Source organism: Bacillus sp. Leaf49 (assembly GCF_001426125.1).
Classification (GTDB): domain Bacteria; phylum Bacillota; class Bacilli; order Bacillales; family Bacillaceae; genus Bacillus; species Bacillus altitudinis.
In genome coordinates, this window is sequence record NZ_LMRK01000012.1 from 173,015 (window position 1) to 517,184 (window position 344,170).

A 344,170-nucleotide genomic window follows, 5' to 3' on the forward strand; every position below is an offset into this window, starting at 1 on the left:
GAAATAATTTTTAAAAAAAGGGAGACGATCATATGATTATTATTCATGCAGGGATGACCATTCATCCAGAGAAAGAAAACGTATTTCTACAAGAAATCAACGGTTTAATGAAAGCTTCACAGGAAGAAGAAGGCAATGTGTCCTACAAGCTTTTCAAGGATACAGAGAAAGAAAACACCTTTTTAATGGTCGAAGTGTGGAAAGATGAAGCAGCGGTTCAAAGCCATAATGCAAGTGCACATTTCCAAGCTTTCGTCGCAAAGGCAAAAGAATTTTTAGCCGCTCCACTTGATGTTGTTGCATATCAAGGAGAGCAGCTTTCATAGAAAAACAACAAACACCCTAGGCATTTATAGCCTAGGGTTCTTTTATTTTCGACAATTCGTTCCACCTATTTCAATCTCGTATTGTGCATTTTCCACAAAGTTTCTGAAAATAAAATGTTTTTCGACTTAAGTATATTGGAATATGCTAGAATTAGATATTATTTATTACCAAATTAGGGAGGAACCAATATGAAAAAAGGGAAATGGACGAGCATCGCACTAACAGCTGTCCTCAGTTTAGGCACATTGACAGCTTTCAGCACCCCTCTATCTGCCCACACCTCAGAAAAGTCAACATCCTCAGATGGCGGTCATTATTCAGGTATTCCATTCGACGCAAGTGTTGTCAATGAAGACCGCCTCATCAAAGCCTTGAAAAAACAAGGAAAGATCAAAAAGAATGCCAATGAGGCAGAAACCCAAAAAGCATTAAAGAACTACCTAAAGAAAAAAGAAGAAGCAGCGATGAAACAAAGCGCAAGTACCTTAACAGAAGAACCTGAATTCCTAAAAGAATACAAACAAAATGTACATAATAAACTAGCCAAAAAGAAAAAGTTAAAGAAGCATAAAGGAAAAGAAGGCAATCAAGTAAAGCCGGTGAAAAAGGAAAAATATAAAGGAGACGTCCGTAATGATAAAGTTTTGGTATTATTAGTAGATTTTAAAGATTATAAGCATAATAGTATTAAAAAAGAAGAGACTGATATGTACTATGACAAGTACGATCAGCAGCATTACCAAGATATGCTTTTCGGAAAAAATGGCTACATCGGTCCAGATGGTAAAAGAAAAGTATCTATGAAGCAGTATTATGAAAAGCAGTCCGGTGGAAGCTACACGATTAGTGGAACAGTAGCTGGATGGTATACAGCCAAGCATGAAGCAGCATATTATGGCGGGAACGTACCAGACGAATCAGGCAGTGACGGCAGACCGCGCGAATTGGTGAAAGAAGCCCTCGAAGCAGCGGCAAAGGATCCAAACATTGACCTTGGTGAATATGATCAATGGGACCGCTATGATATGGATGGAGACGGTGTTTATAATGAGCCGGACGGTATCATTGACCACCTCATGGTTGTACACGCTGGCGTAGGTGAAGAAGCTGGCGGCGGACAGCTTGGCTCTGACGCGATTTGGTCGCATCGCTGGTCACTTGGTGATGTATTTGAGATTCCAAACACTGAATCAGAAGTGGGTCAAGGCGGAAAGTTAGGCGCTCTAGATTATACAATTGAGCCTGAAGATGGCGCAGCAGGCGTGTTCACACATGAATTTGGACATGATCTTGGTCTGCCTGATGAATACGATACACAATACACAGGCAGAGGAGAGCCCGTTTCTTATTGGTCTATCATGTCAAGCGGAAGCTGGGCAGGTAAAGTACCTGGTACGGAACCAACAGGTTTTAGTCCATATGCAAAAGAAATGCTTCAAAACCTGCATGGCGGCAATTGGCTTTCTGGAAAAACCATTGATGGTAAGACATTAACAAAAAGCAAAACAGTTTTAATCGATGAAGCAGCAACAAAAGGAACCAACCATGATGCGGTTCGAGTCGATTTGCCAGATAAAGAGATTGTGGTCACTCAGCCTGCACAAGGGCAATATTCATACTTCAGCGGAACAGGTGACAATTTGAATGCTACCATGACGACATCAGGGATTGATTTGTCGAAGGGAAGCAAAGCCGAGCTTACGTTTAAAGCATGGTACGATATCGAAGAAGATTATGACTATGCGTATGTAGAAGTTCGTGAAACTGGGACAGACAAATGGACAACCATTGCTGGTAATATTACGAATGATCGAAATGAGGCAGGAGCGAATGAAGGCAATGGCATCGATGGAAAATCAGATGGCTGGGTAGATGCAACTTTTGACCTTTCTGCTTATGCAGGGAAGAAGATCGATCTGCAATTCCGCTATACAACCGATGCAGGATATTCACTGCCAGGTTTATTTGTAGATGATCTAAAGATTACAGCAGATGGAGCAAAAGTGTGGTCAGATGATGCCGAAGGAACGTCCACGTTCACTTTTAACGGATTCTCTCAATCTAATGGAAAACAATATGCCGCTCAGTATTATTTACTAGAATGGCGCTCTTATGCTGATGTCGATAAAGGCTTAAAGCATATCAAACGAGGAGCAAGTCTGATGAGCTATAATAACGGTTTGGTCGTGTGGTACGTCGATCAATCGTACAGTGATAACTGGGTTGGAAAACATCCAGGGAACGGCTTCCTTGGAGTCGTAGATGCAGATCAACAAGTGTTGAAATGGAGTGACGGCTCTATTGCAGCGACAGGTTTCCAAGTACATGATGCAGCATTCTCTTTGAATCCAAGCACGAAGCTGAATATTGATTATACAGCGACAACAGGCTTAACCTTAGAGGATCGCTATATCCGCCCAACGCGTACATTTAGTGATAAAAAGAACTATGTGAATCCAAATAACCCGGATGCAGGACGTGATGTGCCAACATACGGCCTATCCTTTAAAGTCGTCGGACAAAGTAAGGACCGTTCTGTTGGAAAGGTATTAATTTCTAAAAGCAACTAAACAAAAAGCCGGATTCTATCCATGAATCCGGCTTTTTGATACGTTAAGACATGGATTTTTAGCGTATGACTCGTCTTTGATCGAATGTTTGTTCTTTTTTATTTTGATATCCGAATGAAACCATTATATAATAGAGATTGGAAGGTTTTTCTTTCATTCAATGTTCTTTTTAGTTGTTAAAAAACCAAGAAAGGATGAGCGTTACCAATGAGTTGTGTCACTGCCAAGCAATTAAAGGTGATTCGAGGGACGATGCAGACTTTTTGCAGCCATTTAGAGTATGATGGCCACGGTAAGCTTCATATTAATACCATCATGGCTTTTATTAAAAAGGAATTTGGTGTAAGAAAAATGAAAGACATTCCACAAAGTCGTTTTCATGAGGCGTTAGAGCTAATCCAAGACTTTGATTTATACACGGACAAAATACAAATACGAGACCGTCTATCAGAAAGGAATTCACTAAATTGAATATTTTAGCAATGATTTTAGTAGGAATTGTCGCTTTAGAGCACATTGTCATCATGTTACTAGAAATGTTTTTTATGGAATCAAAAATGGCGAAAAGATCTTTCAATCTGCCTGAACACTTACAAAAGGATCCAAATGTGAAAGTGATGTTTGCTAATCAAGGGCTATACAATGGCTTTCTAGCTGCTGGACTCATTTGGGGGCTCATTCTTGGTTCGAATACCGTAGGATATATGATTCAGCTATTTTTCGTTCTTTGTGTGTTCATCGCAGCAGTATTTGGCGGTGTGACGTCTAATAAATCGATTATCATCAAACAAGGGTTACCAGCGTTTCTTGCATTAATTGCACTTATCCTGGCTATATAATCCTATCAGCGTGATAGAAAACCTTTGCAGTTTAGGAAGGACGAGCATCGGAGCGAATTTGACATTGGTAAGCACTGAAGCACAGGACTGACACGGAATGCGAGGGTTTGTCTACACGGTAAAGCCGCCCTAGAGGGCGGCTTTTATCTTTTACGCATTCCCATCAAACGAATAATGGACGTAAGACAAAGGGCAACAGCGACAGCCAATATGATTTTTCCATACATGACGCCCGTAAGATTCATTAAAAAGACAGCCAATATGATACAGAGCGTGATGATAATCATCACAATCGAATAGGTTTTCATCTCTTTTTCCACTCCTTTTAAATTCCCTCTAGCGCAAGAGGTCTGTCAATTGTTTCTCATATTATATCATTTCATCACAATTTTACATGAAATTCCCTGTCAATAGAATGTGACAGAATGATTAGATTTGAAGTGAGGCTATATTTTTTAAAAAATCGGGTATAACATAAAGAGTTGTATCCAAGTCTGATTGCTTGATATTTAATTGTGCAAAATATAAAATAGCCACATGATAAATAGAAAGGATGATAAAGTTGAGCAAGAACGTTTTATTAGTATCAACAAGCAGCTCAGAAATGAACGGACACCCAACAGGCTTATGGCTTGAAGAATTAGCCGAGCCATTTCATATTTTTAAAGAAAATGGACTCAACGTGCAAATTGTTTCAATAAAAGGTGGAACAGTACCGATCGATAAAAATTCAATTCCTGAAGGAGTTCCAGCACAATATCAAGATGTGTATGAATTACTTCAAGACACAAAGGCACTGACCGATGTAAATCCAGCTGAGTATGATGGCATTTTCTTTGCTGGAGGACATGGCCCAATGATCGACTTTGCGTCCAATCAATTGGTTGCCGATGCGATCTTAGCGATTTCAGACAAAAATGGAGCCGTTGGGGCAGTTTGCCATGGCGTTTCTGCCTTTGTTGATGTGAAGGATCGTGATGGAAAATCATTTATCGACGGCAAGAAAATAACAGGATTCACAAATGAGGAAGAGGATGCTGTTCAGCTGACATCTAAAGTTCCATTTTTATTGGAAACAAAACTTCGCGAGCAAGGGGCAGCATTTGAAAAAGGCGATGCATTTGCGCCATTCGCCGTTGTAGACGGACAAATCATTACTGGACAAAATCCAGGATCAAGTGCAGAAACAGCACGTTTATTTGTCAAAACCATTGCATAAATCATCAAATAAACCAGTCGTGACGCATACGGCTGGTTTTTTGTTATAAAAATTTCCTGAAAAGTCCAAAACAATTATTAGAAAAATGGTAAAATAATCACAGGGTAAAAAACCCAAATTAGGGAAAAGGGGATGTTCCTGTGAGAGCATTTTATGTCAAAATCACCGCCGCCTTACTGTCTATTTTATTGGTCACAACAGGTTTATTTTCAACAGCAATCAAAGCAGAAGATGCACCAAAATCAAGTGAAAAAGTATCGCCACTGACTGAAAAAGCCATTCAGCAAGTGCAAGAGTCGTTTGAAAAGCAGGATAAAGGGACTGCGGTTCAACAGAAGGAAGTAAAAAAATCATTTAAAGTAGATAAGAAAAAGGGAATAAGTATTAAACGAAAAGCGGCTGCAGATGGAAAGATGCGCACGTCTGCCGTTCGCTCTATTGATGGACTAGCCATTAATCAATCGGCAGTTTTAAACGAGGAAGATCCAGTTGATTTATGGTTCTTAAGTACATCGTCCCCTCAGGCGCTCATCAGCCGGATTACCTCTCCAAATGCTGATTATTTCGTTCAGTTATTTGTTATTGATTATGAAGAAGGACAAGCTTATCCAACGGATCTGATTCAACCGGCAGGCAGTCTGCTTGCGTTAAGCAATTTACCAGCGGGTGATTATGCGTTTGGTATTACTAGCGGTGGAGACTTTGGAGACTCATATACATTACAGGTGAATGCAAAAAACCCACCAAATTTCACAGGTGCTGAATCCCTGTCATCAACATTGCAATACTTTGTTGCTGCGTATGCCAATGGGGATGTTTTCGCAAATGGTACAAAAGTGTATAACAAACAATCTAAGACCGCTGATTATAAATGGGAGCGAGTATTTTATTTCTCATATGATGGAAAATATCAACAGAGAACGCATTCTGTTGACAGTGTAAAAGTGAAAAGTATTTCGGCACCAGTATCGTACTCTGCTCCATACGCGAGTTCCTCTGAGGCCATTCTTGTCTACTTAGATGTGGAGACATTATTTATGTATCATGAATCATCGTTTGCTAGTGGGCAGTACTACCATAGCAGCTTTGTTGATACTCTCGGAAAGACAACGCCAAGGCGTTTAGACATTGATGACATGACAAATTACGGCGATCATATTTTGGCTGTTGATTTAAAGACAGGAAAGCCAATTGATTTCTTCAGTGTCCTTAATTTCTACTATGCAGCAGGGATCGAGAAGCTGCCAACGATCAATACATTGAATTAAGATCGGCGGTTGACATCAAATCGCCACATGTGTAGAGTAAAGATAATTAAATGACAAAAGTCCACTAGGGGAGTCATGTATGACTGAGACAAGAGGAAATCTTGGACCCTTTGAACCTGATCTAGTTTGTACTAGCGGAGGGAAGTGGAGCTGGACCTTGTCTTATTCATGATTGAATCGATAAGAAGGCCGCTCCATTTGGGGTGGCTTTTTCATTTATTCAACTGAAAAAGAGGAGGCTTTTTTTATGACATTTTCAACCCAATTAAGGCAAGAAGCAGAACCATTATTTGAAGCGATTTATCAGCATCCGTTTGTGAGAGGACTCGCAGCAGGAGAACTCGAAAAGGAACAGATCATTCATTATGTCAAACAGGATACAGAATATTTAAATGCCTTTATTAAAATTTATGCGGCAGCCATCAGCAGATGTACAGACAGAGAGGACATTACCTTTTTCCATCAACAAATGGCTTTTGTCCTTGATAGTGAGACACATCCTCATCAAAACCTTTGCCGAGTGGCAGGTGTCGCTTATGATGAACTGCAAGGTGCGTCTTTGGCGCCAAGTGCCCATCACTATATTCATCACATGCTGCAAGTCGCCGAGGAAGGGACGCTAGGAGAAATCATTGCGGTTTTGCTCCCTTGCCCTTGGACCTATTGGGAAATAGGCAAACGAATGCTTAAAGATGTTGAGCCCGACCCTGCCCATCCATTCTATGAGTGGATTACGTTTTATGGCGGGTTAACGGACTCTGTTACAGTGGAGCTTTGCAAACGGCTTGATCAGTGGGCGGAAGGAGCAAGTGAGAAGGAAAAGGAGAAAATGAAACAGCACTTCATCTTAAGCTGTCAGCTTGAGTATAAATTCTGGGACATGGCCTTTACTGTCGAAGAGTGGCCTGTCCAAATGGAGGTGCATTCTTCATGACATGGAAGATGAAAGAAGTCGTTCTTGCTGTCATTTTATCAGTGGCATGCGGAGTCATCTATTTAGGGTGGTCGACTCTTTATTTACCGATTACAGCCCTTGTCGGTCCAGCAGGAGGCAACATCATGTTCGGAATTTGGGTCATTGCCAGTCCAATCGTTGCTTACATTATCCAAAAGCCTGGCGCTGCCCTCATCGCAGAAACAGCTGCCGCTGCCGTGGAATTACTGACAGGCAGCCACTTCGGTCTTTCTGCGCTTTTGATTGGTGTATGCCAAGGACTTGGAGCAGAAATCGCCTTCGCTCTTTTTGGCTATAAGCGATATCGCATGTGGACACTCATGTTGTCTGGTGCCTTTGCAGCAGTAGGGGCAATGGCATATAGCCTCATTGCCAATGGATTCGGCTATTACACGCCTCAAGTGTTACTCATGACACTTGTCACTCAAGTCATCAGCGGTATGTTACTCGGCGGTTGCTTGGCAAAGGTTGTGGTGGATGCATTATCTAAAACGGGTGTGCTGAATCAATATGCCATCATGAAAGAAAAACGAAGTAAGGGTGACCAGCATGGATTCATTTCTCGCGTGCAGTAATCTCACTGTCCGTTTTTATGAACAGGCGAATCCCGTTCTTCATCAAGTATCTCTTTCTATTCAAAAGGGGGAAAAGGTGCTGATATTAGGACCAAGTGGAAGCGGGAAATCTACGCTGATTTCTGTGCTTGCTGGCATTATTCCAGAGCATATGGAAGCTGAAGTACAGGGAGAAGTGATGCGGCAAAGGCATACTGGTGTCATGTTTCAAGACCCAGATTCGCAGTTTTGTATGCACCGAGTCAACGAAGAAATTGCGTTTAGCTTAGAGAATCGATCTGTCCCTCGAGAACAAATGGATGACATGATTCAGCATCTCATGAAAAAGGTACAGCTGGATGTCGACCCAAATACAGATATTCATACCTTATCTGGCGGCATGAAACAGCGGTTGGCGCTTGCTTGTTTACTAGCATTAGAGCCAGATGTCCTGTTCTTTGATGAACCGACAGCACAGCTTGATCCAGCAGGAAGAATGGAGATATTTCAATTACTTCAGCAGCTTTCGGCTGAACAGAATCAGACGATGATTTTTGTGGAGCATGTGTTAGACGGTGTCATCGAGTGGATGGATCGGGTGATCTTATTAGATCATCAAGGCCGTATCATAGCAGATGGAACGCCAAAAGACGTGATGAACACATTTGAGGGAGAAATGAAAGAGGCCGGCATCTGGCGTCCGAAAATATTTCCCGAGAAATGGTCTACTATCGTACAAGATCCGTTTCATCCACTGAGTCAAACACTCTTGCAAACCTTTGAGGCGAGAAAAGAACGTCATGAGAAATTGTCATCAACAAATCGAGAGATCATTATTCGCACAGATCATCTACAACTAAGCCACGGAAAAAAAAGCATTATAGATGACCTGCATCTAGATATAAAAGCAGGAGATTGGGTTGCGATCATCGGTGAAAATGGCAGCGGAAAAAGTACGTTTCTTAAACATGTCATCCGTTTAGAACCAATAAAGAAAGGTCACATTTTCTTAAAAGGAAAACACCTGAAAAAGTGGTCTGACCGAACATTATATGAAAAAGCAGGCTTTGTATTTCAAAATCCAGAACTTCAATTTATACAGGACACAGTGTTTGATGAAATCGCATTTGGTGGGAGACAGCGAAATTGGCCAGAGCCTGTTGTGCAAGAAAAAACGAATCAGCTATTGGTAGAGTTCGGCCTAGAGAAGCATAGAGATGCGCATCCTTTCACCTTAAGCTTAGGACAAAAAAGAAGATTAAGTGTTGCCACGATGCTTCTTTTTGATCAGGATGTACTCATTTTAGATGAGCCGACCTTCGGGCAGGATGAGAAAACGGCGAGGGAGTTAATCCGGCGTTTAAAAGAACGTCAACGACAAGGCACCACTATTATCATGGTCACACATGATATGGAACTCGTTGATGAGTGCGCTGATCAGGTGCTTGTTTTTCATCAAGGGGAGCATGTTTATGATGGTACGCCTTTTGATTTATTTTCTCATCAGGAACTTGTCACTTCCTGTGAGCTGAGAGTGCCGTTACATTACCGCTATATGGCTGAAAGAAAGGAAGTGATGACGATTGCAAAGTAATCACTCCTTTCTATCCACTGTAAATCCAGTCATGAAATTACTCGCCCATCTCCTTGCGATGTGCTGTCTGATGGCGATTTCTGATCCTAAAACGACGTTCATCATCTGGCTGTTTGCACTTGGAATTGGACTTGTCCTAGGCGGCTGGAATTTGAAATACCTCATCACCAGACTTGTACCTTATCTGCTCTTTTTCATTCTCGTGTTTTGGATGATCGCGGCCTTTGGCAAGGGAGATCATACAGTTTGGAAGTGGGCATGGTTTCATATCACAGAGGAGAGTTTAAGAAATGGGCTGACCATTTCTTTTAGAATGCTTGGCTTTGTGACATTTGGTCTCCTTTTTACATCAACAACTGATTTGACGGCCTTTATGATGAGCTTAATCCATCAATGCCGAATGTCACCCAAATGGGCATATGGAATGCTGGCAGGCTTCCGGTTTATCCCGTTGTTTCAAAGTGAATTGAAGCAAATGAAGGCTGCACATAAAATTAGAGGTTACAAGCAAAAAAACAGCTGGAAAGCCTTTATACGTTATGCACTCCCACTTTTCACGCAAGGTGTACGGAAATCTGAACGACTAGCCATTGCGATGGAAGCAAGAGGCTTCACAGGGACGAGGGAGAGAACGTATTATCATGTCATCAGCACTTCATGGATCGACTGCATGTATCTTTTTTTCATCGTCATTAGTGTGTTGATATGCATCTTCTTCTTTTAAAAACAGCCACATTCTCTTGATAGAATGTGGCTGTTTTATATGTCTTAGGTCATTTGGTTGATATTAGTACACATTGCAGGCTGTAATAGATCATATAAAGAACCGATAAAGAGAGTGTACTGAGAAAAAGAGAGGATGAACGTGAGCGAATGTCACAGAGAATTGATAACATAATAGACGCTTTACCAATCGTTGGACTAGCTATGAGAGAGCAGCTAACCTTTTCTGTATTAGGGAAAGAGAAGGTTCTTTATTATCAGCAGCACGGGAACATTGACTTAGGGTTTAAAGCTGGGGATGTTGTAGCTCCCGGGTTCCAAAACTTTTCAATGTTGAAAAATGGGAGAGAGCCATCGTTTATCCAGATTCCTAAAGAGGTGTACGGAATTCCTATGGACATCGTCGCCGTCCCGATTAAAGATGACAATGGTCAAGTGATCGCTGCCTTCTGTGTAGCATATGACCAAACGAATCAACAACGATTAGATCACATCATGACGGAAAGCAACGAAGCTTCCGAAAAACTAGTCGCAATGGTACAGCAAGTGGCCGCACATTCAGAGGAACTACAAGCGACAAGTGAACAAATTCTACAAAATACAAAAACCACTGTCGAAAATTCCTCTAAAATCAACCAAGTGTCTAATCTCATCAAAGGTATCTCTGATCAAACGAACTTACTTGGACTCAATGCATCCATTGAGGCTGCAAGAGTAGGTGAAGCAGGAGCAGGCTTTGGGGTGGTTGCTACAGAAGTGAGAAAGCTGTCTACTCACGCGAAGCAAGCAACGACTGATATTGAAACAGCGCTAAAAGATGTGCAAGGCTCTATCAAAGGAATGGAAGAAGAAATAGCACAAATCGTGGCTTCTTCTGAACATCAAGCAGAACTCGTTGGCACTTTCACAAAAATTATTGAGGGGCTGCACGAAACGAACGAAACCATGAAATCATTGGCAACAGACTTAGTGAATTATCAAGTGAAATAAATAAACGAATCACCAAACCTCCAGCCGTATCGGAGGTTTTTTAACGTGTTAAAGTGAGTTTTTTGTCATGATATTGACGGGTTTTTCACTGACAGGGAAGTTACACTTCTGTATGATAGAAAAAGAGAGACCTGTTTTGATCATTAGACCTATTCATAAGGAGGAAGACCATCTTGACACAATCAGCAAAGCTGCAAGAAGTACTTGCGCCTTACCGTCCATTGCTAGATCAAACCGAAAAACCACTGATTCAATTACAGATAAAACAAGGAAAAACAGGACCATATGACAGCAAAATAGCAGGTGATCCTTATTTCCCAAAAAACGACGAATATCCCGTTGATGGAGAAGGTCATCCTATGAAGCTGCTGGCACAAATCAATTTCGGCCAGCTGCCAAAGCTGAAAGATTACCCAGAAACAGGACTTTTGCAAGTGTTTATTTCTGTACATGATGATCTTTATGGGATGAATATTGACCAAAAAACAGAGCAAAAAGATTTTCGGATCAAATTTATTGAGGAACCTTTCTTAGCTGAAGAAGACTTATTGACTGATTTTTCATTCGTGAAAATTCCTGACGATTTTTATTTTCCAGTTACGAAGGAAGGTGCGATTACAGGTGAATTATCAAGCGAAACGATCAGTGTAGGAGATTTCCGCTTTGAAAAAGTCACAGGAAAGCAAAGCTGGGATCTATTCGAAGATGCTGTTGGTATTGATGGTGATGAAGCAGATCATTTGCTAGATGAATTTTATGAGACAGCAAGTGGTTTTGGCCATAAAGTTGGCGGATACCCAGGTTTTACACAAGAAGACCCGCGTACCTATGTAGACCAAGAACATACTGTGCTATTATTGCAAATTGACTCAGATGATGAAGTGGACATGTTGTGGGGAGATTGCGGCATTGCCAACTTTTTTATCAAACCAGAAGACCTCAAACGAAAACATTTCGAAAATGTCGTCTATAACTGGGATTGCTCCTAATTTTGTAAAAAACACTCTTTTTGAAGAGTGTTTTTTGTCTATTTTTAGCCTTTTTGCCCCTAAATCGTCATTTCTGAGAGGTAATATGTCATTCTTTCTAGTTGACCGTATCAAAAAAAAATGTAAAATCATCTTAAAGTCCTCTTTTTTGAAAATAATAATAAAATGACATATCAATCAACAATGAAATGCTCGAAAAAGCGGAATGTACTGGGGGGGGATCAATTGATCATTTCGAAAGTAATCAACAATAATGTGGTCAGTGCGTATGATGACGAGCAGCATGAACTGGTCATTATGGGCAGAGGGATTGCGTTTCAAAAGAAAAGCGGAGACCCGATTGACGAAGAACGTATCGAAAAAGTATTTTCCATTCAAAATAAAGATATATCAGAAAAATTCAAAACCCTGCTTTATGATATTCCGATCGAGTATATGCAAGTGTGTGAGGCAATTATCGATCACGCAAGAACGACCCTTAACAAAAATTTAAATGACAGCATCTATGTCACATTAACGGATCATATTACCTTTGCTATTGAACGTCATCAAAAAGGAATGGACATTAAAAATGCCTTGCTTTGGGAAATCAAACGGCTGTACAAAGAGGAATTCATGTGTGGTGTAGAAGCGATTCGGATCATACAGGACAAGCTCAACATCCATCTTCCCGAGGATGAAGCAGGCTTTATTGCGATGCATATTGTCAATGCAGAACTGAATGAGGAAATGCCGAATGTCATTCAAATTACAAAACTGATTCAAGATATTTTGAACATCGTAAAGTATCATTTCCAAATTGATTTGGACGAAGAATCATTAAACTATTTCCGTTTTGTCACGCATTTGAAGTTTTTTGGACAGCGTCTGTTTAACGAAACACAAATGGAAAATCAAAATGAGTTTCTGTATGAAGTGGTAAAGGAAAAAAATACAGCCGCTTTTCAATGTGCGGAGAAAATTAATGACTATGTTCAAAAAGAATACAACCGAAGTCTCATAGAAGATGAGATGTTATACTTAACTTTGCACATCGATCGAGTCATAAAAAGAAAATAAATCAAAAAGAAAGCGTTGACATATCAAAATTAACATGCTAATTTATAACTATAAACTCAATAACCAACAATCTTTTAGGATTGTTACTGGTCAAGCAGGCAAAACCTAAATCATTGTCCCTATCTTTGATAAGGCGTGATTTAGGTTTTTTGTATCTAAAGACTTATAAAATTGAATAACGATCAATCGCTATGAAGGATTGTTACTGGTTAAGCAGGCAAAACCTAAATATCGATTAATGTCTGAATCGCTATTTTTCGGGCATTAATGGATGTTTAGGTTTTTTCTATATCAAGATGAAATCAACGATTGGAGGGTTACACAATGAACCACAAACAAACAGCAAAAGAAGTTCTAGAGCTTGTCGGCGGTGAAAAGAATGTAAAGCAAGTCACGCACTGTATGACAAGGCTCCGCTTCAACCTATACGATGAAAGCAAAGCGGATAAAGAGAAGCTGCAATCAACAGACGGCGTCATGGGCGTGAATCAAAGCGGCGGTCAATACCATGTCATTATTGGCAACGACGTATCAAACGTCTATCAAGCAATGATTGCTGATTCTGGGTTATCAGCCGATGTGAAATCAGGCGGTTCAGAAGAAGCTTCAAAACAAAATGTGATTTCTAAACTTTTCGATTTTATCTCTGGTGTCTTCACACCGATTCTTCCAGCCATCGCTGGAGCTGGTATGATCAAAGGGATCTTGGCATTAATGCTGACGTTCCAATGGATCTCAGATAAAAGCAGCACATATGCGATTTTAACAGCTATCGGAGACGGAGCCTTTTACTTCTTACCGATTCTGCTTGCTGTAAGCGTAGCCAAAAGAATTGGCACAAATCAGTATATCGCCGCTGCCATTGCAGCAGCCGCACTGCACCCGCAGTTAACGGCTTTACTAGGCGCAGGAAATACAGAATTTCTAGGGCTACCAGTGGTTGCCGTTGTGTACTCTTCATCGGTGATTCCAATTCTACTCACTATCTGGCTCGGCTCATATGTTGAAAGATTCGCGGAAAAATATAGTCCGAAATCACTAAAAATCATTCTTGTTCCAACAGTTACACTTCTTGTCGTGGTACCAGTTATGCTCATCGCGGTTGGACCGCTTGGTGGGATTATCGGAAATGGCCTTTCAGGTGGAATTGATTTATTGTTCAAACATGCAGGTATTTTGGCCGGACTCTTAATCGGTGGCTTTATGTCACCATTGATCATTACGGGCATGCACTATGCACTACTTCCAATCATGATCAACAACATTACATTAAACGGTTTTGACTTCATTCTTCCAATGATGTTTGTAGCGAATATGGCACAAGCAGGCGCAGCATTCGGTGTCTTCTTAAGATCAAAAAACAAAACATTCAAATCATTGGCGATGTCTACAAGTATCACTGCGTTAATGGGTATTACTGAACCTGCTATGTATGGTGTGAACATGCGATTGAAAAAACCGTTCCTTGCAGCCCTCATTGGTGCAGCAGCAGGCGGCGTGTTCATGTCTATCTTCAAAGTAAAGTCATATGTGATATCAGGATCAGCAGGTCTTCCAGGTCTCCCAACGTTCATTGGACCGACATTTGTGTACTCCATCATTGGGTTAGTGATCGGCTTTGTTGTAGCAACCATCATGACACTTGTTCTAGGGTTCAAAGATGTACCAGTGAAAGATGATACAAAAGCAGACAAACCAGAAGAAAAGAAAGACACAGTAGCGCTTCAAAATGAAGTGGTACAAAGCCCGCTTGAAGGTCAACTACAGCCGCTCAATCAAGTAAATGATGCAACATTCTCTAATGAAATCATGGGTAAAGGAACAGCCATTGTCCCAACAGTTGGACGTGTAGTAGCACCGTTCAACGGCAAGGTTGAAACCATTTTCCAAACGAAACATGCCATTGGTTTAAAGAGTGATCAAGGCACAGAGCTTCTCATCCATGTGGGGATTGATACAGTAAAACTTGGCGGTAAACATTTCACAAGTCATGTAGAGTCAGGTGATCTTGTTCAAGCAGGAGATGTGCTCGTTGAATTTGATATCGAGGGCATTCAGCAAGAAGGCTATGATGTAACAACGCCAATTATCGTCACCAACACAAATGATTATGCACAAGTTGATGCGAAAACAGATGGGCCGATTACAGTAAAAGAGACATTGCTTACAGTCAGTGTAGAAGAAAATGAGGAGGGCATTCAACATGACCAATTTAGAAAAAACATTTCCTAAAGGTTTCTTATGGGGCGGCGCAGTAGCCGCCAACCAAATTGAAGGCGCTTATAACAAAGATGGAAAAGGCTTATCCACAGCGGATGTATCACCACACGGTATTATGCACCCATTCGATGAATCAATGAAAGACCTTAACTTATATCATGATGCGATCGACTTCTATCATCGCTACAAAGAAGATATTGCCCTGTTTGCAGAAATGGGATTCAAGTGCTTCAGACTATCCATTTCTTGGCCACGTATTTTCCCAAATGGCGATGATGCGGAACCGAATGAAGCGGGCCTCGCTTTCTATGAAAAAGTATTTGATGAACTGCATAAGCATGGAATTGAGCCAGTTGTCACGATCTCTCACTATGAAATGCCACTTGCACTTGTGAAAAACTACGGCGGATGGAGAAACCGTAAGCTTGTGGGTCTTTATGAAACATACGCTAAAACATTGTTCACTCGCTTTAAAGATAAAGTGAAATATTGGATGACCTTCAATGAAATTAACGTCGTCTTACATGCTCCTTTCACAGGGGGTGGCCTTGTATTTGAAGAAGGCGAAGACGAGAAAAGCATTCAATATCAAGCTGCGCATCATCAGTTTGTTGCAAGTGCTCTAGCTGTTAAAGCAGGACACGAAATCATTCCTGATGCGAAAATCGGTTGTATGATTGCAGCGATGACAACTTATCCGTACAGCTCAAGACCAGAAGATATGTTTGCTGCGATTGATCAAGATCGTAAAACATTGTTCTTCTCAGATGTACAGTCAAGAGGCTATTACCCTGGATATATGAAACGTTATTTCCTGGAAAATAACATCAACATTGAATTCCAAGACGGTGACGAAGACATTCTAAGAAACCATACAGTCGACTATATTGGCTTCAGCTATTATATGAGTTTTGTGACAAGTACAGATCCAGAGGTACTTGGACAAGTGACTGGTGGCAACCTATTTGAAGGCGTGAAAAACCCTTATCTAGAAGCAAGTGATTGGGGATGGCAAATTGATCCAAAAGGACTTCGTACAACACTAAACCAACTATATGACCGCTACCAAAAACCATTGTTTATCGTAGAAAATGGATTGGGTGCTGTGGATCAAGTAGAAGAAGACGGCTCCATTCAAGACGATTACCGAATTGATTACCTAAGAAGTCATTTGCTTGAGGCAAGAGAAGCGATCGCAGACGGCGTTGATCTGATCGGCTATACAAGCTGGGGCCCAATTGATCTTGTCAGTGCATCAACAGCTGAAATGAAAAAACGCTACGGCTTCATTTATGTCGACCGTGACAATGAAGGCAACGGTACATTAGATCGAAAGAAAAAGAAAAGCTTTGATTGGTATAAACAAGTGATTGCGACAAATGGAAAGCATTTAGACGACTAAATAGAGAAAATATTTGGTTTCTTTGAGAACACACGGTGTCATAAAACGATGAAAACAATTTGAATCGAGGCATTATCATTCTTTAGGTGTCACTTTGGAATGATAATGCTTTTTGTTTTATGAAAAAGACAAAATTGCACAAAAAATAAACCACACTTTAAATTTTTGCGTGGTTCAAATAAATCATATGATCTTTCGAATATATTTATTTATGCTTTTGAAGAAGAGCTTTGATCTTCAAAAAGTGATTTTAATTCGATAATATCAAGTAATACTGATTCTTCAAGTCTTTCTTTTATATCTCTAAAATTTTGATTATTTTGAGATAAAATATCTTTTATGGATTTGATACCATTGATTTTACTTAAAAAAGTAAACCATTCATAATCATCGCGTGAATCAACAAGGTATTCAATGTTATTATTAATAGTGATATATAATAAGTTATCCTCTTGTAAAGGCATTAAAACATCTATGTTTTCTTTTAGTATTGGAATGTGTAATGTATTAATCGTGAGAGCTGCGTCTTGGTTTAAGTTAAAAGTGAAATCGCAATAACAATCAATCTGCTTTTTATAGTCATCGTATCAACCTTTTTTCAAATTCTAATTCATCTTTGACATTTATTCCGTAATTTCCTATAGAGGGAATTGTCGGCTTAAGCATTCTTGCTTTATCAATTGCACCGATATAGATGTTTTTGAAAGAATATCCCTTTCTTTGATAAAACCTAATGGCATTTAAGTTATCATTACTAGTGATTAAATTAATAGATTGTATATTTTGTGTTTTTAGATGTTGTTCTAACTCAAAAAGCAATTTACTGCCAACCCCATGGTACTTTTCTAGAGCCTCTAAAGTCAGGATTTCCGCCTCTTCTTTGAATATTTTGTAAACTAATATTCCTACTATAGTATCTCCACGTTTAGCCAACATAATGTTTTCATTTAAAACATTATAAGTTGTCCCTTTAGACACCATAGTCGTTCCACCCCAATGTTCATTGAAAAAACATGTTAACCAAGAAAAGTCTTTTGAACTTGGCTGAGTTACTGTCAATTCTTCTGAAAGAGACCATTTTTTTGAAAGCTGGATATGAGCTATTTCGTTGTCATTCGCTTGATCCTTAGAAAAATTGATTGAGATACCTAGTTTTTCGGCGTTTATTTGAGCAAGTTTTTGTGCGTAGTTCGAAAAATCTTCAGGGTCAATACCAAAATAAAAAAAACTTTCAGGTGGATTCTTTTTGTACCACAATTTGCTACTGATGACATATTCGTTTTGTTTTGTTTCAGTTATGTTGATATCATCATATAATAGTGCTCTTCCTTCAATAAACTCTACGACAAATTCATCTAATTTGTTTTGAGTAAATAAACGGTTTTTTTCTTGAAAATATCCTATTGCACTTAATTTACTGTGAATCCAATTAATTAAATCATCCTCGTTTAGTTCATGATCTCTTGCTAGTGCCATTAGCATTGCAATGTAATTAACGATTGTTTTGCTTCTCTTAGTTGAAATGTTTTTATAGATGTTTTCTAGAATATCATCATTCAGTTTATTCATTTTACATATACAACTTCCTTTTCAATTAATTGTTTACTCAATGCTTGGAGGTCTTTGATACAAGTTTGAACATCTGTATCATATTCTTCAGCAATTTCCGTTACTATTGAAATAAACTCTCTTTGTCCGTCAATTCGTTCATAAAAATCAGCTGCGACTTGATTTAGGGACATGCCCGGTTCGATAATGATACCTACTAAGTACTTTCTTGTTCATTATCAGGATTTTTTACGAAAATTGTATTATTCTTCATTGTGATTCCCTTCATTCTTTTTTCTATAACAAGGTACCAAGATTGTAGCTTTGGCTCGTTTGTGTCAGGGTATGATTTAAGATTTTATTATCTTCAAAGGATATATGTATAGTTGATTTTCTTTGACAAAATCATTATATAAATAACATTCACCATGAGTCAGCAAAGATTGTACACTCCTTTCATAAAGTGTTAGGGTATGAAAAACTAGTTATTAATGTCCTCCAGCAACAACTACATTACGAATCTCAACAAGACATGGAGTTTTATAATTTTTTTGATGTAACATTCCTCTTATATATGTATTAAATTCCTATTTTATATCCTAACAAAAGAGATAATAGCATGTCATTTATATTTTTTTCAATATTTAAACAATGATTTTTTGACAAATTTTATGTTTATAAAGTAATAGTGATGAGTAGATTGATGTTGCAAATAGATTGATAGTTTGTAAAAAAGAAATTGGAGAAAATACAAAAGATGGCTAGAATCATCGGTTATTTTAATCTAGGAAGGCGTTTATGGTTTTAGAGAGCTGTATATCCACTAAATTGAATTCTAAATGGTATAGGATAATCTTTTAGGCTTGCCTGAGGGAACAATGGCAAAAGCAGTATTGTACGCTGTTAAAGAATCAGCTGGATTTTCAGCACATTTTGATGCGTATTGCAATTTCATTTTTCAACTTAAAGGGAAAAAGAAATGGAAGTTGGCTGAAAATTTTAATACAGTGAATCCACTTCAACATTATGAATTAATTGAGGCTCCTCATTTGCCAGATCCATTAAAGTCGTATTGGAATGGTGATTTTCCTGATGAAAATTTATCTAATGGAAGGGAATTGATTTTGGATACGGGATCATTTTTATTTCTTCCAAGAGGTTGTTGGCATTCAACTAGTTCTTCTGAAGAAACCATTGCATTAAACTTTACCTTCGGTCAGCCAGCTTGGCTAGATCTAATTTTAATAGAATTAAGGAATCGATTGATTCAAAAAGACGAATGGAGAGAACTTGTTAATATTGACCTTTTGGATGAAAATGAACGAAAAAAGGTAGAAGAAAAATTAAAATCAATGATAAATAATTTACCAAACGATTTCAAGGGAATTTCAGTAGGGGATATACTGGCAAGAAAGAAAGATGACTTAGATGTATATCAATCTACACAACTTGTTGTAAGACAACTTATGAGTATAAAAGATGGTTTTTAAGAAGATAACTTATATTCATTATCTTCTTAACTCTACTATAGAAGTATGACGATTAAACTTCATATAATGTTGATAGAGATGACAAAAAATAAAGAACCGCCAAAAAAGCGGTTCTTTATTATGACGGTAAGCTTTTTCTGCAGATTTCCGCCTATTTCCACACTTGATCCGCAATCTCAATCACATGACGCAGCTTTTCCCATTGTTGCTCTTCTGTTAACAAGTTGCCTTCCTCTGTTGAGGCGAATCCGCATTGTGGGCTCAAACAGATTTGGTTGATGTCCACATATTGAGCCGCTTCCTCGATTCGTCTTTTGATCTGATCGACGGGTTCAAGTTCTCCGTACTTTGAAGTGACAAGACCTAGTACGATTTGAAGGTTTGGATTTTTCACATAACGCAGGGGTTCAAATCCGCCAGAACGGTCATCGTCGAATTCTAAGAAGAGACCATCCAAATCGAGACCCGCAAAAATCGTTTCTGCCGCTGCCTCATAACCACCTTCGGCTGCCCAAGTTGATTTAAAGTTACCACGGCAAATGTGCATGGTGATCACTAAATCATCTGGTCGATCGGCAACCGCTTCATTGATTGTTTTCGCAAACGATTCACGCAGTTCATCTTCCTCGCGGCCAAAAGCTTTGATTTGTTCATGTCCTTTTTCAGAAAAGAACACAGCCCAAGCTGTATCATCTAGCTGTAAGTAACGGCAGCCTGCATCATAAAAAGCACGGATGGCTTTTTTATAAGCTTGTGCCACGTCATGGTGAAAATCATCTAAGCTGTCGTACACACCTTCTTCAAGCTTTCCACGGAAAAAGAGCATATTCGGACTTGGAATCGTCATTTTAGCCGTATGATCACCCGCGATGCTGTGAAGGAAGCGATAATCCTCTAGCATTGGATGATCAGTAAAATCAATCTTACCTGTTACTTTGATGCCTCTCGCTTTTGTCGTCGTATTGTGGAATTGAATGCCTTGGTCTGCTTCAAATCCTTCGACCCCATCAAGCCCTTCTAGAAAGTCAAAATGCCACCATGCACGTCTGAATTCTCCATCTGTGACAACCTCTAATCCAATTTCTTTTTGCTTCTCTACAATACGAGTGATTTCTTCGTTTTCAATTTGTCTGAGCTGTTCTGCTGTCAGTGTACCGTCTGCCTTTTGCTTACGTGCTTCTTTGATGCGTTCAGAACGAAGTAAACTCCCTACTTGATCTGCGCGAAATGGCGGCTTTGTTGTTTTCTTACCAATGGTTTGTACTTGTGTCATGCTGAATCCCTTCTTTCTTCAGGTTATAAATCAAATAAAAAAGCTCTTCCTTGGATAAGGAAGAGCATCATATACTGTGAGATCTCTGCCTTATCTTCAAACAAGCATCAGCTTGCTTAAGGAATTAGCACCATTCTGTTCCTAGGAACAGCGGTTGCCGGGTTTCACAGGGCCAGTCCCTCCACCACTCTTAATAAGGTTACCTTTGATTCAATTTTCTTAATAAACACAATTATTCAATCTTTTCGAGAAAAAGTCAATGGTTTTTCCTATTTATTTTCCTACATAAACAAATCAGCGACGAGAACACCGGCTAATCCAACAAGTGATAGAACAGTCACCATCAATGTCCAAGTTTTAAAAGTTTGAGCCATCGACAAATTAAAGTATTCTTTGTAAATCCAGAAACCTGCATCATTCACATGAGAGAATGTTATACTGCCGGCGCCTGTTGCAATCACCATTAGTTCGGGGCTAACTCCCGTCAAACCAATTAGCGGTGCAGAAATGCCAGCTGCTGTGAGACCCGCGACAGTTGCTGACCCTAAAGAGACACGAAGGACAGCTGCAATCAGCCAAGTGAGGAGCAGAGGAGACAGTGTGCTTCCTTGCATAATCCCTGCAATGTATTGATCAACACCGCTGTCAATGAGCACCTGTTTAAAGGCGCCGCCGCCTGCAATGATCAATAAAATCATCGCAATGGAGCCAATTGAATCTGTAATCGACTTCATGACGTCCTGCATGCTCTTTCCTCTGCCAAGACCAAATGTGTAGATGGCAAGCAGCACAGAGATTAATAGGGCAATCGCCGGCTCGCCTAAAAACTCAGCTGCCGGTAGCAGCGGGGAGGACGGGAAGAAAATTTCTAAACATGCTCTGAATGTCATGAGCAATACAGGTAAAATAGCGGTGAAAATACTAATGCCGAAGCTTGGCATTTCCTCTTCTGTAAATTCCTTTGGATTAAACAAGTCCTTTGGAATGTGTGCATGCAGTTGGTCTTTCTTAAATAGTTTCGTAAACAGAAGTCCGCCTACTAAAACAGCAGGAATGGCTAAAATAATTCCAACCAATAAGGTTTGTCCCATGTTGGCTTGAAATACATTGGCAATGGCTGTCGGCCCTGGGTGAGGAGGGAGGAAGCCATGTGTTGTAATGAGTGCAGCGACGAGCGGCATTCCCACATACAACACAGGAAGTCTTGCGGCTTGAGCAATGGTAAAGACTAATGGAATAAGAATAATGAATCCGGTTTCATAAAATAGAGCAATTCCGATAACAAATCCAGTCAGCATCGTCGCCCATTGGATTTTCCCGATACCAAAGCGGTCGATGAGTGTCATGGCAATACGCTGAGCACCGCCAGAATCAGCCATCAATTTACCAAGCATCGCTCCAAAGCCAAGAACCAACGCCAGATGGCCGAGTGTACTTCCAAGCCCTTTTTCGACTGAAGCAATCGCTTCAAGTGGTGACATGCCTTCTAAAACGGCAACGATTAAAGAGACAATAATCAACGAAATGAAAGCGTTTAACTTAAAGACAACCATGAGTAAAAGTAATAACAAAACGCCAAGTCCGATAAAAACTAACGACATGATCTTTCCTCCTTTGTGCTGCATAAGGGAGCGTGAACGCCCCCTCTGCTTTATCCTTCAAGTATGTCTACTGCTTCTTTTAACGTATCCTTTGAGCCAACATTTCCCGGGAAAATCACATAAGACATAAATGGGAATTTGCTTTCTTCTCCTGTTTGCCAAACGGGAATACCTGGTCTGATTTGACCTGCGACGGTCGCACGTTTGACGCTGAGTCCTCTTGTTCCAATATCGCTTGAGGTGATTCCACCTTTGGCAATGAGGTACTTAGGGCGAATGGAGAGGCGCTGAACAATGCTTGTCACAGCATCACTAATCTGAACAGACAGTTTCAATTCTTCCTCTTGACGATCGTCCCCAAGATCAAGCCGTTCTCTCCTTGTATAAACAGCAACCGATTGCCCGGTTGTTAAAAGCCGTTCAGTTTGTTGAATCACGCGGTCAATTTCCTCTTGAAATGCTTCAGGTTCTAACACGAGGTGTGTATCAAATTCAATAAATGCAATGTCTTTATTTTGCTGCAGCGCTCGCAATTGTTCGGTTGTTTTTTTGACATGGGAGCCGACCATGATGAGGCCACCGTGCGTGCTTTCTTCCTGTATTAAGTCTTGTCTAGTTAATAGTGCTTGATCCTCAACACCGCCAAGCACTTTTGTGAGAGCTGCCGCACTTCTAAATAGAAAGTGCTGACCTGCTTTGATGGCATCTATGAGGGCAATGACAAAGACTTTGACATCGTCATAGTCTACTGCATTTACAACCACTTTTTGAAAATCCTTCACGGTCATCAGCTGATCCTTGATTTGTTCAATACGTAAAGCCCGGATATCTTCTAAAGAAATATAAGTAGTGTTTTCCTTAGTGAACGATCCGTTTGATTTCTCTTCGATCCATTCTCCGAGGTGAGAAGATTGAAATCCGAATGTACGATCCAATGCAAATTCTGTGTCACCAGCAGGAATTAATTCGTGACCTTCCTGTACGTAGTGAATATTGCCAATCGTAAAGCGGCCGCCTTCTTTAAAAAAGGGAAGAAGGATTTCGCCGTCAAATTGGCGGGAGCTTTGCTGTTCAATGGTCGTTCTGAGAATTTCAGTCTCTAGCGGGAAGTGTCCACGCAGGGTGGAGTCCCCCCGGCTGACAATGATGAAATCTTGATCAAGCCGTTCAGCCGTTTTTACAATCGTTGATGCGATCGTTTCATGAAGAACCGCCGTTTCTTTCTCTGTCATACTGCGAGAGTTGGTTAAGATAAAGAACATACGGCTGTCTTCAAGAAAACCAGCTTCAATGCTTTTCTCTGACCAATCGGTGAAAACAGAGACGCCGTGTACGGTTTGAATGCCTGTTGGGTCATCGTCTAATACAATCACTTTATGGTGGAAATGGTTTAGTGCTTGTTCGTATGCTGATTGAATGCGGTCTGAATCCGCTTTCGGAATGGCATTTAGTAACTCAATGCTTTGTTTCATAGAACCTCATCCTTTCTTTACTTCAACATGAGCCATTTTTTCGTAATATTGAACGATTCCGCCGTGATCAAGTCCAGACTTTCCGTCCGCTTTGAGGGCGTGGAAGATTTCTAGCAGCTGACTAGAAAGCGGGAGAGGAACGCCGATATCGTGGGCAGTTTCCATGACATTGGTTAAATCCTTTAAGTTGATGTCAATACGTCCGCCAGGCTCAAAGTTTCGTTCTAAAATGAGAGGAACCTTCGCATCGAGGACAGCACTTCCTGCCAGTCCACCTCGGATGGCTTCATACATTTTATCAATCGCAATGCCAGACTTAGCGGCAAGGACGAGTGCCTCGGACATGGCAGCGATATTTAAGTTGACGATGATTTGATTCGCAAGCTTAGCGGTTGTCCCGCTTCCATTTGATCCAACTAATACGACATCTGTGCCCATGGCATAGAGGACATCCTTTACTTGTTCAAAGATCTCTTCTTCTCCGCCCGCCATAATCGCAAGTGTCCCGTCTATCGCCTTTGGCTCTCCGCCACTGACAGGAGCATCGATAAATTCGACCTGATGCTGTTTTGCCAGTGCCGCTAATGCTCTAGAAGTAACAGGTGAAATAGAGCTCATATCTATAATAATCGTGCCAGGTTTTGCTGTAGCCAATATGCCTTGTTCACCTGCTACGACTGCTTCTACATGCTCACCTTTTGGAAGCATCGTGATTATGATATCGCTTTCAGATGCTGCCTCAGCAGCTGATGCAGCGGCATTTGCGCCCACTTCTTTTAATGCTAGAACAGCTTCTGTATGAATATCGAAAACAGTCACAGTATGACCGGCTTTTAATAGATTGAGTGCCATAGGTTTCCCCATAATGCCTAATCCAATGAATCCAATTTGTTTTGCCATTTTGTCCGCCTCCTATTTAGAAACCCCTTACAAAAAGCGCTTTCTTTTCATTTTGTTAGTATATATACTATCGATTTAAATTAATAGTAGGAAATAAACTATTGTTCACTTAATGTACATGACGAAATAGGAATGTGTCAACGGAAAATATGAGAAAAGTCACAAAAAAAAAGACCGGAAACAGCTCCGGTCTATGGTCGATTATGTTTTATTTTTAGCTACAGCTAATCGAGAACGTTTGACGTTGTCGATTGCATTTGATCCTAATTCTAAAACAGCTGTGACGTACAAAACATCAATAATCACAAGCTGATTAATACGAGAAATCATTGAGTCAGAACGATAGGTTGTTTCTCTCGATGAACTGAGCAGATGAAAGTCGGATTTCTTGGCGAGCTCTGATTTCGGATAGCTCGTAATCGAGGCGACCGTTGCACCTTTTTCCTTTGCAAATTGCACGGCATCAAGGATTTCTCTACTTTCCCCTGAATGTGAGATCGCGACGATAAAATCATGTTCCGTTGCATGTGTTGCAATCATATTCATCATATGAGGATCACTGCATAGACTCACTTCAAAGCCAAGCTGGAGAAACTTATGATAGGCATCTCCGGCAATAAAACTGGAGGCACCTGCTCCAAAGAAGACGGTTTTATGAGCCTGTTTCATTTGCTCAATAAATTGTGTCACAGCTTGGTCTTCTAAAATATGTTTCATATCCTGAATAGAGTTGGTTGTTAACTCTATGACCTTATGTTTAATATCTGCGACACTATCAGATGCTTCGATCTCACCGTATATGGATTGAGGTGTATTGGTCGCAATATCCTGCGCGACATGGACACGAAACACTTGATAGGACTCATAGCCGATTTTTCGCAGAAAACGAAAGATCGTCGTTTCACTTGTGTTGCATTCAGCAGCGAGTGCACTAATCGAATGAAGCACAACTTTCTGAGGGTTTTGTAAAATGTAATTGGCAATCTTTTTCTGGGTAGGGGACAAACTATGAAATGTTGTCCGGATATGACTAAAAATATTCTCTTCTATGATAAACACCACACTTCATCTAACATTCTATCTTAAGCATACAGGAACTTATGAAAACGGTAAACAAACCTCACATGAAAAATAAAGAATAATATGGAAGAAAACACTTCTTTTGGTTCTTTTGTCATGGTATACTCAATTGGTAATAGACAAAAATGGGGGTTTTTACTATGACAATGAAAAAAGGCCTAACGATCAGCCTGCTCATTTTTTCGCTGATTGTTTCGTTGTTTGCGCCAGTTGGATCTGCGGATGCCAAACAAGTGAAAAAAGCAAAAGTAAGTACACACTATTATAAAAAGAAAAAAACGTTTAAATATGCACAGGTGAAAAACCTTAGTAAAGCGCATATGAAAACCATCAATCGTGATTTAAAAGATGATATTGCATTCTCTTATTCTACGTACTTGTTCTTAAAGGACGAAGCGAAAAAAGAAGGCTTTGGGAAGATCACATACGAGAGATCGTTTAAAACGAAATTTAATAATGGGAAGAAACTAAGTATCCTAAACTATGATTACATGAATGACGGTAGCATGCACGGGGATACGATGGTTACGAGCATGAACTATGTGTTAACAAAGAAAAAAACAAAGCAACTGTACTTTACAGATGTGGTAAAAACAAAGAAAAAGCGTACAAAAGTAAGAGATTATATCTATAACTACACAAAGAAGCATAAAAGTAAATTCTATGCGAATCTGAAAAAAAGCGATATTCAAATCGGCTACGACACGCAGTACTACTTCACGAAAAAGGGAATCGCTGTTGTCTTCCAGCCATATGAAATTTCACCGTACTATGTAGGAATTCCTATGATTCAAGTACCTGCGAAGGTGTATAAATAAACAAGAGAAACGGCCATGAATTTGGTCGTTTTTTTATACATAAAAAGAGCCCCTGGTGATGAGGCTCTTCTTTTTTACATTTATACTTGTTTGGGTGCATCGTTTAGTGGGTGACGGCGTTTGCCGTTGTAGTGGCGGCGCATACGAAAGATTTCAAACTCCGAAAGCTCTGCGCTTTTTCGTTTTTGGGTGCGGTTATCTTTTTTGAAAGAGAATAGTAAGTAGCAGCAAAGTGAAGCGATAATCAATAAAATCATCATATGACATTCCTCCAATTCATCCTATTCTTTAAGTGTAGACAGGGTGAGTGATGTTTATAACTGAAAATAGTTAGCAAATAGCGTTTAGTTCTAAAGGTTTATTCTTGCTGCTTTTTTAGGTCTAAAATACTGGTTGTTTTTAACTATTATATTTCCAGTTATTTCACTCGTCAAGAAGAATTTTTCTGGGGTTGTCTCTATTAGTACGATTAAGTGTCATAAAAGTTTCAGAAAATTGTAAACTTTTATTAAAAAACCGTTCCCGAACAGGAACGGTTGTAAACATGTTTATGCTTTTTCTTCAAATAAACGTGCAATTTCAACGATCACTTCTGACGCTTTCAGCATGTTCTCTACAGAGATGAATTCATATTTACCGTGGAAGTTTTCCCCGCCAGTAAAGATGTTTGGCGTTGGAAGTCCTTTATATGAAAGCTGTGAGCCATCTGTACCGCCGCGGATTGGTTCAATGACAGGTGTCACTGAGCGGTTTTCCATGGCTTCATGAGCGATGTCTACGATATGTTTGACTGGCTCAATTTTTTCTCTCATATTGTAATATTGATCCTGAATGCTAAGGGTGATGCTGTTTTCGCCGTAGACCGCTTTTAAGTCGTTTGCGATTTTTTCAAACAGTGCTTTGCGCTTGTTGAATTTCTCTTTATCAAAATCACGAATAATATATTGCAGCTCTGCTTCTTCTACTTCTCCTACAAACCTCGTGAGGTGGAAAAAGCCTTCGTATCCTTCTGTGTATTCTGGAGATTCATCTGAAGGAAGTTTGTTGTGAAAGAGCATGCCGATCTTTGCAGCACTGACCATTTTGTCTTTTGCTGTCCCTGGATGGACGTTGTTTCCTTTAATTGATACTTTTGCACCTGCGGCGTTGAAGCTTTCATATTGAAGCTCTCCTAGCGGGCCGCCGTCAATCGTATAAGCATAAGAAGCGCCAAAGGCATCAACATCGAATTTGTGAGGTCCTCTACCGATCTCTTCATCTGGTGTGAAGGCGACACGAATTTTTCCATGCTTGATTTCTGGATGCTCAATCAGGTAATGCATGGCGGTCATAATTTCTGCGATACCAGCTTTGTTATCTGCACCAAGCAGGGTCGTGCCATCAGTCGTGATGAGCGTATGTCCTTGGTATTTTTGTAAATTTGGAAACTGTGCTGGAGATAATACGATATGTAGATTTTCGTTTAGCGTGATGTTCCCGCCTTGATAGTTCTCATGAATCTGCGGTTTCACGTTCTTGCCAGTGAAGTCAGTGGCTGTGTCGATATGAGCTAGGAAGCCAATGGTTGGCACTTCTTTGTCTGTGTTAGATGGGATCGTGCCCATGACATAACCGTTTTCATCCATTGTCACTTCTTGAATGCCGATGGATTTCATCTCTTCAACAAGCTGCCTTGCTAGGTTCAGCTGTCCTTCAGTGGATGGGCAGCTCTCTATGTCTGCATCAGACTGTGTATCCACTTTTACATAACTTGTGAATCGCTGGATCATTTCCTCTTTCATCAATACGTCACTCCTTTTGTAGAATATGTTCATTTTATCATGTCTTGAATGCGCTTCATAACAAGAAAGGCTTTCTCTGGCAATTAGAGAGGAAAAAGACCTACTTTTATTTTGCGATGTGCTGAATGGTTCTTTAGGGTGATTTTTTTGGGTGTCTTTTTATTTATAATGAGGACATATAAAATCATCCATTTGTACGTTAATTTGGGAGAAAGGGGTGCGAAAGTTGGATTCTAGTCAAACACTTGCACTCGCTCAAAAGTTCCAGGAAGCAGCTGATGGCATTCGGCAGTCGAAGCAGCTGCTTGAGAATCGGCTGAAGGCAGTTGGATCAGGCTGGCAAGGGGAAGCAAGAGATAAATTTGATCAAAGCTTTGAGGAAACAGTGGCACGCTATGATCAATTTGAAAAGGACTTGCTTGAAACAAGTCAGGAACTGCGGGATGCTGCTGTCAAAATCGAGGAACGTAAAGCTGAAATCGCCAGAATGGAAGAGCTTGAGCGAAAAAGGCGAGAAGAACGGAGAGAAAGAAACCGAGAAGGGAGATGATGTGATGGCGCGTGACATTGTAGTAGATCCAGATCAGCTGACAGGGCTGGCGAATGATTTTGTAGGAGAGCTTTCGGCCATCGAAACAAAGCACCGCGATTTACATAGTGAACTGGATGGCCTCATCCTAGGCTGTGATCCCCGTTATCGAAGCTGTTTTTCTGGAGTAGGAGATGCATGGGGTTCTGGACAAGCCTTAATGAGCAAATTGAGCAGTGACGACATTGCCATTCGTCATGCAACGGATAAAATGGTCGAAGCTGATGATATTTTAAGGAAAATGTACAGTCTGTATGATCAATATGGTACACTCACGAGCCTAGCTGGTATTGTGATGATGCAGGCAAAATACTATGGACTTGGCATGACGACCTTTATTAAAGAAAATGGCCGCTATGCTGCGCAGCATTCAAAGCTCCTTCTTGATGTGACCGGACGGGTAGAAGGAACGAGATTTGACCGGTTGGCAAGGATTTGGCTGAGTAAAAAAGAATTATTAAAACGATCCAATTGGTCGATGGCTGACCTTGTCCATAAGAAATTTACGAAATTTTATCCTAGCGATACAGTTGCGTTCACGAACAGTGTACGTGATTTCACAAAAGGAAGTATCAATTGGAAGGACACAGCTGGCATCAAGTCTGTTCTGAAAAATGGTGCAAGGTTTGCGAAAGGAAATGCCATCATTGCAACGGTCGTCACGGGTGCAACAGAAACGGTTGGCTGCGGTCTGAAAATTGCGGAGAACTATGCGGAATTTGGGGATCAGCCAGAAGTTCTCAAGCGTGAAAATGCAAAGGCTGTTGGAAATGCAGTGAATAATACGGTCTTTATTGCAGGCGGATCTGTTGCAGGTGCCGTTGTGGGCGGCGCTCTTGGAAGTTTTGCAGGACCGATTGGAACAGTCGTTGGCGGTGCGATAGGATCAGCAGTAGGTGGCTTTATTGGTGAAAAAGTCGCCAAGCTTACTTCTGGTTTTGCAGAACAGGTCGCAGTGAAATTAAAAGACCCAATTCATGCGGTTGTCGATAAAGGAAAAAAAGCATTTGAACTGGCAGGTCAAGGTGTTAAAGCAGTCAATGACACCATTGATCAAGCAAATCAGGTGATACATAAAGGAATAGAAAAAACAAAAGAAACCGCAGATTCGCTGTTGAAAGGTGCAGGTGATTTCTTGAAGGGCGCATTTTCTTTTGGATAAGGAGAGATCAAGTTGGATCAGCTAAGTCTAAGTATCGAGGAACTCATCTTTAGTTTTTACAGTGAAGGCTATTTTGAGCAAGGGATGTCTTTAAAGGAAGCCTATTATCCAGATGTAGAGGATGAACGTCTTGGATTTTTATTTGAAATTGCATGTCGCTCTTTGCTGGCAAAAGACGTGCTGGAATTTCGAAATAGACAATACCGTTATAAAGAAAAATACCGGCATTTCATTCAAGCCATGAACGATGCATCACATACCGTGAAAGCTTCAAGGTTTGGTGCATTAGATGAAGAGGTCAGTACGTCCTTTCATACGACTCAGGCAGGTGTGTATTCACACCATACGCTTTATGATCAACAAGTGCATCAGATTCACAAACTAAAAGACGATCAGCAGACTGTGGAGCAAGTGACAACCTTTTTGAACATACACATGAGTGAACACCTCACACCAGTCATCAATTTGCAGGCTGAAGAATTTGAACTGCTGTTAGAACAAGCCAGTCAAGGGAATGATGATTGGCCTTCTTTTCTAAATAAAGCAGAGAACCAAGAGCTTGTGCGGGCATTTGTTTCTGATGTAAGGGTCAGAAAAGGAAAAATGGATTCTTTGATGAAGGTCACTTATGATAAAAATAATACGCCGGATGTAGAGTCTATGATATTTGTTATTCCGGGGCAGAAGCATTCTTGGCTAGTGTCGGGCATGAAGGAAAATGAATTTCGGATAGAGACGGCTCATAGGGACGGATTACGTTCTATATTCTAATGGAGAAAAGGAGAATGACGCTTGAATCCAAGTGAAGTAATAGAAGTGAGGAGCAGACCCTTTCTAAGAGTATGGGCATTCTTAGCAACGGGCGGATTTGGCATCATCGGTATTTGGTTATTTTCAGAAGCTCTTACATTTGAATCGAATTATACGTTGTTTTTATTTTTAGGCGGATTATTAGGCATTGTCTATGGGTGGATCTCTTTTTTGATGATTCTTCCGGCTTTTACGAAGAGGGGAAATGTGATTTTTCGCATTCAGCGAGGAGAGAATGGCGCTGTTTTATACCGGCAACAAACAATCCCTTTTCAAGACATACAATCTATTGATATGCGCAGGCATCGTTACAGTATCAGGGGATTTCTGTTCATGGATGTGCTCATTCGGAAAATTGATGGGAAATTGATCAAGATTCCGGCGTACAGTATTTTAGATGAAGAAGTATTTGAGCAAACGGTGAAACAAGACATTTATCCATATTTACATGAGACCGCCCAAGAGAATTGGAAACAGCAGCATGGTCATGGTGAAAAGCAGAATCAATAGATGTTTTCGCCATCATTCCATGAGGTGAGACGCCACTTTTTTTAAGAAATCGTGTAAGATGTCAGTAAAGACTGAACAATCAAGAGGTGATGAGAGATGGACAAAGAAATGGTAATTGACCTCGTCACAGAACAAATGGCACGAATTCGAAAAGAAAAAGACTATACACAGGACCGCATGGCTGAGGTGCTTGGGCTATCCAAACGGCATTTGCAGCAGGTAGAAAAGAATCGTCTTCGCCTCAACTGGACGCAATCTGCGGCCGTATGTGCATTATTCAGGGATAGTGACATTTTAAAAGGGACACTTGGGGATGATCCGCTTGAGATTTTGGAAGTCGTCGCCCACGATGAATTGCATTTATCTGTTGAACGTACGATTGGCGGAAAGGTTTGGTGGCGGACGTCTGTGAAAAAAGGTACGTTTCGTCTCCAGCAGAATGTACTAAGCCAGCATTACCGCATCTTAGATGATGAGAATTATCGCTATTATAGTTCCTTTAATAAAGAAGAAGCGAAGCGGCGGTTAGAGGAATTAAGTGAGCTGTCGTAAGCAGAAAAAGAGAGGTCCCTCTATGACAGGGACCTCTCTTTTTTGTGTTGTTTATACTTTCAGAGTGTTTTTCGCCCGAATAAAGGCAACAAGCTGTTTGATTTCTTCATCTGTTAGTGGAACGCCGTCTACATGGATGGTTCCTTCTTTTGCTTCCGTCAGCTCAATTTTGATATCAGAGATTTTGCGTTGTATCTCTGGCTCGTCCGTTCTACCAAGTAAAAAATCAATGGACGTATCATACAAATCAGCCAGCAGTTTCACTGCTTCAAGCGAAGGTCGTCGGTACCCAGATTCGTAACCGGCATAGGTGCTTTTGGCGATACCTAGGCGATCTGCCGTATGCTGGAGAGACCATTTTTTCTTTTTTCTAAGGGTGGTTAAACGATCGAGTATCATACATGAACGCTCCTTTATATACAACAACAGTATATCATATTTTGACAAAGAGTGTACGCGTTATGCGTAATAATTTCTTGATTAATTCGCGTTATGTGACTATAATGGCAATGAAGGTACGCGTAAAGCGTATATTATAGAATAGCACAAGCTGGCTTATAATATGTGTGACAAACGAAGTAATTTTACTGAAAGAGGTGGACCTGTTGAAGAAATTATTGCTTTTAACCACTGGTGGGACGATTGCATCTGTAGAAAGTGAAAATGGTTTAGCTCCAGGTGTTAAAGCTGAGGACCTTTTAAGCTATTTAAACGAAATTAATGCAGACTACACAATGGACACAAAGTCCCTAATGAGTATAGATAGTACCAATATGCAGCCTGAATACTGGGTTGATATCGCAACAGCCATTTATGAAAATTATGATCAATATGACGGATTTGTCGTCACGCATGGTACGGACACAATGGCCTATACATCAGCAGCACTATCGTATATGCTGCAAAATCCTGATAAGCCAATTGTCATTACAGGGTCACAAATCCCGATTACGTTTAAGAAAACAGATGCGAAGAAAAACATTACAGATGCGATTCGTTTTGCATGTGACGGTGTTGGCGGCGTATACGTCGTGTTTGATGGCAGAGTCATTCAAGGAACTCGCGCAATCAAACTAAGAACGAAAAGCTACGATGCATTTGAAAGTATTAACTACCCATATATTGCATCGATTGAAAATCATCAAATTGAATACAATAGCAAAGTAAAAAGATCATCAATGAAACCGCTTAAATTAGATGCATCCTTGAACACAGACGTTTGTTTATTAAAACTGCATCCAGGACTGAAGCCTGAGTTTTTAGATTCAATCAAAGGGTTGTACAAAGGAGTCGTCATTGAAAGCTACGGCAGCGGCGGAATTCCTTTCGAAGGAAGAAACCTTTTAGAAAAAATCAACGAATTGCTGGAAGAAGGCATTTCTGTTGTGATCACCACTCAGTGTCTCGAAGAAGGAGAAGACATGAGTGTGTATGAAGTAGGACGTAAAATCAATCAAGAACTGGTTGCTCGTTCAAGAAACATGAACACAGAAGCCATCGTGCCAAAGCTCATGTGGGCATTAGGTAAAACAACAGATCCACGAGAAGTGAAAAAGATTATGGAAACGCCAATCGCAGAAGATTTAGTGATTTAACTATTCTATAGAAAGCAGGTCATACGAGATGGTTCAAGCAACTTATCGTTACGAGAAGGATTTTCTAGGTGAAAAAGAAATTCCCGCAGACGTGTATTATGGTGTTCAAACGCTTCGTGCAAAAGAGAATTTCCCGATTACAGGATATCGCATGCATGAAGAACTCATTCGAGCATTTGCCATTGTCAAAAAAGCAGCAGCTCAAGCCAACATGGAAGTCGGACGTTTATATGAAGGAATTGGAAATGCGATCGTTCAAGCTTCAGATGAAGTCATTGAAGGAAAATTCCATGAATATTTCATCGTAGACCCGATTCAAGGCGGCGCAGGAACGTCTATGAATATGAATGCCAATGAGGTCATTGGAAACAGAGCCCTCGAGATCATGGGACATCAAAAGGGCGAATACATTCATTTAAGTCCAAACACACATGTGAACATGTCACAATCGACAAATGATTCGTTCCCAACGGCGATCCATATTGCAGTGCTCAAGCAGTTAGACATTTTACTTGAGACGATGCAGGCCATGCATGACGTATTTCAAAAGAAAGCAAAAGAATTCGATCATGTCATCAAAATGGGGCGTACTCATTTACAAGACGCTGTTCCGATCCGTTTAGGACAAGAGTTTGAAGCATACAGCCGTGTGCTGAGCCGTGATATTAAACGAATCAACCAATCAAAACAGCATTTATATGAAGTGAATATGGGTGCGACCGCTGTTGGGACAGGCCTCAATGCAGATCCTCGCTACATCGAAATCGTCGTGAAGAAGCTTGCTGATATTTCTGGACTGCCATTAGTAGGCGCAGAGCACCTCGTAGATGCGACGCAAAATACAGATGCATACACAGAAGTATCTGCTGCCTTAAAAGTATGCATGATGAACATGTCTAAAATTGCGAATGACCTTCGCTTAATGGCATCTGGCCCACGTGCAGGTCTTGCTGAGATTGCATTGCCAGCTCGTCAGCCGGGATCATCCATTATGCCTGGGAAAGTCAATCCAGTCATGGCAGAACTCATTAACCAAATCGCATTCCAGGTCATTGGGAACGACCACACCATCTGTCTTGCTTCTGAAGCAGGCCAGCTTGAGTTAAATGTGATGGAGCCTGTTCTGGTCTTTAACTTGCTTCAATCTATTAGTATAATGAATAACGGATTCCGCTCATTCACAGATCACTGTTTAGCGGACATCGAAGCAAATGAAAAACGTTTGAAAGAATATGTCGAAAAAAGTGCAGGTGTCATTACTGCGGTAAACCCTCACTTAGGCTATGAAGCCGCGGCTAGAATCGCAAGGGAAGCCATTTTAACAGGACAATCGATCAGAGATCTTTGCCTGCAAAATGATGTGTTAACAGAAGAAGAACTTGATATTATCTTGAATCCATTCGAGATGACAAAGCCTGGCATTGCCGGTGCAGAGCTCCTAGAGCGATAATAATATCAAAAATTTTATTTTATTAATATGTGGAATTGCCTGTGAAAGAGAGAAAAACAGGCAATTCACTTTCTTTCGAATTGACACACTTTTTTCACAATATTTTGAAAACGCTTAACGCACGCACAAAGGGAGGAAACAAAATGAAAACACCACGTCTACCGTCTATTTTAGAAGTCGTGTCTGTACTTGGCTTATTTTTAGCAATTGTTTTATCATTCACTCTTTACTTCAAACTAGATATTCAGCTCGCATTGTTCATCTCATGGTTTATGGTTATTGCTTTAGGGATTCGTTTAGGGCATTCATACAAAGATCTTCAAAATGCGATTACAAAAGGGATATCGAATGGTTTAGAGGCTGTTTTAATCTTAATTGCAGTAGGTGCACTTGTTGGTACATGGATTGCCGGCGGTGTTGTACCCACGTTAATTTATTACGGACTGGAATTTATTCATCCTAATATCTTCTTATTAGCTACACTTGTCATCTGTGCGATTATGTCCGTTGCAACAGGAACCTCTTGGGGTACAGTTGGAACAGCAGGTATTGCGATGATCGCAATTGGTGAAGGATTGGGTATCCCATTACCGATCGTAGCTGGGGCTGTTTTATCTGGTGCTTATTTTGGTGATAAATTATCTCCTTTATCTGATAGTACTGTGCTCGCTTCCTCTCTTTCAAAAGTGGACGTGCTGGCGCATGTAAGAGCCATGATGGTCTTATCCATACCAGCCTTTGTGATTACAGCGATTATGTTTACGGTTACAGGTTTTATGTATGGCGGACGCAACATTGATCAAGGTAAAGTAGAATTTTTGAAAAATGCCCTTCAAGATACATTCACAATCAACATTTGGATGATCATCCCAGCAGTAGTGGTTGTATTACTGCTCGTATTTAAGAAACCTTCAATGCCTGTTATCGCTATTGGTGCCCTTCTTGGTGCAGTCTGGGCAATGGCATTCCAAGGAATGAACCCGGCAGATGCGCTTGGAACAGCTTATAATGGCTTTTCTATTAATTCAGATGTAGATTTCTTAAATACGCTGTTAAATCGTGGCGGTATTGTGAATATGCTTGGATCGCTAGTGGTCATTATTCTCGGACTTGGTTTTGGTGGCGTACTTGAATATCTCGGCGTCTTAAAAGTAATTGTCGCTACTTTCGAGAAGAAATTATATAATGCAGGAAATGTAACCCTATCTACACTTGTTGTTGCATTCTTCGCAAATATCTTCGGCTGTGCGATGTACGTTTCATTAATTCTTACACCGAAAATTATGGAAAAAAGCTATGATAAATTGAAAATAGACAGACGCGTTCTATCTAGAAACGCTGAAGTCGGTGGAACAATGACGTCTGGTATGGTTCCGTGGTCAGATAACGGAATTTACATGGCAGGGATTCTAGGCGTCTCGACATTCTCTTATTTACCATTTATGTGGTTGAGCTTTGTTGCCATTGGTCTTGCCATTATCTACGGATATACAGGGAAATTCATTTGGTACGTGAAAAATCAACAAGACTCAGAAGAATCGGCATCATAAGCCGCTGCAAAAGCCGCCCCTCCCCCGGGCGGCTTTTGTTTGTCCTAGGACCGTAAGACTATGTGTGTTTCCAGAAGGGTGGTTGTGTATTTTGACCCCCTATAAAAGAGGGCTTAAGGTGTGGTATGAAGCAGATTGAAAGCATATTTATACCATAAAAAGGGCACAAATCCCTATTCAAACATGAGTCTTTGAACCTTATAATAACAATATTGGAAAAAGTGCGATTCACCATTACGCTCGTTTAGAGGGACTCTAAGCAGCGTTTTTATTTTTGACAGGAGGAGGAACCCATATGAGCCTATCGGATATGCTGTCTGCCCTTAACGGTGGCATTTCAAATAAAAAGGCAGAGATCGAAGAGAAAATTGCTCGACTCAAAAAGGCAAAAAGTAAGGTTGAACGTGAACAAGATGCGGCAGAAACAGATCTAAAACAAATCAAGCAGCCAAAGCTTGGGGCCTCTTGGAAAGGTGAGCGGAGCCAAGATTTCAAATCAGAGCGAAATGAAGCGCATGATGCGCTGCAAACGATCGTAAGCGATAAATACCCACGCTACGTGAGCCGAATCGAATTCAAAATCAGTACACTAGAAGCAGAGCAGGCTGCCTTATCCTTTGCCAGCTCTTTAGCTGGAGATGCCGCACGTTTGGCTGAAAAAGGAGAAGACGCAGTAGAAGACGCAAAACGCTTGATCTCAAAAGCATGGAGCAGCTTGTAAGCGAGCTTCATGCTGAACAAACCTGGAGGATATCATAATGGGACAAATTAAGTTAAACTACCAAACAGTGATGGATAAACTAGATGAAGTCTCCCAAGCAGTTGAAGCTTTAACAATGAAAAAAGCAGCAGATAAAGCTGGTGAAAACAGCCTTGAATTTGTAACCAAATGGACGGCACGTGAAGCAGAGGTGGGCGAAATGGTCTCAAGCTTTAAAGAAGCCTTGATCAAAAACGTTCAGGATACACGCTCAAATGTGAAGACGCTAAAAGAACAGGATGAGGCGATTGCGGCAAAATCATAAGCCCTAATCGTTTTATTGATAGCGTAGCTGAGTACGATGTAAAATATAGTCGTAAAGACTCATATATAATTCGGGATTTATGACCTTAGATTATTCCGTTTTTCTTCCAAACACCATGTTAAAAGGACACCTTTTCCCTATTTAAGCCTAAGGCTTTTCACCTTATACTATACTTAATGAAAGCGAACGATAGAAATGTCAGGACTGGAAAAAGCAGATGATCTGCTCGGTTTCAAAAACGCTGACGCCGTGCTTTCTTATGAGGTCTAATAGAGGTGGATGACATGAGTTTATCCGAGATGCTGCACCATCTGCATATGGGGATTGAAAACAAACGTGCAGAATTTGACGAAATGATCTCTCGGTTAAAGACAGCCAAAAGTAATATTCGAACAGAACAAGATCTTGCGCAGTCTGACATAAAGGAAATCAAGAAGCCTGCTCTAGATTCGTCATGGAAAGGTGAGAGAGGAACGGACTTTCACCGTCATCGGAAAGAAGCCTATCACGTGCTGCACGACATTGTGAACAATGAGTATGAAACCTATATGACGGAGATAGACCAAAAAATTATGCATTTTGAGTTAAAAAAAATGGAACTCGCTGTCGCTAGTAATTTTGCAGGAAGAGCCCAAGATGTGATGGAAAAAGGCGAGGATTTTGCAAAGGATGTCAAACATTTAATTGAACGGGGCTGGAAAGCTCTTTAATAAAATAAACGAAACAGCCGGCTGAACAAGCGGCTGTTTTTTTGGTTTAGTCACATCCGCCGCTACCACCAGAATCACCACCGCAGGAGGCATCAGAAGCGTGATGTGTATACGAATCAGTATAGTTACTGGTTGTTGAACTGTGATGTGCAGAATGCTTAGAAGATGAACGCTTATCTTTTGGTGTAAACATGTGGGCGGCAATGGCGCCTAAAGAAGCTAGTATGATGATGATAACAAACATGATGTATCCCTCCTCTTGTTTCATATTCATACGTTTGAGCCATAACAAAGTTCCCGGTCGGAAAGAAAAACTGGGCAAAGAGTTCTATTTTCGTTTATGATGATAGGCAAAAGTAATTGACCAAGGGAGGGGAGTCTATGTTATCTCTACGTCAGGAGGAGCTGTTAAGGCGGTTAATGCAGGCAGAGCAGGAGCTGACAGGTGAAGAAATTGCACGCCTGATAGGCGTCACATCACGAACAGTTCGAACAGATATGAAAGCGCTTAAATCAATATTAGAAGCACATGGGGCAACACTTCATATGAAACGTGGAGCAGGGTATACATTGACTGTCGAAGATTATGGAGCATTTCGTACTTTTTTGAAAAACTCAATGAGAGAAAGAAATGAAAAAAAGAATCAAGTTATTCCAAATCAGCCGGAGGATCGTATCTCTTATTTATTGAGAAGGCTTTTATTGTCCGAAGACTATATGAAATTAGATGAATTGGCCGAAGAATTATTTGTGAGTGAATCTACTGTGAAAAATGACCTGAAAGCAGTCAAGCATCTATTTTCTTTACATGGACTTTCTGTTGCACACCGACCTAAATATGGATTGAGGCTGACTGGAGATGAAATGAAATTAAGGTATTGTCTAGCTGAGCATGTGTTTCAGCAGGAGCATCCGAACCCTGCCCTTTTACCTGAAGAAACGTATCAATTGATTCAAGATATGGTGCGTTCACGTACAAAGGCAAGCGGCCTTCATGTCTCAGAGATCGGTTTAAGCAACTTAGTGACACATATCGCCATTGCGTGCAAACGAATTGAAGAGAAAAAATTGGTGATGATGCCGGAAGGAGAACTCAAAGACATTCAAACACAGCCCGCTTTTCAAGTGGCGAGGCAAATGGCAGAAGATATGCGTCACGTACTCGGTATAGATTTTCCATTATCTGAAATGGCCTATATTGCGATTCATTTAATGGGGGCAAAAATGATGGCGTATGGAGAAACGGGCCACACGCTATTTCACATGCTTGATGAAGAGCATTTCCGTTTAACTCATCAATTACTTGGTTATGTCGAAGAGCACATGTCACTTGATATTCAGACAGACAAGGAATTGATTGTGGGACTAAGTCTTCACCTGAGATCAGCGATTCATCGGTTCCGATATGATATGAACATCCGTAACCCCTATTTATCAGACATAAAAAGGCATTATCCGATTGCTTTTGAAGCAGGTGTCTATATGGGAAGATGGTTGAAGGAAAAAGAGAATGTAGAGATTCATGAAGATGAAATCGGATATTTGGCGCTGCATATTGGTGCTGCCATAGAGCGGACAAAAACTCAGACTGTGAGAAAAAAATGCTTGATTGTGTGCGCAACGGGTGTCGCGAGCAGTCAGCTTCTTCTCCATAAGCTGAAGGCCGCCTTTAGCGAAAGGCTAGAGATTGCTGGAACTGCAAGTGTCAGTGACCTTTTGTCGTATGACCTGAGAAGTATCGATTTGATCATTAGTACCATCCCGCTTCAGAACACACTACCTGTGCCAGTGCTTGATGTACATACGATCCTCAGTGAAGACGATATGTTGAGGCTGAAACGATTTGTACAGGGGTCACAAGAAATGGGGGTCTTGCGATATATCAGTCCGAAGATGACTTTTTTTCAGCAAGATCTACAAACAAGGGATGAGGTTCTTCAATTTTTCGTGAATGTATTGCAGGAACAAAACCGAATCCCCGATGATTTTGAACAGCTATTGCTGGAAAGAGAGGAAGTGTCACCTACGTCGTTCGGTCATTTGGTCGCAATTCCTCACCCAATCAAACCGGCAACAGATGATACGTTTTGTGCGATCTGTACATTGAGAAAACCAGTGCTGTGGGGCGAAGAGCGGGTACAGGTCGTCTGTTTGTTAAGTATACAGAAGACGTATCAGAAAGAATTGCAGTCACTTTATCAATTTCTTGTGCGTTTGACAGAGCAGAAGGAAGTGGTGGAGCAAATCATCAAAGCTGCTTCATTTGAAGAACTGACGGCGGCGCTGCACGTGTTGGAACAGCCAGATGAAAAAAAAGGACACCCATTTCCGCATCTGTGAGGAAAAAGATTAGATGTTAATGAAAGCGCTTTTAAAATAACATCAAAAAGGAGGATGATCACGAGTTTTTGTAAAGGGGGAGACGGATCATGAGCTTTAAAGAGAGAGCGGCCGACGTCATGGGACATGTCGCTTATCGTATTACAAATCAGAAGTATATTATGGCGATTAAGCAAGCATTTGTCACATTAATGCCAATCATCATTACGGGGGCATTTGCTGTACTGGTCGCAAATATGATCATGAGCCCGGAAACGGGGCTTGCCCATTTTGAGATATTCAGGTTTTTAGCAGAGCTTCAGCCAATTATGAAGGCAATCAATTATGCCACGCTGAACTTTTTAACGATCGGGGCTGTGTTCCTCATCGGGATTGAGCTTGGGAAAATCAATGGACATAAATCATTATTCCCAGGGTTAATGGCATTGATTTCATTTATATCCGTTATTCCGACGACACTTCTTCTTGAAGTCGATGGATCGATGCGTGAGGTTGTCGATGTGCTAGCGAGGCAATTCTCCGATCCAAAAAGCTTATTTTTGGGTATGATCATTGCCATCGTCTCTGTAGAGATCTTTTGTAAGCTTACCGAGGTGAAGTGGCTGCAAATTAAGATGCCAGATTCTGTTCCATCAAATGTGGCGACGTCTTTTTCTTCACTTTTCCCATCAATTATTACAATTACAATCATTAGTTCATTCGGGTTTGCGTTTCACCGTGTGACAGGCATTTATTTGCATGAAGCGGTGTATAACGTCGTGCAGCGTCCGCTTGAAAGTGTTGTGCAGGGACTGCCTGGTATTTTAACGTTAATGTTTGTGGCTCAATTTTTCTGGGTGATCGGTATTCATGGCAACCAAATGATTAAACCGATTCGCGAGCCGCTGTTATTAGGATCAATTGCAGTGAATATGACAGCATTTCAAGAGGGAAAAGAGATTCCAAATATTATCACGATGCCATTTTGGGATGTGTATATGAGCATTGGTGGTTCGGGTGTGACGATTGGTCTGTTGATTGCCATTTTTATAGCAGGAAGAAGGGAAGAAATGCGTAGCATTGCCAAGCTTTCATCAGGACCTGGACTGTTTAACATCAATGAACCAGTTATTTTCGGATTACCTGTCATGTTGAACCCTGTGATGGCAATTCCGTTTATCGTTACACCACTCGTGACAGGTACGATTGGTTATATCGCAACCGCTACAGGTTTTGCGGGGAAAGCGGTGGTGATGGTGCCGTGGACGACACCTCCGATTGTGAATGCTTGGCTGTCTACCGCTGGCAGTATGGGGGCTGTCATCACACAGCTTATCTGTATTGTTGTCGCTGTTTTCATCTATTTACCTTTTGTCCTCTTATCCAACCGGAAGCCAGAATCAGCACCTGATTCAGAATAGAAGGAGGGCTCATGAATGAACATGCAATTTAGATGGTATGGCAAAGAAGATCCTGTCTCCCTTTCATATATTCGGCAAATTCCCGGCATGAAAGGGATTGTCAGTGCAGTCTATGATGTGCCGGCTGGTGATCTGTGGCCGGAGGAAAGTATTGCTCATTTAAAAGCGGAAATCGAACGTCACGATCTTGCTTTTGAAGTCGTAGAAAGTCTCCCGGTCCATGAAGATATTAAGCTGGGAAAGCCTAGCCGAGATGTTTATATCGAGCATTATCAAGAAAATATCCGGAGATTAGCAAGGCATGGTGTGAAGGTCATTTGTTATAACTTCATGCCAGTCCTTGATTGGACACGAACACAGCTCGATTTCCCACTAGCTGATCAATCGACGACCCTTGTTTATTTTCAGCATCAGCTTGAACAGATGGATATAGAAAAAGATCGACTTTCCTTACCAGGATGGGATACGTCTTATACGCAGGAAGAAATGAGAAAGTTGATGGCTGCATACAGGGCATTGGGTGCGGAAGGGTTGTTTGAGAACCTAGACTATTTCTTGGGAAATATCCTTCCAGTTGCAGCGGAAGAGAACATGAACATGGCACTGCATCCAGATGACCCTTCTTGGAACATATTTGGTCTATCCCGCATTGTCAGTTGTGAAGAACAAATAGATCGTATCCTTCAGCTCGATGAACGCTCACAGCATGGACTGACCTTTTGTTCCGGTTCCCTAGGCTGTAATGCTAAAAATGATGTTCCTGCACTTGCGAGAAAGTATGCCAAAAAAGGGCGTATACACTTTGCTCATTTACGCAATGTCAATTTGTATGAAAACGGTGATTTTGAAGAGTCGGCACACCTGTCGTCAGCAGGCAGCCTCGATATGGGAGCGATTGTGAACGCATTGTTTAAGGAAGGATTTGCTGGCTATGTCCGGCCAGATCATGGACGAATGATCTTTGGTGAGACGGGCAGACCTGGCTATGGATTATACGACCGGGCACTTGGAGCTATGTATTTACAAGGGATGTGGGAAGGACTTCAAATTCACACGAAGAAAGGTCAGGTGGCAACATGAACAAAATCGACATACCCAATGACTTTATTCTAGGTGCTGCGGCTTCTGCTTGGCAGACAGAGGGTTGGAAAGGGAAGAAACCGCATCAGGATTCGTATATAGACCTTTGGTATAAGGAGGGGTATCACGTATGGCACGAAGGATACGGACCAGCGGGAGCAACGAATTTTTACGAGCGCTATCCTGAAGATGTAGCCCTTATGAAGGAAATTGGGTTATCTCATTACCGGACATCGATCAATTGGTCGAGGTTTCTCATAGATTACGAGAATGGAATTGTAGATGAGGCCTATGCTCGTTATATTGATGATTTCATCAATGAATTACTTGAAGCAGGTGTAGAGCCGATGTTTTGCTTAGAGCATTATGAGCTTCCTGCCGTTTTACTTGAAAAGTACGGCGGCTGGTCATCTAAACATGTTGTCGATCTGTTTGTTCTCTATGCAGAAAAGGTGTTTGAACGCTATGGAGACCGGGTCAAACATTGGTTTACCTTTAATGAACCAATTGTTGTTCAGACTCGTGTGTATCTAGATGCTATTCGTTATCCTTTCGAGCAAAATACGAAGAAGTGGATGCAGTGGAACTATCATAAAGCCTTGGCGACAGCAAAAGTGGTGAAGCTGTTTCAGGAAATGGGCTTGAAGGAATCAGCCGGTGCAAAAATCGGGGTCATTCTCAATCCAGAAGTGACGTATGCGAGATCGACTGCGTCACATGATCAAGAAGCTGCCCGCATGTATGATTTGTTTTTTAATCGAGTGTTCTTAGATCCCTCCATTAAAGGCGAGTATCCAGAAGAACTGCTTGATGTATTGAAAAAGCATGACATTCTTTTCGATGCAACGGAAGAAGAGCTTCAGATCATTAAAGATCATACAGTCGATGTGGTCGGTCTTAATTTATACTATCCGCATCGCGTTAAGGCACCTAGCAAGGCTTGGAACGAAAATACACCGTTTCATCCATCTTATTATTACGATCTATTTGAGCTCCCAGGGAGAAAAATGAATCCATTCAGAGGTTGGGAAATCTATCCGAATATTGTCTATGATATGGGTATGAGAATAAAAGAGGAATACGGGAATATCGAGTGGTTTGTGGCTGAAAACGGTATGGGGGTCGAGCAGGAAGAACGGTTTAAAAACGAAGACGGCATCATTGATGATCAGTACCGAATTTCATTTATCAGTCAGCATTTGAAAAAAGCCCTTCAAGCGAAAAAAGAAGGTTCAAACTGCAAGGGATATATGCTGTGGGCTTTTACGGATAATGTCTCACCGATGAATGCATTCAAGAATCGCTACGGATTAGTAGAGATCCAGCTGGAGAATGAACGGAATCGTCAGATGAAAGCGTCAGGATACTGGTACAAGACATTAATCCAAACGAGGAAATTAAGGGATGAACCAGATTTTATTTATCAATAGGAGTGATGGGATATGAAGCGAATCATTCTCGCTTGTGCAGCAGGAATGTCAACGTCGATTGTGGTATCTAAAATGAAGGCAGCCGCAGAAGGAAAAGGGCTGGATTATGAAATTTATGCGATACCTGAAGGGGCCATTGCGGACGAATTAGAAGAGCATGGGGACGATGTAAAGGTCATTTTGCTAGGGCCGCAAGTTAGCTTTATGAGAAAGGCAGCAGAAAAAACAGCGGCACCTTATCATATACCTGTCGATGTGGTAAATGTAAGATTATATGGAACAGCGAATGGAGAAAAAATTCTAGAACATGCACTGAAACTAGCAAATGAATCTTGAGCAATCGGAGGAGAAGCAGATGACGGTATTAGAGGAAATGCAGGGAGCAGCCTTTCAAATCATTGCCCATGCAGGTGAGGCACGAAGCCATTATGTAGAAGCCATTCGTCTAGCAAGAGCGGATGACTTTGAAGCAGCGCAGCAGTTGATTGAAAAAGGGGAGGAAGCGTTTCGAAGCATCCATGACCTGCACTTGTCACTGATACAAAAAGAGGCGGCAGGGGAACAGCTTCCCTTTTCTTTACTGCTCATACATGCAGAAGACCAAATGCTCACAACAGAGACCATCCATCTGCTTGCCATTGAAATGATCGAAATGTGTAAAAAAATGAATACCCTGTCAAAATAGATATCAGTTATTAACCAATTTCTGTTATAATCATTCGGTAGATAAAGAGAAAGCAGGATTGGTGAATGAAAAAAACATGTATGTGGCTTGCAGTTGGTTTAGTCATGCTGCTCATTTCGGGCTGTATGGGTACGAAACAGCAAACAGAAGGAAACCAGCAAGCCATCAAAGAGGTAAAGGGTCAAGGACAAACGAAAGAAACAACAGAAACGCAGCAAATTGAAGCGGCAGAGATAGACAAACAAAACTGGATTCAGCAAAAGGAACCCGTTGCGCTTCCAATCTTGATGTATCACAGTATCTCTAGCGGTAATTCGTTACGTGTGCCAAAGAGCGAATTTGCAGCTCATATGAAATGGCTGAAAGACAACGGCTATGTCACGCTGTCGCCGAAAGAGGCATATCAAGTTCTCTCGACCAATTCGACACCAAGTGAAAAGTATGTTCTTATCACATTTGACGATGGATACACGGATAACTACACAAAGGCATTTCCGATTTTAAAGGAATATGGAATGAAAGCCACGATTTTTATGATCGAGCAGTCCATCGGCCGTCCGCATCATTTAACCGATGCCCAAATGGATGATATGGTGGCGCATGGTATTTCAATAGAGAGTCACACCATTCATCATTTAGAACTCAATCGTTTAACACAGAAGCAGCAGGAAGAAGAATTAAAAGGATCGAAGGTATTCTTTGACCAGCGGTTTTCTCAACAAACGATCATGGTCAGCTATCCGGTCGGTCGCTATAACGAAGACACGCTGAAGTTGGCGAAGGAAGCAGGATATGAAATGGCTGTAACCACTGAACCAGGACATGCGAAGAAAGAACAAGGTATGATGTCCTTACACCGCCTGCGCATTTCACCGGGACTTTCACCCGAAAGCTTTGGCAGACTGATAGAGGGAAATTGATCAATATTAGATCACAGATGTTTCACATGAAACATTTTACGACACGTTTCGTGGAGATGATTTGTGGATCGACAACATCATAGGGCTTGAGTAACATCTAGGTATATTCTTCAGACGTGATCGTCACACATAATGTTTTTTAAATGATGTGAAAAGGGAGAGAGCAAAGATGTCAAATTTTCTTGGAATTGATCATGTCCAGTTAGCTGCCCCAAAGGGGAGTGAAGAGAAGGCACGTTTGTTTTTTGGAGAGATTCTAGGAATGAAGGAAATACCTAAGCCTGTTCACCTAGCAAAACGTGGTGGTGTTTGGTTTCAGTGTGGCAATCAACAGCTTCACATTGGCATTGAAGATCAGTTTCAAGCAGCGAAAAAAGCTCATCCAGCTTTTCAAGTAAAAAAATTATCAAATGTAAAAGAGACATTAATGAAACATCATATTCTTATAAAGGAAGATCAGCCGTTAGATGGAGCCATCAGGTTTTATGTAGATGATCCATTTGGAAATCGAATTGAATTTTTAGAGAGACTGTAGAAAATAAATCTTGTGAGAAACAATAAGGATGTCGAGAAAATCTCGACATCCTTATTTTATGAAAGTATGTTATTGATAAACAGGATAACCCGTTATCTTTATATCTTTTCCGAGTGGTTCAAGAGAGAGTTGATCCAGTTCAATTGCATCACTCATGAGGCGTATGCCTTCGCCTCCGAAAAAAGAAGGAGAGAGTCGTCCGCCAATGAGCTTGGGCGCCATGTAGATGACGAGTTTATCGACAAGCTGCTGCTCCAAAAATGAGGCATTGATTTGTCCGCCGCCTTCAATCATCAGGGAGGAGACATTTCTTTCTCCGAGCACTTGAAGTACTTCTTGTAAGGGCACCCGGATATCGCTATCCGTCATGATGACACTGACGCCAGCTGCTTCTAAAGCGGCTCGTTTTTCTTCATCGGCTTGTTTTGTTGTGAAAATCCATGTTGGTGCCATCTGATCTGTGACCACCTTTGCTGTCAGCGGGATAGACAGTTTAGAGTCTAAGACAATTCGAATCGGATGATGACCGTTTGGAATGCGTGCTGTTAATGAAGGATCGTCGTGAATGACGGTTTGCGCACCGACCAAGATCGCATCGTTGATACTGCGAATGTGATGTGCATCATAACGGGACGTTTCTGATGTAATCCACTTGCTGTCAGACGTAGCAGATGCAATTTTTCCGTCTAACGTAATGCCTGCTTTGAGTGTCACGAAAGGCGTTTTTTTCGTAATAAAGTGGTTGAACACTTCATTCATGAGAATGGATTCCTGCTCCATGACGCCTGTGATGACTTGAATGCCTGCATCTTGTAAAATGGCAATCCCGCGCCCGGCAACAAGCGGGTTCGGATCCAGTGCAGCAACGACAACTTTTTCTACGCCAGCTTTCACAAGTGCTTCAGCGCATGGGCCTGTGCGGCCATGGTGGGAACAAGGCTCTAGTGTTACATAGATCGTGGCACCTTTTGCCTTGTCTCCAGCCATTTTAAGTGCATGAATTTCTGCATGTGGTTCGCCGGCCTTCATATGCGCCCCGACCCCAACAATTTCATTTTCTCGCACAATCACAGCCCCGACGAGCGGATTGGGAGATGTCTGACCTTTCATTGCTTCAGCATTTTCAAGGGCTAGTTTCATATATCGCTCATGATGTGGCAATCGTACGCACCTCTTGATCCGCTTTCATATGGCCTGAGCGGTTAATTTTTGTCTGCAAGTATTTTTCATTGAACTCAGAGACATCACCCCAAAGTGGAATCCGTCCAGAAAGAGAAAGGCCTGCATGACTGATAGCATCCGTCTTTTTCGGATTATTTGTGATCAGTCTGACTGGCTTTGTACGCAATGTTTGAAGAACAGCAATCGCTTCTTCATATTGACGTGTATCATCTTCAAAGCCTAGTGCTTCGTTCGCTTCTACTGTATCGTAGCCGTTTTCTTGCAAGATGTAGGCCATGGCTTTACTGAAAAGACCGATCCCGCGTCCTTCATGGTTGGCTAAATAAAACAGTGCGCCTGCTCCATTGTCCTCAATCATTCGCATAGACTGTTTCAATTGGAACCCACAATCACAGCGTTTGCTTCCGAAAATATCGCCGGTGTGGCAGATGGAATGCATGCGGATCAGCGCTTCATCAGCATGTTCGAAATCTCCGTAAACAAGGACGCTTGATTGCTGGTGATCTGCAAGTTCACGGGAGGAAAGGCTTTCGATTAAAGCTTCATCTGATAATGGTTCTTTCCCATCGTCTTTTAACCATGAATACCAGTTAAACATGACCGTTCTACCGTCTAAATTCACTGGCAGTTTAATAGGTCCAGTGATATATATAAATCCGTCTTCTTGCTGTACTCGTTTGATTTTATCTTTTAAAATGGCTGTTTTAACCTCTGTGTGTTTGTCCATATTCTACACCTTCTTTTTTGTCTGTTTCTTCAATCTGTAAACGAACGAGAACGCCAAATGGATCAATAAATTCGTTGCTTTTTCCTGTCGTGTTCATGTGAACACCTGCTTTTGTCAGACGTTCGACGACGGATGTTCTATCGTCTTCTTTTGGGAAAACCAGTGTATAGCTTCTAATTCCTGAAAAACGTGGATCAATGGCTCCTTTTCTCCCTCGTCCCCATGCATTAAAGGCAAGGTGGTGATGATAGATGCCACCAGCAACGAATAAGCTGGCTGGGGGAGCCATTCGGATATGAAAACCGAGCGTGTTCACATAAAAGGAATCGGCTTCTTCTGGGTTGAGATGGAAATGCAAGTGTCCCATGACTGTACCAGCCGGGAGTCCTTCCCAGGTGGAATCAGCGGCTTCTTGCAGGAGACCATCTCCATCAAGCGGGGCATTTCCGCCACCTTTCAGCTCTCCATGCTCACCTACCCATATGTCCTGAGGACGATCAGCATAAATCTCAACGCCGATGCCATCTGGATCACTTAAATAAATGGCTTCACTGAAAAAGTGATCGCTTGCTCCAATTAAAGGATAGCCTTTTTTGATCACATGCGCCAGCCATGTGCCCAGGTTTTTTCTGGTAGGTAATAAAACCGCAAAATGATAAAGTCCTGGCTCATGATCCGGCTTCTCTTTCAGCTGCACATCTTCTTTCAGCACAAGGATTGGTTCCTTTGCGTTGCTGCCAAGCGTGACAGTAGAATCCGTCTGTTCTAATAAAGTAAAACCTAAAATGTCTGTATAAAAAGGCAAAGAACGCTCAAAGCTGGACACATGTAATTCTGTTACACCTAATCTTACTTGCTCTATTGTATTCAAAGCTCGGTCATCTCCTTCATGTTATATGCATCTGTATGTTCAATGGTTTATTGAAAATTGATAAAAATGATTACCTTGTTACTTTTAGTAACTAAACTATATAATAGTTAGTGACTTATTTCAAGTAATTAATTATGTTATAATGAAAAAAAGTAGAGAAAAGCAGGAGGGAGTAAAGTATGGCTCAAGTAGATGGCTGCCCAATTACAGATGCCATGGAGATTTTAGGGAAGAAGTGGGTGATTCTCATCATCAATCAGCTTTTGACAGGGCCAAAACGTTTTTGTCAGCTAGAAAATGAAATGAACATCAGCGGACGGTTATTATCAGAAAGGCTGAAAGATTTAGAAGCTGAAGGTCTTGTTGAGAAAAAAGTATATCCCGACATTCCAGTGCGGATTGAATATGAACTAACAGAACAAGGAAACAAAATTGAACCAGTCATACGGGAAATGTATGCTTGGTCTTTAGAGCGCAAAAATAGTGAAAAGGGTGAACATGTCCCTTCTTAATGGACTTCGATCAGTGTCCCTGATCGATTTTTTTTGTGATTTTCCAGAAATCTAAGTCAATAGTATGAAAAATGATGTTGACAATAATTTCATTCATCATATAATATCAAGGAGAAGAGGGTTCTTTTCCCTGTAATGGAATGGGGGAGGTTATGCCATGGTATCATGAATGGGACAGATTACCTAAACCGTGTATCACTACATCATGTAGCAGCAGACATCTTTGACTTGTCGAAAGCAAAGATTTATTTTTTAAACTCAATTGATAATGATTATCATAATCATTTATGAGCGTGATTCATACGCTGATAAAGGTTATTTTTTTTATTATCTATTGAGAATAATTATCAATATCAATTAGGAGGATAAATATGAAATCACTTCGTTCAGCATCACACGTCTTATTATTCTTTAGCTTTGTTCTATTGTTTGCTCTAGCCCCGGTTAGCTCTGCCTCAGCAGCAGGCTTAGCAGATGGTCAATATTCAGCACAATATGTGGTATGGAAAGCAGACAGTGATTCAACGTCAACAGCAAATACGTATTTTGAAAAACCAGCTAAGCTTGTTGTGAAGGACGGAAAAATCAAAGCGCAAGTCACGTTAACGAACAGCTCTTGGATTACAAGCTTTAAAACATTGGATCAAGGTGTCTACAAAGATGCGAAGGTGATCAGTACAAACACAGCTGTCAATAAGAGAACGGTAGAGTTCAATGTCAACAGCCTGACAGATGTTGTACCAGCTAAAGTGAGTGTGACAGTACCGGTCATTGGATATACAGGCAATTACGATATTCGCGTCAAGTTTGATGCAGCAACTGTTCAATAAAAAGGGAGGAAATTCATCTGATGAAAAAATGGATCAGGATGCCAGCCTTTGTGGCTGCATTATTGCTGGCACTTATACTGCCTTTTTCAAATGCACAGGCTGCCTCATTAAATGATGGTACATACTCCGTCAATTACACTGTGATGAAGGCCGAAGGAACTGCCGTTTCGATGGCAAATGATTACTGGCTGAAGCCGGCAAAAGTGATCGTGAAAAATGGCAAGCTGACTGTGCAAATGACCATTAAAAACAGCAGCTGGGTAACGGAATTTAAAGTGCCGGGAAATGGTGGCTATGTCGATACGACGGTTCTATCAACGAATAAGAAAGCCAATACAAGGCTTGTTCAATTCCAAGCACAGAGTTTGTCTAAACCAATCAAGTCAAAAATCCATGTCACAGTCAAATCGGCTGATTATGATCACGACTATACCATCCAGCTGAAATTCGATGAAAGCAGCATCAAGTCACTTTCTTCTGACAGTTCAAAAGAAACAGCAGGTGCAGCAAAACATCAAGAATCATCAAAAGAAACAACCAAAACAACTGATTCATCCACCAAAACAAAACAAGAAGAAAATCCTCAAACTGGTGATACAAGCCAGATGGGATGGCTCCTTGTGCTTGTCTTATGTTCAGGCGGGTTTTTAGCGAGAAAGTGGATCATCAAGCATTAACGGAAGGAAGTGTCATCTTTTGAAACGTCTTTTTCATCTACAGACAGCTATTCTGCTCGTTTTATTCAGTTTGTTGACTGCGTTTCAGCTGCCTCAAGGAACGGCTCAGGCGGCATCATTGGTTGATGGTGAATATACGGCCGGATTCACCATTTTAAAAAATGGCAGCACTGAAGCATCCATGATGGATACGTATACAGAAAAGCCAGCTAAGCTCATCATCGAAAATGGCAAGACGACTGCCTATTTGACGCTGAAGCAAAGCAAAGAAATCACAGATTTCAAGGTCGAACAAAATGGCTCTCTCGTCACCACTGAAACGGTCAGTGAAGATGAGACAGCAAATACGCGTGTAATCAAATTTGATGTAGCCGATGTATCAGCCAAATTAAATGGCTGGGTCAAAATTTACTGGGACTTAGGCGGCTTTATTTATGATGAGGCGTATGACGTACAGCTCGCTTTCGATCAGAGCAGTCTCACACTTGTCACGCCTGCGAAGCCAGACGATAGCGAAACAACACCAGATGATCAAAATGGTACGACGCCAGGCGACAGCGAAACAAAGCCGGATGATCAAAATGGTACGACGCCAGGCGACAGCGAAACAAAGCCGGATGATCAAAGTGGCACGACGCCAGGCGACAGCGAAACAAAGCCAGATGATCAAAACGGCACAACACCAGTTGATTCGACGCAGAACCAATTAAAAGATGGTGTGTATCGTATCAACTACAGTGTGCTGAAGGGCGATGAGGATGAGGCATCTCGGATGAGCCAATACTTCTCACATCCAGCATCGTTAACCGTTAAAAATGGAACGCAAACCGTTTCCTTTACGGTGAAGGATCATACGTCAGTTGATTCTTTGAAAATAGAGAGAAACGGTTCTTATCAAGAAGTGAAAAACGTGAGCACAGATCAAGCAAAGAACACAAGAGTGGTTTCATTTGAAGTGTCTGATCTGAAAAAAGCAGTTAACGGAAAAGTACACATTGTAGTAGCAGCCGCTCACTATGATCAAACGTACGATATTCGTTTTCAATTTGATTCAAAAAGTATCGTTCCACTGAAGGACGGTCAAATAGAGGAAGAAACCCCGGCTACACCAGAAACACCAAAACCAAATAAACCAGCACCAGACACAACGAACGGCGGAACGAATCAAGAGACAGTTCAGCTAAAAGACGGAGTGTACAAGCTTCCTTTTTCAATGAAGAAAGCAGACAAAGATGAGCTTTCTCGCATGAACGATTACGTCGTGAGCCCTGCGACATTGGTGGTGAAAAATGGCCGCCATTTCGTTTCATACACTGTGAAGAACAGCTCAGCCATCACGTCGTTCCAAGTAGGAACCGGCGGTAAATTTGAAGAGACGCTAGTTGCAAAGGCTGATCAAAAAGCAGATACACGAGTGATTCAATATGAAGCAAAAAGTTTGAGTAGTGATCAGGCAGCACGCGTGAAAATTGACATTCCAGCTGCCAATTATCATGAGCAGTACGATGTCAAACTTGTCTATGATACGAAAGGTATCGCAAGTGGTGAAGGAAGCGGAATTGCGACGGTGATCGGAGACGATGAGAGCATCGGCTTTGTGAAAAATCCGAATGATCACGATTCTCAACCAAACCAGCTTGCGAATCTCGCACCAGAGGAAACGGGCGCAGAGCAGATGACCTTTACGCCATCAGATGACCAAACCAAGTCTGAGACAGGTCAGTTGAACCCAAAAACAGGAGATACTTCACTTCTTTGGGTGTACATTCTTTTATTCGGCGGATCACTATTCGTGCTCGTCAGAAAGTATCAAACTCGTACAAGATAAAGAATCTATTTTAAGTGAGGTGCGCCATTCATCTCGGCGCATCCACTTCCTTTTTTTTCGAAAGGAGGCTTCTGTTTTTTGAAGCATCGAATGTTATGTACCCTGATCACGGCTCTATGTGTGTGCGTCTTCTTAGCAGGCTGCTCACAATCAGCTGAAAGCTCAGCGAAAGGCAAAAAAAATGCAGCATCAAGTGCCCGCATTGTGGCAACGACTGTAGCTGCTGCTGAGATCATGGATGCGCTAGAGGTGGATCTTGTCGGGGTGCCAACAAGTCAAAAATCCTTGCCGGCTCGATACAAAGGACTCCCAGCAGTCGGTAACCCAATGAGCCCGGACATGGAAATCATCCAATCACTTCAACCGACAGATGTCCTGTCTGTCACGACTCTTCAATATGATTTAGAAACGCCTTTTCAACAAGCTTCTGTCCCTGCGACATACCTCAACCTTGAGAGCCTGGACAAGATGGAGAACGCCATCACAAAGCTTGGAGAAAAATATGATAGAAAGACACAAGCGAAACGCATTGTGGATGATTTTGAACAAAGAAAGAAAGACATACAAGAGAGAACGAAGGGAAAGACGAAGCCATCCGTTCTCATTTTGCTTGGTGTACCAGGCAGTTATTTAGTGGCAACAGAGAATTCGTATATCGGTGATCTTGTGCGTATTGCAGGAGGAAAGAACATCGTAAAAGGTGAGAAAATGGAGTATTTGGCATCCAATACGGAGTATTTACAAAAAGCCAATCCAGATATCATTCTCCGAGCCGCACATGGGATGCCGGATGAAGTCGTCAAAATGTTTGATCAAGAATTTAAAACAAATGATATTTGGAAACATTTTAATGCGGTCAAACAAGACCGGGTGTACGACCTCGAAGAAAGCTTATTCGGGACAACAGGCAACTTAAAGGCAGCAGAGGCATTAGATGAATTAACTCGTATGTTGTACCCGTCATAAGCGGCGAATCTTAATGATAAAAGGACGTTCAAGATGAAAAAAACAGGGATTTTATTTCTGATAGTCAGTCTCTTACTAGCCGGCGTATTTATTTATTCCGCCATTACGGGGAGCATTCATGTTACACCGATTGAATTATTGGAAGGGCTTATGACCGGTCAACATGCACAGGTAGAAATCATTAAAGATTTAAGAATCCCCCGCATGCTCATTGCGATGTTTACAGGGGCGGCTTTATCTGTCTCCGGTGTCCTCTTGCAGTCTGTGATGAGGAATCCATTAGCAGATGCCGGTGTTATTGGTATTTCATCGGGAGCTAGCTTCTTTTCTTTAATGGCAATTACAGCGCTTCCTCAATTTTATTTCTACTCTCCTTTATTTTCAGTTTTAGGCGGGGCAATTGCCTGCTTCCTCGTATACGTCTTGTCTTGGAAAGGCGGCTTAAGCCCGATTCGAATGATTCTGGTGGGGATCGCCATCAATGCCATGTTTACAGGGATGGCAGAAGCGTTTGTGACCATTTGCAGCTATTTCAATATCACTATTAATCAGTCGGGACAGTCGAATCTGACGATGAAAACGTGGGGAGATGTCCGTTTAATCGGTGTCTATGGCGTCATTGGGCTTGTGGTTGCGCTTTTCTTTAGCAGATGGTGTAACTTGCTTGCCCTTCAAGATAAGACGGCGAAAAACTTAGGATTGCGTGTGACCAGAATGCGCCTTTTGATTTCAATCACGGCGGTGTTATTAGCAGCGGTGACTGCTGCGGTAGCGGGCGTGATTGCCTTTGTCGGCTTGCTCATTCCACATATCTCTAGAAGGCTTGTCGGCTCGGACCACCGAGTACTGATTCCATTTTCTGCGTTAAGCGGGGCCTTGCTCATTTTGACGGCTGATACGCTCGGCAGAACGCTTGTGGCTCCAAATGAAATCCCTGCTTCTACAATCATGGCTGTCATTGGCGGGCCGTTTCTGATCTTTTTATTAAGAAGGGGTGATCGTCTTCATGGACATTCGTGAGGTGTCGTTTTCCTATGATCGGCAGAGGGATATTGTTCAATCGGTCACCACGCACATCGAAAAAGGGAAAATTACGACCATTATCGGTCCAAATGGCTCGGGCAAATCCACACTGCTTTCCTTGATGGCACATAACCATTGTCCACATAAAGGACAGATTCATTTAGATGGACAAGAGCTGAATGCGTTCAAGCCAAGGGAACTCGCGAGAAAGCTGGCAGTCGTACATCAGCAAAATGAAGCGCCGCTCGATTTGACGATCGAACGAGTCGTGGCATTTGGGAGAACACCATACCAAACGATGCGCGGCAGTGATAAGGAAGAGGATGAGAAAGCAATTGAGTGGGCACTGTCCTGTACAAAGCTGACGGATAAGCGAAAGGTGCCTCTTGCCTCATTGTCAGGTGGAGAACGGCAGCGTGTATGGATTGCGATGGCTTTAGCGCAAAAAACACCGATCCTTTTCTTAGATGAACCGACGACTTATTTGGATATGTATTATCAATTTGACATTCTGGAGCTCATTCGAGAGCTCAATGTCGAGCATGGATTAACCATCGTGATGGTCCTGCACGATATGAATCAGGCGATTCGCTATAGTGATGTCATCATCGCCATGAAAGATGGACAAATTATTCGCGAAGGACGGCCCAATGATGTGTTAACAGAAGAGATGGTGCGGCACATTTATCATGTGTCCGTCACAATTAAGCAGGATGCAGAAACAGGGATGTATATCGTGCCTGTAGGCATATAAGTTGTGCAAAAAGCAGGTGAGACAGTGTGAAACGAGGGAAAAGGATCGGGCAGCGAATGCTGACGATCGTCTGTTTAGGTATTTTTCTATATAGCGGTACTGCCATTGGCTTGGAGCTCTTTGGCTATTATCAAAATCGTCAGGTGCTTGCAAAGGCTCAGACACTTTACACACACGAGGATGGAATGAAACAGCGAAAACCTGGAGAAATTCGTCAGTCATTTGATGATTTGCGAAAGGTGAATGAAGACATTGTCGGTTGGATTGATATGAAGGACACGATGATTCAGTATCCAATTGTTCAGTCAAACGATAATGCATTCTATTTAACTCGTAATTATGTAAAGGATGACACACGGGCAGGCAGTATCTTTATGGATTATCGTAATGACGTCTTGCATGAAAGTCCCAATACAGTGGTGTACGGTCATCGAATGAGGGATGGCTCTATGTTTGCTGGTCTCACAAACTATTTGAAAAAAGATTTCTTCCAAGATCATCGCACATTTCAGTACGATACGCTGTACCAAAGCTATGAAGCAGAGATTTTTGCTGTGTATGAGACGACAGTCGATTTCGATTATATTCAGACTGATTTTCAGGATCTTGGTGAATATGCGCACTACTTGCAAGCTGTGCGTAAGAAGTCCATCTATCAAACGAAAACAGACGTATCCACAGATGACTTGATTCTCACATTATCGACCTGTGATCACGTGCTGGCACCTAAAAACAAGCGTCTCGTGGTACAGGCGAAGCTAAAGAAAGTTTACTAGAAAAGGAGAGACAGACGGTTGAAATGTTTACATGTGATTTTGGCAGGACTCGTCGTCGTGCTTCTCCTCGGCGGATGCAGCCAGGCGGCGCCGGCCGAGAATGGGAGCGGGCATGGTGCGCTCAACATTCAGGATTTTGCCGGCAGAACATTATCGTTTCATGAATCACCTGAACGGATCGTCTCGTTGTCAACTGGCGACATGAGCATCATTTATGCCTTAGGTGGCCAGGTTGTCGGCCGGCCAACTGCCGAATTGCCAGACAATCTACAAAAGGCAAAGTCCGTACAATCAATTGGCACAACCCATCAATTTGATGTCGAGCTGATCACGAGTTTAAAGCCCGATGTGGTGCTTGGGAATGAATCATTAAACAGCAAGGATATCTCTACTATAGAAGGAATTGGTTCACAGCTTCTTTTGACAAGTGCCAACTCAGTGAAGGACATCCAGCGTCAAGTTACTTTATTTGGTGATTTACTTGGAAAGCAGCAAAAGGCCAAAGCGCTCAATGCTCAAATCGATCAGCGGATCAAGCAAGTGAAGCAGCCTGAGAAAAAAGTAAAGACGCTCGTTGTGTATGGTGCACCCGGCACATATATGGCGGCACTTCCGCAATCTTTAAGCGGTGATCTGCTGCGGATCGCTGGTGGGGCGAATATTGCTGAAAATGAACCAGCACTCGAAAAGTTTCCGCAATATGCACAAATCAATGCAGAAAAGGTAATCGAGGCCGATCCAGATCTCATTTTGCTGATGACACACAGCAATCCTGAAGATGTCAAAGCAGGCTTTATGAGTGAAATGAAGCAAAATGCGGCGTGGCACGATGTATCAGCTGTCAAAAATGGACACGTTGAGATTCTACCAAGTGACCTATTTGGGACAAATCCAGGCGCAGAAGTCATCAGAGCGATCGATGAATTAGAGAAGAAATTGAAGCGATTGTCATCATGAAGATGAATGCAGAACTAGATTTTCAAAAAAGGCAGTCAAGACGAAAATGGCTGTTACCAGGATTGTTTCTCTCTTTATGTGTGGGCGTCTGTCTAGGACTTGCGGTAGGTTCTGTCCAATTGTCGCTGACGGATTTAATGGCTGTGTTCACGGGATCAGGTCTGCCTGTTCATGAAAAAATTGTCATGGATTTACGGTTTCCGCGTGTGCTCATTGGTTTTCTCGTTGGGGCCTGTCTCGCAGCATCAGGAGCGATTTTACAAGGAGTTGTCCGAAATCCACTGGCTGACCCTGGGATCATTGGTGTGACTGCGGGCGGCGGGTTAGCTGCTGTACTCAGCATGATTGTTCTTCCGCAATTCACGTATTTGCTTCCGGCAGCCGCTTTTCTGGGCGCCTTATTAGCAGCTCTTGTCGTGTATATGCTGTCATTTGATCAAGGGGTTTCACCGCTTAAATTGATCTTGGCAGGTGTTGCCGTCAATGCCTTGCTTGGTGCGGTGATGAATGGGTTTATGGTGCTTTACAGTGAGCGTGTGCAGGCTGTTTTGCCTTTTCTATCAGGGGGATTAAACGGACGGAGCTGGCATCATCTTAGCTTCGTGTCGCCATATGCGCTGGCTGGATTATGTCTTTGTTTTTTCGCCATTAAACCGTCCAATCTCCTTTTGCTTGGCGATGAATCGGCTCAGCTATTAGGCCTTCGAGTAGAGAGGACTCGATTTTTTCTCATTGCGCTGGCCGCTCTTTTAGCTGGAGCGGCTGTCAGTGTCAGCGGTTTAATCGGTTTTGTCGGGCTTGTTGTACCCCATTTTATCCGTCTTTTAATCGGAGATGATTACCGGTATTTGCTACCGATTTCAATGCTTGGAGGGGGCGTGCTTGTGGTCTTTGCCGATACAGCGGCACGGGTCTGGTTTACACCGGTTGAATTGCCTGTAGGGATCTTGCTTGCCTGCATCGGTGCACCTTTCTTCCTCTATTTATTAAAAAAGAAAGGGAGGGGTTAAGATGGATGTCATTGCAATGGATGACGTGAGTCTCAGTCAAGGCGGCTTTCGGCTGTCTTCCATTTCAGCAGCTGTTCCTAAAGGGAGTGTGACCGGAATCATTGGCCCGAATGGGTCAGGTAAGTCGACTTTTATCAAAGCGGCCGCACGACTGACCTCAATCGAAAGCGGCATGATTTACATTCACGACATCCCACAAAAAGAGATGACGGCACAGGAGATCGCCAAGGAGGTGGCAGTTCTCATGCAAACAAGAACCGCCATTCCATCGATGACAGTACGTGAGCTGGTCGCACTTGGACGCAGTCCGCATCGTTCCATCTGGAAAAAAAGCACCACGTCAGATCATGAAGCGATTGAGTGGGCGCTTGAGGTGACGAATAGCCGCACCAATGAAAACAGAATGCTCCATACATTATCAGGCGGAGAAAGACAAAAGGCATATATTGCAATGGCACTGGCTCAGAAGACAGAGACTATCATTCTGGATGAGCCAACCACTTATTTAGACATTGCGCATCAGCTTGAATTACTGGAGCTGCTCAAACAGCTGAATCAAACACATGGCATCACCATTTTAATGGTTCTCCATGACTTGCAGCAGGCCGCAAAATATTGTGACCGTCTCATTGCTATGAAGCGAGGTCAGGTGCATCAAATTGGCTCACCAAAAGAAGTGTTAACAGAAGACTTTTTCAAGGAGGTTTTTGGGATTCAGGCAGAGGTTCACTTAGACGGACCGCATCCACTCATTATCCCCATTGCCTCCATTCAACAACAAAAGGGAGATGAACCAAACATGATTATTGTAAATAACCAAGTAAGAGTAGAAAAAGGCAGTGCCGACCACCTTGTTAAACGGTTTAACAAGCAGGGGCAAGTAGAATTTATGGAAGGTTTTTTAGGAATGGAAGTATGGGTCACTCAGCAGACAACTGATTACGATGAAGTAACCATTCACACCCGCTGGAATCGAAAAGAAGACTTTGTGAATTGGACAAAATCTCAGGCATTTGGTGATGCGCACGCTCATGGAAAGGCGAAACCTGAAGGCCTGTTAAAAAACAAAATTACGTACTATGAAGTGCAAGTCACAAGACCTGCTTTACAGAAAAAAGCCTAAATATTCAAAAGCGCTGCAGCGAAGAAGCAGCGCTATTTTTTTGTGATTGTCTCTTTCCGTCACATATTTTTGACAAAGTATTCAAACAACTGACACAATCCCATCCAAATTTTAGGTAAAATTTACTTTATTTTTGAAGCGCATGGGTGTAAAGTACAGGTATAAATAACTAACCGAATGAAAATCAAGAGTAAAATTTCACCGAGTGAACTATATCAAATGGACTTCCGCTTGTGAATCATTGAACAAATAGTGAACTTTTTGTGAAATGGTGAGCATAAATATCTCGAATCATTCGGCATGCGAAAGTAAGGGAGGATGTAAGGCTGTGAGTGAGCTGTTTTTAGCAAGATTTCAATTTGCCTCAACGACATTATTTCATTTTATTTTTGTTCCTATGTCTATAGGTTTGGTATTTATCGTTGCATTGATGCAAACCCTTTATGTCGTCAAGAAAAAAGAGATTTATAAAAAGATGGCAAAATTTTGGGGTCACCTTTTCTTAATTAACTTTGCAGTAGGTGTGGTGACAGGGATTCTGCAAGAATTCCAGTTTGGGATGAACTGGTCTGATTATTCAAGGTTTGTCGGTGATGTCTTTGGTGCACCGCTTGCCATTGAAGCGTTATTGGCCTTTTTCCTTGAATCTACATTTATTGGACTTTGGATATTCGGCTGGGATCGTCTGCCGAAAAAAATTCATTTGTTATGTATTTGGCTCGTTTCTCTTGGTACGATCTTTTCGGCGTTTTGGATTTTACTCGCCAACTCATTTATGCAGGAGCCAGTTGGATTTGTGATTAGAAATGGCCGTGCAGAAATGAATGACTTTGGGGCGCTCGTGACAAATCCGCAACTTTGGGTTGAGTTCCCGCACGTTCTGTTTGGTGCATTGGCAACCGGTGCTTTCTTTATCGCGGGTGTCAGTGCCTATAAAATGATCAAAAAACAAGAAGTGACCTTTTTCAAAAAATCTTTCCAGATTGCCATGGTGCTTGCTTTCATTTCTGGCTTAGGTGTGGCGTTCTCTGGACATGATCAAGCAAAGCACTTAATGGAATCACAGCCGATGAAGATGGCAGCAAGTGAAGCCCTTTGGAAGGATAGTGGAGATCCAGCGGCTTGGACACTATTTGCCAACATTGACACAGATAAAAAAGAAAACTCTGCGGAGATCAATATTCCGTTTGCTTTAAGTTACTTGGCTTATTCGAAGTTTAGTGGAGATGTGCCAGGCATGCTGACCCTTCAAAAAGAATATGAAGCAAAGTTTGGTCCTGGAGATTACATTCCTCCAGTCAAAACAACCTTCTGGAGCTTTAGAATCATGGTGGGTGCCGGCATGTTGATGATTTTTGCTAGTATGATTGGTTTGTATTTGAGCTTTAGAAAAAAACTAGAATCAAACAAATGGTATTTACGCTTCATGGTATGGATGATTGCGTTCCCGTTTATTGCAAACTCAGCTGGTTGGATCATGACGGAAATTGGGCGTCAGCCGTGGACAGTCTTTGGTATGATGACAACCGCACAATCCATTTCACCAAACGTATCGTACGGCATGTTGCTATTCTCAGTCATTAGCTTTACGACCATTTATCTGATTCTTGCCATCGTGCTTGCCTACTTATTCATTCGAGAAATTAAAAAAGGTGCACATTCTGAAGAGAATACAGATCAAAAGGATGAAACGGACCTGTCTACAGATCCATTTGATGGAGGCGCATATCATGGCATATCTTAACGAGATTTGGTTTATTCTTGTCGCAGTACTGTTTGTTGGATTTTTCTTCTTAGAAGGATTTGATTTTGGTGTCGGGATGTCCATGCAGCTGCTTGGAAAAGATGCACATGAGCGCCGCATTTTAATCAATACGATTGGCCCTTTCTGGGATGCGAATGAGGTCTGGTTGATTACAGCAGGCGGAGCTATTTTCGCCGCTTTTCCTCACTGGTACGCTACGATGTTCAGCGGATACTATATTCCGTTTACGGTTCTCCTGCTAGCGCTCATTGGGCGGGGGGTCGCCTTTGAATTTAGAGGGAAGGTCGAGAAGGCTTCATGGATCAAAACGTGGGACTGGGTGATCTTCTTTGGCAGCCTGCTTCCGCCATTTTTACTCGGCGTGCTATTCACAAGTATTTTACGAGGAATGCCCATTGATCAAAGCATGAATATGTACGCTGGATTTACAGACTTTGTGAATCTTTATTCAGTGATCGGCGGGGTAGCTGTGACGGTTCTTTGCCTTCTGCATGGATTGATTTTCGTCACACTCCGCACTGAGGGTGATTTAAGAAATCGTGCAAGAAAGCTCGGTCAGCGTGTTTTATTGATTGCACTGCCGGTTCTTGTTGTATTTGTTGGTGTGTCTATTCTTGAAACAGACATTTATACCGTGCGTCCGATCATTACGATCCCTTTAACTGTACTCATTGTGGTTTGTTATGTAGCGGCTCTATTCTTTATGAGAAAAGAGCGTGATGGATGGACATTTTTATTCACAGGTGCAGGTATTATGGTGACGGTGACCATGCTTTTCACAGCATTATTCCCGCGTGTCATGATTAGTTCGATCAACCATGCATTCGACCTCACCATTCAAAACGCTGCATCAGGATCTTATTCACTGACGGTCATGACGATTGTTGCCATTTCTTTGCTGCCTTTTGTGCTTGGGTATCAAATCTGGAGCTACTATGTCTTCCGTAAACGTGTAAGCGGTAAGGAGCCAATGACCTACTAATGGATAAACGTTTGCTTCAACTAAAAGGAATGAGGGGGCTTCTTGCCCTCTTAGGTATTGTGTCAATCATCCAAGGAGCAAGTATTATTTTTCAAGCACAGTGGCTGGCACATGCCATAACAACGCTGTTTGACGGGAAGAGCCTCATGCAGGCAACGCCTTATGTCTTGCTGTTTCTTGCTGCCTTTCTGGTGCGGCACGGTCTCACCTTGATGCGGGAGAAGGTCATGTTCACCTATTCTTCCCGAATTGGAGCAGACGTCAGAAAGCAGCTGTTGGACCAGCTGTTCCGTTTAGGGCCAGCTTTCACGAAGAAAAAAGGAACAGGAAAGCTTGTGACATTGGCGATGGAGGGCATTGCCCAATATCGTCAGTATTTACAGCTGTTTTTGCCGAAAATGGTGAACATGGCAGTTATTCCGGTGATGGTGCTTGTCTATGTTTGGACATTAGATGAAACATCTGCTGTCATTCTCATTGTCACGCTGCCGATTTTAATTGTTTTTATGATTTTGCTAGGACTTGTCGCTCAGCGTAAAGCGGCCAAACAATGGAGATCGTATGAGAAATTATCCAATCATTTTACTGATTCTCTCCGTGGCCTTGAAACGCTTCGCTACTTAGGGATTAGCAAAAAGCATTCTCGTAATATTGGAGAGGTCTCAAAGCGTTATCGAAAGGCGACGATGAGCACACTGAAAGTCGCCTTTCTTTCATCTTTTGCTCTCGATTTCTTTTCTATGCTGTCCATTGCGACTGTCGCTGTATTTCTCGGCTTGCGCTTAATTGAAGGAGATCTTTTGTTATTGCCCGCTTTGACCGCACTGATGCTTGCGCCAGAATATTTCTTGCCAGTCCGTGAAGTGGGAAATGATTATCATGCGACGTTAAACGGTAAAGAAGCGAATGAGGCGATTCAAGTGATTTTAGAGGAAAAGGGCTTCCGAGAGCAGGAGACACAATCCGTGCAGCTGAACGAGTGGAATGAGCAATCTGAGCTCACACTGCAAGATGTCAGTGTCTTACATGATGAGCATGCACCATATTCGATTCAGGATGTGGACCTCACTGTGAAAGGAAAGAAAAAAATTGGGATCATCGGTGCCAGTGGTTCAGGGAAATCGACGTTAACGGATGTTCTCGGTGGTTTTGTTGAACCGTCTGCAGGTGAAATCATCCTAAACGGAAAGCCGCTTGCTCATTTACAGCTGGCGGCATGGCAAAAAGAAGTCGTTTATATGCCGCAGCATCCTTATTTATTTCACATGACACTGAGAGAAAACATTCGTTTTTATGAACCGAATGCAACCGATGAAGACGTCGAAAGAGCGGTGGAAGAGGCAGGTTTGTCTCAGCTCGTAGCTGATCTCCCCAATGGATTGGATGAGGTCATTGGCGAACAGGGCAGAGGACTGAGCGGTGGACAAGCGCAGCGGATTGCCCTCGCTCGCACAGTGCTCGGCCAGCGATCCATTATGCTGTTAGATGAACCAACGGCTCATCTGGATATTGAGACAGAGTATGAATTGAAGAAAACAATGCTTCCATTGTTTGAAGATAAACTTGTGTTTTTAGCCACACACAGACTTCATTGGATGACGGATATGGATGAAATCATTGTGATGGATCATGGGACGATTGCAGAGATGGGGACTCATGAATCATTAATGGAAAGAAAAGGTGTGTACTATCAATTGGTACAGGAACAAATGGGGGCGGTCACACATGGTCAGTAAAGGCTGGTTTATACCTTATATCAAGGAGAATCAAAAGCTGTTTGCCTTGGTGCTTTTTTTAGGGGCGATTGCGGTGTTTTCTGCTTCTATGCTCATGTATACGTCAGGGTTCCTCATTTCAAAAGCTGCCACAAGACCTGAGAATATCTTGATGGTCTATGTCCCAATCGTGGCAGTACGTACCTTTGGTATTTCACGCTCAGCGGCTCGTTATGCAGAAAGACTGGCGAGTCATCAGCTCATTTTGACGATGATTGAAAAAATGCGGGTACGTCTTTATGATATGGCTGAACGAAGTGCCAAACAGACTAAGCTTGGAACAGGTGAAATGCTTGGGCTGTTATCAGAAGATGTGGAGAGATTACAGGATGCGTATTTAAAAACAATCTTTCCATCCATCGGTGCACTGCTTTTATATGCCGCTTCAATTGGAGCACTTGGGCTTTTTTCATGGCCTTTTGCCGGGTTGATGCTGCTTTATATGGCGCTGCTCGTATTTGTATTCCCATACATCACAGTACTTGTGAACCGGGCGCGACAAATTGAAATGAAAAAGGGCAGAAATGAACTGTACAGCCATTTAACAGATGCCGTCATGGGCGTGAGTGACTGGTTGTTTAGTGGCAGACAGAACGATTTCGTTGAAGGCTATGAACGAAAAGAAGCAAAGCTATTAGCGCTCGAAGCGGCAAAGCATCGGTTTATCCGTTTGCGCCAATTTTTAGCACAGCTAGTCATTGGAGGAGCAGTCGTCCTTGTCGTGTATTGGAGCGGCTCAGTCGTTCAGGCTGGTTCTATGCCGCACACGCTCATCGCAGCCTTTGTGCTTGTGCTGTTTCCATTAACAGAAGCCTTTCTTCCCCTGTCAGATGCAGCAGGTGATATTCCTGTTTATCAGCATGCCGTCAGCAGATTAAATCATTATGAAGAGCAGTCGTATGAAGGATTAGTGGAGAGGGAGGCAGCAGACGAGACACCCGTCTCTGATGGCGTTGAAGCGGTCTGTTTTGATCAAGTCACCTTCGGATATGAAGTAGATCAACATGTACTAAAGCATTTTTCGTTTTCCATGAAGCAAGGTGAATCGCTCGCTCTTTTAGGAAAAAGCGGTGCAGGCAAATCGACCATTTTAAAACTGTTAGAAGGGGCAGTCGTGCCAAATCAAGGGGTTGTCAGCATTCAGGGGAAACCGGTACAAAGCATTCAAGAGGAGATATCCTCTTATGTGTCTGTACTCAATCAACAGCCTTATTTATTCGATACGTCTGTTTTAAACAACATTCGCTTAGGTTCTCCAGAAGCGACAGAAGAGCAAGTAAAAGAAGCCGCGCGGCAAGTTCAGCTGCACGATTACATTGAGTCTTTGCCAGAAGGTTATCACACAGGTGTACAAGAGACAGGGGTTCGTTTCTCTGGTGGAGAAAGACAGCGTATGGCTCTAGCAAGGATTTTGCTGCAAAACACACCGATTGTTGTATTAGATGAGCCAACCGTCGGGCTTGATCCACGCACAGAGCGTGAATTGCTTGAAACGATCTTTCGCGTGTTAAAAGGAAAAACAGTCATTTGGATCACCCATCATCTCACTGGCTGTGAGGCATGTGACCGTATGATGTTTATTGAAGGTGGACGTATTGAGATGGAAGGGCAGCATCATGATTTGCTGAAAGAAAATGTGCGTTATCAAAAGCTGTATGAAATGGATCGTCCATTTTCGAACGTGTAAAAAATGTATGACAAGAACGTTCGGACAGAAGATTTCTGCCCGAACGTTTTTTTGAGTTTAAGGATTTACTTTTCCTACACCCGCATTTGATACAACTTCTGATTTCACATTGTTCACGTTAAGCAAAGAGTAGTTATAAGGAGGGTTGTACGTACCTGTTGAAGACGTTGGCAGACTGCCTGTGCTATTAATATATGAGTTGTTGATGACATGCCATGTACCGACTTGACGGCTGTCCCAGCTGCCAATGGCATTGTTTGTATTTTCAAATACGTTGTGCTCAATTCTCATTTTTGCGCCCATACGAGAGTTAATCGCAGTTGTATGGATGCCTTTGTAGTAGTTGTTATACACATGACCTTCTCCGTAGCGCATAGACGGTACACGAGAGTTCAAGTTTTCAAAGCGGTTGTTGTGGAATGTGATTTTTCTGTTGTAGTTATCGTTATCGGAGCTGCCCATCAGCATTGTTTTCCAGCTGTCATGGACATAGTTCCATGAGAACGTAATGTAATCGGAGTCATTTTTCACATCGAATAACCCATCATAGTCATCTTTCCCAGAGTTCAAAGTGTTGTAGAGTTCATTATGGTCGACCCATACGTTTTTAGAGCCACCTTCGATTCCGATGGCATCTTTATCACCGATTTTGCTGTGATGGATTTTGAGGTTGCGGATGATGACGTTATTGGCACGCCATACTTTAATACCAATCCCATTAAATTCGCCGTTTGTCCCTTTACCGACGATGGAGACATTGTTTGTATCTTTCACATCAATTTTATTGGCTGATGTATTAGAAGGAGTAATCGTTCCGTCTACCACGATTTTCAATTTTTCATTTGTTCCTTTGCTTTTGAGGGCAGCTAATAGTTCATTTCCCGTTTTCACCGTCACCGTTTTACCGCCTTCACCGCCTGTTGTACCGCCATTTAATGTGGAGAATCCTTGCTGATTAAAATTGGCCATAATCGAAGGGCTTTCTGGATATTTCGTTGCTGCTTTTGCCTCCCCATTTGGCGCAAATAATGAAGTCACGAGACCAACCGCTAACACACCAGCTAACATTGGAACTTTTTTCTTCAACATGAACATCTCCATTCTCTATTTTGTTTTAATGTAAACGTTTCCAAAATAAGCTGCGATTCAACCGCTCCTCCTTCCTTCGCCAGCATCGCCTCTTTCGGAATGTAGGAAGAGCATAGCACGCAAAAAGGTATCATCGGCTAAGAATTGGAACGAAGTATTCCACGATTTTCAAGGAAACTAAGGCAATGATTATTTCAATTTATCTACATGAGACAAGGATCATTGACGATAGGTATTGGGGTAACCTAGTGATTATGAAAAGGACGTTCTTCTTTTCAAGGAAAATCAAGATGATTACGAAAGCGTCATTTTGTTAGAGACAAAGACATGTCATAATCATTACATAAGAAAAAAATGGATATCAAATAGATCCATGCGCTAAACAGTAGGTAGAAAAGGCTCCAATTTAAAAAAAGAAGGTCTATTTTAAACGATGCGATCACCGGTGTCGTCTAATCAATAAGAGATAGAAAGGAAGGAGGGACGTGTTTGGAGCAGACCGAGGAGACTTTATGGATCAAGCGGGCAAAACAGGGGGATGATGCCGCATTTACCGCCCTTTATCGGCATCATTATTCGTTTCTTTACCGTTATTTGATGAAATTGACCCTTCAACAAGAGCTGACAGAGGAGATCATGCAAGAAACGATGCTCAAAGCGTACATGAAACTTTCTTCTTTTAGAGGAGATTCATTATTTTCAACATGGCTCATGTCCATTGCATCTAGACAATTTTTAGATCATCAAAAGAAAAGAAAACGTGAACAAAAGAGAGAAGGAAAGGCGAATCAAGAAGCCATCCGCCGGTTCAAATGGGATGTTCAGCAAAAAGGCCATACTTGGCATGACATGTGGGATGCTCTAAATGAGTTAAAGGCTCAGGAGAGAGCACCGATCCTTCTCCATTACTATTATGGCTTTACTTACCCTGAAATCGCTTCGATGCTCGGGGTGAGAGAAGGTACGGTGAAATCGAGGGTTCATCATGGGATCAAGAAAATTCGAAAGGAGTGGGACTGATGAAAGAAGATCGTTTCGCCGATCGTTTAAAAGAGGGGCTGCAGGAGCTCGATGAACAAATCGAAGTAGAAAAGCCGAGTGAACAAGCTTTGATGTTGATGCTAAAGCAGGCAAAGGAAAAAGAGAAAAAACGTTTTAAACAAGAAGTGCTGGCGTACATCATCGTCAGTCTGACCATCATGACACTTTTTGCAGCTGCCATTACTCATTTGCCCATCATCTTCATTCTTCTCCAAGTGGTGAGCGTGCCGCTCTGTGTGGTTGTCGGCATCAAGGAATATCAACATATTAAAGGAGGGTCCTCCTTATGAGTCAGACGGAAATGATCATCTTATTGTGCGCATTACCGTTACTGTTTGCACAGGGATTTCTCTTATTTATGGATGCTAAGAAAAGAGGGCGTTATAAATGGTTCTGGGGCATCATTGGATTAATCAACTTCCCATCTTCTTCTATTTTATATTGGCTGTGTGTTGTCTTACCTGATCGTAAAAGAGGAGAAAAGCTCAGGAAAGATTGAAAGACGTTGTAAAACTTTTGACCTTTTTTTTGAATGATCATCATCTAGAAAAAATGAAAGTTTCATGAATGTGTCAAAGAAAGCGGGATGTTGAACGTCCAGTTCGTCATTTCTAGCACGATAGTCATTCTTTGAGCGGGCTATTTTCATGACGGAAGGTGATTCTGCTTGATCTATCTCATTTCGGCATCGTTTTCATCTGTTATCAATATTGATCAGTTTTTACAAATGGTGTTAAATTAATCTCAATATGCGTTAGAAAATCTAACAACCAAAGAGTGAGATATTGACAAGGAGGCAGATGAGACATGTTGACCTTAGATCGAGCAGCACAAACAGCACAAAGCTACATCCACCGTGTGCTAGAGGATGTAGAAAAACGGAATCCAGGTGAGGCGGAATTCCAACAAGCCGTGAAAGAAATTCTGGAATCCCTCGTCCCGGTTTTTGCAAAACACCCAGAGTATGAAAAACAGGGGATCTTAGAACGCTTAATTGAGCCTGAGCGGATTGTGATGTTTCGTGTACCGTGGGTAGACGATGAAGGCAAAGTACAGGTGAACAGAGGATTCAGGGTTCAATTTAATAGTGCCATCGGTCCTTATAAGGGGGGCATTCGTTTCCACCCATCGGTCAATGCCAGCATCATCAAGTTTTTAGGGTTTGAACAAATCTTTAAAAACGCACTGACAGGTTTGCCGATCGGCGGAGGAAAAGGTGGATCAGATTTTGACCCTAAAGGGAAATCTGATGGAGAAATCATGCGTTTTGTTCAAAGCTTTATGAGTGAACTCAGTCGTTATATTGGACCTGATCAAGATGTACCGGCAGGAGATATCGGGGTAGGCGCACGCGAAATCGGCTATATGTTCGGCCAGTACAAAAAAATGCGTGGTGCGTATGAAGCAGGTGTCCTGACAGGAAAGAGCCCTGGCTTCGGAGGCAGTTTAGCAAGAAAAGAAGCGACCGGCTATGGACTTGTGTACTTTATGGAAGAAATGTTAAAAGCCCACGGAATGCAATTTGAAGGACGATCTGTTGTTGTGTCTGGGTCAGGAAATGTATCGATTTATGCGATGGAAAAAGTATTGGAATTAGGCGGAAAGGTTGTGGCTTGTAGTGATTCAAGCGGAGCCATTTACGACCCTCAAGGCATTTCACTTGAGACAGTGAAGCAGCTGAAGGAAGTCGATAACCAGAGAATTAGTGCCTACATAGACATTCACCCGCATGCTGAATTGATTGAAGATTGCGAACAAATTTGGTCTCTCCCTTGTGACATTGCGCTGCCATGTGCGACCCAAAATGAAATTTCAGAGTCGCAAGCACAGCAACTAGTGGCAAACGGTGTCATCGCTGTAGGAGAAGGGGCCAATATGCCGTCCACACTTGAGGCCGTCAAAGTATTTGAACAACATGATATTTTGTTTGCACCAGCAAAAGCAGCAAATGCTGGGGGAGTGGGTGTTTCGGCATTAGAAATGGCGCAAAACAGTGCGAGAATGTCTTGGACTTTTGAAGAAGTAGATGGTCAGTTGAAACAAATGATGCAGTCGATTTATCGTCAGTGTACCGAGACAGCTGAAGAATACGGATACGCTGGAAACTTAATGGTAGGCGCAAATATTGCAGGATTTCGTAAAGTGGCAGATGCCATGATCGCGCAAGGCGTCATTTAATTCCTGCTCTCCCGCACCTGTTTATTTCATGACAAGATCGGGAATCGTCTTGTAAGAATGACAATAAGGAGGCGCGGGAGAAAATGAAAAAGTGGCTGAAACAAATTGTCAAATGGGCACCAGTGATTTATCCAGTGGTGAGGAAAATATACAAAGAACGAAAAGTATCCAAAAGTCGTAACGTATCAGCCGGGTAATCCGGCTTTTTTTTATGAAATGAATGAAACAAAAAAATATGCTGTGTGAATGATCCATTTCACTTCTCTCTCCGTTAAGTACATAACAAACGGAAAGAGGAGGCAAAACAGATGAAAATGAAAAAAGCATTTTTAACGATCCCGCTTAGTGCAGCATTATTATTACCAACTGCTCAAATGGCAAGTGCACACGAAGGACATATGCATGGGGATGCAAAAAAGTCGTCATCATCACAAGAGGTGTCAAATAAAGCAACGGATCTTCGCGCAGCGCTTGATCAGCTGTTCTCAGAACATGCTTATTTAGCAGTGATCACGATGCAAAAGGGAATTGATGGAAGTAAAGATTTTGATCAAGCAGCAGCAGCGTTAAATGAAAACACGAATGATCTATCAGATGCGATCGCCTCTGTGTATGGAAAAAAAGCAGGGAAACAATTCAAAGAGATTTGGTCAAGCCATATCGGTTACTTTGTTGATTATGTACAAGCAACAGCGAAAAAAGATGAAGCAGGTAAAAAGAAAGCGGTCAAAGAGCTTGATCAATACCGCATGAAACAAGCTGATATGCTTGATAAAGCAACGGATGGAAGATTGAAAGCAAGTGAACTTGAAGAAGGTTTAAAAATGCACGTCAATGAACTGCTAAAAGCTTTTGACAGTTACACAGAAAAGGATTTTGATACAACCTATGAAACGGTCAGAAAATCCATTCATCATATGTTTGAAGTAGGTAAAGGCGTATCATGGGCGATTACAGATCAATTTCCTGGGAAATTTGATCAAAAATCAGTGGATACTCCAGCCGCAGATCTTCGTGAGGATTTAAACTACTTGTTCTCAGAGCATTTGGCACTCGCGGTAGTGGCTATGCAAAAAGGGAATGATGGCAGCAAGGACTTTGACCAAGCGGCAGCAGCGTTAAATGAAAACACGAATGATCTATCAGATGCGATCGCTTCTGTTTATGGAAAAGATGCAGGAAAACAATTTAAAACGATCTGGTCAAGTCATATCGGATATTTAGTTGATTATGTTAAAGCGGATGCATCAGGAGACGAGCAAGCAAAAGAAAAGGCCGTCAAAGATTTAGATGCTTACCGTATGAAACAAGCAAAATTTTTAGATCAAGCGACAGATGGACGATTGAAGGCGGCTGACTTAGAAGCCGGGTTGAAAACCCATATTGATGAGCTCATCAAAACGTACACGTCTTATCACAATGGCGAATATGATCAGCTGTACCCGACTGTCAGAGAAGCATACGGCCATATGTTCATGGTTGGTCAAGATGTCGCATCAGCTATTGTCGATCAGCATCCTGAATTATTCAAATCCAACATGCCAAATGAGATGCCGAAAACAGGTATGGGAGGCACAGCCGGTCCCTTAGGTATGTCATATGAAGCATTTGCTGGGATGATGGCAAGTCTCATCTTAGCCGGAGGTGCAGTGGGGGCGTTCTTCCTCATTCGCCGTAAACCATCAAATTAAGCAGGCATCAAGACAAGAGGGAACGTGCACAATCGTGCCGTTCCTTTCTTCAAAAGGAGGTCGACTTGCGTGAAAAGATGGCTGTTTGGTATTCTGACGCTTTTCATCATCACGGGCTGCGCATCCCAATCAATAGATGAAAAGTCATCCTCTGAAACTGCATCATCTTCTGAGCCAATGACAGCAAAACAAGCCAAGAATCCATCTCATTCACACGACACGTTAAAAGATGAGCCATCGGGTATTGTGCCAGCTGACATCTCCATTCCAGCGATTGATGTCCAAGCAAAAGTGGAGAAAACGACTTTATCAAAGGATGGCAGTATGGGTGTTCCACAAAATACAGATCACACAGCTTGGTTTGAAGATGGTCCGAAGCCTGGTGATAAAGGGAATGCTGTCATAAATGGTCATGTTGATAATAAATGGGGTCCAGCTGTTTTTTATCGACTAAAGGAGCTAAAAAAGGGAGACAAAGTCATTGTGACATCCTCGTCAGGGGAAAAGCGAACCTTTGAGGTTCTCAAGGTGAAAAGCTATCCGCGCGAAGAGAAACCAAATGCTTTTTTCGGATACGCCTTTACACGGAATCTCAATTTCATCACATGTACGGGAACTTTTGATCATGCAGCCGGTACACATGAAAAAAGATTGGTTGTCTTTACACAACTGATTTCCTCATAAGAAAAAGGCGGATACACGGAGGTGTAACGCCTTTTTTTCATGATTTCCACAACAGCATCTTAGAAGAAGGTTCATAGGTCATTAGATATGGTTGGTTGTATAAATAGGGGCGTTTGTCATATAAATGAGTTGGCAATTTTTATTTCTTTTCAGTAGAATATGAGTAATGAAGAGAACTGTAAGCGTATACAACCTGTCCAAACAAGGCAGATTCTCCACCCTAAATGAAGGAGGCCGACCTAATGCTGAGTAAAAGACTGGCGCACATTTTAAGTCAGCTGATGGCAGCTGAGACTCCTCTCACGAGCGCTGCGCTTTCTGTCAGTTTACAAGTGACAAGCCGCACCATCCGAACAGACATCAAGGAACTGAATGAGCGTCTAGCCCCTTATCAAGCAGCTGTATCAGCTGTTAGAGGCGCTGGCTATGAGCTGTTGATCAACGATGAGAATGCCTTTCGCCGTTTTATGAAGGAAGAAGTCGAACAGGAAGAACCGCTTGCTATTCTTCCAGAAGAACGAGTTCGATTTATTTTGAAAAAGCTGCTTCTAGCGGAATCATATGTGAAGCTGGAAGACTTACAGGAGCAGCTGTTTATTAGTAAATCGACGATGAGTAATGACATGAAATGGGTCAAACGTAAGCTCGAACCCTTTGATCTGAAGCTGGAAGTAAAGCCGAATAAAGGCTGCCGGATCAAAGGATCTGAGATGAAAATCCGTTATTGCATGTCAGAATATTTATTCAATGAACGGCGTTCCTATCAAACAATGCTGAACACGGCGGTTACGATTTTGCCAAAACATGAGCTGGAATTGATTCAGAGAACCATGATTGATTATATCAACGAGGAAAAAATGAATCTATCAGACATTTGCATGAATAATTTAATTGTTCATATTGCTATTGCCTGTAAACGGATTAGACACGGAAACTATGTATCTGTGCTGCCTGAAGAAATCAACGAAATCCCAAGGGCAAAAGAATACAAGGTAGCCAAAAAAATGGTTGAGCGTCTTGAAGGGCTGCTAGATGTCTCATTTCCACAAGAGGAAATCGTTTATATCGCCATTCATTTGCTAGGAACAGCCAAAATGGTACAGTCTTTTTCAACGGGCGGTCAAAAACAAATTGTGGATGATGACACGAGCCGTCTTGTTCAGCTGATGCTGAAAGCCATTGATCAAAAATTGCAGCTGGATTTAGCGGGAGATGCGGAATTGCTGATTGGCCTCAGTTTGCACTTAAAGCCGGCGATCAATCGGTGTAAGTATGGAATGAATTTAAGAAATCCAATGCTTGATGAGATCAAAGCGGGCTATCCAATTGCCTTTGAAGCAGGGATTGTGGCGAGCAGGGTAATTGAAGAAGAGACAGGTTTGTCCATTCATGAAAATGAGATCGGCTATATGGCACTTCATTTTGGTGCGGCCTTAGAGCGCAGGAAAATGGAGATACCACCGAAGCGATGCCTGATTGTCTGTGCGTCTGGTGCAGGGAGTGCAAGGCTACTTCAAGATCGTTTGCGGTCACAATTTGGGTCGAAGCTGACCATTTTAGGAACAGCAGAGCTTTATTCCCTTCCGCATGTCTCTTTACATGCATTGGATTTAATTATTTCGACCATTCCCATTCATATGGATTTACCGATTCCGGTCATTCAAGTGAACACGATTTTAGGAGGCAGTGATTTTTTAAAAATAGAAGAAGCTTTGACAAGTGAAACAAGAGTGACATTAGCCACGCAATATATGAAAAAGGAATTGGTCTTTACAAAACGCGCCTTTCAAACAAAGGAAGAGGTCATACACTTTCTCACGCAAAAGGTCATTGACAAGGGCTTAGCGCCAGCAGAACTTACACAATCTGTGATGGAAAGAGAAGAGTCTGCACCGACTTCATTTGGGCATTATACAGCGATTCCGCATCCGATGACCCCGCTAACAGAAGAGACGTTTTGGGCGATCTGTACATTAGAAAAACCGATTATTTGGGGAGAGAAAAAAGTTCAATTTGTCTGCTTGCTTTGTGTCGAAAAAGAGAATGCCAAAGACTTAAAAGGCATGTACCGTCTGCTTGGAGAGCTTGTCCATCATGTGAAATTTATTCAGCACCTCATCACCTGTGACACCTTTGAAGACATGCTGGATGTCATGGATAAAAAAGCGCCTTCGTACAAGAACTAATGGTGTGATATTAACTTTTTCCGCTTCTTAAAGGAAAAAGTATGGGTGTTTATGAAAGCGGTTTCATAATATGATGAATGTGTAAAGAAAAGCTTCATACTTCAAAAAGGGGGCGTTTACAATGAACATTTTATTAGTTTGTGCAGCAGGTATGTCAACAAGCTTACTTGTCACAAAAATGGAGAAAAGTGCACAAGAACAAGGAAAAGACTATCGTATTTGGGCCGTATCTGGAGATGCTGCAAAAAATCATATTGATCAAGCCGATGTGCTTTTATTAGGACCTCAAGTTCGTTATTTATTACCGCAAATGAAAAAACTCGGAGAAGACAAAGGAATTCCAGTAGACGTAATTAATACCGTGCATTATGGCGTATGTAATGGTGCTGAGGTTTTAAAATCTGCTGAACAGTTAGTGAACGGATAAAGGGGGCGGAAGGGATGAATGGATTCAACCGATTTCTAGAAGAGAAGGTTATGCCGTTTGCAGGGAAGATTGCCGCTCAAAGACATTTACAAGCATTGCGTGACGGAATTGTTTTAACCATGCCTCTCATTATCGTCGGTTCACTGTTTCTTATTTTAGCCAACCTTCCGATTCCAGGATACAGCGATTTTATGGCAAGTGTCTTCGGAGCCGAATGGGCCACGAAACTATCCTATCCTGTGAATGCCACCTTTGACATTATGGCACTTGTTGCGACCTTTGGGATCGCGTACAGGTTAGCTGAAAAGTATGCAGTCGATGCACTGTCATCTGGTGCAATTGCTGTCGCAGCTTTCCTCCTAGCCACACCTTATCAAGTACCGTTCACACCTGAAGGATCAACAGAAGCTATCCTAGTGAATGGCGGTATTCCCGTCACACTGATGGGCAGTAAAGGGCTATTCGTTGCCATGATTATTGCCATGCTTTCCACCGAAATTTACCGCTTTATTGTACAGCGGAATATCGTTATCAAAATGCCTGATGGTGTACCGCCAGCAGTTAGTAAATCGTTTATCGCACTTATTCCAGGTTTTGTGGTCATCACGCTGATCTGGGTCGCTAGGCTTCTGATTGAGATGACACCTTTTGAGAGTATTCATAATATCATCACGGTCTTAATCGGCACACCACTATCCATTCTTGGTGGAAGCTTAGGCGGAAGTATCGTTGCCATCGGTGTGCAAATGCTCCTCTGGGCATGTGGTATTCACGGAGCCACCATTGTCGGTGGAGTCATGGGTCCGATTTGGCTCGGTGCGATGGATGAAAACCGTCTTGCCTTCCAAGCAGGAGAAGTGCTGCCGAATATTTTCACAGCGCAGTTCTTTGAAATTTTTATCAATGTAGGCGGAAGCGGCGCGACGCTTGCTTTGGTACTGACCATGATCTTGCGTGCGAGAAGTAAACAAATGAAACAGCTTGGCCGTCTTGCGATTGGGCCAGCCATCTTTAACATCAACGAACCGATCATTTTTGGAATGCCGATTGTGATGAACCCAATGCTTCTCATTCCGTTTATCCTTACCCCAATTATGATGATCATCACCACATATATCGGAATGAGCACAGGACTTGTAGCAAAACCGGCAGGGATCGCTGTCCCGTGGACAATGCCGCCAATCATTTCAGGCTATCTCGCAACAGGTGGGAAAATCTCTGGCGCGGTCATGCAGTTGATTAACCTTGCCTTGTCATTTGCGCTATACTATCCATTCTTTAGAATGTGGGATAAGCAGAAATTGAAAGAAGAAAATGAGCTTGAAGCAAAAGCATCAACAGATGAAAATGTCGTCAGCATGTAATAGAGGGAACAAGGGGGATGCGGCCGATGGAAATGGAACAAATTGTGTTTCAACTCATCTTGCACGGTGGTAATGGCAGAAGCTCGGCCATGGAGGCCATTACATGTGCAAAGCAAGGCAATTTTGATGAGGCGAAGCAAAAATTGCAGGAAGCACAAGACGCGTTAAATGAGGCGCATCACGCACAGACAGAGCTGATCCAAGGAGAAATCAGAGGAGAGAAAACCGACGTCAGTCTCTTGATGATTCATGCACAGGATCATCTGATGAACGCAATGACCGTCAAGGAGCTTGCAGCTGAAATCATTGAGCTCCATGAAAAAATGAAGCAATTCGGAGGTGTCAATTCATGAAAGACGGAATCAAAATTGTCACAATAGGCGGTGGATCAAGCTATACGCCTGAGCTCGTCGAAGGGTTTATTAAACGATATCAAGAATTGCCTGTAAAGGAATTATGGCTTGTGGATATTGAAGCGGGTCAGGAAAAGTTGAACATCGTGGGTGCCCTTGCAAAACGTATGGTTGAAAAAGCGGGTTTGCCGATTGAAGTGCACCTCACCCTTGACCGCCGGGCAGCTCTGAAAGATGCGGACTTTGTCACGACACAATTTCGTGTAGGACTGCTCGAAGCCAGAGCCAAGGATGAAAGAATCCCACTTAAATATGGCGTCATTGGACAGGAAACGAATGGTCCAGGCGGGTTATTTAAAGGTCTACGCACCATTCCAGTCATTCTAGACATCGTGAAGGATATGGAAGAGCTTTGCCCAGATGCCTGGCTGGTGAACTTTACAAATCCAGCAGGCATGGTCACAGAGGCGGTGTTACGCTACACGAATCTGAAAAAAGTGGTCGGTCTATGCAATGTGCCGATTGGAATCAAAATGGGCATTGCAAAAGCGCTGGATGTCGATGTCGAACGCATTGAAGTACAATTTGCAGGCCTCAATCACATGGTCTATGGCTTAGATGTGTATTTAGACGGGGTCAGCATTATGGATCAAGTGCTCGATGAATTAGGAAATCCAAATAGCCAGTGGTCCATGAGGAATATTGAAGCGAAAAACTGGGAGCCTTCTTTCGTCAAAGGCTTAGGGGTCATTCCATGTCCGTATCATCGTTATTACTATAAAACGAAAGATATGCTGGAGGAAGAACAAAAAGCGGCTCAAGAAAAAGGAACAAGAGCAGAGGTTGTGCAGCAAGTCGAGCATGAACTATTTGAGTTATATAAAGACCCAGATTTATCGATTAAACCGCCGCAGCTCGAAAAAAGAGGCGGGGCTTATTACAGCGATGCAGCATGTAATTTGATCAGCTCCATCTATAATGATAAACATGACATTCAACCGGTAAATACAGTGAACAGAGGAGCGATTGCCAGCATTCCGGCCGAATCAGCGGTTGAAGTGAACTGTATCATTACAAAGGACGGACCGAAACCAATCGCGACAGGTGATCTGCCTGTGGCTGTGAGAGGACTCGTTCAACAAATCAAGTCCTTCGAGCGTGTGGCAGCTGAAGCAGCTGTGACAGGAGATTACGAGACGGCTCTTGTCGCCATGACCATCAATCCACTCGTTCCTTCTGACGAAATTGCAAAGCAAATCTTAGATGAAATGCTTGAAGCGCACCGTGAATATTTACCGCAGTTCTTCAAATCAGTGAATGCGTAAAATAAAATGGCCCCTTTATGGGGTCGTTTTTTATGATTTTTTCATATGGAAACCGGAGAAAGCAGTGTATGATAGAAAAAACAACATGTACTGCTTCAAAGAAAGGACGGTTAGAATATGGTGGCAATTGGTTTAATGCTTTACGGCTTTATCGTTCAACCTCTACTTAGTTACGGCACAGTGGTTTTGTTTTTGTATGGAATCATCGCTTCATTTATTGGCCTGATTCGGCATAGACAGGATGTGTGGATGTATGTTCTCCGCTTGCTCGTTTGTTTTACCATTCCAGTAACCAATCTGTTAATGTATTTCGCAACCATTGGTGGAGATGAAAGAGACTTTGATTTCCAGCCGATGCCGCCAGTTTATCATCTTGTTTTTATCCTAGAAATCATCATCGTCTTTTTACCAGAGATCTTTTTACTGATCGAGAGAAAGCGGAGTATCAAAGGGAAACAGTGGATATATGCAGGGGCCATTGTGGGGATATCGGTCTTGTTTTGGTGCACGATTTGATGAGAGGCTGACTGACATCTAAGTCTTTTTCGCCTTTTTGTTGCGTAACCTCTTTCGCCTCACTTTTACAAAAGTAATGGAAAGAACAAAGATAGAAATTCCGAGAAACTTAAATAGAAAACGGGTGAAGAACGGTGAATCATCGAAACCTGTAGCGATGATGATCGATCCGATGCAAATCCCAAAGAACGCTAGTAAATAAGTAAAAAACATATCATCACTCCTTAAGCGTGGAATAGATCCATATTTTCCATTATGAGGTAGAGAAGGAGATAAAGAAACAAAAAAAGAACCCTTCATCAAATGAAAGGTTCTTTCGCTTGCTTATGCCTGCTTGACGACCGAATCGACTTCTACTGTCCAGCCGAAGATATCTGGCTGAGTTCCTTTTTGGATTCCAGTAATCGCTTCGTACAATTTCTTCGATACTTCGCCTGTTTGACCATTTTGAATGACGTATGGCTGATCGTGATAAATTAATTCACCGACAGGAGAAATGACGGCTGCCGTTCCTGTCCCGAAGATTTCTTCAAGTTCACCTGACTGATGTGCTTCGATTAACTCATCAATTGAAATTTTACGTTCTGTCACAGGGATTTCCCAATGCTTTAACAGCTCAAGCACAGAATTCCGTGTGATCCCTTCTAAAATGCTGCCGTTCAGTTCAGGCGTCACGATTTCTCCGTTGATTTTAAAGAAGATATTCATACTACCGACTTCTTCAATATACTTTTTCTCGATGCCATCAAGCCACAGGACTTGTGAAAATCCTTTCGTTTCAGCAACTTGCTGTGCTTTCAGGCTTGATGCATAGTTTCCAGCTGTTTTGGCATTTCCTGTTCCGCCTTTAACAGCGCGGACAAATTCGTTTTCCACCGCAATTTTGACCGGATGGATGCCTTCTTTATAATAAGAACCTACTGGAGATAAAATGATGATCAGCTTATAGGTGCTTGACGGTGCAACACCTAAATAGGGCTCAGTAGAAATAATGAATGGACGAATATACAAAGAAGTGCCCTCTGCATCAGGTACCCAATCCTTATCAATGCGAATGAGTTCATTTAAGCCTTCTAAAACCGTTTCTGTATCAATTTGCGGGATACATAGGCGGTCATTTGATCTGTTTAAGCGTTCCATATTTTTTTCGGGACGGAATAAGAGAATCTTTTGATCCTCAGACACATACGCCTTCAAGCCTTCAAAAACAGATTGGCCATAATGATAAACCATAGAAGCTGGATCCATTGGAATCGCCTGATAAGGGATAATTCTCGGATCATACCAGCCTTTATCAATTGAATAATCCATCACAAACATGTGGTCTGTGAAGATTTTTCCGAATTCAAGTTGATCAGATTGAGGTTTTGGTTTTTTTGTTGAACTAAGTTCAACGCGGATGGGTTGTTTTGGCATCGTAAATCTCCTTGCTGTTTGATTATTTGAAAATTCTAATAATATGAAATAATTATGATTCTATTCTATACCTTCACAAAATATTAGCAATAGGTTTTCTGGAATTCAGACAAGAAAAATCTGTTAAAGCGCTTTCCTCCTCTCTGTCGTGGTTTTACTGAAGTTTCCCCTTAGAAATAAAATCCAATTTCATTATTAACTGATTAATCTGACAATTTAAAAGCGATTTGATTTCCTGTAAGATATTCTTTCAACCATACACCTTTTGACTAGTACATTGCAAGGGGCATTGCCATATTTTAATCCTCTTTTTTTTAACCGATAAAGGTAGAAGAGAGTGGAAGGGAGCAAACAACGAGATGAAACGAATGATATCAGGCGCCTTATTGATTTTATTGATGACCGCCATTAGTTTTGGCTGTCAAGCGATGACGGAGGAGGCTGGTGCGAAGCAAGGTACTGCCTATTACGTCGCAGCAAATGGGAACGACAAACATCCAGGGACAAAGCAAAAGCCTTTCCGTACGCTGAAAAAAGCGGCAAGTATCGCGAAAGCTGGGACAACAGTTTATATGAGAGGCGGTACATACAAAGAGAAATTGATTGTCCGCCATTCTGGAACAAAGAAAGCACCAGTTGTTTTTCAAGCGTATGGAAAAGAGAAGCCTGTCATTAGCGGAGCATCTCTTAAAGGAAATCAAGCAGACGGAGGTCTCGTGAAGCTTGATCAAAAGAGCTATATCACCCTGAAAGGTTTGACAGTCGGTCATATTAAAACGAATCAAGAAGATGTGACACCCATCGGTATATTCATCACAGGAAGCGGCAAAGGCGTCAAACTGCTTAACAACCGTGTGTACGACATTCAGACGACACATCAAAATGGGAATGCTCATGGCATTGCGGTCTATGGAACGAAAGCACCTGCAGCCATTGAAGACATCGAAATCAAAGGAAACACTGTGGAAAAGTTAAAGTTGGGTTTTAGTGAAGCCCTTGTGCTAAACGGAAACGTGAAAAAATTCCGCGTGACACATAATACAGTCCGGCATACGGACAATATCGGGATTGATTTAATTGGTTTTGAGAATGTCGCACCTTCTAAAAAGTATGATCAAGTGCGAAATGGTGTCGTATCTAGAAACAAAGTTTATGAGATTACGAGTGTTGGGAATCCAGCGTACGGCAAGGACATCTCCGCAGGAGGAATCTATGTGGATGGCGGGAAAGACATCGTGATTGATCATAACATCAGCCATCATAATGACCTTGGGATTGAGGTCACAAGTGAACATAAAGGGAAGATGGCCGAACGCATTCGTATTGAGCACAATCAAGTATATTTAAATCGTTATACAGGCATCTCCATTGGCGGCTATGACAAGAAGCGGGGCGGAACCACAAACACGACCATCTCCCATAACATTTTGTACAAAAATGACACAGCCGGCTTAGAAGGCGGTCAATTGCTCATGCAATATCAATCGGTGAACAATCGAATCACGAATAACATCATGACAGCCAGTGCTTCGCATTACTTAGTCGTGAATCTCTACGAAGTGAACAAGAAGAATACATTCCAAAAGAATGTCTACGATGACCGCAAAGGTGCAAAAGCCTCACAGTGGGTATGGTGCGGGAAATGGCTGGAAGGCTACAAAACGTATCGCTCGAAAAGCGGTCAAGATAAAGGGTCAGCACACCTTAATCCCCAATTTGTGAATGAGAAAAAATATGATTTCCGTCTTAAGGCATCATCACCTGCTAAGAAAATCATCGGCAGTTAAACAAGGCATTCGGTGCAAATGATCATTTTAGAAATTTTCAAAAAAGTCATTGACATTGATGAGACATCACATTAAAGTAAAGAAGACATTTCAACTAAAACAAATTTCATAACGGATCTCTTATCAAGAGAGGCAGAGGGACTGGCCCTATGACGCCCAGCAACCGTTTCTATTTAAGAAATTGGTGCTAATTCCTGCAAAGCTGTTGCAGCTTTGACAGATAAGAGAGGAAGACTTCCCGATACATGTTTCATGCAACGGTGATCAAGCCTCTCTTTATCAAGAGAGGCTTTTTTTGATCTCTTTTTTTAGAATCAAAAGACTGGGTTCACAGGCATATTTCCACTTCTTTACCTAGTTTTCCGATGTGAAAAATAAAACAACTTGAGGAGGAACAGCAATGAAACGTAAATATTGGACATCATCTCTTGTATTATTGACGGTCCTGACCGTGCTATTATCTGGTTGCGGTACGGGATCAAGCGCAGGCTCAAAGGCTAGTGCAAACGAAAAGGTCTCCTTTGACAATGTCCCGAAGCGATTTGCAAAAGGACAGGGAGCAAAAATTAAAGTCATCCGTAAAATTGGCGGGGACGATCATACTGCTCAGTTTTTAGCAGGAACGAAGGCAGAAGGTGAAGCGCTAGGCTTTACAGTAGATGTCTACACGGCAAATGGTGATACGGCGAAGTTTCATGATGCTATTTCTCAAGCACTAGAAGAAAACTATGATGGCTTTATCATCTCTCATGGGGATGATGAGGCGACAGTCGCTGATGTGAAGAAGATCACAGCGAAAGGCATTCCAGTTGTGGCGTTTGATTCAAATCCGAAGCTGAAGGACATCAAAGGGGTCACAGTGACGTCTCAAGATGACGAGCAATTAGCGAAAAAATCATTAGATGCACTCGTGGCTGATTTTAAAGGGAAAGCAAATATTGCGTATCTTTGGGTAGACGGATTCCCTCCAATGGTGAGACGAAACAAGGTGTACCAAGAAACGCTCAAACAGCATACAGGAATCAAGGAACTTGACCGATTTGGCGTTGCGGCCTCTGATACATCAGTTCAAACACAAAATGCGGTTGCGGCTATGCTAAATAAATATCCAAAGGGTAAACTGGATGCGATTTTTGCCACGTGGGATGCATTTGCGATTGGTGCCGCAAGAGCTTTAAAAGAAGCAGGAAGAACCGAAGTGAAAATATACGGTATTGATGTGTCTAATGCCGATCTGCAAGAAATGACTGCGAAAGACAGCCCTTGGAAGTACACTGCCGCTGTCGATCCGAAGCTCATTGGCGCAATCGACGTAAGGATTCTTGCGAAGAAACTAGCTGGCGAGAAAACGCCATCTTCCTATGACCTTGAGGCCTCTCTCATTTCACAAAAGCAGCTTCAGGATGCAGGAAAGGCCATCAATATGGTCAATCTTGCAGATGAAGTAAAAGGATTCGGATCATCGACTGCTTTTGAAGAAGACTGGATGAAGACTTTGAAGAAGCATTATGCAAAATAAACAACGTGCACTCTCTTTTCATAGAGGGTGTTTCGTTTTTCAATTGACGATCAGGAGAGAAGGAGGACACCTATGACAACGCCGCTTGTTCATATGAAAAACATTTCGATTGAATTCCCAGGAGTCAAAGCGTTAGATCAAGCAAATTTCACATTAAAAAAAGGCACAGTCCATGCCCTGATTGGGGCGAACGGCGCTGGGAAGTCAACGTTAATGAAAGTTCTCTCTGGTGCTCATTCACATTTTGAAGGAACCATCCACATCAATGGCGAGGCGGCGACTATTCATACACCGAAGGATGCGGCCTCATACGGTGTGCAGACCGTACATCAAGAAGTGGATACAGCTCTAGTGCCATATTTAAGTGTTGGCGAAAATATGATGATTCATGAAATGGAGAAAAAACCATTCGTCCGTTGGAAAGAGATTCACCGCAAGGCAGCACAGCTGTTACAAGAGATGGACATTGACATCTCAACGAAGCGTCTTGTGAGTGATCTGACACTGGCAGAAAAACAAATGGTGCTCATTGCCAAGGCTGTGTCGATCAAATGCAGCATTTTAATTTTAGATGAACCAACCGCTCCACTTAGTCATGCAGAAACAAGCAAGTTATTCTCAATGATTCATCAATTGAAAAAGAACGGCACAGGCATCATTTTTATCTCGCATCGCATGCCGGAGATTTTCAACATCTGTGATGAACTGACTGTGATGAAGAATGGAACTGATGTGGCGGCGCACCTCATTAAAGAAACAGATCCAAAGCAGGTCATTGAAGAAATGCTTGGCGCGCCATTAGAGGATCAATTCCCATTCCGTACACCGCTAGAGGATGCACCGATTGTGCTTGACGTGAAAGAGTTGCATGACCAGCATAAATTAAACAACATTCATCTTCATGTGAAAAAAGGAGAAATTCTCGGGATTGCAGGACTAGTCGGTGCTGGTAAAACAGAATTGTGCAAAGCCCTATTCGGCGCCTCAGAAAAAAAGTCAGGCACTGTGCAGCTGCATGGTCAAACCATTCATATCAAGTCGCCTCATCACGCTGTGAGAGCGGGTATTGCCCTTGTGCCTGAAGAACGGAGAAAAGAAGGGATTCTAACAGAAGAAACTGTTGGATGGAACGTAACAGCTGCAAGTCTACGTTCGTTTACACGGCCGTTCAGCTTCTTACATCGTTCTAAGGAACGGAAGGCAGCAGATGGAATCGTCAAGCGGCTTGGCGTCAAGACACCTTCTCTTGAAGCGAAGGTGAAGCATCTATCCGGTGGAAATCAGCAAAAGATTGCGATTGGAAAATGGCTGTTGGCTGAGGCGGATGTCTATCTCTTTGATGAACCAACCAAAGGTGTAGACGTTGGAGCCAAAAAGGACATTTTCTCCCTCATTGCAGAACTAGCTGCAAGAGGAAAAGCGGTTATTTATGCTTCAAGTGAGCTTTCAGAAATTGCAGGAATTGCCGACCGAGTATACGTCTTATATGATGGCAGCATTGCCCGGGAAATGACGGCACCAATGACTGAAGAAGAGCTTTTATATCATTCAACAGGAGGACAATCATGAGTGAACGACAAGTTTCAGCCCCAGTTCAACAAATCAAGAAACAGCGGCCATCCTTTCATCTGTTTGATTTCTTTTATCAATATGGCACCATCTTAACGATTGTCGTATTGATTGTTGTCTTTGCGGCAGCCAATCCGGCATTTTTACAGTCAGGAAATATCATCAACATTTTACGATCGATCTCGATTGTAACCATCATTGCAGTAGGGCTGACGATCTCATTAGCAGTGAATGGCTTTGATTTATCTGTAGGTTCAGTTGCAACGTTATCAAATGCAATTGTGATCTCCATGTTTGTATGGTTCTCGCAAAACCCACTCATTGCGATCCTTTCTGCGCTGGCGGCTTCTCTTATTGTCGGTTTGCTGAATGCTTGGATGATTGTCAAAATGAAGATTCCAGATATGCTCATGACACTAGCCATGATGTTTATCATTCAAGGGCTGGCACAAACCTATACGAAAGGTGCGACCATTTCTGAAAATATGGTGCTGCCTGATGGTACTTTTTCAACTGGCACCATCCCTGCCTTTTTCAGCAAGATTGGGCAGGTCCCCTATATCATTTTGATTATGGCGGCCATTGTGCTTTTTGCACATGTTTTTATGACTTACACAAAGCATGGGCGGTTGATGTATATCATTGGTGGAAATAAAGAAGCCGCCCGATTGTCTGGTATTCATGTGAACAAATACAAAATCGCAGCATATCTGTTGTCTGCCTTATTTGCGGCGATCGGTGGTATCGTGCTGGCATCAAGGGTGATGACAGCAGAAATTAACGCAGGAACGCCATATTTAATGGATGGGGTAGCTGCTGCTTTTATCGGGTTTTCAGTCATGGGAGCAGGTAAACCAAACGCATTCGGTACGTTTATTGGTGCGGTGCTCATCGGTATTTTGCAAAATGGACTTGTGATGATGTCTGTCCCGTATTATGCAATGGATATCGTGAAAGGATCTGTACTTGCACTGGCACTCGCGCTGACTTATTACAAACAACGGGGCTAAGATGTACTTTTTTAAAACCATTTGCGTTCTCTCTCCGTCTAGTAAACGGAAAGCAGTGTAACAGCTGTTTGCCAAAAGGAGATGACAAAAAGAAATGAATATGTCAGCAACTCATGTAGAAGATTTGAAAAGTGTCATGGAAGACTGGAAAAATGAATTATTAGTATATAAATTTGCATTAGATGAAATGGATACAAAGTTTTCGATTATTAGTCAGGAATATAATTTAATCCATGGACACAACCCAATAGAGCATACAAAATCACGGATCAAATCCTTTGAAAGCATCGTGAATAAACTAGCGAGAAAAGGATGTGACATCACCACACAATGTGCCAAGGAGTACATACATGATATCGCTGGTGTCCGCATCATCTGCTCGTTTATTCAAGATATCTATAACATCATTGATGTTCTGAGGCAAAGAGAGGATTTAAAGATCCTTGAAGTGAAGGATTACATTCAGCATCCGAAACCAAATGGCTATCGAAGTCTTCATTTAATTGTTGAGATTCCTGTTTACTTAACGAATCGTGTGGAGCATGTGAAGGTTGAAATTCAGGTGCGGACCATTGCGATGGATTTCTGGGCGAGTCTCGAACATAAAATCTATTATAAACTGCAAAACGATGTTCCTCATCAGCTCACCGATGAACTAAAGGAAGCGGCAGATATCGCTCACTACTTAGATGAAAAAATGCAAAATATCAAACGAGAAATTGATTAACCAATAAAAAGAGTAGCTGTTTTGAATGACAGCTACTCTTTTCAGTCTTATTAAGGATTGGTGCCTCGATCTCTCTTTTGAATGATCGTACCGTCATCTTGCGATTGTGCAGACGGGCTGCCTTTTTGTGTAGAAGTACCAATCCAAACACCTGTGAACAAGAGCGCAAAAATCGCGCTTGAGATCAGCCATTTTTTCATCATACATCACTCCATCTTCTTAACAAGTTTTGAATGACAATGCCTTGTTCTGAAAATACATTGCTTCTTTCGGAAGACCATTTTCAGTTAAGTAGGCGGCTACATCCTGACAGATAGCCTCAAGATCAACAAGGAAATTCATAGATTCTAATTGATCACAATAAGAAATGATCTGCTCAATCATGTTGTTTGGCTGGAGCATCAATGTTTCTAAAATGGATAATTTAAGTGAAATGTTTCGTTGTTTTAAATTTTCTGCTTTTTGAAGTGAAAGCTGTACATAATAGTGGAACAAACCAGGCTTTTTCAGCTTAAATAGCGCTTTCGTGTAGGCATATAAGGCCAGTAAATAACCGCCTGGAGAAGAAGTTTCGAATGCCTCAATCAATAAAGCTTTTTCTAGGAGCGGCACAGCTTCACTGTATTCACTTCTTAGACTTTTAATAAAGGCTGCATTGCAATATGCGTGACCAAGTAAATCTGGATCCTCCATCTGTTCTAGTGAGTGAATCACCTGTCCAAACAAAGTTTCTGCCTCATCATATTTAGATTGATCCGCATAATTCAGAGCAAGCATCATTTGACAGCTGATTGATTTTTTCACATAACATGGATCTGCGTCGTAAATAGACGAAGCCTTTTTTAAGTGGTGGATGGAGAGAAGTGTGGATCTTATATTATAGTATAGACAGCCTGTTTTATAATGGAATTCTGCCTTTTCAATGTCATCATGTACGAGATCTAATTTATCCTCTGCCAATTTCAAATGGTGAAATGCTGAATCTTGATTCCCTCTGCGCATTTCATACATGCCTTTAAAGAAATAGAAATAGTAGCTGAGCATATCATCTGTACGAATCGCATTTTCATCCACAAAAAGACTGTGATCTAACGAAGCTGTATCTTCGACTAAATCTTTGAAACGGTATTCTAAAAGTTGATAGTAGAGTAAGACATCTTGATTCTCTTCCATTCGATCAAATGCTTGAAGAATCTCTTCTTTTAGCTGTATGGCTTCTTGTATGTCTCTTTTTTTCATCAAGACATACCAGTCATTTAGCATATTTGCTACATCAACGGATGACAAAACACCTGTTTCTGCCAATTGGTATCCTCCTTTCTTCACCTATTCATTTCTGCGGATTCTTATTTGTCTGAATCATCTTTCCATATTAAGTATCTTCTTATATTTTAAGCGGTCTATCTCAATTTGTAAAACATGTTTTTTGATGTAAATTCAACCAGTAGTGAAAAAAATAGGGAGTAGCGATCAAATTGTATACGTTTACATTTTTTTAGGTAAAAAGAGGATGTTGAAAAAAATATATCAGGATATCAATAGGGGAAGAGAGACAGTGAAAGAGGGTTTTTTCATAGGTGAGAAAGAAGTGGTATTGAAAAAGGAGTGTTCGCGGTTTTTTGTGAGATTATATCACATGAATATTGTGAAACATGCTTCTTTCAGAATAAAATGAGTTATTCGCAAAAAAGTAAAATTTAAAGAGACTATCGATCTAGAATTGTATGGATCTTTGGTATTGATAAAAAATATCACACAGTATAGCTTTAGCGTGGTATAGTAAGATTGTTGTTGCGAATATTTAGACAAAACTGATAATTGGGGGTCGTGTTTTATGAAGAAATCGATGTTACTGATCATGGGACTAATTGTTGTGCTCGTCATGGCAGCCTGTGGTTCAAAATCGGACAGCGGTTCGGGAGAAGGCAAAGGCACATATAAAATCGGGATAGATACAACATATCCGCCATTTGAATTTGAAAAGGGCGGTAAATATGAGGGAATAGACGTTGATTTAATTAACGCAATTGCAAAAGACCAAGACTTCAAAGTGAAGCTTGAAGCAATGGATTTCTCAGGGATCATTCCAGCGATGCAAGCAGGTCAGCTTGATGTTGGAATGGGTGGTATGAGTATTACAGATGAGCGTAAAAAGAAAGTGGATTTTTCAGATCCATACTTCGACGCTGGTCTGACAGTTGTTGTGAAAAAGGACAGCAGCATCAAATCGATTGATGATTTAAAGGGGAAAAAGCTAGCTGTTAAAAATGGGACAACAGGTGCAAAATTTGCATCAGATAACGCAGACAAATATGGGTATGAAGTAGTTCAATTCAATGACAGTCCATCTATGTTCCAAGAAGTATCTAATGGAAATGCAGATGCTTTAATTGAGGATTATCCTGTCATTACGTATGCGATCGCACAGCAAGACTTGAAATTGAAAACAGTTGGAGACCGCTTGAATGGCGACCAATACGGGATCTCAGTCATGAAGGGGAAAAATCAGGACTTATTGAAGAAAATCAATAAAGGGCTTGAAAACCTAAAGAAAAACGGTGAATATGACAAAATTATTGAGAAATATTTGAAGTCATAACACAAGCGAGGCGCGCTCAGAGCGCGCTTTCTTTATGTGTCAACCGTATGTGAATTAGGGAGGGAGAAACATGGATACGATTGTTAATGCATTTCCGTATTTAATGGATGGTTTGCAAACCACTTTATATATCTTTGTTGTTGCTATCATTTTAGGTTTTATCATCGGGTTGATTGTGGCGCTATTCCGCCTGTCACCATTTAAAATCTTGAACTTTATTTCACTCGTTTTTGTCAATGCCATTCGAGGTACGCCATTTATCGTACAGCTATTCTTCATTTATTTTGGGCTAAATACACTTGAATTCATTTCACTTGACCGAGTGCCGGCAGGGATTATTACAGTAGCGATTAACGCAGGAGCTTATTTCTCAGAAATTATTCGTGCAGGGATTCAGTCCATCGATAAAGGACAAACTGAAGCCGCACGCTCTTTAGGATTCACAGGTGGACAAAACATGCGCTTTATCGTCCTTCCACAGGCATTTCGCCGTATGCTTCCAGCCATTACGAACCAAGCCATCATCAGTTTGAAGGACACCTCTCTTTTATCGATTATCGGTATTGCTGATATCATGCAGCGGGGACAAGTTCAAGCATCGGCTACCTTTGATCCTTTGAATGTCTGGCTCATTGTCGGTGTCATTTATTTCGTGATCATTTATTTACTTTCTCTACTGGCTAGCTACGCAGAAAGGAGATTTGATGTGAAATGAGTATGATTACGGTGAAAAACTTGAAGAAATCCTTTGGTGATAACGAAGTCTTAAAGGATATTAATGCAGTCATCGAGGAAAAAGAGGTTGTATGTGTCATTGGTCCTTCAGGATCAGGGAAAAGCACATTTCTCAGATGTCTCAATAAATTAGAGGATATTACGGCTGGGGAAGTTGTTGTCCACGGACATACGATTACAGACCCAAAAGTGAATATCAATAAAGTACGACAAGAAGTTGGTATGGTGTTTCAGCACTTTAATTTATTTCCTCATAAAACCGTGTTAGAAAATATCACGATCGCACCGGTGAAAGTAAAAGGGATGGAGAAGAAAGCGGCAGTCGATAAAGCATTAGACTTGCTTGAAAAGGTCGGCTTGAAAGACAAGGCCAAAAGTTACCCTAACCAATTATCTGGTGGACAAAAACAGCGTGTTGCCATTGCAAGAGCCTTGGCGATGGACCCGAAAGTGCTCTTATTCGATGAGCCGACATCTGCTCTTGACCCTGAGGTCGTTGGGGATGTATTAGCTGTTATGAAACAATTAGCAGTCGAAGGAATGACGATGATTGTCGTCACACATGAAATGGGTTTTGCAAGAGAAGTGGGAGACCGTGTGATCTTTATGGATGGCGGATATATCGTCGAAGAAGACAAACCAGAAGCACTCTTTGGAAACCCGCAGCACGAGCGTACCAAATTGTTTCTTAGTAAGGTGCTATAAAAAAAGAGTAAGAGCAGGTATGCTCTTACTCTTTTTCTTTTGTGACGAGAATGAATATACCGATTCGCATGCATTTCCTAGGAAATATTATCGTTGGAAGAACTCAATCCACTCTTGGTCTGGCCCTCGGAAAAAGAAGTAGCAATAGCCATTGGGCAATGTTGTGATTTCTTCATCTATTAGCTCAATTTGCAGCTTTTGAATACGGTTGAATTCAGCGTGAATATTATCTGTTGTGAAGGCGAGGTGGTGGACCTTTCCTTCAGATGGAAGGTCGCTGCTATACCCTTGAATGAGTTCAATTTCCGTTTCCGCTTCGTCATTAAAGCCAAGAAAGGCAAGTTCAATGACTCCGTTTGTATGAGTGATGCGATCCTTTAATTTCATGCCCACCACTTTTTCATAAAAATCAATGGACTGATCAATATTTGTCACCATAATCCCTGTATGATCTAAGCGTAATGTTGTCAAAAAAGAGCCTCCTCTATGTCGAGTTGATATTTTTCTCCTCATCTTATCATAATAGAAGTAACGTATACATTCATATGGTAGGATAGAGAGAGTCAATTTAGGATAAGGATGACACAAATGAAAAAAATCTCATTAAAACAAACATTTGCAGAACAAGTGAAAAAGGGATATCCGCTTATTTCAAAAGATGCTGTGTCGCGTGTGAACGGTGTACAGGAAGGCGAGCTCATTGAATGGGTAGATGAAAGAGGCTCTTTTTTAGGGAAAGGATATTATGGTGTGCAAAATAAAGGCATCGGCTGGGTGCTTTCCTTTGACGCTAACGAAAAAATAGATCAGGCCTTTTTTGTTTCTAAACTTGAACAGGCATCCAAAAGCAGAACGCATCTATTTCGTGATGCACAAACGACGGCTTTCCGTGTGTTCAATGGGGAAGGGGATGGAATTGGTGGAATCACGATTGATTATTATGATGGATTCTATCTCATCCAATGGTATAGCGAAGGTGTTTATACATTAAAAGAAGATGTATTGGCTGCGATTGAGCAGGTGTACCCTGACTATAAAGGCATTTATGAAAAGAAGCGATTTGATACGTCTGGACAATATATCGAAGATGACGATTTTGTAAAAGGGGAGAAAGGTGAATTTCCTCTTATCGTCAAAGAAAATGGGATGAACGTGGCGGTTTATCTAAATGATGGTGCGATGACAGGTATTTTCCTTGATCAGCGTCATGTGCGAAAAGCAATTCGAGATCGCTATGCAAAAGGAAAGACCGTCCTTAATACGTTCTCTTATACCGGCGCTTTCTCTGTAGCAGCAGCGCTTGGCGGGGCAAGCCGTACGACAAGTGTAGATGTTGCAAACCGCAGTTTGAAAAAAACATCTGAGCAGTTTGAAGTGAATGGCATTGATGTAGACGGGCAGGATATCAAAGTCATGGATGTCTTTAAATATTTCCCGTTTGCGGCGAAAAAAGGCTGGAGCTATGATGTCGTGATCTTGGACCCACCTTCCTTTGCACGAACGAAGAAACACACATTCAGTGCAGCGAAGGATTATAAGAAACTATTAAAAGAAGCCATCCAGATCACAGCTGAGAACGGCGTCATTGTGGCGTCAACCAATAGCAGTGCATTTGGGATGAAAAAGTTTAAAGGATTTATTGCACAGGCCTTTAAAGAATCTGGGAAAACGTATCGTATTCTTGAGGAATATACACTTCCTGAGGACTTCCGTACAACGAAAAATTATCCTGAGGGGAACTATTTAAAGGTTGTCTTCATCCAAGCATAAGAAAAAGCCATTTTCCGATAAGGGGAAATGGCTTTTTCTATAAGGCAAACGACATCAGGATAGGCGCTGCACATAATGTAATAATGGCCGAAATGATCATGGACACACTTGAGATCGTGCCTGAGACCGAGCTCAGTTCAAAGGCCTTCGATGTGCCTGCACCATGTGCACCTGTACCAAGCAGAACGCCCATTGCAATGTCATTATCAATACGGAAATAACGGATAACCAATGGTCCAATGATTGAGCCAAATAATGCTGTTAAAATGACGAATACAGCCGTAACGGACGGCATCCCGCCAATCATTTCAGACACACTCATTGCAACGGGTGTTGTGACGGATCTTGGGACGAGGCTCTCGATCAGACTCGTATCCAAATGAAACAATTTGGCGATAAACGCTGTTGATAAAATCGCAACGATAGAACCGCAAGCCACATTTAAAATAATTTCTACTGCATGCTTCTTCAGAATGTGAAAATACTTATATAAAGGAATGGCAAATGCCACAGTCGCAGGTTGAAGCATATTTGTCAGCCATTTTCCGCCTTGATTGTAAGCATCGTAAGGAATGTTCACGATTAACAGCAAGACCACAAGAACAACCGGTGTCACAAGTAAAGGGGAGACATAGACTTTCGGATGACGTTTATAAACCGCTTTTGATCCGAGATAGATCAGAATGGTTAAGATCAAAAATAGTCCGCCAACTAACATAGCTTTTTTCGCTCCTTTCTTTTCGCAATCATCTGCGTCATTATGCCAGTCGAGAGCATGACTACAAAGGTACTAAGTAAAACCACAAGGACAATACTTGTGCCAGATTGAGAAAGTAATGTTCCGTAATCAATCACACCTACTGCTGAAGGGATAAAGAAGAGCAGCAGTTCTCCGAGCAGCCATACGGCGCCAAGTTCAATCCATTTTAATTTAATGATGTTAAAATGAAGTAATAAGAAAATGACAAGAATGCCTAAGATCGTGCCCGGAATTCTTAAATGCAAAAAGGCCGCCAGCACATTCATCAATTTCGCAAAAGCAAATAAAGCCATAATCTGAAGGGTAGCAATCAGCGACGTTTTGAGCAATTGCACTTTCTGTTCACTCCTTTTTCTATATAAATTGTTCACTGTTTCACAAAAACAACACAACGTTCTAATTGGTGAGCTTACTTTAAAGTGTACAGCACGTTCTATTATAGGTAAAATACATATATCGAATAGTTAGTATTCCTTTTGTCTATAGAAAGGGTGAACCATGTGGACATCAGACATTTAACATATTTCTTAGAAGTGGCACGGTTAAAGAGTTTTACGAAAGCATCGCAATCGCTCTATGTGTCACAGCCGACCATTTCCAAGATGGTCAAAAACCTAGAGGATGAGCTAGGTGTGCAGTTGTTTTACCGTAATGGCAGACAGGTTGAAATGACAGATGCTGGACAAACCATGTATACACAGGCGAGTGAAATCACACAATCCTTTCAGAATTTAACGAGTGAATTAAATGATTTAATGAATGTGAAAAAAGGACATATCCGAATAGGACTGCCGCCCATGATTGGATCAAGTTTTTTCCCAAATGTGATGGGGGAATTCCGCCAGCAGTATCCAGATGTCACCTTTCAATTGGTGGAGCACGGCTCCATTAAAGTAGAGGAAGGGGTAGAGGATGGATCATTAGATATTGGTGTCATTGTTCTGCCTGCAAATGATAAAATTTTTCATACATACACCATCATTAAAGAGGATATGAAGCTTGTCACCCATCCATCACATCCGATGGCAGGACGTGATGAGGTTCATTTGGCTGATTTAAAGGAAGAGTCTTTTATTTTCTTTCGAGAAGATTTCGTTCTGCACAGCCGAATCTTAAATGAATGTATGAATGCGGGATTCAGGCCGAACGTTATTTATGAAACGTCACAATGGGATTTCATCAGTGAAATGGTTGCTGAGAACCTTGGAATCGGGCTTCTGCCTGAACGGATTTGCCGTGATCTAGATCCTGATAAAGTGAGGATCATTTCCTTAAATCCGTCTATTCCGTGGCATTTGGGTGTCATTTGGCGAAAGGACCGCTACTTGTCCTTTGCTGCAAGAGAATGGTTAAAGCATACAAAATCCTATGTGTGGGATGCAGAGTAAAAGGGAGGACGATACAGATGAAATTAAGCTGCGTGTCTCATCTTTTGGAAAAGGTTCGAGCGGAAAATCCGCTTGTCCATAATATCACCAACCAAGTTGTGACGAACTTTACAGCGAATGGACTGCTTGCTTTAGGTGCTTCTCCAGTCATGGCAAATGCCAAAGAAGAAGTGGCAGAAATGGCGCAATTAGCGGATGCACTTGTGCTGAATATCGGCACACTAACAAAGGATACGGTGGAGGCGATGGTCATTGCTGGACAAGCGGCCAATGAAAAAGGTGTACCGGTTCTATTAGATCCTGTTGGTGTTGGTGCGACAACGTTTCGGACGAGTGCGGCGAAACAGCTGTTACAGCAAGTGGGCATCACTGTTGTCAGAGGGAATGCTGCTGAAATAGCTCATTTAATTGGAGTGAAAGGCTGGCAGTCAAAAGGGGTTGATGCAAAAGGGGCAAATGGAGATGTATCGTCTTTAGCAAAGCAGGCGGCAAAAGCCCTTCAAACCGTTGTGGCGATTACGGGAAAAGTGGATGTCGTGTCAGATGGAGAAGAGGTTCTATCTATTCATAATGGACACGAATGGTTAACCAAGGTGACAGGGACTGGCTGTTTACTCACCTCTGTCATAGGGGCATTTTGTGCAACAGGGGAACGGCCCATTCATGCGTCGGCATCAGCTCTGCTGTTTTATGGTGTCGCTGCAGAAAAGGCAGCTCAGCAGACAGAAGAGAAAGGGCCAGGCACCTTTCAAATCGAATTGTTAAACGCGCTATCCAATACAAATGGTCAAGATGTGATCACGTTAGGGAAAATAGGGGGAGTTTTGCATGACGAAGGTTGATCAGCAGCTAATCAAACAGCAATTATCGGTTTATTTTATTATGGGAACAGCGAATACAAGCCGGCATCCGCTTGATGTGGTGAAAGAGGCCATTCAAGGCGGGATCACGATGTTTCAGTTTCGTGAAAAGGGTGAAGGTGCTCTGCAAGGTGAAGAAAAGAAAAAAATCGCTCAGCAGATTCAAGCACTTTGCCAAGAAGCGAATATCCCCTTTATCGTAAATGATGATGTACAGCTTGCAATAGATCTTGATGCAGATGGTGTCCATGTTGGGCAGGAAGATACACTTGCACTAGATGTACGGCAAAGAATCGGGAATAAAATATTAGGCGTGTCCACGCACAATCTAGATGAAGTGAGGCAAGCGATGAAGGACGGGGCAGACTACGTTGGGATGGGTCCAGTCTATCCTACAGAAACAAAAAAGGATACACGCAGTGTCCAGGGTGTTTCTTTAATCAACGAAGTACGTCAACACGGTCTTCACATTCCTATTGTGGGCATCGGCGGGATCACGTATGAAAATGCGGCACCAGTCATCCAAGCGGGAGCCGATGGCATTAGCATCATCAGCGCCATTAGCCAAAGCGCTGATCCGAAAAAAGCTGCGGAAGAACTAACATCTCTTGTCGAGTCAGAGAAAGCAGCTCTTTCATCTGTAAAAGACATGGATTGACTCATCCATGTCTTTTCTTATCTGCGTGAAAAATAGACAGTAGAGATACAATTGTGTACAATCTAATTGTTCGATTATTTTCGAAATGACAGGTAAATAAAGGAGAATGAATGATGGAAGTGCTCGATACGTATTTTCGCCGATATGATGAAGCGGGAAAAGGGCAAGAGCAAATGAACGAATTGCTGGCATTGTTTTCAGATGATGTCATGATTGTCTTAAATGGTGCTGAAAAGCCTGGCATCCAAGCGTTCACACAGTTTTTGAACACATTTTTCCACGTACATGAAGACATTAAGCATATGTGGGATGGCTGGGTGAAACGTGAAGATGGGAAGTATGAAACAAACTGGGCTGTTTGCGGAAAGTTAACAGACGGTCGTGTATATACAGCAGAAGGCATTGATATTGCAGAGCTGGATGATCAAGGAAAGATCGTTTATTTAGAAAACGTCCCGAAAAACCCAGAGTTATTCCAGCGATATTAAGAAGCCGGCAGAGCGGATATTATCCCCTCTAATTAGACAGTATGAGATAATAAGCAAGCATGAGGCTTGCTTATTATTAGATTTATTTATCCGTAAATAGCTTATCAATCAAACTTATAGCAACAAAACAAAAAGGAAATGCAATGAAAATGTACAGAACATTTTTAGGTACAAACATATTGTAATAATAGAAAAATACACTCATAAATAAAATCATCACTGCATACTTGATCATACTCTTCACAACATTCCTCCTAATATATATCTACCAACCATTATTAGTGCGCTTATCCCTCTTATCTAACTGTTTAGAAATTTGAGTTTCGATATCCGAATCATTTAATGAAATTGCGACAGCAACACCAATAGAGATCGCTAATTTTTTAGCTTCCGCTTTACTTTTTTAATAATAAATGATTGTATAACACCTACACCACCCCTACAGCAAAACCAATCACTGCATTGAAAACTGCACCTGCAAACTTAACAGGCACACCGACCTTTATCTCTAATGATAGCAGCTTGAATTTCTTTCACTTCAAAAGAAGAAACAAATACATCTTTAGCAAATACAAAATCATCATTCTCTTCTAGTGTTGGCATCATTTATTCCCTCCACTATCTCTTTTTGTGCTGCTGTCAATTAATCATTCCATTCAATTCTATAATCACGATCGATTCCAGAAAAAATTAAACCAGTGTGCTCCGATAGAATACCGTCACACACTGGTAGCTTAGACTTCTTTTATTTGTCTAACGAATAAGCGTCAATCGCTTCTTTAGCAGATGTTTCTTGATCAAAAAGAAGATATCGGCTGTACACTTCGCTTAAATGCAGGGGACCTTCGTCTAAGTTTTCAACTAGCTCAAAGATATCGAGTACGGCTACTAGTTTTGTGGTTGTTTGTCCATGATCTCCATTTTCAAATGTCTCATCTGGAAAATGGTCTTTGACGATTTGTTTCACTTTTCGATTGTTTTTTGCTCTCACTAAAATGATTCGTTCCTCAAAGATTTTATCCGGTCTCACCTTTGGTGAGGAGCTAGATTCAAATAATAATTTTGCTGAGTACAATTTATGCATATGTTTCACTTCTTCCTTGTAGGGTGAATTTCCAGTATGTGTTTAAAATGATAACATAAGAATAACAAGAGAATTGAAGTCTATGGGGGTAATAGGGTTGAAGAGAATCATTGATAACAGAGGAGAAGTTCATGAAATTCTGCTGATCATCATCACATGCTGTTCGTTGATCACGTTGAGGAAATGTGACAAGTTAGAAAGATATAAAGAGAGATTAAAAGGCCAATTTATCCCATATTGAGTACAGTTTTGAAATAGCAAGAACACTGAAAAAGCCGGCAGAGCAGCCGGCTTTTTCTCATCAATCTGTATCCATATGCATACCTGTGTGTGCTTTTACTTGAATTTCTGTAAATGTGTCTTCATCTGCTTTTTCATAGGAGAAAATGGTGCCTAAGTAAGCCGCAAGGAATCCGAGCGGGATCGAGATAATCCCAGGGTTCGATAGTGGGATAAGCGGCTCTCCTGTGAAAATGGCTGCCCCTGATGGGTCCCAGACGCTTGGGCTGAGTGACACGATCAGGAGTGCGCTCAGAAGACCTGTTAAGCTTCCTGCGATAGCCCCTGTTGAGTTAAATCGTTTCCAAAAGACAGTGAAGATAATCAACGGTAAATTCGCACTTGCTGCCACTGCGAAGGCAAGTGACACAAGAAAAGCGACGTTTAAAGATTGCGCAAATAATGCAAGAATGATGGAAAGGATGGCCACGCCGATAGAAGCAAAGCGTGCCGCCTTCACCTGTTCCCGTTCACTCGCTTTCCCTTTGCGGATAATCTGGCTATAAAAGTCATGAGCAAAGGCAGACGCGGCGGATAAAACGAGACCGGTGACCACTGCCAGTATAGTCGCAAAGGCAATAGCGGAAACAAAGGCAAATAATAAATCTCCCCCTAGGGCCTGTGCAAGCAGTGGTGCTGCCATGTTTCCTGCTGCATCGGCTGCCGTAATTGCATCTGTTCCGACAAAAGCTGCGGCACCGAAGCCGAGGAAAACCGTCATTAAATAAAAAATCCCGATGATCCACGTAGCAGATAGAACAGATTTACGCGCAGAAATGGCATCCTTTACCGTATAAAAACGGATCAAAATATGCGGCAAACCTGCTGTTCCTAGCACAAGGGCAAGGTTCAGAGACAGGGTCTCTAAAGGCACATCATATTTATTTCCCGGGTGAAGAAATGCCCCACCAAGCGGGGTCGCTGTTTTCATCTGCTCAAACATCTTCAGCAGGCTAAAATCAAACTTGGCAAACACAAGCAGCGAAATAATCAGCGTGCCCAGCATGAGAAGCACAGCTTTCGTGATCTGTACCCAGCTGGTTGCGATCATGCCGCCAAACACGACATAAATGGTCATCAAGACACCTACGATCAGCACCGCAATCCAGTAATCAATGCCAAGAAGCAGTTTGATTAATGCACCTGCCCCAACAAGCTGTGCAATCATATAAAAAGTGGAAACCGTGATGGTGTTAAAAGCAGCCACGCCTCGAATAGCAGGGCGTTTGAATCGTGCAGCAATCATATCAGCCATCGTATATTTTCCTAGATTTCGAAGCGGTTCAGCCACGACATAAAGGACGACAAGATACGCTACAAGAAAGCCAATACTATAGAAAAAGCCGTCAAATCCATTTAAGGCGATCATGCCGGCGATCCCTAAAAATGAAGCAGCAGACATATAGTCCCCGGCAATGGCAAGGCCGTTCTGAAACCCAGTCAGACCGCCGCCTGCGGTGTAAAAATCGCTCGCATTGCTTGTTTTTTTCGCAGCAAAATACGTGATGACCAATGTGAGCCCTACGATCGCTATGAATAAAATAAAAGCGGTCATACTCATTCGTCATCACCTCTAGATTCAGTTTTTAAAGCGCTTACATATTTGTCGAACTTAGCTGCTTTTTTTGCATAAAGCCCACATAAAACCCATGTCATCACAAATTGCGTGAGGGCAAATAACCAAGCCCACGTGATCGCTCCAATTGCTGGCGTGTTCAAAAAGGTGAAGTAGGATGTAGCAACCGGAAGTGAAAAGTAAAAGAGAAAAAAGAAAATCGTCATCGGTACGATAAATCTGCGTTTTTCCTCAAGAAGTTTTCGAAAATCCTTTGAAGCGGCAACCTTCTTATAATGAACGTTTTTGTCTGCCATTGTTTCCTCCTTTGTACGAATTAGGGACAAGGTACTCCAATGCATATGAGACGATCTGGTTGTTTATGACAGTATATCATAAAAAAGGCACCCGAAAAGGGTGCTTTCTACCGATAATGCGCAAGAAATGTTTGTCTTGCTTTTTCATATGCTTCTGCATCAAAATGATCTCCGCATTTGTGAATACACCAGGGCTCCACTTGCCTTGCAATCCCAACCTCATATCCCTGCTGTGCAAACTCAAAAGACTGTGACACATCATAAAAATGAAAGCCGTCTAAAAGATCCTCACGCCACTTGATATCATATTGTGTTGCCATAAAAAGACCGTCAATAGCAGAAGCTTTGATATAACCTTGGGGCTCTGTCTGTGGATGACCAGATTCAAACGTCAGTAGCTGATAGGTGTCGTGCCGATATTCAATGACTTTCCCTCTGCAATCATGGCTCTCCCACCAGATTCCATTGTCTGGCACACTTTCTGCACCTATTACCCCAAGCATGCCAAGTGACGGATTTTGCAAGAAAAGTGGGATCAGCTCGAGAAGCATATGCTGTTTGACGATGAGTGTATCTTGATGAAGATAAATTTTAAACTGTGCAGGATGAGTGAGAGCTTCATTGTATCCAGAGGCCATACTTGATGCATGTCTAATGGGCAAAACCTCTACATGATACCCGTGCGGAGCAGGAAGTGAAGCGAGCTGCCGGAAGCAAGCTTGAAACATCGACTCATCATTTACACATAAAACAAATAAGATGGTGGGGCTACTCATTGAGTTGAACCGCCTCAACCACGTATTGATAGGCTGTCGCTGCCTCGTTAAAATCAAAACGGATGCCATGTTTTACGAGTAATTCATGTAGATCATTCATGACGCCCGTATAGGAAGGGTGTTGTACACGAATGGTTTCAAGCTCACGAACATGAAACCCGGCTGACTGAAAGAGGGCATGAATTTCGTGAAGGGTAAAGAAGCGTAAATGTGTTTGATCCATTAATCCTGCATCTGTATAAGAAAATCTCCCAGCCAGTAATTCTAAAACCGTTGAAATATGACCAATATTCGGAATGGAAGACAAGATGGCCCCTTCCCTTTTTAGAAAGGGTTTGACCTTTTTTAAAACGGCCCAAGGGTCCAATAAATGTTCAAGAACATCTCCGAAAATGATGCAGTCAAATTGTTCATGCTGATAAGGCAGCGCCATCTGTTCAATATTGCCGCATAAAACATGATCCAGCGCTTTCTCAGCCTGCTTTGCTGCATCTTCAAAAGATTCAATTCCATATATGGTACGGTCTTGTTGTTTTAAGACTTTTCCAAGCTGGCCTGTGCCGCATCCGATATCCAAGATAGACGTCCATTCCTTGCGAATACGATGGACAATCACAGGGTTCACACCGTGATAATATTGATCCTTCTTTTGATGATAATAAGATAGGGAATCTGAACTCACGCGCCACCCACCTTTCTTCTTTCTTGTGTCTTATGCTTAATATATGGGTGGGGAGCTTGGTTTTATAACGAAAATGGGCAATTTTCATGAATGACAGCTAAAAAGGGGTCATATAAAGAACAGGGAACGGACTGTCCTCCTAAAAATAGAAAGACAGAACCCCATTGAGTGGAAGGGATTGGTATGATGAGGTGTTCAATTATTGTAGCGTATCGTCATGAAAGGATGTTTAAAGGTCAATTGACAGGTTAGAACTTTAGCCAAAGCAATCTGAAAGACAAAGGATAACGGCGTTGATTACGGTTTGTTTATCATCTTCTGATCACCGTTGGATGTTAAAAAAGCTTGTATTTCCTCGATGCCTAGTCCAATTTTTTTCGCTTCTTGAATCAAATAAACCCACTCTTCGTCAACTCTTCTTTTCACTTGCGTATCCATAATATCCTCCAGTTCAATAAGACATATTCATCTGCAACCAATGACTTGAACAAACCGTCTAGTAACTGTACGTGTATGTGAATGGAGTACAAAAATAGATTTTTGTCGAAAAATGATGACATTTAACCTATTTTGTAAAATCTATCACCTACCACGTCCCTAAAAAAATGACTAAAAAACCCATAAATATTGAATTCTTACTTCTCATAATAAACAATTGTAAAGTCAGTTAAAAGATTATAAATTAAAATAATGATAAAGACCTAAATCATTTGACTCATATAAACCCATAAGGTTGACATATGCCATCAGCGAGAACAAATTTCATCTTTACAGGACGCACATATTGTTCGTTTGGGAAGTTCTTCTTAAGATGGTATTCTAAAAGAAACAGAATTCACCAAGAAGGAATGAAGAAAGACATGTATAGCCTTTTTCAAAAGTATCAAGAAGTTGTCATGTATCTGATCATGGGTGTGTGTACAACCATTGTCAACATAGTCAGCTTCTATTTATTCGTTGAGATGTTTTCTATGGATTACAAAACAGCAACGGTTGTTTCATGGGTATTTGCTGTGCTCTTTGCTTATATCACCAATAAGAAGTATGTCTTCAAGCAAAAGGCTCGTGACACAAAAAGCCTGATGCGTGAGCTTTCTTCATTTTTTAGTGTCCGTCTCATGTCTCTAGGTGTAGATCTGGGGCTGATGATTTTATTTGTGAGCCAAATGGCGCTCAACGAAACCGTCGCAAAAATTCTTGTTAACTTTGTGATTGTCGTGGTCAATTATGTCGCCAGTAAATGGTTCGTCTTCAAGAAAACAAAAGAAGATGCGATTTAACACATGAAAAAGATAGGTGATGTGAAATGAGCAGCAGGCCAGACGAATTATATGATGCCATATATCAACAAACAGAAAAGCAGCATGAACAAGTGTTGAGGCTAGTCAAAGAAATGACCGCACATCCAGAAGCATTTTCTGAACAAGAAAAGGAAAAGATCAACCGAATGGACATTGCGCTTCAAACGGCATCGGACATTTTAGAAAATTTAATGACCCCTGATACGCAAATGACCATTGTTTTAAGACAAGGGAGAATTCGTGTTGACCTGACGAAAGCGTAAAAGAAGCAGCCAATTGAAAAGCGGCTGCTTTTTATTATGCATCGCTTGTTTCCCGGAGTTGCTTTGGAGACATGCCGATTTTCTTTCGAAAGACTTTATTCAAGTAATTCGCGTTTCGGTAGCCGCACTGTATGGCGATTTCTTCAATCGAGTATTTCGTTGTTTTCAGTAACGTTTCCGCCTTTTCTAAACGAATATTGGTTAAATAATGAATCGGTGTGAAGCCAGTTGCCTTTTTGAATTCCCTCGTAAAATGACTTTTGGATAAACGTGCCGCAGCTGCCATATCGTCAGGCCCAATCTCCTCGTGAAAATGGTGGCTTGCAAATAAGGCCGCTTGGACGATGGGCTCAGGCCATTTCTCCATTTGTCCCTCAAGCTTTGGCAAATATGAATACAGTTCCATGACAAATTGATAAGCAAGGCTAGACCCCTCAAATGGATTGGTAATCCGTCTTTCACTGGCTTCATCATAAATCTTCTTTAGCAGGCGGATCGGTTTGGAATTCGGATGAAAACGCATGACCTGCTTTCCTTGATCGATAAATTGATCAAAGCAAAGGTTACAGGCTTCCCCATAAAGTGTTAAATAGAGAAATTCCCAATGTTCACTGTCTTCTGGAAAATAGTATTGATAAGCACTGGGGCTTTTCACCAGAAAGGCCTGTCCAGGCAATACTTTGAATCGTTTCTGTCCGATTTCAATCATGCCGTGTCCAGACAGTGTGAGCTGAAAGATGCACTTGCCCTGATCCTTCCGCTCTACGCCATTCCAGCTGTATAACGAGGATGATTGAACTTCCCAGCCAACAGACCAGATTTGGGCCGGCAATGTCACATCAGAATGGTGAAAACGAAATGCAAATGCTTCCTTCTTCAAATTGGAAACCCTCCTTCACAGCAAAAAACAACCTTTTTCTATTTTGAATCATGTTACACCTCATATCACATCGTACCATTCACAGCAAAAAAAGGGTATTTTTTAACGATTTTTTTACCATTGAACTTCAGCTGATGGGGCAACTAAAATAAGATTATCAGAAGAGAAAAGGGGAATGGATATGATCGACACATTACGAGCAGCATTTCACCAGCAATTTGGAGATCAGCAAGAACTCCGCTATTTTTTCGCCCCAGGCAGAGTCAATCTGATTGGTGAACACACAGATTATAATGGGGGCCATGTCTTTCCATGTGCACTCACTCTTGGTACATATGCTGCGGGAGCAAGACGATCAGATGGACGCGTCAGAATGTATTCCTTGAATTTTGAAGAAGAAGGTGTGAAAGAGTTCGACCTTTTTGAAATCGCTTTCTCAGAATCGGACGGCTGGGCGAATTATCCGAAGGGAGTATTCCAACAGTTTATCGAAGCAGGCATGGATGTGAAAGAAGGCTTTGATATTGTATATGCCGGCAATATCCCAAATGGCGCAGGTCTGTCATCTTCCGCCTCTATTGAGCTCGTCACGGCTGTCTTGATCAATGAATGGTCGTCATTCGGCGTAACGCAAATCGACCTAGCCCTTCTTGCGCAGCGTGCTGAAAATGAGTTTATAGGCGTGAACTGCGGCATTATGGATCAATTTTCAATTAGTCTTGGAAAAGAAGGTCACGCTATTTTGCTCAATTGTGACACACTTTCCTTTGAATACAGCCCATTTCGGCAAGAGGGTCTGGCACTTGTCATTGCCAATACAAATAAAAAACGAACACTTGCAGATTCCAAATACAATGAGCGCCGTTCGGAATGTCAATCTGCTATAAGCGATCTTAGAAAAGAATTAGATATCGGTCATTTATGTGAGCTCACGGTGGATGAATTCGCTACGCATGAACATTTGATACAAGATGAAACGTGTAGAAGACGTGCAAGACATGCCATCACGGAAAACGAGAGGACCATGAAAGCAGTAAATTTTCTGAAAGATGATAAAATGAAAGAACTAGGTGCACTCATGAAGGCATCTCACCTTTCTTTAAAGAATGATTATGAAGTCACTGGGCATGAGCTAGATGCACTGGCCGAAGCCGCATGGCAACATCCAGGGGCGATTGGTTCCCGTATGACAGGTGCTGGCTTTGGGGGTTGTACCGTCAGCATTGTGAAAGAAGAGCTACTGGACTCATTTATAGAAGAAACAGGTGCGATTTATCAAGAAAAAACAGGCATTCAAGCCTCTTTTTACACAGCTGGAATTGGAGGCGGCGCTAGAGAATTAACGAAGGAGGAATTTTGATGGCAATTTTAGTATGTGGGGGAGCAGGTTTTATTGGCAGTCATGCGGTAGCGGCTCTTTTGGCTAAAGGAGAACAAGTGGTGATTGTGGATAATTTGCAGACAGGTCATAAAGAGGCAGTCGTAAAGGGTGCCGTATTAGAAGAGGGAGATTTAAGGGATCATGCTTTTTTAAGACGGGTTTTTCAAACGCATGACATAGAAGCGGTCATGCACTTTGCGGCAGATTCTCTTGTTGGAGAAAGTGTAACAGACCCGCTGAAGTACTATGACAACAATGTCGGAGGGGCAACGGCTTTACTTCAGGTGATGAATGAATTTGATGTGAAACGCATTGTATTCTCTTCAACTGCTGCGACATATGGTGAACCAAAGCGTGTACCGATCGTTGAAACGGATGAGACGAACCCAACAAATCCTTATGGGGAAACAAAGCTCGCGATTGAGAAAATGATGAAGTGGTCTGAGCAGGCATATGGTATCGAATACGTTGTGCTTCGCTATTTTAATGTAGCCGGTGCTCATACAGAAGGGATTGTCGGGGAAGATCATCAGCCAGAAACGCATTTAATCCCAATTATTCTGCAAGTGGCATTAGGAAAACGTGATCAAATCATGATTTACGGTGAGGATTATGAAACAGAGGATGGCACATGCATTAGAGACTACATTCATGTCATGGATTTAGTAGAGGCGCACATTCTAGCGGTTGAGCGTCTGCGTGAAGGAAAAGGAAGCGCGACGTACAACTTAGGGAACGGCACAGGATTCTCTGTGAAGCAGGTCGTAGAAGCCGCAAGAGAAGTGACAGGTCATGCCATTCCAGCACAGGTGGCAGAAAGACGTGCGGGTGATCCAGCTAAGCTGATTGCTTCATCAGAAAAAGCGCTGAAAGAACTAGGATGGAAGCCGCAATATGCAGATCTCCACACCATCATTCAAAGTGCATGGGATTGGTTTCAGAAACATCCAGATGGCTATCAAAGTGAGTAACGTGTAGCAGGCAGGGGAGGAGACAAAGGGAATGGCGATTGATATTTTTGAAAAGCTAGAACAGCTGATTCAATATGGGGTTAATAAAGAGCTGATATCACCACTAGATATGGATTATACAAGGAACCGGCTGCTAGAGGTGCTTGGTCTCGATGATGCTGAGGCAAGAACAGTCTCAGGAGACAACGACCTTGAAGACATCTTAATGCCGATGCTCGATTGGGCAGTTGAAACAGGTCTTATTCCTGACGGGACAGATACGTATCGTGATTTATTAGATGCCAAAATCATGGGCTGCTTGGTGGCGCCTCCGAGTGTCATCTATGCAAAGTTTGAAGAGAAACGCAAGCATTGCGGACCAAAGGCAGCGACAAGTTGGTTTTATGAAATGCAGCAGCATGCCCACTATATTCATACAGGCAGAATCGCCAAAAATGTGCAGTGGTTTACACCGACAGAAGATGGTGAGCTTGAGATCACGATTAATCTATCGAAACCGGAAAAGGACCCAAAAGCGATCGCTGAAGCCAAAAAGCTTAGTCAAAAGCAATATCCTCTTTGTCTCCTTTGTAAAGAAAACGTTGGGTTTGGGGGACGCATCAATCACCCAGCAAGACAGAATCACCGGATTATTCCGGTGACACTTACAAATGAGTCGTGGTTTATGCAATTCTCGCCGTATGTGTATTACAACGAACATTGTATTGTGTTCAAGGGCGAGCATGAACCAATGCAGATATCTAAAAAGACCTTCGAGCGTCTGCTTTCCTTCATATCTATATATCCGCACTATTTCATAGGATCAAATGCTGATCTTCCCATTGTTGGAGGGAGCATATTAAGTCATGACCACTTTCAAGGTGGTGCTCATGAATTTCCGATGGCGAAAGCAAAGATGGAAGAAGTGTTTTCTCTCGAAAAGTTTCCGAGGGTGAAGGCAGGCATTGTGAAATGGCCGATGTCAGTGATCAGGCTTCAAAGCAGCGACCAGCAGACGCTTGCGGAGGCAGCGGATTTTATATTACATGAGTGGAAAATGTATTCAGATCCAGAAGCGGGGCTGTTCTCACATACAGGAGAGACCCCGCACAATACCATTACACCGATCGCACGCCGCCATGGGGATGAGTACGAATTAGATCTCGTGCTACGAAATAACCGTACAGACAAGCAGCACCCAGGCGGAATCTTCCACCCGCACAAAGAAGTTCATCATATTAAAAAAGAGAATATCGGATTAATCGAAGTCATGGGTCTCGCCGTGCTTCCTGGAAGATTAGCAGAGGAATTAAGCCAGCTAAAAGCGGCGTTGCTATCCAAAAACCCTCTTGAAGAAATCAAAGCCTGCCCATCTATCATGAAGCACGAGTCATGGGCAGAGCGTCTGATCGAAGAGAATACCTTTACGAAGGACAACGTAGAAGCCATCATACAAAAAGAAATCGGCCTCATTTTTTCTCGTATACTCGCGCAGGCGGGTGTGTTTAAAAGAACAGAGCAAGGGAAAACAGCATTTAAACGTTTCATTCAAACACTCCATACAGGCAGGTGATGAGTTGATGATTGAACAGGTAAGAACTTTAATGGAAGAAAAACAACTCGACGGTGTTCTGATTCAAAAGCGTAATAACTTTTCTTGGCTTACAGGAGGAAGAAGAAACCACATTGTGTTAAACACGCCAGAGGGCGTTTGTCAGCTCCTTGTGTTGAAAGACGATATTGTCCTAGTTGTGAATCAAATGGAAGAAAAACGAATCATTGAAGAAGAAATGGCGTATTTTGACCATCCCTTTCAAGTCGTCACAATGGATTGGTTTGAGGATGAGACTTCTTACATTCAAACACTCATAAAAGACAAACGAATCGGTGCGGATATTCACATGGAAGGAGTGGAATGGATCGAACCCGATTTGTCTCGTGTTCGATCAATCCTTTCAGCACCACAGCTCAGCCAATACGAAACCCTTTGTCATGACACAGCTGTTATTGTAGAAAGTGTCTGTCAAGAAATCGTTCCAGGACAGACGGAGCATGAAATTGCTTCGCTTGTTGCTCAAAGAGCGATCGGGCAGGGGATGACGATAGAAGTGCTGCTTGTGGCGACAGATGACCGGATTCATCAATATCGCCACCCGATCCCAACAGAAAAAGCACTTCAAAAGCATGCACTGGTTGTCCTTTGTGCTGAACGGCATGGGCTTGTGGCAAATGTCACAAGATCCGTTTACTTTGGACAGCTACCAAAGGAGCTTGAAGAAAGCAAGGAAAGGCTTGCGCGAATTGACACGGTCATGAATGCGGCTACTCGTCCAGGGAACACCATTGGAGATGTATTGAAGGCCGGCATTGCTCAATATGAAAAAGAAGGATTTCCTGATAGCTGGAAAAAGCTTCACCAAGGTGGCAAGACTGGATTTGTGTCTAGAGAGATCATTGCAGTTCCTACATCGGTGGAAGAGATCCAGTTTCATCAAGTATTCACTTGGAATCCTTCCTTACCAGGATTGAAATCAGAAGATACGATGGTCGTTGAGAAAGAAGGAAATCGCTTTTTAACCTATACAGGCAAGTGGACGTATATAGACGTAGAACATGAAGGAAGCATCTATAGACGACCAGACATTTTGGTGAGAGACGAATAATGAGAAGCCGGCGATGAGCCGGTTTTTTGCTGGAAGTCTTTAGCGAGTTTCCACTCATTTATCACCATTACCAATCATTACAGCGCATAGGGGGAGGATCGATACTTTCTTTTCTTGTCGACTTGCGTTAAAATGAGTAAGGTTTTTGTTAAATATGGGGATACCTATTTCGGAATTGTTTACCTAGATAAAATTTCATAAAGTTAAATTGAAATTTGACCAAACTTTTTTATTGTGGTAAACCTAAATTTGACAAAGTTCTTGATTGTATGTCCTTTGCCTTCAACTCTCAACTTTTCAAAATCCTAGAAATTTATTGTGTGTGCAATAATATATATTTATGTCGAATTTATGACATTTTAATAGAAATCTGTTGAAAAATAAATGAACTTTTGAAAAAAGGGAAGCTAACTCCAACAGATTTTGATAGCATTACAAAGGGAAGAAAAGTTTTCGAAGGCAGATGGCTTTTCACAATTATTCAGCAATTTATACATTATTTAAGGAAGGATGGTGATCTTCTTGTTCAGAGCCATTAAACCTATGCTTTTATTAGCGATGCTCGTGAGTGTTTTTGTATTAGGAGGTTGCAGCAATATCGCTGTTTTAGATCCTAAAGGACCAGTCGCAGCACAACAAAAAGACTTAATCCTTTTATCTATTGGATTCATGCTCTTTATCGTTGGTGCGGTATTTGTACTGTTTACCATCATTTTGGTTAAATACCGTGAGCGTAAGGACGTTGGAAACGCCTCTTATAACCCAGAACTACACGGGAATACGCTTCTAGAAGTTGTCTGGACAGTGATCCCAATATTAATCGTTGCTGCCCTTTCAGTTCCAACTGTAAAAACCATTTACTCTTTGGAAGAGGCGCCTCAAGCAACAAGTCATAAAGATCCACTTGTCGTTTATGCTACAGCAGTTGATTGGAAATGGATCTTCAGCTATCCAGAGGAAAATATTGAAACAGTGAACTACTTAAACATTCCAAAAGATCAGCCGGTTTTATTTAAAATCACTTCTGCTGATACAATGGCATCACTATGGATTCCTCAGCTAGGCGGGGAGAAGTATGCGATGGCTGGAATGGAAATGGAACAATATCTTCAAGCTGATGAAGTAGGCACATATGAAGGAAGAAACGCCAACTTCACAGGCGAAGGCTTTGCTCAGCAAAAATTCAAAGTCAATGCGATGACGCAGTCTGACTATGATAAATGGGTAAATAAAACGAAAAAAGAAGCACCAAAGTTAACGAAGAAAACGTATGACTACTTGATGCTTCCTGATGCTGCAGATGTGCAGACATTCTCATCAACACATTTATCTTTTGCGAAGCACGGAGAGGATTCTGAATATGCACTCCAAGCACGCAAACGTTTAGGTTACCAATCAGTTTCTCCGCATTCCAAGACAGATCCTTTCGAGAATGTGAAGAACTATAAAAGAAAACTAGAAAACGAATAAACTGACTAAGGAAAGGAGGAGGCCGTTATGCATTTAAAATGGGATGAGTTTTTTGTAACTGGAGACCCATTAATTCTTGGTGCGCAAATTTCTATCGCTCTTACTTCCATTGCCATTGTGTTTGTTTTAACCTACTTCAAAAAGTGGAAATGGCTCTGGAAAGAATGGCTGACATCAGTTGATCATAAAAAGCTTGGAATCATGTATATCCTTGCTGCTGTGATTATGTTCTTCCGCGGTGGGGTAGACGGACTGATGATGCGCGCGCAGCTGGCGCTTCCTAATAATACGTTTTTAGATTCAAACCACTATAATGAAATTTTCACAACGCATGGTACGATCATGATTTTATTCATGGCGATGCCATTCTTAATTGGTTTAATCAACGTCGTGGTTCCTCTTCAAATTGGTGCACGTGACGTTGCATTCCCGTATTTGAACAACTTGAGCTTCTGGACATTTATGGTCGGAGCAATGCTGTTCAACATTTCCTTCGTTATTGGAGGATCACCAAGTGCAGGCTGGACGAGTTACATGCCGCTCGCCGGAAATGATTTCTCACCAGGACCTGGACAGAACTACTACTTGCTCGGGCTCCAAATTGCAGGTATTGGTACACTAATGACAGGTATTAACTTCATGGTGACCATCCTAAAAATGCGTACCAAAGGTATGACGCTTATGCGTATGCCGATGTTTACATGGACAACATTGATCACGTCTGTCATTATCGTTTTCGCATTCCCTGTTTTAACAGTTGCTTTAGCACTTATGACATTCGATCGTTTATTCGGTTCAGCATTCTTTACACTCGAAGCGGGCGGTATGCCAATGCTTTGGGCGAACCTTTTCTGGATTTGGGGACATCCTGAGGTATATATCGTTATCCTGCCGGCTTTCGGTATTTTCTCAGAAATCTTTGCGACGTTCTCAAGAAAGCAGTTGTTTGGTTACAAAGCGATGGTTGTATCGATTGTGGCAATCTCTGTTCTTAGTTTCCTTGTGTGGGTTCACCACTTCTTTACAATGGGGAACAGTGCAGCGGTTAACTCATTCTTCTCGATTACAACAATGGCGATTTCTGTACCAACAGGTGTGAAAATCTTTAACTGGCTCTTTACAATGTATCGAGGCCGTATCAGTTTTACATCCCCAATGCTTTGGGCACTTGGTTTCATCCCGAACTTCGTAATCGGTGGTGTGACTGGGGTTATGCTTGCGATGGCAGCTGCGGATTACCAGTACCATAACACGTACTTCTTAGTATCCCACTTCCACTATGTATTAATCGCAGGTACTGTATTTGCTTGTTTTGCAGGTCTTGTTTTCTGGTATCCGAAAATGTTTGGTTACAAGTTAAACGAAAGAATCGGCAAATGGTTCTTCTGGGTATTCATGATCGGATTTAACATCTGTTTCTTCCCGCAGTACTTCTTAGGACTGCAAGGAATGCCAAGACGTATTTATACGTATGGACCAGAAGATGGCTGGACTGCACTAAACTTTATTTCAACAATTGGTGCATTCATGATGGGTATCGGATTCATCATCCTTTGCTATAACATTTACTACAGCTGGAGACACGCGAAACGTGAAGTGTCAGGAGACAGCTGGGGAGAAGGACGTACACTTGACTGGGCGACATCTTCTGCAATTCCGCCGCATTATAACTTTGCAGCACTTCCAGAAGTGACGACACCAGATGCATTCCATCATTGGAAGCAAAACAATGTTGACGTTCATCCTGAAAAAGAATTCAAGAAAATTCACATGCCGCACAATTCAGGCAGACCGCTAATCATGTCTGCATTCTTCGGACTTGGTGCATTCGGCCTTGTATTTGAATGGTACTGGATTGGCGTTATCGGCTTAATCGGTGTATTCGCAACAATGATTTTACGTTCATTTGAATATGACGATGGCTACTATATTCCTGTTGAAGAAGTGATTGAAACAGAGAAAAAGAATAAGGAGGCGCAGAAGTAATGGGACATAATGATAGCAGCTATGCAAATGCACCGCTTGAATATCAGTCTGAAACAGGACGTTTAAACATCCTTGGTTTCTGGATATTCCTTGGCGCGGAAATCGTGTTATTCTCAACACTTTTTGCGACCTACTTTGTTCTTCATGGCAGAACAGCTGGCGGCGTTTTGCCAGCTGAGCTATTTGATATGAAGCTTGTATTGATCATGACATTCCTGCTATTGGTGAGTTCATTTACATGCGGGATTGCGGTTCATGAAATGCGCCGTGGAAGTACAAAAGGGGTTGTCATTTGGACGATTCTGACACTGCTTCTAGGTGCAGGCTTCGTTGGTTTTGAGATTTTCGAATTCTTCCATTATGTACATGAGGGTGCGAGCATCCATACAAGTGCATACTGGTCTGCATTCTTTGTTCTTTTAGGAACTCACGGATTACACGTATCCATCGGTATCTTCTGGATTACGGGCGTCTTGTTCCAAATTAAAAAACGTGGATTAACACCACAAACAGCAGCGAAGATCTTTATCTCAAGTCTATACTGGCATTTCCTTGATGTTGTATGGATTTTCATCTTCACAGCTGTGTACTTGATCGGATTAGGGGGGCTTTTGTGATATGGCTGGAAAAACACATTCCTCAGCAGAGCACGAACACTTCCCTTGGAAACACGTAGTCGGCTTCATTCTCTCCATTGTGCTAACCATCTTAGCATTCTGGATTGCCATCGGAGCTGAAATTGGCAGTTCTGCAAAACTATGGATTATCTTTGGTTTTGCCTTCATTCAAGCATTCTTGCAGCTGTTCATGTTCATGCACATGACAGAGAGTGAGAACGGGACTGTTCAAGTCGGAAATACTTTGTTTGGTCTGTTCTGTGCGATCATTTTCGTCATCGGGTCTGTTTGGATCTTCGCGGCTCACTACAGCCACGGAGAGAACAGCAAAGACGGTTATTCACCATCTGCGCCAAAGCAGTCTGAGCATTCAGAGAAATAATAAAAAACCACTCATCTTTCATAGATGAGTGGTTTTTATGCTGATTGTGATAACGCTTCCAATTGATGATGAGATATCTATCTGCTGCTGAATCTTTTGCGAATGAATGGAAGTCCATAGATGAGGAAAGCTGCAATGTGAGCCAGAATCACGTTAATGGCAAAGAATGCGATCATGAAGGTATGTCCTGCTGGAGATAAACTGCTTGTCATGTAAAGACCGAAGAAAATCCACATAATCATGATGGGTGGAATAGATGCTAATGCAATCTTTCTGTTTTCCAACCATAAAAACAGGGGTGTAGCTGTTGCAATACATAGGTACGCAAAGAACATATCCATCGTATCCAACTCCTTTGTAAGTTGATGTTCAATTCAAATGAGAGGTCAGGATGCAATTGTGTCTGTTTTTAGGAGATATTGTGAACATTTTGTTACAAATATTATACCACAATTGACTTTGAAGTAAACTCAATAATTGGAAAATGGGCCTTATTCCGCAGAAATTGTTTTTTTTCTTATACCTCAGTTAAGCTTATGCTGGCAAGATGTTCACCTTTCATATCGCCACATAAGTCATTGAATTTTCCCCTTAAAATCTGTAAAATAATCTTTTTAAAGGACTTATGATCGGTTGTCATGATAGAGTGGAAAGGAATTTTTTCCTATTGTTAGGATGAAAAGTATTTCATTTTTTGAAATTAGAATGGAACCTTTCAGGTGTCACTTCCGTCATATTTAAGGTGAGTTGCTTTTGTGAAAATTTCAATCTAATATAAATAAGGGCTTTTATGTTTTGTAATAAGGGTGGTTAGTTCATGAACAAGCAGAATACATCTCCTTACTATCAAGGAGATTTGATTTTTATATTTTTAGCCTTCTTTGCCATCAGTGTCATCGCTATTTATGCTGCGGGACAGTTTGGGCAATATGGATCTAATGCATGGACCAGACAGATCATTTACTACATGGTCGGGGTCATCTGTATTGTGGCTATTAATTACTTCGATCTGGAACAATTAGAAAAGTTAAGTCTATATATTTTTATAGGCGGCATTATGCTCTTAATTCTTTTAAAAATTGCTCCTGCACAAATAGCAGGTCATGATTTTGCTCCAATTAAAAATGGTGCAAAAAGTTGGTTTGTGTTACCGGGAATTGGAACATTTCAGCCTTCAGAGTTCATGAAAATTGGTTTGATTATGATGCTCGCCTCTGTCATTGGGAAGGCGACCCCAAGAGGAAAACGAACATTAGAAGATGATATTTTCCTACTATTAAAAATTGCCGGCGTGGCTGCTGTACCAGTCGGACTCATCTTTTTGCAAGATGCAGGTACGGCTGCGGTATGTATGTTTATTGTCGTTGTCATGGTCTTTTTATCAGGGGTCAACTGGAAATTGATCTCTCTCATCGGTTCAGTGGTTGTGCTCTTAGTTGCCGCTGTGTTAGCCGTGATTATTCTATTCCCTGATTTCGCACAAAAGATCGGGATTCAACAGTATCAGATCAATCGGATTACCGCTTGGCTGCCTGATAGTTCTTCGACAGCCAACCAAGCCCAGACACAGGATGCATCTGGATCGGATAAATATCAAGTCGAGCAAGCCATTATGGCAATTGGGGCAGGACAAATTTTCGGGAACGGTGTTAAAAACTTAAAAGTGTATGTTCCAGAAGCACAGACAGATATGATTTTCTCTATCATAGGGGAAGCCTTTGGTTTTGTCGGCTGCGCATTTGTGGTGATCATGTTCTTCTTCCTGATTTACAGGCTTGTTGTGTTGATTGATCGTATCCATCCTTATAGCCGGTTTGCGTCATTTTTCTGTGTAGGATATACAGCATTGATTGTCATCCATACATTCCAGAACATTGGCATGAACATAGGCGTCATGCCTGTAACGGGGATACCACTCTTATTCATCAGCTTCGGGGGAAGCTCTGTTTTATCAGTTCTTATTGGATTTGGTATCGCCTATAATGCAAGTGTTCAGTTAACGAAATATCAAAGTTATTTATTTAAATAAAACGGGTAAAGGGCAGTCTAAGCGTAGGCTGCCTTTTTGGCGTGAGTTCTAACTTTTGAAAAGTAATATTCATTTGACTTATGATAGTAGGAGTGAAGGAGGTCTTCGAATTGAATAAAACGATAGAAACCATCTTAAATCATCGGTCCATCCGTTCGTTTACAGATGAGCGTCTGACAGACGAAGAAGTGCTGACACTTATCAAAAGTGCACAGGCTGCTTCGACATCAAGCTATGTACAGGCGTATAGTATCATTGGTGTAACAGATCAGGAGAAGAAGGCGAAGCTTGCTAAACTGGCTGGAAATCAGCCATACGTTGAGAAGAATGGGCATTTTTTTGTTTTCTGTGCAGACTTGAAACGCCATGACTATATCGCAAAAAAAGCAGGAAAGAACCATCAAGAAGCGCTTGAGAATACTGAAGCCTTTCTTATCAGTGTGATTGATGCGGCGCTCGCTGCGCAAAATGTCAGTGTCGCCGCAGAATCTATGGGACTTGGCATCTGCTATATCGGCGGACTGCGTAATCAGCTGAGGGAAGTATCCGAACTACTTGAAACACCTTCCTATGTGCTGCCGCTATTCGGATTGGCCATAGGACATCCTGCCAATCCATCATCTCAAAAGGAACGGCTGCCCGTTGAGCTGATCTACCATGAAAACACATATCAGCAAGACGAAGCTCATGTGGATCGTTATTTAAAAGAATACGATGATCGTATTTCATCATATTATGAAGAACGAACAAACGGTGAGAGAAAAGATACATGGTCTGAGCAAATGCTTCGAGGCTTTAGCCAGCCAAAACGTGCCTTCCTCGGAGATTTTGTGAAAGAGAAGGGCTTTAATCGAAAATAAATCAGGAAATCCCCCTTTCGAGTGAGAGAGGGGGATTTCTGTAAGAGGTGCGACATCATGAAATTAAGTATACTGGATCAATCTCCTTTGATTGGAGATGCGACGCCTGCTGAGGCAATGAAGCAAACCGTCGAGCTGGCGAAGCAGGCAGAGAAATGGGGTTATCATCGTTTTTGGGTATCAGAGCATCACTTTTCAAACCGGCTCGCAGGATCGAGTCCAGAGGTGCTTCTCGGTCATTTATCTGCTGTGACGTCACATATCCGTATTGGTTCAGGCGGCGTCATGCTGCCCCACTACAGTGCCTATAAAGTAGCAGAGAACTTCAGAGTGCTCGAAGCCCTGGCTCCGGGCAGAATCGATCTTGGCATTGGACGTGCTCCTGGAGGTATGCCGATCTCCTCCATTGCCCTTCATCATGGAGAACGGAAGCGCCTTGGTGATCAATACCCTGAGCAGGTAGAAGAATTGAAGGTGTATTTACATGATTTAGCCGATGAATTTTATCCGCTGCCTCACCTGACCGCTTCTCCGAAAGTAGAAACTGCCCCAGAGGTATGGATGTTAGGTTCTTCTGGAGGAAGTGCACGGCTTGCCGCAAAAGCAGGTGCAGGCTATACGTTTGCTCTTTTCATTAATGGAGAAGGCGGAGAAGACTCTGTGTCACAGTATATCAGCCGATTTGAACCTTCGGAATTTGGTGATGAGCCGCGTGTCAGTCTTGCGGTCTTCGTTTTATGTGCAGAAACAGAGGAACAGGCAGAAAAATTGGCTGTCAGTTTAGATTTATCATTATTAGCTAGCGAACAAGGACAGAACCTTGGCAGCTTTCCTTCATTTGAACAGGCAAAGGCCTATTCCTACAGTCCATATGAACAAAAACGAGTAGCAGCCAATCGACAGAGAATGGTTGTTGGTACGCCATCCTCTGTGAAGCAGCAGCTGACAGCACTCGCAAAGGCGTATCGTACAGATGAAGTGATCGCTGTGACCATCACACACCACATGCAAGACCGTCTCACATCGTACCGTTTATTAAAAGAAGCTTTTGATGCATAACGTATGTAACTTTACCGACCGCGCAGCCAATAAAAGGGATAGAGGAGCATCATGGTGAGAATAAAGGCAGCTGTCACCGCCAAGCTAAGTGGATAAATGCAGGTGGTATAGACAGTCAGTTCACATGCTTGATGAAAAGGACGAGGCTGTTTTGCATGTAAAAAGGTAAAAAAATAAACCAAGGTGATCGTGAGAAAAAAAGCCGTCATAAAAGAAACGATCCATAGCCATATCAACATGAATTTCTCTTTCCTCCATACATGATAGAAAAGCCTTGTTGAGCTGATGGGCTCATACAAGGCTTTTTATGTGATTCTTATTTATTCAGGATAAATATCGAATGGTTCTTTCGTTTGAACCGTATCTGATTTGCCTTTCAGGCTTGCATACGCAAGCATTGTATACTCACCTGCTTCTAACTTCTGTCCTTTATTGATCGTGCCATTCCATTTCACACGATGCTCTCCTTTATCAACATGTTGATAAACTCCTGCTTCACCTAAATACTCTCCATCTGTCGAGTAGACGAGGAATGCAAGATTTTCAGCACCGCCTGGGAGATAGCTACTAATGACATAGCTTCCAGCACGGTTATCCGGCTCTACGGAAACCGAAGTGACGCGCGGGTAATCAGGCTCTTTTACAATCAATAAAGTAGGGATTTCAGTGACCTTTCTGCCATTTTCGCGAATGGTGATACTGCCTTGGTACGTTCCTTTTTTCGTTTTTCCATAATTCACTTGTACTGCGGAAGTAAAGGACCCTGTGGAATTCCCTTTTACTGTGATTTTTTTCGTGCCGTTTGTGCTAATGCCGTTGCCATCGAACTTGTAATCAATGGTATAGGTTTTCGGTGCTTTTGACAGGTTTTCTACCTTGAACTTCTTCGTTTTGATTTGAACGCCCTTTTCTTTTAAGAAAGTGCCGTACGAATAGCTTGCATCAGACACAATAGAAGACGCTTGAAGTGATTCGATGATTCGAACGCTGCCTGTGCCCTGCGTATTGTGAGGGAACGGGCTGCCATTTGGGTCATACAATGTTTCTGCTGTATTCATCATCAGCGCTTTAATTTGTTCTGTAGAATACGATGGTTTTGCTTGTTTAATAATCGCTGCTACTCCGGCTACATGAGGAGATGCCATGCTTGTTCCTTGCTTCGATCCATAGCCGTATGGCTGAGAAGGATCGTGTGTCGGAATGGTGCTGACAATACTCACGCCAGGTGCTGAAAGATCTGGTTTGATCATCCACGTATCGACAACAGGTCCGCGAGATGAGAAGTCAGCGACTTGTTCACTTAACTCTTTCACAAATTGAATCGAGAAAGTCGTTGTATTGTTACCAGCCTCAATGGCTTTAACAAGCGCTGTTCCTTCCGCTTTTGAAAGCTTAATCGTCGGAAGGGCCAGACCTGGTACATCCACAGGGATTTCTCCATCGGTATTGTTGTACATGACAACGCCAATCGCACCAGCAGCTTTCGCATTGTCCACTTTATCAACAAAGGCAATGGCTCCACGTTCAATCACTGCCACCTTTCCTTTGACATCGATGTTTTCAAAAGCTTTTTCGTCACCGATGCCTGCTTGGACGAGTGTGACTTGTTTTTGGTCAAGTGCTTTTAAATCATTTTCTTGATAGTAGCCCATCACTTTTGCTGTTGAATAGTTCGGGAATTTCACGTTGTATAAACTGTACGGAAGCTGAGTGGCTCCGACAGAAATAGCATCTCTTGATGTCCCAGGAGATCCAACGGTCCAGCTGTTCGGCCCACTGTTTCCATTTGATGTCACAGCGACAACCCCTTCAGACATGGCCCAATCCAGTGCGATGCTTGTTGCATAATCAGGGTTATTCACACTGTTTCCAAGAGAAAGGTTCATGACATCGGCTCCGTCAGTGACAGCCCGGTCGATGCCTGCAAGGACATTTTCAGTTGTTCCTGATCCGCCTGGTCCAAGGACACGGTAGGCAAGAAGGGTAGCATCTTTTGCGACACCTTTAATTTGTCCATTTGCCGCAATTGTTCCTGCGACGTGTGTACCATGATCTGTCGATTCGCCTCTAGGATCTCCTTTTGGTGTTTCTTGTGGAGAATAGTCATTATCAACAAAGTCATAGCCTTTGTATAATCCGAAGTTTCCTTTTAAATCAGGGTGGGTATAATCTACTCCAGTATCAATGACAGCGACTTTTACTCCTTTTCCAGAGTAGCCGGCATCCCAAGCTTTTGGGGCACCGATAAATGGAGCACTTTTATCCATGAGTGGAGAGACATCCTCATGAGGAAGCTGGACGCTTTTCTTTTTCACTTCATCTGTTTGATATGTAACATCCGGATAAACGGCTTTTACTCCGTCAACTGCGAGCAGTTTCGGGATTTCGTTTGCAGGAAGTTTCATAGAGAAACCAGAGAAGACTTTTTCATATTCTTGACGAACACTCGCTTTATCTAACTTTTTGAGTGCTGCATTCTTTACTTTAGTTCGAGATTTTTTGAGGGAGGCTTTTGTTTGTGCTTCGCCTTCTTGCTTGGCTTCAACTAAGGATTTTTCCTTTAATTCAACAATGACAGTGGTGTGTTTTCTAGACTTAACATTGATTTCGCCGAAGATTTCTGCTTTTTCCAGTTCCACCTGTTTGTTCGATGGAGCGGCAGTAGCCTGACCTGAAAAGAATGTGGATAAGGTAAAAATAGTGGAGAACAATAGAACAGAAGAACGAGAGATTACTTTTTTCAATTAATTTTCCCCTTTCTAGCTGTGTATTTAGGGAGATAGCCTTTCTTTTTGTGGATAAATAGGAAAGATTCACTGCCCGTTATTAAGTATTCCATACGATGAAACCAATTCCTTTACTGAAATGGTCTTATTTTACATAGTCACAAAGAACTATTTTGTTTATAAAGTCACACTTATGCACAATAATCTGTTGATAACTCAATTATTCAGATATATATATGGAAAATAAAAAAATCTCATACACAAAATCTAGTAAGGGGGTGTTGATATGTGGATAAACCCTGTTGATAAGATGTGCTTATCTTTGGGATAGTGTGTGTATAAAATTTTCATAGAAACATTGTGGAACATGATCATCTTCTGCACTTTTCAACAAAACTTCTGAAAACTAGTTCGTTTTTTCACCCAGATTGTGACAAACCTCTCTTTTTTCTCGGGATATGATAGGAACAGTTAATTTGCTAGAACTGCTAGATTCTAAGGAAATCGGAGGGATGTTCAGTGAAGAAATGGAAGAACTGGTTGAGTGTATGGTTTGGTTTTGTGATGAATGTGCTTGTGAATCCTGGTGAGCTGCTGAAGAAGCAAGGGGTGAAAGTGGCAGCAGTGGATGGAGGATTCTTTCTTGCGGTGAATGAGAGAAAGCTAGAGAAACTGGCAGATGAAAAGAAGAAGAAGCGCAGGACAGAAAAGCCGTTTCAAGAAAGTCTGATGATGCTTTATGAAAAGACAACGAGAGAGGCGCGTGCCGGTCCGTTCTTATCTTTACAGAAAAGTTGAAACAGGGTAAAATCCCACATAAGACACGTTATCTGTGGGAGAGGATGCCCCTTGAAGATATATAAAATATTGAATAACAATGCAGTGGTTGTAAAGGAGGGTGATCAGGAGAAAATTGTGATGGGGCCCGGAATTGCTTTTCAGAAGGGGAAAAATGACGTCGTTCCCGTTCAAAAAATAGAGAAGATTTTTGTTGTGCGTGAAGAAAATGAGAAATTCAAACAAATTCTTGCGACATTGCCAGAAGCGCATATTGAGGTGGCAGAGCATATTATTAGTTATGCAGAGGGTGAACTCATGATGCCGCTCAGTGATCATATCCACATTTCACTGACAGATCATTTATCCTTTGCCATTGAACGCGTTCAAAAAGGCATTGTCTTATATAATAAATTGCTTGGTGAGATCAAAGTCTTATATAAGCAGGAATATGATATTGGAAAGTATGCCATTCGTTATGTAAAGGAGCGGCTTGGGGTTGACCTGCCGGACGATGAGGCAGGGTATGTGGCACTTCATATTCATACGGCCAAAATGAATACGGAGTCCATGAAGAAGACGGTCAAATACACAACGATGATCAAAGAAATGATCGAGCATGTCGAAAGCGTTTTTGAGCGCTCGATTGATGAGGATAGTATTTCATATCAGCGGCTTGTGACACATTTGAGGTATGCATTAGGCAGGTTGGAAGCGAATGAAGCATTTCAAATCATGGACGATGACATGCTGACTTTTATCCAAACAAAGTATGATTCGGCTTACCGGTGTGCACTTGGACTGGCTGATTTGCTGAAAAAAGAATATGGACTTCATCTCCCTGAATCGGAGATCGGCTACATCACGCTGCATGTCCAGCGTCTGCAGGATGCCGAATTGTCGTAAAGGTTGTGCCTGTCCGCAGGCTTTTTTTTATGCACACTACTCTAATTAGTGTATATGGGTCATTTGATTCGAAAAAATAGGTTGACGCAGGTCACGCTCTTATACTATGATGAAAGCGTAATCAAAAACCAATATCGTGGGATTGTGACTGTCAGGCAGGCAAGACCTAAAATTTGCGTAACGAGGGGACGTGTATGTCCTTTAATCGTTAGTGAATTTTAGGTCTTTTTTGTTTTAAAAAAAGGGGGAGACAACATGGATTATCAAAAAACAGCCAAAGAATTAACAACATTATTAGGCGGCAAAGAAAATGTCATTAGCGCAACACATTGTGCCACACGACTCCGATTGGTGATGAAAGATGAGGCGTTGATTGACAAAGATGCCATTGAAGAACTTGAGGGTGTGAAGGGTGCCTTCTCAAGCTCGGGTCAATTCCAGATCATATTTGGAACAGGTTCTGTCAACAAAGTATATGAGCCTTTTGCTCGTGAGGCGGGTCTTGAGGCAGACGACGAGAATCAAAAACCTGCCAGCCATGATGAAGCCGTGAAGCAAAAAATGAATCCACTTGCACGTTTTGCTAAGACGCTATCGAATATTTTTGTACCAATCATTCCAGCGATTGTAGCAAGCGGTTTATTAATGGGCCTATTAGGTATGATGAAAGCCTTCAAATGGGCTGATCCAAGCTCTGCCATCTTCCAAATGCTAGATATGTTCTCAAGTGCTGCCTTTATCATTTTACCGATTTTAATTGGGGTTAGTGCAGCCAAAGAGTTTGGTGGAAATCCATATTTAGGAGCTGTCATTGGGGGCATTATGATTCACCCGAGCTTGCTGAATCCATGGGGACTGACAGACGCAAAACCAGAATATATGCATCTATTCAACTTTGATATTGCGCTTCTTGGTTACCAAGGAACGGTCATTCCCGTGTTATTGACTGTGTATATCATGTGCGTGATTGAAAAGAATTTAAGAAAAGTTGTGCCGAACAGTATTGATTTACTTGTGACACCGTTTGTGACGGTGATTGTGACTGGATTTGTGACGTTTATTGCTGTAGGACCGCTAGGGAGAATGCTCGGTACAGGAATCTCAAATGCACTCACTTATGTTTATGACCATGCAGGATTCTTAGCCGGACTTATTTTTGGAGGCGCTTATTCTTTAATTGTACTGACAGGTGTTCATCACAGCTTCCATGCGATTGAGGCAGGACTTCTAAATGATATTGGACGGAATTATTTGCTGCCGATCTGGGCCATGTCAAACGTCGCTCAAGGCGGAGCTGGGCTAGCGGTCTTTTTCTTAGCAAAGCGTGCAAAAACGAAAGAAATTGCATTACCAGCAGCATTTTCTGCTTTCTTAGGTATTACAGAGCCGGTCATATTCGGTGTGAATCTTCGTTATCGTAAGCCATTTATTGCTGCAATGATCGGAGGTGCATTAGGCGGGGCGTTTGTCGTCTTCACGAAGGTAGCCGCCAACGCTTATGGTTTAACAGGGATTCCGATGATTGCAATTGCAGCTCCATTTGGTTTACAAAATGTGGTAAATTATGTTATTGGTATGTTAATAGCTGTTGCTGTTTCATTTATTCTTACCATCATCTTTAAAATCAAAGAAGTCGAAAAATAATCAAGGAGTGGTCACAGTGATGACAACAACGGACGCAGCACTTCGTCAAAAGGTAACAGATCGTATTCGAAACTATGAGCATTTGGTGAAAAAAGATGTGTACCGTCAGAACTTCCATTTAATGCCGCCAGTCGGTCTTTTAAATGACCCGAATGGATTGATTCAGTGGAAGGGAGTCTACCATGTGTTTTATCAATGGCAGCCATTTAAAACAGGACATGGGGCAAAATTTTGGGGTCACTACACATCAACCGATCTAGTGAATTGGCAGCATGAAGAGGCTGCTCTCACGCCAAGTGATTGGTTTGATCAAAATGGCTGTTATTCTGGCAGTGCAGTCATTGACGATGGTCGTATGTACGTGATGTATACCGGAAATGTCCGTGACGAGCAAGGGAATCGTGAGACATATCAATGTTTAGCTGTGTCAGAGGATGGGGTTCATTTTGAGAAAAAAGGTGTCGTGGCGACTTTGCCAGCGGGATTCACTGCACATTTTCGTGACCCGAAGGTGTGGAAGCGGAATGGAAAGTGGTACATGGTCCTTGGAGCACAAAGTGAAGATCTCAAAGGACATCTTGTCTTATTTACATCTGATACATTAGACAATTGGACGTTTCAAGGCATTATTGCAGGCAGTGGAAAGAATGGATTAGATCATTTCGGATACATGTGGGAATGTCCAGATCTATTTGAATTAGACGGTCAGGATGTATTGATCGTGTCACCACAGGGGCTGAAGCCTGATGGATTCAAATACAACAATACACATCAATCTGGTTATTTTGTTGGTACATTGGATGATCGTACCTACCAATATACGCATGGAGCGTTTGAGGAGCTGGATCGTGGCTTTGACTTTTATGCACAGCAGACTTTCCAAGATGAATCGGGCAGACGCATTTTAATGGGATGGATGGGTGTACCAGATCAAGGGGAAGAGCATCATCCAACCATCTCTTATCAATGGATCCATTGTTTGACGATTCCGAGAGAGCTTCGTTTAGATGATGAGGGACGTCTTATTCAAAAGCCGGTAAGTGAACTTCGATCTATGCGGACAAATGAGCAGGAGCATGTTTTTCACGTTAAACGATCTGTTCACTCCATTCCTGTTGAAGATTTGACGAGCGCAGAGGTATTCATTGATCAAATTGAAACTCAAAAAGGATTTGAATGCTGTATCCGTGCTGCTGCTCGTATCATTTATGATAAAGATGAAGGCAAACTAACGTTAGAGCGAGATCGATTTGAAGATCGAACAAAGGAAGTTCGTGAAGTAGAAATTGAGGAATTACAGGATCTGCATATCTTTATTGATGCATCATCGATTGAGATTTTTGTCAACGGAGGCCGGGAAGTATTTACTGCACGTTACTTTCCTTCCCCGGGAAATAAATCAATCTCCATCAGTGGTAGAAATGAAACGAAGCTTAAATTGAAGACGTGGCATTTGCAAAAAGAAGCAGATCATTGATCTGCTTTTTCTAGTGAGATCAGCCTGTATCTTAAAGCCTATATCATGTATATACAAGGTTGGCCTAAAGCGGTTTGATGACGTTTTACATATATGATAACAGGTTCAATTATGGTATCATTTTAAAATATATACAGCTGAGGCTGACGTTTATCCAAATGCGGTAGGACAAAAAGGGGTTGTTTACTTGAATTCAAAACAGCAGCCGACGACTAGAAAACGCTTGGAGACAATGGCAGATCATGTTGAAGATAAACGTGAAGAATATAAAGAATTGCTGATTCAAGTCCAATCTATTCTCGGTGAACCTTCTCTAGAGCAGGAAGAATTAAAAGAGAAGCTGTCAGATACGTATAAACAAATGAAAGAATATGCCTTATTTGTTGAATCCATTGAAGCCTTTATTCGAAAAATGGCGAAAGAATCTGATCAGCAAAAGTAGGTAAAAAAAGTATGGTGAAAGAGTGTACCTGGGAGCGGGTATGCTTTTTTTATTTAAAGATTATCTATGTCAGTTTTATTCTAAATCTTAATGTATGAAGATAATAGAAATTTGTAGATAGAATATTTAATGTATATGAGTTATAAAAGTGCAAGAAACATTACAATGCGGAAGGATAACCATTCTTTTCAAAACAGAGAACTGATATCCATATTTTATTTAATATATGAGTAGATAGTAAAAATAATCCTAAGGTCTGTCTTAGGATTATTTTTTGAAATTCTTTTATGTATTTCTTGAACCCACTTTCAATCCAGTAAAGTGAGATCAATTATTGTATTTTGTATCTTATGGAATTGTGGAATTTATTTTTATGGCTTTAATAATAGTTTTTGATCTCCGTATATAACATTTCTTCTAGTTTTTTTTCCTCTAGTATACTAAGGACTGTTACAGCTTTTTCAGTATACTCTTCAGGTGAATCCATGTTTAAGTTTTTTAGACATATCCCTTTACGACCATAGCAGATTGCCATCTCCCTGTATGCACCATGTCTTTTACAGAGAGGGATTGCTTCTTCTAATACAACTAATGCCGACTTAAATTTATTGTATTTTATTAAAAGAAGCGAAAAATTAACTCGAATATTAATTTCAATTTTATAAGTATCTTGAAAATTCTTATATATATTAAGTCTTTTCAATGCATTCTTTGCTATATGTATAGCGGTTTCTATAGGAAATATAAAAAGTATAGAGTTTATCAGTCTAATATCAATCAGGTACCAATTTTCATGCTTAGAAAGACGTTCCCAAACAGTATCTACGTGATTGCAAGCTTGTTCAATACTACCCGTTTCATGAAGCACTATTAAAGCTGTACAAATACATTGAATATCACTGACCAATTGGTCCTCCGAATCTGATAGCAACCTTTCAGATTCTGTTATCAATTGTCTTAATTTGTTCGGATGATTGAAAGTCGTACGAAAAAAATCGTTAATAAACTTTTGCCTTCGAGTATATTGAAAATCGTTCATAATATAGTGGAACTCATCTAAAGAAACGTCTACTTTTTCCAGTAAAGCCATAAAAGATGACGCAAGTATGTCGATTCGATGTAGTTCAAACTTTGAATAAGCACTTTGTGATAGCAAACCACTAGAAACATAATGCTGAGTATATCCTTTGTTCTTTCTAATTGATCGCATAGTCTGTCCTATATTGTTAAGCAATTTTAATGTCCCCTTTCAGTCTTATTTGACTAAAATGTTATGAATGGTTCATACCATAATATAATAAATCCTGGAAATTGAAAAAAGCGTAGAGAACTATTTATAAACAGCATTACAAATATAGAGGAGAGTTGACTAAATGATAATTTGGGCTTTAATCACTACAATAGTATCTTTTATTTTAATTTTTTATTTTTGGAATGAAGATAGAAAAACATCATATGTATTCATAATGGCGACTATTTTTCTTATTTTTCTTGACCTTGGTTTAATATTTATTTGAGTATTGAAATTGTGTTTATTTTGCGGGTTGAAATAAGAATATTTGTCGTGATGATGATTTCTCGCCTAATATTAATAACTGCTACGAGATGAAATCAGGAGAAGTTCGACTTAAAGAGTACCAAAAATTGTCGCTTTATGTGAACTCTATGTTCCACGGAAGATGTGGAAAGGTATCTTTGGAAAAGATAGTATCAAAACGAATTAAGATTGATTAAATCAAATGAATGGAACATTCGGAGTTTATAAAAATAGGAGATTTCAGAAAATATCTAAGTGGAAGAACTCTTATAATGACTGAGCGGAAGGCTTGTAATACTGATATAAGTTGAACCCCAAAAATTGACTTATTACATATAGAATGCAACAAATATAAAAAGGGGGTTCAACTGTTGATGAATTGTGCAATATTAAAGGAATGACTAGTTTACACATCAATACGCTCTGTAAGTTTTATAAATTACTTTGAAATTTATTTATACATATGGTTTATTGCGATAATTTTCCCCTTATTTGTCCAAACGATGTGCGGAATGTTTCGTTGGTCCGATGTATTCGTTTAGTTGGAAAGAGCCTTTAATGGCAGCTGTGATGAATTCTTTTGCTGCATAAATGGCTTCTTTCACGTCTGAGCCGTTGGCTAGTTCAGCTGTGACTGCGGCTGAGAATGTGCAGCCTGCACCGTGTGTGTATTCTGTGTCGATCTTATCTGTTTCAAGGCGTTCGAAGGTTTGTCCATCATAAAGCAAATCAATCGCTTTATCAGGGCTTAGCTTACCGCCGCCAGTGATGACCACATACTTTGCACCAAGTTCATGGATGCGTTTTGCGGCTTCTTCCATTTGTTCCATCGTTTTGATCTCGCCAATGCCGCTTAATTGACCTGCTTCGAAAAGGTTAGGTGTGATAACTGTTGCCAGTGGCGTGAGCTTTTCGCGCAATGCTTCAGCGTGCTCTGGGTAAAGGACTTCGTTCGCACCTTTACATACCATAACAGGATCAATGACGACATTTTTCAGCTCATATGTTTTGATCGTTTCAGCTGCGAGTTCAATGACGTCAACTGTTGGCAGCATACCTGTTTTTAACGCATCTACACCGATGCCTTCCACGATCGTTGAGAGCTGCGCGCGGATGGTTGATGTATCGATTGGAAACACTTGATGATCCCAGTTGTTATGAGGATCCATTGCAACGACAACGGTTAAAGCTGTCATCCCGTAGACGTTTTTTTCTTGAAACGTTTTTAAATCTGCTTGGATACCTGCACCGCCGCTTGAATCCGAACCTGCGATGGTGAGTGCTTTATTCATAGACATAGTTGCTGAACCTCCAATGTGATGTGTAACAGTTACTGTTCTATCCCTTATTATAATCAGCTTTTCCATTTATCACAATGAAACGGCATAAAAAAGCGTTCCACTCTTCATGGAACGCCTCATTCTTTATCTTTTACAAATCACCAATTTCCCTTTTTTCAGCTCCTCTAAAAGCGTTAAGGCTAATTCTTGATCGGCGCCGGTCGACATGATTTTGGCCATCAGTTCATCATCCCTGGTGCGAATGACATTGGCGATCTGATCTAAAATCCCTTGATCGACAGCTGTCATGCTCTTTGCTTCCGTGTACTCAGTAACGGTATCAGAGCGTTCGGGGTCATACGCAAACACAAACACATCGTCCTTTGTGGATTGTATCTGTTCGATCGTCTGTTTGGCTTCTTTACTATTCTCAACTGTGAAAAATTCCATCATCATCACTCCTTTTCATCAAAAATTCCCATTTTCTCGATCAATCAAACCGCCTTTTATATCATGAGAAGAAAGCCGATTTATGTTTTAATGAAAAAGACGAATCTATTAAAGGAGTTAGGCCGATATGAAGATTTCTTTACTAATTGTGACACATAACCGGCTGAGCGCATTGTGTGAACTGCTTGAATCCATCTCGAGACAAAGCGTACAGCCTTTTGAAATTGTGGTCGTAAATGATGCAGGAGAGCGAGTGGACGTGATTCAGGAACTCTATCCAGAGCTGCCAATTCGCTTGATTCATTTAGATGAGAATGTCCAGCATGTGAACGCAAGAAATGTTGGCGTGCGTGAGCTGACAGGTGACGTCATTATGCTGAGTGATGACGATGATTATTTTACACCTTGTCATATTGAACGTATGAGCAAGGCGCTGGAAGACGCTGATTTTGTCTTTTCGGATGCGGAAATTGTTTCGTTTGAAGAACGAGGTGCGACTCGTTTTCCAGTATCAAGACGTTTGTTTGCTTATACAGCGGACATTGAGGACATGCGTGTTTTTTCTACATATGTTCCTTCTGGCAGTATGTACAAACGCCGCATACATGATGAGATCGGCTATTTTGATCCAGCGATGCATCACTACTGGGACTGGGACTTTTTCCTGCGTGTTACGCAGCATGCACGAGCCAAACGAGTGCCAGCTGCCAGTGTGATCTATGCGTTCTTTGATGGTGGGGGCAATCAGTCGAGTGATCTTGGTGAAACAAGGAAGAACTATTTAGATGACCTGAGTGAAAAGCATGGGCTCGGTGATTTGCCGACAGCGAACTTTGCTGTCCTATTAGAAGAACCAGCGATGAAAAAACGAGAATCAGAGAGTGAGATTGTATGGGATGGAAAACCGATGATCTCAAGATTGGCACAGCAGACAGAAGGAGGACAACCGCAATGAAGCCATTTTTAAATGATAGCTGGTGGGCTGTGATGAAAAGTGAATTTGAACAGCCATATTATCAGGAATTACGTGAGTGGGTAAAGGAAGAATATCGTACGCAGATCGTGTTTCCAAAGCCAGATGACATTTATCGTGCCCTCCATTTGACGTCGTATGAAGATGTGAAGGTCGTGATTTTGGGACAAGACCCTTATCATGGTCCAGGACAGGCACACGGATTAAGCTTTTCTGTTCAGCATGGTGTCAAGCATCCGCCTTCTTTGAGAAATATTTTTCAGGAGCTAAAGGATGACCTCGGCTGTCCGGTCCCTAACCATGGCTCGCTTGTCAGCTGGGCAGAGCAGGGGGTCTTGCTGTTAAACACCGTGCTCACTGTAAGAAAAGGGGAAGCGAACTCGCATAAAGGCAAAGGCTGGGAACGTGTGACAGACCGCGTCATCGACGTCCTGAATGACCGAGATCAGCCAGTCGTTTTTGTGCTTTGGGGCAGACATGCGCAAAATAAAAAAGAACGTATTGATCAAAGCAAGCATTACATCATTGAGTCACCTCATCCAAGTCCTTTTTCCGCAAGAAACGGCTTTTTTGGCAGTCGTCCGTTCTCAAAAGTAAACGCCTATTTAAAGCAAATGGGGATCGATGAAATCAACTGGTGTATCAAGGACATCGAATCAAAATAGGACGAGGGGAAATCCCTTCGTCCTGTTTATTTTAAAAATTTACGGACAATGTCGAGTCCGTTTTTCGCATTTGGATAGCGGAAAGAAAAATCAAAGCGATTGGTCTGGCGCAGGACGCTTTTTTCATGCGTAAAGGTGAAAAAGCTTTCTTTTCCATGATATCGTCCGATACCGCTTTCACCAACGCCTCCAAATGGTAAGTATGGAGTGGCGACATGCATCAGCGTATCATTGATGCAACCCCCGCCAAATGAGAGGTTGTCTAGAATATAAGCTTCTGTTTCTTTATTGGTTGTAAATAAGTAAAGAGCGAGCGGCTTCGGCCTTGCCTTAATCATGTCAGCTGCCTCTTGAAGAGAGTCAAATGTGATGACAGGCAAAATAGGTCCGAAAATTTCCTCCTGCATCACAGGATCTTCCCATGTAATATGATCTAAAATGGTCGGTGCGATTTTGAGCTCTTGTTCATTACGCTTTCCACCTGTCACAATCGTGCCATTTGAGAGAAATTGTGAAAGTCGATCAAAATGACGCTGGCTGACATTTTTTCCGAAATGCGGATTTGTTTCAGGTTGGTCCCCGTAAAAGTCACGGATACAGGTCGTCATTTCACGCAATAGGTCCTCTTTGATCGATTCATGAACAAGTAAATAGTCTGGTGCAATGCATGTTTGACCAGCATTCGTGAATTTACCAAAGGTGATTCGTTTTGCAGCGAGCTTGATGTCTGCATCAGGCATGACAATGCATGGACTTTTTCCGCCGAGCTCAAGTGTGACAGGTGTCAGATGTTTTGCGGCCGCTTCCATGACGACTTTGCCGACGGCTACACTTCCAGTAAAGAAAATATAATCAAATGGCAGTTTCAGAAGCTCTGTGCTGACATCCACACCGCCTTCAACGACCGCTGCAAGATCTTCTTGAAACACGCTTTCCACAATCGTGCCAATCACGTTTGAGACGTGCGGCGTTAATTCTGACGGTTTTAAAGTAACGGCATTTCCCGCAGAAATGGCTCCAACTAATGGCGAAAGGGCTAATTGGAAAGGATAGTTCCAAGGGGCAATAATCAGAACACTTCCGTACGGTTCCTTAATGATCATACTTTTTGATCCGATATGGGTCAGAGGTGTTTTCGCGCGAGATGGTTTGGCCCATTTGTGAAGATGTTTGACGGTATGATTGATCTCTTCATATACCATGCCAATTTCTGTTGTATAGGCTTCCTGTTCGGATTTATGTAAATCATGGGCTAAGGCTTGTAATATGTCCTTTTCATGATGTTTAATGGCTTTTTTCAAATCGTTAAGAAGACGGATTCGTTCTTGAACCGCTGGTGTTTGCACGTTTTTTTGTTTGTGAATGAGTTCAGTGAGTTTGTTCATCTTTCAGTCCTTTCAAAGACACTATTGTTTCTTTATTATTATGTGTGAATCATGGAGAAGGGTCAAATCAGATGAACAGAAGCACACAGCTTTGAAAAAATGAGCCCATTCGGTTTGTTCATTTGGTAAAATAATGTTGGAAAACGAATTTTTTAGATTGGAGGGTCTACCCTTGAATATTCATATATCAAGTCTGCTTCAAAAAATGGAAGAAGCCATTCAAAAAGCAAAACAAAGTGGAAATGATGAAGAGGTGAAACGTCAAGCGGCGGTCATTTCTTCACTATGTGATGTCATTCTCGACACATCATCACAGGTGCAAATGCCGCAGTCTTCGGTTATTTCACCACCTCCATCTATACAGACACCATCTGCACCGGCTGTGTCTACGGATCAAGCCATGCTAGAGAAATTGATGGGCACTAGCGGTGCAAAGAAATTTCAGCATAAAGAAGAGGGTCAACAAGAGAAAGATGGCAACGGTGACTCTATTTTTGATTTTTAATGGTCTTGTCACGACAAAGGGAAGGTGATCGGGTTGAAACTATTTTTGGGCGCCATTCAGTGGATGGCATTTTTTATCGCAGCTTCTATTGCTGTGCCGATTGCGATTGCACAAGCATTTGAATTAAATCAAGTGCAGTCGGCGGAACTGATTCAGAGTACATTCTTTTCACTTGGACTTGTGGCGATGGTGCAGTGTTTATGCGGTCATATGCTGCCGATCAATGAAAGTCCAGCAGGGCTGTGGTGGGGGGTATATACCCTTTATGCAGGCATGACAGGGACGATTTTTGCTACATATCCTGAAACCTTGCAAGCATTGCAAGGGGCGTTAATTTTTAGTGCAGCGTTCTTTTTTATTTTTAGTCTCTTTAAAATCATTAATTGGCTTGCGTCTTTATTTACGCCGGTTGTCACAGGTATTTATTTGCTGCTGCTTGTTGTGCAGTTAAGTCAGCCAATCATGAAAGGGCTGATGGGGATCGGCTATCGGGGAAATCAGGTAGATGGGCTTGTGTTTTGTCTATCGATCTTGATTATTGTCATCACCTTCATGATCAGCCGCTCAAAATGGCATTATTTAAGACAGTTTTCTGTGTTATTCGCACTTGCAGGCGGCTGGCTGTTATTTGCTTTACTCGGACTAGCGAAGCCTGTTCGCATTCCTGAGCAGATCATTGAGTTTCCAAAACTGTTTCCGTTTGGCATGCCGGTCTTTGACAGTGGACTGCTTGTCACGTCCTTTTTTATTACGATCTTACTCATTGTGAATATGCTGGCAAGTATTCGAATTGTGGAAAGTTCCGTGAAGGCATTCGGTGAACTGCGTGAGCGGAAACGAGCCAGACCGGCTGGTTTTGTCGCCGCATTTGGTCATTTGCTAAGCGGACTGATTGGAGCGATTGCGCCTGTTCCTATTTCAGGGGCAGCGGGTTTTATACAAACAACCAAAATTCCATCGAGAAAGCCATTTTTCCTTGGCAGTCTGCTCATTGTCCTCATTAGTTTATTTCCATTATTGATGAGCTTTTTCTCTGCATTGCCTTCTCCTGTGGGGCTGGCTGTGAACTTTGTGGTGTTCTCTTCTATGATTGGGATTGCTATGTCTGAATTCGATCAGTATGAAAAAGAAGACATCCCGCGCATTCGATTTGTGCTTGGCATCGCTGTTTTAGCAGGCGTGGGCGCAATGTTTGTGCCGCAGGGGGCATTGAAAGGCATGCATCCTGTGCTGATTTCTTTATTGAGCAATGGTCTTGTGCTTGGTACGCTGATTGCAATTGTGGTCGATCAAGTGCTACTGCGAAAGAAAAAGAAATCCGACAATCTCGTGTCAGCATCATAGGAAAGTTGAATGTTGGATAAGACCCGCGCTATGATAAACATAATAGATGAGATAAGGAGAATGACGAATGAAACTATTTTTCATATTAGGTGCCATTAACGCCATGCTTGCGGTTGGTCTTGGAGCCTTCGGTGCACATGGACTGGAAGGGAAAATTCCTGAAAAGTATATTGAGATATGGAATAAAGGGGTTCAATATCAGATGTTCCATGCCATTGGCCTGTTTATTGTCGCCTTTCTGGCAGATAAGCTGTCAGGTGTTTCTCTAGTGCCGACCTCTGGCTGGGTGATGCTGGCAGGCATTCTTTTCTTCTCAGGAAGCCTTTATGTGCTTGCCTTGACTCAGGTGAAGATTCTAGGTGCCATTACACCAATTGGCGGAGTGGCATTTATCGCTTCTTGGATCATGCTAGTGATTGCAGCAGCAAAAAATTTATAAGATAGAAAACCGATGCTCTCATAGGGGCATCGGTTTTTTCTTAACTCCAATAAGGAGAATAGTTCGGAGGTGCTTGATAATAAGGTACATAGTGGGAAGGGGGGACAGGGTGCGTTTGTGTCTCTTCCTCCCGGTGGCAGAAAGGCCCGATAAACACACCAGGCTTCACAGGCTGCGTCGCCTGCTTCCACTGCGTTTCGTTCATGCAATAAGTATGTGCCATGATGTGTGAAGGCGTGAGGGTTAGAAGGTCTGAACCTAAGATGACTTCTGGTGTCGATGCGTTAAAAATGGCTAACAAATGGGTTTTGTCCTGTAAGGCGACTTCGTAATGCCACCAGCCTTGTGGCACATTGGCTACCTGCCCGGGGGTAATGGTGTAGGTGGACAGCTTTTTTGTAAAAGGGTTCAGCATGGATACAGCAGCAGAGCCGGCGATACAATAAACAAGCTCGGCAGCATTTTGATGATAATGAGGCTCTACTACTTTGCTTTTACTCAAATATATATCCAGCAGAGATACTTGATCGAGCGAATTTAATTGTTTTTTTCCTAAAACATTAATCAGGTTGTGTTGATCATATTTCACAAGGGGGCTTTGGTTCAGATCAAATGAATATTTGACATTCGGCGATGTATAATCCAGCTCAACAGTCATTGATGTCACCTCTAGGCGTTTAATAAAAACTACTAGGCATCTTATGAGCCTTCCCCCGAAGGTGTGTCAAAAACCTAGACAAAAGAAAAAAGCAAGGGCGTCTGCACCTTGCTGCTGATAGGACCTTGAGGTTATCTCGGAGAATACGTAGACATCGAGTATGGATAGTCATATTGAATTTCCCCATCAAACGTAATGTAATCAAGGTAGATTGTTAACAATAAGTATCGTGTCCCAGTTTTGTTATCACTGATGATAATGTGATCACGTCCTGCGGCCTCAATGACCCCTCTAAAAATCTTAGAGTTCCATTCTTTACTTGCCTCAAACGTCATATAGATCGTGGCTACTTTGCCGCGGTTTAATCGTAAAATATTTTCAATATAGGACTGCTCAAGCGGCAGCTGACCGGTGACGTTCTGCTGATAAATCGGTCCCGAAGGAATTTGATAGGGTTGCCCGCCACTTTGCCCACCTTGGCCTCCTTGTGAAGTACCAGTAGACGGCATTGGCGAATACCCCTGCTGCATTTGACCTTGCATTTGACCCTGCGTTTGGGGAGGGACTGAATAACCCATCTGCTGCGCAGGATACGGATTTGCTCCATATTGTTGCTGGCGAAAATCTTGACCTTCGAAACCCGAACCTTGCCCAAATTGATTTTTCAATTTCATAACGTTCCTCCTCTTTCCTCATGGTGTTCTAAACAGAAGGCAGAAAAGCGCCTGTTGTTTCCATAGCATTCTTTTTCTCTTTCACACTATGAGACAGGAAGAGAGAATATGTACATTGAACGAAAAAAAGGAACTGCTTTGTGCAGTTCCTCAGCGTGTAGACAAACCCTCGCATTCGGTGTCAGTCCTGCGCTTCGGTGCTCACGAATGTCAAATTCGCTCCGCGCCGATGCTCGTCCTTCCTAGACTGCAAACTTTGTCAACAATCTGAGGAACTGCTTTGTGCAGTTCCTCAGTATTCATACAAACCCCATATTCGTACTGCCTAGACTGCAAAGGTTTCCAACAATCTAAGGAATGCCTGTTTACATCAACCAATTCATAGCCCGCTGGACGTCATAAAGAAGGGTCATGATGAGAAAAAATAAGGCTATCGGTGTGATGGCAATGATAAAGGCCTGCCATATTCTCAGCTTCATCACAGCAACAAGGCCTAAAACAGCCATCCCAAATATCCATGCCTTGGTATACGCATCAACCAGTGGTAAAACGCTGAGATAATACCATACTTCATAGTGCTGGTCTAAATAGGGTGAGATTTTCACAAATGTATACGGACCAAGCAACCCCACAGTAATAATCCAAGTAAGAGCAAATAAGGTGGAAGGAAAAATGACCGTCAGTGTGCAAGCTTTGAGCACATCTCGATACGGCGCTTTACTGCCAAAAAACAGTCGTCCTAACCACTGTAAAATGAATGAACCGAAAAATAGAAGAAAATTGCCTACTAAAATACCAAAACCTGCTCCGTGTAACAGAATAAAAGGATATGGAATATGATTGCCCATATACTCACTAAAATACCCTTCGTACATCCAGCTTGTACCAGCGATACTTGCAAGGAGTATCATCAGCCACATGGGAATAGAGGTATGTTCATATGAGCGAATAATCGTTTTTGTCGCGACAAAAATTTTAAAGAATCGAAAAAAACCTTTTGCTTCCTCTTCTTGGGAGAGATCACTCTTCATATACTCCAATGTTCTTTACTCCTTTAATACACATAAATGATTACTTATATTACCAAAATTTTTACGTTTTTCAAAGATAGATCATGAAAAAAATCCAATTTTATAAAAAATAGGTCACTCTACAGTCTCTTTAAGAGGAGACACATATGATAACCATAGTTTAAAAGAGACCGAGGTGAAAACATTGACGAAAGTAACGGTCATTATGACGAGCTACAACAAAGCGGCCTACGTTGGCAGATCAATTGAAGCGGTGCTGCAGCAGACCTTGTCAGACCTTGAACTTTTTATCATGGATGATGGATCAAACGAACAAACTCTTGCTGCTATTGAGCCTTTCCGTAAAGATCCACGCGTCCATTTTATCCAAAGCGGGGTGAAAACGCTGGAGGAAAGAACGGCGAAAACACGCTATGCCGTCCTCATTAATCAAGCATTAGAACAGGCAAAGGGCGAGTATATTTCCTATGCCACAGATGACAATGTCTATGCACCAGACCGTTTAGAGAAGCTCACGAAATATTTAGATGCTCGTCCGAATGAAGAAATTGTCTATTCTAGTTCAAAAGTTATCTATTTAAATAGCGAAAAAGAGCCAGTAAAGGAAACGATTCGACCTGCGCAAACGGTGCAGTGGAATGCACCTTGTGCCATTGATCACTGCTCGGTTGTACATCGTGCATCCATTTTAACAAAGATTCGTGCTGAGTTTGGATCCTACTGGGACGAGAGTCCGCATTTTTATCGAATAGGAGATGCCCGGTTCTTTTTTAGATTAAATCACTTTTATCCGTTCTACCCTTTTGATGAGGTATTGGATACAAACTACATCACAGAACAGTCTATTCATTATCAGTTGGCAGAAGAAGAGAAAAGCGATTTTATTCAAGCACTTCCTCCGCAGTCTACCTGCAGGGAGCTCCGTCATATATTAAAACAAAGACATGGGAGGTGACCTTAAGTGTCGCATTATATTCATCATTATTGGCAGGTGTACTTTGAGTATGTGAATCTGATGAAAGACTTAACCTATCGCCACATCCCCCTTGGATTAATCAGTAATTTTTATCAATACATCAGCCCTGAAGTGAGGGAACGTATGGAAGATGAGGCGTTTGGTGAAGAGCTGACAACGACTTGCCCAAAGCCGCAAGACATTCAGCCATTTTTTGATCAGCATAAACAGCAAATCAAGCGTATCCCTTATCGTCCGAGTCATGGAAAGGTGCTGCTTCACTTTGAACACCTGCGTTTTACTGAACAAAATTACACGCGGTTCCATCCGAACCAAACAGTGGTGCTCGCGCGCTGGAAGAAGGCTGATTATTTCGGATTACCGGTGATCAGCAAGCCGGAATTAGCCGGAGAGGTTAATAAAGAAGCCCATGTTGAATATATTGAAAAAGCAAATGCTCTATTGAAACCTTACGCCCAGCATCCTGTCTTTGGCAATGTCTTTTTTAGAGAAAAGCTTCGGAAGGACATTGTGCAATTTATTGATGTGATTGACCAAATAGAAACGCTATTTGAGATGCAGCCAATCACAGCTGTCGTAGTTGGTACGACGGAGGATGCATATAGCCGTGTGCTCGCCTTGCAAACCGTGAAACGCCATCTCACAAGTATTTGTCTTCAGCACGGTGCGCTCATGGGAGACGAAGCCTTTTTACCGATTTTCACCACCTGCCACGGAGTGTTTGGAAAATATGAAAAGGACTGGTATGTAGACAAAGGCTGTCAGCCTGAGCAGGTGGAGATCACAGGTCACCCGAGATTTGATTTGGTGCAGGAGCGAACACCGCTTCAACAGGAAATGGTCTTTCGTAAATTGAACTTCAATCCTGCCAAAAAGACTGTGCTCGTGGCAACACAGCCGTTTTCAGAAGCCTTTTACGGTGATGTTCTTAAAACGATTGCAAAACGGAAAGATATTCAGCTGATTATGAAGCCGCATCCGTGGGAAATCGCTCGAAATCGATTAAATGACTACACAGCGATTGAACGTGCGGGGAACCATGTGAGATTAATTAAAAAAGAGATCGACTTGTATGACCTCCTGCCGTATATGGATATGGTCATTACGCTCACATCAACAGTTGGTCTGGAAGCAATGCTCTTTAAAAAGAGTGTACTGATTGGAAAAATGACAGAAGGCAGAAGATACCCTTATTACGAGTCGCTTGGCAGCTGCCACATGGAAAACCCTATTGAGTTGGCCGAGAAAGCGATCCGTATTTTATCGGATGAACAAGAAATGAAGCTGGCGAAACAGCAAGGAGCTCGTTTCATTCAAGAGCATTATCCGCATGCACAATCGACCGATGTTCTGCTTTCTCTGCTCAAAACAAAAACAGGCGTGGATTTTCAGAGATGAAGATAGGGGTGTGCAAGCGATATGGGACAAAAGAGAGCACAATTTCTTCCTTATGCACTGCCTTTTATTGAACAGGAAGAAATTGATGAAGTCATTGGAACATTAAAGTCCGGCTGGTTGTCCACCGGACCAAAAGTTAGACAGTTTGAAGAAGAGTTTAGGCAGCTGACTGGAGCGAAGCACGCAATAGCAGTCAATTCATGTACAGCTGCTCTATTTTTAGCGTTAAAGGCGAGAGGCATTGGAGCTGGTGATGAGGTCATCACAACGCCTCTGACGTTCTGCGCAACAGCCAATACGATCATCCATACGGGAGCAGCCCCTATTTTCGTGGATATTGATCCGGCGACACTCAATCTAGATGCGAAAAAATTAGAAGCGGCCATTACACCACATACGAAAGCGGTTGTCCCTGTACATTTTGCTGGTCAATCGTGTGATATGGACCAAATTTTAGCGGTTGCCAAAAAATATGATTTGTTCGTGCTGGAGGATGCCGCTCATGCCCTCTATACGACCTATCATGATCAACCGATTGGATCAATTGGTGATGCGACCGCTTTTAGCTTCTATGCAACGAAAAACATAGCGACTGGTGAAGGCGGCATGCTGACGACAAATGATGATGCACTTGCGGCTAGAATCAGAAGGCTGGCGCTTCACGGGATGAGTAAGGGAGCGTGGAATCGTTATGGAGAAAAGGGAACATGGTATTACGAGGTCGAGGAACCGGGCTATAAAATGAACATGTTTGACGTGCAAGCATCGTTAGGGCTCGTTCAGCTAAGCCGGTTGAAGGAGATGCAGACACGTAGAGAACAGATTGCGAAGACATACAATCAGGCATTTCAACATGAAGCTGGTCTCATCTTGCCGCCTGTACATGATGAGGGAAGACATGCGTGGCATTTATATGTGCTGCAAGTTGATCCAAAAGAAGCAATGATCACACGCGATGACATGATTGATCAGCTGCAAAAGGAATATAAAATCGGCACGAGTGTTCATTTTATTCCCGTTCACTTGCATCCATATTATCAAGAGACCTACAACCATTCACCAGAGGATTTCCCTGAGGCACTCACTTATTACAAACGAACGCTTTCGCTCCCGCTCTATCCAAGTATGACAGATGAAGATGTGCAGGATGTCATCACCGCAGTCGTGTCAATTTTAAATGACAAGAAGGCCTCTTCATGAAAGTCGTTCATGCAATAGATGATCAGGTGCTGGCAGCTTGGCTGAAAACATATGGGCATGAAGCGGAACGCATGACAGGATTCAAGCAGTTTGCTCTTGTCAGCGGTGCTAAGCTCAAAGCAGTGCTGCTATACGAATGGTCCAAATGGGAGAGCGGCATTTTTGACAAGCATATTTTTCATGTGAAGTTTGTGGAAGCTGAATCAGCGCTGCTCTTTAAAGAATTGATGGAGAGGTTCATCAATTGGATGAGAACAGAAAAATGTGATTTTTTCTTTTTACGTCTTGAGGCGGCTGATCTTGAAAAAAACCGCATTGTTCAAAAACTATCCCATGTGTATTATGTCGGTGGTCTCACTAGGCTTGAGGCACCGCCTGCCCTCATGGAGATGCCATTATCAGATCAAGATGTGGTGATGGGTGTGCCAGATGAAAAGGATTACGATGAGGCGGTCTTACTAGGTGATCGGGCTTTTGTGAAAAGCCGTTATGCCCTTGATCCATATTTAGACCAGCGGGTTGTTCAGCATTTTTATCAGGAGTGGATGAGAAACAACCTATTCGGACGCGCAGATATCAACCTCGTTGCTAAGGTGAATGATGAAGTGGTTGGCTTGATTCAAGGTATGACAAAGGGGCATGAGATGGGGCTTGAGCTTTTTGCGATTAGACCGGATGTTCAAGGAAAAGGGATCGGAAAAAAGCTGTTTATTGAGATGATGAAAGTGTCTCATCACAGGGGGCATCACTTCATTTCTGCGGGGACACAGCTTCATAATACGACAGCCATCCAGCTGTACGAAAAGATGGGGTTTAGGACAACAAATGCCTTTTTGTATTACCATGTGTGGCCGAAAAAAGGAGAGAGGTAAGATGGCGCATTTCTATATCGGAGATCGCAAAGTGGGAGATGATGCGCCTGTCTTTATCATTGCAGAGGCAGGCATTAACCATGATGGAAAGCTGGATCAGGCACTTGCTTTAATTGATGTGGCAAAAGAAGCAGGGGCTGATGCGGTGAAGTTTCAAATGTTTCAAGCGGATCGGATGTATCAAAAGGAACCGGGGTTATACGAAACGGCCAAAGGAGAAGAAGTGTCTATTTTTTCTTTAGTGGAACAAATGGAGCTGCCGCCAGAATGGCTGCCTGTCTTATTGAGACGTTGTAAGGAAAAAGGACTGATGTTTTTAAGCACCGTGTGTGATGAAGAATCGGCAGATTTATTGAATCAAACGAATCCACCTGCTTTTAAACTGGCATCCTATGAAATCAACCATTTGCCTCTTTTGCGTCATACGGCTTCTTTTCAAAAGCCGATCATTTTTTCAACAGCTGGAGCCACCATTGCAGATGTTCATGAAGCATACGAAACGATTACGAGCCAGCAAAATAAGCAAGTCGCCATCATGCATTGTGTGGCAAAGTATCCAGCGCCTAGAGCATATACGAACCTGCGGGTGATTCAAACCTTAAGATCCGCTTTCCCTGAAGCAGTCATTGGCTTTTCAGATCATAGTGAACACCCGACGGAAGCACCAGTAGCCGCTGTGAAGCTCGGGGCAGCAATGATTGAAAAACATTTTACAATAGATAAAACATTACCCGGAGCGGATCATTCATTTGCTCTTAATCCTGAAGAATTAAAGGAAATGGTTCAGCACATTCGAGCAGCAGAAAAGCAGCGGAATCAAGCGGAAATAGACGTTCATTCATTACCAGAGGAGCTTCTTGGCAGTTCTTATAAAACGACAACAGCCATTGAAGGGCAGATTCGAGAATTTGCGTATCGAGGAATTTTTACGACAAAAGGCATTGCAAAGGGAGAGACCCTCACGTCAGAAAATGTAGCTGTGCTGCGCCCTGGACAAAAAAATCAGGGGTTGCATCCGCGATATATGCCGATTTTACTTGGCACAAAGGCTGTGAGAGACATCCCAGCTCATACAGGTGTTTCGTGGAAAGACGTACTCATGCAGGAGTCTCGAGATGATGCATGATGTACTTTTTGTCATTCAGGCTAGGATGGGGTCAACAAGACTGCCCAAAAAAGTGATGAAACCGATCGGCGGCATGGCGCTGATTGATTTGATTGTGGAGCGGGTGAAGCAATCAGATGATTACCATCACAAAATGCAAAACCTTATGATTGCCACAACGGTCGAGCCAGAGGATGACTATTTGGCTCAATACTGTATGTCAAAGGGCTATAAGGTGTTTCGAGGCAGTGAGACAGATGTGCTTGAGCGGTTTGCGCAGATTGTCCGCCAATTTGAACCTAAAACGGTTGTACGTTTAACGGGAGACAATCCATTTATAGATCCTTCGCTTTTGTCGAAAATGCTTGAAAAACATAGACAGGAAAAGGCTGATTACACATATACGAACGGAACACCACTCGGTATTTCCGGGGAAATGATTGAGGCATCTATTTTATGTGAAATCGACAAATTTCCCCTCACTTATTCAGAACGTGAGCATGTCACGCTGTATATCAGAAAGCATCCCGAGCAATTTCACCTTCAATTATTCACACCGCCCAAAGAACTTGCATATCCTGCTTATCGATTCACGATTGATACAGAAGAAGATTATGTGTTTGCTACCTGTTTATTAGAGAAAGCTGGTGGTTCTATTGCTGTGCCGACAGCTGAGCTCATTTCCATCTGTGAACAACATCCAGACATTGTTCGTTTGAATCAATCTGTGAGACAGAAGGATGCTGAATGAACAAAAAAATCATGATTGTTGTTTATGGGGGTTTTTTAAGAGGAATGGGTCATGTCGTCAGAATGAAACGTTTGGCAAAAGAACTGCTTCAGGAAGGGAACAACTTATATTTCTATACAAATGATCAGATTTGTGTAGAAATGCTTTCGCACCCAGAGTGGCACGTTCAGATGGTGCATGAGTCGAATGCGCTTCTCCAGGTCCAACAAGACATCAAAAAGCTAAAGCCTGACCTTTTAGTCATAGATGTTCTTGATTGTGATCTTCAGTTTCTTCAAACGATCAAAGACTCCTGTGGCAGTGCGAGATTGGTCTTATTTGAGGAAAAAAGAGAGGAAGCCTGTCAGCTTGCAGACACGGTCATAAACGGCATTTATGGCGGTCTGGACGGGAAGCACGAGCAGGTTAATGGCACGGCTTATTATCATGGAACACCCTATTTATTGTTAGATCACGAGATTAATCGATTCAAAGACACATATGAGGTTCGGAAAGAATGTAAAAAGGTGGTCATCAGCCTTGGTGGCAGTGATCCGTGCGGCCTGTTATCAAAGGCTGTATCGGCGCTTCTTCAAACAAATCACCTAGACATTTTAGCGGTCGCAGGAAAAGCCTCTCACATCAAAGAGCAAGTAGAGGCGGAACATATCCAATTCATCCAACATACAGATCAACTACCGGTTCTTTTATCAGAAGCTGATGTGGCTATCGTAGCAGGCGGTATGACGTTATATGAGGTAATTTGTATCGGGGTGCCCAGCATTGTCCTATCGCAAGTAGATCACCAAGCAGTGACAGCGAGCATGTTTGCGCAAAAGGGCGCTTGTTTTCACCTTGGATTAGGTGACCTTGTGGAAGAAAAAGACCTGTTGCAAGCTGTTCAAAAACTGTCTGACAGCTATTTTCTCCGCAGAAGCATTCATCTTAATGGACGTTCACTCATTGATGGAAAAGGAATCGAACGAGTGAAAAACATTCTTATACACCTCATGAATTCACACCAAAAAGAACATAAGGATGTGTAGATGTGAAGGGAGTTATTTTAGCAGGAGGAAAGGGATCACGGCTGGCACCATTAACGAAGATTTTCAACAAACACTTGCTGCCGGTTGGTCCATACCCGATGATTTATTGGTCATTATTCAAACTGAAAGAAGCAGGAATTGTAGATGTGATGCTGATTTCACAGGAAGAACAAATTCCGTTGTTTCAAAAGTTACTGGAAGATGATCGTGAACTTGGGATGAACATTGTGTATCAAGTACAGCCAGAAGCGTCTGGTATTTCCGATGGTTTATCCTATGCAAAGCCCTTTGTTAAAGGGGAAAAATTTGTGCTGATGCTTGGTGATAATGTTTTTGAAGATTCATTATGCCCTTTTGTCGACGCCTTTAGGCAACAAGAAAGCGGAGCCAAGGTTTTATTGAAAGAGGTGGCAGATCCAAAACGGTTTGGCATTGCAGAAATTGATCCTGCTCATCATCGAATTTTATCAATAGAAGAAAAGCCAGAGCACCCAAGGTCATCTTACTGCGTCACGGGCATCTATTTTTATGATCAAGACGTCTTTCAATATATCGAGGAAATCTCGCCGTCAGATCGAGGTGAACTAGAGATTACTGATGTGAACAATCTCTACATCTCAAATAGCCAGCTGACCTATGATATGTTAAAAGGGTGGTGGATTGATGCAGGAACACATGAATCTCTCCACGAAGCATCTATAAAAATGTTTGAAACGATGAAGGAAAAAGAGGGATACGAATGACGAAGTCTTATTTAATTACAGGTGGAGCAGGGTTTATTGGACTGAATTTTGTGAAGCTGCTGCTTCAAGAATCCGATGTCCGGCTTACCGTATTTGATAAATTAACATATGCCAGTCATCCAGAGGAAATGGAATATTTATCAAAGCTGCCTCATTTCCGTTTTGTCCAAGGAGATATCACGCTGCAAGACGAACTGGATCAAGTATTTGATGAAGCCTATGATGCCATCATTCATTTCGCAGCAGAATCACATGTCGATCGCAGTATTGAGTCAGCAGAACCCTTTATCCAAACAAATGTCCTTGGTACCTATCGTATGCTTGAAGCTGTTTTAAAGGGAAAGGCGAAAAAACTCATTCATATTTCCACAGATGAAGTATATGGAGATTTAGAGCCGGATGATCCTGCTTTCACAGAACAAACACCACTCTCACCGAATAATCCTTATTCAGCAAGCAAGGCAAGTTCAGACCTGCTTGTGAAATCTTACATCCACACCCACCAACTACCCGCCATGATCACAAGATGCAGCAACAACTACGGACCTTATCAGCATGAAGAAAAATTAATCCCAACCATTATTAGAAAAGCGGTCAATGGTGAAAAGATTCCGATATACGGAGACGGCAAGCAGATCCGCGATTGGCTGTATGTAGAGGATCATGCGAGAGCCGTAAAACAAGTAGTAGAAAACGGAACAGCCGGTCAGGTGTACAATATTGGCGGCGGCAACGAGAAAACAAATCTTGATTTAACCAAAACCATTCTCACACATCTAGGTATCTCTCATGACCAAATCGCGTTTATTCAAGACCGAAAAGGGCATGACAGGCGGTATGCCATTGATGCCAGTAAGCTAAAAGAAGAGCTTGGCTGGGTGCAGGCAACTTCATTCGAAAAAGGTATCGAAAAAACGATCGATTGGTATCGTGCCAAATATGATCAAAGTGAAGAAGGGTGACCGATGAAAGTTTTAATCACCGGTGCAGGCGGCCAATTAGGGAAAGAATTGACGAAACAGCTGAAAGAAAAAGACATCACAGTCATTGCTTTAACAAGGAGTATGCTGAATATCACAGATCAACAGGCAGTCAGACATGCAATGAGACATTTCTGTCCGGATATTGTTGTCAGTGCGGCTGCTTATACGTCTGTGGATCAATGCGAAACAGAAACGGAAAAAGCCTATCTTGTGAATGGGATTGGCGCCTACTATACAGCGCTTGAGGCTAAGAACGTAGGGGCTGATGTATTACATGTCAGCACAGATTATGTGTTTGATGGGCAAGCGGATACCCCTTACCAAGTTGATGCACAAGCAGATCCGCAAACCATTTATGGAAAGAGTAAAAAACTTGGAGAAGAATTGATTCATCTTGTGTCAGATGAAGTGAAGATCATTCGGACATCGTGGCTTTATGGACATGAGGGACATAACTTTGTGAATACCATTCTTCGGCTGGCTGAAACGAAGGATCATTTGCGCATCGTCAATGATCAGTTAGGGTCTCCTACTTATACAAAGGATGCCGCAGAAGCTTTGATTCACTTGTTTGACCAGAAAGCAGGTATTTATCATGTCAGTAACCGAGCAAGCTGTTCATGGTTTGACTTTGCGACAGAAATTGTAGCAGCAAGCGGTCTGTGTACCATAATTGAGCCCATTTCCACTGAAGAGTATGGCTTCCAAACACCTCGGCCTGCCTACTCTGTTTTAGACCTGCAAGCGATTCAAGCGACTGGCTGGAAGCCAAGACATTGGAAGGATGCACTTCACGAATACTTGCAGAAAGAAGGGAGATTCGAGCAGCATGATTGATGGTGTACAAACGAAAAAACTCATGAAACATTGTGATGATCGCGGCTTTTTCGCAGAGCTTATTCGAGATGACGAACCGATGCTGAAACGCTTTGGGCAGGCGTCGTGGTCGAAAAGTTTCCCGGGAGTCATCAAAGCCTTTCATTATCATGAAAAACAAGACGATGTTTGGTTTTTCCCAGCAGGTCATGCACAGGTCGTTTTATACGATTTAAGAGAGGATTCTCCGACAAAGGGTCAAACCGATGTGTATTATATGGGAGAAGATAATCCGATGCTGCTCCTCATCCCAAAGGGAGTTGCCCATGGCTACCGGGTATTAGGGGAGACGCCGCTGCAGATTGTGTATTTTACAACAGAATCGTACGACCCAAAAAACCCAGATGAGAAGAGAATTGCGTGGAATGATGAGGCGATCGGATTTAATTGGGAAACGACATTTAAATAGAGAAGAGAGGCCTTTCGCAGGAGAAAGGTCTTTTTTTGTTGAAATACATTCTGTATGTGTCATTTTATGTATATTGATGAAAAGGGATGTGGATGAGTTTGTCTAAAAGAATTGCATTTGTAACAGGGGCAAGTACAGGCATTGGAAAGGCAATCGCAATAAAACTTGCCGCCCAGAGCGATATGAAGGTGATCATCAACTCTAGAAATATGGCCTCACTTGAACAGACGAAACAGCACATTCAAGATATGACAGAAACAAAGGAACCGCTGTCTCTATTCTGTGGAGATATGTCGCTTGAAGCGGTGAGGTCGGAAGCCTTTGAAGAAATAGAAAAGGAGTTTGGCAGACTCGATGTGCTGATCAATAATATTCCAGGAGGAAAACCAGATACATTTGATTCATGTGAAACTGACCAGATGCTGACTGCTTTCTCCCAAAAAGCCATCGCCTACGTAGATACAATGAAGCGTGCAGTAGCATTGATGAAAAGACATGAATATGGACGGATCATTCAAATTGTCGGGAACCTGTGGAAGGAACCTGGTGAACAAATGTTTACGAATAGTATGATGAATGCAGCGATTATTAATGCCAGTAAAAATGCAGCCACACAGCTTGCGTCGTCTAGTATTACGGTAAATTGTTTAAATCCAGGTTTTATTGCAACCGATCGGTATGAACAATTTATCGGCAATATGATGACGAAGCAGGGAGTGTCACGAGAGCAGGCTGTACAAGCTGTCTCATCAGGTATCCCAATGCAAAGAGTAGGCTCAGCGAGTGAGATGGCGTCATTGGCAGCTTTTATGGCATCAGAGGAAGCTTCTTATATCACAGGCCAACAAATCTCCGTAGACGGTGGAACGATGAAAAGTATATAAACTGAAAAAAACCCGCTATAGGCGGGTTTTTTGATGAAATCGAATGGGGAGGATGGACAGACGGTCGATAAAGAGAGCAAGCTCTTCAATCGGAGCAACCATGGAAATGCGTACATGACGGCTTCCATTGACTCCAAATACTCCTCCAGGCGTGACGACAACATCGGCATGTTCGAGTAAATAGTCAGCAAAGGCATGAGAATGTTCAAAGTCATCAGGAATCGGAGCCCATAAATAAAAGGCGCCGGGTGGACGTTTGATTGTCCAGCCAAGCTTTCTCGCCGCTTGCCGGATGAAGAAATTGATTCGTTCAAGGTATATCGCCCTTAATGATTGAATATGACGGTCATCACTTTGCAAGGCAGCAGTCGCTGCATGTTGAAATCCGCCATACATACTGACAAACACGTGGTCTTGGAAGGTGTTGATGGCTTGGATGATCTCCTCATTTCCAACAGCAAAAGCGACTCTCCATCCTGCCATATTAAAAGTCTTTGATAGAGAATATAATTCCACTCCTACACTTTTCCCGAGAGGAGTATTCATGAAGCTCACGGGTGTTTGTTCATAATGAAATGAACCATAGGCAAAATCATGAATAACATACAGCTCGTGAGCGGCCGCAAAGGCAGCAACCTCTTCGAAAAATGCCTCATTTGCGACAGCACCCGTGGGGTTATTCGGATAATTCAAGAACAGTACTTTTGCTTTTTTGACTATGTCAGGATCAATTGAGGAGAGATCTGGTAAATAGCCATTTTTCTCTTCAAGTTTGATACTGTATGGCTTGGCGTCTGCCATCAAAATGCCTGAATGATATTCAGGGTATCCTGGATCGGGAACGAGTGCGATATCTCCTGGATCAAGCAGACACTGACTCATGACATACAGCCCCGTTTTTCCGCCAGTGAAAAGAGCAATTTCCTTCTGCGGATCAATCTCAGCACCGAATTCCGATCTATAAAAATCTGCAATGGCTTGTTTGAAAAAGTCAAAGCCTCTAAAAGGGGCATATTGTTGAAATGGCAAAACACCCGCTGACTCCTGTAGGGCACTCACGATATGGGCAGGAGTTGGTAGATCAGGGTTTCCCTGACCTAGATTCATGATGTTTGCTCCGTTTTTTGTCTTTTGAGCTATTTTTTCAAAGACGGTGCCGAATTTCTGTTCAGGCAGCCGTTCAATCATTTTAGATGCTAACATTTTCACCACAGCAGCCTCTCTTTCTATCCCTTCACTAATTCATCCATTAACTGAATCGTTGCCTGTTTCTGAATATTGCGGATGGACGCGGCAACATCTTGTGAGGATGATCCTTTTAATTCAAGAGATACGATTCCATTAAAAGCTTCAAATAAATCAAGATCCACCATAGTCCCTTTGGCAGGGAATGATTGACTGACAATCGCAGTATCTCCAACGAATGCTTCCTGCGGAATAGACACATGATCAATGGTGATATGTGTGGATTCAGGTGGTATGTGCCCACTCTCTTTAAAATGCTGAGGGTACAGGTGGCAGTCCGCTACATAGAATGTATGTCCAGAAAGCAGCTGTTTTGGCAGTACAGCCTTTTTTCCATCAACTAATACATCAATCAATAGCTTGGCCATATCGACGCCAAAGACCTTTTTAATATTCGGGATCATATTCCAGCCAGCGAATCGAGCCGCTGATTCGATCAGTCCAGTTTCTCGATTTTTCATGAGTTTGATTTCTGTATGGGTTGCACAATGTTCAAGACCTAGCCCTTCATTTGCCTTCCTTGCTGCTTCAATGATGATTTGCTTGGCTTCATTGTCTAAGATCGTCGGAGTGATATGAGCCGTTTCTGTAAAACCGATTTGAGGGGTTTTATCATGTATGACAAAAGGGAGATATTCGCCCTCTACGACCAGCCCTTCTACACTGACATAATCAGCATAACCTTCATCTTGATACCAATCTTCGTAAGCACCCTCTAAATACGTTTCAGCGACAAACGGTGCTTCATACGTGACAGCGTCTGGGACTGGTATGGTTTCCAAATACGATTGTACTTGTAAAAACAAGTCATCACTTCCGGCTTTGTCATGAAACAAGGTGACGCCAATAGAACTGGCTAAATATGTAGGCTTTAAAATGAGCGGTGTTCCGATAGACTCAATGGCTTTTTGGAAATCAGATAAAGTCGTGACAGGCTGAGTTTTCACCGCTTTGACGCCAGAGGCGTTGAATGCAGCCCTCATTTGGCTTTTATCACGCGCCATTTCGGCTGCCTTGACACCGGCACCTCGTAGCCCAAGACGTTCAGCAGCCTTTGCCATCGGTGCAATGAATAATTCATTATTGGTCGTGATTGCATCTGCTTTGAAAAAGGAAGCCACTTGAATGAAGTCTTCCACAACCTCTTCTTCTGATTTCGGATAATCATCATGTGCCCAGTAAATAGAATCAGGGTGTTCAAAAGAAGGGTGTGTCTCAAAATAATCACGGTCTTTGATGACCGCAATGGAGTATTTTTCGATTAGCTCGGCATGTCCCTTTGTAATCGCAAAGGGTCTCGGGATATAAGAAACGATATGATACGATGCCGCCACGCTTTCATAAAACATATGGGGTGGGCACCCTCCTAAGTCAGCAATGACAAGTACAGTTTTTTTACTCAATGAAAGCACTCCTTTTATCTAGCGGTGTAACCGCCATCTGCAGTGACGACACTTCCAGTCATATAGCTGGATAGGTCAGAGGCGAGAAACAGCATCACGCCAGCAATTTCTTCAGGTTTTCCAAGCCGCAGCATAGGATTCACCTTTGCTTTTTCTTTTTTGACGATCTCGAGACTTTCTGTGTGATTGTCTAAAAAGGACTTTTCATTTAGTGGCGTATCAATGATGCCAGGGGCAATACAATTTACCCTAATTTGATGAGCGGCATAGTCGATGGCCATTGATTTGGTGAGCTGAATGACACCGCCTTTTGTTGCATTGTATGCCGGAATGTCAGGCCAGCCCACAAGACCTCCGACAGATCCGGTATTGATAATACTTCCACTCTTCTTTTCAAGCATATGCGGCAATGTATGCTTACTCATGAGAAAGACGCCGGTCAGGTTGACCTGAAGAATACGATGCCAATCCTCCAGTGCCATCTCATGAATAGGTGAGACAATTTCGATGCCTGCATTGTTAATGAGGACATCAATGGCACCGAATCGGCTCAGCACGTTCTGAACGGTTTGGTGACAGTCAGACTCCTTCGTAATATCTGTTTTAAAAAATGCAAGGTGCTCATGCGGCAATGATTCAATGAGTTGGTTGCCGCTGCTTTCATTGATGTCAGCGACAGCTACTTTTGCTCCATGCTCGAGGAAGAGCTTGACAGCAGCAAGCCCAATCCCCGACGCACCCCCTGTAATGAGGACAACCTTTCCATCCAGCTTCATTTCTTCACCTTAGATGCTTTTGGTTTTAAGCGATTATAGCGAGGAGGGAAGAAGAGATTAATAGACTTTGATGCTTCTGGTTTTGGATTGATGGCCCCATGATCTTCCCTTGGATTACAGAAATAGGTGGTGCCAAATTCCATCTTTTCTGTAAAGCCTTCGATTGTCATATCATACCCTCCACTGATGCAAATGCCGATTTGTTCATTTCTATGTTTATGAAAAGGCATTTCTCCACCGTTTCCAGGGATATTGGCAATCATCAGCTCCATCCAATCCTCCACAAAAAAAGTCACTTCCATGCCAGGGAGTAAATCCCGTGTTTTGAAAATGTCTAAGAAATAAGTGGGGGGAGCTGTATATTCTTCGTCATCCTTTAATCTCTTAATATCAATGGCGATCACTTCTTCATCTGTCAGATTTGAAGCGCCATGAGGGACAAACGGTGGTGCGATATAGGCTGATTCTAATGGGGTGAGCAGTTGAGTCGATTGGCCGACAGTCATTTGAAGCTCCCCTTTTAATACAATACCGATTTGTGCTTCGGGATGTTCGTGAGGTTCAATGATCGTGCGGGGAGGGACGTATGAAATTAACACTTCCGTACCGCCTCTTACAGTGGAATATTGGATAACGCCATTATCCCATTCTAATTTTTTCGCTTGAGGAAAATATCGTTCTTGCGTCTTTTGTTCAGTTTGCATCTTATATCTCTCCTTTTCCGAATATGGACCAGCTCATGGGTATACTTTTAAACGTTCGAATGAAGATGAGGCCATATGTGGCTCTTGCCACCTCATTCGTTAAAGCAAAATCAAATTCGCCGTCCCTTACTTTCTGCGCGGCAGTACTTGTAGAATTAACAAGTTCAAATTCAGCATTTTGGTGAATGAAATATTGAATTAAATTGACAGGTGCAGGATGTGAGACAATTTTTAAATGGTGGAGCATTTGTTCATTGAATGGGAAATCAGGTCTGACAGCCAAACCATACATGGGCGTGTCACATCTGAAAATTTGTAAAAGCTGTAGATCTGGTCTCATGTAGAAGTGTTTGATGCCTTCATATGCGTGTGGAACGAGAGTAAATTGAAGTGGTTGAGAGAGAGTATGTTCAATGCAAGTTTCGAATGTGTCATAAAGGGATAGTTTCGTATGAGTGCCGAGTGTAGTGGTGGATTGAGAGATGAAATGTTTTGCTGCGTATTCACTGCTTGTCCCCTTAGGGCCTAGTGTGTTGACTGTAAACATCTTGGGTGAAGGGATAGGCTCTTCTTTGAAATGAAACACATCATCATTCTTTAGGATCATGTTTACCATCCAATCTTTTTCAAATTTTTACTAGATTATAAAATTTAAAATTGGCAATTGTCAACAAATTTTATAAAAAATGTATTTTACGATGATATTAAAAATTGATCTAAAAAACTGCACATATCGAGATGTGCAGTGAAATGTGCTTACGTTTCAAGTGTAGTTGGCTGTTTTTTCTGTAAGGCACGTTCTCGTTTATAGCTGCCAAAGCTGATGATAAAACCAACAAGCGTAATGAGTGCACAGACAAGACCTACCGTATGATATCCGAAATGGACATAAACGGGTCCCATCAGTGCGGAACCGAGCATAACAGCAAGGTTGGAGGCCAGGCTGTAAAAAGCCATCACTTTCCCGCGATGGGTTTGAGAGCAGTCGCTTAGAACGGTGCTTAGAAGCGTGACAGATAAGCTTTGCATAGCACCCCAAATAAATAGGGCGAAAATCAGCAACATCCACGAGAATGGCGCATAAGGAAGTAAGGCTAGAACAATCGCAATTCCACCCAGCACAAAGGCAAGGGAACGGGTTTTACCGAACCAGTCTGCTAATTTTCCAGTAAACATACTCATAGAAAAGCCGACGCCATAAGCCATAATAAGAAGTCCAGCAGTTGATTGTCCGCCATCAAACAGACTTTGCAAATAAGCACCTAAAAACGAGTACATGCCGTAAAATCCAAGCATATTGCAAAACGTCACAGTCAAATAGGCAGGCACACGATCAATTTTCAAAGCTCCCCATAAAGAGCCTGTTTTCTCTCTAGCTTGAGGTGCCTTCGGATCAGCTGCTCTGACTTGTTTTCTTGATTCAAGGATGACAAGCAGCAGGACAATGAGACTCATCATAGCGAAGATCCAAAACGTCCAGCGCCAGTTTAAACTCTGGCCGATAAAGGCGCCAATGGGCACACCAAGGACAAGAGAAAGAGACCAGCTCGATACAATGAGTCCCATCACTTTGCCGCGGTATTCGTATGGAACCCGGTCGCCCACAAGAGCATAGGCTGTTGGCACAAATACACCAGTTGCCAGCCCAGAAATAGCACGGCCTGCAAAAAACACGGCCAAATTTGGGGCAGCAGCACACATCACTGTTCCGATTAAAAAGAAGGACAGCCCAATTATCAAACACAGCTCTCTTGAATATCGGTCTCCTAAAGGAACGAGCAGTGGAGCTCCAACCAGCACAGCTAACCCATAAATGCTGATGGAAAGAGCCAGAACATCAAGAGAGTGCTGAAAGGAGTTTGATAAATCAGGCAGCAGTGGTGAAATCACCAGTTCCTCCGATCCCGCCGCAAAAACGCCAAGTGTGAGTGCAATGGCAAGTGTGATGGGAAATGTTTTAGAAGCCTGGCTGTCTAAAGATTCTTTCATCAAGTGATCCCTCCATACTTGCTTTTTCATTCAATTCCGTTAAAATAAATTCTACCATTATTTAGTTTTATTTTACATTTCGTATCATAAGTATCATCATAAAATACTTTTCAAATGGAACGATTTTGGGATAGGAGCGTAACGAATGAAAATCACCGATGTGGATGTGCATATTTTAAACGAATTGAGAGAAGATGCCCGCTTATCAATGAGGGAATTGTCCAAACGAGTGAATTTATCAGCACCTGCGGTAGCAGAAAGAGTGCGAAAACTAGAGGATGCAGGGATTATCGAAGGGTATTCTGTTCAAGTCAATTATAAAAAGCTGGGTCTGATGATAGACTGTTTACTGGAAGTCACCGTATTAAATGGGGAGTATCAGCGTTTTGTGACATTTATGAACCAGCATCCACGTGCGTTCTTTGCTTATCGAGTGGCAGGACAGTCCTGTTTTTTCATTAAGCTGTCTGTTTCTTCTCTTGAAGAAATTGAAGCCTTTATTCAAGATGTGTCTGGCTTTACAAAAACGGTCTCCCATATTGTCTTATCAGAGCATTCCTTTACCCATCCCATTCAGGAACGTGTGAAACAAATAGAAGAGCCAGAAATGACCGTGGTGAAATAGAAAAAGGACCTGCCCTCAGGTCCTTTTGATTCGTTTATCTGACTGATAGCTCATGATCGTAATGATCAATCCAATGAATGTCACGCCTGCCGCAAAGAGCGGGACAAGCTGTAAATGTGTGATTTCAATAGCAAGACCGCCAAGCGCTGCACCGCCAGCATTTCCAATATTAAAGGCAGAATGACTGAGCGTTGATGCGAGTGTCGGGGCTTCATGTGCCATGTTCATCGTGCGGAATTGCAAGGTAGGAACGAGAATAAATGAAATAATTCCCCACACAAAAATCGTCAGCACGGCAGGCACTTTAAAGGCAGATGTATATGTGAATAACAACAGAACAGCCATCAGCAAGATCAATGTGATGATAATACTCGGCATCAGCTTCCAGTCGGCAAGCTTTCCGCCGACTAAATTCCCAATGGTGACCCCAAGCCCAAAGAGGACAAGAATGAGGGTGACCCCGTTTTCCTGAAAGCCAGTCACTTGCAGCAGGATCGGGCTGATATACGTAAAGGCGGTAAACACACCCGCAAAACCAAAAATCGTCATCGCAAAGGAGACGAGGACCTGCGGCTTTTTCAACACCGATATTTCATTTCGAATATCTAATACTTCTTCTTTCGATTGATTTGGTACTAAACTGATAATACCGATTAAGGAAATGAGACCAATGACGGCAATGACGAGAAATGACATGCGCCAGCCGAATTGATTTCCTATAAAGGTACCAAATGGCACACCCAGTACATTGGCTACTGTCAGTCCTGTAAACATGAAGCTGATCGCACTTGCGCTTCGCTCCTTAGGAACAAGCCGTGCAGCCATAATGGCGCCGACACCAAAGAAGGTACCATGAGCAAATGACGTTAAAATACGTGCAGCCATCAACAGACCATAAGAAGTCGATACAGCGGCGACAGCATTTCCCGCCACGAAAAGAATCATTAATAGGATGAGGAGACGTTTTCTCGACATTTTTCCAGTTGATAACGTTAAAATAGGGCCGCCAACTGCGACACCGAGTGCATATCCGGTAATCAGTTGACCTGAAGCAGAAATAGATACATGGAGATCATTTGCGACATTTGGCAAAAGTCCCATGATCACAAATTCAGTCATGCCAATCGAAAACGCACCGAGCGTTAACGCAAAAATAGCGATGGGGAAGTTTTTCATGATGAGATCACCTTTCTAAACAAATACATAAAAAGGCTTCGGAGAGATCCGAAGCCTTAAGAGTTTATCATACATGGAAATAAGACGCTAGTTGCTCGTTTGCTAATCGGTTTCCAACAAAGAAGGAACCAAATTCGCCGTAACGTGCACTCACTTCATCAAATCGCATTTCGTAAACCAATTTTTTAAATTGAAGCACATCATCAGAGAAAAGAGTGACGCCCCACTCATAATCATCAAAGCCAACAGAACCTGTAATGATCTGTTTTACTTTCCCAGCATAGCTTCTGCCAATTAAGCCATGGCTTCTCATAAGGGATTTACGTTCATCCATTGAAAGCATGTACCAGTTGTCATTGCCAGAACGTCTTTTATCCATTGGATAGAAACAGACATATTGAGAAGAAGGAAGCTCTGGATAGAGGCGCGCACGTACATGCGGGTTCTCGTAAGGGTCTCCGCCATCTCCGCCTCCTGCTAAGTAGTTGCTGAGTTCAACAACTGACACGTAAGAATAAGCTGGAATCGTAAACTCGGCTAGTCGTGTCTTGTTGAATTCAAGTTCAATTTCACCTAGTTCTTCCATGGTCGGACGTAAAATCATGAGCATAATATCTGCTTTTTGGCCGACAATACTATAGATTGTTTGGCTTCCAGCCTGATGGTGCTCAGCTGTTTTCCATTTTTCTAATAGACCTGTGAACTCATGAATGATGGCTTGACGCTCATCGCTTGTCAGCAGCTTCCAAGCCGTCCAGTCGATCGTTCTAAAATCATGCAGCGCATACCAGCCATCTAGTGTTTGAGCTGCTTCATTTGTTGTATGTTGTTCGCTCATTTCTTTCACTCCTATTTACAGTTTTCCATCTGTTCCAACTATAACATAGTTTGTCCAAATGAAGATGTGATCAAAACTTGAACGACGAAAACGCTTTTCTAGAAATTGATTTAATTAGTTTGAAAAATAAGAATTTAAATTGTAAGCGCTATAATGTAAGTTGGTAGTTTGAATTTATGTAGAAGAAGAGTATGCTTAAAAGAGAACGCTTTTTTTGTAAAATCAAGGAGGGTATTGAAGTGGCAGATATTTTTTCAACAGTTCAGGAAAAGGTTGCAGGTAAAGGAGTTAAGATCGTTTTTCCTGAGGGAATGGACGAACGCATTCTAACAGCCGTTCAAAAACTAGCAGATGGCAAAGTATTGCAGCCAATTGTTGTAGGTAAGAAAGAAGAAGTAGAAGCAAAAGCAAAAGAATTAGGTCTTACACTTGATGGTGTTGACGTGTATGATCCTCATACATATGAAGGTTTTGAAGATCTTGTGCAAGCTTTCGTTGAAAGACGTAAAGGCAAAGCGACAGAAGAGCAAGCGAGAAAAGCATTACTGGATGAAAACTACTTCGGTACAATGCTTGTGTATAAAGGTCTTGCAGACGGCCTTGTAAGCGGAGCAGCACACTCAACTGCTGATACAGTGCGCCCAGCACTTCAAATCATTAAAACAAAAGAAGGCGTAAAGAAAACTTCTGGCGTCTTCATTATGGCTCGCGGCGAAGAGCAATATGTGTTTGCTGATTGTGCGATCAACATTGCACCAGACAGCCAAGATCTTGCTGAAATTGCGATCGAAAGTGCAAACACAGCAAAAATGTTTGACATCGAACCACGTGTAGCAATGCTTAGCTTCTCTACAAAAGGTTCAGCAAAATCAGACGAAACAGACAAAGTATCTGAAGCGGTTCGCATTGCAAAAGAAAAAGCACCTGAGCTTGTTCTTGATGGAGAGTTCCAATTCGATGCAGCTTTCGTTCCTTCAGTGGCAGCGAAAAAAGCACCAGATTCCGTCATCAAAGGCGATGCTAGCGTATTTGTTTTCCCTAGCCTTGAAGCAGGAAACATTGGCTACAAAATTGCCCAGCGCTTAGGTAACTTTGAAGCTGTAGGTCCAATCCTACAAGGTCTAAATCAGCCAGTAAACGATCTTTCAAGAGGCTGTAATGCCGAAGACGTTTACAATCTTGCGCTGATTACAGCAGCTCAAGCACTATAAAATAGCATCTCGACTAGAGCAGTCAGTACGATAGATTCGTGCTGGCTGTTTTTTTATTTTGTCCAAATGTGTACAATAAAGAGTGAAAAGAAAACACGAATCGTAGATAAAGCCGATAGGATAGGCAGGTGCTATAATGGAGGATTTAATATATAAACTTCAGCATAAGGTCGTGGAATTAACCGATGCGCAGAGGAGAATTGCAGATTATATCGTACAAAATCCAATGGAAGTCGCTTTTTTAACTGTCGATAAATTGGCGTCAAAAGTCGGGACGAGTACAGCAACGATCATGCGCTTCTCTGCTGCTGTGGGGTATTCCGGTTTTTCTGAATTCCAAAAAGAGCTTCAATCAGCTATGAAGCATAAAGCCGACCCTCAAACGAGACTTGAAGCGAATCTCAAGCATTCAAATAAAAATAAGCTCCTGCATGACCATGTAGAACTGCAATTTCAAAATATCCAGTATGCACTAGACAATATCACGGAAGAAACCTTTCAGCAGATTGTTGGGAAAATAGCCAGCGCACGCCACGTTTTGTGTACAAGTGTTCGAAGTGGAAGACCTGTTGGTGAGTATCTGTCACTCGGAATCAATCGGTTATTGGGGAATTGCCAATACATTGATGCAGACAAAAGCGACTGGGTGGATGATTTGGTTCATTTCAACTCGGGTGATTTCATTATAGCTGTCAGCTATCCGCGCTATGCAAAGCGTATGAAAGATTTGATGGAAGCAGCGAAGTCTTATGGGGTGGAAGTCCTTTTAATTACAGACAGCTACAGCTCTCCATTAACCAAATATGCACAATATGTATTACCATGTTCCTCAGCAAGTGTAGGCTCTCATAACTCTGTCGTATCTGCTATCTTTATCGTCGATTACATTTTAAGTGCCTTAGCGATGAATGATCCTGAAAGAACAAAACCACGTTTAGATCAAATCAATCATATGTTAACGAAAATGAGTTACCACACAACACATTAGTCGTGTGGAACTCATTTTTTTATTTTTGAAAGCGCTTTACTAATTGAAAATGAGGTGGTATGATCATATCACGAAAGTAATAAATATTACTTTAATAAAAATAAGTGTAATGAATATAACTCAAAGGGGATGATGGAAACAATGAGTACTGTTCATTTCGTGTCAAATGATCTTATCGCTAGGGCAAAAAAGCTTAACTCGACCTTGCTGTCAGACGTAATGGGATGCACCGGCGCGATGGATCATCAAATCAAACCAGTTGCGAAAGGCATGAATGTAGTCGGCACAGCTTTTACTGTTAGCTTACGGCCAGGGGATAATTTATTTCTTCATCAAGCGATCTACTCTGCTAAAGAAGGAGATGTACTGATTGTTGATGGAAAAGACCATAAGGGTCATGCCTATTTAGGGGAATTGATGGCACATTCAGCAAAGGCTGTAGGAATAGAAGGAATCGTGATTGACGGGCTTGTTCGCGACAAACTCTCTTTAGAGGAGCTGGCTTTTCCAATCTACAGCAAGGGATTTATGCCAAACGGACCTTTTAAAGATGGTCCTGGGGAATTGAATCAAACCATCTCGTGCGGCGGTGTCAAAGTAGCCCCAGGTGATCTAGTGATTGCTGACGATGATGGAGTCGTCATCGTTCCAAAGGAAAAGGCGGAACACCTGCTGACACTAGCGGAAGAGAAACAAGCGTATGAACATCAGAGATTAAAAACGATTCAACAGTATGTGGACGAAGGAAAGCAAGACATCAGTCTCTTAGCACCGGCATGGCTGGAAGGCAGAATGAAAAAATTTCAAGGATAGGGGAATCGGTGATGAAAATAGGCTTTATCGGATATGGTGAAGCAGCATATGAGCTGTCAACGGGATTGAAAACAGAAGGATTAGACCAATTTTATGCGTATGATGTCCTATTACTAAGTGAGAAATTAGCTGGCTCGTTGAAAGAAAAAGCATCGCAAACAGGCGTTCAATTAACGAGCAGTATTAGCGAAGTCATTGAGAAATCTGATCTTGTGATTGCAGCTGTGCCAGCGAATAAAACCTTAGAAGTGGCACAATCCGTATCGGGAAGTTTGAAAAAGAATCAATTATATGTAGATGTATCGGCATCAACACCAGACATCAAAAAACAAGTAGCAAACGAAATTGAAAAGCAAGAAGCTCTATTTGTAGATGCCGCCATGCTAGGGCCTCTTCCAATCAACAAACACAAGGTTCCGATCACGGCAAGCGGCAGTGGAGTTGACCAATTCATGAAAGTGATGAATGCTTATGGCATGAATATCACAAAAATTAGTGACCAGCCAGGAGATGCTTCGGCACTAAAGCTAATCAGAAGCATTTATATGAAGGGGATTGTCGGTCTCTTGATTGAATTTTTGGAAATTTCCAAAAAATATAATGTGGAACATCAAGTGATTTCTTCACTAAGCGATACAATCGATAGCAAAAGTTTTGAAGAGACCATGAACCGTCTTGTGACAGGGAGTGCATTGCATGCAAAAAGACGGGCGGTTGAGCTGCTTGGCTCTATTGAAATGCTAGATGAAGCAGAGATTGATGCCAGTATGTCTCGGGCAGCACAACAGAAGCTTGAGAGATTAGCAGACTTTCACTTTGCTGAACGATTTGACGGGGTAAAACCTGCTAGCTGGGAAGAAGTCATTGACGTGATGCAGCAAGGGGAATAAATTGTAAGCGTTTTATTTAATAAAGGGGAGGCGAAGAAACGATATGGGTTTTATTGCGTTGATTGTGTTCATAGCTGTCATCATTATATGGAATGTTATGGTGAAACGGAATATGGGAGAAGCCATGCTACTAGGCTTTATTGCGACCACATTATTTGGCGGATTAGATGCGTTAAGACTTTTCTGGGATGGTTTAATATTTGCATCCACATATGAGGTGCTTTATGCAGCTGTCGCATTTGTATTCATGGCCTATTTAATCGAAAAGTTGGAATTAATTCATGCACTCTTACGAATCCTAAATTCGGTTGTAGGCAAACTTCCTGGTGGAGCGGCTTATATGAGTACGTTAGGTTCAGCAGTGTTAGGCGCTCTTTCAGGTTCAAATTCTGCAAACACAGCTGCGACTGGCTCTATCACGGCCTCTTGGATGATTAAATCCGGGTGGAGCCGGACCCATACGGCCACGATTCTAGCAGGGAATGGCGGACTTGGAGCGGCACTGCCTCCGAACTCTTCCATGTTTATCATGCTTGGGTTTGCACCAGTTGCCGCCCTTGTATCTGAGGGAGATTTATATATTGCCCTTCTAATAGGAGGACTGTATCAAGTCGTATACCGATTTATTTTGGTGTATCTTCTGGTGAAAAAGAATAAAATTCAGGCCATGCCGCCAGATGATATTCTTCCTTTCTGGGAAGCGGTAAAACAAGGGTGGAAGTCGATCTTTATTTTTTTCGGTGCCTTGATTCCTATCATGATCACCATTGGTCCGTTTGCAAACTACTTAAAAAGTAATCCAAACATCGGACCGGAGGCAATGGATCAAATTTCTTTAATTACGTGGATTCCGATTCTCATGATATTAATTAGTCTAACAATTGGAAGAAGCAAGGCGTCTGCTTTAGATTGGTCTCAATTTTTCAAATCAGCCATTCCTAAATTCACAACGATTGGCGCTTTGATGCTGTTTGCAGTGGCTGCTAGTCAAGTGCTTGCTGAATTAGGGCTCGCAGATGATTTGACGCAAATCACATCAGTACTTGCCATTCCGAAATGGCTCATGGTGCTCATTGTGGGTGTTCTTGTCACACTGGTGGCAGGCCCTCTATCTTCAACAGCGACATTAACAGCAGTTGGGCTTGTCTCATTTTCAGCTTTAATCTCAGTTGGAGTGGACCCAGTTGTGGCTGTAGTTGCCATTCTTGCTTTTTCATCAACTGAAGGCGCTTCCCCGCCTGCATCAGGGTCCATATTTATCGCTTCTGGTCTTGCAGGGGCCAGACCAGAAAAAACCTTTATCCCACTGATCCTCTATTATATGCTTCCGATTGTTGGCATTGGCTGGCTCATTGGAATGGAGATACTTCCCGTATAGAAAGGAGAAACAGATGAGAGTATTGATGGAATTCTTATTTAAAGTGCTGCTTGTCCTATTCCTAACGTCAGGAACGTTGTTGGTATTCGGTCAAATACTAGGGATACTCTTGCAAAAGGGAGATATGATCATTGCTAGTACGAACCTATTTAAAAACCCAACACTGGTGTTAAGTGCCTTTTTTAGCCTTGTCGGGTTTTCACTCCATTATATACCTGAGAAGAAAGACACCTCATTTAGCGATCATCCATCAGCATCAGCAGGTGATTCGCTCAAATAAACATGAAAAGCTGGATTCAGTTGATGAATTCAGCTTTTTTGTGCGTGTGAATTAGGTATAAAAACCCAATACATACGATTCATTTTTTAGTGAATTCGTTTTCAATCATATGCCTCTTGTGCTAGTAAATGGTAACATAACGGAGGACTATTTGAGGAATAGAGGTGTTTGACGATGTCTGGAGCTATCATCGGTTATACAACAGCCTTGTATTCGTTAAAGGCAGACATATCCATAAAAAAAGAACAAATCATAGAACTGAACATGTGTCGAAAAGAAATAAAAGAAGCGAAGTCTGCTCTGGCAGATGCTAATAAGAAAATGACTCATCCAGATTTGACTTCACATACATGGTTTGGTCATCACGCAGATACGTTTGATGACATTCGAAACGAGATGGCATCCGCCAGTCAAGAGATAAAAAGTGTGCAGCTGACCAATCTAGTGAACCGAATTGATGAGAAAATCAGCGACTTAAAATCAGAGATCCATTCATTAGAACATGAAATTCATTCGGTTGAAAGAAAAATAGAGAAAGAAAAGCAGAAACAATTGGAAGAAAAAAGAGGGTAGTCACATGAGCAGAGAAATTAAAATAGATGCCAGTCAGGTCAAACGAGTATTGCAGCATGCAAAACAATCAGGCGCTCAAATGAATGCAACACTTCCAACAACCATCAAAGGAAGAAATCAGCTCCTGACGGCAGACACATTAGAAAAAATCAATCAGCAGCTGAACGAATTAAGTACATCCTATATAGACATTCTTCAGAAACAACTTGTACAAACAGAACAAGCGGTGAACACCATGATCGAAACGGACAAGGCGCTTGCTTCCAGCAGTAAAAGAAAATAAAGGAGAACGCAATGAAAACCCTTGATGCTTTTGCGCTAATAAACGGAATTGACCAAACGCTGAATACATTAAAGCAGCAATCACAACAAATTAGCTCCATAGAAAAACAAATCCAACAGATCATCTCACTTGATGGCGCACTAAAGGGAGAGGCGGGACAAGCCATCCGCTCCTTTTATACAGAATGCCATATTCCCTTCCTGCAATTTTTTCAGGTTGTCATTGAGGAATACAGCTCTGCGCTCAAACAAACAAAGCAGGCACTTCATACACTTGAATCAAATCAGCACGGCTTTATATCACAAGCATTTATTGAACACGAACTTGATTCAGGTTTAAAAAAAGCAGAGCGAGCGATTTCTGACATTGTTTCAGATGTGAGCCAGGCGATCGGCAGGGTCAGTCATATCGTTCACTTGCCTCATGTAGACGAGTCTGCTTTTCAACAGAGCTATCAAAAAGCGTGGCTTGAGACATCCAGAACCATTGGACTGCTCCATGCCTTTGACAGAGAACAAACAAGTGCTATGAATGAAACAACAAGTGCATTGCAAACAATGAAGCAATACATCAACACGCTAAGCACCATGTTCACCGGTCCCAAAATCGACATCACGAGCTATCAAAAAGGGTCTATTTTCAAAAATGGAAAAGAAGAAAAAATAAGCAGCACGATCAGCGGATTGAATGACAAAATAGACAACACGAAAGACAATCCGATGATGATCATGTTGAAGAAGCTGAGAGAGAAACAACAGGCGGATGTGGAGACGGTGGTTCGGGACGAATCTCATAAAAATATTAATCAACAAGTCACAGCAAACGATCCATCACTTACGACATTGCAAAGGGAAGCTGTGAACGGGAAAAACAAGATTCATAGAGACATCAGGGTCATAAATGGTAAACTATACAACGTCAAAGGCATTAAAAAATTAAAAGAATTCGATATAGCAGATGAAGTCGTCACCGACTCATCCGATATTGATTTTATTGGCGGTCGATACACCGTTTACGCCAATAAACAAATCATCCGAACGTATATCGCAAACGGCGAAGTAAAAATAGAAGAAGTCGACAAAATTCCAGAAAGCCGCAGCCGTGGCAATGCGAAACGCATATTAGACGGTGAAGTTGTCTCAACAACCGAAAACATCATCCTAGAATACAGCGGAATCTATGACGGTTATCGAGCCGTCACCGGCAAAGACCCAGAAACCAGCAAAAATATTAGTAGCACAGAACAAGCACTGTCCGCAGCTTCAATTATCCCAATCGCGAAAATAGGGAAGATAGGGAAATATGTTTTTAAGATAGATCAAGGGAAGAGTGCGGTAAAGAGGATTACTACTAGTACAGGGAGTAAGATAGATTCTGATACAATAAAAAAATATGTTAGAGATATAGAAGGACGAACAGGAAGAGAGTTACCTAAAAACCAAATAGATAATTTGAAAGCAGCATTAAGAAATAAAGAGTATAGCAAAATGTCACCTATAGAAACGGCTAAGCATCGGGCGAAATTTGATAGTGTGAAAAATAAAGTAATCAAAGAGTGGGAAAGAAATACTGGACAAAAGTGGCCAGTGTATAATGAAAATATTATTTCAGGGAAAACTGGTAAAGTAATTAGAAAAAAAGGAGATAAGTATGATGCTCACCATATAATTGAAAATACTTTTGGAGGAGAGCATGAGTGGTGGAATATGCATCCTGCAAAATTTCCAAATGAGCATCAAGCAGGTATACATGGAGCAGGTTCACCCGCAAATACATTATTTAAAGGAGTTAAAAAATAATGGGATATGAAATTATTAAGAAAAACGAAGAAAATAGTTTTTTTTTAGTAACTGAAAAAGAAATCTTAGATGTTGAAAAGGAACTTGATTTAAAGTTTCCTAAGGAGTTAATTCGTTTTTATATAGAGGTAGGTTACGGTTTTATTAATGGGTCTGAGTTTAACACTAATCGCATCATGGACCCTTATTCTGTAAGAGACTTTCGATTAAGGGCTAATGATTTTGAATTTTATCCTGACATTGAAATCTATGATGAATTTGAGAATAACAAATTAATCTTTTTTGAAGCAAATGAGACAGCATTAATGTCAATTGAATTGAATGAAAAGGATAAAAGCGCAATATATTATTATGATATAAAAATCGCTAATTCTTTGGAAGAATTTTTAACCAAAATACAAGAGGATGATAAATATTATCTAGATTTACTAGCAGACTAATAAAAGCCTTTCAAAAGTTACTTTGCATTGATTAACTAATAGATGAGAATTGCAAAAGTCGAAATTCATAATTTGGAATATAAGTATGGGTTGAGTGACCTGTTAAGTAAAATTTAAAGATAAATCAAAAATTTATAAACATAGCACTCATCGAGGAGGATTCACATGATCGATGTAACCCAAATTCCATGTTTAATCATCAACAAACCAGAAACTGATATAAACATCAAAGAGGCAGAATTCCAGCTAAACATGCTGCTACCCCATGCTTATAAGACATTGCTGAAACAGACAAATGGATGTTCCGTCGAAGGCGATGTTCTTCTATACGGAACTGAGGACATAGTAGAACGCAATAAAACATGGGAAGTCCATCATTATGCAAGCGGCTATGTAGCCATTGGTGATGATGGCGGCGGGCGAGTATTTCTTATGCGGCAGGCAGAAGAGGAGAAAAAAGTGTGGATTGTCGATGCTGGTGTGATGGACCCTCAGCATGCGGAATTGGTGGCTGAAGACTTGTTAAGCTGGGTAAGTCACGGCTGTTTCATAGAAGTTTAGTCTATTAAGGAGATGATCGATTTGCCGTGGAACACATTGATCGCTGCGGGCCTCGTGGTTGGGGTTCCAGTCATTTTAATTACAGCTGTTTATTTCATCGCGAAAAGGAAGAACAAGAAAACCAAAGCATCCAGTTGAAAAGCTCTGTGACGTTCCTTGTCATAGAGCTTTTTTCTCTCTCATTCTCCCTCCATGTTATAATAAACACAGTTTATGAACGAGAGGATATGCAGGACATGAAAAATGAACCTATTGAGTTACTGACACAGCCGACATGGCGAATCATAGATCAATCGAGCCTTGGACTCTATGTAGATCCAAAGCAATCTTTTGCGATGGATGATACGCTTTGTGCGTCGGTCGGGAAAGGACTCTCACCAGCGACAGCACGTTCTTGGGTGCACCACAATACGATCGTTCTTGGGATTCAGGATACAAGACTTCCATTTCTCCAAGATGGTGTAAAGCTTCTTGAGGAAGAGGGATATCGCGTGATTGTGCGCAATTCAGGCGGTCTTGCTGTTGTGCTGGATGAAGGCGTACTGAATGTGTCTTTAATCTTTGCGGAACAAAAGAAGGGCATTGATATTGACCGAGGATATGATGCGATGGTGGAATTGATCCGCCGGATGCTGTCGATGTATGAGGTGGACATTGAAGCCTATGAAATTGTCGGCTCTTACTGTCCAGGTAGCTACGATTTGAGCATCAATGGAAAGAAATTTGCCGGCATTTCTCAGCGTAGATTACGCGGAGGGGTCGCTGTGCAAATCTATTTGTGTGCAGATGGAAGCGGCCGGGAACGAGCTGATTTGATTCGCCGTTTTTATGAGGTGGCCTTAAAGGATAAACGGCATGAGGTGAAAGCGGTATTCCCTGATATACAGCCTGATACGATGGCATCCCTATCAGAATTAACTGGAAAACCCATTGACTGTGCGCTTCTCATGCGTCTTTTACTTGAAGAACTTCAAAAGCTGAGCGAGCAACTGACCGCTTCAGGGTTGACCACCGAGGAACAGCTGGAGTTTGAGAAAAACATGACGCGGATGATTGAGCGGAATGAGAAAGTGTTCTCGTAAACATATCTTTCCAGCCATCTTAAAAATAGGGGTGATGTAATGGAAACGAAACTTCTGAAAGCGATTGAACTTCGAGAAAGTGGACAACTTCAAGAATCCAATGGCATGCTCATCCGTCTTGTAGAAAAGTATCCAGATCATGCCTCCATTCACTATCAATGTGCTTGGAGTTATGATGTGTTAGGGAAGGAAAAACAAGCTGTCTTTTTTTATGAGAGGGCGCTTGAGCTAGGTTTGTCTTCAGAAGAAAGAGAAGATGCTTTTTTAGGATTAGGAAGTACATACAGAACCTTAGGGGAATATGAAAAGTCAAAACAGATATTCCTCCATGCGATGGAAGCTTATCCGCATAATAAAGCCATTCAAACGTTTTATGCCATGACTTTGTATAATTTAAATGAACATAGCAAAGCCATGGAAATACTATTGAACTGTTTAACTGAAACGACAAACGATCCTGCTATTTTGAGTTATCGAAAGGCCATTGACTTTTATTCAGATCAGTTAGATCGATTGTGGAAATGATTTATATAGAAATGGAGGGGCAATGTTATGAAAGAATCCCCTCCTTTGCTATGACATTTTATATGTGATAGTCCTTTATGACATAAGAAAGAAGGAAAATGTTTTGTCATTCATCACCACGTATTACCCGCTGTTTATGCTTTGTATTTTGTCTCTTTTGTATATGATATATCGTATCCAGCCAATGGCTTCTACTGTGAAAAAAATCATCATTGTGCTATGTGTGTTAACAAATGCTGCCTATATTTGCTGGCGTCTCTTCTTTACATTGCCGCATGAAGGTACTTTTAATATTGTCATGGGCATTTTGCTTGTTGCCTGTGAATGCATTGGGTTTATCCAGCTGCTTGTGTTTTATACACTTGTTTGGAAGCCTTCAAATCGGAAACAAGTCATGATCAGTGATCTTGAAAGGCTGCCAACAGTTGATATTTTCATAGCTACATATAATGAACCGATTGAGGTGCTGAAACGCACTGTTGCAGGTTGTTTGAATCTCTCTTATCCGAAGGAAAGCGTTCAAATTTATTTATGTGATGATGGCAATAGGGAAGCTGTAGAGCAGCTTGCTTCTGAGTTTGGTGTTCATTATCTGACAAGAACAGATAACAGATTTGCTAAGGCAGGTAATTTAAATCATGCGATGTCTCAAACGGATGGAGAGCTGATTCTGACACTTGATGCAGATATGGTCCCTCTTCCTTCCTTTTTAGAAAAAACAGTGCCCTATTTTCATGATGGAGCAACTGCGTTTGTTCAAGTTCCACAGGCGTTTTATAACGAAGATCCTTTCCAATATAATATGTTCTCGAAAGATCGAATTCCAAATGAGCAGGACTTCTTCATGCAAACTCTCCAAGCTGGTAAGGATCGGTTTAATGCCGTCATGTATGTTGGGAGTAATACGGTATTTAGAAGAACGGCATTAGATGAAATTGGCGGATTTGCTACTGGAGTGATTACAGAAGACATGGCAACAGGAATGCTTCTCCAGGGGAAATTCAAATCTGTGTCTGTCGGAGAAGTATTAGCCGTCGGTCTGGCACCTGAAAGCTGGCTTGATCTGTTAAAGCAGAGAGATCGCTGGTCGAGAGGGAACATTCAGTGTGCCCGTAAGTTTAATCCTTTGAAGGTGCGCGGCTTAACGATTATGCAGCGTGTTCTTTATTTAGATGGCATTGTGTATTGGTTTAACGGTTTGTTTAAAATGATTTATATTCTCACACCGATTTTGTTTTTATTGTTTGGTATTCAAAGTTTCTGGGCAGATTTCCAGTCCGTTTTCATGTTTTGGCTGCCGGCGTTCTTTAGCTCGTATTTAGCATTTAAACTTGTGTCGAATCAAAAAAGAAGTATGTTTTGGAGTCATATTTATGAAAGTTCAATGGCATTCCACTTAGCTGGTGTGGCACTCAGTGAACTGTTCTTGAAGAAACGTGTTGAATTTCTGGTGACACCGAAGGGAATTCAAACGGACAAAAGGCATTTTCATTTGAAAACGATGATTCCCCATCTGCTCTTCTTGCTGCTCTCATTGCTTGCCCTTGTGAAAATAGGTTACGATGTGAAGGTAAATGGGACGATGAACGCTGATCTCATGTTGATTAATATTTTTTGGGTGCTTTATAACGGTGCAGGCTTATTCATGGCACTGCTTGTGGCGTTTGATCGACCGCGTTATCGGAAATCAGAGCGATTTGTCATTGAAAAAGAGGGGCATCTTCGTTCTGATCATCAAGATCAGTCTATTGCTTGTTTTCTACTAGATATGAGTGATTCAGGTGCGCGTCTATCCATTCCATTGGACCAAGCGTCTTCTCTATATCAAGGACAAACGCAATTATTTTTTTCAGAGAATGAAAGTGTGGCGTGTGACGTGGTTTGGAGCTATCCAGAGGGAGACAAGCTGATGGTTGGTGTTGCCTTTACTGACACAAAAAAATCAGAGTATTTATCACTGATCCGTTTCTTATTCACACGAGAGCATGTAGCGATGACGGATCGTGAGAAAAAATCGTATGCCGTTCGGACGTTTCTCCGCTTTTTAAGAGAAACGGAGAAGGTACCAAAGGCTCTGCGGCGCAAATGGATGAGAAGGCCATTGCAAGGTGTGACAGGTACGATCGCCTATGAGGACCGACTAGAAGAGAAGGTGCCGGTGATCATACATGATATCAGTTTATCTGGGTGCAAAATTGAGTTTGAAGATTCAATTGAATTAAATGGGAAAGTGCTGATCACCATTGACACAGAATCTCTAACGGATCAGCCGGCGATTGCGATTTGGACATCACAAAAACGTAGACGTACAATGGCCGGACTCAAGTTTGTTCAGCCTGAAATCAAGCAGATAGAAGAAAGAGAGGGAGTGGTTTCTTGAAATCCAAAAATGGCGGTTACCTCTATTTACTATGGCTTCCTGTCATCATAGGAGCCGGTTACGGCATTTCGCTTTTCGTGCTGTTTCTTCAACCTGTACTGACGCTTGGTATCGCAGGGCTTTATATTTTTATCTTTGGTGATTTTCAGGTGAGGCAAGTTAGGTATATTTTTATGTTCGTCTTCTTGATCAATGTCCTTTTTAGTGTGATGCTATTTTTGGATATTTAAAAAAGTGCTTCCCGCAGGTGGGGAGCACTTTTTGCTTATTCTGCCATTTTTTCAAGGTTGCCGTTCCGGTCCATTTTAAAGGTTGGTGCGGCACTGTCGTCCTCTTCAAACAAAACTAGTTTTCTTGCACGGTTCATGATTTTGACGAGTGTTTCATAATCTTCTTGAATGGTGAGCTGATCCTTTTCAAGCTTTTTCACTTCAGCTTCTAGCTGCGTGACTTTATGTGAAAGTTCGTTGTTTTCTCGTTTTAACCGGCTGTTTTCCATCCGTAAGGCAGATGATTGCTGTCCATCGCCTTCATAGCGGCGTAAGAAATCAATGATATCCTCAATGGTTAACTCTTGGCGCTGCCCAAATGGATTGGCTTCTGGCTTTTTCTCTGTCACTTGAGAAGCCTGTGACAATAAATGTGATAAACTAGCTAACTCTTCATTGTAGCTTTGATCCACAAACTGAAGCTGGTCGGCTGTTTCGGCTGCAGGTGCAAACGTTTCTTCTTGCGCAGGTTCCAGTTCTTGAGAGAACTCTTCCTGTGTGATCGTTTCTTCAACTTGCGGCTGATAGAGCAAACGTTTTTTCGCAGGCTGTCCATTGCCGAGAGCACGCATGCGTTGTTTACGCTGTTTTTTGGCAAGTGCCAATGCTTTTTCATATTGATGCCTCACGACAGCATTCCATCTAAATCCGCATGCCGCTGAGGTACGGTTTAGCTTGTCTCCAACTTCTTCAAATGCGTTAAGCTGTGTACTGCCCTCTCTGACGTGACGTAAGACGGTTTCTGCCAGAAGGAGATCATTTTCCTCTGACCAAGCATCTTGTCTTTGTTTTGACATGTGTTTAAACCCCCATAAGATTTGATGGTATTAGATTAGCCAAGTTGAAGAAGGTTTATACAAGTTTGCTAAAAGGATAGTGGAAAATACTAGCTTTTATGTGAATACGTCTCTGTGCTGACAATGCTTCTTGCAACTCCAGTCGCTTCGATGTACAATGTTGGGTGGTATATTATTCACTCTTAGTTGTCCAACTGTTTCATATAGAATGAAGTTTCATCATTGAAAGGAAGCGTAAGAACATGGCTAATGAGTTTCGCGTATGTGACGATTGTGATGCGACGAACCTAAAAACGTTATTGCCTCGACTTAAATCGGTTGACCCTGATGCAAAAATTGAGATTGGCTGTCAATCGTATTGCGGTCCAGGACGAAAAAAGGCTTTTGCGTTTGTGAACAATCGCCCATTATCCGCACCAACAGAAGATGAGTTACTCGAAAAGGTTCAAAAAAAAGTCAAATAAATGTCACTGAATGTGTTCAGTCGACCTAAAAAGAGGTCCGTCCCTGTCAGGTCGGGCTTTTTACGTCCGTTCAATCTATGAGAACACATTCGCCAGCAAATTCAAGGATGTTTTCGGGAAAAGTTACCCGATATAATAGAAACACGTCTTAAAAAAAGAGGGACGAAACGATGGCGTATCCAAAAGGGAAATTATCCGAAGAAAAGGTATTTAAAGATCCTGTGCACCGCTATGTTCACGTACGGGATGCATTGATATGGGATTTAATCGGAACGAGAGAGTTCCAGCGCCTTAGACGAATTAAACAGCTAGGCACCACTTATTTAACGTTTCATGGGGCAGAACACAGCCGATTTAATCATTCACTCGGTGTATACGAGATTGTCAGACGAATTGTGGATGATGTGTTTAAAGGAAGACCCGAATGGGATGAAGGGGAGCGTGAGCTTGTACTGAGTGCCGCCCTGCTTCATGACCTTGGACATGGTCCGTTTTCTCATTCCTTTGAAAAGGTCTTTCATTTAGATCATGAATCGTTTACAAGAGATATCATTTTAGGGCAGACGGAAGTAAATGAAGTGCTGCGCCGGGTCAGTGACGATTTTCCAAAGCATGTAGCAGAAGTCATTGCCAAAACGTATCAAAACAAACAGGTGGTCAGTTTGATTTCAAGTCAAATTGATGCCGACCGAATGGATTACTTGCAGCGTGATGCTTACTATACAGGCGTCAGCTATGGTCACTTTGATATGGAACGTATTTTACGCGTGATGCGTCCAAGAGAAGATCAGATTGTGATGAAACAGAGCGGGATGCATGCCGTAGAGGATTATATTATGAGCCGCTATCAAATGTACTGGCAAGTGTATTTCCACCCAGTGACCCGCAGCGCGGAGGTCATTTTAACAAAAATCCTCCATCGTGCAAAAGAGCTGCATGAAACTGGCTACATTTTTACACATGCCCCGGTTCATTTTTATTCAATTTTTGAAGGAAATGTCACCACAGAGGACTATATTAAGCTGGATGAATCCATTGTCTTATTTTATTTTCAGGCGTGGGAAGATGAAGAAGATCACGTGCTGGCTGATTTGTGCCGCCGTTTTATGAACCGCCGTTTATTCCAATATACAGAGTTTAATCCTAACGAAGAAATGACGAAATATTTCAAGCTGACTGCTTTGTTCAAAGAAGCAGGAATTGATCCTGACTATTATTTAGTGGTCGATTCTTCCTCTGATTTGCCTTATGACTTTTATAGACCGGGCGAAGAAGAAGAGCGGCTGCCGATCCACCTTTTGACGCAAAGTGGTCATATTAAAGAACTGTCGAGACAGTCAGATATTGTTGACGCCATTTCCGGTAAACGAAGAACCGATCATAAACTTTATTTCCCGATGGACTTAATTGTAGATATGTCGGAAAAAGCTGAAGAAAAGAAGGCGATCATGAAGCTGCTTGGATTGGGATAAGGAAGTACTGAAAAAGGAGATGTCGGGAATTTGTTGAAAGAGCATGCAAAGTTGATGAAGGTGTTCTCTGAATCTGGGGAAATCGTTGGACGGAAGAAGCTGCAAAAAATGATTTACATAGCAAAAAAGCTAGATTTGCCTTTTTACGAGAAATACGATTTTCATTTTTATGGCCCCTATTCAGAGGAGTTGACGCTCAGAATTGAAGAGCTGTGCAATCTTGGATTCTTGGACGAAATGAAGGAAAAAAAGGGCGGATACTATCAATATCGTTATTCGCTGACGGACAATGGGAAAGAGTTTCTCGATCAGTGTGAAGTGGACATGCCTGACCTCAAAGTGCTGACGCAGCAGATGAATGAGCAATCGTCTCGTTTTCTAGAGCTTGTCTCAACGATTTTATACTTTGATGATCTGCCAAAAGATGAGGTAAAGGAAAAGGTCTTCACCATTAAAAGCAAGCAGCGCTATACGGACGAAGAATTTGAGGCAGCCCTTGCTTATATTGATCAGTTGAAGGAATTGAACTAACGACAAGAACCAGTTTGTGATAGCCAATGGCTAGAACAGACTGGTTTTTATTTTGCACGCATATAGAAACAGAAACAAGTCGACCTCATGGATCGACTTGTTTTTTAGGAATGATGATAAGAAAATCTTGCTAAAAATTGTTTCGTCCGTTCTTCTTTCGTCTGTTCAAAGACTTCTTCTGGTGTGCCTGATTCGACAATCACACCATCTTCCATGAAAATGACCCTGTCGGCAATATCATAGGCAAAGCTCATCTCATGCGTGACGATGATCATGGTGACGCCTGTTTGTGCCACCTGTTTAATGACGTCAAGTGTTTCACCTACAAGCTCGGGATCTAAAGCGGAGGTCGGTTCATCAAACAAAATGACCTCCGGATTCAATGCAAGTGCTCTTGCAATGCCTACTCGCTGCTGCTGTCCGCCAGATAATTGATGCGGATAGGCATCTTTTTTCTCTAGTAATCCTACTTTTTTGAGCAATTGGAGTGCTGTGTCATAGGCTTGGTCTTTCGGTTGTTTACGGGCAATGACTAAGCCTTCCATGACATTCTCAAGTGCTGTTTTATGAATAAACAGGTCGTATTGCTGAAAGACCATGGCTGTTTTTCTGCGAATTGCTAGAATGTCTTTCGGTTTTGCTTGATTGAATGTGACAGTGGTCTGATCAATGCTGATTTCACCTTGATCCGCACGCTCAAGAAAATTTAAGCATCTGAGAAATGTTGATTTCCCAGAGCCGCTCGGTCCTAAAATGACAACGACTTCGCCTTTTTCCACCGTTAAATCAATTCCCTTTAGAATTTGGTTTTGACCGAATGCTTTATGCACTTGTTTGATGTGAATCATGCGAACCGCCCCCTTTTACTTTTGTGTACATATTTCTCATATCCAGCAGTGATGGCTTCAATAGAGGCACACAAAGCCCAGTAAATAAGGGCAACAGCAATGTAAGCTTCAAGATAACGATAGTTCACATTGGCTTTAATTAAAGCGCCGTTTAAAATATCGACCACAGATACCATAGAGACGAGAGAAGAGGCTTTGATTAAACTGATGAGCATGTTGTTCAGTAAAGGAAGAGAGATGGGAAAGACTTGTGGAATGATCACTCTTCGCAACACCTGCCTGCCTGTGAAACCAACGGATAGAGCGGCATCAAATTGACCCTTTGGGATGGACGCAAGAGAGCTTCGAAATATCTCTGATAACCCGCTGACGGCATATAAAGAAAGGGCGAAAATGGCAATCCATCGTCTATCTAAATCGCTAAAACGGATGGGCAGCGAAAGAGATGCAGCCAATTGATCGAGCGAATCGGAAAAAATAAGATAAGATACGAGCAAGATTAATACAACAGGAATGGCTTTAAAAATCGCCACAAACCATTTGAACAATGGAGACAATACAGGCACTTGATAAAAACGGATAAGGGCAATACCGAAGCCAAAGATGGAGCCGAATACTAGCGGAAGAAAGCCTAATAGCAGCGTCGTTGGCAAATAATGAAGTGCGGCTACAAAGGCCTGAAACATAAAAGCAACGTCAAAATCCACTCAGATCGCTCCTTTCTTATGATGTAGTAAAGTCTCCGCCCAATATTTTTTTAGACAATTCAGCGAGCTTGCCGTTATCAATCAGTTTTTGCAGGGCTTGATCAATGTCCTTTTGAAGTTTTGTATTGTTTTTTTGGTATAAATAATACGTTTTAGATACGTTTACAGACTTTCCGGATGTCACAAGATGAGCATTGAACTGTTTGTTTAGCTTATTGACGTCATACTTTGTGAGTAAGGCAGCATCGACCGTGCCATTCTGCAGGTTTTTGACTAAAATTTCGTTCCCGCCATCCCCGTAGACAATGTCAATTTTCCGATCATGCTTTGCGTTATATTGCTCTAGCAGATAAGCGAAATTACTTCCTGTAGAGGTGTGCACTTTGTGTCCAGCTAAATCGTCCAGGCTTTGAAAGTCATGACCGGATGCTTTATTCACCACCACATAGCTTGTATAATCTGTATAGCCAACTTTTCCAAATAGATATTTCTTCTGACGCTCGTCATTGATTTCATATTGGTGTGCAGCGAGATCAACTTTACCGGCATCTAAAGCAGGCAGAATATTTTTAAACTCAAAGGATTCATATTTAAACTTATATTGTGGCAGCAGCTGATCCACTTCATCTAATACAGCCTTCTCGTAGCCTGTTAATTTGCCGTTTTCATCTAAGTAAACGAAGGGCTGATAGGCGTTCCCTGTCCCGATGACGATTTCTTTTGCATCTGGGTCATTATTGTTTGCTTCTGCTTTGATTTCATCCGATTGCTCATTATTTCCGCAGGCGGCAAGGAGCAATGAACCAAGTAGAAGCAGGCCGATGATGTAATGATTACTGAATATTCTGTTATTTTTCATGTGAATTCCTCCTCAGTTTATTTTGCACGTTTTTCTACAGTAAAGGCCGCTTCGGCTCTTTTTAAGGGAAGCAATGCCGTCTGACGCTGTTTTTTTGTTTTCGGTGTATTGATCCGTTTTTCCAATAGGTCAAATGATTTTTCTAACACCATACTTAAAATGATAAATATAACGGCAGCAATAAAGTATCCTTCTAATACGCGATAGTATAAAGCCCCTAATGTTTGAACCTTTCCTATCATGTCCATCACACCTAATGTAAAGGCGAGGGAGGTATTTTGTAATAAGTTGACAATGGCCACGCCGATATTAGGAAGGGCGATTCTCCCTGCTTGAGGAATAAGCGTTCTTCTATAAATCTGCCATTTCGTCAGTCCAATCGAGGCGGCCGCTTCATATTGAGATGCTGGGACACTCGATAGGGCAGATCGGAATATTTCTGAAAAATACCCAGCTGTATTGAGTCCATATGTAATATACAGAAAGATCAATTTGTTCCACATGGAGATATCAAGCCCAATTGTTGCAAGCACACCAGGCAGGCCATAAAACACAATAAACATTTGCACAAGGATAGGTGTTCCACGAATAAATGAGACATAAATTGCACTGAGCTGATGCAGGATGGGAATACGCTCAATTCGGAAATAAGCAAGAATGAATCCAAGAAAACTGCCAATCAAAGTGGCAAATAAAACGATCAGTAAGGTTGTTGGAAGGGCTGACAATACTTTAGGGAAGAGTGTGACGACATACTCCCATTTGAAAAACTCCCCCATGTTGAATCACCTCCTATGTTGAAGTCGTTTGGACTTTTTCTTCTGAGGGCGGTGCGCCTAATATGGCGGCATCAAACCGTTCAGGGATGAGGACTTTATACATTAATACACCTAAGTCGCCATTATCGGCTTCACGTTCAATATATGCTGTATAGCCTTTTCGTTCGTACATCTCTAGAAGCCAGGGGTGCTTTCGGCCAGAAGTGCCCAGTGTGTATGCTGGTGCTTTAAATGTCTGCCGGAGCAAGGTGTTTTCTACATAATCGAGCAGCTTATTTCCGATCCCTTGACCGGCTAAATCCGGAGCTGTGGCAAACCACCAAACAAATGGATAGCCTGAGACCGGTTGAGTACTCTCCCACGGAAAACGTATGGTGATGGTTGATATGAGCCGCCCGTCTCGTTCTAACACAACAGCAACGGATTGTTTGATGTTTTCTGTGACCATTTCAAGTGTGGCGTTCGTGGATGGCCAATCAATGCCCATTTCTCCAAGCGGTTTAAATGCACTGGACAGCAATTCTAGAAAAGCCGGTGCATCTTCTTCGGTAGCGATGCGAAAAATATCTCGACTCATGACAAACCTCCAATCAAAAGGGTAGTGTGTAATGTCAGCTCAACGCTTTTCGTAAAGTATCGATATCTGGATTCAGCAATGCTTGATACACGTGGGTATCACGGCTGATTTCTACTACTGGCACATAACGGACGCCGTATTTTTCTTCTAAAATATTTCTGTAATGATCATGCTCTGTTACATCAATGGTTGAATAAGTAATGTGCTGTTCGTTGAAATAGGACTGAATGTCCTGACAATAGCTGCATCCATTTTTGCTCCATAAAATGATTTTTTGTTTATTTGACATTAGACGCTCACCTCTTGGTTTATTTGGTTTTTGGCTGTTAGTTCATGATCAAATGCTTCTTTTAATAATGTGATAGACGCTATTCTTGCCTCAATGTCTACAATCGGAGATAGAACAATGAACTCGTTGATATCATATGTCTCGGCTAGTTCAGTCAGCCGGCGATGAACGGTTTCTTTTGTGCCAGCGGTATAACCGGTTTTTTGAACGTGAATGTTGTAGTGTTCTTTTTTTGTTCCTTTCACCAGCTTTTCTGCATCTTCTAGTGACGTCACATTAAGCTTTCTTCCATCGGAAAAGGAGACCTTTACTGTTTCCTTTTGCTTGATGTACGAGAGGGCTTGTTTGTGGTCTTCCGCTACAGATACGGTGATGGCGAGAAGAAATTGCTGGTGCGTGTTCTGTGTCTTGAATTTTTGAAAAGTCTCTCTTGCTTCTTTTAATAATGCGTCATCCCCGTTAATAAAATAGGCAAACACAAAGGATATCCCAAGTTTCGCTGCGAATTCCGCGCTCTCAATACTGCCGCCTAGAAGGAACATGTCGGGTGATACGCTAGGAATTGGCTGAGCATTTAATTCATTTGCTTGTTCAGTTAGATACGTTTTGAGATCCACTAATTTTTGAGAAAAGTCTTTCCGTGACGCTTGATAATCTTCCTGAAGCGCTTGTGTCGAGAGGTTCAACCCTCCCGGTGCTTTCCCAACGCCTAAATCGACTCTGCCAGGCGCTAGAGATGCCAGTACATGAAATGTTTCAGCCACCTTAAACGGGCTGTAATGCTGAAGCATGACACCGCCAGACCCAATTCGCAAATGGTTCGTTTTTGCTAAAAGATAACCAGCGAGGGCTTCAGGGGATGATCCTGCCACTTGAGAATTATTGTGATGTTCAGACACCCAAAACCTGTGATAACCAAGCTGATCTGCTGCTTCAGCCAATCTGACAGTATGCTGAATACCGGTCTCTGCTTTCTCGTTTTCACTGACGAGGCTTTGATCAAGAATACTAAGGGTGAGCGACATTGGCTGTTCCTCCTATTAGACTTTGATATTGAGATAGTGCGAGGTTTAATCTGTCTGTGGCATCTGGATCAAGCACATAGCTATTTGAATCCTGCTTTGTGACCTGTTGATCCACAACATACACGCCAGATTGAACGACAGTTGCACCGAGTTGATGAATGATCGGTTTAAGTGCATATTCAATGACGAGCAAATGCCCATATGTTCCTCCTAAAACACAAGGAAGGACGGGTTTATCTTGTAATGCTTTCTGGGGAAGTAGATCTAAAAAAGTTTTTAAAATACCGGAAAAAGACGCTTTGTAGACAGGTGTTAACACAATGACACCGTCGCTCTCATTCACAAGTTCAATGGCTTTGACAATGTCTTCGTTTGAAAAATCTGCTCCGATTAAGGCGCCGCTAGGAAGTTGGTGGACTTGAATGACATGAACATCAATCCCATGTAACGCCAAACGATGATGGATCTGCTGCAGGACACCGGTTAACCGAGATTGGACAGAATGCCCGCCTGCTATAATCGTTACTTTTGCCAATTCGTCTCCTCCATTTCTGATAATTCCTTCTAAACAACTTGGAATAGTTGATAATATAAATTATAATAAGGCAAACCAATAGAAAAGTATAATTAGTAATCATAAATACACGATTCAGATATTTAAAATACAGGGAGAAGAGGGGTTTTCATGGAGATTCGAGCGATACGCACCTTTGCCACGATCGTGAAATACGGAAATTTTTTAAAAGCAGCAGAAGCGCTGAATTATTCTCAGCCAACCATCACTTTGCACATCAAACATTTAGAAGAGGAAATTGGAGAGAAGCTTCTAGAAAGAGGGAAGACCTTAAAGTTAACAGCATCAGGACAGCTTTTTTATGAAAGAGCCAATTCTTTACTCAATGAATATGAGAAATTGACGAAAACACTCCAAGATTTAGAAGTGGGCATTGCGGGGTTCATTCGCATCGGTGTTTCTGAGCCCACTGCCAGCTTAGAATTTCCTGCCCTTATTGCAGAATTCAAGGAAAGGTTTCCGAATGTAGAATTTTCTGTGCAAGTAGCGGATGCGAATACGTTGAGTTCCTTACTTTCTCATGATGAGATTGATTTTGCGATTTGCGGAGCACCAGAAGCTTCGATGGAGAATAGCTATAAGCCTCTTTTTCAAGATGATATCGTGCTGCTCGTCCCGTCTTCCCATCGATTAGCGGAAAAAGGGGTAGTGGAGGTGACAGATTTAAAGGATGAGACCATTTTATTCACGCCACACAATTGCCCCATCCGTATTCAAATCGAACAACAAATCGTCGATGTCATTGGGACCAATTACAATAAGTTAGAGATTACGAGCAGCATGTCCCATAAACATTATGTTCAGGCTGGATTAGGTGTCTCTCTTTTTACACGAACTGCTCATTCCTTTACTCTTCCAGGCACCAAGGTATTAGAAATAAAGGGCATTCATGTTTCCCCGCCAGTTGGTCTATTGAGGAAAACAAATGATTCGCCAGGAAGAGCCGTACTTCAATTCATTGATCTCATCGAAAATCGACTGCATCAACCAACATGAAAAGAGGGGTAGCCTTTGAGCTAACCCCTCTTTCATGTTTATTTCACTGTTTGTTTAAGAAACTGATTCTTCTTGATAGGCAGACCCAAATTTTCACGAAGGGTATGAGCTGGATAATTCGGGTCGTAATATCCTCTTTCTACTAATATCGGGATGACGTGCTCCGTCCATTCAGATAAACCGCTTGCTAGAATAGGCGCGCCAAAAATAAATCCATCTGCGGCATCTTCTTCGATCCATTGGATCAGCTGGTCTGCCACTTGTTCATAAGTACCGAAAAAAGCACTTTTGGGAGTGGTTACTCGTAGAGCGACTTCTCTTAAGGTCAAGCTTTGTTCTTTCGCCATTTTTTTAATCGATTCAGTTGTGGATTGAAAGCTGTTTGAACCGGCATCACCGATATCAGGAAATGGCTCATCAAGTGGAAATTGACTGAAGTCCAAGTGATCAAAGAACCTGCCCAGGTAATGAAGGGCTTCTTCAATAGAGACCAGATGTTGAATGGCTTCATATTTTTCTTCTGCTTCTTCGACTGTTCTCCCTGTAATCGGGTGGATACCGGGGAAAATTTTGATGTCAGATGGATTTCTGCCCAGCGCTGCGGCTCTATTTTTCACGTCGCGGTAATATGCTTTCGCTTTCTCAAGTGAGTCTGCATTCGTAAATACTGCGTCCGCTTCTTTTGCGGCTAGATCCTTTCCTGCCTCTGACGCACCTGCCTGGAAAATCACCGGTTGCCCTTGTTCAGATCGTTCGATATTCAAAGGACCTTTGACAGAAAAGTGTGTGCCATGATGGTTTAATGTGTGCAGTTTATCCCGATCGAAGAAAACCCCTGTTGATCGATCCCTTAAAAAAGCATCTTCTTCCCATGAGCTCCAAAGGCCGTTCACTACTTTTAGGTATTCTTCTGCAATTTCATACCGAAGTGAATGGCTAGGATGCGGACGAATGATGTGGTTTTCAGCAGAGCCTTCAAGTGGAGAAGTCACAACATTCCATCCGGCCCGCCCCTTACTTAATTTATCTAGGGATGCAAATTGCCGGGCAATGGTAAAGGGCTCACTGTAGGAAGTGGATACAGTGCCCACAAGTCCAATCTGTTTGGTGACCGCAGCAAGAGCGGATAAGATGGTTAATGGTTCAAATCGGTTCAAGAAATGAGGAATTGAATGTTCATGAATATATAAGCCATCTGCGACAAAGACAAAACGGAAACCCGCTGCTTCAGCCTTTTTTGTCATTGCTTGATAATAATCAATGTTCACACTTGCATCTGCTGGAACGGATTCATCCTTCCATGCATTCATATGACCTCCTGGACCATGTAACATCAATCCAAATTGTATGTGCTTGTTTTCAGACATGTGGATCGTCCCTTCTGTTTTGAAATAGCATTGTTTTATGTTCTTCATCATAAGGGAGAATCGCAAAGAAGTATAATTCGTATCAGTAAAGTCTGAATTTATCTTTTCTAATATCAATTTTTGCTTCTTTATATGGTGTGGCTGGGTCTATAACAGCACTTTAGAAAAAGATGGATGTTTACTAAGCGAATGTCCCAGATCAAAAGTTCTGCTTTTTGATAAAATGTGTGTCAAAATATCCGAAAAATTAGTGAAAATGACATGTTTCGACTTTCTTCCTGTATATCCAATTCCCTGTTTTTGACTGAATAGAAGGAAAATGGTGAATTTTCAGTGAATATATAACCTTGTGAAAAACAAAGGAGGGATAGGAATGAAAAAGCGTTCAGTCTTTTTGTCATTTTTATTGGTAGGTAGTTTGTTACCGGGGGTAAGTTCAGCTTCAGCACCAGTTGCAAGTGCAGGTCATGGGCATGATCATGGTCATGCGCCGTTTGAAACACATATTAGTGAAGGGTTGCCAAAGGCAAACGATTTTAAAGATTTGACGAAGGCACCTCCTATTGAAAGAGATGTGACAACAAAGATTTTAGATGAGTCTGGTAAACAGGTAGGGTCTAGAACCTTTAAAGCAAATACAGGAGATTCGATTTCAACAAAAGCTAGTACAGGCAGTCAGAAAGTGACCGTCTATGCAGTAGCTGATGCGCAGTATCGTGCGAAATATAGTGATTGGCAGACACGCATTGTCAGCATCATTGAGCAAGCGGATGTGACATTTAACCGTGATCATGATGTGGACTTTGTCGTACAAGCCGTAGGGTCTTGGACGTCTTCAGGATCAAATGCATCACAAATTTTGTCTAACCTTCAGCGCAGCTTTGATGGCAGAGGATACGATTTTGTCACAGGATTTACAGCAAATCCAAACTTTGATGCTGGCGGAATCGCTTATGTCTACAATAGTGCACCAAGCGGAAGTGCATTCGCCGTTAACCTTGACCAAGGGACAGCGAATACAGCAAAAGCGGCTACGCATGAATACGGCCATAACTTTGGCTTACCGCATGATCCTCAAGGAAGCGGAATTGTCTGCTTAATGAATTATGATTATTCTTACACTGTCGATTTCTTCGATGCGGCTCATAAAAATCAGGTGAACCGTAATAAAGCTTGGTACAGATAAGGTAAGAAAAAAAGGACAAACACCGAAAAAGTGTTTGTCCTTTTTATATGCTTACAGGTCGCTCATTCGCTTTCCTGCTACAGCATAATGTTCTTTTTTCATTTCTTCAATAATGACAGAGACTTTCTCTGCACCTGCGCCTGTTGTTTCAACAACGGCATCTGTGACTTTCTCCACAAGAGCTCTTTTCTGCTCATCTGTTCTTCCTTCAAGCATTTGAACGGTGATAATCGGCATAATGGCAACCTCCTTTTTCCTGTAGTGCTACGCTTCCCTTTAGTTTAAGGGACTTCTTATAGTATACTGAATGAAGTAAATCATTGTATAGAAAGAAAGAGGGATTCATGCCTTTGGACCAATTTCTTGTTTATCCATTAGAACTGATTCCATATGTCGCCATTACGCTTGTTGTGGCTTTTACGATGCACGAGCTGGCGCATGCATATGTTGCGTATCGTTTTGGAGATCCGACAGCTAAAAATCAAGGGAGACTGACGCTCAATCCATTGAAGCACCTTGATATTTTCGGGACGATCTTGATCTTTGTAGCTGGGTTTGGCTGGGCGAGGCCTGTACCTGTGAATCGGTACCATTTTAAAAACCCACGTCTCGCAGGGATATGTGTGTCGATCGCAGGACCTTTAAGTAATTTGGTTTTGGCATTTTTGGGCTTTTGTGTGTATGCGCTTCTTCAGAAATTTGGCGGGGAGTCGCTCATGCGCTTTGAGCCGGGGATCGATTATTTCTTCCAAATCTTTATTAACTTGAACGTGATTTTGTTCCTATTTAACTTATTACCGATTCCGCCGCTGGACGGATATCGTATTATTGAGGATGTTGTCAGTCCCGGCATCCGTGCAAAGATGACGCAATTTGAACAGTATGGGATCATCATTTTCCTCATCTTCGTCATCACACCGCTAGGTCAGTTTGTTTTTGTTCCATTGATCGGAATGCGGGATCAAATCATATACTGGTTTAATCTTATTTTGAAGCCGCTGCTTTAGGAGGTCTAATGAATGGAAGGTAAAAAGAAGAAACCAATTGGTTTTAATATCATTAAAAAAACAGATGCAACGGATGGGCATGGAGGTTTTGGGGCAGGTGCCCTCAGCCTTGATAATATCTCGCCGGTGATCATTGATGTGGAGGAAAAGGAAGCCGTCATTGATATTGGTGCGATGCATGCAAGAAGTGCCGTCGAAAAAGGAATTAAATTTTTAAAAACCAAAGAAGAGGTACCTAACGGAAAACCGTATTGGCTCGTATGGGTGACGATTGACCGCAGAGAAGAGGGGCCATATTATGCAGGAGTCACAGCTTGTGAAATGACAGTTGACCGCTCGATCCGCAGAGGATATAAGTCACTTCCTGAGCATGTAAATTTAATGGATAAATCCATGAAGCGTAAAATCGTTGTCAGTCATATGGATGATGGTTCGAAAAAGGTGCTCGCTGATTTCTTGAAGAGTCACAATGAAGCGTTATGGGAAGCATCCACAGATGAATTAAAAGAAGGATTGGCTGTTCCTGAGTAATTGTGAAATTTTTGTGAAGAATGATGAATGGATACCAATTCCAAGCGTTTTTTCAGTAAACTGGTGTTAAAGCTAGGACATGGAGAATCCCGAGATGCAGATCTCGGGGTTTTTCATGTCCATTTTTAACGTTTCAGCCACTTTTCCCACCATTTCTTAGGCTGTTGATCTTGAGCTTTGTCTTGCTCAGAAGCTTTGTTCTCGGCACCATAGCAGACACCGGTCGGCTCCGTTCCTTCTATAAAATAGGTAAATACCTTTGATTCGCATCCTGGGCCTGCGAGATCACCGGTTTTTGGATTGATATATACGCCTTTTACACCGTCTGGCGGCATGAAGGAGGAGGCTGGCTGGTTTGAGAGGGCTGATTCCATAAAGGAAGCCCATATCTTTTTCGCATAGGCGGTTTCTTTGACCGAGTCAATGGTGCGTCCTTTATCGTAGCCGGTCCACACACCTGTGACGAGCTGGGGAGAGAAGCCGATCATCCAGCTGTCAGCACCTGTCGTCCCCGATTTCCCTCCATACGTTCTGGTAAGATCTTTTGAAATGGTACGACCTGTGACACTTGTATAGCCATTTAATTGATGATTGAACATCCCTGACATCATGTCAGTGGTGACAAATGCTGCTTTTTCATCTAGTACTTGCTCTCGTTTTTGTTTCTCCTCAAAGAGTACGTTGCCCTTTGCGTCCGTTACTTTCGTAATAAAGGTTGGCTTGACGCGTTTTCCTCCATTGACCAGCATCGCGTAAGCATTGGTCATTTCAATTGGTTTGACAGGTGAAGTACCTAGCGCAAGTGAAGGCACTTGCTCTAGTTTTTCGTGAATCCCAAACGTTTTGCCTGCACGTACAAGTTGTTCCATTCCTAAAAATAGATGGGTTTTGACCGCATAAATGTTATCAGATAGAGCCAAAGCCTGAAGCATCGTAATACCCTCATTGGCGTAATAGCCGTGATAGTTGCTTGGTGAATAAGCAGCGCCGCTTCCTTGCTCATCGAGTTCAAAAACAGTTTCTTCACTGCGCATCACGGTTGCTGGTGTAAACCCATTTTGCAAAGCCATGTAATAGAGAAGTGGTTTCATTGTTGAACCCGGCTGTCTTTTCGCTTGTGTGACCCGATTGAATGGGCTTTTCTCGTAATCTCTTCCCCCGATGAGGGCAAGCACATGACCTGTCTGGGGATGAATGGCGGTAAAGCCAATTTGGATACCTGATTCAGAATCCATGATGTTGGTTAAAGTCTTTTCAGCGATTTTTTGTAATTCAGGTTGTAAGGTCGTTTCGATATGAAGACCATACGTTTCAATTTGTTCCTCGGTTAAGCCCAGCGTTTGTTTCAGTTCGCGAATCACATCATCATAAAAATACGGGGCCTGCTTTGCTTGCAGCTGCTTTTGTTTGAGCGGGCGATAGGACAGCTTTTCCTTGCTGGCATCAGCAGCCGCTTTTTTCGTAATCATGCCATCCTCTTGCATTTGCCTCAGAATCATATTCTTTCTTGCACTTGCTTTCTCCTCATTCACATAAGGGGAGTAGAGAGAAGGGCCCTTTGGAATACCGGCAAGCAAGGCAGATTCAGCTAAAGTTAAGTTCTTCGCTTTTTTCCCAAAGTAAAGGCGGGATGCCGCTTCCACACCGTATGCGCCGTGGCCATAATAAATGGTGTTCAAGTATCCTTCCAATATCTCATCTTTTGTATAGTTTTGTTCTAAGCGGATGGTGTAAAAGGCTTCATTCCACTTCCGCTTCCATGTTTTATCATGATCTAAATATAAATTTCGTGCGTATTGCTGGGTGATCGTGCTGGCGCCTTGTACTTTTGCCATTGCACGAATATCTGCCACCGCAGCACCTGCCATTCGTTTCACATCAAAGCCGTGATGCTGATAAAAGGTTTTATCCTCAACCGCGACCACTGCCTGCTGTATATGAGGGGACATGTCCTTTAACGGAACCCAGTATCTCTTTTCTCCAAAGCTCGATTCGCCAAGTTTAGACCCATCGGCTGCATAAATGGTCGTGGATTGGGGAACTTGAACAGAGGGAGCGCCTTGCCACTTAGCTAGTAAAAGAATCGTCAAAAAGACTGTGCCAGCAAATAGAAAAGCGAGCAAGCCGATAAAAAAACAGGCCCGAATCGTTTTCACGGTCATGCGGATTTTTTTATTACTCATGATTGTGTCCATGCAAAGCCCCCATTTTGACGGTTTTTTATCAGTATGGGACAAAGAAAACCGTTTTAAACAGGCGACTGCAAGGGTGTGCTTTAAAAATGAAGTTATCTCATGCGGTTCTTTACAATTTGATATGAATCCACTATACTTTTTTCTTGGACAATCGATATAGTCATAGCCGATAAAAGGCGCTAACAATAGATGTTTGTTTATTATTGGATGAGAGGAAGATGAACAATGAGCGAACTTTGGTATACAGAGAAGCAAACGAAGAATTTTGGCATTACATTGAAGGTGAACAAAACCCTTCACACAGAACAAACAGATTTTCAGCATTTAGAAATGGTGGAAACAGAAGAGTTTGGCAATATGCTGTTTTTAGACGGTATGGTGATGACATCAGAGAAAGATGAGTTTGTATACCACGAAATGGTGGCACATGTTCCTCTTTTCACTCATCCAAATCCGGAAAATGTTCTTGTCGTAGGCGGAGGAGACGGCGGTGTTATTCGTGAAATCCTGAAGCATCCAAGTGTGAAAAAAGCGACACTTGTTGATATTGATGGCAAGGTCATTGAATACTCGAAGAAGTTCCTTCCTTCAATTGCTGGGAAACTAGACGATCCTCGTGTAGAGGTGAAAGTCGGAGACGGCTTTATGCACATTGCGGAAGCCGACAACGAATATGACGTGATCATGGTTGACTCAACTGAGCCAGTTGGACCAGCTGTAAACCTGTTCTCTAAAGGTTTCTATGCAGGAATCTCAAAAGCACTCAAAGAAGACGGTATTTTCGTTGCACAGACGGACAACCCTTGGTTCACACCTGAGTTAATTACAAACGTACAGCGTGATGTAAAAGAAATTTTCCCGATTACCAAGTTATATACAGCGAATATCCCAACATATCCAAGCGGTCTTTGGACATTTACCATCGGTTCTAAGAAGTATGATCCACTTGCTGTAGAAGACAGCCGCTTCTTTGATATTGAGACGAAATATTACACAAAAGAATTGCACAAAGCGGCATTCGTTCTGCCGAAATTTGTGAGCGACTTAATCAAATAAATCAAGCGAAGTGGAAATGCGCAAATGACCGTTTGCGCATTTTTTGAAGCGTAAAAGGAGGAATCTTGTATGAGATTCGACGAGGCTTACTCAGGAAAAGTGTTTATTGGAAGTCATCCGACATGGGAAGATGCGAAAGTCATTTTATACGGGATGCCGATGGATTGGACCGTCAGTTACCGTCCAGGTTCTCGTTTTGGCCCGAACCGTATTCGTGAAGTATCCATTGGATTAGAGGAATACAGCCCTTATTTAGATCGTGAACTGCACGAGGTGCCATTCTTTGATGCTGGCGACATCCCGCTTCCATTTGGCAATGCACAGAAAAGCTTAGATTTAATTGAAGAGTATGTCGACAGCATTTTAGAAAAAGGGAAGTTTCCATTAGGAATGGGCGGCGAGCATCTTGTGTCTTGGCCGGTTTTCCGTGCGATGTATAAGAAATACCCTGATTTGGCAATCATCCATATGGACGCACATACCGATCTTCGTGAGGAATATGAGGGTGAGCCGCTTTCACATTCGACACCGATTCGTAAAGTTGCAGGACTTATTGGACCTGAAAATGTATACTCTTTCGGCATCCGTTCAGGGATGAAAGAAGAATTTGAATGGGCAAAAGAAGCAGGCATGCACATTTCTAAATTTGAAGTGCTCGAGCCATTGAAGCAAGTATTGCCAAAGCTGAAAGGCCGTCCAGTTTATGTGACAATTGACATTGATGTACTTGACCCAGCTCATGCACCTGGTACAGGAACGGTAGATGCTGGCGGTATTACGTCAAAAGAACTGCTGGCATCTATTCATGCCATTGCTGGTTCTGATGTGCATGTCGTTGGTGCAGACCTTGTAGAGGTAGCGCCTGTATATGATCATTCCGATCAAACGGCGAATACAGCAAGCAAACTTTTACGTGAAATGCTGCTTGGTTTTGTGAAATAACATTGATAGAGGAGCTTGTCATCTCATATGGACAAGCTCTTTTTTTACATTGGTGACATGATAAAGGAGGCAGGTCGTGTTTTCTTCTGTATTGATGGTATTACTCGCTTTATGTGTGTTAGCGGCAGGCTTTCTTACGCTGAAAAGAGAGCTTGCAGCGAGTCCGCCCACGTTCACCTCGAAAAAAGAGACAAAGGATGAGATGGTTCATCTGTTTCAGGATCGAGGCTTTTTCTATCTCACTGGCATAGCGCTGTTGATGCAGTTTGTTTATAAGCAAGGGCATCTTCTCCCATTTGATTTCTTTCAGGCATTTTTGGCAAGTTCAGGTATCCAAGCACTGTTTTATCTCATCAATCGAAAAAGCGCAGGGCTCAAGACTGGACTCGTGATAGGCGTGAGCTTCATTTTTCTTTTTTTCTAAAGAGACATGTGAAGATCAAAAATGGGGTATCATCCACACGAAGATGAGAAATGATGGGATGATAGGCAATCGGGATTATGGTATACTATTTTAGTTAAACGGGTCTTAGCAAAGGAAGTGCAAAATGACACAAAACCAAATTTCAATTCATGTAAAGTCAGTGATGAAACCAGAGACGGAACCGGCTGAAACGATCGAATTCCGAACAACTGGAACGTATCAAGAGAAGAATGACAAAACGTATCTCACTTACCATGAAGAACATGAAATGGGTCAAGTAAAAACTGTTGTCAAAATAAGTGAAAAAGAAATTTTTGTCATGAGATCAGGTGCGATTCAAATGAAGCAGCGCTTTCTCACTGGAGAAACGACCGTGACACATTACACGATGCCATTTGGCACACTTCAACTCGATGTGCACACACATGGTATTGATCTTGATGTAGACAATGGGCTTCTACACATTACGTACGATATGCTGACAGGTGAAGATCAAAAGCATTTACATACATTATCGATTTCATATAAGGAGGATTTACGTTCATGAATATCGCAGAACAGGTCAAAGATGCGTTAAAAGAAGAAATCATTGCGGCAGTCGTCAAAGCAGGACTTGCTGATGAAAGCCAGGTGCCGGATGTTCTTTTGGAAGTGCCAAAAGACAAAACTCACGGTGATTATTCCACCAATATGGCGATGCAGCTTGCACGCATTGCGAAAAAAGCACCTCGTCAAATCGCCGAGGACATTGTGAATGCATTTGACAAAGGCAAAGCGTCAATTGAAAAACTGGATATTGCAGGTCCAGGATTCATCAACTTTTATATGAACAATCAATATTTAACAAAGCTTATTCCAGCTGTTCTTGAGGCAAAAGAGGCTTATGGCGAAACGAATACAGGCGGCGGTCAAAAAGTTCAGGTTGAGTTCGTATCGGCAAACCCAACAGGGGATCTACACCTTGGACATGCCCGCGGCGCAGCTGTAGGAGATTCTCTTTGCAACATCCTTGATAAAGCAGGCTTCGACGTGAGCCGTGAATACTATATCAACGATGCAGGCAATCAGATCAATAACCTTGCTCTATCTGTAGAAGTACGTTACTTTGAGGCGCTCGGTCTTGAAAAAGAAATGCCAGAGGACGGGTACAGAGGAGAAGACATCAAAGGCATCGGACAGAAACTTGCGGATGAATTTGGTGACCGTTTCGTGCATGAATCAGAAGAAGAGCGTATGAAATTCTTCCGTGAGTACGGTTTAAAATATGAACTAGAAAAACTACGTGTCGACCTAGAGAATTTCCGTGTCCCATTTGATGTGTGGTATTCTGAAACGTCTTTATATGAAAACGGAAAAATCGAACCAGCGCTAGAAACACTTCGCGCTAAAGGCTATGTCTTTGAAGAAGATGGCGCAACATGGTTACGTTCAACTGATTTTGGTGATGACAAGGACCGTGTCCTGATTAAAAAAGACGGCAGCTTCACGTACTTGCTTCCAGATATCGCATATCACAAGGACAAATTGGACAGAGGTTTTGACCAGCTCATCAACATTTGGGGAGCGGATCATCACGGCTACATTCCTCGAATGAAAGCGGCGATCCAAGCACTCGGATATCCAGAGGACAAACTGGAAGTCGAAATCATTCAGCTCGTTCACCTTTACAAAAACGGTGAAAAGATGAAGATGAGTAAACGTACAGGTAAAGCCGTCACAATGCGTGACTTGATTGAAGAAGTGGGCTTAGATGCCACTCGTTATTTCTTTGCGATGAGAAGTGCGGCGACACATATGGACTTTGACTTAGACTTAGCGATTTCTACGTCTAACGAAAACCCTGTGTACTACGCGCAATATGCACATGCGAGAATTTGCAGCATGCTCCGTCAAGGGGAAGAAAAAGGCTACGAGCCAAACCTTGAAAAAGCAGATTTCTCTCACATTCAGTCCGATAAAGAATACGATCTTCTGAAAATCATCGGCAGCTTCCCAGAGGTTGTAGCAGAAGCGGCAGAAAAACGTATTCCGCACCGCGTCACAAACTATATCTATGATCTAGCATCAGCCCTTCACAGCTTCTACAACGCCGAAAAGGTCATTGATGTTGAAAATGAAACAAAAACAACAGCACGTCTATCGCTCATGAAAGCAACACAAATCACGCTTGCGAATGCATTAAAACTCATTGGCGTATCTGCACCGGAAAAAATGTAATGCAAAAAGCCCCGCTCTATTTTATGAGCGGGGCTTCTTTATATAAAAAACCCGCTATTCTCGAGAAATAGCGGGTTTTGAAAAATTAACCAAGCGTATTAATGATGTTAGAAATAGAATCAAATAATTGGCTAAGTACATCAGAGAACATAGAGCATATCCTCCTTTCAGAAAGCATGTAGTATGTGCGTGTCATAGGAATTACCCAAGTGTGTTAATAATGTTAGAAATAGAATCAAATAATTGGCTAAGTACATCGGAAAACATAGTTTGTATCCTCCCTTCAGCAAGCATGTAGTATGTGTGCGTTAATGGGATTATCCAAGTGTATTGATAATGTTAGAAATAGAATCGAATAATTGGCTAAGTACATCAGAGAACATAGTTTGTATCCTCCCTTCGGCAAGCATGTAGTATGTGTGCGTTAATGGGATTATCCAAGTGTATTGATAATGTTAGAGATAGAATCAAATAATTGGCTAAGTACATCAGAGAACATGTTTTTGCCTCCTCTCTTTTCTTTTTACATCTACTTAACGAAGGGGATGAAGGGTTGGATCACTTTTTCTAAAAAAATTTTAAAAAGAAATGATGGCATAGAAAAAGCACCAACAAATGAGGGTGCTTTTTAGGTTTTATTTATGGATGAACACGCCATTGGATTTGTCCGTCGTAGCAGGATAGCTCGGCACTCCCGCCAATCGGCAAGGTGAAGACCGGCTGTGTATGTCCTATGTCTACATCATAGATCACCGGGATGTGTTTGAGCATTGGATGTTTATCTAGAATGAACCTCAAATGTTCCTCTGTCATCTTGGATTTCTTTTGAAAACGTCCGATGATTAACCCTTTAATAGATTCGGCATGTTGCAAGAGCGAGGCAAGGTCTCTGGCGAACATTTCAGGAAAGACCAAGTCATCATCCTCCACAAATAAGATGGCATCCTTGAGGTGAGGCATAAAGGGTGTCCCTTGCAATAAGTTCAGTGTACAAAGATTTCCGCCATACAAGGTGCCTTCAGCTGTTCCTTCCTGATAAATCCCCCATGTTGTCGGATGAAACTGCCTATTTGCTTGATCAAGATACCACGCATCATCACTCCACTTTGTAGAAGGGGTGACATCAAATGGCTCGCTACTCATCACGCACGCTTGAAACATGGCTGTCTGCTCTTCTTGTCCTTGTTCCATTTGAAAACTGGAGAAATGAGGACCTGAGTACGTCACCATGTCACATTTGGCGGTAATGGCGTTTGTAAGTGCGGTAATATCACTGTAGCCGCAAAGAACTTTTGGGTGCTGACGAATCAAATCATAATCTATATAAGGCAAAAGCTCATTGCAGTTAAAGCCGCCGATTGCTGTCAAAATGCCATCGACTTCATCATTTGAGAATGCCTCATGTAGATCAGATAGACGGTGTTCAATAGAAGAAGAGGAATGCAGATCACATTCAAACACGTGTTGTCCGAAAGAAATAGTAAATCCTAATGCCTCTAAACGTTTTTTCGCCTGAGCCATTCCTTCTTCTGATAAAATGCTGGCACTTCGGCTTGGAGCAATTACCCGAATGTGGCTTCCCTTTTTTAAAGCAGATGGTGTACACATAAGTCATTCGTCCTTTCCTTCACATATTTTCCATTATATCGGATCAAAACGCTCCAGTCTGTAAAAGCTAAAAGAAAGCAGCAAACCGTGCGTTTCAGACAAGCTGTGCAAAGGGTATGGAAAAGAAAAAGACAGAATGAGGGCGGAGAATGTGAAAAAGAGGAGACTGGAATTTCTATTTTTATATTTCATGATATTTGGGGCATATGTGGTGTTTTGGTGGCCGGTTCCAGCGTGGGGTTTTCAGCTTTACGCAGCTAGTTATATCGCCATCATTTTATTTAGTATTATCTCGCTTATGCTAGAGAACCGGACATCACAGCACACGCTGTTATGGATGTATGTACTGATCTTTTTCCCGATCATCGGCTATATGTTTTATTTGTTCTCGGGGCAGCTTTATGTCAAAGGACATTTGTTTAAATCAAAGAGAATGTATAACCGAGAAAAATTACGCAGAATATCAGAGCTTGAGAGTAAACCGGATGAGACGCGTTTAACCGATAATCAGCGTGCTTTTTTTCATTACACAGAAAAAGCAACAGGTATGCATGTAAATACAAATAGTGATATGGAGATTTTAAAGAATGGAGAGGAAACCTTTCCACGTATTTTTGAAGAATTAAAAAAGGCAAAAACGTTCATCCATATAGAATATTACATGTTCAAATCTGATTTCCTCGGTCACCGGATGATGGAGATCTTGATTGAAAAAGTGAAAGAAGGAGTAGAGGTTCGATTCATCTATGATGCGGCTGGCAGCATTCGCTTCTCACGAAAAGATATTAAACGATTGAAGCAGGCGGGGATAAAGGTCGCTCCTTTTCTGCCATTAAAATACGGATTCTTTAATCAAAAATTCAATTTCCGAAATCACCGAAAAATCGTGATTATTGATGGAGAAACAGGATTTGTTGGTGGGCTCAATGTGGGGAAGGAATATGTAGGACGCGATGAAAACATCGGCTTTTGGCGTGATACGCATACGATGTTAAAGGGTGAAGCCGTTCAGACACTTCACTCCATATTTATGCTGGACTGGGAGTATGTATCAGATGAAGTGTTAATTGATGATCCCAAGTATCACACCCCGCATCCTGTGACAGGAGAAGATGTCATACAGGTCGTGCCGACTGGACCTGATATGAAGGAAAGTATGAGTGATTTATACGATGCGCTCATTTCGAATGCACAGCAATTTGTTTGGATTGCGACGCCTTATTTTGTCCCAAATGAATCCATTCGCACAGCGTTAAAAATTGCGGCGACAAGAGGGGTGGATGTGCGTGTGATGGTGCCTGAGATTAATGATGGATTTCTCACGCAATACGCCACACGATCTTATTTTTCTGAGCTTTTGAAAGAGGGCATCAAGGTGTATCACTATCAAAAAGGATTCATGCATCAAAAGGTCATGATTGCAGACGGAGAACTTGCCTCTGTCGGAACGGCCAATGTTGATATGAGAAGCTTTCAACTCAATTTTGAGGTCAATGTCTTTACAGCGGCAAAGAAACCGATCGAGCAATTGATGGCTCATTATGAGGAAGATATGAAAGAATGTGAGCAAATGGGGCCAGTTCATTTTTATAAAAGGGGCTTAAAGGAACGTTTAAAGGAATCGTTTGCGCGATTGTTTTCAGGTGTATTGTGAGGGTTTCTAGGGGAAGAAATCATTTCCTGATCTAGTAATTCTATAATGATTCCTCTATAATTGAAAATGATTATCAATTATAGAGGAAGTGAGGTTCTTTTACATATGCTAAAACGCTTTTTTGCCTATTACAGGCCCTATCGTGGTCTGTTCTTTTTAGATTTCTTTTGCGCTGTGGCCGTCGGACTCATGGAACTCGGTTTCCCGCTGATCGTGAACTACTTCATTGATACATTACTGCCGACAGGGAACTGGACGGTCATTGCCTGGACCGCACTTGCGCTGTTTGTCATTTACGCACTCAGCTCAGTGATGCAATTTATCGTGTCATATTGGGGGCACATGCTTGGCATTAACATTGAGACCGATATGAGAAAAAAGCTATTTGATCATTTTCAGCGTCTCTCATTTAAGTTCTTTGATAACAACAAAACGGGTAAGCTTATGTCTCGAATGACCAATGACCTCATGTACATTGGTGAGGTGGCGCATCACGGACCTGAGGATTTGTTTATTGCGATTATGACCATTCTTGGCGCCTTTGCCGTCATGCTCATGATTAACTGGCAGCTTGCCATTTTAACCTTCTTGATTATGCCAGTCATCATCTGGTTAGCCCTTCATTTTAATAAAAAAATGACACAGGCAATTACACAACTCAACAATGACATTGGAGATTTTCATGCAAGGGTTGAGAACAATATTGGCGGTATTCGTCTTGTTCAAGCCTTTGCAAATGAACATTTTGAGAAAAAGCGCTTTGCTGAAAACAACAACCGCTTTCGAAAAGCGAAACTTCTTTCCTATAAAATTATGTCGGTTAACGGATCAATCAGCTATATTCTCACAAGGCTTGTGACGCTGTTTGTCCTTCTGGCAGGTACATGGTTTGTTCTTCAAGGTCAATTAACGGCAGGCGGATTTATTGCCTTTGTCTTGATCACAAATGTGTTATTCAGACCAATTGATAAGATCAACACGGTGATTGAAATGTATCCAAAAGGCATTGCCGGTTTTAAAAGCTATGTCGATTTGCTTGAAACAGAGCCAGATGTGAAGGATACAGAAGGAGCACGTGATATTTACGGCTTGAAAGGTGAAATTGAGTATCGAAACGTGACATTTGGCTACGATGAGCACAGTCATGTATTGAAGGATATCAACTTAAAGATCAAACAAGGGGAAACTGTTGCGTTTGTCGGGCCATCAGGAGCGGGGAAATCGACCATTTGCAGTCTGCTGCCTCGTTTTTATGATGTGGACGAAGGAGACATCACCATTGATGGTGTGAGCACAAAATCGATGACCTTGTCCTCTTTAAGACAGCAGATTGGCATTGTGCAGCAGGATGTCTTTTTATTCTCAGGCACCATACGTGAGAATATTGCGTACGGCAACCTAGAAGCGAGTGATGCAGACATTTGGGAGGCGGTGCGACGTGCCCATTTAGAGGAGCTCGTTCAGCGTTTCCCAGAAGGGTTGAATACGGTCATTGGTGAACGCGGTGTTAAGCTATCCGGCGGTCAAAAGCAACGTCTGTCAATTGCACGGATGTTTTTGAAAAACCCGTCTATTCTTATTTTGGATGAAGCGACGTCAGCACTTGATACAGAAACAGAAAAAGCAATCCAAGACGCACTAAGCGAACTGGCAGTCGGCCGGACGACACTCGTCATTGCTCACCGCCTTGCGACAATTAAACATGCAGACCGAATCATCGTCGTGACAGAGGAAGGCATTGAAGAACAAGGCCGCCATCAAGACTTAATCCAAATGGGCGGCGTCTATAGCAGACTGCATGAAGCGCAGTTTGGTCATTGAAGAGAAGTGATTGAATGAGTCCAGTTATTAAGCTGGGCTCTTTTTGATAGGATAAAATCTTCTTTTCCATTTAAATGGAATGTTGATATACTATAAGGCAATTGGATTCAAAAGGAGAGGATGGCTTGAGTGAAACGGCAAAAACAGTCATGATCAAAAGCATTCACTATATGACGCTCGTTGGCTTATTTATCTTAATCATTCCCGCTGGACTCAATCCAGTCTTTTTTTATGTGGGAATGATTTTGTTTGGCATCAATACTGGAGTGAACATCATAGGTAGTTCTCTGAGCAAAAAAAAGATATTTGCGACGCTCGCCATCAGTTTTGCTGTCATATTGTTTGGTCTGTTTAAGCTCTTATATTAAATCTGAGCCCTTTTGAAAAAGGGCTTTTTTTGCTAGGATAGTAAAAACTCGTGTAGGAAGGATCTGATGGAATGAAGGGGCTTCGGCAGTTACAGAAGGGCGATAAAATAGGTATTTATTCTCCCTCAAGTCCAGCATCTGCCACCTCGCCTCTTAGGTATGAGCGGGCGAAGGAATGGCTTGAACAAAAAGGATTCATTGTGGTACCAGGATCATTAACAGGGAAAGAGGATCACTATCGTTCGGGAACGATTCAAGAACGAGCAGCTGAGCTGAATGAGCTGATGGCGAGAGAAGATTTGTCCTGTATCATGTCGATGATTGGGGGGACGAACTCGAATAGTTTGCTGCCTTATCTCGATTTTGAGCTGCTGAAGAAGCATCCGAAAATCATGATTGGTTATTCAGATGCGACGGCGATTCTTTTAGCGGCTTATGAAAAAACGGGTCTGCCTGTTTTTTACGGGCCTGCACTTGTGCCGTCTTTTGGAGAGTTTGAACCATTTGTCAATCATACATATCAATCTTTCGAGGACATTCTCATTCATCCGCAGCCCATCCCATATCAGGTGAAAAAACCACCCTTTTGGACGGACGAACGGATCAATTGGGAACAGAAAATACGAGAAAAAGAAAAACGTCCAAACGATTGGATGTGCGTCATTGAAGGGCAGGCAGAAGGCAGACTGATCGGCGGGAACCTAAATGCCATGTATGGCATATGGGGAAGTGAATTCATGCCTCAAATCCAAAAGGGCGATATCCTTCTCATTGAAGATTGTATGAAAACCGCCTCCATCGTCGAAAAGAACTTCTCTCTGTTAAAGATAAATGGTGTGTTTGAACGGGTATCTGGTATCCTCTTAGGGAAACATGAGCTGTTTGATGATGAAGGAACGGGCAAAAGGCCGCACGATCTTTTACTTGAAGTACTGGGAGATACAAAGAGGCCGCTCATCGCGGAATTTGACAGTGCCCATACGCATCCGATGCTCACGATGCCAATCGGTACACAAGTAAAAATGAATGCATCGTCAGGTGAGGTTTGGCTGACAGAAGCATGGATATAAGAAAAAGAGGTGCTCACGAATGCGCAATTCGCTCCGCTCCTCGTCCTTCCTAGACGTCAAAGGTTTTCTATCACACTGAAAAGAAGATAAAGGGCTAAAATAAATTTTATTTTAGCCCTTTATCAACAATCTAGAGCAGCCTTAAGACTGCCTTTACGAAGCATGTTCTTTTTCAAATGGTTGAAGAAGGTCTTGTGCCTCTTTTCCTTCTACCACGATTAAATAGTCTGATTCTAAATGAGTGAGCCTAAAGGTTTCTAGCTCTACGATGTTCTTAATGTTGCACATTGTTTTTTTAGAATATACATATAAACGATGCTGAGCGTGCTGGCACTTTTCGTATAGAGAAATAAGCTTATGTAAATTCAATGCTTTCGCAGCAATTCGGATTGAATAGATTTGTGACATCTTCATATCCTCCTGTTAAATACTTTCTCACAATAGCTTTGTTACCCCCGTTGCGATAGAGGTAAACCTTTCTCTACGATTTCCACTCAATGGTGCCTCCGCCCGTCCGCCGATTGCCTCTGATCGCTGACAGCTCCTCAACAAGACGGAGCAAAGCCTGATCCTTTTTCTTTGCCTCAATCATAAAATCCACATCACGACCATACGGCTTTAAAGCTTGAAAAAGTGGCAATACAAAGGACATCTCTACTCCATCCGCATGGCTTCGTATCGCCTTTTCTGATTTTGGAGAGGATAAGTGGATTTTAGGCGGTATGCCAGTGTTTGCCCACGTGTCAAACACTCTTGGCAAAATGTCATCAAGTGCCGCATCATCATCTTTGTTTGCAATGTGATGGTGGTAATCAAATACAAACGGGATGCCATGCTTTTCACAAACATCAAGCGTTTCTAATGACGTATAGGTTTTGTCATCATTTTCAAGCGTCATTCTCGCCTTGATATGTGCAGGAAGCTGCTTTATATTTTCATCAAAACGCTGTAAAGCAGATGCCTTGTCGCCATATGCACCTCCGACATGAATGTTCATATAGCTTTCCTTTTCAAGCTCCATGGCCTCAAGCATTTCATAATGATAGGTCATATCAATGACGGCGTTTTCTGTAATGGATGGCTTTGGACTTGTGAACAAAGTAAATTGGTTGGGGTGAAAGCTCACTCGTAATCCATGCCGCTTTACGAGTTGACCAATCTCTATAAATTCTTTGCGAAAGGGTGTCACAAAGTCCCACCGCACCTCAGGATGGGTGGCGAGCGGGACAATCGAGCTTGAAAAACGGTAAAGCGGAATATCATGGGCAATCGCAAAATAAAGCGTTCTTAATGTATTGACGAGGTTGGCTTTCGTCGTTCGCAATAGAGCCTCTGTCCTCTCTTCCTTTGAGAGCTTACTGTATCTTGCAAAGGTCAGCGACTTGGCAGGTGAAGCTTCCCATAAAGTGACGGCGTTGGATACATAACCAAATCGATAACGCATAGGTCAACTCCTTTATAAAAAATACGAGAACAGGGCGCCTATCCACTCAATTGGACGCGTGAGAAGTGGGCGCTGTTTGTATTTTTCTTTAGTCATCAGTTCTGAAACTTCCATGTGTTCACGAATCTTTTCCTCTACGTGTGCGGTGAAGGCGGGATCATCAATGGCCACATCCACTTCCTCGTTGAAAAACAAACTTCGTTTATCAAAGTTCGCCGTACTGATCATACAACGGCTATGATCGATGAGAATGGCTTTCGCATGATAAAACCCTTTATAAAAACGATACACAAGACATCCAGCAGCAATCAGATCTTTCAAATAATGAAATCCAGCTTCTTTCACAAGCGGGTGATCTGCCTTCATTGGGATGATGATGTCGACAGTCACGCCTCGCTTCCGTGCGTCAAGAAGGGCGCTTAGAAGAGGAGCTGATGGAATAAAATAGGGCGTGCAGATGGTGATTTGCTTCTTCGCTTGTTGAATATCGTGAAGAAATAAGGCTTCTAAAGAAAAACCCGCCGTCGCACGTGTAGTGCACTGTAATGTTCCCGGTTCCAGTGTAGGAAAAACCTCGTATTGCAGCTGGTGAATACCAGATGACCGGTACAAATCATTCAGAAACACATGCTGGAGGTCTGCGACAACCTGTCCTGTCATGCGCAGGTGATAGTCCTTCCAAATGCCAAACCTGCCGTTTTTCCCTACATATTCATCGCCGATATTAAACCCGCCAATGTAGCCGATCTTTCCATCGATCACCGTGATCTTTCGGTGATTTCTCATGTTTAAACGATAAATGAAAAAAGGAAAGCGTGGTTTATTTAAAAAGTAAAATTGAATGCCACTTTTTTCTAGCATCTGAATGGATGTTTGATCAAATGGATAGGAGCCTAACCGATCAGTGAGCAAAAAAACCGAAACACCTTGCTCTGCTTTCGCTTTAATTGCTTGCAGAATCCTTTGCCCAATCTTGTCGTTCTTTACAATAAAGAACATCATATGAATAGAAGAAGAGGCTTGCTGTATATCCGTAAGCAGCTGATCAAACAGTGGTTCGCTATCATGATAAAAAACTGCATCGCCGCTTGTTTGGTCAAAAGACCGTTCAAAAGCATGGGTAGAAAAATATTTTCTCCCTATATAAAGATCTAGCCTGACGAGTAGAACAATGACAAAGACGACGAGTAGAATGATCCATGCGATCATGAAGGTTCCTCCTTTTTTACATATGACGATAGTGTACCCAAATGGGCAAAAAATATTGACTGAATACTCATTCATTATTTATGATAGAGGTACAACATGGAAACGGAACAAAGTGGGTCTTGGGGAATGAAAGGGGGAGCAAGATGAATAGCCTTTTAATTGTTAACTTGATTGCATTTGCGGCAGTGACCGCTTACGCTGTGTATTTGTTTATTTATCTCATTCGAACACGAGCCGCGTATATTCGTCTTGGCAAAAAAGAAGAATTTCAGAAAGACATGAAAAAACGCTTAGAACGTGTTTGGGTGAATGTGTTTGGTCAAAAGAAACTGCTGAAGGACAAGAAGAGCGGCATCATTCATGTGCTGTTTTTCTATGGATTTATTTTAGTGCAGTTCGGAGCCCTTGATTTTATTATGAAGGGACTTGTTCCAGACAGCGGGCTACCATTAGGTCCGCTTTACGGTGTCTTTACGTTTTTCCAAGAGGTAGTCACACTTCTTATTTTAGTGGCGGTGGTTTGGGCATTCCATAGAAGATATGTCGAGAAGTTAGTCCGTTTAAAAAGGGGCTTTAAGTCAGGGCTTGTCCTTTTGTTTATTGGCGGATTGATGCTGACCGTATTACTAGGAAACGGAATGAACATCATTTGGCATGGGCACTCACTATCAGCAACTGAGCCAATTGCTTCCGGCATTGCTTTCTTGCTGGGCTGGCTGTCACCACTTGCGGCAACAATTGTGTTCTATGTCGCATGGTGGGTGCATCTTCTTATTTTACTGACGTTCTTAGTGTACGTCCCGCAGTCTAAACACGCCCATCTCATCGCTGGCCCGGTCAACGTATTTGTCAGCAGATTGGACCCGCCAGGCAAACTGCAAAAAATTGATTTTGAAGATGAGACACAAGAAACGTTCGGCGTTGGGAAAATTGAAGATTTTCGTCAATCTCAGCTGATTGATCTTTACGCTTGTGTGGAATGTGGGCGCTGTACGAATATGTGTCCGGCGACAGGGACGGGGAAAATGCTGTCTCCAATGGATTTGATTTTACGATTAAGAGATCATTTAACAAATAAAGGGGCTGCCATTACTTCAAAGACACCGTGGGTTCCGCAGCTTGCTTTCAAACAGACGACAGGAAATCAACTGGCATTACAGGCAAGGGGAGCTGGAGCGGAAGAATCTGCGGCGAGCGCAATGTATCATCCTTCTCTCATTGGTGAGGTCATTACAGAAGAAGAAATCTGGGCATGCACGACATGCCGAAACTGTGAAGATCAGTGTCCTGTCATGAACGAACACGTCGACAAAATCATTGATATGCGCAGATACTTAGTGCTGACAGAAGGAAAAATGGATGCAGATGCACAGCGTGCGATGACAAGCATCGAGCGACAAGGGAACCCGTGGGGATTGAATCGAAAAGAAAGAGAAAACTGGCGTGATCTAAGAGAAGATGTGCACGTACCGACAGTGAAAGAACTGAAAAAAGCAGATCAGACCTTCGACTATTTATTCTGGGTTGGATCGATGGGTGCATATGACAATAGAAGCCAAAAGATTGCTCTTGCCTTTGCAAAACTGCTCAATGAAGCAGGGGTTTCTTTTGCCATCCTAGGCAATAAAGAGAAAAACTCAGGTGATACACCGAGAAGACTTGGGAATGAATTTTTGTTCCAAGAGCTTGCTGCAAAAAACATCGAAGAATTTCAAAAAAATGACGTAACCAAAATCGTCACGATCGATCCGCATGCTTACAATTTATTTAAAAATGAATACCCAGACTTTGGACTTGAGGCAGAGGTGTATCATCATACAGAATTACTGGCAGAGCTAGTAAAAGAGGGGAAATTAACGCCTATTCATGAAGTGAACGAAGTCATTACTTTCCACGATTCTTGCTATCTAGGCAGATATAACGAGGTCTATGATCCGCCAAGAGATATTTTAAAAGCCATTCCTGGTGTGACACTGAAAGAAATGGAACGGAATCGTGAATCGGGGATGTGCTGTGGTGCCGGCGGCGGCTTAATGTGGATGGAAGAAGAGACAGGTACTCGAATTAACACAGCGAGGACGGAGCAGGCCTTACAGGTACAGCCGTCCATCATCAGCTCAGGGTGCCCATATTGTTTAACCATGCTTGGGGATGGGACGAAAGCGAAGGAAGTAGAAGAGCAGGTCGGCACATTTGATGTCGCAGAACTTCTTGAAAAATCAGTGTTTGGCGAAACGAGAACGCAGGCTTCATAAAGGTGTCAGGCCGATGGATCGACTGTTCATCGGCCAGTGGACACCGATATTTTATGAACTGTCTAGCATTTATGTAAGCGGTAACAAATAGGAGGGGAAAGAAATGAGCACGACGGTCATTGTATCTGGGGCGAGAACACCATTTGGAAAACTAGGTGGAACTTTAAGTCGTTTGACTGCTGCAGAATTAGGCGGGATGACGATAAAAGCTGCGCTGGAAAGAGCCTCAAATGTTCATGAAGTGGATGAAGTCATCATGGGCAGTGTCCTTCAAGGAGGACAAGGTCAAATTCCTTCAAGACAGGCAGCTAGACATGCAGATCTTCCTTGGTCGGTTCCGACGCAAACCATCAACAAAGTCTGTGCTTCAGGAATGCGCAGTGTCACGACAGCCGATCAAATCATTCGAGCGGGAGATGCCAAGGTGATCGTGGCAGGCGGCATGGAATCCATGTCTCATGCTCCTTATCTTCTGAAAAAAGCACGATGGGGTTACAAAATGGGAGATGGTGCAGTACAAGATGCCATGATTTTAGATGGATTAACCTGTTCGTTTACAGGTGTTCATATGGGTGAGTATGGAAGCATGGCGGCGAAAGAGCTTGGCATTACACGAGAAGAACAAGACCTTTGGGCGTTAAGAAGTCATGAACGAGCCATTGAGGCGCAAAAAAGCGGCTTTTTTAAAAATGAGATCATCCCCGTTACCGTCAAGAATCAAAAAGGAGATCAGCTGATTTCAGAAGATGAAGCCCCGCGGCGTGATACGTCATATGAACGTTTGTCAAAACTGATGCCCGTTTTCGATCAGGCAGGTACGATTACCGCTGGCAATGCACCGGGTGTCAATGATGGTGCAAGTGCGCTTCTATTAATGAAAGACACATACGCCATGCAGCAAGGTGAAAAACCTCTGGCAGTTGTGCTTGGACATGCGCAAGTAGCAGTAGAGGCAAAGGATTTTCCGAAAACACCAGCCTATGCCATCGAAAAAGTGTTAAAGAAAACAGGGAAGCGAGTAGAGGATATTGATTTGTTTGAAATCAATGAGGCTTTTTCAGCGGTTGCATTGGCATGCGAAAAAATGCTTGGGCTGGATCGGCGGAAAATGAATGTGAACGGAGGGGCAGTCGCGATTGGTCATCCGATTGGAGCAAGCGGAACACGTATTATATTGACCTTGATCCATGCACTCAGACAAAGAGGCGGCGGGATCGGCATTGCGTCGATTTGCAGCGGCGGAGGTCAAGGTGATGCGATCATGATCAAGGTGGATTAAAAGGGAGGCGTTCATTGTCATGAGTATAGAAGAGACCGTCATGGTCGTTGGGGCTGGTCAAATGGGCTCGGGTATTGCCCAAGTATTTGCACAGTCAGGTTATACCGTCCTGCTCCATGATACGGCAGAGGAGCAGATTCATCGAGCCATTTCCTCTATGACCAAACAACTGACGAAACGAGCAGAAAAAGGAAAGCTGGCACATCAGGCAGTCCGTGATATTACACAGCGACTGGCTGTTTCAACAGATTTAAAGGATGTACAGCAGACGCATTTAGTGATTGAAGCCGCATCTGAACAAATGAAGATCAAAAAACAAATCTTTGAAACCCTCGATCAATTTGCACCTGATGACACGATATTTGCGACAAATACGTCTTCCTTGTCGATCACAGAATTAGCAGCCGTGACGAAACGGCCTGAGAAAGTGATTGGCATGCATTTTATGAATCCAGTTCCCGTGATGAAACTTGTGGAAGTAATCCGTGCGCTACAAACGGATGATGCCACGTACCAATTTGTTTTTGACACCGCGAAGAGATTAGACAAAACCCCAATAGAAGTGGAAGACTTCCCTGGGTTTGTGTCAAACCGTATTTTGATGCCGATGATCAATGAAGCCATTTATACCCTTTATGAAGGCGTGGCAGATGTAGAAAGTATTGACGGCATCATGACGCTTGGAATGAACCATCCAATGGGCCCGCTTCGTCTCGCCGACCTCATCGGGCTCGATACTTGTTTATTTATTATGAATACCCTTCACGAGGGTCTTGGAGATAGCAAATATCGACCTTGTCCTCTTTTGAAAAAATATGTGAACGCAGGCTGGCTGGGCAAAAAGACAAAGAGAGGTTTTTACACTTACCACGACCACTCATAGGGGGAGTCAAGATGGATGTGTTGCTGACAGAAAAACAACGTCTTTGGAGAAAACGAGTAGCAGAATTTGCACGCCAGCATGTATTCCCTGAAATAGAAGCGATGGAACAGGGCGTGTTCCCGAAAACGCTTTTAGCTGAAATGGGTCGGCAAGGCTTTTTAGGCATTCCGATCCCAGATCAGTATCACGGATTAGGGGCAGGTTTCACAACCTATATCATGGCGATTCATGAATTTTCCAAAGTAAGTGCAACCATCGGTGTCATTGTATCCGTTCATACATCCGTTGTGACGATGCCGATTTTGGCGTTTGGAACGACTGAACAAAAAGAATCCTACGTTCCCAAGCTTGCGTCCGGGCAGAAGCTGGGCGCCTTTTGTCTAACTGAACCGAAGGCAGGATCAGATGCCTCTAGTATTCAGTTGAAAGCAGAGCGCACAGACGATCACTATGTGTTAAATGGAACGAAAATTTTTATCACAAGCGGCGGTGAAGCGGAAGTCTATCTTGTATTTGCCGTGACAGACCCTACTTCTGCTAAGAAAAATATATCAGCGTTCATTGTGGAGAAGGGGACACCAGGATTTACGATCGGAAAAGATGAGAAGAAAATGGGCCTGCATGGATCAAAAACAGTCACACTTCATTTTGACGGTGTTCGAATTCCAAAAAAACAGCTGCTCGGCGCAGAAGGAGAAGGCTTTCGGATTGCCATGTCTAGCTTAAATGCGGGGAGAATTGGTATTGCGGCTCAAAGCCTTGGTATTGCAGAAGCCGCATTAGCTGAGGCGGTGACGTATTTAAAGCAGCATCCAGCTGGCCTTGAAACGACCATTCGGTTGGGCGATCTGGGCACCAAGCTGGAAGCGGCAAAACTTCTTGTCTATCAAGCAGCTTCTTATAAAGAGGCCAATCGCCCTGTCACGAAGGAAGCGTCGATGGCGAAGTTATTTGCATCTAAAACAGCGGTTGATATTAGTACTGAAGTCATCCATTTGCTTGGTCTAGCCGGTTACACGAAGCAATACCGAGCAGAGCGGTACTTTCGTGATGCGAAAATTTGTGAGATTTATGAAGGAACAAGTGAAATACAAAGGCTGGTTATTTGTAAACAGCTAATATGAAGTGAGGTGGCTCATGATGCAGTTCCAATTAAGTGACGAACACGAAATGATACAAAAAATGGTGAGAGATTTTGCGAAAAATGAAGTGGAGCCAACAGCAGCAGAGCGAGATGAAACAGAATCGTATGATCCCGCTATTTTTCGTCAAATGGCGGAGCTTGGTTTAACGGGAATCCCTTGGCCAGAAGAAAATGGGGGGATTGGTAGTGATTATTTGGCCTATGTCATAGCGGTTGAAGAGCTCTCACGAGTGTGCGCCTCAACAGGCGTCACCCTATCTGCTCACACATCACTCGCCTCATGGCCAATCTATACATTCGGAACAGATGAGCAAAAGGAGACGTATTTAAAGCCGCTTGCAACGGGTCAGAAGATCGGCGCATACGCACTGACCGAGAGCGGCTCGGGTTCAGATGCCGGCGGAATGAAAACAACAGCAGTAAAAGCAGGAAATGAATACGTCTTGAACGGGGCGAAGATTTTTATTACAAATGGTGGCATTGCGGATTATTATATTGTGTTTGCTGTTACTGACCAGGATGCTTCATCCCGCAATACAACCGCTTTTATTGTAGAAAAAGAGACGCAAGGCTTTTCAATAGGCAAAAAAGAAAGCAAACTGGGCATACGCTCATCGCCAACGACAGAAATCATCTTTGAAGACTGTCGTATACCCGAAAGGAACCGGCTTGGTCAAGAAGGAGAGGGATTTAAAATAGCGATGATGACACTTGACGGCGGCAGAAACGGTATTGCCGCACAAGCTGTTGGTATTGCTCAAGGTGCTCTGGATGCAGCAGTCAATTATGCAAAGGAGCGCAAACAATTCGGTAAACCAATCATTCAGCAGCAAGGCATTGCTTTTAAGTTAGCGGATATGGCAACGGCAATTGAGGCCTCAAGACTGCTCACTTATCAGGCAGCTTGGCTTGAAACGAAAGGGCTTCCGTATGGGAAAGAATCAGCTATGTCCAAGCTCTTTGCCGGTGATACAGCCATGAAGGTGACGACAGAAGCTGTACAAATCTTCGGCGGATACGGCTATACAAAGGATTACCCAGTCGAACGCTACATGCGTGATGCGAAAATCACTCAAATCTATGAAGGTACACAAGAAATCCAGCGGCTGGTCATCTCACGGAAACTGCTAGATATGTAGAAACGAAGCAAAGACCACCTGATGTGAGGTGGTCTGTTTTTGTGTGAAATGTGAAATCTCTCCAATATGATCTCATATCACCTGATCACTATGGTAAAATTGGGAAAAGAACCAAAATGGAGGTTATCATGATGAACACAACATTTATTGGCATTTTAGGAATCGTCACGATGATCATATGGATTATGGTCTCCACAGAGCTTTCAAAGTCTCCAAAAAGGAAGGAAGAAAAAGAAAACAGCCGCAGAAAACTCATTGTACTCGTGTCTGCGGGCACTTTATTCACCGTACCTTTGGTTTTTTCACTCATTCAGAATATCCAGCTGTAACATATCCATTCGACTAAACCGCTGCTGTCTGTTTTAATTTCACCCATTTGAAAAAAACAAAACGGACAAGCGGTCCCATAATCAACATTTGCAAAGGGAACGCCAACATGACATTATGACCGAAAATCGTTAAGTAATCAGATAGAATCGATTGTGTTTGAAATCCTGTGCTGATGCTTTGAACGACATATCCGCATAAAGACATGAGACACACCATCCCAAACACGATAAAGATAGAAAGAGTGAGAATAAAATAGATTTTCTTGCCTTTTGGGGCAAAACGGTTGGCTGCTTTTTTTGCTGAAGGCCCAACAATACACATCTCAATCAACAACGTGATAGCAAAACCGATCACATAGGTGAGTACACCTTCTAACCATGTCATATGTCCAAGCCGTCCATTTAGAAATAGGTTATAAAAGAACATCACTGAAAACATACAAAAACACATCAAGACACCAAATTGTATATCTTCTTTTTTTGTCATTGGCAATTCGATCAACCTCTCAAAATTAGTCTATTTATTATAGATTTCTGTTTCAATTCGTCGTAAGTGAACATTTTGTGAAGGAATAAATCCCCTTTTTTAAGAAGAGTAAATGGCTTTGTATTCATCAAAAGAGAAGACAAAAAAGCATGCAAAACGTGTGCTTCACACATGAATTGTGCCAATTCGGCACAAATGATTGACCGCTAGAGGCTCCTCTTGTGAAAAAATCAAAAATTAACATCAATAAAGGTGGCATAAACTCCCCTAATTTGTTTATAATGAGAGGTATGGTTTGTCGTAAGAATAAGGTATAAATACTTATTATTTCACTGATAAATGGATACATACATGTAATAGAAAGGGAGTGTCTGACCTTGAGTTTGAAAGAATACTCACAGGAACAGCTCAAACAAATGTCTTTAGTTGAACTTGCTTATGAAATTTTCAGAGACAGCAAAACGCCGATTACGTTTTCCGAGTTAATAGATGAAATGGTCCGTTTGCAAGGGATACAAAAATCTGATCTTGATGATCGACTTGCTCAATTTTATACAGACTTAAATATAGATGGCCGCTTTATTTCGTTAGGTGATCAGAGATGGGGACTTCGCAGCTGGTATCCAGTTGATCAAATCGAAGAAGAAGTTCAGCCAGCTGTGAAAACAAAAGCGAAAAAGAAAAAAACAAAAGCTGCTGTCGTTGAAGAAGACTTCGATGATATTGAAGAGGAAGAAGAAATCGACGAGCTTGAAGAAGATCTTGATCTTGTTGAAGACGACGAGGACCTTGACCTAGACGATGAAGAAATCGATGAAGAGATAGAAGAGTTCGACGAAGATGATGATGAAGATGATGACGGCTTAACGGAAATTGATGAAGACGATTTAGACGATGATGAGGAAGACAAATAACCCTCACAAACCGGTCCTGAAAACAGGACAAAACCGTCTTGACTTTCCAGAGCGAACTATGTAGTATGTATTTTGGGCTCTCTAAAAAAGAGTACGTAAAGATACGTTCATTTACGCTCCCTTTCATTTATTTGAAAGGGAGCTTTCTTATTTTTCAAGAGATTTAGGGATACACTCTAAAAGGATGAAGCTGTGCATGTCTAGTCATGCAAGGGTAAAAAAGAGAGGAGCATACGAAATGACAAAGTATATTTTTGTAACAGGAGGAGTTGTTTCCTCACTTGGAAAAGGGATCACGGCTGCATCGTTAGGCCGCCTTCTGAAAAATAGAGGGATGGATGTCACCATTCAAAAATTTGATCCATATATCAACGTAGACCCAGGGACAATGAGTCCATACCAGCACGGTGAGGTATTTGTCACAGACGACGGTGCTGAAACAGACCTTGACTTAGGTCACTACGAGCGTTTCATTGACATTAACTTAAATAAGTACAGCAACGTTACAACAGGTAAAATCTACTCTACTGTTTTGAAGAAAGAGCGCCGTGGCGACTACTTAGGTGGAACAGTACAGGTTATTCCCCACATTACAAATGAAATCAAAGACCGTGTGTACCGTGCAGGGAAAGAAACGGGTGCAGATGTTGTCATTACAGAAATCGGTGGAACAGTTGGAGATATTGAATCCCTTCCATTCCTAGAAGCGATTCGTCAAATGAAGAGTGACATTGGCCGTGAAAACGTGATGTACATTCATTGTACCCTTGTTCCTTACATCCGTGCTGCAGGCGAACTGAAAACAAAACCAACACAGCATAGTGTAAAAGAACTTCGTAGTCTAGGTATTCAGCCAAACGTCATTGTGGTCAGAACTGAAATGCCATTGGCACAAGACATGAAGGACAAAATTGCGCTATTCTGTGATATTGATACGAAAGCAGTCATCGAATGTCAGGATGCAGATACCCTTTATTCGATTCCGCTTGATTTACAAAAACAAGGATTAGACAAGCTTGTATGTGAGCACATGAAGCTTGACTGTCAAGATGCGGACATGACGGAGTGGACGGCGCTTGTTGATAAAGTGCAAAACCTTTCAAAACAAGTCACAATTGGTCTTGTAGGGAAATATGTTGAGCTGCAAGATGCATACATTTCTGTCGTTGAATCACTTCGTCATGCGGGCTATGCATTTGATGCGGATGTTCAAATCAAATGGATCAACGCAGAAGAAGTCACATCAGAAAATATGGCTGATTTCGCTCAAGATGTAGACGGCATTATTGTTCCTGGAGGCTTCGGAGACCGCGGAGTAGAAGGGAAAATCATTGCAACACAATATGCGCGCGAAAACAAAGTGCCATTCTTCGGAATTTGTTTAGGTATGCAAGTCGCATCTATCGAATATGCGAGAAACGTACTAGGTTTAGAGGGAGCACATTCCGCTGAAATTGATCCAGAAACAGCATTCCCAATCATCGACCTTCTTCCAGAACAGAAGGATGTTGATGACTTAGGTGGAACACTTCGCCTCGGCCTATACCCTTGTAAATTAAACGAAGACTCAAAAGCATTTGCTGCATACAATGACGAAGTCGTGTACGAACGCCACCGTCATCGCTATGAGTTTAATAACGAATTCAGACAGCAAATGGAAGCAGCAGGTTTTGTCTTCTCTGGTACAAGCCCAGACGGACGCCTTGTTGAAATCATTGAACTGAAGGATCACCCATGGTTCCTTGCTTCTCAGTTCCATCCAGAATTCATTTCAAGACCGACAAGACCACAGCCGTTATTTAGAGATTTCGTTGGTGCTTCACTACAGGTATCTGAATCAAAATAAAACAAAAAACTGCCGAGAATATCATCTTCTCGGCAGTTTTTTTATTCATATTCCTCAACGATTTCTTTCACAGTAAACGATAGAGCATGGTAGACATATAAGCAGGTCATCAATGCAGGATAGCCGAACCTTGTTCCATCTTCAGCAGGCACAAGTGGTTTTTTGAGCTGAAAATCAATGTGGACATCACAATGCTCTTCAATGAATGACGTCTCCTTTTGTGCAGGACCGACCCCGACAATAGGTGTACCTTGTTCGTGCAGCTCTTTGACAAGGGATTGAATCTCTTGATCTTCTGGATCTGAATAAAATAAAAGCACCCTGTCACTTGGATGAAGTAAGCTGCGCTCCTTTTGATCCAGCGGCAGAACCTTCGCACCCGGAAACGGCTCCTTGCTCTCAGATGCCTCTAAGGCTACAGCCGCCAGTTCATTCTTGCCATGAAAATACACGGCATGTCCACTGACAACGGCCTGAGCAAGAAGGCGTGCACCGTCTTCGATCGCTTCGGCCTGCTTATCTCCAATACGTGAAAAAATACCTGATAATTGGGTAGTGAAAATTTTTAACAAGACTCATTTCCTCCTTCTGTCAGATCATTTTATAATAGAATATAAAGAGAATATTAGGAAAAATGCTCAGAAAATGTCGTAAAGTAAACTATTATAATTAAAGGAAATGTGAAAATCAAACAGAATTATTTAACAACAGCTCTTTTTATGGCGAAAAATGAAAGCAATGGGGTGTAACAGATGAATGAGAAAATTTTAATTGTCGATGATCAGTACGGTATTAGAATATTGCTGAATGAAGTGTTTCATAAAGAAGGCTATCAAACCTTTCAAGCCGCTAACGGACTACAGGCATTAGATATTGTGAAAAACCATAGACCAAATCTCGTCCTGCTTGATATGAAGATTCCCGGAATGGATGGCATTGAGATTTTAAAACGCATGAAATTAATTGATGAAGACATCCGCGTGATCATTATGACAGCTTATGGCGAACTAGATATGATTCAAGAGTCTAAAGAGCTCGGTGCATTAACGCATTTTGCTAAACCATTTGATATTGATGAAATCCGTGATGCAGTCAAAGAATACTTGCCGCTCGAAACAAATGGCTAGATGGAAATGATTGAATCAAGTCATTCTGTTGCCGATTTGTCGAATAATTGGTATTCTAGATAAGAAGAAGAAAGCGATCTGACTTTGAAAGTTTACATATGGCGAGAAATTCTGGTCATGCTAGGGTGGAGAGCTTTTTTTAGTAAGCAAATTAGCTACATAGGGAGGATTTTTCATCATGCCTTTAGTTTCAATGACAGAAATGTTGAAAGACGCAAAGGAAAAAGGTTACGCTGTTGGACAGTTTAACTTAAATAACTTAGAATTCACGCAAGCGATTTTACAAGCTGCTGAAGAAGAGAAATCTCCAGTTATCTTAGGAGTATCTGAAGGAGCAGGACGCTACATGGGCGGCTTCAAAACAGTTGTCGCAATGGTAAAAGCGTTAATCGAAGAATATAATGTAACAGTTCCTGTTGCGATTCATTTAGATCACGGTTCAAGCTTTGAATCTTGTGCAAAAGCCATTCATGCAGGATTTACTTCTGTGATGATTGATGCTTCTCACCATCCATTTGATGAGAACGTAGCGACAACTGCAAAAGTAGTTGAGCTTGCACATTTCCACGGTGTATCTGTAGAAGCTGAGCTTGGAACTGTTGGTGGACAAGAAGACGACGTCATCGCTGAGGGCGTTATTTATGCTGATCCAAAAGAGTGCCAAGAGCTTGTAGAACGTACTGGTATTGACTGCCTTGCGCCTGCACTAGGTTCAGTTCATGGTCCATACAAAGGTGAACCAAACCTTGGGTTCGCTGAAATGGAAGAAATCGGTAAAACAACTGGACTTCCACTTGTTCTTCACGGCGGAACAGGTATCCCAACTGCTGACATCAAGCGTGCGATTTCACTTGGTACAGCAAAAATCAATGTAAACACTGAAAACCAAATTGCTTCTGCGAAAGCAGTTCGCGAAACACTTGCTGCAAAAACAGAAGAGTATGATCCACGTAAATATCTTGGACCAGCTCGTGACGCAATTAAAGCGACTGTTATCGGCAAAATGCGTGAATTTGGTTCTTCTAACCAAGCATAATTTGATGAGAACCGAAAGCCGCCTGAGTCACAGGCGGTTTTCTCCATATCTTGAGAAAGCGCAATCAAATTTACATTTCAGACAATTTATTGATAGGAGAGTGGCACAGTTATGTTATTTTTCGTAGACACAGCGAATATCGCAGACATCAAAGAGGCACACGAGCTTGGCATTTTAGCAGGCGTGACAACAAACCCTAGTTTAGTAGCGAAAGAAAAGGACGTATCGTTCCACGACCGCCTTCGTGAAATCACTGATGTGGTATCAGGTTCAGTTAGTGCGGAAGTCATTTCTCTCAAAGCAGAAGAAATGATCGAAGAAGGAAAAGAGCTTGCTGCTATTGCGCCAAATATCACAGTGAAAATCCCAATGACAACAGACGGTCTTAAAGCGGTTAAAGCGTTAACTGACCTTGGAATTAAAACAAACGTCACGTTGATTTTTAGTGCAAACCAGGCACTTCTTGCAGCTAGAGCTGGTGCGACGTATGTCTCTCCATTCCTCGGCCGCTTAGATGACATTGGCCAAAATGGTCTTGATCTCATTAGTGAAGTGAAAACCATTTTTGATGTTCATGGATTAGATACACAAATCATTGCTGCATCCATTCGTCACCCGCAGCATGTGACAGAAGCTGCGCTTAGAGGTGCTCATATCGGCACAATGCCGCTGAAAGTCATCAAGCAGCTGACAAAACACCCATTAACGGATGCAGGCATTGAGCAATTTTTAGCAGACTGGAATAAATAAGTGATTGTGGCAGACGGATACGCGTCCGTTTGCCGCAGTTTTCCTTAAATACGCTAAGAAATGTTTTGTGCAAAGAAGAGAACATCACAGCCTCGCAAAGCTTCGATTATTTTTCTTCCGACAAATTTCGTTTAACCTGTATTCTTTCTCTTGATATTGGCTAAATTTTGGACAAGACCTTTTAAAGCGCGACATCCACAAACAGTATAACTCCAACAGTGATCTTCTTTAAGAAGGGAGACAAATATGGAAAAGTTAAACATTGCCGGCGGTGACCCCTTGCGCGGGACCGTACATATTAGTGGTGCGAAAAATAGTGCTGTGGCACTGATTCCTGCCACGATTCTCGCTGATTCTCCAGTAACCATTGAAGGCCTTCCGCATATTTCAGATATTGACACATTACGAGATCTGTTAGAAGAGATTGGCGGAAAGGTCACGTTTGAAAAAGGTGAGATGGTTGTCAATCCTGCCTCCATGATCAGTATGCCGCTTCCTAATGGGAAAGTGAAGAAACTACGAGCATCCTACTATTTAATGGGCGCTATGCTCGGTAGATTCAAGCAGGCTGTCATTGGATTGCCAGGGGGATGTCACTTAGGACCTAGACCGATCGATCAGCATATCAAAGGCTTTGAAGCACTTGGAGCCGAGGTGACAAACGAACAGGGTGCGATTTATTTGCGCGCTGAAAAATTAGTCGGAGCCCGTATTTATCTTGATGTTGTCAGTGTAGGTGCGACCATCAACATCATGCTGGCAGCCGTGCTGGCTGAAGGGAAAACAGTGATTGAAAATGCCGCAAAAGAACCCGAAATTATTGATGTAGCGACACTGCTTGCAAGCATGGGAGCTAAAATCAAAGGTGCGGGGACGGATGTGATTCGGATCGAAGGTGTGGAATCTCTTCACGGCTGCAGGCATTCCATCATCCCTGACCGCATAGAAGCAGGTACATTTTTAATTGCAGGTGCAGCGATGGGGGATGAAGTTGTGCTTGATAATGTGATCCCAACTCATTTAGAATCAATTACGGCGAAACTTAGAGAGATGGGATTCACAATTGAAACAAGCAACGATCAAATGCTGATCGTTGGCAGAAATGAAGGACTCAAGCCTGTCGATATCAAAACCCTTGTGTATCCGGGCTTTCCGACCGATCTTCAACAGCCGATGACGGCTTTGTTAACAAAAGCGAAAGGCACGAGTGTCGTGACAGATACCATTTACTCTGCCCGCTTTAAACACATTGACGAATTGCGTCGAATGGGTGCTAATATGAAGGTGGAAGGAAGATCTGCCATTATTACAGGTCAAACGCAGCTTCAAGGTGCAAAGGTCAAAGCAAGTGATCTGCGAGCAGGTGCTTGTCTCGTTGTTGCAGGGTTAATGGCAGACGGTGTGACCGAAATCACAGGGCTTGAACATATAGACAGAGGATATAGTATGCTTGAGGAGAAGCTTGAAGGCTTGGGTGCAACCATCTGGCGTGAAAAGCTGAATGACCAAGAAATAGAAGAACTTCAAAATTCATAAGGCTTTGACTGTGAGAGGAGATTTGGACAAAAATGGAAAGAAGTTTATCGATGGAACTAGTACGGGTGACAGAAGCAGCTGCATTAAAATCTGCTCGTTGGATGGGTAGAGGTTTAAAAGACGAAGCGGATGATGCTGCAACAAGTGCCATGCGTGATGTATTTGATACGATTCCGATGAAGGGAACTGTAGTCATCGGCGAGGGAGAAATGGACGAAGCGCCAATGCTTTATATTGGGGAAAAGCTTGGAAACGGATATGGACCTCGCGTGGATGTCGCTGTTGATCCATTGGAAGGAACAAATATTGTGGCAAGCGGCGGCTGGAATGCTTTAGCTGTTATCGCTGTTGCAGATCATGGCAACTTGCTGAATGCACCTGATATGTACATGGATAAGATCGCAGTAGGTCCAGAAGCGGTAGGCTGCATCGACATTGAAGCGCCTGTCATTGACAATCTTCGTGCTGTTGCAAAAGCGAAAAACAAAGATATTGAAGATGTTGTTGCGACAATTTTAAACAGAGAGCGACATGAAAAGATCATTGCTGAGCTGAGAGAAGCTGGAGCAAGAATCAAGCTGATCGATGATGGTGACGTTGCAGGAGCCATTAATACAGCATTTGATCACACAGGTGTTGATATTCTATTTGGTTCAGGTGGAGCGCCTGAAGGTGTCCTTTCTGCTGTTGCGTTAAAAGCACTTGGTGGAGAAATCCACGGTAAGCTTCTTCCACAAAATGAAGAAGAGCTGAGACGCTGTGAGAAAATGGGACTGGATGTTGGAAAAGTCCTCAGAATGGAAGACCTCGTGAAAGGCGATGACGCCATTTTTGCAGCGACAGGTGTAACAGATGGCGAGTTATTAAAAGGTGTTCAATTTAAAGGCTCTGTTGGAACAACACATAGTGTTGTCATGCGTGCGAAATCAGGTACTGTTCGGTTCGTCGATGGCAGACACAGTTTAAAGAAAAAACCGAATCTTGTCATTCGTCCGTAATCTGAAAGCGGGTATTCTTTACCCGCTTTTCATATAGGTGTCAAATATATATCATTTTCTTTTTAAAGTTGAATATTCCCTGCAAATGAGGTAAAACTAAAGAGTGCTGCGAAATTTTCTGCGAATTTACTTCTTTTAAGCTTCAACAAGTTTAAATACTGCCGCATCATGACGATATACTCATTATCCTTCTCTATGTTGACAAAGCTCAATTTCACATTGTTCCTATCTTTACGATAAAACGAGTGGGAGCGTTACCATGAGAGCGAGGTCATTCCAACAAAAACGGAATTAAAAGCTAATCAAATACAATGGTCATGCATTTGTAATGAAATACATTGACTAGAAAAGTGTGGTGTCCATATTGAAAGATGTTTCGATTTCATCTTTGGAAAATATGAAATTAAAAGAGCTGTATGAGTTAGCAAAAAAGTACAAAATCTCTTATTACAGCAAACTAACAAAAAAAGAATTAATTTTTGCCATCTTAAAGGCGAATGCTGAGCAAGAGGATCTCTTATTTATGGAAGGGGTTCTAGAAATTATTCAGTCAGAGGGATTTGGTTTCTTAAGACCAATTAACTACTCCCCAAGTTCTGAAGACATTTATATTTCAGCTTCACAAATCAGACGCTTTGATTTAAGAAATGGTGATAAGGTGTCTGGAAAGGTACGACCTCCAAAAGAGAATGAACGCTACTATGGCCTCCTTCATGTCGAAGCGGTAAATGGGGACGACCCAGAATCAGCTAAGGAACGTGTTCACTTTCCTGCACTCACGCCGCTATTCCCTGATCGTCAAATGATTCTTGAAACACAGCCTAATCACCTGTCTACTAGAATTATGGATATGATGGCGCCAGTTGGGTTTGGGCAACGTGGTTTAATTGTTGCACCGCCTAAGGCTGGGAAAACCATTTTGCTCAAAGAAATTGCCAACAGCATCTCTGAAAATCATCCAGAGGCAGAACTGATTGTTCTTCTTATTGACGAACGTCCAGAGGAAGTAACTGATATCGAACGTTCTGTTGCAGGGGATGTCGTTAGCTCAACCTTTGACGAAGTACCGGAAAACCACATTAAAGTAGCAGAGCTTGTATTAGAGCGTGCGATGCGTCTAGTTGAACATAAAAAAGATGTCATCATCTTAATGGACAGCATCACAAGGCTTGCTCGTGCATACAACCTTGTCATCCCGCCAAGCGGCCGAACGCTTTCCGGCGGTATTGATCCAGCGGCTTTCCACCGTCCAAAACGCTTCTTTGGTGCTGCGCGTAACATCGAAGAAGGTGGGAGCTTGACCATTTTAGCTACTGCACTTGTTGATACGGGATCACGTATGGATGATGTGATTTATGAAGAGTTTAAAGGAACAGGAAACATGGAGCTCCATTTAGATCGTTCTCTTGCAGAAAGAAGAATTTTCCCAGCCATCGACATTCGTCGTTCCGGTACAAGAAAAGAAGAACTGCTTGTGCCTAAAGAACATCTTGATCGTCTATGGGCGATGAGAAAATCAATGTCAGATACACCTGATTTCGCTGAGAAATTCATGCGCAAAATGAGAAAAACAAAGACAAACCAAGAATTTTTCGATATTTTAACGCAAGAGTGGAAACAAGCAAATATGTCTGCATCAAGAAGATAGCTTCCTGAAAAAATACATTTGCAATCATAGACTCACACTGTTATAATTTTATCATGTGCGTTTCAGAATTTATTCTGAGATATTAACTCTGTTTCCGAATTGGATTCAGGGCGGAAGGAGATGACAGTAGATGAAAACAGGAATTCATCCTAACTACAAAAAAGCTACAGTCAAATGCGCTTGTGGAAATGAGTTTGAAACTGGATCAGTAAAAGAAGAGGTACGCATCGAGATTTGCTCTGAGTGCCATCCTTTCTATACAGGCCGTCAAAAATTCGCTTCTGCTGATGGACGTGTTGACCGCTTTAACAAAAAATACGGTCTTAAGTAATAATAGATACAATAAACAGGCAGGAATCCGTTCTTGCCTGTTTTTTTACGTGGATTGATGGAACTTTAAAACGGGGGAGAAGACCTTATGTATGTGATGAAACAAAGCGGTTGGCTTGAAGTCATCTGCGGAAGTATGTTTTCTGGAAAGTCGGAAGAATTGATTCGGAGAGCCAAAAGAGCCACCTTTGCCAAACAAGAAGTAAAAATATTCAAACCAGCGATTGATAACCGGTATAGCACAAGCTCAGTTGTGTCACATAACGGTTCATCCGTCGATGGGATTGCAGTAACCTCACCAAAAGACATAATAACGCACATATCAGAACGAACCGATGTCATTGGCATTGATGAGGTGCAATTTTTTGATGAGACAATCATTGATATTGTCACTCAGTTGGCTGATAAAGGCTACCGAGTCATTGTTGCAGGCCTTGATCAAGACTTCAGAGGAGAGCCATTTGGTGTTGTTCCGCATTTAATGGCATGTGCAGAGCTTGTAACAAAACTTCAAGCAGTTTGTTCGGTATGCGGCTCCCCAGCGAGTAGAACACAACGCTTGATCGACGGTAAACCCGCATCCTATGATGATCCCATTATTTTAGTAGGTGCGCAGGAATCATACGAAGCACGATGCAGACATCACCATGAAGTACCAAAACTAGATGTTGGTACAACACTTGACAATTAAAAAAATAGCAAATGCCGCTGTGTTTCGTTTTTCGAGTTTTTGGCTGAACACCCATCATTTGTACTTAAATAAATTAAATAACGCTACGAAAAAATTATCTAATTTTCAACGCTTGCGTTTTGGTATAAGCAGGCATAAAATGACTAACTGTAGTGTAAAGCATTTAAACGAAAAGTTCGATTTCTTGTCATAATTTTTTTGATTAAGGATTTTTCTCCTTGATCGTTCTTTGTATTAATAGTTCACTTTATTTATATTTTAGAAAGAGGGTAGTTTTTGATGAACAACGTGAAGAAAACAAAAGAAGGGTACCTCGAAACCACTTTGACAGGTAAAGATGTATTATCGATTCCAACGTTGAACAAAGGCGTTGCTTTCTCTGAAGAAGAAAGACAAGAGCTTGGACTAGAAGGATTACTTCCTCCAACTGTTCTGACTTTAGAACAGCAAGCAGAGAGAGCATACAAGCAATTTCTAGCTCAGCCAGATCGTCTTCGTCAAAACGTATACTTAAGTGATTTGCAAAACCGTAACGAAGTATTATTCTATAAGCTTCTAACGGACAAGCTTCGTGAAATGCTTCCTGTTGTTTACACACCAACTGTTGGTGAAGCGATTCAAGAATACAGCCATGAATACAGAAGACCTCATGGTGTCTACCTTTCAATCGACAACATTGACGGTATTGAGAAAGCATTTGAAAACTTACATGCAACAGCAGGCGACATCGACCTCATCGTAGCAACTGACTCTGAGAGTATTCTTGGAATTGGTGACTGGGGTGTTGGTGGTATCAACATCGCAATTGGTAAATTAGCTGTTTACACGGCTGCAGCAGGGATTGATCCAAGCCGCGTGATTCCAGTTGTATTAGATGTTGGAACTAACAATGAAAAACTATTAAATGATCCATTGTACATCGGGAACCACCACAAACGTGTACAAGGTGAAAAATACGAAGAGTTCATTGATGCGTATGTCAAAGCAGCACTTAAATTCTTCCCGAAAGCATTGCTTCACTGGGAAGACCTTGGAAACAAAAATGCGCGTAACATCATGAAAAAATACAACGACAACATCTTAACATTTAATGATGATATCCAAGGTACTGGTGCCATTACTTTAGCGGGTGTTCTTGCAGCTGTCAAGAAAACTGGTACTCAATTGAAAGATCACCGTGTGATGATTTTCGGAGCTGGATCAGCTGGAATCGGAATCGCCGATCAAATGCGTGACACAATGGTTCTTGAAGGTCTAAGTGAAGAAGAAGCAAACAATGCATTCTGGACGTTAGACTACAGAGGATTGCTAACAGATCAGTTTGAAGATGAAGTGCTTGATTTCCAAAAACCATACCTTCGTTCTTCTGATGAAGTAGAAGGCTGGGCTCGTGATGAAAAAGGACAAATCTCATTTGCTGAAGCTGTTCGCAAGGTGAAGCCAACCATTCTTATTGGTACATCAGGTCAAGGCGGCGCATTCACTGAAGAAATTATTAAAGAAATCGCAGCTCATACAGAGCGTCCAGTGATCATGCCGATGTCTAACCCAACTCCACTTGCTGAAGCAGTACCGGAAGATCTATTCAAATGGACAGACGGTCGTGCGCTTGTTGCAACTGGAAGCCCATTCGAAAATGTCGAGTATAACGGAATTGAACATGAAATCGGACAATCAAACAATGCGTTCGTTTTCCCTGGACTTGGTCTTGGTTCAATCGTAACGGAATCAAAAATTATCACAAAAGGCATGTTCGTTGCTTCTGCAAATGCGATCGCTGAAATGGTTGATCATGAAAAACCAGGCGCTGGACTGCTTCCAAGCATTGATAAATTGCAAGAAGTATCAATCAAGGTAGCTGTTGAAGTAGCAAAAGCAGCAATTAAAGATGGTGTCGCAAGAAGAACACCTGACAACATCGAACAAGCTGTGAAAGATGCTATGTGGATTCCTGAATATAAAAAAATTGTAAGAGCATAATAAAATGTGTAATGCGGCATTGTTTCGGGTAATGTAAGCAATGCCGCTATAAAATAAGAAACATGTAAAGGATTCAAGGAGGAATAGTAAGATGGACTTTTTAAATATTTTGATCCTCCTAGCACCGATTTTTTTCGTTATCGCGCTGGGTTGGTTCGCAGGGAACTTCGGCAGCTATGACGCTAAATCTGCAAAAGGTGTAAGTACACTTGTTACAAAGTATGCTTTGCCAGCGCACTTTATCGCCAGCATTCTGTCAACACCAAAAGATAAATTCTATAGTCAAATTCCATTTTTCGTTGCATTGATTCTCGGAATCGTAGGCTTTTATATCATTATCCTTTTAGTTACGAAATTTGCTTTTAAATATGATTTAACAGATTCATCTGTTTTCTCATTAAACTCAGCACAACCGACCTTTGCATTTATGGGGATTCCGGTCTTGGGCAGTTTATTTGGGGCTCAAGAAGTTGCAATTCCGATTGCTATTACCGGAATAGTTGTAAATGCATTGCTTGATCCAATTGCTATTATTGTGTCAACTGTCGGTGAAAAAACAAAAGGAAAAGCCAAAGACGGCGAAAGTTTCCTAAAAATGACGACGAAAGCGATTTTGCACGGTTTATCAGAGCCGCTTGCGCTTGCACCGTTAGCAAGTATCATTCTTGTTCTTTTAGGATTTAAACTTCCTGAAATCGGACATGAAATGCTAGAGGAAATTGGAAGTGTGACATCAGGGGTTGCGCTCTTTGCAGTCGGTGTCACAGTCGGTATCCGCAAAATTAAACTGAGCTTACCAGCTTTCAGTATCGCATTGCTCAAAGTAGCTGTACAACCGTTACTTATGTATTTTATCGCCATTCTTATGGGTCTTTCGGCGGATGAAATTACAAAAGCTGTATTGCTTGTTGCCTTCCCAGGTTCAGCTGTTGCGGCCATGATCGCCACTCGATTTGAGAAACAGGAAGCAGAAACAGCATCGGCATTTGTGATCAGTGCGATCATGTCACTCATTACATTACCGATCATTATTGCACTTACCGTATAATATAGTAGAAAGGCTGCCTTATAGGCAGCCTTTCTTAGCGAAATGAATGAAACAGAGGGAAGAGCACACGCTTTTTTTTCATGTCGGGGTGTGCCTTTTCCTTTTCTTCTTCTTTTGATGGTTTTGGTTTTGTCAATGTGGCTGTGAGGCGTTCTAATTTTGCAGTTAATTCTTCAATTTCTCTTCTGTGCTGGAGGAGCTGGTAGGAAACGCCTTCATCTGCTTTCTTAGCGAGTTTCCGTTCTATTTCTTGGAAACGGGCTTCAATATGACTGACATGTGATTGCTCTTGAAGGAGCTGTTTCACTTGTTCTTCTAAGGCTTCTATCCGTTTTGATGAGTCAGAAGTTTCTACAGTAGGTGATAATTGCTGGGCGGTTTCTTCATGGATCGGCAGTCTAATGTCATGGAGAATCACACCTTCGTTCATTTGGTGTTGGACCTCTTTGAGCAGCTGGACAATGTCATCATGAAATTCGTAATGTCCAAGTTCATTCCGGGCGACAGGGATGTTGAGCTGTTTAACCCAGCGCTGAATGGTTTTTGAAGATACACCAATTTCCTTTGCAACCTCATTTGTATTCAAACCAAATGCCCTCCCTTTTTTCAATTACAAGTACCATTCTCTTTCGTGAGCATCCGTTCCTTCACGTTAGACAAAACAAGTAACCAATCGCCAAAGATCGTGTTTTCTAGTGAAAAATTGCAGAAAATCAATTGTTTTGGAAATTTTTTTGACTGTCATACCCCGCTATACTATAATTAGACTGTTACGCACAAAACAGAGGTGAAGACCATGTTAGACCGTTTAAAATCAATTGAAGAACGCTATGAAAAGCTAAATGAATATTTAAGTGACCCTGAAGTGGTGAACGACCCTAAGAAGCTTCGTGAATATTCGAAGGAACAATCTGATATTCAAGAAACTGTTGAGGTATATAGACAATATCGTGCGGCATATGATCAGCTAAGTGATGCGAAAGCCATGCTGGAAGATAAGCTCGATGCCGATATGCGCGACATGGTCAAAGAAGAAATTTCAGAGCTCACAGAGGAAACAGAACGTTTAGAAGACGAGCTGAAAATCTTGCTCATCCCGAAAGATCCGAATGACGATAAGAACGTTATTGTGGAGGTTCGTGGTGCAGCGGGCGGAGAAGAGGCTGCGCTGTTTGCAGGAAACCTGTACCGTATGTACAGCCGTTATGCTGAAATGCAAGGCTGGAAAACGGAAGTCATGGAAGCGAGTGTCACTGGAACTGGCGGTTATAAGGAGATCATCTTTATGATTAGCGGTAAAGGTGCATATTCTAAACTAAAGTTTGAAAACGGTGCACACCGCGTGCAGCGTGTTCCTGAAACTGAGTCAGGCGGCCGTATTCATACATCAACAGCGACAGTTGCTGTATTACCAGAAGCTGAGGAAGTTGAAATTGATATCCACGAAAAAGATATTCGTGTGGATACATTCGCATCAAGCGGACCAGGGGGACAAAGTGTTAACACCACAATGTCTGCTGTTCGTTTGACTCACCTTCCAACAGGTGTAGTGGTTTCCTGTCAGGATGAGAAATCACAAATCAAAAACAAAGAAAAAGCGATGAAAGTTTTGCGTGCGAGAATTTATGATAAATTCCAGCGTGAAGCACAAGCTGAATATGATCAAACCCGTAAATCTGCTGTTGGAACAGGGGATCGTTCAGAGCGTATCCGTACGTACAATTTCCCGCAAAACCGCGTGACGGACCACCGTATCGGATTGACGATTCAAAAGCTTGATCAAATTTTAGAAGGAAAACTTGACGAGGTCATTGATGCATTAATTATGGAAGACCAAGCAAGAAAACTTCAAAATGCAAAATAAAGAGCGAACGATCTTTGAAGCCCTTAAATGGGCTTCTTCTTTGTTAACGGAAGCGGGCAGAGACCAAAACGCAGCAGAGTTAATGTTGATGCATGTGCTTGGATGGAGCAGAAGTGAACTTCTTGCCCGTTTTCATGATCCACTGCCAGAGGAGCAAGATTCACAATTCAGCAAGTTCGTCGCACAGCACAAGTGTGGAGTGCCTGTGCAGCATTTAACGGGTGTTGAATTTTTTTATGGGCGTCCTTTTGAGGTAAACAAACACGTTCTGATTCCTCGTCCTGAAACGGAGGAAGTGGTGCTGGCGGCATTAAACATGATGAATCGTGTGTTTCCTGATGATCAGCCGCTCAAAGCTGTTGATGTTGGAACAGGTAGCGGTGCAATTGCGATTACGTTAGCTCTTGAAAAAGAATCTCTCACTGTGACAGCGACGGATATTTCACATGAAGCACTTGAAGTAGCAAAGCGAAATCAAGAAGCGCTTGGTGCAGACGTTCATTTTGTCCAAGGGGATTTACTTGAACCGATTATGGCTCAAGGCATCAAAGTCGATGTGTTTATTTCCAATCCGCCTTATATTGCGGCAGAAGAAATGGATGGTTTATCAGAGGTTGTCACAAAGCATGAACCTGTCAATGCGCTGACAGATGGGCGTGATGGCCTGTGGTTTTATGAGCGTATCGCCTGTGATCTCCACAAGGTACTTCATCAGCAAGCAGTGGTTGTCTTTGAAATAGGACATACACAAGCACAAGATGTAAAAGCGCTTCTTTTGCAGGCGTTCCCTTCAGCTGATGTTCATATCATCAAGGATATCAACGGAAAGGATCGAGCGGTTTGCGCACACATTCAAAACGGAAGTCCGGCTGAATAAAGTCGGACTATTTTATTATGTAAAGATGAAACTTATGGTAAAAGGGAAACGTATATATAGAAGAATGAACATTCTGATCATGATTTTTTACATAAATTTGTTTTGAAGGAGCGAATGGTGTGAACAGAAGGTATGCGATGGTGTTGGTCATCGTCAGTGTACTATTGATTGTGAGTGCTTGCGGTAAACCAAGCTTTAAAAAAGAAGCAGCAGCATTTGGAGAAAACTATAAAAAAGCACAATACACAGTGAATCGGACGGATGACCTATCTGACATGAAGGAGAAGTTGAAGGATTATTTAACCGAGCATGAATATCAAGAATATACAGAAGACAGCATGTTTCCAAGTGTATTAGAAGCAGCAAAAGATCAAGATTGTCAAATTAAACTGAAAAAAATTACGTTTACACCTTCAGATGAAAGCGATGACAGGATTGAATTTGACTATGAAATGATCATTCAATTTATTGACCATAAAGGAAAGGTCAAAAAGGAAATTGAGAAAAAAGGTGCAATGACAGTTATCAAAACAGATTCGGGATTAAAAATCAGCCGAGATTGGGATGGGAGACTGTACCCGTCCGATTACCAATCCTCACTAAAAAGCCGTTCATAAGTTGTTGAATGGCTTTTTTGCATGCAGAAAAAACATTGATTCGCTCACCTCATGTAGTTGTTTTTTACTCATAATCTATTAAAAAAATCATTTTTGCTGTTTATGAGATGCGTTTCCTGGACACAATGTTTGTAGCGAAGAGAAAAAGTGGGGGGAACACATTATGTTCAAAAGTAAAATGATGATTTGTCTTTATATGTTTCTATTATTATGTGGTGCTTTTGTAAACCTTGGAAAAGAGGAGACGGCGGCTGCTTCTGCCAATCAGCCTGTTGTGATTCCAGATGAAGCCATTCGTTTACGCATTTTAGCCAACAGTGACCGGTCGGCAGATCAAGATGTGAAACGAAGTATTCGAGATGAGGTCAATGCCAATATAACGGAGTGGGTGAAAGACCTCACATCCATTGAAGAAGCTAGACGTGTGATTCGTTCAAAGCTTCCAGACATCAATCGTATTGCCAAAGCAAAATTAAAGGAACAACACATTGATCAATCCGTATCGGTCAGCTTTCAAAAAGCCTCATTTCCAACAAAGCTATATGGCAACTTTGTTTATCCTGCTGGGAAATATGAAGCCATTTTGATTACGTTAGGGGAAGGAGACGGAGCCAATTGGTGGTGTGTGTTATTCCCACCTCTCTGCTTTATCGATTTTTCAAACGGAGAAGCGATCGCCTCACCAGAAGGAGATGATAAAGAGCAGGTAGCCGCAGAGCCATCAAATGAATCTGTCAATGAAGTGGTAAAAGAAGAAGAGACGGGTGAAGTGAAATTCTTTCTGTTCGAATGGGTCTCTAGTCTTTTCTCTTAAAAAAGGTCTAAATCTGTTTTTGCCTCATAGAGTTGAAGTAAGAGAACAAAAAGAGGTGAAAGCATGTATTATCAATTAAGAATAGCGACAGAAGAAGATGCCCCGGCCATTAATGCTTTTCTTGAAAAAGGCCAAGCAAAAGGCGGGGTGACGATTGCAGAGCGTACGTCATTTGTGGTCATGGAAGATGCAGACGGTGAGCTTGCAGGCTGTTTAGGCCTTGAACGACTAAATGAACAAGAAGGATTGCTAAGATCACTTGTGATATCAGATAAACTTGGTCAGGGGCATATCGTTTCTCTGTTCCAAAGTGTTCAAACGCTAGGGGAAAAGCAAGGTGTGGACACCTTTTATGTTGTAGCCAATCACTCCTCTTCGCATGATTTTTTAGCGCTGATGGGCTTTACGCCTATAGAGGAAATCCCAGAAAGTGTGTGGGTATCTGCGCATGCAAAAGAGTCGTTGGGAAAAGAGCAGGCGGTTGTGCTGCAAAAAACAGCGAGTTAATCACAAAACATCGGACTTATTCACATACTTATCCACTGTAAAACAAGCGTTATCCACAAATTGTGGACAACGCTTGTTTTATTTAGCATCATCTTTTATACTTTCAAAAGGATAATTGAGATATATCAACAGTTTTATCTTTTTTAAAAGGAGTTTGTATGATGTTAAATACAAAAAGATGGTCTGTGGATTTAAAAAAGGATTTATCCACATACTATCCACAAATTGAACAAGCAGCTCTGTTGTTGCGGCAGAATGAAGTGGTCGCTTTTCCGACAGAAACGGTGTATGGACTAGGGGCAAATGCAAAAGAGACAGAGGCTGTGAAGAAAATTTATGAAGCGAAAGGACGCCCAAGTGATAATCCGTTGATTGTTCACATTGCGGACGTTCAACAGCTTCATGAATTTGCGCAAATAGAAAATGAAAAAGTAACAGCGCTGATGGATGCCTTTTGGCCAGGCGCTCTCACCATTGTTCTACCTTGTAAGCCGGGCACATTATCAAAGCAGGTGACGGCAGGTTTAACAACAGTAGGCGTAAGAATGCCTGATCATCCTGTTGCGCTTGAACTCATCCGAGCAGCTGGTTTGCCAATTGCCGCGCCTAGTGCCAACCGTTCGGGAAAACCGTCGCCGACACTTGCGGATCATGTCGCGAGTGATCTTGATGGGAAAATTGCTGGCATTGTCGATGGTGGTTCAACAGGTATTGGCGTGGAGTCAACGGTTGTATCCTGTGTAGACGAGATTCCAGTGATCTTAAGGCCGGGCGGTATTACAAAAGAAGCGTTAGAAGAGGTCGTAGGAACAGTCAACACGGATCCAGGGTTGACGAAAAAGGACGAGGCGCCTGTATCGCCGGGAATGAAATACACACATTATGCACCTGAAGCACAAATGTATATATTTCATGGAAGTGATGAAGACATGCAGCTGCACATTCAGAAGTACCGAGCTGAAGGACTAAAAGTAGGTGTGCTGACGACAGAAGAAAAGAAGGAATGGTTTGCGGCAGATGTTATCTTTAGCTGTGGATGGAGAGAAAAGCCTGAAACGGTTGCGGCAAACTTATATCGTGTGTTGAGACAATTTGATGAAACGGATGTAGACTTGATCATTTCAGAAGCCTTCTCAGAGCAGGGAGTTGGTTCTGCGATCATGAACCGTCTGCAAAAAGCGGCAGGAGGGCGCACTCTCTCTTCATTCAAATAGTTCTAACCTCTCTTGGACAAACATAGGTTAAAGGAGAATGCGTGTCCAAGGGGGATTTACATGTACGAACTAGCTGGCGAATTGCTGACACTCAGTATCATGGCTTTTGCACTTGGAATGGATGCCTTTTCGGTTGGACTCGGCATGGGGATGATTCACCTGAGATTCCGCCAGATCCTATATATTGGACTTGTCATTGGGATATTTCATATGTTTATGCCTCTTTTTGGCATGCTAACAGGTCAGCTTTTATCTGGCTGGCTCGGTCTCCTTGCTACCTATATAGGCGGGGCGCTGCTTTTGGTGCTGGGTCTGCAAATGATCATCGCTTCTATCCGAAAAGAAGATAAGCCATTTATCGCACCTGTTGGGGCCGGTCTCGTTCTTTTTGCAACAAGTGTGAGTTTAGATAGTTTTTCCGTTGGCTTAAGCCTGGGGATTTACGGTTCTCGGGTGTTGATGACCATTTTATTGTTTGGCTTTTTTAGTATGATGCTCACATGGCTTGGATTATTACTCGGTAAACAGGTTCGGTCATGGGTAGGTTCATACAGCGGGGCGCTTGGCGGATTGATTTTACTAGCCTTTGGAATCAAATTATTATTTCCGCTCTAGCCAGTCTCCTTACATAACATGTAGAATGAAATGCTATATAATAGAAGAAAAGGAGGTCGAAAGATGAATATCTTATTTGTTTGTACGGGAAATACTTGCAGAAGTCCGATGGCTCAAGCCCTTTTTTCCTCCATTGCAGATGAAAAAGGCTTACAGGTCACTGTAAAATCAGCGGGCATCTTCGCCTCTGATGCAGGGAAGGCTTCTCCTCAAGCAGTCGAAGCATTATTTGAGAAAAGCATTCCACTGAATCACTCGTCGTCTAAACTAACAGAAGAACTTCTTCATGAAGCAGATTATGTCTTCACCATGACGATTCAGCATAAACAGTTGATTGTGGAGCAATATGCTCATGTGAAAGACAAGGTCTTCACTCTAAAAGAATTTGCGACAGGATCAGAAGGTGACGTGTCGGATCCATTTGGAGGGAGTCTCTCCATTTATCAGGAGACACGAGATGAACTAGAAACGCTATTGTATCAACTTGCTAAAAAGCTTAAACAGGATCACAAATCCTCATAAATGGACAACCTGTAAAACCGTTGCGCAAACGGTTTTTCTGCTTTTGTTTGCAAATGACTAGGCAGAGGTTAAAATATAACTGTAAATAAAGAATGAATGTAAGACATGACAGATTAACTCACCCTTAGGAGGAATTGCCCGATGAAAGTAGCCATTGCATCCGATCACGGCGGAACGAATATTCGTGAAGAAATCAAACAACTAATGGATGAATTAAAGATTGAATACATTGATATGGGTTGTGAATGTGGATCAGGTTCTGTAGACTACCCTGACTATGCTTTTCCTGTAGCCAATATGGTGGCAAACGGGGAAGTCGATCGAGGCATTTTGATTTGCGGGACAGGTATCGGTATGAGCATTTCAGCAAACAAAGTGAAAGGCATCCGCTGTGCACTGGCGCATGATACATTCAGTGCAAAGGCGACGAGAGAACATAACGATACAAATGTTCTTGCGATGGGAGAACGAGTCATTGGACCAGGATTGGCAAGAGAGATTGCTCACATTTGGCTGACAACAGAATTTACTGCAGGACGTCATGCTGTGCGGATTGGTAAAATCGCTGATTACGAAGAAAAGCACCTGTAAGGAGCGCTTAACATGAACATTGGTCAAGATTGGCTTGAAATGTTAAAAGAGTTTCATCAAACAGTTGAACTGCGAGCCGGCCACATTTTAGTGATTGGCTGCAGTACGTCAGAAGTGGCTGGCGAGCACATTGGGACAGCGGGAAGTGAGCAAATTGCTGAAGCTATTTATCAAGAGCTCGATCAACTGAGACGCGAGACAGGAATTGAATTGGCCTTCCAATGCTGCGAGCATTTGAATCGTGCCCTCGTTGTGGAAGAAGAGGTGGCGTACCGGCTTAACTTAGAAATTGTAGCGGCAGTACCTGTCCGTAAGGCGGGTGGTTCTATGGCGGCGCATGCGTATCAGCAAATGGAACACCCTGTGCTGGTTGAATCCATTTCAGCGCATGCAGGGATTGATATCGGTGATACATTCATCGGCATGCACTTAAAGCGGGTAGCTGTACCGGTCCGTCTCAGCCGTCATCAATTAGGACAAGCACATGTGACGTTTGCAAAAACTCGTCCAAAGCTGATTGGCGGAGAACGAGCCGTTTATACAAGATCATAGTTCGGATATATTTCTAATATAATGTTGAATGATGAAGACGCTTCACCCTTTGAATATTCGGGTTTTCATAAAAAAGAAGTCGATTTTCCAAAAAAAACTTTTACATTTTACTCAAAAACCGTGTACAATGAGATGGTGAAAACATCGAATGGAAATAGATTGGAGAGGATTTCGCTGATGAAACATTTACCTGAGCAAGACGCACAAGTATTCAAAGCAATTCAACTAGAGCGGAAACGCCAGCAGGACAAAATCGAATTAATTGCATCAGAAAACTTCGTAAGCGAAGCAGTCATGGAAGCGCAGGGCTCTGTCTTAACAAACAAATATGCAGAAGGTTACCCTGGTAAACGCTACTATGGCGGCTGTGAACATGTAGACGTTGTAGAAGATATCGCACGTGACCGCGCAAAAGAAATTTTTGGCGCTGAGTATGTGAACGTACAGCCTCACTCAGGAGCTCAAGCGAATATGGCCGTATACTTTACAATCCTTGAGCATGGCGATACAGTGCTAGGCATGAACTTATCACATGGCGGGCATTTAACACATGGAAGCCCTGTAAACTTTAGCGGCGTACAGTACAACTTTGTAGAATACGGTGTAGATAAAGAAACACAACATATCGACTACCAAGATGTACTTGAAAAAGCACGTGAGCATAAGCCGAAACTAATCGTAGCGGGGGCAAGTGCTTACCCACGTCAAATTGATTTCAAAAAGTTCCGTGAAATTGCCGATGAAGTCGGTGCTTACTTTATGGTGGACATGGCTCACATCGCGGGTCTTGTTGCAGCAGGTCTTCATCCAAATCCAGTTCCTTACGCTGATTTTGTGACAACGACAACTCACAAAACATTGCGCGGACCTCGCGGCGGAATGATTCTATGCCGTGAAGAGTTTGGTAAAAAGATCGACAAATCGATCTTCCCTGGTATTCAAGGTGGACCACTCATGCATGTGATCTCTGCAAAAGCTGTTTCTTTCGGTGAAGTATTGAACGGAGATTTCAAAACATATGCACAAAACGTGATTGATAACGCAAAACAACTAGCTGAAACCCTTTTATCTGAGGATATTCAGCTTGTATCTGGTGGAACAGATAACCATCTTGTTCTCATCGACTTGCGCTCTCTTGGCATTACAGGAAAAATTGCAGAAAACGTTCTTGATGAAATTGGTATCACGGTGAACAAAAATGCAATTCCATATGATCCAGAGAAACCATTTGTTACAAGTGGTGTACGTGTAGGTACAGCAGCAGTGACAAGCCGTGGCTTCGATCAAGAAGCGATGAAAGAAGTCGGTTCCATTATTGCGCTTGCTCTGAAACATCATGAAGATGAAGCGAAATTAGAAGAGGCGAAAAAGCGTGTATCTGATCTGACAGCTCGTTTCCCTCTATATCAAGAATTAGATTATTAAGATGCAGACCCATTTGCCTATTTTTGGCATGTGGGTTTTTTTTGTAGGATTTGCGAATCATATTGAAAGATGATGTCTTTTTATGTAGAATTGTAGGAAGTGTGCAAAGTTCACCGGAAGATGACAGAAAAGGAGTTGTAGCAAGCAATGGCAAAGGTTTATGTATTTGATCACCCGCTTATTCAGCACAAACTTACATATATTCGTGACGTTCATACAGGAACAAAAGAATTTAGAGAGCTAGTGGATGAAGTCGCAACATTAATGGCATTTGAAATCACAAGAGACTTACCGCTTGAAGAGGTAGATGTAGAAACACCTGTACAAGTCGCTAAATCAAACGTGATCTCAGGTAAAAAACTCGGAGTTGTGCCGATTTTAAGAGCAGGTCTTGGAATGGTAGACGGGATTTTGAAACTCATTCCAGCTGCCAAAGTGGGACATGTCGGTTTATACCGTGATCCGAAGACATTAAAGCCTGTTGAATATTATGTGAAGCTTCCATCTGATGTGGAAGAGCGTGAATTTATCGTAGTAGACCCAATGCTTGCAACGGGCGGATCAGCAGTAGAAGCATTAAACAGCTTGAAAAAACGCGGTGCGAAAAACATCCGCTTCATGTGTCTGATTGCTGCGCCAGAAGGTGTAGAAGAAATGCAAAAACATCATCCAGATGTTGATATCTACATTGCGGCATTAGATGAGAAGTTAAACGAAAAAGGTTACATCATCCCAGGTCTTGGTGATGCTGGTGACCGTATGTATGGAACAAAATAAGAATGGTTCATGAAAAGCCCACATGCAAACGTGCATGTGGGCTTTTTTGAAAAATATGACAAACGGTTGATATCGTTCTTAGAAAAATCAATGTATACTGAACATTAGCAGTTTTTTTGAATGAATGTCACAACTCTCCTAAAGTTTGATGAAATTGTGAACATTTTGTGTGCTCTCTCATTATAGAAAAGTTTTTTAACTTTCAACGGATTGACACATCATAGACGCTATTGTATGCTAAACGAGGGTATTATGGTAAGGTTTTCATAGCCTATAGCACTCTACTAATCCTCATTGTGAACCCTTTAATAATCAGGGTTTGTATCAGCGAATGAAGCAGAATCCCATAGATCTAAAGATTTCAAGTCTGATTGCACAATTAGACCGATGGGTGATTGATTTTTTTCAAACAGGACGGCTTATCATAAGCGTCTTCTACGCAGTTTTCATCACCATTTATCACCTTTTTTACAATATTTTTCATCGGGAGTCAGATGAATGAACGATCCAAACGTCATTTTCCGCAGACAGAGTAAATATATGTTCTATTTATTGGCAATTTTTGTGTTTGGCTATGCCATGCCTGGTTTTAAACCACTGTTTCTTGGTTTCATTATCGGCACAATTTTTGCTTTCTTTAATTTATTCCTGCTTATTCGGAGAATGCATGCTTTTGATCGAGCAGTTAAAAAAGGAAAATCTATTCGTTCAATGGGAAGTACAGCCAGGTGGGCCAACGCAATTCTCGCAGTAGCGATTGCTTGGCGTTACCCTAACGAAGTTCATCTGGCAGGTGTTGTTATAGGATTAATGACAATATATCCTGTCATTATGATAGATTCCTTCATTCAACTTAAACGTTCTACTATGGAAGAGAGGTGAATACTCTTTGGGTCACAGTTCAAAAACTACAGAATTTTTAGGGTTAACGTTCAACTTATCCAATGTTCTCATGATTACGATTGCTAGTATCATCGTTCTTCTCATAGCGGTGCTGACTACTCGTGTTCTGGCTATTCGTCCGACAAAGGCGCAGAACTTCATGGAATGGATTGTTGATTTTGTTCGAAATATCATAGGTAGTTCGATGGACATGAAAACAGGAGCCCCATTTCTAGCGCTTGGCGTTACATTACTCATGTACATATTTGTTTCAAACATGCTTGGACTGCCATTCTCGATTACGGTCGATCACAACTTATGGTGGAAATCACCAACTGCTGATCCTGCAATCACAATGACACTAGCGGTTATGGTCATGGGATTGACACACTACTATGGTGTTAAAGCAAAAGGAGTCAAGGAATATACAAAAGACTACTTTAGACCAATCCCACTTTTAGTACCGCTGAAAATTATTGAAGAATTTGCAAACACATTAACACTTGGTTTGCGTCTTTATGGAAATATTTTCGCTGGAGAGATTCTTCTTGGTTTACTTGCAGGACTTGCGACTAATTTCTATTCGCAAAACCTTGCACTAGGTATCATTGGTACATTAGGTGCCATCGTGCCGATGATTGTATGGCAGGCATTCAGTTTGTTTGTCGGAACCATCCAGGCATTTATCTTCACCATGCTGACAATGGTGTATATCTCCCATAAAGTCAGCGACGAACACTAAAAAATTGAGAGTCCAAAAAGGACGTTATTTTAAAGGAGGAGCTTTTTAATGAATTTAATAGCAGCAGCAATTGCAATCGGTTTAGGAGCACTAGGAGCAGGTATTGGTAACGGTCTAATCGTATCTAAAACAGTAGAAGGAATCGCTCGTCAGCCAGAAGCTGGTAGAGAACTAAGAACTCTTATGTTCATCGGGGTAGCTTTAGTTGAGGCACTTCCAATTATCGCTGTCGTTATCGCATTCTTGGCATTCTTTGGTTAATATGTGAGAAGCGTTCTAATATGAATTTTAATGGCGAAGATCAGATTAGTTCGAAACTTCGCCATTCCTTTATGTTTTGTTTCTTAACATATTATTTAAAGAAGGGAGTTGCCGTACTAAATGTCTCAGTTACCAGTAGTTTTAGGAGCAGGTCTAAACACCGGAGATATCATATTCCAGCTGATCGCTATGCTCATCCTGCTTGCACTTTTAAAGAAATTTGCGCTTAAGCCTTTATTAGGGATTATGAAACAGCGTGAAGATTATATAGGAAATGAAATTTCAAGTGCTGAAGAAAAGCACGTTCAAGCTGAAAAGCTTCTTGAAGAACAACGTGTCTTATTGAAAGAAGCACGCGAAGAATCACATACACTCATCGAAAATGCGAAAAAGATTGGTGAGAAACAAAAAGAAGACATCATTCAAGCAGCACGTCAAGAATCAGAGCGCTTGAAAGAGTCTGCTAGAACTGAAATCGTGAAAGAAAAAGAACAAGCTGTGGCTGCACTGCGCGAGCAAGTTGCATCACTTTCTGTATTAATTGCTTCTAAAGTGATTGAAAAAGAACTTGATGAGCAAGCACAAGAGAAATTGATCCAAGAGTATCTTAAAGAGGCAGGCGAAAGCCGATGAGCGTGACTATTGTCTCTAAGCGTTACGCTTCTGCTCTTTTTGACATCGTTCTTGCTTCTTCGGCAGTAGACGAAACTGAAAAAGAGCTGAATGAGATCAAAAAAGTTCTCAAGGCTGACCAAGAATTAAATGACTTTCTTGTTCATCCGAAGATTACGGCAGACAAAAAGAAACATCTGATTGCAGAAGCTTTCAAAGGTGTTTCGACATATGTTTTGCACACAATGTATTTACTGATTGACCGTGGACGCACGAATATTTTTCCTGAAATGGCGTCTGAGTTTGTGAAACTTGCAAACCGTACGAAACAAATAGACGATGCGATCGTGTATTCAGTGAAACCGCTTAGCGGAGCTGAAATTCAATCTTTATCTGAAGTATTTGCCAAAAAAGCCGGAGTCACATCACTGCGTGTAGAAAACGTGATTGACAAGGATCTAATAGGCGGAGTGAAAATCCGTATCGGAAACCGCATTTATGACGGCAGTGTCAGCGGAAAGCTTTCCCGCATTGAACGTCAGCTTGCAGGCGAAAATCGTTAGAAGGGGTGAAACCTTAGTGAGTATCAAAGCTGAAGAGATTAGCGCGCTGATAAAGCAGCAAATCCAAAACTATCAATCTGAAATTGAAGTAAAAGATGTCGGTACAGTCATTCAAGTAGGGGACGGTATCGCGCGTGTACATGGCCTTGACAACATTATGGCAGGAGAGCTTGTTGAGTTCTCTAACGGTGTAATGGGTATGGCTCAAAACCTTGAGGAGTCTAACGTAGGTATCGTAATCTTAGGACCTTACAAAGATATCCGTGAAGGTGACGACGTAAAACGTACAGGTCGTATCATGGAGGTTCCAGTAGGAGAAGAGTTAATCGGACGTATTGTGAACCCACTTGGTCAGCCTGTTGATGGACTAGGTCCAATTTTAACAAGCAAAACACGTCCAATCGAAAGTGAAGCACCAGGCGTTATGGATCGTAAATCGGTACATGAGCCGCTTCAAACGGGAATTAAAGCAATTGATGCCTTGATTCCAATCGGACGCGGACAGCGTGAATTGATCATTGGGGACCGTCAAACAGGTAAAACATCTGTTGCAATCGATACGATCCTTAACCAAAAAGATCAAGACATGATCTGTATCTATGTAGCGATCGGACAAAAAGAATCAACTGTTCGTGGTGTTGTTGAAACACTTCGTAAGCATGGTGCGCTTGACTACACAATCGTTGTCACAGCTTCTGCATCACAGCCAGCTCCACTTCTTTACCTTGCTCCTTATGCAGGTGTAACGATGGGTGAGGAATTCATGTATAACGGCAAGCATGTGCTTGTTGTGTATGATGACCTTTCTAAACAAGCGGCAGCTTACCGTGAGCTTTCATTATTGCTTCGTCGTCCTCCAGGTCGTGAAGCATTCCCTGGTGATGTTTTCTACCTTCACTCTCGTTTATTAGAGCGTGCAGCGAAGCTTAGTGATGAAAAGGGTGGCGGTTCTATCACAGCATTGCCTTTCGTAGAAACGCAAGCTGGTGATATCTCTGCATATATCCCAACAAACGTTATCTCAATCACAGATGGACAGATCTTCTTACAATCTGATCTCTTCTTCTCAGGCGTACGTCCAGCGGTAAACGCAGGATTGTCTGTATCTCGTGTAGGTGGTTCTGCACAAATCAAAGCGATGAAAAAGGTAGCAGGTACACTTCGTCTGGATCTTGCTTCTTATCGTGAGCTTGAAGCATTCGCTCAGTTTGGATCTGATCTAGACCAAGCGACTCAAGCTAAATTAAACCGTGGTGCTAGAACAGTTGAAGTCTTAAAACAAGACTTGAACAAACCGCTGAAAGTTGAAAAACAAGTAGCGATTCTTTATGCACTGACAAGAGGATACTTAGATGATGTAGCGATTGCTGATGTCAAACGCTTTGAAGCTGAGTTATTCATGTACATTGAAGAAAACCATAAAGACTTGTTTGACACAATCTCTCAAACAGGAAACATGCCTGCTGATGAAGAGTGGAAAACAGCGATCGAAGGCTTTAAACGTACGTTTGCACCAAGCAACTAATTAGTAATCTTTCCGAGAGAAAAAGATTCTCTTTTTCTCTCTTTTCACGTAAATGAACACGGATTCCTGAAAAAAGGTGGTGAAATCTTTGGCCTCATTACGCGATATTAAGTCAAGGATCACGTCAACAAAAAAATCGAGTCAGATCACAAAAGCGATGCAAATGGTATCAGCTGCGAAACTGAATCGTGCTGAAAATAATGCGAAGTCCTTTGTTCCTTACATGGAGAAAATCCAAGAAGTCGTTGCGGCAATCGCAACTGGAACAAGTGCTAAGCACCCAATGCTTCTTTCAAGACCTGTTAAGAAAACAGGGTATCTCGTCATTACATCTGATCGAGGACTTGCAGGACCTTTTAACAGCTCGATTTTACGTGCCGCTTACCAAGCCATTCAATCTCGTCATCAATCTGCTGATGAATATGCGGTGATTGTGATTGGTAAAATCGGACGCGACTTCTTCAAAAAGCGTGGTATTCCAGTTATTTCTGAAGTAACAGGGCTTGGAGACGAAGTAGCGTTTGCTGATATTAAAGAATTAGCAAGCAGTACAGTGCAAATGTTCTCTGATGAAGCGTTTGATGAGCTTTACATGTTCTATAACCATTTCGTCAGTGCCATTTCACAAGAAGTAACAGAGAAAAAATTATTGCCGCTAACGGACCTTTCGGCCGCAGCGACACCAAATAAACGTTCCGCATCTTATGAGTTTGAGCCTTCTGAAGAAGAAATTCTTGAAGTTCTCCTTCCTCAATATGCAGAGAGTTTGATTTTCGGTGCGCTTCTTGACAGCAAAGCAAGTGAACATGCTGCAAGGATGACAGCAATGAAGAGTGCAACAGACAACGCAAAAGAATTGATCGACAGCCTGACACTCTCTTACAACCGTGCTCGTCAAGCAGCGATTACACAAGAGATTACAGAAATTGTCGGCGGAGCAGCTGCCTTAGAATAGAAATAATTGTCAGGAGGGAATGCAATGAAAACAGGACGCATCAGTCAGATCATGGGACCAGTCGTAGACGTTCGTTTTGAAGACGGTCACTTGCCTGAGATTTATAATGCGATCAAAGTTTCGCATAAAGCGGAAAGCGAAAGTGAAGTTGATATCGACTTAACTTTAGAAGTAGCACTACATTTAGGTGATGATACAGTGAGAACCATCGCAATGGCATCAACAGACGGTGTGAAGCGCGGTATGGAAGCTGTAGACCTTGGAAAACCAATTTCAGTACCAGTTGGTAACGTAACACTTGGACGTGTATTCAACGTACTGGGAGATAACATTGACTTAGATGAGCCACTTGGTGTGGAAGCGCAAAGAGACCCAATCCACAGACAAGCGCCTTCTTTCGATCAACTTTCTACAGAAGTTGAAATTCTTGAAACAGGTATCAAAGTTGTTGACCTTCTTGCTCCTTACATCAAAGGTGGAAAGATCGGTCTATTCGGTGGAGCCGGTGTTGGTAAAACCGTTCTGATTCAAGAATTGATCAACAACATCGCACAAGAACACGGCGGTATTTCTGTATTCGCTGGTGTTGGAGAGCGTACACGTGAAGGAAATGACCTTTACTACGAAATGAAAGATTCTGGCGTTATCGAAAAAACAGCGATGGTCTTCGGCCAAATGAACGAACCACCAGGTGCACGTATGCGTGTAGCTCTAACTGGTTTGACAATGGCAGAGCATTTCCGTGATGAACAAGGTCAAGACGTATTGTTCTTTATCGATAACATCTATCGCTTTACACAAGCAGGTTCTGAAGTATCAGCCCTTCTTGGACGTATGCCTTCAGCGGTAGGTTATCAGCCAACTCTTGCAACAGAAATGGGTCAGCTTCAAGAGCGTATCACGTCTACAAACGTAGGATCGGTTACATCGATTCAAGCGATCTATGTACCTGCGGATGACTATACAGATCCAGCTCCAGCTACAACGTTCGCTCACCTTGATGCAACGACAAACCTTGAGCGTAAGTTGACAGAGATGGGGATTTACCCAGCGGTAGATCCACTTGCTTCAACATCTCGTGCCCTTGCACCTGAGATTGTTGGCGAAGAGCATTATGCGATCGCGCGTGAAGTTCAGCAAACATTACAGCGTTATAAAGAATTGCAAGATATCATTGCCATTTTAGGTATGGATGAATTATCTGAGGACGATAAGCTTGTGGTACACAGAGCTCGTCGTGTTCAATTCTTCCTATCTCAAAACTTCCACGTAGCAGAACAGTTCACTGGCCAAAAAGGTTCTTATGTGCCATTGCAAGAAACTGTTAAAGGCTTCAAGGAAATCTTATCTGGTAAATACGATCACCTTCCAGAAGATGCATTCCGCTTAGTCGGCCGCATTGAAGAAGTGGTTGAAAAAGCCAAAGAGATGGGTGTAGAGGCCTAATCTGGTCCTTAGGAGGGTAAAAGCATGAAGACCGTTCAAGTCAATATCGTTACTCCCGACGGCCCAGTGTATGAAGCGGATGTGGAAATGGTCAGTGTAAGAGCAGAAAGCGGTGAGCTTGGGATTTTAGCTGGCCACGTTCCAATGGTTGCTCCGCTAAAAATCGGTGCAGTTCGCTTAAAACATAGTGGATCAACTGAATTGGTTGCAGTAAGCGGTGGATTTGTTGAAGTTCGCCCCGAAAAAGTAACCATTCTTGCTCAGGCTGCTGAAACATCAGACAAAGTTGATGTAGATCGTGCAAAATCAGCGAAACAGCGTGCTGAAGAGCATTTGAACCACCCGAATGAAAGTGATGTACGCAGGGCGGAACTCGCATTAAAACGGGCATTAAACCGTTTAAATGTAGCAGGGAAATAAAACAGAAAATCCTTCTTATCACAGTGATAAGAAGGATTTTTTTTAGGATGACATGAGAGATTGATACATCGACACATACGGATGAGATGCTTGCTTTTCTAGATATAACTGCTCGCAAAATTGCGTACTGCAATGCCATGTTTTATTGTTTCGGCGCAAGCCAAGGGTATATTGATGCGAAGAGTCCATATAAGGCCGCACGACCCAATCAGCATCTGAATGATGCTTGATGACAACCTCTCCCATGTACACACTCAACATCGCTTCCAATGCATCAATAGGCATTTTCCACTCAGCAAAAAGCTGCTGACGGAAGGCATCGAAGTATAATGACTCTAACTGATAAAGGCTTTCCTCTGAGTAATCCAAAGAAATGTTATGAAAATGACACAATTGTGCTAATTCTTCTAGCTGTGTCTGTCTATAATCAAAGTAGAAAGCAATGGCTTCCCATTCATGTTCAAATGAGGGAACCAGTTCTCCGTACAAATCAACAAAGTCAGGAAAAGAATCTTTCAAATATGATCAGCTCCTTCCACCGCAGTATATCATCTCCTTCGCATCAGAATAAGAGGGGATTCACTCTAAATGTAGCTCTTTTTTCCAAATGATTCATCTTTCCGATTTTGGAGGATATAATGAAAGGGAGTTTTCCTTTACAGAAATCAATAAAAGGAGGATTCAAGTGTATGGAAGACGTAGGACAACAAGCAATTGTCAGTATTGTGATCCACCTATTTTTTATTGCCATTACGTGGTGGGCATTGCTTGCGGTGAATATTGATCCACTGATTAAAAAAGGAAAAATTATTCAAGCTAGATTGCTCATGATGCTGATCACGATTGCTATTGCATCGGCAGTCAGCAATTTCTTCCTTGATTATTTAAATTTCTCCAGACAAATCCCTTATATGTTTTAACATAAAAGGTTTGGTCACTGCCTTCTGCGGGAACGTAAAAAGAAGTGTCAAAAATATGGCCTTTGATGACTTTTCCACGTATGCATTGATCTCCTTGCGGCAACACTTGTAGCAAGGGGGAATGACAAGTGAGAAAGTGTTTAAAAGGTTGGCCATTATTTGCATTTATTCTTTTTTTTGTTCTGATGATTCAAGGTGTTCGGGCGGAAGAAACATCCACGCTCGCCCAAATAGCAGAAGGTATGAAAAACCAGCAAATCGAAGTAAGTGGATGGACGCTTCATGCCAAAACAAATATAGACATTTCATCCGAACAATTTTCAAAAAAAGTGAAACGTTTGAAAGACGAACTACGACAGTATGAGTGGACCGAAAAAAAAGAGAAACATGTCACCAAAGTCACAGGAATTTACAAAGATGAAAAAAATGATACATTATCGAAAATTTTACTCGTGAAGACCGACACAAAATCAAACCAAAAGTCGTATTTATTATATGAGCAAAAAGGTGCTCGCCCACTGAATACCTGGGAGCATACATATGATCAGTTCGTACGTCATGCAAAAAGCATATTACAAGAAAAATTTGTGATTTTTACTTGTCTCGATGGTCATGTAAATGGTATGATGGATGTTGTTTTGCAAAAAAAAGCTGAAATGATAGCAAATGAATTTCAAGCAAAACCTGTTGAGTATCTCGTTGAGTCTAATTTTGTGTCGCTTTCCGCTTACACAGAGAAGTGGGAACAGTTCATTATGACTTCAAATGATAAAATGAATGTTCAAATTGCCATCAGAAGTTCGGAAATGAACGAAAATCATACGATTACGGTTGGCACACCAATCGTAACGACTGAATATTAATATAGAGAATTTGGGACGCGGAGGGGAAGACCTTGGAAAAAATCATCGTCCGCGGCGGTCAAAAGTTAAACGGCACAGTTAAAGTAGAAGGCGCAAAAAATGCCGTTTTACCAGTTATCGCTGCATCTTTGTTAGCAAGTACAGAAAAAAGCGTAATTTGTGATGTACCTACGCTCTCCGATGTATATACAATCAATGAAGTGTTACGTCATTTAGGAGCAGAAGTACATTTTGAAAATAACGAAGTATCAGTAGATGCATCTCATGCACTAGAAACTGAGGCTCCGTTTGAGTACGTCCGTAAAATGAGAGCATCTGTGCTCGTCATGGGACCACTTTTAGCTAGAACAGGTCATGCAAGAGTTGCATTACCTGGTGGTTGTGCGATTGGTTCAAGACCAATTGATCAGCATTTAAAAGGCTTTGAAGCAATGGGAGCTAAAATTCAAGTAGGTAATGGTTTCATCGAGGCTGAAGTAAATGGCCGTTTAAAAGGTGCAAAAATCTATTTGGATTTCCCAAGTGTAGGGGCAACTGAAAACATCATCATGGCAGCAGCATTGGCTGAGGGAACGACGATTTTAGAAAACGTAGCAAAAGAACCTGAAATTGTTGATTTGGCAAACTACATCAATGCCATGGGCGGTAAGGTTCGCGGTGCTGGAACTGGTACAATCAAAATCGAAGGTGTAGAAACACTTCACGGTGCAAAACACAACATCATCCCTGACCGAATTGAAGCTGGTACGTTTATGGTGGCAGCAGCCATTACTGAAGGAAATGTTCTTGTAAAAGGCGCTGTGCCTGAGCACATGACTTCACTTGTGGCGAAAATGGAAGAAATGGGTATTCAGATCATTGAAGAAGAAGAAGGTTTAAGAGTCATTGGACCATCTGAGCTCAAGCCAATCGATCTAAAAACAATGCCGCATCCTGGTTTCCCAACGGATATGCAATCTCAGATGATGGCGCTATTGCTTCGTGCGAACGGAACAAGCATGATCACAGAAACTGTGTTTGAAAATCGTTTTATGCATGCTGAAGAATTCCGCCGCATGAATGGCGATATTAAAATTGAGGGTCGCTCTGTGATAATCAATGGACCTGTTCAACTTCAAGGTGCTGAAGTGGCAGCGACTGATTTAAGAGCAGGAGCAGCACTTGTACTTGCTGGATTAGTGGCAGAAGGTCATACACGTGTCACTGAATTGAAGCATATTGACCGTGGATATGTGAACTTCCACCAAAAACTAGCAGCAATCGGTGCAGACATTGAAAGAGTAAATGATGAATCAGCAGATGTGACACAAGAACAAGTTGTATCAGATCTAAACGCATAATCATAAAAGAAATCAGTGTGTCCATTTGGGCATGCTGATTTTTTTTAGAATCATAGACTGGTTGCATTTTCAAAAGCTTATCATTAGTGTATCCAATCGTTTTAAATTTTATTCATACAGACGAACAGTAAATCAAATGATGAAGAGCACAAACATATCAGCAAAAGACTTGTCCAATGAATGAAAGAAGCTGTCATATTAGCTTGTCCTTGCCCATAGGATAAAAGAGATTCAATGACAAATGGGGGCAGCCAATATGAAACCAATGATATGGACAATCGCAGGAATTTGCATCATCATTTTAATGATTCCAACCTTACTCGTGTTGCCGACGTTCCAAGGAAAACCAGCAGCCAGCCAACACGTAGCAGCAGAACCATCAGTTAAAAAAGAAGTGAAAGGTTCAGTCAAATTGAAACAATCACCCGTCTCCATTCCCGTCTACCGTTCAGCGCATCAGCAGGTAGAAAACATCCCCTTAGAAGAGTATGTGATCGGTGTCGTCGCTTCTGAAATGCCAGCCGATTTTGAAATAGAGGCGCTCAAGGCACAGGCACTCGCCGCTAGAACGTATATCGTCAGACAAATGATCATTGATAAAACCGTCAAATCTCCACAGGGTTCTCTTGTAGATGACACCCAAATGTTCCAAGTGTACAAAAATAAACAGGAACTGAAGAAAATTTGGGGAAAAGCGTACAATTGGAAATTAAAAAAGGTCACAGAAGCGGTCGCCAGTACACAAGGGAAAGTACTGACGTATGACGAAAAACCAATTGATGCTTCCTTCTTTTCAACAAGTAATGGGAAAACCGAAAATGCAGAAGCTTATTGGAAAAATGAAATCCCTTATTTGAAAAGCGTCTCAAGCAAATGGGACGAAAAATCACCCAAATTCCAAAACAAGAAAACCATCACAGTGAGCGAATTTCAGCAAAAACTGGGTGTGACCCTTGGCCAGCAGCAGGTGGGAGAAATTGTAGAACGAACACCAGGCAATCAAGTAGCCAAAGCCGTCATTAACGGAAAAACATTGTCGGGCAGAGACATTCGCGAATCACTAGGATTGCACTCGGCAGACTTTACATGGGAACGAAAGGGTCAGCAAATCGTGATTACGACAAAAGGGTATGGCCATGGTGTGGGCATGAGTCAGTATGGTGCACATTATATGGCACAGTCAGGCAAAAAAGTAGAGGCGATCGTGAAACATTATTATCAAGGGATAAAAATTGAATCAGCTGATCGCTTTCTGAACACATATATGGCTAAGAAATAAAAGCAAAGGTGCCTCAAAATGGGGGCATCTTTTTTTATGTGTGAAGAGGTTTGAACAGAATGTGACAAATTGCGACTTAAGGCGCACCTCAGGAAATCTTAAACATTTACATCCCGACAAGAACCGATGGCCGATACAAAGCCCCTCGAAAGAATGAGAAAACGAGGGTGACAAAAGAGTCGTTAGGTGAATATATCTAGACATCTGACAGAATTTTAGTGATTTTGATGAAAGAGAAAAAGGGATCGAGTCCTATACCATTCCAAGACAGAATATTTTACGATTAAGATGTTTCAATCAAATACATAAGGAGGAAGGAAAAGCATGTTGAAAAAAGTATTTACACTCGTAACCTTAGCTGTATTGACATTATCAATGTCAATCTCTTCACCAGTATTTGCAGAAGCAGCATCAGCCAAAAAACATAAGAAAGATGTAAGAGTGACGATCTTACTTGATGCAAGTGGAAGTATGGCAAGAAAAGTGGATGGAGAGCGCAAATTCGATTTAGCAAAACAAGAGGTATTTAAATTTGCTCAGTCTCTTCCGAAAGATGCTAAAATCCGTATGAGTTTGTTTGGGTCTGAAGGAAACAACAAAAACTCAGGTAAAGCTCAATCATGTGAAGTCATTAGAGGCGTTTATGGCGTTCAGCCTTATGAAAAGGATAGTTTCGAAAACTCTCTAAACGGTCTTGGACCAAATGGCTGGACACCGATTGCACGTGCTCTTGAAAGTGCAAAGCAAGCGGATAAGCAGCTTCATAAGGGAACAAAACACATTGTGTACTTAATTACTGATGGTGAAGAAACTTGTGGTGGAGATCCAGTGAAAGTAGCGAAAGAGCTTCATAACTCAAAGGGATCTACTGTAGTCAATGTGATTGGATTAGACTTTAACGATGGCTATGAAGGTCAATTGAAGCAAGTAGCTAAAGCTGGTAAAGGTCATTACTACCAAGCAAGCACTGGGAAAGAAATGGGTTCTATCCTTACAGCAGAATCATTAAAACTACACGAATAACTTGCTGAAGAAAAGGGAAACGATTGATTGATGCTTTCGTTTCTCTTTTTCTGTACAAATGAAAAAAAGGGAGATTTTTTAATGAAAAGAAATATTATATTAACCATTTTAGCGAGTCTTGTTCTGCTTCTTTCTTCACCAGCTCATGCTGTAACGAAAAAGGAGCCTGCTCATGTGGTGATTTTACTTGATTTAAGCGGAAGCATGGCACAATCGGTTGAAGGCGAAAAGAAAATCGATATCGCAAAACGCTCGATCCAAAGTTTCGCAAGTATTTTATCAGAAGATACACAAGTCTTGCTTCGTGTTTTTGGTCATGAAGGAACGAATAAAAATGCAGGAAAAGCCGTTTCTTGTGCAAGTTCCGAAGCAGTTTATGGATTTGGAACATATGAGCAAGCAACCTTTCAACAAGCGCTAAATGTGTATGGTCCAACAGGATGGACACCACTTGCCAAAGCATTAACTGATACGAAACAAGATTTTGAAGATCACCAAGCTAAAGGAAAAAATATTGTCTATGTTGTCAGCGATGGTGAGGAAACATGTGGCGGAAGCCCATCACAAGCAGCGAAGCAATTACATGAAGAAGGTATTGACACAATCGTCAATATCATTGGCTTCGATGTAAATGAAAAAGAAGCAAAAAGTCTAAAATCTGTTGCCAAAGCTGGTGGTGGACAATATCAACCAGCAGCAAATGCAGAAGAATTGAATCATATTCTTCAAAAAGAAGCGAACTCTTTTGGTCAATAGGATGTGAATAGACAGCTGGGGAGAAACCCCCAGCTGTTTTTTCATTAAGGATCAATAAGGATCAATTTAAAGTCGTTTCCAATTCATCAATCCGTTTCTCCACGTAGTGCTGATCTTTTCTTGCATGGAAGGTTTCGGCTTTTTCTAATATCGCGGTGGTATTGTATTCTGGAATCTGGGAATAGCTTTCGTAAACCCCTTTTGGTATTAACACGTTTCCTTCAGGCCAATAAACTGCGATATTTCCACGTTTCAGCTCTCCGAATTGAGCAACTCCTTGGTAGGATCCATATTGATTAAAAAGGACAACGGGATCGCCTTCTTGGACGTAAAGCTCTTTCGCATCTTCTTCATTCATCAAGATAGAATGCCGCTTTCCACCATTAAAGGCATCCTTTTCACTGTAAATCATAGAGTTGAATTGCTTGCCTCGTCTTGTCGTGATATTGAAATGCCCCTCAGTTTTTCGGTATTGAGGCAGCTGTGCTGGGAGCAGGTGTCCTTTTCCATCCGGTGTTGGACACACCCCATCTTCGCAAAGCCATGCGCCACCCCATTGAAAGACATCCCCTTTATGACGCAAATGCTGGATCCCATCATAGTTCCGATTTGCGATGGCAATCTCACGGCGAATGTCTTCAGCATGGTCAAAATGAATCAGCTTCGCGTCTTCTGGGCGAACTCTTTTTGCTAGGTCAATATAAATGTCCCATTCAGCTCTGGCTTCTTCAATGCGAGGTCCTTCAATTTCCGGACTGAAATACACCATGCGTTCCGTACTGGTTGATGTACCGCCGCCTGGCTGTTCATATCTTGTCATTGCAGGCAGAACAATCACAGTCTCTTCTGCTTCTATCAGTGTAGAGGTGTTCAAAATAATATCTTGATGGACACGGAGTTCAAGTTCGGATAGTGCTTTTTCAATCGCTTCAGGATTTGGCATCGTTTCTAAAAAGTTTCCACCGCTAGTAAACAGCATCTTCAGCTTTTGCGGGTGTTCTTTTGGAAGAGCCATTTTTTCAAATGATTGCCCAATCGTGTCTCCATGCCATTTTGGAATATCAAATCCCCATATCTTCTCGATTCTTTTAATATTCTCTTCATCAAAATCACTGCCGGGCAATACGAATGGATCGGCACCCATTTCGCCTGAACCTTGGACACCGCTATGGCCACGAATAGGCATAACGCCACAATGTTTTCTGCCAATAAATCCGCGTAACATGGCAAGGTTTGCGACTTGTGATATATTATCAGTGGCAAAGCGATGCTGAGTGAGACCCATACTCCAAATAAACACGCCTGAATTGGCATTGGCAAGCAGTACAGCGAATTCCTTCATTCTTTCTTTAGATAAGCCTGACGATGCTTCGAGATCCGACCATTTTAACTGAGTGACATGCTGCTTTACATCTTTTATGCCGGTTGTATGCGCTTGGATAAATTCATGATCAAGAGCGGAATGGGGCGCTTGCTCCTCCATATCAAACCAATGTTTGATGACACCATTCATAAACGCAATATCGCCGCCTATATTGACTTGATAAAAATCATCCGCTATTTTTGTGCCGAATAAAGCACTTTCTGGAATAGAAGGGACCCAATATTTTTCCATTGCAGGCTCTTTATATGGATTGATGACAATGATTTTGGTTCCTTTCTTTTTAGCGGCGTACATATATTTAGTCGAAACCGGCTGGTTGTTTGCTGCAACAGAGCCCCAAAATATCAATACATCTGTTCCAATCCAATCACTGTAATTACAGCTGGATGCACCTATACCAAGGGAGCGTTTTAGAGCGGTTTTGCTTGGTGAATGGCAAATACGAGAAGCATTATCGATATGATTTGTTCCAATAAATCGCGCAGCTTTCGCCGCAGTATAGTACACTTCATTTGTAATCCCTCTAGCCGTTAAATAGAAAGCAAGCTGACGTTTATCAATTGATTTGATTTTAGCGGCGATTTGATCTAATGCATTATCCCAAGAAATGCGTGTAAAAGCATTCTCACCTTTTTTTCGAATCAGGGGATAAGGAATACGCCCAAGTTTTCGAAGAGACGTGCTATCCATTTGTTTGAGCCGCTCAATATCTTCGAACCATTTTGGGTCAATAGCTGGCATTGTGTTAAGCCGTAGCACATTCAGTCTTGTAGTGCATATATGGGGTCCTGCTAGTGTTTGATCGTATAAACCTGATACACCAAGAGCACAGCCGTCACAAACTCCCTGAGTCAATATACGGTACGCATAAGGGAGATTATCTTTGTTCTCCCATGCCACTTTCATCGTGTCTCGAATGTGTTTCGGTTTTACTTTTCCGAGCCCCATAGGAGCAAAAGAGGCCCATAGCTTTGGTGAGGGTTTTTTGTTGAGTTTAATAGGCCCCTTGTGTTTTGTTTTTCCCATGATATCGTCACCCTCCTATCATTTTGTAAAGCGTTTTCATATCTAAAAATTACCTGTAGATTGTCATTCTGTCAAATTCATATTAAGAGCGGACCGTGACAGAAGAAGGAGCAGTAAGATTTGATTCACGAAGTTGTTTAATATCCTTCCGAATGAGAAGAGATATGATAAACGCAATGAAAAATAGGCCAGAGAAGACCATGAGACTTTGTGTGTAATTGCCTGTAATGTCACGAATAAAGGAGGAAAATAAAGGTCCTGCTAAACCAGCAGCGGCCCAAGCGGTGAGAATATAACCGTGTATGGCACCTAGCTGCTTCGTACCAAATAAATCTCCGATATAGGCTGGAATTGAAGCAAACCCTCCTCCGTAGCACGTATAAATGATCGCCATCACGATTGAAAAGATGAGCGGTTCTTTTAAGTAGGGAAGTAAGGGAAAAGCAATGAGCTGTATAGTGAAGAAAATCGTATACGTATTTGGCCTTCCGATATAATCAGAGAAGGATGCCCATCCGATCCGTCCTAGCCCATTAAAAGCACCTAAAATTCCAACAAGAGTAGCTGCTGCACCGGCCGTGAAACCAACACTTTCTTGAGCAAGCGGTGATGCTACAGAAATAATAGCAATTCCGCATGTGATATTAATAAAGAGCATGACCCACAAATAATAAAAACGCCGTGTTTTAATGGCTTCATTTGCGGTGAGCTGTGATAAATCTTGAGGAATTTTCCTTTGGCTTGTTTTTAGCACGTTAAATTGTTTGACATCATCAGGTGTTGGTGGTGATAAATAAAGAGATGAAACGACCATGATGATAAAATAAGAGATTCCGAGAATATAGAAGGTATTTGCAATATCAACTTTTTCAATGAGAAATTGAATAATGGGACTGCAAATCAGAGAAGCAAATCCAAAACCCATAATGGCTAAACCCGTTGCGAGTCCTCTTCGATCTGGAAACCATTTGACTAATGTTGATACTGGAGCAATATAGCCTACACCTAATCCGATTCCAGCGAGTACACCATAAAATAAATAGAGGAGAGGTAATGAAGACATGTGGACAGCAAACCCTGATCCAGTCATCCCAATGCCGAAGAAAATAGCTGAGAAGAGCCCTGATGCCCTCGGCCCATACTTTTCAACGAAATGCCCCATGAAGGCAGCTGATAAACCTAAAAATAAAATAGCAATGCTAAATGTCAGGCTTATTTCTGTTAATGACCATTGAAAGGTTTGATGTAAAGGATTCGTAAAAACACTCCATGCATAAACAGATCCGATAGATAAATGAATCCCCACAGCACTTGTAGCGATCAGCCAACGATTTTTTGTTTTATTCATTGTGTTCCCTCCATATAAAGCAAACAAAAAGTTTGATAAGATAGAAATATGTTACATTTTTATGACTTTTTAAAATAATATCACAATTCGTCTGGTTCATATAACTAAATTTGTGTTGAAAGGAAGATCAGATCATGAATCCTTCTGTTAAAACGAAACGGCGCATACACCAATATCGCAAAGGTCAAATGACATGTAAAACAGATGAAGTTGTAGAAGAATTCCCTTTAACCGTGCTGGTGAATGGTGAAGAGTTTGTCACACTCGTTTGTTCACCGGATCATTTGAAAGAATTGGTGATCGGTTTTTTAGCTTCAGAAGGAGTCATTCGATTTGAAAAAGAGATTAAAAGGTTTACAATAGATGAAAGTATGGGTTTTGCATATGTTGACTTACATCACTCAACACATTTCCAATCCTCAGATTTTACAAAACGAGTGATCGGATCTTGCTGTGGGAAAGGAAGACATTTTTATTTTCTCCAAGATGTGAAGACGGCAAAAACAGCCATTGACCGAATCAGTATTTCTGCTGAAACTTGTATTCATTTAATGAAATGTTTACAGGAGGAAAGTCAGTTATTTCAACATACTGGTGGTGTCCATAATGCTGGACTGTGTGATACAGAAAAGCTATTCATCACTAGGACGGATATAGGACGGCATAATGCGTTGGATAAAATCTATGGATATTGTTTACTTCATAAAATCCCACTGAGAGATAAAATCCTTGTATTTAGCGGCCGGATATCATCTGAAGTTCTGTTGAAGGCAGCAAAATTAGGAGTATCAATCGTCATATCAAAATCAGCTCCTACTGAGTTAGCACTTAAAATGGCAGAAGAATTAAATATAACAACAGTTGGATTCGTAAGAGGAGAATCTTTTAATATCTATACTCATCATCAGCGTATTACAGAATAGGAGGCTAAGTATGGTCAGTATTTTGGATAAAAGACATCGACCATTGCGCGATTTAAGAATATCCGTAACAGATCGCTGTAATTTTAGATGTACGTACTGTATGCCTGCTGAAATCTTTGGACCAGATTATCCTTTTTTAGATAAAGAAGAGCTACTTAGCTTCGAGGAAATTGAACGACTTGCTGCGCTTTTTGCAAAGGAATTAGGTGTGGTGAAATTACGTATTACGGGCGGTGAACCTTTAATGCGTAAAGATTTGCCCGTTTTGATAGAAAAACTCGCAAAAATTCCAGGTATTGAAGACATCGCGATGACAACCAATGGAACGCTGTTACCTTTGTACGCAGATAAGCTAAAGAAAGCAGGTCTGAATAGAGTCACTATTAGTTTAGATTCTTTAAATCCAGATCGTTTTAAGCAGATGAATGGAAGACACATTTCTATCCAAAAAGTATTTGATGGGATAGAGGCTGCAAAAAAAGCTGGACTTGCTATTAAGATCAATATGGTTGTCCAAAAAGGTGTGAATGATCAAGATATCTTACCAATGGCAGCCTATTTTAAAAAAGAAGGACACATTCTACGATTTATTGAATTCATGGATGTTGGCAATACGAACAAATGGAATCTCAAGCATGTATTGACGAAAAAAGAGATTATGGAGCTAATTCATTCAAAATACCCTATCAAACCAGAACCCCCTCGATATCAAGGGGAAGTAGCCAAGCGTTATTTTTATGAGGATGGGTCAGGAGAGATTGGTATTATTTCTTCCGTTTCAGATGCTTTTTGTGGATCGTGTAATAGAGCTAGACTATCTGCACGTGGCGAATTATTCACCTGTCTTTTTGCATCATCGGGTTTTGATCTGAGACGATACATCCGTAATTCAGAAAATGATGAATATCTAGTGAACATATTGAAGGAACTTTGGTCAAACAGACAGGATCAATATTCAGCTGAGAGAGAGCAAAAGAAAGATCAGAAAAAAGTTGAGATGTCCTACATCGGCGGGTAATGACAACAAAGTATCATGATCATCGATTTTTGAAAAGAAGAGAAAATGCTATAATCACTGTTGAAAATCTTCTTTTAACATCAAGACAATCTTTCCTATAAGCTCGGCCCTATAAAAAAACAGCAGAGATTCTGCTGTTTTTTTAAAATGCTATTTTGTACCTCAAAATTGACGGACTAAGGATGAAAAAGAGATTTTTATTCATTTTGTCCTGCTTTACATTGACAGGAACTATGCTAAGATCAAATCAATCTTTACCAACTCGATTTTTTCACTCCTGGAATCTGTCCTTTATAGGCAAGCTCACGAAAAGCAATTCGAGACATTTTAAATTTTCTCAAGTAACCTCTAGGACGGCCAGTTAATTCACAGCGGTTTTTTAAGCGAGTGGGTGAAGAGTCTCTAGGTAGTTTCTGCAAAGCTTCATAGTCACCTTTTTCTTTTAGCTCTTTCCTTAATTGTGCATATTTCAAAACGAGCTGCTGCCGCTTTTTTTCTTTTGCTATTTTTGATTTCTTTGCCATTTAAAACCCTCCTGGTTTAAGTGTGTATGTTCCATTGAAAGGGGTCTTCAAACGTTGTCCAATCTTGATTAAATTCTTCAGGTGTAAGCAAGCATTGATCTAGTGTACGAATAATTTCTGCTTTAGGTAAATCTACACCGATAAAGACAAGTTTTGTATGTCGATCACCAAACTCTGCATCCCACTCATCTAGAATGTCTGGTTCCTGATTTAAGATCCGTGATCGTTCTTGCTCAGGCAAGGCAGCAATCCAGTATGCGATTGGTTCAATTGCCACAGATTTTCCGGCTTGTGAAATTAAAATGGTTAAATCATGATGTGTCGCTAGCCATGTAAATCCTTTCGCTCGAACGATTTGCTCTGGCATTTGATCTAACCATGCATTCAGTCTGCCAGTATGAAAAGGAAGCCTTCTTTCATAAACAAAAGATGAGATTTGGTATTCTTCTGTTTCAGGCGTATGCTGAGAGTGTCCAGCATTGATTTCTTTGATCCAGCCCGCAGAAGCACTAGATTTTTCAAAATCGAATAAACCAGTATTCAAAATATCACTAGGCTGTACATTACCTTTAGAGGTTCTAATAATGGTTGCTTCTGGTTGAAGTTTGGTTAACACGTGCTCAAGCCGATCTAGTTCTGATGCTGATACAAGATCACATTTGTTGATAATGAGCACATCACAAAATTCAATTTGATCAATAAGTAAATCGGAAATCTCTCGTTCATCATCATCTGAAACTGCTTCTTTACGATCCAATAAACTTTCTCCTGACTGGAAATCTGTCCAGAAACGGTTTGCATCTACCACCGTTACCATCGTGTCTAATCTGCAAAAACGTGTCAAATCTATGCCCATTTCTTCATCAATGTAAGAGAAAGTTTGAGCGACAGGAATTGGTTCACTAATACCTGTAGATTCAATGACAATATAATCGATATTCCCAGCCTTACAAAGGCGTTCTACTTCAATTAATAAATCTTCTCTCAATGTGCAACAAATACAACCATTAGATAGTTCAACCAGTTTCTCATCTGATCGAGAGAGTTCGCCGCCTTGCTTAACTAATTCCGCATCAATGTTTATTTCACTCATGTCATTGACAATAACAGCTACTTTTAGCCCTTTACGATTCTGAAGAACATGATTTAATATCGTGGTTTTTCCAGCTCCTAAAAAGCCGCTTAGAACTGTGACAGGTATTCTTTTATCCATTTGTTTTAGTCCTTTTGAACATGCTCATTTTGTATGCCGCCTCACTTATATAGTAATGATTACGATTTAGATCTTAAAAATTATTTTGTTTCCCGATGAAGGGTGTATTTCTTTAATCGTGGAGAATATTTTTTTAACTCCAATCGGTCTGGATTCGTTCGTTTATTTTTTGTAGTGATATAGTTTCTGTCACCTGTTTCAGTACAGGCTAAGGTGATTTTCACGCGCATAATTGCTATAATCCTCCTTTATTTCGTAATGATTACGATTTGTATTTTAAAATGATAAAGGCTGATTGTCAAGTTTAGTATCAAGTCTATGCCAACTCAAATAAAAAAGGGGTATCGTATTTCATTGATACCCCTTTCTATTAATAAAAGTCACCAAGTTCTTCTTCGTAATAATCTTCGTACTGTTGGACATCGGTAGGGAGTTCTTGGAGGAAGGCTAGCCCGCCTAGTATAAACATCAAAACGATCGCGATGAATGAGAGAATAACGGCGGCAATACTTGAAATCGCAAACAGTGTTTGCATTTTCATCATCTTAGCATATTGTTCCAATAATTCTTCGTAAGAAGTATCAGGCGCTTGAATCAATTGTTCAGCTGCTTTCACGGATTTTTGGGCATGAATTCCCATCATAATCAGAAAAACGCCAATGGCAGCAGGAAGAACAAGCCAAAACCCACTGAGGATGGATAGACCACCTGAAATATAGAGAAAGATGCTCCCAACCTTTCCCCACTTTGTTATTGAATGAAGAGATTGAATGATTTTCTCAGTTTGTTGCAATTGTGTTCACTCCTTTATGTATTCACTCTATATCATACTTGAGCAAGTAGTACTTTAGGAAGAGTGAATTGACCTTTTTTCTATCTTTTATTTACTTTTTATGGATAAATAAATTATTTTTGAATAAGAAAAAAGTAGCAATTACTACAATTCCAATCGATAAATTTTGTCATAAATAAGAAAAGTAGTTTGAAGTAATTAGAAAAATTATCAAAATATGTTGTTAGTTGTCTATCGATTGGTTATTATTGTATTGTATTACCATAAAAATTGGAAGGTGGAATTCATATGTTAGATCGAATTTTAAACAAAATGACCAATGTTCAACCTGCAGCTGCTAGATGTATTTTGCAAAGATTGGTCACTTCTTGCCAATCAGCACCAACTTGTTTCCTTCAAGGCGTTGGAACTTTCCGTTACTATGTGGATCGTGACACAGGTGAGATTTGTACTAGCCAAGAACGCGTTAAATGTGGCTGCTAAATCTAAGTATCTTATTTATTAGGGTGTGAACGCATGAGCATAACTCCAATTTCATTAGTAACAAATGCTATGCAGACGTCAAATAAGCGTCAAGCTGGCCATACATCAAATTCTTTTTTGACTCAAGCAGCGCAAATTGTTCAAGGCGACCATTCTCCAGAAGAGAGAAAGGCGTTATTTCAACAACTGACTTTAGTTCAGCAAGGAAAAGATTTAGAGCTTCATGTTTCTAAATTAAAGGAACTAGAGAAAGAGGTTCAAAAAGAGGTGTCTTCTTCTGTTACTGTGAATCAGCACGGTGATCAAGTTGACATTTCAAATGAAGCTCGCAGTGAGTTTGAACAAGCTGAGGAAGAAACATCCGCTTCAAGCGAAGCTAATGAAATCGCTGCAGAGGAAAAAGGGAAGGATGTTCAGCCAAATTCACAATAATAAAAAATGAGGCATGTGTTTGATGCTCTTCACATGCCTCATTTATCTTTAGTTTGCAGCTAGTCTTGAATAAAGACCGTCTGGAAAAGGTGCTGCATATGAGATGGTATCATTCTCTTCTACCATGATGTAGAACGGAAACTCCTGAATTTGGAATGCGTTTATCAATTGTTCGTCTACCGGAATAATTCGCAAGTTTGTTTCGTGATCACGATATAATTCTTGGTCCTTTTTTTGCCCGTTTTTCAACAAAATACTCAATGAAACGTTTAGTTTACGCTGCTTTTTTGTTTCTAGGAATTGTTCGAGTGATGGAATGCAGTGCGGACATGCTGTGTCAGTGAAGATCAGTAATTGTTGTGTACGATTTGTTTGCAGCAGATCATTCATGTGAATGGGTGATGGCTGTTCGAGAAGTGGATGCGCAAGTTTCTGCCCCACGTGTTCTATAGGTAAGATGATAAGCTGCATCTGTTGTTTTAAATAGATGATAATTCCAGCCGTTAATAGAAGACTGCAAATCATAAGAGCGAGCTGTAAAAGAAAAATTGAATTCATCGTATATCGTCCTCTCAAAGTGAAGTTACGCAAAGCTATCATATTACAAATATCAAAAATATGTCAATTATACTAAATGGTGTAAGGTGGAGCATCTCATGAGTACAGTGAACCATTGTTTATATGCAATCTCCTATACTTGGAAAAAAAGTCGTTCTTATCTTCTTTTAACTTTGTTCATTCAAGTGATCGTTGGTTTTATGCCTTTGGCTAGTGTCTGGATTATTCAAACTTTGATTAATGAAATTATTTTATTTATGACGTCTTCAGGTGACATCCAAAAGGTTTTGTGGTTATTTGGACTGCAAATGGTCATTGTGATTTTAGGATATGGGCTTCAATTCATTCTTCAGCTTAGTCAACAGAAAGCAACAAATCTGATTGGTCTGCATTTGAAAGGTGAATTGCTTCAAAAAGCGATAAGACTGCCGTTTATTACGTTTGAGCACCCGTCCTTTTACAATGAAAGTCAACGTGTGATGAACAGTCATCAGCATGTTCTCAGTATGGTGAGAAGTATTTTTACAATGATGAGCGCGTTGATTACTGTTGTATCACTTCTTATTTATATGATCGGTATTCATTGGGGCTTAGCGGTCATATTGTTCTTGTTTACCTTGCCTGTATTATGGATTGAACTTTTCTTTGGAGGCGCACGTTATCGATTAAATCGTTTGTTAACGGCTAATGATCGAAGAGAAATGTATGTATCTGATCTCGTCGCGCAACGAGATTCTTTAAAGGAAGTTCGTTTATATGGAATTGGGGATTATCTTCTTCAAAAGTGGAGAGGTCACTACATTAAAAGTGCAGATGAAAAATATAATTTGCTGAAACGCCAAGTGCGCTGGGAGATGGCAGGCGGGTTGCTTATGACATTGGCCTATGTGTGCTGTGGTTTATTGATTGTCTTTCTTATTTTTCAAAAAAAATTAGCAGCGGGTACGTTTGTTGCAGTGCTGCAAGCTGTACAAAACATTCAAAGTGGGTTTCAAGATTTAACGAGGGAATGTTCTAGTTTATATGAAACAAGCCTATATATTGATGAAATGAGAGCTTTTCAAAAGAGAGAAGAGGAAATGCATGAACAGACGGAAGAGGCAGAGTCGCTTCAGGGAATTGAGCATATCCAGTCCATTACATTAGACAATCTCTCTTTTACTTATCCGAATATGAAAAAACCAGCGATTGAGCATATTCATTTTCATATGAATAAAGGTGAACGAATTGCATTAGTAGGAGATAATGGGTCCGGTAAAACCACTTTAATCAAATGTTTAACCGGCTTATATGATCCAGATCAACAGAATATGCACAAAGTCAATGGAGAGGATATTTCCACCATCCATAAAAAGACCTATCATGCGAGAATGGCTGTTCTTTTTCAAGATTTTATGAAGTACGAATTCACTGTGAGAGAAAACATAGGGTTTGGCCGTATTGATGATATAGAAGAGGAAGAGCGGTTGATTTCAGCCGCCCGCCAAGCAGGTATAGAGAAAAGAATTAATCAAATGGAAGACACATATGATGCGCAGCTAGGTCGCTTTTTTGAAGAGGGACATGAATTGTCTGGCGGACAATGGCAAAAGCTTGCGATGGCGAGAACCTTCTTTAGAGAAAGTGATTTTATTATTTTAGATGAACCGACCTCTGCTCTCGATCCGCTGTCGGAGATCTCGCTCATTCGAAAGTTATTCGATCATACGCAGGATCAAGGGGTTTTGTTTATTACACATCGTATGGGAGCGGCCCGCTTAGCAGACCGTATCATCGTCATGAAAGATGGTGCTTTCATTGAAGAGGGCAACCATGATGAACTGATGGCGTTGCACGGAGAGTACAGAAGGCTTTACGAGGCACAATCTCAACTATTTCAACAAAAGGAGATGGTGTAAGGTGAGTGTCTTTTATTTCATAGGCGTCTATTTACTAGGAATCATTTTTGCGGGTGCATGGCTCGATAAAGCAAGGAAACAGAAGGCACATGTCCAGCAGATCAATGCTTATTGGTTGTTGCCGCCTTCTTTTGCGGCACCTATGTTTTATTTATTTTTGTTGATTGAATTGGTTTGTACGGTTCATTTGTTTATATGGAACATGTCTGTCCTGCCTGCAATTGGCCTTACAGCCCTGTTATGTATTTATACTGGAGCGGTTACGTTCAATTTAATTAGGGGGCATCGTGATATTTCGTGCGGTTGTGGAGGGTTACTGGAAAACGATCGCCTGCATTGGGGGATTGTGATTCGCAATCTGCTTATGCTTACTCTTGTGGCAGGGTTATTTTATGTACATCCTAGTGTTGAAATGATTTCATTGCGGTTGAAAATGATTTGTTTTCTCATTGCAGCGGCTGTCTGTTTGATCATAGCGGTCAGCCAAGAAATTGTGCTATTGAAGCGAAAGTGGATCGACTCATTCCAGATTGCAGATGAATCAATTATAGAAGGAGATAAAATGAAATGACAGATATTTTATTAATCATTGTGTTATTAATTGTCATTGCCCAGCTGGCTGTCGTGTTTTTGCTTGCCCGTTTTATCGGGAGATTTATGAATAAAATAAAGTCCCTTGATGGAATTGAATTGAAGGAAGCGGATATTGGTGACCCGGCTCCGTTATTTCGCAGTTATTCGCATGTAGGTGAAAAGGTGATCTTGAAGGAGTATTTGCAAAATGGGCGAGCTGTGATGCTGTTATTTGTGAATTCTACTTGTATGACTTGTAAAAGTATTTTGTCTGATTTGCAGCCTCAAACTTCACATGATGATGCTCATGTGATTGTTATAAATGGAGATGAACAAGCCGATGATGCCTCGCTTCTTCAATTGCTGCCGGAGCAAGCTGTTTATATGCGCTCATCACAAATTATGGAGTTGTATGGAGTAACAGTTGTTCCGCAAGCGCTTCTGATTGATGAACATGGTATCATTCTGAAAAGAAAATCGCTTCAAAATGCGAAGCAATTTGAGCAGTTGGTGCATGCTTCATAAAAAAGCGTCTCTTTCTTCAAGAGACGCTCCAGCGTGTAGACAAACCCTCGCATTCTTTGTCAGTCCTGCGTGCTGGTGCTCACGAATGTGAAATTCGCTCCGCGCCAGTACTCGTCCTTCCTAGACTTCAAAGGTTTTCTATCACGCTGAAAAGAAGACAAAGGGCTAAAATCAAGTTCATTTTAGCCCTTTGTCAACAATCTAAAGCGTCTCTTTCTTCAAGAGACGCTCCGTTTATAACTCTTTTCCTAAAATATCTAAGTCGTACCGATTGCCGTCCATTTCCGCGATGCGTGGCAAATGTCCCCAAGTCTCAAAGCCGTGCTTCTTAAATAATTTGATGCTGGCTTCGTTGTGGCCGAAAATAAAGGCAAGTAACGTTCGGATGCCTAATGAGGGTGCCAATTCGAGCGCCTCTTGTAAGAACAGTGACCCTAAACCTTTTCCTCGATAGTTTTGGTTCAAATAAATACTCATTTCAACAGTACCGTTGTATGCAGGTCTGCCGTAAAACGTTTCAAAACTGAGCCAGCCGTAGATATTTCCTTCCTCATCTGTTTTCACATAGAGAGGACGTTTCTCTGAATGATTCAAAAACCACTGACGGCGGTCTTCTACTGTAACAGGTTCTGTATCGGCCGTTACTTCTCTTGAAGCAATCGTTGAATTGTAGATATCGACGATCTCTTTGAGGTCATCTTCTGTTGCCATGCGGTTGAAAGTTTTCACCATATGTACCCCCATCTTTTTTTTCATTCATCATACATATTATTGATGCGATTGCGCAAAATAAAAAGAAAAATGATTTCGTGTGTATATATTTTTTGAAAAGTGTTCAGAATGTTGCTGAGGTGATGAAAAATGAGAGAGGAAGAAAAGAAACGTACTTCCAAAATCACAAAAGTTCAGCAATTTTTCCGTAAGCGCTGGGTATTCCCTGCTATTTACTTGGTCAGCGCAGCGGTCGTGTTAACAGCCGTTCTTTGGTATCAAGCTGTATCGAAAGATGTGAAAGACCAACTATCTGATGGAAATCAAACAGGACAAGAACAACGTGATGATGCCGTTGAAGTTGGAAAGCCAATTGAAAATGTCGCTATGCCGGTCCAGAATTCTGAGAATGTTTCTGTCGTGAAAAAGTTCTATGAAGCAGATGCTGATCAAAAAGAAAAAGAAGCAGCACTTGTAAACTATAATAACACCTATACCTTAAGCAAAGGTATTGATCTTGCAGATAAAGATGGCAAAGTGTTTGATGTCACAGCTGCTCTTAGTGGAACAGTCGTTCAGGCGAAAAAAGATCCAGTTCTCGGTCACGTTGTTGAAATTGAACATGAAGATGGATTGTCTACTGTGTATCAATCGTTGTCACAAGTGAGTGTAAAAGAAGGCGATGAAGTAAAGCAGAATGATGTCATCGGTGCTTCTGGTAAGAATCTATATGGTGCTGAAAGCGGCAACCATGTTCACTTTGAAATTCGTATGGAAGGTTTAGCGCTTAATCCACTTAGCTTCATTGATAAGCCTGTTTCTTCCATTGAAAAAGCAGCGCAAGAAGTGACAGAAGAAGCAAAAGAACCTGCTCAGCCAAAAGTTGATGAAAAAACGAAGGAACCTGCTGCTGACGATAAGGCAAAAGAGCCGGCTGAAGAAAAATCTGAAGATAAGTCTGATGAGAAGGGGAAATCCTCTGATCAAGAAAAGTCTTCTGATTCCTCTAAAGACCGCAGTCAGTCAGAAGAAACAAAACAATCTTAATGTCATGTCAGATCCTCTGTGTAGATAAATGCACAGAGGTTTTTTCTGTCTTTAAAAAAACCTCCGCCATATGGCGGAGGGATGCTATAGGGCGGCAGGTCCTTCTTCACCTGTCCGAATGTTGATTGTATTTTCTATCTCATATATAAAAATCTTCCCATCCCCTGGTTCGCCTGTACGCAGTACTTTCTGTGCTGTTTCCACGACCTGTTCAACAGGTACTTTGCTTAAGACGATTTCAATCTTTAAACGTTCGTACACATTGCTTTCCTTTTTGACGCCACGGTATAGTTCCGTATGTCCCTTTTGTAATCCGCAGCCGTGCACATTGGAAAAGGTAATAGAGGTAACACCAATTTTTCCAAGCTCCACCTTTAATGTTTCAAAATTAGCTGGACGTGTGACAATCTCCACTTTATACATTTTGCTCATAGAGACACCCCTTTTTCTTTAATCTTGATATGCTTTTTCGCCGTGCATCGTTAAATCAAGACCGACTGATTCTTCTTCTTCAGTTGCGCGAATCTTGAAGAAGATGTTGACGACTTTGATGATCACGTATGTGACAACTGCAACAAAGACGTATGTGGCCACGATGGCGACAACTTGTTTCCAAAGTAAGCTTGGATCGCCGTAAAATAAGCCGTTGGCTCCGCCATCATTGACAGATGTAGTGGCGAAAAGGCCTGTAGCAATGCCTCCCCACGTACCGCCGATCCCGTGTAGACCGAATGCATCCAGTGCATCGTCATAGCCGAACTTGGCTTTAAGTGAATAGACGCCCCAGAAACAAACGATTCCGCCGATGATTCCGATGATAATTGAAGCAAATGGTGTGACAAAACCTGCGGCAGGTGTAATCGCTACTAGGCCTGCAATGGCTCCAGAGATTGCACCTAGCATCGTTGGTTTTTTGTTGATCATCCATTCGACTAACAGCCAGCCGATGATTCCGGCAGCAGCTGCTGTATTTGTGTTAATAAAGGCATACATGGCGACACTATCTAATGTGAGGGCACTTCCTACGTTAAACCCAAACCAGCCAAACCAAATCACAGCTCCGCCAAGAAGTGTGTAGATCAAGTTATGCGGAGAAGAACTTGCCGCTTCTTTTCGCTTCCCGAGAACAATGGCTACGACTAGACCAGCCACACCTGATGAAATGTGGACGACGTTTCCACCGGCGAAGTCAAGTGCTCCCATTTCGCCAATCCAGCCGCCACCCCATACCCAGTGTGCGACTGGAGCGTATACAAATGTGACCCAAAGGAGTGTAAACACGACCACCGCTGAGTAACGAATACGTTCAGCGAACGCACCAGAGATAATGGCTGTTGTGAGGACGGCAAAGGTCATTTGGAACATCATGAACAATGAATGTGGAATCGTATCACTATATGAACCAGGTTCAAAGCCAACGCCTTTTAGTCCAACCCAGTCAAAGCCTCCGATCCATGCATTGCCTGGCGCAAAGGCCAGTGAATAGCCAAACACGATCCAGACGATAGAGACAATGGCTAGTGAGGTTAAGCTGTGCATTGTCGTACTTAACACGTTTTTACTTCTCACAAGTCCTCCATAGAATAAGGCTAAACCCGGTGTCATTAACCACACGAGTAGTGCGCAGAAGAACATAAATACTGTATCACCCATTTGCATGCTGCATTCCCCCGAATCATTCAGAATTAATAGATTTCTTAATTCTTCATTATAGAGAGAAAAGTCATATATAACATATTCATGTAAGTTTATCTAACGTGGTTTTTTGGTCATTATCAATATAAATGGATGAAAAGTTCGTAAAAAATGAGAATAAACGTGTATGAACGACGAAAAATAAAGGGCATTTGACCTATAAAATCGAACTGAGAAACAATTTGGTTCGCTCCTCTTGAGGGGAATCAAATAATTCTGATGGGGTACCTTGTTCGACAATTCGTCCTTCATGCATATAAACAACTCGGTCAGCTACTTCTTTTGCAAAGCCCATTTCATGAGTGACGATGACCATTGTCATGCCTTCTTTGGCAAGACTTTTCATGGTTTGCAGCACTTCTCCTACAAGCTCTGGGTCCAGCGCAGAAGTGGGCTCGTCAAATAACATGACATCGGGCTTCATGGCGAGAGCTCGTGCGATGGCAACGCGCTGTTTTTGACCGCCTGATAGCTTTGAAGGGTACACTTTTGCTTTATCCGCTAGTCCGACTTTCTCTAATAAGACATTGGCTTCAGTTATCGCTTGTGCTTTCTTTGTTTTTTTCACCATAACCGGTGCTTCGATGATGTTTTCAAGCACGGTTTTGTGCGGGAAGAGATTAAAATGCTGAAACACCATGCCTATTTTCTGCCTCATTTCGTTTAATTGATCTCGTTTTGGATGAACGGGACTGCCATCAATGATGATCTGACCGTCATTTTTTATTTCTAAAAAATTCATACAACGGAGTAAGGTGCTTTTCCCAGAGCCGCTTGCACCAATTAAGACGACGACATCATTTTCATATACAGTGAGGTCGATATCTTTTAAGACATGCAGCTCTCCAAAGTGTTTATTCAGTTTTTCAACACGAATGATCTCTTTTGATTCTGTCATGCTTCTCCTCCTAATGATCACTGACTGATAGTTTCTTCTCAACGGTTTGCACAGCGAATGTTAACAGCAGGACAAGAACTAAGTAATAGACAGCCACGACAAGTAAGTACGTCATGTTGTCAAAACTGTTGGAGCCTTGAGTGGTGGCTATGTTAAAGAGTTCATTGACGCTGATGAAGGCAGCAAGTGATGAATCTTTTAAGCCGATGATAAACTGATTGCCGAGAGGGGGGAGGGCGCGCCGCATCGCTTGCGGGAGAATGATACGTCTCATGGTTAGAAATCGCCCCATGCCAAGAGAACGTCCTGCTTCTTTTTGACCTTGATCGATTGATTGAATCGCCCCTCTGAATATTTCTGCTATATAGGCACCGTTATGGAAGGCAAGCGCAATAGAGGCTGCCCAAAAGTCGGGTATATTTAATTCTGTCAGCCCAAAATACAGGATGAAAATCTGCACAATGAGTGGTGTCCCGCGTACAAGGAAGATATAGGCATTTGCGATATAACCGAAAACGGCCACGCGGGATATTTTTAGTAAGGCAAAGAAAAGCCCGATGAACATGCCGATGAAAATACTGATGACAGTGAGTTGTAAGGTGAGCAGCATTCCTTCTAAGAAAACGCCTCTAGAATCAATCAGCGTTTGAAAAAAATGTGATAAGGTAGGCAAAACAATCATCTCCATTTGAAGAAAGTGCGCCTAGAGAAAGGCGCACAATCGTGGTTTTAATCCTGTTTGACGGTAATATCTTCGTCAAAATACTTTTCGCTAATTTGTCTTAATGTTCCGTCTTTTTTGAGTGCATCAATCGCATCGTTGATTTCTTTTATGAGCTCTTTATTGTCTTTAGAGACAGCAATTGCTTGCTCACTTTGCCCGAGTCTTTCTTGTGCTTCAATTTTTAGTTTTTTCTTCATGGCTTCTGCCCCTGTGGCAAAATCAGTGACGACCGCATCGTGTTTGCCATTGGCTAGTGCTTCTAAAGCGACAACATCACTGTCGTAATATTTCGGTTCCTGACCGCTATGTTCTTTGGCAATATCCGCATAAGACGAACCTTTAGAGACAGCGATTTCTTTGTTTTTTAAGTCATCTGCACTGTGAATATCTGCGCCGGGTCTTGTGAAGATTTGCGGACCGGAGTAGTAATACGGTTGAGAAAAAAGGACGTGTTTTTTTCGTTCCTCGTTGATGGTATGACTTGCAATGGCGGCATCAAATTTACCTGCTTTGACGCCTTCGACGATGCCTGCGAATTTATATTTTTTCTGTACAGGCTCTAGGCCCATCTTGTCACTAATCGCATTGCCGACATCAATATCAAAGCCGGACATCTGGTTTCCATCCATGTAACTGAATGGGTGGAATTCACCTGATGCTGCAAAAATAAATTTCCCATCCTCCAAAATCGGCGACCCTTTCGCTGTAGAATTACGTTTATCTCCGTTCCCATTTGTTTCATTTGAACCACACGAAGACAGAAGTAATACTGCAACCGAGAAAAGGGCTGGCACCCAAAACCGTCTTTTTTTAATAATAAGCTTCTCCTCCTTTTCAGCCGTTCTCCGTATAAGGAGAAAGTAGGCTTTTCAATATGTGTAGCATCTTACCATTTGTTCCTCATATTCTCAATTTTATATGCGCTTTTCCAACACTTGCCCTTTTTAAAATGTATGTCTTGCTTTTCGGAGAGAGAACTTGAATTGATCAGGGTAAAAAAGGGAAATGAATCTCATAATAACGAGGAGATAGACAAAGAACGTGTATGTCAAAAGAAGGGGGCGGGTGTATGATCAAATGGAAAAACAACCGAAAAGTCTTTTTAACGGCGATTGCTTTTGGAACGATGTTAAATCCATTGAATTCCTCAATGATTTCTTTAGCCTTGCATCAAATTCAGCATGAGTTCGGTTTGTCGTTTACGACGGTATCTTGGCTCATTTCAACCTTTTATTTGGCCAGTGCGGTCACGCAGCCGGTGAGTGGACGAATTGGAGATCATGTGATGAGCCGGAGAACCTTATTTTTATTTGGACTAGTTCTAGTGGCAGTCTCAGCCATTTGTGCGCCGTTTGCCCCGACTTTTGCGGTGCTGATTGTGATCCGGCTTCTACAGGCGATTGGAAGCAGTGCGATCTATCCTTCAGGTGTTGGACTGATTCGGGATCATGTGAAGGAACGACAAGCTTCTGCTTTAGCGGTATTGTCCATCTTTGCTTCAGCGATGACAGCACTCGGGCCGACACTTGGCGGGTTTTTGATGACGATCGGCAGCTGGCCGGCGATCTTTTTAGTGAATTTGCCATTCATATTGATCAGTTTTTTTCTAGGCCTTTCCTTGTTTCCTAAGGAGAAGAAGAAAAAATTGCGTATCGGAGACACTGTCCGAAAGCTTGATTTGCCAGGGATGTTTTTATTTACAGTTTGTATTGTCCTTTTGCTTTCTTTTTTATTATCACTATCTGATGGTATTCAGTATGTACAGGGCATTCTCTGTCTTGTGAGTGCGGGTGTTTTTATATGGTGGGAATATCAGGTGGATGAGCCATTTATCCAAATTCGGATGTTCAGGCAGGAGAAACGGCTTTCGCTTGTGTATGTGCAATTTATCATTTTGAATATTTTCTTCTATTGTCTCTTTTTTGGCTTGCCAAGTTATTTTCAGGATGAATTGGGCTGGCGTGTGGAGATGACAGGTCTCTTTATGCTTTGCATGTCTGGCGTGAGCATAATGGTATCGCCGCTGACTGGCAAGTGGGTAGATCGCGGCGATGAACGGCATCCTGTTTTGGCAAGTGCTGTGCTGATGCTGGCCGGTGCTTCCGCAATGACTTTCTTTTTTATACCTGCGCCATTCTGGGGGAAAGGACTGGTTCTTGCTTTGCTTGGACTCAGTTACGGGATTGGAAATGTTGCGCTTCAAGCTGCGATGTTAAAAGCGAGCCCTCAACAAATGATTGGCACGACCTCTGGGCTTTTTCAAACATGCAGGTACCTTGGTTCCATTCTGTCATCTGCCGTGCTTGGCATGCTGTTTGGTGAGGAAATTGCAGGTTCTCATTTTGAACAATTAGGCTGGACATTGATCATGATTTCTCTTGTCGGCATTAGCGTCAGCCTTTATTTTTCGAGTATGGTCAGAGGAAAACAAACAATGAAAAAAGCGGCTGGGATAAAGTAGAAGAGAGGTCTTCCATACTTTATCGCAAGCCGCTTAAGAGTTGAACAGGTCTGATCCTTGGTCCTTTTGCTTCCTTCTGAAAATTTTGCCCACAATGTTCTCGTAAAATGTCACGATACGGTCAATTGGAGAGTCAAAGAACTTCCATAATTTATTCATGATAAAGACAACGACAATCGATACGATCAAGCTGCCTAATACATCAAATGGATAATGATGACCGACCCAGATGCGGGAGAACCCTGTCAGTAATCCAAAAACAAGCAAAATATTGCCGAGTTTTTTATTACGGGATCGAATGGCTAGTGAAAGAGCCAGTGCACCTGTTGTGTGGTCACTTGGGAAGGAAGCGTCTGCTGAGTGCGGGATGAGTGTGTCGACTTTGTGCGCCACAAACGGCCGCTCTTCATAATAAAACAGCGTAATGGCAAAATTGACGATGAGTGCCACGATGCCTGTTACACCTGAAAAGAAGACATGCTTCTTAAATTTGTGATTACCTAAAAACCAGCAAATCAATAAGACGAGGGCATATACGAGAATGGCCTTTTTCGTAATGAAAATCATGGCCTGATCTAAAAACTCAGAATGATGAGCCATCCCGTGTATGACTTTAAACAATTCGTAATTCAAAACATCACCTATACTTTCGCTTAACGCCAACTATTTTTCAAAAGACCTATCTGTTCATTTGAAATATCCTATATTTTAGCATGTTTTCAGTGAAGTTTAAAACAGTATCCTATTCTGATAGGGAAACCTTTTGTGCTTTTGCTTCTTGCGGTTTTCGTTCGCTCCAATAAAAAACACCCATGCTGAGTAACACGACAACGCCAGCAATGAGATATACATTTGAAAAATCTGTGAAGCTGACAAGCAGTCCGAAGACAAAGGATCCAGCGGCAATCCCCGTATCATATAGGGTAAAGAAAGTTGCTGTGGCGTAGCCTGTACGGTGTGCTGGTGAGTGCTGTATCGCAAGTGTTTGTAGACATGGCACCAAAGAGCCGTAGCCAAGACCGATGACAGCGCCGGATAAAAGAAGCATGGTGGCTGTTTGTGTAGCGGTCAGCATCCATAAACCAATCGCAAAGAGAGCAATCGATGGATAGATCACAATATGAGGCCCGACTCGGTCAAACAGTCTGCCTGTAAATGGACGTGATCCAAGCATCGCAGCTGCAAAAACAATGAAGAAATAACTGCTTGCACCCATCAGGTGAAGTGAATTGGCATAGACTGAAATAAATGAAATGATCGGCGAGTAACAGAAGGAGATAATGATTCCAACTGCTGCCGTTTTTAAAGCACCTTTTTCAAACAGGTGAGAAAAAGTGAATCGAAAGATGACACTTCCGCCGTTTTCAGGCTCTGGCTGTCTAATCAGCATCGTGAAAGCTGCACCGATAGAGACGATGATCGAAAAGAGAAGAAATAAAGAATGGAATCCTACTTTTCCGACTTGATTCAGTGCGATAAACGGACCGATAACCACAGCGAGGTTCATTGACATCACAAAGTATCCAAGACCCTCTCCTCGTTTATGTTTCGGAATCATATCAGCAGCAATGGCACTTGCTACGGTTGTCAAAATGCTGAAGAAGATGCCTTGCACGAAACGCAGCATGAGAAGTGTTTGGAATTGATCAATTGGAATGTATAAATAAGTGAGCAGGGCAAAAGCTGTTGAAGAAAAAATCGCCATGCGTTTCTTGCCGAATTTCTCAATAATGGCCCCTGAAAATGGCCTTGTCACAATTGCTGATAATAAGAAGACCGTCACAAGGAGGCCGCCCTGTGATTCTGTTCCATTTAATTCATCCATTGTGTAAATGGGGAGTAGTGTCAAAAGGGCATAAAAAGAGGTGAATGTAAATAAATTCACCAGGACAATCATGATAAAGTCTTTTGTCCAAATGCGTTCGTTCATGGTGTATGTCACTTCCTATTCAGTTGATAATTTGTGTAAAAGTGTATGGAGGAGTTGTTTTTCTTCGTAGGTAAAATCTGAAAGACATTCTTCTTCAAATTGTTCCATCGTCTGTTTGATTTTTTGAAACTTTGCTTTTGCATCGTCTGTCATGACGATGAGATTCTCACGTTTGTCTTTTCCTTGGACTCGTTTCACCCAGCCGTTTGCTTCTAGACGCGTCACGGTTCTGGTAATCGTCGGTGCTTCGACGTTCAAATAGGTCCAAATGTCTTTTTGCGTTTTAGGACCGAATGTATCCAAACAAAAAAGTACAGTCCACTGGGACATGTACAAGTCATAAGCAGCAAGCGCTTCGTTCGCTTTTTTAGACAGCAGCCGCGCGCTTTGATGTATTTGATGTAAACACTCTCTGTTTAACGTATCCATAGGCTCACCTTTATTCATTATTTATCTAGGTAAATAAAATCACCTTTCCTATTTTACGTGTTACACCGATGCTTGTAAAGTGAAAATTTTCGCCACTCGAAATGATTTTTTGTTTTGTCTTTTCTGATAAATCCCTTGTCCCATCTTCATTTTTAGCATATTCCCTATGCAATGCTAATACACTGTTACAAACCTGACAAAGAGAGTGTTTGAGGTGAGGGATCGTGTTTGGCATTTACTACCTAATGGATGAGAAATTAAGACGAACAAGCGCCGCTGAAAATGGATAATATTGATACGGATCTCATTTCACACTTCTCACATCCATTTTAGGGAGGTCGAGTGGTGTGCACGATTACATCAAAGAGCGAACAATCAAGATAGGAAAGTATATCGTGGAGACAAAGAAAACCGTTCGTGTAATTGCGAAAGAATTTGGAGTCTCTAAAAGTACTGTACACAAGGATCTAACAGAAAGACTGCCAGAAATTAATCCAGATCTGGCTAACGAAGTGAAGGAGATACTGGATTATCATAAATCAATCCGCCACCTGCGAGGGGGAGAAGCCACAAAGTTAAAGTATAAAAAAGAAGAAATTTTAGAAGGTGAGCCTGTAAAACAGTAAGCTTTAGTTCTTTGTTCATAAACATGATATATATATCTTCCTCTTATCGGTAGTTTCTAACCACAAATTTTGTAAAGACTTTTGTAAAGAAATATCTTTTTTTCTGCAAATTATGATAGAATATATAATTAGGGCAGAATGTGGTATTTGCTATGGAAACAGATTTTCAAGGAGGATATATATAGATGTTTGCTAGGGATATTGGAATTGATCTTGGTACTGCAAATGTACTGATTCATGTCAAAGGAAAAGGAATTGTGTTAAATGAACCATCTGTTGTCGCTCTTGATAAAAACAGTGGGAAAGTATTAGCTGTTGGAGAAGAAGCGAGACGTATGGTTGGACGTACGCCTGGGAATATTGTTGCGATTCGTCCATTAAAAGATGGCGTAATTGCTGATTTTGAAGTAACTGAAGCGATGCTCAAGCATTTTATTAACAAATTGAATGTGAAAGGGCTGTTCTCTAAGCCGCGTATGCTCATCTGCTGCCCGACAAACATTACATCTGTTGAGCAGAAGGCGATCAAAGAAGCTGCTGAAAAAAGCGGCGGGAAGCATGTATTTCTTGAAGAAGAGCCAAAAGTAGCAGCAATTGGTGCTGGTATGGATATTTTTCAGCCAAGTGGAAACATGGTCGTAGATATTGGAGGCGGAACGACAGATATCGCTGTCATCTCGATGGGTGACATTGTAACCGCCTCTTCTATTAAAATGGCTGGAGACAAATTTGACCTGGAAATTCTAAACTACATTAAAAAAGAGTACAAGCTGTTGATCGGTGAGCGAACTGCAGAGGACATTAAGATCCAAGTTGCAACGGTATTCCCAGACGCACGTCACGAAGAGATCTCGATTCGTGGACGAGACATGGTGACAGGATTACCAAGAACGATTACCGTCACAAGCAAAGAAGTAGAAGAAGCATTACGTGAATCTGTATCTGCCATTGTTCAGGCTGCGAAACAAGTTCTCGAAAGAACACCACCTGAATTATCAGCTGATATCATTGACCGCGGCGTCATCATTACTGGTGGCGGAGCGCTTCTAAACGGGCTTGATCAATTGCTTGCAGAAGAGCTGAAAGTACCAGTTTTCGTTGCAGAAAATCCAATGGATTGTGTAGCAGTTGGTACTGGCGTGATGCTTGATAATATGGACAAGCTGCCAAAGCGTAAACTCAGCTAATGATTTCCCTCATTCTTTTTAGAAAGAATGGGGGATTTTTATTAAAGAAGCCTGCCAATATGCCGATATATTTCATAGAAGATTGTGTACTGATGATTTTAGGTCATGTGAAAGAATTTGAATGAGGTGAGCACGTGTTAAAAGGACTATACACCGCAACATCTGCCATGATCGCTCAAGAGCGGCGGACAGAAATGCTTTCAAATAATATCGCAAATGCGAATACTCCAGGCTATAAAGCAGATGAAGGGGCCATGCGCGCATTTCCAGAAATGCTGCTAAGCCGAATGGAATCAGGACGTTTCCAAACATCTTCAGGCAAAGGCTTTAGTATCCCACAGCAAACGGCGATTGGCGGAATTAATACGGGAACATACATGCAGGAATTGATTCCTCAATTTACACAAGGAACATTAAAAACAACGGATCAAACAACGGATATCGCATTAGTAGAAAATAATGTACCCATCAACCCGGAGACAAATCAAAAGTCAGCGCTTTTTTATGCTGTGAATACACCAGAAGGCGTTCGTTATACGAAAAGCAGTTCCATTACATTGAATGATCAAAATCAGTTGACGATTAATGGACGTGCCCTTCTTTCTGTGACGGGTCAGCCGATTACCGTTCAAAGTGAGAATTTCAAAGTGAACGCAGATGGAACCGTGAGTGAAAACGGACAAAACCTTGGACAAATTGATGTACGTGTTGCAATGGATACAAGAAACCTTGCGCGTGAAGGAAATGATTTATACCGTACAGCTGATAACCAGCCTCTTCCAAGTGCGGTCAATAACGGTCAAATGTCCTATACATTAAGCCAAGGTGTATCAGAGCTCTCGAACGTTGATGTGACGAAATCATATACAGAAATGACAACAGCCTACCGCGCATTTGAAACAAACCAAAAAGTGGTTCAGGCATATGATAAAAGTTTAGAAAAAGCAGTGAACGAAATCGGAAGAGTGTATTAATGAAAAAATGAAGAGAGAGGAGGATTCTCATGCTTAGAACGATGATCAATGCAGCTGTGTCAATGAACGAGGTGCAAAAGCAGCTTGATATCATTAGTAATAACATCGCAAACAGTGAAACAACAGGGTATCGCGCGAAAAACACCCGTTTTTCAGAGCTGATCAGACAACAGTTTAATCAAGTAGATGAAAAAAATGAGCAGGTGGCAAACAGTCGTCTGACACCTGCTGGTTTAAGGCTTGGAACTGGAACGATGGTCAATGCATCCATTAACTCATTGCAAGGGTCTATTAAAGAAACAGGCCGTGACCTTGATGTTGCATTTGGTGCGCCATCGCAGTATTTGCAGGTCAATGCTGGCGGTAACATCCGGTATACAAGAGATGGTTCTCTTTATCTACAGCCAGGAAATAATCGGAATCAAGTCCAGCTGGTGACAAGTGAAGGCCATCCGATTCTTGACGAAAACGGGAATGAGATTGTCTTAAATGCGAATTTCCGTGATATTTCTATTGATAAAAATGGCCGGCTTACAGCTATTTCTCGAGGCAATCAACCGAATCAGCAGGTGAATCTTGGGGTTGTTCAAGTGAATAATTCTTCAGCACTCATCTCTGAAGGAGAAAATTTGTTCTCAGTCGACGGCAACTATCAAGGCGCTTTAACGGCACTGAATGGGGCAAACCGTCAGGCCATTCAACTTCAGCAAGGTGCACTTGAAACGTCGAATGTAGACATGTCTAAAGAATTAACAGACCTCATGACAACACAGCGTTCGTATCAGATGAACTCAAGAACCATTACGATGGGCGATCAAATGCTAGGACTTATTAATACCATTCGATAATGAGCAGGCGGATGTCAGCCTCTCATGATAAAAAAGGCGGCTCGCTCAAAGTCGCCCTTTTTTTTATAAAAATCTGAGACATCTGCAAGCAGATCTTCAAGATCAATCCAGGCTTCTTTTCGTTCAAGACATGTGACGAGTGTAGCAATCTGTTCATCTGCCTTGGGCGTTTGGCTGTAGAGAAGGAATAAAATTTGGAACTTGATTCTTAATAGATCAAATTGGGCATCAACGGCTTCTTTTAGCCCTTTTTGAATATACTTCATTCCTTCATCAGTTAAATCCTCTTTAAAGCAGGAACGCACAGTTTCATAGAGACACGATACATAGGAGTGGGCAGATTTCCGGTATGCTGGGAGCCGAAGCGCTTTTTTAAAGTATTCTAGTGCTTCCTTATGACGATTCTGTCTCGACTTGATAAAACCAGCGTCATAATACACGATACCAAGCAGTTCTTGGTCATCAATCAATTTCACGTATTCGATAATTTCAATCAAAATAGCTTCTGCTTCTTCATATTTTTTTTGATCACTAAAGTTAAGTGCGAGCACAATTTTGCACCGATAAATGCTGTGGATATCCCCGTGCTTTGCAAAGATATCCATGGCTTTTTCAACATGTCGAATGGATAACAGTGAATAGCGGTTGTTATAATAAACACCACTTGTACGGAAATGAAACTCCGCTTCCTCTAGCTCATCGTCTAGCAGGGGCAGTTTTTCTTCTGCTTTTTCAAGATAATGAATGGCATCATTTTGATCGCTCTTTAAAGATTCGTATAAACCGAGAAAAAAGTAAAAATAATATTGCAGTTGATCATTCATTTGATCTTTGTGGAGCATGAGTTCATGCTTCAGTTTTTCTAAGTCTTCTGTTTGGTTCATCCAGAGCTGGTGCCGAAAAAGCATAAGCTGATAATGTAAATGAAGCTCCTGTTTCTTTGACAATCTACGTTTATATTTGGTTAAGGACATTTTGATCTCTTCAGCCTTCGAAAAATGTCGATGTTTTAGCATTGTATACCACGAATGGAGAAGTTTTTTAATGGATTTATCGCTTATAAAATTCATTTTTACCCTCTTATTCAATCAATGATGTAATATATATTACCATATTTGTGAAAAAACGATGAGTGTAGAGTGGATTATATTTCATGACAATAGGTAATGATAGATTCTATTTTTTACCATAAATGTTGGCTGAACATTGAAAAATGACTGCATTCATAATATACTTCAATAGGAATCAAATGAAGATTAGCGATATAGAAAAGAAGGAGAGATCAAGACATGCTTGATGCTCAGCAAATTCAAGACATTATTCCACACCGTTATCCATTTTTATTGGTTGACCGTATTTTAGAAGTTGATGGTGAGAAAAGAGCGGTTGGAATCAAAAATGTCACAGTAAATGAAGAATTTTTTAATGGCCATTTCCCAGGATACCCCGTCATGCCGGGTGTGCTTATTGTAGAAGCGCTTGCTCAAGTTTTTGGGGTCATCATGTTAGGTAAAGAAGAGAACAAAGGGAAAATTGGTTTGTTTGCAGGGATTGACAGCTGCCGATTCAAAAGACAGGTCAAGCCAGGCGATCAGCTACGTTTAGAGGTTGAAATCACACGTCTTCGCGGTCCAGTTGCCAAAGGAAAAGCAGTTGCAACAGTAGATGGCGAAGTGGCATGTGAAGCAGAACTGACATTTTCTATCGGTCCGAAAGTATCGTAATGTGTCTGACGGTTCATCTTGTATGAACCGTTTTTTATATGGAAACATTCATCCAGAGCGGATGAGGACTTGCTTTTTTGACAAAAAAACGTCATATTAGACAAAAAAAGATGAAGGTGATAAAGAATGCTGAAAGAATTTAGAGAGTTTGCCGTCAAGGGGAATGTGATTGACCTTGCTGTCGGTGTCATCATCGGGGGAGCATTTGGCAAAATTGTCACTTCTCTTGTGAATGATTTAATTATGCCGCTTGTTGGTATTATTGTTGGGGGGCATGATTTTAGTGGATTGTCTATTAAAATCGGTTCTGCTCAAATTTTGTATGGAAGTTTCATTCAAACAGTGGTCGACTTCTTGATTATCTCCTTTTCCATTTTTATCTTTATTCGTTATTTAAATAAATTAAAACGGAAAAAGGTAGAGGAAGAGGAAGTGGTTGAAACGCCAGATCAAACGGAAGTGTTGTTAACCGAAATTAGAGATTTATTGAAAAATCAAAGCCAATCGAAAGATGTGCAATAGAAAAAGAGCGGCTCATCCCGCTCTCAGCGTGTAGACAAACCCTCGCATTCTTTGTCAGGGCTGTGCTCCGGTGCTCACGAATATTAAATTCGCTCTGCTCCGGTGCTCGCCCTTCCTCGACTTCAAAGGTTTTCTATCACGCTGAAAAGGAAGACAAAGGGCTAAAATAAAGTTCATTTTAGCCCTTTGTCAACCATCTAAGAGCGGCTCATCCCGCTCTTTTTTTATGTGTTCTGTTTAAAAGCATCCAGCAGTTTTTCTCCTGACAGCCCCTCTTTGACGAGGTCTTTTAATACTTCTTCGGTTTCTGTTCTGTAACGATTTGTGATCATTTTACCGTCGAGTAATACAGATATGTTTTCTTCTAAGGCAACGATGTTTTTGACTTGGACCGATAGATGAACAGGGCGGTTGTTTTCTTTTGTAATCGTCACGAGAATCTTTACTTCTGTATGCTGCTGGAAGAGCACCTCAAACACTTGTCTATGCTTCTTTGGAATCAGTGCCTCGATCATCCAGTGATTTTCGCCATCTTCTTTATTAATGATTAAGCCGTCACGAAGGGGAATGCTGGACATTTTATCTTGCTTTGGATCAAGTTCGATTTTTAAATCAATCAGCCTAAAGGTTTTCATATTTATCACCTCACAAGCGTTCATTATTCGTAAGTATCATTATAGCATACAACATCTGTATAAATGAAACCGCTGCCTACTCAGAACTAGCTGCATATAAGTGAAAGGAGATGTTTTATGGAGTCCTATCAACTTCGAAACATACATATTGGTGAGGAAAAGGAAAGCAATGTGAGGGTCTATACATGGGGAGACATTCTCTCATTTTGTGATGTGTATATGGAAGAAGGGGAGTCCCTCACTTTTCAATACGTGACAGACGATCAAATGGACTGTTTCGAGTTTCAATTGTCAATTCATGATGGAAGGCTTTGTTTTTATTGGTTTGCATGGGACGGGTCTGACTATATTCACATGCCTTCTAGTAATTGGATTCATTCAGATGTTTTTTATCAATTTATGAAAAATAAGTATTTCGTCAAACAAAATAAGATGATGTTTTATACGCAAGCGGTAAAAAGTAAAAATGATTGAGAAAATAAAGAATTTGAAGAACGATTTTGTCATTTTCGTTTTTTGTCTCTTGTGCTATTTCTCAGTAGACTAGGGTTAGCTGAAAGGAAAGGAGGCAAAAGGCAAAGGTCTAGCATCTCGGCCCCCTCTAGCTATAGCTGATAGACTTTGCCTTGTACACATATTCACTGCGTAATAGTAGAACCAAGGTTTCTTTGTATCCGTCATGTGTCCCCTGTGAATCCCCTTATGCGTATCCGGTCATGTAGCGTGACCGGGTACTCTTATATTCATTGATAAGCCGATCATCCCTTGCAAATAGTGGATACTCATTTCATAATGATGATGGATTTGATAAACGGAAGGTCAACTGAAAATGCAGGCAAAAAGGAGAGACCGATGACAAACATTCAATTAATCGCAACGGATTTAGACGGTACTTTATTGAACAGTGAGCACAAAGTGAGTCAGGAAAACGAGCAGGCGTTAAAGGAAGCAGCGGCGAGTGGGATTGAGGTTGTCGTTTCAACAGGAAGAGCGTATTTTGATGTGAAATCTATTTTTGATCAGCTTGGGATGAATACGTGGGTCATCAGTGCAAATGGAGCTGTGATTCATGATCCCAAAGGTCATGTATATCATTCGGCTGTTCTAGAAGAAGAAAAAGCAAAACACATCTTATCATGGCTTGAGGAGCGTGATTATTACTATGAAGTGTTTACGAATGAAGCCATTTACACACCAAACCGCGGCAGGGAGCTTCTGGCGATAGAAATGGACCGCTTAAAGAGTGCAAATCCAGAAACGGATCAGCGTGTTCTTGAGCAAGCGGCTGAAGTTCAATACAGCCAGTCAGGTTTTGCTTATATTGATACATATCAAGAATTGTTTCGTGAGGATCAGAATCTTTCGTTTTATAACATCTTAGGTTTCTCATTTTTTCAAGACAGATTGAAAGCCGGATGGGATGCGTTTGGACATGATTCTGAATTAACATTGGTTAGTTCGGCTGATCATAACTTTGAAATTGGTGCAAAGGAAGCGTCGAAAGGGCAGGCGTTAACCAGGCTGGCAGAAAAGCTCGGTATTCCATTAAGCCAAACAGCGGCTGTAGGAGACAGTTTAAATGATGAATCGATGATTCGGGCAGCTGGGGTTGGAATTGCAATGGGGAATGCGAGAAAGGATATAAAAGAATTAGCTGATCACGTCACGTTAACAAATGATGAACATGGGGTGGCACATATGATTCAACATCTTTTGAAATAATTGAATCGTATGTATTTGTATAAATGACATAGGGTGAAGCGCATTCTACAAAAGAGGAATTCAGAACTACTTCTATTTACACCCGCTATGGAACATCATATAATTTAATTATGAATATAACCCGCTTGTAAGGAAGTTAAGGAGAGTAAACGAATGGCGCTGGAATCTTATAAGTCCGACAATCTGCATTTAATCAAGGAAGCCTTAGACTATACTCAGGTTGGCCTGACGGTGACGGACCCGTCTTTACCTGATAATCCTTTAATATATGTGAACAAGGGCTTTTTAGATATGACAGGCTATCAAGAAACCGAAGTATTAGGAAAGAACTGTCGTTTCCTTCAAGGAGATGAAACTGAACAGATTGCTCTCAAACAAATTAGGGCAGCCATTGAGAACAAAGAGGCTGTCACTGTTCAGTTGAAAAACTATAAAAAATCCGGTCAAATGTTTTGGAACGAATTAAGTGTGGCGCCTCTATGGATTGATGAAAATGAAGGGAAACGCCTTTATTTCGTTGGTCTGCAAAAGGATGTTACGAAAGAGAAGGAACAGCAAGAGCTTCTTGAGCAATCTATTGATGAAGTATTGAATATTTCTGTCCCGATTGTTCCGGTGAAGGATGGTATTTCTGTCCTGCCGATCATAGGTACGTTAACAGCGCCAAGATTTGATAAAATCATCTCAACAGTCTCCACTTATATCTCTCAATCCAAAGACGATTACTTCATTGTGGATCTGTCTGGTTTATTAGAGGTGGATTCATTTGTGGCGGATGCGATCTTTAAGCTGAATGATTTGATTTTAATGACTGGCACAGAACTGATCGTGACAGGTATTAAACCAAATCTTGCGATGAAAATGGGAGAAATGAGAGAGGACTTCCGTGAGTTGAACACGTATATGAATGTGAAATCTGCATTGAAAAAGCTGCAAATTTAAGCATTCCTTTAGATGAGATGAAATAAAGAGGACTTTTCATCAAGTTTGAGAAAAGTCCTCTTTTTGCTGTCATTACGATGATTGAGCGGCTGCACTTAACGTGAATAAATCTTCTAGTTCGTTCGTTGACAGCTCTGTAATCCAGCTTTCACTTTGGATAATTTGATCATTTAACGTTTGTTTTGTTTCGAGCATTTGATCAATTTTTTCCTCTATCGTGCCGGTTGTGATCATCTTATGGACATGAACAAACCGCTTTTGCCCGATGCGGTAAGCACGGTCTGTTGCTTGGTTTTCTACAGCAGGATTCCACCATCTATCGTAGTGAATGACATGATTGGCGGCGGTTAAGTTTAGTCCGGTTCCTCCTGCTTTTAAAGAAAGAATTAAGATGTTGAACTCTTTTTTCTGGAAGCGTTCCACCATTTTGTCCCGATCATGTTTTGATAAGCTCCCATTTAAAAATTGAACTGGTTCTCCAAACATCTTTTCGGCGAGCTGTTTGATCATGTTGCCCATTTCAATATACTGCGTAAAAATGAGGCAGCTTTCTCCTTGTTCGTGTATGGCTTTTAACAGCTCTGCTAATTTATCCATTTTTAATGAACGTTTCAACAATTTTACATCTGTTCCGCTCTCTTTTAAATAAAGAGCAGGGTGATCGCAAATTTGTTTGAGTCTGCCAAGCATACTTAAAATGATGGCTTTCCGCTGCATCCCTGTTAATGAGGCCATATGTTCGAATGTATCTTTGACCAGCTGTTCATATAAAGATGCCTGCTCTGCAGATAACGGGATGAATTCTTTTTCTTCTAGTTTCTCTGGCAGATTGAGTGCGACTTCTTCATCTTGTTTTGTCCGTCTTAATAAGAATGGCTTGATCAGCTGCTGCAGCTGTTGGATTCTTTTTTCTTCACGGTCTTTTTCAATCGGAAGGACGAATTTTTTATGAAAACTGGTCAGGCTGCCGAGATATCCTTTGTTCACGAAGTCGAAAATAGACCAAAGCTCTGTCAAACGGTTCTCCATCGGTGTCCCGCTGAGGGCAATGTGGTGCTGTCCTTTTAATTGCCTAATGGCTCTCGATTGTTTCGTATGGGCATTTTTAATGTTCTGGGCTTCGTCTAAGCAAATGGTATTCCATTTGGCTGCTGTTAATTCATCACGGTCAGAATGTGAGAGACCATACGAAGTGAGGACGATATCTGTTGATTCGTACGCTTTTGTAAAGTTCTCACCTTGTGGACGTGATGGTCCATAATGCAGAGCGACATTCAAATGTGGTGCGAATGTTTCTAGCTCTCTTTGCCAGTTCCCTAATACGGAAGTCGGTGCAATGATGAGAGATGGAGCGGCGTCTTGTTGATGCTCCTTCAAATAGGTGAAATAAGCGATCATTTGAATCGTTTTTCCAAGACCCATATCATCTGCTAAACAAGCCCCGAATCCATGAGACCTTAAGAACAGAAGCCAGTTGACACCGTGCTGCTGATACGGGCGCAGTGTGCCCTTAAAGGACTCACTCATCTCGTAGGATGGCAGCTCTTGTGTATCATTTAACTGATGAACAAGCCCTCGTAATTGAGACGAAAGTTCAAATTGAATATGGGCAAAGGCCGAACTGTCTAGCAGCTCAGGAATCGACTCAGAAGAGGCCTCTTGGTCTGCGAGTTCACGTGACAAAATATCCGACATATGAAGTCCTTCGTTCTCAGCGCGCTCCATCCATTTCTTCATTTGCTGGATAAAGGTCGGATCGATTTTAATCCACTGTCCACGAATATTGACAAGACGACGTTTACTTTGAACAAGCTCGTTGAACTCATCTTCTGTCAGCTCAATACCGTTTGTGGCAAAGCGCCAATTAAAGTCCATAAGGGCATCCATTCCAACGTGCGATTCGCCTCGTGGTGTGGAGGAAATCCGTGCTTTTAGCATCATGGTGCTTTCTTTGACAATCTGCCACCATGATGGGAGCAGGATCTCAATCCCCATGTTCACAAGTGTTTCACTCGCTTCAGATAGGAAGAGCCACGCTTCTTCTTCTGACATGAGGGTGGTACCAGATGTAAATGAGAGCCAAGGGACAATCTGACCGAACCGCTCCAGCTCTCTGGTGATTTTTTCTTGAAACGGACGCCATGATTTTTTTAAAGAACGGATGCCTTCAAAGAAATGCAGATCACTGTTTTTCTTATCACGCAAAAACAGTTCAATTTTCCAATCATCCCCGTCGAAATCAGGCTCATTTAAACGCAAGCCGACGGTGAAAGGCGTCTCATCATCGATCCAGCCGATCGTTTCCAAGAAATCCTGTTCATCTAAAAAATGTCCCTGGAAGGAGGAAAGAGCAGGCGATTGAGCAGTCATTCGGTTCCATTTGTGCTGCAAGGCATCATCATATTGAATGTAATCCTGTACGGCAAAGGAGAACCAATCAGCTGTGTAGCCATCTAACAGGCCTTCTTTGTCTTTAAAGCGAAGCATGCCTTTTGTCCATGCCTCGAAATCTGGGACAAAATCTTCATCCTCGATGAATTCGTAAATGGTTGAGGCTGTTTTCATAAGCGGCTCTGTTTCATCCGTTAACGTCACATGGCTGAAAGTATTGAATGAATTCTTCCCTAGCAATTCAACGGTCATCCAAGGACTTAACAGGAAGGCAGGTGTGCCAATAAAGCTCACATCTTCTAAGAATGTTCCGTAAAAAGATGATTCGTGCCATTGGAAAAGCTGCCTCTTCATTTCATTTAGCGGTACAGGCTGTCCGTCCTCTGCTTGCGCTGAAATGGTGAAAGAGAAATCTTCGGTTTGTTCTGCATGAATGACAATTTGTTTATGGCGTGTCATCAATTAATTTTCCTTTCTTCATTTCCTCTTGGAACGCACGCAGCCGTTTTGTTGAATCTTGCAGCTGCTGTACATATCTTTCCCACACTGCGTTTTTTTTCGTTTTATGATAAAGCGTACGCAGTTTTTTGAGCATTTTCACAGATTCCCGGTAAGCACTTCGATTCTTTTGATCGAGAAGCAGTGAGATTTCCCGGTGGTACGAAGGAATGAGTGCTTCAGGCTCTTCCTTTGCAATCTGTTTGATCAGTTCTTTCTCCAATTCACTGATGGAGAAACCAACGAGGCTGTGTATTTCAATCCATTCTGCATAGCGTTGTTGTGCATATAAGAGCTGACTATATTCAGTAAATGCATAAGGCATACAGATTTGGAGATAGCGTTCATACAAGAAATGATCTTTCGTCTGTTTAAAGTACGCGTCTAAATAAAAGAAGAAATCGCTGACGGCTCCACGCAGTTCTCTATAAGAGAGATCAAGCTGGCAATATTCTTCTAATACATATGTGATCTCTTGATACCAAAGTTTGAGACGCTTCCAGTCCTTGCGGTTTGTGAGATCCTTTAGCCAATTGAGCACATTTGGCAGCATATCTGCATTGAGCAATTTTAATTGCTGGAAGAGTCTTTCGTCTTCTTTTAGCAAATAATCCATATGCATCAGCCCAATGGTGCGCTCAACCGTTTGCTCCTGCTGTTGGGCGCTCTTGAGTAATTCTGTTTCTTTTTTGACCCATTTCCCTCTATTTAATATAGTTCCCCACATTTCCATAAAGACCGCAACTCGTTCATGCTGGAAAGGTCCGCTGATTTGAAGAAGTGTCCGAACGGCAGTTGGTGTGTTTTCAAGAAACGGATCGAGGGAAAAGGAAAGGGCGTATGTCCTCAAATGATCCACTGAATCAAAAATGGTGTTCATGAGCTGTTCTACATATGGATTCATCGAATAAAAGTCTTTTTCGGCATCAAGACGGCCGAGATCGATTAGCTCATGGAGCCTTAACCACACATCGATGGACGTATGAATCGCATACAAACTCTTGAATTCAGGTGAAGTGGGTGCGTGTTTTTTCAGGATCGATAAATAGCCGTAATACAAATGCTGTGGCGTTTGCTGGTGCTTCGGTGTCCGTTTCAGCCAGAGGTGAAATTCCTCCTGGAAAAAATTCAGCCAGCTCTGAAGTGATTGTTCATCTGGGCGCTTCACTTGGAAGTGCTGACGAATGAGTTCTTTGCTGCGCTGTAATTCATCCTTCTCTGACCAATTTTCTGTAAAGCCGGTCACACTCTCTACTTGAGCGTATAGCGAAAAGAAGACAGCGAGGATGTGTTTACATAGTCCATCAGCTGGACATGAGCAGCTGCTTCTCACTGGAAACAGCACATGAAGGTGGACTCTTGCTGCCACGACATCATGTACATAAGCTGACCATTCGGTATCAGACTCTTGCTTGAGCCGATATACGCTGTCCTGTCTATAAGTAATCAATGCTTTTTTGATGAGTTGCTTGTTTTCATCTGTTGAAGGAAGAAGTTCTTTGATCTGTTCGGCTGTTTGTTTGATTTCTTCTTCGTTGATGTTGTGCTGAAGCATTTGACCCGCTCCTAACCAAGTAAAAGATTCCAATTCTTTTATTATAGCTCAATGATGATTTATAAAAAAGTTTTTCATGAAAATGGTCATAAATTTCAAAAGCTGTCGAATGATGTATTAGAGTATTGCATAAACCAACCATACAGCATATAATAATGAAATTAGTGGAATCGAAAGGATACAGACATGGATAATAAGGGTTTAAATCAAGAAGAGTTTTTAAAGATTTTGATGTACGCTCATGATATTGGTGAAAATTCCAATGATGTCACAACAAAAGAAATGCTTGAAAATCTGATTGCTCATATTCGAAATGGCCTTGTTTCATAAAAGTAGCCCCCTGCTCTCTCAGCAGGGGGTTTTTGTATGCTTTTATGAATGGATCGAAAATCCCCGGCATACGATGACATTACAAGCATAAGGAGTATGGGGAGCTGATGTGTCATGAAGATTGCGATTGCAGGCTGTGGGTATGTGGGGCTTGTCACAGGGGTGTGTTTAGCAGAGGCGGGACATGATGTGACATGTATGGATATTGACCGGCGGAAGGTCATGCAGCTGAAGCAAGGGAATCCTCCGATGTACGAGCCGGGATTAAAAGAACTGCTCAAACGGAATATGGAGCAAGGACGCATTCGTTTTCACATCAATGGAGTGTCAGCCTATTCGCAGGCTGACGTGTTAATGATTGCTGTCGGTACCCCGCAGCAGGCAGACGGTCAAGCTGATTTGCAGTATGTCTTTCAAGCGGCAAAGGAGATGGGCTTACAAGCAAAGCCAGGCGCAGTGCTTGTCGTGAAAAGTACAGTGCCTGTCGGAACGGGCGATCAAATTGATCATTTGATTCATCACGTGTTAGGTCGTAAGGAGCCATTATCTATCGCATCGAATCCAGAATTTTTACGAGAAGGGTCTGCCATCTCAGATACGCTGCGAGCGGATCGGCTGGTGATTGGAGCCGAAACGAAGAACGGATTAGATCAGCTAGAGTCTATGTATGCGGATTTCCACATTCCATTCGTGAGAACAGATCGGAAAAGCGCAGAGATGATCAAATACGCATCAAATGCATTTCTTGCCACAAAAATCAGCTTCATGAATGAAATTGCTTCGATTTGTGGAAAAACGGGAGCTGATGTTGAGAGAGTTGCAGAAGGGATGGGACTCGATCAGCGGATTGGTGCTTCGTTTCTTAGGGCAGGCATTGGTTACGGAGGTTCCTGTTTTCCGAAGGATACTAATGCCCTTGTCCAAATTGCAGGGCATGTGTCCCATGATTTTGAGCTATTGAAGGCTGTCATCAAAGTCAACAATGAGCAGCGAGCAAGTTTTATTCGAAGTGTGAAGGAGCGGATGGGAGAAAACTTGGAAGGGAAGAGAATGGCTCTTCTTGGCCTTTCCTTTAAGCCGAATACAGATGATATGAGAGAGGCGCCGTCAATCCCGATCGCTCATCAGCTCCATCAATTAGGAGCGGAGATCGTAGCCTATGATCCTGCTGCCGCTCGCAATGCAGCTCAAGAACTGCCTGATCAAGTCCTTTTTGCTCAAACGATTGAAGAGGCGATCAAGGATGCTGATGCTGTCTGTATATTAACTGAGTGGGCGGATATTCAGTCCTTTCCACTTTCAGCTTATAAAGATTTCATGAGGCAGCCGATCATTTTTGATGGTCGGAATTGTCATACGCTTGAAGCGGCAGAAGTAGCTGGTGTCGAGTATCATTCTATTGGGCGCAGGCCTGTCTCTCCTATTTATATGTAATGAGAAAAACCGATAACTTCATGTGTTATCGGTTTTTGCGTTAATGCGGAAGAATGAATCCGCCATATAAAAATGCAGCCACAATCAGAAAGGCAGGGTGCAATTTGAATTTGGTCATAAAGAAAAATGAAATGGCGGCAATGGCAAGTGATTGCGTCCAGCCAATGGCTTTCACGGCATCTCCACCAATTTCCCATGTTAATAAAAGCATCATCATCGCAATGACAGGCTGTACAGATAGGGTCATGCCTTTGACGACAGAAGATTGGCGAAAACGGTCAATGAGTTTTAGCAGTAAGATCAATCCGATCGCAGACGGCAGGACAGTCGCAAGCAGTGCAACGATAAAGCCTGGCCATCCCATGACATCATAGCCTACATAAGCCGCAATTTTCGTAGCGATTGGACCTGGAAGTGCGTTGGCTAATGCGAGCATATTGGAGAACCCTTCGTTCGTCATCCAATGAAAATGATTGACGATTTCTTCATAATTGAGCGGAATGGAGGCAGGTCCTCCGCCATATCCTAACAGATTGGATAAGAAGAATGCCCAGAATAAAAAGAGAATCAGCATCACGAAGACACTCCTTTCTCTTTATTTGTTCGAGTCCAGCGATCTTTCAGTTTGAAATGAAAGGCACCATAACATAAAAAGATGATGACAATGATTCCTGGATGAATCGAGAGGACTTGAAGACCGGCAAATGCTAATAGGAATAGGACGATTCCGAAGATCATGCCAAAGCCCTTCAACGCTTTTTGTCCAAATTCATATGCCATCATTCCTAACAGAACGGCAATTACTGGTGTCACAGCACCGATCATATTTTGAATGATGACTGAAGAGCTTAAGACGCTGACAAGTGTAACAAGTGCCACCATAGCGAGACATGTCGGTAAAATATGTGCAGCTGTTGCAACAAAGGCGCCAGATACACCTTTTAATCGATAGCCGAGGTATGCCGACATTTTCGTAGCAATCGGTCCGGGTAATGCGTTGGCGATGGCGAGTGTTTCTCCGAATTCGTCATCATTGATCCATTTGTATTTGACGACCGCTTCATGGCGAATGAGCGGCATGACAGAAGGTCCTCCGCCAAATCCCAGAATACCGGTTCGCACCATGGCGATCATGAGTTCAAGATATGATTGCAAGGGGTTCAACTCCTATCTACAATTTCATGCCCATTCGGCTTTTGTATCGTTTAATGAGCATTTGACAGTCCACACTGACGACGCCTTCAAGCGGATACAGCTTCTTTGTCAGGAACGTCTCCATTTCCTGTTCATTTTGAAAAATGCCATGCATATGCAGCTTGCTTGGTCCTGTCATATGATAAAGGCTTGTGACGGCTGTTTCCTGCTCAAGCTGAAGGGCGACTGTTTCTAAACATTTCGGCTCAACCTCTACGTTAAAAAAGACAGAGACATGAATGCCGATCTTTGCTGGATTAATGACAGCGGTGAATCGTTCAATGACACCTGCTTCAATGAGCTGCTGAATACGGGCTTGTACAGCAACACGGGAAAGGCCGACTTGTTTCCCTAAATCTGTATAGGACATACGCCCGTCCTCGTGTAATAAGGAAAGAATTTGTTTATCTCTTTCATCTAATGTTAAGTTTGGAATGCGATATTCATGTGCCATCGTATAACCACCTTTCTTCTGTTGATATTCTATCATATTGTATTACGAATAGAATGTTTGGTTTTTAATTAAGTAACGAAATGAAATAATAAAAGAAGATAACATATCTTTTTGCATAAAAAAACACCCCGGCATCACCGGGGTGTGTTCATTTTATTTTTCTGGGCTGCTTTCCGCACTGGCAATTTGCTGTGCAAGGTCAGCACGATCAATGTCTGCTTGGAAGAACTCCTGCGTATTTGGAAGGTGTAAATTCATGTGACGTTTTTGGGAAATTCGGATGGTCACTTGATCCACAGTGTAATCAAATACATGCCCGCCTACGCTTCGATCATCATCAATAAAGTGGAGATGATATCCACTTACCGCAATGCCATGTGCGTACTGTGGTGTACGGAAGCCTGCAATCGTTCCGCGAATATTTTCAAAATCGAAAATAGGCTGTGACTTGACTGCTTCCACCATCGGAACGTAAGGTTTTTCCTGTTTTTCAACCGTACGGGTTTGAACCTTTTTGAATGACCCATCGATGCGGATCGCATAAAAGACATTCTTGCTCGGTAAGATTCGGTCGATTTCTTCCTCTAGCTCTTTGGACGTCATCGGTGCATCAATTCGATGAACGATGTCCGTTTCAAAGAATGCTAGAGAGCAGAATGGTGAATAATCTTGATCGGTTACTGGTGTGGCTGTTCCATCAGAGCGCAGTCGATAAAAAGCGCCATCAAAGCCGATTAGTTCCCCATCTAATTGATTGAATGTGCCAATGCCAAAATCACCATGCTCGGGAATATGTGATAGGGAGAAATCTCCATCGTATACGGCTTCCAGCAAGGAGGTCATGGTTGATACTTGATAGACCTCTTGCTTTTTGTCCTGCGGTATTGTGTTGTTTTGTTGATTCATTGGGTGCATCATACCCATATCCGCTCACTCCTTTAATGTAATGTATCGAAGTCTTATCTGACGTTCGTTGTGTGTGTTTCACGAAAGACTTCTGGCCATTTTTGACTGGCGAGGTCTGGGTTGTCTTGATAGTCAATCGGAATATCAATAATAACGGGTCCTTCTATGTTTATACCCTTTTGAAGGACAGTTGAAAGCTCTTCAGGTGAGTTGACACGTAATCCAGTTGCTCCAAAGCTTTCTGCATATTTCACTAAGTCGATCTGACCGAACTCAACACAAGACGTACGGTCATACTTCATTTCCTGCTGGAATGCCACCATATCGTATGTGCTGTCGTTCCACACGAGATGAACGAGATTTGTTTTCATGCGCACGGCTGTTTCTAATTCCATGGCGGAGAAGAGAAAACCACCATCACCTGAGACTGAAATGATCTTTTCATCTGGATTCAATATGGAGGCTGCAATCGCCCATGGTAATGCCACACCAAGTGTTTGCATTCCGTTACTCACTAGGAACGTGTTCGGTTCATAAACACGGAAGTGGCGAGACATCCAAATGGCGTGCGATCCGATATCACATGTCACTTTCATGTCATCTGGGATGATACGTCTCAACGTATGAATGACATCCAGCGGGTGTGATAAATGACTTTCTCTTTCTGGTGTTTTTTCGATATCACTTAACAGCTCTTGTAATTCTGTGACGAGATCTACGTTCTTTTTGCATAATGAAAGTGGAACGCTGTCGTGGGCTAGATGTTGCACCGTTTCAGATATATTGCCCACAAGCTCAAGCGTCGGTTCATAGAAATGATCAATATCTGCCTGCATGTCATCCACATGGATGATTTGACGCTGCTGCGGTTTCAAATTCCAATGCTTCGGATCGTATTCGATTGGATCAAAGCCAATAGTTAAAATCACATCCGCTTTCTCAATGAGAAGGTCGCCTGGCTGATTACGGAATAAACCGATTCTGCCCACATATTGAGGCTCAAGCTCTCTTGAGAGAACACCTGCTCCTTGGTACGTTTCGACAAATGGGATACCAAGTGTTTTTAATAATGTTCTTGTCGCATTTGCCGCAGCTGGACGGCTAGCTTTCATTCCCACAATTGCAACAGGTAAGTGCGCATTTTGAATTTTGGCGATGGCCGAACTGATGAGAGCATCCGGTGCAGGACCTAGTTCTGGAGAAGGGTGAGCAGACACTGGTGTTTGTGTGGTGTGTTCGGTCACGACATCTTGTGGAAAGCTGATAAATGCTGCCCCAGCTTGACCTCTTTGTGCCGCGCGAAAAGCATTTGTTAATGCTTCTGGTATATTGTTTACGTCTTGTACTTCAACGCTATATTTTGTCACTGGTTTGAATAATGCCGCATTGTCGAGTGATTGATGTGTTCGTTTGAGCCGATCCGCACGGATGACGTTTCCAGCGATTGCAACAACAGGGTCACCTTCTGTATTGGCTGTTAATAGACCTGTTGCTAAATTGGATGCGCCAGGACCTGATGTAACGAGACAAACGCCTGGTTTGCCAGTTAAACGACCGACAGCTGCTGCCATGAATGCCGCATTTTGTTCGTGTCTGCATAGCACAAGCTCTGGACCTCTGTCTTTTAATACATCAAATACTGCATCAATTTTTGCACCTGGAATCGCAAAAACATGGGTCACACCTTGGGCAATGAGCGTATCGACAATCAACTCTGCTCCTCGTTTTGTTAGGGGTTGTGTTTGAGAATTCATTTACCCCGCACTCCTTTCGGCAAGTAAAATTTTTTATGAAAATATATTTTCATGATATGATTTACTATACATTTCACAAAATAAATTTTCCAATATATGTTTAACGTAGTTTTAATATGTTTCACGAATAAGTGTTTGAGGAGTGAAAGGATGGAACTGAGACATTTGCAGTATTTTGTCACAGTCGCGGAGGAGCTGCATTTCGGCAGAGCGGCCGCACGATTGAACATGACACAGCCTCCACTTAGTCAGCAAATTAAGCAGTTTGAGGAAGAATTGGGATTTCCTTTGTTTCACCGGTCTAAACGGGTGGTGGAGTTAACAGCTGCTGGAAAGGTTTTTTTACATGAGGTCCGGGGGGTGCTGCATCAGCTTGATAAAGCCGTTGATCATGCCCGGCATACGGCAAGAGGGGAGCTTGGGAAGATTATCATCGGTTTCGTTGGTACAGCGACATATGATATTCTGCCGCCAGTTGTCCGTGAATTCAGAGAGCGGTACCCCTCTGTCAGTATTGAGCTGCAACAGCTCTCTGTCCCGCAGCAGCTTGAGGCGCTTTTGAATGGTGAGATTGATATTGGTTTTTTGCATCCTACATCACCGCAAGAAGAATTGGTCAGTCGTTTAATGAAGCAAAGTGAATGTATTTTTGCGATTCCGAAAAACCATCCGCTGGCGGAAAAAGAAGCGGTCACGATTGAAGATATTCGTGATGAGCCGATTATTTCTTTATCAAAGGAATCATGGCCGTCCCTTTATCAGCATTTTGTCCTACTTTGTGAAAAGTATGGATTTTCACCTAATATCGTGCAGGAAGCAGCAGAATATCAAATGGTCATTGGTCTTGTCACAGCGGGAATCGGAATTGCTATCATTCCAACATCGGCCCGGCGTTTATTTAATTTAGATGTGGTGTATCGGTCAATTGAAGGTGAGCAGCTACTCGCAGAATGGACCATTTCTTATAGACGAGAAAATCATAATCCCGCATTGTTTCATCTTGTCCATCATATTCTCCATCGTGCTGAGCCGGAATAAGGGAAGAGAGAACGGGGTATGGTATGATGTCGTTACATACAAGAGGAGGCATGTCTGAAGTGATTACATTACAAATGGATCAGTTGTCACGAAAAGAAGCATATAAAGTATTATCTGGTTCCGTCGTTCCAAGACCCATTGCATTTATTACAAGCCTTTCTAAAGAAGAAGTCGTCAATGCTGCACCATTTAGTTTCTTTAATGTCATTAGCGGCCATCCTCCGCTGATCGCTGTTTCTATTGGACGTCGTCAAGGAGAGATGAAAGATACAGCAAAACATATCATCGACAGGGAAGAATTTGTTGTCCATGTGAGTGATGAAGCGATGATTGAAGATATTAATGAAACAGCTGCTACATTGCCAGAGGAAGAGAGTGAGCTGACTCGTACCGGTCTTCATCAAGTGAAGAGCAGCGTGGTGTCAGTGCCAGGAATCAAGGAAGCACGCATTCGCTTTGAATGTCAGCTGGAAAAACATCTGACCTTTCAAAATGATGAAGGGGAGATCACAGTCGATCATATCATTGGCCGGGTGGTGTGTGCGCATTTAGATGAATCCGTCTATGATTCGGAAAAAGGATATATTTTTACGAATGAATTAAAGCCAGTTGCGCGTTTAGCGGGGAATGATTATGCCCATTTAGGTACGCCATTTGTACTGAAGAGACCGGAATAACATCTAAAACCCCCGAGGCTATCGGGGGTCCAGCGTGTAGACAAACCCTCGCATTCTTTGTCAGTCCTGCGCTTCGGTGCTCACGAATGTCAATTCGCTCTGCTCCGGTGCTCGTCCTTCCTAGACTGCAAAGGTTTTCTATCACGCTGAAAAGAAGACAAAGGGCTAAAATAAAGTTCATTTCAGCACTTTGTCTACAATCTAAACCCCCGAGGCTATCGGGGGTTTAGTGTTTATTTCTTTTGTTCTAGTTTCAATGGTGCGGCGATATTTTTTTCTACCTTTTTTCCTTTTAATACATCGTCAGCAGCACCGACTGCCAGTTGACCGATCAGCTCTGGCTGCTGCGCGACTGTTGCAGATAGTTTTCCTGCTTTGATCGAGTTGAGTGCATCTTCATTACCATCGAAACCGACGACAAGAATGTCTTTTCCAGAGCTTTGGATGGCCTCTAGTGCGCCAAGTGCCATTTCATCGTTGTGGGCAAAAACGGCTTTGATGTCAGGGTTTCCTTGAAGAAGGTTTTCCATCACGTTGAGCCCTTTTGTCCGGTCGAAGTCAGCGGCTTGTTTTGCTGTGACATCTAACTTTTTGTCTGCAATTTGATGGAAACCTTTTCCTCGTTCACGTGTCGCAGAAGCACCTGGTACACCTTCCAGTTCAGCCACTTTTGCTCCTTTACCGACTTTGTCGATAATAAAGTTAGCTGCCATTTCGCCGCCTTTGATGTTATCAGAAGCAACAAGCGCTTCAACCTTTCCGCTTTCTGCCGAGCGGTCTAATGTGATGACCGGTATGTCTGAAGCATTCGCAGATTCGACAGCCGTTGATATGGCAGAGGAATCGGCTGGGTTAATGAGTAATGCATCGACCCCTTGTTGAATTAAATCTTCTACATCACTTGTTTGTTTGGCTGAATCATTTTGTGCATCGGCAATGACAACTTCAATGCCAAGCTTTTTCGCTTCTTTTGTCACGCCGTTTTTAAGAGAAACGAAGAATGGGTTATTTAAAGTCGAGATCGACAGTCCGATTTTCATGTCTTTTTTCTTGCCATCCTTTGTTGATTTGGCCCACTCTGGCGGTTCAAGCGAGCAGGCAGAAAGCATGAATAATGAGAGAGTCACGATCAGGATTACATATTTTTTCATAGCAGCTGCCTCCTTAAGCAGATTTCTTTCTGTCGAGTAGGACTGCAATCAAGATGACAATCCCTTTCACAACAGACTGATAGAATGATGAAACACCAAGTAAGTTCATACCATTGTTCAAGACCCCGATAATGAGTACCCCGATGAGTGTGCCGACAATTCGCCCTCTTCCGCCGGATAGGCTTGTCCCGCCAAGTACAACGGCAGCAATTGCATCAAGTTCATACGACGTACCAGCTGTTGGCTGGGCTGAGTTGAGACGAGATGTTAAGATCGCACCTGCTAAAGCAGACATAAAGCCGGCTAATGAGTAAATCATGATTTTGACGCGTGGTACTTTAATACCTGAGATGAGGGCTGCTTTTTCATTTCCGCCAATGGCATACGTTCTTCTGCCAAAAGGTGTTTTATGAAGCAAGACCCAAAGAACGATAAAGGTGAGAAGCATGGTGATCGCTGGAACAGGAATGCCTAAGAAATATCCACGGCCAAATAGCTGAAATGCATAGTTAGAGCCAAGCCCTGTAATTGGGTTTCCGTCTGTATAAACAAGCGTCAATCCTCTGAAAATCGTCATCGTCGCAAGTGTTGCGATAAAAGGAGCCATTTTTCCTTTTGTGATTAAAAGACCGTTGATCATTCCAAGGATGGCACCGATGATACATCCAACAATGATGGCAAGAATCGGGTCCAAACCAGATACAATAAAGCCGGCAGTCAGAGCACTAGACAGCGCTAGAATGGCACCGACAGACAAATCAATTCCTCCGGTTAAAATAACAAACGTCATGCCAAAGGCAATGAGGGCGTTAATGGAGATTTGTCTGAGTAAGTTTAAAATGTTTAATGGTTCTAAAAAGGCCGGATTTAAAATAGAAACAATGGCAACAAGGATGATGAGTCCTAAGAATGGCCCAAGCTTTTGCATGATGTTGTCAAATCGTCCATTTGAAGTAAGTGGTTTCATGTTACTTCCCTCCTGTAGCTAGTGTCATAATTCGTTCTTGTGTAGCTTCTGTTTTACTTAATTCTCCGCTGATGGTTCCTTCATGAATGACAAGCACTCGATCGCTCATCCCAAGAACTTCTGGGAGCTCAGAGGAGACCATCAAAATTGCAACGCCTCGATCCGTCAGCTCGTTCATCAGCTGATAAATTTCTCGTTTCGCCCCGACGTCGACACCTCTTGTCGGTTCATCTAAAATCAGCACCTTCGGCTGAATGCCGATCCATTTGGCGATGACGACCTTTTGCTGATTTCCACCGGACAGGCTGCGTGCAGAAATTTCAGATGAAGCGGTTTTGATCGTGAGTCGTTTGATGAGAAGGTCAACAAAGTCCTGCTCGTTTTTCTTATCGATCAGCCCCTTTGGAGAGAAGCTGTCTAAGTTAGGCAAGCCGATGTTTTCCCGGATGGATGCATCCAGCATCAGTCCTTCATCTTTACGATCCTCCGTGATAAAACCGATGCCAAGTTTGACTGCATCACTTGGTTTTTTAATGACAGCCTTTTTCCCATGAACCCAAATTTCTCCTTGATCCAGGGGATCGAGTCCAAAGAGCGACCGCATCATTTCCGTCCGGCCAGCGCCCATTAAGCCTGCAACACCGACAATTTCTCCAGCTTTGACGGAAAAACTGACATCTTGAAAGCGGCCTTTCCTCGTTGCTTGCTTCACTTCTAGGACGGTATCACCAGTAGAAGGTGTGCGTTCAGGGTAACGATCGGTTAATTCGCGGCCGACCATTTTTTTGACGACTTCATGGAAATTCGTGTCCGGTATCGCTTTCGTATCGACCGTTTTCCCGTCACGCATGATGGTTATTCGGTCACAGATGGCGAAGATTTCTTCCATCCGGTGAGAAATGTAGACGATGGAAACGCCTTCTTTTTTGAGTGATTCAATGACCTGAAATAGCTTTTCAATCTCACGGTCTGTGAGAGCAGCTGTTGGTTCATCCATAATAATGACCTTTGCATCGGTCATTAACGCTTTCGCAATCTCAATCATCTGCTTTTGGCCGACAGAACAGCTTCCTGCCTCTTGATCGAGAGATAGGTTGACAGATAATCGGTCGAGCTGCGCTTGGGCGAGGGCTTTCATTTTCTTGGTGTCTAGGAGACCAAGTTTTGTATAGATTTCTTTCCCGATAAATAAATTCTCGAGTACCGTCATATCAGGCCATATATTCAGTTCCTGATGAATGAAGGCAATCCCGTTCTGCTCGGCTTCTTTCGGATTCTTGAAAGCGGTTTCTTTTCCGTCGATTTGAATCGTTCCTTGATCCAGTGAATAGAGTCCTGTCAGCAGATTCATTAACGTTGATTTTCCTGCCCCGTTTTCACCCATAAGTGCGTGGACTTCACCTGTGACGAGGTCAAAGGAGACCCCGGCGAGAACGGTGTTTTTTCCAAAGGCCTTATGGATGTTATGCATTTCAATGTTCATAAGTGGCTCCTCCTTTTAAAAGATGACACCGGCATGAAGAATGCAGTTTGCGTATGGGGTGGCTTCACCCGTGCGAATCACTGCTTTTGCCTGTTTGGTCATGTCTTTGAACGTCTCGTGATCGACTTCATTTAACGGATGTGAGAACGCTTTCTTTAGAAATAAATGATCTCTCTCATTGGCTTGTTTGATTTCACTGGCGATTGTGATGTGTTCAACGGCCATTTCCTCAAGAAGGAGGGAAGTAACCTCCTGAAAGGATGGTGTGCCGATGGATAATGCAAGGTCGATTTTGACCGGGCCTTCTGGAATGGGCAGGCCGCAGTCTGCAATGACAATCGTATCTGTATGACCAAGGTCAGCAAGCACCTTGGCGATATGACTATTTAAAATACCATTTTTCTTCATTTCTTATTCTCCAATTCTTCTCTTGCTGGCATGCCGCCTTGGGCACCAAATTTTGTGACTGAGATAGACGCAGCTAAGTTGGCAAAAGCAAGTGCGTCGTATAGGGATTTTCCTTCTGTCAGTGCTACAGCTAGAGCGCCGTTAAAAGTATCACCAGCGCCTGTAGTGTCGACGGCTTTCACAGGATAGCCCGGTACCAACACTTCTTTTGATCCATCAAAGTAACGAACACCATTTTTTCCTTCTGTAATGAGTAATTTGTTTGGATATTGGCGCAAAGCTTCTGCTATGGTGAGTCCATCAAACATAAGAGCTGCTTCGTGTTCGTTTGGCGTGATATAGGCAGCTTGATCTAATATTTGCTGAGAGACTTTGCGAGCTGGTGCGGGATTTAAGATGACTGGAATCCCTTTTTCGCTGCAAATGGCGCAGACGGCTTCGACTGTTTCTTCAGGAATTTCCTGCTGGATGAGGACGATTCCGATATTTTCAATAGAAGAAAGAGCATCTTTTACATAATGAGGTGTTACCTCATTGTTTGCTCCTTTGACGACAACAATGCTGTTATCTCCTTCAGCTAAAATGATATGAGCTGTTCCGCTTTCCATTTCGGTAACCGGTTTCATATAGGTGGTGCGAACACCTTGTGCTTGCAAATTGCTCATAATGTCCTGACCATACGCGTCATCACCAATTCGGCCGATCATATATACATCTGCACCGAGCCTTGCGCTTGCTACTGCTTGATTGGCTCCTTTTCCCCCAGGGACCGTTTTAAATGATTCGCCTAGGACGGTTTCTCCTGCACTAGGACGTTTATTCGATGTAACAACTAAATCCATGGAACAACTTCCTACGACAACTATTTGACTCATTGTGAATCCACCTTTCTTGTGGTCTCTCGTTCAATAAAAGAGACGGGCATTTGAATAACTGCTTGATCTATTGGCTGTTTTTGAATGGCTTTAATGATCAGCTTTGCGGCTTCTTTCCCCATATCATAGGCAGGCTGCCGAATCGTTGATAAAGAAGGGAAGAGCAGTTCGCTTTGCGGAATATCATCAAATCCAATGATTTGGACGTCTTCTGGAATGGCTTTTCCAATTCGAAGTGCTTCGTGTACGACGGCTGCTGCGACGATGTCATTGCTGGCAATGATGCCATCTGTTTCAGGGTACAGCTTGAAAAGAGCCTTGGCGCTTTTTCGCGCTTCCTGAAAAGAAAAAGAAGCGTTAGACATCACATGAAAGTTAGCACCTTCTTCAGTCAGAACATCAAGTGCGCCTTTGAATCTTTGCCGCGCCGTTTGAAGATGAGCGGGCCCTTTTAGCAATGTGATCTGCTGACTGCCGCGTTTGATTAATTCCATTGCAGCCATTTTCCCGCCTGCCGTAGCATCTGCAAACACAGAAGGCGCATTTGGAACGGTACGATCTAAGAAGACAACAGGCAGTTCATCATCATTGTACAAATCCGATTCAGGTTCGTTTGTGACAGCGATGACACCGACCACCTGGTTTTGCTTAAAGGTTTGTAAATAGGCCATTTCCTTCTCCCGATCTTCATCACTGTTTCCGAATAATAACCGAAAGCCGTGTGCATGAATCTCATCCTCAACGCCTCTAGCCAGCTGAGGGAAGAAGGGGTTTGTGATATCAGGTAAGATGAGACCAACTAATCTTGATTCTCTTTTAAAAAGGGATCGTGCCACTTCATTGGGGAAGTAGTTCAGCTCCTGCATCGCTTGTGTCACACGGGTTTTCGTATCAATATGGACGTATCCAGTATCGTTGAGCACGCGTGAAACAGTCGCAACAGATACTTGAGCAGCTTTTGCAACATCTTTAATTGTAGCCAATGGAGTGCCTCCCTTCGTCAATGTGTAACCGTTTACACAGATAGATTATCACGAAAGCATTAAAAAGACAATCTTAAAAAAATAAAAAAAGAAAAGAAAGATGACTTCTTCCTTTTCTTAACTAATAATGCCTGTTTGTGTAATGTTTACTTTGATTTTTGGAATGATTTTCACTTTTGGATAATCGGTGACCCAATTCATTTTCATATACTCATCATAATGTCTGACCCGGTATTTTCTGCCGAGGCTTAAGACGTCAGAATTTGCTTCTTGTAATGTAGCAACAATTTTTTCTGCTTCTTTTGTCAAGATGGTTGAAAGTCTTTTATTGAGCATTTCAATTTTTTTGTCTGTATCTAGATTATCTTTTGGGTACTCAAGGACAGAAGTATTAAATTCAAATTTGAGTGAGTATGTTAAGTTTCGATGATCAGGATTCAGAATCTCAATGTCTCTCTTCACATCAGTGACTTGGATGGTGATGTAATTGTTTTCTTTAGACTTCATATCGCTTCTCACTTTTTTTGTGAAGTTGGCATACTTGCCCATTTTTCCGTCCATGACGGTGAGCAAGATCGCATCTTGACCATACAGCTCGCCTTTCTTTTTCTCATTATCAAATAGTGCAACACCTTTTACACTGATTAATTTCTTCGATTGATCAAAATAGATTAACGGCAGTGTGAAGTCCTCTCCAGTTTGGAGCATTTTAGATCGAATACTTTGAATGTTTTTAGGTGCTACTTGGGAGGAGCGTGATGCGGTTGTGATTAAGTTATTTAAATAGTCACTCACAATGAGTTTTTCCTTCAGCAGCGAGTTAATCACTTCTTCACAGGTCCCCCCTTGAACAACGGCAAGATTTGCGAGGAGGGGACTTTTTGGATCACGATAAAACATATCTAAGTAGGGCAGAAGACGATTTTGGGCAAATTCATCACCGATCAGCATCACCCGCATTTTCGACATGTCTATTTTTTGATCCACTATCCGGCTGAAGTTGGTTCTTGCTTTTCTTAAAGTAGGTGCTTCCGTTGTGAGAAGAGTGGTTAAAAAGCTGCCAGTATTTCCTTGCTCCATACTTTGAGACTGCTGCACTTTTCGATAAGTGATTGAGTATTTCGCATTGTCATCCTCTCCTTGATCAACAGCGGAGGTTAACACAAGAGAGATGTTCTTTAATAAATTTTGATCCCAGCAGCCAGGCATGAATATGAGAGAAACACACATGAGCAACGTCAGTATGTACTTATGACGCATGTGATTTCACCTTCCCTTTGCGATGTTTGATAAAGATGATAATGGCCATAAAGATTGGGAGTGTGTAAATAAATGAATATTGAGCGATGGTGGTAAAATCATTAAAACGCTGAATTCTAAAATTATCGGTTGCAAGGTAACAGCTAGCCGCATAGATCAAAATGGCAAAATAAAAGACGTATTTTTTGTGGTCTTTTTTCTTGAGAATACTTGCTACGCCATTTGCACAGAAGTAGAGATAGTTACTGAGTGTGGCTAAAATGACAAATACCCAGAAACTAAGAAAAATTAAATCTGTCCGTTCAATCACACCGAACGAAATGGTTTTTAACAGATAAAGAACAGGATTTGGAATGATATTGAGCTCAATCGGGCTGAAGAACATAAAACAAATCACTGTGATAAATAGGTAGTAAAGTGTCGTGCATATATTGGCAATGGTCATGACCTTGTATCGCGCTTTAATGGTGCCTTTCATCAGTGGAGAAATGATCAGAATCATCTCAAATCCATTCATAGATAATACAACATCCTTCAATCCAAGCTGAAATTGAGAGAAGTCCGTTTGGAAAAAGGGCATAAGGTAGTCGATATTGGTTCCTTTTAATGAATACAGCATGATGAGAGACAACAAGAGTAAAAAAGGAGTAAGAATAAAGTTGAATCTGACAATCGCTGTAATTTGTTCCTTGGCGATGTAAAGGATGGATATCATGAGTAGTAGGTTGATGACCCAATTGGGTGTAAGTGGTAAAACCCATATACCCAGAATTCTCGTGAAAATAGATAGAACGACAATACAGACTGAGGCGAAATAAATTGTATAAAGAGCCACTAAGATTCGCCCAATCCATTTTCCAAAAACCTCAATTAACGCCTCGAAAAATGATGTCTCAGGATATTTGTGAATGATATATATAAAAATGGTATTGATGATTTGGATAAAAAAACATGCCAAAATGATAGCCATCCAGCCATCATGCCCCATATCTTTCATGAGCAAATGAGGCAGGGCTAAAATACCGACACCAATTTGAGATTGAATGATAAAAAAGACAGCTTGAGATGGAGATATTTTATTTTTCATCTTGATTTTTCCATCCTCTCAAATTTTCAATTTGCTCTTTCTTTTTTGGATTTAAGTAAACAGGGCGCTTTTTATACATCCACATCGGTAACCGAATCACAGTGTCTTTTAAGTCCTGCCAGTTAAATGGAGCTACTGGAGATAAATACGGGACACCTAGTGATTCAAGGCGGCATAAATTCATCAGGACGATCGACAGGCCGAATGAAATGCCAATAAACCCAAACATCGATGCCATGAACATGAGGGGAAAACGCAGCATCCTGATGGTAGACGTCATTTCAAACGAAGGAAGAACAAAGGAAGCAACAGCGGTCACGGCGACCACAACGATAAGAACATTCGAAATGAGCCCAGCTTTTACTACCGCATCTCCAATGACCAAACCGCCTACAATCCCAATGGTCTGTCCAATTGGCTTTGGCAGACGCACCCCAGCTTCGCGTATGAGCTCAATCGTAATCTCCATCAGCATAGCTTCTATTAAAGGCGGAAAAGGAATGCCGATAATGGAATTTTTCATCGTAATCGCTAATTCATCCGGGACTACCTCATAATGAAAGCCGATGACTGCTATATAAAAAGAAGGCAAAATCACAGCGATGATACAGGCAATATAACGAAGAATACGAATAAACGTAGCTGGAATCCAGCGACTATTGTAGTCATCTGGTGATTGAAAGAAGCTAAAGAACGTAATAGGCAGAATGATAGCCATTGGGCTGCCGTCCATTAAGACGACAATTCTTCCTTCAAGAATGGCGGATCTCACTTTGTCAGGTCGTTCTGTGTCAATAAGCTGCGGGAAGATGGAATACGAATCATCCTCAATCGCCTCTACAATAGAACCGGGGCTAAGCAGCGTGTCTACTTTAATAGAAGAAATTCGTTTGTTAACCTCATCTATCTTTTCTTGATTGGCAATATCAGAAATATAAACCGTCGCAACCTTTGTTTCAGATTTTGTACCGACCTTATGATACTGGATTGCAAGTTTTCGATCATTTAAGTGTGAACGCAGCAAATATAAATTGGTATCTAAACTCTCAACAAACCCATCATGTGCGCCTGCAATAATACTTTCAGAAGAAGGTTCAGAAATGGAACGCAGTGGCGGCTGCCCGACAGCAAATATTTTAATCTGTGCGGATTTTTCATCAAGGAAGGCAATACTTCCGGCAATAATGCTGTCGACAATCAGCGTCAAGTCACCTGTTTCGAGTGAACTAAGAGATTTTGCATAGTCCTGTTTTCCAGGAGGGCCAAGCAAGTTGCCAATAATGAAGTTGTTTAATTTACTTTCATCCACTCTTGTTTTAATAAAAAACAGCACTGATTTCGTTTCATTCACCATCAATTCCCGGTATTCAAAATCAGCGCTTTGCTGAAATGCTTTTTTCAGAATCCGAATCTTTTCCTCAAAACCACCTGATAAAAAGTGTAAGCGTGTTTGTTCATTCGTATTTGGCATCTTTAGCCTCCTCTCACAGATTTTTTAACCATAGTGTAAGCCGAGAAGATGATTTTATGCGTCATCTTTAGGGAAAGCATGACACGCACCGACAACTTTCAACTAAAATCACATTAAAAATGTTAAGAAATGATGAATCTTGATAAAAAGAAATGAATAATGTTTCATTGTTTAGGTCATAAGGAGTGAATATCGTAAAAAGAGTCTATAACAAAATGATTAATCTTTGACATCTTATCCCAATTTTTTGTGACCTGAAAATAAGCAGATGACTTGATTTTTTGAGAGGTGACCTTTGTCATAGGTCAACACATAGCGTTCTGACCAATGAGGATGACTTTCTAACCTGTTCATTTAAAAATATAAAATATTCTAAAACACGCACTATTCATTTAAAGCGCTGATATGACTGATTTCATAGAGATGAGAGGGCTTTAAAACATTGATTCAAAATACATCTTAATAATTGTCGAAAAATTTAGGGAGAAAAGGACAAAAGATTTTCCACTGTATGATGGTAACGCTTTCTCTTGTTTGAAGCAGAAATTCAGTCGTCATTTTGTCCGTCTTTTGGCCTTTTCATTTGAGCGTGAGATAGGCAAATACGCCTTCTGATTAGAGGAATTTGGCATACGAGGAAGTGAAAGATTATGTTACATAATACCGATTGTGATTTTATGCTGAACCTATATACTGTTGATTGAATTTACATATCACACTCATAAAAAAAGGAGATGTAGATAAGCGATGTGGTTAATCGTTATAGCCTGTGTCATCATGTTAGGGATTGGCTTTATTGAAAAGAAGCGTCATCAGAAAAATATCGATGCCCTGCCGGTACGCGTCAATATTAATGGTATACGCGGAAAGTCTACCGTTACAAGATTGACAACCGGTATCTTAATGGAGGCAGGTTATAAAACTGTCGGCAAAACAACAGGAACGGATGCAAGAATGATTTATTGGGATACGCCAGAAGAGAAACCGATTAAAAGGAAACCGCAAGGACCAAATATCGGAGAGCAGAAAGAAGTTATGAGAGAAACCGTTGAAAGAGGAGCAAATGCCATCGTCAGTGAATGTATGGCGGTGAATCCAGATTACCAAATTATCTTTCAGGAAGAGCTGCTTCAAGCGAATATTGGCGTGATCGTAAACGTTCTTGAAGATCATATGGATGTGATGGGACCAACTCTTGATGAAATAGCTGAAGCCTTTACAGCGACAATTCCTTACAATGGGCACTTGGTTATTACGGATAGTGAATATACAGATTTCTTTAAAGAGATTGCGAAAAAGCGCAATACTGAAGTGATTGTTGCAGATAATTCCAAGATTACCGATGAGTATTTACGGAAATTTGAGTACATGGTGTTCCCGGATAATGCTTCACTTGCACTTGGTGTCGCACAAGCATTGGGAATTGATGAAGATACGGCATTTAGAGGCATGTTAAATGCGCCGCCTGATCCAGGAGCGATGAGAATTCTTCCATTAATGGACGCAAAAACACCTGGACATTTTGTAAATGGATTTGCGGCTAATGACGCAGCATCTACATTGAACATTTGGAAGCGTGTGAAGGAAATTGGGTATCCAACAGATGAACCGATTATTATCATGAACTGTCGTGCGGATCGCGTAGATAGAACGATCCAGTTTGCGGAGGATGTACTTCCTTATATTGAAGCAAGTGATCTTGTCTTAATTGGTGAAACGACAGATCCAATTGTGAAGGCATTTGAGGATGGAAAAATTCCGGCTGACCACTTACACAACCTTGAATATCAATCTACAGAACAAATTATGAACATGCTTGAGAAAAAGCTTCATAATCGAGTGGTTTATGGAGTCGGCAATATTCACGGCGCCGCTGAACCTTTAATCGAAAAAATTCAAGAATACAAAATTAAGCAGCTTGTCAGCTAGGAGGAAATATAGAAAATGTTCGGATCAGATCTTTATATCTCGTTAATTTTAGGTGTTCTACTCAGTTTAATCTTTGCAGAAAAAACAGGAATCGTACCAGCTGGGTTGGTTGTTCCAGGTTATCTGGCACTCGTCTTTAACCAGCCAGTCTTCATTTTAGTTGTTTTATCTGTCAGCTTGCTGACATATGTGATCGTTCGTTTTGGTCTATCGAAATTTATGATTTTGTACGGACGCAGAAAGTTTGCGGCGATGCTGATTACAGGAATTGCCTTAAAGCTCATATTTGATTTCTTCTATCCAGTGGTTCCGTTTGAAATAGCAGAATTCCGCGGAATCGGAATCATCGTGCCTGGATTGATTGCGAATACGATTCAAAAGCAAGGTCTTACGATTACCCTTGGAAGCACATTACTTCTAAGTGGTGCAACATTTGCCATCATGTATGTTTACTATCTATTTTAAGATAAGGTGTGTCCAATGATGAATAAAAAATTGAGCTTTCAGGAAAAGCTGCTGAAAATCACAAAGAACCAAAAGAAAAAGACGAATAAACATGTACTGATTGCTTTACCGATTGTCATTGCTTGTACATTTCTATTTACATTTATCGGGAAAGCACAAGTACCAACTGTAGAAAAGAATCCAGAAAACATCCTGACCGCTTCGTTTGTCGGAGATATTATGTTTGGAAGAAATGTAGAGAAAGTAACAGACCGCTATGGAAAGCAGCACCTGTTCCGCTATGCGAAGCCGTTTTTTGATGTATCAGATTATGTAACAGGGAATTTTGAGCATCCAGTGGCTTCAGATAAGGAACAGGCAGCACAAAAGAATATTCATTTGAAAACAGATGAAGATTCTGTACAAGCGTTAAAGGATTTGAATTTCTCTGTACTAAACTTTGCGAATAACCATGCAGCAGACTACGGTGAAAAAGGCTTAAATAACACGCTCGATGCCTTTGAAAAAGCTGACATGGATTATACAGGGGCAGGGCGCAACGTCAATGATGCGAAGCAGAACATTTCATACAAAGAAGTGAATGGCGTTAAAATCGCTACCCTTGGTTTTACAGATGTATATGGAAAAGATTTTAAAGCAACAAATCGCAAGGCAGGTATTCTACCAGCTGATCCATCTATCTTTATTCCGATGATTTCACAAGCTGCTGAAAAGGCAGATATCGTTGTTGTTCATGCGCACTGGGGACAGGAATATAACAATGAAGTAAACGACAGACAAAGAGAGCTGGCAAGAGCGATGTCAAAGGCTGGTGCTGATATCATTATCGGTGCACACCCGCACGTTCTTGAGCCGATGGAAGTCTATAACGGAACAGCGATCTTCTATAGCTTGGGGAACTTTATTTTTGACCAAGGCTGGTCAAGAACACGTGATTCTGCCATTGTTCAGTATCATCTGAATGAAGATGGAAAAGCGACATTTGAAGTGGTTCCAATGTACATCAAAGAAGCGACACCTGCTCCAGTCAAAGCAGGATCTCTTGAATCAAAATCGATTATCCGTATGCTGACAAATGGCACGAATGCGGATTGGAAAGAAAAAGACGGACATATTTTCTTTGAAGTCGATCATTCTGATAAAGTTCAAACATTAAAAGAAAACGAGGGGAAGGATAAAAAATGAAATTCCTTAAAGCAAGCTGGCCGTTTGTTGCGTTAATTTTAGTCTTTGTCTTTATGTCTGCTTTTAAATTTAGTGACAGCCTCACCGATCATGAGAAACAAAAGATCTCGGTTGAAATGCAGAAAATCGAACAGCAAAAGCAGTCAAAAGCAGAAGCAAGTAAATAAAGAAATGATGATGAAAAGAGCACGCGAGGCGTGCTCTTTTTTGACGGAAAAAGGTGTAAAATGAAAGGGGTCATGTCGAAACTATAAAAGAAAGGAGGAAGAGAGGATGAAATGGAAAGGAATACTGCTTGGAGGATGTGCCATTGTAGGACTCATGTTTATGTCCCAAACAGAGGTGTCTGCTCAAACAACATCTCCTTTAAAACAAGCGGAAACGCTGATAGGCACGCCTTATCATAAAGGAGGAATCAATCCGAAAACGGGCTTTGATGCGTCTGGCTTTATACAATATGTATACAAAACAACAGGTGCATTTGATTTGCCGCGAAAGGTGATTGATCAATACCAAATCGGTGAAAGCGTATCATGGGAAAAAGCGAAGCCCGGAGACCTTGTCTATTTTCGCAGTCTTGAAGAAACAAAAGACATCCCAACACATGTTGCTTTGTACGCTGGAAATGATCAGGTGATCCACATCACACTCAGTCAAGGGGTGGTGAAAACAGATGTCAGCAAAAGTAAATATTGGACCGATCGGTTCTATGCGGTCAAACGGCTGCCTGTCTCCCAAGAGATGTCGGATGATCAACTGGTGAAAGATGCGATGAAATATTTAGGAATCCCTTATGTATTCGGGGCATCAGATCCAAAAGTAGGATTCGATTGTTCAGGTTTTTTACAATATTTATTTGAAAAATCACTTGGGATTTATTTGCCAAGAAGTGCTGAGCAGCAATGGATGGTTGGAGAGAAAGTGGCACGAGACGATATTCGCCCTGGAGATTTTGTTTTTTTTAGCAACACGTATAAAAAAGGAATTTCACATGTAGGCATGTACATCGGAGGAGACCGCTTTATTCATGCGAGCCGTTCGGAAAGTGTGACGATTTCTTATTTGTCTGAATCGTATTGGCGTGAGAAATGGACAGGTGCGAAACGATTAACTGAGCTGAAACTAGCGAAAGAAGACCCAGTCGTATCAAAAGCCGCTACGTATATTGGAGAAGTACCCTATGTAAAAGGTGGTGCGAGCCCAAAGCAAGGCTTTGATACAGCAGGATTCACGCAGTATATCTATCAAGAAGTGCTTGGAATTGAGATGCCTCGCTATGCGCAGGGACAAGTTAAAGCAGGTACACCTGTGAAACGATCGGAACTAAAGCCAGGAGATCTTGTCTTTTTTAAAGGGACTTCGTTGATGCCAGCCATTTATGCTGGTTCAAATCAAGTCATTCATGTGACGGTTTCAAATGGCGTTGTCATTACCAATATGAAAACAAGTACGTATTGGAAGGATAAATATGAGACGGCTGTTAGAATTAAAAAATAAAGAAAAAGCCCGATCAATGCTCAGATCGGACTTCTCGACTTCTCACTAGGCGCTGATCAGACAAGCGTCTTTTTTTCTTGGAATTGATTCTGCAAAAGCAGATCAATAAAATAAGCGACGCCATCTTCGTGGTTGCCTTTTGTGATATAGGTGCTTTTTTCTTTAATGACATCCACCGCATTCCCCATCGCTATCCTGTGTCCTGCTTCATCGAACATGGATAGATCATTGGGGCTGTCACCGATCGCATAAATATCGGATCGGTCTACGCCATAATGGGCTGCAAGTTTTTTGAGGGCATGTCCTTTACCTGACTCTTTTGGCAGTACCTCAATGATATGTTCTCCAGATGAGGTCAAGGAGAGCTCAGGCATCTTAGAAAGAAGATCTCGTGCTTCTTGCAGCTTATTCATATCAAAGGAGAAGCATAGTAATTTATAAGTTGGTTCATTCGACTCGAAAATTTGACGGATGTCATCGACAGGTTTGATGCCAAACTGTTTAAATTGAGTCATCGCCCCTTCCCATAAATCAGCTACATCCTCATGAGGATTGGCACTTTTGATCATATCAAATTCAGCTTTAAGCTTTTCTTTTCCATCAAATGGGGAAAGGAGGGCATCGTCTGTATAGACCTCGAAATAAATGTTCCGTTCCACTAATTCCTTTGCAGCACGTCTTCCAGCTTCTTGATCAAGGGTGATTCTGCTGAAGAGCTTGTACCCTTCTGTATGGACAGTTCCTCCGTTTGCCGCAATAATGGGAATGTCCAAATCCCCAAGAAGCTCTTTTACATCAAAAGTCGCGCGCCCTGTACAAATGGTCACAATATATCCAGCTTCCTTCGCACGAATCAATGCTTGCCGGTTTTGAGCGGATATTTCACTTTTCGTATTTAAGAGTGTACCGTCTAAATCAATCGCAATCATCTTTTTCATTGCTGTTATATCCTCCTTCATTCATGCAATAGCCTCTTCAAAGTATGTACGATTTCCTTCATTCTCATGAAAGAGTCGGATCGTGGATTCCTCTCTTTAAGGCTAAACAAAAATGGTCAATTGATCAAGGATATAAGAAAAAGCGCCCAAAAGGACGCTTTTAGCGTGTAGACAAACCCTCGCATTCTTTGTCAGTCCTGCGCTCCGGTGCTCGTCCTTCCTAGACTGCAAAGGTTTTCTATCACGCTTAAAAGAAGAAAAAGGGCAAACACCTTTTTCAACACATAAAAAGCGCCCAAAAGGACGCTTTCTGTTTTTATGATAATTCAAGCTGTTTCTTCAATTCCGTTTTGACTTCGTTCAGTTGGTTTTGATCCAATTGGTAATAATAAACGCCATTTGGCTGGTAATCAGAGCCTTTTAGTTGAATCGTATCAACAGATTTCAATGAAGTGAGTAGTGGGAAAAGACCGACTAGTTCTTTCATTGACAGGTTAGTTGAGACGTTATCACCTAGAGTATCTATGATATTGTCATAAGACGGAATAGACGTTACTGATTTTGATTTATCGAAAATGGCTTTTAAAACTTCCATTTGACGCTGTCCGCGCATGAGATCACTGTCTGCTTTTCTTGTTCTCACATAAGCGAGAGCTTGATCACCATCTAGTGTGTGAGTACCCGTTTGCAGCTGAACTTTGCCCTTTGTATCTTTAAGAATCTGTTTCACAACATATTCATCTTTAATGTTAACGGAAACACCATTCAATTCATTCACAATTTCCTTAAATGCTTTGAAATTACTTTCAATCACAAAGTCGACAGGAATATCTAGTAAATTCTCAACTGTACTTACCGTGAGGTCTGCATCACCAAATGCGTGTGCATGTGTAATTTTGTCATAACCATGACCTGGAATATTAACATATGAGTCCCTTGGAATACTTAATAATTTCACGGTTTTATTCGTACGATTTACTGTTGCTAATACCATTGCATCGCTTCGTGCTTGTTTGACGGTTTCGCCTGGTCTGCTGTCAATGCCAAGCAGCAAGACAGAAAAGCTATCTTTTCCAGGATCAAATGCTTCAATCCGTTTGACAGATTGTGCACCGCGGTCTAGAGAGACTTGTGCTTTTTTCGCAGCCGATGTCACTTTATAGTAGGCATAGCCGGTGACAGAAGCGGTTGTCAGTAAAAGAATACCAAAAATAAAAAGAGTGACTTTCACCCATGGTTTTAAACGCTTTTTGCCTTTGCGTTTACTTCTTGTTTGATCCATATATTTAAACCCTCGCTATGATTTTATAGTAAAGATGTCCTTCTTCCTGCTTACAAACTAAAACAAATATACCTTAAAACGGGATATAGTGCGACATTTTTTTCACTAACGCTTAATTGACGTTTCCTTATCTAAAAAAGTTTCAATGATACGCAAATGAAATATATTTGTCATAAAACATCGAAATGTTTGAAATGACAGGAAGTGAGGAAAATGATTTTTCATAGAGAAACATCCAGTCATTACATAGATAAAAGAGGGGTTATGATCATGAAAAATCGGAATGGGTGGCTTTATTTCTTCGGCGCACTTGGCGGCGCCTTATATGGTTACGATACAGGTGTCATTTCTGGCGCTATCTTATTTATGAAAGAGGATTTAGGTTTAAATGCATTTACAGAGGGACTTGTGGTCAGCTCGATTTTAATCGGGGCGATGCTCGGGTCTTCTCTTTCTGGAAAACTGACAGATCAATTCGGACGGAAAAAAGCGATAATCGCCGCAGCCATTTTATTTATTATCGGCGGATTTGGAACAGCCCTTGCACCGAATACGGAGGTCATGGTCTTATTCCGAATCGTGCTAGGACTTGCTGTCGGATGCTCGACGACGATTGTTCCATTATATTTATCTGAACTTGCGCCAAAGGAATCAAGAGGGGCACTTTCCTCATTAAACCAACTCATGATCACATTTGGTATTCTTCTTGCCTATATTGTGAACTACGTTTTAGCAGATGCAGAGGCATGGCGTCTGATGCTTGGAATTGCCGTTGTTCCTTCTGTCCTCTTGTTATGTGGTATTTTGTTTATGCCAGAAAGTCCTCGCTGGCTGTTTGTCCAAGGACAGGCGGACCGGGCGAAAGAAATATTGTCAAAACTTAGACAAAGCAAGCAAGAAGTTGAAGACGAAATTGCGGATATTCAAAAAGCAGAAAGTGAAGAAAAAGGCGGTCTTAAGGAATTACTCGAACCATGGGTGCGCCCCGCTTTAATTGCTGGTGTCGGTTTAGCCTTTTTACAGCAGTTTATTGGGACAAATACGATCATTTATTATGCACCAAAAACATTCACAAGTGTCGGCTTTGGCGATTCAGCAGCCATTTTAGGAACTGTAGGAATTGGTGCAGTCAATGTTGTCATGACGTTTGTTGCGATTAAAATCATTGATCGTGTCGGGCGGAAAGCGTTACTCCTATTTGGAAATGTAGGGATGGTCCTTAGTTTGATTGTTCTAGCAGTGGTCAATCGTTTTTTCGAGGGATCAACAGCTGCAGGGTGGACGACGATTATATGTTTAGGACTTTTCATCGTCATTTTTGCTGTCAGCTGGGGCCCGGTCGTATGGGTGATGCTGCCGGAGCTGTTCCCAGTACATGTCCGGGGAATCGGTACGGGGGTATCGACCTTCCTACTGCATACAGGGAATTTGATCATCTCGCTCACATTCCCAACCTTGTTAAGTGCAATTGGCATCAGTAACCTTTTCCTTATTTATGCAGCCATCGGCATAGGTGCCTTCTTATTTGTGAAATATTTAGTCACAGAAACGAAAGGGAAAAGTCTTGAAGAGATTGAAGAAGATTTAAAAAAGAGAAACCGTGCCGTCGTGAATGATGAAGGGGAAACGGTATGAAAAAAGACCAGCTGCATGAGGCAGCTGGTCTTCCTTTGTTAAACAAACGTTTAATCAAGAAAGGACAATCACTCATCTTCTGAACGTGCTGCCTATGACATACATATGGAACAGGCGGGCGAAAGGTGGAAATGAGATGAAAGGAAAAACGAGCATTGTGATGCTGACGTACAATGAACTGCACCTAACGAAAAAATGTATCGACAGTATCAAGAAGCATACTCGGCCTGATGAATATGAACTCATTATCGTGGATAATGCTTCATCAGACGGAACAAAGGAATATGTGAGACAACTGGAAGATGTCGTGTTGATTGACAACGAGAAGAATCAAGGTTTTGCCAAGGGCTGTAACCAAGGGGCGAAAAAGGCAACAGGAGATAGTCTTCTTTTTTTAAATAACGACACGATTGTGACCGAAAACTGGCTTTTGCCTTTAAGAGAAGCCCTTTTTGCATCAGATCGTATTGGCATGGTAGGCCCTGTCTCCAATTATGTGAGTGGTCCTCAGCTCGTTCAGCCATCTTACACAGATGTGAAGGAGCTTCCTGCCTTTGCAAAGGCATATACGGCTTCGAGAAAAGGTCAAAGAACATATGTGCACAGACTTGTTGGTTTTTGTTTGCTGGTCAAAAGAGAGCTGATCGAGGATGTAGGGTTATTTGATGAGCGGTTTGTATATGGATCATTTGAGGATGATGACCTTTGTCTGCGCTCATTGCTGAAGGGGTACCAGCTGCAAATCGTCCATGATTCTTTTGTGCATCATCACGGTCATGCTACCTTCAATGCCAATGAAGAAACGAACATCTCTACATTGTTTGCGGAGAACAGGCTTCGTTTTTTAGATAAATGGGGCATTGATTTAAATCTGATAACGCCCCATCCATATTTTGCAGCACTGCTCCCTGAGGATGCCGGATGTGTGCTGGATGTTGGCTGCGGTGCTGGGGCGACAGGACTTGAACTGATCAACCGGCAGTCTGTTGACATGTACGGAGTAGAGGCGGATGCATTAAAAGCAGAGATAGCAAAGGCGTATTACAAAGAAGTGATTGAGACAAAAGCGGAGGCGTATCCTTGGTCAGAGAAAGAAGCTTTTTTTGATGCTGTGATCTTTTCTGATGTGTTAGAGCATGTGTCAGACCCATGGCAGATGATTGCTCAAGCGCATGCGTCTTTAAAACCAGGAGGCGTGATCATTTGCTGCTTACCTAATATGATGCATGCGGAAGTACTGCTGCCTTTATTGGCAGGTGATTTTACGTATCAAGATGTGGGGATTTTAGATCGAACACATATGAGATTTTTCACACCAAACACAATGCGGGCGCTCTTTCCAGACCATTTGTTTCATCGCGTGATTGAACAGCCGATCAATGTGCCAATTGATCAAAACGTTCAATTGTTTTTTGACGAAGTGGCGAGAGTAGGAGAGTCACTTGGCTTTCAAACAAAAGCATTATCTGATCAAGTGACGCTCTATCAGCTTTTGATCGTTGCACGTAAAAAAGGCGGTTCCCCCTCCGGGTAATCCGCCTCAGCGTGTAGGCAAACCCCATTCTTTGTCAGTCCTGCGCACCGGTGCTCGCGAATCCCTCATTCGCTCTGCTCCGGTCCTCGTCCTTCCTAGACTGCAAAGGTTTTCTATCATGCTGAAAAGAAGACAAAGGGCTAAAACAAAGTTCATTTAAGCCCTTTGTCAACCATCTAAGGCGGCAATCCGCCTTTTGTGCTACCATTTAAAGCTTTTCGTTGCGCCTTCTGCACCAAAGTTCAAAATGCTCACTTTGACGTCATATGCAATGTCTACTTCTTGAAATAGTGTATCCCATTCATTGCGGTGCTGATCCCAAAAGTCTGGATACTTGATGCGCACCTGCCGATTTAAAAGGATCGGGTCAACACCAACTTCTTTTTGCATGTGGTGGACAGCTTTTTGAATGCGTTCTTTGATTTTGCGTTCAAAAATGCGCTCAAATCGTTTGATGTATTGCTCATCGTATGAGTTTTCAGGGGGATATTGATCTTCTGATAGTTTCCCGTTTGTTTGCACACTAATTTTAAAGGAAATCTTTCCGTTCTTCAGATAGGGTTCAATCTTGGATTTTGCTTTCTTGATTTCATACGTAATCGGAAAGCCTTTGTAGGTGGCGGGTACGACTCCGCCTGAGATGCGATTCATGACCCAGTTTAAAGATTGGACATCTTTTGCTGGTATGAATCCTATCAGCTTTCGTGTTTTTCCATGGATAATGCCTGCACCATCATAGGTGAGTTCTCCGTTTACGACATCCACACTTTGGACAAGAAAGCTTGTACCCATCTGAAAGTAATCCGACGCTCGCCCAATACGTGTTGGCAGTAAAATTTTCCCGTTAAAGCTCCGGTTTTTTGATGTTTCAAAAATATGCTCGACTGGAACCCTTTGTTGTGATTTTAATTTTTGATTGATGACTTTTGATGCCTCATGGCGTGACACTAAGAGGTAGCTGCTTCTTCGAACCTCATCATCTCGTATAAAGTGATTGAGTGTTCCTTGAATATCATGATGCTCGGCTTGATTTTTGCCAAACAAAAAGATTTTGAGGTGATCACTGTAAATCGGCGGGTCCTTCAAAGCGACATTGCTGACTGCTTCCAGTACATTTTTCCCCTTTGAGACGACATTCACATAGCCAGGGGAATCTGCTTCTTGTGTTCCGCCCATTTTAGGGACAAGGTTTTGATAGGTGAGTTTGACTCCGTTATCATCTTCCTCGTCAATGCCAACACCGCGCACAAACGATAATTTCTCAATATCTTTTAAGTCCCAGCAACCTGTCGATAAAAGCAAAAGACAGCAAGACAGAAAGGTGAGCCATAAACGCCGCACTTTCATGCAGATCGACCTCCCCATTTTTTACGTATCATGAGCAGAACAGCTGTTATAAAAGGAATCGCTAAAACAGCGAATAATGCATAGCCGAGTAAAGTCGAATAGTAAAAGACTTCATTGATATTTCTCGGAAAAAGAGAGAGAGCTGAGGTCAACAAAAACAGCAACCATAGCAGTCTCGTTAAATTGGTTGTCTTAAAAACCGTTTGACAGCCTTTAATAGCAAATTGGAAAAAGCCAAGCATACAAATAAACTGCTGGCACGTCCAGATCGTCAGTAAGAAAATATCAAAGCGTTCAATGAAGACCCCTTCTAGTTCTAGCGCTTGAATGAGTGAGACAGTGGGCCAGGTGAGTGATTTCGTTTCTCCAACCGTCATGGAACCAATCACAATAAAGAGCGTGAGGGAGTAAATAAGTGTGGTGATCCCTACACCGATCGCTGCGGCCCATTTCGCTTTTGACCATTTGTCTTTATAGATAAGCGGTACGACAAACAAAATGACTTCAAAGCCTGTAAATTGAATAAATGTTTGAGAGAACAAATTACTAAAATCTTTAAACCCGTGAGCCATTACCGGGCGTAAATAATCAAAATCAAATATTTTCAAACTAAACAGCATGAGCCCAATGTAAATGATCATGGTCATCGGATAAATATATGTCACCATTTTCACTACCGGAAAAATTCCGCTTTTTAAATGATAGGTGGCCACCAGTAAAAAAATCATCACAATCACGGTCATCGGGGTCGATTGCAGCAGGAAAAATTGAACCACTTCCCCCAGTACACGCGCCTCAAAGCCAACAATGGCTAGTAAATAACCGATCAGCATTAGGTTAAAGATCGTGCCAAAGAAGGCACCGGCTCCTTTTGTATTCGATTCAAAAATGGTATCCGGTGCATTCTTCTCCGCAATCCAACCTAGCAAAAAAGCAACGAAAGCAAAGATGACTCCCTGTATTAATACAATGATCCAGCCATCAGGGAATCCTGAATTGGCAGAACTGCGAGGAATGGTTAAAATTCCAGCGCCTATCATTGTAGAGCTGCACAGAATGGTGACTTGTAACAATGATAGCTTCTCAGCTCTGTACATCGTTTACTCTCCTTGTCTTTTGAGATTTTTTGTTTTGGCTGTTTTCGGTCTCGATTTAAATAGCCCTATTGGTAAACGAACGTACGTATCTTTTAAATCTGAAAACGGTGAAGACAAAACAGGTGTGAAATAGTCAAAACCAAAGGTCTTTAGCTGCATCAAGTGACAAAGTACAAATAAATAACACATGATGAGGCCGTATAATCCAAACATGGCTGAACTGAAGATCGCCATAAACCGCAGAATGCGTAAGGGGAAGCTGAAATCATATGATGGAGCAGTGAAATCGGCTAGTGCCGTCAGAGACACAATAATGACCATTAAGGCACTGACGATATTGGCTTGGACAGCCGCCTGTCCAATAATGACGCCGCCAATCAGTCCAATCGTCTGCCCGATCGCCCTAGGAAGACGAAGTCCAGCTTCCCGCAGCAGTTCAATCGTAAACGACATCAAAATGGCTTCCACTACAGGAGGAAAGGGCACATTTTGCCGGCTGCCTGCGATGGTAAGTGCCATTCGTGTTGGTAATAAACCAGGATGATAGGAAACAAGGGCGATATAGAGTCCCGGTAAAAAGATCGTCAAAAGCACGGCAATATAACGGAGCAAACGCAAAAGAGTCGCACTTGTCCATCTTTGATAATAATCCTCCGGTGATTGCATCAAGGCAGTGAGTGTCATCGGCATAATGAGGGCAAACGGCGTCCCATCGAGCAAAATAGACACCTTTCCTTCGAGCACAGAGGCAATCACCCGATCAGGACGTTCTGTATTTTGAATCTGCGGGAAAATAGAGATATGACTGTCTTCAATCAGCTGTTCTATGTAGCCGCTCTCAGGAATATCATCCATTTTGATTTGCTTCATACGAGAGAATACATCATCTACTAGTTTGGGGTCTGCGATATCACGAACATACACAAGAGCAGCAGATTTCTTGTTACGAGTACCTATGTTCACCTTTTGAATGACAAGATTCGGATCGTTTGCCCGTTCACGAAGCAATGCCGTGTTTTTTTCAAGATTCTCAATGAATCCAATCCTTGGTCCTCTAACAAGGACTTCTGATTGCGGCTCCTCTACTTCTCTAAATTGAAAAAGATTCGTATGGAGCGCAAGCGCTTGAGTGGCCCTATCCACAAATAAAATAGCCCTGCCGCTGTATAACTGCTCGATGGCAAGGTTCATATCTTCCAGCACATCATTTTGAATGCCAAAGAACGTTTTAGAAAGGGAAGAAAGTGTGGTGTGGTCGACCTCGGTAATGGTCAGTTCCTTTTGCATAGGTGAAATGATTTGTTTGGAAAGCATCTCAAATTCTGTGAGTCCTTCAACGTACACGAGACATGCAGAGACAGCGGAAGGACCAAATGAAAAAGAGTGGAACACGATATCATCACTTTTGCCGGCAAAGCTTTTGACACGCTGAATGACGGACTCTATATCTTGTTCAATACGACTTTTCATAATACCTCACCCTCATGTCTTTTTTTATAGAGTGACTCGAAAGGAGAAGAATTATGCAAATAGAAAAAAGAGAATCCCCTAAAATAGGAATTCTCTTCACATGTTTATCTCGCCAGCCAGCCGCCATCTACGGCTAAAATATGACCGTTCATATAATCAGAGGCAGGGGAGCTGAGAAAGACGGCGGCACCTGCTAGATCTTCAGGCCGTCCCCAGCGTCCAGCGGGGATTCGTTTCAGAATCTCTTCATTCCGGTTCGCATTGTCACGAATGGCTTGCGTGTTATTGGTTGCAATATAACCAGGCGCGATCGCATTGACCTGAATATGCTGACTTGCCCATTCATTTGCAAAAGCTTTCGTCAAACCTGCGACAGCATGCTTACTTGCTGTATAAGCGGGAACAAAGACACCACCTTGAAATGATAGAAGGGAAGCGATATTGACAATTTTCCCTTGCCCTTTTTTCAGCATCTGCTGTCCGACCTTTTGCGTGAGGAAAAAGAGACTGTTGATATTCACATCCATCACAGTATGCCAGTTTTCCTCTGAATATTGAGCGGCCTCTTCTCTTTTAATGGTCCCAGCATTATTGATTAAAATATCAATTGAATGCTGCTTTAAAAGGGCATCAACATCCCGCTTTGCGGACTTAGGGTCTGAAAAGTCTACTTGAATCGCATGAAATGATCTGCCGGTCTGTTCGACAAGTTCTTTTGTTTCATCAAGCGGCGTATGGTGGTAGGTGCCGATGATATCTGCACCTGAACGGGCAAGCGCTACGGCAATACCTTGCCCAATACCAGTTCCAGGACCTGTGACAAGAGCTGTTTTGCCTTCGAGGGAAAAGAGGGACGCTACATATGATGTCGTCGTCATCTCATTACCTCAGCTGGTCCATCGGGACAAAGTCCATATCTTTAAACGTATAGTTTTCTCCCGCCATTGCCCAAATAAATGAATAATTTGCGGTACCTGAGCCTGAATGAATGGACCAGGCAGGTGAGATGACGGCTTCTTCATTTGCCACAACGAGATGTCTCGTTTCAGATGGCTCCCCCATAAAATGAAAGACACGTGCGTCTTCCTCTATATCAAGATATAAGTACACTTCCATCCGCCGGTCATGTATATGAGCAGGCATCGTGTTCCATGTGTTATTGGTTTCAAGCTGAGTGATGCCCATCATAAGCTGGCAGCTTTGGATGCCGTCTGCATGAATGACCTGATACAGATTCCGTACGTTCGAGGCGGATGCTTCCCCTAAATGATTCGGTGTTAATTCAGCAATCGCAGCCTTTTGTGTCGGATACGCTCTATGAGCTGTGGCTGACACAAGATAAAATTTGGCCTGCTCACCTGATGAACTAGCAAACTGTACATGTTCGTGTCCAAGTCCAATATATAAGAAATCTTTATGCTCCAGCACAAATGACTCACCATCGACTGTAACCGTACCTTGGCCGCCGACATTCACAATGCCAATTTCCCGTCTTTCAAGGAAATATTCTGTACGTAAAAAGTCGCCGGCATCTAGCTTGATCGGTTCTGATGTCGGCATAACACCGCCAATCACCACACGGTCCTCATGCGAATAATACAGCTTCAATTCACCACTGACAAAAAGTGTCGGAATATGAAAATGACGACGAAGTTCCTCTGTTGTAAAACGCTTGACCTGCTCAGGATGTACAGCATAACGATTTTCCATTTGAGATAAGCCTCCCTTTCCATCTGAAACATATGATTGTTTTATTTGGTATCGGTTTCAAGGAAAATTCTAGAGGAAAAAGAGAGCGGCGTCAACCGTTAATTTGAAATCGCTTTCTTTATTTGTATAAAAGCTTTTTTTCTTCATTTTTATGAAAAAAATCTTCTGATACAGCTTAACTTGTGGTATGCTTTTTTTAAGTTTATTTGAAATCGGTTTCGAAACAAATGAGAAGATCGATCTTGGGAGTTTTTTGTATGAAAGAGAAAAAGCAAACGAAAGTCACCATTAACGAAGTTGCAGCATATGCAGGTGTCTCAAAATCAACGGTATCCAGATACATCAATGGCAGAACAAATGAAATTTCTCCTGAAAAGGTAAAAAAGATTAAAAAAGCCATTGAGGAGCTCCATTACCGTCCGAGTCAGCTTGCCCAAGGATTGAAAGTAAGAAAGAGCAAGGTCATTGGTTTTATTGTGGCTGATATTACGAACCCGTTCTCTGTTGCGACACTTCGTGGTGTGGAAGAGATTTGTGATGAATATGGATACAGCATCATGGTGTGCAACACAGATAATCGTCCAGAAAAAGAACGAGAAATGCTTCTGAAGCTGAATGCGCATTATATTGAAGGGCTGATCATCAATACGACCGGTCAAAACAATGACATTTTGCAAGACTTTAAGCAAAACGGTGTACCGATTGTTCTTGTTGACCGTAAGTTACCTGAACTCAAGGTCGATACCGTCACAACGAATAACCGTGACATCACGGCTCGTCTACTTCATCAGATGTATGAAAAAGGCTACGAACATATCGCTTTCTTTACTGAGCCGGTCGATGGGATTAGTCCACGTGAAGAACGAAAAGAAGCCTATGAACAGACGGCCATGAGTCAACATAAGACACCTATGATTGCAGAAATCAATTTGAAGCAAAAGGAACAAATGCGAGATGAGATTTGTCGGTTTTTACAATCAAACCATCAGAAAAAAGCGATTTTAGCAGGCAATGGATTACTTATGCTGAAGCTCATCAGTGAACTCGTCGATCTTGGGGTGAAGATTCCTGAGGAGATAGGCATTGCTGGATTTGATGATACAGAATGGTATAAGCTGATCGGGCCAGGCATCACTACGGTGGCGCAGCCATCTCATGAGATGGGGAGAGCGGCGATGCAAAAAATCAAGACGCGTCTTGAAGGGGATAAGAGTGCACCCCAGACCATTCAACTTGATGGAGAAATCATTGTGAGAAAATCTTTATAAACGTCAGGCAGAGAAGAGTATACATACGTGCATGCTCTCTCTTTTTCAACTGTTTTGAAACCGGTACCAAGAAAGGGGAGAAATCAGTGAAAGCATTGGATGTGATCACATTTGGGGAATCAATGGCGATGTTTTATGCAAAAGAAATTGGCGAGCTTCACCAAGTGCATACGTTTCAAAAAGCACTTGCTGGTGCAGAGAGTAATGTTGCGGTCGGCTTGGCAAGATTAGGCTTTAGCGTTGGCTGGATGAGCAAGGTCGGGGCGGACTCACTTGGTACATTTATTTTAGAAGAGCTTCAAAAAGAAGGGGTCGATACGAAGGCAGTACTCCGTTCAAATGATGGAGCCAAAACAGGGATATTGCTTAAATCAAAAGTCATCGATGGAGACCCTGATGTGACGTACTACCGAAAAGGCTCTGCTGCGAGCACATTGAACGCAAGCGATTTCCCGTCCACTTATTTTCAGCAGGCAGGACATCTTCATATGACCGGAATCCCGCCTGCTGTGTCTAGTGAAATGAGAGCGTTTTCTTTTCATGCCCTTAAAGAAATGAAAGAAGCAGGAAAAACCATTTCCTTTGACCCGAACCTGAGACTTCAACTATGGGAAGAGGAAGAAGACATGATTCATACGGTGAATCAGATGGCTGCTCAAGTAGATTGGTTTTTCCCTGGGCTTGCAGAAGGTCAAAGACTCACGGGGTGTCATGAGCCGGAAGCGATTGCGGATGTTTATTTACAAAAAGGCGTCAAGCTTGTGGTCATTAAACTGGGAGCGGAAGGAGCCTATTTCAAAAGTGCATCCGGCCAAGGTGTAGTGGATGGTTTCCATGTGTCTCATGTCGTGGATACAGTCGGAGCTGGTGATGGATTTGCAGTGGGAGTGATGAGCGGTCTGCTGGACGGTTTATCATATGAAAAATCGGTAGCAAGAGGCAATGCCATTGGAGCACTTGCAGTCATGTCCCCAGGAGATCACGAGGGACTGCCGACTCGAAAAGAGCTTCAGGCATTTATAAAAGAAGCCAAACGATATCAAAGGCGACACGATATGAAGGGAGATGAGAGGTATGGGAAAGTCAGCAAGTATGAGCGTTAAAGAGAAGCTCGCAGCTTGTAAACTCATTGCGGTGGTCAGAGGAGGTAGTGAAGCAGAGGGGATAGAGATGATTGCTCGTTTAAAGAAAAAAGGGGTGCGGGCCATCGAAGTGACATATACCACGCCCAATGCAGAGCGGATCATTGCATCTTACCAGCATGACCACGACTTGATTGTCGGAGCCGGAACGATTACAACGCTTGAGCAGGCACAATCAGCCATTGAAGCCGGCTCTCAATTTATCGTCAGTCCAGGATACCTTCCTGTCATCGGAGAGCACCTATCTTTTCACGATACACTTTACGTTCCAGGTGTTTTGACCCCGAGTGAAATTATGCAGGCAAAAGCAAATGGATACAGCGTGTTAAAGCTTTTTCCGAGCGGCTCTTTCGGTTTGTCTTATATGAAAAATTTGCAAGGCCCGTTTCCAGAGGTTGAGTTCATCCCAACAGGAGGCATTCATCCAGTCGATGTGCCAAAGTGGCTTGAAGCAGGAGCCGTGGCAGTAGGTGTCGGTAGCCAGCTTGAAAACAGTACAGCGGAAGAATTACAGGCTGTTCTTTCTTCCACCATCATGTAGTTCACATAAACAACCGGCGGATGACTGCCGGTTGTTTGTTCGTTTATCTGACAAAAAAGCTCAGAAGACGCATCTTTTCACGTAAAATGAGCATAAAGGAGAGGTCGATATGTACATTCAACAAGATGAACTAAAAGATGGTCAAATTGAACAATTGATTCAAGCTCATTTAGAAGAGATGAAAAAACATTCACCGCCAGAAAGCATTCATGCCCTTCCGTTAGACGATCTGAAAAAACAAGACGTCACAGTATGGAGTGCAAGGGATGGAGAGGCGCTTCTTGGCTGCGGAGCCATCAAGGAGCTATCAAGTGAACATGGTGAACTCAAATCGATGAGGACGGCAGCAGCCCATATGCGAAAAGGCGTGGCGAAGCATCTGTTGACTCACCTTCTCCAAGAGGCGAAGCGGCGGGGGTATAAAAGAGTCAGCCTTGAAACAGGTGCGATTGCTTTCTTTGAACCGGCAAGAAAATTATATGAAAGCTTTGGATTTCAATATTGTCCGCCTTTTGGTTCATACCAAGAAGATCCAAACAGTTTATTTATGACAAAGGAATTATAGAGGTCGAGAGAGTATGCTTTTATAAGCAGCTCTTTTTTTATGAGGCAACAATGGAAGGAGGGGAATGTGAATGAAATGGTCGAAGTTGTTCGGAATGGGCGCATTTCTCACATTTTGTGTTATATCTGTTCTTTTTTTATCTGTATTAGGTCAAGATTTAGTTAAAATTGAAAGCGCTTCCGATGAGGCGGTATCAACTTATCGATATCACTTTGTTCTTGTACCGGAGGAACTTGATAATGAATATTGGCAATTGGTGCAAAAGGGAGCTGCTGATGCGGCGGAAGTTCATCGGGTGTATCTTGAATACCTAGGTCCAAAGCAGGCTGATTTGGATGATCACCTGAAAACCATTGATATGGCGATTGCTGGTCATGTGGACGGCATTATGACACAAGGGCTTGATGCAAAGAAATACAAACCGCTCTTTCAAAAAGCAAGAGAGAAAGGTATAGATGTCGTCACAGTCGATACCGATGCAGAGGGGAGCAAGCGTCAAGTGTATGTCGGGACAGATAACTATTATTCCGGTTTTATCGCCGGACAGGCACTCATCGCTGATACAAAAGGCGAGCAGTATGTGGGCATTGTGACGGGACGGCTTGATGCGATTCACCAGAAGCTTCGCGTGAAGGGGTTTCGAGATGCCGTTTCTGGTGAGAAACGCATTCATATTGCTGGAATAGAAGAGTCGGCGATTACGAAATCAGGTGCTTCCGGTGCTGCGTATAAATTGTTGAATGATCATACGCAGCTCACCGCATTTTATGGAACAAGCGCATTAGACGGTGTCGGCATTATTCAAGCAACAGAGCAATATCATTCGTCTAAAGATGTTTATGTGCTCGCATTTGACACATTGCCTGATACGATTCAAGCGCTGGATGATGGGAAAATCGATGCAGTGGTTGTACAGCACCCTTATGAAATGGGCTATCAAGCGGTTGAATCTCTTGTTCGTTTGCAGCAAGGGGATAAACAAGAACCGCTGCAGTACACAGGGACGAGTGTGATTCGGCGAGGAGACCTGCCCCTTCATCAAACGGAAAGACCACAGGGGGTTCAGCCATGAAGAGAATTCGAAGTAAGTTATTATTGGCTTTTTTAATTCTTGTGCTCCTTGGCAATGTGGCCGCTTTTTTTGTGTATTGGAGCAGTTCAAAAATCACATCAGAATATAGTAAGAGCTTTCGTTCCTTTCTCCTGCTGAATGATATTTCCACAGAGGCAAAAACGATGTATGAAAAGGTCAACGCCTTTGCCATCGAAAAGGATCAGGCGTTTGCCAAAGGGTATGCTGAATCAAAACAGAAAATGACATCATATGATCAAGCATTGCTCAAAGATGCAGGGCTTCATGCCGCCATCCCCTCCATTGAAAAATATCAATATATGATGCGGACGCTCATAAACGAAAGTGATGCGACAATGAATCATGTCAAAGAAGGGGAAATCAAAGAATATGCTGCAAGTGTGAAAGAAGTAAGAACCGTGTCCTCTTATATCCAAGAGCAGACAATGACTCTTTTGGATGATGAATTATCTGAGTATCAAGTACTCTACCAATCCCTTCAAAAAAGACATCAAACGTATGCGCTTTTTACTCTATGTCTGTTTACATTATCGATAGGTATCGCTTTATGGATGGCCTATATCATTGCGGGCGGAATTTCAAGACCGATCGTTCATCTATCACGAAGTGCCAAAGAAGTATCAGAAGGAAATTTTGATGGTCCGAATTTGCATGTGTCATCAAAGGACGAAATCTCTGTGTTAAATCATGCCTTTGAGCGAATGCGGCGAGAGATGAAGGTAATGATTGAAGAGATGAAGCAAAAGGCCGCTTTAGATCAGAAAATTAAAGACATGAAGCTGAAAACACTGCAAAATCAAATGAATCCACATTTTTTATTTAATACATTAAACATCGTTTCACGTATGGCGTACTTAGAATCAGCTGATGCGACATCGAGATTGATACAATCCGTTTCTACGCTGATGCGGTATTCTCTATCTCCTCTCAGCGCATCTGTTACGTTAGAACAAGAAGTGAAAGTGGTAAAAGAATATTTTCATATACAAGAAACAAGATTTTCCGATCGTATTACATGCAAAACGACCATAGATGAGTCGTGTCTATCTGTTCACATTCCGAGCCTTACATTGCAGCCGCTTGTCGAAAATGCCTTTATTCATGGGGTAGAACCAAAAGAAGAGGGTGGGCTTGTAGAGCTCTCTATTGATCGAGATGATGGCTTTGTCATGATTCGGATTCGGGATAATGGACTTGGCATCAGTGATCAAGAGAAAAAGAGATTGCTATCGCAAGAGGAAGAAGATCATCCAGACACACGTAGTAAAGGTCACTCGACAGGAATTGGTCTTCGAAATGTGATGTCGAGGCTGCGTTTGTTTTACGGAGTGCAGGATGCCCTTCAAATTGATTCAAAGCCAAACGAAGGGACCACGATTCAATTGACAATACCAATCAAGGAGGAACGAGCATGCTGAACGTGCTGATTGTGGATGATGAAAAAATTGAACGAATGGCGATGCGTAAGTTCATGACCGAATGGCTGCCAGACTGTCATATTGCAGGGGAAGCTGCGAATGGAAAAAAGGCGGTGGAATTGGCGCGGTCTAAGCCAATTGACCTTGTGCTCATGGATATTCAGATGCCTGGCATGGATGGACTCACAGCGATCAAACAGATCAAAGCAAGCTGCCCTTATACTAAATTTATTATGCTGACAGCCTACGATACATTTGATTATGCCAAGCAAGCCATGCAGGAAGGGGTCAAACAATACCTTGTCAAACCAGCTGATAAAGACGAAACCATTACAGCGATTCGTTCTGTTGCGGCAGAAATTCAGCAGGAGGTCTCCCTGCGGCAGGCGGAGAAAGTCAATCAGCAGTCAAAATGGCTGGAAGCTCATGTGTTGAATGGTCAATCTTATACTTCAACAGCGTTTGAGCGGCTGTTTCAGGATTTTCAAGCAGGTCTAGTGATCGCTGTTCAGCGGACAGGCGGGGATCAACTCCTGAATCATTTGCAGGAGTCTGCTCTTTTTCAAGCAGTGCCTATCCAAGTGAGCGGTGAGCTGTTTACATGCTTGATTTACAGCCATCAATCACCTGGTCACCTAAAGGCGAATGTACTGCAAGCCATTCGCGCTGCTATGACAAGCGAGCAGCATTCCTCTGTCGTTGGCTTGGGTCATCCTGTCTCAAATCCGCTTCAACTTCAGAAAAGTGCAGCAGAAGCGAAGCTTTCCTATTATCAGCGAAAAAAAGATGACGGCGCTGTTCGTTATGGCTTTTACCATACAGATAGACAATCCTACGTATTGATCAACTTGCCTGAGCTTGCCGATGACATGATGCTGGCACTAGAAGAAGGGAGAAGAGATGATGCTATTGCTTACTATGATGCCTTCCAATTAGAAGGGGCAACCATTTCTCATGTGAAAGAGCTGCTCATTTTACTCAAATCACGACTTCGTGCAGATGTGCCTATCCTGGCTATCACTACAGAAACAGAATGCCGCCAATGCTGTGAACATTTATTTGATCTGTATGAAGCAAGAACCCAGACGGTGAATGATATAGAACGGGCGAAACGATACATTCAAACACATTTTTGCGAACATATCACGCTGGAGCAAACGGCCGCCTATGTTGACTTAAGCCCGACGTATTTCACCAAACGCTTTAAGGATGAGACAGGTCTGACGTTTAAAGAATATGTGACGACCTGTAGGATGGATAAAATGAAGAAGCTACTGAAAGAGAGTTCGCTTAGTTTAAAAGAAATCACCTATCAAGCAGGATATACTGATCCGAATTACGTCAGTCGTGTGTTTAAAAAAATGGTTGGCTGTTCACCGAAGGAATATCGAAAACAGGTCGTAAAAAAATGAAGAATTTCATAAAAAAGTGAAGAAGTTTGCCTGAAAAAAGGCAAGGATCTGCCAGTATACTTATTTTGATAACGCTTACAAAATGGGGATGGGGGATCCATGATGAAGTTTAAATTAGGCTTTACTTTATTGGCACTCTGTATGCTGGTCGTCTCTGCTTGCAGTTCATCGACGAACTCAGATGCAAAAAAAGAGGGCGGAGCGGAGAAACTAGAAATTTTCTCTTGGTGGACTGGTGCAGGTGAGGAAGACGGACTGAAGGCACTCATTCAATTGTTTGAAGAGAAAAATAAAGACATTCCAATTGAAAATGCAGCTGTCGCTGGTGGCGCTGGTACGAATGCAAAGGCTGTTCTAACAAGCCGGATGCAAGGAGATGATCCGCCAGCTACTTTCCAAGTACACGGGGGAGCAGAGCTGAATGAGAGCTGGGTAGCCGCAGGTAAAATGGAGCCGCTGGATGATCTATATGAAAAAGAAGGCTGGAAGGATAAATTTCCAGAATCACTGATTGACCTTGTGAGCAAAGACGGGAAAATCTATTCCGTTCCAGTGAATATTCACAGAGGCAATGTGCTTTGGTATAACAAAAAAGTATTTGAAGATCAGGGCTTAGAGCCGCCAACGACGTTTGATGAATTTTTCAAAACAGCCGATGCCTTAAAGAAAAAAGGGATTACTCCTCTTGCGCTTGGGGATAAAGAACCTTGGGCAGCGACTCATTTGTTTGAGAGCGTTCTTCTAGGTGTATTAGGTGCAGATGACTATCAAAAACTTTGGGCGGGCGACTTAAAAATGGATGATGCAAAAGTGAAGGAAGCGGCAGACATCTTTGGACGTATGCTCGAGTACGTCAACGACGATCATAGCTCGCGTAACTGGCAGGATGCCTCACAACTCGTGGCAAAAGGGGAAGCTGCAATGAATGTCATGGGCGATTGGGCAAAAGGATATTTTGTGAATGATCTAGATTTGAAGGTGAATAAAGACTTTGGATACGTGGCAACTCCTGGTACGGAGGGCAGCTTTATGGTCATCACGGATACATTCGGACTGCCGAAGGGTGTCAAACAACCAGAAAACGTGAAAAAATTCTTATCTGTCTTAGGATCTGTGGAAGGACAGGATGCGTTTAATCCGCTGAAAGGGTCAATTCCGGCTCGTGTGGATGCAGATGTATCAAAATATGATGAATACGGAAAATCGGCAATGAAGGCGTTTAAAGAGTCAAAGCTGGCACCGTCTCTTGCGCATGGCTCAGCTGCTGAAGAAGGTTTTGTCACGAAGGCGAACCAAGCCGTCAATATTTTCGTGACACAAAAAGACAGCAGCCAGTTCGTTTCTTCTTTAAAAGATTCAATGAAATAAAGATGAAAGAGGCGGCCGTTAGGCACCGCCTCTTTTTTAAAAAAAGGAGTGTAGCTTCATGCGCATGGACACATCGCCGACCACAAAAACACCAGCAGCAAAAGTGAAACGTGTTCGGAAAAAATGGAATGGAGACCAGCTGCTTGCCCTGCTATTTTTAGCACCGTCAGCTGTTTTATTATTCATTTTTGTTTACGGATTTATTGGCTGGACAGGATATGTTTCATTATCGAACTGGACCTCGCTTGTTCCTGATTTTTCTTTCGCAGGTATGAAAAATTATGTCATGCTGTTTCAAGATTTTCGCTTTCAGTCAGATCTTCGAAACACGGTCTTTTTTACATTATTCTTTATTGGAGCAGTCATTGCTTCTGGGCTTGTGCTGGCCATTTTACTAGATCAGAAGATAAAGGGGGAATCACTTTTTCGGAATCTCTTTTTCTTTCCGATGGCCCTTTCCTTTGTTGTCACAGGTGTTGTGTGGCAATGGATCCTAAATCCATCAACTGGGGTGAATCTGTTTTTAAAAACACTCGGCATCCAGCCCAAGTGGTACACGGATACGAACATTTTAGCTGGATTTGTCTGGGGGAAAATTGAGTTTGGTGTACCGGCAGCAATGATTGCAGTTGTCATCGCTGCTGTCTGGCAGATGACAGGATTTTCACTTGCGATGTATTTGGCTGGTCTTAGAGGAATTCCAGAGGAAGTGAGAGAGGCTGCTAGAATGGATGGCGCAACCGAGTGGCAAATCTACTGGAAAATCATTTTCCCGCTGTTAAAACCAATCACAGCGAGTGTCGTCATTATCATGGCACATATCTCTTTAAAGATCTTCGATTTGATTTACTCGATGACAGGACCAGGTGCAAACTTTGTCACCGATGTGCCAGGTGTTTATATGTTTGAAATGACCTTTAGAGGAAACCATTATGCAGGTGGTGCCGCCATTGCGATCGTTATGCTGATTTCTGTTGCAGTCTTTATCGTGCCGTATCTCCTGTCTAGTCGGAAGGGGGCTTCATCATGATCGCAAGAGGGTTTGTCCGTCCAGTTCTTTATGCTTTATTAATACTGTGCAGTTTGTTTTTTCTCATGCCTGTTTATGTCATGCTCGTCACAAGCTTAAAGCCATTAGGTGAAGTGACCCTTGAGCGAATGTGGTCGCTCCCATCTACACTAGATTTCTCAAGCTACAAAATCGCTTTTGAAAAGTTATCACCCAATTTAATGAATTCTCTTTATCTAGTCATTCCTGCTACCTTATTGTCAGCTGTATTAGGTGCGATGAATGGCTATGTGCTGTCTAAATGGCGCTTTAAAGGATCAGAAGTGGTGTTTACCTTCATGTTGTTTGGTATGTTTATTCCATATCAAAGTATCCTCATTCCACTTATTCAATTTTTACGTGAAATCGGCTTGTATAACTCCATTCCGGGACTTGTGCTTGTTCATGTCGTATATGGCCTGCCAATCACAACACTCATGTTCCGCAATTTTTATGTAAGCATTCCTGATGAAATGATTGAATCAGCGAAGATGGATGGTGCCGGATTTATCGGGATCTTCAGACATATGATTCTGCCGCTTTCCATCACAGGGTTTGTCGTGGTTGCCATTTGGCAATTCACAAATGTGTGGAATGAGTTTCTATTTGCGGTCACTATGACCACGGCAGAGAATCAGCCGGTCATGGTTGCACTGCAAAATTTATCAGGCAGTCAAATTGTGCAATGGAATGTTCAAATGGCAGGTGCCATCTTGGCTGCGCTGCCAACACTTTTGGTCTATATTCTACTCGGAAAATACTTTGTGAAAGGGCTTCTTGCAGGCTCTGTCAAAGGGTAAATTGATTTTCTTGTTATCGTTTTCATTCGGTGTACTGAAAGGATTGACTTCTCTTTAGATAGCGTCATAATAAAAGTTGAGACTTGCTAGTTTTCATCTTGCTAGGCAAGGATTATAAAGGGTAGCAAAGGGAGGAGTCATCCTGAATGAAGCAGTCACCAATTTTTTTACTGCCTGAATTGAAGGAGAGAATATGGGGAGGTACAGCCTTAAGGGATCAATTTGGCTATGATATTCCTTCTGATCAAACGGGAGAATGCTGGGCAATTTCTGCTCATCCAAACGGACCAAGTGTCGTGCAAGACGGTCCATATAAAGGGAAAACGCTGATCGAACTATGGAACAATCACAGAGAATTGTTTGGGGGAATAGAAGGCGATCGCTTCCCGCTCTTAACAAAAATTTTAGATGCAAACCAAGATTTATCCGTTCAAGTTCATCCAGATGATGATTATGCGGAAAGACATGAAAATGGTGAGCTTGGGAAAACAGAGTGCTGGTATATCATTGACTGCAAAGAAGGCGCAGAAATGATCTACGGTCATAATGCAAGGACGAGAACTGAGCTTGTGACCATGATGAACAGTGGAGATTGGGAAGGCCTTTTGCGGCGAGTGAAAATTAAGCCGGGCGATTTTTATTATGTGCCAAGCGGTACCATTCATGCACTATGTGAAGGCACACTGGTTCTCGAAACGCAGCAAAGTTCAGATACGACCTATCGGGTGTATGATTATGAACGAAAAGACCAAAATGGCCATGAACGTGAACTTCACTTCACGCAGGCCATTGATGTCACAACGGTTCCTCATGTAGACGGTTATGCAGATGAATCAGTAGAAACTCGTCCAGGGGTGACCATTAGAACATTTGTAGAAGCAGAATATTTCTCTGTGTATAAATGGGAAATTGATCAAAAAGTAGAGCTATCGCAAGATTATCCGTTTTTGCTGTGCAGCGTTATTAATGGGGAAGGGTCCTTAGAGCATAATGGACATACATATCCGCTGCCAAAAGGAGCCCATTTTATCCTGCCGGCTGAAACTGGGAACTTCACCATTGAAGGATCTTGTGAACTGATTGTGTCACATATATAAAGGTAAAGAGGACTTCGAGAGGTCCTCTTTTTTTCTAATGCATAAATGACTTGAAAGAGACTTGTTTTTGTCGATAAAGAGATTAGTAGACTATTATGCAAAGTTAAGAGAGGGACAGGGACCGTGAAAAAAACCATCAAGATTATGTTACTCGCAGCTGCCTTTGGTATGACATTACACACAGGCAAAGAAGTGCAAGCAGCCTCCTATGTCGATCAATCCATTTATACGATTAGCACCTCAAAAGTATTTACAACAGAAGCAGAAGTGAAAAAAGCGGTTGACACGTTGAAAAAGGATAAGAAATGGACAGCCACTTATCAAACGTCAGGAAATACATCGACCTATCAGCTAACTGCCTCAGGATATGACTCACAAGTAGCAGCTAATGCAAGTGCCGCTGCATTAAAAAAAGAGTTAGGCATGAGCGGTACGGTGTCTCCAGTAGGTGACCGCCTTCCTTTACAGAAAATCGTATCTGATCCAATCAACGATGAAAGTCAGGCGAAAAAACTGACGCTCGAGCTGACGAAAACATCAGGACTCAATAGCACGTATGAAGCTATCAATCAAAGCAGACCATCTTATCAGGTCATTTCAGGAGCCATTGATTCTGAAACGAAAGTCAAAAATATTCAAACCGAACTACAAAAACAGGCCGGAGTCACTAGTACATACCAAACCGAAAACAAAGCTGGCACCGTGTATCAGCTGATCTCAGGCAATATTGTCGGACAGAGTAAGGCAAATACCATCCTGCAAGGTTTTCAAAAGGAATCTGGTTTAAAAGCAGTACTCCAAACGGTAGCAGCAGGCAAACCGTATTACATCGTCACATCTGCTGCACAAACGAATCAGTCTAAAGCGCAAACCCTTCTGACCCAGCTGCAAAAAGAGGCGAAAATTAGCGGAAAGATTCAGAAGGCTGGAGCTGTTAAAAATGTATATAGCATGGAATCAGGCTATTTCAAAGACAGTAAGCAAGCAGCCTCAGCGGCGGCTCAGATCAAAAAACAAGCTGGTGCGTCAGGTACTGTGCAGCGAGTAGGGAAAACGAAAAATTATATCGTAAAGCTCAATCAATTAAATGACACAACTTACGCAAAAACAGTTGCTTTTTTCAAGAAAAAGAAATGGCGCTATACGTCTAAAAAGATCTCCTCTACACAGCCATATCAAGTAGTGACTGGGAATCTTTTGGGCGATGATCAAGCGAAAAAAGCAACGGCATTTTTCCAAAAGAAAAAAGTATCCGCCACAACGAAAAAAACAGGCAAAGCATCTGACAGCACGTATCGACTTGTTGTGAATCAAGCAACGGATCAGACAAAAGTAAATAAAGGTGCTGCATACTTAAAAGCACAAAAGGTGACAAGCAGCATCACAACAGGCAAGGGGCAAGCCGTCAGTAAAGCATACAGCCTGATGACAACTCCTGTATATGATCAAAGCAAAGTAAAGCAGGCGCAAGAGATCATGAAAAAAAATGGAGTTGCCAGTAGTACAAAAACATTAACAGAAGCTGTTAAGCAATACCGTATTACGACAGAGGCAACTGTGAATCAGACAAAACTGAATCAAGCCTTAAGTTATTTAACCAAACAAAAAATGAAAGCAGCCGCTCAAAAAACGGGAGCAACTGATTATGGTCAATATCAGATCAAAACAGGGGTTATTTCGACTGCTGCCTTAAGAGACCAAGGCATGACATTCTTCAAAAAGCGAAATGAACCAGCTGCTTATACAACAACGACAAAACCGGCATATAAAATCAACATCACACAGCAGTTTACAGGGTTACCAAATGCGAATGCGGCCATTGCTTTTGTGAAAAGCCAATACGGCTGGACAGCCACTGCGACCAAAATCAAAAATGGTCCAATGGTGATGCAGACGAATTATAACCTCACAGTCAATGAGATGGTAAACAAACAAATGAAGGTGTCGCCGCAGACAGATGGTGCAGCCTATGTCTATGCGACATATGTAGACCCAGCGACATCCACAGTGAATACAGACGGGCTAAATGTCCGTTCTACACCTGATTCAAGTTCGGCTAGCAACATCGTCGCACAGCTGAACAAAGGAACAAAAGTGAAGCAGCTTGGAAAAGAAGGCAACTGGATCAAGATCAGCCTCGGCTGGAGAAATGCGAGTTCAGCAGAAGTATTAAAATATGTAGACCCAGCGAATATCGCGGAGGGCACTCAATCTTATTTTCAATTTCTCAAACTCTCTGAAGCTGCAAATCTCAACCCGACTGAAGTGAATACGAAGATTTTAGCAGGGAAAGGCATTCTTGCCGGAAAAGGACAAGCCTTTATCACAGCAGCGAAAACGTATCATATTAACGAAATCTATCTCATTTCACATGCATTGCTTGAAACAGGCAACGGCAGTTCCATTTTAGCGAACGGTACGAAGTTTAATGATAGAATCGTGTATAACATGTATGGCATTGGTGCATATGACAGTAACCCGAATTACCTCGGTGCAAAGTATGCGTATGAACAGCAATGGTTCACACCAGAGGCAGCCATTATTGGCGGGGCAAAATTCATTGGCAACAGCTATATCAATAACGCCACATACAAACAAGATACCATTTACAAAATGCGGTGGTCTGCGACAGCGACTCACCAATATGCAACAGATATTGGCTGGGCTTCTAAACAGGTCACTCGTATGTATAGTTTGTATAACTTACTTGATAACTATACGCTGTATTATGATATCCCCGTGTATAACAAATAAAAAAACGTCCGTGCTTCTTAATGAGAAGCCGGACGTTTTTTGTGTAAGAGCTGATGTTCAATAAAGGAAAGAAGCTGCTGACTTGATTTCCCTTTTGAATATTGGTTCCATTCCTCAGCAAAGGTTTTCAATAAGTCTTGATTGGCTGATTCGTTTAGCCCCTTAAGCTCCTTTAAGAGCATATCTTGTGTGACGCAAGCCTTTCCTGGAATAATGTCTTCATAACGTTCGACTAAACCGCGTTTCATGCGATAAGTCTCTAGATCGTAAGTGAAGAACAAAACAGGCTTTCGGAGCAGCGCATATTCAAACACAATGGACGAATAATCTGTAATCAGGACATCGCATACAGAGAGCAATGGAAAGAGCGGCTGATCGGACACATCAAATATCCACTCACCATCTGTTTCTGCTTTGGCTAAATGTTTCACTGCAGGATGAAGTTTGACGAGCAGGATATAGTCACCATTCAGCTCTCTATGCAATTGTTCTTTAGAAAAAGGTAAGACAAGACCGTCCATTGCAAAGTCCCGGTAGGTCGGCGCATACAGCAGCACTTTTTTGCCTTTTGGAAAAATATCCGTCTGAAAGGAAATAGGGCGCTCATCATAGTACGCATCTGTGAATGGTACACCTGTTGGCAGAAAACGATCGTCCTTGACGCCAAATGAAGTTTTGAAAATCTCGCGCATGTGATCTGAGCCAGTAACGATATAATCGAAAGACGCATAGACCCGCTTGAAACGCTGCAGATCACGAGAACTCCGGTGATGATTTGAAGCATCTTCAAGACCAAACTTTTTCAAAGCACCATTGGCGTGCCACACTTGAATACAAGTGGTAGAAGGTCTATTTCTTAGCACACTTGTCATCAGAAAATAATTATCTGTGACGACAACTTTGCTTTTTAGCATCGTATAGATACATTGAATGAGATGGAAGGGATTTTTTTCATGAAAATAGCGAAATGACACATGAGGCACGTCCTTTTCTATCACGGAAGCATGCTTCGTATAGAGGACAGTGAGCTTCATTGTCATATTCGCCTGTTGTTGATAAGTATCGATGAGAGCAGCTGCATTCTCTTGGAATGAAACAAGCAGCGTCACCTGATTGTCACGAGGTTTCACGCCGCTCATGAGCCATCCAGCAAAAGAAACAAAAGCTGCATAGCATGAGATGATCATTGAGCGTATATTCATCATATATCAGTCTCTCACAGCTGCTTCGTCTGATCTTTTACTTGCTCAGGATAGTAGCGCTTTTTCCCTTTGTTTTCTTTTAATACGGCAAAAGCGTACTTTGGGATATTCAGCATTCGTTTCCATCTCCACGGATTGACAATGAGTCTGTACAGCCATTCCGTATTTGTTTTAATCATCCAGCGTGGTGCACGCTTCACCGTACCGCTAAATACATCAAAGCTTCCACCTAAACCGATACAAACAGCTTGCGGGAACAAATGACGGTATTCATAAATAAAGTTCTCTTGGTTTGGATAACCTAAAGCAACAAACACCATATCTGCTTTTGAACGAGCAATTTGTTTTGCCACAAATCGTTTATCCGCTTGATAACCATCACAGCTGCCTGCAATCACCACATTTGGATATTCTGTATCAATTCGCTGTTTGACAGCCTCGAGCACTTCTTCTTTCGCCCCATATAAAAAAATACTTTTAGATTGCTTGTTTGCAAGATCAAGCATAGACATGAACACATCAAAACCTGCAATTCTTGATTTCAATGGACTTTGCGTCATGCGTGACATCAACACAACACCTACACCATCCGGCAGTACATAATCCGCGGAAGAAACGACTTGATGATATGCATCATCCTTCATGACAGCATAGCCGATCTCTGGATTCACTGTCGCAATCATGGCGCCTCTTCTCTGGGAAATATGATGCTGGTTGATATAGCTAATAAATTCATCTAAGTCACCATTAACATAAGAAAGGTTAGAGACCACTTCTGTTTGCATTGTTCAGACCTCCTTTTTCATTTTGTTATCTATGAAACGTTCATTGTAAATTCATTCTTCGCCTACTCATCATTTTATCACAGTTGCTCCATGAAATATTAACAATAACTTTACAATCCTTTAAATTTCGTGACATTTTGATAACTTCATATGGAAGGTGCTTCATAAAACATTGATTTTTCGGACTTTACGTTCCGTGCCCATTAAATTGGAAATAGTTTGTCTTTACATCTGCTTAACGTTTGTTAGGCGCTGTGATATAATGAGGTTCCGAAGAGCGAAAAACACGATCGAAGATAAAAGGATTACGGATAAACATTACTGCTTGAAGCAGTCGAATAAGGAATGAAGAAAGGAGTTTATGTTTGCAATGAAGAAAGTTATTACTTACGGTACATTTGATTTATTACACTGGGGGCACATTAAGCTGCTAGAGCGTGCAAAGCAGCTTGGAGATTACTTAGTGGTAGCCATCTCGACAGATGAATTTAATTTACAAAAATCCAAAAAGGCTTATCATAGCTACGAGCATCGAAAGCTGATTTTAGAAACCATTCGTTATGTAGACGAAGTCATTCCAGAAAACAGCTGGGATCAAAAAGTCCGCGATGTACAAGAGCATGACATTGATGTCTTTGTCATGGGAGATGACTGGGAAGGTAAATTCGATTTCTTGAAAGAGCATTGCGAAGTCGTTTACTTGAAGAGAACAGAAGGTATCTCGACAACTCAAATTAAGGAAGAAATTGCGGGACTTTAATAGATCGAAAAAAAGTACTTCTTATCTTTTGGTGAGAAGTGCTTTTTCATGTAAAATACAATGAGCAAGTTATCATGATTTTTAAGGAGAGCTTCCTTTGTTTCAAAATTGGATGAAGAAAAAAGTTGAAGATACATTGGATCAACCTGAACAAAATGAAACGATGACATTAGTTGAAATTCCTGACATGGACTACTACTTTATTGTAGGTGACGTACCAAATGAGGAAGACGGCTTAACGAAGTCTTTAAAAGCAAGAATAGAGCCATTGGCTGAGAAACATAAACGTACTGCGATGTTAACTTTGAATTTCGATGTAAATGTGAAGGAACGTATTCGCCGCTTGGAGGAGACCTTTCATCCTCAAATTGACATCCTGAATGTATTTGAACATTACATTCTGCCAGAGAGCGGAAGTAAAAGGTATTATTCGGAGTTTATTGCGGGTGAAGTACCTCAATCCATCAATGAAGCAGTTATCCCGGCAGATACATCGACCATTCAGGTGACGAGATATGAACTGCCTTCTTCCCCAATCTGTATGATTGATCAATATAATGAAGAGCAGCAATTAGTGAAGAGAGAAGAATACAATTGGCAGGGAGCTTTACGCAGAGTTCAAAGCTTTGTTCCTCATACAGGTGCTCTCTATTTAGAAGAATTGATCAAGGACGATGGCAGCATTTTTATGGAGATCATCTATGCTGGTGATGCAAAAAAGAATCCAGTCCGTCACATTAATTGGTATAAAAAAACAGGAATTCAAACATTTACAAAGAAGACGGATATAAAACAACAATGGCTATCCAGCATTCAATTACAAAATGACCGGTTAAAACTGATGGTCACAGAGGACCGGGACCAGGACCGCCATTTGTTTAAAATAGATCAACCGGAATCAACTTATTATGCTGCTTTTGTGCATGAAGCCCATTATGAGGAAAATCCGCACCATATCAATTCTCAATATGGAGAATTATTCAAACAAATAAGAAAACAGCAAGTGGATGCCGTCTTCTTTGGCGATACTAAGCATAAAGAAGATGTTGAGAAGGTTTTAGGAGAACAAACTTATTTCTACCATGTGCCTTCTGATGAAATGTCAGCTTGGAAAACAGTACTTCATCAGATGCTGGAAAACCGTATACGTAAAGATGAGCTGAGAAAGATCGTGGATCGCACGAAATGGGTGCTGCATGATCTTAGCTCTGAACACCATGTTCTTCATCTTCAGCTTAAGATGACAGACGAAATGAGCCAAGCGGATCATGTGGAAATTGATTTTGCAGGATATGATCGAGTGAATGGAGCTAAAATCATTTCTCAAACAATTGATGAGAATGATCAAGTCAGTTTCCCAATTGGTCATTTTCAAACAAAGAAAAACATCGAAACCAACCAAACAAAATTTGTGGATTTTTACATCCGCTTTAAAACAGAAGAACTTCAAGAAGTTTTGCAACGTCTAGAAGTAGAGGGAGAGCTCCTTACCAATAAACCATCTTCAATTGATGGTTGGTCGTATCAAACGAAACAGGGGAACTATTCTTGGAAAGTAAAATAATGATACAAATAACGGTAAGATTTTTGAACAGAGGAGATTAACGATTAATGATTGAAGAGGGAATCCATAAGAAGAGTGTCGTTGAAGGTTTAAAAAATCATCATGAAAAATTGGAAATGCTCGTTCGCATCTACGATGACATGCCATTAGCAGATAGAGAGTTTTATCTGTTTATGAGGGAAAGGGTCTCAAAACAAGAACTATTCCTCCCGCTTGTTCATCAAGAAGAGAATCTATTCAAATTGGTACTGAGTGAAGCATCGCTTCCGCTTGCGTTAGAGCAAGGCCAGACATACAACTTATATGTCACGGACTATCTGAGCGCAAACAAAGAAGAGGACGAAGACGAGCTCGAAGACTCAGCCTATGATTCTGATTCGGAAGAAGAGGATGAAGACGCAAAAGAAGCGGATACCAGCGCAACTTCCGAAATAGAAGAAAAAACACCATATTATAAACGTCGTTTGAAAATGGAAATTGAAACGCCAGAGCTGACATTTTTAGAAAATAAAGAAGCGCTGTTGTATGTTATTCCATATCGTACAGACAAAGGCAATGCTTCATTGAAAATCAAACGGGAGCTCAAAGTTGTGAAATTCCATCATATCGAGCTCAACAAAGAATGCACGCTATCTTTATCTGGGTATGCAGGCGTTCTAAGTGCAGAGCATCCTTATCAGATCAAAGAAGTAAAGCTTCTATTGAAGAAAAATGGTGAGGAACCAGTTGAGCATCGTTTTCCTGTCAAGATGACACATAAAAAAGATGAAGTCATTCAATATCGTGACGACCATCAAACACCACAACTGTATCAATTTTCAGCAGAAGTTCCTTTAGAGGAGTTAACTTATTCCTTAAACAAACGGTTTGTCTATCGCTTCTATTTTGAGTTTATTTGCGATGTTAACGGAGTGGAAGAAACGTTAACAACAACTTCTTTAGTGCTTGGAGATCGTTCAAACAAACTCAAAGGACTTGTTCAAATTCATAAAAGAAACGATGTACCGATTCGATATGAAGTGTACAGAAAGAAAAAAAGACAAACTTTAGGCATCCGAATTAATGATTACACCATGAAGACACGTGCTAAGTACTACGTAAAAAGCAAGTGGAAGAAATTCAAGAAGCAAGTGGGTAAGATTAAAAAAGTTCGCAATCGCCTTGTGACAAGTACTTTCCAAACGACCTTTACACTGGCGAGTAAACTGTCCGTCAAAAAGAAAACCGTTATTTTTGAGAGCTTTAATGGGAAACAATTCAGCTGTAACCCGCGTGCTATTTATGAATATATGAAAGAAAATCACCCTGAATATAAACTGATCTGGAGTGTTAAAAAAGGGCATGAAGCACCGTTTAAGGAAAAAGGCATCTATTATATCAATCGTCTGTCATTGAAATGGATTTTTGCGATGGCAAGAGCCGAGTATTGGGTCGTAAATAGCCGTTTGCCGCTATGGGTTCCAAAGCCAGATCACACAACATACCTGCAGACTTGGCATGGTACGCCATTAAAACGACTGGCAATGGACATGGACGAGGTGCATATGCCTGGAACAAACACGAAGAAGTACAAAAAGAATTTCACGAAAGAAGCATCGAATTGGGATTATCTGATTTCTCCTAATGCATACTCGACTGAAATCTTTACCCGTGCGTTCCAATTCCAAAAGACCATGATTGAGTCAGGATATCCGAGAAATGATTTTCTTCACAATCAAAACAATGAAGAAACAATGAGAGCGCTCAAACAAAAAATGAACTTGCCGCTTGATAAAAAATTGATTTTATATGCACCGACATGGAGAGACGATCAATTTTATAAAAAAGGGCAGTACAAATTTGATTTAGACCTTGATCTGCATGAGCTACGAGCATCTATCGGAGAAGAATATATCATCATCCTTCGTATGCACTATTTAGTAGCGGAAAACTTTGATCTCGGACCATATGAAGGCTTTGCCTATGACTTCTCTCATTACGAAGACATTCGAGACCTTTATATGATTTCCGACCTACTCATTACAGATTACTCTTCCGTGTTCTTTGATTATGCAAACCTTAAACGTCCGATGCTGTTCTATGTACCAGACATCGAAACATATCGTGACAAGCTCAGAGGATTCTACTTCGACTTTGAACAAGAAGCACCAGGACCACTTGTAAAAGAAACATCACGCGTGATTGAATGGGTAAGAGAAACAGAACAGCCGACATTTACATTACCACCTTCATTTACGCCGTTTTATGAAAAATTCTGCTACCTAGAGAGCGGAGAGTCATCGAAGCGTGTGGTGGAAGTAGTGTTTTCTGAAAAATAGTAAAAAAAGTACCGTTCCTCTCATGTAGAACGGTACTTTTTTGTTTTTTTTATTCCATTGTACACATATTTAAAAGTAATGGTAAAAATAAAAAAACATAGAAATTTAACAGTAAACATGCTAAATTTAGATAAGATTATCCGGTATTGTAAATATGCTGAAAATAATATAGAGGTGCTTCAATGTACAAACTTTATCATAATTTTATAGAAATTCTAAATTTAGATGAACATAAGCTAGTAATATATATTGACGAAATAGAGAAGTTGTCCACTTTTGAATTTAAAGAGTTAAATGTAAACGATTCAAAGTGGATTTGTAAAATTGATGTAAAGGATCAAATGATTTTTGAATCCACAATAGATCATTCTAATGAAATGATTTATCTCTATGCTAAGGATCAAAATTTGTATATCTTGAAAGAAAGCTCTGACATGATTCAGCCAAAACAAATACATTCAATTGAAATTAACAATCAATTTGAAAAAATCTATGTTAAACAATTAGGATTAGACCGCTATGGCTTGTACAGTGGAGAAAAGGAACTGTTGTTATTTTCAGGGCTGCTAAATGTAGATGAGATCAATCAAAATTACAAAATGGATTTAGCCATTGATGGAGAAGAAAAAAGATTTGTGGACATCTCCTTTATCATATATGGTCTTTTCCACTTTGTTATTACGTACGATTGTCAAAATAAAGAACTAAATGTTAGAAAAATCTTGTTTGATGTGATGCAGGAACATAAAGAGATTGAAGTGACTGTAAATAACCGTAATCAAATCAAAATTCTAAATAAGGTAACTGAGCAAAAGAAAATCGTCAACTTTAGACTCGTTCCTACATATCAGCCGCTTAAGATTTTCGGTAAAGATACATTAGAGCAATTCAAAGAAGATAACATTCTTAATATTCTAGTGATAAATAAACAAAGATATTACATATATGTAAGAACAAATGGTGTTTATTTAGTAAGAGGAAATCCATATCTTGTCACAAAACACACTTCTAGATTACGTATTTTTAGTTTGTTTAATAGCTTCTATGTTTATGGAAGACTGACTCATTACGCATATAATTCAGACCAGAAGTATGAATATCTTTATATTAGAAACTCTGAGCACCAATTGGCGAAATTTACAAGACCATTTAGAAAGATCAAGTTTCTGAAAAGATATGGCTTCTTTAAAATTTCGTTAAATGATCTTGATTTAGATAGCAGAATCCACAATAACTTGTTCGTAGGAAATGATCACCGGATTATCCATAGTTTAAGATTGAAAAAAAGAGATAAAAAGGTTAAGACATATATCACGAAAAAGAATGGGGACAAGCTACAAGTACTAAGAACAAATCTTTTTGGAAATGTCACGTCAACTATTATTCCTTATTCTGAGGAATATTCTTTATTTAGTAAGGTCAAAATAAAAGTAGCGAGCATTTTATCATCGTTTTATAAAGACAAAAAATATGGTGTCAATTTGTTTTTTGAGAAAAAGAGTGACAAAGCAGATGAATCAGCTATTAGGGTTTATGACTATGTTCAAGAGAATTGTCAAACAGACTCAAAGAATTACTTTATTCTCAATAAGAAATCCAGTGCATATCCAGCATTGAAGGCGAAATATGGAAAAGGAATCATTCCGAAATATAGTCTGAGACACTATTTAAGTATTTTTAATGCCAGTTATTTTATTTCAAGTGAGCTATCTAACCATGTTCTGAATGATAGACTATATATTGATCATCTTAGAGAGAGAATCATGAGTGTTCCGCTCGTATTTTTACAGCATGGCATTATGTTTGCTAAGCCAGTTGATAATCCAATGGCTTTTGGATTCCATAAAGACAAGAACCAATACAATATTTATAAATCAGTCATCAGCTCTGAATTAGAAGCCGGTGAGTTTTATAAAATGAACTATGACCGTGATGATTTAATTTTGACCGGGCTTGCGACCTTTGACCATGCAAAGTTAGTAGAGGGTGCAGATAAGATTGCCTTCATGCCAACTTACCGATATTGGGAAGAGGGGCTTATTTATACGAATAGAATTGAGGAAACCTCTTATTATAGAGTTCTAATTAAAATCATTAAAAGCTTTGAAGAAGCAGGCTTGCTTGATCGTCTTTTACTTGTACCGCATAATAAATTTTCACAATATGTGTATCAGAATTTACCGCAGTATAAACATATTATTTCTGATAACCCTTCAGAAGCGCTAAAAGTGTCGAAAGTGTTTATTACAGATTATTCTTCTGCTATTTATGATGCGCAATATAGAGGAGCCTACCCGATCTTTTATTGGGAAGAGAAAGATTACTTAATTAGACAGTACAAGGCCATTCCGCCTGTGAACGAAGAGAATGCACCAGGTCCAATTGCATATAACACTCAAGACCTGATTCGTATTGTCAAACATGCAATCGATCATCAGTATGTGGTAGAAGATGAGTATAAAGAAAAATATTTGAAGATCAATAGCTTTAACGATAATCAAAATACAAAAAGAATTACTGATTTCTTAAAAGAGCATCAAATCATCTAACATCTGAGGGGCCCCCTGAATCTACGATCGCAAGGATTCAGGGGGATTTTTAGTTTCTTGAATAAATGATACGACTTTTGTTATAAGATGAAATGTGAATCGTTATCTGTTACAATTATGAGCGGTGCTTTTTAAAAAAGTGATCCCAAAAACTTATATCTAAGGAAGATTAGAATGAACGCAATGTTGACGATACTGAAGGAGCAAATCAGCTCATTTTCGCTGATTATGCGACTTGCTGTTTATGAAACAAAATCAAAATATCAGATGAATTATTTAGGTGTTTTATGGCAGTTTTTAAATCCATTGATTCAAATGCTGGCTTACTGGTTTGTTTTTGGTTTAGGCATTCGCGGAGGACAGCCAATTGTCATTGGAGGCATGGAGGTTCCATTTATCATCTGGATGCTTGCTGGATTAATACCGTGGTTCTTCATTAGTCCGACGATCCTTGATGGATCAAACAGTGTGTTTAAACGCATTAATATGGTATCAAAAATGAATTTTCCGATTAGTGCGCTGCCGTCTGTGGTCATTATGTCCAACTTATTCAGCTATTTTGTCATGATGGGTGTCTATCTCATTGTGTTGATTTCTTATGGCATATATCCTGACGCGCATTGGCTACAATATATTTACTACCTTATATGTATGATCGCGTTTATGTTTTCGTTTAGTTTGTTTAATTCAACAATTAGTGTACTCGTAAGGGACTATCAATTTCTTTTACAATCAGTGACACGTTTACTTTTCTTTTTGCTGCCGATTTTTTGGAATATCTCAGAGAAGCTCACTGGAGACAAAGCATGGATAGGAGATATTTTAAGATTAAATCCTCTTTTCTACATTATTGATGGTTTCAGAAATAGCTTGTTAAAGGGAGAATGGTTCTTCCATGATGTGAAATATACGCTTTATTTCTGGCTGATTACGCTTCTTTTTTTAACAGTCGGTTCATTGCTTCATATGAAATTTAGGGATAAATTTGTCGATTTTCTTTAAAAAGTAAGGAGATTATACGATGAAACTAAAGGTTTCGTTTCGAAACGTATCCAAGCAGTACGTCTTATATAAAAAGCAGTCTGACAAGATCAAAGGGCTGTTTTTTCCTAATAAAAATGAAAAAGGTTTCTTTGCCGTTCGTGATGTGTCGTTTGATGTCTATGAAGGAGAGACGATTGGTTTTGTAGGGATCAACGGTTCTGGGAAATCCACGATGTCGAACCTTCTAGCGAAAATCATTCCACCGACAAGTGGTGAGATTGATATGGACGGCCAGCCATCGTTAATTGCCATTGCGGCAGGGCTGAACAATCAGTTAAGCGGTAAAGACAACATTCGTTTAAAATGCTTAATGATGGGTCTGACAAATAAGGAAATTGACGATCTTTATGAAAAAATCGTAGAGTTTGCGGATATTGGAGACTTTATAGACCAGCCTGTAAAGAGCTATTCAAGCGGAATGAAATCCCGTCTTGGTTTTGCTATTTCAGCACATATAGATCCAGATATCCTCATTATTGATGAGGCACTGTCTGTAGGAGACCAAACCTTCTATCAAAAATGTGTGGATCGCATCACCGAATTCAAAGAACAAGGAAAGACGATCTTTTTTGTCAGTCACTCCATTAGTCAAATCCAAAAAATCTGTGATCGGGTTGCTTGGATGCATTATGGTGAACTTCGTATGTTTGATGATACGAAAAAGGTTGTGAAAGAGTATAAGGAGTTTGTTGATTGGTTTAACAAGCTTTCCAAGAAAGAAAAAAAGGAATACCAATTGAAGCACAAAGAAGGTCGAAAAGGCGTACAAAAGACAGAGAAGGTGTCTCGTTATCATGAGAACGGGAAACGACGTTCATTTTTTGGACCGGCATTTCAAGTGACCATGATAGCTGTTTTAACCATCTTACTTGCCCTTTCAATGTTTTCGGATCGCCCGCTTCGTACACTGGCAACATTTGGTGCAATTCCTTCAGGTAAAACAGAGGCGCCTCAGTCAACGAACCATGAGACGAAAGGTGCACCTAATGATATGAAAAAGATTGACCAACAGGCCATAGTTAAGGCAGATCCAATGACGGTTTATACAGACAGGGCCCTGAAAAAAAGGGCAGACGTCACATTATCGTTTGGACAAGAAGTAAAGGCTGTGGCTAAAAATAAACAAGCCGTTCAAATCAAAACAGCATCAGAGACGTATTATGTGAAACCTGATGCGCTACAAAACGCAGATGAATTGAAGCCGTTATCCATCGGACCAGCACAGTTCAATTCCTACGTATCACCCGCATCTGCAGGTTCGTATGAGTACTTACTTTCTTTTCTTGGAAAAGAAGAGTCTGTGCTGAAGCAAAGAATGCAGACACTTAGCTCGGTCAAAAGTGAACAAGGCAATACCATTGAGCGGCTGACCACTGAGAAAACCGATTATGTGATTGAAAATGGCCAGGCAAATACGATGGTGTTCCGCGAGATCATGCCCATCTCTCCTTCAACACTTGGACTGACAGAACAGGATGTCTGGATGAATGAGAAACAAACGAAGTTCGCAGTAAAGGGCGAACATAACCTGTTTGTCATTGATAATGAACAGCATACGCTGACTGTTTCAGCGACCAAATAAAAAAGCTGCCGATGCCGGCAGCTTTTTTTAATTCACTTCTTCTTTTTCAAGAAGTTGTTTCATAAATGGAATGAGTTTTTTCTTGAGCTCTTCATCTTGAAGGGCAAACTCTAGCGTCGTTTCAATGAAACCTTGCTTCTCTCCGACATCATATCGTTTTCCTTCAAAGTCATAGGCAAATACACGCTGGATGTCATTGAGCTTTTGGATGGCATCTGTCAGCTGAATTTCTCCGCCTGCACCAATTTCTTGTTGATCAAGGTACATAAAGATCTCCGGCGTGAAAATGTAGCGCCCTAAAATGGCTAAATTGGATGGTGCGGTTCCTTGCGGCGGCTTTTCAACAAAGTTTTTCACTTGGTAGCGGCGCCCTTCTTGGGTAAGAGGGTCAATGATCCCGTAGCGATGCGTATCGCTGTCCGCTACCTGCTGAACGCCGATCACGGACGAAAGGGTTTTTTCATATTCATCCATCAGCTGGCGAAGTCCAGGTGTTTCGGCTTGGACAATATCATCACCTAATAAAACAGCAAAGGGTTCATCACCGATAAAGTTGCGTGCGCACCAAACGGCGTGTCCGAGTCCTTTAGGTTCCTTTTGGCGAATATAATGAATATCAGCAATATTAGAGGATTTTCTCACCTTTTCTAAAAGCTCACTCTTTCCTTTTTCCTCTAGATTGCGCTCAAGCTCTGGCGCAAAATCGAAATGATCCTCAATGGCTCTTTTCCCTTTTCCAGTGACAATAATAATGTCTTCAATTCCTGACTCAACGGCTTCTTCAATAATATATTGAATGGTTGGTTTATCAACGATTGGTAGCATTTCTTTAGGCATAGCCTTTGTGGCAGGGAGGAAACGTGTTCCGAGACCTGCAGCTGGTATTATGGCTTTACGTACTTTTTTCAATGAACTTTGCACCTTCCTTACATAGATAACCGATTTAATAATCAATGTTAGTTCTTGGTCGTCTTTATAAAGTGTAACTTACAAATCATAGGAAAGACAAATGATTTCACTAAAAATGATTTTTAGATAGTTTACATTTTATATGTTAAATGTAAAGGAGGGTGAATGATAACGTTAATTCAATGTAAATTTCTTTTTTATATCATTAAATTTATCCTCCAAATTGTGTATAATTGAAAGTATTATACTAGGAAAGAGGCATAAACAAGTGAAAAAACTAAATGTAATGACTATTTTCGGTACTAGACCTGAAGCAATCAAAATGGCTCCACTTGTCCTTGAACTTAATAAACATCCACAAATAAATTCAATTGTCACTGTAACAGCTCAGCATAGAGAAATGCTAGATCAAGTTCTTGAGGCATTTTCTATTACGCCAGACCATGATCTAAACATCATGAAGCAGCGCCAAACATTATCTGAAATTACATCAAATGCATTGTTGAAACTAGATCAATTATTCCAAGAGGAAAAACCTGATATTGTCCTTGTTCATGGAGACACCACTACAACCTTTGCAGGAAGCTTGGCCGCATTCTACCACCAAATTTCTGTCGGCCACGTCGAAGCGGGTTTAAGAACTCACAATAAATACTCACCGTTCCCTGAGGAATTGAACCGCCAAATGACAGGCACTATTGCTGACATTCATTTTGCCCCTACGGCTGAGGCGAAGCAGAATCTTTTAGTAGAAAATAAAAAAGAAGAGACCATCTGTGTGACAGGGAATACGGCCATTGATGCCCTGCAAACAACAGTCACAGAACAATATCAACATCCAATTTTAGAGAAGATCGGTTCAGATAAAATGATCTTATTAACGGCTCATCGCAGAGAAAATCTCGGCCAGCCGATGAAAAACATGTTTAGAGCGATTAGACGTATTGTAGAAGAGTTTGAAGATGTTCAGGTTGTATATCCTGTACATTTAAACCCTGCTGTTCGTGATGCGGCTCAGACAGAATTCAGTGATCTTGATCGTGTGCACTTAATTGAGCCGCTCGAAGTAGTTGATTTCCATAACTTCGCTGCTGCCTCGCACTTTATTCTAACGGATTCTGGCGGTGTACAAGAGGAGGCGCCTTCTCTAGGGAAGCCAGTACTAGTGCTGCGCGATACAACAGAACGCCCTGAAGGTGTGAAAGCTGGTACGCTGAAGCTCGCAGGTACAGATGAAGAGACCATTTACAACATGGCAAAACAGCTTCTAGTCGATCAGAAAGAGTACGACAACATGTCAAAGGCGTCTAATCCATATGGTGATGGACAAGCGTCAAAACGAATTGTCGAAGAGCTTCTCCATCGCTATGGTTTAAGTGATGAAAAACCAGCCCCATTCCAATCATAAAAAAAGAAGACTACATTCCTGTAGTCTCAGGCTGTCGAGAAAATCTCGACAGCTTTATTTTTTCCCTTAAATTTTCCACTATCCCATTTTATAATAGAGAAAAGCATACTAAAGGAAGGTGTTTTTCTCATGTTCCACACTAGAAATTCTTCTCAGCACGAAGC

350 protein-coding genes, 1 pseudogene and 3 riboswitches (1 of these 354 only partly in view) are annotated in these 344,170 nt (G+C 41.8%); of the genes and pseudogenes, 239 read left to right on the plus strand and 112 right to left on the minus strand.

Annotation, left to right across the window (positions count from 1 at the left end; genetic code table 11):
• From ASG46_RS07630 to ASG46_RS07650, 5 genes are all read left to right on the plus strand, one after another.
• Positions 1 to 7, plus strand: partial view of a nitroreductase family protein gene (locus ASG46_RS07630; protein WP_017368360.1) — the 3' end only. It extends 632 nt beyond the left edge of the window; only the last 7 of its 639 coding nucleotides appear in the window; the start codon falls outside the window, past its left edge; it ends in the stop codon at positions 5 to 7.
• Positions 8 to 32: 25 nt separating this feature from the next.
• On the plus strand, positions 33 to 326 hold the full coding sequence (locus ASG46_RS07635) for a putative quinol monooxygenase (RefSeq protein WP_041508007.1): 294 nt from the start codon (positions 33 to 35) through the stop codon (positions 324 to 326).
• Positions 327 to 515: 189 nt separating this feature from the next.
• Positions 516 to 2,897, plus strand: coding sequence for an immune inhibitor A domain-containing protein (locus tag ASG46_RS07640; protein ID WP_041508006.1), 2,382 nt, complete (start codon positions 516 to 518; stop codon positions 2,895 to 2,897).
• 207 nt (positions 2,898 to 3,104) lie between these two features.
• Positions 3,105 to 3,368, plus strand: coding sequence for an ORF6C domain-containing protein (locus ASG46_RS07645; protein WP_008345710.1), 264 nt, complete (start codon positions 3,105 to 3,107; stop codon positions 3,366 to 3,368).
• Positions 3,365 to 3,736: a DUF1304 domain-containing protein gene (locus tag ASG46_RS07650; RefSeq protein ID WP_007498006.1), complete on the plus strand. Its 372-nt coding sequence runs from the start codon at positions 3,365 to 3,367 to the stop codon at positions 3,734 to 3,736. The genes ASG46_RS07645 and ASG46_RS07650 overlap by 4 nt, the downstream gene beginning before the upstream one ends.
• 143 nt (positions 3,737 to 3,879) lie before the next feature.
• Here the strand turns inward: ASG46_RS07650 and ASG46_RS20915 are convergent.
• Positions 3,880 to 4,071: pseudogene (locus ASG46_RS20915) on the minus strand (hypothetical protein); the annotation flags it as partial.
• 227 nt (positions 4,072 to 4,298) lie between these two features.
• Between ASG46_RS20915 and ASG46_RS07655 the strand changes: the two are divergent.
• The 11 genes from ASG46_RS07655 (at position 4,299) to ASG46_RS07705 (ending at position 16,709) form a co-directional block, all read left to right on the plus strand.
• Entirely contained in the window at positions 4,299 to 4,955 is a 657-nt protein-coding gene (locus ASG46_RS07655) for a type 1 glutamine amidotransferase domain-containing protein (RefSeq protein WP_017358640.1), read from the plus strand.
• A 140-nt stretch (positions 4,956 to 5,095) separates the two neighbouring features.
• Positions 5,096 to 6,223: a hypothetical protein gene (locus tag ASG46_RS07660; RefSeq protein WP_056704036.1), complete on the plus strand. Its 1,128-nt coding sequence runs from the start codon at positions 5,096 to 5,098 to the stop codon at positions 6,221 to 6,223.
• 56 nt (positions 6,224 to 6,279) lie between these two features.
• A riboswitch (TPP riboswitch) is annotated at positions 6,280 to 6,383 on the plus strand.
• Between the two features lie 87 nt (positions 6,384 to 6,470).
• Positions 6,471 to 7,157, plus strand: a complete 687-nt coding sequence (gene tenA, locus ASG46_RS07665; RefSeq protein ID WP_056704038.1) for a thiaminase II — start codon at positions 6,471 to 6,473, stop codon at positions 7,155 to 7,157.
• Complete coding sequence (locus ASG46_RS07670) at positions 7,154 to 7,753, plus strand: ECF transporter S component (RefSeq protein ID WP_019743666.1); 600 nt, start codon at positions 7,154 to 7,156, stop codon at positions 7,751 to 7,753. The genes tenA and ASG46_RS07670 overlap by 4 nt, the downstream gene beginning before the upstream one ends.
• Entirely contained in the window at positions 7,728 to 9,326 is a 1,599-nt protein-coding gene (locus ASG46_RS07675) for an ABC transporter ATP-binding protein (RefSeq protein WP_056704041.1), read from the plus strand. The genes ASG46_RS07670 and ASG46_RS07675 overlap by 26 nt, the downstream gene beginning before the upstream one ends.
• Complete coding sequence (locus ASG46_RS07680) at positions 9,316 to 10,050, plus strand: energy-coupling factor transporter transmembrane component T family protein (RefSeq protein ID WP_024719222.1); 735 nt, start codon at positions 9,316 to 9,318, stop codon at positions 10,048 to 10,050. Before ASG46_RS07675 ends, ASG46_RS07680 begins: the two co-directional genes overlap by 11 nt.
• Before the next feature lie 533 nt (positions 10,051 to 10,583).
• Positions 10,584 to 11,039 (plus strand): methyl-accepting chemotaxis protein, encoded by a 456-nt coding sequence (locus ASG46_RS21610; protein WP_255201823.1) that lies wholly within the window; start codon positions 10,584 to 10,586, stop codon positions 11,037 to 11,039.
• A gap of 173 nt (positions 11,040 to 11,212) precedes the next feature.
• A complete protein-coding gene (locus ASG46_RS07690) occupies positions 11,213 to 12,028 on the plus strand; it encodes a YwqG family protein (RefSeq protein ID WP_041508002.1) in 816 nt (271 codons plus the stop codon).
• A 225-nt stretch (positions 12,029 to 12,253) separates the two neighbouring features.
• Positions 12,254 to 13,087 (plus strand): BglG family transcription antiterminator LicT, encoded by an 834-nt coding sequence (gene licT, locus ASG46_RS07695; protein WP_017368351.1) that lies wholly within the window; start codon positions 12,254 to 12,256, stop codon positions 13,085 to 13,087.
• Between the two features lie 324 nt (positions 13,088 to 13,411).
• A complete protein-coding gene (locus ASG46_RS07700; protein WP_056704045.1) occupies positions 13,412 to 15,319 on the plus strand; it encodes a beta-glucoside-specific PTS transporter subunit IIABC in 1,908 nt (635 codons plus the stop codon).
• Positions 15,291 to 16,709 carry a glycoside hydrolase family 1 protein gene (locus ASG46_RS07705; RefSeq protein WP_017358649.1) on the plus strand — a complete coding sequence of 473 codons (1,419 nt, stop codon included), beginning with the start codon at positions 15,291 to 15,293 and terminating at the stop codon, positions 16,707 to 16,709. Before ASG46_RS07700 ends, ASG46_RS07705 begins: the two co-directional genes overlap by 29 nt.
• Positions 16,710 to 16,918: 209 nt before the next feature.
• Here ASG46_RS07705 and ASG46_RS07710 read toward each other — a convergent pair whose 3' ends face one another.
• From ASG46_RS07710 to ASG46_RS07720, 3 genes are all read right to left on the minus strand, one after another.
• The gene (locus ASG46_RS07710) at positions 16,919 to 17,173 is read right to left on the minus strand and encodes a hypothetical protein (RefSeq protein ID WP_025208230.1); all 255 of its coding nucleotides are present in this window, start codon (positions 17,171 to 17,173) and stop codon (positions 16,919 to 16,921) included.
• A gap of 115 nt (positions 17,174 to 17,288) precedes the next feature.
• The gene (locus ASG46_RS07715) at positions 17,289 to 18,278 is read right to left on the minus strand and encodes a GNAT family N-acetyltransferase (protein ID WP_017358651.1); all 990 of its coding nucleotides are present in this window, start codon (positions 18,276 to 18,278) and stop codon (positions 17,289 to 17,291) included.
• On the minus strand, positions 18,275 to 18,451 hold the full coding sequence (locus tag ASG46_RS07720) for a PqqD family protein (protein ID WP_017358652.1): 177 nt from the start codon (positions 18,449 to 18,451) through the stop codon (positions 18,275 to 18,277). The genes ASG46_RS07715 and ASG46_RS07720 overlap by 4 nt, the downstream gene beginning before the upstream one ends.
• A gap of 684 nt (positions 18,452 to 19,135) precedes the next feature.
• Here ASG46_RS07720 and ASG46_RS07725 point away from each other — a divergent pair.
• On the plus strand, positions 19,136 to 19,747 hold the full coding sequence (locus ASG46_RS07725; protein WP_234805330.1) for a JmjC domain-containing protein: 612 nt from the start codon (positions 19,136 to 19,138) through the stop codon (positions 19,745 to 19,747).
• A 151-nt stretch (positions 19,748 to 19,898) separates the two neighbouring features.
• Here ASG46_RS07725 and ASG46_RS07730 read toward each other — a convergent pair whose 3' ends face one another.
• The 5 genes from ASG46_RS07730 to ASG46_RS07750 all read right to left on the minus strand — a co-directional run bounded on the left by ASG46_RS07730 (position 19,899) and on the right by ASG46_RS07750 (position 26,052).
• Entirely contained in the window at positions 19,899 to 21,020 is a 1,122-nt protein-coding gene (locus ASG46_RS07730) for a 5-methyltetrahydropteroyltriglutamate--homocysteine S-methyltransferase (RefSeq protein ID WP_025208229.1), read from the minus strand.
• An 87-nt stretch (positions 21,021 to 21,107) separates the two neighbouring features.
• Positions 21,108 to 21,220, minus strand: a riboswitch (SAM riboswitch).
• 81 nt (positions 21,221 to 21,301) lie between these two features.
• Positions 21,302 to 22,621, minus strand: coding sequence for a gluconate:H+ symporter (locus tag ASG46_RS07735; protein WP_008345676.1), 1,320 nt, complete (start codon positions 22,619 to 22,621; stop codon positions 21,302 to 21,304).
• A 50-nt stretch (positions 22,622 to 22,671) separates the two neighbouring features.
• On the minus strand, positions 22,672 to 24,093 hold the full coding sequence (locus tag ASG46_RS07740; protein WP_056704048.1) for a four-carbon acid sugar kinase family protein: 1,422 nt from the start codon (positions 24,091 to 24,093) through the stop codon (positions 22,672 to 22,674).
• A 6-nt stretch (positions 24,094 to 24,099) separates the two neighbouring features.
• Positions 24,100 to 24,993, minus strand: coding sequence for a 2-hydroxy-3-oxopropionate reductase (gene garR / locus ASG46_RS07745; protein ID WP_041091244.1), 894 nt, complete (start codon positions 24,991 to 24,993; stop codon positions 24,100 to 24,102).
• A 201-nt stretch (positions 24,994 to 25,194) separates the two neighbouring features.
• On the minus strand, positions 25,195 to 26,052 hold the full coding sequence (locus ASG46_RS07750; protein ID WP_024719230.1) for a MurR/RpiR family transcriptional regulator: 858 nt from the start codon (positions 26,050 to 26,052) through the stop codon (positions 25,195 to 25,197).
• A 161-nt stretch (positions 26,053 to 26,213) separates the two neighbouring features.
• Here ASG46_RS07750 and ASG46_RS07755 point away from each other — a divergent pair, with 161 nt between their 5' ends.
• Positions 26,214 to 26,891, plus strand: coding sequence for a DUF3298 and DUF4163 domain-containing protein (locus tag ASG46_RS07755; RefSeq protein WP_056704050.1), 678 nt, complete (start codon positions 26,214 to 26,216; stop codon positions 26,889 to 26,891).
• Between the two features lie 80 nt (positions 26,892 to 26,971).
• On the opposite strand, the gene ASG46_RS07760 is transcribed toward ASG46_RS07755, so the two are convergent.
• Together ASG46_RS07760 and pepT are read right to left on the minus strand one after the other, a co-directional pair.
• On the minus strand, positions 26,972 to 27,151 hold the full coding sequence (locus ASG46_RS07760) for a hypothetical protein (protein ID WP_008345664.1): 180 nt from the start codon (positions 27,149 to 27,151) through the stop codon (positions 26,972 to 26,974).
• Between the two features lie 288 nt (positions 27,152 to 27,439).
• Positions 27,440 to 28,672: a peptidase T gene (gene pepT, locus ASG46_RS07765; RefSeq protein ID WP_056704053.1), complete on the minus strand. Its 1,233-nt coding sequence runs from the start codon at positions 28,670 to 28,672 to the stop codon at positions 27,440 to 27,442.
• Between the two features lie 226 nt (positions 28,673 to 28,898).
• Here pepT and ASG46_RS07770 point away from each other — a divergent pair, with 226 nt between their 5' ends.
• The 5 genes from ASG46_RS07770 (at position 28,899) to ASG46_RS07790 (ending at position 32,295) form a co-directional block, all read left to right on the plus strand.
• A complete protein-coding gene (locus ASG46_RS07770; protein WP_017358661.1) occupies positions 28,899 to 29,222 on the plus strand; it encodes a WXG100 family type VII secretion target in 324 nt (107 codons plus the stop codon).
• A 4-nt stretch (positions 29,223 to 29,226) separates the two neighbouring features.
• The gene (locus ASG46_RS07775; protein ID WP_056704056.1) at positions 29,227 to 30,423 is read left to right on the plus strand and encodes a DUF6861 domain-containing protein; all 1,197 of its coding nucleotides are present in this window, start codon (positions 29,227 to 29,229) and stop codon (positions 30,421 to 30,423) included.
• Between the two features lie 12 nt (positions 30,424 to 30,435).
• Positions 30,436 to 31,194 carry a hypothetical protein gene (locus tag ASG46_RS07780; protein ID WP_039165050.1) on the plus strand — a complete coding sequence of 253 codons (759 nt, stop codon included), beginning with the start codon at positions 30,436 to 30,438 and terminating at the stop codon, positions 31,192 to 31,194.
• A gap of 21 nt (positions 31,195 to 31,215) precedes the next feature.
• Positions 31,216 to 31,743, plus strand: coding sequence for a YfjD family protein (locus ASG46_RS07785; RefSeq protein WP_056704059.1), 528 nt, complete (start codon positions 31,216 to 31,218; stop codon positions 31,741 to 31,743).
• A gap of 96 nt (positions 31,744 to 31,839) precedes the next feature.
• Positions 31,840 to 32,295 (plus strand): helix-turn-helix domain-containing protein, encoded by a 456-nt coding sequence (locus ASG46_RS07790; RefSeq protein ID WP_017368337.1) that lies wholly within the window; start codon positions 31,840 to 31,842, stop codon positions 32,293 to 32,295.
• Positions 32,296 to 32,346: 51 nt separating this feature from the next.
• Here the strand turns inward: ASG46_RS07790 and ASG46_RS07795 are convergent, their stop codons facing one another.
• Positions 32,347 to 32,694, minus strand: coding sequence for a helix-turn-helix domain-containing protein (locus tag ASG46_RS07795; RefSeq protein ID WP_017368336.1), 348 nt, complete (start codon positions 32,692 to 32,694; stop codon positions 32,347 to 32,349).
• A gap of 206 nt (positions 32,695 to 32,900) precedes the next feature.
• Here ASG46_RS07795 and ASG46_RS07800 point away from each other — a divergent pair, with 206 nt between their 5' ends.
• The 6 genes from ASG46_RS07800 (at position 32,901) to ASG46_RS07825 (ending at position 38,625) form a co-directional block, all read left to right on the plus strand.
• Positions 32,901 to 33,890 carry an asparaginase gene (locus ASG46_RS07800; RefSeq protein WP_017358664.1) on the plus strand — a complete coding sequence of 330 codons (990 nt, stop codon included), beginning with the start codon at positions 32,901 to 32,903 and terminating at the stop codon, positions 33,888 to 33,890.
• Positions 33,891 to 33,918: 28 nt separating this feature from the next.
• Entirely contained in the window at positions 33,919 to 35,340 is a 1,422-nt protein-coding gene (gene aspA, locus ASG46_RS07805) for an aspartate ammonia-lyase (protein ID WP_045033751.1), read from the plus strand.
• A gap of 143 nt (positions 35,341 to 35,483) precedes the next feature.
• Positions 35,484 to 36,890 carry a Na+/H+ antiporter NhaC gene (nhaC, locus tag ASG46_RS07810; RefSeq protein WP_041507995.1) on the plus strand — a complete coding sequence of 469 codons (1,407 nt, stop codon included), beginning with the start codon at positions 35,484 to 35,486 and terminating at the stop codon, positions 36,888 to 36,890.
• A 295-nt stretch (positions 36,891 to 37,185) separates the two neighbouring features.
• On the plus strand, positions 37,186 to 37,611 hold the full coding sequence (locus ASG46_RS07815) for a YwqH-like family protein (protein WP_008345637.1): 426 nt from the start codon (positions 37,186 to 37,188) through the stop codon (positions 37,609 to 37,611).
• A gap of 37 nt (positions 37,612 to 37,648) precedes the next feature.
• Complete coding sequence (locus tag ASG46_RS07820) at positions 37,649 to 37,915, plus strand: YwqI/YxiC family protein (protein WP_008345634.1); 267 nt, start codon at positions 37,649 to 37,651, stop codon at positions 37,913 to 37,915.
• A gap of 284 nt (positions 37,916 to 38,199) precedes the next feature.
• On the plus strand, positions 38,200 to 38,625 hold the full coding sequence (locus ASG46_RS07825) for a YwqH-like family protein (RefSeq protein WP_024719536.1): 426 nt from the start codon (positions 38,200 to 38,202) through the stop codon (positions 38,623 to 38,625).
• 46 nt (positions 38,626 to 38,671) lie between these two features.
• Here ASG46_RS07825 and ASG46_RS07830 read toward each other — a convergent pair whose 3' ends face one another.
• Positions 38,672 to 38,869, minus strand: a complete 198-nt coding sequence (locus ASG46_RS07830) for a hypothetical protein (RefSeq protein WP_039963061.1) — start codon at positions 38,867 to 38,869, stop codon at positions 38,672 to 38,674.
• Between the two features lie 137 nt (positions 38,870 to 39,006).
• On the opposite strand from ASG46_RS07830, the gene ASG46_RS07835 reads away from it, so the two are divergent.
• The 8 genes from ASG46_RS07835 to ASG46_RS07870 all read left to right on the plus strand — a co-directional run bounded on the left by ASG46_RS07835 (position 39,007) and on the right by ASG46_RS07870 (position 47,015).
• Entirely contained in the window at positions 39,007 to 40,965 is a 1,959-nt protein-coding gene (locus tag ASG46_RS07835; protein WP_056704062.1) for a BglG family transcription antiterminator, read from the plus strand.
• Between the two features lie 89 nt (positions 40,966 to 41,054).
• The gene (locus ASG46_RS07840; protein WP_025208221.1) at positions 41,055 to 42,365 is read left to right on the plus strand and encodes a PTS sugar transporter subunit IIC; all 1,311 of its coding nucleotides are present in this window, start codon (positions 41,055 to 41,057) and stop codon (positions 42,363 to 42,365) included.
• Positions 42,366 to 42,380: 15 nt separating this feature from the next.
• The gene (locus ASG46_RS07845) at positions 42,381 to 43,445 is read left to right on the plus strand and encodes a mannonate dehydratase (protein ID WP_056704066.1); all 1,065 of its coding nucleotides are present in this window, start codon (positions 42,381 to 42,383) and stop codon (positions 43,443 to 43,445) included.
• Positions 43,442 to 44,875, plus strand: a complete 1,434-nt coding sequence (locus ASG46_RS07850; RefSeq protein WP_050826743.1) for a glycoside hydrolase family 1 protein — start codon at positions 43,442 to 43,444, stop codon at positions 44,873 to 44,875. Before ASG46_RS07845 ends, ASG46_RS07850 begins: the two co-directional genes overlap by 4 nt.
• 12 nt (positions 44,876 to 44,887) lie before the next feature.
• On the plus strand, positions 44,888 to 45,211 hold the full coding sequence (locus ASG46_RS07855; RefSeq protein WP_008345616.1) for a PTS sugar transporter subunit IIB: 324 nt from the start codon (positions 44,888 to 44,890) through the stop codon (positions 45,209 to 45,211).
• A 19-nt stretch (positions 45,212 to 45,230) separates the two neighbouring features.
• Positions 45,231 to 45,560: a PTS lactose/cellobiose transporter subunit IIA gene (locus tag ASG46_RS07860; protein WP_008345614.1), complete on the plus strand. Its 330-nt coding sequence runs from the start codon at positions 45,231 to 45,233 to the stop codon at positions 45,558 to 45,560.
• 65 nt (positions 45,561 to 45,625) lie between these two features.
• Positions 45,626 to 46,480 (plus strand): polysaccharide deacetylase family protein, encoded by an 855-nt coding sequence (locus ASG46_RS07865; protein ID WP_035389944.1) that lies wholly within the window; start codon positions 45,626 to 45,628, stop codon positions 46,478 to 46,480.
• A gap of 169 nt (positions 46,481 to 46,649) precedes the next feature.
• The gene (locus ASG46_RS07870; protein ID WP_017368328.1) at positions 46,650 to 47,015 is read left to right on the plus strand and encodes a VOC family protein; all 366 of its coding nucleotides are present in this window, start codon (positions 46,650 to 46,652) and stop codon (positions 47,013 to 47,015) included.
• Positions 47,016 to 47,084: 69 nt separating this feature from the next.
• Here ASG46_RS07870 and ribD read toward each other — a convergent pair whose 3' ends face one another.
• The 3 genes from ribD to ASG46_RS07885 are packed head-to-tail and all read right to left on the minus strand — an operon-like array spanning position 47,085 to position 49,795.
• A complete protein-coding gene (gene ribD, locus ASG46_RS07875; RefSeq protein WP_007497931.1) occupies positions 47,085 to 48,176 on the minus strand; it encodes a bifunctional diaminohydroxyphosphoribosylaminopyrimidine deaminase/5-amino-6-(5-phosphoribosylamino)uracil reductase RibD in 1,092 nt (363 codons plus the stop codon).
• Positions 48,163 to 48,924, minus strand: coding sequence for a GTP cyclohydrolase II (locus ASG46_RS07880; protein ID WP_008345606.1), 762 nt, complete (start codon positions 48,922 to 48,924; stop codon positions 48,163 to 48,165). Before ASG46_RS07880 ends, ribD begins: the two co-directional genes overlap by 14 nt.
• The gene (locus ASG46_RS07885) at positions 48,902 to 49,795 is read right to left on the minus strand and encodes a VOC family protein (RefSeq protein WP_041091551.1); all 894 of its coding nucleotides are present in this window, start codon (positions 49,793 to 49,795) and stop codon (positions 48,902 to 48,904) included. The genes ASG46_RS07880 and ASG46_RS07885 overlap by 23 nt, the downstream gene beginning before the upstream one ends.
• Positions 49,796 to 49,974: 179 nt before the next feature.
• Between ASG46_RS07885 and ASG46_RS07890 the strand changes: the two genes are divergently transcribed.
• From ASG46_RS07890 to cydC, 15 genes are all read left to right on the plus strand, one after another.
• Complete coding sequence (locus ASG46_RS07890; protein WP_056704069.1) at positions 49,975 to 50,307, plus strand: winged helix-turn-helix transcriptional regulator; 333 nt, start codon at positions 49,975 to 49,977, stop codon at positions 50,305 to 50,307.
• 371 nt (positions 50,308 to 50,678) lie between these two features.
• The gene (locus tag ASG46_RS07895; protein WP_008345600.1) at positions 50,679 to 51,137 is read left to right on the plus strand and encodes an NEAT domain-containing protein; all 459 of its coding nucleotides are present in this window, start codon (positions 50,679 to 50,681) and stop codon (positions 51,135 to 51,137) included.
• A 20-nt stretch (positions 51,138 to 51,157) separates the two neighbouring features.
• Entirely contained in the window at positions 51,158 to 51,814 is a 657-nt protein-coding gene (isdC, locus tag ASG46_RS07900) for a heme uptake protein IsdC (RefSeq protein ID WP_035702537.1), read from the plus strand.
• Between the two features lie 19 nt (positions 51,815 to 51,833).
• Positions 51,834 to 53,642, plus strand: a complete 1,809-nt coding sequence (locus ASG46_RS07905) for an NEAT domain-containing protein (protein ID WP_056704072.1) — start codon at positions 51,834 to 51,836, stop codon at positions 53,640 to 53,642.
• Between the two features lie 78 nt (positions 53,643 to 53,720).
• Positions 53,721 to 54,608, plus strand: a complete 888-nt coding sequence (gene isdE, locus ASG46_RS07910) for a heme ABC transporter substrate-binding protein IsdE (protein WP_056704076.1) — start codon at positions 53,721 to 53,723, stop codon at positions 54,606 to 54,608.
• A 33-nt stretch (positions 54,609 to 54,641) separates the two neighbouring features.
• Positions 54,642 to 55,628, plus strand: coding sequence for a FecCD family ABC transporter permease (locus ASG46_RS07915; protein ID WP_007497915.1), 987 nt, complete (start codon positions 54,642 to 54,644; stop codon positions 55,626 to 55,628).
• Complete coding sequence (locus ASG46_RS07920; RefSeq protein WP_008345591.1) at positions 55,615 to 56,385, plus strand: ABC transporter ATP-binding protein; 771 nt, start codon at positions 55,615 to 55,617, stop codon at positions 56,383 to 56,385. The genes ASG46_RS07915 and ASG46_RS07920 overlap by 14 nt, the downstream gene beginning before the upstream one ends.
• 26 nt (positions 56,386 to 56,411) lie before the next feature.
• Complete coding sequence (gene srtB / locus ASG46_RS07925; RefSeq protein ID WP_048002469.1) at positions 56,412 to 57,161, plus strand: class B sortase; 750 nt, start codon at positions 56,412 to 56,414, stop codon at positions 57,159 to 57,161.
• Positions 57,162 to 57,179: 18 nt separating this feature from the next.
• Positions 57,180 to 58,118 carry an ABC transporter substrate-binding protein gene (locus tag ASG46_RS07930; protein ID WP_048002468.1) on the plus strand — a complete coding sequence of 313 codons (939 nt, stop codon included), beginning with the start codon at positions 57,180 to 57,182 and terminating at the stop codon, positions 58,116 to 58,118.
• Positions 58,115 to 59,128 carry a FecCD family ABC transporter permease gene (locus ASG46_RS07935; RefSeq protein WP_046344768.1) on the plus strand — a complete coding sequence of 338 codons (1,014 nt, stop codon included), beginning with the start codon at positions 58,115 to 58,117 and terminating at the stop codon, positions 59,126 to 59,128. The genes ASG46_RS07930 and ASG46_RS07935 overlap by 4 nt, the downstream gene beginning before the upstream one ends.
• 1 nt (position 59,129) lies before the next feature.
• Positions 59,130 to 60,251 (plus strand): heme oxygenase, encoded by a 1,122-nt coding sequence (isdG, locus tag ASG46_RS21540; protein ID WP_035389921.1) that lies wholly within the window; start codon positions 59,130 to 59,132, stop codon positions 60,249 to 60,251.
• 328 nt (positions 60,252 to 60,579) lie between these two features.
• Positions 60,580 to 61,995 (plus strand): cytochrome ubiquinol oxidase subunit I, encoded by a 1,416-nt coding sequence (locus ASG46_RS07945; protein ID WP_035389919.1) that lies wholly within the window; start codon positions 60,580 to 60,582, stop codon positions 61,993 to 61,995.
• Positions 61,982 to 62,998: a cytochrome d ubiquinol oxidase subunit II gene (cydB, locus tag ASG46_RS07950; RefSeq protein ID WP_017368319.1), complete on the plus strand. Its 1,017-nt coding sequence runs from the start codon at positions 61,982 to 61,984 to the stop codon at positions 62,996 to 62,998. Before ASG46_RS07945 ends, cydB begins: the two co-directional genes overlap by 14 nt.
• Entirely contained in the window at positions 62,998 to 64,734 is a 1,737-nt protein-coding gene (gene cydD / locus ASG46_RS07955) for a thiol reductant ABC exporter subunit CydD (RefSeq protein ID WP_056704081.1), read from the plus strand. Before cydB ends, cydD begins: the two co-directional genes overlap by 1 nt.
• Complete coding sequence (gene cydC / locus ASG46_RS07960) at positions 64,724 to 66,460, plus strand: thiol reductant ABC exporter subunit CydC (protein ID WP_056704084.1); 1,737 nt, start codon at positions 64,724 to 64,726, stop codon at positions 66,458 to 66,460. Before cydD ends, cydC begins: the two co-directional genes overlap by 11 nt.
• A gap of 57 nt (positions 66,461 to 66,517) precedes the next feature.
• On the opposite strand, the gene ASG46_RS07965 is transcribed toward cydC, so the two are convergent.
• Entirely contained in the window at positions 66,518 to 67,549 is a 1,032-nt protein-coding gene (locus ASG46_RS07965) for a pectate lyase family protein (RefSeq protein WP_008345573.1), read from the minus strand.
• A gap of 489 nt (positions 67,550 to 68,038) precedes the next feature.
• On the opposite strand from ASG46_RS07965, the gene sigY reads away from it, so the two are divergent.
• The 13 genes from sigY to ASG46_RS08025 all read left to right on the plus strand — a co-directional run bounded on the left by sigY (position 68,039) and on the right by ASG46_RS08025 (position 79,314).
• Positions 68,039 to 68,569, plus strand: a complete 531-nt coding sequence (gene sigY / locus ASG46_RS07970) for an RNA polymerase sigma factor SigY (RefSeq protein ID WP_041507977.1) — start codon at positions 68,039 to 68,041, stop codon at positions 68,567 to 68,569.
• Entirely contained in the window at positions 68,569 to 68,880 is a 312-nt protein-coding gene (locus tag ASG46_RS07975) for a YxlC family protein (RefSeq protein ID WP_045033786.1), read from the plus strand. The genes sigY and ASG46_RS07975 overlap by 1 nt, the downstream gene beginning before the upstream one ends.
• Positions 68,877 to 69,089 carry a hypothetical protein gene (locus ASG46_RS07980; protein WP_008345569.1) on the plus strand — a complete coding sequence of 71 codons (213 nt, stop codon included), beginning with the start codon at positions 68,877 to 68,879 and terminating at the stop codon, positions 69,087 to 69,089. Before ASG46_RS07975 ends, ASG46_RS07980 begins: the two co-directional genes overlap by 4 nt.
• A gap of 308 nt (positions 69,090 to 69,397) precedes the next feature.
• Complete coding sequence (gene gdhA, locus ASG46_RS07985) at positions 69,398 to 70,768, plus strand: NADP-specific glutamate dehydrogenase (protein WP_056704086.1); 1,371 nt, start codon at positions 69,398 to 69,400, stop codon at positions 70,766 to 70,768.
• Positions 70,769 to 70,851: 83 nt separating this feature from the next.
• The gene (locus ASG46_RS21315) at positions 70,852 to 70,965 is read left to right on the plus strand and encodes a hypothetical protein (protein WP_226650551.1); all 114 of its coding nucleotides are present in this window, start codon (positions 70,852 to 70,854) and stop codon (positions 70,963 to 70,965) included.
• A gap of 111 nt (positions 70,966 to 71,076) precedes the next feature.
• A complete protein-coding gene (locus ASG46_RS07990) occupies positions 71,077 to 72,459 on the plus strand; it encodes a hypothetical protein (protein ID WP_048002463.1) in 1,383 nt (460 codons plus the stop codon).
• Between the two features lie 69 nt (positions 72,460 to 72,528).
• Positions 72,529 to 73,143: a class F sortase gene (locus ASG46_RS07995; RefSeq protein ID WP_024719512.1), complete on the plus strand. Its 615-nt coding sequence runs from the start codon at positions 72,529 to 72,531 to the stop codon at positions 73,141 to 73,143.
• A gap of 242 nt (positions 73,144 to 73,385) precedes the next feature.
• A complete protein-coding gene (locus tag ASG46_RS08000) occupies positions 73,386 to 75,329 on the plus strand; it encodes a BglG family transcription antiterminator (protein ID WP_056704089.1) in 1,944 nt (647 codons plus the stop codon).
• A gap of 121 nt (positions 75,330 to 75,450) precedes the next feature.
• The gene (locus ASG46_RS08005) at positions 75,451 to 75,756 is read left to right on the plus strand and encodes a PTS sugar transporter subunit IIB (protein WP_007497889.1); all 306 of its coding nucleotides are present in this window, start codon (positions 75,451 to 75,453) and stop codon (positions 75,754 to 75,756) included.
• Between the two features lie 14 nt (positions 75,757 to 75,770).
• Positions 75,771 to 77,120: a PTS cellobiose transporter subunit IIC gene (celB, locus tag ASG46_RS08010; RefSeq protein WP_007497888.1), complete on the plus strand. Its 1,350-nt coding sequence runs from the start codon at positions 75,771 to 75,773 to the stop codon at positions 77,118 to 77,120.
• Positions 77,121 to 77,146: 26 nt separating this feature from the next.
• Entirely contained in the window at positions 77,147 to 77,473 is a 327-nt protein-coding gene (locus tag ASG46_RS08015) for a PTS lactose/cellobiose transporter subunit IIA (protein WP_008345561.1), read from the plus strand.
• Positions 77,470 to 78,798: a 6-phospho-beta-glucosidase gene (locus ASG46_RS08020; protein WP_007497885.1), complete on the plus strand. Its 1,329-nt coding sequence runs from the start codon at positions 77,470 to 77,472 to the stop codon at positions 78,796 to 78,798. The genes ASG46_RS08015 and ASG46_RS08020 overlap by 4 nt, the downstream gene beginning before the upstream one ends.
• A 117-nt stretch (positions 78,799 to 78,915) precedes the next feature.
• Positions 78,916 to 79,314: a hypothetical protein gene (locus tag ASG46_RS08025; RefSeq protein ID WP_025208200.1), complete on the plus strand. Its 399-nt coding sequence runs from the start codon at positions 78,916 to 78,918 to the stop codon at positions 79,312 to 79,314.
• A gap of 324 nt (positions 79,315 to 79,638) precedes the next feature.
• Here the strand turns inward: ASG46_RS08025 and ASG46_RS08035 are convergent, their stop codons facing one another.
• A complete protein-coding gene (locus ASG46_RS08035; protein WP_008345553.1) occupies positions 79,639 to 80,730 on the minus strand; it encodes a branched-chain amino acid aminotransferase in 1,092 nt (363 codons plus the stop codon).
• 359 nt (positions 80,731 to 81,089) lie between these two features.
• Between ASG46_RS08035 and ASG46_RS08040 the strand changes: the two genes are divergently transcribed.
• The 5 genes from ASG46_RS08040 (at position 81,090) to ASG46_RS08060 (ending at position 87,342) form a co-directional block, all read left to right on the plus strand.
• Positions 81,090 to 82,517: a DUF1565 domain-containing protein gene (locus ASG46_RS08040; RefSeq protein WP_056704092.1), complete on the plus strand. Its 1,428-nt coding sequence runs from the start codon at positions 81,090 to 81,092 to the stop codon at positions 82,515 to 82,517.
• Positions 82,518 to 82,634: 117 nt separating this feature from the next.
• Positions 82,635 to 82,744, plus strand: a riboswitch (SAM riboswitch).
• Between the two features lie 173 nt (positions 82,745 to 82,917).
• Positions 82,918 to 84,036, plus strand: coding sequence for a sugar ABC transporter substrate-binding protein (locus ASG46_RS08045; RefSeq protein WP_056704095.1), 1,119 nt, complete (start codon positions 82,918 to 82,920; stop codon positions 84,034 to 84,036).
• Positions 84,037 to 84,108: 72 nt separating this feature from the next.
• Positions 84,109 to 85,605 (plus strand): sugar ABC transporter ATP-binding protein, encoded by a 1,497-nt coding sequence (locus ASG46_RS08050; RefSeq protein ID WP_056704098.1) that lies wholly within the window; start codon positions 84,109 to 84,111, stop codon positions 85,603 to 85,605.
• Positions 85,602 to 86,615, plus strand: coding sequence for an ABC transporter permease (locus ASG46_RS08055; RefSeq protein ID WP_017368303.1), 1,014 nt, complete (start codon positions 85,602 to 85,604; stop codon positions 86,613 to 86,615). The genes ASG46_RS08050 and ASG46_RS08055 overlap by 4 nt, the downstream gene beginning before the upstream one ends.
• 94 nt (positions 86,616 to 86,709) lie before the next feature.
• Positions 86,710 to 87,342, plus strand: a complete 633-nt coding sequence (locus ASG46_RS08060) for a GTP pyrophosphokinase (RefSeq protein ID WP_007497867.1) — start codon at positions 86,710 to 86,712, stop codon at positions 87,340 to 87,342.
• Between the two features lie 50 nt (positions 87,343 to 87,392).
• Here the strand turns inward: ASG46_RS08060 and ASG46_RS21085 are convergent, their stop codons facing one another.
• Together ASG46_RS21085 and ASG46_RS08065 are read right to left on the minus strand one after the other, a co-directional pair.
• The gene (locus tag ASG46_RS21085) at positions 87,393 to 87,542 is read right to left on the minus strand and encodes a hypothetical protein (RefSeq protein ID WP_017368302.1); all 150 of its coding nucleotides are present in this window, start codon (positions 87,540 to 87,542) and stop codon (positions 87,393 to 87,395) included.
• 19 nt (positions 87,543 to 87,561) lie between these two features.
• Complete coding sequence (locus tag ASG46_RS08065) at positions 87,562 to 88,647, minus strand: response regulator aspartate phosphatase (RefSeq protein ID WP_050826734.1); 1,086 nt, start codon at positions 88,645 to 88,647, stop codon at positions 87,562 to 87,564.
• A gap of 529 nt (positions 88,648 to 89,176) precedes the next feature.
• Here ASG46_RS08065 and ASG46_RS08070 point away from each other — a divergent pair.
• The 3 genes from ASG46_RS08070 (at position 89,177) to ASG46_RS08080 (ending at position 91,381) form a co-directional block, all read left to right on the plus strand.
• Entirely contained in the window at positions 89,177 to 89,941 is a 765-nt protein-coding gene (locus tag ASG46_RS08070; RefSeq protein ID WP_045033805.1) for a transporter substrate-binding domain-containing protein, read from the plus strand.
• A 70-nt stretch (positions 89,942 to 90,011) separates the two neighbouring features.
• Positions 90,012 to 90,656 (plus strand): amino acid ABC transporter permease, encoded by a 645-nt coding sequence (locus ASG46_RS08075; protein ID WP_007497860.1) that lies wholly within the window; start codon positions 90,012 to 90,014, stop codon positions 90,654 to 90,656.
• On the plus strand, positions 90,653 to 91,381 hold the full coding sequence (locus ASG46_RS08080; RefSeq protein WP_007497858.1) for an amino acid ABC transporter ATP-binding protein: 729 nt from the start codon (positions 90,653 to 90,655) through the stop codon (positions 91,379 to 91,381). The genes ASG46_RS08075 and ASG46_RS08080 overlap by 4 nt, the downstream gene beginning before the upstream one ends.
• A gap of 87 nt (positions 91,382 to 91,468) precedes the next feature.
• On the opposite strand, the gene ASG46_RS08085 is transcribed toward ASG46_RS08080, so the two are convergent.
• Entirely contained in the window at positions 91,469 to 91,852 is a 384-nt protein-coding gene (locus ASG46_RS08085) for a VOC family protein (RefSeq protein ID WP_056704101.1), read from the minus strand.
• 117 nt (positions 91,853 to 91,969) lie between these two features.
• Here ASG46_RS08085 and ASG46_RS08090 point away from each other — a divergent pair, with 117 nt between their 5' ends.
• Entirely contained in the window at positions 91,970 to 93,151 is a 1,182-nt protein-coding gene (locus tag ASG46_RS08090) for a class I SAM-dependent rRNA methyltransferase (RefSeq protein WP_019743483.1), read from the plus strand.
• 37 nt (positions 93,152 to 93,188) lie between these two features.
• Here ASG46_RS08090 and ASG46_RS08095 read toward each other — a convergent pair whose 3' ends face one another.
• Together ASG46_RS08095 and ASG46_RS08100 are read right to left on the minus strand one after the other, a co-directional pair.
• Complete coding sequence (locus ASG46_RS08095; RefSeq protein WP_007497850.1) at positions 93,189 to 93,869, minus strand: CidB/LrgB family autolysis modulator; 681 nt, start codon at positions 93,867 to 93,869, stop codon at positions 93,189 to 93,191.
• Positions 93,863 to 94,246 (minus strand): CidA/LrgA family holin-like protein, encoded by a 384-nt coding sequence (locus ASG46_RS08100; protein WP_017368298.1) that lies wholly within the window; start codon positions 94,244 to 94,246, stop codon positions 93,863 to 93,865. The genes ASG46_RS08095 and ASG46_RS08100 overlap by 7 nt, the downstream gene beginning before the upstream one ends.
• Positions 94,247 to 94,411: 165 nt before the next feature.
• On the opposite strand from ASG46_RS08100, the gene cidR reads away from it, so the two are divergent.
• From cidR to ASG46_RS21615, 5 genes are all read left to right on the plus strand, one after another.
• Complete coding sequence (gene cidR / locus ASG46_RS08105; RefSeq protein ID WP_035702495.1) at positions 94,412 to 95,299, plus strand: cidABC operon transcriptional activator CidR; 888 nt, start codon at positions 94,412 to 94,414, stop codon at positions 95,297 to 95,299.
• Positions 95,300 to 95,316: 17 nt separating this feature from the next.
• Positions 95,317 to 96,141 carry a hydroxyethylthiazole kinase gene (gene thiM / locus ASG46_RS08110; protein ID WP_035702492.1) on the plus strand — a complete coding sequence of 275 codons (825 nt, stop codon included), beginning with the start codon at positions 95,317 to 95,319 and terminating at the stop codon, positions 96,139 to 96,141.
• Positions 96,128 to 96,817: a thiamine phosphate synthase gene (gene thiE / locus ASG46_RS08115; RefSeq protein ID WP_035702490.1), complete on the plus strand. Its 690-nt coding sequence runs from the start codon at positions 96,128 to 96,130 to the stop codon at positions 96,815 to 96,817. The genes thiM and thiE overlap by 14 nt, the downstream gene beginning before the upstream one ends.
• Positions 96,818 to 96,930: 113 nt before the next feature.
• On the plus strand, positions 96,931 to 97,305 hold the full coding sequence (locus ASG46_RS08120; RefSeq protein ID WP_008345523.1) for a nuclear transport factor 2 family protein: 375 nt from the start codon (positions 96,931 to 96,933) through the stop codon (positions 97,303 to 97,305).
• 630 nt (positions 97,306 to 97,935) lie between these two features.
• Positions 97,936 to 98,043: an IS3 family transposase gene (locus tag ASG46_RS21615; protein WP_366966485.1), complete on the plus strand. Its 108-nt coding sequence runs from the start codon at positions 97,936 to 97,938 to the stop codon at positions 98,041 to 98,043.
• A 7-nt stretch (positions 98,044 to 98,050) separates the two neighbouring features.
• Here the strand turns inward: ASG46_RS21615 and ASG46_RS08125 are convergent, their stop codons facing one another.
• The 6 genes from ASG46_RS08125 to ASG46_RS08150 all read right to left on the minus strand — a co-directional run bounded on the left by ASG46_RS08125 (position 98,051) and on the right by ASG46_RS08150 (position 102,436).
• The gene (locus ASG46_RS08125) at positions 98,051 to 98,389 is read right to left on the minus strand and encodes a DUF4288 domain-containing protein (protein WP_017360152.1); all 339 of its coding nucleotides are present in this window, start codon (positions 98,387 to 98,389) and stop codon (positions 98,051 to 98,053) included.
• Between the two features lie 301 nt (positions 98,390 to 98,690).
• Positions 98,691 to 100,229, minus strand: coding sequence for a solute symporter family protein (locus tag ASG46_RS08130; protein WP_056704104.1), 1,539 nt, complete (start codon positions 100,227 to 100,229; stop codon positions 98,691 to 98,693).
• Complete coding sequence (locus tag ASG46_RS08135; protein ID WP_056704105.1) at positions 100,226 to 100,540, minus strand: DUF485 domain-containing protein; 315 nt, start codon at positions 100,538 to 100,540, stop codon at positions 100,226 to 100,228. The genes ASG46_RS08130 and ASG46_RS08135 overlap by 4 nt, the downstream gene beginning before the upstream one ends.
• Before the next feature lie 107 nt (positions 100,541 to 100,647).
• Positions 100,648 to 101,316: a glycosyltransferase family protein gene (locus ASG46_RS08140; protein ID WP_035389886.1), complete on the minus strand. Its 669-nt coding sequence runs from the start codon at positions 101,314 to 101,316 to the stop codon at positions 100,648 to 100,650.
• On the minus strand, positions 101,309 to 101,998 hold the full coding sequence (locus tag ASG46_RS08145; protein ID WP_017360141.1) for a class I SAM-dependent methyltransferase: 690 nt from the start codon (positions 101,996 to 101,998) through the stop codon (positions 101,309 to 101,311). The genes ASG46_RS08140 and ASG46_RS08145 overlap by 8 nt, the downstream gene beginning before the upstream one ends.
• Before the next feature lie 297 nt (positions 101,999 to 102,295).
• The gene (locus ASG46_RS08150) at positions 102,296 to 102,436 is read right to left on the minus strand and encodes an anti-repressor SinI family protein (protein WP_008345506.1); all 141 of its coding nucleotides are present in this window, start codon (positions 102,434 to 102,436) and stop codon (positions 102,296 to 102,298) included.
• A gap of 458 nt (positions 102,437 to 102,894) precedes the next feature.
• On the opposite strand from ASG46_RS08150, the gene ASG46_RS08155 reads away from it, so the two are divergent.
• Positions 102,895 to 103,278, plus strand: coding sequence for a GtrA family protein (locus ASG46_RS08155; protein WP_024719496.1), 384 nt, complete (start codon positions 102,895 to 102,897; stop codon positions 103,276 to 103,278).
• A 26-nt stretch (positions 103,279 to 103,304) separates the two neighbouring features.
• Positions 103,305 to 103,562: a hypothetical protein gene (locus tag ASG46_RS08160; RefSeq protein ID WP_035389883.1), complete on the plus strand. Its 258-nt coding sequence runs from the start codon at positions 103,305 to 103,307 to the stop codon at positions 103,560 to 103,562.
• Positions 103,563 to 103,596: 34 nt separating this feature from the next.
• On the opposite strand, the gene ASG46_RS08165 is transcribed toward ASG46_RS08160, so the two are convergent.
• Positions 103,597 to 104,442 (minus strand): AraC family transcriptional regulator, encoded by an 846-nt coding sequence (locus ASG46_RS08165; protein WP_035389881.1) that lies wholly within the window; start codon positions 104,440 to 104,442, stop codon positions 103,597 to 103,599.
• 181 nt (positions 104,443 to 104,623) lie between these two features.
• On the opposite strand from ASG46_RS08165, the gene ASG46_RS08170 reads away from it, so the two are divergent.
• The 8 genes from ASG46_RS08170 (at position 104,624) to qoxD (ending at position 113,891) form a co-directional block, all read left to right on the plus strand.
• The gene (locus ASG46_RS08170; protein ID WP_056704272.1) at positions 104,624 to 105,802 is read left to right on the plus strand and encodes a galactokinase; all 1,179 of its coding nucleotides are present in this window, start codon (positions 104,624 to 104,626) and stop codon (positions 105,800 to 105,802) included.
• Positions 105,802 to 106,794: a UDP-glucose 4-epimerase GalE gene (gene galE / locus ASG46_RS08175; RefSeq protein WP_056704110.1), complete on the plus strand. Its 993-nt coding sequence runs from the start codon at positions 105,802 to 105,804 to the stop codon at positions 106,792 to 106,794. Before ASG46_RS08170 ends, galE begins: the two co-directional genes overlap by 1 nt.
• Before the next feature lie 31 nt (positions 106,795 to 106,825).
• Positions 106,826 to 108,346, plus strand: a complete 1,521-nt coding sequence (galT, locus tag ASG46_RS08180) for a UDP-glucose--hexose-1-phosphate uridylyltransferase (protein ID WP_050826730.1) — start codon at positions 106,826 to 106,828, stop codon at positions 108,344 to 108,346.
• Positions 108,347 to 108,353: 7 nt separating this feature from the next.
• Complete coding sequence (locus ASG46_RS08185) at positions 108,354 to 109,436, plus strand: M24 family metallopeptidase (RefSeq protein ID WP_050826729.1); 1,083 nt, start codon at positions 108,354 to 108,356, stop codon at positions 109,434 to 109,436.
• A 513-nt stretch (positions 109,437 to 109,949) separates the two neighbouring features.
• Positions 109,950 to 110,906, plus strand: coding sequence for a cytochrome aa3 quinol oxidase subunit II (qoxA, locus tag ASG46_RS08190; protein WP_089374137.1), 957 nt, complete (start codon positions 109,950 to 109,952; stop codon positions 110,904 to 110,906).
• A gap of 27 nt (positions 110,907 to 110,933) precedes the next feature.
• Positions 110,934 to 112,892, plus strand: a complete 1,959-nt coding sequence (gene qoxB / locus ASG46_RS08195; RefSeq protein WP_007497822.1) for a cytochrome aa3 quinol oxidase subunit I — start codon at positions 110,934 to 110,936, stop codon at positions 112,890 to 112,892.
• Positions 112,892 to 113,509: a cytochrome aa3 quinol oxidase subunit III gene (gene qoxC, locus ASG46_RS08200; protein WP_007497820.1), complete on the plus strand. Its 618-nt coding sequence runs from the start codon at positions 112,892 to 112,894 to the stop codon at positions 113,507 to 113,509. Before qoxB ends, qoxC begins: the two co-directional genes overlap by 1 nt.
• Position 113,510: 1 nt before the next feature.
• A complete protein-coding gene (gene qoxD, locus ASG46_RS08205; protein ID WP_007497818.1) occupies positions 113,511 to 113,891 on the plus strand; it encodes a cytochrome aa3 quinol oxidase subunit IV in 381 nt (126 codons plus the stop codon).
• Positions 113,892 to 113,968: 77 nt separating this feature from the next.
• On the opposite strand, the gene ASG46_RS08210 is transcribed toward qoxD, so the two are convergent.
• Positions 113,969 to 114,232, minus strand: coding sequence for a spore morphogenesis/germination protein YwcE (locus tag ASG46_RS08210; RefSeq protein WP_008345491.1), 264 nt, complete (start codon positions 114,230 to 114,232; stop codon positions 113,969 to 113,971).
• Between the two features lie 476 nt (positions 114,233 to 114,708).
• On the opposite strand from ASG46_RS08210, the gene ASG46_RS08215 reads away from it, so the two are divergent.
• The 3 genes from ASG46_RS08215 to ASG46_RS08225 all read left to right on the plus strand — a co-directional run bounded on the left by ASG46_RS08215 (position 114,709) and on the right by ASG46_RS08225 (position 117,839).
• Complete coding sequence (locus ASG46_RS08215; protein WP_008345489.1) at positions 114,709 to 115,920, plus strand: FtsW/RodA/SpoVE family cell cycle protein; 1,212 nt, start codon at positions 114,709 to 114,711, stop codon at positions 115,918 to 115,920.
• Between the two features lie 110 nt (positions 115,921 to 116,030).
• Positions 116,031 to 116,780 (plus strand): oxygen-insensitive NADPH nitroreductase, encoded by a 750-nt coding sequence (gene nfsA / locus ASG46_RS08220; RefSeq protein WP_056704113.1) that lies wholly within the window; start codon positions 116,031 to 116,033, stop codon positions 116,778 to 116,780.
• Between the two features lie 54 nt (positions 116,781 to 116,834).
• A complete protein-coding gene (locus ASG46_RS08225) occupies positions 116,835 to 117,839 on the plus strand; it encodes an LLM class flavin-dependent oxidoreductase (RefSeq protein WP_056704274.1) in 1,005 nt (334 codons plus the stop codon).
• An 11-nt stretch (positions 117,840 to 117,850) separates the two neighbouring features.
• Here the strand turns inward: ASG46_RS08225 and ASG46_RS08230 are convergent, their stop codons facing one another.
• Both ASG46_RS08230 and ASG46_RS08235 read right to left on the minus strand, forming a co-directional pair.
• Positions 117,851 to 118,078: a hypothetical protein gene (locus tag ASG46_RS08230; RefSeq protein ID WP_017368281.1), complete on the minus strand. Its 228-nt coding sequence runs from the start codon at positions 118,076 to 118,078 to the stop codon at positions 117,851 to 117,853.
• A gap of 81 nt (positions 118,079 to 118,159) precedes the next feature.
• Positions 118,160 to 120,583 carry a S8 family peptidase gene (locus ASG46_RS08235; protein ID WP_056704115.1) on the minus strand — a complete coding sequence of 808 codons (2,424 nt, stop codon included), beginning with the start codon at positions 120,581 to 120,583 and terminating at the stop codon, positions 118,160 to 118,162.
• Between the two features lie 501 nt (positions 120,584 to 121,084).
• Here ASG46_RS08235 and ASG46_RS08240 point away from each other — a divergent pair.
• The 5 genes from ASG46_RS08240 to ASG46_RS08260 all read left to right on the plus strand — a co-directional run bounded on the left by ASG46_RS08240 (position 121,085) and on the right by ASG46_RS08260 (position 125,811).
• Positions 121,085 to 121,363, plus strand: coding sequence for a hypothetical protein (locus ASG46_RS08240; protein ID WP_024719488.1), 279 nt, complete (start codon positions 121,085 to 121,087; stop codon positions 121,361 to 121,363).
• Between the two features lie 51 nt (positions 121,364 to 121,414).
• A complete protein-coding gene (locus ASG46_RS08245; RefSeq protein WP_056704118.1) occupies positions 121,415 to 122,248 on the plus strand; it encodes a PRD domain-containing protein in 834 nt (277 codons plus the stop codon).
• A gap of 255 nt (positions 122,249 to 122,503) precedes the next feature.
• Complete coding sequence (locus ASG46_RS08250; protein ID WP_035702471.1) at positions 122,504 to 123,892, plus strand: sucrose-specific PTS transporter subunit IIBC; 1,389 nt, start codon at positions 122,504 to 122,506, stop codon at positions 123,890 to 123,892.
• 19 nt (positions 123,893 to 123,911) lie between these two features.
• The gene (locus tag ASG46_RS08255) at positions 123,912 to 125,369 is read left to right on the plus strand and encodes a sucrose-6-phosphate hydrolase (protein ID WP_035702468.1); all 1,458 of its coding nucleotides are present in this window, start codon (positions 123,912 to 123,914) and stop codon (positions 125,367 to 125,369) included.
• A gap of 187 nt (positions 125,370 to 125,556) precedes the next feature.
• Positions 125,557 to 125,811 (plus strand): hypothetical protein, encoded by a 255-nt coding sequence (locus tag ASG46_RS08260; protein WP_008359596.1) that lies wholly within the window; start codon positions 125,557 to 125,559, stop codon positions 125,809 to 125,811.
• Between the two features lie 379 nt (positions 125,812 to 126,190).
• On the opposite strand, the gene ASG46_RS08265 is transcribed toward ASG46_RS08260, so the two are convergent.
• The 3 genes from ASG46_RS08265 to ASG46_RS08275 form a co-directional block, all read right to left on the minus strand.
• On the minus strand, positions 126,191 to 127,045 hold the full coding sequence (locus tag ASG46_RS08265) for a helix-turn-helix domain-containing protein (RefSeq protein ID WP_056704120.1): 855 nt from the start codon (positions 127,043 to 127,045) through the stop codon (positions 126,191 to 126,193).
• Between the two features lie 791 nt (positions 127,046 to 127,836).
• Complete coding sequence (locus ASG46_RS08270; protein ID WP_008343648.1) at positions 127,837 to 128,646, minus strand: bifunctional hydroxymethylpyrimidine kinase/phosphomethylpyrimidine kinase; 810 nt, start codon at positions 128,644 to 128,646, stop codon at positions 127,837 to 127,839.
• Between the two features lie 126 nt (positions 128,647 to 128,772).
• The gene (locus tag ASG46_RS08275) at positions 128,773 to 129,078 is read right to left on the minus strand and encodes a general stress protein (protein WP_025208177.1); all 306 of its coding nucleotides are present in this window, start codon (positions 129,076 to 129,078) and stop codon (positions 128,773 to 128,775) included.
• Between the two features lie 127 nt (positions 129,079 to 129,205).
• Here ASG46_RS08275 and ASG46_RS08280 point away from each other — a divergent pair, with 127 nt between their 5' ends.
• Both ASG46_RS08280 and ASG46_RS08285 read left to right on the plus strand, forming a co-directional pair.
• A complete protein-coding gene (locus ASG46_RS08280; protein WP_007497795.1) occupies positions 129,206 to 130,033 on the plus strand; it encodes a glycosyltransferase family 2 protein in 828 nt (275 codons plus the stop codon).
• Entirely contained in the window at positions 130,030 to 130,716 is a 687-nt protein-coding gene (locus tag ASG46_RS08285; protein WP_056704122.1) for a uracil-DNA glycosylase, read from the plus strand. Before ASG46_RS08280 ends, ASG46_RS08285 begins: the two co-directional genes overlap by 4 nt.
• Before the next feature lie 26 nt (positions 130,717 to 130,742).
• Here ASG46_RS08285 and ASG46_RS08290 read toward each other — a convergent pair whose 3' ends face one another.
• Positions 130,743 to 132,101, minus strand: a complete 1,359-nt coding sequence (locus ASG46_RS08290; protein ID WP_056704125.1) for an aldehyde dehydrogenase — start codon at positions 132,099 to 132,101, stop codon at positions 130,743 to 130,745.
• A gap of 172 nt (positions 132,102 to 132,273) precedes the next feature.
• Between ASG46_RS08290 and ASG46_RS08295 the strand changes: the two genes are divergently transcribed.
• The 3 genes from ASG46_RS08295 (at position 132,274) to ASG46_RS08305 (ending at position 134,389) form a co-directional block, all read left to right on the plus strand.
• Complete coding sequence (locus ASG46_RS08295) at positions 132,274 to 132,606, plus strand: YwdI family protein (protein WP_008343634.1); 333 nt, start codon at positions 132,274 to 132,276, stop codon at positions 132,604 to 132,606.
• Positions 132,607 to 132,639: 33 nt separating this feature from the next.
• Positions 132,640 to 133,950, plus strand: a complete 1,311-nt coding sequence (locus tag ASG46_RS08300) for a purine/pyrimidine permease (protein WP_007497786.1) — start codon at positions 132,640 to 132,642, stop codon at positions 133,948 to 133,950.
• Positions 133,951 to 134,017: 67 nt separating this feature from the next.
• A complete protein-coding gene (locus ASG46_RS08305; protein WP_056704127.1) occupies positions 134,018 to 134,389 on the plus strand; it encodes a DUF423 domain-containing protein in 372 nt (123 codons plus the stop codon).
• 40 nt (positions 134,390 to 134,429) lie between these two features.
• On the opposite strand, the gene ASG46_RS08310 is transcribed toward ASG46_RS08305, so the two are convergent.
• From ASG46_RS08310 to ASG46_RS08320, 3 genes are all read right to left on the minus strand, one after another.
• Entirely contained in the window at positions 134,430 to 135,047 is a 618-nt protein-coding gene (locus tag ASG46_RS08310; RefSeq protein WP_019743221.1) for a cupin domain-containing protein, read from the minus strand.
• A 131-nt stretch (positions 135,048 to 135,178) separates the two neighbouring features.
• Positions 135,179 to 135,721 (minus strand): spore coat protein GerQ, encoded by a 543-nt coding sequence (gene gerQ / locus ASG46_RS08315; RefSeq protein WP_007497781.1) that lies wholly within the window; start codon positions 135,719 to 135,721, stop codon positions 135,179 to 135,181.
• A 365-nt stretch (positions 135,722 to 136,086) separates the two neighbouring features.
• Positions 136,087 to 136,761 (minus strand): YIP1 family protein, encoded by a 675-nt coding sequence (locus tag ASG46_RS08320; protein WP_056704131.1) that lies wholly within the window; start codon positions 136,759 to 136,761, stop codon positions 136,087 to 136,089.
• Between the two features lie 175 nt (positions 136,762 to 136,936).
• On the opposite strand from ASG46_RS08320, the gene ASG46_RS08325 reads away from it, so the two are divergent.
• The 12 genes from ASG46_RS08325 to ASG46_RS08380 all read left to right on the plus strand — a co-directional run bounded on the left by ASG46_RS08325 (position 136,937) and on the right by ASG46_RS08380 (position 147,974).
• Positions 136,937 to 137,707, plus strand: a complete 771-nt coding sequence (locus ASG46_RS08325; RefSeq protein ID WP_017360119.1) for a glycosyltransferase family 2 protein — start codon at positions 136,937 to 136,939, stop codon at positions 137,705 to 137,707.
• Between the two features lie 6 nt (positions 137,708 to 137,713).
• On the plus strand, positions 137,714 to 139,126 hold the full coding sequence (locus ASG46_RS08330; protein WP_052320458.1) for a capsular polysaccharide export protein, LipB/KpsS family: 1,413 nt from the start codon (positions 137,714 to 137,716) through the stop codon (positions 139,124 to 139,126).
• A gap of 21 nt (positions 139,127 to 139,147) precedes the next feature.
• Positions 139,148 to 140,326 (plus strand): DegT/DnrJ/EryC1/StrS family aminotransferase, encoded by a 1,179-nt coding sequence (locus tag ASG46_RS08335; RefSeq protein ID WP_056704136.1) that lies wholly within the window; start codon positions 139,148 to 139,150, stop codon positions 140,324 to 140,326.
• Positions 140,323 to 141,198 (plus strand): GNAT family N-acetyltransferase, encoded by an 876-nt coding sequence (locus tag ASG46_RS08340; RefSeq protein ID WP_056704140.1) that lies wholly within the window; start codon positions 140,323 to 140,325, stop codon positions 141,196 to 141,198. The genes ASG46_RS08335 and ASG46_RS08340 overlap by 4 nt, the downstream gene beginning before the upstream one ends.
• 1 nt (position 141,199) lies before the next feature.
• Positions 141,200 to 142,324, plus strand: a complete 1,125-nt coding sequence (locus ASG46_RS08345; RefSeq protein ID WP_039165187.1) for an N-acetylneuraminate synthase family protein — start codon at positions 141,200 to 141,202, stop codon at positions 142,322 to 142,324.
• On the plus strand, positions 142,314 to 143,054 hold the full coding sequence (locus tag ASG46_RS08350; protein WP_056408415.1) for a cytidylyltransferase domain-containing protein: 741 nt from the start codon (positions 142,314 to 142,316) through the stop codon (positions 143,052 to 143,054). Before ASG46_RS08345 ends, ASG46_RS08350 begins: the two co-directional genes overlap by 11 nt.
• Positions 143,051 to 144,079, plus strand: coding sequence for a glycosyltransferase (locus tag ASG46_RS08355; protein ID WP_056704143.1), 1,029 nt, complete (start codon positions 143,051 to 143,053; stop codon positions 144,077 to 144,079). Before ASG46_RS08350 ends, ASG46_RS08355 begins: the two co-directional genes overlap by 4 nt.
• A 2-nt stretch (positions 144,080 to 144,081) precedes the next feature.
• The gene (locus ASG46_RS08360; protein ID WP_050826717.1) at positions 144,082 to 144,822 is read left to right on the plus strand and encodes a sugar phosphate nucleotidyltransferase; all 741 of its coding nucleotides are present in this window, start codon (positions 144,082 to 144,084) and stop codon (positions 144,820 to 144,822) included.
• The gene (rfbB, locus tag ASG46_RS08365) at positions 144,819 to 145,784 is read left to right on the plus strand and encodes a dTDP-glucose 4,6-dehydratase (RefSeq protein ID WP_056704146.1); all 966 of its coding nucleotides are present in this window, start codon (positions 144,819 to 144,821) and stop codon (positions 145,782 to 145,784) included. Before ASG46_RS08360 ends, rfbB begins: the two co-directional genes overlap by 4 nt.
• A 3-nt stretch (positions 145,785 to 145,787) precedes the next feature.
• Positions 145,788 to 146,642 (plus strand): dTDP-4-dehydrorhamnose reductase, encoded by an 855-nt coding sequence (gene rfbD / locus ASG46_RS08370; RefSeq protein ID WP_056704149.1) that lies wholly within the window; start codon positions 145,788 to 145,790, stop codon positions 146,640 to 146,642.
• Positions 146,635 to 147,090 carry a dTDP-4-dehydrorhamnose 3,5-epimerase family protein gene (locus ASG46_RS08375; protein ID WP_008343612.1) on the plus strand — a complete coding sequence of 152 codons (456 nt, stop codon included), beginning with the start codon at positions 146,635 to 146,637 and terminating at the stop codon, positions 147,088 to 147,090. Before rfbD ends, ASG46_RS08375 begins: the two co-directional genes overlap by 8 nt.
• A gap of 92 nt (positions 147,091 to 147,182) precedes the next feature.
• Entirely contained in the window at positions 147,183 to 147,974 is a 792-nt protein-coding gene (locus ASG46_RS08380; RefSeq protein ID WP_283938861.1) for an SDR family oxidoreductase, read from the plus strand.
• Between the two features lie 15 nt (positions 147,975 to 147,989).
• Here ASG46_RS08380 and ASG46_RS08385 read toward each other — a convergent pair whose 3' ends face one another.
• The 6 genes from ASG46_RS08385 to ASG46_RS08410 form a co-directional block, all read right to left on the minus strand.
• On the minus strand, positions 147,990 to 149,183 hold the full coding sequence (locus ASG46_RS08385; protein WP_056704275.1) for an aminotransferase class I/II-fold pyridoxal phosphate-dependent enzyme: 1,194 nt from the start codon (positions 149,181 to 149,183) through the stop codon (positions 147,990 to 147,992).
• Between the two features lie 17 nt (positions 149,184 to 149,200).
• On the minus strand, positions 149,201 to 150,622 hold the full coding sequence (locus ASG46_RS08390) for an ATP-grasp domain-containing protein (protein ID WP_056704156.1): 1,422 nt from the start codon (positions 150,620 to 150,622) through the stop codon (positions 149,201 to 149,203).
• 14 nt (positions 150,623 to 150,636) lie between these two features.
• Entirely contained in the window at positions 150,637 to 151,398 is a 762-nt protein-coding gene (locus ASG46_RS08395) for an SDR family NAD(P)-dependent oxidoreductase (protein ID WP_056704159.1), read from the minus strand.
• Positions 151,395 to 152,102 carry a cupin domain-containing protein gene (locus ASG46_RS08400; protein ID WP_056704163.1) on the minus strand — a complete coding sequence of 236 codons (708 nt, stop codon included), beginning with the start codon at positions 152,100 to 152,102 and terminating at the stop codon, positions 151,395 to 151,397. The genes ASG46_RS08395 and ASG46_RS08400 overlap by 4 nt, the downstream gene beginning before the upstream one ends.
• Before the next feature lies 1 nt (position 152,103).
• Positions 152,104 to 152,709: a bacilysin biosynthesis protein BacA gene (locus ASG46_RS08405; RefSeq protein ID WP_025208164.1), complete on the minus strand. Its 606-nt coding sequence runs from the start codon at positions 152,707 to 152,709 to the stop codon at positions 152,104 to 152,106.
• A gap of 149 nt (positions 152,710 to 152,858) precedes the next feature.
• Complete coding sequence (locus ASG46_RS08410; RefSeq protein WP_056704166.1) at positions 152,859 to 154,091, minus strand: MFS transporter; 1,233 nt, start codon at positions 154,089 to 154,091, stop codon at positions 152,859 to 152,861.
• Positions 154,092 to 154,236: 145 nt separating this feature from the next.
• On the opposite strand from ASG46_RS08410, the gene ASG46_RS08415 reads away from it, so the two are divergent.
• Complete coding sequence (locus tag ASG46_RS08415) at positions 154,237 to 154,716, plus strand: Lrp/AsnC family transcriptional regulator (protein ID WP_008343601.1); 480 nt, start codon at positions 154,237 to 154,239, stop codon at positions 154,714 to 154,716.
• A 15-nt stretch (positions 154,717 to 154,731) separates the two neighbouring features.
• Here the strand turns inward: ASG46_RS08415 and ASG46_RS08420 are convergent, their stop codons facing one another.
• Positions 154,732 to 155,892, minus strand: coding sequence for an MFS transporter (locus tag ASG46_RS08420; RefSeq protein ID WP_017360103.1), 1,161 nt, complete (start codon positions 155,890 to 155,892; stop codon positions 154,732 to 154,734).
• 67 nt (positions 155,893 to 155,959) lie between these two features.
• Positions 155,960 to 156,730 (minus strand): hydrogen peroxide-dependent heme synthase, encoded by a 771-nt coding sequence (gene hemQ / locus ASG46_RS08425; RefSeq protein ID WP_007497744.1) that lies wholly within the window; start codon positions 156,728 to 156,730, stop codon positions 155,960 to 155,962.
• Positions 156,731 to 156,969: 239 nt separating this feature from the next.
• Between hemQ and pta the strand changes: the two genes are divergently transcribed.
• The 15 genes from pta to ASG46_RS08500 all read left to right on the plus strand — a co-directional run bounded on the left by pta (position 156,970) and on the right by ASG46_RS08500 (position 170,163).
• Positions 156,970 to 157,941, plus strand: a complete 972-nt coding sequence (gene pta, locus ASG46_RS08430; protein ID WP_008343597.1) for a phosphate acetyltransferase — start codon at positions 156,970 to 156,972, stop codon at positions 157,939 to 157,941.
• A 136-nt stretch (positions 157,942 to 158,077) separates the two neighbouring features.
• On the plus strand, positions 158,078 to 158,929 hold the full coding sequence (locus ASG46_RS08435; protein ID WP_017360100.1) for a MurR/RpiR family transcriptional regulator: 852 nt from the start codon (positions 158,078 to 158,080) through the stop codon (positions 158,927 to 158,929).
• Between the two features lie 141 nt (positions 158,930 to 159,070).
• Entirely contained in the window at positions 159,071 to 159,742 is a 672-nt protein-coding gene (locus tag ASG46_RS08440) for an RraA family protein (protein ID WP_079919313.1), read from the plus strand.
• Between the two features lie 11 nt (positions 159,743 to 159,753).
• Positions 159,754 to 160,632: a prephenate dehydrogenase/arogenate dehydrogenase family protein gene (locus tag ASG46_RS08445; protein WP_025208161.1), complete on the plus strand. Its 879-nt coding sequence runs from the start codon at positions 159,754 to 159,756 to the stop codon at positions 160,630 to 160,632.
• Between the two features lie 43 nt (positions 160,633 to 160,675).
• A complete protein-coding gene (locus ASG46_RS08450; RefSeq protein WP_007497735.1) occupies positions 160,676 to 162,010 on the plus strand; it encodes a TRAP transporter large permease subunit in 1,335 nt (444 codons plus the stop codon).
• A 13-nt stretch (positions 162,011 to 162,023) separates the two neighbouring features.
• Positions 162,024 to 162,290 (plus strand): hypothetical protein, encoded by a 267-nt coding sequence (locus ASG46_RS08455; protein WP_017360098.1) that lies wholly within the window; start codon positions 162,024 to 162,026, stop codon positions 162,288 to 162,290.
• A 174-nt stretch (positions 162,291 to 162,464) separates the two neighbouring features.
• Complete coding sequence (locus tag ASG46_RS08460) at positions 162,465 to 162,863, plus strand: YwqH-like family protein (protein WP_056704169.1); 399 nt, start codon at positions 162,465 to 162,467, stop codon at positions 162,861 to 162,863.
• Positions 162,864 to 162,867: 4 nt separating this feature from the next.
• Entirely contained in the window at positions 162,868 to 163,146 is a 279-nt protein-coding gene (locus ASG46_RS08465; protein WP_008343583.1) for a YwqI/YxiC family protein, read from the plus strand.
• Between the two features lie 11 nt (positions 163,147 to 163,157).
• Positions 163,158 to 164,945, plus strand: a complete 1,788-nt coding sequence (locus ASG46_RS08470; protein WP_056704172.1) for a T7SS effector LXG polymorphic toxin — start codon at positions 163,158 to 163,160, stop codon at positions 164,943 to 164,945.
• Positions 164,945 to 165,385, plus strand: coding sequence for an SMI1/KNR4 family protein (locus ASG46_RS08475; RefSeq protein ID WP_056704175.1), 441 nt, complete (start codon positions 164,945 to 164,947; stop codon positions 165,383 to 165,385). Before ASG46_RS08470 ends, ASG46_RS08475 begins: the two co-directional genes overlap by 1 nt.
• A 165-nt stretch (positions 165,386 to 165,550) precedes the next feature.
• Entirely contained in the window at positions 165,551 to 165,946 is a 396-nt protein-coding gene (locus ASG46_RS08480; RefSeq protein ID WP_056704178.1) for an SMI1/KNR4 family protein, read from the plus strand.
• Between the two features lie 236 nt (positions 165,947 to 166,182).
• Positions 166,183 to 167,028, plus strand: a complete 846-nt coding sequence (locus tag ASG46_RS08485; protein WP_056704276.1) for a lipoate--protein ligase family protein — start codon at positions 166,183 to 166,185, stop codon at positions 167,026 to 167,028.
• A 39-nt stretch (positions 167,029 to 167,067) separates the two neighbouring features.
• The gene (locus tag ASG46_RS08490) at positions 167,068 to 167,553 is read left to right on the plus strand and encodes a tetratricopeptide repeat protein (protein WP_056704181.1); all 486 of its coding nucleotides are present in this window, start codon (positions 167,068 to 167,070) and stop codon (positions 167,551 to 167,553) included.
• A gap of 103 nt (positions 167,554 to 167,656) precedes the next feature.
• The gene (locus tag ASG46_RS08495) at positions 167,657 to 169,933 is read left to right on the plus strand and encodes a glycosyltransferase (protein ID WP_056704184.1); all 2,277 of its coding nucleotides are present in this window, start codon (positions 167,657 to 167,659) and stop codon (positions 169,931 to 169,933) included.
• A complete protein-coding gene (locus tag ASG46_RS08500) occupies positions 169,930 to 170,163 on the plus strand; it encodes a DUF5970 family protein (RefSeq protein ID WP_056704186.1) in 234 nt (77 codons plus the stop codon). Before ASG46_RS08495 ends, ASG46_RS08500 begins: the two co-directional genes overlap by 4 nt.
• A gap of 35 nt (positions 170,164 to 170,198) precedes the next feature.
• On the opposite strand, the gene ASG46_RS08505 is transcribed toward ASG46_RS08500, so the two are convergent.
• Positions 170,199 to 170,999: an RsfA family transcriptional regulator gene (locus tag ASG46_RS08505; protein ID WP_056704187.1), complete on the minus strand. Its 801-nt coding sequence runs from the start codon at positions 170,997 to 170,999 to the stop codon at positions 170,199 to 170,201.
• Between the two features lie 242 nt (positions 171,000 to 171,241).
• On the opposite strand from ASG46_RS08505, the gene ASG46_RS08510 reads away from it, so the two are divergent.
• The 3 genes from ASG46_RS08510 (at position 171,242) to ASG46_RS08520 (ending at position 173,466) form a co-directional block, all read left to right on the plus strand.
• The gene (locus tag ASG46_RS08510; protein WP_003215259.1) at positions 171,242 to 171,463 is read left to right on the plus strand and encodes a DUF1450 domain-containing protein; all 222 of its coding nucleotides are present in this window, start codon (positions 171,242 to 171,244) and stop codon (positions 171,461 to 171,463) included.
• 170 nt (positions 171,464 to 171,633) lie between these two features.
• The gene (locus ASG46_RS08515) at positions 171,634 to 172,935 is read left to right on the plus strand and encodes an HD domain-containing protein (protein WP_007497716.1); all 1,302 of its coding nucleotides are present in this window, start codon (positions 171,634 to 171,636) and stop codon (positions 172,933 to 172,935) included.
• Between the two features lie 30 nt (positions 172,936 to 172,965).
• Positions 172,966 to 173,466: a YwgA family protein gene (locus tag ASG46_RS08520; RefSeq protein ID WP_007497715.1), complete on the plus strand. Its 501-nt coding sequence runs from the start codon at positions 172,966 to 172,968 to the stop codon at positions 173,464 to 173,466.
• Positions 173,467 to 173,570: 104 nt separating this feature from the next.
• On the opposite strand, the gene ASG46_RS08525 is transcribed toward ASG46_RS08520, so the two are convergent.
• The 8 genes from ASG46_RS08525 to ssuE are packed head-to-tail and all read right to left on the minus strand — an operon-like array spanning position 173,571 to position 179,085.
• The gene (locus tag ASG46_RS08525; protein ID WP_046526747.1) at positions 173,571 to 174,314 is read right to left on the minus strand and encodes an amino acid ABC transporter ATP-binding protein; all 744 of its coding nucleotides are present in this window, start codon (positions 174,312 to 174,314) and stop codon (positions 173,571 to 173,573) included.
• Positions 174,311 to 175,021, minus strand: coding sequence for an amino acid ABC transporter permease (locus tag ASG46_RS08530; protein WP_008343549.1), 711 nt, complete (start codon positions 175,019 to 175,021; stop codon positions 174,311 to 174,313). Before ASG46_RS08530 ends, ASG46_RS08525 begins: the two co-directional genes overlap by 4 nt.
• 16 nt (positions 175,022 to 175,037) lie before the next feature.
• Complete coding sequence (locus tag ASG46_RS08535) at positions 175,038 to 175,880, minus strand: transporter substrate-binding domain-containing protein (RefSeq protein ID WP_056704190.1); 843 nt, start codon at positions 175,878 to 175,880, stop codon at positions 175,038 to 175,040.
• 17 nt (positions 175,881 to 175,897) lie between these two features.
• Complete coding sequence (locus ASG46_RS08540) at positions 175,898 to 176,659, minus strand: amino acid ABC transporter permease (protein ID WP_008343545.1); 762 nt, start codon at positions 176,657 to 176,659, stop codon at positions 175,898 to 175,900.
• Positions 176,660 to 176,672: 13 nt separating this feature from the next.
• Positions 176,673 to 177,236: a GNAT family N-acetyltransferase gene (locus ASG46_RS08545; protein ID WP_008343543.1), complete on the minus strand. Its 564-nt coding sequence runs from the start codon at positions 177,234 to 177,236 to the stop codon at positions 176,673 to 176,675.
• Positions 177,237 to 177,270: 34 nt separating this feature from the next.
• Positions 177,271 to 177,525, minus strand: a complete 255-nt coding sequence (locus ASG46_RS08550; protein ID WP_024719443.1) for a glutaredoxin family protein — start codon at positions 177,523 to 177,525, stop codon at positions 177,271 to 177,273.
• Positions 177,525 to 178,550: an LLM class flavin-dependent oxidoreductase gene (locus ASG46_RS08555; protein ID WP_039165233.1), complete on the minus strand. Its 1,026-nt coding sequence runs from the start codon at positions 178,548 to 178,550 to the stop codon at positions 177,525 to 177,527. Before ASG46_RS08555 ends, ASG46_RS08550 begins: the two co-directional genes overlap by 1 nt.
• Entirely contained in the window at positions 178,534 to 179,085 is a 552-nt protein-coding gene (gene ssuE, locus ASG46_RS08560; protein ID WP_056704192.1) for an NADPH-dependent FMN reductase, read from the minus strand. Before ssuE ends, ASG46_RS08555 begins: the two co-directional genes overlap by 17 nt.
• A gap of 150 nt (positions 179,086 to 179,235) precedes the next feature.
• Between ssuE and ASG46_RS08565 the strand changes: the two genes are divergently transcribed.
• A complete protein-coding gene (locus tag ASG46_RS08565) occupies positions 179,236 to 180,120 on the plus strand; it encodes a LysR family transcriptional regulator (RefSeq protein WP_008343536.1) in 885 nt (294 codons plus the stop codon).
• Between the two features lie 38 nt (positions 180,121 to 180,158).
• Here ASG46_RS08565 and ASG46_RS08570 read toward each other — a convergent pair whose 3' ends face one another.
• Complete coding sequence (locus ASG46_RS08570; RefSeq protein WP_056704193.1) at positions 180,159 to 181,487, minus strand: LLM class flavin-dependent oxidoreductase; 1,329 nt, start codon at positions 181,485 to 181,487, stop codon at positions 180,159 to 180,161.
• 373 nt (positions 181,488 to 181,860) lie between these two features.
• On the opposite strand from ASG46_RS08570, the gene ASG46_RS08575 reads away from it, so the two are divergent.
• Positions 181,861 to 182,673, plus strand: coding sequence for a zinc-dependent metalloprotease (locus ASG46_RS08575; protein WP_024719439.1), 813 nt, complete (start codon positions 181,861 to 181,863; stop codon positions 182,671 to 182,673).
• 51 nt (positions 182,674 to 182,724) lie between these two features.
• Here the strand turns inward: ASG46_RS08575 and ASG46_RS08580 are convergent, their stop codons facing one another.
• On the minus strand, positions 182,725 to 182,910 hold the full coding sequence (locus tag ASG46_RS08580; protein ID WP_008343530.1) for a 2-hydroxymuconate tautomerase: 186 nt from the start codon (positions 182,908 to 182,910) through the stop codon (positions 182,725 to 182,727).
• Between the two features lie 107 nt (positions 182,911 to 183,017).
• On the opposite strand from ASG46_RS08580, the gene ASG46_RS08585 reads away from it, so the two are divergent.
• Positions 183,018 to 183,680 (plus strand): site-2 protease family protein, encoded by a 663-nt coding sequence (locus ASG46_RS08585; RefSeq protein WP_047945771.1) that lies wholly within the window; start codon positions 183,018 to 183,020, stop codon positions 183,678 to 183,680.
• 12 nt (positions 183,681 to 183,692) lie between these two features.
• Positions 183,693 to 184,211, plus strand: coding sequence for a YwhD family protein (locus ASG46_RS08590; RefSeq protein WP_007497712.1), 519 nt, complete (start codon positions 183,693 to 183,695; stop codon positions 184,209 to 184,211).
• Positions 184,212 to 184,336: 125 nt separating this feature from the next.
• On the opposite strand, the gene ASG46_RS08595 is transcribed toward ASG46_RS08590, so the two are convergent.
• Positions 184,337 to 186,406, minus strand: a complete 2,070-nt coding sequence (locus ASG46_RS08595; protein ID WP_056704195.1) for a transglycosylase domain-containing protein — start codon at positions 186,404 to 186,406, stop codon at positions 184,337 to 184,339.
• Between the two features lie 225 nt (positions 186,407 to 186,631).
• Between ASG46_RS08595 and speE the strand changes: the two genes are divergently transcribed.
• From speE to argS, 5 genes are all read left to right on the plus strand, one after another.
• Entirely contained in the window at positions 186,632 to 187,462 is an 831-nt protein-coding gene (gene speE, locus ASG46_RS08600; RefSeq protein ID WP_056704197.1) for a spermidine synthase, read from the plus strand.
• Positions 187,463 to 187,531: 69 nt separating this feature from the next.
• Complete coding sequence (gene speB, locus ASG46_RS08605; RefSeq protein ID WP_017360073.1) at positions 187,532 to 188,404, plus strand: agmatinase; 873 nt, start codon at positions 187,532 to 187,534, stop codon at positions 188,402 to 188,404.
• Positions 188,405 to 188,480: 76 nt separating this feature from the next.
• Positions 188,481 to 188,828: a hypothetical protein gene (locus ASG46_RS08610; RefSeq protein ID WP_024719436.1), complete on the plus strand. Its 348-nt coding sequence runs from the start codon at positions 188,481 to 188,483 to the stop codon at positions 188,826 to 188,828.
• Between the two features lie 124 nt (positions 188,829 to 188,952).
• Positions 188,953 to 189,375 (plus strand): DUF1934 domain-containing protein, encoded by a 423-nt coding sequence (locus ASG46_RS08615; RefSeq protein WP_008343509.1) that lies wholly within the window; start codon positions 188,953 to 188,955, stop codon positions 189,373 to 189,375.
• Positions 189,372 to 191,045 carry an arginine--tRNA ligase gene (gene argS / locus ASG46_RS08620; RefSeq protein WP_017360071.1) on the plus strand — a complete coding sequence of 558 codons (1,674 nt, stop codon included), beginning with the start codon at positions 189,372 to 189,374 and terminating at the stop codon, positions 191,043 to 191,045. The genes ASG46_RS08615 and argS overlap by 4 nt, the downstream gene beginning before the upstream one ends.
• Before the next feature lie 639 nt (positions 191,046 to 191,684).
• On the opposite strand, the gene ASG46_RS08630 is transcribed toward argS, so the two are convergent.
• Positions 191,685 to 192,653: a S66 family peptidase gene (locus tag ASG46_RS08630; protein WP_056704199.1), complete on the minus strand. Its 969-nt coding sequence runs from the start codon at positions 192,651 to 192,653 to the stop codon at positions 191,685 to 191,687.
• 151 nt (positions 192,654 to 192,804) lie between these two features.
• Here ASG46_RS08630 and cls (ASG46_RS08635) point away from each other — a divergent pair, with 151 nt between their 5' ends.
• The 4 genes from cls (ASG46_RS08635) (at position 192,805) to ASG46_RS08650 (ending at position 197,566) form a co-directional block, all read left to right on the plus strand.
• A complete protein-coding gene (cls, locus tag ASG46_RS08635) occupies positions 192,805 to 194,307 on the plus strand; it encodes a cardiolipin synthase (RefSeq protein ID WP_025208143.1) in 1,503 nt (500 codons plus the stop codon).
• 105 nt (positions 194,308 to 194,412) lie between these two features.
• Positions 194,413 to 196,128: an ABC transporter ATP-binding protein gene (locus ASG46_RS08640; RefSeq protein ID WP_041091393.1), complete on the plus strand. Its 1,716-nt coding sequence runs from the start codon at positions 194,413 to 194,415 to the stop codon at positions 196,126 to 196,128.
• A gap of 125 nt (positions 196,129 to 196,253) precedes the next feature.
• The gene (locus ASG46_RS08645; protein ID WP_056704200.1) at positions 196,254 to 196,496 is read left to right on the plus strand and encodes a hypothetical protein; all 243 of its coding nucleotides are present in this window, start codon (positions 196,254 to 196,256) and stop codon (positions 196,494 to 196,496) included.
• Between the two features lie 71 nt (positions 196,497 to 196,567).
• Positions 196,568 to 197,566 carry a S66 family peptidase gene (locus ASG46_RS08650; RefSeq protein WP_041507908.1) on the plus strand — a complete coding sequence of 333 codons (999 nt, stop codon included), beginning with the start codon at positions 196,568 to 196,570 and terminating at the stop codon, positions 197,564 to 197,566.
• Between the two features lie 153 nt (positions 197,567 to 197,719).
• Here ASG46_RS08650 and ASG46_RS08655 read toward each other — a convergent pair whose 3' ends face one another.
• From ASG46_RS08655 to cls (ASG46_RS08665), 3 genes are all read right to left on the minus strand, one after another.
• On the minus strand, positions 197,720 to 197,974 hold the full coding sequence (locus ASG46_RS08655; protein ID WP_017360064.1) for a hypothetical protein: 255 nt from the start codon (positions 197,972 to 197,974) through the stop codon (positions 197,720 to 197,722).
• A gap of 73 nt (positions 197,975 to 198,047) precedes the next feature.
• Positions 198,048 to 199,010 (minus strand): UV DNA damage repair endonuclease UvsE, encoded by a 963-nt coding sequence (gene uvsE, locus ASG46_RS08660; protein WP_056704202.1) that lies wholly within the window; start codon positions 199,008 to 199,010, stop codon positions 198,048 to 198,050.
• A gap of 12 nt (positions 199,011 to 199,022) precedes the next feature.
• Complete coding sequence (gene cls, locus ASG46_RS08665) at positions 199,023 to 200,219, minus strand: cardiolipin synthase (protein WP_056704204.1); 1,197 nt, start codon at positions 200,217 to 200,219, stop codon at positions 199,023 to 199,025.
• Positions 200,220 to 200,362: 143 nt separating this feature from the next.
• On the opposite strand from cls (ASG46_RS08665), the gene ASG46_RS08670 reads away from it, so the two are divergent.
• The 6 genes from ASG46_RS08670 (at position 200,363) to ASG46_RS08695 (ending at position 207,248) form a co-directional block, all read left to right on the plus strand.
• Positions 200,363 to 202,474, plus strand: a complete 2,112-nt coding sequence (locus ASG46_RS08670) for a (Fe-S)-binding protein (protein WP_024718768.1) — start codon at positions 200,363 to 200,365, stop codon at positions 202,472 to 202,474.
• A gap of 103 nt (positions 202,475 to 202,577) precedes the next feature.
• A complete protein-coding gene (locus ASG46_RS08675) occupies positions 202,578 to 203,753 on the plus strand; it encodes an acetyl-CoA C-acetyltransferase (protein ID WP_056704206.1) in 1,176 nt (391 codons plus the stop codon).
• Between the two features lie 19 nt (positions 203,754 to 203,772).
• A complete protein-coding gene (locus ASG46_RS08680) occupies positions 203,773 to 204,636 on the plus strand; it encodes a 3-hydroxybutyryl-CoA dehydrogenase (RefSeq protein ID WP_056704208.1) in 864 nt (287 codons plus the stop codon).
• 11 nt (positions 204,637 to 204,647) lie between these two features.
• Positions 204,648 to 205,760 (plus strand): acyl-CoA dehydrogenase family protein, encoded by a 1,113-nt coding sequence (locus tag ASG46_RS08685; protein ID WP_056704210.1) that lies wholly within the window; start codon positions 204,648 to 204,650, stop codon positions 205,758 to 205,760.
• Positions 205,761 to 205,776: 16 nt separating this feature from the next.
• Positions 205,777 to 206,919 carry an acyl-CoA dehydrogenase gene (locus tag ASG46_RS08690; protein WP_046526729.1) on the plus strand — a complete coding sequence of 381 codons (1,143 nt, stop codon included), beginning with the start codon at positions 205,777 to 205,779 and terminating at the stop codon, positions 206,917 to 206,919.
• 131 nt (positions 206,920 to 207,050) lie between these two features.
• Positions 207,051 to 207,248 (plus strand): hypothetical protein, encoded by a 198-nt coding sequence (locus tag ASG46_RS08695; RefSeq protein WP_034647437.1) that lies wholly within the window; start codon positions 207,051 to 207,053, stop codon positions 207,246 to 207,248.
• Between the two features lie 13 nt (positions 207,249 to 207,261).
• Here ASG46_RS08695 and ASG46_RS08700 read toward each other — a convergent pair whose 3' ends face one another.
• A complete protein-coding gene (locus ASG46_RS08700) occupies positions 207,262 to 207,735 on the minus strand; it encodes a DUF2798 domain-containing protein (RefSeq protein ID WP_370539276.1) in 474 nt (157 codons plus the stop codon).
• Positions 207,736 to 208,112: 377 nt separating this feature from the next.
• Between ASG46_RS08700 and rpoE the strand changes: the two genes are divergently transcribed.
• Complete coding sequence (gene rpoE, locus ASG46_RS08705; RefSeq protein WP_017360054.1) at positions 208,113 to 208,649, plus strand: DNA-directed RNA polymerase subunit delta; 537 nt, start codon at positions 208,113 to 208,115, stop codon at positions 208,647 to 208,649.
• A 238-nt stretch (positions 208,650 to 208,887) separates the two neighbouring features.
• On the plus strand, positions 208,888 to 210,495 hold the full coding sequence (pyrG, locus tag ASG46_RS08710; RefSeq protein ID WP_056704211.1) for a glutamine hydrolyzing CTP synthase: 1,608 nt from the start codon (positions 208,888 to 208,890) through the stop codon (positions 210,493 to 210,495).
• Between the two features lie 41 nt (positions 210,496 to 210,536).
• Here the strand turns inward: pyrG and ASG46_RS08715 are convergent, their stop codons facing one another.
• Positions 210,537 to 211,067 (minus strand): DUF2529 domain-containing protein, encoded by a 531-nt coding sequence (locus tag ASG46_RS08715; protein ID WP_008343445.1) that lies wholly within the window; start codon positions 211,065 to 211,067, stop codon positions 210,537 to 210,539.
• Positions 211,068 to 211,247: 180 nt separating this feature from the next.
• On the opposite strand from ASG46_RS08715, the gene ASG46_RS08720 reads away from it, so the two are divergent.
• The 10 genes from ASG46_RS08720 (at position 211,248) to ASG46_RS08765 (ending at position 221,639) form a co-directional block, all read left to right on the plus strand.
• Positions 211,248 to 211,622, plus strand: a complete 375-nt coding sequence (locus ASG46_RS08720; RefSeq protein WP_003214681.1) for a response regulator — start codon at positions 211,248 to 211,250, stop codon at positions 211,620 to 211,622.
• Positions 211,623 to 211,800: 178 nt separating this feature from the next.
• A complete protein-coding gene (locus ASG46_RS08725; RefSeq protein ID WP_007497678.1) occupies positions 211,801 to 212,658 on the plus strand; it encodes a class II fructose-bisphosphate aldolase in 858 nt (285 codons plus the stop codon).
• A gap of 111 nt (positions 212,659 to 212,769) precedes the next feature.
• Positions 212,770 to 213,408: a fructose-6-phosphate aldolase gene (fsa, locus tag ASG46_RS08730; RefSeq protein WP_003215343.1), complete on the plus strand. Its 639-nt coding sequence runs from the start codon at positions 212,770 to 212,772 to the stop codon at positions 213,406 to 213,408.
• A 246-nt stretch (positions 213,409 to 213,654) separates the two neighbouring features.
• Positions 213,655 to 214,944 carry a UDP-N-acetylglucosamine 1-carboxyvinyltransferase gene (locus ASG46_RS08735; protein ID WP_007497673.1) on the plus strand — a complete coding sequence of 430 codons (1,290 nt, stop codon included), beginning with the start codon at positions 213,655 to 213,657 and terminating at the stop codon, positions 214,942 to 214,944.
• A 32-nt stretch (positions 214,945 to 214,976) separates the two neighbouring features.
• Complete coding sequence (gene glpX, locus ASG46_RS08740; protein ID WP_024718763.1) at positions 214,977 to 215,942, plus strand: class II fructose-bisphosphatase; 966 nt, start codon at positions 214,977 to 214,979, stop codon at positions 215,940 to 215,942.
• Between the two features lie 364 nt (positions 215,943 to 216,306).
• Positions 216,307 to 217,590, plus strand: coding sequence for a transcription termination factor Rho (gene rho / locus ASG46_RS08745; protein WP_007497667.1), 1,284 nt, complete (start codon positions 216,307 to 216,309; stop codon positions 217,588 to 217,590).
• 130 nt (positions 217,591 to 217,720) lie between these two features.
• Entirely contained in the window at positions 217,721 to 217,921 is a 201-nt protein-coding gene (gene rpmE / locus ASG46_RS08750; protein ID WP_003215407.1) for a 50S ribosomal protein L31, read from the plus strand.
• Between the two features lie 87 nt (positions 217,922 to 218,008).
• The gene (locus ASG46_RS08755) at positions 218,009 to 218,611 is read left to right on the plus strand and encodes a thymidine kinase (protein WP_007497666.1); all 603 of its coding nucleotides are present in this window, start codon (positions 218,009 to 218,011) and stop codon (positions 218,609 to 218,611) included.
• A 279-nt stretch (positions 218,612 to 218,890) separates the two neighbouring features.
• On the plus strand, positions 218,891 to 220,591 hold the full coding sequence (gene malS, locus ASG46_RS08760) for an oxaloacetate-decarboxylating malate dehydrogenase (protein WP_024718762.1): 1,701 nt from the start codon (positions 218,891 to 218,893) through the stop codon (positions 220,589 to 220,591).
• A 91-nt stretch (positions 220,592 to 220,682) separates the two neighbouring features.
• The gene (locus ASG46_RS08765) at positions 220,683 to 221,639 is read left to right on the plus strand and encodes an AEC family transporter (RefSeq protein WP_007497662.1); all 957 of its coding nucleotides are present in this window, start codon (positions 220,683 to 220,685) and stop codon (positions 221,637 to 221,639) included.
• Positions 221,640 to 221,673: 34 nt separating this feature from the next.
• Here the strand turns inward: ASG46_RS08765 and racA are convergent, their stop codons facing one another.
• A complete protein-coding gene (racA, locus tag ASG46_RS08770; protein WP_056704212.1) occupies positions 221,674 to 222,225 on the minus strand; it encodes a chromosome-anchoring protein RacA in 552 nt (183 codons plus the stop codon).
• Between the two features lie 210 nt (positions 222,226 to 222,435).
• Here racA and prfA point away from each other — a divergent pair, with 210 nt between their 5' ends.
• From prfA to ASG46_RS08875, 21 genes are all read left to right on the plus strand, one after another.
• Positions 222,436 to 223,503: a peptide chain release factor 1 gene (gene prfA / locus ASG46_RS08775; protein ID WP_008343422.1), complete on the plus strand. Its 1,068-nt coding sequence runs from the start codon at positions 222,436 to 222,438 to the stop codon at positions 223,501 to 223,503.
• Complete coding sequence (prmC, locus tag ASG46_RS08780) at positions 223,493 to 224,380, plus strand: peptide chain release factor N(5)-glutamine methyltransferase (RefSeq protein WP_056704213.1); 888 nt, start codon at positions 223,493 to 223,495, stop codon at positions 224,378 to 224,380. Before prfA ends, prmC begins: the two co-directional genes overlap by 11 nt.
• A gap of 137 nt (positions 224,381 to 224,517) precedes the next feature.
• Entirely contained in the window at positions 224,518 to 224,997 is a 480-nt protein-coding gene (locus ASG46_RS08785) for a hypothetical protein (protein WP_019743247.1), read from the plus strand.
• Between the two features lie 163 nt (positions 224,998 to 225,160).
• Positions 225,161 to 225,811, plus strand: a complete 651-nt coding sequence (gene spoIIR, locus ASG46_RS08790; protein WP_056704214.1) for a stage II sporulation protein R — start codon at positions 225,161 to 225,163, stop codon at positions 225,809 to 225,811.
• 63 nt (positions 225,812 to 225,874) lie between these two features.
• Positions 225,875 to 226,318 (plus strand): GNAT family N-acetyltransferase, encoded by a 444-nt coding sequence (locus ASG46_RS08795; RefSeq protein WP_007497650.1) that lies wholly within the window; start codon positions 225,875 to 225,877, stop codon positions 226,316 to 226,318.
• 161 nt (positions 226,319 to 226,479) lie between these two features.
• On the plus strand, positions 226,480 to 227,532 hold the full coding sequence (locus tag ASG46_RS08800) for an L-threonylcarbamoyladenylate synthase (protein WP_024718758.1): 1,053 nt from the start codon (positions 226,480 to 226,482) through the stop codon (positions 227,530 to 227,532).
• Between the two features lie 60 nt (positions 227,533 to 227,592).
• On the plus strand, positions 227,593 to 228,147 hold the full coding sequence (locus ASG46_RS08805) for a manganese efflux pump MntP (protein ID WP_045033925.1): 555 nt from the start codon (positions 227,593 to 227,595) through the stop codon (positions 228,145 to 228,147).
• Positions 228,148 to 228,210: 63 nt separating this feature from the next.
• Positions 228,211 to 228,669, plus strand: coding sequence for a low molecular weight protein arginine phosphatase (locus tag ASG46_RS08810; protein ID WP_017360042.1), 459 nt, complete (start codon positions 228,211 to 228,213; stop codon positions 228,667 to 228,669).
• Positions 228,670 to 228,810: 141 nt separating this feature from the next.
• Entirely contained in the window at positions 228,811 to 229,260 is a 450-nt protein-coding gene (gene rpiB / locus ASG46_RS08815) for a ribose 5-phosphate isomerase B (protein ID WP_003214714.1), read from the plus strand.
• A gap of 12 nt (positions 229,261 to 229,272) precedes the next feature.
• Positions 229,273 to 229,812, plus strand: a complete 540-nt coding sequence (locus tag ASG46_RS08820) for a TIGR01440 family protein (protein ID WP_007497644.1) — start codon at positions 229,273 to 229,275, stop codon at positions 229,810 to 229,812.
• A gap of 177 nt (positions 229,813 to 229,989) precedes the next feature.
• Positions 229,990 to 231,237: a serine hydroxymethyltransferase gene (glyA, locus tag ASG46_RS08825; RefSeq protein ID WP_024718755.1), complete on the plus strand. Its 1,248-nt coding sequence runs from the start codon at positions 229,990 to 229,992 to the stop codon at positions 231,235 to 231,237.
• 147 nt (positions 231,238 to 231,384) lie between these two features.
• Positions 231,385 to 232,014 carry a uracil phosphoribosyltransferase gene (gene upp / locus ASG46_RS08830; protein WP_003214553.1) on the plus strand — a complete coding sequence of 210 codons (630 nt, stop codon included), beginning with the start codon at positions 231,385 to 231,387 and terminating at the stop codon, positions 232,012 to 232,014.
• A 498-nt stretch (positions 232,015 to 232,512) separates the two neighbouring features.
• The gene (locus ASG46_RS08835; RefSeq protein WP_007497639.1) at positions 232,513 to 232,896 is read left to right on the plus strand and encodes an ATP synthase subunit I; all 384 of its coding nucleotides are present in this window, start codon (positions 232,513 to 232,515) and stop codon (positions 232,894 to 232,896) included.
• Between the two features lie 7 nt (positions 232,897 to 232,903).
• The gene (gene atpB / locus ASG46_RS08840; protein ID WP_007497637.1) at positions 232,904 to 233,638 is read left to right on the plus strand and encodes a F0F1 ATP synthase subunit A; all 735 of its coding nucleotides are present in this window, start codon (positions 232,904 to 232,906) and stop codon (positions 233,636 to 233,638) included.
• A gap of 48 nt (positions 233,639 to 233,686) precedes the next feature.
• On the plus strand, positions 233,687 to 233,899 hold the full coding sequence (gene atpE, locus ASG46_RS08845; RefSeq protein WP_003214968.1) for a F0F1 ATP synthase subunit C: 213 nt from the start codon (positions 233,687 to 233,689) through the stop codon (positions 233,897 to 233,899).
• A 120-nt stretch (positions 233,900 to 234,019) separates the two neighbouring features.
• On the plus strand, positions 234,020 to 234,532 hold the full coding sequence (gene atpF, locus ASG46_RS08850) for a F0F1 ATP synthase subunit B (protein ID WP_007497634.1): 513 nt from the start codon (positions 234,020 to 234,022) through the stop codon (positions 234,530 to 234,532).
• The gene (locus tag ASG46_RS08855; RefSeq protein WP_007497632.1) at positions 234,529 to 235,074 is read left to right on the plus strand and encodes a F0F1 ATP synthase subunit delta; all 546 of its coding nucleotides are present in this window, start codon (positions 234,529 to 234,531) and stop codon (positions 235,072 to 235,074) included. The genes atpF and ASG46_RS08855 overlap by 4 nt, the downstream gene beginning before the upstream one ends.
• 16 nt (positions 235,075 to 235,090) lie before the next feature.
• Positions 235,091 to 236,599, plus strand: coding sequence for a F0F1 ATP synthase subunit alpha (atpA, locus tag ASG46_RS08860; protein ID WP_035389793.1), 1,509 nt, complete (start codon positions 235,091 to 235,093; stop codon positions 236,597 to 236,599).
• 88 nt (positions 236,600 to 236,687) lie between these two features.
• Positions 236,688 to 237,554 carry a F0F1 ATP synthase subunit gamma gene (locus ASG46_RS08865; RefSeq protein WP_007497628.1) on the plus strand — a complete coding sequence of 289 codons (867 nt, stop codon included), beginning with the start codon at positions 236,688 to 236,690 and terminating at the stop codon, positions 237,552 to 237,554.
• A gap of 24 nt (positions 237,555 to 237,578) precedes the next feature.
• Positions 237,579 to 239,000 (plus strand): F0F1 ATP synthase subunit beta, encoded by a 1,422-nt coding sequence (gene atpD, locus ASG46_RS08870; RefSeq protein ID WP_008343395.1) that lies wholly within the window; start codon positions 237,579 to 237,581, stop codon positions 238,998 to 239,000.
• Between the two features lie 24 nt (positions 239,001 to 239,024).
• Positions 239,025 to 239,420 carry a F0F1 ATP synthase subunit epsilon gene (locus ASG46_RS08875; RefSeq protein WP_008343393.1) on the plus strand — a complete coding sequence of 132 codons (396 nt, stop codon included), beginning with the start codon at positions 239,025 to 239,027 and terminating at the stop codon, positions 239,418 to 239,420.
• Positions 239,421 to 239,462: 42 nt separating this feature from the next.
• Here the strand turns inward: ASG46_RS08875 and ASG46_RS08880 are convergent, their stop codons facing one another.
• A complete protein-coding gene (locus tag ASG46_RS08880) occupies positions 239,463 to 239,939 on the minus strand; it encodes a hypothetical protein (RefSeq protein ID WP_017360036.1) in 477 nt (158 codons plus the stop codon).
• Between the two features lie 170 nt (positions 239,940 to 240,109).
• On the opposite strand from ASG46_RS08880, the gene ASG46_RS08885 reads away from it, so the two are divergent.
• The 6 genes from ASG46_RS08885 to ASG46_RS08910 all read left to right on the plus strand — a co-directional run bounded on the left by ASG46_RS08885 (position 240,110) and on the right by ASG46_RS08910 (position 245,601).
• Complete coding sequence (locus ASG46_RS08885; RefSeq protein WP_025208130.1) at positions 240,110 to 240,340, plus strand: DUF1146 family protein; 231 nt, start codon at positions 240,110 to 240,112, stop codon at positions 240,338 to 240,340.
• A gap of 128 nt (positions 240,341 to 240,468) precedes the next feature.
• Positions 240,469 to 241,203 (plus strand): YwmB family TATA-box binding protein, encoded by a 735-nt coding sequence (locus tag ASG46_RS08890; RefSeq protein WP_035389789.1) that lies wholly within the window; start codon positions 240,469 to 240,471, stop codon positions 241,201 to 241,203.
• Positions 241,204 to 241,235: 32 nt separating this feature from the next.
• On the plus strand, positions 241,236 to 242,543 hold the full coding sequence (gene murA, locus ASG46_RS08895) for a UDP-N-acetylglucosamine 1-carboxyvinyltransferase (protein WP_007497616.1): 1,308 nt from the start codon (positions 241,236 to 241,238) through the stop codon (positions 242,541 to 242,543).
• A gap of 256 nt (positions 242,544 to 242,799) precedes the next feature.
• Positions 242,800 to 243,822, plus strand: coding sequence for a stage II sporulation protein D (gene spoIID / locus ASG46_RS08900; RefSeq protein ID WP_008343381.1), 1,023 nt, complete (start codon positions 242,800 to 242,802; stop codon positions 243,820 to 243,822).
• Between the two features lie 324 nt (positions 243,823 to 244,146).
• The gene (locus tag ASG46_RS08905) at positions 244,147 to 244,845 is read left to right on the plus strand and encodes a VWA domain-containing protein (RefSeq protein ID WP_008343379.1); all 699 of its coding nucleotides are present in this window, start codon (positions 244,147 to 244,149) and stop codon (positions 244,843 to 244,845) included.
• 81 nt (positions 244,846 to 244,926) lie between these two features.
• Positions 244,927 to 245,601 carry a VWA domain-containing protein gene (locus ASG46_RS08910; RefSeq protein WP_025208129.1) on the plus strand — a complete coding sequence of 225 codons (675 nt, stop codon included), beginning with the start codon at positions 244,927 to 244,929 and terminating at the stop codon, positions 245,599 to 245,601.
• A gap of 61 nt (positions 245,602 to 245,662) precedes the next feature.
• Here the strand turns inward: ASG46_RS08910 and ASG46_RS08915 are convergent, their stop codons facing one another.
• Together ASG46_RS08915 and ASG46_RS08920 are read right to left on the minus strand one after the other, a co-directional pair.
• Entirely contained in the window at positions 245,663 to 248,011 is a 2,349-nt protein-coding gene (locus ASG46_RS08915) for an FdhF/YdeP family oxidoreductase (protein WP_056704215.1), read from the minus strand.
• Between the two features lie 82 nt (positions 248,012 to 248,093).
• Positions 248,094 to 249,359 carry an L-lactate MFS transporter gene (locus tag ASG46_RS08920; RefSeq protein WP_025208127.1) on the minus strand — a complete coding sequence of 422 codons (1,266 nt, stop codon included), beginning with the start codon at positions 249,357 to 249,359 and terminating at the stop codon, positions 248,094 to 248,096.
• Positions 249,360 to 249,493: 134 nt separating this feature from the next.
• On the opposite strand from ASG46_RS08920, the gene fdhD reads away from it, so the two are divergent.
• Together fdhD and moaA are read left to right on the plus strand one after the other, a co-directional pair.
• Entirely contained in the window at positions 249,494 to 250,282 is a 789-nt protein-coding gene (fdhD, locus tag ASG46_RS08925) for a formate dehydrogenase accessory sulfurtransferase FdhD (RefSeq protein ID WP_056704216.1), read from the plus strand.
• A gap of 10 nt (positions 250,283 to 250,292) precedes the next feature.
• The gene (moaA, locus tag ASG46_RS08930; protein ID WP_056704217.1) at positions 250,293 to 251,300 is read left to right on the plus strand and encodes a GTP 3',8-cyclase MoaA; all 1,008 of its coding nucleotides are present in this window, start codon (positions 250,293 to 250,295) and stop codon (positions 251,298 to 251,300) included.
• Between the two features lie 254 nt (positions 251,301 to 251,554).
• Here moaA and rpsN read toward each other — a convergent pair whose 3' ends face one another.
• The 4 genes from rpsN to ASG46_RS08950 form a co-directional block, all read right to left on the minus strand.
• Positions 251,555 to 251,824 carry a 30S ribosomal protein S14 gene (gene rpsN / locus ASG46_RS08935; RefSeq protein WP_008343369.1) on the minus strand — a complete coding sequence of 90 codons (270 nt, stop codon included), beginning with the start codon at positions 251,822 to 251,824 and terminating at the stop codon, positions 251,555 to 251,557.
• A 16-nt stretch (positions 251,825 to 251,840) separates the two neighbouring features.
• A complete protein-coding gene (locus ASG46_RS08940; RefSeq protein ID WP_056704218.1) occupies positions 251,841 to 253,037 on the minus strand; it encodes a GTP-binding protein in 1,197 nt (398 codons plus the stop codon).
• A gap of 80 nt (positions 253,038 to 253,117) precedes the next feature.
• A complete protein-coding gene (rpmG, locus tag ASG46_RS08945) occupies positions 253,118 to 253,267 on the minus strand; it encodes a 50S ribosomal protein L33 (protein WP_003214771.1) in 150 nt (49 codons plus the stop codon).
• A 140-nt stretch (positions 253,268 to 253,407) separates the two neighbouring features.
• A complete protein-coding gene (locus ASG46_RS08950; RefSeq protein WP_056704219.1) occupies positions 253,408 to 253,830 on the minus strand; it encodes a DUF5362 family protein in 423 nt (140 codons plus the stop codon).
• A 288-nt stretch (positions 253,831 to 254,118) separates the two neighbouring features.
• Between ASG46_RS08950 and ASG46_RS20485 the strand changes: the two genes are divergently transcribed.
• Both ASG46_RS20485 and ASG46_RS08955 read left to right on the plus strand, forming a co-directional pair.
• Positions 254,119 to 254,313: a hypothetical protein gene (locus ASG46_RS20485; RefSeq protein ID WP_072367358.1), complete on the plus strand. Its 195-nt coding sequence runs from the start codon at positions 254,119 to 254,121 to the stop codon at positions 254,311 to 254,313.
• 33 nt (positions 254,314 to 254,346) lie between these two features.
• Positions 254,347 to 254,745 carry a hypothetical protein gene (locus ASG46_RS08955; protein ID WP_056704221.1) on the plus strand — a complete coding sequence of 133 codons (399 nt, stop codon included), beginning with the start codon at positions 254,347 to 254,349 and terminating at the stop codon, positions 254,743 to 254,745.
• A gap of 48 nt (positions 254,746 to 254,793) precedes the next feature.
• Here the strand turns inward: ASG46_RS08955 and ASG46_RS08960 are convergent, their stop codons facing one another.
• On the minus strand, positions 254,794 to 255,303 hold the full coding sequence (locus tag ASG46_RS08960) for a hypothetical protein (protein WP_056704223.1): 510 nt from the start codon (positions 255,301 to 255,303) through the stop codon (positions 254,794 to 254,796).
• Positions 255,304 to 255,401: 98 nt separating this feature from the next.
• Here ASG46_RS08960 and ASG46_RS08965 point away from each other — a divergent pair, with 98 nt between their 5' ends.
• Genes ASG46_RS08965 through ASG46_RS08975 form a run of 3 tightly spaced genes read left to right on the plus strand, consistent with a single transcriptional unit; the run spans position 255,402 to position 258,299 of the window.
• A complete protein-coding gene (locus ASG46_RS08965; protein ID WP_056704225.1) occupies positions 255,402 to 257,201 on the plus strand; it encodes an ABC transporter ATP-binding protein in 1,800 nt (599 codons plus the stop codon).
• Position 257,202: 1 nt separating this feature from the next.
• On the plus strand, positions 257,203 to 257,772 hold the full coding sequence (locus ASG46_RS08970; protein WP_056704227.1) for a MauE/DoxX family redox-associated membrane protein: 570 nt from the start codon (positions 257,203 to 257,205) through the stop codon (positions 257,770 to 257,772).
• Positions 257,769 to 258,299 carry a TlpA family protein disulfide reductase gene (locus ASG46_RS08975; RefSeq protein WP_039165310.1) on the plus strand — a complete coding sequence of 177 codons (531 nt, stop codon included), beginning with the start codon at positions 257,769 to 257,771 and terminating at the stop codon, positions 258,297 to 258,299. The genes ASG46_RS08970 and ASG46_RS08975 overlap by 4 nt, the downstream gene beginning before the upstream one ends.
• A gap of 234 nt (positions 258,300 to 258,533) precedes the next feature.
• On the opposite strand, the gene ASG46_RS08980 is transcribed toward ASG46_RS08975, so the two are convergent.
• Positions 258,534 to 259,031 carry a GNAT family N-acetyltransferase gene (locus ASG46_RS08980; RefSeq protein ID WP_008343345.1) on the minus strand — a complete coding sequence of 166 codons (498 nt, stop codon included), beginning with the start codon at positions 259,029 to 259,031 and terminating at the stop codon, positions 258,534 to 258,536.
• Positions 259,032 to 259,160: 129 nt separating this feature from the next.
• Between ASG46_RS08980 and ASG46_RS08985 the strand changes: the two genes are divergently transcribed.
• Positions 259,161 to 260,057, plus strand: coding sequence for a peptidoglycan DD-metalloendopeptidase family protein (locus tag ASG46_RS08985; protein ID WP_039165313.1), 897 nt, complete (start codon positions 259,161 to 259,163; stop codon positions 260,055 to 260,057).
• Positions 260,058 to 260,141: 84 nt separating this feature from the next.
• On the opposite strand, the gene ASG46_RS08990 is transcribed toward ASG46_RS08985, so the two are convergent.
• The 5 genes from ASG46_RS08990 to ASG46_RS09010 all read right to left on the minus strand — a co-directional run bounded on the left by ASG46_RS08990 (position 260,142) and on the right by ASG46_RS09010 (position 264,225).
• Positions 260,142 to 260,489, minus strand: a complete 348-nt coding sequence (locus tag ASG46_RS08990; RefSeq protein WP_007497589.1) for a P-II family nitrogen regulator — start codon at positions 260,487 to 260,489, stop codon at positions 260,142 to 260,144.
• Between the two features lie 18 nt (positions 260,490 to 260,507).
• Positions 260,508 to 261,716, minus strand: coding sequence for an ammonium transporter (locus ASG46_RS08995; protein WP_008343343.1), 1,209 nt, complete (start codon positions 261,714 to 261,716; stop codon positions 260,508 to 260,510).
• Between the two features lie 193 nt (positions 261,717 to 261,909).
• Positions 261,910 to 262,650: an amino acid ABC transporter ATP-binding protein gene (locus ASG46_RS09000; RefSeq protein ID WP_045033939.1), complete on the minus strand. Its 741-nt coding sequence runs from the start codon at positions 262,648 to 262,650 to the stop codon at positions 261,910 to 261,912.
• Between the two features lie 10 nt (positions 262,651 to 262,660).
• The gene (locus ASG46_RS09005; RefSeq protein WP_007497584.1) at positions 262,661 to 263,338 is read right to left on the minus strand and encodes an amino acid ABC transporter permease; all 678 of its coding nucleotides are present in this window, start codon (positions 263,336 to 263,338) and stop codon (positions 262,661 to 262,663) included.
• Between the two features lie 41 nt (positions 263,339 to 263,379).
• Complete coding sequence (locus ASG46_RS09010) at positions 263,380 to 264,225, minus strand: transporter substrate-binding domain-containing protein (RefSeq protein ID WP_226650609.1); 846 nt, start codon at positions 264,223 to 264,225, stop codon at positions 263,380 to 263,382.
• 218 nt (positions 264,226 to 264,443) lie between these two features.
• Between ASG46_RS09010 and ASG46_RS09015 the strand changes: the two genes are divergently transcribed.
• Positions 264,444 to 265,835 carry an MFS transporter gene (locus ASG46_RS09015; protein ID WP_039165318.1) on the plus strand — a complete coding sequence of 464 codons (1,392 nt, stop codon included), beginning with the start codon at positions 264,444 to 264,446 and terminating at the stop codon, positions 265,833 to 265,835.
• A gap of 33 nt (positions 265,836 to 265,868) precedes the next feature.
• Here the strand turns inward: ASG46_RS09015 and ASG46_RS09020 are convergent, their stop codons facing one another.
• The 3 genes from ASG46_RS09020 to ASG46_RS09030 all read right to left on the minus strand — a co-directional run bounded on the left by ASG46_RS09020 (position 265,869) and on the right by ASG46_RS09030 (position 268,194).
• On the minus strand, positions 265,869 to 266,468 hold the full coding sequence (locus ASG46_RS09020) for an undecaprenyl-diphosphatase (protein ID WP_056704229.1): 600 nt from the start codon (positions 266,466 to 266,468) through the stop codon (positions 265,869 to 265,871).
• A 109-nt stretch (positions 266,469 to 266,577) separates the two neighbouring features.
• A complete protein-coding gene (locus tag ASG46_RS09025) occupies positions 266,578 to 267,765 on the minus strand; it encodes an MFS transporter (protein WP_024718734.1) in 1,188 nt (395 codons plus the stop codon).
• Positions 267,766 to 267,780: 15 nt separating this feature from the next.
• On the minus strand, positions 267,781 to 268,194 hold the full coding sequence (locus tag ASG46_RS09030; RefSeq protein ID WP_008343328.1) for a MarR family winged helix-turn-helix transcriptional regulator: 414 nt from the start codon (positions 268,192 to 268,194) through the stop codon (positions 267,781 to 267,783).
• Between the two features lie 347 nt (positions 268,195 to 268,541).
• Between ASG46_RS09030 and spoIIID the strand changes: the two genes are divergently transcribed.
• From spoIIID to ASG46_RS09050, 4 genes are all read left to right on the plus strand, one after another.
• Positions 268,542 to 268,820, plus strand: a complete 279-nt coding sequence (spoIIID, locus tag ASG46_RS09035) for a sporulation transcriptional regulator SpoIIID (RefSeq protein ID WP_008343327.1) — start codon at positions 268,542 to 268,544, stop codon at positions 268,818 to 268,820.
• Positions 268,821 to 269,005: 185 nt separating this feature from the next.
• Entirely contained in the window at positions 269,006 to 270,007 is a 1,002-nt protein-coding gene (gene mbl, locus ASG46_RS09040) for a cell shape-determining protein Mbl (protein ID WP_007497573.1), read from the plus strand.
• 134 nt (positions 270,008 to 270,141) lie between these two features.
• Positions 270,142 to 270,981: a flagellar hook-basal body protein gene (locus ASG46_RS09045; RefSeq protein ID WP_017360018.1), complete on the plus strand. Its 840-nt coding sequence runs from the start codon at positions 270,142 to 270,144 to the stop codon at positions 270,979 to 270,981.
• A 29-nt stretch (positions 270,982 to 271,010) separates the two neighbouring features.
• Positions 271,011 to 271,829: a flagellar hook-basal body protein gene (locus ASG46_RS09050; protein ID WP_056704231.1), complete on the plus strand. Its 819-nt coding sequence runs from the start codon at positions 271,011 to 271,013 to the stop codon at positions 271,827 to 271,829.
• A 14-nt stretch (positions 271,830 to 271,843) separates the two neighbouring features.
• On the opposite strand, the gene ASG46_RS09055 is transcribed toward ASG46_RS09050, so the two are convergent.
• Positions 271,844 to 272,899, minus strand: coding sequence for a tetratricopeptide repeat protein (locus ASG46_RS09055; protein WP_056704233.1), 1,056 nt, complete (start codon positions 272,897 to 272,899; stop codon positions 271,844 to 271,846).
• A 219-nt stretch (positions 272,900 to 273,118) separates the two neighbouring features.
• Here ASG46_RS09055 and fabZ point away from each other — a divergent pair, with 219 nt between their 5' ends.
• A complete protein-coding gene (gene fabZ, locus ASG46_RS09060; protein WP_024718731.1) occupies positions 273,119 to 273,553 on the plus strand; it encodes a 3-hydroxyacyl-ACP dehydratase FabZ in 435 nt (144 codons plus the stop codon).
• A gap of 126 nt (positions 273,554 to 273,679) precedes the next feature.
• Positions 273,680 to 274,075: a large conductance mechanosensitive channel protein MscL gene (gene mscL, locus ASG46_RS09065; RefSeq protein ID WP_007497563.1), complete on the plus strand. Its 396-nt coding sequence runs from the start codon at positions 273,680 to 273,682 to the stop codon at positions 274,073 to 274,075.
• Between the two features lie 224 nt (positions 274,076 to 274,299).
• On the opposite strand, the gene ASG46_RS09070 is transcribed toward mscL, so the two are convergent.
• The gene (locus tag ASG46_RS09070) at positions 274,300 to 274,710 is read right to left on the minus strand and encodes a YwpF-like family protein (protein ID WP_003215215.1); all 411 of its coding nucleotides are present in this window, start codon (positions 274,708 to 274,710) and stop codon (positions 274,300 to 274,302) included.
• A gap of 117 nt (positions 274,711 to 274,827) precedes the next feature.
• On the opposite strand from ASG46_RS09070, the gene ASG46_RS09075 reads away from it, so the two are divergent.
• The 3 genes from ASG46_RS09075 to ASG46_RS09085 all read left to right on the plus strand — a co-directional run bounded on the left by ASG46_RS09075 (position 274,828) and on the right by ASG46_RS09085 (position 277,374).
• On the plus strand, positions 274,828 to 275,184 hold the full coding sequence (locus ASG46_RS09075; protein WP_008343305.1) for a hypothetical protein: 357 nt from the start codon (positions 274,828 to 274,830) through the stop codon (positions 275,182 to 275,184).
• A gap of 387 nt (positions 275,185 to 275,571) precedes the next feature.
• The gene (locus ASG46_RS09080) at positions 275,572 to 276,432 is read left to right on the plus strand and encodes a Cof-type HAD-IIB family hydrolase (protein ID WP_235562224.1); all 861 of its coding nucleotides are present in this window, start codon (positions 275,572 to 275,574) and stop codon (positions 276,430 to 276,432) included.
• Between the two features lie 153 nt (positions 276,433 to 276,585).
• Positions 276,586 to 277,374, plus strand: a complete 789-nt coding sequence (locus ASG46_RS09085; protein WP_017360015.1) for an STAS domain-containing protein — start codon at positions 276,586 to 276,588, stop codon at positions 277,372 to 277,374.
• 72 nt (positions 277,375 to 277,446) lie between these two features.
• Here the strand turns inward: ASG46_RS09085 and ASG46_RS09090 are convergent, their stop codons facing one another.
• Both ASG46_RS09090 and ASG46_RS09095 read right to left on the minus strand, forming a co-directional pair.
• Positions 277,447 to 280,224 carry a DEAD/DEAH box helicase gene (locus ASG46_RS09090; RefSeq protein WP_017360014.1) on the minus strand — a complete coding sequence of 926 codons (2,778 nt, stop codon included), beginning with the start codon at positions 280,222 to 280,224 and terminating at the stop codon, positions 277,447 to 277,449.
• The gene (locus tag ASG46_RS09095; RefSeq protein WP_056704236.1) at positions 280,211 to 281,818 is read right to left on the minus strand and encodes an SWIM zinc finger family protein; all 1,608 of its coding nucleotides are present in this window, start codon (positions 281,816 to 281,818) and stop codon (positions 280,211 to 280,213) included. Before ASG46_RS09095 ends, ASG46_RS09090 begins: the two co-directional genes overlap by 14 nt.
• Positions 281,819 to 282,004: 186 nt before the next feature.
• On the opposite strand from ASG46_RS09095, the gene ASG46_RS21090 reads away from it, so the two are divergent.
• Complete coding sequence (locus ASG46_RS21090; protein ID WP_003214884.1) at positions 282,005 to 282,148, plus strand: hypothetical protein; 144 nt, start codon at positions 282,005 to 282,007, stop codon at positions 282,146 to 282,148.
• 114 nt (positions 282,149 to 282,262) lie between these two features.
• Positions 282,263 to 283,582, plus strand: coding sequence for a UDP-glucose dehydrogenase family protein (locus ASG46_RS09100; RefSeq protein WP_056704239.1), 1,320 nt, complete (start codon positions 282,263 to 282,265; stop codon positions 283,580 to 283,582).
• Positions 283,583 to 283,622: 40 nt separating this feature from the next.
• Here the strand turns inward: ASG46_RS09100 and ASG46_RS09105 are convergent, their stop codons facing one another.
• The 5 genes from ASG46_RS09105 to alsS all read right to left on the minus strand — a co-directional run bounded on the left by ASG46_RS09105 (position 283,623) and on the right by alsS (position 287,890).
• Complete coding sequence (locus ASG46_RS09105; protein ID WP_007497548.1) at positions 283,623 to 284,156, minus strand: chromate transporter; 534 nt, start codon at positions 284,154 to 284,156, stop codon at positions 283,623 to 283,625.
• Positions 284,156 to 284,716, minus strand: coding sequence for a chromate transporter (locus ASG46_RS09110; RefSeq protein ID WP_056704281.1), 561 nt, complete (start codon positions 284,714 to 284,716; stop codon positions 284,156 to 284,158). The genes ASG46_RS09105 and ASG46_RS09110 overlap by 1 nt, the downstream gene beginning before the upstream one ends.
• Before the next feature lie 37 nt (positions 284,717 to 284,753).
• Positions 284,754 to 285,230 (minus strand): Lrp/AsnC family transcriptional regulator, encoded by a 477-nt coding sequence (locus ASG46_RS09115; RefSeq protein WP_017360010.1) that lies wholly within the window; start codon positions 285,228 to 285,230, stop codon positions 284,754 to 284,756.
• Between the two features lie 153 nt (positions 285,231 to 285,383).
• Positions 285,384 to 286,145, minus strand: a complete 762-nt coding sequence (gene budA / locus ASG46_RS09120) for an acetolactate decarboxylase (protein ID WP_370529243.1) — start codon at positions 286,143 to 286,145, stop codon at positions 285,384 to 285,386.
• A 44-nt stretch (positions 286,146 to 286,189) separates the two neighbouring features.
• Positions 286,190 to 287,890: an acetolactate synthase AlsS gene (alsS, locus tag ASG46_RS09125; RefSeq protein ID WP_056704241.1), complete on the minus strand. Its 1,701-nt coding sequence runs from the start codon at positions 287,888 to 287,890 to the stop codon at positions 286,190 to 286,192.
• A gap of 150 nt (positions 287,891 to 288,040) precedes the next feature.
• Between alsS and alsR the strand changes: the two genes are divergently transcribed.
• Positions 288,041 to 288,928, plus strand: a complete 888-nt coding sequence (alsR, locus tag ASG46_RS09130) for an acetoin biosynthesis transcriptional regulator AlsR (RefSeq protein ID WP_039962952.1) — start codon at positions 288,041 to 288,043, stop codon at positions 288,926 to 288,928.
• A gap of 59 nt (positions 288,929 to 288,987) precedes the next feature.
• Entirely contained in the window at positions 288,988 to 289,605 is a 618-nt protein-coding gene (locus ASG46_RS09135; RefSeq protein ID WP_197025612.1) for a flavin reductase family protein, read from the plus strand.
• Between the two features lie 233 nt (positions 289,606 to 289,838).
• Here the strand turns inward: ASG46_RS09135 and rbsB are convergent, their stop codons facing one another.
• The 9 genes from rbsB to ASG46_RS09180 all read right to left on the minus strand — a co-directional run bounded on the left by rbsB (position 289,839) and on the right by ASG46_RS09180 (position 299,290).
• Positions 289,839 to 290,756 (minus strand): ribose ABC transporter substrate-binding protein RbsB, encoded by a 918-nt coding sequence (rbsB, locus tag ASG46_RS09140; protein ID WP_024718716.1) that lies wholly within the window; start codon positions 290,754 to 290,756, stop codon positions 289,839 to 289,841.
• Between the two features lie 13 nt (positions 290,757 to 290,769).
• A complete protein-coding gene (gene rbsC / locus ASG46_RS09145; protein ID WP_007497532.1) occupies positions 290,770 to 291,723 on the minus strand; it encodes a ribose ABC transporter permease RbsC in 954 nt (317 codons plus the stop codon).
• Between the two features lies 1 nt (position 291,724).
• On the minus strand, positions 291,725 to 293,206 hold the full coding sequence (locus ASG46_RS09150) for a sugar ABC transporter ATP-binding protein (protein WP_039165335.1): 1,482 nt from the start codon (positions 293,204 to 293,206) through the stop codon (positions 291,725 to 291,727).
• A gap of 15 nt (positions 293,207 to 293,221) precedes the next feature.
• A complete protein-coding gene (gene rbsD, locus ASG46_RS09155; RefSeq protein ID WP_007497529.1) occupies positions 293,222 to 293,614 on the minus strand; it encodes a D-ribose pyranase in 393 nt (130 codons plus the stop codon).
• On the minus strand, positions 293,611 to 294,489 hold the full coding sequence (rbsK, locus tag ASG46_RS09160) for a ribokinase (RefSeq protein ID WP_035389745.1): 879 nt from the start codon (positions 294,487 to 294,489) through the stop codon (positions 293,611 to 293,613). Before rbsK ends, rbsD begins: the two co-directional genes overlap by 4 nt.
• Positions 294,486 to 295,472, minus strand: coding sequence for a LacI family DNA-binding transcriptional regulator (locus tag ASG46_RS09165; RefSeq protein WP_007497527.1), 987 nt, complete (start codon positions 295,470 to 295,472; stop codon positions 294,486 to 294,488). Before ASG46_RS09165 ends, rbsK begins: the two co-directional genes overlap by 4 nt.
• A 117-nt stretch (positions 295,473 to 295,589) precedes the next feature.
• Entirely contained in the window at positions 295,590 to 296,732 is a 1,143-nt protein-coding gene (locus ASG46_RS09170) for a Ger(x)C family spore germination protein (RefSeq protein ID WP_035389743.1), read from the minus strand.
• Complete coding sequence (locus ASG46_RS09175) at positions 296,722 to 297,819, minus strand: GerAB/ArcD/ProY family transporter (protein WP_056704243.1); 1,098 nt, start codon at positions 297,817 to 297,819, stop codon at positions 296,722 to 296,724. Before ASG46_RS09175 ends, ASG46_RS09170 begins: the two co-directional genes overlap by 11 nt.
• Entirely contained in the window at positions 297,809 to 299,290 is a 1,482-nt protein-coding gene (locus ASG46_RS09180; RefSeq protein WP_045033954.1) for a spore germination protein, read from the minus strand. The genes ASG46_RS09175 and ASG46_RS09180 overlap by 11 nt, the downstream gene beginning before the upstream one ends.
• Positions 299,291 to 300,037: 747 nt before the next feature.
• Between ASG46_RS09180 and pgsB the strand changes: the two genes are divergently transcribed.
• The 5 genes from pgsB to ASG46_RS09200 all read left to right on the plus strand — a co-directional run bounded on the left by pgsB (position 300,038) and on the right by ASG46_RS09200 (position 304,366).
• Positions 300,038 to 301,219, plus strand: a complete 1,182-nt coding sequence (pgsB, locus tag ASG46_RS09185; RefSeq protein WP_007497522.1) for a poly-gamma-glutamate synthase PgsB — start codon at positions 300,038 to 300,040, stop codon at positions 301,217 to 301,219.
• Between the two features lie 15 nt (positions 301,220 to 301,234).
• Positions 301,235 to 301,684, plus strand: a complete 450-nt coding sequence (gene pgsC / locus ASG46_RS09190; RefSeq protein ID WP_007497520.1) for a poly-gamma-glutamate biosynthesis protein PgsC — start codon at positions 301,235 to 301,237, stop codon at positions 301,682 to 301,684.
• 18 nt (positions 301,685 to 301,702) lie between these two features.
• Entirely contained in the window at positions 301,703 to 302,869 is a 1,167-nt protein-coding gene (locus ASG46_RS09195) for a CapA family protein (RefSeq protein WP_056704245.1), read from the plus strand.
• Positions 302,866 to 303,036, plus strand: coding sequence for a hypothetical protein (locus tag ASG46_RS21095; RefSeq protein WP_008343253.1), 171 nt, complete (start codon positions 302,866 to 302,868; stop codon positions 303,034 to 303,036). Before ASG46_RS09195 ends, ASG46_RS21095 begins: the two co-directional genes overlap by 4 nt.
• 106 nt (positions 303,037 to 303,142) lie before the next feature.
• Positions 303,143 to 304,366 carry a C40 family peptidase gene (locus tag ASG46_RS09200; RefSeq protein ID WP_056704247.1) on the plus strand — a complete coding sequence of 408 codons (1,224 nt, stop codon included), beginning with the start codon at positions 303,143 to 303,145 and terminating at the stop codon, positions 304,364 to 304,366.
• A gap of 56 nt (positions 304,367 to 304,422) precedes the next feature.
• Here the strand turns inward: ASG46_RS09200 and ASG46_RS09205 are convergent, their stop codons facing one another.
• Positions 304,423 to 305,304, minus strand: coding sequence for a Cof-type HAD-IIB family hydrolase (locus ASG46_RS09205; RefSeq protein WP_173408353.1), 882 nt, complete (start codon positions 305,302 to 305,304; stop codon positions 304,423 to 304,425).
• A gap of 316 nt (positions 305,305 to 305,620) precedes the next feature.
• The gene (locus tag ASG46_RS09210; protein ID WP_008343248.1) at positions 305,621 to 306,586 is read right to left on the minus strand and encodes an LCP family protein; all 966 of its coding nucleotides are present in this window, start codon (positions 306,584 to 306,586) and stop codon (positions 305,621 to 305,623) included.
• Between the two features lie 270 nt (positions 306,587 to 306,856).
• Between ASG46_RS09210 and ASG46_RS09215 the strand changes: the two genes are divergently transcribed.
• Together ASG46_RS09215 and ASG46_RS09220 are read left to right on the plus strand one after the other, a co-directional pair.
• Positions 306,857 to 308,221, plus strand: coding sequence for a sugar porter family MFS transporter (locus ASG46_RS09215; RefSeq protein ID WP_089374136.1), 1,365 nt, complete (start codon positions 306,857 to 306,859; stop codon positions 308,219 to 308,221).
• A 136-nt stretch (positions 308,222 to 308,357) separates the two neighbouring features.
• Entirely contained in the window at positions 308,358 to 309,755 is a 1,398-nt protein-coding gene (locus tag ASG46_RS09220) for a bifunctional glycosyltransferase family 2 protein/class I SAM-dependent methyltransferase (RefSeq protein WP_041507876.1), read from the plus strand.
• 201 nt (positions 309,756 to 309,956) lie between these two features.
• Here ASG46_RS09220 and ASG46_RS09225 read toward each other — a convergent pair whose 3' ends face one another.
• From ASG46_RS09225 to kduI, 5 genes are all read right to left on the minus strand, one after another.
• Entirely contained in the window at positions 309,957 to 311,102 is a 1,146-nt protein-coding gene (locus tag ASG46_RS09225) for a Ger(x)C family spore germination protein (RefSeq protein ID WP_056704249.1), read from the minus strand.
• Positions 311,099 to 312,199 (minus strand): GerAB/ArcD/ProY family transporter, encoded by a 1,101-nt coding sequence (locus ASG46_RS09230; RefSeq protein WP_056704251.1) that lies wholly within the window; start codon positions 312,197 to 312,199, stop codon positions 311,099 to 311,101. Before ASG46_RS09230 ends, ASG46_RS09225 begins: the two co-directional genes overlap by 4 nt.
• 3 nt (positions 312,200 to 312,202) lie before the next feature.
• Complete coding sequence (locus ASG46_RS09235) at positions 312,203 to 313,669, minus strand: spore germination protein (protein ID WP_035702242.1); 1,467 nt, start codon at positions 313,667 to 313,669, stop codon at positions 312,203 to 312,205.
• Between the two features lie 104 nt (positions 313,670 to 313,773).
• Entirely contained in the window at positions 313,774 to 314,547 is a 774-nt protein-coding gene (kduD, locus tag ASG46_RS09240) for a 2-dehydro-3-deoxy-D-gluconate 5-dehydrogenase KduD (RefSeq protein ID WP_056704252.1), read from the minus strand.
• A gap of 4 nt (positions 314,548 to 314,551) precedes the next feature.
• The gene (gene kduI, locus ASG46_RS09245) at positions 314,552 to 315,379 is read right to left on the minus strand and encodes a 5-dehydro-4-deoxy-D-glucuronate isomerase (protein WP_017368169.1); all 828 of its coding nucleotides are present in this window, start codon (positions 315,377 to 315,379) and stop codon (positions 314,552 to 314,554) included.
• Between the two features lie 257 nt (positions 315,380 to 315,636).
• Between kduI and ASG46_RS09250 the strand changes: the two genes are divergently transcribed.
• From ASG46_RS09250 to ASG46_RS09305, 12 genes are all read left to right on the plus strand, one after another.
• Positions 315,637 to 316,647, plus strand: coding sequence for a LacI family DNA-binding transcriptional regulator (locus tag ASG46_RS09250; RefSeq protein WP_017368168.1), 1,011 nt, complete (start codon positions 315,637 to 315,639; stop codon positions 316,645 to 316,647).
• Positions 316,648 to 316,733: 86 nt separating this feature from the next.
• Positions 316,734 to 317,750 carry a sugar kinase gene (locus ASG46_RS09255; protein ID WP_080934065.1) on the plus strand — a complete coding sequence of 339 codons (1,017 nt, stop codon included), beginning with the start codon at positions 316,734 to 316,736 and terminating at the stop codon, positions 317,748 to 317,750.
• Positions 317,722 to 318,330, plus strand: a complete 609-nt coding sequence (locus ASG46_RS09260) for a bifunctional 4-hydroxy-2-oxoglutarate aldolase/2-dehydro-3-deoxy-phosphogluconate aldolase (RefSeq protein WP_056704255.1) — start codon at positions 317,722 to 317,724, stop codon at positions 318,328 to 318,330. Before ASG46_RS09255 ends, ASG46_RS09260 begins: the two co-directional genes overlap by 29 nt.
• A 109-nt stretch (positions 318,331 to 318,439) precedes the next feature.
• Positions 318,440 to 318,895 carry a GNAT family N-acetyltransferase gene (locus tag ASG46_RS09265; protein ID WP_056704257.1) on the plus strand — a complete coding sequence of 152 codons (456 nt, stop codon included), beginning with the start codon at positions 318,440 to 318,442 and terminating at the stop codon, positions 318,893 to 318,895.
• A 70-nt stretch (positions 318,896 to 318,965) separates the two neighbouring features.
• Positions 318,966 to 319,967, plus strand: a complete 1,002-nt coding sequence (locus ASG46_RS09270) for a sugar-binding protein (RefSeq protein WP_056704259.1) — start codon at positions 318,966 to 318,968, stop codon at positions 319,965 to 319,967.
• The gene (locus ASG46_RS09275; protein ID WP_056704260.1) at positions 319,964 to 321,406 is read left to right on the plus strand and encodes a sensor histidine kinase; all 1,443 of its coding nucleotides are present in this window, start codon (positions 319,964 to 319,966) and stop codon (positions 321,404 to 321,406) included. Before ASG46_RS09270 ends, ASG46_RS09275 begins: the two co-directional genes overlap by 4 nt.
• Positions 321,400 to 322,818, plus strand: coding sequence for a response regulator transcription factor (locus ASG46_RS09280; RefSeq protein WP_056704262.1), 1,419 nt, complete (start codon positions 321,400 to 321,402; stop codon positions 322,816 to 322,818). The genes ASG46_RS09275 and ASG46_RS09280 overlap by 7 nt, the downstream gene beginning before the upstream one ends.
• 99 nt (positions 322,819 to 322,917) lie before the next feature.
• Positions 322,918 to 324,186, plus strand: coding sequence for an ABC transporter substrate-binding protein (locus ASG46_RS09285; protein ID WP_035389707.1), 1,269 nt, complete (start codon positions 322,918 to 322,920; stop codon positions 324,184 to 324,186).
• A 58-nt stretch (positions 324,187 to 324,244) separates the two neighbouring features.
• Positions 324,245 to 325,216, plus strand: coding sequence for a carbohydrate ABC transporter permease (locus ASG46_RS09290; protein ID WP_017359986.1), 972 nt, complete (start codon positions 324,245 to 324,247; stop codon positions 325,214 to 325,216).
• Complete coding sequence (locus ASG46_RS09295) at positions 325,213 to 326,034, plus strand: carbohydrate ABC transporter permease (RefSeq protein ID WP_007499907.1); 822 nt, start codon at positions 325,213 to 325,215, stop codon at positions 326,032 to 326,034. Before ASG46_RS09290 ends, ASG46_RS09295 begins: the two co-directional genes overlap by 4 nt.
• Before the next feature lie 146 nt (positions 326,035 to 326,180).
• Positions 326,181 to 327,131, plus strand: coding sequence for a mannose-6-phosphate isomerase, class I (manA, locus tag ASG46_RS09300; protein WP_041507862.1), 951 nt, complete (start codon positions 326,181 to 326,183; stop codon positions 327,129 to 327,131).
• Between the two features lie 123 nt (positions 327,132 to 327,254).
• Positions 327,255 to 329,885: an N-acetylglucosaminidase gene (locus ASG46_RS09305; RefSeq protein ID WP_056704265.1), complete on the plus strand. Its 2,631-nt coding sequence runs from the start codon at positions 327,255 to 327,257 to the stop codon at positions 329,883 to 329,885.
• 17 nt (positions 329,886 to 329,902) lie between these two features.
• Here the strand turns inward: ASG46_RS09305 and ASG46_RS09310 are convergent, their stop codons facing one another.
• Both ASG46_RS09310 and ASG46_RS09315 read right to left on the minus strand, forming a co-directional pair.
• Positions 329,903 to 331,090 (minus strand): CDP-glycerol glycerophosphotransferase family protein, encoded by a 1,188-nt coding sequence (locus ASG46_RS09310; RefSeq protein ID WP_017368158.1) that lies wholly within the window; start codon positions 331,088 to 331,090, stop codon positions 329,903 to 329,905.
• Between the two features lie 11 nt (positions 331,091 to 331,101).
• Positions 331,102 to 331,872 carry a WecB/TagA/CpsF family glycosyltransferase gene (locus tag ASG46_RS09315; RefSeq protein ID WP_007499915.1) on the minus strand — a complete coding sequence of 257 codons (771 nt, stop codon included), beginning with the start codon at positions 331,870 to 331,872 and terminating at the stop codon, positions 331,102 to 331,104.
• A gap of 370 nt (positions 331,873 to 332,242) precedes the next feature.
• On the opposite strand from ASG46_RS09315, the gene tagD reads away from it, so the two are divergent.
• The 6 genes from tagD to tagH all read left to right on the plus strand — a co-directional run bounded on the left by tagD (position 332,243) and on the right by tagH (position 341,689).
• The gene (tagD, locus tag ASG46_RS09320; RefSeq protein ID WP_008343212.1) at positions 332,243 to 332,632 is read left to right on the plus strand and encodes a glycerol-3-phosphate cytidylyltransferase; all 390 of its coding nucleotides are present in this window, start codon (positions 332,243 to 332,245) and stop codon (positions 332,630 to 332,632) included.
• Positions 332,633 to 332,729: 97 nt separating this feature from the next.
• The gene (locus tag ASG46_RS09325; protein ID WP_035389701.1) at positions 332,730 to 334,196 is read left to right on the plus strand and encodes an alpha-glucosyltransferase N-terminal domain-containing protein; all 1,467 of its coding nucleotides are present in this window, start codon (positions 332,730 to 332,732) and stop codon (positions 334,194 to 334,196) included.
• Positions 334,197 to 334,243: 47 nt separating this feature from the next.
• Entirely contained in the window at positions 334,244 to 336,514 is a 2,271-nt protein-coding gene (locus ASG46_RS09330; protein ID WP_056704267.1) for a CDP-glycerol glycerophosphotransferase family protein, read from the plus strand.
• Positions 336,515 to 336,696: 182 nt separating this feature from the next.
• Positions 336,697 to 339,063, plus strand: coding sequence for a CDP-glycerol glycerophosphotransferase family protein (locus ASG46_RS09335; RefSeq protein ID WP_019743383.1), 2,367 nt, complete (start codon positions 336,697 to 336,699; stop codon positions 339,061 to 339,063).
• A 174-nt stretch (positions 339,064 to 339,237) separates the two neighbouring features.
• The gene (locus ASG46_RS09340; RefSeq protein WP_008343200.1) at positions 339,238 to 340,065 is read left to right on the plus strand and encodes an ABC transporter permease; all 828 of its coding nucleotides are present in this window, start codon (positions 339,238 to 339,240) and stop codon (positions 340,063 to 340,065) included.
• 19 nt (positions 340,066 to 340,084) lie between these two features.
• A complete protein-coding gene (tagH, locus tag ASG46_RS09345; protein ID WP_056704268.1) occupies positions 340,085 to 341,689 on the plus strand; it encodes a teichoic acids export ABC transporter ATP-binding subunit TagH in 1,605 nt (534 codons plus the stop codon).
• A 27-nt stretch (positions 341,690 to 341,716) separates the two neighbouring features.
• Here tagH and galU read toward each other — a convergent pair whose 3' ends face one another.
• Entirely contained in the window at positions 341,717 to 342,598 is an 882-nt protein-coding gene (gene galU / locus ASG46_RS09350; protein ID WP_008343198.1) for a UTP--glucose-1-phosphate uridylyltransferase GalU, read from the minus strand.
• A gap of 268 nt (positions 342,599 to 342,866) precedes the next feature.
• On the opposite strand from galU, the gene wecB reads away from it, so the two are divergent.
• Complete coding sequence (gene wecB, locus ASG46_RS09355; protein ID WP_035702223.1) at positions 342,867 to 344,006, plus strand: non-hydrolyzing UDP-N-acetylglucosamine 2-epimerase; 1,140 nt, start codon at positions 342,867 to 342,869, stop codon at positions 344,004 to 344,006.
• The last annotated feature ends 164 nt before the right edge of the window (positions 344,007 to 344,170 follow it).

Bases quoted from the DNA above. Each gene is read 5' to 3' on its own strand.
- ASG46_RS07635 (WP_041508007.1), top strand. From the start codon at position 33: ATGATTATTATTCATGCAGGGATGACCATTCATCCAGAGAAAGAAAAC.
- ASG46_RS07640 (WP_041508006.1), top strand. From the start codon at position 516: ATGAAAAAAGGGAAATGGACGAGCATCGCACTAACAGCTGTCCTCAGT.
- ASG46_RS07645 (WP_008345710.1), top strand. From the start codon at position 3,105: ATGAGTTGTGTCACTGCCAAGCAATTAAAGGTGATTCGAGGGACGATG.
- tenA (WP_056704038.1), top strand. From the start codon at position 6,471: ATGACATTTTCAACCCAATTAAGGCAAGAAGCAGAACCATTATTTGAA.
- ASG46_RS07670 (WP_019743666.1), top strand. From the start codon at position 7,154: ATGACATGGAAGATGAAAGAAGTCGTTCTTGCTGTCATTTTATCAGTG.
- ASG46_RS07675 (WP_056704041.1), top strand. From the start codon at position 7,728: ATGGATTCATTTCTCGCGTGCAGTAATCTCACTGTCCGTTTTTATGAA.
- ASG46_RS21610 (WP_255201823.1), top strand. From the start codon at position 10,584: ATGGTACAGCAAGTGGCCGCACATTCAGAGGAACTACAAGCGACAAGT.
- ASG46_RS07700 (WP_056704045.1), top strand. From the start codon at position 13,412: ATGAACCACAAACAAACAGCAAAAGAAGTTCTAGAGCTTGTCGGCGGT.
- ASG46_RS07705 (WP_017358649.1), top strand. From the start codon at position 15,291: ATGACCAATTTAGAAAAAACATTTCCTAAAGGTTTCTTATGGGGCGGC.
- ASG46_RS07710 (WP_025208230.1), bottom strand. From the start codon at position 17,173: ATGCCTTTACAAGAGGATAACTTATTATATATCACTATTAATAATAAC.
- ASG46_RS07715 (WP_017358651.1), bottom strand. From the start codon at position 18,278: ATGAATAAACTGAATGATGATATTCTAGAAAACATCTATAAAAACATT.
- ASG46_RS07720 (WP_017358652.1), bottom strand. From the start codon at position 18,451: ATGTCCCTAAATCAAGTCGCAGCTGATTTTTATGAACGAATTGACGGA.
- ASG46_RS07725 (WP_234805330.1), top strand. From the start codon at position 19,136: ATGGCAAAAGCAGTATTGTACGCTGTTAAAGAATCAGCTGGATTTTCA.
- ASG46_RS07730 (WP_025208229.1), bottom strand. From the start codon at position 21,020: ATGACACAAGTACAAACCATTGGTAAGAAAACAACAAAGCCGCCATTT.
- ASG46_RS07735 (WP_008345676.1), bottom strand. From the start codon at position 22,621: ATGTCGTTAGTTTTTATCGGACTTGGCGTTTTGTTATTACTTTTACTC.
- ASG46_RS07740 (WP_056704048.1), bottom strand. From the start codon at position 24,093: ATGAAACAAAGCATTGAGTTACTAAATGCCATTCCGAAAGCGGATTCA.
- garR (WP_041091244.1), bottom strand. From the start codon at position 24,993: ATGGCAAAACAAATTGGATTCATTGGATTAGGCATTATGGGGAAACCT.
- ASG46_RS07755 (WP_056704050.1), top strand. From the start codon at position 26,214: ATGACAATGAAAAAAGGCCTAACGATCAGCCTGCTCATTTTTTCGCTG.
- ASG46_RS07760 (WP_008345664.1), bottom strand. From the start codon at position 27,151: ATGATGATTTTATTGATTATCGCTTCACTTTGCTGCTACTTACTATTC.
- pepT (WP_056704053.1), bottom strand. From the start codon at position 28,672: ATGAAAGAGGAAATGATCCAGCGATTCACAAGTTATGTAAAAGTGGAT.
- ASG46_RS07775 (WP_056704056.1), top strand. From the start codon at position 29,227: ATGGCGCGTGACATTGTAGTAGATCCAGATCAGCTGACAGGGCTGGCG.
- ASG46_RS07790 (WP_017368337.1), top strand. From the start codon at position 31,840: ATGGACAAAGAAATGGTAATTGACCTCGTCACAGAACAAATGGCACGA.
- ASG46_RS07795 (WP_017368336.1), bottom strand. From the start codon at position 32,694: ATGATACTCGATCGTTTAACCACCCTTAGAAAAAAGAAAAAATGGTCT.
- aspA (WP_045033751.1), top strand. From the start codon at position 33,919: ATGGTTCAAGCAACTTATCGTTACGAGAAGGATTTTCTAGGTGAAAAA.
- nhaC (WP_041507995.1), top strand. From the start codon at position 35,484: ATGAAAACACCACGTCTACCGTCTATTTTAGAAGTCGTGTCTGTACTT.
- ASG46_RS07815 (WP_008345637.1), top strand. From the start codon at position 37,186: ATGAGCCTATCGGATATGCTGTCTGCCCTTAACGGTGGCATTTCAAAT.
- ASG46_RS07820 (WP_008345634.1), top strand. From the start codon at position 37,649: ATGGGACAAATTAAGTTAAACTACCAAACAGTGATGGATAAACTAGAT.
- ASG46_RS07825 (WP_024719536.1), top strand. From the start codon at position 38,200: ATGAGTTTATCCGAGATGCTGCACCATCTGCATATGGGGATTGAAAAC.
- ASG46_RS07830 (WP_039963061.1), bottom strand. From the start codon at position 38,869: ATGTTTGTTATCATCATCATACTAGCTTCTTTAGGCGCCATTGCCGCC.
- ASG46_RS07835 (WP_056704062.1), top strand. From the start codon at position 39,007: ATGTTATCTCTACGTCAGGAGGAGCTGTTAAGGCGGTTAATGCAGGCA.
- ASG46_RS07840 (WP_025208221.1), top strand. From the start codon at position 41,055: ATGAGCTTTAAAGAGAGAGCGGCCGACGTCATGGGACATGTCGCTTAT.
- ASG46_RS07845 (WP_056704066.1), top strand. From the start codon at position 42,381: ATGAACATGCAATTTAGATGGTATGGCAAAGAAGATCCTGTCTCCCTT.
- ASG46_RS07850 (WP_050826743.1), top strand. From the start codon at position 43,442: ATGAACAAAATCGACATACCCAATGACTTTATTCTAGGTGCTGCGGCT.
- ASG46_RS07855 (WP_008345616.1), top strand. From the start codon at position 44,888: ATGAAGCGAATCATTCTCGCTTGTGCAGCAGGAATGTCAACGTCGATT.
- ASG46_RS07860 (WP_008345614.1), top strand. From the start codon at position 45,231: ATGACGGTATTAGAGGAAATGCAGGGAGCAGCCTTTCAAATCATTGCC.
- ASG46_RS07865 (WP_035389944.1), top strand. From the start codon at position 45,626: ATGAAAAAAACATGTATGTGGCTTGCAGTTGGTTTAGTCATGCTGCTC.
- ASG46_RS07870 (WP_017368328.1), top strand. From the start codon at position 46,650: ATGTCAAATTTTCTTGGAATTGATCATGTCCAGTTAGCTGCCCCAAAG.
- ASG46_RS07880 (WP_008345606.1), bottom strand. From the start codon at position 48,924: ATGGACAAACACACAGAGGTTAAAACAGCCATTTTAAAAGATAAAATC.
- ASG46_RS07890 (WP_056704069.1), top strand. From the start codon at position 49,975: ATGGCTCAAGTAGATGGCTGCCCAATTACAGATGCCATGGAGATTTTA.
- ASG46_RS07895 (WP_008345600.1), top strand. From the start codon at position 50,679: ATGAAATCACTTCGTTCAGCATCACACGTCTTATTATTCTTTAGCTTT.
- isdC (WP_035702537.1), top strand. From the start codon at position 51,158: ATGAAAAAATGGATCAGGATGCCAGCCTTTGTGGCTGCATTATTGCTG.
- ASG46_RS07915 (WP_007497915.1), top strand. From the start codon at position 54,642: ATGAAAAAAACAGGGATTTTATTTCTGATAGTCAGTCTCTTACTAGCC.
- ASG46_RS07920 (WP_008345591.1), top strand. From the start codon at position 55,615: ATGGACATTCGTGAGGTGTCGTTTTCCTATGATCGGCAGAGGGATATT.
- ASG46_RS07935 (WP_046344768.1), top strand. From the start codon at position 58,115: ATGAAGATGAATGCAGAACTAGATTTTCAAAAAAGGCAGTCAAGACGA.
- isdG (WP_035389921.1), top strand. From the start codon at position 59,130: ATGGATGTCATTGCAATGGATGACGTGAGTCTCAGTCAAGGCGGCTTT.
- cydB (WP_017368319.1), top strand. From the start codon at position 61,982: ATGGCATATCTTAACGAGATTTGGTTTATTCTTGTCGCAGTACTGTTT.
- cydD (WP_056704081.1), top strand. From the start codon at position 62,998: ATGGATAAACGTTTGCTTCAACTAAAAGGAATGAGGGGGCTTCTTGCC.
- cydC (WP_056704084.1), top strand. From the start codon at position 64,724: ATGGTCAGTAAAGGCTGGTTTATACCTTATATCAAGGAGAATCAAAAG.
- ASG46_RS07965 (WP_008345573.1), bottom strand. From the start codon at position 67,549: ATGTTGAAGAAAAAAGTTCCAATGTTAGCTGGTGTGTTAGCGGTTGGT.
- ASG46_RS07975 (WP_045033786.1), top strand. From the start codon at position 68,569: ATGAAAGAAGATCGTTTCGCCGATCGTTTAAAAGAGGGGCTGCAGGAG.
- ASG46_RS07980 (WP_008345569.1), top strand. From the start codon at position 68,877: ATGAGTCAGACGGAAATGATCATCTTATTGTGCGCATTACCGTTACTG.
- gdhA (WP_056704086.1), top strand. From the start codon at position 69,398: ATGTTGACCTTAGATCGAGCAGCACAAACAGCACAAAGCTACATCCAC.
- ASG46_RS21315 (WP_226650551.1), top strand. From the start codon at position 70,852: ATGAAAAAGTGGCTGAAACAAATTGTCAAATGGGCACCAGTGATTTAT.
- ASG46_RS07990 (WP_048002463.1), top strand. From the start codon at position 71,077: ATGAAAATGAAAAAAGCATTTTTAACGATCCCGCTTAGTGCAGCATTA.
- ASG46_RS08000 (WP_056704089.1), top strand. From the start codon at position 73,386: ATGCTGAGTAAAAGACTGGCGCACATTTTAAGTCAGCTGATGGCAGCT.
- ASG46_RS08005 (WP_007497889.1), top strand. From the start codon at position 75,451: ATGAACATTTTATTAGTTTGTGCAGCAGGTATGTCAACAAGCTTACTT.
- celB (WP_007497888.1), top strand. From the start codon at position 75,771: ATGAATGGATTCAACCGATTTCTAGAAGAGAAGGTTATGCCGTTTGCA.
- ASG46_RS08015 (WP_008345561.1), top strand. From the start codon at position 77,147: ATGGAAATGGAACAAATTGTGTTTCAACTCATCTTGCACGGTGGTAAT.
- ASG46_RS08020 (WP_007497885.1), top strand. From the start codon at position 77,470: ATGAAAGACGGAATCAAAATTGTCACAATAGGCGGTGGATCAAGCTAT.
- ASG46_RS08025 (WP_025208200.1), top strand. From the start codon at position 78,916: ATGGTGGCAATTGGTTTAATGCTTTACGGCTTTATCGTTCAACCTCTA.
- ASG46_RS08035 (WP_008345553.1), bottom strand. From the start codon at position 80,730: ATGCCAAAACAACCCATCCGCGTTGAACTTAGTTCAACAAAAAAACCA.
- ASG46_RS08040 (WP_056704092.1), top strand. From the start codon at position 81,090: ATGAAACGAATGATATCAGGCGCCTTATTGATTTTATTGATGACCGCC.
- ASG46_RS08045 (WP_056704095.1), top strand. From the start codon at position 82,918: ATGAAACGTAAATATTGGACATCATCTCTTGTATTATTGACGGTCCTG.
- ASG46_RS08050 (WP_056704098.1), top strand. From the start codon at position 84,109: ATGACAACGCCGCTTGTTCATATGAAAAACATTTCGATTGAATTCCCA.
- ASG46_RS08055 (WP_017368303.1), top strand. From the start codon at position 85,602: ATGAGTGAACGACAAGTTTCAGCCCCAGTTCAACAAATCAAGAAACAG.
- ASG46_RS08060 (WP_007497867.1), top strand. From the start codon at position 86,710: ATGAATATGTCAGCAACTCATGTAGAAGATTTGAAAAGTGTCATGGAA.
- ASG46_RS21085 (WP_017368302.1), bottom strand. From the start codon at position 87,542: ATGAAAAAATGGCTGATCTCAAGCGCGATTTTTGCGCTCTTGTTCACA.
- ASG46_RS08070 (WP_045033805.1), top strand. From the start codon at position 89,177: ATGAAGAAATCGATGTTACTGATCATGGGACTAATTGTTGTGCTCGTC.
- ASG46_RS08075 (WP_007497860.1), top strand. From the start codon at position 90,012: ATGGATACGATTGTTAATGCATTTCCGTATTTAATGGATGGTTTGCAA.
- ASG46_RS08080 (WP_007497858.1), top strand. From the start codon at position 90,653: ATGAGTATGATTACGGTGAAAAACTTGAAGAAATCCTTTGGTGATAAC.
- ASG46_RS08090 (WP_019743483.1), top strand. From the start codon at position 91,970: ATGAAAAAAATCTCATTAAAACAAACATTTGCAGAACAAGTGAAAAAG.
- ASG46_RS08095 (WP_007497850.1), bottom strand. From the start codon at position 93,869: ATGTTAGTTGGCGGACTATTTTTGATCTTAACCATTCTGATCTATCTC.
- thiM (WP_035702492.1), top strand. From the start codon at position 95,317: ATGAAATTAAGCTGCGTGTCTCATCTTTTGGAAAAGGTTCGAGCGGAA.
- thiE (WP_035702490.1), top strand. From the start codon at position 96,128: ATGACGAAGGTTGATCAGCAGCTAATCAAACAGCAATTATCGGTTTAT.
- ASG46_RS08120 (WP_008345523.1), top strand. From the start codon at position 96,931: ATGGAAGTGCTCGATACGTATTTTCGCCGATATGATGAAGCGGGAAAA.
- ASG46_RS08125 (WP_017360152.1), bottom strand. From the start codon at position 98,389: ATGCATAAATTGTACTCAGCAAAATTATTATTTGAATCTAGCTCCTCA.
- ASG46_RS08130 (WP_056704104.1), bottom strand. From the start codon at position 100,229: ATGAGTATGACCGCTTTTATTTTATTCATAGCGATCGTAGGGCTCACA.
- ASG46_RS08135 (WP_056704105.1), bottom strand. From the start codon at position 100,540: ATGGCAGACAAAAACGTTCATTATAAGAAGGTTGCCGCTTCAAAGGAT.
- ASG46_RS08140 (WP_035389886.1), bottom strand. From the start codon at position 101,316: ATGAGTAGCCCCACCATCTTATTTGTTTTATGTGTAAATGATGAGTCG.
- ASG46_RS08150 (WP_008345506.1), bottom strand. From the start codon at position 102,436: ATGGATACGCAAGTGAAAAGAAGAGTTGACGAAGAGTGGGTTTATTTG.
- ASG46_RS08155 (WP_024719496.1), top strand. From the start codon at position 102,895: ATGTATCTGATCATGGGTGTGTGTACAACCATTGTCAACATAGTCAGC.
- ASG46_RS08160 (WP_035389883.1), top strand. From the start codon at position 103,305: ATGAGCAGCAGGCCAGACGAATTATATGATGCCATATATCAACAAACA.
- ASG46_RS08170 (WP_056704272.1), top strand. From the start codon at position 104,624: ATGATCGACACATTACGAGCAGCATTTCACCAGCAATTTGGAGATCAG.
- galE (WP_056704110.1), top strand. From the start codon at position 105,802: ATGGCAATTTTAGTATGTGGGGGAGCAGGTTTTATTGGCAGTCATGCG.
- galT (WP_050826730.1), top strand. From the start codon at position 106,826: ATGGCGATTGATATTTTTGAAAAGCTAGAACAGCTGATTCAATATGGG.
- ASG46_RS08185 (WP_050826729.1), top strand. From the start codon at position 108,354: ATGATTGAACAGGTAAGAACTTTAATGGAAGAAAAACAACTCGACGGT.
- qoxB (WP_007497822.1), top strand. From the start codon at position 110,934: ATGCATTTAAAATGGGATGAGTTTTTTGTAACTGGAGACCCATTAATT.
- qoxC (WP_007497820.1), top strand. From the start codon at position 112,892: ATGGGACATAATGATAGCAGCTATGCAAATGCACCGCTTGAATATCAG.
- qoxD (WP_007497818.1), top strand. From the start codon at position 113,511: ATGGCTGGAAAAACACATTCCTCAGCAGAGCACGAACACTTCCCTTGG.
- ASG46_RS08210 (WP_008345491.1), bottom strand. From the start codon at position 114,232: ATGGATATGTTCTTTGCGTACCTATGTATTGCAACAGCTACACCCCTG.
- ASG46_RS08215 (WP_008345489.1), top strand. From the start codon at position 114,709: ATGAACAAGCAGAATACATCTCCTTACTATCAAGGAGATTTGATTTTT.
- ASG46_RS08230 (WP_017368281.1), bottom strand. From the start codon at position 118,078: ATGTTGATATGGCTATGGATCGTTTCTTTTATGACGGCTTTTTTTCTC.
- ASG46_RS08250 (WP_035702471.1), top strand. From the start codon at position 122,504: ATGGATTATCAAAAAACAGCCAAAGAATTAACAACATTATTAGGCGGC.
- ASG46_RS08255 (WP_035702468.1), top strand. From the start codon at position 123,912: ATGACAACAACGGACGCAGCACTTCGTCAAAAGGTAACAGATCGTATT.
- ASG46_RS08270 (WP_008343648.1), bottom strand. From the start codon at position 128,646: ATGTCTATGAATAAAGCACTCACCATCGCAGGTTCGGATTCAAGCGGC.
- ASG46_RS08275 (WP_025208177.1), bottom strand. From the start codon at position 129,078: ATGGAATTTTTCACAGTTGAGAATAGTAAAGAAGCCAAACAGACGATC.
- ASG46_RS08280 (WP_007497795.1), top strand. From the start codon at position 129,206: ATGAAGATTTCTTTACTAATTGTGACACATAACCGGCTGAGCGCATTG.
- ASG46_RS08285 (WP_056704122.1), top strand. From the start codon at position 130,030: ATGAAGCCATTTTTAAATGATAGCTGGTGGGCTGTGATGAAAAGTGAA.
- ASG46_RS08290 (WP_056704125.1), bottom strand. From the start codon at position 132,101: ATGAACAAACTCACTGAACTCATTCACAAACAAAAAAACGTGCAAACA.
- ASG46_RS08305 (WP_056704127.1), top strand. From the start codon at position 134,018: ATGAAACTATTTTTCATATTAGGTGCCATTAACGCCATGCTTGCGGTT.
- ASG46_RS08310 (WP_019743221.1), bottom strand. From the start codon at position 135,047: ATGACTGTTGAGCTGGATTATACATCGCCGAATGTCAAATATTCATTT.
- gerQ (WP_007497781.1), bottom strand. From the start codon at position 135,721: ATGAAATTGAAAAATCAATTTGGGCAAGGTTCGGGTTTCGAAGGTCAA.
- ASG46_RS08335 (WP_056704136.1), top strand. From the start codon at position 139,148: ATGGGACAAAAGAGAGCACAATTTCTTCCTTATGCACTGCCTTTTATT.
- ASG46_RS08340 (WP_056704140.1), top strand. From the start codon at position 140,323: ATGAAAGTCGTTCATGCAATAGATGATCAGGTGCTGGCAGCTTGGCTG.
- ASG46_RS08345 (WP_039165187.1), top strand. From the start codon at position 141,200: ATGGCGCATTTCTATATCGGAGATCGCAAAGTGGGAGATGATGCGCCT.
- ASG46_RS08350 (WP_056408415.1), top strand. From the start codon at position 142,314: ATGATGCATGATGTACTTTTTGTCATTCAGGCTAGGATGGGGTCAACA.
- ASG46_RS08355 (WP_056704143.1), top strand. From the start codon at position 143,051: ATGAACAAAAAAATCATGATTGTTGTTTATGGGGGTTTTTTAAGAGGA.
- rfbB (WP_056704146.1), top strand. From the start codon at position 144,819: ATGACGAAGTCTTATTTAATTACAGGTGGAGCAGGGTTTATTGGACTG.
- rfbD (WP_056704149.1), top strand. From the start codon at position 145,788: ATGAAAGTTTTAATCACCGGTGCAGGCGGCCAATTAGGGAAAGAATTG.
- ASG46_RS08375 (WP_008343612.1), top strand. From the start codon at position 146,635: ATGATTGATGGTGTACAAACGAAAAAACTCATGAAACATTGTGATGAT.
- ASG46_RS08380 (WP_283938861.1), top strand. From the start codon at position 147,183: ATGAGTTTGTCTAAAAGAATTGCATTTGTAACAGGGGCAAGTACAGGC.
- ASG46_RS08395 (WP_056704159.1), bottom strand. From the start codon at position 151,398: ATGAAGCTGGATGGAAAGGTTGTCCTCATTACAGGGGGTGCGTCGGGG.
- ASG46_RS08400 (WP_056704163.1), bottom strand. From the start codon at position 152,102: ATGCAAACTGAACAAAAGACGCAAGAACGATATTTTCCTCAAGCGAAA.
- ASG46_RS08405 (WP_025208164.1), bottom strand. From the start codon at position 152,709: ATGATCCTAAAGAATGATGATGTGTTTCATTTCAAAGAAGAGCCTATC.
- ASG46_RS08410 (WP_056704166.1), bottom strand. From the start codon at position 154,091: ATGAAAGAATCTTTAGACAGCCAGGCTTCTAAAACATTTCCCATCACA.
- ASG46_RS08415 (WP_008343601.1), top strand. From the start codon at position 154,237: ATGAAAATCACCGATGTGGATGTGCATATTTTAAACGAATTGAGAGAA.
- ASG46_RS08420 (WP_017360103.1), bottom strand. From the start codon at position 155,892: ATGAAAAACTTCCCCATCGCTATTTTTGCGTTAACGCTCGGTGCGTTT.
- hemQ (WP_007497744.1), bottom strand. From the start codon at position 156,730: ATGAGCGAACAACATACAACAAATGAAGCAGCTCAAACACTAGATGGC.
- ASG46_RS08435 (WP_017360100.1), top strand. From the start codon at position 158,078: ATGGAGGATTTAATATATAAACTTCAGCATAAGGTCGTGGAATTAACC.
- ASG46_RS08440 (WP_079919313.1), top strand. From the start codon at position 159,071: ATGAGTACTGTTCATTTCGTGTCAAATGATCTTATCGCTAGGGCAAAA.
- ASG46_RS08445 (WP_025208161.1), top strand. From the start codon at position 159,754: ATGAAAATAGGCTTTATCGGATATGGTGAAGCAGCATATGAGCTGTCA.
- ASG46_RS08450 (WP_007497735.1), top strand. From the start codon at position 160,676: ATGGGTTTTATTGCGTTGATTGTGTTCATAGCTGTCATCATTATATGG.
- ASG46_RS08455 (WP_017360098.1), top strand. From the start codon at position 162,024: ATGAGAGTATTGATGGAATTCTTATTTAAAGTGCTGCTTGTCCTATTC.
- ASG46_RS08460 (WP_056704169.1), top strand. From the start codon at position 162,465: ATGTCTGGAGCTATCATCGGTTATACAACAGCCTTGTATTCGTTAAAG.
- ASG46_RS08465 (WP_008343583.1), top strand. From the start codon at position 162,868: ATGAGCAGAGAAATTAAAATAGATGCCAGTCAGGTCAAACGAGTATTG.
- ASG46_RS08470 (WP_056704172.1), top strand. From the start codon at position 163,158: ATGAAAACCCTTGATGCTTTTGCGCTAATAAACGGAATTGACCAAACG.
- ASG46_RS08475 (WP_056704175.1), top strand. From the start codon at position 164,945: ATGGGATATGAAATTATTAAGAAAAACGAAGAAAATAGTTTTTTTTTA.
- ASG46_RS08480 (WP_056704178.1), top strand. From the start codon at position 165,551: ATGATCGATGTAACCCAAATTCCATGTTTAATCATCAACAAACCAGAA.
- ASG46_RS08485 (WP_056704276.1), top strand. From the start codon at position 166,183: ATGAAAAATGAACCTATTGAGTTACTGACACAGCCGACATGGCGAATC.
- ASG46_RS08490 (WP_056704181.1), top strand. From the start codon at position 167,068: ATGGAAACGAAACTTCTGAAAGCGATTGAACTTCGAGAAAGTGGACAA.
- ASG46_RS08505 (WP_056704187.1), bottom strand. From the start codon at position 170,999: ATGTCAAAACAAAGACAAGATGCTTGGTCAGAGGAAAATGATCTCCTT.
- ASG46_RS08510 (WP_003215259.1), top strand. From the start codon at position 171,242: ATGGCTAATGAGTTTCGCGTATGTGACGATTGTGATGCGACGAACCTA.
- ASG46_RS08515 (WP_007497716.1), top strand. From the start codon at position 171,634: ATGGCGTATCCAAAAGGGAAATTATCCGAAGAAAAGGTATTTAAAGAT.
- ASG46_RS08525 (WP_046526747.1), bottom strand. From the start codon at position 174,314: ATGATTCACATCAAACAAGTGCATAAAGCATTCGGTCAAAACCAAATT.
- ASG46_RS08535 (WP_056704190.1), bottom strand. From the start codon at position 175,880: ATGAAAAATAACAGAATATTCAGTAATCATTACATCATCGGCCTGCTT.
- ASG46_RS08540 (WP_008343545.1), bottom strand. From the start codon at position 176,659: ATGGGGGAGTTTTTCAAATGGGAGTATGTCGTCACACTCTTCCCTAAA.
- ASG46_RS08545 (WP_008343543.1), bottom strand. From the start codon at position 177,236: ATGAGTCGAGATATTTTTCGCATCGCTACCGAAGAAGATGCACCGGCT.
- ASG46_RS08550 (WP_024719443.1), bottom strand. From the start codon at position 177,525: ATGTCAAATAAACAAAAAATCATTTTATGGAGCAAAAATGGATGCAGC.
- ASG46_RS08555 (WP_039165233.1), bottom strand. From the start codon at position 178,550: ATGTCGCTCACCCTTAGTATTCTTGATCAAAGCCTCGTCAGTGAAAAC.
- ASG46_RS08565 (WP_008343536.1), top strand. From the start codon at position 179,236: ATGGAGATTCGAGCGATACGCACCTTTGCCACGATCGTGAAATACGGA.
- ASG46_RS08570 (WP_056704193.1), bottom strand. From the start codon at position 181,487: ATGTCTGAAAACAAGCACATACAATTTGGATTGATGTTACATGGTCCA.
- ASG46_RS08575 (WP_024719439.1), top strand. From the start codon at position 181,861: ATGAAAAAGCGTTCAGTCTTTTTGTCATTTTTATTGGTAGGTAGTTTG.
- ASG46_RS08580 (WP_008343530.1), bottom strand. From the start codon at position 182,910: ATGCCGATTATCACCGTTCAAATGCTTGAAGGAAGAACAGATGAGCAG.
- ASG46_RS08585 (WP_047945771.1), top strand. From the start codon at position 183,018: ATGCCTTTGGACCAATTTCTTGTTTATCCATTAGAACTGATTCCATAT.
- ASG46_RS08590 (WP_007497712.1), top strand. From the start codon at position 183,693: ATGGAAGGTAAAAAGAAGAAACCAATTGGTTTTAATATCATTAAAAAA.
- ASG46_RS08595 (WP_056704195.1), bottom strand. From the start codon at position 186,406: ATGGACACAATCATGAGTAATAAAAAAATCCGCATGACCGTGAAAACG.
- speE (WP_056704197.1), top strand. From the start codon at position 186,632: ATGAGCGAACTTTGGTATACAGAGAAGCAAACGAAGAATTTTGGCATT.
- speB (WP_017360073.1), top strand. From the start codon at position 187,532: ATGAGATTCGACGAGGCTTACTCAGGAAAAGTGTTTATTGGAAGTCAT.
- ASG46_RS08615 (WP_008343509.1), top strand. From the start codon at position 188,953: ATGACACAAAACCAAATTTCAATTCATGTAAAGTCAGTGATGAAACCA.
- argS (WP_017360071.1), top strand. From the start codon at position 189,372: ATGAATATCGCAGAACAGGTCAAAGATGCGTTAAAAGAAGAAATCATT.
- ASG46_RS08630 (WP_056704199.1), bottom strand. From the start codon at position 192,653: ATGTGTACACCATCTGCTTTAAAAAAGGGAAGCCACATTCGGGTAATT.
- ASG46_RS08640 (WP_041091393.1), top strand. From the start codon at position 194,413: ATGCTAAAACGCTTTTTTGCCTATTACAGGCCCTATCGTGGTCTGTTC.
- ASG46_RS08650 (WP_041507908.1), top strand. From the start codon at position 196,568: ATGAAGGGGCTTCGGCAGTTACAGAAGGGCGATAAAATAGGTATTTAT.
- ASG46_RS08655 (WP_017360064.1), bottom strand. From the start codon at position 197,974: ATGTCACAAATCTATTCAATCCGAATTGCTGCGAAAGCATTGAATTTA.
- uvsE (WP_056704202.1), bottom strand. From the start codon at position 199,010: ATGCGTTATCGATTTGGTTATGTATCCAACGCCGTCACTTTATGGGAA.
- cls (WP_056704204.1), bottom strand. From the start codon at position 200,219: ATGATCGCATGGATCATTCTACTCGTCGTCTTTGTCATTGTTCTACTC.
- ASG46_RS08670 (WP_024718768.1), top strand. From the start codon at position 200,363: ATGAATAGCCTTTTAATTGTTAACTTGATTGCATTTGCGGCAGTGACC.
- ASG46_RS08675 (WP_056704206.1), top strand. From the start codon at position 202,578: ATGAGCACGACGGTCATTGTATCTGGGGCGAGAACACCATTTGGAAAA.
- ASG46_RS08680 (WP_056704208.1), top strand. From the start codon at position 203,773: ATGAGTATAGAAGAGACCGTCATGGTCGTTGGGGCTGGTCAAATGGGC.
- ASG46_RS08685 (WP_056704210.1), top strand. From the start codon at position 204,648: ATGGATGTGTTGCTGACAGAAAAACAACGTCTTTGGAGAAAACGAGTA.
- ASG46_RS08690 (WP_046526729.1), top strand. From the start codon at position 205,777: ATGCAGTTCCAATTAAGTGACGAACACGAAATGATACAAAAAATGGTG.
- ASG46_RS08695 (WP_034647437.1), top strand. From the start codon at position 207,051: ATGAACACAACATTTATTGGCATTTTAGGAATCGTCACGATGATCATA.
- ASG46_RS08700 (WP_370539276.1), bottom strand. From the start codon at position 207,735: ATGACAAAAAAAGAAGATATACAATTTGGTGTCTTGATGTGTTTTTGT.
- pyrG (WP_056704211.1), top strand. From the start codon at position 208,888: ATGACAAAGTATATTTTTGTAACAGGAGGAGTTGTTTCCTCACTTGGA.
- ASG46_RS08720 (WP_003214681.1), top strand. From the start codon at position 211,248: ATGAATGAGAAAATTTTAATTGTCGATGATCAGTACGGTATTAGAATA.
- ASG46_RS08725 (WP_007497678.1), top strand. From the start codon at position 211,801: ATGCCTTTAGTTTCAATGACAGAAATGTTGAAAGACGCAAAGGAAAAA.
- fsa (WP_003215343.1), top strand. From the start codon at position 212,770: ATGTTATTTTTCGTAGACACAGCGAATATCGCAGACATCAAAGAGGCA.
- ASG46_RS08735 (WP_007497673.1), top strand. From the start codon at position 213,655: ATGGAAAAGTTAAACATTGCCGGCGGTGACCCCTTGCGCGGGACCGTA.
- glpX (WP_024718763.1), top strand. From the start codon at position 214,977: ATGGAAAGAAGTTTATCGATGGAACTAGTACGGGTGACAGAAGCAGCT.
- rpmE (WP_003215407.1), top strand. From the start codon at position 217,721: ATGAAAACAGGAATTCATCCTAACTACAAAAAAGCTACAGTCAAATGC.
- ASG46_RS08755 (WP_007497666.1), top strand. From the start codon at position 218,009: ATGTATGTGATGAAACAAAGCGGTTGGCTTGAAGTCATCTGCGGAAGT.
- malS (WP_024718762.1), top strand. From the start codon at position 218,891: ATGAACAACGTGAAGAAAACAAAAGAAGGGTACCTCGAAACCACTTTG.
- ASG46_RS08765 (WP_007497662.1), top strand. From the start codon at position 220,683: ATGGACTTTTTAAATATTTTGATCCTCCTAGCACCGATTTTTTTCGTT.
- prfA (WP_008343422.1), top strand. From the start codon at position 222,436: ATGTTAGACCGTTTAAAATCAATTGAAGAACGCTATGAAAAGCTAAAT.
- prmC (WP_056704213.1), top strand. From the start codon at position 223,493: ATGCAAAATAAAGAGCGAACGATCTTTGAAGCCCTTAAATGGGCTTCT.
- ASG46_RS08785 (WP_019743247.1), top strand. From the start codon at position 224,518: ATGGTGTTGGTCATCGTCAGTGTACTATTGATTGTGAGTGCTTGCGGT.
- spoIIR (WP_056704214.1), top strand. From the start codon at position 225,161: ATGTTCAAAAGTAAAATGATGATTTGTCTTTATATGTTTCTATTATTA.
- ASG46_RS08795 (WP_007497650.1), top strand. From the start codon at position 225,875: ATGTATTATCAATTAAGAATAGCGACAGAAGAAGATGCCCCGGCCATT.
- ASG46_RS08800 (WP_024718758.1), top strand. From the start codon at position 226,480: ATGTTAAATACAAAAAGATGGTCTGTGGATTTAAAAAAGGATTTATCC.
- ASG46_RS08805 (WP_045033925.1), top strand. From the start codon at position 227,593: ATGTACGAACTAGCTGGCGAATTGCTGACACTCAGTATCATGGCTTTT.
- ASG46_RS08810 (WP_017360042.1), top strand. From the start codon at position 228,211: ATGAATATCTTATTTGTTTGTACGGGAAATACTTGCAGAAGTCCGATG.
- rpiB (WP_003214714.1), top strand. From the start codon at position 228,811: ATGAAAGTAGCCATTGCATCCGATCACGGCGGAACGAATATTCGTGAA.
- ASG46_RS08820 (WP_007497644.1), top strand. From the start codon at position 229,273: ATGAACATTGGTCAAGATTGGCTTGAAATGTTAAAAGAGTTTCATCAA.
- glyA (WP_024718755.1), top strand. From the start codon at position 229,990: ATGAAACATTTACCTGAGCAAGACGCACAAGTATTCAAAGCAATTCAA.
- upp (WP_003214553.1), top strand. From the start codon at position 231,385: ATGGCAAAGGTTTATGTATTTGATCACCCGCTTATTCAGCACAAACTT.
- ASG46_RS08835 (WP_007497639.1), top strand. From the start codon at position 232,513: ATGAACGATCCAAACGTCATTTTCCGCAGACAGAGTAAATATATGTTC.
- atpE (WP_003214968.1), top strand. From the start codon at position 233,687: ATGAATTTAATAGCAGCAGCAATTGCAATCGGTTTAGGAGCACTAGGA.
- atpF (WP_007497634.1), top strand. From the start codon at position 234,020: ATGTCTCAGTTACCAGTAGTTTTAGGAGCAGGTCTAAACACCGGAGAT.
- ASG46_RS08855 (WP_007497632.1), top strand. From the start codon at position 234,529: ATGAGCGTGACTATTGTCTCTAAGCGTTACGCTTCTGCTCTTTTTGAC.
- atpD (WP_008343395.1), top strand. From the start codon at position 237,579: ATGAAAACAGGACGCATCAGTCAGATCATGGGACCAGTCGTAGACGTT.
- ASG46_RS08875 (WP_008343393.1), top strand. From the start codon at position 239,025: ATGAAGACCGTTCAAGTCAATATCGTTACTCCCGACGGCCCAGTGTAT.
- ASG46_RS08885 (WP_025208130.1), top strand. From the start codon at position 240,110: ATGGAAGACGTAGGACAACAAGCAATTGTCAGTATTGTGATCCACCTA.
- spoIID (WP_008343381.1), top strand. From the start codon at position 242,800: ATGAAACCAATGATATGGACAATCGCAGGAATTTGCATCATCATTTTA.
- ASG46_RS08905 (WP_008343379.1), top strand. From the start codon at position 244,147: ATGTTGAAAAAAGTATTTACACTCGTAACCTTAGCTGTATTGACATTA.
- ASG46_RS08910 (WP_025208129.1), top strand. From the start codon at position 244,927: ATGAAAAGAAATATTATATTAACCATTTTAGCGAGTCTTGTTCTGCTT.
- ASG46_RS08915 (WP_056704215.1), bottom strand. From the start codon at position 248,011: ATGGGAAAAACAAAACACAAGGGGCCTATTAAACTCAACAAAAAACCC.
- ASG46_RS08920 (WP_025208127.1), bottom strand. From the start codon at position 249,359: ATGAATAAAACAAAAAATCGTTGGCTGATCGCTACAAGTGCTGTGGGG.
- fdhD (WP_056704216.1), top strand. From the start codon at position 249,494: ATGAATCCTTCTGTTAAAACGAAACGGCGCATACACCAATATCGCAAA.
- moaA (WP_056704217.1), top strand. From the start codon at position 250,293: ATGGTCAGTATTTTGGATAAAAGACATCGACCATTGCGCGATTTAAGA.
- rpsN (WP_008343369.1), bottom strand. From the start codon at position 251,824: ATGGCAAAGAAATCAAAAATAGCAAAAGAAAAAAAGCGGCAGCAGCTC.
- ASG46_RS08940 (WP_056704218.1), bottom strand. From the start codon at position 253,037: ATGGATAAAAGAATACCTGTCACAGTTCTAAGCGGCTTTTTAGGAGCT.
- rpmG (WP_003214771.1), bottom strand. From the start codon at position 253,267: ATGCGCGTGAAAATCACCTTAGCCTGTACTGAAACAGGTGACAGAAAC.
- ASG46_RS20485 (WP_072367358.1), top strand. From the start codon at position 254,119: ATGTTAGATCGAATTTTAAACAAAATGACCAATGTTCAACCTGCAGCT.
- ASG46_RS08955 (WP_056704221.1), top strand. From the start codon at position 254,347: ATGAGCATAACTCCAATTTCATTAGTAACAAATGCTATGCAGACGTCA.
- ASG46_RS08960 (WP_056704223.1), bottom strand. From the start codon at position 255,303: ATGAATTCAATTTTTCTTTTACAGCTCGCTCTTATGATTTGCAGTCTT.
- ASG46_RS08965 (WP_056704225.1), top strand. From the start codon at position 255,402: ATGAGTACAGTGAACCATTGTTTATATGCAATCTCCTATACTTGGAAA.
- ASG46_RS08975 (WP_039165310.1), top strand. From the start codon at position 257,769: ATGACAGATATTTTATTAATCATTGTGTTATTAATTGTCATTGCCCAG.
- ASG46_RS08980 (WP_008343345.1), bottom strand. From the start codon at position 259,031: ATGGTGAAAACTTTCAACCGCATGGCAACAGAAGATGACCTCAAAGAG.
- ASG46_RS08985 (WP_039165313.1), top strand. From the start codon at position 259,161: ATGAGAGAGGAAGAAAAGAAACGTACTTCCAAAATCACAAAAGTTCAG.
- ASG46_RS08990 (WP_007497589.1), bottom strand. From the start codon at position 260,489: ATGAGCAAAATGTATAAAGTGGAGATTGTCACACGTCCAGCTAATTTT.
- ASG46_RS08995 (WP_008343343.1), bottom strand. From the start codon at position 261,716: ATGCAAATGGGTGATACAGTATTTATGTTCTTCTGCGCACTACTCGTG.
- ASG46_RS09000 (WP_045033939.1), bottom strand. From the start codon at position 262,650: ATGACAGAATCAAAAGAGATCATTCGTGTTGAAAAACTGAATAAACAC.
- ASG46_RS09005 (WP_007497584.1), bottom strand. From the start codon at position 263,338: ATGGAGATGATTGTTTTGCCTACCTTATCACATTTTTTTCAAACGCTG.
- ASG46_RS09015 (WP_039165318.1), top strand. From the start codon at position 264,444: ATGATCAAATGGAAAAACAACCGAAAAGTCTTTTTAACGGCGATTGCT.
- ASG46_RS09025 (WP_024718734.1), bottom strand. From the start codon at position 267,765: ATGAACGAACGCATTTGGACAAAAGACTTTATCATGATTGTCCTGGTG.
- ASG46_RS09030 (WP_008343328.1), bottom strand. From the start codon at position 268,194: ATGGATACGTTAAACAGAGAGTGTTTACATCAAATACATCAAAGCGCG.
- mbl (WP_007497573.1), top strand. From the start codon at position 269,006: ATGTTTGCTAGGGATATTGGAATTGATCTTGGTACTGCAAATGTACTG.
- ASG46_RS09050 (WP_056704231.1), top strand. From the start codon at position 271,011: ATGCTTAGAACGATGATCAATGCAGCTGTGTCAATGAACGAGGTGCAA.
- ASG46_RS09055 (WP_056704233.1), bottom strand. From the start codon at position 272,899: ATGAATTTTATAAGCGATAAATCCATTAAAAAACTTCTCCATTCGTGG.
- fabZ (WP_024718731.1), top strand. From the start codon at position 273,119: ATGCTTGATGCTCAGCAAATTCAAGACATTATTCCACACCGTTATCCA.
- mscL (WP_007497563.1), top strand. From the start codon at position 273,680: ATGCTGAAAGAATTTAGAGAGTTTGCCGTCAAGGGGAATGTGATTGAC.
- ASG46_RS09070 (WP_003215215.1), bottom strand. From the start codon at position 274,710: ATGAAAACCTTTAGGCTGATTGATTTAAAAATCGAACTTGATCCAAAG.
- ASG46_RS09075 (WP_008343305.1), top strand. From the start codon at position 274,828: ATGGAGTCCTATCAACTTCGAAACATACATATTGGTGAGGAAAAGGAA.
- ASG46_RS09085 (WP_017360015.1), top strand. From the start codon at position 276,586: ATGGCGCTGGAATCTTATAAGTCCGACAATCTGCATTTAATCAAGGAA.
- ASG46_RS09090 (WP_017360014.1), bottom strand. From the start codon at position 280,224: ATGACACGCCATAAACAAATTGTCATTCATGCAGAACAAACCGAAGAT.
- ASG46_RS09095 (WP_056704236.1), bottom strand. From the start codon at position 281,818: ATGCTTCAGCACAACATCAACGAAGAAGAAATCAAACAAACAGCCGAA.
- ASG46_RS21090 (WP_003214884.1), top strand. From the start codon at position 282,005: ATGGATAATAAGGGTTTAAATCAAGAAGAGTTTTTAAAGATTTTGATG.
- ASG46_RS09100 (WP_056704239.1), top strand. From the start codon at position 282,263: ATGAAGATTGCGATTGCAGGCTGTGGGTATGTGGGGCTTGTCACAGGG.
- ASG46_RS09105 (WP_007497548.1), bottom strand. From the start codon at position 284,156: ATGCTGATTCTCTTTTTATTCTGGGCATTCTTCTTATCCAATCTGTTA.
- ASG46_RS09110 (WP_056704281.1), bottom strand. From the start codon at position 284,716: ATGATCGCCATGGTGCGAACCGGTATTCTGGGATTTGGCGGAGGACCT.
- ASG46_RS09115 (WP_017360010.1), bottom strand. From the start codon at position 285,230: ATGGCACATGAATATCGCATTCCAAACTTAACATTAGATGAAAGAGAT.
- budA (WP_370529243.1), bottom strand. From the start codon at position 286,145: ATGCACCCAATGAATCAACAAAACAACACAATACCGCAGGACAAAAAG.
- alsS (WP_056704241.1), bottom strand. From the start codon at position 287,890: ATGAATTCTCAAACACAACCCCTAACAAAACGAGGAGCAGAGTTGATT.
- alsR (WP_039962952.1), top strand. From the start codon at position 288,041: ATGGAACTGAGACATTTGCAGTATTTTGTCACAGTCGCGGAGGAGCTG.
- rbsB (WP_024718716.1), bottom strand. From the start codon at position 290,756: ATGAAAAAATATGTAATCCTGATCGTGACTCTCTCATTATTCATGCTT.
- rbsC (WP_007497532.1), bottom strand. From the start codon at position 291,723: ATGAAACCACTTACTTCAAATGGACGATTTGACAACATCATGCAAAAG.
- ASG46_RS09150 (WP_039165335.1), bottom strand. From the start codon at position 293,206: ATGAACATTGAAATGCATAACATCCATAAGGCCTTTGGAAAAAACACC.
- rbsD (WP_007497529.1), bottom strand. From the start codon at position 293,614: ATGAAGAAAAATGGTATTTTAAATAGTCATATCGCCAAGGTGCTTGCT.
- rbsK (WP_035389745.1), bottom strand. From the start codon at position 294,489: ATGAGTCAAATAGTTGTCGTAGGAAGTTGTTCCATGGATTTAGTTGTT.
- ASG46_RS09170 (WP_035389743.1), bottom strand. From the start codon at position 296,732: ATGCGTCATAAGTACATACTGACGTTGCTCATGTGTGTTTCTCTCATA.
- ASG46_RS09175 (WP_056704243.1), bottom strand. From the start codon at position 297,819: ATGAAAAATAAAATATCTCCATCTCAAGCTGTCTTTTTTATCATTCAA.
- ASG46_RS09180 (WP_045033954.1), bottom strand. From the start codon at position 299,290: ATGCCAAATACGAATGAACAAACACGCTTACACTTTTTATCAGGTGGT.
- pgsB (WP_007497522.1), top strand. From the start codon at position 300,038: ATGTGGTTAATCGTTATAGCCTGTGTCATCATGTTAGGGATTGGCTTT.
- pgsC (WP_007497520.1), top strand. From the start codon at position 301,235: ATGTTCGGATCAGATCTTTATATCTCGTTAATTTTAGGTGTTCTACTC.
- ASG46_RS09195 (WP_056704245.1), top strand. From the start codon at position 301,703: ATGAATAAAAAATTGAGCTTTCAGGAAAAGCTGCTGAAAATCACAAAG.
- ASG46_RS21095 (WP_008343253.1), top strand. From the start codon at position 302,866: ATGAAATTCCTTAAAGCAAGCTGGCCGTTTGTTGCGTTAATTTTAGTC.
- ASG46_RS09200 (WP_056704247.1), top strand. From the start codon at position 303,143: ATGAAATGGAAAGGAATACTGCTTGGAGGATGTGCCATTGTAGGACTC.
- ASG46_RS09205 (WP_173408353.1), bottom strand. From the start codon at position 305,304: ATGAAAAAGATGATTGCGATTGATTTAGACGGTACACTCTTAAATACG.
- ASG46_RS09210 (WP_008343248.1), bottom strand. From the start codon at position 306,586: ATGGATCAAACAAGAAGTAAACGCAAAGGCAAAAAGCGTTTAAAACCA.
- ASG46_RS09215 (WP_089374136.1), top strand. From the start codon at position 306,857: ATGAAAAATCGGAATGGGTGGCTTTATTTCTTCGGCGCACTTGGCGGC.
- ASG46_RS09220 (WP_041507876.1), top strand. From the start codon at position 308,358: ATGAAAGGAAAAACGAGCATTGTGATGCTGACGTACAATGAACTGCAC.
- ASG46_RS09225 (WP_056704249.1), bottom strand. From the start codon at position 311,102: ATGAAAGTGCGGCGTTTATGGCTCACCTTTCTGTCTTGCTGTCTTTTG.
- ASG46_RS09230 (WP_056704251.1), bottom strand. From the start codon at position 312,199: ATGTACAGAGCTGAGAAGCTATCATTGTTACAAGTCACCATTCTGTGC.
- ASG46_RS09235 (WP_035702242.1), bottom strand. From the start codon at position 313,669: ATGAAAAGTCGTATTGAACAAGATATAGAGTCCGTCATTCAGCGTGTC.
- kduD (WP_056704252.1), bottom strand. From the start codon at position 314,547: ATGACGACGACATCATATGTAGCGTCCCTCTTTTCCCTCGAAGGCAAA.
- kduI (WP_017368169.1), bottom strand. From the start codon at position 315,379: ATGGAAAATCGTTATGCTGTACATCCTGAGCAGGTCAAGCGTTTTACA.
- ASG46_RS09250 (WP_017368168.1), top strand. From the start codon at position 315,637: ATGAAAGAGAAAAAGCAAACGAAAGTCACCATTAACGAAGTTGCAGCA.
- ASG46_RS09260 (WP_056704255.1), top strand. From the start codon at position 317,722: ATGGGAAAGTCAGCAAGTATGAGCGTTAAAGAGAAGCTCGCAGCTTGT.
- ASG46_RS09265 (WP_056704257.1), top strand. From the start codon at position 318,440: ATGTACATTCAACAAGATGAACTAAAAGATGGTCAAATTGAACAATTG.
- ASG46_RS09270 (WP_056704259.1), top strand. From the start codon at position 318,966: ATGAAATGGTCGAAGTTGTTCGGAATGGGCGCATTTCTCACATTTTGT.
- ASG46_RS09275 (WP_056704260.1), top strand. From the start codon at position 319,964: ATGAAGAGAATTCGAAGTAAGTTATTATTGGCTTTTTTAATTCTTGTG.
- ASG46_RS09280 (WP_056704262.1), top strand. From the start codon at position 321,400: ATGCTGAACGTGCTGATTGTGGATGATGAAAAAATTGAACGAATGGCG.
- ASG46_RS09285 (WP_035389707.1), top strand. From the start codon at position 322,918: ATGATGAAGTTTAAATTAGGCTTTACTTTATTGGCACTCTGTATGCTG.
- ASG46_RS09290 (WP_017359986.1), top strand. From the start codon at position 324,245: ATGCGCATGGACACATCGCCGACCACAAAAACACCAGCAGCAAAAGTG.
- ASG46_RS09295 (WP_007499907.1), top strand. From the start codon at position 325,213: ATGATCGCAAGAGGGTTTGTCCGTCCAGTTCTTTATGCTTTATTAATA.
- manA (WP_041507862.1), top strand. From the start codon at position 326,181: ATGAAGCAGTCACCAATTTTTTTACTGCCTGAATTGAAGGAGAGAATA.
- ASG46_RS09310 (WP_017368158.1), bottom strand. From the start codon at position 331,090: ATGATGAATATACGCTCAATGATCATCTCATGCTATGCAGCTTTTGTT.
- ASG46_RS09315 (WP_007499915.1), bottom strand. From the start codon at position 331,872: ATGCAAACAGAAGTGGTCTCTAACCTTTCTTATGTTAATGGTGACTTA.
- tagD (WP_008343212.1), top strand. From the start codon at position 332,243: ATGAAGAAAGTTATTACTTACGGTACATTTGATTTATTACACTGGGGG.
- ASG46_RS09330 (WP_056704267.1), top strand. From the start codon at position 334,244: ATGATTGAAGAGGGAATCCATAAGAAGAGTGTCGTTGAAGGTTTAAAA.
- ASG46_RS09335 (WP_019743383.1), top strand. From the start codon at position 336,697: ATGTACAAACTTTATCATAATTTTATAGAAATTCTAAATTTAGATGAA.
- ASG46_RS09340 (WP_008343200.1), top strand. From the start codon at position 339,238: ATGAACGCAATGTTGACGATACTGAAGGAGCAAATCAGCTCATTTTCG.
- tagH (WP_056704268.1), top strand. From the start codon at position 340,085: ATGAAACTAAAGGTTTCGTTTCGAAACGTATCCAAGCAGTACGTCTTA.